This is a genomic window from Collimonas sp. PA-H2 (assembly GCF_002564105.1).
Taxonomy (GTDB): Bacteria; Pseudomonadota; Gammaproteobacteria; order Burkholderiales; family Burkholderiaceae_D; genus Collimonas.
The window spans coordinates 1,950,437-2,408,466 of the sequence record NZ_PDBX01000001.1 but is presented as its reverse complement, the minus strand read 5'-3'; the positions used below and the strand labels follow the sequence as shown (position 1 = coordinate 2,408,466).

Here is a 458,030-nt window from a genome sequence, read left to right as displayed (position 1 = left end):
AAGTAAACTGAGTGGTGTAAAATTCAGCTATCCGTCATCCCGAGATACAACATGACCCCAGTCCAACGCCTCACCGATCGCAAGCGCGAGGCTATCGTCCAGGCAGCCATCGCCGAATTCCGCAGCAACGGCTTCGAAACCACCAGCATGGACAAGATCGCCGCCCGCGCCGAAGTATCCAAGCGCACGGTCTACAACCATTTCCCCGGCAAGGAAGAACTGTTCGCGGAAATCCTGACCAGGCTGTGGCAGACCAGCGAGGAGCACAACGCGCTCAGCTATCGCCCCGGAAAACCCCTGCGGGGGCAGCTGCGCGAACTGCTGCAATCGAAGATGCGCATGCTCAACGACAGCAACTTCCTCGACCTGGCGCGGGTCGCCATCGCCGCGGCCATCCATTCGCCGGAACGGACCCAGGACATGGTGGCCAGGATGGGCCAGCGGGAAGAAGGCGTCAACACCTGGATCATCGCGGCCCAGGCCGACGGCCGGCTGAAGGCCGTGGATCCGGCGTTCGCCGCGCATCAGCTGCAGAGCCTGCTGAAAACTTTTGCGTTCTGGCCGCAGATCACCTTGGGCCAGCCGCCGCTGCCCGCCAAGATGCAGCAGCAGGTGGTGGATTCGGCGGTGGACATGTTCCTGGCCTACTACCAGCTTCCCGCCGAGCGCTGAAATCCGCTGGAATCCGGCGTCAGCCGGCGCGGCCGGACGGTTGCGGCATGCTGCCCGGCTCGGTCCTGCAGCCGGCAAAATCCGCATCCGGCAGCGCCACCGGACCATACCACTGGTAGACTCCGGCAAAGCCGCCGGTGCGCAGAATCCAGACGCGCTTCTGCTCTTTGTTGATCAGGGCTGTGTGAGAAAAACCGTCGCGCACCTGGTCGTTCCGGTTGGGCAGGTCTAGCGTCAACAGCGCCTGCGGGCGGCTTTGCTGTTCCGCCGGCAGGGCGACGCGGGGCAGGGATTGGGTGAAACCGGAAAAGGAAATGCCGTACTGGCCGATCAGCGCATCGGCGACCGCACAGCCGGCCCAGGCGGACGGCGCGGCAATTGTGGTGGCAGCGGCGATGGTGCAGGCGATTGTCCGGATCATGTCTGCTTCCTTTAAGGAATTGCGATCCGGCTATTATGCCAGCCCAGTCGTGGCTGACAGATGCCGCGGCCAGGCGTGCTACCGGGCCACGGCAGGTGCATCAGAAATGACGCTTGATGACTTCGCCGAAGGCGTCCGCGGCTGAGCTTCCCTTGAGCATCAGTTCGGTGATTTCCGCCGAATGCTCGCCTATGCCGTCCGGCATGATCTGGCGATTGCTTCTGAAATATTCATACCGTGCGGCGTCGATCAGGTCCTTGGCTTTCATCGCCGACGAACCGGCGCGCGGGCTGCTACTGCTGCGGGTAGCGCTACTGGAACTACGGGAGCTGCTGCTGGTGGAGCGGAAACCGCCGGCGATGGCGGCCTTGATCTGCTCCAGCGAGAAGACCGGCGTGCTGTTGACGCCGACGAATTCGTCTTCCTTTGGATGCAGCAGATGGTTGTTGCCGTCGAAGGCCATCTTCTTGTCGGAGCTGTTGGTGAGCTGATAATACGGGCGCGGGCCCGGGCTGGTCAGGCCGAACTGTACGCGGTCGCCGTACACTTCCATCTTGCCCATGACATCTTTCAGATAGTCAGTTGTCAGGGAATCCATCTTGCCGCTCCAGCGCTTGGTTCTTGTCGTGTTCAAAATGCGTTGCTTCCAATATTGATGGCCGCTGCACGCCTCCCGGGAGACGGCGCACGGTGACAGCCGTTTGTGAATCAAGTTCAAGACGCATTATCCCCCGACATGAATTCCCGGGAACCAATTACAGCAAAATATAATGTTGCTCGTGGATCATGCTTTGATGCAAGCCATGCCTGCCAGCGTGCTCTGCACGGCCTGATCCCAGGCTGTGTGCGGCTCGCTGCCCAGCACCTTGAGCAGGCGGCGGTTGTCCATACGCAAGGGCTGGCGCCACAGGTAAGCGACCTCGCTCAGCTCACGCATCAGCGGCAAAAACAGCCCCAGCGCCGGCATTAGCCACCAGGGGAAGCTCTTCACTTTCAGGTCAGGCCGGCCGGCGGCGCGGCCAATAGCGGCCACCATCAGCGTGCCGTCGGCATCCCAGTGACCCTGCATGTGGAAGGTATCGAAGGCGGCCAGGGCCTCTTCACGTTCGATCAGCCGGATCATGGTTTCCGCTACATCAGGCAAGTAGGCCCACTGATGGCCGATGCCGCGCTTGCCGGGGTAGGTCACCGCAGTTACCGGAAGGCCCGGTTTCAGCATGCCTTGCGAAAACCAGGAATTGGCCATGTGCGGCCCGAAGAAATCGCCGGCGCGCACCACCAGCGAGCGCACGCCACCTTGCGCCGCGCTGCGCAGCCGCTGTTCCATCTGGACCCGGATCGCACCCTTGCGCGTGACCGGATTTTGCGGCGAGCTCTCGCTCGGTGCGGGGAAAGCATCGGCGCCGTAGTTGTAGACGGTGCCGGGCAGGATGATGCGCGCACCGGACATGCGGGCGGCGGCGATGCTGTTGTCTATCATCGGCAGCACCAACTCACCCCAGTTGCGGTAGCCGGGCGGATTGACCGCATGGACGATGATGGCTGCGCCCTCGGCGGCGGCGATCACGTCGGCCTGCTGCATGGCGTCGCCCTGGCGCCAGTCGATGCCGCTGCTGTCGGCGGCGGCCATCTGGGCGGCGCGGCGGTGCAGTGCGCGCACCTGCCAGCCGCGCTGCAGCAGCTTTTGCGCCATGGCGTTGCCGATGCCGCCGGTGGCGCCCAGGACCAGGGCGATTTGCTGTGTTGTCGTTGGCGTTGCCAGTGTTATCGGTTGCTTAGTCGGTTGCATGGTGGATCTCCTCGGATTAAGAAAACAGGAGTCCAGCGTAACAGCGGCGCGATTAGTTTAAAATTGGCGATCTCAACATAACAGCTATACATATTTGTATGACTACCCAAGAACCCGGATGGGATCTGTACCGTGCTTTCCTGGCTGTGCTGGAAGAGGGCTCGCTGTCCGGCGGCGCCCGTAGCCTGGGCCTGACCCAGCCTACCATCGGCCGCCAGATCGAAGCGCTGGAGCAAGCGCTGGGCGTCAAGCTGTTCACCCGTTCGCAAACCGGGCTGGCGCCGACCGACACCGCCCTGGCCTTGCGGCCCTTTGCCGACAATCTGCGCGTCACCGCCAATGCGCTGCGACGCGCCTCGACCGCAGCCAGCCAGCGCGGCACGGTGCGCATCACGGCGGCGGACGTGGTCGGCGCCGAAGTCTTGCCGCCCATCCTGACCGCCTTGCGCGAGGCCCGTCCCGACATCAACATTGAACTGGTGCTATCCAACCGCACCCAGGACCTGCTGCAGCGCGACGCCGACATTGCGGTGCGCATGGTGCAGCCGAGCCAGGGCGCGCTGGTCGCGCGCAAGGTCGGCGCGATTCCACTGGGATTGTTTGCGCACCGCCGCTATCTGGACCAGGCCGGCATGCCGGCCAGCGTGGCGGAACTCAAGCAGCATGCGCTGATCGGCTTTGACCAGGAAACCAGCTACATCCGCGCCATGCAACAGCGCGGCCTGCAGCTGTCGCGCGAGATGTTTTCGCTATGCACCGACAATCAGCTGGCGCAACTGGCGGCGATCCGTGCCGGCTACGGCATCGGCATGTGCCAGACGCCGCTGGCCCGCCACAACCCGGATTTGCAGCCGGTGCTGGCCGGCGCCGTCAAGAGCGAGCTGGAAACCTGGATCGTCATGCACGAGGACCTGCGTTCCAGCGAACGCTGCCGCACTGCCTTCGATGCACTGGTGGCCGGCGTTTCCAGCTATATTGCACAGGCCACCTGACCTCAACATGCGAATGCCATGGACCGACTCAGCGTCATGAAACTGTTTATCGATGCCTCCACGCTCGGCAGCTTTTCCGCGGCGGGGCGCAAACATGGTTTGTCGCCGGCCGCCTCCAGCGCGGCGATCCAGCGGCTGGAGGCGCGCTTGCGGGTCAAGCTGTTCGAACGCACCACGCGCCGCCTGCGCCTGACCGAAGAAGGCCAGCTATACAAGCTGTATAGCCAGCAAGCGCTAGAGCTGATGGATGAGGCCGAGCAAGCGCTGCAGGCCGGCAAGAGCCTGGTGCAGGGAACCGTGCGGATTTCGGCGCCATCGGACCTGGGGCGCAATCTGCTGCTGGCCTATCTCGACGAATTCCGCCAGCTGTACCCGCAGGTGCAGTTCGCGTTGTCGCTGACGGATTCCGCCGCCAACCTGGTGCAGGACGATATCGACCTGGCGATACGCTACGGCGTCCTGGCCGACAGCGGCATGGTGGCGCGGACGCTGGCGCCGGGCCGGCGCGTGGTGTGCGTCGCGCCGGAATGCGCGGCGCGCGCAGGCAAGCCGCAAACCCCCGAACAGCTGACCGGCCTGCCGGCGCTGGTGCTGCTGACGGCCGCCGGACCGATGAACGAGTGGCGCTACCGCGCCGGCGGCAAGCCGAAATCCGTACGGATGAATCGCTACCAGCAAAGCAACGATGGCGAAATCATCCGCAAATGGGCGTTGCGCGGCCACGGCTATGCCTACAAATCGCTGCTCGACGTCGCCGACGATATCCGGGCCGGACGCCTGATCACGGTACTGGATGAATTTTTCACCGAAAGCGCGCCGCTTAGCGTGCTGTACCACCGCAGCCGCTTCCAGCCGCCCAGGGTCAAGCTGCTGATCGAATTCTTGCAGGAACGCTTTGCCGCAGCCGCGGCTGGCCTGGAGTAAACCGTCACCATCTGATTATCATGTCCCTACACATCACGCCTTTGCTGCCCGCCGCGCTGCCCATGCTGCAAGACCTGTGGAACCGGCAGCTGGCGCCGCACCTGGTTCACACGCTCGCCCACGATTTGCAAAGCCCGGCCCGTGCGCACGGCCAGAACGTGGTCATGATCTGGCGCGCCGAGCAGGTCGCAGGATGCGCAGCCTGGGTGACGCTCGGCATCGCCGCCGACGGCTGCGCCTACGGCTCGCCCCTGATAGCGGCGGATGTCGAGGTCGCCACAGCCTTGATCGGCATCGTCAGCGAAGAAGTCCGCGCCGCCGGCGCGCAAAGGCTGCGCATCAGCGTGCGGGCCGGCGAATCCGCCAAGCGCGAAGGCCTGCAGCGAGCCGGTTTCAGCGCCTTGTTCGAGTTTGTGAATTTTTCCCGCACATTGCCGCTGGCTGCCGCAACTGACTTGCCAGCAGGCTTGCAAGCGGTCGGCCACGACGCCATCGACTGGGGCAAGCTGCACGCCTGTTATGCGGAAACATTTGCCGGCGTGCCGAATTCACCGATTCCCGAGCAGGCCGCCTTGCGCGAAGAATGGCTGGCGGCAAACCCGCAGGCCAGCCTGATACTGGCCGATGCGGACGGCGAGTACCAAGCCTTTGTCATGGTTGACGGCTGCAGCGTCGAAGGCGTCGGCGTGCGCCATGCCTGGCGCGGCAGGGGACTCGCCGAACAGCTTTACCAGCTGGCGGCGGCGCAGCTGCAGTCACAGAACGAGACGGAGATGCGGGCCCTGGTCGCTGCCGGCAATGCGGCGTCCATGCGGCTGCATCAGAAACTCGGCTTCAGCGAATATGAACCGCGCTGGACCGTCTACGAACTGGGCTGGTAAACCCGCCTTGCTAGGCTGCCGGCGGATAGTCGGTATAGCCGTCCGCTGAACCGCCGAACAAGGTGGCGCCATCGTGTCCGGCCAGCGCCAGGTTTTCCGCCAGGCGCCGCGGCAGGTCGGGATTGCCGACGAAAGGCCGGCCGAACGCCACCAGGTCCGCCAGGCCTTGCTCCAGGATCTGCGCTGCGCGGGCGCTGTCGTAGCGGCCGGCGACGATCAGGCTGCCGCTGTACGCCTTGCGCAAATCATGACGGAAGTGGTCCGGAATGGTGGGCGCGTCATCCCAGTCCGCTTCCGACAAATGGATATAGGCGACGCCGATGCGATCGAGGCCAGCCGCCGCATGCAGGATGGCCGGGACGATTTCCGGATCCGCCATATCCTTGAAGGTGATGTAGGGCGCCAGCCTGATGCCGAGCCTGTGGGCGCCGATTTCATCGGCCACCGCGGCCGCCAGCTCCAGCAGGAAGCGGGTGCGGTTTTCGACAGGGCCGCCGTATTGATCGGTGCGCTGGTTGGAGACGGTGCGCAGGAACTGGTCAACCAGGTAGCCGTTGCCGCCGTGGATTTCAACGCCGTCGAAACCGGCGGCGATGGCGTTGGCGGCGCCCTGGCGGAAGTCCGCAATCACATCCTGGATTTCCGCCACCGAAAGCGCGCGCGGCGTCGGGCAATCGACCATGCGGCCAACGCCGTCGTCGCCGACGATCCAGACCTGGGTGCCGCGCGGCTGGATCGCCGACGGCGCCACCGGTGCGCCGCCATCCTGGAACACCGGATGCGAAACGCGGCCGACGTGCCACAGCTGCAGGAAGATCCTGCCGCCGGCGGCATGCACAGCGTCGGTCACCAGACGCCATCCTGCGACCTGGTCGGAATGGTAGATGCCAGGCGTGAAGGAATAGCCTTGCCCCTGGCGCGAGACCTGGGTTGCTTCGCTGACGATCAGGCCGGCGCTGGCGCGCTGGGCGTAATACTCCGCCATCATGGCGTTGGGGATATCGCCCGGCTGCGAGCTGCGGGCGCGGGTCATGGGCGCCATGACGACGCGGTTGGGCAGTTCAAGATTACCCAGTGCGAGTGGGTCGAACAGTGAAGTGGCAGACATGCTTGCTCCTAAAAATGAAATTGACGATGGCCGGTTCAGGGTTGAGCCGCGCCGAGTTGCTGCATCAGGGTTTGGTTGTCTTCCAGGTGCCAGTTATCGGCGATGCGGCCGCCGGCTACCCGGTACAGGTCGAAAGCCTGGAAATCGACAGGCTGGCCGCTACCCTTGAGCTGGCCGAACTTGCCGCTGAAATGACCGCGGAAGTGCAGATGCAGAGATACGCGGTCGCCGGCGACCACCATGTCGTCGATTTCAACACTGAGATCCGGCACGGCGGCGCGGAAACCCTTGGATGCCTGCAACGGACCGGCCACGCCCTGGGGCCTGCCGGCGGGCAAGGTGCGGTCCGTGAAATCCGGCGCCAGGGCTTGTTGTGCGTATTGCTCCTCGCCGCTATTCCAGAACGCGGCATAACGGCGCGCCGCCAGGATCAGCGGCGCGGCATCGGCGGCATTGCCAGCCACGGCGATGTGATGCGGTTCGGGCAGGCTGTGCTGGTCGGCACGCGCTGCGGGGGCGATTATGCACAGGCATGCCGCCGCAACAGCAGCGGGCAACAAGCGGCAATACGGGTGAACGATTGGTGACATAGGAATCCTCGCAATAAGTGAGATGAAAGTGCACGCGGCCATGCATTGAGGTCATTGTGCGTTCCAGCGAGGATTTTGATAATTAGGCGCGCTATTGAATCATTTGCTTGTTTTTATTGAAGATCGAAGCGCGATTCCGCTTCCTGATAGTTAGCGCTATCACTTAAAATATATATCCGTACGGAAACTATTTAGCTCACTCACCGGATAACTCATGCATAGCTCTTTGAACAGGAAATTGCTCGCTTCTTCACTGGCCTCGCTACTGGCCGGCGCACTGCTGGCTGCTTGCGGCGGCGGCGACAACGGCAGCAGCGCTAGCGCGCCGACCCCGGCAACGCAGGCGGCAGCCAAGGCCGCGCCGCAAATCGCGCCGGGAAAAACGGTGCTGGCCTATTACTCGGACTATCCGAACAATTACAGCGATCTCATCAAAAGCTACCAGAACTTCAATGCCGTCTCGCTCGACTTCTGGAACATCACCAGCAGCGGCGAGATCCCGCAAAACGACGATCCCGCTTTGGCCAAGGCGCTCGCCTTCCTGGCCGCCAAGAAAATCCCGGCCTACGGCTGCATCTCCAACATGGCCGACGACTGGAGCCCTTCGATTGCGCACGATGTCACCTCCGCCAGCCGGGCAGCGGCGATCGCCAACCTGGTAGCGCTGGCGCAAACCAAGGGACTGGCCGGCATCAATATCGATTTTGAAAACGTGGCGCCGGAAGACCGCGCCAACCTCAGCGGTTTCGCTGCCGACCTCGGCGCGGCGCTGCATGCCAACGGCCTGAAGCTGATCATCAGCGTGCCGGCATTTTCGGCTACCGATGAAAACGATTCCTATAACAAGGCATTTGACCTGCAGGCGCTGGGGCAGGCAGTCGATTTCATCCAGATCATGACTTACGATGAAACCATCCCGGTATGGTCACCAGGTCCGGTGGCCGGCTCCGGCTGGATGGAAGATTCGCTCGACTATGCCGTCAGCAAGACTGCGCCCGCCAAGATCCTGAACGGCATCCCGGCCTACGGCAACGACTGGCCGGAGAAAGGCGACGGCAGCCAGCTGTTCTGGCGCCAGACCGCGGCGCTCATCAAGCAGTACGGCGTCACCCCGCGCTACGACACCAAGACCGACTCGCTGGTGTTCAATTACACTGCCACCGACGGCAGCGGCACGCATACCGTGTGGAGCGAGAACGCCGCCAGCATCAAGCTGAAAACCGGCCTGGTGAATGCCTACGGCCTGGGCGGCACTTCGATGTATGCGCTAGGCATGGAAGACAGCAGTTTCTGGAAGGCCTTCAACGCCGGCCTGCAAAACTAAGTGGCGGAAGGAAGCGCTTGCCGCCGCTGCTTTAACGGTAAGCGTATCCCAGGCCCAGCGACAGGTCACGCGCACGCAGCACCACCAGGTCGATGAAGCCTTGCAGGTTGTCGGCGGTAATGCGGCTGGCCGGGCCGGCGATGCTGAGCGAAGCGATCACCGCGCCGTCGGCGTCCATGATGGGCGCGGCGATCGCCACCGCGCCGCTGGAGCGTTCAGCGAAGGAAACCGCGTAGCCTTGCGCCAGCACTTGCTGCAGTTCTCTTTCTGGAAATGCATGGTGCTACGGGAGAAAAGATAGCGCTGTCAGGACTAAGCGGAGAGGAAGGCGGGGATCAAACGGGAATGCGGGAATTTGTCGACATCCAACAACAACGCCAGCTCAGGCAAGGCGACTGGACCGGCGTGGCGAAGCGTTTCAGGAAAGCGCGGCGTCGGCTTCCGCCGCGGCATGCTTGCCGTTTTCCGGAGTGACGGCGGAACGCAGCATCGCCGATGCCGCATCGAGCCGGCAAGGCTTGCCGAACAGGCGCGCGGAAATCAAACCGCTTTGCAGCGCGCCCAGGATGGTCATGGCGTAAACCGACGGCGCGGCTGGCAGTTTCACGCCTTTTTCAGCCACCGCGCGTTCCAGCCGCTGGGTGATCCAGGCTTCGTGCATGCTGTAGAAAGACTGCAAGGCGGTCAGCACGTTTTGCGGCAGGCTGGTGGCTTCGGCGGCCAGCATGCCGCACAGGCAGACGCGGCTGGTGCCAAGATTCTTGCGCCACAGCGCCAGGTATTTTTCGACCTGTTCCTTGAGCGGTCCGTTCACATCCATGCCGCGCATGATGTCGCCGATGTTGCCGGCATAGGCTTGCACCGCCGCCAGCGCCAGGTCTTCCTTGGTCGGAAAATAGTAGTGAATGCTGGAAGTCTTGACGCCCACCAGCTCGGCCAGGTCGCGATAGCTGAAACCGTTATAGCCGCGCGTGCCCAGCAGCACCAGCGTGTGCTCCAGCAGTTGTTCGCGTACAGGGGAGACGGTTTTCATGATCTTGTTACCTATAAAGAGATAGAGATGCCACAGCACGGTGCAAGCGCTGTATACAATTCCAAGCGGCAATTCCAGACTGCGAAATATTCCGCCATGCTACGTCTTTTATCCCTGCGGCGGCAAGCCAGCGCGACAATCAAAATCACAAAGACGCTTTGTTTGGATGTTATCACATGTTATCTACTGAAAGGTAGACAAATATCTGATTTTTATTTTCTGTGGCGTATCAGGTAATGATTTATTTGTATAAGCAAATACCGTTTGACTACCTAGTAGTAGATAACTAGAATCCATCTTACAGTAGTTGCAGACACGTTGTTACAGCCTTATCCGACCCAGATTTTTTTCCTACGGCAATATCAGGACTGGATCGGGCAACGTGCCCTGGCTGCGGGATGAAATAGCGGATTCAAAAAGTGTCGCGTATCACAGGCGCTTTTTATTTCCTCTAGCTATCTACCTAGTGATAGATATATATTCCAAAGCCTAGCACGACGGTCCAGCAAAGTTGCCGCCCCGTCAGACCATGCGCCGCATGGCCGCTGTATTTGACACTTTGTTATCAACTCAATCAAGAAAGCATTCATCATGAAAACCAATCTGATCGCCGCACTGGCCCTGACCGCAATCGTTTCCGCTCCTGCATTTGCAGCCGACAACATCACTCCGCTGACCCGCGCCCAAGTCCAGGCCGACTTGGTCCGCGCCCGCGCCGCCGGCGAACTCAATTTCGCCAACTCGCAATATCCGGTGTACCTGCCTGTCGCAGCCAGCAACGTCCCCGGCAAGACTCGTGCCGAAGTGCAGGCCGAACTGGCAAAAGCACGCGCTGCCGGTGAACTCGATTTCGCCGGTTCGCAATATCCACAGTTCGTCGCTCCCTCCGTTGCATCCACCAAGACCCGCGCTGAAGTCCAGCAAGAACTGGCGCAGGCACGCAGCTCCGGCCAGCTGGTTTTCTCCAACGGCCAATATCCGGTCGATGCAAATAACGGCAACTGATAGTCTGTTATCGATCCTTCGGGAATCGGCGGTAAATGACAAAACCCGCGCCTCGTGACGAGTGCGCGGGTTTTTATTTTCTGCCGAGGGCAAGATCCTCAGCGCAATTTGCGGAAAAAATCGGATAGCTGCGCCAGGTCGGAAAACGCGACATTGAAGCGGAACCAGGGCTGCTGCGGTTGCGCGACGTGGAAAAACTCTCCCGGCGCCAGCCAGATGCCTTGCGCCAGCGCCTGGTCGGCAATTTCCGTGGCGCTCAGCGTACTGTTCTGCATCCTGGCCCAGTAAAACATGCCGCCGCGCAGCGGCCCGAACGGCAGCAAACCGGCGTCTTCCAGCCTGGCGCTGACCTGCGCCTGCGCGCTCAGTAGGGTGCCAGCCAGGCGCTCGACGTGGCGCCGGTGATGGCCTTCGGTGAGGGCGTTGTAGACCAGCCGTTCGGTGATTTCTGAATTGGTCAGGGTCAGGACCATCTTGGTGCGCGCCAGCTCCTGCGCCAGGTCGCTCTGGCAGACGATGAAGCCCAGCCGCAGCGACGGCGCGATGGTCTTGGAAAAACCGCTGACGTAGATCACGCGCCGCAAGCCGTCCAGTGCCGCCAGCATCGGATCGGTGGCTTGCGCCAGTTCGCGGTACAGATCGTCTTCCACCACCCAGAAACCGTGACGTTCGGCGGCCTGCAGCACACGCATCGCGCAGGCCGGGGTGTAGCTGGTGCCGGTCGGATTCTGCAATACGGGATTGGTGAAGAAAATCTTTGGCTTGTGCTGCGCGGCCAGCTGTTCCAGCGCGTCCAGGTCGACGCCGCTGACGGTACGGGGCACGCCGATCACATTGATGGCCGCCAGCCGCAGCATGGCGATCAGGTTGCAGTAGCCGGGTTCCTCGATGAAAACCGTATCGCCTGGTTTGACCAGGGTGCGCATGATCAGGTCCAGCGCCTGCGTCACGCCGTGGGTGGTGACCACCTGGTGCGGCGCGATATCCAGCGACCAGTTGGCGAAGGACTTGGCGATGGTTTGCCGCAGCGGTCCGTAGCCGAAGGGATGGCCGTAACCGACCTGCTGCGCCCCGGGCGAGCGGATGATGCGCCGCTCCGCCGCGTGCAAACCCTCGCCGTCCAGCATGCTGCTGGGCAGCCAGCCGCAGCCGGCCTTGATCGGCACCCGCTCGTCGGCAAATACTTCCGAAAACAGCCAGGCCGAGTCGATCACCGGATTAGGCCGGATGGCCGGCATGCCACTGCGCTGCGCCGCTTCGCGCTTGGCGATGAAGAAGCCGGAACCGCGGCGGGCGATCAGCATGCCGCCGGCCACCAGCCGCTCATAGGCTTCGACGATGGTGGCGTTGCTGACACCTTGCTGCGTGGCGAACTGGCGGATCGACGGCAGCCGCTCGCCGGGGCGCAGCTTGCCGCTGTCGATCAGGGCGCCGAGGGCGGCGACCACCTGTTCCACCAGGCCGAGCGCGGCTTGCCGTTCCAGCGGCAGGGGCAGTTGCAGGGCATTGGGCATATCGGTCATGGCATTGGTGTATTCAGTACAGATCAGGATTCATAACAATACACTTTTAACGATTTGTGTGAGGTGTATCTATGATTTCTGATTGTAACTGCAATAATCGCCACATTACCAACCAACGTAAAGCAACCTGCCGTGAATACACATCAATCGGAACAAGACTTGTCGGCATTCTGGATGCCATTCACCGCCAACCGCCAGTTCAAGGAGGCGCCGCGGATGTTCGTATCCGCCAAGGGCATGTATTACCAGACCGACGACGGCCGCCAGGTGCTGGACGCCACCGCCGGCCTGTGGTGCGTCAACGCCGGCCATTGCCGCGAAGAGATTACCGCTGCCGTTACGCGCCAGATCGGCAGCATGGATTACGCGCCGACTTTCCAGATGGGTCATCCGCTGGCGTTCGCGGCGGCGCGCAAGGTGGCTGGGCTGATGCCGGCCGGGCTGGACCGCATCTTTTTCACCAATTCCGGTTCGGAAGCGGTGGATAGCGCACTGAAGATCGCCCTGGCTTACCACCGCGCCCGCGGTGAAGGCCAGCGCACCCGCTTCATCGGCCGCGAGCGCGGCTACCACGGGGTCGGCTTCGGCGGCATCTCGGTGGGCGGCATCAGCAATAATCGCAAGGCTTTTTCCGGCAACCTGATGCCAGGCGTCGACCACTTGCCGCATACCTTGAACATCGCCGAGGCCGGCTTCAGCGACGGCCAGCCGGTCTGGGGTGCGCACCTGGCGGATGAACTGGAACGCCTGGTGACCCTGCACGACGCCTCCACCATCGCCGCCGTCATCGTCGAACCGCTGGCCGGCTCCACCGGCGTGCTGGTGCCGCCGGTGGGCTACCTGGAACGCTTGCGCGCGCTGTGCAGCAAGCATGGCATCCTGCTGATTTTCGATGAAGTGATCACCGGCTTCGGCCGCCTTGGCGCTGCCACCGCGGCCGAATATTTCAAGGTGACGCCCGACCTGATCACGCTCGCCAAGGGCATCAACAACGCGGCGATTCCGATGGGCGCGGTAGCGGTCCAGCGCGAGATCCACGATACGGTGGTGCAAGCCACCGCCGTCGGCGGCATCGAACTGATGCATGGCTACACCTATTCCGCCCATCCGGTGGCCGCCGCCGCCGCCATCGCCGCCATCGACCTGTATCAAAGCGAGCGCCTGTTCGAGCGCGCGCGCGAGTTGTCGCCGCTGTTCGGCAGGGCGGCGCATGGCGTGGCCGGCGCGCCGCACGTCAAGGACATCCGCAACCTCGGCCTGGTGGCCGGCATCGAACTGGAAGCGCGGCCGGGCGCGCCCGGCGCCCGCGCCTACGAGGTTTTCCGCAAGTGCTATGAAAAGGGCGTGATGGTGCGCTATACCGGCGACATCCTGGCCTTCTCGCCGCCGCTGATCGTGCAGCCGGAAGAAATCGAACGCATCTTCAGCACAGTGCGCGAAGCACTCAATGAAACCAAATAATCAGAGGCAGTCCATGACCATTTCTCAAATCAATCATTTCATTTCAGGCGCACCGGCGACTGGTCGCTCGGAGCGTTATTCCGACGTTTTCAATCCTGCCACCGGCGAGGTGGTCGCCCAGGTTGCGCTGGCATCCGCGCAAGAAGTGGATAAAGCCGTCGCCAGCGCACGCGCGGCTTTTCCGGCCTGGTCCGAGACTTCGCCGCTGCGCCGCGCGCGGGTCATGTTCAAGTTCAAGGAACTGCTGGAGCAGAATCATGACAAGCTGGCGGCCCTGATCACGCGCGAACATGGCAAAGTGTTTTCCGATGCCAAGGGAGAAGTGGTGCGCGGCATCGAAGTGGTGGAGTTTGCCTGCGGCATTCCGCATCTGCTAAAGACCAGCCACACCGACAATATCGGCGGCGGCATCGATAACTGGAACCTGCGCCAGCCGCTGGGCGTGGTGGCCGGCATCACGCCGTTCAACTTCCCGGTGATGGTGCCGATGTGGATGTTCCCGGTGGCGATCGCATGCGGCAATTGCTTCATCCTGAAACCGTCGGAACGCGACCCTTCGGCCAGCCTGCTGATCGCCGACCTGCTCAAGCAGGCAGGCTTGCCTGACGGCGTATTCAATGTGGTCCAGGGCGACAAGCTGGCGGTGGATGCCTTGCTCGCGCATCCGGATGTGCAAGCCGTTTCCTTTGTCGGCTCCACTCCGATTGCAGAATACATTTATACCGAAGGCGCGCGCCGCGGCAAACGCGTGCAAGCGCTGGGCGGCGCCAAGAACCACCTGGTGGTGATGCCGGATGCCGATCTGGAACAAGCGGTCGACGCCTTGATCGGTGCTGCCTACGGGTCCGCCGGCGAGCGCTGCATGGCGATTTCAGTGGCGGTGGCGGTGGGCGATATCGCCGATCGCCTGGTCGAGCGGCTGGCGGAACGCGCTGCCGCGCTCAAGATCGGCAACGGCGATCAGGCCGATTCCGAGATGGGCCCGCTGGTCACCGGCGCACACAAGGCCAAGGTCGAGGCTTACATCGCCAAAGGCGTGGAAGAAGGCGCCAAGCTGCTGGTAGACGGCCGCGGCTTGCGCATTGCCGGCCATGAAAACGGCTTCTTCGTCGGCGGCACCCTGTTCGACCATGTCACACCGGAAATGACTATCTACAAGGAAGAAATCTTTGGCCCGGTGCTGGCGGTGGTGCGGGTGCCGGATCTGGCCAGCGCGGTGGAACTGGTCAATGCCCATGAGTTCGGCAACGGCGTGGCCTGCTATACCAGCGACGGCGGCGTGGCGCGCGCTTTTGCGCGGCAGATCCAGGTCGGCATGGTCGGCATCAACGTGCCGATTCCGGTGCCGATGGCCTGGCATTCCTTCGGCGGCTGGAAGCGTTCGCTGTTCGGCGATTACCATACCTACGGTGAAGAGGGAATCCGTTTCTATACGCGTTACAAGAGCATCATGCAGCGCTGGCCGGACAGCATCGCCAAGGGCGCCGAGTTCACCATGCCAACCGCGAAATAGAAGCGCCCGTTCTCGGGTGCGTGCGGGAAGCGGCGCGCCAGAGCGTCAATGCGTTGCCAGCAGCTGGTACTTCGCACCCGCCGCCGTGGGCGCCGATTGCACCAGCGCGACTTGCCTCGCTTGCCAGACAATCGGCGGCGCCAGCATCGTTTCGGCGGGCGCATCGGCATTGCGCGCCAGCGTGATGTGCGGCTGGAAGCGGCGGCGCTGGTCGAAGCCGATCCGGCAACGCAGCAACTCAGCCGCCAGCGCGGCCTGCAAGTCGAGCAGCGCTGCCGGCGGTGCGCTCATCTGCAATGCCGCGATCCGGTGGCGGCGGAAGTAGGCGAGCCGGTCCAGCACCAGCGTCATCGCGGCCTGCGGTAAATTTTCTAGTATCTGTTCCAGCAACGGCAGCACGCCAGCCGGCTGTTCTCCCAGGAAAGCCAGGGTGATATGAAAATCGTCGCAGTGCACGGCGCGCCCTGGCGCCAGCGCCTGTAGCTGGGCCAGGCGCTCGCTGGTTGCTTGATCCGGCCACAGCGCATAGAACAGCCGCCGCGGCCCGGTATCGAGGCTAGCTGTCATACGCCGCTCCTGCCAAGGCCGGCTTCAGCGCCGGCCTCGCAACGGTATCTTCCACCAGAAAACCGAGCGCACGGATCTGTTCACGCAAGCGGTCGGCTTCCTGCCATTGCCGCGCCGCGCGCGCGGCCTGGCGTTGCGCTGCCAGCTGCGCTACTGCTGCGGGTATGGCGACGCTGGCCGGACGCCAGCCGTCCAGGTCCAGGCCCAGCACTTCATCCATTGCATGCAAGGTCGCTTTGCAAACTGCGGCATCGGCATCGCTGCGCACCAGCTCCCACACCAGCGCCAGCGCGCGCGAAAAATTGAGGTCGTTATTGATCTCGGCGCGGAAGCGCTGCATCCATGCCTCATCGACCGCACCGCCATGCGGCCAGCGATGGTAAGCCTCTCTCAAGCGTTGCAAGCCGGTTGCCGCGGCCTGCAAGCCATCCCAGCTGAATTCCAGCTGGCTGCGATAGTGCGCCGCCATGCACAGATAGCGATAGGCGAGCGGATCAAACCCCTGCTCGACCAGCGACTGCAGGCGCAGGAAATCGCCGCCGGACTTGGACATCTTTTCGCTGCCGGTCTGCAGGAAATAGCCATGCATCCAGTAATTGGCCAGGCGGGTGCCGTGGCAAGCCTGGGTCTGCGCGATCTCGTTGCTGTGATGGACGGCGATGTGATCCTCGCCGCCGCAATGGATGTCGAACAAGCTGCCGAGATGAGCGGCCGACATCGCCGAGCACTCGATGTGCCATCCGGGAAAGCCGCGGCCCCAGGGACTGTCCCACTCCATCTGGCGGCGCGTCTCGGGCGGACTGAATTTCCACAGGGCGAAATCGGTAATGCTGCGCTTCTCTCCCATGTCGACCCGCGCCCCGGCCTGCAAGGCATCGCGATCCAGCCGCGCCATATAGCCGTAATCGTCCTGCTTGCTGGTGTCGAAGTAGATGCCGTCGGCAGTGCGGTAGGTGTAGCCCTTTTGCTCCAGGCTCTGGATGAAACCGATCTGCTGCGGCAGATAGTCGGTGGCGCGGCACCAGACCGCCGGCTGCAACAGCTTGAGCGCGCGGAAATCTTCCATGAAAGCGGCACTATAAAATTCCGCGATGTCCCAGGCGCTCTTGCCGCTGCGGCGGCTGCCTTTTTCCATCTTGTCTTCGCCGTCGTCGCCGTCCGACACCAGGTGGCCGACGTCGGTGACGTTGATCACATGCTGCACCTGGTAGCCGTTGAATTCCAGCGTGCGCCGCAGCAGGTCCTCGAAAATGTAAGTGCGCAGGTTGCCTATGTGGGCGTAGTCGTAGACTGTCGGCCCGCAGCAGTACAAACCGGCGTGGCCAGGATCAATGCTGTCGAAGCGGCGGACGCGGCGTTCCCAGCTGTCGTATAGATGGAGTTCCATGCAGTTCTTTTAAAGTGACGGGTAATACGGTGCGCCGGCGAAATCGGGCGCAAAAATCAGACCTAAGTCAGACGCAGTACAGGGACGTCGTGCGACAACAGCGCGCGCAGACTTGAGAAGGGGAGCAGATAATGGATTGCTTGAGCATGGCTTATACTAACTTGCAGCGCTTGCCATGGTCAAGCACGCCGATTGCACCTCGGCGGCCCCAACAACTTTCCGGAGCAGACAATGAAAGAGCAACTCATCAAGCATCGCAAACTGGGATCGGGCGGCCTGACGGTATCGGCCATGGGGCTGGGCTGCATGGGCATGAGCACCGCCTACGGCGCCGCCGATGAAAAGGAATCCATCGCCACCCTGGAACACGCGCTGGAACTCGGCATCAACTTCTTCGACACCGCCGAGCAATACGGCCCCTACCTCAACGAGGAATTGCTGGGGCGGGTCTTCAAGGGCCGCCGGCATGAAGTAGTGCTGGCCACCAAATTCGGTTTCAAGATCGACAACGGCGCCACTACCGGCATCACCAGCGAACTTGGCCATGTCCGGCGCGCGGTGGAAGGCTCGCTGCGCCGTCTCGGCACCGATCACATCGATCTGTTGTACCAGCATCGGGTCGATCCGGCGGTGCCGATCGAAGATGTGGTCGGCGTCATGGCTGAGCTGGTACGGGAGGGGAAAGTGCGTTACCTGGGACTGTCGGAAGCCGGCGTCGCCAATATCCGCAAAGCCCACGCGGTGCATCCGATCAGCGCCCTGCAAAGCGAATACTCGCTCTGGGAACGCAACCTGGAAGCCGAGATCCTGCCGGTGCTGCGCGAGCTCGGCATCGGCCTGGTGCCCTTCAGCCCGCTCGGCCGCGGCTTCCTCAGCGGCAGCGCGCAGCGCGCCGAAACCTATCCGGCCAGCGATTTCCGCCATCTCGATCCGCGCCTGCAGGGCAAGAATTTCGACGCCAACATGCGCGCCGCCAAAGTAGTAGCCGATATCGCCGCGTCCAAGGGCGCCAGCGCCGGCCAGGTGGCGCTGGCCTGGGTGCTGCAGCAAGGCGACGACATCGTGCCGATTCCCGGCACCAAGCGCCGCACTTACCTGGAACAGAACGTGAACGCCGTCGACGTTACCCTGACGGCAGCCGAGACCGAAGCGCTGGAGAGCGCACTGCAGCAGGTGGCCGGCGAGCGTTACAGCAAGGAGCGCATGGCCTGGGTCGACCGTTAAGCGTTAAACCTTAAGGGCAGGCGCTGGCGTTGCAGGTATTGCCAGCGCTTGCAGCGGACTTGAGATTGGTCTGGGCGGCATTGCCGTTGTTGGCGCTGAGCCGGTTGTTGCTGAAGCTGGACTGGGCATAGGCGGCCAGCCCGAAATGCTGGTTGCCGCGCATGGCGTTGCGGCTGACTTTGAGGTCGATGCCGAAAATGCCGTCGCCGCCATTATTTTCCGCAGCGCTGTTGCTGATCGCGCCGCCGAACAGAACCGCGCCGCCGCGGCCGTTGCGCGACACCACCACATGATCCAGGCTGGCCGAATTGGTCTCCAGGTAGATGCCGTAGTTGCCCATGCCCTGGACGATGCCGTTCCTGATCGTGATATGGCTGCGGTTCACTGCGTGGATGCCGTTGCCGCCGCCGAGCGGCCAGCAGGGCGCAGGCAGTTGCTGGCAGCGCGTCGGCCCCTGGATCGCATAGCCATGCAGGTCGAGGGTGACGTTATCGGCATTGATTTCGATTGCGGTAGTGTTGGGGTCGGCCACCTTCAGGTTGCCGGCCAGCTGATAGTGCCCCGGCTCATCGATGATCACCATGAAACCCGGTTTATCGGCGCGTGCCGGATCGATGGAAATGACTCGCTGCGCCGCCGCGCTGGCGCCGGACAGGGGTAGCCAGGCGAGCAGGGCCAGCCCCGCGAATTTGTGCAAGCTGTACATGACAGGTCTCCATTTTTTTTGCGCCATGCCTGCCTTGCGCGGCAAGACCGGCGTGGCTTGCTTATTCAAGATCCAGCGTCTCTGCATCCTTGGCAAAGATCGCCAGCTTCAAAGGCCGTACTGCCCCCATCCAGATGGCATGATCGCGATGGTCGGCCAGCTCGTCGCCGGTCAGCGGATGGATGAATACGACCAGGCCGGCACGATGCAGCGCCAGCCATGGAATCAGTTCGCCGAATACTTCCGGCGCAAAGCCCAGCTGGCAGCTCCAGTCCGGGTGCGGACCGACCGGCTGCCGGTGCGCGCGGCCCACGCTCAGGGCAAAGCGTTGCGCGGCTTGCTCGCACAAGGCCAGCGCCTGCGGCATGCTGGCGGCGTCGTAATAGATGTGGGCGTGATAGCCGGTAATGGCGGCAAGCGGCTCGGGTGAAACGGTCATGCGAAAAACTCCAGGCAGGTGATGCAAGAATGACAGCGGAGCGAAGCAGCCGGTTTCTTCAAGCGTTAGACTTCAAGAATACCCCTTTTCCGCCGCCAGAGGAATCGGCTGCCGGGGGAGCGCCTGCTTGCTTGTCTTTCTGACTATCAGGATGCGAATAAACGCGCACAAATATAAAACTCAGGCGGATATCTGGCGCACAATCGCTCTTGAAAAATCAAACCGGCTCTGTGTGCTGACGCACCGAGCTGCCATTCCAGCTTGTATATGCTGCTGCTTTCGGCTTTGCCTACATGACGTGCAATCAACTACTCCCATGAACTCAATCAGCGCAGATGCAACAGTCGATGCCGGCGACGCGGCGGCCCCTCAACCGGGACCGACGCCGGCAGCGCAAGCGGCAGCCGAAGCGCCGATGACCGGTCCGCTGGCGCCGCTGGCTCCCCACAGCGCCACCCACGTGCGCAGCCTGTGCCTGCGCATCCTCACCGTGCTGGCCCTGGTGTTCGCACTGCAATGGGGGCAAAAATTCCTGATCCCGCTGGTGTTCGGGATTTTCATCGCCTATACCTTGAATCCGCTGGTGGTCTGGCTGGAGCGCATCCGTGTGCCGCGCCTGTTCGGCACCTGCCTGATAATGGCGACACTGGTGCTGGGCCTGGCCCAGGTCGGTTATTCCCTGCGCGGCGAATTCCAGTCCATCATGGAACGCTTGCCGGCCGCCGCCCATCAGTTGTCGCGCGCCATCGTCAACGCCAAGAGCCAGGGCGGGCAAACCAGCACGATCCAGAAAATGCAGGCAGCCGCCAACGAAATCGAAAGCGCCGCCGGCCAGGCTGCCGGCGTGCGGCCGGACGCCAAACGACAGGCGCCGGCGGCGGTCGCGCCGCCATCCTTCCAGCTCAGCGAATGGATATGGACCGGTTCGATGGGCGCCATGATTTTCATCGGCCAGGCCACCATGGTGGCCTTCCTGGTGTTTTTCCTTTTGCTGTCCGGCGACAAGTTCAAGCGCAAGCTGGTGAAACTGACCGGACCGTCGTTGTCCAACAAAAAGATCGCCCTCAGCATCCTGCTCGAAATCAATTCCTCGATCCAGAGCTATATGTTCATGCTGCTGGTGACAAACTCGCTGCTGGCGGTGCTGATGTGGATCGCATTCCGCTGGATCGGCCTGGAAAACGCCGGCGCCTGGGCCCTGGCCGGCGGCTTCCTCCATATCATTCCCTATTTCGGCCCCTTGCTGATCGCGCTGGCGACCGGCATCACCGCCTTCATGCAGTTCGATTCCTTCTACATGATGCTGCTGGTGGCGGCGACCACGCTGGCTATCGCCACCCTGGTCGGCACCTTCGTGACGACCTGGATGACCGGCCGCATCGCCAAGATGAATGCCGCGGCGGTGTTTATCGTGCTGCTGTTCTGGGGCTGGCTGTGGGGAGTATGGGGCTTGCTGCTGGGGATACCGATCATCGTCATCGTCAAGGTGGTCGCCAAGCAGGTCGAGGGCATGCATGCGATCGCCGAGCTGTTGAGCGATTAGGATTGGATTTAGCAGATTGCCGCAGGCAAAAAAATACGGCATCCGAAGATGCCGTATCGATTTCAGGACTGCTTGAGGCTGTACTGCTTACAGCGTGATCTTGGCGATCTTGGCGCCTTGCAGCGAGACGCCGGCAATCAGGCCGCCGTTGGTGGTGACGAAACCAACGATAGGCTGCTGCGCCGTGTTGGTATCGATAGCGCCGTTGGCGCCAATGTTAGCCAGCGCCACGGTAGCGTCGGCGCCGACGGTCCAGCCATTGCTGTTGCGGAATTTATCCAAAGCGTCTTGTGTCATGAACAGCAGCACGATAGCTTTCGATTGCGCGCCAGCCTGGAAGCCGACGGAACCGGCAGTGGTGCTGTAATAGCCTTCGGTACGGTTGCCGACGCGTAGCGCGCCCTTGCCGTATTCAGCACCCAGCACGAAGCTGGCTTGCAGCACTTGCGGGAACACCAGGACACCCTTGGCGCGCGCCACCAGCTCGCGTGAAGCAGGCGCGGTCTGGTACAGTTTCGACAAAGTGGCGTCGACACCGGCATTGATGTCGGAGCGGCTGGTCTGGGAACTTGCGTCCTTGCCTGGCATGGTGGTGGTGCAGCCGGCGAAGGTGACGCTGGCCAAAGCGACAGCGACCGCAGCAAGAGTTTTACTTGGGAATAAGGATTTTTTTTGCATTTTTTTTCTCCAGCGGAAATGTGGATGACAAATGAATAACGTTGCAAATTATATATGGCATTTCAAGATGCGTGTACAAACTGGCAATTTTGAGTAAACGTCAAGTCCTCCAGTTCCGGACGATATCCTGATCGGATCAGGCATCCTTGATTCGGCATCCATGAGCGACAGGCAAGCGGCCCTGGCAACAGCCGCACCGCAGTGATCGAGATGCGGCTGCATCTTTATCCGCAATCATGATTTCACTGTAGGCGCGATGTAAGATTGAATCTGTACGGTAGCGCACATTCAGGCAACGTTTCTCCGGCATCGGCCTGCCAGGGAAAACAAATGCCGCAAGCTTTGAACAAACCCGAGGAAGCCGTCATGAACCAACCTAGCAGTCCCCCGCAACCCGCGCTGTACCTGGACGACCTCACGGTCGGCGCACTGTTCGTCAGCGGCGAGCACGCCATGGACGAGCAGCAGATCCTGGCGTTTGCGCAGCAGTTCGACCCGCAGCCCTTCCATCTCAGCGACGCTGCCGCCAGAGAAACCCTGTTTGGCGGACTGGCCGCCAGCGGCTGGCACACCGCCGCCATCACCATGCGCCTGCTGGTCACCAGCGGCATGCCGCTGCAGGGCGGCATCATCGGTTCTGGCGGAGAACTGAGCTGGCCGCGCCCCACCCGCGCCAGCGATATCCTGCATGTGGAAAGCGAAGTGCTGGAAGTGACGCCCTCGCGTTCGCGGCCGGACCGGGGCATGGTGAAGCTGCGCAGCGAGACCCGCAACCAGCACGGAGAAATCGTCCAGCTGTTCGTCTCCAAGCTGGTGGTGTCGCGCAAGACGCAATAAACCCTGCCAGACTACAAGCAAGATCTTTAAGTGAAGCCAAGATGATACATATCCGTGAAATCGACCACCTGGTATTGCGCGTAAGCGACCTCGGCAAGATGCTACATTTTTACTGCGATGTGCTGGGCTGCAGCGTCGAGCGGCGGCAGGAAGAAATCGGCCTGGTGCAGCTGCGCGCCGGCAATTCGCTGCTCGACCTGGTGCCGGTCAGCGGCAAGCTCGGCAGCGCCGGCGGCGCCGCGCCGGGCAAAGAGGGACGCAATCTCGATCATTTCTGCTTCCGCGTCGAACCCTTCGACGAAGCCGTCATCCGCAGCCATCTGCTGGCGCACCGGGTCGATGCCGGTCCGCTGGCTTCCAGGAATGGCGCCGAAGGCGAAGGGCCGTCGATCTATATCAGCGATCCGGAAGGTAACGTGGTGGAGCTGAAGGGGCCGCCGGCGGTTTCCTGACGCCCAGCCATGGCTATTTCCGGATTGACCGCCCTTACCTTTATCCTGCTTGCTGCGGCGATCTGCGCAGTCTGGCTGCCGGCGGTCCGCATCGGCCAGCGCATGACGCCGCCCTGGACCATGCTGTTCATCGCCGCTGCCGGCTGCGGCCTGGCCGCGGGCGTCCTCAATGCCTGGTCGGCGGCAGCGCTGGCGATTTTTTGCGGCCTTGCCTATCTCGCGTCGAGCGCCAGGCAAGCGTCGCTTCCCCGCATCCTGCTGACGAGCGCCGCGGCGCTCGTGGCGCTGGCGTTGGCCTTGCACCGTCTGCCGGGATTCAACAATCCGCTGCTGATTTCCGCTCTGACGCTGTCAGCCGGCGCCGCGCCGTTCAGCCAGTATGCAAACTTCGACAAGGGCGCCGCCGGCCTGGTGCTGCTGGCATTGCTGTGCCGCCGCGCGGATTCCGCCGTGGCCTGGCGCGATCTGTTGAAAAAGACCTGGCCGGTAGCGCTGGCGACCGCAATCGCGGTGCTGGGAGCGGCGACCTGGGTCGGCTATATCAAAGCGGATTTCAAGCTAAGCCAGACCACGGCGCTGTTCCTGGCAACCAATCTGTTCTTTACAGTGGTGGCGGAAGAAGCTTTTTTCCGCGGCCTGCTGCAAGACCGCCTGGCTGCGTCGCTGGCGCGCTTTCGCTATGGTCCGATAGCGGCGCTGATCTGCTCCGCCTTGCTGTTCGGCGCAGCGCATGCAGCCGGCGGCGGCGTTTATGTCTTGCTGGCGGCCATCGCCGGCTTCGGTTATGCCTACGCTTATTACGCCACGCAGCGTATCGAAGCCCCCATCATCGTCCATATCGCGGTCAATGCCGTGCACTTCATCGGCTTCACTTATCCGCATCTGCGCTGAGCCAGACAAGAAACTGCAAGATCATTGCTCTCCGGCTGGTCCCTTGTCATTCTGCTTGAGCAGCACCCAGGCCATCGCTGCCAGCGCCAGGACGGCCGTCAGTAATACGCCCCATAGCGCAAGATTGCGGGCCGGCACGCCGTCGCGGCTGGCGGTAGCCTGCACCACCGCAGCAGCGCTATTGACCGTCGCCAGCGGCAAGCTGTTTTCTTGCGCCACCCTATAGCCAGGCAGCAGGCTTTGCATCGGCAAGTAGGGACTGGCGGCATTGGCCAGGCCCGCCGCCAGGGTAAACGGCGGCGGGCCGCTGACCAGCGCCACGATCTGGGCAGGTTCGAACTCCAGGGTAATATCCGGCGCCGCGCTGAACCCGGCGCTCTTCTTGTCGGCTTCGACCTTGATTTCACGGAACGCCGTCGGCGGCAATTCGAGCGCCGCGCTATCCTGCACTTTGCCGGCCGTCTGCAAATGATAAATGACGCCGGCAGTGAGCGAAGTCCATGGCTGGCCGGGGTCGTTACGGCCCAGCACCCGCACCGGGATCAGGAAATTGTTCCCCGCTGCCTTGATCTTCAGCGCCGCCAGCGGCGTTGCAAAGGGCAGGGCAAAACGCAGCTCATACGGATTGAGCAGCTGCGGCGCCGCCAGGGCAGCGCTGACCCTGGGCGCGCTGCCGACGCCGCGCGCGGTAGTCAGGGTGGCGCTGCGCATGGTCACCGGCGCCACATGTCCGCCGGCGTCGGTCCAGCTTACGCGGAGATACTGGTCCTTGAGACTGGCGCCCGGCAACTCCACATGGTCGGCGCCCAGATGGTCGGCGCCGGCATCGGCACGATACAAAACGGTTTCCGCCAGCGGCCGCCAGCCTTTCAAATCGGCGCTGGCCTGCACAATAAAGGTAATCGGCTGGGCATCCGGCAAGTCGACATCCAGCACCATATCCACCACCGGATCGGCGATGGCGCGGGTATCCAGCAAGGCGCCCAGCACTTTTCCGGACTGCTGGCCGGCAGCGGCGCCGCCGCTATCGATTTGCACCACGCGCTTGCCTTGCTGCTCCTCGATGCGCAATGAGGAAGCGGAGAGATCCTTGGCATCCGGCGCGCCCATGACCGGCAATGACGGCAGTACCAGCTTACGATTTTCAGTTTGCCGCAGGCTGGCGCTATCCGACCAGGCCATAGAGAGCGGCTGGCCTTGGCCATTGAAGATGCGCAAGTCGCTCATGCCGCCGCTTTGCAGATTCGCCAGTACCTGCGCCGGCAGCAGCAGGCGCTGTAACGAGGCATCGCCGTTGAAGTGCACCGGCAGGCGTAGCGTATAGGATTGCATTACGTTCGGATCGCTTGCCGGCCATGCCGCCAGCGGCGTCGCCAGAACGCAGGCGACGGCCAGCCGGCGCAAACCTGGAAAATGTCTCATGCTTGCTTGTTCTCCACAGGGTTAAGATCCGGGACCGCGGCTTTTGGCGGCAGCGGAGCGAAATAACCGACCACCAGCATCAGGACGCCGACGGCGATAAAGGTAATGATGCGTTCGGCGCCGCCGGCATTCGACAAATCGACCAGCAGCAGTTTGACCACTACCAGCCCCAGCAGGCCGGCGCCGGTCAGCCACAAGGCGCGCTGTACACGCCGGTGCGCCAGCAGCATCAGGCCGAGCGCCAGCAAAGTCCAAAGGATGGCAAAACCGGTCTGCACCACGAAACTGTCGAACAAGGCCGGGCCATCCCAGCGGACGCCGAAAAAATGGTGGGCGATGCGCAGCCAGACCGTGTTGAGCGCGATAAAGGCCAGCGCCGCCAGCGCCAGCAGCGTCTCTCTGCGCGCCACCCAGGCTGCGGCGGCCGGCAGGGGCTGCGCCGCACTCACCGCGCGGCGCCACAAGAGCAAGGCGCCCAGGGCCAGCGCCAGCGCAAGGTCGGTAGGATTGAGCAAGGGAATATACGGCAGCGGCTCGGTATGCCCGGATGACAGCAAGGCCATCAGCAAGGCCCCGGCAAACACCAGCAGCACCAGCGGCATGGCTGCATGCCAGTAATAAGCCACCGCATGCGGATTGCGCGGCCAGCCGGATTCCGCCAGCGGCGCCGGCCGGTTGGCCTTGCCCGCCCACAGCGACAGCAGCAGCAAGATGGCGATGGCGCTGACCAGTAGCACGACGCTGGCCCACGAGGTTTGCCAGAGATGAGCGCGGGCGATCCAGAACCACAGGCAATCCGCCAGCAGCAGCGTCAGCAGCCAGACGCCGCCGACGTGCGTGGCGCGATTGAAGCGCAGCAGCCCGCTGCCGGCGCCGGCATCGCTATCGTTCTTGTACAGCAGCCAGAAGTGCAAAACCAGCGCCGCCAGCCAGATGGCCCAGGCCGGCGTAGCGAGGACGCGGAAATCGGATAATTCCTGGGCGACGAACACAAGCACCAGCGGCAACAGGGTAAGGCGGCTCGGCCAGGTAGCGACCGCCCAGCCGCTCTTGCGCCCCAGCAGCGACCACAGCCAGGCGCTCGCCACCAGCGCCAGCATGGTCAGCAACTGTTGCGTGCCGGCGCTGAACAAGGGCAGCGCTGCCATGCCGGCTTCGCTGCCGGGCAGGCTGCGCCATGCTTCCAGAATCCAGGCCAGGCACCAGAACACGAAGCCATACAGATAGACCGGCTGAGCCAGCAATGCCTCTGCTTTCACATACGACCTGGCCCAGGCCGAATCGCTGTGCGGAAGCGCAGCGCGCAACCACCAGGCGATAGCCAGCGCCGGCAGTGCGATGAACATGGCGCCGATGAACATCGGGTTGGCCAGCGGCCAGGCTGCCACATTGTCATCGAGCGCCATCAGGAAGGCGCCGCCGGCCACCACCTGCAACAGCAGGCCAAAGGCGCGCGGCATCCAGCGCGCCTGGCGCATGCCGACCCAGAATGCAGCGGCGCCTTCCAGCGCCCATACTGCCGAAGTCCAGCGCACATCCAGCGCCAACGGCACCGCCAGCGTCACAAAACCGACGCCGATGGCCAGCATGGATTCAATCATCAGACGGTAGTTCTGCTGCCCACGCCGCATCAGCACGGCGGCCAGCAGCAGATACAAGGCGGCGAAGCCAAGCGCCGAGAACGCGCTGCCCAGCTTGAACTGGCTGGCCAGGCCGACTTGCAGGCCAAAGCCGATCAGCGCGGTGCCGAACATCAAGGTGCTGTCCACCGCATTCCCGAGCCTGGTGGGGGTATTGCGGGCATACAGGATCGCCGCTGTCACGTAGATCAGCACGAACAGAATCAGGAACAGTTGCGAGCTCAAGTACAGCGCTGGATCGTACTTCAGCACGCCCCAGGTAGTGGCGACGCCGAAAGTGGCGACGAATCCCACCATATTCAAAACCCGCCACGAGCGCTTATAAGCAATGAACAAGATCGCCAGGTTCAACACCGTGTAATAGCTGAACAAGCCGACGCTGCTGCCGCCTCCCGTCGACAACAGCAGCGGCACCGCAAAGCCGCCAGCAAACGCCGCCACCGCCAGTCCGCGCGCATCCTGCAACAGCGCCAACGCACAGCTAAGCGCGCACACCACGATCATCAGGCCGAAAGCCGGCAAAGGCGGCAGCAGGCTGAACAGACGGAAAGCGGCAAACACCGTCAGATAGATCACCGCCACGCCGCCGCCCTGCAGCGCCAGCGCAAACGCCGGCTTGACCCGGCGCTTGCCAAAACCCAGCGCCAGCAACGCAATCCCGGCCACGGCAACCGCCGCCAGCCGCAATTCCACCGGAAACAAGCCGGCAGAGGCGGCGTAACTGGCCAGGAAGGACAGGCCGATGAACAGAATCACCAAGCCGACACGGACGATGGTATTGCCGCCGAGGAGCCAGTTCTTGGCAGCGGCGACAGCCAGATCCAGCGGGTTGGGTTGCACCGGGACAGGAGACGGTTTGTGCGCTGCGGGCGCCGGTGGCGGTGCCTGTATCCTCGGCGAGGTATCCGGCGGGGGTGTGCCGGCCGACATGGCTGGCATCGCTGGAGGCGCTGCCGGATAGGCGGGAGCACTAACCGCGGCCGCCTGGTCCACGGCAGGCTTGGCGCCCGGATTCAAATTGGACGCCGGCGCACTGCCATTCAGGTTTGGCTGACTCTTCAGCCATTCTTGCATCTGCTTGCGCAGCTTTTCATTGCCGGCAGCGATTTCTCCCCGGACCGCATAACGCAAGCCCAGGCCGGCCACGAGGCCGAGCACCCCGCCGGCAAATACGCCGACATCGCCATACCCGGAGTTAGGCCACAACCAGCCCAGCACCCCACCACAAAGAATTCCCCATAGGATCATATAGTCAGCTCGCTGGTTGTAATTGGCCCTGGTATTGTCTGCCAAGTAACTTACCTATGCAATGGCCGTAGACTGTGTACTCCAGACGCGCGATTTCACGATTTGCCCGGCACAGTCATTTGTCCTGGTCTGCGCATTAGGCTAAGCTGAACGATTTTATCCGCGCCATGTCCGCCACCTACGATTACGACACCGAACACCCCATAGATCCCGATGTGCGCATCCAGATCAACGCCACGCTCGCTCAAGTTGAAACGGAGCACGCGGTGAAAATCCTGTTCGCCTGCGAATCGGGCAGCCGCGGCTGGGGTTTTGCCTCGCCCGACAGCGACTACGACGTACGCTTCATCTATATCCACCAGCCGGACTGGTACCTGACCGTGTTTCCAGGCCGGGACGTGATCGAACTGCCGATCAGCGAAGTCTACGACGTCAGCGGCTGGGACCTGCGCAAAACGCTCGGGCTGCTGCGCAACGGCAACGCCACGCTGGTGGAATGGTTGTCTTCGCCAGTCGTCTACCACGCCGATCCTGCATTCCTGAGCACGATCCGGGCGGTAGCCGAGCAGGTCAGCCGGCCGGACCGCTCTTTCCATCACTACCTGCACATGGCCAAGAAAAACTACCGCGAATATCTGCAGGGGGAGATGGTGCGGCTGAAGAAATATTTATACGTGCTGCGACCTTTGCTCGCCTGCATCTGGATAGAACAGCGCCGCGGCGCGGTGCCGATGCGTTTCCAGGACCTGGTCGACGCTATCATCAGCGACGCCGCGCTCAAGAATGCCATTGCAGAACTGCTGGTCATCAAGCGGCGGGCGAAAGAATCCGAACATGCGCCAGCCATGCCGCTGATCAACCAGTTCATTGAACATGCGCTGCAGCGTTTCAGCCACGATTCCCCGCCGCTGCAGCCGGAACAGCAGGATTTCTCGGTGCTGGACCGCCTGTTGCGCGATACGGTGCTGGCCCCGCGATAGCACCGGCGCGGCGAATGCCTATCTGCCAGCCACCGCCTCCCAGCCCAGTCCGAACTTGGCCAGGTATTTTTTGAGCCGGTCCGCATCGTTCGGCTTTTCTTTCGCGCTGCGCGATGCGGCAAACAGCTTGCGGCCGGCATCCGACATCGATTTCGAGCGGCGGCAGATATCGATCACCGCTTGCAGCTGCATGACGTCGAACAAATCCATCTGTTCTATCTGAGCGCGTTCCAGCACTTCGCCGAGATCGACAGCGCCGGCCGCTGCCGGCTGCTCGGCGTAGGGACGCCATAGCCGCTGCAAGCGTCGGATCTCATCCGCTGCGATGGCGTCGGTAATGCGGCCGGCGTCGGCCAGGGTCGCCATGCGCGTCACCGATGCCGACAGATCCCGGAAATTCCCCATCCACAAGGCATCCGGCGACATGGCGAAGCGCATGTAAACATCGCGCGCCTCCTTGTTGAGCCTGACCATCTGGCCATTCTCGGCGCTGAACTGCGCCAGCAGGTAGTCGATGTTCGGCTCTACGTCTTCGGAGCGGTCCACCAGTCCCGGCAATTCATAAGTCCACAAATTGATGCGCGCATACAGGTCCTCGCGGAAGCGGCCAGCCACCACCTCGCGCGACAGATCGCGGTTGGTGCCGGCGATCAGCTGGAAATCGCTTTTCACCTCGTTATCGCCGCCGACCGGCAGGAAGCGTTTTTCCTCGATCGCCTTCAGCAGCATGGCCTGCTCGTCGAGACCGAGTTCACCGATTTCATCCAGGAACAGCAAACCCTTGTGCGCGCTGCGCAGCAAACCGGGACGGTCCGCCGCGGCGCCGGTGAAGGCACCCTTGATGTGGCCGAACAGGGTCGAGCCGGCGCCATCGCCATGCAGCGTCGCGCAATTCAGTTCGACGAATTTGCCGTCCAACTGGTGGCGCGCCTTCTTCAGCTCGAACACGCGCCGTGCCAGAAACGATTTGCCGGCGCCGGTCGGCCCCATCAGCAGCATGGGCGCCTTCGATTTGATGGCAACCCGCTCGATTTCATCGATCATCGTATTGAAGCGCGCATTGCGGGTGGCGATGCCCGACTTCAGAAAGGCCACGCCTTCTTCCTGCTCGCGCGAGAAGCGCTGCGCGATCTGGTCGTAGCGGGAAAGGTCGAGATCGATCAGCGTATAGCTGCCGGGATCGCCGACGGTCTGCCTGCGCGACGGCGACGACTGCAGCAGGCGCCCCGGGAAGTAGTGCGCTTCGGTCATCAGGAACATGCAGATCTGCACTACGTGCGAGCCGGTGGTGATGTGTATCCAGTATTCCTCGTTGTCGATATCGAAGGGATAGCTCTTGGCGAAGTCGAACACGCTGCCGTAGACATCTTCAAAATCCCAGGGATCGACGATCGGCAGCTGGCGCGGGATCACCTCGGTTTCCGGCGAGACCGACGCAATATCGCGCTGCACCTGATGCACCAGGCTTTCATACTTGCCGCTGTACAGCAGCTCGAAGCGCTCCACCACCATCTCTTCATGCTGGGTCAGCGCCACCGTCGGCCGCCATTTTTCCCAGCGGCCGCTACCTGAGCCCTTATCGAGCTGGGTGCCGACGAAGCCGATGACGACGATGCGCTTCTTTTTCATATATTGGATAAATTCTTATCTAAAAAGATAATTTATCACAAAAGCCAATTCTCACGCAAACTCTTCCCGTCTCCGCCAGATCGTTAAAAATCTCTTTTAAATCAATTGACTAACATTAAATCCAGGCCTCGTAGATGCGACTGGCACAGTCGTTGCAATAAAGGAGATATGGAAGCGGCAGATAAATAGAAATTGCCGCAGCAACAGACGACGCGAACAAGCCCTGAGCTGCTCAACGCAATCAACAAAAGAGGAAATGAAAATGGCGAATACCCAATTGTTCCAAAGCCCGAAAGGCAAATTCCTGCCGCAAGCGAATGCAGTCAATGCCGCCGGCGCCGCGGCCTATGCAATGTCGCCGCGCCATCAACTGGCCCAGTACGCCGCTACCGGCTGCCTGAATGCGACCTTTTACACCAGCGCCGAGACACAGCTGGAAACGGTCTTGGACCTGTGCCAGGACATCGATGCATGCTTCATTGCGCAGACCGCCGTGTATTGCCGCGAACGCGGCTACATGAAGGACATGCCGGCGCTGTTGACGGCCATCCTGGCCGCCAAAGGAGCGCCCGAGCTGGCGCGCACTTTCAAGCGCGTGATCGATAACGGCAAGATGCTGCGGAATTTTGTGCAGATCCTGCGTTCCGGCGCTGTCGGCCGCAAATCGCTGGGCACTCGCCCGAAGAAACTGGTGCAAGCGTGGCTGAATCAAGCCTCGGAACAAGAATTGCTGGCGGCTGCGGTTGGCAATGCGCCATCGCTGGCCGACGTGGTGAAGATGGTACATCCCAAGCCGGTGGAAGCCTGGCGCGAAGCTTTTTTCGCATGGCTGATCGGCAAGGCCTATGACGCTGAGGCGCTGCCGCCTTTATTGAAAGCATTCGAAGCCTACAAGGCCGACCGCACGCAAGCTTTGCCGAATGTTCCGTTCCAGATGCTGACAGCGCTGGAACTGACAGATGTTGCATGGGCACAGATTGCGCGCCAGGCCGGATGGCAGATGCTGCGCATGAACCTGAATACGTTTGCGCGCCACGGCGTGTATGCGCTGCCGGGCATGACAGCAATCGTGGCGGAAAAGCTGCGCGACGCCAAGGCAATAGCCAAGGCCCGGGTGTTTCCGTATCAGTTGATGGCCGCCCGCGGAGCGGTGAATGAAGAGGTTCCAGTGGAAATTATTGAAGCATTACAGGACGCGATGGAAATTGCGCTGAACAACGTCCCGGAAATTGCTGGAAAAGTGGTGGTTTGTCCTGACGTATCGGGTTCCATGCAGTCGCCCGCGACCGGTTACCGCGGTTCTGCTACATCGGCGATCCGTTGCATCGATATTGCGGCCTTGATGGCTGCCGCAATGTTGCGCAAGAATCCGGACAGCGTCGTGCTGCCGTTTGAAGTTGATGTAGTCGCCTGCAAACTGAATCCGCGCGATTCGGTGATGACAAATGCCAGCAAGCTGGCGGCCATCCGCGGCGGCGGCACCAATTGCAGCGCACCGCTGGCACGGCTGAACAAGGACAAGACGAAGGCCGATCTGGTGATTTTCGTGTCGGACAACGAATCCTGGGTCGATGCGGCGCGGCGCGGTGCAACGGCAACGATGCGCGAATGGGAAACATTCAAGCAGCGCAACCCGAACGCCAGACTGGTGTGCATCGATGTCACGCCATACGGCACGACGCAGGCGGCTGAACGGGAAGACATCTTGAACATCGGCGGCTTTTCTGACGATGTATTCCAGATTGTCGCCGACTTTGCCGCCGGCCAGCTAAGCGCAGCGCAGTGGGTGGGTGAAATTCAATCCATCGCCATTTGATAGTTTGGTACGCTCTCTCTTGATACAGAGAGCGCTGATAAAGGAGCTAGCCGTGAGCTGGATCATCAGGATCAGCAGTACAGGTTTTGAGCGCAATATGAATGCCGGTGTGATTACATCCGATAAATGTCTCGTCACATCGACCTCTTGTCATACTATCGCTCAATGGTGCGTGTCCCCGAATGCAGGCAAGACTACATTCAGAATAGCCGGTGCGAATCCGGCCTGCCAGGCTGAACAGCTTTGGCAGAATGTCTTGTCAACTCTTGTCGGGATTTAAAGACGCGCAGTAGCAGGTTTTAGGCGAATGCTGGTGGAACTACATCATTCAAGCTGGGGAGATACGGGTTCAAATCCCGTCGGCGGCAAAGCAGCGCCGCCGTAGCTCAACTGGAAGAGCGCCGTGCGGGCAACCGCACACCGTTTCACCACCCCTTGTCGCCGACTTTTTTTGATGAATGCCGATGGAATTACATGGATAGAGCAGCGAAGCTTGCTTCGAAGGTCCCCGGTTCAAGCCCCGGGTCGGCGCCAGCCGATAGCTCAGTAAAACATTTCATCATCACTTGTCATCCCCTTGTTTTTAAAAGAAGAAGATCATGAAACACGAAGAATACGATGTAATGAATGTCGAAGGCGGAAGCCACGTCAAGATGTGGACCCGCGGCGTACCGGTGGAAGACGGAGCCCGCAAGCAGTTGAGCAACACCGCGAAGCTGCCGTTTATCTATAAGCACCTGGCCGTGATGCCTGACGTCCACGTCGGCAAGGGTTCCACCATCGGCAGCGTGATTCCCACGCTGGGTGCGGTTATCCCGGCGGCGGTGGGGGTGGATATCGGTTGCGGCATGATGGCGGCCAAGACCACCTTGAATGCGCGCGACCTGCCCGACAATCTCCACCCGTTGCGCAGCGCCATCGAAAAAGCCATTCCGCACGGAATGTCGCCGAAGACGCGCGGTTTCAAGGGACGCGACAAAGGTTCATGGGAAACCCCGCCGACGCCGGTGGACGCCGCCTGGGCGCAGCTGAAGGGTGAATTCGACCTGGTTTGCCTGAAGACGCCAAAGTTGAAGAATACGAATAACTATCGGCACCTGGGAACGTTGGGATCCGGCAACCACTTCGTTGAAGTCTGCCTTGATGAAAGCAACGCCGTCTGGTTCATGCTGCACTCCGGTTCGCGTGGCGTGGGTAACGCCATCGGTTCGCATTTCATCGAACTGGCCAAGCAGGATATGCGTACCCATTTCATCAACCTGCCGGACCAGGACCTGGCGTATTTGCCGGAAGGTACGCAGCACTATGACGACTATATCCAAGCAGTGAGCTGGGCGCAGAAATTCGCGCGCATGAACCGGGAAGTGATGATGCAAAACCTGATTGCAGCAGTACGCACAGTCATCAGCAAGCCTTTCGAGACGCACGTGGAAGCGGTGAATTGCCACCACAACTATGTGCAGAAGGAAAATCACTTCGGCAAGGATGTGCTGATAACCCGTAAAGGTGCGGTATCGGCGCGCGCAGGCGAGTTGGGAATCATTCCGGGTTCGATGGGGGCAAAAAGCTTCATCGTCCGCGGTAAAGGCGATGCCGACAGTTTCCATAGCTGCAGCCACGGCGCCGGCCGCACCATGAGCCGTACCGAGGCCAAGAAGCGTTTCACGCTGGACGACCAGATCAAGGCGACGCAAGGCGTGGAATGCCGTAAGGATGCCGATGTCATCGACGAAATCCCGATGGCTTACAAGGATATCGATGCGGTGATGGAAGCGCAGCGCGCCCTGGTGGAAGTGGTGCATACCCTGAAGCAGGTGGTATGCGTGAAAGGCTAAGCGCCGGCTTTCCCTGAAACAGGCCATGGTCCCGAACGGGGCCATGACCGCAATGACGATAACAATAAAGAATAGAAGAACATGATTGAACTAGATGGAGCAACAGGGGAAGGCGGCGGCCAGGTATTGCGGACCGCGCTGACCTTGTCGATGATTACCGGACAGCCGTTCCGGATTGTGAATATCCGGGCCAACCGGCCCAAGCCTGGCTTGATGCGGCAGCATCTGGTGGCGGTACAAGCCGCCGCCGAGATCAGCAATGCCGATATCGGTTCGGCGGCGGTAGGCGCGCAGACGCTGCAATTCATCCCGGGCAAGATCAAGGGCGGCGCCTACCAGTTTGCCATCGGCACCGCAGGCAGCTGCACCCTGGTGCTGCAAACCTTGCTGCCGGCCTTGCTGTATGCGGATGCGCCATCGGTGGTGAAGATCAGCGGCGGCACCCATAACTCGATGGCGCCGCCAGCCCATTTCCTGCAGCGCGCATACGGCCGCGTGCTGGCGGCCATGGGCGCGAATCTGGAAATCGAACTGAAACGCTTTGGCTTTTATCCCGCCGGCGGCGGCGAGATCGAGGCGAAAGTGTCGCCATGCCGGCAGTTGCAGCCGCTGGAACTGATGAGCCGCGGCGAACGCGTCGCCGGTTATGCCGAAAGTTTCATCGCCGGCGTGCCGGCCGACGTCGCCAAGCGCGAGCTGGCTTGCGTCAAGACCGCGATGGGCTGGGACGATGCGCAACTGGCGATCCGCGGCTTGCCGCATGACCAGGGGCCGGGCAACGCCTTGCTGGTGACGCTGGAATCGCAGCATGTGACAGAAGTGTTTTGTGCGTTCGGCGAGAAAATGGTGCGCTCCGAAGCGGTTGCAAAAAAGGCAATTTCGCAGGTGCGGCAGTATATTGCCTCCGGCGCCGCGGTCGGCGAGCACCTGGCCGACCAGATCATGCTGCCGCTGGCGCTGGCGGGCAGCGGCCGGTTTACGGTCGATTGCGTGTCGCAGCATGCGCTCACCAATGCCGAAGTCATCGAACAATTCTTGCCGGTAAGGATCACGTTTGAAGAACAAGGGCTGTCCAGCGTCTGCGAAATTGCAACCAAATGAAACAGGAATAAAGCGGCGCAGGGACAAATCCCTGCGCCGGTTGCAGCAATACTTACCAGCCGCCTCTTTCCAAACAGGCCGGCGCACCCAATATAGATCTCAATGGTGGCTTTAGCTTAACTGGCAAAGCACGCGGCTGTGACCCGCGACGATATCGGATCATTCCCGATAGGCCACCCCACCAGTACCGTCCGTCTTCACGCTAAAAAGCAACAAACGAAGGACGAAATACAAAAATGCTGGTTATAATCAACCGCAAAGGTGATGCAAATGACGTCCCACATCCTGACCCTCGATATCGCGGGTAATCCGTTTGACTGGATTTCGCCGCAAGACGCTGTGCTCTATTACGCGAGCGGGAAGGTGGCTTGGGAAATCGGCGACGGCGACATCGTTTTCCGCGGTGGTTATTCCCGCGCCGGCATCCAGTCCCGCATCGCCGTCAAACCCATCATCGCCATCGCCGGCAGCGCCATCATGGCGCGCATGCTGCACATGGAACTGCCGCTAGGCCATCACAACGATCTGCTGTTCCGCCGCGACCGCTACACCTGCGCCTATTGCGGCGGCCGTTTCCCGCACAATGAACTGTCGCGCGACCACGTGCTGGCGCGCTCGCGCGGCGGCAAGGATACCTGGACCAATTGCGTCACCGCATGCAAGGACTGCAATCAGGAAAAGGGCAGCAAGGTGCTGGAGAGTTTCCGGCCGCTGCTGTATGTGCCGTACGTGCCATGCCGCGCCGAACATTATCTGCTGAGCGGCCGCAATGTCCTGGCCGACCAGCACGACTACCTGGCGGCGCGCTTGCCCAAGCACAGCCGCATGCGCGAACTCAACTAGTCCTGCTGGACATTCGAGCGCTGAGTTCGCCCCTTTGTTTCGTGCCAAAAACAACAGAATCGCACCGCGCGGCGGCGAATTGTTTGACACTGCGATTTCATCGGGTGCAGAATCGCAACTCAGTATTTTCGACTAACGCATTTTTACAGGAAAGGAACGGCCATGCCACGGACGGCTATCAACAATTCAAACGATAAATAGCCCCGTGCATGACTGCTCGGGGTCTGCGGCGATTTTGCCGCCCCGAGCCGGTCGTTCCAACCAGAACCCCGGTGAGGAAACTCGCCGGGGTTTTTGTTTTTTTGCGGGCACGGCATAGCCGGCCCGCGGCAAAGACGCCGGCATGACAGAGAACAACGTTATGCCAATCAAACAGAGCTTGCACAAGGGCCTGGTGCCCGTGCACATATTTACCGACGATATCGACCACAGCGCGCTTCAGCAATTGCTGAACATCGCCAGCCTCCCTATCGTCTATCCGCACGTAGCGGCCATGCCGGACGTCCACGCCGGCATAGGCGCCACCGTCGGCAGCGTGATTCCGACGCGCACCGCTATCATCCCGGCCGCGGTCGGGGTCGATATCGGCTGCGGCATGAACGCGGTACGCACCACGCTGACCGCCAGCCAGCTGCCCGACAACCTGGCGCGCCTGCGCAGCGCCATTGAAGCAGCGATTCCGGTCGGCTTCGAGCAGCATGAATGGGACAAGGTGCGCGGCTCGGCCCATGCGCGCGTCGGCCGTCCGCTGAACGACCGCCTGGACCGCATCGTCGCCAGGCACAAGGGCATCATGAAGATGCAGCACAAGTTCGCCCAGACCTGGATCTGCCAGATCGGCACGCTGGGCGGCGGCAACCACTTCATCGAAATCTGCCTGGATGAAGAACAACGGGTCTGGATCATGCTGCACTCCGGCTCACGCGGCATCGGCAACGTGATCGGCCGCTATTTCATCTCGGCTGCCAAAAAGGATATGGCGCGCAACCACATCAACCTGCCGAACAAGGACCTGTCCTACTTCAGCGAAGGATCGCCGCTGTTCGACGATTATGTCGATGCCGTCGACTGGGCGCAGGATTACGCCATGATCAACCGCCGCGAGATGATGCGGCGTGCGGTCGATGTGCTGAGCCAGCAGCTGCCGCCATTCAAGCTGGATGGCGAAGCGATCAACTGCCATCACAACTATGTGGCGCAGGAAATGCACGGCAATGAAAAGCTGTACATCACCCGCAAGGGTGCGATCTCGGCGCGCGAAGGCGAACTGGGCATCATTCCCGGCAGCATGGGCGCCAAGAGTTACATCGTGCGCGGCAAGGGCAATCCGGAATCGTTCTGCTCCTGCTCCCACGGCGCCGGACGGCGCATGAGCCGTAGCGAAGCCAAGCGCCGCTTCAACCGCTTCGACCTGGCCGAGCAGACCCAGGGCATCGAATGCCGCAAGGACGGCGGCGTGGTCGATGAGATTCCGGCGGCCTACAAGGATATCGACCAGGTGATGGCGCATCAGACCGACCTGGTCGAGGTGGTGCATACGCTGCGCCAGGTCATTTGCGTGAAAGGATGATCATGAAAGTAACGATTAAATTGCCGAAGCCGCGCAATCCGCTGGCGGCGCCGGCCAGGGCCAGAAAGGCTGGCGCGCATGCCTCGTACAATCCGGCGCGCAGGGTGCGGCGGATTGAAAAACAAAAGCTGAACCAGGCGCTGTCAGGCCGCAAGACCGAAGGAGACTACGATGCGTGAAGATATGTTCAAAGTGATCGTCGAACGGCCGCGCTGCACACACAGCAATATCTACAAGGGCGATGGCCGCAAGTTTCGCAACAGTGAAGATAGGCCTGCCAGGATCGGCATGAAGGACGGCTATGGTCACCGTAAATACCTGAATGAAAACCTGGCGCCGCTGAAACGCTTCCTGGAACAGCAGGTCAATCGCCCCTGGGACAAGGTGTATAGCGAAATCCGCGCCGCCATCGATGCCCGCAACACGGTCAAGCAGCATATCCTGCAGCACCTGGATAATTTTGTCGCGATTGAAACGCGCTGGGAAGGGGACCGGAAGGAGGGACGCGTCCTGGCGCGCTACACCAACTGGTCAGGCCGCTACGTCGAACTGGCCGAATCGCAAGCGGAAATGTTTGTGCATCCGCTGACCGGCATCCTGCTGCACAATCGCTTGCGCGCCCGCTTCAAAGCTGAAAGAAACGGCAAGCGCCACACTTCTGAGCGGGATAAAGTCCGGCGGATTATTTCCGATCGCGTGCAGCTGCACCTGGTAAACGACGTCTGGTACGAAGTCACGCTGGACATTTTACCGGCGGCGCGCGTCGTCCTTCAGCATGTCAATGGCGCGGCCGAGAAAACCCGCGTATGCGACAAACGTTGGGATGTTATTCGCAAGGCGTGGGTAACGCTTGAAAACAAAGCGCGCGTGGCGCCGGCTGGGAGCAACCAGGATTACTACGGTCATGTAAGTTTGTATGCCCTGAAAAAGCGCCAGCTCAGTTCTCGCGAAATCCGGGAACATCAACTTAATGTTCCACAACAAAAACAAAAGGCCCGCAAGGGTCTTTTGTTTTTTCAACGCACCGTCATTTAGCCGCCGCCAATGATAGTGCCAGCACGCGCGCCACATGCAAGGCCTCCGTATCGGCACCATCCTGGATCTGATGCCGGCAGCTGGTGCCGTCAGCGACCACGATACTGCCTGCGCCAGCCTTGCGCACCGCCGGCAACAGCGTGAGCTCGGCCATCGCCATCGACGCCTCATAGTGCTCGGCCTCGTAGCCGAAGCTGCCGGCCATGCCGCAGCATGAAGACTCAACCGTGGACAGCTCTAGCTGCGGGATCCATGCCAGCACGGCTTGCACCGGACGCAAGGCATCGAAGGCCTTTTGGTGGCAATGGCCGTGCAGCAGAACCTTGTTGCCAGGCAGCGGCTTCAGATCCAGCTGCAGGCGGCCTGCATTTTTTTCTCGGACGAGAAATTCTTCAAACAGATAGGCCGACTGCGCCAGTTTTTTGGCCTCGTCGCCGTAGCCGTAATTGAAGAATTCGTCGCGCAAGGACAGCAAGCAGGACGGCTCCAGCCCGACGATGGCGATGCCGCGCTCGACATAGGGCAGCAAGGCGTCCAGCGTCCTGCGCGCCTCGGCCTTGGCTTGTTCGACCAGGCCGGCGGACAGATAGGTGCGGCCGCAGCACAGGGGCCGGGCGCCGGTGACCGTGTTGAAATGGACTTTGTAGCCGGCAGCCTCCAGCACCTGCTGGGCGGCGCGGGCATTTTCCGGTTCCATGTAGTTGTTGAAGGTATCGACAAACAGCAGCACTTCACGCTCGCTTGCAACGGCGGACTGGGCGTCGGCCAGGAAGGCGTTCTTGAATTGCGGGAAGGAGCGCTGCGGTGCAAGGCCGATGCGCTTCTTGACCCAGCTCGACAACAGCGGAATTTTGTCGGCCGCGGCGATCAGGCCGCCCATGCTGCTGGCGTAGGGCGCGTACTTCGGCATGAAACCGACCAGCCGCTCGCGCAGGCTAATGCCATGCTTGCCGACCCAGGCGGCGCGCGCTTCGATCTTGACCTTGGCCATGTCGACGCCGGTCGGGCAATCGCGCTTGCAACCCTTGCAGGAGACGCACAGGTCCAGCACTTCCCTGACTTCAGCGCTGGCCAGCCCCTCGCTGCCAAGCTGACCCGAGAGCGCCAGGCGCAGGGTGTTGGCGCGGCCGCGCGTGACGTGCTTTTCATCCTTGGTGATGCGGTAGCTGGGGCACATGGTGCCGGCGTCGAACTTGCGGCAATGGCCGTTGTTGTTGCACATTTCCACCAGCTTGGCGAGGCCGCCGCTACGGTCGCCGCCCGTGCCGGCCGCACTTTCCTCGCCGCTGAGCGGATCGCGTTTGACGTTCCAGGCCGACCAGTCCAGCAAGGGCTGGTGCGGCAGCTCGGCGTAGCCTGGCGCAAAGCGGAAGTTGGCGGCATCGTCCATCTTCGGTGGCCGCACGATCTTGTCCGGATTGAAGCGGTTGTCCGGATCGAACAGGGTCTTGATTTCGCTGAAGGCGGCGTTGATCTTCGGGCCATACTGCCAGGCCACCCATTCGCCGCGGCAGAGGCCGTCGCCGTGCTCGCCGGAGTAGGCGCCCTTGTACTTGCGCACCAGCGCCGAGGCGGCTTCGGCGATTTCCCGCATGTCCTTGGCGCCGCCGCGGCGCATGTCGAGGATCGGCCGCACGTGCAGGGTGCCGACGCTGGCGTGGGCGTACCAGGTGCCTTCGGTGCCGTATTTGTGGAAGACCTCGGTCAGCTGGCTGGTGTATTCCGCCAGATGTTCGAGCGGCACCGCGCAATCTTCGATGAATGAAACCGGCTTGCCGTCGCCCTTCATGCTCATCATGATGTTGAGGCCGGCCTTGCGCACGTCCCACAGGGCCTTCTGTTCAGCGGCGCCGGACATTTGCACTACCGCGCCGGGCAGTTGCAGGTCGGCCATCAGTTCATCCAGGCTGGCCAGCTTCTGCAGCAGCGCATCAAGCTGCTCGCCGGCAAACTCGACCAGCAGGATCGCCTGCGGCTGGCCTCTCAGGGCTTTTTCGATGACCGGCTTGAAGGCCGGATTGCTCATCGACAGGTCGATCATGGTGCGGTCCACCAGTTCGACCGCGGTCGGCCCGAGCTTGACGATATGCTGGGTCAGATCCATCGCCTGGTAGAAGGTCGGGAAATTCACCACGCCCAGCACCTTGTGCGCCGGCAGCGGCGCCAGCGCCAGGGTGATCTGGCGGCTGTAGGCCAGCGTGCCCTCCGAGCCGACCAGGATGTGCGCCAGGTTGGCCATGCCGTCATCGGTATAGGCGCGCGGATTCTGGCAATCGAAGAGATCGATGTTGTAGCCGCCGACACGGCGCAAGACCTTGGGGACGCGCTCGGCGATCTCGCCCCGTTCGCGTGCGGCGATGTGCTGCAATCCTGCGACGATATCGCCTATGCGGCCAGCGCTTGCCATCTGCTGCAGACGTCCAAAGCGTCCCTGCGTGCCATCCGCCAGCACAGCGTCGATGGCGGCGACGTTGTGCACCATGTTGCCGTATTCGATAGAACGCGAGCCGCAGGAATTGTTGCCGGCCATGCCGCCTATGGTGCACTGGGCGGCGGTCGAGACATCCACCGCAAACCACAGTCCATGTGGCTTGAGCCAGGCGTTGAGGTGATCCAGCACCATGCCCGGCTCGACCGTCACCGTGCGGGCGACCGCATCAAACTCGATCACCCGGTTCAGCCATTTGCTGTTGTCGATCACCAGCGCCGCGCCCACGGTCTGTCCGCACTGGCTGGTGCCGGCGCCGCGCGCCAGGATGGGTACGCGGTTGTCGCGCGCTATATCCAGCGCCAGCAATAGATCGGCCTGGTCGCGCGGCGCCACCACGCCGATCGGCATGATCTGGTAAATCGAGGCGTCGGTCGCATAGCGGCCGCGGTCGGCCTGGCTAAACAGGACATCGCCGCGCAATTCGCGGCGCAGCTGCGCCGCCAGCGAAGACGCGAGGGTTGCAGCGCGCGGCACTAGGTGTATGGGCTTGACCAGCATAGAGAAAATCCTGAAAAATTGTGGTAGCGGGCAAGGCCTCAGCGCAGTTCAAAATGGATCGGCGGCAAGCTGGCGATCTGGCCGATGACCAATCCGGCTTCCTCCGGAAAATGGATGCCGGTGTAAGAGCCGGTGGTAATCACCGTGCCGCACGGAATGGCGATGCCTTGCGCGCGGCAGTGCTGCACCAGCCAGCCTAGCAGCCGGCGCGGATCACCGGCCGGATTGCTGCCGCTGCCCTTGAAGATGTCGCGGCCGCCCAGCGTCAGGTGCGCCGCCGGACTGGCAAACGGAAAGCTGGCGTCGTAATCGATGAATTCACCGGTTATCAAGGCGCCATGGTTCTGCAGATCGGCCAGTTGCAGCAGCTTCGGCAGTTCCGGCCATCCCGCAATGCGGCTGGAGACAATCTCTATAGATGCCGCCATCGTGCCTATGCTATGCATGACCTGCACATCCGACAGCGGCGCCGCGCCGGGATCGATATCGCGCTTGAAACAAAACATGATTTCCAGCTCGATGCCGAGCACCGGATAGTCCGCGCGATCGATCGTGGAGGTGGTGGGAACAATGCCGCCGGCAGGCAGCGGCGCCCCTTGTATCGGCCCCGTCGGCGATTTCGCGCCGATTTTCCAGCCGCCGATACTGGCCTGCCGGTGATGCAGAAATTCCCGCTGCACCTGATAGGCTTGCTCGCTGCTAGCCGGTTCCAGTGCCGCCGGCAGGCATTCCAGCAGCGCACGTTCGCCATATGCCTTGCTCAGCATGGCTGCCAGCCCAGCTTGCGGCGTATCCAAAGAGATCATTGCAAATCCTTTTCTTGTTTCATTGTTCAAGCTGCGGACGAAGCAAGCTGCACCCGCTGCCGCCGCTCTAGACGCCGGCCTTGACGACGCTTGCCGAACCACCCGCGACCACCTGCTCGAACTTGCTGTCAGGCTGCATGCGGAACGCCAGGAAGACGCCGAATCCCATCAGGATCATGCTGCCGACAAAGGGTAGCTCCCAGTTGCCGAAGCGGTCGATCAGATAGCCGGACAGCACCGGCGAAATGATGGCGGCCAGCGCCGAACCTGTATTCATCATGCCGCTGGCGGTGCCTGAATATTGCGGAGCGATATCCATTGGAATCGCCCACATCGGCCCGATCGTCATTTCCGCGAAGAAGAAGCCGGCGCCAAGGCACAGGATGGAAACGTAGACGTTATGGGTGTACAGCAGCGGCAGCAGAGACAGCAGGGTCAGCAGCATGCAGACCGACACCATCTGGCTGCGCGCCCGCTTCAGGTTGCCGGTGCGCTTCAGGATCTTGTCGCTGACGATACCGCCCAAGGTATCGCCCACCACGCCGGCAAAGAATACGCTGGAGGCAAACAGCGCCGATTTCTTGATATCCAGGTCGTAGCTGTGCAGGAAGTACTGCGGAATCCAGCTCAGGAACAGCCACAGGGTCCAGCCGTAGCAGAAATAGACGATGGTGACCGGCAGCATGCGCTTGAACAAAGGACCCCATGGGATCTTCGGGTTGTTTTTCTTGGCCTGCGGCAGGATCGCCAGTTCTTCTGCGGTGATGCGCGGATGCTTTTCCGGATGTTCGGTAAACACGAAGGCCCACACCAGCACCCAGACCAGGCTGAATACGCCGAAGATATAGAAGGACTCGCGCCAGCCATGCACCGTCATGATGAACACCACCAGCGCCGGCGCCACGGCATTGCCGATGCGGGCGAAGGCGTGCGTGATGCCCTGGGCGAAGCCGCGGTTTTCCTTGGCCACCCAGCGCGACATGGCGGTAGTGGCGGCGGGGAAGGTGGCGCCCTCGCCCAGGCCTAGCAGCAGGCGCGCCATCAGCAGCGAAAACAGGCCGCCGGCAAAGCCGGTCAAGATGGTGGCGATGCCCCACAGGATGCCGCAGTAGATCAGGGTGCGCTTGGCGCCGAATTTGTCGCTGACCCAGCCGCCGATGATCTGGAACACCAGGTAGGGATAGGCGAATGCCGAAAACACCAGGCCGATTTCAGTCTTGGAAAGATCGAATTCCTTGGCGAAGCCGGCCGCGGCGGTGCTGACGTTGACGCGGTCGAGGTAGGTAATGAAATACATCAGGCATAACATGATCAGCACGACGGTGGTCGCGCGCAAACGCAGGTGCTTCATTGTTGTCTCCAATATTATGGTGGCCGGCAAACGCCGCAGGACATCTTTATCCTTGCTCCGCCCATCCTCTGCGGGACGGTGTCGGAGCGGTTTCCGCTGTTTTGCTTTCTATGCTGCTTTTAATATCGGCTTGCTCTTTTGCGCCGCCAGGTTGTCCATCGCTGCCACCACGCCGCTGCCAGCCAGCGGCACGCCCGCCAGCTTCAATCCCATCTCGCAGCCGGCCAGCGTCGCCATCAGGGTCAGATCGTTGGCTTCGCCCAGGTGGCCGATACGGAACATGCCGCCCTTCATTTTTCCCAGGCCGGTGCCGAGCGACATGTTGAAGTTTTCATAGATGGTCTTGCGGATCGCGTCGGCGTCGAAGCCGGGCGGCGTCATGACGCCGGTCAGCACCGGCGAGTACAGGGCTGGATCGGCGCACTGGATTTCCAGGCCCCAGGCGCGCACCGCATCGCGGCAGGCGGCGGCCAGGCGCTGGTGGCGCAGGAAGACATTGTCCAGGCCTTCGCCCAGGATCATTTCCAGCGCTTCCGACAAGCCATACAGCAGATTGGTGTTGGGCGTGTAGGGCCAGTAGCCGGTCTGGTTCATTTCGATGATGTCGGTCCAGTCCCAGAACGCCCGCGGCAGCGTCGCGCGCTTGCTGGCTTCGATGGCCTTCTGCGACACCGCGTTGAAGCTGATGCCGGGCGGCAGCATCAAGCCTTTTTGCGAACCGGAGACGGTGACGTCGACGCCCCATTCGTCATGCCGGTAATCGGCCGACGCCAGGCCGGAAATGGTATCGACGATCAGCAAGGCCGGATGGCCGGCGGCGTCGATCGCCCGTCGTACAGCTGCAATATCGGAGGTGACGCCGGTCGAAGTTTCGTTATGTACTACGCACACCGCCTTGATCTGGTGCTCGCGGTCCTGGCGCAGACGCGCTTCGATGCGGTCGGCCTGGACCCCATGGCGCCAGCCTTCGATGCCCGGCAAGCCGAGGAACTCCGGCTTCAGGCCCAGCGCTTGCGCCATCTTTTTCCAGAGCGTGGCGAAATGGCCGGTCTCGTACATCAGCACCGTATCGCCCGCGCTCAAGGTATTGGTCAGCGCCGCTTCCCATGCGCCGGTACCGGAGGCCGGATAGATCACCACCGGCTGCTCGGTCTTGAAAATCTTCTTGATGCCGGCCAGCACCTGCAAACCCAGCGCGCCGAATTCCGGGCCGCGATGATCGATGGTGGGATAACTCATGGCCCGCAAAATCCGGTCCGGCACCGGGCTGGGACCCGGGATCTGCAGGAAATGACGGCCGGCCGGATGGAAGTCTAGTGTCAACATTTACGTCTCCTTTTTGAACAAATTGTATTTTGCATTCAAAATACTTTAGCAGTCGAAATTCCAAACGTAAAGGACTTTTTGCGATTACCCGACTTCAGCGAACGGCTTTAAGGCGGTAAAAACCAAGGGAAAATGGCGTTATTTGTCAATTTATTGGCCTTTTTTGCATATTTACATTCAGATTCAAACGTATAGACAGGAGGACTCTTAGGCTCCATGTTTGATGTTAAAATAGAGAAAAATGCGTAAAAAAGGATTTTGAATGCAAAATGCGATAACTGGCGAAGAGACAAAAGCCGCGCCGCTGGTGCCGAAACTGGAACGTCAGCGTTTGCATGACACGGTGGTGGACCACTTGCGCAACCTGATCGTCGAAGCGGTGCTGACGCCGGGCACCAAGCTGAATGAACGGGAGTTGTGCGAAACCCTGGGCATTTCACGGACGCCGCTGCGCGAAGCCCTGAAAGTGCTGGCAGCCGAAGGCTTGATAGAGATATCGCCGAACCGCGGCGCTTCGGTATCGAAGATGTCGGAAACGGAAATCTGGGAAACCTTTGAACTGATGAGCGGCCTGGAAGCCATGTCGGGCGAGCTGGCCTGCGACCGCATCACGCCGGTCGAGCTGGCCGAGATCAAGGCCCTGCACTATGCGATGCTGGCCTGCAAGGCACAAAACGACTTGCCCGGCTACTACAGCCGCAACCAGGCGATCCACGACAAGATCAATGACGCTGCCCGCAACTCGGTGTTGCGCCAGACTTACCTGACCCTCAACCGGCGCCTGCAAGCCTTGCGCTTCAAGTCCAATTTCCAGCCGCACAAATGGGATAGCGCGGCACACGACCATGACGAAATGGTGAAAGCGCTGGAAGCGCGCGACGGCAAGCGCCTGGCGGCGGTGCTGCGCCAGCATTTGCTGGACAAGCGCGATGCCGTGCTGAGTGCCGCGGCCTTGCCAGCCGCTCGCAAACTGGAAACGCTGCCTTGAAATAGAATATGAAGCGACCGCCAAGCGGCCATACCGGATACGGGAACATGCTGAACAACTTGCGCGACTATCTTGCGGTCGCATTCAAATGGCAACGGGGAAGACAGGGCAGCGGCTACGACAAGATGCTGTTACTGACGGCGCGCTGGCCGCTGCCATTCGACAGCTATCTGATCCGCTACCCGGTCGGCGCCGAGATTCCGCCGCATACCGATGCGGTCGCGCACGGCAAACATTACCGCCTGAACCTGGTGCTCAAACGCTCCCCACGCGGCGGCGAGTTTGTCTGCAGCGCGCCCATCCTGTCGACTTCACGCATCAAGCTGTTCCGGCCCGATCAGTGCGAGCACAGCGTGACACGAGTGGAAGGCGGCAACCGCTATGTGCTGTCAATAGGCTGGATTAGCGGGAAGTAGAAGACGCGCCGATCAACGATCGGCGGCGCCGGAATTATTGGCCGTCTGCGTAATTCTGCGGGAAGAAATGACGCTCCACCAATTCGATCAGGATGTGCAAGACCTTGATGTGCAGCTCTTGCACGCGGTCCGCAAACTTGCCGCCCGGGGTGCAGATGTAGACGCTGCTGAGCGCTTCCAATGCTTCGCTCCGTTTGCCGGACAAGATGATCACGCTCATGCCCTGCGCCTGCGCCGCCTGCGCCGCGCGGATGATGTTCTTGCTGGTGCCGCTGGTGCTGAGCGCCAGCAGGCAATCGCCGGCACGGCCGTGACCTTCGATGTAGCGCGAGAATACCTGCTCGTAGCCATGGTCGTTGCCGACGCAGGTCAGGTGGCCGGCATCGCTGATGGCGGTGGCGCCCAAGGCGGCGCGGTCGAGCCGGTAGCGGCCGGTCAGTTCCTCGGCAAAATGCATGGCGTCGCACATCGAGCCGCCGTTGCCGCAAGAGTACACCCGGCCCTTGCGCTGGAACACATCGATCAAGAGCTGGCCCGCTTGTTCAATCGCGGCCAGCGCCGTCGGATTGGCGAGCAGGGCATTCAGTGATTGCTGTGCTTCGACCAGGCTTGCATAGATGTGATGCTTCACTTTGAAAACTCCGTTCGCGTATTGACGCTTGATGATTAGCGGTTAATGGTACGGGTAACGCCGGTATCGATCACGCCGTAGGGCGTGACGCTGCTGCCGCTGATGTTGCCATTGCTGCCGCTGTCGCTGTTCGGCGACACGTGGCCGCAGGCAACAAGGAGGAAGCTGGCAATGACGAAAAAGAATAGGCGCATCGTGGTCTCAAGAATTAATCGGGTACTTTAACAGACAGGCTGCCGGACGAAACGTTCCGGACCGGCCGGCACGCCTGCTTGCCTGAATCATACTATTGATATTTTCTTAAATCATGACAAATCCTGTTTATCCATCGCTCTCGCAAGGTGGCATCCGTGTCCATGCGGATAGACCTTAGTGCTGCCGGCCGCAATCAGCCATCAGCGTCATCAGCTCTTCGAATTCCGCCGGGCGTTCTGCCGCCAGCAAGGGAAACAAGTGGTTATGGTCGGTGTCCGCCACCACCCGCAGCCGGCGCGAACGCGCCTGGCGCGCGGACAGCACCAGCCGCTCCGGTATTTCCAAAGGGATGACGGCATCGCGCTCGGCGGCGATCACCAGCAGGTCGCCCTTGAACTGCTTGAGGATTTCCCAGGCATCGCTGCCGGCCCAGCTGCGGTGGCGACGGATGACCTCGGAAAACAACGGTCCGAACGGCAGGTCGTAGGCGGCAGGCGTATAGACTCCGGGCACGATCAAAATCAACCCGGCGACCTGTTGCGTTTGCGTCAGCCGGATGGCGTTGTAGGCGCCCATGCTGGCGCCGCATATCACCAGCGGGCCGGCCAATTTCCTGGCGGCGATCACTGCCTCGGCCTGGCGCGTGCGGCCGTGCAGTGAAGACGTTGACAGGACGCCGCCGGTGTCGCCATGGCCGATGCAATCGAAGGAAGTAGTGGCGATTCCGCGCTGCTGCAGTCCCGGCCGCAAGCCGGAACGGCTGGCGGTCGCGCGCGAACTGACGCCGGCGCCGTGCAGCAGCAGGATGTGCTGGGATGACGCGGCGGGCTGGAAATCGCCCTTCAGGATGGCATTTTCGTAAGAGACGTCAAAGGACTCGGTGGCTTGCATGATCGGGTAGGGAACGAGGATGGACAGGTCGCGCTGCGCTACCTTACCTCAACTCGGATCGTCTGCGTGATTTTTTGCTTGATCTCAAGTTAACTTGAGGTTTTACACTAATTACCGGTATCTGAAATCCTCTAGCCGCACGCCAGTGCGGCGCCACCTCAACCAGCCGGAGAGACAGCTATGGCTTCGCAGATTTACAGAGTAGACAAATTCATCGTCCCCGCAGCGGCACAGCAAGAGTTCCTGGCCCGCGTGCGCAGCATCCACGCGCTGCTGCGTTCGCTGCCCGGATGCGCGCAGGAACTGGTGCTGGAACAGACTTCCGGCCCCGGCTCCTACAACTACGTCACGGTGCTGGGTTGGACGGATCTGGCTTCGATCGAGGCGGCAAAAATCGAAGTACAAAAACTGCACGCCAAGACCGACTTCCATCCGCAGGAAATGTTCAACCGGCTTGGCATCCAGGCCGATCTTGGCAACTACCGGGCGATAGAACTGGCGGCCTGAATTCAGGCCGGCGCGCTGTTGTCCAGCACGGCGTTGTGGATGGCGGCCTCGCTTTCGCTCATCAGCTCGCCTTCCCACTTAGCCACCACCGCGGTAGCGATGGAATTGCCGACGGCATTGGTGGCCGAGCGCCCCATGTCGAGGAAGGTATCGACGCCCAGGATCAGCAGCAAGCCGGCTTCAGGAATGTTGAACTGGTTCAGGGTGGCGGCGATCACCACCAGCGAGGCGCGCGGCACGCCGGCCATGCCCTTGGAAGTCAGCATCAGGATCAGCAGCATGGTGATCTGGGTGCTGAGCGGCAGCTTGATGTCATAGGCCTGGGCGATGAATAGTACGGCGAAGGTGCAGTACATCATGGAACCGTCCAGGTTGAAGGAATAACCCATCGGCATGACGAAGCTGGAGATCTTGCGCTTGACACCGAAGCGGTCGAGGGCGTCGAGTATTTTCGGGTAGGCGGCTTCCGAGCTGGCGGTGGCGAACGACAGCAGGAAGGCTTCCTTGATCAGCAGCAGCAGCTTCAGCACGCGCCTGCCGAGGAAGGCGGCGCCGGCCAGCACCAGCAAGCCCCACAGCAGGAACAGGCTGATATAGAAATCGCCCATGAAGACCGCGAACTTGAGCAGGATCGAGAGGCCGTTGGTGGCGACCGTGGCCGCCATTGCCGCCATCACTGCCAGCGGCGCCATTTTCATCACATAGCCGGTGATTTTCAGCATCGCGTGCGACAGTTCGTCGATCGCGCTGATCAGGGTCTTGGCGCGTTCTCCCAGCGCAGCCAGGGCGATGCCGAAGAACATCGAAAACACCACGATCTGCAGGATTTCATTATTCGTCATGGCCTCGGCAAATGAACGCGGGATCATGTGGCCAACGAAATCCTTGAGCGTAAACTTGGCGGTCGCCAGATTGGCGCTGGCGCCTATGTCCGGCAGCGGCAAGCCGACATTGTGGCCCGGCTGCAGCAGGTTCGACATGATCAGCCCCAAGATCAGCGACAGCAGGGAAGCGGTGACGAACCAGCCCAGCGCCTTGCCGAACACGCGTCCGACCGAGGATGCATCGCCCATGTGGGCCACGCCCACCACCAGCGTCGAAAACACCAGCGGACCGATCAGCATCTTGATCAGGCGCAGGAATACATCCGAAATGATCTGGATATAGCCGGCGATTTCCGCCGCCGTCTTCTTGTCCGGGAAACTGCTGAACACCATGTAGCCGAGGATGATGCCGATCACCATGGCGATCAGGATCCATAGCGCCGGCGGCAATTTTGCTTTCTTCATCACAATTCTCCTGGAAACTATTCTTAGCTTTATCGGATAGCCATGCATGCGCGGCGAAGCAGCAAGCGCTGAGAGCGCATGCATAGCCGTGATCAATCAGGCAATTTGCGTGCCAGTGAATGGCGTCATTGCTGGTTTGCGAGGGAAAATCGGGAATATTGAACGCGGGCAATGGGGACGGCCAGCGTGGATTGCCGCCAGCCTTTGCCTTAGCCCCAATGTGGTGCGTCGGCGGTGCAGCCAGGTGGTCTGACCTAAGCAGCCGCGACCGGCGCCTGATTCGCATCCGCCGTGAGCTGGATGAAAAATGGCGGCGTGTAATGCGGAAGATGAAATTTTCCCGGGCGAGAAAATTTCATCTTTTTAAATCTTCAGCAATTTGTGCTGCGATTATGCAGTGGCTCAGGCAGGCTGATCAGGGACATCGCCCTCTTTGTTTTCTGCTTCCTTATTTTCCAGGTGTTCGGTAACCGCTTCCACACCTTTGTAGCCGGCGATAGCGGCAATGCCTTCCGTCAGGATGGATGCGTTCGGGTCCAATTTCTTGACACCCTCAACGGCCACCACAGCGCCAATGACTTCTTCCAGAATACCCATGACCAACTCCTAAAAAAATATCGAACAACGGAATTTTTAACTGCGTAATCAATTACGCAAAACAGGTTCGCTCCTTGCCGGAACGCACCATGGCGGCATGACTGCGTTTTTCCGCAATCATGCCGCCATGCTCATCATAGTCGTGGAGTACACGACATGCCGTACTTTATTTAGCGGCAGGGGCAGCTGTCTTGGCTTCTACCTTGGTGTCTGCCTTGGTGTCTGCTTTTGCCTCTGTCTTTGCTTCTGCCTTCGCTGCAGGCGCCTTGGCTTTTGCCTTGGCCGCTTTACGGGCTACCTTGGTTTTTTCAGCTTTTGCAGTCTTGACTTTGGCTGCTGCAGGAGCTGCCTTGGTTTCGGTCTTGGCATCCGCCTTGACGTCAGCCTTGACATCGGCCTTTACTGCCTGGGTAGTCGTTGCTGCGGCGGCAGGCGCTGCTGGAGCAGCAGGTGCAGCGGCTTGAGCGAAAACGGAAGTAGCGAACAGGCCAGCGATCAGAGTAGCGATTAATTTGTTCATTTGTGCACCTTAAAGTTATCTTGATTAACTCAGGTAATTCCCGAGGTCCTGAGCAATTAACGAGTGGTGCCGGCGGTATGTTGACGGCGATTACATACCGTTACAACTTCCAACATTTGCGGCGTATTGCGGAGCGCCATATCGACTCCGGCGCAAAAAATTTTCAGAATACTGCCTCGTAAATACGGGACGCTCCCGGTCGATTCAATTTTTCTTGGGGCGGAAGCAGTAGAACCTCGGACAGAACCTCGATCGGGAAACCAAGGTAACAATACAGGCTAGGGAGAGAGAAATTCCAGCTGTAGCGCAGGCCGCATTGCGGGAAAAATAATTCATCACGCCAAATGCCAGAAGGCCATGAATGCGGTGTATCCGCGTTCATGGCCTTCTGTTGTTCATGCGCGTGCCAGGCACGGCATGAGGGGTGCTGCGATTTACTTAGAAGCAGCGTCCTTGGCTTCGGCTGCTTTCGCCTTGGCTTTGGCAGCCTTGTGGTGAGCCTTGGCTTTCACGTGCTTGGCTGGAGCGGCGGCAGCTTCTACAGTAGTCCGGTCATTGCGTGCGTCCGGATGGCTAGCCAGGACACCGCTGGAGTCTTGAGCTTGGGCGAATGGGGCAAATGCGATGAGGAGTGCAGCAACACCTAGCAGCTTTTTCATTTTTCAATCCTTTAAATGGTTGAGGTTAACATCCGCGTTTGCTGCGGCATAAGCTTAAAAACGCGGCTGGCGGGATTTGGTTGACCGCTTTCTTGCTTATCTCCCCGATCCGCGCTTTCTTCGACTACTCCGGTCGATGTCCTTGCGCCTCCGGCCGGCTCCTGCGCTCTTCGAAATGCCGCGTGGCTGAACGCAAGTCCTTGATTTCGCAAAGCATCTATCTGCATTGCGATTTTTGCAAAAACAAGGTTTTGCCGCAAGCAATCGGCTTTTTCGAAGGCATCTCTGTGGATACGGAACAACAATAGTTGCCCCACGTTATCGCTATAAAGGCTTCTGATGTCATCAAATGTTAATTATTGTCACAACGACCAAAAGTTATCAGTCAATTATTGTTTCAGGGTACAGAACCCAATAGAGTCTGCTGAAAAATTCAGCATCTCCAAGGCGTTACCTGACTTATCAGCTGCACATTGGGCTAAGCCTGTCGCTTCATTGCCCGCACCAGGGTCCTTGGAGATGCCGGATTTTCAGGGGAAATTGAATACATTGCATGCGGCAGGCGATGCCGCCAAATGCCGATGCCGTCACTAGCGCCTCATTCAGAGAGCGCTTATTTCACCAATCCCGTCTTACCGTTTTCACGCAGGAGAAGTTTTGCCGCGCTGCCCCGTTTAGTGCCGTGTGTTTGTTGTTTTCAGCGCGATCCGTTTGATTTGATGCCTCAAGCCCTACTCAATTTTTATTAGAGCCAACCATGAATAAAATTTATCGCACCGTCTACAACGAGGCCCTCGGCACCTGGATCGCCGTCTCTGAAAACACCAAGGCACGCGGCAAGCGCAGCAGCGCAAAAGCGGCAGTGGCGGCGGCATCGCTGCTTGCAGCGGGCGGGCTGTTGCTGCCGGGCGCTGCCTACGCCGGCGGCGGCATCTACGTCAATGATAATAACGATACCGCCTGCAGCCAGGTTGCGGATGGGGGAACAGTCCAGGTTACCAATGCGAACTGCGGTATCGGCAATGCGGCGACGCAAACCAACCGCGTGCTGTTCTACACTCCGGGTGCGTCCGCCACTGCTACCGACCCTACAAGCGTGTCGGTTGGCGGGCAGATCAACGTCAATGGCACAGGGTCTGTCATCAATGGCCTGAGCCTGAATACTCAGAAGCTGACCAATGTACTGGCAGGCACTGCCAACACGGACGGCGTCAATGTCAGCCAGCTGAACTCATTATCGACTTCCACTTCGACAGGTTTGAGCACTGTCACCAGCAACGTCACTTCGCTTTCTAGCGGCCTCAGCACAACCAACAGCAACGTGACGTCGTTGTCGACTTCTACATCGACCGGTTTGAGCACGGTCACCAGTAATGTCACTTCGCTGTCCAGCGGTCTCAGCACGACCAACAGCAATGTGACGTCGTTGTCGACTTCTACATCGACCGGTCTGAGCACGGCCACCAGCAACGTCACTTCGCTATCCAGCGGTCTCAGCACGACCAACAGCAATGTGTCATCGCTGTCGACATCCGCTTCAACCGGCCTGAGCACGACTAATAGCAGCGTATCGTCCTTGTCCACTTCGACTTCAACCGGTTTGTCCAGCCACACCAGCAGCATCAATTCTTTATCGACTGGTTTGAGTACGACCAACAGCAACGTTACTTCACTGTCTAGCGGTGTCAGCACTACTAACAGCAATGTATCGTCACTGTCGACGTCAACCTCGACAGGTCTGAGCACAACAAACAGTAACGTCACTTCGCTGTCCAGTGGTCTCAGCACGACCAACAGCAACGTCACTTCACTGTCTAGCGGTCTGAGCACGACTAACAGTAATGTATCTTCACTGTCGACCTCAACATCGACTGGCCTGAGCACAACTAACAGCAGCGTTTCATCATTATCGACCTCAACCTCAACAGGTCTGAGCACGACCAACAGCAACGTCACTTCGCTGTCCAGCGGTCTCAGCACGACTAACAGCAATGTATCTTCACTGTCGACGTCGACTTCGACTGGCCTGAGTACGACTAACAGTAGCGTGTCGTCACTATCGACTTCGACCTCCACGGGTTTGAGTACAACCAACAGCAACGTTACTTCGCTGTCCAGCGGCCTCAGCACGACAAACAGCAGCGTATCGTCACTGTCAACGTCAACCTCGACCGGTTTGAGCACAACGAACAGCAGTGTGTCTTCGCTGTCGACCTCGACTTCCACAGGCATTAGCACCAACACCAGCAACATCGGTTCGCTGTCCACCGGCCTGAGCACAACAAACAGTAACGTCACGTCATTGTCAAGCGGTCTTAGCACCACAAACAGCAATGTGTCATCACTGTCGACATCGACTTCGACTGGCCTGAGTACGGCTAACAGCAGTGTGTCGTCACTATCGACATCGACCTCGACCGGTTTGAGTACAACCAACAGCAACGTTACTTCGTTATCCAGCGGTCTCAGCACGACTAACAGCAATGTGTCTTCGTTGTCGACTTCCGCATCGACTGGCCTGAGCACAACTAACAGCAATGTTTCGTCACTATCAACGTCAACCTCGACCGGTTTGAGCACAACGAACAGCAGTGTGTCTTCGCTGTCGACCTCGACTTCCACAGGCATCAGCACCAACACCAGCAACATCGGTTCGCTGTCCACCGGCCTGAGCACAACAAACAGTAACGTCACGTCATTGTCCAGCGGTCTTAGCACCACAAACAGCAATGTGACATCATTGTCGACATCGACTTCGACTGGCCTGAGTACGACTAACAGCAGCGTGTCGTCACTATCGACATCGACCTCGACCGGTTTGAGTACAACCAACAGCAGCGTATCGTCGCTGTCGACTTCGACTTCGACGGGTCTGAGTACGACCAACAGCAACGTTACTTCGTTGTCCAGCGGGCTCAGTACAACCAACAGCAATGTGTCCTCGTTGTCGACGTCGACCTCGACGGGTCTGAGTACAACCAACAGCAATGTGTCGTCACTGTCGACATCAACCTCGACAGGTCTGAGTACGACGAACAGCAACGTTACTTCGTTATCCAGCGGTCTCAGCACGACCAACAGCAGCGTGTCGTCCTTGTCGACCTCGACTTCGACCGGCCTGAGCACAACAAACAGTAACGTTACTTCGCTGTCCAGCGGTCTCAGCACCACTAACAGCAACGTGTCCTCACTGTCGACCTCGACGTCGACAGGTCTGAGCACGACGAACAGCAACGTCACTTCGTTGTCCAGCGGGCTCAGCACGACTAACAGTAATGTGTCCTCGTTGTCGACATCTACTTCAACTGGCCTGAGCACAACTAATAGCAACGTTTCTTCGCTTTCGACCTCGACTTCGACCGGTCTGAGCACGACGAACAGCAATGTGTCGTCACTGTCGACCTCGACGTCGACAGGTCTGAGTACGACGAACAGCAACGTCACTTCGTTGTCCAGCGGCCTCAGCACGACCAACAGTAATGTATCGTCATTGTCGACATCGACTTCGACGGGTCTGAGCACAGCCAACAGTAACGTCACTTCGCTGTCCAGCGGACTCAGTACGACCAACAGCAGTGTGTCCTCGTTGTCGACGTCCGCCTCGACCGGCTTGAGCACAACGAATAGTAGTGTGAGTTCTTTGTCGACTTCGACTTCCACAGGCATCAGCACTAACACCAGCAACATCGGTTCGCTGTCTACCGGTCTGAGTACGACCAATAGCAGCGTGAGTTCTTTGTCGACTTCGACTTCTACAGGCATCAGCACTAACACCAGCAACATCGGTTCGCTGTCCACAGGCCTAAGTACGACCAACAGCAGTGTGAGTTCCTTATCGACTTCGACTTCCACAGGCATCAGCACCAACACCAGCAACATCAGTTCGCTGTCTACCGGTCTGAGTACGACCAATAGCAGTGTGAGTTCTTTGTCTACTTCGACCTCGACGGGCATCAGCACCAACACCAGCAACATCGGTTCGCTGTCTACCGGTCTGAGTACGACCAATAGCAGTGTGAGTTCTTTGTCTACTTCGACCTCGACGGGCATCAGCACCAACACCAGCAACATCGGTTCGCTGTCTACTGGTCTGAGTACGACCAACAGCAGTGTGTCTTCGCTGTCGACTTCGACTTCCACAGGCATCAGCACCAACACTAGCAACATCGGTTCGCTGTCTACCGGTCTGAGTACGACCAATAGCAGTGTGAGTTCTTTGTCTACTTCGACCTCGACGGGCATCAGCACCAACACCAGCAACATCAGCACGCTGTCCACAGGCCTGAGCACCACCAACAGCAATGTGTCGTCCCTGTCGACCTCGACTTCGACTGGTCTGAGCACAACAAACAGTAATGTCACTTCGCTGTCCAGCGGTCTCAGTACCACAAACAGCAGTGTGTCTTCGCTATCGACATCAACCTCGACCGGTTTGAGTACGGCGAACAGCAACGTTACTTCGCTGTCCAGCGGACTCAGTACGACCAATAGCAGCGTGAGTTCTTTGTCGACTTCGACCTCTACAGGTATTAGCACCAACGCCAGCAACATCAGCACGCTGTCCACAGGCCTGAGCACCACCAACAGCAGTGTCGCTTCGCTGTCGACGTCGACCTCTACCGGCATCAGTACGGCGCAAAGCGGCGTGAGTTCGCTGTCTACCGGCCTGAGCTCGACCATCAGCTCGCTCTCGACCGGCATTACTACCGGCGGCCTGGTCGTTACCGGTTCAACTATTACCAACGGCATCGACAACAGCGGGCAAAAAATTACCAATCTGGCTGCCGGCACGGCCGTGACGGATGCTGTCAACTACGGTCAATTGACGTCACTGTCGACTACGACTTCAAGCGGCTTGAGCTCGTTGTCGACTTCGACCTCGACAGGCATCAGCACCAACGCCAGCAATATCGGCTCGCTCTCCACCGGTCTCAGCACCACCAACAGCAATGTGGATTCCTTGTCGACTTCCACGTCAACCGGTTTGAGCACGACCAACAGCAATGTATCTTCGCTGTCGACTTCAACCTCAACCGGCTTGAGTACGACCAATAGCAATGTATCTTCGCTGTCGACGTCAACCTCAACCGGCTTGAGTACGACCAACAGCAGCGTATCGTCGCTGTCGACGTCAACCTCGACCGGTTTGAGCACGACGAACAGCAGTGTGTCGTCACTCTCGACGTCGACCTCGACCGGTCTGAGCACAACAAACAGCAGCGTATCGTCACTGTCGACCTCAACCTCGACCGGTCTGAGCACAACAAACAGCAGCGTATCGTCACTGTCGACCTCAACCTCGACCGGTCTGAGCACCACCAACAGCAATGTAAATTCGCTGTCGACGTCGACTTCGACCGGCATCAGCACCAACACCAGCAATATCAGTTCGCTGTCCACCGGTCTCAGCACTACCAACAGCAATGTCGATTCCTTGTCGACGTCGACGTCCACCGGGTTGAGTACAACCAATAGCACCGTGAACTCCCTGTCGACCTCAACCTCGACCGGCTTAAGCACGACCAACAGCAACGTGAGCTCCTTGTCGACCTCGACCTCGACCGGCCTGAGCACCACCAACAGCAGTGTGTCGTCTCTCTCGACTTCCACCTCGACGGGCATCAGCACCAACACCAGCAATATCGGTTCGCTGTCCACCGGTCTCAGCACCACCAACAGCAACGTCGCTTCCTTGTCGAGCGGCCTGAGTTCGACCACCAGCGGCATCGCCTCCCTGTCGACCTCGACCTCAAGCGGCCTGAGCACGGTCAATAGCAGCGTGAATTCGCTGTCTACCTCGACTTCGACCGGTTTGAGCAGCACCAACAGCAGCGTGCATTCGCTGTCGACCTCGACCTCGACCGGTCTGAGCACTACCAACAGCAGCGTAAGTTCGCTGTCGACCTCGGCTTCAACCGGTCTGAGCACCACCAACAGCAGTGTGAATTCGCTGTCGACCTCGACTTCGACCGGGCTAAGCACCACCAACAGCAGTGTGAATTCGCTGTCGACCTCGACTTCGACCGGGCTAAGCACCGCCAACAGCAGCGTGAATTCGCTGTCGACCTCGACTTCGACCGGGCTAAGCACCACCAACAGCAGCGTGAACTCGCTGTCGACATCAACCTCGACCGGCCTGAGCAGCACCAACAGCAATGTAACTTCGCTGTCGACCGGGATTTCCACCAACACTTCGAGCATCACCTCGCTGTCGACCGGGATATCGTCCCTGTCCACCGGCCTGAGCCAGATCACCTCGCTGTCGACCGGCATCAACAATATCGTCAACGGCGCCAATTCGCTGTCGACCACATTGAAGCCGCTGGTGGATGCGACCAATGCCGCGGCAGCCAACGGCGCCACGGTGGGCCTGACCACCATAGGCGGCGCCAATAGCGACGGCACAGTGCAAACCCGCGGCGCCAGCGGCACGGTCATCAAGAACGTGAACGCGGCCACCTGCACCACCGCCAACGGCGTCGATGCCACTGCCAACGGCTTATGCGCCCAGGCGACCAAGGACGGCGCCACCGCGCTGGGTTCGAATGCGCAAGCGACCGACGCCAACACCACGGCGGTCGGCTTCCGCGCCCTGGCTTCGCAAGCCGGCTCGGTCGCCATCGGCAACGATGCCCAGGCCACCGGCGATCCTACCGTGGCCATCGGCCAGAGCTCGCGTGCTAGCGGCAACCAGGCGGTAGCCGTGGGCGCCACCGCGCAGGCGACGGCGAACAACTCGACGGCGATCGGCACCAATGCCCAGGCCACTGCGGATAATTCCGTGGCGGTGGGCGCCAATTCGGTGGCCAACCAGGCCAATACGCTGTCGGTCGGTTCCGCCGGCAGCGAGCGCCGGATCACGAATGTGGCGCCGGGCATCAATCCAACCGATGCGGTCAACGTCTCGCAGCTGAACAACTCGATCGGCAACCTGAACAATTCGATCAACCAGGTCAGCCAGAAAGCCAACCAGGGAATTGCCGCAGCCACCGCGATCACGATGATTCCGCAGATGCCGGACAGCAAGCACTATTCGGTCGGGTTGGGCGTCGCCAACTACGCCAACCAAGCCGCGATCGCGGCGGCGGTGCAGGGGCGCGCCAATGACAACCTGACCTTCAAGATTGGGGTCGGCGTCAGCGGCAGCCAGGTCACCTACGGCGCGGGCGGCAACTTCTCGTGGTAAGCGTCGAAATGTAGGGCGCTCGGCAGACAGCCGGGCCTTGCAGCAGAAGAGCGTGTCGATGGCTTTACAGCCGCCGGCACGCTTTTTTTTCTTGGGACAGGCAAGGTCGCATTACAGTTTGCCGCCATCGAGATGCGGCTGGCACCGGCATCTGAGCGCCCGGCAATGCCACCGACCAGAATGTCGTAGGACCCAAAAATCCCCCTGTCGATACTTTAGCCTGTTCTTCTTGGCGTCTGCCGCATCCCACTCCATTCGTCTGCCAGGAGCCCCACCTGCGACACACCAAGCTCGGCCAGACCAGCCTTCTGATCAGTGCACGGCGGCACAATCATCATTGATCCTTTGCCCTCGATGTAAGCACGAACTGCCTGGGTATATCGCCGGGAAACGGCTGGGTTTTTCTAAGGCCCGCCATCACGGCCTCGTCAAATCCCGGCAAACCCGACGGTTTCAGCTTGTGCAAAGCCAATATGGTGCCGTCGGGATAGAGCTCGATTTTATATTCGACAGCGGGATTGCCCTCCACAACCAGAGGCACATCGTAATGGATGTTCGACCTTATATTTCGTGCAAGCATTTGCGGCGAACCCGATGCATGAGGATACATCCCAGGTGCATTTTGACTGGCGCTGGCTGCGGAATGGACTGGCTCCGTCAACGACGGCGGCGGAGTGGGCGTGCCGTTGCCGGCGATGCCTCTGAGTACCGCCACCACCAGCATGAGCGCGCCAAATTTCCATACACCGCTAGTGGAATTCATTGCTCCCGACGGCTTCGGAGACCCGGAACTGAAGCGGATCTTCCGCTGCCAGCCAGGCACTTCTTTATCTAGCCGGCGCCAGGTCAAGATATTCTCCGCACTGGTCACCAACGGTATCCAGCGCGGGAATTTATTTGCCAACATTTCAATCGTGGCCATGCGCTTGATCAGCTCATGATTGCTGGGCGGTTTAGGATTGCGCAGCCGGGTAATGATTTTCTTCTGCGCTTCAAACGCCGCCCCTGACTGGCGGTTGAATACATTGCGTTCTTCGATAGCCAGGTTCAGAAGTTCGCCAGCATAGGCAAACCTGGCCAGTCTCCGGCGATCCTCCGACCAGTGGAATACTTTGCCGGCCGCGACCAGCAGAGCTTCATGCCCCGGCTGCCAGCCTCCGACCAGCTGGCTGGCGACCCGATACTCGAATATCTCCCGGGTGCTCAGGTTATCCAGCCTTGGATCGTCGAGTGAACGGCGCAATATGCCCTGCCAGGGCAGATCGTCCGCCAAACGGTCCTGCCTCACCAGCGCGGCGCAGGATTGCAGAAACTCCCGAAAGACAGCTTCCACGATTTGCCGCGGGTCGGCAACCGTCACGGCAGGTTTGGATGCAGAATCGGCATGGGCCGCCTGTACGCTGGATTCCGCTTCACGGGTCTCCGGCTTTCCCGCTGGCTGCAGCGGCACGCGCGGCAAGCTGAAATCAGTTTTCGGCGCCACCGCCTCCGGCGTAATTTGAACCTGCTTTGATGCAGCCGAATTGCGTTGCGCCCACGCCAACGCTGCTTCATAGACTTCTCGCAGAGCCTGGAACGCAGCAGGATCCTGCTCCGGATCGATCTGCTTCAGCTTGCGTGCGTAAGCGCGTTTGATCGCGCGTTCGTCGGCACTGGCATCAAGCTCCAGCCGCCCAAGATAGTGGGGTATGTTGTGCATGGTCCGGGGTTTTTATTGGATGGATTCTGTCGCGGGGTTCAAGAAATCTTGACGCTCGACCTCGTTCAGCATTTCTTCAAAAGCGCTTCGGTTCTTTTGGATAAGGCGCATGTCCTGCGAGTCCAGCAGGCGCTCGAACAGGAGAACCTGCTGCCCTAGCCACTCCCTTTCCCTGCCGCGCAGCTCCTGGTAGAGACGTTCGCCGCGAGCCAGCAATGTCCGGTATTCGAGCCGGTCGCGCGGGTGAATTTTGAGGTCGGAAAGCTGCTCGAAGCGGGCTGCGATATCGGTGTCAGACAACACGCCTGCATTGCCTTCAATCAGTAACGCGTGTGTCTCTTGCGTTTTCAGGATGGTTGCCTCCACTTGCAGCAAACCGTTTATGTCATAAGTAAAGCGCACATCGACGCCACGTTGATGTTGTGGTCCGCCGGGCAAAGGAATTCTGAGGACGCCAAGAGAAATATTGTCGTTCGCCATGCGCGCCTCGCCCTGGAATATTGCCAGGTCAATATAGGATTGCTGCTCGCCCAGCGGAAAATAACACTTCACGCGGCTCACGGGAATGGCGCTGTTTCGTTCGATGATGGAATCGAAGTGGCCGCGCGAATAACTGCCGTCGGCGAGCTGCTTCGATACTTCGATGCCTAACGAATAGGGAGAAACATCCGTCATCATGATTTCGTCCAGCGCGGCATCTTTCATCTTCAATCCAGCCTGCACCGCAGCGCCCAGCGCTACCACTTCATCAGGATTGATGTCGCTCGCCGGAGTCCGGCCAAACATGCGCGCCACCATGCGCCGCACGACCGGCATGCGGGTTGCGCCGCCGGCCAGGACGATGCTGTCAAGTTCCGCCGCCGCCAGGTTGGCATCTCGCAGCGCCTGCTCCACAGGATCCCGCAGACGCGCCAGCAACGGCGCGCAGTATCGTTCCAGCGCCGGTTCATCAAGATCCATGGCGTATTCGGCCTTGTCATGCGATAAGCGGATTGACGCCTGCGGCGAATCGCTTAGCCGGCGTTTCGCAATCTCGCACTGAGCCGTCAGGCGCTGCATGAATTTCGCGTCCTTTTTCAAACGCGCCGGCAGTTTGTTCTGCTCAAAAAACTGCTCTATCAGGCAATCGAGGAAATCTTCGCCTCCCAGGAAATTGTCGCCGGCCGATGCCCGCACTTCCATCACACCTTCGAACAAATCGAGTACCGACACGTCAAAGGTGCCGCCGCCGAGATCGAATACCAGGAACTTGCTTTCCTGATCGCGCAAATGGATGCCATACGTCAGGGCAGCAGCGGTTGGCTCGTTCAGCAAACGTTCCACCCGCAATCCGGCGAGCTGGCCGGCGGCGCGGGTCGCCTTCCGCTGCGCGTCAGAGAAATAGGCAGGCACCGTAATGATGGCTTCCGTCACGGGATGGCCGAGCGCGGCTTCCGCATCCTCTTTTAGCGAACGCAAGATCAGCGCCGACAATTCCTCAGCCCGAAAATCGCGCTTGCCAAGGCGAATCATCCTGTCGCTGCCCATATGGCGCTTGAACACCGCCGCAGTGCGCTCCGGATGCGTTTGCAGACGGTCTCTTGCGGCGCGGCCGACGATGACCGTATCGTCTTTGTCGAGGCTGACGCAAGACGGGGTCAATACCTCGCCCAGGCCATTGGGAATCAGACGCGGAGCCACTCCTTCCCATACGGCAATCAGACTGTTCGTGGTGCCAAGGTCAATTCCAACGATCATTATTTCCTCTCCGAAAGATTGCTTATGCTATCTGCCTATTGTTATTTTGTCTAAGCTGAAGAAACAAAAACACGTTTTTCAACCCGGAATATCCTTGACGGGCGATTGCAGGCAACCTTTGGCGCTCCTGGATTTCAAGGCTTTATTGGCTTGCATCCTGACTCCGGCGGTCATATTAGGAATATCGTACAATCGCCAGACAGTTGCCTTAAAGTATCATTACCTGATCGTCCTGCTGTCTGTCACATCCCACTTCATTCGTCTGTCAGGAGACCCACCATGCAATACACCATGCTCGGCCAGACCGGCCTGTTGATTTCCCGCCTGGCGTTCGGCGCCATGACTTTCACTTCCGGCAACAAAGACATAGGCGCCATCTACAAGGTCGGCGCGCAGCTGGCCGATGAGCTGGTCGGTCATGCCCTGAGCGCCGGCGTCAACCTGTTCGACACCGCGGACGGCTATGCTGGCGGCGAATCGGAGACCTTGCTCGGGCAGGCGCTGAAATCGCGCCGCAACGACGTCCTGATCGCCACCAAGGTCGGCTTCCGCACCGGGCCGGCGCTGATGCAGTCGGGGCTGTCGCGGCGGCATATCCTGTGGTCTATCGACCAGAGCCTCAAGCGCCTGAATACCGACTGGGTGGATATCTATATCGCTCACCGCGAAGATCCGCACACGCCGCTGGAAGAAACGCTGTGGGCGCTGGATGCGGTGGTGCGTTCCGGCAAGGCGCGCTATATCGGTTTCTCCAACTGGTCAGCCTGGAAGGTGGCGGCGGCGCTGGAAATCCAGAAAGCCAACGGCCTGGCGCCGTTCACCCACGGCCAGATGCACTATTCGCTGCTGGGGCGCGATGTCGAGCGCGACGTGGCGCCGATGATGCGCCGCTACGGCCTCGGCATGACGGTGTGGAGTCCGCTGTCTTCCGGTTTCCTGAGCGGCAAATACACCCGGCAAACCCTGTCCAATCCGGACAACCGCTTTTCCGGCTTCGACCTGCTGCCGTTCGACAAGGAACATGGCTTTGCAGTGGTGGAGCACATGCGCGGCATCGCCCACCGCCACAACGCTAGCGTGGCGCAGGTCGCGCTGGCCTGGCTGCTGGCCAAGGATGCAGTCAGCAGCGTCCTCATCGGCGCTTCGAAACTGCCGCAGCTGGAAGATAACCTCGGCGCCGCCAGCATCAAGCTAAGCGCCGAAGAAGTCGCCGAACTGGACGCCGCCACGCCGCTGGCGCCGGTCTATCCGAACTGGTTCATCGACAACCTAGCCGACCAGCCGGCGGTGGAAGCCCTGGGCCGCTAGGCAGGCAGCAGCCCTGGTTGCGGATCAGACGGTCTTGATGAACAGCGAAATCAGCTTGCGCGTGGTGGCGGTGTAGGGCGGGTAAAACATCTTGGCCAGCATGATGCGGCCGCGCACCACCGCGCGCTCGTGAGAAAACGCCAGGAAACCGTGGTGGCCGTGGCCGCTGCCGATGCCGGAATTGTTGACGCCGCCGAAGGGCAGGTTCCCGTGCAGGAACTGCACCACGCAATGGTTGATGCAAGCGCCGCCGGAAGTAGTCTGCTGCATCACCCTGTCGATGTTTGCCTGCTTGCGGCTCCACATGTACAGCGCCAGCGGCTTGGGATCGGCATTGATGCGCGCGATCACCGTATTCAGCTCGGTGAAGCTGATGATAGGCAGCAGCGGCCCGAAGATTTCCTCGCTCATGATCTTGGCGTCGTCCGGAATACCATCGATCAGGGTCGGCGCGATATAGCGCTGGCCGGCGTCGACCTGGCCGCCGGTCACCACCCGCGCGCCGCGCGCCTTGGCATCGTCCAGCAGTGCCTTGACGCGCTCGGCGTGACGCTCGTTGACGATGCGCGCCAGGAACGGACTCTCGGCCTGCTGCGCATCCTTGCCATAAGCCTGTTCCAGGGCGGCGATGCAATGCTGCAGGAAGGCGTCCTTGACGCTGGCATGCACATACACGTGATCGGGTGCGATGCAGGTCTGGCCATTGTTGGTGAACTTGGCCCAGAGGATATTCTGGGCAGCCATCGCCAGGTCGGCGCTCTCGTCGACGATGGTCGGCGATTTGCCGCCCAGTTCCAGCGTGACGCTGGTCAGGTGTTTGGCGGCGGCCGCCATGACGATCTTGCCGACCGCCGGCGAACCGGTGAAGAAGATATGGTCGAAGGGCAGCTCCAGCAGCGCCTGCGCCACCGGCGCCGGACCCTCGAACAGCGCCACCTCGTCTTCCACGAACACTTCGCGCAGGATCTTGCCGATCACGTCGGAAGCATGCGGCGTCATTTCCGAAGGCTTGATGATCACCGTATTACCGGCCGCCAGCGCCGACACCAGCGGCCCCAGGCTGAGGTTGACCGGATAGTTCCAGGGCGCCACGATCAGCACCCGGCCCTTGGGTTCGTATTGCATATAGCCCTGGGTGCCGACCGACAGCCGCGACGGCCACACCTTCTTCGGCTTCATCCAGCTGCCCAGCTTGCGGATGGCGTCATTGGCTTCGGCGATCACCGGCAGGATTTCGGTCAGCTCGACCTCGGCGGCAGGCTTGCCGAAATCGGCAAAGCCGGCAGCGATGATCGCCTCGCGATTGGCCAGCACTGCCGCCTTCAGCTTGCGGATCTTGGCGATGCGTTCGGCCTTGCCGGATTGCCGCAGGCGCAGCGCGGTAGCGCGCTGGCGGTCAAACACGCGCAGGATTTCGCTCTTGATCTGGTCGAGCTCCAGCTCGGCGCCGGCTTGGTTCACGATGGTGTTCATAGTCTGCCTTTGATGTTTATTTTTATATACGTCGGCGAGAAAGCCGCTGTCTCGGCCAGTCACCGCGACGATGACTGTATTTGCCCGGCCCATATCCCTTGCCGCCCCATCATATGCAACAAATGTGTGCTTGTAAAAACTAATCTCTAGAGGATTCATAGACAAATCCGGCCAAGGATCCGGCCGTGGCGCCGCTGCGGGAGAAGCACTGGCCGACGCTGGCGACCGGCCGCGGCAGGCAAAAGCCGGGCATGAAAATCTGCGCTACCATGGCCGTCGAAAAGGCAGATTCAATCCATCTAAAAAAAGCACATGATGAATCCAAAACATGTCGCCATCATAGGCGGTGGCGTGTCCGGCCTCGCGGCCGGCATCCAATGGTTCAACTACACCGTGCCGACCCTGCCCATGGCCGAACTGGCGCCGTCCGGCGGCGGCACGGCCGGACCAGCAGTTTCCCCACAAGACGCCGATAGAAGGCTTGTACCAGACCGGACAGACCATTTATCCCGGATGCGGGCTGGCGACGGCAATGTTTTCAGGGGTGTTTGCGGCTGAGGCGCTGAGCGGGAAATAATGCTGGAACCGGGCCTCACATCGTTCAGTTAGTTTTTGAATGATTGCCCGGGCAGTTCACACCGCAGATCCGTCTGGCCGACCGCGTCTAGGCGACCCCAGCTACGCGCCCCGGTCATCCCCGCGAACGCGGGGATCCACCTTATTTAATAACCGAATGAAAATGGATTCCCGCGTTCGCGGGAATGACGGGGTTGCCTAGACGTGGCCGACGAGGCGGGGTCGCCTAGACCGGGACCCGTAGCTGGGGACGCCTAGGATCGTAGGATGAGCAGATTTTCTGCCCACGCTGAATTCACTCCTCCAGTGACCGACGTTCCGCGTGGGCACAGTTGCCGACCCTACCAGCTCTCACGATTCAGTTAAGTTTGAATGATTGCACGGGCAACCCGCAACCGTCCGCCGCGTCTCAAAACTCCCACAACAGTGTTAATTCTTGCAAAATTCACCTGTTATCGACATTTCCTTTTGGCAATTAAAGCCATCAGCGGTTATCATTGAATAAGATTTTATCAACTAGTACATCAACACAAAATATTGTTAAAATAATATTTTGTTGTTAGCAGTTCAATTCCCGGGGGCCCCCGCATGAGTAGCTTGCTTCAATCCCTGTCCGCCTTGATCCAAGGCCGGCAGAACAACCGTATTCTTCGGCTGTCCTTCCCCCACGACGACGGTCCGCACGCCCAGCTGCTGGTGAACAAGCTCGACGCTGTCGAAGCCCTATCGCGCGATTTTGAGTACACCGTTGAATTGCTGTCGGACGACGCTGAACTGGCGCTGAAGGATCTGCAAGGCAAGCTGTTCTGCGTAGAATTAGTTAGAGGGGATGGCAGCCTGCGTTACTTCTCCGGCTACTGCTTCGAATTCCGCCTTTCTCGTACCGATGGGAATATCACTTTTTACCAGGCCAAATTAGGGCCGTGGACCCAGTACCTGCGCTTGCGCAAGGATAACTATATTTTCCACGGCAAGACCCTGCGCGAACAGATCGACAGCATCTGCGCCGATTACGGCACATTGCCCGACTGGGACTATCGTGTCAGCGGTACTGATCCTGTCATGACGGACGCCATCCAGTTCAACGAAAGCGACCACAACTACGTCCATCGCCGCCTGGAAGCCGCCGGTCTGCTGTACTACTACGAGCACACGGACAAGGGCCACAAGCTGGTCATCACCGACGACTCGACCCAGGCCGCAGCGATCGATGGCGGAGAGGAAATCCGCTTCCAGCGCCATGGCGGCGCCTTCGAAGAAGATGGCATCGGCGAATTCTCCCCGGTGCGGCAGATCGTCCCCGGTTCCGTCTCGCTGTCCGGTTTCAACTTCAAGAGCCCGGTGCCGATCAATGCCGGCGTGCCGACCCTGAACAAGCAGGGCAATGTGCTCGATGTCGAATCCTATGAATATGCCGGCGCTTACGGCGTCAAGGGCGCCCAGGATGCCGATAAACTGTCGCGCCTGCGCATGGAAGAGATCGAAGCGGTCGGTAAACACTTTGAAGCGACGGGCAATAACCGCTATGTGCTGCCAGGACGCTGGTACCGCCTGACCGGCCATTTCTCTTCCAGCCCGTTTGCCAGTCATGAAGAAGCCGGCAAGAATGAATTCCTGATCATTTCGGTGCACCACATCGCCAGCAATAACTATCTGCAGCAGGCAGATCAAAAGGCCGAGTATCGCAACGAATTGACTTGCCTGCGTAAGACCATCCCCTGGCGTCCGGGCCGCAATTTCAATAGCGCCAACACCAAGATCCTGTCGCCGCAAACCGTCACGGTAGTCGGTCCTTCCGGCCAGGGCAGCGTCCATACCGACGAATACGGCCGCATCCGTGTCCAGTTCCACTGGGACCGCATCGGCAACAACGATGAACGCAGCTCCGCCTGGGTGCGCGCGGCTAGCTCATGGGCCGGCGGCGAACTGGGCGCCAAATCCATCCCGCGCGTCGGTTCGGAATGCCTGGTCCAATGGCTAGATGGCAATCCCGACCGCCCCATCGTCACCGGCAGCGTCTACAACCAGCGCAACATGCCGCCCTGGAAGCTGGCGACCCAGCAGTCGCTGATGGGCTTCAGAAGCCGCGAACTGACGCCTAACGGCGGTAACCAGCCAGGAGGGAGAAGCAACCACCTGGTGCTGGACGACACCAACGGCAAGATCCAGGCGCAGCTGAAAAGCGATCACCAGCACAGTCAGCTGAGTCTGGGCAGCATTAGCCGGATTGAAGACAATGCGGGGCGCAAGGATGCGCGGGGCGACGGCTGGGAACTGAGGACAGACGGTCATGGCGTGGCGCGAGCGGCCAAGGGGATGTTGATCACTACCGAGGCCAGAAACAACGCTGCTTCGCACATCAAGGACATGGGCGAGACAGTCAGCAGGCTGACTGCTGCGCGCGACCAGCATGAGTCGCTGGCGGATGCTGCGCAACAGGCTGGGGCGCAAGACAAGCAGGGGCAGCAAGCCGATGTCGCACAAACCTTGAAGGCGCAGAACGATGCGATCAAAGGAAGCGGAGCAAGCGAGGAGGGCAGTTTCCCGGAACTGTCGCAACCTCATCTCGTACTCGCTAGTCCCGCAGGTATTGAGACCACCACCAGCGGCAACACCCATATCGCCAGTGACCAGCACACGGCCATCACGACCGGCAAGAGCCTGTCCATCGCCAGCGGTGACAGTCTGTTTGCGAGCATTCGTCAGACCTTCAGGCTGTTTGTGCAAAAAGCTGGAATGAAGTTGACTGCAGGGACCGGCGACATCGATATGCAGGCGCTGTCGGATAGCATCAACATTTTGGCCAAACTGAATATCACCCATACCGCCAACCGAATCACTATCGCCGCAAAAGAAGAGGTGGTGATCAACGGCGGTGGCAGCTATGCCAAATTCAATGCCGCCGGTATCGAACATGGAACGAATGGCTCATATGTAGCCCATGCTGCCGTGCACAGCTTGCCGGGACCAAAAAATCTGCCTGTGGTGCTTCCACCGATACCGCAGGTCGTCTGCAAAGAATGCCTGCTTAGCGCAATGAAAAGCCGCAGCCCAATTGCTTTGAATAAGGGATGAGCATCATGTATTGCGCCTACGACCGCCACGCTCTGGATCTTGCCGATGTACTGGCACAGGCCATGACACAAAGCCTGGAAACAAATCCTGACATGCGTTTCTATGCCTTGATTGACAGTGCATTTGCGCCCAAGGAAGTAGCTTCTCTATTGGACAAAGCCGCGTATCGGCAAACCGTATCGATCTATGTCGATACGCCTTTGCGAGATTTTGAAGAACTCTCGCCTATCCTGGTGCCCATGCCGCAAGACGAAGCGGAGCGTCAGCTGGCCATAGCCGATTGGCTCGCCCTATGTAATGGCAAGCCCATGCTGTCGTTCATTGCCAGTGCTCTCGGCCTGTCTCAGTTAAAGCAGCATTTTTCAGCCTTCCTGCAAGTCCGTGACGACAGCAACATGCGTTATGTGCTGCGCTTCGCCGATACCTGCATGACATCGGCTATTTTGAATTGCCTGCATCCGGAGCAAAAACAAGCCTGGCTTGCAGGCATGGCCGCATGGTGGCTGATCGGGCGGGATGGCAGCTTGCAGCTGCTGGGAGGCACCTCAGCCTCACCTGTCGTCGTACAGCCTAATGACTGGCATGATCAGACGATCAGCGACGCACAACTGATCCGGTTGCATCAAGAGGGCGAAGCCGACGGTCTGCTCAGCAATTTATACGGAGCCATGCCCAAGCCGTTCACCGACCATCGGCCATCGGTCCTGTATCAACAAACCAGTAAGTTATTGGAGCAGCTTGATCGACAGCAGATTCATGATGATCAGATGCGTTTGGAAAAAGTGGCTGCGCTATTGATAGCGCAGCGATTTGGCTAATGCAGACATGCTTAATATAAAACTTAAACAATTCGCCCCTTTACTTGCTTTGTTGGCACTGACTGCCTGCGCTACCCCCCTGCCACCGGAACAACAGGCCAAGGCTGACAGAATGGCAGCTTTATACAAGAATATCGACGACAACTACGTGCCAGTAGACTATATCCCCATCAGTTGCGTGGGACACGCTGACACGCCAGTCACAGGTTATTCCATACAGGATTTGGCAACCACCCGAGAATATGGCGGCGGCCGCTGCGGTGGCACTAACGCCGCAGGTTACCCGCTGCCTAAACAATGGCGTCCCGGTATGAAGGTCAAGGTCAGCTGGAAGCTGGACGGACAGCCATGGCGGGAAACCACTACCAACATCATGCGTTATGAATCAGCTGAGGTGCTCTTCATTCACATTTTCAATAACGATCAGGTACGCGTTGTTTCGTCGAATGTCTACCCGAGCGGCCCCGCACATCCGATTCCATTTAAGTCAAAAATTCCTCCGCCGGAGGAGCAACGATTATGAGTGCCGCTAGTTAATTAATATGGAACTTATACAATTATCACTTCAACTGCCGCGAAAGAAGCCTCATTCACTTTTCGACGAAAGCATACATATTCATGAAACTTAAACAATTCGTTCCATTGCTCTTTGTCCTGACCCTGACCGCATGCGCAACTCCTTCTACAACTGATCAAAAGCAAGCGGATGCTGATCAGGCCGTTCGCATTAAGAAAATACTGGATAACTACGTCCCCGTTACTTATGTGTCGATCAGTTGCGTGGGACACGGCGACGCACTAGTGACCGGATATTCAATACAGGATCTTGTAAGCACGCGTGAATATGGTGGCGGGCGCTGCGGTGGCACGAATGCCGCCGGTTATCCATTGCCAAAGCAATGGCGTCCGGGCATGAAAGTTAAGGTTAGCTGGAAATTAGACGGACAACCGTGGCGGGAAACGACCACCAATATCATGCGATACGACAAAGCAGGGATGGTGTTCATCCATATTTTCAATAACAATCAAGTACGCGTCGTGTCTAGCGCTGAATATTCGTCAGAAAGCCCCAAACATCAAATTCCTCCCGGCACCAAGATTCCTCCACCGGAGGAACAATAATTATGAGCGCGTCTATTCAAGCCGCACCTTTGCATATTGCCTCAACTACTGCAGAGGAAACCGTGCTCACTCACGAGCAACTCATAGAATTGGCCGCGGCGACTTACTGCCGAAAATTAGCGCCCTGCGATAAGAACATAAAGGTTGGTATTTTCTTTGACGGCACGAATAATAATCGCCAGCGTGACAAATTGGATCATCTTAATGATCGTCAACAGCAATATCACAGCAATATTGTACGTCTATACGAATCACATAAAGATATACAGGGGGATGGGACCGCTCAAGCAGACGATTGTTACAGTTATTATGTACCCGGTGTTGGAACACGCTTCCCAGAAGGGCGCGAATATCGCGAATCTCAAGATGGCAAGGCAATGGCAAAAGGTGGCCAGGCACGCATCCTATTTGCCTTGTTGCAAGTCTACAACAGCATACATCGGGCATTTAACGACGGTCGCTTCATGTTCAACGAAGATGAGCTCACCTATTACATCAAGAAATACGTCACCGATGTAGAAACTCCGAAATCAGGCGACGAACAACGCTACACCCGCCCTAGCTGGTTTGCCGAGCTGACAGAGCAACTGGATAAGAAAATTGCCGACAAGCGCAAGCTATTGCCGCTTCCTCATCTGCCCAGCCTGAAGGTATCAGTCTTCGGTTTTTCCCGTGGCGCAGTGCAGGCACGGGCGTTTTGCTACTGGTTCCAAGATATGCTCAAGGACGGCGCCATCGCTGGCATCCCGGCGTCGATTTCGTTTCTTGGCGTGTTCGACTCGGTAGCCACCGTTGGGCTTTCTCACTCGGCCGCCATCACTTTGCCGCTGCCTTCGTTCTGGGCCGACGGCCATTACGCCTGGGCCAAGGAAGTCAAAAAACCGCTGCCGGCCTGCGTGCAGAAAGGCGTGCATTTTGTTGCGGCTCATGAGCAGCGGATGAATTTTCCACTGACGCGGATGTCCGGCAGCAACGTGACCGAGGTGCTTTACCCTGGCGTCCACAGCGACGTGGGCGGCGGCTACGGTTGCCGCGACCAGGGGCGCGCGATGGCGCCTGAGAATCTGTTGTCGCAGGTACCGCTGCTGCACATGTTCAAAACGGCGCTGCTGGCCGGCGTGCCACTAGTCCAATACGACAGCATGAGCGGCGATCTGCAGGCCGATTTCAATATCAGCAGCAAGCTAGCCGACGCCTGGAACGGCTACATGGCTGCCGCACCAACGGGAGGTAGTCACCAGGAACAAATGCATCAGCATATGCGGTTGTACTACGGTTTCCGTCATAAATGGCTGGGCAACATGGAAAAATCGCCGGGTGTCCAAAACTGCCATCAGGACCAAAATACACAAGATGCCGAAGACCTGGTTACTTATGACAAACTGCTGTGCGGTGACGTTGAATTGCTGTCAAAGCGCAAATTTGAAAAATTTCCAGGCAAAGATGCCTTTGGCGAAGTTACCGAGGGGCCGTTACAGCTACGCCAAGACAAGGCGAGCCTAGGCAATTTCTGGCAGCTGACCCAGTATGATCAAAAGCGCTCGCTGAACGCATGGGAAGCCTTTGCCTTGGGTATCGTCAAGGACGGTTTTCCTGCAGAACCGCAGGGCCAACCCTTTCCTTTGCTGGAATTGCATGTCCATGACTCTCTTGCAGGTTTCTGGATGGCGGGATACCTAAGCGCAGAAGAAAAGGCGGAAGGTGTGCTCAAGATGGCCAATGAAGGTGGACCGTCCAAAGACAGCCCATACAATCAGGAAGTCTGGAAAAAATATCAGGACAGGCCCGATTTGCAGAAAATCATTCAGAACAAGCAGGATCTGCAAAAGGCCAAGAGCACGGCGCTTGTACGCGGACAGACTGTCAGCGACATGGAGGATCTGGACAGGCAAAGCTCCTTTACGCCTGAAGAACAGGCCCAGTTGGCTGCGCTGTATCCAATCCAAACCGACGCCAACGCCCCGGAATTACGCAACAAAATGATCACGACCCAAACCTGGACATTGCGCGAAGGCGGCGGTTATTTTTATCCACGTTATGTTTTTGAATGATGGAATTGACATGCCCTTAACCATTATTACTGTTGGCGATGACACCGACCACGGCGGTAAAGTCATCAGTGGCTCACCTACACACGACATCGGCGGCAAGCCAATTGCGCGTCTTGGCGATGAGGTTAACTGCCCGCAGCATTATCCCGATGGCCGGCCGCACGGCATCAATAAAATCGTCACTGCGCATCCTACCTTCACGGTTGGCGGAATTCCTGTCGCTGTGCAGGATTGCCTGACAGAGTGCGGTTGCAAACTGATCGGTAATGCACACGCGTCAGTCGGCTAGCAGATTTCTGCAGTGATGGGCATTAAAATCCTGCCGCTTGTTTTGGCAGTCCTTTCCGCCTCGTCGTTTGCAAGTGGTTACGGAGAGGGCTTGGTGCGGAGAGGTGCGGACGGAGAAACGTACCTGTACACAACTGACACGCTCAAGAGCGGCGAAGAAGTCCAGATACAGTATCCGAAAGAAAATGGCGATCTTGCGTGCTGTGAAACGACGTCATCGGATGGAAAGCCATTGCCGCAAACTGACGTTATTGATGCGTTGCACGAGGCTGACGCCCATGCCTATAAGTTAAAAGCCCGCTATGCATTGTAATGCTGTTCAGTTAGGGCAGAACGACATGGCGTAGGGTGGGCACTCCGTGCCCACGCAGTATCATGGATATTCGTATCCCTGACATTCGTGCCCCGGCTACGCCCCCCGGCCCGTCCGCGTGGGCACGGAGTGCCCACCCTACGAATTCCGCAAATAAAAATGCCGTTCAGTCTTAACTGAACGGCATTACCGCTATGCAATGCCTTTTATGGGCATTGCGGTGGTCGGCTCGGCTGCTGTCACACCAACTTTGTCAGGTTTAGAAATCAACGATCAACGTGAGTTGATCAAAACATGCTTTAGCCAAGAGGGCGTGCATCTCTTTTCGTCCAAGGATGGCGGTTTGAAGGCGCATCTGTACTTTTCTCTTGGGTACGACGTGACATCAACATGTGACCTGCCCAAAAGCTGATCACGCCAGTACCCGATATCTATTCGGTGCGGAACAACATTGCGTAGATGACTGCTAAAGCTCTGGCATGATGATGTTCCATCAAACGGCTCCGTCAATCCGCAAACCCACACCATGAAACAAACCCAAACAACTGTCCTACAGGCCACCAACCTGACTTTCCACTATCCCGGCCAGGAACTGTTCAACAACTGGTCAGCCGCCATCCCCGCCGGCGTCACGCTGGTGCGTGGCGGCGACGGCCGGGGCAAGAGTAGTTTGCTGCGTTTGCTGGCCGGCGATATGGCGGCGCAGGGCGGCCGCCTGGAAATCGGCGGCGTGCGCCTGGATGAGCAGCCGGATGCCTATCGGCGCCAGGTATTCTGGATGGATCCGCGTTCGGAGGCGTTCGACCAGATGACGGCGCGCGAATATTTTGCGTCCTTGCATGCCGCGTATCCTGGATTTGACGATGCGCTGCTGCCGGCGCTGACGGAAGGGCTGTCGCTGACGCCGCACCTGGACAAGAAGCTCTACATGCTATCTACCGGCAGCAAGCGTAAGGTGTGGCTGGCGGCTGCATTCGCTGCCGGCGCCACGGTCAATTTGCTGGATGATGCGTTTGCCGGGCTAGACAAGGCGTCTATCAATTTTGTCGTGAAGATGCTCAACCAGGTTGCCGGCGATCCGGCGCGGGCCTGGGTGATTGCGCTGTATGAGGCGCCGGAGGGGGTGGAATTGGCGGCTACGGTAGACTTGGAGGATTGAGGCGATCGTGGCGCCGGTGGCGCTGATCGTGCGCGGGATCGCCTGGCGCACCAGTTTATAATTTCAGGCTTGCACCGGCATACGCGTGCGGCGATCTAAATGTGCCGGGCACGGTCACGCAATTCGCGTTGTGCCTGCAACTTTGCGGCTTTGTCGAGTAGCCCTATTACCTCATCATCCGCGGTTTGACGGAAATCGTCATACCATACGCCGACCGCATAAAAGGGCTCGGGATTCATCAGAAAAACGGCTTCATCGGCCTGCGCTTCGATCTGCCGGATTCCTTCCGATGCGGCGACGGGAACGGCAACGATAAGGCGCGCCACTTTGGCCTCGCGCGCGGCATTGAGGGCGGCGAGCATGGTCGAGCCAGTCGCCAGGCCATCGTCAACGATGATGGCGGTCCGGCCTGCCAATTGCAGGGCGGGACGGCTAGCCCGATACAGCTGTTCGCGCTCTGCCAACTCCTTGAGTTTGCGCTGCACCGTTGCTTCGACTACCTCCATCGATATATCAAAATGCGTCAGTATGTCGGGCTGCATTACGCACAGGCCGCCACTGGCAATGGCTCCCATCGCACACTCTTCGTTTCCGGGGACGCCGAGCTTGCGTACGAGCAGGACATCAAGCGGGATTTCCAATGCCTTGGCGATCGCAAAACCGACAGGAACGCCACCGCGCGGCAGCGCCAGTACAATCGCGTCCGGATGTCCGGAATAGACACCGAGCTGCTGCGCCAGGCGCGCCCCGGCTTCTGTGCGATTCTTGAAACGCCTCGCTTCAAACATATGCGCTCCCGGCCTCATGGGCGACGCCGACGCCATCTTCCTCAACCACGCCCGACTTACATCCGATGATTCGAGCTTCCGCCGATTCGAGTGATGGCGCGGTAAATTGGCGGAACTCGACAACGCCGGCCTACGGTTCGCTGTCAATCCGGCCTGCTCCAATGTGCAGATGGGGCGTCGTTGTGGATTGCCCCGCATTGATATTGAACGTAAGAACCCGCTGTCGCAGCAACGATTAAGGCGACCGCTATAACGCTCCAAAGTGTCGATTTCATATCTGCCACTCTTCGTCCTGCTGGAAGCTTTATATTACGCCGCCTGGATCAATTTTGCGGCAAGCAGCCATTCAGTGGCGCCCGCCATCTGCCGGCGCCAGTCTGTCGCGCTGGTAAACTCGATGTGGCGTTGATGTTTTTTGTGGCAACATGTGTCATCTATTGCCATCTATTTCCTACACTGGTTTCGCACCACTAAGCATCAATATGGGTACCCCGTCGAGGGACCGTAAGCGGGCATTCATGCCAATGTCTGCTATCAGCCGAAGCGGCCGGTAGTTATAAATTTCCATCGATGTTGCAAGATTGAAAAATCTGCAGCGTCCGCATCGTTGCTCATGTACGGACGCGGGTTTCATTTGCATAACTGTTGAGCGACAGGGGGCAGAGGCCATGGAACTTCTCGTAAATCTCGACGTTGACGACCTTGAGAAGGCAATTCGCTTCTATGGAACGTCGTTCGGATTGAAGGTCGGCCGACGCTTCGGCGCCAGCGGCGTGGAAATGCTGGGGAGCTCCGCACCGATCTACCTCCTGGTCAAAGCGGAAGGAACGCAAGCAGCGAGCACAACTGCTCAGCGCCGTGCCTACGATCGCCATTGGACGCCAGTCCATCTCGATTTTGTCGTTGAAGAAATCGAATCCGCGGTTAACAAGGCCGTCTCAGCCGGAGCGCGCCTTGAAGAGCCCATCGCCACGCATAAGTGGGGCCGGCTCGCACTCATGGCGGATCCCTTCGGCAACGGCTTTTGCTTCGTTCAATTTCTTGGCCGTGGCTATGACGAGATTGCTGAGTGACAGTGAAGCGTCAAATGGTGTCACCCTCGATGGCCGGCTGTGCATTGCATCAAGAGCTGCCTATCCCGTTAATCCGTGAAGAAGCTAATTGTAATCCGCGCTAATTTCCCATCAGCTCGTTCATCGTCGGCTTTGGATTTCGCTGCGCCTTTGCCGCCCCAAAGCTGTCAAGCGATAACGCTGCTTGCTACTGCTCGGCACACCGGGCAGTGTCATTTCGACCATCTTTGCATCAAGCGCCGGCAACAGATAGAGTTTGCGGAAGTTATCTTCATGTTTTAGGCCCAATGCCAACTGCAGCTCTGTACGACGCATCTCGCCGTTGAGTATCAGTAGTAGCTTCTCAACTTCCCCGGTCACTTCCCCTGAAACCACTGGAGATCTGGCATGGATCGGCAGGCGGATCACAAATGAGGTGCGTTCCTCATCGCTCTCAAACACTGGCGCCGGCGAGCCGTTCACCATCATGACTTTCAGAATTTTAGGAATGCCGGTGGCGCGTCCTTCCGTGAGATCCAATTCCTTCAGAAACTCGCCAATGCGCCGGTTACGATAACGGCGGCTAACCGCACGTCCTGCCTGTAAATCCGCCAGGCGAATGGAACGGTCAGGACCAGGGAAACTCAGCACGACCAATTCATCATGACTAATACGCACCTCGATCGGCCCGCGTTCTTCATACGAGCGGTGATATACCGCATTCACCAGCGCTTCTTCAATCGCGGCATAGGGAAAATTCCAAAGCCGCTCAGCCTCGGCACGCTGTGGATGCTTAATTACCGTTTCATGCAAATAGTTACGCTGGATAGCCGCGCACTGTCGCGGCGAGGCACGCAAAAATAGACGCTGGGGATGATCATGCAATGGCGCAATCTGCTGATACGATGTCAACATTGCAAAGCAGCACTCAATCCACTTTTACACTTGAATGTCACGCCAATATGTTGTTTGAGGCCGAAAGATTTGAATCCCGTTTAACAAAACCCGCCAGTTGGGAAGATTGCGCCTTTCGCTACTGCGACTTCGCTCACATAGATAGCGAGGGCGGTAGCATTGACTCGATTTTTGTCGGTTGCACATTTGAAAATTGCGATTGGTATTGGGGGATCTTTAACATGGCGATCCTTGTGCAGGTCAAGTTCAAGGGTTGCAAATTTCGCGGCACTGCATTCTCAGGGTCCAAATTTGTCGAATGCGATTTCATAGATTGTGAATTTACAAAAGACAATTTAGATGGTGAGTGTTCCTTTCGTGATGTAGCTTGGTACAAATGCCGGCAAGATAATTGCAAGGGACTTGAGGGCGAGTTCAGAAACAAGCGCTGAATTCCACTTGCGGTTGAAGATAATAAATATATCTATATGGTCGCGTTAAATTTCCGCTGGACACCCGGCGCAGGTCCAGATCACCAGGCGCTTGCGCGCATGGCGTCTCATGCACGCCGACCACGATTGCCAATGGGTGAAGCATGGTTCATGAGGGACCAACGCGAGATGTATACCTATCTGGCGGAGCAGGAACTTGACGTCATGGATTGCTCTCAGCTGGCGATTCCTTTGACCGAGATTGCAAGCGGCACTGCCAGCTTTGGTCCCATGGCGGAATGGCAATCATGGTTCAATTACCTCTTGCCTCGTCTTGTGCCGATCGCAATGCAAGCGCACATGGCGGAAATTCACGAGTTATTGGTTAGCGCATTCATCACTCAGCATCCGGCCGGCGTGTCCGAGCCCCATATCGCGGGTTCCGCGAGGACGTCTTGCACACGCTCGGCCAATTCATCATGGACGAATCAAAGTGGAATGACGGCCAAATTTCCCTTGGGCGAGTGCTAGTCCATCCCCCATCAGATTTACGCTGCAGTTGGGGGTGGTGGGCAGCGAGCGGCGACTTGTCTGCTTCGCTCTTTTTTTGCCTCAAATGTCTGATGGCCGATGAAATCGAAGGCTGGGTGCGATCCGTTCTTGCAATTTCAGATCCCCATTGGCGCGCCCAGATTATGGTTTGGATTATGGGTAGTCAACTGCTTCTGGACGAAAAGCCGGAGCAGCCTTCGAACCTGGAGGGCAAGGAGCCGGATGTCGAGTGGGAGCTGTCTTATCGCCTCACAGGTAATTACACAGGCCGATTCAAACAACCGATTGCACTCATCCCCTTCATTCCAAACGCCAACAAGCTTGCATTCAGAGCCGCACTTCGCAAATATCTGACGGATTCTGAACTTCTGGAATGGAGGAAGTCCATTGAGACAATTGACTACCTTGCGTTGGAAGCGCTGCCAATAGCAGAGGGAATCGAAAGCGTTATTAACACCGCTCTATGAAGAACACACTTGCCGCTGCCAGCAATCATTCATTCGCGGCGGTGTCATAGCTCGCCATCCGATTAAGACTCGGACGTTGAGTTCAGCGTGACTCAGCCAGCGCCACAGCATCAGCCCCAGCAGCAATACGAACCGGGCTCGACGGATCGTTCGCCGCACGCCACACTGCTTCTGCCACATCCTGCGCCCGAGTAACCGCAGACGACTGCCCCCATCCCGCGAACACGCTCTTTGCCAAGTCGGCATACGCCTCGGGGATGCCACTTTGCATCCGGGGCTGGGCGTTTTCACCGAAGCGGGTCTCTGGCGCCCGTCCCGGCAGCACCAGGTTCACCCGTACATTGAATTGCTGGAGTTCCAGCGCCAGCGACTCGGTGAAGGCGTTGACCGCCGCCTTGCTCGCGGTGTACACGGAAAGCAGGGGGAACGGCTTCAATGTCACGCTCGACGTGACGTTGACGATGACGCCGGCCTGGCGTTGCCGGAACTGCGGCAGCACCGCCTGGATCACCGTCATCGTGCCAAGAGTGTTGGTCTCGAAGACTTCGCGGGCAGTTTCCATCGTGGTGCCTTCGAGGGCGCCCAGCATGCCGATTCCTGCGTTGTTGACCAGGACATCGATAGGCCCGGCGTCCACCACGGCCCGGCGGATGCTGTCCGCATCGGTGACGTCGAGCGCGATTACGCGCAAACGCTCGGAGCGCGGCAGCAGGTCCTCGCGCGGCGTGCGCATGGTGGCGATGACCCGCCAATCGCGCGCGAGGAAGTATTGGGCGGTTTCGAGGCCGAAACCGGATGAGCATCCGGTGATGAGGACGGTTTTCATGGGGACTCCTGTAGGTGGTTTGGTGTATTGGGACTGTAGCCCGCCGTAACCGGACGTACTACAATCAAGAGTCCACGTTTCATTAGCAGGAGTCCAGTTATGGTCGATCCGCTCGCGGAGGTTGTCACGCTCCTCCAACCGCAAGCCCGGTTCTCGAAAGTCGTCAGCGGCGCAGGTCCCTGGCGTGTGCGCCGCTCGGAAGCCGGGCAACCGTTCTACTGCGTGATCCTCGACGGTTCGTGCCGCCTCGCGGTCGACGGACAGGAGCCGATCAGCCTGCAGGAGGGCGATTTTGTCCTGATTCCCTCGGCGTATGGCTTCACGATGTCCAGCTTCGCGCCGATGACATCAGACTCCGATAGCGAGCCCGTCGCGCTGCCCCATGGCGAGTTCAGGCTCGGCGTGCAAAGCGGGCCGCCTGAGGTGCAAATGCTTATAGGCTACTGCGTCTTCGGCTCGCCGGACGCGGCCTTGCTGGTGTCGCTGCTGCCGCAGCTGTTGCACATCCACGGCGAGAATAAGCTGTCCAACAGGCTGGCCACCATCGTGCAACTGGTAGGAGACGAATCCCGCGCGCTGCGGCCCGGGCGTGATGTCATCCTGGCGCACCTGCTGGAGGTGCTGCTCATCGAAGCCCTCCGCTCCGCAGCGGGGACGGCAGCGTCGCCTGGCCTGTTGCGCGGACTTGCCGACGAACGCCTCGCGGCCGCGATACGGCGGATGCACGAAAGCATGACCCGGCCCTGGACGGTTGCACAGCTGGCGAAAGAGGCGGCGCTGTCCCGCTCGGCGTTCTTCGAGCGGTTCAGCCGCGCGGTGGGCGTCGCGCCGATGGCTTACCTGCTGGCCTGGCGCATGGCGATGGCCAAGAATCTGTTGAGGCGGAAAGAGGGTGGGGTTGCCGAAGTTGCGGAACAAGTTGGCTATGGTTCTGCGAGTGCGTTCAGCGTTGCGTTCACGCGGCATGTAGGATTGGCGCCGGCGCGTTATGCGCGGGAAGCGAATGGCGTCACAGTATCTATAGCCGCTTTGTAGAAGGCGAAAGACGGCAATCGCGAATATATAGAAAAGTCATTTTTTTATACACATTGGTAGTGATGTATATAGAAAATGGCCTTTGCTATATACATCAAGGAAATGTGTAGCCGGCTGAAGCCAGGAAGCTTTGCGACCTCTTCCGTGGTCAAGCTTGGTGATTCATTGCTGGAAGCTTGTTTCCGGATAAAGCTCAGGAACTTGGAAAGAGAGGCTTAAACTGGTGGAGAGAATCGTACATATTTGCCGACTATTTTTCCATATGCAGATTACATTCAACATGTTGATTTATAACGTATTTGTAAATTTTATCAGCCATATTGAAGATAAATTCTGCCGACTTATTTGCCGACATTGATTGAATACATCATTTCTCTGGTAATCCCCCCGTTTTTAAGCAAAGCTAAAAGTAGAGGCTAAGCCGCAAGGGCCAATTTCTGCTTCGGGGTGATACCGCCGAGCGCCATGTTCGGGCGTTCGTGATTGTAGGTCCAGAGCCATTTTGTGGCAAATTCCTGGACCTCGCTGATTGATTCAAACAGATAGTGGGCGAGCCAATCATAGCGAACTGTTCTGTTGTAACGCTCGATATAAGCATTTTGTTGCGGCTGTCCTAGTTGAATAAAACTGATCTGGATGCCGCGCTTTTCTGCCCACGTGGCCAGTGTCGAACTGATGTATTCGTGTCCGTTGTCACAGCGAATCGTCGTCGGCTTTCCCCGCCATTCGATAATTTGGTCAAGCGACCGAACGACGCGAACTGCCGGCAGGGAGAAATCGACGTCGATGCCTAAGCCTTCCCGATTAAAGTCATCAATCACGTTGAACAGGCGGATGCTACTCCCGTCTGACAACTGATCGTGCATGAAATCCATGGACCAGACATCGTTGATCGACGTAGGCACTGACAACGGTTCAGGCTTTGCTCTGGTAAGCCGCTTTTTGGGTTTGATTCGCAAATTCAACTCCAGCTCTCGATATATCCGATAGACGCGCTTGTGGTTCCAACCGAATCCTTTGACGTTGCGCAGATACAGGAAGCAAAGGCCAAAGCCCCAGTTTCGCTGGTTCGCGGTCAGCCGGATTAACCAGTCCGCGACATGCTCGTTATCTTCCGATAGCTTTGCCTTGTAGCGATAACAGGTCTGGCTGATCGCGAAAGTCGCACATGCGCTGCTTACGCTGATGCCATGCGCTTTGACTGCCGCGTGTGCCATCTCACGTCGGTGAGATGGCTTCACCACTTTTTTTGCATTGCCTCCGAAATGATCTCGGCCTTCAGCTTCTCTTCGGCGTACATCTTCTTGAGCCGACGGTTCTCGTCTTCCAACTCCTTCATCCGCGTCATCATCGACGCGTCCATGCCGCCGTATTTGCTACGCCACTTGTAGAACGAGGCCGAACTCATCCCGTGCTCACGGCAAAGCTCCGGCACTGGCGTGCCGGCCTCGGCCTGCTTCAAGATGTTGATGATCTGACTTTCGGTAAAGCGTGATGTCTTCATGTAAAACTTCCTCAAAATCGCATTTAAGAAAATTCTACTTTTAACTGATACTTTTTTGTGGGGGGATTACCCTCTCGCAAGGACATGTTTTAGCCTCTCTTGAAAAGCGTGGTCTGCATCTGAATAAATAAACCTCCGACCAACGTCACAAGGTAGTCCTCGATCTTGGAGAGCACCAGCTCTGGAACCAGCTTGTCGAGCGCCTGGAAGATCTCGTAGTGCAGCAGTTCCTTCTCCACCACCGGCCGCATCGCCGACAACCCCGGGTTGGCCATGGCCAGATCGACCAGCTCGTTGAAATCCTGCTTGTCCTCGCTCATGCCTCTTCTCCTTGTGGCTCGTCCTTGAGCTCGCTGCGATCGATTATGTTGGCGTTGCGGCCCACGCGCAAGAGATCCCGGATCGCCGCCTGCTTAGTGGCGATCCGGAGCGGCCGGCCCTTGGCCTGCATCGTGCGCTTGATGATCTCTGCGGCGCGCCGCTTGGTGTGCGTGAACTCGATCGTCCCGTAGGGGGTGTCGACCACGCCGCTCTTCCCCGTCGTCATCACCGTCATCCGGTTGATCGGAATCTGCGAGATGGCCCCATACTCGGACAGGATAGACTCCAGGCTGACATAGGAGAGGCATCCAGGGCGCAGCGCCCTGGCGATCTCTTCGGCGATCCAGCGGTTCTTGCTCGTCGCGGCCGGGTTCAGATAGAGCCCCTTGGCCACTCGCTGCAGGAGGCCGTCGGCGACCATCCGCTGCAACGACTTCTCCATCGCCTTCTCGCCCTCGTCGGGGAAGAGCTTCTCGATGTCGCGTCGGGCCAGGACATGCACCCCGCGCCTATCGAGCTCCGAGAGTTTGTGGATCAATTCGATTTTCTTCATAAGTCACCTCTAACCCGATTTTAAAGTAGGGAATTGGTAGACTTAATATAACCCTGTGATACCCCGAGATCAGCAACAGGTATTCTTTTCCCCTATTTTTTGATAGGGTTTTTGGATACTTGTCCGGCTATGTCGATTTTGGCCGGCGGCGTCTGGATGCTCCACAGCATGTGCGCCGCTGACTTGTCAAAGTCAAATATATTCATTGTTTTTATAGTATTCAACACATGATGAACAAGTCATTTTTAGTGAACATCAGGAATGATTCGTTCATTTTCAGCCCAGTGCTTAGCCTCAGATCGCTATTTCGATTTATCAATCGTAATAGGTTTTCTAAGGTTTGTCGGTACCTTATCAAGAGCGCGGGCGAACTTCATCAGTTTGATTCTCGCCGCTCCAGTAGCCTGTCTATACAGGAGCGTCAGCTCTATCAATTCGTCCAGATCATTCGTTTCCTGTTTGGAAAATTCCTGTTCGTTAGCAAATTTTGGCAGCGTCCCCTTTAGTATCCAATCAACCCGATAGCCAAGATTTTTCTCTATGTTTTTGGCGTATTGGTATCCCAGTTCTTGTCCCGGGTTTCTCGTCAATTGACCGATCAAGGCCTTAGTACAGCCAGCAAGTTCTGCCAGCCTGGTCTGCTTACCACGCTCAGGACCATCCAATTCTTTAAGGATCATCTTGATCCGGTCGCCAATGTTTTCCATGGATAGCAATCTATACGATTGCATGGAAATTAAACTTTACATATACGTATAGTTAAATATACTTATTGCTCGGGGATGACGAAAACACGTCGCAATAAATTGCCGCTGTCGCGAACAAGGGCGGTAATGCACCCTCATTGATTGCAACCAAATTAAAGGAAAGCGCAATGAATCAACTCTCGGATTACTTCTCACTCAAAAACAAGGTGGCCGTGGTTACAGGCGTGGCACAGGACATTTCACTACAAATCGCCAGCGCATTGAGGGCTGCCGGCGCGAACCTTGCGATTCTCGATGAACAAGAACAGGGAGGACAAACCATCGCCCGCCTACTGGAGACACAGTTCGGGAAAGCCAGGTTCTGGAGTTTAGATGTCAGCGACGAGACGGCGGTTAAACGTATGATCGCCACGGTTGAGACACACTTCGGCCGTATCGACATCCTGATCAACAGCGCCGGGGTCAACGCGGATCTACTGCCTGGTCAAGGATTATCCATTGCTCAATGGCAGCGCACCATACAGCTCAACGTCAACGGCAGCATTTTATGCAGCAAACATGTAGTCGATGCCATGGAGCGCGCTGGTGGCGGGGCGATCGTCAATGTGTTGTCGCTATGCGGCATGTCAGGCAGTCAGCAGACTTCGGCGGATTTTGCGGCAAAGGCGGCTTTGCGCATGGCTTACATCAATGCGCGAAGCTACGCTGCACGCAACATCCGCGTCAATTGCATCCATCCTGGTCTGGCTCGTCCGCCAGTTCTGGAAGCGACTACGCACGAGGAGGGTGATCTGCCCCATACCTTCATGGACATGGAGCAGAATCATCAGCCCGAACATATCGGGTCAAACAGCGATGTAGCCGCGGGTGTCCTGTACCTCGTATCGGAAACAGGACGCTTTATCACCGGCAACGAGCTGGTGATCGATTCAGGCGCCACTAATCAATAGAACCCGTTTTTATTCTGAATGTTACGTGCTAATATTGAAACATTAATCAAAAGACAATATTACGGGCGCTAGCAAACCGCACCGTCGCCAGGCATCCGGCGAACCGCCAAGCAATACCCATCATTCGTCTGAAGCAGTTTCTTGATTGAAGACACGCCATGCTGAACACCGACCCGGAACGTAGCTGCCGCCACATCATCCATACCAGCCGTCCCTTTTGGATTACCGCCTCCTATGCCCCCAAGCCAGGCGCGGTGGGTTACGCGAATGCGCTGTGCCGATACCTTTCCGGTACCGAGAAAGCGTTTTGCGGTTTTTTTTCACGCCTGGATGCGATGATAGAAGGCGCCTATTCCTCCGCGCCGCCAGCCAAGATTTATCACAATGTGTACGCCAACAATTTCGATTTTCGCGACGCCTACGCCGTTGATGGCGAACTCCACTTCCTCTTTCTGACCGGCTACGCCGCGGCCAATCATCGCCTGATCATGCGCAAAGGCGCTCCGGTGCCGATTGCGCACCAGCAAACAATCGCCGCTGATTTCAGCCATCTACCGTTTGAACTGACCGTCGACGAAGAAATCTACGATGCCTATCTCAAGGTGCGCGCGGACGCCGGCCTGTTCGCTTTTGCCGACACGTTAGAAGTCATCAATCGCCAATGGAATCAGCACCATTTAGACAAAGAGCTGGCGCAAGCCATCACCAGCCTTCCGGAAACAGTGGCGTATACGGACGACTTGAACATTGATCAGGTCGCTCTCTATGACCCGGAATTCAGGCAATGGAATTTCGCTGCATTGGAAGACGAATGAGGAGACGCAAATGATTGTGCTTGGAAGAGGAATCATACTGGTCGGCGACAAAAACGTTCCTGGTGGAACGGTGATGACAGGTTCGCCTACTGATACGGTGTTTGGCAGGGCGATTGCGCGTATTGGGGATCTTGTGAATTGTCCGCTACATGGCGTTAATAAGATCATTGAGGGATGCCCGACGTTCACGACTATGGGCGTGCCGGTGGCTCTGGATGGGCATGTCAGTGAGTGTGGATGTGCTTTGGTTTCCAGCTTCCAAGGCGGTGATGGGTTGAGCGGCGCGGGCTTCAGTGCGGGGAGTACTGATAGATCATTGATATCCGGCGAACAGGCTATGAACTCAACGCGCTATGATGAGCAGATTAAATTCCTGCTTGGCTCGGGCGCTGCACTAGCAGGTGTAGCTTATACGCTCACACTTGATAACGGCGAGAAGGTGCATGGAACAACCGATGCGGAAGGTAAGACTGCGCGTATAGCAACCGATGAACCGCGCGCCATTACCGACGCGGATTTGGAGCCGGAGCAGCTCTATTGTTGCGAGAGACAAGCTGAAAACGCTGGTGCTAGCCAGGAAAAAGCGGAAATCAAGATCAAATTGGACGATGTCAAAACAAATACTGAAAATCTGGGCTCTTCGGTGAAAGAATATACGATCGAGGAAAAAGTGAGGCCACTAACGACCGGCGAAATCGAGATGGCGCAGAAGATGTTTCGAAATTCCGTTGATTACTCCAAGGTCAAAGTACATAACGGCGCCTACATGATAGGAGCCAGCAATAATGCAATGACGCCAAATGGCGAAATGTATTTTCCGGAAAGTTATTACCAGCAAGATTTTTCAATAGGCGAAGATTCTGAACGAGTTTGGTTCATTCATGAGATGGCCCATGTCTGGCAGTATCAGTTGGGGTACAGCGTGATATGGGCCGGAATAAAGATCCAGCTTCGAGGTGGGTATGGCACAGACCCAGGTAAAAGAGTTGCGCGTGCCTATAAATATGACACTGTGTCAGATGGCGAAAAATCCATGTCAGAGTTTAATATGGAGCAGCAAGGGGACCTAATTGCACATTATTTCGAGGCGGTATACCTGTCGGGGAAAGGTTCGCAGGAGCAACGTCAAAGCATATTGGATCTGCCATTCTTGCAAAAGGTACTTTCCGGTTTTCTAAGGAACCCGGCAGACACCTCTCTCCTACCCAACACGACTCGAATCGGCTCCTGAAAATGCAACGTCCCTATTCCATACTAATTGGTTTTTGCACTGCTCTGCTAGCACTGGTATTTGGATTCTCCGGCGAATCCCGCGCAACTTCCAAAGGCTATGACGCTCCAGCAAAAGTAATTTTAAAAGACGACATTCCCTGTTTTTTTGCAGAGATCGACGATGACAGCCCCTCGCCGACAGGTGAAACCCTGACAGTCATGATTAACAGGGGCGCAAAGATGTGGCACATCGATGAAGAGCACGGCCAAGAAGCTTTACCCTTTAGCGTAGACCGCTGCATCAAGTACGGGACGCCTTGGAGGTCTGGTGTCACGATAAAGGAGCCTGAACCACTGCAGTATGGTGTTCCGTACTACGCCGATATTGAAGCAAGAGGGCGTTTTCGCGTCGCCTTTTGTTTGGCCCGTGATTCAAATGGCGGCAGGCTCCTAACTCGCTGGTCAGAGGATGGCAAGCAGTGCACGGATAAACCATTGAATGATGCTGATAGGCCCTCAGTTTGGCGACGCATGTTCGGCAAATGAAATCCCTAATTGAGGTCATATGCTCAATCACCGCCCGTTTCTATTGGCTTAATCCCCAATCTGGGTATAGATATAGAGACTTCGGCCAGCATAATACAAGCAAACAATCGTTGCGGCTAAGAGTGCGTAAGTAACCCCCGTATCTATGAAGGAAAAAAGAGGGGCAATCACCACGCTCATCGTGCCACTCTCAGGGGCAGTGCTGTCTACAAACATAGATAACCCCGCTAAAACCGCCACTAGGCATCCTGTAGCAACTGCGCGGCGCTGATAGATCTTCAAATCCGCAATTTCGCTTGGATCATCCTTTCGAACCGCAGTATTCTCATACCAGTTTATGATCTCAAATATTATATTTACGAGCTTTTCCATATTGATACTCCATTCTGTCTGTGGGTAGTTTTACTCATTGGCGTCTCCTGAAATCCGTTCAGGTGAGACTAACGATACAAGCCGTACCACGTTCAGGAACAGTCTCAAACCGTCTAGGGACAGTAAATGACAATAATAAAATCCAATGAAATCAGTGTATTGAGTGAGTCTGAGTATCAGGAAGAAAAAGTTTTGCTGCTTGCTTCAGCCAAATGTCTGCAAAGCTACGTTGATCAATATACTGACCGGACCCAGCCATTTGAAGTGCTTGCGGCCCTAGCAACTATTACTATCAATCGGCTGAAACGGGGGGAGAGCTACACCAATATCACCGCATTGAATATTTTTGCGCAGATGAATATTCTGCTACCAGAAGGCAAAAGCCCAGGATCACGGCTGAGTCCTATGTGGAAAAAGCTCATGGAGGAAATGCTGCCGACCAGGGAAAAGGGTATTCAAGATTTCGCGCGCAACCAAGGACAAAAATTCTATCTATGGCCCGAAAAAAATAAAAGCAACGGTGGCCTACCTTCACAATACTATCTAAGAATCTGCACCATTCCCGAAAGCGAGATATCCGACGTTCAATCCGAAGAAATCGAGCACGTTGTCTATATTCGTGAACTCACCCCAGAACCTTCATGGTGGGCTAAACCGCTGCTTCGAAACGGTTATCGCCTTGAGGGATGGAGGAAATGGCTATTTTTGTCATACGGCGTCGTTTCCATAATATTTTGTGCCGTACCTATTCTATTTTTGTGGATACTACTTTGGGAGATGCCCAATTGGTCAATCAAAAACCTTTCGACATCGTTAATAAGCTCGTCGTTCTTTATCTTTGTGATTTGGGTGAGCCTGCGGCCATTTTTCCGACTGTTAGAGTGGCGCATCGTAATGGCACCCACTTCGCTTGTTGCTTTTAGGGAGATAGATGTGCAGATGGAGATCGTTAGAGACCGACGATTCGGCTTTAATAATCTCGGCACAATTCGGTTGGTGCGCTATGCCGCCACTTGCCCTCAATGCAAAGCAAAAATGGCGGTTATAGATGGTCATAAAGAATTTCCGAATCGACTAATTGGGCGGTGTCGAGAGAATCCTGGTGAGCATGTGTATAGTTTCGACCGCTTCACATGCAAGGGACAAAAACTTCGATAAATGGGCATATGACCTACCATCGTGCATGGTGGAAACCTCAAGATATCGAACTTGAGAAGGTCGGGGTCAAGGAAAATCGGGGTCAAGTCTTGCAATAACGCATTCAATGATTGCGCCGACTACGTAATATGTCATTGCAAGACTTGACCCCGCATCCGGAGCAAATTCCTCTATCCAACTATAGCGGTTCAAACATCGCTGTTGCCATTGGCGTTTTGTATTTTGTATCGGAAGCAGGACACTTTGTTATCGGTGACGAGCTGGCCACCCATACTCAGATTGAAAAGGCAAATGCATAACGCCCGACGGGAAATCGTAGCTGAGGCCACCACGCTGCCTGTTGCCCATTCTTTAACTTTGTTCTCAAGAGAAAAAGGGTCAGCTTTTGATCTGGAACCGCGCCAACTTCACCACCCGACAATATGCCTTGTGTTTCACGACGTCGCTCTTGAAGTTCGCGATCTCTATCGACATACACGTATCCGACATTCGTCCCTGAAAGCTTCGCATATTGTCCCATTGATGCAGCGATGGCGACGGTGTCCCATACTCGTTCGGACTCGCTCGTATCCGGCACGATATGCTCGATAAGGGCTTGAATTTCCGTGATGGGCATTTGAACGTATTGCTTATCACCGATATGATCGAGTAGCATATCTAGCTTAGATGTTTGTATCTGCACGCTCGAATCACGCGTAATCTGTGAAGGATTGTAATTACCTCCGCCGGTATAAACTCCGATCGAACCAGGGACCAGTACATTTTTGCGGGTTGGGTTTAATCCTCCCTCGAGATAGATCCCACGAAATTCTTCCGTTGGATTCGTCGCAATAAGCTCTCTCAAACCCTGCTCCATTTTATTGATAGCTCGAAATACGATATGTAGTTCCTTGGGGAGGAAGAGACGAAGTAACCCAATATCCTTTCTGCGATATCCGTACATACGTGCATGTTGCAATACAGTATCTGCCTGTGGAGTCCTTGGGTTGCGTCCATAATAACTTACCAACAAATTTTTAATTGTCACCCCGCGTCCCAGCTTGTTTCCCCCCACAAAGAGGTTATATGGCGATCTTACGGCCACATCTTCGTCAGTCTCTCCGTTCACTAACTTTACCGTTATACCTGGCGAAAAGAATGCGATTGAGCTCAACAAATCATCGAAATTGCTCCTCGCGAGGGAGGGATGAGTCGATGACAGATCTTCATAGGCACTTCTCAACCGCTTGATGACAGCCGCATTATTACTCTTAAGCCCGCCCGCCAATTCTTGCTTGTACTTTCTAAGAAGATTAACAATATGATCGTGGTCAATCGTTTTGGTACTAACGTGACAAAGGAATGCACAATTTTGGTCCGCCTCACTCGTACGTTTGAACGTCGCCCCTACCATGAAAGTATCAAGTGCACGTAGCAGTGACGGCGGGATCGTGGCGGTTGGTGTAGGCTGTGGGCCTGGAGCAATTACGGCAATTTCACTCAAAGGAAATTCTTTCACCAACTTTGACTCGTTCGAGAAGAAATCATCTCCTCCAACGTACTCAGCGCCTGGATGGCTCAAAACTGTGAATTTTGGCCGGAAGGCATGGTTTCCGTCTTGAAGGAAAAGCGCCTGAGGTGTTGCGGTAACCTGCAAATATGTATTCTTATTAAAGAACGCTCGCAGATTTTCGATTAGGCCATTAATGGTGCTTCTTGACCCATCGCTGCGCTTCGCTTTCGTGTTCAAACTAGCCTGATCTGCTTCGTCGTCAATAATGAGACAGGTAAGTCCCCGCACTCGTCCTTTCTCGAAATTTTGAATAAGCGTAGTTAGTACAGCTGAATTCTTCGTAACGATAATTGCGCATGTACCCCCCTTTATTCGCTGCAAGAAGGAATCTGTATCTCGAATATCCTTCTTTCCTAGAATATCAATACCAGGAAAAGCTTCCTGAGCTCTTCCCAACGTTTGCTCATAAAGTGGATCAATGTCGGACGTCAAAATAATGATGGTCCGATAGCCCTCATCTGCCCCCATCGCACCGGTAACTGTCATTACCCCGGTCTTGCCACTTTGCACAAGACCGTAAATGAGTCCGTTTGTTTCTTCCTTGTCGCCGGTTAACGGGTCCACCCATTTGCTGGCAACTTCTGCAGCGGTTTTTTTAATGTCATCTGCCTCGGATGGATTGCTTACTTGCTTTCGTAGCAAATTCAAAACTTGATCGCAATGCTTCATGCTCCCCCCTACATCAGGTCATTGATAGCCGCTGCCAGTCGGACGGCGGAATTTTTCCAGGCACGCTGTCATCGGGCCCACTCACTTCGTAGCTCTCCCGATGCCTACGTTGGCAGGATACCCACACAGCAGTATTACGCTGAATTGCTATCTTTTTGTATTTCTCAAGTGGCAATGCTGCAATGCCATCGGCACCACAAATTAATCCAATAACTGTTTGCTTCTCTATTGCGCTCTTGTAGAGAAAATCTTGTTCGTCAGGATTAAATGTGAATCCCCACGGACTTCGAATTCCAGTCGAATACTTTAAGTAAATCTGCACTCGATCATCAATAATAAAAAAAGGGGCTAGAAAGATAATGCGGGCCCCGCTACCTTTACGGATAAGCTGATGCAGCGCAGCACCTTCATAGAATTCTTGCTTTTGAATAGCCATGTATTTTTAACACATTTTTATCGTAGAACAATATGGTGGCTGATGTTCAACAATCCTCCTTCAAGAAGGAGCCTCCCCCTATGAAATTCCAAGGCTTGAATACCTAAATCGATCAACTAGGATCACCTAATTTAACACGGTATGATTGCAATAAAGAAATATATTCATATTGCACAATGATTTTCTAATGGCAACTTTGATCGTGCTCCAAGACAGGTTATTTCATAATTGTTGGTGCTTGAAGTCAAAGACTGGAAGCTCGATACCATTCAAAGCATCGACAAGCAAAGCGCCGGCAACATCACTGCTCAGAGCGTCAAGCACGTGCTGAGCCCACCTGTGCAAGCGCGTCATTAAATGTTCACCTTCACCAATGTGTTTGGGCATGATTCGGAATTAATCTGATCGAGCGGATCACTGAAGGGAAAACCCGCATTCCCGTATGAGCTTCAGCCCGCACCATTTCCGCAATCAGATGCTGCCGTTGACATTGGTCCGCATTGCTTTTTCCCGTTGCTTTATCAGTCGTCCCTGCGCAAGGGGATTATCGAAATGGGTGCCAGCATTGTTGATCAGAATATTGGTGTATCGGCAAGCCGCCAGATAGCAATCCGACACAGGACGAGTCAACACGATTTCGTCTCGCCTATCTCATCTCACTATTTCTCTTTGAATGGTGACTAAGAGCCCTGATATACTGTGCATTCATACAGTCATTCCTATCGAGTGAAGACTCGGAGTTTTGCCTATGTTCCCGTGTTCGCTACTTTAGTCTTGAAACACGATGGAAGCACATTTTGCCACCATGTGCGTCCACATAAATATTAAAATACCGAGTTGATACTTGGGACAGCAGGTTAACAACTATGTGCCTACCATTTGCAATAGGCTTCCCCAATTTACCAACGAAAAAACACTTATGAAATATCGCATTATTGATCTGTTCTCCGGTGCTGGCGGAATGACTCTTGGCTTTGTCGACGGCCGTTTCGAGGGCGGTTTCGATTGCATTCTGGCGGTGGACAATGATCGGGCCGCGATTGCAACACACGAAAAATTTTTTGGTGGTGAATCGGTGCCTGGAAACATAGAAGATTGGCTTAAGAAAACCAAAAAGATCCCTCAGGCGGACATAGTAATTGGCGGCCCTCCATGTCAAGGATTCAGTTTATTGAACAAGAATCGTGAAGGAGATGAGCGCCGCGCACTCTGGGAACCCTATATGGACATTGTCAAAGCCAGTGGTGCAAAAGTGTTCGTCATGGAAAACGTCAAAGAACTCCTAAAATCGACTGAATTTGACGACATTCGTGCCCGGGCGGAAAAGCTCGGTTTCAAAATTGTGGCTGACGTTCTTAACGCCGCTGACTACGGTGCACCACAGACGCGTCGCCGGGCAGTAATTGTCGGCTGGAATGAAAAAGCAGGGGTAACACCGCCTGAATTCCCTCCGCGTAAGACACATTCCGCCCCAACGGTGAAGGATGATCTTCCGAATTGGGTCACGGTAAAAGAGGCAATCGGAGATCTACCTAGTCCTGTGGGCACCGAAATACGAGATAGTGAAGCCCCCCTGAATTTGCATTTCGGCCGCAATCCGACAAAAATGAGTCTGGCGCGATACAAGGTTGTGCCTCCCGGCGGAAATCGCTTTGATCTACAGAAGAATGCTCCTGAATTGACACCGCCTTGTTGGTTGCGAAAACCCTCTGGCGGCACCGATTTGTTCGGACGACTTTGGTGGGATCGGCCTTCTGTAACTATCAGAACTGAATTCTTCAAGCCGGAAAAAGGAAGATATCTTCATCCGGTAAAGCATCGTCCGATTACTCATCGCGAGGCAGCTCGTCTGATGGGATTTCCGGACGACTTCCCTTTTACTGGCAGCAAGACTGAAATAGCAAAACAGATCGGCAACGCTGTCCCCCCCCCGCTTGCAAAAGCAATCGCAAAAATGGTGAAGGACATGTTGAAAACTAAGAAGACCGCGAAGGCGGCCTAATCGGAGAAAAAATTGGCGGATGTGCTGACGCCGGAACAGAGAAGCCGGTGCATGTCTCTGGTAAAAGGGAAAAACACAGGGCCTGAACTAAAGCTCCGTAAAATCTTGTGGGCTCAAGGTCTCCGCTATCGGCTCGGGTATAAGCTCCCGGGCAAGCCTGATCTCGTATTTGTGTCAGCAAAGATCGCCGTATTTGTCGATGGTTGTTTCTGGCATGGTTGTCCGATTCATGGCGAACAACCAAAAACCAATCAAAGATTCTGGTCAGAAAAAATTAATAAAACAAAATTGCGCGATCAGCAGGTGAACGCGCAGCTCGTAGAGCTCGGATGGAGTGTTATTCGATATTGGGAACATGACATAGAGCGCAATATCGATACTTGCACCAAGAATATATACAGCGCGATTATAAAAGGGAAAATTGATGGCACGCAGATCAAATCAAAGTGATCCTGAGCTTCTCAGAAAAAAACTATCCGAGCTGATTGAAAATTTTACTAACGAACTTAAATTAAACGATCTGCGGGGAAAAGTTTTAAAGCTCGTGCCAGCATTTCATCTTCTGCGCGATCTCGGGAGTTCGCTCATCACTGAAGAGATTCCTGCCGCAATCGACCGCGTCATCTTCTATCTCAAAAAATATCCTGAAAGGATCATCAAAGGCGACGAACTTATGGTCGTTTCAGGGATTAGCGATTGGCCACGCCGTGTGAGAGAACTAAGAGTTCAGCAGGGATGGGCCATCATCAGCGGCGTAACTGCCAAAGAAATGGCCGAAGCTGAAGAAAGCGGCGATATGGAAATCGAAGGGAGGTCCCTATCGAAAATCAAAACCGACGAGTACGTCCTTCTTAATGGCGAACGAGACAAACAAGCTGCGGATAGATGGTTCCAAGCAAACACCATTCGCAAGTTAAAAGGTGTGTCCGTACAGGACAAGATTTTGAAATATCTCAGAGCTAATGTCGGTAGCCCAGTTACAGGCGAAGAACTTAGATATGTTGCCAACAACAGGAGCGAATGGGCGCGGCGAGTTCGAGAATTGAGAACGGAAGAAGGCTGGCCAGTCGCGACAAGGACAAGCGGTTGGCCTGAATTGGCTATAGGGACCTACGTTCTTGAAGAAGATCGCCAGGCACCGGCACATGACCGAACCATTCCAGACGACGTGCGCGTTAAAGTTTTGGAACGTGATCAACACTCATGTCAAAAATGCGGCTGGAATCACAAGCAACTCAACCCCTCTGACCCAAGACGGCTATTGGAACTTCATCACAAAGTGCATCACGCCCAAGGGGGGGAGAATACAGAAGCGAATCTGATCACTTTGTGTAATGTCCATCATGATGCTATTCATGCAGGGAAATTAAGCGTAGAAGATTTTTTGATCAAACAATAATCTTCAATGTCTTGTGTGGGGATGGATCGCGGGAAAATGATGACAATGCACAGGGTAATTTTGATGTAACTAATGAAGCCTCTGTTTGACAGACCTTTCTCAACCACCGCGCTTCTCGGAGCCTTGTGCGCTGTCAGTTGCAAAAACAGCAACTCCGATTCGGCACATAGTGCCCACTTATATATCCAAGAGCACAATATCTACTTCAGCAGGCCTGGTTTCAGGCATTTGACTATATAAAAAATCAATCACATCCTTATTTGCGAGCATGCATTTAAAAAAAGCGTTTCCCCAATTTCTACTGGCCCTTTCTTCGGCCTGAGCTTGTCCTAAGCGCACTTCAAATAATTCCACAATATTAAATTTTTCGTGCCGCGCTTTCTTCAACCAAAAATTATAAGTACGTCGACAATATAGAAGAATCCGAGACCTCAGCTTAAGGTGTTTCACGTGCATTGCGATGCGCGCTCGTGAGTCGTCGGTCACCGGACCAAAAGCTACGAAATTGACCGAAAAATTTGGCTCACCTCCTTCGAAATTCACTGTAACTGTGAAACCAATTTTCGAAATAAGATCCGAATAAAAAGGATGGAGGTACTTCGCTGTTCCTTCGGTATTACAAAAATAATTTGCTCCTTTTGTTGGCATGCACCCTCTACATTGAGGCACTAAATTATTCGGATAAAATGCATACTCTGGCCACTCATCCTTGGGAATGAAGTGATCAAGCGTGTCCGGGGTAAACGGATACCCACAGTAAGGACATTCTTCTAAATTATTTTCATTCCGTCTATGCCGCATTATCTTCGCAATACTTGTCGGTGGAGCCATGTAATAGTCAATTAAAACCATTTTATGGCCAGCGTATGTTGTAGCCGCAAGCTCGACGTTAGGATTTGTTATAGAAGTTGTATAGCTTTTGTAGCTAACACGTAAGGTGTCCGCCAAAGGTGTAAGCTCAGCAATGTTTGCCTTTTCACTCGCGAGCGCCATCGTTAGCCATTGATCATCAGGATCAAGCAACATTGAATCTAAGAATTTCACTCCACCACCCCAATGATAATGGCTGATGAATCTTGTTCATCGATTTTTGACATTACATAGGTAAGTGCTTCGTCACCAATTTTTTGTTTCAACAACTCCAACGCTTGGCTTGGGCCGTTTTCTTCAATTACCTCGTCTATATCATTTTGATACGGTTTTCGCGTGTAATAATCATCAAATACTTCACCGGCAATAAGATCCAGAGATTCACCACGAGTTTCGAAGGACGGGAGGAGACAAACAGTCTTGCCATTTTCTTTTCGTAAGATTCGTACGGACGTCTTATCCACCTCTCGAACCATCACGGGAGAGTGTGTAGCAATAATGGCGTAGGAATTAGTATCATTTAATATCTTCTTTAGCATATCGAGTAGGGCAATTTCTAGACTCGGATGTAAGTAGAGTTCAGGCTCATCAATAATGACCAAGCTTTCTTCCTCTATTTCAGCTAACAAGCTTGGAAGCATATATGAATACATTCTTTGTCCAGAACTAAGAGGAACCAGACTATCGCCCTTGAAAAAAGAAATCCCATTTTTTAAATCCAAAGTATCAATGTTAATATCTTTGATCAAAAAATTATCTTTATCTAGATATATAAATCCATTTGTTCGATGTTTTAACCCAATAGCACTAAAATCGATATGCATTGATAAAGCTGCTATAAGGCCAGAGAATTTTGAAGTAGATCCCCACCATTGGTTCTCTTTGTCGTATTTTTGAATTTCGATTAATGACCGAATACTATTTTCCAAAGGCCAAGCCAGGGAGAATTGCCCCGTATTGTCGCGAAAACCGACATAGGCATACGCGTTGACATTAAGGCGTCGTCGGAGTTTTTTTTGTTTCGAGTCCCTACGTATCGCGAAATGAGCTTCCTGAAGCTTTGTAGCAACACCATCTTTAGTGTAATAATCTTCAAACGGTGAGTAGGCGATGGCCACTACCTTATGGAAATAAGGCCAAGGTTTATTGGACTTATCTATACCCGTAATTCCTTGAATTACTGCGCGCAATATGTGTGTCTTTCCAACGCCATTTGGCCCAATTAAAATATTTATATTTTTATGATCAAACTTGTTTAAATTTGAAAATGAAAAATCAATTGGTTCAAATGTTTCTGGCAAATTTTCAAGAGAAATTATGAATTGATTTTCAGGCTCATATTTACCTATTGCAATCTGTGAACCTTTTCTTAAGGCCGCCTCAGAAGCAGAGCCTGACCGTAACAACGCTACCTGGAAACCAGGCCACTTCCGATATTCAGTTTCCTTTTCTATAAAAAAACTCGCGTCACACATTGCTTCCAAAAAATTATCTACAGAAGACACATCCAACATTACCGGTATCAATTTTCGGTAATAGTCCATCTCACTCGATAGGGAAACTACCAATTCAGGCTTAAAAAGTGAAGTAACATCGAAACTATTTTGGCTAATAGATTTCCCTTGAAGAAAATACTTTGATGAATCCATAAAATCTTTTACTAAAATTTTACAAATGCCAAGATATTCTGATTTCATAGAAATAGAAAAATAGACCTTAAAGGTAACATAGTAGTCATAGTCATTCCACGGCTGACCATAATTTGTACCGATATGATCTTGGATGAAATGACATCCTTCAATCTCGCTAAAATCCAAATATTTTGTTGAAAAATATATTTTCATAATTTTTAAAAAATTTTATTAGCCAGTTATCGCCACTATAAAAAAAACTTAATACCCCTACCTCAATAGATTCAAAAAAAAGCCAACCTTATGGTTGGCTCTTTCATAAAACTAAGGTTGAACAACTAGTGGTGAGTTATCACAGCACTTTGGCGCAAATAAAAAATACTACGGCGCCGACGACATCCGGCTTAATCAAACATCAATATTCCCAGCCTGCAGCGCATTCAACTCAATAAACGCCCTACGCGGCTCAACATCATCCCCCATCAGCGTCATGAAGATCTGATCCGCAGCAATGGCATCTTCAATCTGCACCTTCAACAACCGGCGCACAGTCGGATCCATCGTGGTTTCCCACAGCTGCGAAGGATTCATCTCGCCCAGACCTTTATAGCGCTGCTTGCTGACGCCGCGTTCGGCTTCGTCGCGCAGCCAGGCCATGGCTTGGTGGAAGTCGATGATGGCTGACTCTTTGACTTTTTCGCCGGCACCGCGGCGGATCAGGGCGCCTGGGCCGATCAGGCCCTTGAAGGTTTCTGCGGCGTTGACCAGCACTGCGTAATCCGGGCTGGCGACGAAGTCGCTGTCGATGGCGCTGGCCTTGATGTTGCCGTGGTAGCGGCGCAGGATGCGCAGGGCGTGCTTGTCGGAGAGTTCGTCGGATTTGACGACGACTTGGACCGATGGCTCGTTGATCGATGCTTGCAGGGCTTGGGCCGAGGCTTCGGCGTCGGCCAGGGTGTCCAGCTTGAGGGTGACGCCGGTCATGATGGAGGTAAGGGCGGCGCCGTCTACCGCGCGCGTCAGGCGCGTGATGATGGAGTTGGCCATGTTGTACTGGCGCACCAGTTCGGCCAGGGCCGGGCCGCTGATCGGCAGTGCGCCTTCGCTTGGCACCAGGGCGGCGTCGTTGAGGGCGACCTGCATCATGTAGGAGACTTCTTCGGCGTCGTCCTTGAGGTAGCGCTCGTCCTTGCCGTGCTTGACCTTGTACAGCGGCGGCTGGGCGATGTAGATGTGGCCGCGCTCTACCAGTTGCGGCATCTGGCGGTAGAACAGGGTCAGCAGCAGGGTGCGGATGTGGGCGCCGTCGACGTCCGCATCGGTCATGATGATGATGCGGTGGTAGCGCAGCTTGTCGGCGTTGAACTCGTCGGCGCCGATGCTGGTGCCGAGGGTGGCGATCAGGGTGGTGATCTGTTCCGACGACAGCATTTTTTCAAAACGGGCTTTTTCGACGTTGAGCACTTTACCGCGCAACGGCAGGATGGCCTGGAATTTACGGTCGCGGCCCTGCTTGGCTGAACCGCCCGCGGAGTCACCCTCGACGATGTAGAGTTCGCACAGGGCTGGGTCTTTTTCCTGGCAGTCGGCCAGTTTCGATGACAGGCCGAGGCCGTCCATCACGCCTTTGCGGCGCGTCAGTTCGCGCGCCTTGCGGGCGGCGTCGCGGGCGCGAGCGGCTTCGACGATCTTGCCGCAGATGATCTTGGCGTCGTTCGGGCGTTCTTGCAGGTAGTCGTTGAGTGTCTTGGCGACGATTTCTTCTACCGGCAGGCGCACTTCGCTGGAAACCAGCTTGTCTTTGGTTTGCGAGCTGAATTTCGGCTCTGGCACTTTCACGGACAGCACGCAGGTCAGGCCTTCGCGCATGTCGTCGCCGCTGGTTTCTACCTTGGCTTTCTTGGCGAAGTCATGCTCTTCGATGTACTTGTTGAGCACCCGGGTCATGGCGGCGCGCAGGCCGGTGAGGTGGGTGCCGCCGTCGCGTTGCGGGATGTTGTTGGTGAAGCAGAGCACTTGTTCGTTGTAGGCGTCGTTCCATTGCATGGAGACGTCGACCGAGACGCCGTCTTTTTCGCCGGTGGCCTGGAAAATCGTCGGGTGCAGGACGGTCTTGGCTTTGTTGATGTATTCGACGAAACCGCGGGTGCCGCCTTCGAAGGCGAAATTTTCTTCCTTGCCGGTGCGCTGGTCGGTCAGCTTGATGTGCACGCCGTTGTTGAGGAAGGACAGTTCGCGGATACGCTTGGCCAGGATTTCGTAGTGGAATTCGACGTGCGTGAAAATTTCTTCGTCAGCCCAGAAGTGGACTTCGGTGCCGCGCTTGTCGGTGTCGCCGATGACCTTGATCGGGGAGACCAGCACGCCTTCCTGCATTTCGGTTTCGCGGTTTTGCGGCACGCCGCGCACGAATTCCATGTAGTGCACTTTGCCGTCGCGGCGGATGGTCAGCTTGAGCAGCTTGGACAGGCCGTTAACGCAAGACACGCCCACACCGTGCAAACCGCCGGATACCTTGTACGAGTTCTGGTCGAACTTGCCACCGGCGTGCAGCTCGGTCATGACGATTTCGGCTGCGCTGCGCTTTGGCTCGTGCTTGTCGTCGAACTTGATGCCGGTCGGTACGCCGCGGCCGTTGTCGGTGATCGAGATCGAATTGTCGGCGTGGATGGTGACGTGGATTTCGGTGCAGTGTCCGGCCAGCGATTCGTCGATGGAGTTGTCCAGCACTTCGAACACCAGGTGGTGCAGGCCGGTGCCGTCAGAGGTGTCGCCGATGTACATCCCCGGGCGTTTGCGTACCGCTTCCAGGCCTTCGAGAATTTGGATCGAGGACGCTCCGTATGCATTGGGTTGCGGCTGATTGGTGTTGTCTTGAGGGGCTGATGACATGGCTACCTTCTGAAAAGCTTACTTCGGAACTACACATATTGGGGCTGATGCTACTTTTACAAGCAACCGTAGGGTGGGCACTCCGTGCCCACGCGGTGCGCGGAGGGCGTTGCAGCGTGGGCACGGAGTGCCCACCCTACTCGGCTAGATCCGCATTGGCATGACTACGTACTTGAAATCGGCGTTTTCCGGCACGGTGATCAGTGCCGAGGAATTGGCGTCGCCGAGGGCGATGTTGACGTTGTCGCCCTTCAGGTTGTTGAGGACGTCGAGCAGGTAGGTGACGTTGAAACCGATGTCGACGCTATCGCCGCCGTAGTCGATTTCCAGTTCTTCAATCGCTTCTTCCTGGTCGGCGTTGGTGGAGCTGATTTTCAGGCTGCCTGGAGTGACTACCCAGCGCACGCCCTTGAACTTGTCGCTAGTCATGATGGCGGCGCGTTGCAACGAGCGCAGCAGCTGGTCGCGGCTGATGGTGAAGTCGTTCTTGTAACCCTTCGGCACCACGCGGGTGTAGTCGGGGAACTTGCCCTCCACCAGCTTGGAGATCAGTTCAATATCGGCGAACGACAGCTTGACCTGGTTGTTGGCGATTTCGAGCTGGACCGGCTCGTCGGTTTCTTCCAGCAGGCGCTGCAGTTCGATGATGGTCTTGCGCGGGATGATGACTTCCTGGCGCGCGAACTCTTGCTCGGTGGCGACCTGGCAAAACGCCAAGCGGTGGCCGTCGGTCGCAACCGCGATGACGTTCTTGCCGTCGAGGACCAGCAGCAGGCCGTTCAGGTAGTAACGGATATCCTGTTGCGCCATCGAAAAGTGCACCATGTTGAACAGGTGCTTGAGCGTCTTTTGCGGCAGGGTGACGGTGGCGTTGTAGTGGTCTGCCTGGGCCACTGTCGGAAATTCTTCTGCGGCCAGTGTTTGCAGCGCAAAACGCGACTTGCCGGACTGCACGGTCATGCGCTTGTTGCTCAGGGTCAGCGAGACTTCGCCGGTGTCCGGCAGGGCGCGCAAGATGTCCAGCAGCTTGCGCGCGGCGACGGTGGTTGCCGCCACTTCGCTGCCGCTGCCGACCTTGGCGTTGGTGGTGATTTGCACTTCGATGTCAGTCGACAGGAAAGAGACCTTTTCGCCGTCTTTGCGAATGAGGATATTGGCCAGAATCGGCAATGTGTGCCGACGCTCGACAATACCGCTCACGATCTGCAGTGGCCGGAGAAGGGTATCTCGGTTGGTTTTGACCAATTGCATAGCTATATCCTTGTTATTTAAAAATCAAATATTGCTGCTTGCTGTATGCCTGAATGCGTACGGGTTTAAATGCTTGGTAAGCAGTCTGTAAATGTAACTTAAATCGACCCTCTACGGACCCATCCGGGCCGGAAATCTGCGCCGCTTTGCGGATTTTTTGCGATTATTAGTTAATAAATCAGCAAGCCGTCAGATTTAACCAAATCAGCAAAAAAACCACAGTTTCCGCGCCAGACCAAACTTACCCGAACTTACTTTATACAAACTTATCCACAGGCTGACAGGCAAAGTGCACAATCGCCTGAAATGTCAAAATCAAGCTGAAATCAACCCCGAATCAACCCTTGAGCGTCTGCTCCAGCACGTGCAATTCGTGGTTGCATTCCGGATTCTTGGTGCGGTCGGCGGCGATCTTGCGGACGGCGTGCAGCACCGTGGTGTGGTCGCGACCGCCGAACAATTCGCCGATTTCCGGCAAGCTTTTCTGGGTTAATTCCTTGGCAAGGTACATCGCAATCTGGCGCGGACGGGCGATATTCGCCGGCCGCTTTTTCGAGTACATATCGGCAACTTTAATGTTAAAGAAGTCCGCCACCGTCTTCTGGATATTCTCTACCGAGATCTGGCGGTTCTGTACCGACAGCAAATCTTTCAGTGCATCCTTGACAACATCGATGCTGATGTCTTTGCCATGGAAACGGGAGTAAGCAAGAATCTTGCGCAGCGCGCCTTCCAGTTCGCGGACGTTGGAACGTAGGTGTTTGGCAACAAAAAACGCCACGTCATCGGAGAAGGTCACGCCTTCGGATGCCGCTTTTTTGAGCAGAATCGCGACCCGCATTTCCAATTCCGGCGGTTCGATGGCGACTGTCAGGCCGGAATCGAAACGCGAAATCAGGCGGTCATCCATGCCGGTGATTTCTTTGGGATAGGTATCGCTGGTGATGATGATTTGTTTCTTCGCTGCAATCAAAGCTTCGAAAGCATAGAAGAATTCTTCCTGGGTGCGGCTCTTGCCGCCGAAGAACTGGATGTCGTCAATCAGCAACAGATCGAGCGAATGGTAGTAACGCTTGAAATCGTCGAAACCCTTGCGTTGGTAAGCAGTCACTACGTCGCGAACATACTGTTCTGCGTGGATGTAGCGGATCTTCGAGTTCGGATTGTCGGCCAGCAGCTGGTTGCCGATGGCGTGGATCAAGTGGGTTTTACCGAGGCCGACGCCGCCGTACAGGAACAGCGGATTGTAGGAAACGCCCGGATTATTGGCGACCTGGATCGCTGCCGCGCGTGCCAACTGGTTGGCTTTTCCGGTAACGAAACTGTCAAAACTCAATGCCGTATTGATACGCGATTGATCGCGCCGGGCGGTGACTGCGCTGTTCTCGGTCTGCACTTCCGGCAGGCGGTCGAAGTTGCTGTTGCCATAAGTTCCACCGCCGGCAGCCGACGACATCGCGCCAGACTGCTCGCTACTATTATTAGTATTGGCGTGCGCCACCGGCATGCTGGACATGGATGGGGCAGGGGCTGCCTTGCGCGGGTCGAGCACGAACACCACTTCGATCGGCGCTTCCCAATATTGGTGCGCCAGCGTGGTGATGCGGCTGGCAAATTGCGTTTTGACCCAATCCAGTTTGAAGCGATTCGGTGCGGCTATACGCAACCGACCGTCTTCGTAGTCGAGGGGCGTCAGCGGTTTTATCCACGCGCTAAATTGTTGAGGCGTCAATTCCTGCTCCAACTGGGTAGAGCAGCTCTGCCAGAAATTTTCCATGAATCGTTCTAAGTAAGACTAAGTGAGAGTGTGCGGGATGAGGTTCTTTACGCCCTGGGCTGATGTTTTTATTGCACGCTGATTCAGTATTACCCCCGATACCTATATAAGTAGCCGGGTTGGATAACTGCGCAATGCTTAACTGGCGGGCGTGCCACACATAAGTCGCTATTCTACCCTTGCCGGCGCAAGTTATCCACAGGCACGGCCAATTATTGCTGGCGGCCGGGAGAAATGGACCTTGTGGAAAAGAGCCCTAAGTGATTGACAAACAAGCAGAAAATGCGGTTTAATTCAAGGTTCACTGTCCGCTGAATTGCTCGTTTGCGCGTTGACTGTCGCCTGATCCTGTCCCGATTCCGTAGTTCTACGTCGTGGCACCCGGCTTCAGCTCAAGTAGCGAAAGGGTAAAAACCCAGCGCTCTGAGTGTGAAGATCCGATTTATTTTTGCTGATTAGCGAGACCAACATGAAACGTACTTACCAACCTTCCGTCGTGCGCCGTAAGCGTACTCACGGCTTCCGCGCCCGTATGGCAACCCGCGGTGGCCGCGCTGTGCTCAATGCACGTCGCGCTAAAGGCCGCAAACGTCTGGCAGCTTAATCAAGCCGGACGCTAAGGCGTTGCTTGCGTGACTGACACTGACCGTTGCGACCGTTGTTCCACCGAGAACTGCGCTCAAGACTTTTCACGCGACCGGCGCATCGTTAAAACGGATGAGTTTTCATCCGTTTTTCGTTTGCGCCCTGTCTATAGAACAGCGCACTTCGTCTTGTATACCCGCCGCAATACGCTGCCGCATGCCCGTCTGGGCGTGGTGGCGGCGAAGCGGCTGGCGCCGCGTGCTGTTACGCGTAACACCGTCAAACGCGTTACGCGCGAGCTGTTTCGCCTGACACCATTGCCGCCAATCGACTGCATTGTGCGTTTATCCAAACCGGTAAACACCAAGGCAGGTCCGGCTACCACCGCGCGCCTGAAGCGGGAATTGCTGAGCGAGCTCAAGCAGCTGTTCGCGTCGCAACGCCTGGCGGCCGGCAAGCCGTAATTACAGTTATGGCTTGGGGCTTGTATTGTTCCAGCCTGGCTATATATACGGCGGGCTGGAAGAAGAAGGGAAAAAAGCTGTCATGAAAATGCCTCTACTGTTCCTGTTGCGACTCTACAAACTGGGCATCAGCCCGTTTCTGGGACAGAATTGCCGTTTTTATCCCAGCTGCTCCGATTACGCAGCCGAAGCAATCCGCACGCATGGCGCCCTGAAGGGCAGCATGCTGGCCGGACGTCGCCTGTGCAAATGCCATCCCTGGCACGCCGGCGGACTCGATCCGGTGCCGCCGCATGCGTCATCGGCATCTCTATCCGCATCTCCATCTGCAGTCAAACCCGCAGCGCCTTCCCGGTCTTGCGGTTGCAGCCATTCCTGAATCATAGATAAATACTCTTATGGATATCAAACGTACCGTCCTGTGGGTTGTATTTTCGGTGTCGCTATTGTTCCTCTGGGACCAGTGGCAGCGCCATAACGGCCAACCGTCGCTGTTCTTCCCGGGCACCGCTCAAACCGCACCTGCTGCCAGCGGCCCTGCCAATGCAGCTGCCGGCGCCAGCGCCAGTGCCGACGTACCGCAAGCTTCGGCTAGCGCAGCCGGTGCTCCTGCTCCGTCCGCCAGCGCCGTGCCTGCCACTGCGGCCGATGCTAAAGGCGAAGTCATCACCATCACTACCGATGTGGTCAAGGCCGACATCGATACCATTGGCGGTGAACTGAAGCGCCTGGAACTGCTGAATCACAAGGATACGGTCGATCCGACCAAGAACCTGGTGCTGTTCGACTCCAGCGCAACCCGCACCTATCTGGCTGAAACCGGCCTGATCGGCGGTCCTTTCCCTAACCACAAGTCGCCCTTCACGGCCTTGCCTGGCGTGCGTACGCTGGACAATGGCAACCAGGTGCAACTGGTGCTGGAATCGACTGAAGGCGGCGTCAAGCTGACCAAGACTTTCACCTTCAAGCGCGGCGACTACTCGATCGACGTCAAGCACACCGTCACCAACGACAGCGGCGCGCCGGTATCGCCTTCGCTGTACCTGCAACTGGTGCGCGACGGCAATGCACCTGAAGGCGAACAGCGTTTCGTGCACACCTTCACCGGCGCATCGGTTTACACCGAAGGCAGCAAGTTCCAGAAATTCCCGTTCGACAAGATCGAAGGCGGCAAGGCTGAACACGCTACCAAGGCTAACGACGGCTGGTTTGCACTGATCCAGCATTACTTCGTTTCCGCTTTCATCCCGCAAGACAAGGCGCCGCGCGAAATCTTCACCAAGAAGATCGCCACCAACCTGTATGCGGTCGGCAATATCCTGCCGCTGGGCACCATCGCACCGGGCGCCAGCGTCTCCATGGATGCGCGCCTGTACTCCGGTCCGGAAATCCAGAGCGACCTGGAAGCGGTTGCGCCTGGCCTGGAACTGGTCAAGGACTATGGCTGGCTGACCATCATCGCCAAGCCGATTTTCTGGCTGATGACGCAGATCCATAAAGTGCTGGGCAACTGGGGCTTCACCATCATCGCCCTGACCGTGCTGATCAAGCTGGCCTTCTTCCCATTGTCGGCGGCGAGCTATCGCAGCATGGCCAAGATGAAGCTGGTGACGCCGAAGATGACCGCGATCCGCGAGCGCTTCAAGTCAGAGCCGCAAAAGATGAACCAGGCCATGATGGAGCTGTACAAGACCGAAAAGATCAACCCGCTCGGCGGCTGCCTGCCGATCGTGATCCAGATCCCGGTGTTCATCTCGCTGTACTGGGTGCTGCTGGCCAGCGTCGAAATCCGCAATGCACCATGGATAGGCTGGATCCACGACCTGGCCGCACCGGACCCGTTCTATATCTTGCCGGTGCTGATGGCTGTCTCGATGTTCATCCAGACCAAGCTGAATCCGACGCCGCCTGATCCGATGCAAGCCAAGGTGATGATGTTCATGCCGCTGATTTTCTCGGTCATGTTCTTCTTCTTCCCGTCGGGCCTGGTGCTGTACTGGGTTACCAACAACGTGCTGTCGATTGCGCAGCAATGGGTGATTACCCGCAAGATGGGCGCAGGTCCAACGAAAGCCTAATTTGGTTTATATCGATTAATCTCGATTGTCGTAAAAAAGCCCGTGAATCGAAAATTCACGGGCTTTTTTGTTGGCTTCCGCTTGCCGCTGTTTCTATTATCCAACAACCCTCGTAGAATAATTCCATGTCTTTCGATTCCTCTCCCATCGCCGCCATCGCCACCGCACCAGGACGCGGCGGCATCGGCGTAGTCCGCATTTCCGGCAAACATCTTGGTCCTATCATCGAAGCCGTGTGCGGCATTGCGGAAAGCAAGCTGATCCCGCGCCACGCAACCTACCTGCCGTTCAAGCATGCCGACGGCAGTGTCATCGACCAAGGCCTGGCGATCTATTTCAAGGCGCCGCATTCTTACACCGGCGAAGACGTGCTGGAGTTGCAGGGTCATGGCGGCCCGGTGGTATTGCAGATGCTGCTCAGCCGCTGCCTGGCGGCCGGCGCGGAACTCGGCTTGCGCATGGCCGAACCGGGCGAATTCACGCAGCGCGCCTTCATCAACGACAAGCTCGACCTGGCGCAGGCCGAAGCGGTGGCGGACCTGATCGAAGCTTCCACCGAGGCGGCGGCCAAGTCGGCCTCGGAATCCTTGTCCGGCGCGTTTTCCAAAGTGATCCATGCACTGGTGGAGCAAGTAACCAATTTGCGCATGCTGGTCGAAGCGACTTTGGATTTTCCGGAAGAAGAAATCGACTTCCTGGAAAAATCCGACGCACGCGGCCAGCTGGCCACCATCCGCAGCACACTGGACAATGTGTTCAGCCAGGCGGCGCAGGGCGCCTTGCTGCGCGACGGCCTGAACATCGTGCTGGCCGGGCAGCCGAACGTTGGCAAATCATCCCTGCTGAACGTGCTGGCCGGCGCCGACGTCGCCATCGTCACACCGATCGCTGGCACCACCCGCGATAAAGTCACGGAAACAATCCAGCTGGAAGGCATCCCGCTCAACATCATCGACACCGCCGGCATCCGCGATGCCGAAGACGCCAACGACGAAGTCGAGCGCATTGGCATCGAGCGCACCTGGGCCGCGGTAGCCAAGGCCGACGTCATCCTGCACATGCTGGACGCCAACCACGGCCCGGCGCTGGCCGATGAAAAAATCGTCGCCCGCTTCCCGACCAATGCGCCGGTAATCCGCATCTGGAACAAGATCGACCAGTCCGGCCACAAACCCGCGGTCGACGTAATGGGCGAGGTCACCCATATTTATCTGTCCGCCACTGACTACCTTGGCATCGACCTGCTGCGCACCGAACTGCTGCGTATCGCCGGCTGGCAGCAAACCGGCGAATCGCGCTACCTGGCGCGCGAGCGGCACCTGATCGCGCTGAAGGCAGCGCGCGATCATCTGGAGATTGCTGACCAGCACGCTAATATCGACAATCGCGTCAATGATCAGTCGCTGGATTTGTTTGCGGAAGAGTTGCGGCTGGCGCAGGATAGGCTGAGCAGCATTACCGGAGCGTTTACGCCGGATGATTTGCTGGGGGTGATTTTTTCGCGGTTTTGTATCGGGAAATAAATTTTTGATTATTCGCAGATCGATAATCTTATCGGAGCAATCGAGCAATTGCCTGCAAGTCTTGTGCGGGTACTTTGTTCTTTGCGTCTGGCATCGAAGATAAAACTGAGGCCAAGCATGACAACGTTGTCATGTGGCAAATAGCGACGGGCGAGTGCTTGCAATACGCTCGGGGCTGCTTAAGGAGGCAAAACAAAGAACAACGGCCGCCTTATCCTTAGAACTCTGTAAACCGTGATCTTATAGAAGCAACCGAAATTTCTTCGCCCAAACGCCAAGCCATATCACAGATCTGGATGGTTAAGCCACCGTCTGCAGCATCGAGAGAGCCATTGCATCTGCCTCAGAAAGCACCGTGGCGGAGCTGAAGGGAAGGTCGCTTCGCGGCATCAACGCACAACCGTGAAAATTACCCCCATGCACGTTCCATGCCGACTGGTTCATCTCATGATCGGCGTCTCTCATCTGGCGGACGCCGTCAAATTCGCCGTCTGGTCCGGTCTAGCAACGGACATGCGGATTATTTGTCAGTCAACGGCAAGGCAATTGCGGGGATTTGGCTAGGCAGTTCCACAGTGCCGTAGCGACATCCTTCCGGTGGACAGGCCATACTAGCCGTGAGGTTGTACTGCTCTAATCTCTTACGCCCGTCACCCGGATTATTCGTGAATATGAAGCGCATCGCTGACTGGTAAGGAATGTATGGAAGCGCCGGTTCGCCGAGCAACGGTCTAACTAGTGCCGCCATGCTCAGGATGAAAACAGCCGCCAGCTGGATCGCTTTATGTCGCGGCGTTATTACGGGCCATGTGCGATAGAGCAAGATCCCTTGGGCTATCACAACAAAATATTTTGTCCTATTCCAAAACAAGGGAATTTGCCAGAGAAGCGCTTCTACAATGATCATCAGGAGAATCGACAGCATCAGCGATTTTTCTAAGCGAGAAGTGACATCGACGATTTTTGAGAAATACAAAAAAACAAAAATATTCAATAAAAAATAAGCTGTTGCTGCCGGTGTTTTTAGCGACGGTCCGATGCTCTGGTAATGATGAAGCTTCTCCGCAATAAAGCTGAACCGGATATTCTCAGCCAGTACCCCCAGCAAATCGAACAATCCCAATCCTGAAAAATAAAAAGCCGCCAGTCCCAGTAAAACAGGGATCTTGAACGCCATGATTTTTTTATAGCTCGATGTAAAAAATATCGGCGCCAGTACCACAATCGAATATTGGAAAAAAACTCCCGCCAAGAACAGCGCCAGCGCAGAGATATATCTTGATTTGTCGAATCGAATAAGTGAAAGCATCAAAAATGACACCGCGATTGACTGTCGCATGATCCCCATCTGGGCCAGCAGATACGCCCAGCAGAAATAAATGGCAAAAACAAAAACAAAATTTGCGCGACAGTACCGGGCGAAGATAAAGAATGAAATTCCGTTGAAAAGTGCAACGATAAAATACAGCGCCTGGATGCTGCCGCCAAACTGCTTTATCGTGGCAAGCAGAATGATGAACAAGGCTTCCATTGGCCTTAAGGCTTCTGGCAGATTTGTGAAAGATAACTGGAGTAGCGGAGGAGAATCGTTGAGCGCTTGTTCATAAGCGATCCAGTCATATCCCGTTTCCCAACGGAAGCCGGCGAGCATTACAAAAGTAACGATGGCAACAGCGACCAGCAACGGATGTAGTTTTTCGCGATTTTCAGCAAGGAGAACAAGTATCCAGAAAATCAGTGCAAGAGCTATATAAAAAGTCAAATTTCCGCCAAATTAGTATTTTTTGATCTAAAAAAGTTATCCGAAGTCGCCATTCCTTGTCCGGCGATTTTGAACGTCATTGGATAGTGCTTGAAGACGACAAAGAAGTTTGACATTGGCCGCTTTAATGCGCCTTGGATTTTTGCACCCTCGCTTTCGCTCCCCCAGTATTTCAACCGAAGCAACTCTCCACAATGCTGTCGAAGCATTATTGTTATTTTCCCACCTTGCCGTAGGGCACGCCAATCATTCCAGCGGTATTTGCCAAAATACAAGATGAAGTATTATTGCCTTTATGGCACTTTGTTGTATATTTTTAACACAAATCGTTACATATTGTTACTACTTGCAACATGCAATGGCTTTTCTTTAGGCAACTTTGTAGTATCAGCAATGTTTTATCTGTTTCCTATAAACCAACCTTAGAGGATATTCATGCGTAAATTTATTGGTGCTTTGGCCATGGCAACAGTTTTGGTTTCCGGATCTGCCTCCGCTTGGGATGGCGTTACCAGCGGCGTAATCAGCACAATTAGTTTGGTTCCGAGTACAGGAAATTACGAGACACGCATCACCTTGGCAAACGGCGCCCAATTTTGCAACGGACAGACCTGGGCTGCTCTCCATGCCGGTACTCCCAATTACAACGTCGTTACCGCGTCCTTGCTGACTGCCAAAACCCAACGCTCGACAGTCACTGTCTATACGAATAAAGATGCGAATGGCAACTGCTTGATAGGTTATGTGACCGTCAGTTAAGACCAACCAGGCTGCGGAGAAAAACATCAAATGAAGCTCATACGCGCTTTTATAGCGTTACTCATAGTTTTGACGGCATCAGCTTGTGGCGACGGCAGTAACTCGTCGTCAGCACAGAAGGCCGATACAACGAAGCAGTCAGGCGCAAAGGGCTTTCCACGAGTCTCCACAATCTGGCCTGAGTTGGCGATCCCAACTTGCTGGAGCATGGATACAGCAACATTTAACAAATACGCATCTCAAAGAGAAACTACACGCCTGGCCGTTACTTCTACGTGGGAGGCAAACTCGCTGGTCCGTTTCGTTGGCTGGCAGCAATGTACCGGCGTACCCAACCAGGGTGTTTCTATTGCGGTGCAGGATGTCGGGCCATATTCTGCGGCATTGGGGTCGCAGGCAAGAAATCTCTCTCCTGGCGTCGTATTGAATTTTGAATTTGCTAACTGGAGCCAGAGTTGCCAAACGCAAAAGGATTATTGCATTCGGGTCATTGCGGTTCATGAGTTTGGACATATCCTCAGCTTTGCACACGAGCAGAATCGTCCCGACACCCCTGCCGGTGTATGCAGCGCCAATGAACAACCTCAGGGAACCAATGGAGATACGTTGTTTGGGGCATGGGACCTAAACTCTGTCATGAACTATTGCAATCCAAATTGGAATGGCAACGGCAATCTCAGCCCAACCGATATTGCAATGGTACAGGCTTATTATGGCGACCCAAACCTCCCTCCAGTGGACATCACGCCAATCACCAGCATGTTGCTTAGCGATTAAAACTGAAACAGCAGATACGTTTCCACGGAAGGAAAACCAAAAAACCTCGGGCCGGTAAAACGGTGCGAGGTTTTTTATTTTGAGAGGTGCTATTGGACGGTTCAGGACAACTAGTTATTTCCCCGGTGAATTTGTCATCGCCGGTATAGAGCTCATACCCATACAAACTGGGCTCCCCGTCGGGCTTAAATTTCTGAATTTGCGCTTTGAACCTGTTCCATCGGCTTAGCTTCTTTGGTAATCCTTGGCAGGATTTCCCGTTCAGCTATTTTCAAATCAAAGCTTTGCTGGAGATTCAACCGGGACAATGCATCTCCTCTAAAATTGCGCGCGAGGCGCAAGGCAGCATCTGGCGTGATGCTGCGATGTCCGTGGAAAATTTCGCCAATCCTGGTTGCCGGAATTTTCAACGCTACAGCGAGCGCATTTGCACTCATGTTCGATGGCACAAGAAAATCTTCCTTAAGAATTTCTCCAGGGTGAATCGGGCGCATCCGATTTTGAATTTTGCTCGCAATTTACTCCTAAGTGACCAGTGTATTGAGAGATAGTAAATGCAGCTGTAAGAAAGGTATTGAAATTTGGTTCAGCGGCACAATATTGGTTTGGTCTCCTCCAACACTCCCTAAGTTTTGGACTTAGCCCGCCGCCGCAAGGCAGGCGGGCTTTTTTTTAATACGTTTCGGCTCCCAGCTCCCTATGCGCTACCAAGGAAAAATCACCGGCTGGAAGGATGGCAAGGGCTTTGGCTTTGTCGCCACCAATGGGAAAAACGAAAAGGCCTTTGTCCACATCAAGGCATTTTCCGACCGCGAGCGGCGGCCGGCTGAAGGCGATCTCATCAGCTACGAACTGATCCTGGAACAAAACGGGCGTTTTCGCGCTGATAAGGTCAGGTTTGCAGGCGGTGCTGCCGCTGCTCCGAAGCCTGCCAGATCGGGTTCGCTTGCGGCCGTTTTCACCGTCGCGTTTTGCTGTTTGCTGCTGCTGGCCGCTTTCGCGGGCCGTCTGCCGCTTGCTTTTGCCGGTCTCTATCTTGTGGCCAGCGTGGTCGCCTTTGTCGCCTACGCCATCGACAAATCGGCGGCGCAAAGCAGGCAATGGCGCATTCAGGAGAACACCTTGCACGTGCTGGCATTGATCGGCGGCTGGCCGGGGGCCTTGCTGGCGCAGAAGACGCTGCGCCACAAGTCGAGGAAGGAACAGTTTCAAACGGTCTTTTGGCTGACGGTGCTGCTCAATTGCTGTGCACTTGGCTGGCTTTTTACCGAGAGCGGAGCGGCTTTCATCCGGCCTCTGGTGCATGCCTGACCTTGTACGGGCCGGCTGCTGCGGGACGCCTGCTTAAGCGACGCTGTTACATGCCGAGCTGACTGGCCAGGTCGCCGAAATCCGTGGCCACCAGGTCCCAGGCTTGCTCGGCAACCAGGTCGCTGGTCTGGCCTGGTCCGTGTTCGGCAGGGCGGGCGACGAACGCTGTCCTTAGGCCGCACTTCCGTGCTGCCGCGAGATCGCCGTTGTGGGCCGCTACCAGGCAAACCTGCTCCGGCTGCAGAGCCAGAATCTCCGCCGTGCGCAGATAAGCCTGCGGCATAGGTTTATAGGCTTGCGCCACTTCGGCGCCGAGAATCGCATCCCAGGGCAGGCCGGCGCGTTTGGCCATGTCGATCATCAGGATCACGTTGCCATTCGATAGCGGCGCAATGATATAACCCGCTTTCAGACGCGTCAGACCTGCGACGCTGTCCGGCCATGGATCGAGCCGATGCCATGCCAGGTTCAATTCGCCCAGCTCCGCTGCCGGCAGCCGGTACGGATCGATGCCGAATTCGAGCAACGCTGCTTCCAGGTTCTCCCTGTGCAGCACGTCCAGCCGGGTAAAGGGCCGGCGACCGCTGCGCACTTCTTCCATCGAGGGGGCATAGCGGCGGCGCCAGGCATCAGCAAAAGCCAGCGGATCGGCCGCGCTAGCGCCATGCCTTGCCAGGAAAGGCGCCGCTTCGCGCGCAACGCCGCTGCGCCAGTCCACTACCGTGCCGAATACATCGAAAACCAGGGCGCGTACATTATCGAATTTCATGCTGCTCCGTTCCTGTCCGTTCTTGATTGCCTGCGAGGATTCATGATGCGTTGCCGGTTCAGTCTTGCCCCACCCAGTCACGCCATAATACCGTCAGCACCGTCATCAGCGCCGGCCCGATGAACAAACCCAGCAAGCCGAAGGTCTGGGCGCCGCCGAGGATGCCGAACAGGACCAGCAGGAACGGTAGGCGGGTCGAGCTGCCGATCAGCAGCGGCCGCACGAAGTGCTCAGCGATCAGGACCACGACGAAACCGAATACGGCGACGCTGATTGCACCGACGGCCGCTCCCTGTGCAAACAGCCAGAGCGCGGCGCCGCAGAAAATGATCGGGGCGCAGAACGGCAGCATGGCGGCAATCGCCGTCAGCAAGCCAAGTAAGGTGGCATGCGGCACGCCGGTGATGGCATAGGCGATGCCCAGCAGCGCGCCCTCGCCGATCCCGACTACTACCAGCCCGGCGACAGTGCCGCGCACGGCCGCCGTCATCTGGTGCGCCAGCAGGGCGCCGTCGACGCCGAAGGCGCGGCGGGTGGCTTTGACCAGGTTGCCGCTCATCCTTGAACCGGCCTGGAAAATCACGAACAGCGTCATCAGCATGAAGCCGAACAGGATCAGGCCGTGCGCCGCCAGCGCGCCGAAATGCCGGCCGGCGGTGACTGCCGCTTCGACATGCAATCCCTTGATGAAAGGCGAATCGTGCAAAGGCCGGGCCAGGTTTTCCTGCCACCAGCCACTGATTTGCGGCGAACTGAAAGGCAAATGCTCGACCAGGCCGGGCAGCGGCAGGCCATTCGCTTCAGCCTGCTTGAACCACTCGATAAAATCGTGCGACTCGTGGGCAGCCTGGGTGATCACCGCCACAAAAGGCAGCACTACAAACAAGGCCACTGCCGCGGTCAGCAGCAGCGCCACACCGATCGTCCGCGCGCGCGATCCGTGCGGAGTCTCCAGGCGCAGCAGCAGCGGCCATAAAGCGATGGCGATGACGCCGGCCCACACTACCGCCGGAATGAAATCGCGCATGACCCACAGCGCCAGCAACACCAGCAGGGCGTAGAGCCCGACGGTGGCGGCGTTCTGGATTTTCTTGCTGCTTGTTTCAGGTTCACCTGGTTTACGTTGGATCATGGAGTCTCTTTTCTGGATTAGCCGGCGGGACAGGTCAAGGGACGGTTGTTCAACCCTTCCTGGTCGACGCTGAAATTGATTTTGGTGGCGCCGCCATCGCGCACGATGCGCAGCAGGTAAATGCTGTCGAAGTCATTGTCTTCCCAGTGCGGCACGCTGGCGCGGTCGCCGCCGTATTCCACCACGATCTGGCGCGCCAGCTCCTCGATGATCTTGTGCTCCCAGCCGACCACCAGCAGGCTGCGGCGGTATTGCGGCGCCAGCAGCGCGTTGCGCAGGTCGTCGGTCTTGGAAAAATCGATAGCGGCATTCACCGGCATGCCGAAGTAAATGGCGCTAGGTTCGACCGTCGCCAGCGAACGCACATAGTCGTAGCTGGTGCCGTGGTCTTTCTTTTGCGTGGCGGGATCGGGGGCGAAAATGACATCGGGCTTGCCATACTTCGCTTCCAGCACGCGCGGCAAGGCCAGTGCGCGGTTGAGGCCCTGGCAATTCAGCTGCCCGAGGCCGGCTTCGGGTTTTTCGCCGTGGCGTAGCAGGACGATGGTTTGAACGTCGGGGGTTGCGGCAGCGCTGGCTGGCTGCATGCTGCCTAGTATCGAAACGAGGCTAAAAAGCAGGGTTGCACGTAAGGGTAAAAAATTCATAAAGATCCTGAGGATGCGCGCTGCGCGCGCAATCGTAATATTGTCCCGCATCCAACATAGGGATAATACTTAAGCAAGTTTTGTTTAAAATAGACTATCAAAAATCTATAATTTTTATAGTATATTGTATGTCTACTTCCAAGCATCAATGGGAAAAGCTGATCAGGAGAATTGCACAGGACACTGAGTGCGTCTCCTTTTCCAGACATGCTCTCGGCCAGATGCGTGTACGCAAGATAACACTCTCGATGGCATTGGATGTGCTTAGAAAAGGAAAAATTGATCTGGAACCGGAGGTCGACATGAAAACCGGCCATACTTGCTGTCGAATGGAAAGATATACTGCGGGCAAAGCCGTCGCGATGGTAGTTGCCTGTGAAGATGAACATGCTCCCGATTGCATCGTAGTCACGGCATTTGTCGTCAGGAGCTGATATGTACCACTTTACAGACGGGGGACTGCGTAACGTTTGGCTGGCAAACGGATACCGTATCAAAAACACGCCGTACGGCGAAACGGTGGCGATTCAAAATATAGACGGCCTGGTAGCGGCAATTGCCAGCGCCTTGATTCGCAAGAAATCGACACTTGGCGGCACCGAGTTCCGGTATATCCGCACCGCCATGCTGATGTCCCAGGCTGCTTTGGGCAAGGCCCTTGGACGAACCGAGCAAGCCGTAGCAATATGGGAAAAAAGCGGCCATATTCCAAAATATGCAGATTCGCTGATACGCGTTTTGTATGCCCTGCAGGCGAATGGGGATGAAAAAATAAAAAACATCATCCATGCCATCAATGACTCGGAACGGACGATCCAGCTGATCATGAAGGAAACTCCCAAGGGCTGGTCATCGAAGGAGTCGAGCAAGGGTGAACTCCATCTCACGGAGTAGGGACAAGCCGAGGATCAGGAAATCGTGTCAAACTCCTGTCATATTCTCTCGTTAAGATACGTACATCTACCTGTCCTAGCTTATCGGATATGTGAGTAGATTCATTCATAGCCTTGTCACTTTGCAGATAGCATTGGATGGCTAGAATCTCCTCACATATCGGTAATTCCAAAGCCTCGCCAACCGCGAGGCTTTTTTACATCCAAGCCCGGCAATCGCCGATAGGAGTAGCGCATACAGGCCGGGTACGATCACAAAAGAACTACCGCTTTCAGCTGTTGATCACTTTTTCAATGCGGCGATCCGGGATCAGCCACATGATGGCGACCAGCACGTACAGCCCCAACCCGATCCAGCGGTTCAGAAAACTGAGCGGTATCGCCAGGGCATAGCCGAGCACCGAGATCTTGCCCTTGAAATCGCTGCCGACGGCCTTGGCCAGGGCAGAGTCCTTGCCATGCAGCTTGATCAGCATGCGGCTCAGGATGTAATAAGCGACGCCGGCCATCATCAGCACCACGCCATACAGGGCGACCGGCACTTCCGAAAAATGATTTTCCCCCATCCAGCCGGTGGCGAAGGGAATCAGGGAGAGCCAGAACAGCAGGTGCAGATTGGCCCATAGCACCGAGCCGTTGATCTTTTGCACGGCATGCAGCATGTGATGGTGGTTGTTCCAGTAGATGCCGGTGTAGATGAAACTCAGTACATAACTGACAAACACCGGGTAGATCAGCCACAGCGCTGACAGGCTGGCTTCGTGCGGCACTTTCAATTCCAGCACCATGATGGTGATGATGATGGCGATGACGCCATCGCTGAAGGCTTCCAGACGGCCCTTGCCCATGCGTGCTTCCTTTATTGTTCTGGATTGTCAGACTGCCCAGGCAGCGGGCGCCTGGCGGCGATTGTGCACCGATACGCTTCTCTGTGGACCGTGCCAAATAAGGCGAATCAGGAAAATGACATGCTAACCCGCATTAATTTTTGCCACAATAAATTACTTAACGTTACACTTGTTGCCTCTCGGAATAACATTGACGCGCGCTAGCCCGTAAACTGAGGCTGTGAAATGGCGAAATCGCTGCAGATAGATTGGCAAACAGGAAATCAGATAATCAAATGAAAAAACTTTTAGCATGTCTGGCGTTTGGCGCCATCGCCGCAGGTGCATGCGGCAGTGCGGCTGCCGGTGTGAATGTCGGTGTCGGCATTTATGTGCAGCCGCCGCCGCAACCTTACTATCCACCGGTAGTGCAGTACGAACCGCGCTATGTGCCGGCGCCGGTATATTACCCGCCGCCGCAGCCGGTCTATGTAGAGCCGGGCTGGCGCGAACACCGTGAATGGCGCGAGCGGCGCGACGAAGATTGGCGCCGCGACGAGTGGCGTCGCCGGGAAGGATGGCACGAACATCATCGCCACCATGACGACGATTGAGTTTCAATCCAGCTAAGGGCCCGCTAGGTAATAAGTTGGGCGGTTGTAGCTGGATGCGATGCAAGGCGCTCGGCGCGCCGCAATGCGAGCACTGCAACCGGTGGGCAATGCAGCAGCGCGCCAGCTACGGCCAGCACAAATGTTCAACTTATTGCCTAACTGGGCCTAAGATCCGACTCTGACTAGCCCGCGTTCAGCGGGCTTTTTAACGTCCCCAGCACTCTGCCAACGGAGCGGTATTGCCGATCAGCCCGCGCGCGCCGGTATGGTCCAGCGTCAGGGCGCCGCATGCATCCGCACGGATTGGCGTCGCCCTCAGTTCATAGCTTGTGGCCTGGGTTTGCCCAGTTGCCAGGCTGATCACATACTTTGCCGTCCCGCTCCTGGGCGACTGATCCAGCCCCGCAGGCAAGACCGGGATCTGGCCATCGGCGCCGAGATAGCTGTGCTGCACCGAGAAGCGGCGTTCCATCCAGCTGGCAGCTTCCAGCAACACTGCGCGCGCGGCGATGCGTTCGCTGCGCCGGACATGTTGGCTGTAGCTGGACAGCGCCATGCTGCTCAAGATGGCGACGATCGCCACCACTGCCATCAACTCCATTAGCGTGAATCCCCGCGCGCAATGCCTGTCCATATGACCCGGCCCCATTAGCCGGGATCGACAACAGCCGCAGGCACCGGCAATTGGCGCCAGGTCCGCACCGGGGGCTGGGTTCCCGGATTGATATCGACCGCATGCGGCGAGCCGTCACGGCCGGCGATCACCAGCTGCTTGCGGCCATCCGGCAGCTTGATGAAAATCGGCGTGACGGTGGAGGCGGGCACTTCGACCAGCGCGGCATTTTTCAGATGCCCGATGAATGCGCCGTCGCTGCTAGCGCCGCCGGTGTGGTAGTCGAGCGCAAGCAGGTAGGACTTGTCGCGCGCAGACGCATAGGTCAGCAGCCACAAGACGCCATCGATGATTTGCAGTTTGCCGATGACATAGCCGAGCTTTTCCGGCAGGTCGACATACCAGCCGCGCGACACGCCCCAATTGACGCCATTACTACTCAGCTGCCATGTGCCATCGCTGCCTTCGCTCAGCATCTGCTGCTGCAACTGTTCTCTGCCGCTGACGGGGCCGCTCCCGGCCTTGTCCCAGATGCCATACAGGCTTTGCTTTTGCGCCTCGCCTGGAATCCTGCCATCGCCGGGTTTGCCGCCGCTGAACATGACTAGGGAGCCGCCTTTGGCATGCTGTTCAAGCAAGGACTGCTGCGCGATCGATTGCGGTTTGCCGCCGTTGTCGGCAGCGATGAACAGGGGCGCCTTGCTGAAAGCTACTTGCCAGCGCTGAGGTTCAACCGCGCTCAGATCGACTTTCCAGAGCCGGCCTTGCAAATCGCCGGCGTAGACTGCACTGACGCCGCGCTGCGGATTGAATACCAGCGCCGGTGTCGCCAGGCCGTTCGGTGCTTCGGCATCTCCTGCGCCGATGGTGATTTTTTTGATCAAGCCTCCATCGGACAACTCGACCAGATACAGCACGGCATGCAGGTTTTCGCTTTGGTAGCCGTTGCCATAGATTGCAGCCCAGGCGCCGTTCGCCAGCCGAACGGCAAACGCTTCCCCGATCAGGTACCCCATGTCGCCATCGCTTGCTCCGCTGCCGTCGTCTTCATCACTGCGTTGCCACAGCAGCGCCGCGGGAGCCGGCGGCGCGCTGACATCAAGCGCAAACAAGCTCTTGGCGCCGCCGCCCGTTGCGCCCAGCAGGATGGTCTTCCATGCTGCGCTGCCGGCGGCGCCCAGATAAGCGTCGCCAACGCTGAGCAATCCATCCACGAACGGACGATGGATGTAGCCAGCTTCGCTTAATTGAGGCAGGGCGTCGAATATCGCGCCTGACACAAAGGCGCTGGTTTCGACGCCGCTGAGGGCATCGAACGCATGCAGCATGCCGTCGTTGGCGCCGACGTAAAGCATGGCCTGGCGCCGCTTCTTGCTTTTGACATATTCCTGATAGGCGTTGCCGCCGGCGCCGCCGGGGAGGAACTGATACGCGGAATCGGACAGGCCCACATACAGCGGCGCGGAATACATGATGTCGCCCAGCTTGCCTTGGCGATTGCGGAAGCTGCCGACGCCATGCTTGGCTTCCAGCGCGTCATTGCCTCTCAAATACTCCAGCAGATATTCAGAAGACAATACGGTTCTTTGCGCCTCGTCCAGCTGCTGCCATTCGAATGCAATCGCATTGGCGTTACCTGAGGCCGTACCGATGCGGCGCGCCTGCCATGGCGGAATCAGATCGGCGGCATCCCACCGGGCGACTTTGGCAACGCCGCCTGCGCCAACCGGATAGGCTTGCACATGTCCCAGCCACGAGCCCGCTTCATAGCTGCCAACATAGACGAAGGGCGGTTCATCCGGCGTCTCCGTAGCTCGGGCAGGGGCCAAGACCAGGACGATGGCGCAGATGCAAAGAAACAGAGGGTTCATGAGACGCCGGCTCAGAGGAGCAGATAACTCTGCAACAGAACTACCGCCGCATTGCTGGCGCCGACGCCGCGCGCGGTAATCCGGAAGGCTGGCCGCGGCTGCGGTGCATATAGCTGGAATTGCAGGTCGGCATCCAGCTCCAGGTGCTCGGCCAGGCAGCGGGCCGGTGCTGCCGGCGCAAGGCCCTCAGTGCCGATGCGAGGCACCGGAATGGATATCTTGTCGTTGCGCCAGCTGTCGGCCATTTCCCAGTAATGCATGCCGTTTGCGCCGTCCGCCGCAACCGGTCCCTGCCTGAGCTGCGGAATCGTAACCGGCGTCAGCTGCAGTTGATTCTCGCAAAAGCGCAAGGCATGTTCGGCGGCCTGGAATGCCAGTTGCCGGCTACCGGCATTGGCAGCCATTTTTTCTTCCAGCAGCGCAGTGTTCAGGGAATTGAAGCCAAGAAAAGCCATGACCAGTAGGCTGATCAGCAGCATCGGCAACACCGCGCCGCGTTGGAGGCAAGGGGTAACGCGCTTCATGGCAGGAACGCGGTAGCGAAGCAGGCTACATCTTTATAGCTTGCAGGATCGGCGGCGAGCGGCTGGCAATTTTCAGCAAACAGGCCGCCCGGGACGCTGGCGTCGCGGAAGTACACCCGTATTGTGAAACCGCGGCTTACCGAACCGTTGATCTCGCCCCAGCCTCCCGTCAGCGCGCCGCTGAGGCGGCTGCGCCAGTCATGGATATCCTGTGCCGCCAGTTCCTGCGCCGTGCAGCGGCCAGGATCGAAGCAGGCCGGCGCCGGCGCATCCAGTACCGGATAGACCTGCCCGGGCAGATTGTAAGCGCCCTCGTGCGCGCCGCGGATATTGGCGCGCACCCGCTCGGCAAGATCGGCGCCGAACTGGCCGGCAGTGGCGCGCAAATGCGCCGTCTTTTGATAGCGCAGGGCCGTGGTCTGCATGTCGATCAGGGCAAACATGGCGAAGGCGACGATTACCATCGCCACCAGCACTTCTATCATGCCGATCCCCGACTGCGCAGCGGGACGATTGCCGACCATGATCATGCCTTACTCCTTTTCAGCGCGACATCTTGTGAAAGGAATTATAGGAATGACACGGGGTTAAAGAAATAAGGGATGCACCTAAAGTTCGCCGGCAGCATCCGGTCGACCTGGTAGGGTGGGTAAGTGTTTTTTGCCCGCGCTTTGCTTAGACGCATCCGCGTGGGCACGGAGTGCCCACCCTACGTGATTTAGGAGTGCGTCAATGCAGAGGAATATTCAGCCGAACTTGTCCAGCAGCGTTGCCAGATTTTGTGCGCTCTGCAAGGCCTGCTCCGGCGTGGCGGCGGCTGCGCTGTGGGTGACGATGGCATCGGTCAGCAAGGTGATGAAGGCGCGGTCCAGCGCCTTGCGCGCCGCCGCCAGCTGCTGGGCGACGCTGTCGCAATCGGCCGGCACGGCGGCATTGGCGATCAGTTTCTGCACGCCGCGGATCTGGCCCTCGACCCGCGCCAGCCGGTTCAGCAAATCCTTCTTCTGCGCATCTGTCAGCGCCGTGCCATGCACCATCTTGATGGATGTATCGCTCAAAGCCAGTCTCCTTTACCAGGAATATTATGCGGGTAGCTTACCAAGGCCGAGGCAAAACGCAAGCGCGCCAGCTTAAGCGGTATGCGGGGATGAAGATAAGGGAAAGCTCAGCGTGACTTTCAGGCCCATGCCGCCACCGTTACCCTCGCCGGCGTCGGCGTCGGCAAGCAGGATCTGCGCGCCATGCGAGCCGGCGATATCGCGCACGATCGACAAGCCGAGACCGGCGCCGCTGGGATTCTGCTGCTGCGCCGACGGCGCCCGGTAGAAAGCCGAGAATACCCGTTCGCGATCTTCGGCAGCGATGCCCATGCCGCTGTCTTCCACTTCCAGCAACGCGCGCCGCGCCGCAGCGTCGTAGCGCACGCGCAGGATGACCTTACCACCCGCCGGCGTATAGTGAATCGCATTGTCCAGCAAATTGCTGACCAGTTCATGCAGCAGCAAGGCACTGCCGTCCACCACCAGGTCCTGGCCGGCATCGAAGGACAGGTCGATCTGCTTCTTGACAGCCGTGAGCGCATGTTCGAGCCCGACCTGGCGCGTGATGTCGGTCAGCGACACCGGCGCCACGCCGCTCTCGGCCACGCCATGCTCGGCGCGCGCCAGCGTCAGCAGGCGGTTCGCCAGATGCACCGTGGCGTCGGTGGTGCCGGCGATGCTGGCGACGATTTCGCGCATGTCTTGCCAGGCGCGCGGGTCATTGGGATGACGGTCAAGCTCACGCATGGCCAGCTCAGCTTGTGTTTTCAGCACCGTCAACGGCGTGCGCAGCTGGTGCGAGGCATCGGCGATGAAGCGGCGCTGGCCGCTGATCAGCGTCTGCAAGCGCCCCATATAGCCATTCATGGCGACCACCAGCGGCCGCACTTCCTTGTGCACCTGGTCGGCGTCGAAATCGGCCAGGTCGGTGCTGGCGCGCGCTTCCACCGTCGCTTTCAGCTGCATCAGCGGGCGCAGCACGAAGCGCACCGCAAACCATACCAGCAGCGCCGCCACGCACACCAGCAAGCCTTGCCGCCATAAGGTGCTGAACAGGATCTTGCGGGTCAGGTCGCTGCGCGCATCCATGGTTTCGCCGACCTGGATCAGGGCGATGCCGCGCATCGAGTCGTCGTAGACCGGCTGATAGAGGGCGGCGATGCGCACCGGCTGGTTGTGATAACTGGCGTGATAGAAGCGCACCAGCGCCGGATAGATTTCCGAGCGCGGCACATCGGGCGGCAGCGCCGGCAAGTCTTCGTAGCCGGAGACGAATTCACCCCGGGTGCCGGTGACCTTGTAGTAGATGCGTCCCAGGGTGTCGGTTTCAAAGCTGTCCAGCGCGACGTAGGGGACGTCTGCAACGACTTTACCGTCGACCACCGACACGCGCTCCGCCAGCGCGCGGGTAGAAGCAAGCAAGGCACGGTCGTACGCCAGGTCGGCCACATCGAGCGCATTGCGATAAACCGAAAAAGCATCCAGCGCCACCAGCAGCAGCAATGGGATCAACAGCCAGCTCAACAGCTGGCTGCGCAAACTTCCCAAGGATTTTGCGGGTTTGGCGGCGGCAGGACTGGCTGGCGCATTCATTTTACGACGGCGACTTCCAGCAGATAGCCGAGGCCGCGCAAGGTAGTGATGGCGACCGCTTCGGCGTCGGTGCGGACCAGCTTCTTGCGCAGCCGGTGGATATAGATTTCTATCGCATCGGGATTGGCGTCGTCGACCAGCGAAAATACTTCATCGAACAATTTTTCCTTGGACACTACGCGGCCGGCGCGGCTGATCAGCACTTCCAGCACCGCATGTTCGCGCGGTGTCAGCGCCAGCGCCGCACCGCCGTAGCTGAACATGCGCGTGACGGTATCGAACTGCAGCGCGCCGCAGCTGTAGACCGGCGCCTCGCCGCCTTGCGCCCGCCGCAGCAAGGCTTTGACGCGCGCTTCCAGCTCGACCAGCTCGAAGGGCTTGGCCAGGTAATCGTCGGCGCCCAGGTTCAAGCCTTGCACGCGATCCTGCAAGCCGCCGCGTGCGGTCAGGATCAGCACCGGCGTCTTGCTGCCGCGCGCGCGCAGGCGCTTCAAGACTTCCAGGCCATCCATCTTCGGCAGGCTGAGGTCGAGTATCACTAGTGCATACTGCTGGGTGTGCAACAGGCTGTCGGCGTCGGCGCCGTTCATGGCGCATTCGACCGACCAGTGGGCATCTTGCAATGCCTTGGTCAGCCAGCGCGACAGCTCGACATGGTCTTCAATCAGCAAAATCCGCATGGCTTCGGGCAGTCGGGATTAAAAAATGAGGACGTTAATACTCACACAGAAAACCGCTGTTGGCAAAATGTGAGTGAAAGGAAAATGAAAGACTGGGGCCGCTATGATGCAAAAAAACGTATAAAAACCCGGTTTCACCCCTGCCGCCGACCAGGCGCGCAAGAGGCATAACAACAGAATGGGTAGGAGACAATGAATTCCGCAATCGCCAGGATTTGTGCACTCGCTGCACTCGTCACATTTGGCACATTCGGCGCGCAAGCAGCGCCGCTGCAATGCCTTGCCCCGGCCAAGCCGGGCGGCGGCATGGCTGTCACTTGCAAGCTGATCCAGAAAGGCTTGCAGATACCGGCCGTCGCCGAAGCGCAGGAAGGCTCCCTGAAGATCAGTTACTTGCCGGGCGGCATCGGCGCCGTCGCCTGGAATTCCATCGTCAGCCAGCGCCGCGCAGAAGCCGATACGCTGGTGGCGTTTTCCGGCGGTTCGCTGATGAACCTGGCGCAGGGAAAGTACGGCGATGCCGACGTCAGCAATGTGCGCTGGGTAGCGGCCATCGGCGTCGACTACGGCATGATTGCGGTACGCCACGATTCTCCCTATAAGACACTGCGCGACCTGCTGGCCGCACTCAAGAAAAACCCGGCCCAGGTCACGATAGGCGCCGCCGGCACCGTCGGCAGCCAGGACTGGCTGAAAATCTCCATGCTGGCCAGACAAAGCCAGATCGATCCCAAGACCTTGCGCTTCGTCGCCCTGGAAGGCGGCGGCGAAGCCTTCACCGCCTTGCGCGCCGGCCATGTGCAAGTAGTCTCCGGCGACGCCTCGGAAGCCACCCTGCATTCGCTCGATGGCGAGATCCGCATCCTTGCCGTGCTCTCGGAACAGCGCCTGCCGGGCGCGCTGGCCCAAGTGCCGACTGCACGCGAGCAGGGCTTGGCGGTGAGCTGGCCAATCATACGCGGCGTCTATGTCGGACCGGAAGTCAGCGATGCCGCCTACCAGCATTGGGTCAAGCGCTTCGACGCCATGATGGCGACCCCTGAATTCACGCAGCTGCGGGCCGCCACCGGGCTTTCATCGTTCGCCATGAGCGGCGACCAGCTGACTGCTTATATAAAGAAAACCGTTGAAGACTACCGCAAGCAATCGGACCAGCTCGGCTTGATCAGATAAACCTCGGATAAACCCCGCCGCGGCTTCCAGCCCGGTACCTCTCCCGCAAGCGACACCAAGTGGCAGCCACACCCGGCAGGCCGGTGCTCGACTGTTGCCTGCGGCTTTTAACCATGGATTCATCAGCAGCACCCATAACCATCAGGAGACGACACCCATGTTGATCAAAAAACCTTTAAAGCCATTGACTGCCGCGCTCGCGGTTCTCTCATTCAGCCTGGCGCTGAACGCTTCCGCACAAGCGCCGGCAGGCTATCCCGCGGATTACGGCAAGGTCATCGATGGCGCAAAAAAGGAAGGCAAGCTGGTGATCTACAGCGCCACCGATTCCAAGGCGGCGGAACCATTGATCAAGGATTTCAGCGCGCTCTATCCCGGCGTCAAGGTGGAATTCAACGACATGAACTCGACCGAAGTGTATAACCGCTTCATCTCCGAAGCCGCCGCCGGCGGCGCCACTGCCGACGTGCTGTGGTCATCGGCGATGGACCTGCAGTTCAAGCTGGTCAGCGAAGGCTACGGCGCAGTCTACAAGTCGCAGGAAGCGGCAGCGATCCCGACCTGGGCCAACTATAAGGACAGCGCCTACGGCACCACTTTCGAGCCGCTGGCGATCGTCTATAACAAGCGACTGGTAAGCGCCGACGAAGTGCCGTCCACCCATGCCGACCTGGTCAAGCTGCTCAGCACAAAGGCCGACAAATTCCGCAACAAGGTCACCACCTACGATATCGAAAAATCCGGCGTCGGCTTTTCCTTCATCACCGAGGATGCGCAAATCAATCCGCAATTCTGGGACCTGGCCAAGACCTTCGGCGATGTCAGCATCCGCGTGCAGTCCTCCACCGGCACCATGCTGGAACGGATTTCCTCGGGCGAAAACCTGATCGGCTACAACGTCATCGGTTCCTATGCGCAAGCGCGCGCGGCCAAGGATCCGTCGCTGGGCGTGGCCTTCACCAAGGATTACAACCTGGTGCTGTCGCGCGTGGTGTTCATCAATAAATCGGCCAAGAACATGAACGCCGCCAAGTTGTGGGTCGACTACCTGCTGTCGAAGCGCGGCCAGACCATCATCTCGACTGAATCGCAGCTGTATTCGCTGCGCTCGGACGTCGGTGGCAACGCCACCGTGGCTGGCCTGACCACGCAACTCGGCAATGCGCTCAAGCCGATTCCGCTGACCCCGGCCCTGCTGCAATACCTGGACCAGAGCAAGCGCCTGGCTTTCCTGAAACAGTGGAAAGCCGCGGCGGGTAAGAAATAACTCAACGGCGTCTAGGCGACCCCGCCTCGTCGGCCACGAGCCAGGCGCCCCCGTCATTCCCGCGCACGCGGGAATCCATTTTTGCTTATTTGACTTACTAACCTGGATTCCCGCGTGCGCGGGAATGACCGGGGCGCGTAGCCGGCGGCACACAGCCGGATTTCTACGACGCAGATCTTTCTGCAGGGTACAACAATGACTTCGATTTCTCCTTCCCATCCGCTGGCCAGCCGATCCCGGCTGGCGCGCCTCAACTGGCCGCGCGGGCTGGTGGTCACGCTGGCGGCGGTGGCGATTTTCCTGCCGCTGCTACTGATTTTCTATCAAAGCTTTTTATCCGCGCCGTTTTTCGCGCCGGTCAAGACCCTGAGCCTGGAACCGTATCGCTTCATCTTCGACGATCCGGATTTCCGCCAGGCTTTCATTAACGGCCTGCTGCTGGCCAGCGGCCTGGCATTGATCGCGGTGCCGCTGGGCGGCATGCTGGCCTTCCTGATGGTGCGCACCGACCTGCCGGGCCGCAACTGGATCGCACCCATGCTGCTGGTGCCGATTTTCGTTTCGCCGATGGTGATCGCCTTCGGCTATGTGGTGGCGATGGGGCCGGTCGGCTTCTATACCGTATGGATGCAGGACCTGCTGCGCATGATGGGCATCGAGGCGACGCCATGGAATGTGTACGCCTTCCCCAGCATCGTCATCATCGCCGGTCTGACCCACGTGCCACACGTTTACCTGTACGCCTCGGCGGCGCTGAAGAGCCTGGGCGCCGATGTCGAAGAAGCGGCGCGCGTGGCCGGCGCTTCGCCGCTGCAGGTGGCGCTCAACGTGTCGCTGCCGATGATCATGCCGGCGCTGGCGTATGCCGGCGTGCTGGTATTTTTCCTCGGCTTTGAAGTATTCGGCCTGGTGCTGGTGCTGGGCGATCCGGAAGGCCACCTGGTGCTGCCGACCTATCTGTACAAGCTGACCAACAAGCTCGGCACGCCTTCCTATCACCTGATGGCAGCGGTGGCGGTGTGCCTGGTGGCGGTGACCCTGCCGCTGGTGATGATACAGCGCTGGCTGCTGCGTTCGGCCAACAAGTATGTCTCGATCAAGGGGAAAGGTGCGCGGCAGAAGGCGCTGCCGCTGGGGAAATGGAAATGGCTGGCGTTCAGCCTGATCGCCGCCTGGCTGATTTTCACCATCGTGATTCCGCTGTCCGGCATCGCCTTGCGCGCCTTTGTTTCGCACTGGGGTTACGGTGTCTCGCTGCTGGATGCGATGACCTTGCAGCACTTCCGCGATATCTGGGAACAGCCGGCGCTGGTGCGCGGCATCGTCAACACCATCCTCATCGGCGTGATCGGCGGCGCGATTGCGGTGGCTTGCTATTGCTGCATCGCGCTGGCGATGCATCGCAAGGCCGACGGCATCACCCGTTTCCTCGACTACAGCGTGCTGATTCCGCGCGCCGTGCCGGGCTTGCTGGCCGGCCTGTCGTTCTTGTGGGTTTTCCTGTTCGTGCCGTCTTTCCTCGACAGTTTTCTGAAGGGTTTCGACAACGTGGTCGCCAACTGGCTGGTGGAAAATTTCATTCCGCAATTGCGCGAGCTGCGTTCCACCATTTTCTCGGTGTGGCTGGCGTATTCAGTAGTGTGGCTGGCCTACGGCTTGCGCCTGATCACGACGGCGCTGCTGCAGATCGGACCGGAGCTGGAAGAAGCCGCGCGCGCAGTCGGCGCGCGCCGTTCGCAAGTCACGCGCGACGTCACCCTCCCGCTGGTGCGCTACGGCGTGCTGGGGGCCTGGCTGATGGTGTTCCTGATCTTCGAACGCGAATACTCCACCGGCGTGTATCTGCTCTCACCCGGCACCGAAGTCATCGGCGCCCTGATCGTCTCGCTGTGGGCTTCCGGCTCGGTCGACCTGGTGGCGACGCTGTCCTTCATCAACATCACGCTGGTGGCCATCGGCCTCGGCATCGCACTGCGCTTCGGCATCAAGTTGCACGACTGAGCCGCACGATTAAGCATCACGGAAAAACAGGAAATCATCATGAGCGAATTAAGTGTCAACAACCTGCATCTCGACTACGGCAGCGGCGCCAGCGCCAATCCGATTCTCAAAGGCGTGTCGATGGAATTGCAGCGCGGCGAAGTGGTCGCCCTGCTGGGCCCTTCCGGCAGCGGCAAGACCACCTTGCTGCGCGCCGTGGCAGGCCTGGAATCGCCGAAATCCGGCAGCATCCAGATCGGCGAACGCATCATGTTCGACGGCCAGCGCAAGCTGGAAATCCCGGCCGAAGAACGCAATCTCGGGCTGGTGTTCCAGTCGTATGCCTTGTGGCCGCACAAGACCGTGTCCGACAATGTCGGCTACGGCCTCAAGCTGCGCAAAATGAGCGGCAGCGATATCGCCCAGCGGGTCAAGACCGTGCTTGGCCAGCTCGGCCTCGGCCACCTGGGCGAACGCTTTCCGCACCAGCTGTCGGGCGGCCAGCAGCAGCGCGTCGCGATCGCCCGTGCGCTGGTGTACAACCCGCCGGTGATCCTGCTCGATGAGCCGCTCTCCAACCTCGACGCCAAGCTGCGCGAAGAAGCGCGCGCCTTCCTGCGCGAGCTGATCGTGCGGCTCGGCCTGTCGGCGTTGATGGTGACCCACGACCAGGCCGAGGCGATGGCGATCTCGGACCGCATCCTGCTGCTCAACAACGGCAAGATCGAACAGCAGGGCACGCCGCAAAGCATGTATGAAACGCCGGATACCTTGTTCACGGCGGAATTCATGGGCAGCAATAACCGCTTGCCGGCCAGGCTGCTGCAGCGCGACGGCGCCCAGGCCTTGTTGCAGGTCGAAGGCGGCAACGTCACCGCCACCTTGCGCGGTAACGCCGCCGCCGGCGACGCCAAGGAAGCGGTCGCCATCATCCGCGTCGAACAGGTCAACATTTCCGCTTCTCCGGTAGAGAACAGCATCAAGCTGCCGCTGGCCACCTGCATGTATCTGGGCGACCGCTGGGAATGCGTATTCCGCAACGGCGACGACAGCAGCGTCTTGCGCGCTTACGCGCGGCAGCGCCTGGCGCCGGGTGAGTACTGGCTGCAGTTGCCCAATGATGCGCTGTGGGCTTTCTAGGCAGGGTGGGCGCCTGTGCCCACGCAGTGCCGCGGACATTGGTGTCCCGGACGTTCGTGTCCCGCCACCTCCGCGTGGGCACGGAGTGCCCACCCTACGAGAGCGATGGATAGACAAGATTTGTCATGATTTAAACAAGTACCAGTAAGCCATAGGGAAAGGGGGGAGCTCACACAACAGCCTTTGTGCAGCTGCTCGGCATTCGCACAGCCAACAAAAAAATACCACAATGGAGGAAGCAACATGAACAGAAAACACCTGGCGGCCGCAACCCTGGCCGCGCTCGGGGCAATCACGTCCGGCGCTTACGCGCAAACCAATGTCAGCATCTACGGCATCATCGATACCGGGGTCGAATATGTCAATCACGCCAATGCCAAGCAGGACAGCTTGGTGCGCATCAGTTCCGGCGCGATGAATACCTCGCGCATCGGCTTTCGCGGCAGCGAAGACCTGGGCGGCGGCCTGAAAGCCGTGTTCCAGCTGGAAAACGGCTTCAAGGTCGACACCGGCGAGTTCGACAGCGCCGGCGTGCTGTTCAACCGCCAGGCCAATGTCGGCCTGGAAGGCAGCTTCGGCCGCCTGGTCATCGGGCGCTCGTTCACCACCACCTATGACTTCATCCTGCCTTTCGATCCCATGGGCTATTCGGGCCAGTATTCCTGGGTGACTTCGGCCGGCGCCACCGGCGGCCGCAAGGATGGCATGCCGACCAATCTGTCGAACATTCTCAAGTACCAGGGCAAGTTCGGCGGCTTCAAGCTGGGCGCCACTTATGGCTTCGGCGAGACGGCCGGCAGCACCAGCGACAGCGCCAAGTACGATCTCGGCGTCGGCTATGAAAACGGTCCGTTCCGGATCGCCGCCACCTTCGACCGCGTCAACAGCGCCGCCGCCAGCGCCACCAGCAGCGCTTTCGACAAGGCTACCAGCATCCACCTGGCCGGCGACTACCAGCTCAATGGCAATCTGGACTTGAACCTGGGTTATCGCAACTACAAGAAGACGCTGGCGTCGAACGCGCCCGACCTGCGCAGCGATTTCTTCTGGGGCGGCGCCAGCTACAAGGTGACGCCGGTAGTGACGCTGATCGGCGCCATCTACTATCAAAACATCAAGAATGTCGCCAGCGGCAAGGATGCCGATCCGATCATGTATTCGGTGCGCGGCAAGTACGCGCTGTCGAAACGCACCGACCTGTACCTGAGCGCGGCCTACGCCAAGGCCAAGAACCAGCAGCTGGTCGGCCTGTCGCGTGACGATATCGCCTACGGCAGCAGCCAGACCGGCGTGATCGGCGGCATCCAGCACCGCTTCTAAACCTGCAGCAAGCGGGCCGGGATGACGCTGGAATATGCAGCGCCATCCCAGCCTGCATTTACCTGGCTTGCGCCCGGAAAAGCCAGAAAAAGCCTCATCCACTCTTCATGAATGCGGCGTAAAATGTTTCGTCAGAAAAACAATTGCCGTACTCACTCCAGGAGAATAGATGCAAGTTTCGACGAAACGTATCGCGGTATGCGGGTTGATGGTGACTGCCGCCGTAAGCCTGATGGCTTGCGACGTGCCGACCAAGGCCTCACAGAACGCCGCCACCGCCAGCGCAGCGTATGCCGCATCTTCGCCGTTCGCGCAGATCAGCTCCCTGCCTTACAACCTGCCGCCCTTCGACAAGATCAAGGATTCCGACTACCAGCCTTCGTTCGAAGCCGGCATGGCGCAGCAGCGCCAGGAAGTCAGCGCCATCGCCGCCAATCCGGCCGCGCCCACCTTCGACAATACGATCGTGGCGCTGGAACGCTCCGGCCAGATGCTGGGCAGGGTCAAGGAAGTCTTCTTCAATCTGATCAGCGCCAACACCAGCCCGGTGCTGGACCAGACCCAGCAGGATATCGCCCCCAAGCTGGCTGAGCATGAAGATGCGATTTTCCTCGATCCTGCCCTGTTCGCCCGCGTCGAACAGCTGTACCAGCAGCGCGCCGGCCTTGGCCTCGATCCTGAATCGCTGCGTCTGCTGGAGCGTTACCGGACTGACTTCGTCAGGGCCGGCGCGCGCCTGTCGCCGGCGGAAAAGGATAGGCTGCGCAAGATGAATCAGCAGCTTTCTTCGCTGACCACGCAATTCCAGCAAAACCTGCTGAAATCCAGCAATGAAGGCGCGATCGTAATCGACAAGGTGGCCGACCTGGACGGCTTGTCGGCAGAGAGCATCGCCGCCGCCGCGCAAGCCGCCGCCAGCCGCAAGCTGGAAGGCAAGTGGCTGATCACGCTGCAAAACACCACCGACCAGCCGCTGCTGGCGCAACTCAAGAACCGCCAGCTGCGCGAGCGCATCTATAAAGCCTCGATCAACCGCGGCGACGGCGGCGCCGGCGACAACGTCGGCAATGTCGCCCAGATCGTCAAGCTGCGGGCGCAGCGCGCTGCCTTGCTGGGTTATCCGAACCACGCAGCCTATGTGCTGGAAGAGGAAACCGCCGGCACTCCGGCCGCGGTCAACAAGATGCTGGCGCAGCTGGCGCCGCCCGCCAACGCCATCGCGCGCAAGGAAGCGGCTGCCATGCAGCAGCTGATCGAACGCCAGGCCAAGGCTAGCCATACCAAGCCGTTCAAGCTGCAACCGTGGGACTGGGGCTTTTACTCGGAACAGGTGCGCAAGGCGCGCTACAGCTTCGACGAATCCCAGATCAAGCCTTACTTCGAACTCAACCACGTGCTGCAGGAAGGCGTGTTCTACGCTGCCCACGAACTGTACGGCGTAACGTTCAAGGAACGCACCGACCTGCCGGTATACCAGCAGGATGTGCGCGTCTTCGAGGTGTTCAATGAAGATGGTTCGGCGCTGGGCCTGTTCCTGTTCGATCCGTTCGCGCGCGACAACAAGCAAGGCGGCGCCTGGATGAATAACTATGTGTCGCAGTCGCGCCTGTTCGGCAGCAAGCCAGTGGTGTCGAACAATATCAACATCGCCAAGCCGCCGGCAGGCAAGCCGGTGCTGCTCAGTTTCGACGAGGTCAACACCCTGTTCCACGAGTTCGGCCATGGCTTGCACGGCTTGTTCTCGAACGTCGAATATCCGATGTTCTCCGGCGCCTCGGTGCCGCCTGACTTTGTCGAGTATCCGTCGCAGTTCAACGAAATGTGGTCGCACGATCCGCAAGTGCTGGCGCACTACGCCAAGCACTACCAGACCGGCAAGCCGATGCCGCGGGCGCTGCTCAACAAGTTGCTGGCGGCGCGCAAATTCAGCGCCGGCTACGATACTTCCGAGTATCTGGCGGCGGCGATGCTGGACCAGTCCTGGCACCAGCTGTCGACCAACCAGACGCCGGATGTCACCGATGTGATGGCGTTTGAAACCAAGGCGCTGGGCAACGCCAAGGGCTACGTGGTGCCGCCGCGCTATCACACGACGTACTTCTCGCACGTCTTCTCCAACGGCTACTCCGCCGGTTACTACGCTTATATCTGGAGCGACGTGCTGGCCAAGGATACCGAGCACTGGATGAATACCCACGGCGGCCTGAAGCGCGCCAATGGCGACCTGCTGCGCGCCAAGGTGCTGTCGCGCGGCTTCAGCGGCGATCCCAGCGCCTTGTTCAAGGATTTCTACGGACGCGGCCCGGATGTCGGGCCTTTGCTGGAAGCACGCGGCCTGAGCGGCGCTGCCAAATAGTTGCAGGGAAAATGTAAAACGGGGCAGAAATTCTGTCCCGTTTTTTTTCGTCTGCACCAGATCGAGCAGGTGGGCAAGGTTCTTTGCCCACCTGCGTGGTTGAAGTTATAGCGGCTCGAAAACCCCGGCGGTGCGGTTCTTCGCTACCTTGTCCCAGGCAAAGATCTTGCCGTTCATCGCCACGTACACGCCATGCGGCAAGACTTGCGCAACGCCGCAGGCAAAGCCGAAATTGAACAGGGCGTCGGAGTTGGCGATGGCATAGGGAATCATCGCGCCGGTCACCACGATGGTCTTGTCCAGGAGCGCCGCTCCCAGCACCGCGGCAGTCTCGCGCATGGTGTCGGTGCCGTGGATGATGACGATCGCTTCTTCCTTCGCATGGGTACAGGACGCCAGCACGCGCCGGCGGTCGATGTCCTGCATGTCGAGCGAATCCAGCAGCGGCAGCTCTTCCAGCGCGATTTCCGTGGTGATGCGGGCGCGCTGGATCACTTGCGGCAGGTGGCTGGCGGCAAAGGTCAGCTTGCCGGCGATCTCGTCGTAGTGTTTATCGAAGGTGCCGCCGGTGGCGATGATGCGTAAAGCCATGAGAATCCGTTTCCTTTTCTATAATGTGACCGTGTCAGGACTGCTTGGGCTGGCGACGGCCGCCGCGCCTGAAGATTGAAAACAATATAAATACCACGATCAGCGCCAATCCCGCCAGCCCTGCCGGCATCAAAGTTGTCAGCGGCGAGGCCGGCCCGCCCTGGCGCTGGATTTTCACCTGTTCGGGCGTAATCGGCGGCGTATCGGCATGGCCGTACTGCTTGACCGCGTAGTTGGCCAGCATGGCGATCTGGCCGTCATTGAGGTGATCGGCAAAACCGGGCATGAAAGTTTCTTCCTTGGCGCCGCGGCGTTGCACGCCGTTCAAGATCACCATCAGCAGATTTCCTGGATCACGGGCGCCGACCACGCTGTTGTTGAACAGCGACGGGTAGTAGCCGCCGACCACCCCGCTGCCGCTGGCAGAATGGCAACTGGCGCAGTTGCCGCTGAACAGTTCGGCGCCGCTGGAGGCATTGCTGCTGACCGACACCGCGGCAATGCCGCGGATCTCGGCGTCATCATCGGCCGGCTGGCCCCAGGCATAGCGCGGCTTCTTGTCGGCTGCATCGTTGACTGCCGGCGCGCTGCGCAGATAGGTGACGATAGACTTCAGGTCGTCATCGGTCAGATACTGCAAGCTATGCTCGATGGCTTCCGCCATGCCGCCGGCAGCCGAAGCCTTGCCTGGCACCAACCCGGTTTTCAGGTATTGCACCAGCTCTTCGTCCTTCCAGCCGCCGACGCCGCTGACCGGATCGGGGCTGATGTTGAACGCGGTCCAGCCGCCCAGCTGGGCGCCGCCAAAGGAGCGCTTGAGGTCCAGCCCCATGGTCAGGTTACGCGGCGTGTGGCATTCCTGGCAGTGCGCCAGGCCATTGACCAGATAATTGCCGCGGTTCCATTCAGGGCTCTTGGCAGCATCAGCCTGCAATTCACCCGGCGTGAAATTGAACAGGTTCCAGCCTGCCATCAGCCAGCGCTGGTTAAGCGGGAAGGGCAGTTTGTTTTCCGGCGTCTTTTGCTGTATCGGCGGCAGGCTGAACAGATAGGCCTTGATCGCCAGCACGTCGTCGCGCGACAGCTTGGTGAAGGAGGCGTAAGGGAAGGCCGGGTAGAGGCGCTTGCCTTCATCGTCGATGCCTTCATGCAGCGCGCGCACAAATTGCTCGTCGCTCCAGTCGCCGATGCCGGTTTCCTTGTCGGCCGTGATATTCGGACCGTAAATGGTGCCGAACGGGGTCGCCAGAGGATAGCCGCCGGCGAAGGGCTTGGCCGGATCGACCGTGTGGCAGGCGATGCAGTCGGCGGCTTTGGCCAGGTATTCGCCGCGCTTGATCTGGTCGGCGTTGGGTGCAACGTTGGCAACCGCAGCGGCGGCAAAAGCGCCATGCACCAGGCCGGCCGCCAGCGCCAGGCCGCCGCACCATGCGGAAATTTGCGAGCGGGCCGTCATAGCACTGTCCTCAAGGTATCGGCGATGCGCAGCGACAGGGCGGCGATCGTCAGCGTGCAATTGACCGTGCCGGCGACCGGCATCACCGCGCTGCTGGCGATGAACAGGTTTTCGTGGTCATGCGAGCGGCAATGGGCGTCGACCACCGAATCGCGCGGATCGCCGCCCATGATGACGGCGCCCATGATGTGGTTGTTCGGTGCGAAATCGTCGTCGAACTTGACTTCGGTGCCGCCGAACATGGCGGCGATGCTGGCATAGGTTTCATGCGTCAGCACGGCGCTCTTCTTCACATAATCGCCGATGGAATAAGTGATTTCCGGTTGCGGAATGCCGAGCGCATCGCGCTTCTCGCTGCTTGGCCGTATGCGGTTTTCCGGATTCGGCAAGATATCGTGGAAGCTGTTGATGTTGACGGTGCGCGCAGCGCGGCGGCGGATTTCCTGGTTCAGCTTGAGGCCGACCAGGCCGTCTTTCAGCGCGCTCTGGGCCGCATGGTTGGTCTGCGCCATATTGTTCAGGTGCAGTTTCTTGGCGGCGTATTCAGAGCGGAAGGCGCCGTCGCGCATATCCACCATGGACGTCATTTCGATCGGTCCGCGCCCCGGCCACAAGTCTTCATTGGCGAGGAAGGTGACGCCGGTGCCGGGATGGTCCATCAGGTTGCGGCCGACCTGGTCCGAGCTGTTGCCGACGCCGTTCTTGTGCTTGTCGTCGGTCGAAATCAGCATCAGCTTGGGAATCTCGATGCCGTTCGCGGCCAGCACGAAATACTTGCCGGTGACCCGGTGCGTGACGCCTTCCGGATCTTTGTAGTGCACTGCGCTAATGCGCTCCTTGGCGTCCACTTCGATGCGGTAGACCACGGCGTCGGGCAACACCCTGGCGCCAGCCTTTTCCGCCTTCTCGACGTGGATGATGCCGCTATACATGGCGGCGATCGGACAGATCGGCATGCAGTTGTTGTTGCCGCAGCAGTTAGGCCGTTCGTCGTAGGCGCGGCTGTTGCGCGCCACCGGCTCCGACACTACCTTGTGGCCGTTGGCGTTGACCACGGCGCTGAAGCGCTGGTCGTTCCACGACAGCGGCAAATGCTCCATCGGATAAGGCTGCTTGCGCGGCGAGCCGAGATCGGTGCCGTCGTTGGGACCGGACACGCCCAGTTCGACTTCGGCCCCGTAGTAATAAGGTTCCAGTTCGTCGTAGCTGATCGGCCAGTCGCGGCCGACGCCATACAGCGTTTTCATGCGGAAATCGTTGGGCAGGAAACGCCAGGCGGCAGCGGCCCAGTGCCAGGTGGTGCCGCCGACGGCGCGGATGTATTGCGAGTTGTACTTGTGCGTGCCCTTGAGGATCAGATAATTGTTTTCCGGCGTGTATTCGGGATGCGGCGCATATTTGGTGGACGGGTAGGGCACCATGAAATCGTCTTTGCTGGGCGTATTGCGATAGTTTTCGACGATGCGCCAGCGCTCCAGCCGCGGCCCTGCTTCCAGCACCAGCACCGAGGCCCCGGAAGAGGCCAGCTGATGCGCCACCAGGGCGCCGGCGACGCCGGAACCGACGATCACTACGTCTGCGGACAAGTTGTCAGCCATGGTCAAACCCTCGCTTTCAATACTGCCGGCTGGGTCACCCAGTAGCCGGGAGCGGCACGGCAATAAGTCGGCACGACGACGGCATCGCGCACCTGGTCGAACATCAGCGCCTGCTCAAAGGCGATCACCTTGGCGCCTCCAGTCACTCCGCCGTCGCCCACCACGCCCAGGTACCAGGCGCTGATGATACGGTGCAGCACCAGCGACAATGCGCTATCGCTGCCGACTGCCGACGCCAGGTTGTCGACATCCTGGATCTTGTGGTCCTGGCTGTATTGCCACAGCGCTGCCGCCTGTTTTTCAAACTCGATCGATTGCGCGGCGAGTGCGCTATAGATCCTGGAGCCGGTGCGCGGATTGAGTTTGGGCGCGGCAGTCAGCAATGCCGACAGGGCCATGAAATTGTTTTGCTGCTGGGTGTTGGCGCTGGCGGGAGGAACGGCTGGAGTGCTGCTCTGGGCAGAGGCTTGCTGCAGCCAGTGGGGGATACTCATCATGGCGAAACTTGCACCGGCCAGCAACATGAGGTTGCGCCTGCTGGTGGAGAACCCGCCGCAGGCCTGGTTGATGGGCCGCTTGCCTGATTGCTCGCCGGGTACCGATGGACGTTGCTTCATATGGCTAGTCCTTTCTGCCTTGGGGGTAGGCTGATTATACTCAGCTAAGCAAATCGATGTTGCGCCTTTGAACTACCCTAGGAAAACCCGGCGCAGCGGCTACACTGATAACATTTGATTTTTGGATGCGCGCTTTTTAAAGAATTTTCAGATCATGAAACCCATCGCTCCCGGCACCGTCATCTTCCATCGCTTTCGCGGCTATGGCGTCATCACGTCGGTCAATCTGCTGACCGGCTGGGTCTCTGCACGTTTCGGCAGCGAGATGCGGACCCTCGATCTGAACCTATCGTCGGATGAAGTCCAGCATGCGGATGGCGAAGCGATCCTGTTCCGTCACGCGCCGCCGGACCGCATGCCGCATGCGCGCCTGATGGCGCTGGTGCGCGAGCTGCATCGCGCCGGCTATCAGCGCCTGTACCTGTACAGCTGGCCCAAGCCGTCCGGCCTGCACTGGCGCTGGCATTTGTTCTGCGGCCGGCGCAGCTGGATGGAAAGGCCGCGGCGCGAAGGCTGGTACGGCTCCGGCGCTGACTACAACTTCAATCCCATCATGGGCTGGGGCGACCAGCCGGGCGCCAGTGTGCCCGAGCTGGCCAGCGCGCTGGCCCAGTTCGACCCGCACGGACTGGCGCAGGCGCTCGGACACGACGAAGACCACAGCAACTGGTTTGCCAAGGTATGCGATGCCTTGCTGCCCGATTACGCCTTCAGCCTGGGCTGGAGCGAAGGTCCGATGCCGGACAGCCTGCCGGTGATCCCGGTGCGCAAGAACCTGCCGGAATACAGCGGCCCGCCCTTGCCGTGGCCGCCCGGCTGGCAAGGGATGTGGCGCGACACCACGCTGGCGATGCCGGCGGCCAGGCTGAACAAGCTGATCCTGCCTAACGGCGCCGACGACGACTAATTTGGCTGTGGGTAGGCACAGGTGCCCACCCTGCGGCTATTTTTGCAGCGCGTCCGGATTCAAGACATTCTTCGGCGTACCCTTGGCGAACTCGACCACATTCTGGAACGCTGCGCGGAAGTACAGCTCATAGCTGTCTTTTTCCACATAGCCCAGATGCGGCGAAGCCAGCACGTTTTCCATCCGCAGCAGCGGCGAATCCGGCGCCAGCGGCTCGGTTTCATACACGTCCAGCGCGGCATAGCCCGGCTGCCCTTGCTGCAAGGCGGGCAGCAGGGCGCCTGCCGCCACTAGTTCGGCACGGCTAGTGTTGACGAAAATCGCGCTAGCCTTCATCTGCGCCAGGTCGGCAGCCTCGACGATGCCGCGGGTGGCGTCGTTCAGGCGCAGATGCAAGCTCAGCACATCCGCTTCGGCAAAGAACTGCTGTTTCGATTCCGCTGCCTGATAACCGTCCGCCAGCGCTGCGGCACGGCTGCCGTCTCGGCCCCAGACCAGCACCCGCATGCCGAAGGCCTTGCCGTAGCCGGCAACCATGCGGCCGATTTTTCCATAGCCCCAGATCGCCAGCGTGCGCCCCTTGAGCACCGTGCCGAGCACATTGTTTTGCGGTAGCGCCGAGACCGACTGCCATTGTCCTTCCTGCAGATTGCTGACATAGCGCGGAATGCGGCGGCTGGCGGCCATGATCAGGGCCCAAGTCAGCTCGGCCGGCGCGGTCGGATCGCCGACCCCTTCGACGATCGCAATGCCGCCCGCGGTGGCAGCCTCGACATCGATATGGCCGCTGACCTTGCCGGTTTGCGAGATCAGTTTCAGCTTCGGCAATTTTTGCAGCAAGGCCTTGGAAAAACTGCTGCGTTCGCGTATCAATACCAACGCCTCGAAATCGGCCAGGCGTATCGCCAGCTGGCCCAGGCCGCGGGCAGAATTGTTGAACACTTTGACCTCATGGCCGTCCAATAGCTTGAAGCTGTCTAGATGGCGCACGCAATCCTGATAATCATCCAGTACGGCAATTTTCATAGCGGCTTTTCAATCAAAAACGGTGAAAAAACGGCTGCCGCGTAATAAAGCAACAGCATCCGGAAAATGGGAAATACCTTACTACAATAGTTGGTCATTTTCACTACAAATCGGGTGTACAATCGGCCGACTTTTCCAGCACAATGAACATAAAATAACAACTTCAGCCTGCGGTGTGCGGCCTTTGCCAGCAGTAAAACCCGGTTGATGACGAGGGCCAGGATCTGGCCATTATTTCATTTTTTGCCGTTCGCAGTGAGCGCAACGGCATTCCGCCCGCCGGCCATGTTCCGCGATTCCTTCCGCGGCTCCCCGGGCAGGCAACAGCAGATTTCTTTATTGGTATTGGAGGTAGTTGTCATGAATCAACCCCGTATGGGTGGCATCGCCACACTTAATGCGCCGGCCTATGTCAAACAGCAAAAGCTGATCAACTGGGTCGCTGAAATCGCGGCCTTGACCAAGCCTGAGCGCATCTACTGGTGCGACGGTTCGCAAGCCGAGTACGACCGCCTGTGCAGCGAAATGGTGGCCGCCGGCACCATGAAAAAACTCAACCAGGAAAAACGTCCGAACAGCTACCTGGCGTGCTCCGATCCGTCCGACGTGGCGCGGGTGGAAGACCGCACCTTCATCTGCTCGGCGCAGAAGGAAGACGCCGGTCCGACCAACAACTGGACCGATCCGGCGGAAATGCGCAACACCCTGCACGGCCTGTTCGACGGCTGCATGCAAGGCCGCACCATGTACGTAGTGCCGTTCTCGATGGGTCCGCTGGGTTCGCCGATTGCACACATCGGCGTCGAGCTATCCGACTCGCCTTACGTCGCGGTCAACATGCGCATCATGACGCGCATGGGCAAGGCAGTTTATGAGGTGCTCGGCAGCGACGGCGACTTCGTGCCCTGCGTACACAGCGTCGGCGCACCGCTGGCCGCCGGCCAGAAAGACGTGGCATGGCCATGCAACCCGACCAAGTACATCGTCCACTATCCGGAAACCCGCGAAATCTGGTCCTACGGTTCCGGCTACGGCGGCAACGCCCTGCTCGGCAAGAAGTGCTTCGCCCTGCGCATCGCTTCCACCATGGGCCGCGACCAGGGCTGGCTGGCGGAACACATGCTGATCCTTGGCGTTGAATCCCCCGCCGGCAAGAAGCATTACGTGGCAGCGGCTTTCCCGTCGGCCTGCGGCAAAACCAATTTCGCCATGCTGATTCCGCCTGCCGGTTTCGAGGGCTGGAAAGTCACCACCATCGGCGACGACATCGCCTGGATCAAGCCGGGCGCCGACGGCCGCCTGTATGCGATCAATCCGGAAGCCGGCTATTTCGGCGTCGCTCCCGGCACCAACGACAAGACCAACCACAACTGCATGGCGTCGATGCGCGAAAACACCATCTTCACCAACGTCGCCCTGACCGACGACGGCGATGTCTGGTGGGAAGGCATGAGCAAGGAAGCGCCGACGCATCTGATCGACTGGCAAGGCAAGGACTGGACCCCGGCGATCGCCAAGGAAACTGGCGCCAAGGCGGCCCATCCGAACGCCCGCTTTACCGTTGCCGCCACCCAGAATCCGGTGATCGACGCTGCTTGGGACGATCCTGCCGGCGTGCCGATCTCGGCCTTCATTTTCGGCGGCCGCCGCTCCACTACCGTGCCGCTGGTGACTGAAGCCCGCAACTGGATCGAAGGCGTCTACATGGCTGCCACCATGGGTTCGGAAACCACCGCCGCTGCGGCCGGCCAGCAAGGCATCGTGCGACGCGATCCGTTCGCCATGCTGCCGTTCATCGGCTACAACATGAGCGACTACTTCCAGCACTGGCTGACGCTGGGCGAGAAACTTGCAGCGCAAGACAAGGCCGAACTGCCTAAGATTTTCTGCGTCAACTGGTTCCGCACCGACGCCGACGGCAAGTTCGTCTGGCCTGGCTTCGGCGACAACATGCGCGTGCTGAAATGGATGCTGGAACGGCTGGACGGCGCCAGTGTGGCCAGCGCCGGCGGCGTCGAGCATCTGTTCGGCGTAACCCCGCGTTATGCCGACCTGAGCTGGGAAGGGCTGGACTTCAGCGAACAGCAGTTCAACACCATCACCGCGATCGACAAGGCTGCCTGGCAAGCCGAGACCGCGCTGCACACGGAACTGTTCGAGAAGCTGAAATACCATCTGCCGCAGCAGCTGGCGGATGTGAAGCAGAAGCTGGAAAAGCGCCTGGCTGAATAACACTGCAATCACGCAAAACAAAAACGCCGCATATTGCGGTAATGCTGTTCAGTTAGGGCGGAACGACACGGCGTAGGGTGGGCACTCCGTGCCCACGCAGTATCGTGGATATTCGTGTCCCTGCCATTCGTGTCCCTGCCATTCGTGCCCTGCCATTCGTGCCCTGGCTACGCGCCCCAGGCCCGTCCGCGTGGGCACGGAGTGCCCATCCTACGAGTTCCGCAAATAAAAATGCCGTTCAGTCTTAACTGAACGGCATTACCGCATATTGCGGGCGTTTTTTTACTGCATCCTGATTCAATCGGAATCAAAAAAAATCCCTGCTGTCAGGTAGGCAGCAGGGTGAATCCTTCCATCGCAGGAAAGAGGAGACGTCAGAAAAACGGCGCAGCAGAATATTGCTTATTACAGACCGTTGAGGCCCATCCAGGCCAGCACGCGGCTTGCCTGTGCGCGCAGCCATTGCATGACTGCAAAAGTCGGGAAGCCGTCTTCGTCGTGGTAGATGTATTGGTGCATGGAAAACTCCTTATGGTTAATCGCGGCCAGCCAGCATGCGCAGTTCGGCGGCCAGGACAGGTTGGCTGACGGCCTGGTCGTTAGCCAGGCGGCGCATCAATTGCTGCCCTTTGAACTTACTGCGGGCTATCCGCTGTTCCAGCGATTTGCGCGGCTTGATCAATATCAAGGCGGCACGCAAAATCCCCATCCAAAGCGGTTTGAAAACCACCATCAAGGTCGCCAGTGCGCCCAATCCCAGCATCGGCCGGAGCGCGGCTGCAACGGCTGCAAGCAGCGCCGAAGCATCGAACAGGGCCATTTCAGCTGGCAGAGCAAAAGCGAATAAAGACATACCGACTACTTTTCAATGATGTTGTTGCATTGCAGTATATTGATTGCGGGAGCTGCCCGCCAATTCTGATTTTGGATATCAGTTATGTGTTCGACGAATAATGTCCGGTTTCCAGAGAAAACCCATGCGCCTATGTTGGCCACCCAATGTGTGTAATATAAAGGCTGTGAAGGGAAATTCGATTTTCTCAGATTTCCTCATGGCAACGATTTTATATATCAGACATAATCCAGCCTGATATGCGACTTATGCGGCGATGCAATATTCTGGTGCATCTTGAATTCTGTCATTGCGCTTTCATATAACAGTTATAGAATCTGTGAATATTTCTTGCGGACCAAATAATTTCCGCGGCCCTGCCGGCCAAAAATTAACCAAAAATAATTAATCTTATATCCAGACATGAGCTTTTTAACGCTTGACTTGAACCTGCTGCGCGTCTTCGATGCTGTCATGACCGAGCAAAACCTGACGCGCGCCGCCAGCCGCCTGGCGATGACGCAGCCGGCGGTATCGAATGCCCTGAAGCGGCTGCGCGACACGCTCAACGATGAACTGCTGATCCGCACCGCGCACGGCGTCAAGCCGACCCAGCATGCGGAGGAACTGTGGCCAGTGGTGCGGCGCGCCCTGACCGACCTGGAAACCGCGATCACACCCGAAACCTTCGACGTTTCGCGCGCCCACACCACCTTCCAGATGGCGATGGCGGACGCCACCGCCGCGCTGTGGCTGCCCGCGCTGGTGCGCACCATCGAGCGCAATGCACCGCAAATGAACATCCGCATGGTGCCGCTGACTACCCGCGATCCGCGCCAGATGCTGCTGCGCGGCGACGTCGATCTGGCGGTCGGCTTTTTCCCCGGGGTGGCGGCGCAGCTGGCCGGCGGCCAGACCACCAGCGCTTCGCCGATACACCACGAGCGCCTGTACACCGGCGAATACGTGTGCGTGATGCACAAGAACCATCCGCTGGCGAGCCAGGTGCTGACGCTGGATAACTACTGCGCCTCGCATCACTTGCTAGTGAGTTTTTCCGGCCGCGCGCATGGCTTGATCGATGAAACCCTGGCGGCAATGGGGCGTGAACGGCGCATCCTGCTGACCGTGAACCAGTTCTTCACCGCCGGCCGGGTGGTCGCCAGCTCCGATCTGCTGACCGTGCTGCCGCGTCACCTGATCGGCGCGACCGGCATGACCGACGTGCTGGTGGCGCGCGAGCTGCCGTTCCCGACGCCCGCAGTACACGTCGACATGCTGTGGCACGAACGCGATGCACGCAACCCGGCGCATAAATGGCTGCGCGGCCACCTGAGCGAAACCGCGCATGAGAAATTCAGCCTGATCGATCCGGAAGATGAAGATTAAGAAATAAGACAATAGATGCCGTCATTCGCGACCCGGTCATTCGCGACCCGGTCATTCCCGCGAACGCGGGAATCCATTTTCACTATCATATTCAGCAATTTAGATTCCCGCGTTCGCGGGAATGACCGGGGGTGTAGCTGGGGTCGCCTAGCCGGGGTCGCTTATTGCCGTCTCGCGCTGGAATTGCGACAGCTGCCGGTACTGCTGCTCCAGCAGTTTCGGGATGGCGGCATAGATCGGCCACAGGCGGCGGTATAACGCCACGTTCTCCGGCTTGGGCAAATGCCGATGGGTAGCGCCCACCATGCCGCCGATTGCGTCCAGCGTATCGATTTTCCCGAGCGCATACAGACCCAGCACCGCCGCGCCGAGGCAAGACGATTCGACGCTTTCCGGCACCACCACTTCACGCTCGAAAATATCCGCCATCATTTGCCGCCACAAGGCCGAACGGGCAAAGCCGCCGGTCGCCATCATGTGGGTGGTCGGTCCGATCAGGTCTTCCACTGCCGGCAGGATACTGTACAGACTGAAAATCACGCCTTCCAGCGCCGCCCGTATCATGTGCTCTTTTCCATGGTGCATCGCCAGCCCGATGTAGGAGCCGCGCGCATCGGCATTCCACAGCGGCGCCCGCTCGCCCGCCAGGTAGGGATGGAACAGCAAGCCTTCGGCGCCGGCCGGCACCGCCTCGGCGATCTTGGTGAGCGCCTCGTAGGCATCGGTTCCGGCCTGCGTGGCGGCGGCCGACTCGGCAGTGGCCAGCTCATCGCGCACCCAGCGGAAAATACTGCCGCCGTTATTGGTGGGGCCGCCCACCACCCAGTGCTTTGCCGTCAGCGCGTAGCAAAAGGTGCGGCCGGCCGGATCCGTCTTCGGCTGGTCGATCACGGTCCGCATCGCGCCCGAGGTGCCGATGGTGACCGCCACTTGGCCGGGGCCGATGGCGTTGACGCCAAGATTTGACAAGACGCCATCGTTGGCGCCGATCACGAACGGCGTCGCCGGCGCCAGCCCCAGCTGCTGCGCCACGGCGGGCGCCAGGCCGCTCAGGTGGTGGGTAGTCGGCACCAGGGTCGACAGTTGCGCCGGGCTGATGCCAAGCATGCTCAGCGCGCCTTGGTCCCAGTCCAGCTGCTGCAGGTTGAACATGCCGGTGGCGGAGGCGATCGAATGGTCGACCAGCCATGCGCCAAACAGACGGTACAGCACGTATTCCTTCATGCCGACGAAACGCGCAGTGCGCGCAAACAATTCCGGCTGCTCGTGCCGCAGCCACATGATCTTGCACAGCGGCGACATCGGATGGATAGGCGTGCCGGTGCGCAGATAGATCGCGTGGCCGTCCAGCTCATCGCGGATGCGGTTGGCCCAGGCGCCGGCGCGGTTATCGGCCCAGGTGATGCTGTTGCTGAGCAGCTTGCCGTCCTGGTCCACTGCAATCACGCTGTGCATGGCGGCGCTGAAGGAGACCAGCGCGATCTGGCCGGGATCGACGCGGCTGGCGCCGACAGCGTTGCGGATCGCGCTCAGCACCGCTTCATAGATCTGCAAGGGATCCTGCTCAGCCATGCCCGGCGTAGTGCACAGTAGTGGATATTCCACCGCGTGCTGCGCCACGATCTGCCCCTGGGTGGTGAACAGCACCGCCTTGGTACTGGTGGTGCCGATATCTACGCCGAGCATGTATTCTGGCTGCTGCATGAACGTCCTCTTGATTCTTGATCGATGAATAATGGCTAGCGGACTGCATTGACGGAGCCGGCCCAACGCCAGCCTCGGTCGTCCAATTGTAGTACTTGTGCAGTACTTGCCGAATAGCGCGATGATACAACATATGTTAGCGCTAACATTGTATCTCTACGTAAATCCGGGAGAGGCGCGCCTGCCTAGGTAGTATCCTTACTCCAAGGAAACCATAACAATGCGACACGGCTTGCGTGTAACATTGGATGTGCTGGCTAAATGGACAAGATTCGCGGACAGAATCCGCAGACACGATCCCTCGCCCGGTGCAGATCAAGCAGGCAGGCCGCAGACAATAAACAAAAACCACTGGCATAAGCCAGGTGCACAGAGACCTTAACCTTCCCATCATCCATGAACAGCCCGGAAATCAAGCAACAACGCCATAGCCGCGCCAGCGGCAGAGTCACTATCGTAGACGTCGCGCGGCTGGCGCGCGTCAGTCCGATGACGGTATCACGGGCGCTGAAAACGCCAGCCCTGGTGCAGCTGGAAGCGCGCGAACGGATTACCGCAGCGATCAAGCAGCTCGGCTACGTACCGAACCAGGCGGCCAGCACGCTGGCCTCGGCCAAATCGCAGGTGATCGGCGTCATCGTGCCGTCGCTCAGCAACTCGGTATTCGTAGAGACCTTGACCGGGATCCGCGATAGCCTGAACCAGCACGGCTATAAATTCCTGATCGGCGAAAGCGGTTATTCCTCGGACAAGGAAAGCCAGCTGATCAGTACTTACCTGGCGCATGCGCCGGACGGCTTTTTGTTAAGCGGCATAGAGCAGCAGGATGCGCTGTGCGAACAGCTGGCGGCGCACAATGTGCCGGCGGTGCGGATGTTCGACATCAACCCGCAAGGCGGCGAGATCGCAGTCGGCTTTTCGCATGAAGAAGCGGGCTACAGCATCGCTCGCCACCTGATCGAACGCGGCTACCGCCATCCCGGCTTCCTCGGCGCCCAGCTCGATCCGCGCATGATGAAACGGCGCCACGGCTATCGCCGCGCGCTGGCCGAAGCCGGCCTGGCGACCGACATCGAAGTACTGACGCCGGCGCCGTCGACGGTGGAACTCGGCACCAGGATGCTCGGCCAGATCCTGCAGCAGACGCCGCAGTGCGATGCCGTATTCTGCTGCAATGACGACCTGGCGCTGGGCGTGCTGTTCGAATGCCAGCGCCGCGGCCTCTCGGTGCCCGGCCAGATGGCGATCGCCGGTTTCAACGATCTGCCATGGTCGGCCTACGCCAATCCCGGCATCACCACCATCGTCACGCCGCGCTACGACATCGGCTTTACCGCGGCGCAGCTGCTGATCAAGATACTGCGGCGTGAAGCGGTGGAAAAGACCAGCGTCGATCTTGGTTTCAGGCTGGCGATACGCGCCAGTACCTGAAACCGAGGGCATTACCGATCAATGCAAATCCGGCAAAGCCTTGGTACGCTCAATCTGTACGGCCCGCAATTCCCTCGGATCGAGTGCCAGCAATGAGAGGATTGTCGGAGCAATCTGTGTAGTCTCGACATGATCGTCATTCGATTGGTGTGCGATGCCAGCACCCCATACTACGATAGGCACATGTCTATCCTGATGCGCGTTGCCACCGTGTTCGGCGATCTTGGACAGCTTGCCGCCGGCCCAGACGACTCCTTGCTGGGCGATGCCGACCACATCGGGAACGCGTTCATCGCCACGCTTGGTGCCGAATAAATCTTCAGCCTCTTCACCCGCATAGATTTTTGTGACGCCGGCTTGGACAAAGGGTTTGGAGATGCTGTTGCCCAAAGCATCCGAGCCGATGCCGGTCCCCGCATAAGCAAGCAGGAATTTCTTCGCAAAGCGAGTTGCTTTAGTCGAGCGGTCGGTGAGCCACATCAGAATGCCGTCGTCGTCAATTGCATGGGCCACCAAATGGGTTTGGGCGGGATCTTTGCAGCTTGCACTATTGTTTTCCCAAGCGCAGTTCAATGCGTCAATCATGTTGCCATCATTGATTATCGTCAGCGCCGTACGGTTTTGTGGTGATTGGCCATGCTTAGCGGAGAGAACCACCACCGTTTTGCTGAGATCAAGCGCGCCGACCATGGTCTTGAGCTGGTCGTCCACAAAAGTCAATGCGCTTTGCAATACTGGTCCTGGCACCGCGCCATTCAAGGTGTAGCCGCCCAGGCCGTTGGTCATGACAGTGCTGGGGTCTTTCGGGTCGATGTAATAGTTTGACTTGTTGAGTTTCTGTGCGGTGGAGACCGCCTGGAAATTCATCCCGAAAATAGCGGGTATGCCCAGCGAGTTATTGCCGGCGTGATCGAAACCCTTGGCCCAATTCACGACGGCCTTTACTTTGAAGGCATCGTATTTTTGGGTATTGGCGTTGTCCTTGGTCCAGTCGTCGCCGGGACCTGCAGGTGCCGACGGATCGGTGACTGAACTGTTGATTTCAGGTGCGAACAAGTCATCGATTCCCTTGCCGGACGGGCCATTGAGTATGTCATAGGCTGCGTGCTTGTCCGACCACGCTGTACGCAAATGATGCTGCTTCGCTACCTCAAAAATCGTATTCACTTGAAGATACTGATGCGGATACACGGGCAAACATGTTTTTGGATCTACCGGCAATGTCTTTGGATCCAGCAAATCTTGCGCATGGCCGGTCAGCTGAGATATTTTTGTAAAGTCGGTATACAAGCCGGGAATCTGTTGGCCGCTGTCCAAACGGTTCATGTCTTTTGCACTGACTTCCGCATAGTAAACTTCCGCCCCCGGTTTCGCTCCTGCACAGCTGGCCGTTCCCGCAGGCAGCAACCCTCGACTGTAGGCGTCATCGTAATAAATACCCGTGGTTTTTGGATTGCCGCCAGTGACCTGGCCGACCATGCCGGGAAATGAATCCGAAGGAAAAGGGGTTCTGGCGTTGGTGTAGTTAACGCCTTCACGCACCATGCGCGCGAGGGTGGATTGCGGATACGCGGTAACGAACCAGTCAAGATCAGCTTGGTGCATGCCATCGACTGAAATAAGCAGAATATGCTTGGCCGGCTGTTTTTTAGCATCCGTCTCTTCGGCATGGATAAACGTCGTTGCACATGCGAGGAAAGGCAGCATCAGCGTCAAGGCGATTTTTTTCGGGATTTGCATAGTTATTTTCCTATAGTGGGATAGTGAAAAAACTGGAACGAAGAAAGTCGACGTCAAGAATAGGCTTCGTATATGACTGGACAATTACTTGCGGCCATATTTTTGATATGCGTGTTAAAGGCGCATGCGGCTCGCTGTAGATGGGTTTTCGGAATAAAAAAGGGTCAGTGTCGAATATCCACTTGGGAAAATTCGACTCTGACCCTATTTATTCTCAGTAAACAACATCCGCCTGGCGCTTGCCTTGATCAGCCGGGATCATGAGCGCGTTGCTCATGGCCCCGGCTGTTTCACATCAATCTGATTTCTTAACCGCGCCGCACCCAAGTCACTTTGCCCGCGGCAATCCCCAATGTACGCCGCGCTTCTTGATAATCCATGGTGCCGGCGAATTGCTCGCCGTCTCGCTCGCCGATACGCCATACGCAGCCGGACAGCAGGGCCGTGGCTTGCTGTTCGGTCTTGCCGACCAACGCATTGTCTTCCTGCTTGTCGGCAGCGCAGCCCGCTGCGGAATCAGCCGCATGTGTTTCAGCTTGTGGCGATACAACCGGTTCATCCATGGCGGTACATCCTTGCAGGACGGCGAAACACGCCGCCGCTAGTATCAGTCGGTTCATGGTCATTTTTTATAGTCAGGATTCAGGCAATCTTTCATCGTATCGGCAGCTTGGTGGTGTGCTTGACCTCTTCCATCACCGCATAGGTGTGCGTCTCGCGCACGCCCTTGAGCTGCAGCAGCGATTTGCCGAGGAATTCGCGGTAGGCGTTCATGTCCTTGACGCGCGCCTTGACCAGGTAATCGAAGCCGCCAGCCACCATATGGCACTCCAGCACTTCGGGAATGATCTGCACGCTCTGGCTGAAGGCTTCGAACACTTCCGGCGTGGTGCGGTCCAGCACAACCTCGATGAAGACCAGCAGAGCGACGTCCAGCAGCTGCGGATTGAGCTGGGCGGTGTAGTGCAGGATATAGCCGGCTTCCTGCAGTTTGCGCACGCGTTCCAGGCAGGCCGCGGGGGACAAGTTGACGCGGGCCGACAGGTCGACATTGCTGATGCGACCATCGTTTTGCAGTTCGGCCAGGATTTTCTTACTGATCTTGTCAAGCATGCACTATCTTCCGAAAAATTTTATTCGGTTAAATTTTCTCACCAATAACAAAATTTTGATAGCAGGCATTATTACCAGAATTAATCCATGCCGATGCCGCCTACAATCGAACAACTTGGCTTTCCTGGAAAGCTGACAGAGTCATTCAAAACAATGCTCCCCGGCAAACCGGGCGCAGTGCTGCAATGCCGGATTTCCGCTTCCCAGACGCGCTGCGATCCCGCCATCGCAGCATGGCGCCGGCTTGCCTGCCGCCTGTTTGAAAACATAGCAAGTTGACAAAATAAATACCCTTACAGAGACAATCGCCATGCCGCCGCTACAGCCGTCATCCCAGCCGTCCAGCACTACCCCTTCCACCCTTCCCAGCAGCGCCTTCGCCGCCTTCCACGCCGAGATGATGGCCGACGCCAAGCCGCTGCGCGCCGCCATTACCGCCGCCTATCGCCGCGATGAAACGCTGGCCGTGCAATGGCTGCTGTCTCAGGTGCAAACCAGCGCCAGTTCATATGCCGCCAGCCAGGCGCTGGCGCGCAAGCTGGTGCAAGCCGTGCGCGAAAAGCGCACGCGCGCCTCCGGCGTCGACGCCTTGATGCATGAATTTTCGCTGTCCTCGGAAGAGGGCGTGGCCCTGATGTGCCTGGCGGAAGCGCTGTTGCGCATTCCCGATCACCAGACCGCCGACCGCCTGATCGCCGACAAGATCAGCAAGGGTGACTGGCGCAGCCATCTGGGCGAATCGCCGTCGCTGTTCGTCAATGCCGCCACCTGGGGCTTGCTGATCACTGGCAAGCTGGTCAGCACCAGCAGCGAAAGCGGCCTCGGCTCGGCGCTGACCAAACTGATCGGGCGCGGCGGCGAGCCGCTGATCCGCAAGGGCGTGGATGTCGCCATGCGCATGCTGGGCAACCAGTTCGTCACCGGCCAGACCATCGCCGAAGCACTCAGCAACAGCCGCGACAATGAAAAGCGCGGCTACCGCTACTCCTACGACATGCTGGGTGAAGCGGCGCTCACCGAGGAAGACGCGGCGGCCTACTACCGTTCGTATGAAGATGCGATCCACGCCATCGGCAAGGCCTCGGCCGGACGCGGCATCAAGCAGGGCCCTGGCATTTCGGTGAAATTGTCGGCGCTGCATCCGCGCTATTCGCGCGCCCAGCGCCAGCGCACCATGCAGGAACTGCTGCCGCGCCTGAAGCAGTTGCTGGTGCTGGCCAAGCAATACAACATCGGCCTCAACATCGATGCGGAAGAAGCGGATCGCCTGGAACTGTCGCTGGACCTGATGGAAGCGCTCGCCTTCGATCCTGACCTGGCCGGCTTCGACGGCATCGGTTTCGTGGTGCAGGGCTATCAGAAGCGCTGTCCCTTCGTGATCGACTACCTGGCCGACCTGGCGCGCCGCAGCGGCCGCAAATTCATGGTGCGGCTGGTCAAGGGCGCCTACTGGGACTCCGAAATCAAGCGCGCCCAGGTCGACGGCTTGCCGGGCTTCCCGGTGTACACCCGCAAGGTTTATACGGATGTGTCCTACCTGACCTGCGCCCAAAAACTGCTGGCGGCGACCGACGTCATCTATCCGCAGTTTGCCACGCATAACGCGCATACCCTGGCCACTATTTATAGCTGGGCGAAGGAAAAGAACGTCACCGATTACGAATTCCAGTGCCTGCACGGCATGGGCGAAACGCTGTACGACCAGGTGGTCGGCAAAGACATGCTGGACAAGCCTTGCCGCATCTACGCACCGGTCGGTTCGCACCAGACCTTGCTGGCTTACCTGGTGCGGCGCTTGCTGGAAAACGGCGCCAACTCGTCCTTCGTCAACCAGATCGTCGATGAGAACGTCTCCATCGATTCGCTCATTGCCGATCCGCTGCAGGCCGCCCAGCAGCTGGGCGGCGAGCCGCATCCGCAGATTGCCCTGCCGCCGGCCATGTTCGGCGCCGAACGCAAGAATTCGACCGGCCTCGATCTTAGCAATGAAGAAGTGCTGCGCCAGATCGACAGCGCCTTCAAGATTTTCGGCCAGCAGCAATGGCATGCGACGCCGCTGCTGGGCGAGCTGCAAGCCTATAGCCAGGCCGCGCGTCCGGTGCTGAATCCGGCCGACCATCGCGATGTGGTCGGCAGCGTGATCGAAGCCAGCGTCGCCGATGTCGACAAAGCCCTGCATGCAGCCAGCGTCTACGCCATGGATTGGCAAACCCTGCCGCCGGCGGAACGCGCCGACAAACTGGACCGCTCAGCCGCACTGTTTGAAGAAAACCAGATGGAATTGATCGCGCTGGCAATCCGCGAGGCCGGCAAATCGCTGCCGAACGCCATTGCAGAAGTGCGCGAAGCAGTCGATTTCCTGCGCTACTACGCGGCGCAAATCCGCCACACCCAGAACGCGCTGGCGCTCGGCCCGGTGGTGTGCATCAGCCCGTGGAATTTCCCGCTGGCGATTTTTGTCGGCGAAGTCAGCGCCGCGCTGGCAGCCGGCAATGTGGTGCTGGCCAAGCCAGCGGAACAGACGCCGCTGATCGCCGCGCGCGCAGTGCAATTGATGCATGAAGCCGGCGTGCCGCACGCGGCCTTGCAATTCCTGCCGGGGCAGGGCGATACCGTCGGCGCCACGCTGACCGCCGACCCGCGTGTCAAGGGCGTGATTTTCACCGGTTCGACCGAGGTCGCGCAGATCATCAACCGCACGCTGGCGAAACGCTCGCTGGAAGAATCGGTCGATCTGCCGCTAATCGCCGAAACCGGTGGCCAGAACGCCTTGATCATGGACTCCAGCGCCCTGCCGGAGCAGGTGGTGCAAGACGTGCTGAACTCGGCATTCGACAGCGCTGGCCAGCGCTGCTCGGCTTTGCGCGTGCTGTGCCTGCAAAACGATATCGCCGACCGCACCTTGCATATGCTGAAGGGCGCCATGCAGGAGTTGCGGGTCGGCAGTCCGGACCGGCTGGTGACCGACATCGGCCCGGTGATCGATGCCGATGCCCAGGGTCAGTTGCTGGCGCATATAGAAAGAATGCGCGGCACAGCCAAGGACTTGTTCCAGTTGCCGCTGCCGCCGGAACAAAGCAACGGTACTTTCGTGGCGCCGACCCTGATCGAAATCGGCTCCATGTCGGAACTGAAACGCGAAGTGTTCGGACCGGTATTGCACGTGCTGCGCTACGCCCGCAATGAGCTGCCGCAACTGATCGAAGCGATCAACGGCAGCGGCTACGGCCTGACGCTGGGGATCCATTCGCGCATCGACGAAACCATCGACTACATCGTCGGCCATGCGCATGTCGGCAATATCTATGTGAACCGCAATATCGTCGGCGCCGTGGTCGGCGTGCAGCCGTTTGGCGGCGAAGGGAAATCAGGCACCGGACCAAAAGCCGGCGGCCCCTTGTACCTGAAGCGGCTGCAACGCAATCCCGTGGTGTCGCTGGGTGCGCATACGATTCATGCGCCGAATGCCGACGCGGCGATCGATACGCCGGTGCTGCAAGCGCTGCTGGGCTGGGCCAAAACCCACGGCCATCAACGGATTGCCGCGCTGGGCGAGGAATACATGCACGCCAGCTGGCTCGGCACCTCGCTGGTGCTGCCGGGGCCGACCGGCGAACGCAACAGCTTGTCGTTTGCACCGCGCGGCGCCATCCTGTGCAGCGCGGATAATGTCGGCGCCATGCTGAACCAGCTGGCGGCGGTATTCGCCACCGGCAACTCCCCGGTGGTGGAAGCGGGCGCGGCAGCAATGATTCCGGAAGGCTTGCCAAAGGCGGTGCACGCAGCCATCCGGGTGATCGACAAGCTCGATGCCGACAGCAATAGCGCGCGCCTGCAGCTGGCGCTGGTAGATGGCGCCGGCTCCTCGCGCCTGCGTCCCTTGCTGACTGCGTTGAGCGAGAAATCCGGCGCGCTGGTGCCGCTGCTGGAAACCTCCGAATATGCCTCGATTCCGCTGTGGCGCCTGCTGGCTGAGCGCGCGGTGTGCGTCAATACCACTGCCGCGGGGGGCAATGCCAGCCTGATGACCTTGCAGGCTTGAATGATGTAATGCACACCTGTCGTATAGAATAAAAAAGCTGGCTGAACTTTTGTTCAGCCAGCTTTTTTTTGGACGGCAGTTTTTAAAACCTCCGCCGCCCTGGTCAGCGCTTTCAGACGGGCTTATTTATGGTCGTCCGCGCGCTTGTCGGGATGCAGATTGCCGCCGTCATGATGCGCCTCGTGGTTTTGCGGCGGTGGCGCCGGATGTGGCGCTTGCATTTGTGGCTGTGGTTGTGGTTGTGGCCGCGGTTCCGGTCTTGCCATTGGCTGTGGCTGTGGCTGAGGACGCGGTTCCGGCCGCGCCATCTGCTGCGGTTGCTGCGGTTGCTGCAGTTGCGGTGGCTGTGGCCTTGCCATCGGTTGTGGCTGCGGACGCGGTTCCGGACGGTTGAACGCCGGTGCCGGAGCAGGCGCAGGGCGGTTCATTTCCTGATGTATCTGGCCGCCGTTAGGCCGGTTCTCGAACTGCTGAGGCGGGCGGTTTTGCGCGTTTTGCGGTACAGGCACAGGCTGGGGCTGGGGCTTGGCCATTTCGGCCGGCCGGTTGAAATTCGGCCGCTGCGGATTGCCGCCGAAAGGATGCTGGTTCAGATTCACCGGCGGCTTTTCGCCCTGAGGATTTTTCGGCATGACCGGCGGGTGGTTCAAGGCATTTTGCTGCAGCTGGTTAGGCACCGGCCGCCCGTTCTGTACCGGCGGCTGGCCAAAGCCGGGATGCTGCGGCACTGCGCCAGGCTGAACCTGATTCGGCGCCGGATGTACGAATCCAGGCTTTGCCAGCTGGTTGGCGCTGGCGGCAGCCGACGGTCCGGCTCCTGGCGGGATCTTGCCGAAATTCGGCTGCGTCATGTGGCTGAAATCCGGCTGTCCATGGTTCGGCCTTGGCGCCGCGGCGAACGGCGCGGTATTCGGGGCAGGACGTGCTTGCTGCGGATTGCCCTGGGGTGCGAAATTCGGCCGCGCCGCGTCAGGTCGAGCCACGTTAGGCTGCATCACGTTAGGCCGCGCCGCACTGAAATTGGCAACGCCGCCCGGCTGGCCAGCCGGACTTCCATTGGGGAAACCCTGATTGTTCGCCTGGCCCGGGCCGAAATTATTCCGGGTATTGTTGTTGATAACAGTGCTGTTGTTGTAGTTGTTGGTCACGCGGTTGATGATGGTGGTGGAACGCGACACATAGGTATTGTTGTTGTACACCACCGCCGGCCGGTGCCAGCCGCCGCGATCGCGATCGCCATCGCCGCGCCAGTTGCCGCCACCGCCATCGCCGCCCCAGTGCACGCCCCAGGAATTCCAGCCCCAATGCTGATGTTCGATCAGGGCGCCGACGGCAATCCCCACGCCGAAGGTCAGCACACCAGCAGTAACGATTTCGCCGGGCGGATAATAGGCTGGCGGCGGTTCATAGTAGTAACCCGGATAAACCGGCAGCGGCTCGCCGTAGACCACGCCGGGATTGTAGGCCGGCACGTAAACCACGTCCGGCTCCGCCGGCTCGATCACGATGGTTTCCGGCGGCGGCGGAATCACTTCCGGTCCTTCATAGATAGGCGGTTCGTCGGGCGGCGGCGCATAGCCGCCAGGCGGCGCTACCTGCACCCGCGGCGCCCTGGCGATCCGCTGCTGCTTGCTGTTGTTCAGGTTGCCGCTGGCGGCGGCGCGCTGGCGCATTACCTGAATCGCGTTCATGACGTCGGTCGGGTCGTTGACATAAGCGTCGCCGAGCGCCGAAGTCCAGGGAATATTGTGCGCCATCTGGTCTAGCACGCTAGGAAACTGCGTCAAGCCCTTGACGCTGACATCCCATGGCTGCTGATTGGCGGCGTCCTGCAGCTGCGTGCCTTTCAGATTTTTGTTTTGCCCCAGCCAGTTGTCGGCGGCAGTGACTTGCTCAGGATAGCTGGATGCGGCCAGCACTTGCGCCACCAGCTTGTCCGGGAACAGGGCGATCGGCCCCACCAGCTGGTACAACTGAGCGGCGGTTGGCGGCACATAGGCCGGCGCGGCTTGCGCCTGCGGTGCGACCGGCGCGGCGGCGGGTGCGCTGGCATCGGTTTTTTTATCGCAACCGGCGAGCGACAGCAGCGCCACGCAGACAGAAGCGCCGAGCATTAACGACACCGGCTTTTTATTGTTAGTCATTTTTTACTCCAGACAACGGGAATGGGTTGTGTTTACAAGCTAGCACGTCGATTTATATTGGCTACAATGGGTTACAAACTCTTGCATGTCTAACAAAGTGCACACTAGTACCGGGGCTCGCCATTATCTTGGGTTAACGTCTGTCGCAAGGATCCCGATGACAGCCGTCGTGCCAGGTGCACAATGGCCGCAACTGCCAGGGAGTTTGCATTTGTTAAAGCATCTGCAGCAGGATTGGGGGGATACTTGTCGAATTGAACTTTTTAGCAACGCCTACCTCACAAATCTATGACTACAACTAAATTTCGGCCGGCGCGGCTTTTTTTATGGTCGTTGGCGGCACTGGTGGGGCTGATTGCCGTATGCGCGGCGTTGCTGCTTACTTTCGACTGGAACCGCGCCAAGCCCTGGCTCAACCAGCGTGTCAGCGAGGCCGCTGGCCGGCCGTTTGCGATTCGCGGCGATCTGGCGCTGACCTGGCAAAAATCGCAGAGCGACCTGGATAGCTGGCGGCGCTGGGTGCCGTGGCCGCGCTTGAGCGCCAAAGACATTGTGCTGGATAATCCAGAGTGGGCCAAAACCGGGCCGCATATGGCGGAAATCGGCCAACTGACGTTTTCGCTAAGCCCCTTGCCCTTGCTGGCGCACCGCATCGTGCTGCCGTCGCTGGAACTGGACGCGCCGGTGCTTGCGCTGGAACGCAAGCCGGACGGCGACAATAACTGGACCTTCAAATCAAGCGGACCATCCGCCTGGCAACTGGAACTGCAGAAACTGCTGCTGGCCAAAGGCACTGTGCGTTTGCTGGACCCGGTCAGCAAACTGGATATCAAGGCCGACATCGACAGCTTGCCCGCCACCAGCGCGGAAGGCTACGGCATCGGCTGGAAAGTCAGCGGCAGTTTCAACAAGGCCGCGATCAGCGGCGACGGCAAGGCGGGCGCCGTGCTGTCTCTGCAAAACTCCAGCACGCCCTATCCGCTGCTGGCCAATGTCCGCGTCGGCAAGACAACCATAGGCGTGCAAGGAACGCTGACCAAGCCTAGCGATCTGGCCGCGCTCGACCTGCGCCTGAAATTGTCGGGCGCCAGCATGTCCAACCTCTATCCGCTGACCGGCATCGTGTTGCCGGCGACGCCGCCGTTTTCCACCGAGGGACGGCTGATCGGCAAGCTCAACAGCGCCGGCGGCGACTGGATTTACGACAAATTCAGCGGCCGCGTCGGCTCCAGCGATTTGTCCGGCACGCTGGAATATATCGCGCAAAAGCCGCGGCCCCTGTTGAAAGGCACGCTGCTGTCCAACCAGCTGCGGCTGGCCGACCTTGCGCCGCTGATCGGCGCCGACTCCAACGCCAGCAAGGCCAACCGCGGCGATGGCGTGGCCCAGCCTAGCAACAAGGTGCTGCCGGTCGAGCAATTCGATACCAGCCGCTGGGGCAGCATCGACGCCGACGTCAAGTTCACCGGGCGCAAGATCGTGCGCGACAAGGAATTGCCGATCCAGGACCTGGTCGCCGACCTTCATCTGAAAGACAGCGTGCTGTCGCTGACGCCCCTGAATTTCGGCGTCGCCGGCGGCAATATGGTGTCCAACATCAAGCTGGACGGCAGCGGCAAGGTGATCAAGGCGGAAATGAAAATTTCGGCGCGCCACCTGAAGATCAAGCAGCTGTTTCCGGCTTTTGAATCGGCCCAGGCCAGCCTCGGCGAGATCAACGGCGACGCTTCCCTGTCGGCGGTCGGCAATTCTGTCGCCAGCCTGCTGGGCAGTTCCAACGGCGAGCTGAAAACCCTGGTCAACCAGGGCACCATCAGCAAATTCCTGCTGGAAGCCGCTGGCCTGAATATCGGCAACGTTGTCATTTCCAAGCTGTTCGGCGACAAGCAGGTCAAGCTGAACTGCCTGGCCAGCGATTTTGCCGTGACCAAGGGCGTGATGGACGCCCGCACTTTTGTGATGGATACCGACGACGCCGTCATCAATGTCCAGGGTCAGATCAACCTGGCGCAGGAAACGCTGGCGCTGACCGTCAAGCCGGAAAGCAAGGGCATGCGGATTTTTTCGCTCAGGTCGCCTCTGCACGTCAATGGCAGCTTCAAGAACCCGGACGTAGGGGTGGACAAGGGTGTGCTGGCGCTGAAGGCCGGCGGCGCGATTGCGCTTGGCGTGCTGGCGCCGGTGGCGGCCGTGATCCCTTTGATCAATATCACCCCGGCGCAGGAAAACGATTGCGCGGCCTTGCTGGCGCAAGCCAGGCAAAAGCCGGTGGCGCCGCCGCCGGGCAAGACCTTGAAGCAGAAGAAGGCGAAGTAAGTTTCTCGTTTTAAAAATTTCGCAGTCCACGCTGGCGTACTAGAGAACTATAGAACTACAGAACTGCCGCGGATGCGGGTGTGGCCACTTGCCTTGCAGCTCAGCGCCGCCGCTCAGGCCGGCGTTGTAATGCCAGTCGTTGCTGACGCCGGCTTCAGTCCAGGCCGTCGAAAGCTGCGTCATCTGGTCCCACATGGTGGGGCGAGCGCCAGCTGACATCGCGCATCGAATGCTGCACCTGGTTCTCCACTCCCAGCAAAGTTGCGAAGAGCGCCATCCTGACCGGAATGCCATTGTCGGTCTGGCGGAATATCGCCAGGCGCGGATCATGATTCAGATCGGTGCTGAGATCGTTGGCGCCGGGCCGGCCGTCGCGCGGCAAGGGGTGCATGACGATGGTGTCGGCGCTGCAGGCGGCGTTGATCAGGGCCTGGTTGATCTGGAAATCCGGCGTATAGCCCTCGATCGCCTCGTCGGCGAAGCGTTCTTTCTGGATCCGGGTGGCGTACACGATGTCCGCGCCTCGCAAACCTTGCCGCAGCGAAGTCGATTGCTCCACCGCATGGCCGGCGCGGGCAATGCGCTCCAGGATGTGGGCCGGCATCTCCAGGGTCGGCGGCGCGATCAGGGTGAACCTGAGATTGCGGTACAGGGCCAGCAGCTTGATCAGCGAATGCACCGTGCGGCCGTACTTGAGATCGCCCGCCATGACGATATGGGCGCCATCGACCAATTTCCCCAGCCGCGAGAATTCACGCTGGATGGTGTACAGGTCGAGAATCGCCTGGCTGGGATGCTCGCCCGGGCCGTCGCCGCCGTTGATCACCGGAATATTGGTGGCGCGGGCGAATTCGTCGACTGCGCCTTGTTCCGGGTGCCGCACTACCAGGGCATCGACATAGCCGCTGATGACGCGGCTGGTGTCGTAGATCGACTCGCCCTTGGTCATGGAAGAGAAGGTAAACCCGGTGGTGTCGCAAACCGATCCTCCCAGGCGGCAAAACGCCGCGCCAAAGCTGATACGCGTGCGCGTACTGGCCTCAAAGAACAAATTGGCTAGTACGGCACCCTCGAGGATGCGCGAGACCTTCTGGCGCCTTGCAATGGGCTGCATGATGTCGGCGATGCGGAACAGCTCTTCCAGCGAATCGCGCGAAAACTGGTCCACCGATAGCAGCTGCGGCTTGCCGTTGTAGCCGATGCGTGTGCGTAGCGGGGCATTGGGGTCGGGGGTATATACGCTCTGCGTAGATCCTTGGGCGGCAATGTTTCCGCCCAGGATTTCACTGACAAATTTCGTCACGATATCCGGCATCACCCTGTATTCACCGGATGTTTCCGGCAATAACCAGGTGTCCAACGCACGCTTTCGGATACCGATCCGCTCCGAAAAATTTTCCCGGGTAAGGTTAAGGCGGCGCATGGCGTCGCGCAAAAAAGTCTGCTGATCGAGCATTCGCTCCTCCAAATATACGCTTTGCGTACATTAAAGCTTTCGATTCAGCTTGTCTAGAATTTTTTCTGAAAGCGATGCTGCCTACCGTTTAAGCAGGCCGATTTTTTTTGGCAAAATGGCTTTGCATTGCTTAAAAAGCATCGGAATCACTGTGTTTTCTTGATTTTGTGGATAAGGCTGTGGATATCCTGTTTTTCAATTGTGGATATCCGAGTTAGTTTTCCACAGCGTTTTTTTATCCAAGAATTATTCTGCCGCAATACACCGATTACCAAGCCTTTATCCAAGCCGCAAGTGCTTGAATGAATAGTCAAATTTGCAGTTATCCACAGAAAAGCAGGGTGTTAACTACTACTACTATTTTATATATAAATCTTTAAATACAAAACCGAAAAGCCTTTTCTTTTGAAGTTGCCTTTAAAAAATGAATTCGCAAAATAAAGCTAAGAAAGCAACTTTTCTAAAAAAATTCTTTTTTCAAGGTCTCCTTTTAATAAAAAAGAGAGGGAAAAATCTGCACGGAAGGTAGAAATAGAAAGAATGAAAATTTATAACTGTGGATAAGTCCGTGGATAACTACAGGAATCTAATGTGCATAAACGAAGCAACTATCCACAAGCCCATTTTTATCCAAGAAATGTTCTTTCCAGATACAAGGTTTACTCAGCGCTTATCCAAGTCGTAAGTACTTGAATGAATAATCAAATTCATAGTTATCCACAGAAAAGCAGGGCGTTAACTACTATTACTATTCATATATATAAACCTATAAATGTAAACACGAAGAGCTGTGAAATCCAAAAAAAGGGGATTTGACCCCTTTAAAAACAGCTTTCAGAAAGTCAGTTTCTCCAAATTGTTTCCAATATGGCAAATACGGCCGCAATCACCGGTTCGTCTTTACGTTTTTCCAGTGTAATAAACGATAGTTCAGTGGATAAATTGACCGTATCGGAAATCACCAGGCCATGCGCATGTGCTTCACGCAATGCAATTGATTCTCTGACAAGAGAAAGTCCGACGCCCGATTTCACCAGGTCCAGCATTGACGGTTCCTGGTCGACAAGAGCAACTTTATTCGGCGTAACTTTATATTGTGCAAACGTTTTGCTAAGTAAACGATGATGCGCCGATTCCGGCGGCGTCCAGATCCAGGGTAATTTCGCCAGAGCCGGCCAGTCTTTTCCGGAAACCCGGCTTTTCCAACCTGACGGTGCAAGCACGCAGTAAGTAAATTGTGTCAGTGTGAGCCGGTGAAAACTCTTGTTTGGCGTACCGAGGTAGTAACCGACATCGAGATGGCCGGACTTGATTTGCTGCAAAACATCGCCTGACATACTGTGCTGCAATTGTGTAGAAAGCTGTGGATAACTTTCCACCAGGCGCTGCAGAAAGGCGCCGAGACGGATGAACTCCGGATCGAGAATCGTGCCGATCGCGAGTTTTCCGCTGAGGATTTTGGAATTGCTTGGATGCAAACTGGCGGCTTGCTGGCGCAGTTCCGACATAACGGCAATGGCGCGTTCGGCAAAAGGCAGTAACTTGACGCCTTCGTCGGTCAACGCCATGCCGCTGGGGATGCGGTTGAATAATTGCAGGTTCAGGCTGACCTGCAGCGATTTGATTTGCAGGCTGACGGCCGGCTGGGTGACATGCAGCAATTCTGCTGCGCGCGTCAGATTGCCTTCACGGGCGACCGTGACGAAGGCGCGAAGTTGGATGAGGTCCATGTGCTTAAATTTTCATCATGAGTGTTTCATTATTAGTGTTTCTTATAATGCCATTGATCATAACTCATTGGATTGTTGGCATGGCTAACGATATTCTGGGCAAAAAATAATACAAAACGAATTCAACCCAGCACTAATAAAAGGAATCCTTATGACTACTTCATCAAGCGCCACCCCTTTGATCCAGCATTACATCAACGGCAAGGTGACGGAATCGTCCAGCGGCCGCCAGCAGGATGTGTTCAATCCCGCGACCGGCGCGGTTGCTGCCAAAGTCGTGCTGGGCAGCGTGGAAGAAGTTAACGCTGCGGTAGCGGCGGCATCGGCAGCGGCGCCGGCCTGGGCGGAGACTGCGCCGCTGAAGCGCGCGCGGGTGATGTTCAAGTTCAAGGAGTTGATGGAGCAAAATCACGAGGCGCTGGCTGCGGCGATTACGCGCGAACACGGCAAGGTGTTGTCCGACGCCAGGGGAGAAGTCACGCGCGGCTTGGAGATTGTCGAATTCGCTTGCGGCATTCCGCAACTGCTGAAGACCCAGTTCACCGACAACATCGGTGGCGGCATCGATAACTGGAATCTGCGCCAGCCGCTTGGCGTGACCGTCGGCATCACGCCTTTCAATTTTCCAGTGATGGTGCCGCTGTGGATGGCGCCGATGGCAATTGCGACCGGCAATACCTTTATCCTGAAACCGTCGGAACGCGATCCTTCGCCGTCGCTGATGATGGCTGAGTTGTTCAAGAAGGCTGGCTTGCCGGATGGCGTATTTAATGTGGTGCAGGGCGACAAGCTGGCGGTGGATACCTTGCTGCAGCACCCTGACGTCAAGGCGGTATCGTTTGTCGGCTCGACGCCGATCGCAGAATATATCTACCAGGAAGGCGCCAAGCGCAAAGGCGCGTATCCATTGCGGGTGCAGGCGCTGGGCGGCGCCAAGAATCATCTGGTGGTGATGCCGGATGCGGATCTCGATCAGGCGGTGGATGCCTTGATGGGTGCGGCTTACGGTTCCGCCGGCGAGCGTTGCATGGCAATCTCGGTGGCGGTTGCGGTGGGTAATGTCGCCGACAAGCTGATCGAAGCATTGATTCCGCGTGTGAAGGTTTTGAAGATCAAGAACGGCATGGAAGCCGATGCCGAAATGGGGCCGGTGGTCACGGCAGTGCACAAGGAAAAAATCGAAGGCTATATCGAGAGCGGCGTGGCTGCCGGCGCCAAGCTGCTGGTCGATGGCCGCGGCTTGAAAGTGGCTGGATTGGAAAACGGATTCTTCCTCGGCGGATCCTTGTTCGACCAGGTGACGCCTGAGATGAAGATTTATCGGGAAGAAATTTTCGGACCGGTTTTGTGCATCGTGCGCGTGCCTGATTTTGCTGCCGCGGTGAACCTGATCAACGCCCACGAATTCGGCAACGGCGTGGCCTTGTTTACTTCGGACGGCAATACTGCGCGCGAGTTTTCGCGCCGCGTCGAGGTCGGCATGGTGGGCGTCAATGTGCCGATTCCGGTGCCGATGGCATGGCATTCCTTTGGCGGCTGGAAGCGCTCTCTGTTTGGTGATACGCATGCTTACGGCGAAGAAGGATTGCGATTCTATACGCGCTACAAATCGATCATGCAGCGCTGGCCGCAGACGATTTCCAAGGGTGCGGAATTCACCATGCCGGTGGCTAAATAAATGGTGTAAACAATAAATTAAATTTAATCATATAAATAATATTATTGTTTATTTTGTGGCTGCAGGGAGCGATGTTTTATCGCTGCCTGCAGCCATGATGGCATGAACTGAAATGATTTTTGCAACGATCAAAAAATAGAAAGAGACGCATGGAATCAGCTGGCAAGTACGACTACATCATCATCGGTGCGGGGACCGCCGGCTGCGTGCTGGCGAATCGTTTGACACAGGATAGTTCAGTCAAGGTGCTGCTGATTGAAGCGGGTGCAAAAGACGATTACATCTGGATCCATATTCCAGTCGGCTATCTGTATTGCATCAATAATCCGCGCACTGACTGGCTGTACCGGACCGAGCCGGATGCCGGCCTGAATGGCCGCAGCCTGCTGTATCCGCGCGGGAAAGTGCTGGGCGGCAGTTCCTCGATCAACGGCATGATCTACATGCGCGGCCAGGCTCGCGATTATGAGCAATGGGCGCAGCTGACGGGCGATGAATCGTGGCGCTGGGAGCATGTGCTGCCGCTGTTCAAGAAGAGCGAGGACCACTACAACGGCGCCAGCGAATTCCACGGCGCCGGCGGCGAATGGCGGGTGGAAAAGCAGCGTTTGTCATGGAAAATCCTGGATGCATTCCGCGATGCGGCGGCGGAAAGCGGCATTCCTAAAACCGATGATTTCAACCGCGGCGATAATGAGGGTTGCGGCTATTTCGACGTCAATCAAAAGCGCGGCATTCGCTGGAATGCATCCAAGGCTTTCTTGCGCGGGGCGACCGGGCGCGGCAACCTGGAGATCATGACCGGTTGCCAGGTGAAACGCTTGCTGCTTGAGCGCGGCGAGCTGGGACTGGTCTGCAAGGGCGTGGAATTTTCCGGCGGCGGCAAGCAGTGGAGCGCAGAGGCCAGCCGCGAAACCTTGCTGAGCGCGGGTGCTGTCGGCTCGCCGCAGATCTTGCAAATGTCCGGCATCGGTCCGGCCGCTTTATTGCAGCAGCATCAGATCCCTGTGCTGCAGGATACCCCGGGCGTCGGCGAAAACCTGCAAGACCATTTGCAGATCCGCATGGCGTTCAAGGTCAGCGGGGTGCAGACCCTGAATACGATGAGCAACAGCTGGCTTGGCAAGGCGAAGATAGGCTTGCAATACCTGCTGACGCAAAGCGGGCCGATGTCGATGGCGCCGTCTCAGCTGGGCGCATTCGCCAAGTCGGATGCGGCGCAAGCTAGCGCCAACCTGGAGTATCACGTGCAGCCCTTGTCGCTGGAAAAATTCGGCGATCCTTTACACGATTTTCCAGCCTTCACAGCCAGTGTCTGCAATCTGCGGCCGAGCTCGCGCGGCCATGTGCGGATTGCTTCCGGCGATGCAGAAAAAGCGCCAAGGATCACCTTGAATTACCTGGCGACGGAAGAAGACCGCAAAGTTGCGGCGGCATCGGTACTGCTGACCCGAAAAATCGCCGCGGCGCCGGCTTTAAGGCCCTTTGCGCCGGAAGAATTCAAGCCGGGCTTGCAGTATCGTACCGAGGAGGATTTGATCAAGGCCGCCGGCGAAGTCGGCACCACGATTTTTCATCCGGTAGGAACCTGCAAGATGGGACGTGCGGACGACCCTCTGGCGGTAGTCGACAGCAAGTTACGGGTCAGGGGAGTGGCGGGCTTGCGCGTGGTCGACGCCTCAGTGATGCCGACCATTACTTCCGGCAACACCAATTCGCCGACCTTGATGATTGCCGAAATGGCGGCAAAATTCATCAGGGAAAGCCGTTCCTGATCTGTGGTTTATTGTGTGTTTTAAATTATTTTGTAATTATTTTATAAAACATAGCTGATTTTCTGCTCAGTTTTTGTATAGTATTTCTACGTATTGCCCCGTCAGAGCGGCACCGGTAGTATCCGTAAAAAATATAAGGCTGATAAGGTGATTGCCATATCATCTATCAGCGCGGGATGTTCCGAATAAAGCAACATCAATGGGAGACCAGATGACCGACATCATCTTGGAGACAAAAAACCTGACGAAGGAGTTCAGGGGGTTTACGGCCGTCAATGCCGTCAACCTGCAGGTAGAACGTGGCCATATCCACGCCTTGATCGGCCCTAACGGCGCCGGCAAGACGACCTGCTTCAATCTGCTGACCAAATTCCTGATTCCGACTTCCGGCCAGATCCTTTTCAATGGCCGCGACATCACCTCTGATGCGCCGGCCCAGATCGCGCGCCAGGGCATTATCCGTTCCTTCCAGATATCCGCGGTGTTTCCCCACCTGAGCGTGATGGAGAACGTCCGTATCGGCTTGCAGCGCACGCTCGGCACGTCTTACCACTTCTGGAAAAGCGGCAAGTCGCTGGCGCAGCTGAACCAGCGCGCCATGGAGTTGCTGGCGGAAGTCGACCTGACCGAGTTCGCCGACACTCTCACCGTCGACCTGCCGTATGGCCGCAAGCGGGCGCTGGAAATCGCCACCACGCTGGGCATGGAGCCGGAGCTGATGCTGCTGGATGAGCCGACCCAGGGCATGGGCCACGAGGACGTGGACCGCGTCACGGCGCTGATCAAGAAGGTCTCTGCCGGGCGCACCATCCTGATGGTGGAGCACAACATGAATGTGGTGTCCGGCATCTGCGACAAGATCAGCGTACTGCAGCGCGGCGCCATGCTGGCCGAAGGCCGCTATGAAGAGGTATCGAAGAATCCGCTGGTGATGGAAGCCTATATGGGCACCACCACCGACGCACTGGTGGGAGCGCATTGATGTCTGCTGTTCATTCCTCATCGCCGGCCGCAGCACCAGCCGCGCAGGGCGCCATCGCGCTCAGCATCGAGAACCTGCAAGCCTGGTACGGCGAATCGCACATCCTGCACAACGTCAACCTGAGCGTGCACAAGGGCGAGGTGGTGACGCTGCTGGGCCGCAACGGCGCCGGCCGCACTACCACTATGCGGGCGATCATGGGTCTCACCGGTGCGCGCAAGGGCTCGATCAAGATCGGCGGCGTCGAAACCATCGCGCTGCCGACCTATAAGATCGCCCACCATGGCGTTGGTTATTGCCCCGAAGAGCGGGGCATTTTTTCGTCCCTGTCGACGGAAGAAAACCTGCTGTTGCCGCCATCCTTGTCGAGCACGGAAAAGGGTATGTCGGTGGAAGAAATCTACGACATGTTCCCCAATCTGAAAGAGCGCAGGAACAGCCAGGGCACACGTCTTTCGGGCGGCGAGCAGCAGATGCTGGCGGTGGCGCGCATCCTGCGCACAGGCGCGCGGCTGCTGCTGCTGGACGAAATTTCCGAAGGCCTGGCGCCGGTGATCGTGCAGGCGCTGGCGCGCATGATCACTACCCTGAAAGCCAAGGGGTATACGATCGTGATGGTGGAGCAGAACTTCCGTTTCGCCGCGCCTTTAGCCGATCGTTTTTATGTGATGGAGCATGGCCAGATCGTCGAATCTTTTGCCTCATCTCAGCTGGAAGAAAAAATGCCGGTGTTGAATGCTTTGCTAGGTGTGTAGGTCTGGGTAAGGGAGGTCCTGCGTGTAGCTTGCGGGATAACTGGTCGTTCAAAAATGGAGAAGAGACAATGAATATCAAATTAAAGACCTTGGCTGTTGCAGTGGGCGGCACAATCGCTTTCGGCGCGGCGCTGCCGGCGTCGGCGCAGATTTCAGGCGACGTCGTCAAGATCGGTTTCATCACCGACATGTCGAGCGTGTATTCGGATATCGACGGTCCTGGCGGCGCGGAAGCGATCAAGATGGCGATCGCCGACATGGGCGGCAGCATCAACGGCAAGAAGATCGAACTGATCGTGGCTGACCATCAGAACAAGGCGGACATTGCTTCGAGCAAGGCGCGCGAATGGTTCGACCAGCAAGGGCTGGACATGCTGATCGGCGGCACCAACTCCGGCACCGCGCTGGCGATGGCGAAGATCGCGGCGGAAAAGAAAAAGCCGTTCTTTGAAATCGGCGCTGGCAGCACCCGCCTGACCAATGAGGAATGCACGCCGTACACTGTGCACTATGCCTACGATACCTACGCGCTGGCGCATGGCACCGGTTCGCAGGTGGTGAAGCAGGGCGGCAAGAGCTGGTACTTCATCACCGCCGACTATGCCTTCGGCGCTTCGCTGGAAAAAGACACCACCGCAGTGGTGAAGTCTTCCGGCGGCACCGTACTGGGCTCGGTCAAGCATCCGCTCAACGCCTCTGATTTCTCTTCGTTCATGCTGCAGGCGCAATCGTCCAAGGCGCAGATCATCGGCCTGGCCAACGCCGGCGGCGACCTGATCAATGCAGTCAAGGCGGCCAATGAATTCGGCGTCACCAAGAACGCCAAGCTGGCCGGCCTGCTGGTGTTCATCAACGATATCCATTCGCTGACCCTGAAGCAGACGCAGGGCATGTACCTGACCGACAGCTGGTACTGGGATCAGAATGCGGAGTCGCGCACTTGGGCGAAACGCTATTTTGAAAAGATGAAAAAAGAACCTTCCAGCCTGCAGGCAGGGGACTACTCGGCGGCGATGCAATACCTGACCGCGGTCAAAGCCATCGGCACCGATGACGGCGACAAGGTCATGGCGCAGCTGCGCAAGAGCAAGTTCAACGACATGTACGCGAAGAACGCCTATCTGCGTCCTGACGGCCGCGTGGTGCACGACATGATGCTGTACCAGGTCAAGGCGCCGGCCGATTCGAAATATCCTTGGGACTATCTGAACAAGATCGAGACCATTCCGGGCGAGCAGGCTTTCACGCAGAAGGCCGAGAGCAAGTGCGCGCTGTGGAAGTGATGGCGCGCTGATTTTTTGAGCACTGTGCCTGGCCTAGCCAGTTCTATGCGTGCGTGGATCTTTGCGGAGATCCGCGCGCCCTTGCGCTGTTTGATTGTTCTTCACTCGCACGAGTGATTTTTAGATGATATTGCCATGGAAATTTTCGGCATTCCCTTGCAAGCCTTGATGAGCCAGCTATTGCTGGGACTGGTCAACGGCTCCTTCTATGCGATGCTGTCGCTGGGCCTGGCGGTGATCTTCGGCCTGCTCAACGTGATCAACTTCGCCCACGGCGCGCTGTACATGATGGGCGCCTTCCTGGCCTGGATCGGGCTGACCTATTTCAACCTCAACTACTGGGTGATGCTGGCCCTGGCGCCGCTGCTGGTGGGCCTGTTCGGCGTCATCATCGAGAAGACCATGCTGCGCTGGCTGTACAAGCTGGATCACCTGTATGGCTTGCTGCTGACCTTCGGCATCACCTTGATGGTGGAGGGTATCTTCCGCTCGTTCTACGGCGTCTCAGGGCAGCCGTATTCGGTGCCTGATGCACTGAGCGGCGCTACCGACCTCGGCTTCATGGTGCTGCCGAATTACCGCGCCTGGGTGGTGCTGGCCTCGCTGACGGTGTGTTTCGCTACCTGGTTCGTGATCGAGAAGACCAAGCTTGGCGCTTACCTGCGCGCCGGCACCGAGAATCCGAAACTGGTGGAAGCCTTTGGTGTCAACGTGCCGCTGATGGTGACCTTGACCTATGGCTTCGGCGTCGCTTTGGCGGCCTTTGCCGGGGTGCTGGCGGCGCCGGTGATCCAGGTCTCGCCTCTGATGGGTTCCAACCTGATTATCGTCGTCTTCGCGGTTGTAGTGATCGGCGGCATGGGCTCCATCATGGGCTCCATCGTTACCGGCCTGGCGCTGGGCGTGATCGAGGGACTGACCCGGGTGTTCTATCCGGAAGCGTCGGCCACGGTGGTGTTTATCGTGATGGCGATCGTGCTGATGATCCGGCCTGCCGGCCTGTTCGGCAAAGAGAAATGAGAGACGGAGCACTCACAATGAATAAGAAAATTGGTTACGGCTTGCTGCTGGCCGCTGCGCTGGCGGCGCCGTTCGGCGTCTATCCGGTGTTCCTGATGAAGATCATTTGCTTCGCACTGTTCGCCTGTGCCTTCAATCTGCTGATCGGTTTTACCGGATTGTTGTCGTTTGGACATGCCGCATTTTTTGGCGGCGCTGGCTATGTGACTGGCTACGCCTTGCAAACCTTGGGCTTGCCGACCGAGCTTGGACTGCTGGCCGGCACCGCTGCCGGTGCGTTGATCGGCCTGGTGATGGGCAGCCTGGCGATCCGGCGGCAGGGGATCTACTTCACCATGATCACCCTGGCGCTGGCGCAGATGCTGTATTTCGTCTGTCTGCAAATGCCTTTCACTGGCGGCGAGGATGGCTTGCAGGGCGTGCCGCGCGGCCATTTGCTGGGCTTTATCGACCTCGGCAACGACCTCACTTTGTACTATGTGGTGCTGGCGATTGCGGTGGCCGGCTTCGCCCTGATCATGCGCACCGTCAGTTCTCCCTTCGGCCAGGTGTTGAAAGCCATCAAGGAAAACGAGCCGCGCGCCATTTCCCTGGGCTATGACGTCAACCGCTACAAACTGCTGGCCTTCGTGTTGTCGGCCGCATTGTCTGGCCTGGCCGGCTCCACCAAGACCGTGGTGCTGGGTTTTGAAACGCTGACCGATGTCCACTGGACCATGTCCGGGCTGGTGGTGCTGATGACTCTGGTGGGCGGCCTGGGTACCATTACCGGACCGATTGTCGGTGCGCTGATCATCATCATGCTGGAAAACAAGCTGGGCGATATCGGCAACTGGCTGGCCGGGGTGACGCATATCGAATGGTTTAGCGGACTGGGCGAATCGGTGACTATCGTCACCGGTTTCATCTTCATCGTTTGCGTGCTGGCTTTCCGGCGCGGGATAGTGGGCGAGATTTCCGCCGCATTGAACAGGCGATCATCATCCGGCGGCGATTGATTCTTGTTGTTTAGTTTGCAGGTAGCAAACAGCCGCCCGTACATAGCTTGTCTTGTACGGGCTGTTTCTTTGGGCAGCTGGCCTGATCCATCTGCTTAAATAATAGGCAGCTGGTATCTTGTCCGGCATGTTGCTTATCTGAACTCATCTTCGCGTGCCATGCGAGATGACGGAATTACTTGGATAGCTATGATGAAATAACATAGCCGTCGGATAAGCCAGTGCAGCCGACGGGACGTAGAATTGCCTGTTTTCTTGAGCCATGCTCCCTTGCCGGCTGCCTTCCAATTTTTGCTAGTACATCCTATGCCTGAGTTATTCCCTGACTTTTTTATTTTGGCGTTTGCCAGTTTCCTTGCCGGTTTGATTGATGCGGTAGTCGGTGGAGGAGGGCTGATCCAGATTCCCGCCTTGTTTGCGATGCTGCCGAATACTACCCCTGCAACCATATTCGGTACCAATAAGCTGGCAGGTATCTTTGGTACTGGCGCCGCTGCCGTGAATTTTGCGCGACGGGTGAAGATAGCGTGGAACTCCGCACTGCCGGCGGCGGGGGCGGCATTCCTGTTTGCCTTCCTAGGTGCTTATACCGTTACCCACATCCCGACCGAAGCGATCCGCAAGTCTTTACCCTTTATCCTGCTGGCGGTTGCTATCTACACGGTGAAGAAGAAAGATTTCGGCAGCATCCACGCACCGCTGCATACAGGTTCAAAAGAAAAGCTGCTTGCGATGCTGATTGGCGGCGGCATCGGATTTTATGACGGTGTTTTCGGTCCTGGTACAGGTAGCTTCCTGATTTTCCTGTTTGTGCGGTTTTTCGGCTTCGATTTCCTGGCGGCCTCGGCTGTATCCAAGGTCATCAATGTCGCAACCAACCTGGCAGCCTTGCTTTGGTTTGGATACAGCGGACATATCATCTGGCAGCTTGGATTGATTATGGCTATCTGCAATGTAGGCGGTTCTTTGGTAGGCACCAGGTTGGCGCTAAAACATGGAAGTGGCTTTGTCAGGAAGTTGTTCTTATTCGTGGTATCGGTGTTGATTCTAAAAACTGGCTACGATGCGTTCCTAAAGTAAGACTGGGAATTTCTAGTAAAGCGGCGATTGTTCCACGTGAAACAATCGCCGCTTTTGTTTTTGCCGCGCAATATTCATATGTTCCACGTGAAACATCTGTTGTATGTCCGGCATACGAATGTATGGCAGGGCTGCATGCTTTATAATCACCCCTCTGCTCACCGTTATTCATCGTCTCCAAGAGGCGCACTATGCTTTTTCCTACACATTTTGATGTAATCGTCGTTGGCGGCGGTCATGCCGGCACCGAAGCCGCGCTGGCATCCGCCCGCATGGGCCAAAAAACGCTATTGTTGACACACAATATCGAAACACTGGGCCAGATGTCGTGCAACCCGTCGATTGGTGGGATAGGCAAGGGTCATCTTGTGAAAGAAGTCGATGCCATGGGCGGTGCGATGGCAATCGCCACCGATGAAGCGGGTATCCAGTTCCGTATCCTGAATTCTTCCAAAGGTCCTGCAGTACGGGCGACCCGGGCGCAAGCCGACCGCATCCTGTACAAGCAAGCCATCCGCTCGCGCCTGGAAAACCAGGAAAATCTCTGGCTATTCCAGCAGGCCGTGGATGATCTGTTGGTGGAAGGCGACCGCGTAGTCGGCGCCGTGACTCAGGTCGGCATCCAGTTCCGCAGTCGGGCAGTGGTGCTGACCGCCGGTACTTTCCTGGATGGTAAGATCCACGTCGGCCTCAATAACTATTCCGCCGGCCGTGCCGGCGATCCGCCTGCGATTTCTCTGTCGGCGCGCCTGAAGGAATTGAAGCTGCCGCAAGGGCGCCTGAAGACCGGGACACCGCCGCGCATCGACGGCCGTACCATCGATTTTTCCGTGATGGAGCCGCAACCGGGCGATCTTGATCCAGTGCCGGTATTTTCGGTCATGGGCAATGCCGCCATGCACCCGCAGCAACTGCCATGCTGGATCACCCATACCAACCAGCAAACCCACGATATCATCCGCGCCGGCCTGGACCGCAGCCCGATGTACACCGGCGTTATCGAAGGGGTAGGGCCGCGTTACTGCCCGTCGATCGAAGACAAGATCCATCGTTTCGCTGGCAAGGATTCACACCAGATCTTCCTGGAGCCGGAAGGGCTGACTACCAACGAGTTTTACCCTAATGGTATTTCGACAAGCTTGCCGTTCGATGTGCAGCTGGCGCTAGTGCACTCTATGCGTGGCCTGGAGAACGCGCACATCCTGCGTCCCGGCTACGCCATCGAATACGACTACTTCGATCCGCGCGGTCTGAAGGCTTCGCTGGAAACCAAACAGATTCAAGGCTTGTACTTCGCCGGCCAGATCAACGGCACCACCGGTTACGAAGAAGCCGCCGCGCAGGGCATGTTGGCGGGCTTGAACGCTGCCCTGCAGACACAGGAACGCGATGCCTGGACGCCGCGCCGCGACGAAGCTTATCTGGGCGTGCTGGTCGACGACCTGATCACCCAGGGCGTGCAGGAGCCGTATCGCATGTTCACCAGCCGCGCCGAGTACCGCCTGAGCCTGCGCGAAGACAACGCCGACCTGCGCCTGACCGAAATCGGCCGCCAGCTTGGCTGTGTCGGCGACGTCCAATGGGCGCAGTTCGAGAAGAAGCGCGAAGCGGTCGCCGTCGAGATGGAGCGCCTGCGTTCCACGTGGGTGAATCCGCGCCTCGTCGCCGACGCCGAAGCCGAGCGCCTGCTGGGCAAGGCCATGGAGCGCGAATACGCGTTGGCCGACCTGTTGCGCCGGCCAAATGTTACTTATGATCAATTAATGACGCTGAAGGGTGTCGACGGCCAGGATCTTGGCGGTCCAGGCGTAGAGGACGACAGCGTCAGGGAACAGGTCGAAATCCAGGTCAAGTACGCCGGCTATATCGACCGCCAGGCGCGCGAAGTCGAGCGCCACGAGCACAACGAAAACCTCAAGCTGCCGGCCGACCTCGACTATATGGAAGTGCAAGCCCTGTCGATCGAAGTGCGGCAGAAGCTCAACCTGCACCGGCCGGAAACCTTCGGCCAGGCTTCACGCATTTCCGGCGTCACGCCGGCTGCCTTGTCGCTGCTGCTGGTGCATCTGAAAAAGGGCATGAAGCGTCTGAATGCAGATGACAAGGCAGCCTGATAAAAAACGCATTGCATGAAAAACAACGACCGCCCAGGTAATTGCCGGGATAATCAAGGAGTGGCAGCATGAGTTCAACGCAGACCGCGTCGCTGGAAGCGAGCCTGCAGCAGGGTGCACAAACATTAGGCATTGCGCTGGATCAGCAGCAGCAACAGCAATTGCTGGCCTATCTGAACTTGCTGGCGAAATGGAACAAGGTCTATAACCTGACCTCGATCCGCGAGCCGGCGCAGATGATGACTCATCATCTGCTGGATTCGCTGGCGGTGGTGCCGGCCTTTGCGGCGGCCGAGAATGTGCTGGATGTCGGCGCCGGCGGTGGTTTGCCGGGCATGATCCTGGCGATCTGGGCCGGCAAAGCCAAGCCAGCGATGCGGGTGTCGATGATCGACACCGTGCACAAGAAAACGGCATTCCTGACCCAGGTCAAAGCGGAATTGGGATTGAGCAACGTCAGCGTCCATACGGCCAGGGTAGAGCAGCTGCAGGTGGCGCAGAAATTCGATGTGATCACCTCGCGCGCTTTTGCTGAGTTAGCCGATTTTATCAACTGGTCGGCGCATTTGCTGACAGATGACGGCCAGTTCATCGCGCTCAAGGGCGTCAAGCCGGATGAGGAAATCGCCCGCCTGCCGGCCGGCTGGCAAGTAACGGACATAAAGCCGCTGGCGGTGCCGGGGCTGGATGCGGAACGGCATCTGATCTTTATCAAACGTAGCAAGTAATAACAGGAACAGGATTACCATGAGCGCCTTTTTTCACACCCTCGGCATTACCGACGTCTGGCAGCTGATTGCCGCCACCGTAGTCTTTCTGGTGCTGCCCGGGGCAGGGACTTTCTGCATCCTGACCTGTGCCGGCAAGGCCGGCCTGCGCGGCGGCTTTGCTTCCGTGCTCGGCGTCATGCTGGGCGATGCGGTGTTGATGTTCCTGGCGGCGATCGGCGTGGCGGCATTGCTGACGGCCAATCCGCTGGTGTTCAAGGGCGTGCAGTATCTGGGCGCGGCCTACCTGGCCTTCCTCGGCTGCAAATTGCTGTTTGCTAAAAAGAACGGCAACGCCGGCGTCGAGAGCGATAGCGGCTTGGCCAGCGGCGGCAATTTCACCCGCGGTTTCCTGGTGACGCTGGTCAATCCGAAATCGATTATCTTTTACATGGCGTTTTTCCCCCTGTTCATCGATCCGGCGGCGCATCGCGGCAGCCTGACTTTCCTGGCCATGGGCGCAATCATTTCCAGTTGCACATTGATTTACGGTAGTCTGCTGGTACTGCTCGGGAATACTGCCGCTAAGCGCCTCGGACAGAATCGCCGTATCGCCGCATTCGCCTCCAGGGCCGCAGGAATGTTCCTGATCGGTTTTGGCATCAAGTTAACCACCAATTAAGACGACCAGACCACTACATGGCAAAAATATTTTGTGTCGCCAATCAAAAGGGCGGAGTCGGTAAAACCACCACCGCCGTGAACCTGGCCGCCGGCCTTGCGCAACTGAATCAGCGCGTACTGCTGGCCGATCTCGACCCGCAAGGCAACGCCACCATGGGCGCCGGAATCAACAAGGGCACATTGACTGCCTCGATTTATGAAGTATTGCTGGGCATGTCGGATATCAAGTCGGTGCGCAAGACTTCGGAAACCGGCGGCTTTGATGTCTTGCCGGCGAATCGCGAACTGGCCGGCGCCGAAGTGGAAATGGTCGAACTGGAGAACCGCGAGAAGCGCCTGAAGGATGCTTTCGCCACGGTTGCCGAGGAATACGACTTCATCCTGATCGATTGTCCGCCGGCCTTGTCGATGTTGACCCTGAACGGCCTGTGCGCCGCCAACGGCGTCATCATCCCGATGCAATGCGAATACTACGCGCTGGAAGGTCTGTCGGACCTGGTCAACACCATCAAGAAGGTGCACGCCAACCTGAATCCGGACCTGAAGATCATCGGCTTGCTGCGCGTCATGTTCGATCCGCGCATGACTTTATCGCAACAAGTGTCGGAAGAACTGGAAAAGCATTTTGGCGACAAGGTGTTCAAGACTGTGATCCCGCGCAATGTGCGGCTGGCGGAAGCGCCGTCGTACGGCATGCCGGGCGTGAGTTTCGATGCCGCTTCCAAGGGTGCCCAGGCGTATATCGCCTTTGGCGCCGAGATGGTGGAACGCATCAAGAGCATGTAGTTAGTCACAGCTAATACACAGCCAATACAGCGGTAATACACGGTTAATACAGAAGTTATCCATGGGCTTAGTCACAGTTTATTCCCGGCTTGCCCACATAGTTGTCCACTGAGTTATCCACAGGCTGCCAGCGTGTAGTCAGTAATCTACGGTAGGAAAAGATGGTCACGAAAAAATCAAAGGGTCTGGGTCGCGGTCTCGAAGCCTTGCTGGGCGGATCGACGGATATCACTGAAGCGGTGCCGACAGTGGCCGGTGCACCGTCGGTATTGACGGTGACGGTCATGCAGGCGGGTAAATACCAGCCGCGTACCCGCATGGATGAAGGCGCATTGGCGGAGCTGGCGTCGTCGATCAAGGAGCAGGGCTTGCTGCAGCCTATCCTGGTGCGGCCGATCGCCTTGCACAACGGCGCCCAGCACTATGAAATCATCGCCGGCGAGCGCCGCTTCCGGGCCGCGCAAATGGCTGGCCTGATCGAGGTGCCGGTGCTGGTCAAGGATGTCGACGACCAGACCACGGCGGCGATGGCGCTGATCGAAAACATGCAGCGCGAAGACCTGAATCCGCTGGAAGAGGCGCAGGGCATCCATCGCCTCATCACAGATTTCAGTTTCACCCATGAGCAGGCAGCGGTGTCGGTAGGGCGCTCGCGCAGCGCGGTATCCAACCTGCTGCGCCTGCTGAACCTGGCCAAGCCGGTGCAGACCATGCTGATGGCCGGCGATATCGACATGGGCCACGCGCGGGCGCTGCTGGCGGTTGATGCCGCCACCCAGATCACGCTGGCGAACCAGGTGGTGGCCAAGCGCATGTCTGTGCGCGATACCGAAAAGCTGGTGGTGCGCGCCACGACAGAAGCTGAAGCGGCGAACCGTCCAGCGAAGAACAAGGAAAAATCGCGCGACATCGCGCGGCTGGAAGAAGAGTTGTCGGATCTGCTCGCGACTCAGGTAACAATCAAGACGGCGGCAAAAAATCGCGGCCAGCTGATCATCGACTTTTCCGATCTGGATACACTTGACGGTCTGATCACTCGTCTCAAAGGTGTAGAGTAAGTTACAAAGAAAGCTGCAGGGGAAGGTCGATGGATTTTCAGGACTCACGAATTTGGTGCGCCGTAGCAAATTTGCGATGTCGCCAGATCTCTGGATTGGTCCCAAATATCCGGCCAGCGGCAGCGATTGGATCCATCGTCGCCTGTTGTATAAGCTTATGATTCGGCAGCAAAAGTTTGACGAAAGCCGCGCCCAGCCTTTATAATCCTCGGGCTTCTAAATCAGCCGTAGACTGGCAACTGCGTGGCAACTGCGTGATCGTTGCACGATAACTGCGCTGCATCACCACACTGCAACCGCGTTCTGTTAAGCGAGTCTTTTTCGCACATTATTGGGTCAGTATGCTGCGCATCGTGCTTATGCAATTTGTTACTACGGCCGTGCTGGCATGCATAGCAGGTTTACTAGCCGGCGTATCCGGATTCTGTTCCGCGCTTTTAGGTGGTGTGTGCTGCGCGGTTCCCAATGGACTGTTTGCTCTCCGTCTTTATATCAGCGCGCGCAAACCAGGTGGCGCCAATCCGATGTCTTTTTTCATCGGCGAGTTTGTCAAAATTGCTACAACGATTGCGCTGTTTGGGGCGGTCGTATGGTTGTACCACGATTTGAATTGGCCGGCATTTATCGTCAGCTTCATCGTGGTACTTAAAAGTTACATAATCTTACTTTTTAGACATCGATCATGACCGTAGCTCCAAGCGAAGCACTAACCCCCTCAGAATATATCGTCCATCACCTTGGACATTTATCAACCGGCCATCAAACCAAGATCGTCGATTTTTCGATTATCAATATCGACACGATTTTCTGGTCGCTGTTCGCCGGCGTGATCGGCTGCCTGCTGATGTACGTCGCCGCGCGCAAAGCGACCGCCGGCGTGCCGGGCCGCTTCCAGGCTTTCGTTGAAATGGTGGTCGAGATGGTCGACGACCAAGCCAAGGGCATCGTCCACGGCGACCGCAGCTTCATCGCACCGCTGGCGCTGACCGTGTTCATCTGGGTCGCCCTGATGAACTCGCTGGACTTCCTGCCGGTCGACATGTTCTCTTCCTTCTTCAAATTTGTCGGCCTGGACGGCTTGATTTCGCATCACCGCGTGGTCCCTACCGCTGACCTCAACGGCACCATGGGCATCGCCCTCGGCGTGCTGGTTCTGATGCTGTACTACAGCTTCAAGATCAAGGGTTTCGGCGGTTTCCTGCACGAACTGGTGGCGGCGCCTTTCGGCATCTGGCTGGCTCCAGCCAACCTGCTGCTGAACCTGATTGAATTTGCTGCCAAGACCGTATCGCTGGCGATGCGGCTGTTCGGCAACATGTATGCCGGTGAACTGTTGTTCCTGTTGATCGCGCTGCTGGGCTCCACCGCCACTGCGTTTGGCTTTGTCGGCCACGTGGTTGCCGGTTCGATCTGGGCGATCTTCCATATCCTGATCGTGTTGTTGCAAGCGTTTATTTTCATGATGCTGACCCTGGTGTATATCGGCCAGGCACATGAGGCTCACTAACACGCAGCACTCATCGGCAGCGGATGTGAATTTGTAGTTTTGGTTTTAGATCTGTTTTTTGTATTAATTTTTTGTATTAATTTTTGTATTCACTTAACTTTGAAGGAATTGTCATGACTGATCTGTCTTTTGTTGCTTTGGCTTGTGGTTTGATCATCGGTTTGGGCGCTATCGGTGCTTGTATCGGTATCGCGATCATGGGCGGTAAGTACCTGGAAGCATCGGCACGTCAACCAGAACTGATGAACACTCTGCAAACCAAGATGTTCCTGCTGGCCGGTCTGATCGACGCTGCGTTCCTGATCGGTGTTGGTATCGCCATGTTGTTCGCATTCGCAAATCCGTTCATCGCTAAGTAATTTAATCGAGCGTAACCGAATCGGCTGAAAGCATTTCAGCCCACGTTATTCTGAGAAGGAAATTACTATGAACTTAAATGCAACATTGTTTGCGCAGTTCGTAGTCTTCTTTATCCTCGCGTTGTTCACGATGAAATTCATCTGGCCGCCGTTGATAAAAGCGCTCGATGAGCGCGCCAAGAAGATTGCGGACGGCCTGGCAGCCGCTGATCGCGGCAAGGCAGATCTGGCAGCCGCTGAGAAGCGTGCTTCCGCAGAACTGGCAACCGCTCGCGACGAAGGTCAAAAGCGTATTGGCGAAGCTGAAAAGCGCGGCCAGCAGATCGTCGACGAAGCCAAGAAAACGGCTGCCGAAGAAGCTGCTCGCATCATCGCCAACGCCAAGGCCGAAGCGGAACAGCAAATGACTAAAGCGCGCGAAGCTCTGCGTGGCGACGTTGCGACCCTCGCGGTCAAAGGCGCCGAACAGATACTCAAGCGTGAAGTCAATTCTGCTGCTCATGCCGATTTGCTGAACCAACTGAAAACAGAGCTGTAATCATGGCAGAACTTGCAACGATTGCTCGCCCTTATGCAGAAGCGCTGTTCCGTGTAGCCAAATCGCAAGATCTGACAGCCTGGGCCAATCTGGTTTCGGAAATGGGACAAATAGTGTCCCATCCTGAAGTCAAGGCGCTGGCGCAAAATCCTGCCGTCTCGCATCAGCAAGTAGCTGATACGTTTCTGGCGCTGTTGAAATCGCCGCAGTCGGCCAGTGCCGAAGTCAAGAACTTCGTCGCGACGCTGGTTGATAACGGTCGTTTGACGGCGTTGCCGGAAATCGCCGAGCAATTTCAAGTGCTGAAGAACGCACAAGAAGGCGCTGCCGATGCTGAGATCACCAGTGCTTTTGAAATGACTGAAGCGCAGGTGAAGGATCTGATCGCCACGCTGGAAAAGAAATTCGGCCGCAAGCTGAACCCGTCGGTAACTGTGGATAACTCCCTGATCGGCGGTGTGCGCGTAGTAGTCGGTGACGAAGTGCTCGACACCTCGGTACGTGCCAAGCTGCAGGAACTGCACGCTGCCTTGGCTGCCTGAGGCCCCTGCGTATTTGCGTAACGAGCAACGAGAAAAATTTTAGGAGTTTATATGCAACTCAACGCGTCTGAAATCAGCGAACTGATCAAGAGCCGGATTCAAGGCCTTGGCGATACCGCTGAAATTCGCAATCAAGGCACGGTTATTTCCGTGTCCGACGGTATCTGCCGTATCCATGGTCTGTCTGACGTGATGCAAGGTGAGATGCTGGAATTCCCAGGCAATACATTCGGCCTCGCGTTGAATCTCGAGCGCGACTCTGTCGGCGCCGTTATTCTGGGTGACTTCGAACACATTTCCGAAGGCGATACAGTTAAATGTACCGGCCGCATCCTGGAAGTGCCTATTGGTCCTGAACTGCGCGGCCGCGTAGTGAACGCACTGGGCCAGCCGATCGACGGCAAAGGTCCGGTCAACGCCAAGCTGACAGCGCCGATCGAAAAGATCGCACCGGGCGTTATTGCCCGTCAATCCGTTTCGCAGCCAATGCAGACCGGCATCAAGTCGATCGATTCGATGGTGCCTATCGGCCGCGGCCAGCGCGAACTGATCATCGGCGACCGCCAGACCGGTAAGACCGCTGTTGCGATCGATGCGATCATCAATCAAAAGGGCCAGGACGTGACATGTATCTATGTTGCTATCGGTCAAAAAGCATCGTCGATCAAGAACATCGTGCGCTCGCTGGAAGCCCACGGCGCCATGGAATACACCATCGTTGTTGCTGCATCGGCTTCCGAGTCGGCTGCGATGCAATACCTGTCGGCCTACTCCGGCTGCGCCATGGGCGAATATTTCCGTGACCGTGGTGAAGACGCACTGATCGTGTATGACGATCTGTCCAAGCAAGCTGTTGCATACCGTCAGGTATCGCTGCTGCTGCGCCGTCCACCAGGCCGTGAAGCTTATCCTGGCGACGTGTTCTACCTGCACAGCCGTTTGCTGGAACGCGCAGCACGCGTGAACGAAAAGTACGTCGAAGATTTCACCAAAGGTGAAGTCAAGGGCAAGACTGGTTCGCTGACTGCTTTGCCGATCATCGAAACCCAGGCTGGCGACGTTTCTGCTTTCGTTCCGACCAACGTGATTTCGATTACCGACGGTCAGATCTTCCTGGAAACTTCCTTGTTCAACGCCGGTATCCGTCCTGCGATCAACGCCGGTATTTCGGTGTCGCGCGTTGGTGGCGCTGCTCAGACCAAGGTTATCAAGAACCTGTCCGGCGGTATCCGTACCGACTTGGCGCAGTATCGTGAACTGGCTGCGTTTGCGCAGTTTGCTTCCGACCTCGACGAAGCGACCCGCAAGCAGCTGGACCGCGGTGCACGCGTGACCGAGCTGTTGAAGCAAGCGCAATACTCGCCGTTGTCGATCTCGCTGATGGCTGTGACTTTGTTTGCGGTCAACAAGGGCTTCCTGGATAGCATTGACGTCAAGCAAGTACTGCCGTTCGAGAGCGGTCTGCATAGCTTCATGAAGACCAGCCACGCGCCTTTGCTGCAAAAGATCGAAGAAACCAAGCAACTCGACAAAGATGGTGAAGCTGCATTGTCTACCGCCGTTGCTGATTTCAAAAAATCGTTCGTGGCTTAATTTAACTGGAGCACGGAATGGCTACAGGTAAAGAGATACGCAGCAAGATCAAGAGCGTAGAAAATACGAAGAAGATCACCAAGGCGATGGAAATGGTCGCCGCATCCAAAATGCGCAAGGCGCAGGACCGGATGCGTGCGGCACGTCCCTACAGTGACAAGATTCGTAATATTGCTTCTAACTTGTCGCAAGCCAATCCAGAGTACACGCACCCGTTCATGGTGAAGCAGGACAACTCCAAGAACGTTGGTTTCATCGTTGTAACGACCGACAAAGGTCTGTGCGGCGGCATGAATACCAACTCCTTGCGTTTGCTGACCGCGAAACTGCGTGAGCTGGAAGGACAAGGCAACAAGGTTCAGGCAGTAGCGATCGGCAACAAGGGTCTGGGTTTTCTGCACCGGATCGGCGCCAAGGTCGTTGCGCATGCCGTGCAACTGGGCGATACGCCGCATCTGGACAAGCTGATCGGACCAGTCAAAGTACTGCTCGACGCTTATCAGGAAGGTCGCCTGGACGCGGTTTATCTGGTGTACACCAAGTTCATCAACACGATGAAGCAAGAGCCGATGCTGCAGCAGTTGCTGCCGCTGTCGAGCGATCGTCTTGAGGCTGATAAAGAAGGTTCGCATTCCTGGGACTACATTTACGAGCCGGATGTGCAAAGCGTCATCGATGAATTGCTGGTGCGTTACGTGGAAGCGCTGATTTATCAGGCTGTCGCAGAAAACATGGCGTCCGAGCAATCGGCGCGCATGGTGGCGATGAAGTCGGCCAGCGACAACGCGGGTAACGTGATCGGCGAATTGAAACTGGTCTACAACAAGACGCGTCAGGCTGCGATCACCAAGGAATTGTCCGAGATCGTCGCCGGTGCGGCTGCCGTCTAGCGCGCTACGCGCTTAACAGAAACTTATTTTTATATATTGAAGGAACGAAAATGGCTGATGGCAAAATCGTTCAGTGTATCGGCGCTGTGGTGGACGTTGAATTCCCACGTGACGCGATGCCTAAGATTTACGACGCCTTGAAGATGGATGGCTCGGAACTGACGCTGGAAGTACAACAACAGCTGGGCGACGGCGTAGTCCGTACCATTGCGCTGGGTACATCCGACGGTTTGCGCCGCGGCATGACAATCAAGAACACAGGCCAGCCAATCATGGTGCCGACCGGTAAAGCAACACTGGGCCGCATCATGGACGTGCTGGGTAACCCGATCGACGAATGCGGTCCGGTAAGCCACGAAACCACTGCCTCTATCCACCGCAAGGCTCCTGCGTACGACGAACTGTCGCCGTCGCAAGAACTGCTGGAAACCGGCATCAAGGTTATCGACCTGGTTTGCCCGTTCGCCAAGGGCGGTAAAGTTGGTCTGTTCGGCGGTGCGGGTGTGGGCAAGACCGTGAACATGATGGAACTGATCAACAACATCGCCAAGGCGCACAGCGGCTTGTCCGTGTTTGCCGGCGTCGGTGAGCGTACTCGTGAAGGTAACGACTTCTATCACGAAATGGCTGACGCTAAAGTGGTCGATCTGGAAAATCCGGAAAAATCCAAGGTAGCGATGGTTTACGGCCAGATGAATGAACCGCCAGGTAACCGTCTGCGCGTTGCGCTGACCGGCCTGACGATCGCTGAAGGCTTCCGTGACGAAGGTAAAGACGTGCTGTTCTTCGTCGATAACATCTACCGTTACACACTGGCCGGTACTGAAGTTTCCGCGCTGCTGGGCCGTATGCCTTCCGCCGTGGGTTACCAGCCTACACTGGCTTCGGAAATGGGCCAGCTGCAAGAACGTATTACTTCGACAAAAACTGGTTCGATCACATCGATCCAGGCCGTCTACGTTCCTGCGGATGACTTGACCGACCCGTCGCCTGCTACCACCTTTGCTCACTTGGACTCCACCGTTGTGTTGTCGCGTGATATCGCTTCGCTGGGTATCTATCCTGCGGTTGACCCGCTGGATTCGACTTCGCGCCAGCTGGATCCGCAAGTGGTCGGCCAGGAGCACTACGAAACAGCCCGTGCCGTGCAAGGTATCTTGCAGCGCTACAAGGAATTGCGCGACATTATCGCGATTCTGGGTATGGACGAACTGGCTCCGGAAGACAAGCTGCTGGTCGCGCGCGCACGTAAGATGCAGCGTTTCCTGTCGCAGCCTTTCCACGTTGCTGAAGTGTTTACCGGTTCGCCAGGTAAATACGTTTCGCTGAAGGACACGATCAAGGGCTTCAAGATGATCGCCAGCGGCGAACTCGATCACCTGCCGGAACAAGCGTTCTACATGGTCGGCACGATCGAAGAAGCAATCGAAAAGGCCAAGAAGATCGGCTAAAGCAAGTTTTGTCGCGTCATCCCCGCGAACGCGGGGATCCGGTTTACTGAATATTATTTTCACTAAGATGGATTCCCGCGTTCGCGGGAATGACGCGGCGGCGCTTGCCGGTAGCTGATTCAATGGACAACAAAGGGTTTAAGATGGCAAACACTATTCACGTAGACGTTGTTTCCGCAGAAGAGATGATCTTCTCCGGCGAAGCTGAATTCGTCGCGTTGCCGGGTGAGTCGGGCGAGCTGGGGATTTATCCTCGCCACACGCCGCTGATCACGCGCATCAAGCCGGGCGCCGTACGCATCAAGGTGCCAGGCCAGGCAAATGACGAGTTCGTGTTCGTTGCCGGCGGTTTGCTGGAAGTGCAGCCGCACCACGTTACCGTGCTGGCCGACACTGCGATCCGCGGCGCCGACCTGGACGAAGCGAAGGCAAGCGAAGCCAAGCGTCGTGCTGAAGAAGCGCTGAGCAACAAGGAATCCCTGATCGATTACGCAAAAGCACAGTCCGAATTGTCGGCGGCGATTGCACAATTGGCGGCGATTGCAAAATTGCGTCAAAAAGGACGCTGATCCGGTATTCCGATATTGCGGTATTTCGGATGGCATCAAGAAAAAGCAGCTTCGGCTGCTTTTTTGTTGTCCGCGGCAATTCCCTTTATCATTTGTTGTCTAGCCGCACAGGGGGCAAAAAAGGCCTGCCCACCCTGCATGCTAAGATGTATCACGCCTCGCGCGCTGAGAACATCCACGGCATTACATGGAGGAGACAAATGAAGATCCGCTTTCTGCATTTCCTGGCCATCGCTCTGCTGGCCGTCGGCCTGAGCGCTTGCGAAAAGCCGGTCAATACTCCGCCGGCGCCGAAAGTCTACCGGGTCGGCATGAACGCAGCGTTTGCGCCGTTCGGCTCGGTCGATACCGCCGGCAAGATCGTCGGTTTCGACGTCGACATCATGCAGGCGGTGGCGGACCAGGCCGGCCTCAAGATCGTCTGGGTCAACACGCCGTGGGAGGGCATATTCACCACCCTGGCCAACGCCGACATCGACATCATCGCCTCCGGCGTCACTATCACCGACGAGCGCAAGCAAAGCATGCTGTTCTCGGATCCGTATTTCGAAGCCAAGCAGGTAATCCTGGTCTCGCCCGGTAAAGACATCAGCAGCCCCGACGACCTGAAACAGGCGCACCGCGTCGGCGTCACCGCCGGCACCAGCGCCGACACCATCATGCAGAAAATGCTGGGCAAGACCAGCAACGCCCTGGTGCGTTTTGAAAGCCTGCCGCTGTTGCTGAAGGAAGTGGACAACGGCGGCGTCGATGCTGCGGTCGGCGACAACGGCGCTGTCGCCAATCATTTGAAATTCAATAAAGACAAGGGTTTCAAACTGATCGAGAGCGACAAGTTTGAAAAAGAATATTACGGTATCGCGGTACGGCCGGCGGATACCGCCCTGATGGCCCAGATCAACAGCGCGTTGAAAACCTTGCACGCCAACGGCAGCTACGACAAGATTTACGCCAGCTACTTCGCCAAGTAATGGCGGAGCAGGGGAGGGCGGCGCCATACGCCGCTCGCGCCTGCGATAAAGCAGCAAGCGCAGTAAGATCAGATGCAAGCCGCTCAATGTTCTCCGGATGTCCCTTTTACCGACCGGCAGATTGCCTGACACATCTGTCTAACTCATTTGCGTAACTTATTTGCCTAACTTATTTGCCTAACTTATGCCAAGCAAACCAGAATACAACCCTAACAATCCCGTGATCGCCGTCGTCGGCCTGTCGCCGAAACCGGAGCGTCCCAGCTACGGCGTGGCGCGCTACATGCAGGAGCGCGGCTACCGGATCATTCCGGTCAATCCCATGCATGTAGGCGCTCACATCCTGGGAGAGCCTTGCTATGCCAATCTTTATGATGCGGCAAAGGCGCTGGCTGCGGATAAGCAGAAGATCGATATCGTCGATTGTTTTCGCAAGGCCGAAGACATTCCACCCATCGTCGGCGAGGCAATCATGATCGCCGCCCGCTGCATCTGGATGCAGCTGGGCATCGTCAACGAGCCGGCCGCCGCCAAGGCGCGCGCCGCCGGCTTGCAGGTCGAGATGGATAGCTGCATCAAGATCGAACATGCGCTGGGCAATCTGCACGGCATCCTGTAGCCGTCGGCAAACTGGCAGCGAGCGTAAAAAATTGACTGATCGGAGAATCGAATGAAAGCATGCAAGCAATTCCGCGCCGGCAAACAGATCAAGATCGTGGATGCCGGCGCTGACGAGAAACCGCTATCCAGCGGCGACAAGATCAAGGACAAGGAACAAGTGGTCGCAATGGCGGCGGAAATCGCCGTGCTGCAGGAAATGCTGTACGCCGGCCAGCAGCACAAGGTATTGGTGGTATTGCAAGGCATAGACACAAGCGGCAAGGACGGCACCGTCAAAGGGGTGTTCAACCTGGTCAATCCGCAGGGCATACAGATCGCCGATTTCAAGGCGCCCAGCACCATCGAACGCGCCCACGACTATCTGTGGCGGGTGCATCAGCAAGTGCCGCGGCAGGGTGAGATCGTGGTCTTCAACCGCAGCCACTACGAAGACGTGCTGATTACCATGGTGCATGACTGGATCGACGAGGCCGAATGCGAGCGCCGCTATGCCCAGATCCGCGATTTCGAAAGAATGCTGGCGGAAACCGGCACCACCATCATCAAGTGCCTGTTGCATATTTCAAAAGACGAGCAGCGCGTCCGCCTGCAGGAACGCATCGACGATCCCGCCAAGCACTGGAAATTCGATATGCAGGACCTGGAGGAGCGCAAAAGCTGGGACAAATATCAGTATTTGTTCGGCAAGGCGATCTGCGCCACCGATGCTGACCACGCGCCCTGGTACGTGATCCCTGCTAATTCCAAGACTCACCGCAACCTGGCGATCGCCAGCATCCTGCTGGAAACCCTGGCCGACCTGAAACTGAAGCCGCCGGCCGCCAAGCCGGAATTAAAAGGTTTGAAGATCGAGTAATTCGGCGCAAGTAATTCTATAATTGCTTGCTGCTAAGCAAAAAGCATAAAAGCAGTTTTATCCCTGACGGGGTCTACCCAAGGAGACACGAAGTGCGCCGCTGGTTGCCGGAATTGATTGCATTACCGCTCTTGCCATGGCTGATCATACAAGGCCGTCGCACCCGTCGCATTACGCCACGCCTGCCGGAAGCGATGGGACCGACCATCGGCCAGGCGCAGATCCCGACCGGCCTCGGCCCCGAGCCGCAGCAGCGGCCGCTGGCATTGCTGACGATCGGCGAATCGCCGGTGGCGGGGGTCGGCGTCGCCACCCATTACGAAGCCATCACCGGCCAGTTCGCCGCGGCGCTGTCGCTGCGCCTGCAGCGTACGGTGACCTGGCAGGCGGTCGGGCAGAACGGCGCCACCCTGAGCGATGCACTCAAGACCATGCTGCCGCAGGTCGCTTCGCAACAGGTCGATATCGTGCTGATCGCCTTCGGCGTCAACGACACCACGGCGTTCCGCTCCTGCAAGCGCTATCGCGCGGAGTTGCTGCAACTGATGCGCGCTCTGCAAGCCCACCTGGCGCCGCGCCTGATCGTGATTTCCGGCATTCCGCCCATCCACGCCTTCCCGGCGCTGCCGGAACCCTTGCGCTATGTGCTTGGCTTGAAAGCCAAGGCGCTCGATGAAACCGTGGAACAATTGATTTTCAACCTGCCGGCCGATCTCAACCACGTGCGTGTGACGCGGGTGCCGATGCTGATTGACATCAACGACCACGCGCTGATGGCGTCCGACGGTTTCCATCCCTCGGCCAGCGGTGTTTCCCTCTGGGCGCGGCAGCTGGCTACCGCAGTGGCGGCGCATCTGAAATCCATCAAGAAAAGCAAAGCCGCCCAGAAGTCGGTCAGCAAGCAAGGCTAGCGCGGCCGGGCTGGCTGAAGACGGCCGGCGGATCTGCTAAGGTAAACGCTTAACCCGTTCATCAATTGGTGCTTGCCATGCTGCTGCAAAATTTCTGGCTCTTCCTGCCCGCCTGTTTCGCCCTGAACATGGCCTTCGGTCCGAACAATGTGCTGTCGCTGTCGAACGGCGCCCGCGACGGCGTCAGCTGTTCGATCATCGCCGCCTTTGGTCGCCTGCTAGCCTTTGCGATCATGATCGCCATCGCCGGTCTTGGCATGGGAGCATTGCTGCTGGCTTCAGAGGCGCTGTTCACGGCCCTCAAGTTTGCCGGTGCGGCTTATCTGGTATGGCTGGGCATCAAGCTGTTTCGCTCCGGGCCGGCGCAGTTCACCGCCAGCGCCGGCAATACCGGCGCCGCTGCCGAGCCGGCTGCGGACAAGCTGCGCCGCCTGGCAAAACAGGAATTCCTGGTAGCGGCCGGCAATCCCAAGGCGATCCTGATTTTCACCGCGTTTTTCCCGCAGTTTGTCGACCGTTCAGCATATGCCGCCAGCTTCATCGTGCTTGGCGCCACCTTCCTGCTGCTGGAACTGGTGGCGATCGCCATCTACGCCATGCTAGGGGCCAGACTCGGCGCCATGAGCGGCGGCGCCAGCCGCTTCCGCTGGCTCAACCGCGTCAGCGGCGCCATGATGGTCGGTTTCGGCCTGGCCCTGGCTTTCCTGCGGCGTCCCCAGAGTTAAGCGATATGACTATTTCAGCCACTGATTGAACACGCGGTCATAATCGCCGGTGGCCTTCAGCTGGTGCATCCAGGTATCGACGAATTCCTTGAACGGCACATCGCCGCGCGGCAGCATGAAAGCCTTTTCCGAGAACTGCAATGGCTGCTCCGGATGGATCGCGCAGAGCTGCGGATGCAGCTTGGCCTGCCACAGGGTTTCGCTGGCATCGGTCACCATGACATCCGCCTTACCTTGCACGATCTGCTCGAAGATGGTGACATTGTCCGGATGCAGGATCAGTTGCGCCTGCTTGTAGTTGGCGCGGGCGAAGCGTTCGTTGGTGCCGCCCGGATTGACGATGGCGCGCGTGCCGGGTTGGTCGATCGCCGCCAGCGACTGGAATTTGGCGGCATCGGCGCAGCGGGCGATGGCGGATTTGCCGTCCACCATGTGCGGCGCCGAAAACGAGACCAGCTTCTGCCGCTCCAGCGTCACCGAGACGCCGCCCATGGCAATATCGCATTTTTCCAGGAAGTCGCTGCTCAGCTTGCCCCAGCTGGTTTTGACAAAGCGCGCCTCCACCCCGAGCGCCTTGGCCAGCGACCTGGCGAGGTCGACATCGATGCCTTCGAAGCTATTGTCGGCTTTCTGGAAGGTGAAAGGCTTGTAGTCGCCGGTCATGCAGACGCGCAGGTTGCCCGATTTGATGACTTCATCCAGCCGCGAAGGCGCAGCCTGGGCCGCTGCCGGCAAAGCTTGCAGGCCGTATCCCAGCAACAAGCAAAACACTAGTTTCTTCATGAAATCCCCTGGTTGATGAATGATGGAAGGTCGGTATGACGGATGGTCTTTTACTTCCAATGGGCCTTGATGATCGCCGCCAGCTTGTCGAACGCCGGCGCGATCTGTTCATTCGGCACGCAGGCGTAACCCAGCAGCAAGCCGTTGCGCGCCGTTTCGCTGTTCATGTAATAGCGCGACAAAGGACGCGCCACGATGCCGGCCACGCGCGCGGCGCGGCTGATCGCCAGGTCGTCGCATTGCGCCGGCAGGCCCAGCGCCAGGTGCAAGCCGGCTTCGCCGCCGGTGAGCGTGACGCCGTCGCCGAAATGGCGCTCGATGGCGGCCTGCAGCAAATGCAGCCGTTCCGCGTACAGCAGGCGCATGCGCCGGATATGCGAAGCAAAATGGCCCTCGGTCATGAAATCGGCCATGATCGCCTGCATGAATACCTGGCTGCCGCGATACAGCTCGGAAACGCCGACGGCGAAGGCGTTCGCCAGCGCTTCCGGCACCACCATGAAGCCGATGCGCAAACTGGGGAACATGGTTTTGCTGAAAGTGCCCATGTAGAGCACGCGGCCGTCGGTATCCATGCCTTGCAGCGAAGCCAGCGGCCGGCTGCCGTAGCGGAACTCGCTGTCGTAGTCGTCTTCGATAATCCAGACTTTGCGCTGCGCCGCATACTCCAGCAGCATGCGCCGCCGCGACAGGCTCATCACCATGCCCAGCGGATATTGATGCGAGGGGGTGGCGCAGATGAAGCGCGGCGGCTGCCGCAGATTGGCCAGCCGCATGCGCATGCCCTCGGCGTCGACCGGAATCGCCACCGGCTTGATCCCCAGCGAGTTGAGCACGCTGCGGGTGCCCCAGTAGCAAGGTTCCTCGACCCAGGCGCTGTCGCCATGCTCGCCCAGCAGCTTGACCACGATATCGAGCGACTGATGAATGCCGGTGGTGATGATCACCTGGCCGGCGTTGCAGTTCACCGAGCGCGCCATGCGCAGGTATTCGGCGATGGCTTCGCGCAGCGGCAGGTAGCCGCCGGCGTCGCCGTAAGTCAGCAGGTCGGCGCGCGAACGGCGCCAATGCTTGTTTTGCAGGCGGCTCCAGATCTTGTTCGGAAACAGCGTCACATCCGGCACGCCGGGCATGAAGGCGCCCCATTGCAGATCGCTGACACCGGCCTGCTGTAGCAGTTGCGCACCATGCGCCGACAGTTCCGACTGGCCGCTGGGATCGGTCAGCGGCGGCGTGTTGAGGCGGGTTTCGGGAATCTGGTCGGGCGTGGTGTCGGCGATGTAGGTGCCGGAGCCGGCGCGGGTTTCCAGATAGCCTTCGGCGATCAGCTGTTCGTAGGCATAGGTCACGGTGTTGCGCGAGATGCCGAGCTCACGGGCCAGGTCGCGCGAAGAAGGCAGCTGCATGGCGGATGGCAGCAGCTGCGACAGGATAGCCTCGCGGATGGCCTGGTAGATCTGCCGGTTGAGCGGCGTGCCAGCGGCGGCGGCCTTGGCGATGGCGCCGTCGGCTCCACGCTCGATACGCATCAGCAAGAAGTCGGTAAGCGAGGCGATGCGCAAAGTGGCTCCATTAGAAAACTGAAAGTGGCACTATATTATAGAGCCAGCGCGGCCTTAGTATGCATCAAAGCCTTTCACAAAAAACGCATGACTAAGGAGCCAGTATGAAAAACGACGGATATCACGCAGCCGCAGCCATCGCTAGCGTCAGCACCAAGCCGGCAGCCAGCAACGCCGAGTTGCATCAACGCAAGAATGCCGCGACACCGCGCGGCGTCGGCGTCATGTGCGATTTCTACGCCTCGCATGCCCTCAATGCCGAGATCTGGGATGTGGAAAACCGCCGCTTCATCGACTTCGCCGCCGGCATCGCCGTGCTGAACACCGGCCACCGCCATCCGAAGCTGATCGCAGCCATGCAGGAACAGCTAGGCAAATTCACCCACACCGCGTATCAGATCGTGCCTTACGCCAGCTATATCGAACTGGCCGAGCGCATCAATGCGATTACCCCTGGTTCCCATGCCAAGAAGACCACTTTCTTTTCCACCGGCGCCGAAGCCGTGGAAAACGCCGTCAAGATCGCCCGCGCCGCCACCGGCCGCAGCGCCGTGATTGCATTCAGCGGCGCGTTCCACGGCCGCACCATGATGGGCATGGCGCTGACCGGCAAAGTGGTGCCGTACAAGGTCGGCTTCGGGCCGTTCCCGGCCGAGGTCTACCACGTGCCGTTCCCGATCGAACTGCACGGCGTTAGCATCGAACAGTCGTTGGCAGCCTTGCAATCGCTGTTCAAGGCCGATGTCGATCCCAAGCGCGTCGCCGCCATCATCCTCGAACCGGTGCAAGGCGAGGGTGGTTTCTACGCTGCGCCGCCGGCCTTCATGCAAGCCTTGCGCAAGTTGTGCGATGAGCATGGCATCCTGCTGATCGTTGACGAAGTGCAAACCGGTTTCGCCCGTACCGGCAAGTTGTTTGCAGTAGAGCATTCCGGCGTGATTCCCGACCTGATGACCATGGCCAAGAGCCTGGCCGGCGGCATGCCTCTCTCGGCGGTCTGCGGCAAGGCGGAGATCATGGATGCGGCGGCGCCCGGCGGCCTCGGCGGCACTTACGCCGGCAACCCGCTGGCGGTGGCGTCGGCGCTGGCGGTGCTGGAAGTGATCGAAGAAGAGCAACTGGTCGAACGCGCCAATCTGCTGGGCGGCAAGCTGAAGCAGGTATTGGAAGGTTTGCGCGCAGAAATTCCGCAGATTGCCGACATCCGCGGCCTGGGAGCGATGGTGGCGGTTGAGTTCCTGCAGCCGGGCACGCGCCAGCCCGATGCCGAGTTCACCAGGAAGGTACAGGCCGAAGCCCTAAAAAACGGCTTGCTGTTGCTGAGCTGTGGGGTCTACAGTAATGCGATCCGCTTCTTGTTTCCGCTCACCATAGAGGATAAGTTGATGGATGAAGCGCTGGCCATCCTGAGCGCCGCGATGCGCACCGTTGCGGCTGCTTGAACCCTGGCAGGAGAACGAGTTGAAACAAGAAAATATCGCCCCTCACCTGGCCTCGCCGGCGCAGGTCAGCCCGCCAGCCGCGCAGGATACGCTGGTGCAGTTCTCTGGCGTCAAGAAAACCTATGATGGCGAAAACCTGGTGGTCAAGAACCTCAATCTGGATATCCAGCGCGGCGAGTTCCTGACCCTGCTGGGGCCGTCCGGTTCCGGCAAGACCACTTGCCTGATGATGCTGGCCGGCTTCGAATTTCCCACCGGCGGCGAAATCCGCCTGGATGGGCAGCTGCTCAACAAGGTGCCGCCGCACAAGCGCAATATCGGCATGGTGTTCCAGAACTATGCGCTGTTTCCGCACATGACCGTGGCGCAGAACGTTGCCTACCCGCTAAGAGTGCGCAACATCAGCGGCAGCGAGCGCGCCGACAAGGTCAAGAAGGCGCTGGACATGGTGCAGATGGGCAAATTTGGCGACCGCTATCCGGCCCAGCTGTCCGGCGGCCAGCAGCAGCGCATCGCGCTGGCGCGGGCGCTGGTGTTCGACCCCAAGCTGGTGCTGATGGATGAACCGCTGGGAGCGCTCGACAAGCAGCTGCGCGAGCACATGCAGCTGGAGCTGAAAGCCTTGCACAAGCGGCTCGGCGTCACCTTCGTTTATGTCACCCACGACCAGAGCGAAGCGCTGACCATGTCGGACCGCGTGGCCGTGTTCGATCAGGGCATCATCCAGCAGCTGGCCGTGGTCGACCGTCTTTACGAGTATCCGGAAAACTTGTTCGTGGCCGGCTTCATCGGCGATAACAACCGCTTCCACGGCATCCTCAACGCGGCCGAAGGCAGCGACGGCAGCGTGCGCCTGCCGCATGGCGGCGTGTTGCACGGCGTCAACGCCAACCAGGCTGAAATCGGCCAGCCGGTGGTGGCCTGCATCCGGCCTGAACGCATCCATCTGCTGCCGCTGGCCAGCGCCACCGCCAATGCCTTCCCGGTGAATGTCAGCAGCCTGATCTATTTCGGCGATCACGTGCGGGTGCGCTGTGCGATTCCGCAGCAGGAAGACTGCTTCGTCAAACTGTCGCTGAACGACCCGGCGCTGGTGGGACTGAACGAGGGTACGGTAGTTGCATTGGACATAGATCACAAGCACCTGCGCATCTTCATCTGATGATGCGCAAAAAGTAGTTCGGCAATTGTTTTTCAATCCACGAGGAGACGTGATGAAAGTGTTTTTTAAACCCGTTCTGAGCAGCATGGTATTGGCACTGGCCGCCATCGGCATGGCGCAAGCTGCAGCCCTGACCCTGGTCAACTTCGGCGGCGCCAACGGCGCAGCGCAGAAGGTTGCCTACATCGATCCCTACGCCAAGGCGAGCGGCGACAAGATCACGGTGGTCGAATTCAACGGTGAGCTGGCCAAGGTCAAGGCCATGGTCGAAGCCAAGAAAGTCAGCTGGGATGTGGTCGAGGTCGACGCCGGCGATATCGGCCGCGCCTGCGAAGAAGGCTTGCTGGAAAAGATCGACTTCAGCAAGATCGGCAACAAGGCCGATTTCAGCCCGGCCGCCATCCATGAATGCGGCGTCGGCGCTTTCGTCTGGTCCACCGTGCTGGCCTACGATGCCGACAAGTTGAAAGTCGCGCCGAAGACCTGGGCCGATTTCTGGGATACCAAGAAATTTCCCGGCAAGCGCGCCATGAAGAAGGGCGCCGAGTACACCCTGGAGTTCGCGCTGATGGCGGACGGCGTGGCGCCGAAAGACGTCTACAAGCTGCTCGGTACAAAAGCCGGTGTCGATCGCGCTTTCAAGAAACTGGATGAGCTGAAGCCGAATATCCAGTGGTGGGAAGCCGGCGCGCAGCCGCCGCAATTCCTGGTGGCCGGCGACGTGGTGATGTCGACGGCGTTCAACGGCCGCATCGACGCCGCCCAGCGCGAGGGCAAGAACCTGAAAGTCAGCTGGATCGGCAGCATCTACACGCTCGATTTCTGGGTGATTCCAAAAGGCACACCGAACAAGGCCGATGCTGAGAAGTTCATCGCCTTCGCCAGCAAGCCTGATTCGCAAAAGGCCTACGCCAGCAATATTTCCTACGGCCCGGTGAACAACCAGGCGCTCAAGCTGCTGGATCCGAAGACGCTGGCCAATCTGCCGACCTCGCCGACCAACGCCAAGGATGCCTTGCAGCTGAGCCTGTCGTTCTGGACAGATCATGGCGAAGAACTGGAGCAGCGCTTCACCGCCTGGGCTGCCAAGTAAGCAGGCCGCCGCCGCGGGCCATGGAGGAGCTGTGACGGTTTCTCCCTGGCTTGCGGTCGTTCTTTGCATTCATCTTTTTGCTAAAGCCGGACCATCATGACTTCTATTGCATCCTCCGCCGGCGTCAACTCCATGCCGATGGCTCCGCCTGCAGCGCCGCAGAATTCGCAGCTCAAGCGCGAACTGCGGCAGGCCCAGTTTCGCAAGCGCGCGGCGGCGCTGGCGCTGATCGCGCCGCTGGCGATTTTCCTGCTGCTGACTTTCCTGGTGCCGATCGCCATGCTGCTCAAGCGCGCCGTGGAAAATCCGGAAATCGCCACTACCTTGCCGCATACTGTGGCGGCCCTGAGCAACTGGGACCGCAAGAGCTCGCCGCCGGATGCCGCTTATGCCGGGCTGGCCGGGGACTTGCTGCAGGCCAAGGAAAACAGCGCCGCTGGCTCCCTCGCGCGCCGCCTCAATTCGGAAATCTCCGGCGCCCGTTCGATCATCATGAAAACCGCGCGCGCCTTGCCTTTGCTGGATGCGGATGGCAAGCCGCTGCCGCCGGGACAAATCAAGCAGGCGCTGATCGATATCGATGAACAATGGGCCCAGCTGCCTTACTGGCAGGTCATCGCCAAGAACGGCTCGGCGTATTCACCGTACTACCTGCTGGCGGCGCTGGACCTGAAGCAGGACGCCTTCGGCCATATCGAGAAAGCCGATGCCAGCGCCTCGGTGTATCAAAAGATTTTCGGCCGCACCTTCTGGATGGGCCTGGTCGCCACGCTGGCTTGCCTGGTGCTCGGCTATCCGTTGGCCTACTGGCTGTCGACCATGTCGGAACGGCGCGCCAACCTGTTCATGATCCTGGTGCTGATTCCATTCTGGACCTCGATCCTGGTGCGGGTGGCGGCCTGGATCGTGCTGCTGCAGTCGGAAGGCCTGGTCAACAAGGCCCTGATGGCGACCGGCCTGACCCAGGCGCCGCTGGAGTTGCTGTTCAACCGCATCGGCGTCTACATCGCCATGACGCACATCCTGCTGCCGTTCATGATCCTGCCGCTGTACAGCGTGATGAAGGCTATCCCGCCAACCTATATGCGGGCCGCGGTATCGCTCGGCAGCCATCCGTTCGCCGCCTTCTGGCGCGTGTATGTGCCGCAGACTTATCCGGGCATAGGCGCCGGCGCCTTGCTGGTGTTTATCCTCTCGGTAGGCTACTACATCACGCCGGCCTTGCTGGGCGGGCCGAACGAACAGATGGTCAGCTATTACATCGCCTATTTCACCAATGTCACCATCAACTGGGGCATGGCTTGCGCGCTTGGCGCCTTGCTGTTTGCCGCAACACTGGTGCTGTACGGCGTGTATCGCCGCTTCACTAAAAACGATGTGGCGATGGGATAAGAAAATGAAAATATTCCCGCAATTCCCGCCCTATGTTTCGTTGACCGAACGCGTCTGGTTTTTCTTTTCGCGCGGCTTCAACCTGCTGGTGCTGCTGTTCCTGCTGCTGCCGATACTGGTGATCATTCCGCTGTCGTTCAGCGACAGTACTTTCCTGGTGTATCCGATCCACGGCTTTTCCATGCGCTGGTATCAGAACCTGGTGCACTCGGATGAATGGGTCAGCGCGGCCAAGAACAGTTTCATTGTCGCGCCTCTGGCGACCGTGCTGGCGACCATACTCGGCACCCTGGCGGCGGTCGGCTTGAATAAGGCCGATTTTCGCGGCAAGGGTTTGCTGATGGCGGTGCTGATTTCGCCCATGGTGGTGCCGGTGGTGGTGGTTGGCGTCGGCGTCTATCTGTTCTTTGCGCAGATCGGCCTGTCCGATAGCTATACCGGCCTGATACTGGCGCATGCCGCGCTCGGCGCGCCATTCGTGGTGACGACAGTGCTGGCGACCCTGCAGGGTTTCAATCAGAACCTGGTGCGCGCCAGCCTCAGCCTGGGCGCCAATCCGCTCTCGACCTTCTTCCGCATCACCTTGCCGGTGATCGCGCCGGGTTTGATCTCCGGCGCCTTGTTTGCCTTCGCCACTTCGTTCGACGATGTGGTGGTAACCTTGTTTGTCGCCGGTCCCGGACAAGCCACGCTGCCGCGCCAGATGTTTACCGGCATCAAGGAAAACATCAGCCCGACCATTGCCGCGCTGGCCACCATCCTGATCGTATTTTCCACTTGCCTGCTGCTGGTGCTGGAGTGGATACGCGGACGTAACAAGGCGCTCGCCAAGTTCTAGCGCTTTCGTCCAGACCATTTTCCAACCGGCATATCGTAGTCTGACATGCCGGTCTTTCCCGTTCATAGGAGTTACCTCGTGATGAAATTAAAAGATCCCTCATTGTTCCGCCAGCAAGCCTACCTGAACGGTGAATGGTGCAACGCCGACGGCGGCGCTACGCATGCGGTCGCCAATCCGGCCACCGGCGAAACCATCGGCAGCGTGCCGCTGATGGGCGCCGCCGAGACCAGACGCGCGATTGCCGCCGCCAATGAAGCCTGGCGCCTGTGGCGGCGCAAGACGGCTAAGGAACGCAGCATCATCCTGCGCAAATGGAACGACCTGATGCTGGCCAATCTGGACGACCTGGCGCTGATTATGACCACCGAGCAAGGCAAGCCGCTGGCCGAGTCGCGCGGTGAAATCGCCTACGCTGCCTCGTTCATCGAATGGTTCGCGGAAGAGGGCAAGCGTGCCGGCGGCGATACCATTCCTTCGCCGACCCCGGGCACGCGCATCGTGGTGGTGAAGGAGCCGATCGGCGTCTGCGCAGCGATCACGCCGTGGAATTTCCCGGCGGCGATGATTACCCGCAAGGCTGGCCCGGCGCTGGCCGCCGGCTGCACCATGGTGCTCAAGCCGGCGGAGTCGACGCCGTTCTCAGCGCTGGCGCTGGCGGTGCTGGCCGAACGCGCCGGCATCCCGGCCGGCGTGTTCAGCGTGGTGACCGGCGCCGCCCGTGAAATCGGCGCGGAAATGACTAGCAATCCAACCGTGCGCAAGCTGACTTTCACCGGTTCCACCGGCGTTGGCCGCCTGCTGATGGAGCAGTGCGCCGCTACCGTCAAGAAACTGTCGCTAGAACTGGGCGGCAACGCGCCCTTCATCGTGTTCGACGACGCCGACCTGGATGCCGCGGTAGAAGGCGCAATGGCGTCCAAGTACCGCAACGCCGGACAAACCTGCGTCTGCGCCAATCGCCTGTATGTGCAGGACGGCGTCTACGATGCTTTCGCCGCCAAGCTGGTGGCTGCCGTAGCGCGGCTGAAGGTTGGCAACGGCTTGCAGGAAGGCGTCACCCAGGGCCCGCTGATCGACGAAAAGGCGGTGCTCAAGGTTGAGCAGCACATCGCCGATGCGCTGGCGAAGGGCGCGCGCCTGCTGGCCGGCGGCAAGCGCCATGCGCTCGGCCACAGCTTCTTCGAGCCGACCGTGCTGGCCGGTGTGACGGCCGGCATGATGGTGGCGCGTGAGGAAACCTTCGGCCCGATGGCGCCGCTGTTCCGTTTCAAGACGGACGAGGAAGCGGTGGCGCTGGCCAACGATACCGAATTCGGACTCGCCAGCTATTTCTACTCGCGCGACATCGGCCGCATCTGGCGCGTCGCCGAAGGCCTGGAGAGCGGCATGGTGGGCATCAACACCGGTCTGATTTCCAATGAAGTCGCACCATTCGGGGGCGTCAAGCAATCCGGCCTGGGCCGCGAGGGATCGAAGTACGGGATAGAGGATTACCAGGTGATCAAATACCTGTGCATGGGCGGCATCTGATCGGGATTGAGGACACATTGCATCTGCGGCGGTCGCGGCCTTGCCTGGCCGCCGCAGTCTGATTTTTCAGTGACCCGAGCGCTGTCTTTTACGTGGAAAACAATTGCTCTGATCAGCAGTTTTATACATCTGAATATTGCGTCGGCCATCTCTCGGTAGAGGAAAATTCTGTTTCTCACCATCAAATCCATATGGAATTTTTTGATCTGAAAATGCACCATAATGCAGCAACTTAAAAATCTCCGCGAGCCTTTATCCATGCGGATTTCCAGCTAAATTTCCCATGTAAATTCAAGTATTTAAATATATCTTTCTGTATCTTGTGCGGGGATAAAATTTTCTCTCTTTTTTAAGGTGAAACAAATTGTAAAAACGGGTAAGTAAATATTGCAGTGTGGAAATTTAAGACTTATGCTGGGGCCGTAATGTGCATCAGCAAACAGGTGAAAAAAACAGATTTTCTTATAGCGACACTTACCCCACAAGCGTAATGCTGTCGTATCGATGGTCCTTAAAAGGGAATAGTGATGACCGGCACGAAGTCTTTGGAACTGACAGTGTTTCTGCAGTCGCAATCCGAACATTCCCTGGATGCTTTTCATCCGCTCTTCTTCCAAATTCCGGCACAGCTTGTGCGATCGCCAAAGATCACGCAGCGGCCGTCCCAATAACGAGCTAGCAGTTCGTTAACTCCGCGTCGCAAAAAAGCGGCGCAAATCAGACGCTAGGCATACCCACCCTGCTTTTTACAAGCTGATGGTTTCGCACATCTGTCGTCTGTGCCAATCCATGGTTCCAGGCGGCAGGGAGGCTGTATCGCGCATGCATCGCAATCCGGGTGAATGGCGAGGTGCGCCCAAGCGTTGTCGCAAGCTGTTTCCACATTGTGTCCATGTTGCTTACTTTAAGAGGAATAAGAAGATGAAATCGAAGGCATCAGCAGCAAAAGCAGGGGACTTTGCGCTCCCGCGCGTTTCAGCACTGGCAATGGCGCTTTCCCTGGCATGTATCGGCATGGCGGCGCAGGCCGCCGCCGATACCTCAAGCTGGGTATCGACCAAGACCGAGGCGTTCCTGCCGCAGGTGCAGACGCACGACAGCACCGGCCTTGCCGTCACCGCCGACAAGATCGCGGTCGACATGGCGCAGGGCGAAGAGAAGAGCGTCACCGTCAGCCTGCAGCTGCGCAACAAGGCACAGCTGGACAATTTCGTGAAAGAACTCTACACGCTAGGCAGTCCTTCGTATCACAAGTTCCTGACACCGGCACAGTTCGCCGAACAGTATTCGCCTACGCAGGCGCAAGTGGACGCCGTCACCGCGCACTTGAGCAAAGCCGGCTTCAAGAATATCAGCGTCAGTTCGAATCGCTTGCTGGTGAGCGCCGACGGCACCGCCGCCACCATCAAGCAGGCGTTCAACACTTCCCTGAAGCGCTTTACGCATGAAGGCCGCGCTGTGTACGCCAATGAAACGGCAGCCCAGGTCCCGCCGGAACTGGGGACCATCATCGGCTCGGTGCTGGGGCTGCAAAATGCGGCGATCCACCATGTGACGCACAGCGGCGTGCATGGCGCGCAGAAGAGCATCGTGCAAGCTGCCGCCGGCACTCAAACATCGCACACGCCGGTGCAATACCCGGGGATCTATAACGCCGTCACCACGCCAGCCGCTTCCAACGCGGTGGTCGGCACGATCGCCGAAGGCGACATGACGTATACCCTGAACGATTTCCAGACCTTCCTCAACAATAACCCGAGCCTGCCGAAGCTGACGCCTACCGTGGTCTACGTCGGCGGCCAGACTTCCGACGAGTCCGGCGAAGTCGAATGGGCGCTGGACAGCCAGGTGATCTACGGCGCCGCGGGCGGCGTCAAGCAACTGATTTTCTACACCGCCACATCGATGCAAGATGCGCCGCTGAACGCTGCCTATAACGCTGCCGTGACCGCCAACGTCGCCAGCGTGGTCAACGTGTCGCTGGGCGAGTGCGAGGCTTCGGCCAAGGCGTCCGGTGCGCAAGCGGCGGATGACGCCGTGTTTGAACAAGGTGTGGCGCAGGGGATCACCTTCTCGGTTGCCTCGGGCGATGCCGGTCCTTACAACTGCGATACCGATTCCCAAGGCAATCCCGGCGTAGCAAACACCACTACCAAGAAAAAGACTTATGACGTCAGCGAGCCTGCCAGCTCGCCGTATGTGGTTGCGGTGGGCGGCACTGCGTTGTTCACTACTTCGGCCGGCGCTTATAACGGCCAGGCGGTATGGAATGAAGGCACCGCCGCGACTGGCGTCGGCAGCGCCGTGCGCATCTGGTCCAGCGGCGGCGGTTTCAGCAAGTATGAGACCGCGCCAAGCTGGCAGACTTCAAGCATCGTCGGCACAGGTCATACCACGCGTGGTCTGCCTGATATCGTATTCGATGCAGCTTCGGCCAGCGGCACCTACATCTACATCACGGCGTCGAACAACGGCGGCACCGCAGCCGGCGTGGTTGGCGGCACCAGCATGGCAGCGCCGATGTTCGCCGGCTTCTGGTCGCGCCTGGAATCGGCGCATAGCAATAACCTGGGCTTCCCTAGCTCGGCCTTGTACGCGGCGATTCCATCGAACGCGAATCTGGTGTTCCCTGTGACCAGCGCCACGGTGGACGGCGACGCAATCGAATACAACGGCTGGAGCGCGACGTATCCAGGGATGAAAGCCGCTGCATCCGGCTGGAGCGCCGCGACAGGCTTCGGCAGCTTGAACGTCGATAACCTGAACGCCTACATCACGGCCAACCCGACAGTTTTCCCGGCCAAATAAGGGAAACACCAGGCGGCCCTGCCGGGATCTTGCTGGGGCGGCAGGCCCGCGATCCGATGTCATCGCTTATGCGCTACAGCGTATAGCGCAGCAATAGCATCTTTATGGGTCAATGCCTCTCGGGCTTGCAAAAGCCGGGGAGGCATTTTTTTGTGTAAGGGAGAAACAGGAATCGTGCGCTTGCGCAGAAAGATGTCGAAAAACTAACGTTTAGTTACCAAAATTACATCGCCAGCACGTCTGGCGGCGAACGTTGCCCGTTTAATAGCAAGCACCTGCCTGCTACTTATTATAAGGACAACATCATGCAAACCTACATCGCAAAAATCCTGCTCCTGTCAGTCGCCACCGCCAGCATGCTGGGCGCGGCCAATCATGTGCTGGCGCAGCCAGTCCAATATCAGCCGTCTCCCTATCAGCCGCAAGTCCAGGCCGATCCGGGCTGGCGCCGCGATGCTTCCCAGGTCATTGTCGAGCGGGACGGCTGGCAGCGGTTCGAGGCGCCGCCGCCACGTTATGAGGCAGTTCCGCCGCCGCCGCGTTCCGGCTATTCCTGGCAGCGCGGCTACTGGGAGCGGCGCCATCAGGATGCGCCGAGATGGGTCAAGGGCTACTGGGTGGCAGTGCAGCCGGTGGCTGTGGTTGCGCCGCCAGCGCCGCCGCCGGCAGCCCCGCAGTACCAGCGCCCAAAAATAGAACGCATTTCGGCGGATGCGCTGTTCCGCTTCGACCAGTCCAGCCTGGGCCAGATGCTGCCGGCGGGCAGGGCGCAGCTTGCCGCCATGGCAAAACGCCTGGCCGCGAGCCGTTTTGCCCGGGTGGAAGTGCGCGGCTATACCGACCGGCTCGGTACCGATAGCTACAATTTGAACCTGTCGATCCAGCGCGCAAATACGGTCAAGGATGTGCTGGTGAGCTACGGCATCCCGGCCGGGCGCATCAAAGCCGTCGGCCTGGGTGCGCAGGATGCCGTTATCCAGTGCAGCGACGGCCTTCCCCAGCAGGCCTTGATCCGCTGCCTGCTGCCTAACCGCCGCGTGGAGATTGCGACTTTTGCGATGCCATAAGGTTTTGGGGAAGTGTTGGCGGGTGATTGCTTTCCCTGCTTCTTATCGCAAAAATCCAACACTTTCCGCCCCCGCTGCCAGATTTCATCGCACAAATCTGGTAGCGCTAACACAAATAAACAGCGATTGATATAATGTTGCTTCGCACCATGGCTCCCGGTGCGCGCCTTTGACTGCCGCGCAGTTCCTGCAATTCGGCGGTTCCATTTCCGGACGATCATCATGCTGTCTTTGCCCCTATTTGCCCTTGCTGTTGCCGCTTTCGGCATCGGTACGACGGAGTTCGTCATCATGGGCCTGCTGCCCGACGTGGCGCGCGATCTGGGGGTGACCATTCCGGCGGCCGGGATGCTGGTGACCGGTTACGCACTGGGCGTCACCATCGGCGCGCCTATCGTCGCCATCGCTACCGCCAACATGCCGCGCCGCACGGCGCTGCTGAGCCTGATCGGCCTGTTCATCATCGGCAACGTGCTGTGCGCCTTGTCGCCGAACTACGCGGTGCTGATGCTGGCGCGGGTGGTGACGGCGTTTTGCCACGGCGCGTTTTTCGGCATCGGCTCGGTGGTGGCTGCCGGCCTGGTGCCACCCAACCGGCGCGCGCAGGCGATCGCCCTGATGTTCGCCGGCCTGACCCTGGCCAATGTGCTGGGCGTGCCGTTCGGCACAGCGCTTGGCCAGCAGCTGGGCTGGCGTTCGACTTTCTGGGCGGTGACGGTGATCGGCGTGCTGGCTGCGATTGCGCTGGCATTGTGGCTGCCGAAGAAGATCGAAATGCAAAAGACCAGCCTGCTGCAGGAATTTGCCGTGCTCAAGGACCGGCAAGTGGTGATGGTGCTGGCGATCAGCGCGCTGGCCTCGGCCAGCCTGTTTTCAGTATTCACCTACATCACGCCGATCCTGGAAGACGTCACCGGGCTGACCCCGCATGCGGTGACCCTGGTGCTGCTGGTGTTCGGCCTCGGCCTGACCGTGGGCAGCGCGCTCGGCGGCAAGCTGGCCGACTGGCGCCTGCTGCCGTCGCTGATCGGTTTCCTGGTGGCGCTGGCGCTGGTCCTGACGGTGTTTACCCTGACCATGCGCACGCCCTTGCCGGCTGTGATCACGATTTTTGTCTGGGGTGTGCTGGCCTTTGCCATCGTGCCGCCGCTGCAGGTGCTGGTGGTGGAACGCGCCAGCGCGGCGCCGAACCTGGCGTCGACCCTGAACCAGGGCGCCTTCAATCTGGGCAACGCCGGCGGCGCCTGGTTTGGCGGCATGGCGATCGGCGCCGGTTTCCAGCTGACCACCTTGCCCTATGTCGGCGTGGTGCTGGTGGCGCTGGCGCTCGGCCTGACCCTGTGGTCGGCTTCGATAGAGCGCAACAGCGGCCTGGCGATGACGCCTAGCGAATAAGCAGGGCAGCCTAGCCGCCGTCTTTTCTTGTTTTTCTAATATTCCGCCAGGCTGCATCAGCTGCCTGGCGCGCCGGACTCCCTGCCGACGAACAATCCCGCCGCGCCCCAAATCCGGGGCGCAATTGATCGGATCACCGTTATACCGATTTTGCATTATTATTATCTTTTATCCATTGCTACCATACGCCTTGCTGTCCGCGAACGGCTGCGGCAAAGCGATCCTGGATAATGGTTTGCGCCGAAATCTTGCTTCAAAGCAAGAACGGCTGTAAATTTACTGATTCGAGCAAAGAAGGACACAGTTCTCGCAGCGTATGCGCCGAGCCACGCAGGCAGCCGTCATTGCATGGCATCGGCGCACTTTATAGCCTAAGCATTCATCCTGATCGTCGTCCATGTATTCGATACTGCCCGCAGTCGTTGCTTCGATCTTCCTGGCCTACGGCCTGTACGTGGTATGCACCAAGGGTTTCACGCGCATCGGCAGCAGCTTCCTGGTGCTGTGCATTACCTCGGCGTTCTGGCAAGGCGCCTGGGCGTTCCTGTTTACCTTGCGCGATCCGCATATGGCGATGTTCGTGGTGAAGTTCGGCTATCTGCTGATCCTGTTCCTGCCGACCAGCCTCTATCATTTCCTCACCGAGATCTGCGAACGCACCACGGAGCGCAAGTACGTCTATGCCTCCTACGCGTTCGCCGCCATCCTGGCGATTTTCCTGTTGGGATCGGATCTGCTGGTATCCGGCTACTACCAGTATTTCTGGGGCTACTATCCGAAGGCCGGGCTGCTGCATCCGCTGCATGTGCTGCAGACGGTCATCGTGGTGAACCGCGGGCTGTACATCACCTATCGCGAGCAGCAGGTGGCTGAACTCGGCAAACGCATCAAGATGCGCCTGTGCATAGGCGCGATACTGATTTACTTCTTCGCCGCCGTCGATTACCTGTGCAATTACGGCATCGAATTCTATCCGCCCGGCGTCCTGTTCATCGCGGTCAGCCTGGGCGTGATGTCGGTCGCCATCGTCCGCCATCACCTGCTGGACCCGATGACCGTCGCCAGCACTGTCGGCCATGAAATGCGCACGCCGCTGACTTCGATCCGCATGCTGGCGAAAGGCATGGAGCAGTCCCTGCCGACCTTGCTGGAGGGCTACCGGCTGGCGGTGGAACACGGCCTGCTGGCGCCGTCGATCAGGCCGGATACGGTCAAGCAGCTGTCGAAGGCCACCAATTCGATTACCCAGGAAGTCGACCGCACGACGGTGGTGATCGACATGATGCTGGCCTCGGCCAAGCTGGATCGCATCGATACCGACGCCTTTGCCAACTACTCGGTGGTGCAGCTGGTCGACGAGGCGCTGGAGCGCTATCCCTTCGAGCGGGGCGAGCGCGCCAAGATCTACCTGGCTGTCATGGAGGATTATGCATTCTTCGGTTCGGACCGGCTGTTCGTGTTTGTCCTGTTCAACCTGCTGAAGAATTCCCTGTACGCGCTGAAGGCGGCATCCAAGGGCGAGATCAGCATCTCGACCACCCGCGCGGGGAAATTCAATGTCCTCTGCTTTACCGACACCGGCGCCGGCATCGCCGCCAATGTGCTGCCGCATATTTTCGACGCCCACTATACGACCAAGAAGGGCGCCGGTTCCGGCATCGGACTGGCGTTCTGCCATCAGGTGATGGCGGTGTTCGGCGGCAGCATCCGCTGCGAATCGGCAGCCGGAGAATATACCCGCTTCACGCTGGAATTCCCGGTGGTTGCGGTAGTCGCGCAGGCCTAGTCCGGCAAGCCGCCCGGACGAACCGGACGGCGGTGCCCTTGGTCCTAGTTAGAGAGCAGTGCTACCGTTCTTGGGTTTTCATACTGCCGGATTTTTTCGAGAATATACTCCGGCAAGCGGCTGATCTTCTTGTCCTTGTTGGCGAAGACGATCTGCTGATGGCCGGTGGACACCAGCCTTCCTTCCACAAAAAATTGGAACAATAAGGAAAACGAGCATTGCTTGATGGCGGCCGTGCTGACTTCGCACTCCACCTTCTGGAAGGCAAACGTCTCGTGGATATATTTCTGCTGTGCGTCCTTGGTGACGAATACGCCCAGCGGCGCCAGCATGTCGGCTGAAATGCATTCGAAGAACCAGCGCTCGCGGCAGATGCCTTGCCATTCAAAGTAGCGGGCAAAGTAGATATTGCCGGTGGCGTTGGAATCCTTCAGGTAAATGTCAATCGAGTGCCGGAAGATCTTAGGTGAGAGGGGCGATGAGGCACCGTGGGAAAACATGGTCGATGTCATCCCGGCTTCTTGAAACAGCGATGTTTTTTGTAGCGTGGTAGTCATAGAAGCTCCATAAGTATCAAAACGTTCACAAATGAACAATGACCGCCTCCGACCATTCAGAGGACAATCATTTCATTGTTAGTTTTTTTTTATCAGAGCCGCAACGAACGGTATCGCTACCAGTCGCGCCATATGCGACCGCGCCCGCACATGGCTTACCAGTCACGCAGGCCAAGGATTTTTTCACCCAGTTCGCTCAGCTGCGCCAGCGGATAGCGGTTTTTTTCCCATTCGCGCGGATCGCCGGGAAAGGCATAGCTGTCCGGCCGCGTGCGCTGGCGCCAGCTGTCGATCCGCCATTGCCGCAAGTCGGCCTGCTCTTCGCGCGCGGGCGTGAAAGCGATGTACTGCGCCAGCCGCACTTTGTCGGCGGAAGTATTCGGCCGGATGCCGTGCGCCAGCAGGCTGTTGAAGATCAGCAGGTCGCCGGCTTTCATCGGAATGAATTTCACTTCCCACGGCAGCGACGCCAGCTCCGGACGCCAGGGATTGCGGTCCTTGGGCGCGCTCTTGCGCCATGCGCTGAAGTGTTGGAACAGCTCCGGGATGCATTGGAAGCCGCCGCCTTCCGGCGTGGTGTCGGACAGCGCCAGCACGCCCTGGACGTTGACCGGCAGCGGCTCGACCGAGGTATCGGCATCCCAGTGGATGAAGCCGCCGAAGCGGCGCGCGCCCTGGTTTGGCGTATTCAGGTTGGCGCGGTCTATGGTCACCCACAGGTCTTCGCGGTCCCAGATGTCGACGAAGGCATCGACCACGCGCGGCGTCTGACGATTGTCCCAGAAGGTCTGATGATGATAGGCCTCGACCATGCCGGAACCGTTCAGCTCGGTCATTTCATGATCGCGCAGCTGCGCCCGGTTCCAGGTCTCGGGCGCATGCGGATCGAGCTCCTGGAACTCCCACAGGAAATCGGCGGTGCGCTGCACTTGTGCGGCGCTGACGGCATTCCTGACGATCACATAGCCGTAGGTTTGCCAGTGATAGAAATCGGAGGCGGTCAGCACCCGCAGCGGCAGGGTCTTCTTGATGTCGCGCAGTTGCGCCTGGTCGGGATACAGCACGGACGGGTTGCTGAGGCGTTGTTCCGCTTGGGGCTGGTTCATGGAATCTCCGTATTGGTTTTGTAGTTAAGTGGACCGTAACAGCCAAAGCAAGAGTGCCTGTCACGTATCCGACACGCATGGCGGCGTTGCACATGCTCGCAATAGTCGCGCTATTGCTCCGCTGTGCGCCTTGCCCTGCGCTCCGGATACGCGCCCTTCACTCTTGATTTGGCTGTTACAGTCCACTGGGGCAGTTCGATTCTGCGCCCGCCCCCCATCGGAGATTTCGCTGCAAATGCCGCTTATTGATACTATTCTGATGTTATTGCTCAACTTAAGGTCAGTATGCGACCGCAATACGAACATCTCAGCCTGTCTCCCGGACAGTCCTGGCGGCTGCTGTGGCGCGTGCTGCCGGAGTTGCCTTTCCTGTGGCACTACCATCCGGAATTCGAGCTGACCCTGACCTTGAACGCGCGCGGACAGCGCTATGTCGGCGACCATCTGGCGGATTTTGCCGATGGCGATCTGATCTTGCTTGGTCCGAACCTGCCGCACACCTGGTCGGCCAGTGAACGCATTGCTCCCGAGCGGCAGATGCTGGCGGTGGTGGTGTGGTTTTCGCGGGACTGGCTGGTGCAGCTGCAAACCAGCCTGCCGGAACTGGCCGGGCTGCTGCAGCTGGGCAAGCGCGCCGACCGCGGCTTGCAGTTTTCGGCGGCGGTAGCGAGCAGCGCCAGGCCCTTGATGCTGCGCATGGAGAAATTGGCGCCGGCGCAGCGCTTGCCCTTGTTGCTGGAACTATTGCTGCTGCTGGCGCAAGACCAGCAGGCGTGGCCGCTGGCGTCGGTGGCGTCGGCCTCGATCGCGGTCGATGCGCAGCGCCAGCGCATGGGCAAGGTGCTGGACTACCTGCACGACAATTTCCAGACGGCGATTCCGCTGGAGCTGCTGGCCGAAAGGGCAGCGCTGTCGGTGGGGGCGTTTCATCGCTTTTTCAAACGCCATACCCAGCTCACCGTGACTGCTTACCTGGCCCAGCTGAGAATCGGCAGCGCCTGCCAGCAACTGATACAGACCGACAAGGCGATAGGCGTGATAGCGCAGGAAGCCGGCTACCGCAATCTGGCCCATTTCAACCGCCAGTTCCGCGCGGCCAAGGGTGTGAGTCCGCGCGATTTCAAGAAGAGATATCGATAAATACTGGTTTAAAGCGAGTGCCAGTGCTTACTTATTCTGGGCGCAATTATCAGCGGCGCGGCACGCCCGGCAGCACGCACAGCATCTCATACGCCAGGTTGGCGCCCAGCAAAGCGGTGGTGCCGAGCGGATCATACGGCGGCGATACCTCCACCAGATCGGCGCCGACGATGTCCAGGCCCCAGGCGCCGCGGATGATTTCCAACGCCTGCGGCACGGTCAGGCCGGCGATTTCGGGTGTGCCGGTGCCGGGCGCGTAAGCCGGATCGATGCCGTCGATATCGAAACTCAGGTACACCGGACCGCCGGCCACGCGGGCCCGTACTTCTTCCATCAGCGGCGCCAGCGACTTGTTCCAGCACTCTTCCACCTGCACCACCTTGAAACCCTGGTCGCGGCACCAGTCGAAATCTTCGGCGGTATAACCGGTGCCGCGCAAGCCGATCTGGACCACGCGCTGGCAATCCAGTAAACTTTCTTCGACGGCGCGGCGGAACGGCGTGCCATGCGCGATCTTTTCGCCGAACATGGTGTCGTTGACATCGGCATGGGCGTCGACATGGATCAGGCCGATCTTGCCATATTTGCGATGCAGCGCGCGCAGGATGGGCAGGGCGATGGTGTGGTCGCCGCCCAGCGAAATCGGGCGGCAGCCGGAGGCGACGATGCCGTCGTAGGCATTTTCGATCAGCCGGATCGAATCCAGCAGGTTATACGGATTGATGGCGACGTCGCCCAGGTCGGCTACCTGCAAGGCGTCGAACGGCGCCGCCCGGGTCGCCATGTTGTACGGACGCAGCAGCACCGATTCGCTGCGGATCTGGCGCGGGCCGAATCGGGCGCCGGAGCGGTTCGAGGTGCCGAGGTCGAGCGGCACGCCGACGAAGCAGGCGTCCAGCCCGGCGCTGCTGGTCACGTGCGGCAAGCGCATCATGGTGGCGATGCCGCCAAAACGCGGCATGTCGTTGCCGCCTAGCGGTTGGTAAAGTGGGGTTTCTGACATGATGGTCTCCAGGGCCGGGAAGGGCGCAGCGTTAGAAATGGCTTGTGATAGCAACTCTAGCGGTAAATTACCTTAGTAAAAATCAGTGTAATGATGTGTTTACATTGATTCAGGTAGATGTATGATCGATCTGATCCCCACCCTCCCGCCGCCAAGCATGCTCAACCAGCTATCCGATCTTGACCTGCGCCTGATCCGTGTCTTCCTGTCGGTGCTGGACGCCGGCGGCATTTCCGCCGCCCAGACCACGTTGAATGTCAGCCAGTCCACCATCAGCACCCAGCTGGCGACGCTGGAAACAAGGCTCGGCTTTCGCCTGTGCGAGCGCGGCCGTGCCGGCTTCCGCCTGACGCCGCGCGGCGAGCAGTTCGCGCTGAGCAGCCGCCGGCTGATCGAAAATATCGACCACTTTTGCCTGAATGCACGGCAGATCGGCCGCAAGCTGGCCGGCAAGCTGCAGCTGGGCCTGATCGGCCACGCCGCCATCAGCGCCAATGCCCGCCTGAGCCAGGCCATCGCCAGGTTCCGCGCCAGGGACGAGGCGGTGACTTTGTCGCTGGCGGTGCTGGCGCCGGGCCAGCTTGAGGAAGAGGTGATCAACGGCCGGCTCGATCTCGGCATCGGCTACTTCTGGCATCGCTTGCCGAACCTGGAATATGTGCCGCTGTATTCAGAGCATCAGGTAGCGTACTGCGCCGCCGGCCATCCGCTGTTCGGCCAGGCCGGCAATCTGAGCCGGGCCGCGGTGGCTGAATACGACTGGGTCTGGCGCAGCTATCCCTTGCCGGAAGCCGATGGCGCGGACGGTGGCTTTGCGCCGGCGCGAGTGACGGCCTTGGCCGACAATATGGAGGCGGTCGCGGTGCTGCTGCTGTCGGGCCGGCATCTCGGTTTTCTGCCTGAGCATTTTGCCGCGCCGCTGGTGGAGCAGGGATTGCTGGCGCCGCTGCATCCCACAATGCTGTGCTATGACGTCACCCTGCACATGGTGCTGCGGCGCCAGTCCAGCCGCGGCGAAGTGCTGCAAGCCTTCCTCGATGACCTGGTCGCGGCGCACCAGGGCGGCGCTCAGCTTGACCGGCCTTAATACCCCTCATATGGCAAAGCGTTGCCGCAGCCGGGGCTTAGGATGAGATAATGAGCTGTCATCACATGCATTCATACGGCCTCATATGTCACAATTCGCCCCCCTGAAGAACGATACCTTCCTGCGCGCGCTGCTGCGCCAGCCGACCGAATACACGCCGCTGTGGCTGATGCGTCAGGCTGGCCGCTACCTGCCGGAATATCGTAAAACCCGCAGCCGCGCCGGGTCTTTCATGGGTCTGGCGACCAACCCCGATTACGCCACCGAAGTCACGCTGCAGCCGCTGGAGCGCTTCCCGCTGGATGCCGCCATTTTGTTTTCCGACATCCTGACAGTGCCGGACGCCATGGGGCTGGGTTTGTATTTCGCCGATGGCGAAGGTCCCAAGTTCCAGCGCCCGCTGCGCGATGAAAAAGACGTGATGGCGCTGCAGGCGCCGGATCTGGGCAAGCTGGACTACGTGTTCAAGGCCGTTACCCAAATCCGTACTGAACTGAATGGCCGGGTGCCGCTGATCGGTTTTGCCGGCAGCCCCTGGACTCTGGCCTGCTATATGGTGGAAGGCGAGGGTTCGCGCGAGTTCCATACCGTCAAGACCATGCTGTACAACCGCCCGGACCTGATGCACCACGTGCTCAGCACCAACGCGGCGGCGGTGGCGGCCTACCTGAATGCGCAAATCGATGCCGGCGCGCAAGCCGTGATGATTTTTGATTCGTGGGGCGGGGCGCTGGCGGACGGCGCCTACCAGGAATTTTCGCTGGACTACATGCGCCAAGTGATGTCTCAGCTCAAGCGCGAGAAAGACGGCGTGCCGATTCCAGCGATCGTTTTCACCAAGGGCGGTGGCCTGTGGCTGGAGCAGATCGCCGACATCGGCGCCGATGCCGTCGGCCTCGACTGGAGCGTCAACCTGGCGCAAGCGCGTGCCCGTGTCGGCGACCGCGTCGCGCTGCAGGGCAATCTCGATCCTGCCGTGCTGTTTGCCAATCCTGAACAGATCCGCAGCGAAGTCAGCCGTTTGCTGAACGCCTACGGCACGCCGCAAGCCGGCCACGGCCACGTTTTCAATCTCGGCCACGGCATTTCGCAATTTACGCCGCCGGAATCGGTGGCGGTGATGGTCGATGCGGTCCACGAAATCAGCCGCAAGCTGCGCGCATAGGCTGGTAAAGCGGGTTTTTAGTTTCCTTGTGGAAAATTGTGCTGTTACATGGCGTCACTCATAACACATTCAGCACGGCTGCGGATATCCATAGCCGCTAGTTATGCACAAAATAAATCTGCTGCACCACGGTAATTATTTATATCGATATTTTTATTTTGCAGACTGATTGTGTTTTGTAAGTATTTGATTTTTAAGGGTATATTTTCTGCTTTTAGTTTAGGCAATTTATTGAAACCCGCATCAAATATGAGGCTGCAGCCTGTCAAGAGCAGGTTACCCACAAAGTTATCCACAGACATTGTGGATAATTTGAAAAGCGCTTATGAAACCGATGCTTAGGGCGTTTCCTAATGTTTTACATTAAGTAGAATCTTAGGAATTTGAAATCTTGATGATTTAACCACAGTTGACACGCCGCTAATTTTTCCGGAACGAAATGGGATGGATTTTACGAAAAAAGTCACATGATGGTGCACCGTGCCGGTTTCGAATGGCGACATGAATGTTACCTTTTCGTGCTCCATTCTGGAACATTCAGAATTTAGTTATGCACATAATTTAGTTTCTGCAAGGCCATTTTTTAAATGCACAGGAAATTTTTCCTCTCCGTAGCATATAAATTAAGTCATTGATTTAAAACGATATTAATTTTTATTTCAATATTGGCAAAAGCCAGAATCAGATGTAAACACGCTGTTTTTGAATGTGTAGCTGACGTTGTCCACAAAGTTATCCACAGATAATGCGGGCACTTTCAAAAGCACTTATGAAACCGACAGTTAGCCTATTTCTTCGGGAATCACATTAAGTTCGTGAAACAAAGCATTCTTCAAATCGTCCTCGATACCCCCCTGGATAGCAGCTTCGATTATCGCTGGCAGGCCAGCGACGACAGCGAGCCTTTGCCGCAGGTCGGCCAGCTGGTGCAACTGTCGTTCGGCAGGCGCGAAGTGGTCGGCATGATTGTCGGCCTCAGCGACCAGAGTGACGTTCCTGTCGAAAAATTAAAAAATGTACAAGCCGTACGCCATCAGCTGCCGCCCTTGTCGGCGCAATGGCTGGCGCTGTGCCGCTTTGCCGCCGACTACTATCAGCGGCCGCTGGGCGAGGTGGCCTTGCCGGGCTTACCGAAGAATTTGCGGGCGTTGAAGCCGGTCGCCCTGGACCGCGGATTGAAGAAGCTGCAGCAGGGCGGCGCCGCGCATGACGCCACGCCGATCGATGTGGCGCAGCTCAATCCGGCGCAGCAGCAGGCGGCCGATGCGATTGCCGGCGCCAGCGGTTTTGCGCCGACCCTGTTATATGGCGTCACCGGCAGCGGCAAGACCGAGGTCTATTTACAAGCGGCGGCGCAGATTCTGGCACACAACGAAGACGGCGCCGACAACTTGTCGCAAATCCTGATCCTGGTGCCGGAAATTAACCTGACGCCGCAACTGGAAGGAAATATCCGCGCCCGCTTTCCCGGCGTCACGGTGGCCACCCTGCACAGCGGCCTGGCCGAAGGCGAGCGCATGCGCCACTGGCTGGCGGCGCATCTAGGGCAGGCGCGCATCATCCTGGGTACTCGGCTGGCGGTGCTGGCTTCCTTGCCGCATCTGAAACTCATCGTGATCGATGAAGAGCATGACCCCTCCTACAAGCAGCAGGAAGGCTTGCGCTATTCGGCGCGCGATCTGGCGGTATGGCGCGCCCATCAGCTGAGCATCCCGATCGTGTTGGGCTCCGCCACGCCGTCGCTGGAAACCTGGCACCACGCGCAGTCCGGCCGCTACAAGAAACTGGAACTGCGCGAACGCGCGGTCAAGGATGCGGTGTTGCCGAAGGTGCGCCGGATCGACATGGAGCGCGACAAACCCAGCGAGGGCCTGACCTCGATCCTGATTGGCGCATTGAAGCAAAGACTGGAGCGCGGCGAGCAGTCGCTGCTGTTCCTGAACCGGCGCGGCTATGCTCCGGTGATCGCTTGCGACGCCTGCGGCTGGGTCAGCAACTGCACCCGCTGCACCTCCTTCATGGTGCTGCACAAACCCGAACACCGGTTGCGCTGCCATCATTGCAGCCTGGAATTGCGCATCCCGAAATCCTGCCCGACCTGCGGCAACGTCGATCTGCAGCCGCTCGGCCGCGGCACGCAAAGACTGGAAGAAGGCCTGCAAGCCATGTTTCCGGAGGCGCGGGTGCTGCGCATCGATGCCGATTCGACCCGTCGCAAGGGCAGTGCGCAAGCCGCATTCGACAGCGTCCACAATGGCGAGGTGGATATCCTGATCGGCACCCAGATGGTGGCCAAGGGACATGACTTCAAAAACCTGACGCTGGTGGGCATCCTGAATCCCGATACGGCGCTGTTTTCCCACGACTACCGCGCCAGCGAACGGCTGTTTGCGCAGCTGATGCAGGTAGCCGGCCGTGCCGGTCGCGCTGCCCAGAAAGAAGGCGGCAGTCCCAGCGAAGTGCTGATCCAGACCCGCTATCCGCAGCACCCGCTATATGCGGCCGTGATCGCCCACGATTACGATCACTTCGCCACGTCCTTGCTGGAAGAGCGCGCGCAGGCCTGCCTGCCGCCTTACATCTATCAGGCTTTATTGCGTGCGGAAGCGAAGGAGCTGGAAACCGCGATTGAATTCCTGCAGCAGGCGGCCCATTGCATCGAGCACGAGGGCATCACCATGCATGATCCGATTCCGATGACCATGACCCGGGTCGCCAACGTCGACCGTGCGCAATTGCTGATCGAGTGCCCGTCGCGCCCCGGCCTGCAGGCTTTCCTGAGCGACTGGATGGCCGAGCTGCGGCAGATCAAGACGCGCGCGAAGTGGTCTTTGGAAGTGGATCCGGTTGATATTTGACGCTGTGCTCCGGCACGGAACGGGAAAAAATCTTCACCACCGAATCCATGTGTGCGCGCATCGCCTTGCGCGCCGCTACCGCATCGCGCGCCTGCAGCGCTTCCAGGATCAGCTGGTGTTCATGCTCTGAACGGTTCGGCATGTCCTTCGAGGTGTACAGCGTTTGCAGGCGCTGGAACATCATGCCGTACTTGCGGCCCAGCAGATGGCTGACCAGCAGCAGATAGGCGGGGTTGCCGCTGGCTTCGGCGATGCGGATATGGAACAGGCGGTCGCCGGGATGGGTGTGCGAACCGTTGCGGTTGTCTTCGACATTGCGGGCATACGCTGCGGCGATGCTACGCAGCTGCTCCTCTGTGGCGTTGACGGCGGCGAGGGCGGCGGTTTCCGGCTCAACGAGCCGGCGCGCCTGCAGCAGCTTGAAGGGTGGAATTTCATCGTCCAGCTCGTGGCTGATTTCCAGGTCGAGTTCCGGATCGATTTCCCAGCCGCTGCGGCGCGCGGCCTGCTGCAGCGCCGATGGCTTGGCTTCATCCTTGGCTGCGGCCTGCTCTTCGGGCGGCAGCACCATCACGCCATTGCCGACCCGCACGCTGACAATCCCGATGACTTCCAGCGCAATCAAGGCTTCCCGCACGGAAGTGCGGCTGACGCCGAACTGCTTCGCCAGCTCCCGCTCGGGCGGCAGGTTGTCGCCGGGACCGTATTCGCCGCGGTCAATCATGTCGCGCAGCTGATCGGCGATTTGTTGATATAGGCGGCGGTTATGGATGACTTGTATAGGCATGGCAGCAATGAAAGATATTTTTCATATTGTGCCACGCCGGGGCCGCCGGCAGTCGAAACAGATGCGAGGGAAACCGGTTCGAGGCAAGATGGACGGCGGGATTCAGGCGTTGCCGCCAGGATTTTTGGCGTGCTATTATTGGTCCAGCCAATAGACCTGTAAAAATGACATCTATCCAGGCCAGCGGCTCATCAAATTTCGGAGACAAGCGTATGAGATTACAGGGCAAGCGCATACTGGTCACTGCCGCGGGGCAAGGCATAGGCCGTGCCAGCGCGCTCAGGTTTGCAGGCGAGGGCGCGCACGTGCTGGCGACCGACATCAACGCCGCCACGCTGGCGGAAACCGCGAGCGCGGCACAAGCTGCCGGCCACCCGATCCAGACCTTGCTGCTGGACGTCACCGACGCCGCTGCGGTAAACGCCCTGGCGCAAAGCCAAAGCTTCGACGTGCTGTTCAATTGCGCCGGCTTTGTCCACCACGGCAGCATTCTCGATTGCAGCGAAGAGGACTGGCGCTTTTCCTGGAATCTCAACGTCAGCTCCATGTACCGCCTGATCCGCGCCGTGTTGCCGGCCATGCTGGCGCAGGGCGGCGGCTCCATCATCAATATGGCGTCCGCCGCTTCCAGCGTGAAAGGGGTGCCGAACCGCTTTGTCTACGGTACCACCAAGGCGGCGGTGATCGGCCTGACCAAGGCGGTGGCGGCGGATTTTGTCGCCAGGGGCATCCGTTGCAATGCGATTTGCCCCGGCACGGTGGAATCGCCGTCGCTGCGCCAGCGGATCGCCGAGCAGGCGCGCCAGCAGAATGTCGAGGTCGCCCAGATTGAAGCGGCGTTCGTCGCCCGCCAGCCGATGGGAAGGATAGGCAAGACCGAGGAAATCGCCGCGCTGGCGTTGTATCTGGCGTCGGACGAATCGGCCTTCACCACCGGCGCCATCCATCTGATCGACGGCGGCTGGTCGAACTGAGCTGCCTGAATGAACTGTAAGGAGCTGCCGATATGCGCTACTGCCTGGCGCTGGATCTGCAAGACGATCCGGTTCTGATTCAAGAATACGAACAATATCATCGCGAAATCTGGCCCGAGATAGCCGCACATCTGCGGCAGCAGGGCGTGCTCGCCATGGAAATCTATCGCCTCGGCACACGGCTGGTGATGCTGATGGAAACCGACGACGCCGTCTACAGCGCAGAGCGGATGGCGCACGCCGCCCGCGGCAATCCCAGGGTGCAGGAATGGGAAACCTTGATGTGGCGGTTCCAGGCTGCCACGCCATGGACCCCGGCGGGTGAAAAATGGACGCCGATGACGCAGATATTCAATCTCGGCCTGCGGCGCTGAACCGTCACGCCGTGCGCGCCCGCCTGCGGCTTCCGAGCTCCGGCAGAAACCAGTCTTCCTGGCCTTCCGGCTGGATATTGTCGCCGCTGACCGTGGCGCAATAGCGGCCCAGCTCGATATCGTTGCGCAAACCCAGTTTTTTCATTGCTGACGCTTTTTGCAGGCTGACCGTTTTCACGCTTTTGCTGAGGCGCCTGGCTATGTCGTGCAAACTGTTGCCCGCCGCATACAGGCGCAGCACCTCGGTCTCGCGCGGGCTGGGGATCAGATACCTGGCTTGCCCCTCCATGCCGTTGCGCAACAAAGCCTGAAAGGAAGGGCCCACGTAAGGCGTGCTGTTACCCAGATGCCGGATGGTCTTGCCGATCTCGGGAATGGCATCGCTCTTGTGCAGCAAGCCGTTCACGCCGCTATTGATGATCTGGTGCAGCACCACCGGGAAATCATTCATGGTCAGTACCACCAGCCATGTGAGCGGATGGTGGCGCCGTATGTACGAGAGCAGGTGCAAGCCATCGCCGACGCGCTTCATCGGCATCGAAAATTCAGTGATGACCAGATCGCACTGGGTTGATTCAAGGCACTCGACCAGCGCATCGGCGCTGGCGACGCTGGCCACTACCCGGCAATCCGGCAGGTGATTCAGATAAACACGCACCCCTGCGGTAAATACGGGGTGGTCGTCTGCAAGAATGATTTTCACAGTGTGTACTCCTTGGTAAAACCAAACCGGATAGGCCTGCTCCAGGAAGATCGATATTCCGTAAATCCCAACAACTTGTGGCTGTAAGATCGATATTAACTAATTTGCATCTAAATTATCAATCGAACTACACATTTAAGTTATTTACTTATATATTTAATAATATGTAAGCCGGATACTTCCTACTCCTTAACGATAAGTAAAACCCTAGCGCGTTACTTCAATCATTTCTTCCGGGGAGGAATTCCATGATCAAGATCATCCTGGCCGACGATCACCCAGCCGTCATTTCGGGTGTCCGGCAATATATCGACCTGATGCCCGGCTATGCGGTAGTGGCCGCCGCGACTTCGACCGCGGAACTGTCGGCGCGGCTGCAAGATACGCCCTGCGACATGCTGATTTCCGAGTTTTCGCTGCCGATCAACCGGATCGGCGACGGCTGTGCCTTGTTCAACCAGCTGAAGCGCGAATACCCGGCGATAGCGCTGATCGTGCTGACCACCCTCGACATTCCAGCCGTGCTGTATCAGATTACGAATAGCGGAGTGAGCGGCGTGGTGCACAAGAGTGACGATATGAACGAGCTGGGGCGCGCTGTCATGGAAGGCTCTTTCAGCGCGCCTTACGTGAGCAAGGCGGCGCGCCTGCTGCTGAAGAAGGGGCCGAGCGGCAAAGCGCCGACCAGGCGTGAAGTCGAGGTGCTGAAGATGTATGTGGTCGGCAACAGCCTGCGGGAAATAGCCGTCCGCCTCCACAAGAGCGTCAAGACCGTGGGTTTGCAAAAAGCCTCGGCCATGAGAAAAATGGGTTTGCGCAACGATGTCGAGCTGGGCCGCTACTCTTGCACGATGGGCCGCGTGAACCTGGCGCGGCGCTAGCATTTTTGGCCGGGCGCAGGCGTTTCAAGACCTCTGGTCCTTGAAGCCGTTATACTTGGGGGATAACGGGCCAGCCTGGCCGACAGAAAGCAAGCTCCATGAACGGCATCAAATCAGAATCCAATTCCCCCGGCCAGCAAGCGCCCAAACACGAAATTCGTCCCGGCCAATCGATAGAACTGCTCAAAGAGCTGCATATCCTGACGCGCGACGGCAAATTGAACCAGGACAGCCGCCGCAAGCTCAAGCAGGTATATCATCTATATCAATTCATTGAACCCTTGCTGCAAGAGATTCAGCGGGAACAAAGCGGCGTACAGCTGGTCGACCATGGGGCGGGCAAGTCCTACCTGGGATTCATTCTTTACGACCTGTTCTTCAAGACGCTCAAGGACAATTCGCATATCTTCGGTATCGAGACGCGCGAAGAGCTGGTGAAGAAATCGCAGGAGCTGGCGCAGCGCCTGGAATTTCCCGGCATGTCGTTTTTGAATTTATCGGTGGCGGAATCGATAGAGTCCGCCTTGCTGCCGAACCGGATCGATGTCGTCACGGCATTACATGCGTGCAATACCGCGACGGACGATGCGATCGAGTTCGGCCTGAAGAAACAGGCGCGCTTCATGGTGCTGGTGCCTTGCTGCCAGGCCGAAGTGGCTTCTGTGCTGAAAAAGAACAAGGGTAAATCGCTGGGCAAGGAAGCATTGACCGAAATCTGGCGCCATCCCCTGCATACCCGGGAATTTGGCAGCCAGGTCACTAATGTGCTGCGCTGTCTGCAGCTGGAAGCGCATGGCTATCAAGTCAGCGTGACCGAACTGGTCGGCTGGGAGCATTCGATGAAGAATGAATTGATTATCGCCAACTACAAGAATCTGCCGCGCAAGCGACCGACCGAGCGTCTGCACGAAGTGTTGCACACGCTCGGGCTGGAAGAAATGCAGGAACGCTTTTTCACCACGCACTGATTTTCTCCGCGAAAAAGCCCAGGCAAATCCAAACAATACCGAGTCTGCAACATCCGCCCGCGACAAGCGGGCCGTCCATCATCACACCACTTAACCCAAGGAGAGTGACATGAGTAAGACGAGTGGCTCACATGCCGTTAAAGAATTCACCAAGGCGCCGCTGACCGAGGAGGGATTGACTGAAACGGTGCAGCGGATTACGGCAGGCGTCGATGAATTCAGCGTATTGAACCATCCCGCGCGCGCCGTGCTGGTCGCCAAGGTGACTGAGCAGTGGCAGCAGGACTTCGTCAGCAGCTTCCATATCCCCGACGACCTGGCCAAGGCCGGCGAAGCCTATGCCGCCATTGAGCAGGGCGACAAATATCCGAGCCTGAGCGATGCTTCGCGCGAAGCGGTATTGAAACGCTTTGACGACCGCTACGGCGACGGCGGTCCGCGCCTATGGCCGGCCCTCAACGGCAAATAGGGCCTCAGCCTGGTCGAAGCCATAGAAACTGCGTTGCATGGCTTCCCAGCTGCCGCTGGCGCGCACTTCCAAGGCAATATCCCGGATCGTGCCCATCGCCGCCAGCATCGGACAGACACCCAGGCTGACGCGCTGCGCGCCGGCGGCAAACAGCGCCGCCGCCGCGGGTGCGCCCGGCAGAGCCATCAGGCTGATCGGGCCATGCAGCGCGCTGCTGATGCGCTGCACCGCGGCGATATCCGTCAATACCGGAATGAACACCATGTCGGCGCCGGCTGCAAGGTAAGCGTTGCCGCGCTCCACCGTCATGGCGAGGCGCGATTCCGTGTCTTCCCCCAGCCCGAGCAGATAAGTGTCGGTGCGGGCATTGATCCATAAGGGCAGCCCGGCTTCCTCGGCAGCCGCCCGCGCGGCGGCAATTCTTGCCGCCTGCTCGCGGTTGCTGAACAAGGGCGAGCCACTCAGTTGGTGGCGGTTGTCTTCCAGATTGACGCCGACCGCACCCGCGGCAATCGCGCCGTGCACGGTTTGCGCGACTGTCGCCGCCACCGCTTTGCAGATCGCCGCGACGTGGCGCAGCATCTCGTCGCGGCCGATCTGTTCGGCGTCGCGGTAGCCATGGGCGTAAGCGATGCCGCCGCTGGTGCTGCCGATGGCAGCGAAGCCGGCATCCTCAAAAATGCGGGCGCTGGCAATATCCCAGGCATTGGCGAGCAGGAAACGGCCTTGCTGGTTGAGATGGCGGAATTGCCGGGCGAGCTCTATCTGCTTCTGCATGCACGTCTCCGATGGCTTGTGAACGGAGCTGATTATTCCGTGCCTCTTGTTCTCGCACCGGCGCTTTTCGGACCTCGCCATTTTCATGATTATTGTCATCATGCCCATGTCCGAAAACCGCTAGACAGTGCAAAACAATGGCGCGATCATGCCGCCATGGAACTCGATCACGACACCTGCTACCGGGCGCTGGCCAGCCGCGACGCGCGCTTCGACGGCCGTTTCTTCATCGCCGTCAAGACCACCGGCATCTATTGCCGGCCGATCTGTCCTGCGCGCACCGCCAAATCGGAAAACGTCCTTTTTTTCCGCACTGCCGCCGCCGCCCAGGAAGCCGGCTTCCGCCCCTGCCTGCGCTGCCGGCCCGAAGCCGCACCCGATTCCGGCGCCTGGCGCGGCGTTTCCAATACCGGCGTGTCGCATACCGTGGCGCGTGCGCTGGCATTGATAGAGATGGGCGCCCTCGATGACGCCGGCATGGACGCGCTGGCAGACCGGCTCGGCGTCGGTGAACGCCAGCTGCGCCGCCTGTTCGTGCAGCACGTAGGCGCCTCGCCGGTGACGGTAGCCCAGACCCGGCGCGTGCTGCTGGCCAAGCAGCTGATCCACGAAACCCGCATGCCGCTGACCGAAATCGCCTTCGCCGCCGGTTTCGGCAGCGTACGCCGCTTCAACGAAGTATTCCACAGCCTGTATCAACGTCCGCCCGGCGCCCTGCGGCGCAGCGCCCAGTCTGATCAATCGGCCGGAAAGCACGGCGAAGTCACGCTATTGCTGCGCTACCATCCCCCTTACGACTGGCCGGCCATGCTGGCATTCTTGCAGGCGCGCGCGATCAGCGGCGTGGAACTGGTGGCCGACGGCTGCTATTCCCGCAGCATCAGCCTCGATGGCGCGCAGGGCACGGTGCTGGTGCGGCAAGGCGCGGGACACGCCTTGCAAGTCACCATCCGCTTTCCGCGCCTGGCGTCGCTGGCGGCCATCATCGCCCGCCTGAGAAGAATGTTCGATCTCGCCGCCGATCCGCAAATCATCAACAGCCAGCTCGGCGAAGATCCACTGATGGCGCGGCTGACCGCCGCGCGGCAAGGGCTGCGCATACCGGGCGCCTGGGATGGCTTTGAACAAGCCATGCGCGCGGTGCTGGGACAGCAAATCACGGTCAGCGGCGCCATCAAGCTGGCCGGAAAGCTGACGGCGCAGCATGGCGTAGCGCTAAAGGAAACCTGTCTGGACCGCCCCGGGCTCACCCACATATTCCCCCAGCCGGCGAGCGTGGCCGCAGCCGACCTGGCGACGCTCGGCATGCCGAAATCGCGCGCAGCCACCTTGTCAGCCCTGGCCGCCGCGCTGGTGGCCGATCCGCAATTGCTGGACAGCGGCGCCAGCCTGGCTGAAGCCGTGCAGAAATTGTGCGAATTGCCCGGCATCGGCGACTGGACGGCGCAATACTTCGCGCTGCGGCATCTGCGCGAACCGGATGCGTTTCCAGCGGCAGATGTGGCGCTGATGAATGCGATTGCGCTGCATGAAGGAGGAGCAAGGCCGAACGCCAAGGAGCTCAGCGCGCGGGCGGAAGCCTGGCGGCCATGGCGTGCTTATGCGGCGCAGCATCTTTGGACATCGCTGGGCTGAACCGGCGCCAGCCGGCTGCCACAGGAGCTGCACAAGCTGCCAAGTCCGTTTTTGCAAGAAGCGGCTACCTATCTTATTGATTGTGTACATGCTAAATATTGTCCAAAAGCATTGTTTGGCATGATAAATTGGGTTCTCGCAACCCAATGCACGGCATTGGGCAGGATTCCACCACACGTCAAGGAGTTGCCAATGAAGATCACCGGTGTTTTCGTATTGACTCTTGCGCTAGCTGGTTGTGCAACGCATCAAACCGCATCGGAGAATCCGATGGCGTTCAGGACCGAGAGCTGCAGAGCGATATCGGAGCAAGAAGTTGCCGGACTCTTTGATCGCTGGAACCAATCGCTGCAGACAGGCGATCCCCGCAAGGTGGTGGCGAATTACGCCGTGCGCTCCATCCTCTTGCCGACGGTTTCAAACAAGCCGCGGCTGACGCCGGCCGAGAAGGAGGATTATTTCCAGCACTTCCTTGAGAACCGTCCATCCGGGAAAATTGATTTTCGCTTCATTGAGCTAGGCTGCAATTCCGTCGTCGACGCCGGTTTGTACACGTTTACCTTCGGCAAAACCGGGGCAGTGGTCCAGGCCCGCTACACCTATACCTACCGATGGGACGGCGCCCAATGGCTCATTACCAGCCACCATTCATCTGCTATGCCGGAAAAGACTTGAGTAGCGGTTCCGGCCTGATAAAACCAAATCTGAGGTCCCAAGAACCGTTCCACTCTCAATGACTCGCAGGTATTAGAAAATCTGCCAGATCCTAAGAGACTTGAGTAATTTTACTGGTCAGATTAACCCAACTGCCTCTTCCAGCAATTTACAAGTTTGTGGCAAGCCCTGGGAGAGGTAGGTAGCAATTAGCTCTTGTGCGGTTCGTTGTGGATTCTTGAGGCGTTCGCGGAGTGTTTTGACGATCTTGAGCATTTTTACCGGAGCTAAACCATATTGTGCAACTAGAAAATCATCTGGATGCAATATTTCTAGTCCGTGTGCGTTTGCAATCTCGCTAGGAAAATCTTTGAGATTGAAAGTAACTATCGCATCGGCATGCCCAACAATAGCTGCGGCAAGAACATGCCGATCATCTTTGTCTGGCAGCGACAGGGAGTCGATAAGATATTCGTAATTCTCGACCAGACAGTCATCGACTGCCTGATTCATTAACTCGACAGTACGATTCAGGGTGTCAGGTTTTAGATCAGTACGATTAGCCAATACATTTCTGGTCCATTCGTCGTGAATGGTAGATGTCCAGCGCCCGCGAAATACATCGGCCTCAGCAAGGCTCAACAGTAAGTCTCGCAACGGCGCTGGATACAAGACACAGGCGTCGAGAATGACGGTATAGCTATAAGATCCCGCCATTAATCAATAGCCCATATCCAGCTCTTGAGCTTGGTCAGTTAGCTGCTGCAGAGCATCTTGTGAGATTTTCCGCCTGTTTTCCTTGTACTCGACCACATCCTCAAAGCGTATTCTTCTATGTGTCCCGACCTTGTGATATCGAATCTTGCCGTCTTCCAATAGTCGTACGAGAAAAGGGCGGGAGACGTTCAGAAACATGGCAGCTTCTTGCGTCGTAACGTCAAGCTCCTTCGGCATTATGGCGACAGCCTTACCTTGGGCTAATGAGCCAAGCAGGTCGGCAATAAGTCGCAAAACCTTAGGAGGCAAGCGCAGCAGAGGCGATCCATCATGCCGCTCAACGCCATCTTCAACTATCGCGATATTAATCGCCTTAGAATGATCCAGTGCGCTAACGATGCAGCGCTGTGCGGCTTTTGCAAGCTCCACATCTTCTTTATTGTCCAAGACCATATCTAGATCAAGGTTGTTTGGCATGTCATTTTCTCCATGGCTCCAATGCTTACAACTTTGTAGCGTTGTAAGTGTCATTTGTTGTGGTAGAAATTTGATTCTCAAATTTCTACCACAACAAATGGGTGAGTCAAAAGCATTTAAACAAATTATACGAAACAAACGAAATATTCGCAACGGAATTGATTGCGGGGTTTTGTACGGCTTTTTAGGGCAAAACTTATCAGTCTATTTTTGGGTGAAATTAAATCGTAACTGTGTTTATATCCAGCACAATTGCAACATTATCACGTTGCTCAAAGGACATCATGCTTCGAATCAAAACTCCAGAAGACATGGAAAAACTGGCGCGTTATGTGAAGAAAGTAGATCCCAGGCTTACGTCTTTGAATCGCATCATTGACCACTATTACATACGTCCGTTCAGCAAGCTCGGCATCAGTCGAGTCCATCGCTTTTTCTATCCAAGCAATGTCTTCTTTTGGCCGCTTCCAGACTGCCTACATTTGCTAATGCCGCTGTTTTCGGAAATTCTCCAATGGGTAAGCACGAGGCCAAGCCAGGGAACGCGAACAAGTGCGGCGATGCGACAGAACCCCAAGCAGATCGAAGCCATCCTCGCCCTACCGGCCCCCAAACGACATGACCGTACCCGTAAACGGTCCTTGGTAACGTTCTGCGATCCGTGACAAAACCGCAAGATCGGTCGAGTGAGTCATGTCTGCGGGCGCTTAAAATGGTGCTACCACGGAGGACAGAACGATGAAGGCGGCGCTTCAAAACTACCATACCCGGATGCAGCTGGTGCTGGATTACATTGACCGGCATCTGGATGATGATCTGGACCTGGACGCGCTGAGTAGCGTCGCATGCTACTCGAAATATCATTTCCATCGTCAGTTCGCGGCAACCTTCGGGTTGTCCGTGCATCGCTATATCCAGCTCGCCCGCATGAAGCGCGCTTCATACTTGCTTGCCTACAGGGATGCCCAAAGCGTCACGGATATAGCGATGGAAGCCGGCTACGATGCACCGGACGCCTTCTCCCGCGCCTTTCGGCAACGGTTTGGGCAATCGCCTTCCTCATTCCGGAAGTCTCCCGACTGGGAGCCGTGGCTTGCGGCCATCCGGCCTCTCGACAACGCTAGGAGCAAGCTCATGCAGAAGACTTTTACCATTAGTGACGTGACGATTCGCAATGTTTCCTCTACATCGGTGGCGATCATAGAGCATCGGGGCGACCCGGTGACGCTCGGTGCCACCATCCAGCGGTTCATCGCGTGGCGCAAGGCCGCTGGCCTGCACCCCAAAACAAGTCCGACTTTCAACGTCTGGCGTTCCGAACGGCGTCCTGCGTCGCCTGCCGATTATGGCGTGGACCTTTGTGTCGGGACCGACCAAGCGATCGAAGCGAACGGCGAGCAGATCAAAGCCGGCGAGATCCCTGGCGGACGCTGCGCGGTGCTGCGCGTGGTTGGCAACACCGACAATCTGGAGCCCGCCGCGCTCTACCTTTATCGCGACTGGCTTCCGGCCAGCGGAGAGGAGGTACGCGACTTCCCGATCTATTGCCAGCGGCTGAGCTTCTTCCCGGAGGTCCCGGAGCATGAGACGGTCGCGGAACTGTACTTGCCTCTGAAATAGCGCCTTCTGACGGCGACCTGCCCCTTCCGATTGTAGGAATCGGACAGGCAGCCGCCCAATCAGTCTCGGACTTTATGGGTTCCCGGCCTAGTTCGACGCGTTAGTCAAGGCGGCGTTCACCGGCGCTTAGGCTGCAACCGGCTTAGCGTACTTTAATTTCCCTTTCGTCAAACGTTCCCTATAACTGTGCCAAAAATCAGTCGATGTATTTCAAAAAAACGTATGGAACGATATGTCGCACGTCGCGGCACCGTAGTGCGATAGAAGGATTTTTGATTCAAATATGCCACAAGGCCGTGGCACAATTTTGGCGCATGAACTGTGCCAAAAAATGCAAAATATTGCACATCACTGTTAAACATCGCAATGCACAACATATTGATTTATAAGGAGAAAACTGGTGCGGCTGGCTGGAATCGAACCAGCGACCCTTGGCTTCGGAGGCCAATACTCTATCCACTGAGCTACAGCCGCATGAGAGGAACTGTGAAGAGGCATGAAGGATACCGTTTTTCTGCGCGCGCGTCCATTTAAAGCAACTGTTGTTCGTTCCAAATAGTATTTATTGCGACTATAATCAAGGGTTTGGCGAGGGATCGTGGACTGTTCAGGCAGTTTGGACGGTTTTTTGGCGCGTATCCGGCTATGGCTTTGAAAATTGCACTGAGGGAATTATGAGCGACGCACAAAACGAAGAACATCAATCCGCGATCAAGACGCCTAAGCAACTGATCATTGCTGTTGCAGCCGGTTTTCTAGTACCTATCATCTGTATTGTGCTGCTGGTGCAATACGTCACCGCTGGCAAGAAAGTAGGCGCCGGTTCGGAAGGACAGACGCAGGAAGCGATTGCGGCCCGTATCCAGCCGGTCGCCGATGCCGGTTTCACCTTCAAGGACGTCAACGCGCCCAAGCAGCTGCTGTCCGGCGAAGAAGTCTTCAAGTCGACCTGCGCCGCCTGCCATGCGGCTGGCGTTGCCGGCGCTCCCAAGGTCGGCGATGCCGGCGCCTGGGGTCCCCGTCTGGCTGAAGGCTATGACAAGGTAGTCGGCTACGCGCTGCACGGTTTGCGGGCGATGCCGGCCAAGGGCGGCAATCCGGATCTCGACGATATCGAAGTCGCGCGCGCGGTGGTCTACATGGCCAACCAGTCCGGCGGCAAGTTCAAGGAACCCGAAGTCCCGGCGCCAGCTGCACCAGCCGCCGCTGCCTCGGCGAGCGCCGTCGCTACTGCTGCAGCCAGCGCTGCTTCGGAGCCGGCCGCAAAGTAATTCAGCGTGCCGGTCGTAAAAAAAACCAGTCGATACTTTGACTGGTTTTTTTTTGCCCAAGACCTTGGCTTGGATCAATAAGCTTGTGCCTGCGGCTGGCCCTGAGCAGGAGCCGGTTCGCGGACAAAGATTTCAGCACGGCGGTTGACCGCGCGGTTGGCGACCGTATCGTTGGCGACCAGAGGCTGGCTGGAGCCGAGGCCATCCGTGGTGATGCGGTTCGGCGCGACGCCGCGGCTGCTCAGGTAACTACTGACATTCTGCGCACGCTGGCGTGACAGCGGGCCGTTGATGGCGTCCGTACCGGTGTTATCCGTATGGCCGTAGACTTCCACCAGGGATGCCGGATTCTGCACCAGCGTTGTCGCCAGCTGATCCAGGATCGGGCGCAGGGCTGGGTTGAGATCGGCGCGTCCGGTAGCAAAGCCGGTATCGGCCGGAACGTTGACCTTCAGACGGTTATCGGCAGTCTGGGTGACCTGGACATTAGTACCGGCAGTCGCTCTTTCCATCGCCAGTTTCTGATCTTGCTGGTGCTTGCCCCAGATATTGCCGCCAACCGCGCCGATCGCAGCGCCGATCGCCGCACCGGCAGCTGTCCGCTTGGCGCCGCCAGGGCCGGCAATTCCGCCTACCAGGCCGCCCAGAACGGCGCCTGCGCCGGCACCATAAGCGGTGCCTTTTTGCGTTTCCGACATGTCGGCACAACCTGCAGTGGCCATGGTCACTGCCAGAACCAGGGCGCCTATCTTGAATTTATTCATGGTCTTTCCTCTCGAAGGTTGAGACAGCTTCAGCAAAAAACCGCAGCCCCGGCTGGGGATTACGGCAATTCGTCATCCGTTGTTTCTTTACTATTCCTACTGCTGACAAAAACGGCGCCGCCGATCGCCGCGATCACAGCAGCACCGATTAAAAGGGGTTTGCGCGTGCAGCGCTTGGAAAGCCAGGATACACCGGTCACCAGCAGCGGCAGCATGGCCGGCAGGTTGCTGCCCTTGAGGCCGCGGGAAGTGCTGAACAGTGACGAAGCGATGCCGCTGGCGCGGCCCAGCAACACGGTGGCCAGCGATTTGGTGTTCAGGTTGGCGCGCACGATATCGCGCGAATGCAGCATTTCAGCACGAAACTTCGCGCCTTCCGCCAGCAGTTTCTGCTTGCGCTCGGCTGGCGACAGATGGTTGTCCAGTCCTGCGTGTCGGCTCATATATGGTTCCCCGCTCAAAGTATGGCGTCGCGATCTTTGCGCAGCTCAGCCATGGTGACCGGCAGGCCGAGCCGGCCCTGGCGCAATACGCTGCGCACATACAAGGCCGAGCCGAGCGCCAGCAGGGTGAAGAAGGCGCCCAGGATCACCAGTATCTTCCAGCCCATCGATTCCCACGCCAGCACTACCACCAGCGCGCTCCAGAACGCCAGCGCAAACCACAGCGCGACGATGCTGAGGGCGCACACCAGCAACAGCTTCAACAGATGGGCGCCGATCTCGGAAAACTCCAGGGCGGCCAGCTCGATACGGCTGATCACCAGCGCAAATATGTTCTTGGCGGTGCTGACCAGGCCGGACACCAGGCCCGGACTGCTGTGCTTGGCTTGTTGTGGGTTCATGCGTGCCTGACGGTTATGCTGCGTTTACTTGCGGGAAATTGCCAGTCCGACCAGCAAGCCGATGCCGGCGGAAATGGCGATTGCGCGCCATGGGTTTTCCTGGACATAGTCATCGGTGGTGGCGGCGATATCCTTGCCGGCTTCGATCGCTGCTGCCTGCACGTCTTGTGCTTTAGATACAGCAACGTCAAGTAGTTCCAAACCTTTTTGGCGCAGATCCTCGGCTTTTTCGCCGGTAGTCGCGGCGGCTTCGCGAAACAGCTCTTGCGCGTCCTTGACCAGGCTACGAACGTCGCTGCGGGTGGTTTTCAAACTGGATCTGTGCATTGTGAGGCTCCTCGATTCGTGATTTTTTCAGTATAGTCAATACAAGCCATGGCGGCTGTGGCCGAGCCAGCTTAGGCAATATCGCCGATGATACAGGCTACTGTGCCAATCTGCCAACATGGCGTTTTTGCCTGCAAATGTGCACCGGATCTCACCGGTAGCAGGCAATTTGCCGGCCCGGCGCTGTGCGGCGTCAGTGTTACGCATTCCGCTTATTTGCGGTCGCGCAGTTCCGCAATCTTTTCGATACTGCCGATCTGGATCACGATCGGCCGCAGCGCGATGGTGGCCTGCGCCGGGCGCCAGGCAAACAGCCATTCGTGCTGGGCGGCGTCGCGCTTGGGCTTGGTGAACGTGGCCCCGAGCGGGCTAGTCTGGCCGTAGCTGATGGCGGCGTCGATGCCGGCCCAGTTGGGCAGCAGGCGCTGGGCGGCGCGATGCACCAGTTCGCCGAACTGCTCGGTGTCGTGGATCACCAGGCAGCAGTCGGACGGCGCGAAGGTGCTGAACAGGCTGGCGTCGTCGCTGCTGCTCAAGCTCAAGGTCAGCAGTTGCGGCATGGCCTTGGTGGTTGAGTTGTGTGGACGGTGGAGGTTGCTGATCTGCAGGCTTTCCGCCGGTGGACGCAGGCGGAATTCGCCGAGCGTCAGGGAGCGTTCCAGCCATTGCCGTTCCGAATAGCGATAGAGTTTGGGAGGGCGTTGATAATCTGCGCTTAACATGATGGCCTATCTTTACTTTTTTGCGTAACAGACGCGCTGATTCGGCGTCTTGACAACTTGCAGCAGCAGCGTTGCCTCTGCTGCATATGATTGCGGATGGGGTTAAAGGTGAAACTCGCCGTTGGCTTCCGGCTGGTACGTCACGTCCAGGATGCGCAGCTGCAGCGGGCGGCCGCCCGGACCTTGCCAGGAAATCGACTGCCCCACCGACAGGCCGAGCAGGGCGCTGCCGACCGGCGCCAGGATCGATACCGCATCGGGCGGATTGGACGGGCTGGGATAGGCCAGCGTCATGTCGTATTCGGCCTTGCCGACATCGTCGATGAAGCGCACTGCGGAATTCATGGTGATCAGGCCCGGCGGAATCTGTTCCGGATCCACCACCGTGGCGCGTTGCAGTTCCTGTTCCAGAGCATCGATGCCTGGCAGGTTGCGATAGGCGGCCGATGCCAGCAGTTGTTCAATGCGTTCCAGGTCAAAGCTGGAAATGGTAATTGGCGGCTTGATATCCATTACTGTGCGGTCTCGTAGAAAAAGGGGAGTAGGTACGGACGCGGCGCGATGAAGAGTCGCGCGAGTGCTTCCTTGCGTCCTGGCTGGTAGCTCGATGGTAGGCGAGAAGTGCGCGCGAAGCAAGTTTCGCCGGCCGCGCCGGCGCCAGGGCGCGACCGCCAGCATGTACGGCGCGTTACTGGTCCATCTGCTGTTCGGCGACCGAGCGCAGCTGGAAGCGGCCGTCGTCGTTGAACAGCCAGCTTTCCGCGATCTCGACTTCGCCGCGGCGCAGGAATTTGCCGTCCGGTTTAGGGAAGGGCGCGGCGCGGCGCACCGCCGCCAGGGCGCTGGCCTCGGCCTTGCGGTCCTTGTTGCTGCGCAGGATTTCAGCGCGCAGCAGCTGGCCGTCGGCATTCACATAATATTTCACCACGATCACCGCACGCAGCAGCGCCTGCGGCCGGCCGACATACACCTCGGTGGAGTTGACGGCGACGATTCTTTGCGCCAGTCCGCGCTTGTAATCGTCCAGCGTGGTGGCGGTCGAGGTGGCGTCGGGGGTGGTGACAGGCGCCGGCGGCGGCGCCTGCCCCGGTATGAGATTGCAGGCTGCCAGCAGGAGCGCCGCGCCACAATACAAGCCTAGATTGATCCTGGCGTTCATCGCGCTCTCCTCGAACTGGACAAATTAAGACAAGCTGTAAACCATTTTAGGACGAGAGCAAGCGCTGGTCCAAATAAAAAAGCCATCGGCTGCTGCGGATGGCTTTTTTTTGAGCGACATGACGGATGCCGGATCAGTTCAGCTTGATCAGTTTGCTGGTGGCGTTGACGGCTGCCGCCAGTTTGCCGATGTCGCGCAGTTCGGCCGCCGTGATGCCCAGTTTTTTCAGTTCGGCGATATGGCCGCTGACGCAACCGCGGCATTTGCCGACGATCGATGCCGCCAGCGTGTAGATCTCGAAGTGCTTCTTGTCGACGCCGCCGTGGGTGGCATAGGCTTGCATGCGGATTTGCGGCGGCTGGGTTTTCAGTTCCGCGTCCTCGGCCAGGTCCAGGTAGCTGTACCAGATATTGGTCATGCCCATGATGGCGGCGGCGGTCTTGGCGGCGGTGGCTTCTGCCTCCGTGGTCAAACCCTGGAACGCTTTAACCAGTTGCGGGCTGCCGGCCGAGATCGCTGCTGCAATGCCTGCGGCCGCCGCGACTTCAGGCGCCAGGCCAGACTTGTTCAAAGCGCCGTCCAGGGTGATCCAGACGTCCTTGGCATACGATGGGATGGCATCTCGTAGTTGAAGCATATCCATGGTTTCTCCTTAAGTACTGAAATACGGAATTCAAATCGCGTCCGCGCGCGGGACAGGCCGGTTGGGCTGACCCCGCTGCGGACGTTTGCTACATTGCTGAATTGCTTGCTGTATCAAGCGGACCAGGCGCGCCGCGCCTGACCGAATCCGGAAGGGACTACAGGGTTTCGCCGCCAGGAGCGCGGTTGCAGGCACACAGTTCGCCGGTTTGCAGGGCGTCCAGGATGCGCAGTGTTTCTTCCGGGTTGCGGCCGACGTCCAGGTTGTTGACGGTAACGTGCTGGATGACGTTTTGTGGATCGACGATGAAAGTCGCGCGCAGTGCAACGCCGGCATCATGACGGATGCCCAGCTGGTCGATCAGGCTGCCGGTAGTGTCGGCGAACTGCCAGTGACCCAGCTTGTTCAGGTCAGAGTGCTCACGACGCCATGCCAGCTTGACGAATTCATTGTCGGACGAGCCGCCCAGCAAGATTGCATCGCGGTCATCGAAGTCGCGCGCCAGCTTGTTATAGGCAACGATTTCAGTCGGGCAGACGAATGTGAAGTCCTTTGGGTAGAAGTACAGGACTTTCCATTTGCCAGGAAACGAAGTTTCGGTAATGGTTTCAAATGCCGATACGCTGTTTTCTTCAGGCAGGTTGAAGCCAGGTTTTACGCCTTCGACCTTGAATGGTGCGAGAGATTGTCCGATTGTTTTCAACGTGATTCCTTTCGATAGTAATATTTAATTATATACAATCTGTTAATAGCATTAATTGTATATTTCTATGGGGACGATAGGCCGTTGCTGCGGTGCAGGAAGAAACCGCGCCGTGCGTAACGATCTGCGTCAGGGTGTTAAGCTGCGTAACTCGTCATGCCAGTTACAACAGTCGACGTGAATCCAGCGTTCCATTGTTCCAGAAAACCAATTCACTCGAAAGAATAGCAGAGTGCGCCGCAGCACGCGGCCGTCGCGCTGCGGTTTTGCGAGCGGAATCAGCAGTGCTCACAGAGGGAAACGCGGGGGCGCTAAAAACTTTTTAAACAATTTTTAGCGAAGCGCTGGTTTTTTTAAAAAAACCGTTGTACAATCTGCCCCCTTCAGGCGTAGTGACATACGCACCGAAAGATAGTCTGACTAAGTGTGCAATTTGGGTGCTTAGCTCAGTTGGTAGAGCGGCGCCCTTACAAGGCGTAGGTCGGGAGTTCGAGCCTCTCAGCACCCACCAAGCAGATTATCTGGCGGCAATGAAGAGCAGTTTAGGAGTGGTAGTTCAGTTGGTTAGAATACCGGCCTGTCACGCCGGGGGTCGCGGGTTCGAGTCCCGTCCACTCCGCCAAGAATACAAATGCCCGCGCAAGCGGGCGTTTTTATTTGCAAGTCCAGTTTCATATTCCCGCTTGCGGGAATATCGCTCTGCGGAGTGGAGGAAGCCGCCTGCGCGGCTTCCGGCGGGAATCGAAGGGCTGCGCCCGCAGGCGCAGCAGCGGCCTGCAGCATGTAGGCGAGTCCCGTCCACTTCGCCAAGAATACAAATGCCCGCGCAAGCGGTAATGCCGTTCAGTTAAGACTGAATGGCATTTTTATTTGCGGAACTTGTAGGGTGGGTACTCCGTGCCCACGCGGACGGACCGGGGCGCGGAGCCGGGACACGAATATCCATGATACTGCGTGGGCACGGAGTGCCCACCCTACGCCATGTCGTTCTGCCCTAACTGAACAGCATTACCGCGCAAGCGGGCGTTTTTTATTTGTACGTCCAGTTTCATATTCCCGCTTGCGGTTGCTTGGAGCATAAAAAAGACGACCTCGTAGTCGTCTTTTTTATGTCCGGGAGATTTTCAGCAAGATCCTAGAACCGGTCGCCAATAGTCCGCGTAATCGCCGTCCCCTCGGATTTCTGCAGCATCACCTTGCCATTGCGTATCACCAGCGTCTCCACGCTCTTGTCCCGGGTCTCGGCGACCCTGCCGATCGGTCCTATCGCCATGCTGACGTTGGTCGCCAGCTTCACTTCGGCGCTGCGCTTGTCCTTGCTGACCTCGATATGCTCGATGTAGATCTGGTAGTTGGTCGACATCATGCCGCCGGTGCGGGCCATGGAATCGAACATCTTGCTGTATTTGTCGCAGGTTTCCTGCTTGTCGGCGTTCTCCTGGATCCGCCCCTGGCTGGTCGAGTTGATCCCGCTGCGCGTAAAATCCTTGGTCAGCATGGCGCACAGTTCCTGGCCGCGGCCGTTCAGGATATGCTCGGTGGCGGTGTCGTAAAAGCGCGTGACGCTAGCTTCATCGATAGTATTTTGGCGATTCCAGTACCAACCGCCTATCCCGACAGCAACTAATAACAAAATAATGACTCTCATACTCCCCTGACCCCTTTTTAACACTCAAGACATTCCACTGTTACGGTCCCATTTGCGCCGATCTGTTTCTACACCTTCGCCAGGATTGACAGATGCGGCTTAAATTTCCGATAAGCTATAGAATATCTGTTGTGCAACAATTTTGATACATTACTCAATCCCGCATTCGTGCGATGGCCAAAACATGGCATTATTGTTCCCCTTTAGTGCCATGTCCTGCATCCATTTCTCCCAAAAAAATGAATTGCTGTCTGTCATGCGTGGCTGCTTATTGCCAGTCGGGCTGAAGAAACCAGTGACAACCAAGGCGTTCAAAGGGAATTCGGGGACATGAAAGCGCAACGACGAAAAGAAATGAATGCGATGGCGTTAGGCATGCTCGGGCGGGTCGCCCTGAGCGGGCTGCTGGACGCCTTGCTGCTATCGGGATTTGTCCTTGCCGGCGTGATTCCGGCCGATATCGCGCTGTTTTACGGGGTGGCGGTGGTTTTGGTGACCCTGGTCTTCTATCTGCTGATCAGAAGCGGCTTCCGGCGCCGCTCCAAGGATCCTGGCCTGACTTTCCCGCAAGTGGTGACGGCGCTGCTGATGCAGACCGGGTTTTTGATCCTGGCGCCGCAGGTAGGCTATCTGTTCCTGATCAATTTCTTCGTGATCTATGCTTTCGGCGCGCTCGGCCTGAGCACCTTCTGGAATGCGGTGAGTTGGCTGATCGGCTCGCTCGCCCTGGTGCTGGCGTTCAGCGTGTCTGGCTCGCACCTGCAGTTCCCGGTAGCCAACAACCTGAGCCAGCTACTGGTCTGCCTATCCTTCATCATGACCCTGGGCCGCTGCATCTACCTGGCCAACATGATGAGCCGCATGCAGCGCAAGATCACCGAACAGAACCAGCAACTGGTGAAAGCCATGAAACGGGTACAGGAACTGGCTACTCGCGACGAGCTGACCAATATCGAAAACCGCCGTTCGCTGATGGAAATCCTGGCGGTCGAGCAAAAACGCTTCCAGCGCGGCGGCACGCCGTTCTGCATCGCCATCCTCGATCTGGATGGCTTCAAGTCGGTGAATGACAATTTCGGCCACGCCGCCGGCGACATGGTGCTCAAGACCTTCGTCGAGATCGTGCGCAACGAGATGCGCCTGAGCGACCATTTCGCCCGCTACGGCGGCGACGAGTTCGTGCTGGTGCTGACCGGCACCACGGTGCAGGAAGGCGTGACCGCGCTCGACCGCATCTGCGCCGAGACGGAAATGTACGACTGGAGCAAGTTCGGCAAGGATATTATCCTGACGGCGTCGATCGGAATTACCGACTTCCGCCCGGGTGAAAGCATAGACGAAGCCTTCCAGCGCGCCGACATGGCCCTCTACGGCGCCAAGGCCGCCGGCCGCAACCGCGTGATGATCAGCCCGGATACCTTCGAGTCTTCCGACGGCGGCACCACCATCCGGGCGTTTTAAGGATAGGCGCGCTGTTTCAGCCAACCTGAAGCAGCGCCATTGGCAGCTAGCTGTAAGCCAAGCCTCAGACTGCCGGTTCGCCGCCCAGCGCAAACACCAGGTCGTTGAGCATCTTGTTGAGCTCGCCGGTCATCAGCATCATGTCGGAATCGAAACGTTCATCGTCGTTCTTGCTGCTGGTGTCGTTGCTTTCCTTCAGAACGTCGAGCGGCGCGATGCGCTTGATCGCCAGCGATTCGGTCAGGACGAAGGAGATATGGTCGGCCCAGGTCATCGCCAGCCGCGTGCATTGCTTGCCGGAGGCAATATGGCGGCGGACGTCGTCGGCTTCGATGGTGTGGCGCACGTAGCGCACGGTAGCCTTGCTTTCGCCAGCGGCGCGCAGTTCGGTGTCCTGGTCGACGGTAAAGCCGTGCGGCGCTTCGTCCGAGGCTAGCCAGTTGGTCATCGAAGTCAGCGGCGAATGGGCCGTGCGCAGGCCGGAAATCTGCAGTTTGTCGACCGAACCCAGCAGCAGCTTGAGGATTTCCTCGGCCTTGGCCGGGCTGGCCGCATCGATCACCAGCCAGCCGTTGACCGGATCGATCCAGACCCAGGTATTGCGCTGGATGCTGAAAGCGCGCGGCAGCAATTCGTCGGTAACCTGTTCCTTGAGGTCTTTCAGCTGCTTGCGGCCGGGCGCATAGCCTTGCTGTTCTTCGATCTCGGCGGCACGCGCCTTGGTCACCTGGTTGACCACGGTAGCCGGCAGCAGTTTCTTTTCCGTGCCCAGCAAGATCATCATCTGGCGGTTCACGCTATGCACCAGCATGCCGTTGTCGCGCGGCGACAGCCAGCCCTGGCTTTGCAATTCCAGGCTGCTGCACTTGGCGAAAGCCTGCGGCGCCAGGAAGGCTTCCAGCTGTTCGGCCGAAATGGCCCATGGTGCGGGGATACGGAAGATCTGAAGATTTTTAAACCACATGGTGTTCCAATAAAATAAAGCAATCGCAGACACGGCTGCCGCCCCATGAGCGGCAATGACGCGGTGTCGTATCGATTAATGGGTTAAGCGGGAAGTTTCAAGCTGCAGTTGCCGGCAAGGCCGCGCAAGGCCCCGACCTTGCCCTGCAAAGTCGGATTGACTGGATATCAGATACCCATATTGGTCAGCGTATCGGCGATTTCGCGCAATACCGGCTCCAGGTGCGGATGTTTCACCGCCAGTCGCGCCGAAATGCCCTGGGCGCGCTTCACCAGTTCGGAGCGGATGCCGGTTGCCGGCGCCGGCGTCGTATCGGCGGATTTCAGCAGCTGCTGGATGTCGGTATCCAGGGTTTGCAGCAAAGTCTTCAATTCGCTGTCGACCGCGCCGTTGCTCTCGAGCGCGCTGCGCAGTTTTTCCAGCGATGTCTTGATGTTGTCTATGCTCATGTATTACTCCAGAATGGAAACGCTGTGATGCTTATCATCTCATGCCGCTCTCGGCTTCTGCAACAAAGCCTTCAAATTGGCCAGACGGTTCTGCGGGGTGATCTGTTCGGCCTCGGTCGGCGGCGCGTCGCCCTCGTCCAGCTTCATTTCCTTGACGAAGCGGGAGATCTCGCAGACGACCGCTTCGCCGGCGCGCTTGCGCCGCTTGCACCAGCTGACATGCAGGCTGCGCTGGGCGCGCGTGATGCCGACATACATCAGGCGCCGCTCTTCTTCGATGCGGGCGGCGATGGTTTCCGGCGGCGCATCGGGATCGCCCTTGTGCGGCAGGATGCCTTCCTCGACGCCGATCAGGAACACATGTGGATATTCTAGTCCCTTGGACGCATGCAGGGTCGACATGCGCACTGCATCCGGCTCCTCGTCGCGGCCTTCCAGCATCGACATCAGCGCCACCATCTGCGTCAGTTCCAGCAGATTGCGCTCGTCGCCGGCGCCATCCTTGCCGCCGGTGCCCTTTTCTTTCAGCCAGTTGGTGAAATCCAGCACGTTCTGCCATTTGCCCTGGGCCGCGCGGTCATCGAAACTGTCGTACAGATAATGCTCGTAATTGATTTCTTTCATCATGTCGTCCAGCACGGCGGCGGCGTTTTCACCGCTGCCGGCGGGTCCGACACGGCTGGCACGCGCTTCCAGCTGATTTATGAAATGGCAGAATTCGCGCAGCGGATAGAGCTGGCGGTCGGTCAGCTTGGCTTCGATGCCGCCCTTGAAGACCGCCTCGAACAGCGAACACTGCCACTGGCCGGCCACCGTGCCCAGCACTTCCAGCGTGGCCTGGCCGACGCCGCGCTTGGGCGTGGTGATGGCGCGGATGAAAGCCGGATCGTCGTCTTCGTTGGCGATCAGGCGCAGATAGCTGATGATGTCCTTGATTTCGGCGCGGTCGAAAAAGCTCTGGCCGCCCGACATCGTGTACGGGATGCGTTCGCGCCGCAGGGCTTTTTCAAAGGTGCGCGCCTGGTGGTTGCCGCGGTACAGGATGGCGTAGTCGGAAAACTTGGCGCGCCGCTCGAAACGGTGCGCCGACAGCATGATCGCCACCTGCTCCGCCTCTTTCTCGTCGTCCTCCATGCCCATCACCTTGATCGGATCGCCCAGGCCGTGTTCCGACCACAGTTTCTTGTCGAACAGCTTGGGGTTGTTGCCGATCACCGCGTTGGCGGCTTGCAGGATGCGCGTGGACGAACGGTAATTCTGTTCCAGCTTGATCACCTTCAGGTCGGGAAAATCGACCTGCAGGGTTTTCAGGTTTTCGATGGTGGCGCCGCGCCAGGCGTAGATCGCCTGGTCGTCGTCGCCCACCGCGGTGAACATCGGCTTCTTGCCGAGCCCGGTCACCAGCAGCTTGACCAGTTCGTACTGGCAGGTGTTGGTATCCTGATATTCATCGACCAGCAGATAGCGCAGCCGCCGCTGCCATTTGTCGCGCACTTCCTCATTGCTGCGGAACAGCTCCACCGGCAGGCGGATCAGGTCGTCGAAATCGACCGCCTGATAGGCCGCCAGGGTCGCCACATAGCTGCGGTAAATCCGCGCATATTGTGCTTCTTCTTCGGTGACTGCCTGATTGATGGCTTGCTCGGGATCGACCAGGCCGTTCTTCCACAGCGAGATGGCGGTCTGGATGCGGCGCACCAGCTGCTTGTCGGTGGTGATCGCCAGGTCTTGCACGATAGCAAAGCAATCGTCGCTGTCCATGATCGAAAAGCGGTCCTTGAGGCCCACGCCGCGCGCTTCCTGGCGCAGGATCTTGACCCCCAGCGAGTGGAAGGTGCTGACCGTGATGTGCTTGGCCTGTTTCGGATCCTTCAGCAGCTTGGCGATACGCTCCTGCATTTCGGTGGCTGCCTTGTTGGTAAAGGTCAGCGCCGCAATATGCTTGGGGTCGTAGCCGCAATCCTCGATCAGGTGCTGGATCTTCTGCGTGATCACGCGCGTCTTGCCCGAACCGGCCCCGGCCAGCACCAGGCAGGGGCCGTCCAGATACTTGACGGCTTCCCGCTGGGGAGCGTTCAGACCGAAATTGGGGGTAGACGACATAGATGACAATACAGCGGCAGGCCGGAAGGAGCAAAGCGCTGTATTTTAACAGCGCAGGCGGCGCGGCAGACGCTGCATGAGTTTCTGTGCCGAATATGGGACAATCCATCATCAACTATTTTGCCGGACATGCCATGAAATTCAGTCATCTGATCGAAATCAACGATCCCCTCAACCCGCTGATCGACACCCTGACGCGCGAACAGCTATGGCGCGGGCTGGTGATGCGGGCCGAGCAGCCGCTGTTATTTGTTGAACATCTGGACGACTGCCGGCTGTCGGACAAGTCGGTGCAGTCGGTCACGCGCGAATTGCGTTACGGCAAAGTGATCGTCAAGGACGTGGTCAGCTACCTGCCGCTGCTGCAGGTGCGCTACCAGGTGCCGAAACAGCAAGATATCGCCGGCTCCAGCCTGATCATGACGATTGAAGAGCCGGAACAGGAAATGCTGTTCGTGCGTTTTGAATATGAAGACGACGCCGTCGAGCGGCAGCCGGCAGCACAGGCCGAGCAAGAGTTTTACGACGAGTTCCGCCGTTCCGCTTACCAGGAAGCCGACATCGACACCATCCGCGTGATCCGCGAGCTGGCGGCCGAGGGCAAGCTAGGGTAACAATCGGCACTGCCCTGCCGCCTGGCTATGCCGGCCATGCCAGCCGTCAGCGGAAATTATTCTCCACCGCGAACTTGATCAGTTCCGCCTGCCCTTCGATCTCCAGCTTGCGCTTGATATTGAGCCGGTGGGTTTCCACCGTGCGCACGCTCAGGTCCAGTTCGCGGGCGATCTGCTTGTTCGATGCGCCGTTGGCGATGTGCTGCAGCACTTGCCGTTCGCGCGCCGTCAGCAGCTGGCCGGGCGTCATCGGCCGCGCCAGCTTCTGAGCCAGCGCCGCGCTGTAATACATGCCGCCGGAAATCACGGTTTCTATCGCATGCACGATATCCTTGCCCGGTGCATCCTTGAGCACATAGCCGCGCGCGCCGGCCTGCACCGACTGCATCAGGTATTCCATCTTGTCGTGCATGCTCAGGATCAGCACCGCGATCTCCGGGAAACTGGCGTGGAAACGCGCCGTCAGGTCGATGCCGTTGCTGCTGCCGCGCAGGTTGATATCCATCAGGATCAGGTCGATAGGCTGTTCCTCGGCGCGCTGCAAGGCTTCTTCGGCGCTGCCCGCCTCGGCCACGATGGCGAAGCCCGGCACCGCTTCCAGGCGCGCACGCAAGCCGTCGCGCACCAGCGGATGGTCGTCGACCAGCATGATTCTGGTATTTTTTTCAGACATATTCAAATATAAGCGGCATGAGGTATGGTTGCCAGCACGCGGGTGCCTGCCGGCGATGACTCGATGTTCAGATGGCCGCCGACCGCTTCCAGCCGTTCGACCATGTTGCGCAGGCCGATGCCGCGTTTCGGGTTGCTGTCGATCTTGCCGACGTCGAAACCGACGCCGTTGTCGTGCATGGCGAGCGAAACGGCCTGGCTGTCACCCAGCAGCAGCACTTCGATCTGTGTCGCCTGCGAGTGGCGCGCGATATTGGTCAAGGCTTCCTGGGCGATGCGGAACAGCACCGTATTGGCGACCGCCGGCAAGCCGTCGCTGTTGCCGCTGTGCTTGAAGGCAATCGGAATGCCGGCGTGTTCCAGCCATTCCTGGGTCAGGTGTTCGAGCGCCGCCGCCAGGCCGAGGTCATCCAGGATGGCCGGCCGCAAATCATGGGAAATGCGGCGCACCTCGCCCAGCACGTCGTTCAGCTGGCCGGCGGTGCGCTCGAAATTGCTGCGCGCGGCGGCCGCCTGCTGCGGGCCGCGGTCGAGCTTGGCGATGCCGGCCTCGATCTGCAGCTTGATCGAGACCAGCCACTGGCTGATGCCGTCGTGCAGGTCGCGCGAGAGCCGCGCGCGCTCCTCTTCCTGCGAGCGCACCACACGCTGCGCCAGCACTTTCAGCTTGGCGTCGGCGACCCGGTGCTCGCTGATATTCAGCACCAGTCCGGAGGCTCCCACCACCAGTGCGCTCAAAGTCGCGATGGCGGCGATCCACCACATGGTGTTGCGGATATTGCCGGAAACCTGGGTATCGATCTTGCTGAGCGCGGCGTCGACGTCATCCATATAAATGCCGGTGCCCAGCATCCAGCCCCAGTTGGGCAGCGCCACCACGTAGCCGAGCTTGGTCGCCACATGGTGGCTGGACGGCTTCTCCCACTGGTAGCGTTCAAAGCCGCCGCCGCTGCGAGCGCGTTCTATCAGGTGCTGGATGGTGAGATTGCCGTCGGCGTCTTTCATATCCCACAGGTCGCGCCCGACCAGTTCCGGCTGGCGCGGATGCATCAGGCTCTTGCCCTGCATGTCGTAGATAAAGAAATAACCGTCGTCGCCATAAGACAGTTTGGACAGGATGGCCATGGCCTCGTCCCGCGTGGCCTGGTCCTTGCGGCCGGAATCGTACAGATGGGCGATCGACCAAGTGGCCAGTTCCACGTAATGCTTGAGCTCGGCTTCCTTGCTGGCCAGGTAGGCGGCCTGGATGGTGGCGCGCTGCTGCTGGCCGAGCGCAATCGCCTGGTGCCGCACCGCCAGCGCGATCGCGCAGAGCGCCAGGATCAGCGGAACGATGGCCAGGAAGATGATTTTTTGCCGTAATTTCATGGCGCTACTTTACTCGGAATCGGGCCCGCTTCCACCAAAAACCTGTGCTGGAATTGCAGCGCTGCCAACTCTGTCTACGTAGTACTACGCAGGCATGTTGCGTAGTACCTCGCTTGTTCTCACGCCCCATATGCCAAATACTTGGGCCGCGGCCCTGTTGCTCGGCGAGTGCTTGCCGCGATCCAATAAAAACAATATTTAACAACATTCATTCCCACCTGGGAGGAGAACAATGAATCGTCTATCTTCAAAGATGGGCTGGCTTGCGCTGGCCCTGCTCGGTGCATTCGCGTTTGGCTACATTGGCCTGCAGCGCGGCGAATCCATCAGCGCCATCTGGATCGTGATCGCCGCTGTCTGCGTCTATCTGATCGCCTACCGCTTCTACAGCCTCTACATTTCCGACAAGGTGCTGGGACTGGACGCCACCCGCATGACGCCCGCCTACAAGTACAACGACGGGCTGGACTACGTGCCGACCAACAAGAATGTCTTGTTCGGCCACCATTTTGCCGCGATTGCCGGCGCCGGTCCGCTGGTCGGCCCGGTGCTGGCGGCGCAGATGGGCTACCTGCCCGGCATGCTGTGGATACTGGCCGGGGTGGTGTTTGCCGGCGCCGTGCAGGATCTGATGGTGCTGTTCATCTCTACCCGCCGCGACGGCCGTTCGCTGGGCGACCTGATCAAATCGGAACTGGGTACGGTGCCGGGCGTGATCGCCCTGTTCGGCACCTTCATGATCATGGTGATCATCCTGGCGGTGCTGGCGCTGATCGTGGTCAAGGCGCTGGCGGAATCGCCCTGGGGCACATTTACCGTGGCGGTGACGATTCCGATCGCGCTGTTCATGGGCGTCTACACCCGTTATATAAGGCCGGGCCGCATCGGCGAGATTTCGCTGATCGGCTTCGTGCTGCTGATGCTGGCGATTGTCGGCGGCCAGTATGTGCAGGAGCATCCTGTGCTGGGCGCGATGTTCACCTTCACCGGCAAGGAACTGACCTGGATGCTGATCGGCTACGGCTTCATCGCCTCGGTGCTGCCGGTCTGGCTGCTGCTGGCGCCGCGCGACTACCTCTCGACTTTCCTGAAGATCGGCACCATCGTCGGCCTGGCGCTGGGCATCGTATTCGTGGCGCCGGAACTGAAGATGCCGGCCTTCACGCAGTTCATGGACGGTTCCGGCCCGGTCTGGTCGGGCAGCCTGTTCCCCTTCCTGTTCATCACCATCGCTTGCGGCGCGGTCTCCGGCTTCCACGCGCTGATCGCTTCCGGCACGACGCCCAAGCTGCTGGAAAACGAGCGCCATGCGCGTTTCATCGGCTACGGCGCGATGCTGATGGAATCGTTTGTCGCCATCATGGCGCTGATCGCGGCATCTTGCATCGAGCCGGGCGTGTACTTTGCGATGAACAGCCCGGCAGCGCTGATCGGCACTACCGTCGATACGGCTGCGCATGCGGTATCGCAATGGGGCTTTTACGTGACGCCGGAAATGCTGGCCCAGGTAGCGAAAGATGTCGGCGAGCACAGCATCATTTCGCGCGCCGGCGGCGCGCCGACGCTGGCGGTCGGCATGGCGCACATCTTGTCCAGCATCGGCGGCGGCAAGGTGATGATGGCATTCTGGTACCACTTTGCGATCCTGTTCGAAGCCTTGTTCATCCTCACCGCGGTGGATGCCGGCACGCGCGCCGGCCGCTTCATGCTGCAGGATCTGCTGGGTACCTTCGTGCCCTCCATGCGCAAGATCGATTCGCTGCCGGCCAGCCTGATCGCCACCGCCCTGTGCGTGGCCGGCTGGGGCTACTTCCTGTACCAGGGCGTGGTCGATCCGCTGGGCGGCATCAATACCTTGTGGCCTCTGTTCGGGATTTCCAACCAGATGCTGGCGGGGATCGCGCTGATCCTGGCGACCTGCGTGCTGTTCAAGATGAAGCGCGACCGCTTCGCCTGGGTCACTATCGTGCCGACCGTCTGGATCCTGATTTGCACCCTGACCGCCGGCTGGCAAAAGATTTTCGACGCCAACCCGCGCGTCGGCTTCCTGACTCATGCCGGCAAGTACCAAGCGGCACTGGCGGACGGCAAATTGCTGGCGCCGGCCAAGTCGGTGGCGCAAATGCAGCAGATCATTTTCAATGACTATCTGGATGCAGGGCTGGCGGCGTTTTTCATCCTGGTGCTGCTGAGTATCCTCGGTTTCGGCATCAAAACCGTGCTGGCGGCGCGCGCCGCCAACAGGCCGAGCACCAGCGAAACGCCGTTTGAAGCGCTGCCTGCCAGCGCCATGCCCTCAACCTGAAAGGCCGGCCATGCTGGAAGAACTGTCGAAAGCCGGACGTTATCTCGGACAGACCATGCGCCTGATGGTGGGTTTGCCTGAGTACGGCACTTACGTGACGCACATGGAAAACACCCATCCGGGCGAACCGATGATGAGTTACGAAGAGTTTTTCAAGGAGCGCCAGGAAGCACGCTACGGCGGCAACGGCCGGGTTGGGCGCTGCTGCTAGCTGCTTAAAAGTTAAGCGTCCTATGGGGATGTTGATGCCGACCGGTCCGCCGGCCGGCATTTTTTTTGCCCCTGTTTTCAGCCGTTCAATTCAATTGGCCGTTATAGGCGCCCGGCGCCGGCTGCGGACTGTAGTAAAGGTTGACGATGCGCAGCAGGCGGCCGAGGAACATGCCGTTGAAGATGCCGTAGAGCGTACAGACAATGACTGTAAATGCAGCATCTTGCGCCAGCGCCGGATGAATGGACAGCGTCACGCCGACCGCATATTTGGTCAGGAAAACTCCCATCATCAGCGCCAATGGCAGCCAGCTGCCGCGCTGGAACACCACCCCGCGTTCCGGATAGGCAATCACGCGATCCTTGCGGAACAAGCGCCAGTTCAGCGTCGCCGCGATGGCCCCTGCCAGCAGCCAGCACAGCATCGGCAGTGCCGTGATGCCGAATACGGTGGATACACCCTGCCAGGACAGCGCCAGCATCACCAGTGGGATGATTGCCAGTCTTTTGAGCGTCACTTCGCGGTCGACGCTGGCCAGGATGCCGCGGTAAACCAGGAACGCCAGCAGCGCCCAGACCCAGAGTGGTGTGTGTGAAATGATTTGTGCAAACATGAGGTTCTCCCGTTGAGTGATCTGCGGCGATTATCTGGTCGCCGCAGAGGCGGGAGAAGCGGAAAGCGACGAAATGCAGGAATACGTCGCGAATCGACAGCCGGCGGCGATGGCGTGCAGCCGGTTTGTCCCCTGCCCCGGCGCTAGCGGACTTCCGCCGAGTACTGGAAGCGCTCGGCCGGCACAAAGGAAGTGCGCCATTCGACCGGTTCGCCGGCGTGATCCAGCATCAGCCGCTCGACGCAGATCGCCACGGTCTTGGTTTTCAGCTTGAACACCGAAGCGTTGGCGCGGTTCAGCGGTTTTGCCGTCAGATCATCAATGGCGCGCGAGACCAGTACATCGCATTCGCTTTCATAGATGGGATACAGAGACGACGGAGAGTTGCTTTTCAGATATTTCTGCAGCTTCCTGAAGCGCGCCAGCGGCAGCCAGATATGTTCCGACAGCACGATTTCATCGTCCAGAGAGCGGGTGCGGTGCAGATACAGCGCCTTGTCGCGCGGCTTGAGCTTGAGTTTTTCCGCCACCGCGGCGGGAGGTATCGCGCTCGTCATCGAACGGATCTCGGCAGTCGGCAGCTGATTTTTGGCTTTGCCATGTTGCCGCACGAAACGCAGCATCGAGGAGCGTTCGGCAGCGCGCGCGACGAATGTTCCGCGTCCCCGCACGCGATCGACGACGCCATCGGTGACCAGCGCGTCCAGCACCTTGCGCATGGTGCCGACGGCGATTTCATATTCGGCGGCTAGTTTGTCTTCGGACGGCAGCGCTTCATCGGCGGCCCAGCTACGCAAAGCGATCCTTTGCAGCAAATCGTCACGGACTTGCAGGTAGCGCGGCAAGCGCGGATCAGACCCGTTTTCCGGCGGCAGAGACGTAATTTTTTTCGAGAGAGGCGCGTTTTTTTTGGAGAGAGACGCGTTTTTTTTCAGGAGAGGCGTGTTTTTTTGCGAGAGAGACGCATTTTTTTTCGGCAGAGACGCGTTTTTTGCACTTTTTTTGATCAGCATTTACAACATTTCAAACTTGGAACGGGTCCGCAATTTACCAAGTTCCAGTTGTTTTTACAATACCTATGTGAATCTCTACTTCTATACAGAACCAGAGAATCACATATCGGTTCAGCTCCGGCTCAGCGCGACGCCCGCCGGGCGCGGCTTGCGCTCGGCCAGCCACAACAGCACGATCGCAACTGCCGAATAAATCCAGTAGTCGACCGGCACGCCGCCCAGCCAGTGCTTGTGCCACGGCACATCAATCGGATTGAAGCGCGCCAGCCCGTAAGCCGGGTTGAGCACGAACCAGAGCCAGTCTTCGCTGATCCAGAACACCATGATGGAAGCCATGATGCGGCTCTCGCCGCGCCAGTCCCAGCTGCCGTTGAACCAGATCGGATAGTGGAACATCAAGGCGATGAAAGGGAAGATCCAGGCGTGGTAGCCAGTCATGGCGCGGCCGCCCCAGAAGATGTCGAGCAGCCAGTGATGTTCGATGCGCCAGGTCGGCAGGTTGGCGGCCCAGCCGGCGGCACCCTCGATCTGGATTTCGACATTGGCGAAAAAGAAGGCAGTCAGCACCGCCCAGAACAGCATGCCGAACAGGCGGCGAAAAGGTGTGGAAGCAGTCATGGCGAGAGCGTAGTAAATGGAGGATCGAGTTTGCTGAGCACGGTTTGCAGCACAGCGCGCGCGGCGCGCGGACGGCCCAGCTCCAGGCTGCGCTGGCGCAGGCGCTGCAGCAGTTGCGGCTGCTGCAGCAATTGCTGGACCCGGTATTCCAGCGCGATGAGGTCGATCGCCTTCAGCGCCGCGCCTTGTTCCAGCAGGTAGTCGGCGTTGCGCTCCTCCTGTCCCGGGATCGGCGAGTGGATGATCATCGGTACTCCCATCGCCAGGCATTCCGAAGTGGTCAGGCCGCCCGGCTTGGTGATCGCCAGGTCGGCGCAGGTCATCAGTTCATCGACCTGGCTGGTGAAGCCGAACGGGAACAGCCGGCCCGGATGCGCCGCCGCCAGCTGCTTCAGCTCGGCCAGCATGGCGGCGTTCTTGCCAGCCAGCGCCACCAGCTGGAAATCGTCCGGCAGCGCCAGCAGCCGCTGCACGGTCTTGTCGAGATCACCGATGCCGGCGCCACCGGACATCATGAGGATGATCTTGCGCGCCGGATCGAGGCCGAAGCGGCGCGCGCATGACTCGCGCTCCAGGGTCTGGCCGAAGCCGGGCATGATCGGGATGCCGGTGACGTGCACCGCATCGGCCGCCAGCCCGCGCGTCCGCATGCGGTAGGCGATTTCCTCGGTGGCGGCGAAATAGCCTTGCATCAGCGGCTGCAACCACATGCTGTGCAGGTCGAAATCCGTGACCTGCACCCACACCGGACAGACCACGCGCTGCTTGCCGATTTCGCGCGCCAGCAATTCGGCCGGCAGGAAATGGGTGCAGATGATGGCGTCCGGCGCTGCCGCCTGTATCGCCTTGCGCAAAGGACGGGTGCTGATGCGCTCGATCGCGCGCCGCAGTTTTTGCGTTGGCGAGCTGCTGAGCGCCTTGTCGCTCTTCTGGTAGACATAGCCCCACAGCGCCGGATGGCGGTTCACCAGATGCAGGTAGAAATCGGTGTACACGGCGCGGAAGCCGGCAGGGACGAAATCCATCGCATCCAGGTGGATCGCTTCGGTGCCGGGGAATTCGGCGGCGGCATAGGCCCTGAGTGCTTCCGCGGCGCGCATGTGGCCGGCGCCGGCGGAAACGCTTAACAGCAATAGCTTGCGGGGGCGTGGTGGTTGGGCGGCGGCGCCCAGATGGGGCGCATGGTCTGGCTTATGAATGATAGGCTCCGGCGATGTGGTTTGCTGCCGGCAATGCAAAAATGACTACTTTCAAGCATACTCCTTGCAATCTGTATTTTGACGGGGTCGCCGAGATGGGGTCGCCGAGACGGGCCATCGAGGTGGCTGATGACGTTGATGATAGGGATAAATCAACGCTGAGTAAAATGACATTTATGACAAACCATCCCTGCCTGCACTCGTTCCAGAAAGACGCACTATGCCTACCACCCGCAAGCCGCTAGACGGCTTGGCCATGAGCCTGATGTTAATTCTTTGCATGTGCTGGGGGCTGCAGCAGGTGGCGATCAAGGTGGCGGCGCCGAGCATCTCGCCGATCCTGCAAAACGGCCTGCGTTCGGCCGTCGCCGCGCTGCTGGTGAGCGGCCTGATGTGGTGGCGCGGCAGCAAATTCTCGCTCACCGACGGCAGCTTCTGGCCCGGGCTGGCGACCGGCCTGCTGTTTGCCGGCGAATTCCTGTGCGTTTCCATCGGCTTGAACTACACCACTGCTTCGCACATGTCGGTTTTCGTTTACACCGCGCCGATTTTCACCGTGCTGGGTTTGCACTGGCTGGTGCCAGGCGAGCGTTTCGGCCTGACCCAGTGGCTGGGCGTGATCGCGGCGTTTGCCGGCATCGCGGTGGCGTTCGCCGGCGGCTTCGAAGCCGGCGCCGGTTTCAGCCGCATGCTGATCGGCGATGCATTGGGCGTGCTGGCCGCGGTCTTCTGGGCCGCGACCACCATCATGATCAAGCGCAGCGTCCTCACCAATGCCTCGCCCAGCATGACCCTGTGGTACCAACTGGTGGTGGCGGCGCTGTCGCTGCCGCTGCTGGCGCTGGTTTCCGGCCAGACCGAGGTGGCGCCGCTGAGCGGCATCATGTGGGTCAGCCTGGTGTTCCAGTCGCTGATCGTCGCTTTCGGCAGTTTCCTGGCCTGGTTCTGGATGCTGCGCCGCTACCTGGCTTCGCGGCTGACGGTATTTTCATTTCTGACGCCGCTGTTCGGCGTCAGTTTCGGCGTGCTGCTGTTGGACGATCCGATCGGCTTACCGTTCGTGTTCGGCGCCGTGCTGGTGCTGAGCGGCATCGTGCTGGTGAACTGGCAGCGTAATTGAAGTTTGATATGACATAAGGGAGAAAAAATGGTCACTTGCTATCTTCGCTACATCATCGACGCCGGCAAACTCAAGGAGTTTGAACACTATGGAAAATTGTGGATCCCGCTGGTGGAAAAATTCGGCGGCTCCCACCACGGCTACTTCCTGCCATCCGAGGGCGCAAACAACGTCGCCCTGGCCTTGTTTACCTTCCCCAGCCTCGCCGCCTATGAGCAGTACCGCATCAAGATGGCGGATGACGCAGAGTGCCAGGCCGCCTTCAAGTATGCAGAGCAGACCAAGTGCATTCTCAGTTACGAGAGAAGCTTCTTTCGGCCGGTATTCGAATAGGAATTTTAAGCTAAACGCCTATATACAGCCGGGTCAACAGTGCTGTTAACTGAGCAATGGGCGGCGCTTGGAGCCGCCGGGGCGTTCATTTTCGGCGTGGCACGTGCATGTGTTGTTTTTGCAACTAGACAGACAGTTCCAAGCAATATTTGCTTATATGTTTGGTATTATCTTGTTCTCAATTATTCCCGTACGACAATATTCATCGGTAACGACAGGATCACGGCATGAGCAACATACTTCAAAGCCTGCAAAGCCTTATCAACGGCCGTCAGAACAAGCGCATCCTCCGCCTTTCCTTCCCCCACGACGACGGTCCGCACGCGCAACTGCTGGTGAACAAGCTCAACGCCGCCGAAAGCCTATCGCGCGATTTTGAGTACACCGTTGAATTGCTATCGGATGACGCTGAACTGGCGCTGAAGGATTTGCAAGGCAAGCTGTTCTGTGTGGAATTAGTGAGAGCGGACGGCAGCCTGCGTTATTTCTCCGGCTACTGCTTCGAATTCCGCCTCTCTCGCACCGATGGCAATATCACCTTCTACCAGGCCAAATTAGGGCCGTGGACCCAGTACCTGCGCTTGCGCAAGGATAACTACATTTTCCACGGCAAGACCTTGCGCGAACAGATCGACAGCATCTGCGCCGACTACGGCACATTGCCCGATTGGGATTTCCGCGTCAGCGGCGAAGATCCGATCATGACGGACGCCATCCAGTTCGACGAGAGCGACCATAACTACGTCCATCGCCGGCTGGAAGCCGCCGGTCTGCTGTACTACTACGAACACAGCGAGAAGGGCCACAAGCTGGTCATCACCGATGACTCGACCCAGGCCGCAGCGATCGACGGCGGCGAAGAGATCCGCTTCCAGCGCCATGGCGGCGCGTTTGAGGAAGACGGCATCGGCGAATTCTCCCCGGTGCGCCAGATCGTCCCCGGTTCGGTGTCGCTGTCCGGCTTCAACTTCAAGAGCCCGGTGCCGATCAATGCCGGCGTGCCGACCCTGAACAAGCAGGGCAATGTACTCGATGTCGAATCCTATGAATATGCCGGCGCTTACGGCGTCAAGGGTGCCCAGGATGCAGACAAGCTATCGCGCCTGCGCATGGAAGAGATCGAAGCCGCAGGTAAACACTTTGAAGCGGCGGGTAATAACCGCTATGTGCTGCCTGGTCGCTGGTACCGCCTGACCGGCCATTTCTCTTCCAGCCCGTTTGCCAGCCATGAAGAAGCCGGCAAGAATGAATTCCTGATCATCTCGGTCCACCACATCGCCAGCAACAACTATCTGCAGCAGGCAGATCAAAAGGCCGAGTACCGCAACGAGCTGACCTGCCTGCGCAAGACCATCCCCTGGCGTCCCGGTCGTAATTTCCATAGCGTCAACACCAAGATCCTGTCGCCGCAAACCGTCACGGTGGTCGGTCCTTCCGGCCAGGGCAGCGTCCATACCGACGAATACGGCCGCATCCGTGTCCAGTTCCACTGGGACCGCATCGGCAACAACGATGAACGCAGCTCCGCCTGGGTGCGGGTTGCGAGTGCCTGGGCTGGCGGCGAACTGGGCGCCAAGTCCATCCCGCGGGTCGGCTCGGAATGCCTGGTCCAATGGCTCGATGGCAATCCCGACCGCCCCATCGTCACCGGCAGCGTCTACAACCAGCGCAACATGCCGCCCTGGAAGCTGGCGACCCAGCAGTCGCTGATGGGTTTTAGAAGCCGTGAGCTGACGCCCAACGGCGGTAACCAGCCAGGAGGGAGAAGCAACCACCTGGTGCTGGACGATACCAACGGCAAGATCCAGGCGCAGCTGAAAAGCGATCATCAGCATAGCCAGCTGAGTCTGGGCAGCATCAGCCGCATCGAAGACAATGTGGGGCGCAAGGATGCGCGGGGCGACGGCTGGGAACTGAGGACAGATGGCCATGGCGTGGCGCGTGCGGCCAAGGGGATGCTGATCACTACCGAGGCCAGAAACAACGCTGCTGCGCACATCAAGGACATGGGCGAGACGGTCAGAAGGCTGACCGCTGCGCGCGACCAGCACGAGTCGCTGGCCGATGCGGCGCAGCAGGCTGGGGCGCAGGAGAAACAGGGGCAGCAAGCCGATGTCGCACAAACCTTGAAGGCGCAGAACGATGCGATCAAGGGGCAGGGCGCAAGTGAAGAGGGTAGTTTCCCGGAACTGTCACAACCCCACCTTGTTCTGGCCAGTCCTGCCGGTATCGAGACCACCACCAGCGGCAGCACCCATATCGCCAGTGACCAGAACACGGCCATCACGACCGGCAAGAGCTTGTCCATCGCCAGCGGCGATAGCTTGTTCGCCAGCATTCGTCAGACCTTCAGACTGTTTGTTCATAAAACAGGCATGAAAATGATCGCTGCAGCAGGAGATATTGATGTACAGGCATTGACCAACAACATTAACTTGCTGGCCAAGCTCAATATTACGCACACAGCTAATCGCATCACGATCACGGCCAAAGAAGAAGTAGTGATCAATGGCGGCGGCAGTTATGCCAAATTCAATGCTACCGGTATCGAACATGGAACGAATGGCTCGTATGTGGCCCATGCCGCAGTGCACAGTCTGCCAGGAGAAAAGAATCTGCCCGTACCGCCAATGAACTTGCCGGTCGTCGATGGTTTTGACGAGCAATTCAGGTTGGTGGATGAGCATGACACCGCACTTCCGAATACTGCATATACCATCCGCAGTTCCTGCGGGAAAATATGGGAAGGCGTAAGTGACGTCGACGGTTTTACCCAAAGAGTATTCACCGAAAAGCCGACAGCTCTATCCCTCGAGTTATCCCAGAAAAAAGCTGCTACTCACGACATTTTTTTCCTGGTAAATGATATTAAAACGGGCAATCCGCTTGCCAACACCAAATACAAAATTGCACTTGCATCAGGCGCTGTGTTTTTCGGCACCACCGATGCTAAAGGCCATACCGAATTAGTCCATTCCAATCAACCAGAAGTAGCCACTATAGAGGTTCCGTACCATGGCGACAGCGCAAGCAACACTAACTCCGACTGCGGATCAGACTCCTGCAGTTGTTAGTGTTCCGGCAAAGGAATTAAGCGGTGCACAGTGGGTCGCGAGATTTCCGACTAGTGCGAGCGTTGACGACTTGACGCCGGATTTTCGAACTAAGGTGAATAGCTTTATCGCGGCTATCAAAACTGCCGGAGGCAGTGTCCGGATATCTGCAACCTACAGGCCAAAAGAGAGAGCCTATCTGATGCATTATTCAGCGGCAATTTCCAACGGAAACATTGCCCCGGCAAGTGTGCCGGCAATGGATGGCGTAAATATAGAGTGGGTGCACGATACTCCGGCGGAGTCGATCAGCGCTGCAACCAGCATGAAGACAGCTTACGCAATCGTCTTTCCTCCTGCACTCGTAAGTCGTCATTCGGACAAGACTGCTATCGATATGACGATCACAGGCATGTCTGGGAAATCCATTGTGGATGCTGCAGGAACCACCGTTTCAATTACAAACCTAAGCGATTTGAATCCGGTAGGCGCTACCTACGGGGTTAACAAACTCGTATCCGATCCCCCACACTGGTCAGCCGATGGACATTAAAAAATTCCTGCCGATTATTTTAGTAACCCTTTCATGCTCATCCTTTGCAAGTGAAATCGGAGAGGGCTTCGTTCAGAGAAATGCAGAAGGAGAAACGTATCTGTATACAACTCAAACGATCAAAAAAAATGAAAAGATCTTGGTTCAATATCCAAAAGAAAATGGCGATATCGAATGTTGCAAGGTAACGTCATCCGACGGGAAGCTATTGCCACAGGGTGAAGTTACCGATGAGCTGAATGGACGTGACGTACACGTTTACAAGCTGAAGCTGCGCTATACGAAGCCTTTTATCGGGATCGCGGTAATTGGAACGGGTGCTTCTGTTGCGGGAAGCGCCACCGAATTGGAAATTAAAAATCGAAACACATCAGTTAAAACGTGTTTGAGCCAAGAAGGTGTGCATCTATTCTCAACAAAGACGGGTGACCTGAAAACGCATCTATATTTGCCGCTTGGTTACGATGTGGAACCCACATGCGACTCGCCAGGTAAATAAGGAAAAAAGCAGCGATGCATCCCAGATGCATATGCTGAACCGTGCGAACAGTACCGTGAAGATGTTTAATTTTAGTTAGCCTTCTTACAGGAATATCACATGTCCAAACATAAAAAGGGACACAAGGCGGCAGGTACAACTAACAAGACAAAAAAATCGCTAGTCAAAGTTGTTGTTAAACCTGATGACGCTGGTGAGTGGATTAAGCCAAATACTCTTGATAAATTTTATATCGACGATGAGGCTAATTTTCCTTCCATCGAATTTGAGATAAAAACGGATTCACCGGGTCCCTATAAATGGCTTTGGGCGATGTCATGGGATGCCAACGTCAGCGGGCTGAGGGAGCGCGCGCGAGGGAAAAAGGTTGCTGCTTTTTCAGACAAAAATGAATTAACGCAAGCGGGAAAAAGCTGGGATGCAAAAACCATCAACAAAGTTATTGGCGGGCGGCTAACGGTCACTGTTGAGGTAGGGGAAGAAAAATTTAGGCGAACCGTGCTGATTTTGGGCAAGTCGCCAAGCAAGGAAAAAATTGACGCTTACGTTGCGCAGAAAGTTGCGGCTGGTTCGAATAGCAACGCCCGGGATGGCGAGCAGGATCGGACAACCGCAATTGCGACGATGAAGAAATTAATTCAACAAGAATCCCAATATAAGCATTTTCTTAATTTGGATTCGGAGCCTATTGTCGCGTTCGATAAAGGATATGGGCTGACCCAGTTAACGAGCGGCGATCCGACTTACGTGCAAATCTGGAATTGGAAAGCTCATATAGATGAGGCATTAAAGCGCATGGTTGGCCATAGGGCGAGTTCTGTAAAGCTCTTTAATAGACATGCAGACTGGCCGCATGACGACGAAATGATAGAAATAAATGCGATTTCTCTGTGGAATGGCGGACATTATTATGTTCCGGATCTTGTTGCGAAAAAAAGGGTTAGAAATCCGCAAATGATATGTGTGCCGCATGAAGGAAATAAGGGCTACAAAATCTCGACAGAAGAAGTGGGTAAGAAAACCCTTCAGGAGTTACAGGCCGATCCAAAACGATCGCCATCTTATACAGGAGTTTGCTATGCGGATACTATCCAGGGTTTATAAATCATGCCTTATCCCGCTCCTATTTCTAGGCCTAAATTCGCATGCTCAAATAGTTGACGGAAGTGTGACTTATGCTTTGGTTGATTCCAAAGGAGTTGAATTTGATGCGGTTCAAGCGGATCAAGAAAAAGGCATGTTTTTTCGCCGCACAGTTAAAGATGGGAATTACAGTAATTTCCGTTTGCGGGAATTTGATCGCATGATAAAGCAACATAATTTCACCTATCAATTGCTTGACGACTCTCTCATTTCAACGCCGGAAGGTGACTATTTTGTAGTTGAATCGATGAGATCAATTGCCTCGAATCCTGAAGATGATGTTGATTACAGAAAGCATCCAGATTGGTGGACGCACAGATGCGACCACGGTGTCAATATGTCCTATCTCGTTGGCGTGGCAAAAGGAAAAATCAGCATCGTTAAAAAATACTTCACAAGATGTAACTCTGAAGCCAGGGTATTTAAGAAAAATGGACAGATTGGCTATGAGGTTAAGGACTACAGCAAAGGAGGGGATCAGCCTCAGTCTTTGGTATACCTCCTAAAAGATGGAAAATTCATACGACAAGAAAATGGCCCTTATAAGGAAGAACGCTAATGAATGCGGCTATGGAGCTTGTTCACGACAGTACTCAAGACGATTTCGTACGGGCTGTTTTGTATTCTTTTGCAATCAGCGATTACGAGGGTAATGAGGTAATTACTTTAAAGAGCATCGTTTCTTCCGACATTTTTGACGGTATGGAAATTGAGATAGTGAACGAAGCTGTTAGTACAGTTCAACAAGCCGGCCTAATTGAGTGGGACGACACAAAAGTTGGGGCGATTCGTTTGACTCCGGTTGGTCAGGCGAAATTTCTCCTGGTCCGCAATGATTTTTTTGATGGGGATGAAATCGAATCACTGAGAGATTGGTTTGCTGATCTGAATATCCATGATCTTCTGGCCTCGCTAGAGTACCGCTCAATGAAGAAAAATTTTGTCGGCCTTGCTGCCTTGCCTGGACAGCCATGCCCGCTATCCGGTCAGTGGCGAGCTCAGAGACTGTCCAACAAGACAGTCTTTACTCGGATTGGAGAGCTACTTCCTGCACCAGAAACCGACGGTGTTGGAAATCAAGTGATATGGCATTTACTTAGGACTGAGAATACCGTCATCGGTGCTTGAATTGAGTTCCTGATTTGTGTTCTAGAACAGTAATCCTCTGGCACATGCGTAGTGACGTATAAAAATGCGCTGACCAGGTACAAGAAAATGAGAAAAGCTAAAGCGTAAAACAGCCATGGACATACACAGAAGTTTGCTATGCAGATCATATCCTCGGCAAGCATGCTTGCTTCTAGCAGCGACGCTTTTCATCGGAACTGTTCATGCTTCGCCTGTTGCGAGTGCCCAGATGCTGGAGAACTATAGGGAGAGTTTCAAAAATTCGACTCCTCCATCTAAATACATTTTTGTAGATGCGAATGGGGGAGATCAGCCAAGTGATGGCCCAGGGAAAATCTATATTCTGGACATTACTGCCAGGGAACCAGCCAGTTTTATCTATTCCTCTGAAATAGATCGCTTGTTTAAGGATCATTTTTCGGTGATGGTTGATAACGAATCGCTCATCTCCACGCCAACAGCAGATTATCTTGTCTTAATAATGACAAGGCCGCACGAATACAATCCCAAATCGGATCATTGCGCTGCCGGCATGGGTGAGGACCGAGCTTATCTGATTGCGATCACGGATAGTGGCGTCAAGGTGCTTAACCGAAATTTCTTCAGCTGCGCCGGCTCCTACAGGATGGTCCACGTCAATGAACAACCTGGCTACGAAATCCGAGATTATAAAAAGGGCATCGATCAAGCTCAGTCCGTACGGTACTTGCTACAGGATGGAAAATTGATACGAAAAGAAAATGGCCCGTACAAGGAAAAACCACAATAACGGTTCTTGTTGAATTTGATCTGTCGGCTAGCTGCAGGTCAGTACAAATAAAAATGCGGATGAACGGCACAAGCCGCTCATCCGCATTTTTTCAGGGCCCAAGCACATCGAACCCGTCATGCAACGCTCAAGACTCTTAAGCCGTGAAAGTACCTTCCGAAACCAGCGCTTGCAAAGGCAAACGCGGGCTAGGTTCTTCCTTCGAACGCAGGCCTTCCGGCAGCATGGCCTTGTCGCCGATCTTGCCGATGGCTACCGCTGCTTCGATGGCGAAGTTGGCCGGAACGCCCAGTTCGGTGCGTGTCTTTTCCTTGTCGAAACCGGCCATGCCGTGCGCATGCCAGCCGGACAGGCTGGCTTGCAGCGCCAGGTAGCCCCAGGCTGAACCGGCGTCGAAGGAGTGGGTTGGCGCCGGCAGTTCTTCGCTGCTGCCTGGCGGCGCGAAGGTGGTTTTCGACAACACGATCACCAGCGCCGAGGCGTTTTCGGCCCAGCTGCGGTTGAATTCGTTGAGCAGGCCCAGCAGGCGGGTCCAGTGCGGTGTGCCGCGGCGGGCGAAGACGAAGCGCCATGGCTGCGAGTTGTAGGACGACGGCGCCCAGCGTGCGGCTTCCAGGATGGTCAGCAATTCTTGCTCGGAAATCTCGTCATTGGCGTAGGCGCGCGGCGACCAGCGGCTGAGGAATTGCGGATGGGCCGGGTGATCGGCGACGCGTGGCGTGGACTGGGTCATAGTGTTCCTGTTATAAACTAGATAATGGATGCAAAGACGAAAATTCGCTGTGGCCGGATCCAGCCTGGCCAAGACGTCGCATCTTAGCAGCAGTTTTTGATGCTTGCAGAGGCTGCCTCGATTTACTGCATCGCTTAGATGTACCGGGCAAGCAGGGTGAAGATTGCTGCGCCAAGCCGGTATAATCGAAAATAACCAAGACTGCCCGGGCGTTGTCCAAGTGACAGCAAACCCGGCAGGCTTTCGCATAATCCCGTGCGGCGTCCGTGTTTCTGCGCCGCATCCTTGTTCTACTGACTGTCAATCCTATGCTAGCACCACAAAAACAACAGATCATCGACCTTTTCAACGCTGCCTTGCAGCCCGTCATCGCCGGCAGCGAGCTGACGCCGACCGTGACCCTGGAGCGCCCGCGCGATCCTTCGCATGGCGATGTGGCCTGCAATATCGCCATGCAGCTGGCCAAGCCCCTGAAAAAGAATCCGCGTGAACTGGCTCAGACCCTGGTGGCGGCAGTCATGGCCGGCGCTGCCGGCAAGGGCTTGATTGAAGCCGCCGAAATCGCCGGTCCCGGCTTTATCAACCTGCGCCTGACCGCCGCCGCCAAGCAACAAGTAGTTCAGACCGTCTTGCAGCAGGGTGCGGAATTCGGCAAGAGCCAGCTCGGCGCCGGTAAAAAAGTGCTGGTCGAGTTCGTCTCGGCCAATCCGACCGGCCCGCTGCACGTTGGCCATGGCCGTCAGGGCGCGCTGGGCGACGCTTTGTCTGCATTGTTTGAAGTGCAAGGTTTCGACGTCACCCGCGAGTTCTACTATAACGACGCCGGCGTCCAGATCGCCACCTTGGCGACTTCGGTGCAGGCGCGCGCCAACGGCTTGAAGCCGGGCGACGCCGCATGGCCGGAAAGTGCTTACAACGGCGACTACATCGCCGACATCGCCCAGGATTTCCTGGCGCGCAAGACCGTGGCCGCCAGCGATGGCGAACCGGCAACCGCCAGCGGCGACGTCAACGATATCGAATCGATCCGCAAGTTTGCCGTGGCCTACCTGCGCCGCGAGCAGGACCTGGACTTGCTGGCCTTCGGTGTCAAGTTCGACAATTATTACCTGGAAACCTCGCTGTACAAGGATGGCAAGGTCAACGCCGCCGTCGAGGCCCTGATCGCCGCCGGCGTCACCTATGAGCTGGACGGCGCCCTGTGGCTGCGCACCACCGATTACGGCGACGACAAGGACCGCGTCATGCGCAAGACTGACGGCACTTATACCTACTTCGTGCCGGACGTCGCCTATCACATCGTCAAATGGCAGCGCGGCTTCGGCAAGGTCATCAATGTCCAGGGCAGCGACCACCATGGGACGATCGCGCGCGTACGGGCCGGCCTGCAGGCGGTCAACATGGGCATTCCGCAGGGCTACCCGGATTACATCCTGCACAAGATGGTGACCGTGATGAAGAACGGCGAAGAAGTGAAGATTTCCAAGCGCGCCGGTTCCTATGTCACAGTGCGCGACCTGATCGAATGGTCGTCCGGCGAAGACGGCGCTGAAGCCACGGCTGATGCACCGCGCGACCTGACCCGCGGCCGCGATGCCGTGCGCTTCTTCCTGATCTCGCGCAAGGCCGATACCGAGTTCGTCTTCGACGTCGACCTGGCGCTGGCCAAGTCCGACGAAAACCCGGTGTATTACGTACAGTACGCGCACGCTCGCATCTGCTCGGTGTTGGCGCAATGGACCGGCGACGAAGCCAGCCTGAGCAGCATCGACCTCAGCCCGCTGACCGCGCCGCGCGAAGCCAGCTTGCTGGCCAAGCTGGCCGAATATCCGGACATGCTGCAGCATGCGCTGGAAGAGCTGGGGCCGCATCAGGTGGCGTTCTATCTGCGCGATTTGGCGGGTGAGCTGCATAGCTACTACAATGCGGAGCGGGTTTTGGTCGACAACGAGGCGCTCAAGCTGGCCCGTCTGGCCTTGATGCACGCCACCCGCCAGGTGCTGCGCAACGGCCTGGCGCTGATCGGCGTATCGGCTCCCGCACGCATGTGATTTGAATCTACAATAGGCGACTCGGTCCGACACTTTCCGGCGTTAATGCCGGCGGAACAGGTGGACCGAGACGGTCTGTAACCAGTATGTCATTGGGGAAGTATGAGCAAATTTATCAACAAGCAAGCTGGCGGTACTTTACTGGGCCTGATTTTCGGCCTGATCATCGGTCTGGCGATCGCCGTCGTGGTGGCGATCATGATCACCAAGACGCCGACGCCATTCACCAACAAGACAGCCAAGGCCGACAAACCGCCGGAAGCCATCACGGCGCCGGCTACGCCAGCCGCACCGGCTGCCGGCGGCGACCAGCTGCCGGATCCGAACAAAGCGCTGTACGGCAACCAGAGCGCGGCCAAGGAAGCAGCCAAGGCATTCACGCCGCCGGCCACCTCAGCGGTGCCGCCAACCGACAACACGCCGGCTGCCGTCAACCAGGCTGCCGAGAAGAAACTCGATGCGCTGGTTGCCAAGTCCCAGCAGGACAAGCCGGCCCCGGTGGTCGACAAATCGACTGCCGACAAGGCCAAAAAGGTCGCCGGCGACATCGCCGAAGCCAAGACTAAGGCCGCCGCCGCGGACGACAACTGGATCTATTTCCTGCAGGTCGGCGCTTTCCGTGAACAGAATGAAGCTGAAAGCGCCAAGGCCAGGCTGGCGCTGATGGGGTTCGAGGCCAAGATCAGCGAGCGCCAGGCTGATACCGGTTCCTTGTACCGGGTACGGGTCGGGCCATTTAATCAGCTGGAAACAATGAACCGGATTCGCGGGAAGTTGTCAGATAACGGCGTTAATGCGGCTGTGGTGCGGGCTGCGAAATAAAAGACTTGGTTTGCAATCACAATAAATGTTTTGTCTAATCGGTTGAAGGCAGAGTGACTCCCCTCTCTAGTTGAGCGTCCCTAGCCGGGCGCCTCTTCCCCACAATTTAAAAATAAGGATATTTCATGCGTTTTTTTCAAAAAGCCCTGGCAGTCGCTGGTCTTAGCCTGAGTCTCGGCCTGGTTGCCGTCAGCGCCGGCGCATCGCCGGCCAATCCGGTTGCCGGCACCGACTACAAAGTTCTCGACAATCCGCAGCCGACCGATAGCGGCCTCGGCAAGAAAGTGGAAGTGACGGAATTCTTCGGTTACTTCTGCCCGCATTGCAATGCGCTCGAGCCGACGCTGGAAGACTGGGTCGCCAAGCAAGGCGACAAGATTTCCTTCAAGCGCGTACCGGTCGATTTTGGCGATCCAAATGGCGATCCGAAGAAATCGCCTTACGTAACGCAGAAAAAGCTGTACTACACGCTGGAAGCGATGGCCAAGCTGCCTGAGATGCACAAGAAAGTCTTCAACGCCATCCACGTGCAGCGCCAGAACCTGAACAACGACGCCGCCGTCGCCGATTTTGCTGCCAAGAGCGGTCTCGACAAAGCCAAGTTCATGGACGTCTACAATTCCTTCGCGGTGCAGACCAAGGTGACCCGCGCTACCCAGCTGCAGAACGCCTACAAGGTCGACGGCGTGCCGATGCTGGTGGTTGACGGCCGCTTCGTCACCTCTCCATCGATCGTCGGCGCAACGCCTGGCGCCGGCGAGACCGAAGCAGCCTTGTTCAAGACTACCTTGCAAGTGATGGACAGCCTGGTGGCCAAGGCCGCCGCTACCAAGAAGTAATCAGCGGGCCGGCCATTACGTTTGGCGTGGCCGGCTGGCAGTAGTTGTTGAAAAGTCCGCCTCTCGCAAGAGGGCGGGCTTTTTTATCGAGATTTGTCTAGTGTCCTGAGTCATAGGTTCATCGCTTTTCTTCAACGGACCTATGACTCAGGACACAAACTCCCAGATTGGTCGTTTTCATGAAACGTGTATTCATCACCGGCGCATCCAGCGGCATCGGCGCCGCCCTGGCGCAATACTATGCAGGGCAGGGCGCGTCGCTGGGACTGGTGGCCAGGCGCCAGCCGGTGCTGGAACAGCTGCTGGCCGGCCTGCCGCATCCGGAGCGGCACCGGCTGTACGCGCTGGATGTCAACGATCATGCGGCCTTGAGCGCGGCGGCGGCGGATTTCATCGCTGCCGGCAATGGCGTTGACGTGGTGATCGCCAGCGCCGGCATTTCGCAGGGCACGCTGACCGAACATGCGGAAGACCAGGAGGTGTTCAACCAGGTGTTCGCCACCAATGTGCTGGCCACGGTGGCGACCTTTGCGCCCTTCATCGCCAGCATGAAGCGTCAGGCCCGGGAAGGCCAGCGCGATTTGCGCCTGGTCGGGGTCGGCAGCGTCGCCGGCATCCGCGGCTTGCCGGGCGCCGGCGCCTATAGCGGTTCGAAGGCGGCGTTGATCAGTTATTGCGAGTCGCTGCGGGTGGAGTTGCGCGCCAGCGGCATCAAGGTGGTCACCATCGTACCCGGCTATATCGATACGCCGATGACCCAGGTCAACGATTACGCGATGCCGTTCCTGATGCCGGCCGAGCGCTTTGCCGCCAAGACCGGCGCGGCGGTGGCGCGCGGCAGCAGCTACCAGGTGATTCCGTGGCAGATGGGCGTGGTGGCCAAGCTGTTGCGGCTGTTGCCCAACTGGCTATACGATCTGGTGTTTTCCAAGGCGCCGCACAAGGCGCGCAAAGGTATGGATTAATTCGCGGACTGATTTACGGACTGACCCATGGACTTTCATAGTTTCTTCTTATTCGTGCTGACCGAGCTGGCGCTGTCGGCCTCGCCCGGACCGGCGGTGATGCTGGTGGTGGCCTATGGCATTACCGCCGGCTGGAAAAAATCGATCTTCGCGACGCTGGGGATACTGACCGCCAATGCGATCTATTTCACCATTTCGGCGACCGGCCTGGGCGCCTTGATCGTCGCCTCGCATACCTTGTTTACTGCGGTGAAGTGGCTGGGCGTGGCCTACCTGGCTTATCTCGGCCTGTCCGCCATCTTCGGCCGGCCGTCGCCGATCACCGCTTCCAGGCTGGACGGCAGGAATTCGTCCGGCTGGAAGATCTGGCTCAGCGGCCTGACCCTGCAGCTGGCCAATCCCAAGGCGCTGATCTTTTTCATCGCCATCCTGCCGCAGTTCCTGAATCCGGCCGCGAATGTGCCGCTACAGATGATCTGGCTGGCAGCCGGCTCGATGATTCCGGAATTCTTTATCCTGCTCGGCTACGCTGTGCTGGCGGGACGAATGCAAACCATCGCAACCCGCCCGGCTTTTGCGCGCATCACCGACCGCGTCGCCGGCAGCCTGATGCTGGCGGTAGCCATGATCGTAGCCGCAATACAGCAGTAGGGTGGGCACACCGTGCCCACGCGTGACCGTGATAGCCGGAGTACGGACCGCACAGAAACCGGCATGTAGGTAGTGGGAATTTCCACGTGGCGCGCTGTGCCCACCCTGCGCGTCCTGGCCGCTGCTCCTGTCAGGCCGCGCTGAAGCGGTAAACCTGGTCCGCATCCAGCCGTCGTTTCAGCACGCCGTCGAACCACAGCTTGTGCAGATGCGCCAATGCCTCGCCCAGCGCGAACGTCATCTGATGGGCGTCAAGCGGGCGGCGGAACATGATGGGGACGATGTCGCTGGCCGATTGCGGCTCTGATGTGCAAGCACTCACTACCTCTGCCAGCCTTTCCCTATGATGCTGTTGCAGCTGGTCGATGCGGATCTGCAAGCCGCGAAACGGCTTCCCGTGCGAAGGCAGCACAAGGGTTGCGGTCGGCAGGGCGCGGTATTTTTCCAGCGAATCCATGTATTGCTGGACCGGATTGGATTCCGGTTCGATGGCGAACACGGAGACATTGGTGGAAATCCGCGGCAGCACCATATCGCCGGAAACCAGCAATTCCAGATCGCCGCAGTACAGCGCCACATGTTCCGGCGCATGGCCGAAACCAGTGATCACCTGCCATTGATGCTGGCCGATGCGTACGCTTTGGCCATCGGCCAGGCGATGGTAAGCCTGCGGCACCGACGGCACCATGGACGGATAATAGGACTTGCGCTGGGATACCTTGGCGATGACGTCGGGGTCGCACATGCCGTGCCGCTGGAAATGCGGCAAGGCGGCGCTGCCGTCGGCGCCTGGCAGGGCAGCCGACATGATGCGTGCTGAAAAATATTCACCGCCGCTCATCCACAAGGGCGCTTGCCAGCGCGTGCACAGCCAGTCGGCCAGGCCGACGTGGTCAGGATGGCAATGGGTCACCAGCACCCGCAGCACCGGCAGGCCGCGCAATTCCTTGGTAAAAATCTCTTCCCAGGCGGCGCGCGTGGCGTCGCTGGCAATTCCGCAGTCGATGATGGTCCAGCCATGGCGCACGCCGTCTTCGGTCTCGACGCTGTCTTCCAGCAGCCACAGATTGATGTGATCCAGAGCGAACGGCAAGCCCATGCGCAGCCAGCGCACGCCGGGCGCGACTTCCAGGGTGGCGCCGCTGGCTGGCAGGGTGTCGCCGAAGGCGTAGCTGAGCTGGGCTTCGAGTGCGTTCATGGGGATTTCTTTCTGTTTTGGCAATGCCAGTAGTTTTTCGGTGTTTTCATTTTCCGCCAGCGCGCCTACAATGTGCTTTACGTTAACGTTAACTGCCATTGTACCTAAACCAGCATTTTTTGTTCCTTGATGACTATCTGACCATGCCGACTTACACCATCACCGAACTGGCGCGCGAATTCGATATTACCCCGCGGGCGATCCGTTTCTATGAGGATCAGGGTTTGCTGAGCCCGAAACGGGATGGCGCCGGCGGCCGCAACCGGGTGTATGCGCCGCGCGAGCGCACCCGCCTGAAATTGACCTTGCGCGGCAAGCGCCTGGGCCTGACGCTGTCGGAAATAAAGAGCCTGGTCGACATGTACGATTCGCCCAAGGATTCGGCGCCGCAGCTGGAACTGTTCCTGCAGGTGCTGGCCCGCCACCGCGAGCATCTGGAGCAGCAGCGCGAAGACATCGAAGTCACGCTGGAAGAAATCACCGCCCACGAGGATGAATGCCGGCGCTTGCTGGACAGCGGCCAACTGAGCGATCACGCTGTGCTGGCGGCTGCCGGCGACAAGGACTGAAACCGTCATCACTACCGATTCCCGATTACACAACTCGCAAGAATAACGAAGGAGACAATATGATCCATTTACCAGGTTTGACGTTCGATCACGGCGAAGACATCGACGCTTTACGCAGCGCCATCCAGGAGTTCGCCGCGGCGGAAATCGCCCCGCGCGCCGCCGAAATCGACCATACCGACCAGTTTCCCATGGACCTGTGGAAGAAAATGGGCGATCTCGGCCTGCTCGGCATCACGGCGGAAGAAGAATACGGCGGCAGCGGCATGGGCTACCTGGCGCACATCATCGCCATGGAAGAAATTTCGCGCGCTTCCGCTTCGGTCGGCCTGTCCTATGGCGCCCACTCGAACCTGTGCGTGAACCAGATCAAGCGCAACGGCAGCCCCGAGCAAAAAACCAAGTACCTGCCGAAACTGATTTCCGGCGACCATGTCGGCGCCCTCGCCATGTCCGAGCCGAACGCCGGTTCCGACGTCGTCAGCATGAAGCTGCGCGCCGAACTCAAGGGCGACCGCTATATCCTGAACGGCAGCAAGATGTGGATCACCAATGGTCCTGACGCTGACGTGCTGGTGGTATACGCCAAGACCGACCTGGAAGCCGGCGCCCGCGGCATGACCGCCTTCCTGATCGAAAAGAGTTTCAAGGGCTTCAGCGTCGCGCAAAAGCTGGACAAGCTGGGCATGCGCGGTTCGCACACCGGCGAACTGGTGTTCCAGGATTGCGAAGTGCCGGCCGAAAACGTGCTGGGCGGCCTCGGCAAGGGCGTCAACGTCCTGATGTCCGGCCTGGATTACGAGCGCACCGTTCTCTCTGGCGGCCCGCTTGGTATCATGCAAGCGTGCATGGATGTGGTGGTGCCGTATGTGCACGACCGCAAGCAGTTCGGCCAGTCGATCGGCGAATTCCAGCTGATGCAGGGCAAGCTGGCCGATATGTATTCGACCATGATGGCGTGCAAGGCTTATGTATACGCAGTGGGCCAGGCCTGCGACCGCGCCAAGAACCCGGCCGCAGCTCGGGCGCTGCGCAAGGATGCCGCCGGCGCGATCCTGTATTCGGCGGAAAAAGCTACCTGGATGGCGGGCGAAGCGATCCAGGCGCTGGGCGGCAACGGTTATATCAACGAGTATCCGGTGGGACGCCTGTGGCGCGACGCCAAGCTGTATGAAATCGGCGCCGGCACCAGCGAAATCCGCCGCATGCTGATTGGTCGCGAGTTGTTTGCGGAAACTAATTAAGACAAGTGCCGGACAGCGTTTATGCGATAGCGCCGTCATCCCCGCGAACGCGGGGATCCAGGTTGGCAACGATAGCAATCAACATGGATTCCCGCGTTCGCGGGAATGACCGGGGCGCGTAGCCGGGGCCGACGAGGCCGGGACGCGTAGTTGGGGGTCGCCTGGACGGGGCAGCTTAGACACAATAAGAATGAAGTGACATCAGGACGGGTTTTGTGATTTCCTTGTTTAATGGCACAATTGAAAAAAAGGCAACAACGTCAAGAACATGACTTCACTGCATATTCACACCGCATTACTGCGACATCCGCAACTTTCCGTCGCGCTCGACAAGATCGTGTTGCTGAAGATGGAAAACACCCAGCCGGCCGGCTCCTTCAAGCTGCGCGGCATCGGCCTGCTATGCCAGCGCGCGGTAGCGGCCGGCGCTAGCCACCTGGTGTGTCCGTCCGGCGGCAACGCCGGCTTTGCCGCTGCCTTCGCCGGCGCTGCGCTCGGCATCAAGACCACCATCGTCGTCCCTGAAAGCACCGCCGCCTCGGTCTGCCAGCGCATCCGCGACATCGGCGCCGAGGTGATCGTGCACGGCGCGGTCTGGGACGAAGCCAACCAGCTGGCGCTGCAGCTCTGCGAGCAGCCCGGCAGCGTCTACATCCCGCCTTTCGACCATCCCGACATCTGGGATGGCAACGCCACCATGATCGATGAAGCGGTGCTGCAGGCGCGCGAGCTGGGTGTGGAATTCGATGTCGTCGTCTGTTCCGTGGGCGGCGGCGGCCTGATGAGCGGCGTGCTGAGCGGCCTGCATCGCAACGGCCTGGCGCACATCCCGCTGATTGCGGCGGAAACCGATGGCGCCGCTTCGCTCAACGCCGCGGTGCGCGCGGGTGAGCTGGTCAGCCTGCCGGCGATTACCTCGATTGCCTCCACCCTGGCCGCCAAGCGCGTGGCCGCCGAATGTTTCGCCTGGACCCAGCGCCATGAGGTCCACAGCGTGGTGGTCAGCGATGCCCAGGCAGTTTCCGCGGCGCTGCAGTTCGCCGACCAGATGCGCACCCTGGTCGAGCCGGCTTGCGGCGCGGCGCTGGCGGTGGCGTATGAGAATCTGCCGGTGCTGGCGCCTTACAAGCGGCCGCTGATCGTGGTCTGCGGCGGCATCGGCGTCAGTTTGGCTATGCTGGCAGGCTGGAAGGAACGGTTCTCGCTGTGATCACCTCTGGAAATTTTCCGAAATTATTGTCGTCGCAGATCGCTTTCGATACCGCGCGCATGATCTTGGACGGTTTCGACAAGCATTATCGTTTGTTCCGCGCGGCCAGCCAATTAGCCAAGCAGCATTTTGAAGACGCCGACTGGAAAACCGCCCAGCTGGCCGCGCGCGAACGCATCGGTTTCTACGATGCGCGGGTGCGCGAATGCGTGCAGGCGCTGGAAGACGAATACGACCAGGGCGACCTGACCGACGAGGTCTGGCGCGAGGTAAAGCTGCACTATATCGGCATGCTGACCTATCACAAGCAGCCGGAGCTGGCGGAAACCTTCTTCAATTCAGTCTGCTGCAATATCCTGCACCGCACCTATTTCCACAACGATTTCATCTTCGTGCGGCCGGCGGTGTCGACCGAATATATCGACACCGACGAAGCGCTGCCGACTTACCGCGTGTATTACCCGGCCAAGGACGGCCTGCACTATACGCTCAAGCGTTTAATTACCAATTTGCAGTTGCAGCGGCCGTTCGCCGACCTCGACCGCGACATCACGCTGGCCGAGGAGCGCATCCGCCAGGCCTTCGGCGACACGCCGCTGGAGCCGAATCACCAGATCCAGGTCTTGTCGAACGCGTTTTACCGCAACAAGGGCGCCTACGTGGTCGGCAAGATGATCAACGGTCCGCGCGAATATCCCTTCGTGGTGCCTATCCTGCACGACCGCGACGGCAAGCTGGTGCTGGACGCGGTGCTGTTCGACAATAAGATCCTGACCATCCTGTTTTCTTTCACGCGCGCCTATTTCATGGTCGACATGGAAGTGCCGTCAGCCTATGTGCAATTCCTGCGCAGCCTGCTGCCGAACAAGCCGCGCAGCGAGATCTACACCATCCTGGGTTTGCAAAAGCTGGGAAAAGCGCTGTTTTACCGCGATTTCCTGCGCCATTTGCGGCATTCTTCGGACAATTTCGAGATCGCTCCCGGTATCCGCGGGCTGGTCATGGTGGTGTTCGCCTTGCCTTCGTTTCCCTACGTGTTCAAGGTCATCAAGGACTTTTTTCCGGCGCCGAAGGAAACCACCAATGCCCTGGTCAAGGAAAAATACCTGCTGGTCAAGCACCACGACCGCGTCGGCCGCATGGCCGATACCCTGGAATATTCCAGCGTGGCCTTCCCGCGCGCCCGTTTCGCCGACGAACTGCTGGCCGAGCTGAAGCAGGTGGCGCCTTCGGTGGTGGAAGAAGACGGCGACGAAATCATCATCAAGCACCTGTACATCGAACGACGCATGGTGCCGTTGAATATCTACCTCAGCAATGCCGAGCAAAACGACGACCAGGCAGCGCTCGAACATGGCATTACCGAATACGGCAACGCCATCAAGGAACTGGTCGCCGCGAATATCTTTCCGGGCGACATGCTGTACAAAAATTTTGGCGTGACGCGTCACAACCGCGTCGTGTTTTACGACTATGATGAGATTGAATACATTACCGACTGCAATTTCCGCGTGATCCCGCAGCCGCGCAATGAAGAAGATGAAATGTCGGCCGAACCCTGGTATTCGATCGCCAAAAACGACGTCTTTCCGGAACAGTTCGGGGTATTTCTTCTCGGAAATCCAAACGTGAAGAAGTACTTTATCAAGCATCATGCCGATTTGCTAACTCAGCAATATTGGCAACAACGCAAGCAGCACATACAGGAAGGGCATTTCGACGATGTCTTTCCTTATCCGCAGGAATGCCGTTTCACCTATAAGCCCGTTAGCCAGTCAGCACCAGCAGCAACACAGACATCGTAGTTAATCGCATTATTTTTAACCAACCAGGCAGCAAGGCCGTAAGCGGACATCGCGGATCAAGGTGGTAGCCGCAGCGGCTGACAAGTTGTCATAATCTGGAGAAGCAACATGAATGACCCAATCGTTATCGTCGGTGCAGCACGTACTCCAATGGGTGCGTTTCAGGGTGATTTTGCGGCGTTGACCGCCACTGATCTGGGCGCCGTGGCAATCAAGGCCGCGGTAGAGCGCGCCGGCCTGAAGCCGGAACAAGTCGACGCCGTGTTGTTCGGCAATGTGCTGCAAGCGGGCCAGGGCCAGGCGCCGGCGCGCCAGGCAACCATCAAGGCCGGCCTGCCGGTCGGCACCAATGCTGCCACTATCTCCAAGGTATGCGGTTCGGCCATGCAAGCCACCATGTTCGGCTTCGACTCCCTGCTGGCAGGGACTAACGAAGTCGTAGTCACCGGGGGCATGGAATCGATGACCAATGCGCCTTACCTGATCCCGAAAGCACGCGGCGGCTACCGTATCGGCCACGGCATGATTTTCGATCACATGATGCTGGACGGCCTGGAAGATGCCTATTCCAAGGGCGAAAACGGCGGCGGCCGCTCGATGGGTACTTTCGGCGAAGAATGCGCCTCCAAATACCATTTCAGCCGCGCCGACCAGGACGCCTTTGCAATCGCTTCGGTGCAGCGCGCGCAGGCAGCTACCGCCGACGGCTCCTTCAAATGGGAAATCGCCCCGGTGACAGTCACCAGCCGTGCCGGCGAAGTGGTGATCGACAAGGACGAAGGTCCGCAAAAAGCCAAGATCGACAAGATCCCGTCGCTGCGCGCGGCGTTCAAGAAGGACGGCACCATCACTGCCGCTTCCTCGTCCTCCATCAACGACGGCGCTGCGGCGCTGGTGCTGATGCGCGAATCGACCGCCAAGAAACTCGGCTGCACGCCGATTGCCCGCATCCTCGGTCACACCAGCCACTCGCAAGAACCGGAATGGTTCACCACCGCACCGGTCGGCGCGATTGAAAAGCTGTACAAGAAAGTCGGCTGGAAGCACAGCGACGTCGATCTGTATGAAGTCAACGAAGCGTTCGCCGTGGTGCCGATGGCAACCATGAAAGAACACGACATCCCGCATGACAAGATCAACGTCCACGGCGGCGCTTGCGCTCTAGGCCATCCTATCGGCGCTTCCGGCGCGCGCATCATCGTCACGCTGCTGGGCGCACTGAAGGCCAAGGGTCTCAAGCGCGGCGTGGCGTCACTGTGCATCGGCGGCGGCGAAGGCACGGCGATTGCCGTTGAACTGGTCTGATAGTTCGAAGTTGCAGGACGTCCGCATAGCACCGTAGCAAGCAAGCATCAAAGGATCAGCGTTTTTCCGTGGCTTTGCCGCGGATTCACGCTGATCTTTGTTATTTGACTTCATGAATTGCGATTTAAACAAGGTAATGAATATGGCCGCTGCAATTGATTTCTACTTTGATTTTTCGTCCCCCTACGGTTACTTCGCTGCCACCCGCATCGATGAACTGGCGGCAAAATACAAGCGCGATGTCGAATGGCATCCGATTCTGCTCGGCCCGGTGTTCAAGACCACCGGTTCGCTGCCTTTGCCGCAGGTGCCGATCAAGGGCGATTACTCGTTCCACGATTTCGAGCGCAGCGCGCGTTTCCACGGCATTCCCTACAGCCGCCCGAGCGCCTTCCCGATCTCGACCCAGGCAGCGGCGCGCGCCGTGCTGTGGGTGCGCGGCAGGCAAGGGGAGGACAAGGCCAACAAGTTCGCCAAGCAGATTTACCAGGCTTATTTTGTCGACGGCATCAATATCGGCGAACCGATGCATCTGCTGGAAGTCGGCCACCGCAGCGGCATCGACACCAACGGCCTGATGGACGGCATCAACAGCCTGCCGATCAAGAACCAGCTGAAAGCCGAAGTCGACCTGGCGATGGCGCGCGGCGTGTTCGGCTCGCCGTTCGTGATCGTCGACGGCGAAGCGTTCTGGGGTTTCGACCGTTTCGATCAGCTCGAAGCATTCATGCGGGATGGCAAGATTTGACGGCTGCAATCGTAGACTGCCCCTGCGGCGGCGGCAAATACGCGCAATGCTGCGGCCGCTATCACGCGGGCAAGGAAGTGGCGCCGACGGCGCTGGCGCTGATGCGCTCACGCTATAGCGCCTATGTGATGGATAACGGCGCCTATCTGCAGGCGACCTGGCATGCCAGCACCCGATCGGCTGAGCCGGTCGTGGCGGAAGCCGGCTTGAAATGGCTGGGGCTGGAGGTGCGCAGGCATGAGGCAGATGGCGACAGTGCCATCGTCGAGTTTGTGGCGCGCTACAAGACCGGCGGCCGCGCCCATCGTCTGCATGAGGTCAGCCGTTTCGTGCGCGAGCCCGATGCAGCGGGCGTATCGCGGTGGTTTTATGTCGACGGCAGTTTTCCGGAAAAATAATAAAGCAAGCCCGGAAAAGGTAAGCAAGGCAAACAGGAGACAAGATCATGAAGCAGTTAATTTCCAGTATTGACAGCGGCCGCCAGGATACGCCGCTGATCGAGCAGACCATAGGCGCATTTTTCGACGGCATGGCAGCGCGGGTTCCAGACAACGACGCGCTGGTGTCGCGCCATCAGAACATCCGCTTCAGCTACCGCCAGCTGCAGCATGAAGCGCGGCGCCTGGCCAGCGCCATGCTCAAGCTTGGCCTGCAGCCGGGCGACCGCATCGGCATCTGGTCGCACAACAATGCCGAGTGGCTGCTGACGCAGCTGGCCACCGCCTATGCCGGCATCGTCCTGGTGAATATCAATCCCGCCTACCGTGTCAGCGAGCTGGAATATGCGCTCAACAATGTCGGCTGCAAGGCATTGATCTCGATGACCAGCTTCAAGACCAGCGACTACCTGGAAATGATACGCAGCGTGGCGCCGGAGCTGGCCGCTGCACAAGCGGGCGCTTTACAGGCCGCGCGGCTGCCGACCCTGAAAACCGTGATCCAGCTCGGCAGCGATGCGGTGCCCGGCATGCTGCGCTTCGCCGACCTGATCGCCGGCGGCGATGCAGCCGATCCGCGGCTGGCAGAGATCGGCAACGGCTTGCGCGCCACCGATCCTATCAATATCCAGTTCACCAGCGGCACTACCGGCTTTCCCAAGGGCGCGACGCTGACCCACCGCAATATCCTTAACAACGGCTTTTTCATCGGCGAAGCGATGAAGCTGACTGCCGCCGACCGCCTGTGCATCCCGGTGCCGCTGTATCACTGCTTCGGCATGGTGCTGGGCAATCTGGCCTGCCTGACGCATGGCGCCACCATCATTTATCCGAATGACGGTTTCGAGCCGCTTGCCGTACTGCAGGCGGTGCAGGAAGAACGCTGCACCGGCTTGCACGGCGTGCCGACCATGTTTATTGCCGAGCTCGACCATCCGCGCTTTGCCGAGTTCGACCTGTCGACCTTGCGCACCGGGATCATGGCCGGCTCGCCCTGTCCGATCGAAGTGATGAAACGCGTGGTGCGCGACATGCACCTGGAGCAGATCACGATTGCCTACGGCATGACCGAAACCAGCCCGGTCAGTTGCCAGAGCATGACCGATACGCCGCTGGAAAAGCGGGTATCGACGGTCGGCACTGTGCAGCCGCATCTGCAGGTGAAAATCATCGATCCGGAATCCGGCGCCATCATGCCTATCGGCAGTTCCGGCGAACTGTGCACACATGGTTATTCGGTGATGCACGGCTACTGGGGCGATGCTGAAAAAACGCGCGAAGCGATCGACGCCGAAGGCTGGATGCATACCGGCGACTTGGCGGTGATGGACGCGGAAGGCTACGTCAACATCGTCGGCCGCATGAAAGACATGGTGATACGCGGCGGCGAGAATATCTACCCGCGCGAGATAGAAGAGTTCTTGTACCGCCATCCAGCCGTGCAAGACGTGCAGGTGGTCGGCGTGCCGGACCCGAAATATGGCGAGGAATTGTGCGCCTGGATCATCCTGCGCCCGGGACTGAGTGCGGACGAACAAGCTATACGCGATTTTTGCCAGGGCCAGATCGCTTACTACAAGGTGCCGCGCTACATCCGTTTTGTTGCGGCTTTCCCGATGACCGTCACCGGCAAGATACAGAAATTCAAGATCCGCGAAGCGATGAAGGACGAGCTGCATCTCAACGACGTCCGCACCGCCTGAGCACTGCCTAAGCACCGTATTCCACGACAACATCAGAGACATCAGATTTATAAAAGGACATTGCAATGCCCCAGTTAGAAAGCAAGCTGAATCCACGCAGCGAAGAATTCCAGCAAAACGCCGGCGCCCTCAACCTGCTGGTCGACGACCTGCGCCAGAAAGTCGCGCAGATTGCCGAAGGCGGCGGCGAGGCGGCGCGCAGCAAGCATGTGGCGCGCGGCAAATTGCTGCCGCGCGACCGCGTGCAGATGCTGCTCGATCCAGGCACGCCCTTCATGGAGTTTTCCCAGCTTGCGGCCTACCACGTCTACAAGGACAAGGACGGCAGCGACGCCGCGCCGGCCGCCGGCGTGATCACCGGCATCGGCCGCATCGCCGGCCAGGAATGCGTGGTGGTCTGCAATGACGCCACGGTCAAGGGCGGTACCTACTATCCGCTCAGCGTCAAGAAACACTTGCGGGCGCAGGAAATCGCCGAGCAGAACAACCTGCCTTGCATCTACCTGGTCGACAGCGGCGGCGCCAACTTGCCCAATCAGGACGAAGTCTTCCCAGACCGTGACCATTTCGGCCGCATCTTTTACAACCAGGCCAACCTGTCGGCCAAGGGCATTCCGCAGATCGCCGTGGTGATGGGTTCTTGTACCGCCGGCGGCGCCTATGTGCCGGCGATGAGCGACGAATCGATCATCGTCAAGAACCAGGGCACGATTTTCCTGGCCGGTCCGCCGCTGGTGAAAGCCGCCACCGGTGAAGTCGTCAGCGCCGAAGACCTCGGCGGCGGCGATGTCCATACCCGTCTGTCGGGCGTGGCCGATCACCTGGCGCAGAACGATATGCACGCGCTGTCGCTGGCGCGCACCATCGTCTCCAACCTGAACCGGCAAAAGCCGCAAGGCCCGCTGCTGCGGCCGGTGGTGGAACCGAAATATCCAGCGCACGAACTGTACGGCGTGATTCCGGTCGACACCCGCAAGCCGTTCGACGTGCGCGAAGTGATCGCGCGCGTGGTCGACGGCAGCGAGTTCGATGAATTCAAGGCGCGCTACGGCACCACGCTGATCTGCGGCTTCGCCCACATCTACGGCATGCCGGTCGGCATCATCGCCAACAACGGCATCCTGTTTTCCGAAGCCGCCCTGAAGGGCACGCACTTCATCGAACTCTGCTCGCAGCGCAAGATTCCGCTGGTGTTCCTGCAAAACATCACCGGCTTCATGGTTGGCCGCCGCTACGAAAATGAAGGCATCGCCCGCAACGGCGCCAAGATGGTGACCGCGGTGGCTACCACTTCGGTGCCGAAGCTGACCGTGATCATCGGCGGCAGCTTCGGCGCCGGCAACTACGGTATGTGCGGCCGCGCCTACTCGCCGCGCTTTCTGTGGATGTGGCCTAACGCGCGCATTTCAGTGATGGGCGGCGAGCAGGCCGCCGGCGTGCTGGCTACCGTCAAGCGCGACGGCATCGAAGGCAAGGGCGGCAGCTGGAGCGCCGAGGAAGAAGAGGCTTTCAAAAAGCCGATCCGCGACCAGTACGAACATCAAGGCCATCCGTATTACGCGTCCGCCCGCCTGTGGGACGACGGGGTGATCGATCCGGCCGATACGCGCCGGGTACTGGGGCTGGGTTTGAGCGCTGCTTTGAATGCGCCGATTGCTGATACCAAATTCGGCGTGTTCCGGATGTAAGCGGCTGGTGCATAAACAGGGATAAGAAAATAAAAATGTTCAAATTCACAAATAGACGTCATTTCATTTTGACCTGCGTGCTTGCTGCCATCTGCTGGCAAGGTACGGCGCAAGCCCGCAATACCAGGCTGGTGCTGCCGGTCGGCCCGGTGGTCTCGCCGAAGACCGCGCAGCAGGCGCCGGCGGCTGAAGGCAGTGCGGCGGTCAGCGGCGGCGATATGGCCTTCGTCTTCGGTTCCGCCATACCGGAAGGGATGACCGTGTTGCCGGGCGAGATTGTGATCCGCGGCGAGATCCAGCCTAGCTTCAAGAACGGCTACGAAGACGATATCGTCTGCAACAAGGCACTAAAACAGGCGCTGGTTTACCTGGTGCAACGGGCGCGCGCGAATGGCGCCAATGCAGTGGTGGGCATCGTCAGCTACTACAACCACGGCGCGATCATGGATAGCGTCAGCGATTATGAATGTCATGCCGGCACTACCCGCGCGGTGGTGGACCTGAAGGCGCGGCTGGCGCGGGTGGAGGGCTTTGGCGCCAGCGCCGAGCAGTCGTCACAGCCTGTCGCGGTACCCGCTGCTGGTAATGCCACGGGTAAAAGTCAGTTCTGAGAATTTTGAGCATAGGAGCGGGCAGGCGAGACGCTAAAGGTTTCACAGGTTAATTATTCACAGGGATATAAAAAAATAATCATGCTCACATCTTTGAAGAAATCATATCTTGCCCCAGCCTTTGTTTGCCTGTTGGCCAGCGCGCTGGCGCCGACCTTAGCGCAGGCACGCAATACCAAAATGCTGCTGCCGCTGAGCGAGGCCGTCTCGCAGCGCGTGGTGCAGCAGGCGCTCGGCAGCGATCTGTCGATCGGCTTCGGCGCTGCCGTGCCAGATGGCGCGACCGTGCTGTCGCAAGAGGTGTTCGCCAGGGGAGAGGCCAAGCCCAACTATCGCACCATTTCCACCGACGATGCCGCGGTCTGCAGAATGGCTTTGCAAAATGCCGTGATCGATCTGGTCAAGCAGGCACGCAATAGCGGCGCCAATGCGGTGGTCGGGATCGTCAGTTTCTACGACCATCTGGCGGTCATGGACAGCACCACCCAGTATGAATGCCATGCCGGCATGACGCGCTCGGTGGTTGATCTCAAGGCCAAGCTGGCCAAGATCGAGCGCGGTTACGGTGGCAATGCGGTAGTGGCGCCGCCGCGCCTGATGCCGCCGGCGTCCGGCTACGCCGACATCAACGACGTGCAGCAAGTGCCGTTCCTGGACCAGCGTGGCCGCGAGGTATACCAGTTATGGCTGACCAGGACCGGTCCGCGCGCTTTTGTGGTGGCGGAGGACGGCTTCGTATGGCAATCCTGGGGCACGCCGCCTGACCCGAATGTGTCAAGAGATCCTGCCCTGCGGGCTTTGCAGAGCTGCTATAACCACGGCGCTAAAAACTGCCAGCTGTACGCGGTCGATAACGCCGTGGTGTATCACCCCGGTGCGGCGGCAAGCCAGTTGCAGCAACCGAATGCGCCGGCCGGCCGCGCTCCGCAAGGCGAATAATATGCAAGCAATTGAATGATCATGGATAAATCCATACGCTCACATAGCCGGCGGACCGCGTCTTTTGCCGCGGTTTGCGCCGGCCTGTGCCTGTGCGTCTGGGTTAGCCATGCTTCGGCACAGCCGCTGGCGCAGGATCTGAATGAAACCGTCGCCAGGCTGCCGGTGACGGTCAAGAATTTCTACGGCCGCAGCGTCAGCGGCGACATCATCGTCACACAATTCAAGCCGGCCGGCGCCGGGCCATTCCCGCTGGCGATCATCAATCACGGCCGCAGCGCTACCGACCGCTCCAAGCCGCCTCGTTTCCGCTATACGCAGCAGGTGCGTTTCTTCACCGAGCGCGGCTTTGCCGTGTTCGTGCCGACCCGGCTAGGCTATGGCGATACCGGCGTCGAGCCCGATCCCGAGGAAAGCGGCGGCTGTAACCAGAAAGACTATGCGCCGATGGCCGCGGCAGCCAGTGCGGAAGTGCTGGCTGTGCTCGACTACGCCAGGCGCCAGCCTTACATCAATCCGGAGCGCGTGCTGCTGGTAGGGCAATCGGTAGGCGGTTATACCACCACCGCGACTGCTGCCCGCATGCCGCCGGGTTTGGTGGCGGCGATCAATTTTGCCGGCGGCGCCGGCGGCGACCCGGACAAACATCCCGGCGTGCCTTGCCAGGGAGGCAAGCTGGAGAGCATGTATGCCGAATTCGGCAAGACCAGCAAGGCGCCGATGCTTTGGGTCTACACCGAGAACGACTTGTTCTTCGGGCCGCAATACAGCCAGCAATGGCATGCGGCCTTCACCAGGGCCGGCGGCCAGGCCGAATACAAACTGCTGCCGCCGTTTGGCAAGAACGGGCATTTCCTGTTCTCCTCCGGGACCAAGGTCTGGGCGCCGGTGGTGGCCGCCTTCCTGGATCGTGTAGGGTTTGCCGCGGAGCCGGTGAGTAAATGATGAATAGTTATTTTGCCGCGCTGGCCAGCTATCACCTCTGGGCCACCACGAAACTGCTTGGACATATCGATGCCATCAGCGAGGAGGAATACCGCCGCGATTGCGGGCTGTATTTCGCTTCGATCCATGGCACGCTTAACCATATGCTGGTCGGCGAACGCAATTGGTATGCGCGTATTGCCAAAGAAAATTCACCCATCGTGCCGCTCGATTCCGAACTTGAAAGCGAGCGCGCGGCGCTTGGCAATGCACTGGCCAAGGCCTCCAGGCGCTGGAGTTCCTGGCTGGCTACACAGCCGCAGCAAAGTTATGACGGCAATTTACATTACACGCGAGCATCCGGGGAGCCAGCCGTGGCGCCTTTCATGGCGGTGCTCGGCCACGTATTCAATCATGCAACCCATCACAGAGGTCAGATTACGGCGGCGCTGACCGCAATGGGCCGTGCCTGTCCGGAACTCGATTTTATTTATTGGGCTGTAGCGATTCAGCCAACGGAGATCAAACAGTGACTTATCAGACTTTAGTAATACAACAGGCAGGGCAGGTTGCCACTATCGTACTCAACCGGCCGGAAGTGCGTAACGCCTTCAATGAAACCATGATTGCCGAGATCACCCATGCCTTCCTCGAACTGGGCGGCAGCGAGCAGGTGCGGGCGATCGTGCTGGCGGCTGATGGCCCGGCATTCTGCGCCGGCGGCGACCTCAACTGGATGAAGGCGATGGCGGATTACACGCCGGAGCAGAACCGCGCCGACGCCGCACAGCTGGCAAGCATGCTGCGCACCATTTACCAATGTCCCAAGCCTGTAGTTGCTCGGGTGCAAGGTGACTGCTACGCCGGCGGCCTCGGACTGGTTGCCGCCTGTGATATCGTGGTGGCGGTCGAAGCAGCGCAGTTTTGCCTGTCGGAAGTGAAAATCGGCCTGATCCCGGCCACCATTTCACCTTATGTCATCAAGTCCATCGGCGAGTCGGCCGCGCGCCGCTACTTTATTACCGCTGAACGCTTCTCCGCCGAGACCGCACAGCGGCTCGGCCTGGTGCATGAAGTCAGCACGGCGGAAAAACTCGATGACAGCGTCAACCTGCTGCTCAAGGCCTTGCTGGCGGCAAGTCCGAATGCGGTCAGCGAAGCCAAGCGCCTGGTGCGCTCGATTGCCGGGCAGCCGCTGAGCGAAACCATGATCGCCGACACCGTCGAAGAGATTGCGAAAATCCGTGCTTCCACCGAAGGACGGGAGGGCGTGCGCGCCTTCCTGGAGAAGCGTAAACCGTCCTGGCTGCAGTGATTGCGGCGCGATCACATACAATCTCGTCCTTGCGGCTGTGATTTTGCCGAATCAAGGCTGAAAAAGAGAGTAAATGCGATAACAAATGATTAACGAAGATTTTTTGCAAGATCCATACCCCGCCTACCACGCCCTGCGTGCCGAGGGCGCGCTGCATTGGAGCCCGGAGTTCTGCGGCGGCGCCTGGCTGCTGACCGGTCACGCCGATGTCGCCAGTGTGCTGCGCGATCCGCGCTTCTCGGTGCGCCGTGCCGGCGGCTGGGCCAACAGCAGCGGGCCGGAAGCGCTGACCGAGCTGCGCGAATTCAAGCGCATCTTTTCGCGTTCGCTGCTGTTCGTCGACGCTCCGCAGCACACCCGTTTGCGGCAGGTAATGAATGCGGGTTTCAAGCCTGCAGCCCTGCAAGAACTTGCTCCACAGATACAAATTATTGTCGACCGTTTGCTGGATCAGGTATTGGCAAAAGCTGCCGCTATGCCGTCCGGGCAGTTTGCTCAGTTCGACTTCATGCGCGATTTCGCCCGTCCGCTGCCGGCGCTGGTGATCGCCAGCATGCTCGGCATCGCCGCCGAAGACCGCAGCGATTTCGTCGCCTGGTCCGACGATATCGCGGCTTTCATCGGCAGCCCGACGCCGACCCTGGAGATTGCCCGCGCCGCCCAGGTCAGCCTGATCGCGATGAACGAGTATTTCCGCCAACTGCTGCCGCAACGGCGCGCGGCCTTGGGTGACGATCTGATGAGCCAGCTGATCCGCGCGGAAGCGACGGGCGGCATCATCACTACCAAGGAATTGCTGGCGCAATGCTGCACCCTGCTGTTCGCCGGCCATGAAACCACCCGCAACCTGCTCGGCAACGGCATGCTGGCGCTGTTGCAGCATCCGCAGCAATGGCAGGCGTTGCAAGCAGATCCATCCTTGTTGCCGTCGGCACTGAAGGAGTTGCTGCGTTTCGACAGCCCAGTGCAATATACCGGCCGTCGCCTCAAGGTCGACGTCGAGATGCATGGCAGGGTAATGAAAAAGGGCGACCTGGTGATCCCGCTGATCGGCGCCGCCAACCGCGATCCGGCCAAGTTCAGCGAGCCGGACCGGCTCGACATCCAGCGCAACGAGGGCGCCCATCTGTCCTTCGGCTACGGCCCGCATGTCTGCATCGGCGCCACGCTGACCTACCTGGAAGCGGAAATCGCCATGCGCAGCGTGATGCGGCGTTTGCCGCAGTTGCGGCTGGCCGGCGCTACGCAGTCGTGGGGCGGGAATGCCGTATATCGCAGCCTGAACGCCTTGCCTTTGCAATTCGCTCATCCGGCGCAGGCGGCTCGCGCATCGGCAGTGGAAGCCGACTATGCCTGAGCTGCTGAAGCAGATCCGCGCCCAGCTGGATGCGCTGCAAGAGCAAAAGCTGTTGCGCAAGCGCCGCGTCGTCGACGGCCCGCAAGGACCCTTGCTGGAAGTCGACGGCCGCCAGTACCTGGCTTTCTGCAATAACGATTATCTCGGCCTGGCCAATCATCCCGCCCTGCATGCGGCAGCACAGGCGGGGCTGGACAAGTACGGCGTCGGCGCCAGCGCCTCGGCGCTGATCAGCGGCCATACCAGCGTGGTGGAAGAGCTGGAGCAGACGCTCGCCGATTTCGTCGGCATGCCGCGCGCGCTGCATTTTTCCACCGGCTACATGGCCAATATGGGCACCATTCCGGCGCTGGTCGGCGCCGGCGACGTGGTGTTCTCGGACCGCTTGAATCACGCTTGCCTGATCGACGGCGCCCGTCTGTCCGGCGCCCAGTTCCGCATTTATCCGCACAACGATGTAGCGCGGCTGGAACAGCTGCTGGCAAAGAGCACGCATCCGCGCAAGCTGGTGGTTACCGACGCTATCTTCAGCATGGACGGCGACATCGCACCGCTGCCTGAACTGCTGGCCTTGTGCGAGAAATACGATGCCTGGCTGCTGGTCGACGACGCCCATGGTTTCGGCGTGCTGGGGCCGCAAGGGCGCGGCAGCGTCGCCCATTTCGGACTGAAGTCGGAGCGCATCCTGTACATGGGGACGCTGGGCAAGGCTGCCGGCGTGGCCGGCGCCTTTGTCGCCGGCGATGCGACCTTGATAGAATGGCTGCTGCAGCGCGCCCGTACTTATATCTTCACGACCGCCAGTCCGCCGCTGCTGGCCAGCGCCCTGCTGGCGGCGGTCCGGCTGATGCAGACGGAAGACTGGCGGCAGCAGCATCTGCAGCAGCTGATCGCGCGGCTGCGCAACGGCCTGGCCAGTTTGCCATGGCCCTTGCTGCCGTCGGCAACGGCGGTGCAAGCCCTGATCGTCGAAGACAACCAGTTGGCGCTGGACCTGATGGAAGGTTTGCGCGAGCAGGGCATCTGGGTACCGGCGATCCGGCCGCCCACCGTGCCCAAGGATACGGCGCGCCTGCGCATCTCGTTGTCGGCGGCGCACAGTAACGAACAAGTAGATCAATTGATCAGCGCATTGCATGCACTGGCAAAGAAACGTGCCGGCGCTGATGTGGGCGGCATGGCAAGGAATACCGTTGAATAAAAATATACCTGCACATATACCTGTACCTAAGCCGGACCTGGTTCAGCGCAGCCTGGACAGCGTCTGGCATCCGTGCACGCAAATGCAGCATCATGAATCGGTGCCGCTGATCCCGGTCAGCCGCGGCCGCGGCGCCTGGCTTTACGACACCGACGGCAAGCGTTACCTGGATGCGATCAGCTCCTGGTGGGTCAATCTGTTCGGCCACGCCAATCCGCGCATCAATGCCGCCCTGAAGGACCAGCTCGACCAGCTGGAACATGCGATGCTGGCCGGCTTTACCCATGAACCGGTGGTACGGCTGTCGGAACAGCTGGCGGCGCGCACCGGCCATGTGCTGGGGCATTGCTTCTATGCCTCGGACGGCGCTTCGGCGGTCGAGATTGCGTTGAAGATGAGTTTCCACGCCTGGCGTAATGCCGGCTACGGCGACAAGCAGGAATTCGTCTGTCTCAAGGGTAGCTATCACGGCGAAACCATAGGCGCGTTGGCGGTAACCGACGTGCCGCTTTTCCGCGATGCCTACGGCCCCTTGCTGCGGCAGGCGCACGTGGTGGCCTCGCCCGATGCGCGCGCCGCGCGCGACGGTGAAAGCGCCGCCGAGGTTGCCCATCGCGCTGCCGCGGTGCTGGAAAAATTGTTGCAGCAACGCTCCAGCCACATCGCTGCCGTCATCATCGAGCCGTTGGTGCAATGCGCCACCGGCATGGCGATGCACGACCCGGTTTATCTGCGCGAACTGCGCGCCTTGTGCGACCGCTACAAAGTGCACCTGATCTTTGACGAGATCGCAGTCGGCTGCGGCCGCACCGGCACCTTCTTTGCTGCCGAACAGGCTGCGCTGCCTGGCGAAACACCGATCTGGCCGGATTTCCTCTGCCTGTCGAAAGGCATCAGCGGCGGCTACCTGCCCTTGTCGCTAGTGATGACGCGCGACGAAATCTATCAGGCCTTCTACGACAGCGACGTCGCCCGCGGCTTCTTGCATTCGCATTCCTACACCGGCAACCCGCTGGCTTGCCGCGCCGCCCTGGCGACGCTGGCGATCTTCGAGGAAGACGATGTGCTCAACGCCAACCGCCTGCGCGCGCAAAAAATCAGCGCGGCATTGGCGCCCTTGGCGCAGCATCCGAAAGTAAAGCACTTCCGCCAGCGCGGCATGATCTGGGCCTTCGATGCGGTGATCGAAAGCAAGGCGCAGGCAGCCACATTTTCGCGGCGCTTTTTCAGCAGCGCAGTGGAACATGAATTGCTGATGCGGCCGATCGGCAAGACCGTCTACCTGATGCCGCCGTATATCCTGGACGATGAAGAAATCGCCTTGCTGGGTGCACGCACCGCCGCCGTTTTTGAAAGCGTGATCGGCCATGACTGACGTTATTACCAATCAAGCAAAAGCTGCCTGGTTCATCGCCGGCACCGATACCGAAATCGGCAAGACGCTGATCGCCAGCGCCATGCTGCATGCGCTGACAAAAACCGGCGTGCGCAGCGCCGGCATGAAGCCGGTGGCGGCCGGCGCCGTATTGCGTGACGGCGTCTGGCATAACGACGATGCCGATATCCTGGCGGCGGAAGCCAGCGTAGCGTTGCCGCAGGAACTGACCACACCGTTTCTGCTGCAACAGCCGACCGCGCCGCACATCGCCGCGGCGCAAGAGAACAGAACCATCGAGGTATCCCATATTCTGTCGTGTTATCAACAGCTGGCGCAGCAGGCCGATGCGCTGGTGGTCGAAGGCGTCGGCGGTTTCCGCGTGCCGCTCAACGACCGCGAAGACACCGCCGACCTGGCGCAGCAGCTTGGCTTGCCGGTGGTGCTGGTAGTCGGCTTGCGGCTGGGCTGCATCAACCACGCCATGCTGACGGTGGAAGCGATCGCCGCGCGCGGCTTGCGCCTGGCCGGCTGGGTCGCCAATACGGCCGATGTCCACATGCTGAATGGCGACGCCAATATCACCGCGCTCAGCAGCCGCATAGCGGCGCCGCTGCTGGGCCACGTGCCGCGCATGGATGCCTTGCCGGCCAAGGCGCTGACCGCGGCGGCAGCCAGTCATTTGAATTTTTCCAGTTTGCCGGGTTGGCCTGAGCCATCCGGCAATCGCTCTTAATAAACTTATTCCCTCAATACAAAGGAAGTCTGATCATGTCATCGCAAGCAATTACATTACATCCTGCCGCCAAACCTATGGTGTTCCCTGAAGACGCTAAATGGCCGGTAGAGAAAGTGCTGGAACTGTTCAACCTGCCGTTCAACGAATTGATGTTCAAGGCGCAGCAGACGCATCGCGAAAATTTCGATCCGAACGAAGTCGAACTGGCGACGCTGCTGTCGATCAAGACCGGCGGTTGTCCGGAAGATTGCGGCTACTGCCCGCAGGCAGCGCGCTACGACACTGGCGTCACCGCGCAAAAAATCCTGCCGCTGGATACCGTGCTGGAAGCGGCGCGCCAGGCCAAGGCGCACGGCGCTACCCGTTTCTGCATGGGCGCGGCATGGCGCGAGCCGAAGGACCGCGACCTGGAAAAGGTCGAAGAAATGGTCCGTGAAGTGAAGGCCCTCGGCCTGGAAACCTGCGCCACCCTGGGCATGCTGGGCGAAGGCCAGGCGGAACGCCTGAAGGGCGCCGGCCTCGATTACTACAACCACAACCTGGATACCGCGCCGGAAATCTACGGCGACATCATCACCACCCGCGATTACCAGAACCGCCTGGACACGCTCGACAGCGTGCGCGGCGCCGGCATCAAGGTCTGCTGCGGCGGTATCGTCGGCATGGGCGAATCGCGCCTGCAGCGCGCCGGCCTGGTGGCGCAGCTGGCCAACCTGGAACCGTATCCGGAATCGGTGCCGGTGAATAACCTGGTGCAGGTCGAAGGCACGCCTTTGCACGGCATCGACCCGATCGACCTGTTTGAATTCGTGCGTACCGTCGCGGTAGCGCGCATCACCATGCCTAAGGCATGGGTGCGTCTGTCGGCCGGCCGCCGCCAGATGGGTGAAGCGATCCAGTCGCTGTGCTTCCTGGCTGGCGCCAACTCGATTTTCTACGGCGACAAGCTGCTCACCACCGGCAATCCGGAAGTGGAAGAAGACCGCGCCTTGCTGGAAAAACTCGGCATGCATTCGCGCTCCTCGGCGTTCGACGCGCGCTGCGAAGTCACCGCTGACGCCGCCGCCGACAACACCCAGAAACAATAAATATAAAAGGGGGAGACCACATGTTTACCAAAATCCTGATCGCCAACCGCGGCGAGATCGCCTGCCGCGTGGCAGCCACTGCCCGGCGCATGGGCATCAAGACCGTGGCCGTCTATTCCGACGCCGACGCCGGCGCCAAGCACGTCGCGGTATGCGACGAGGCGGTGCTGATCGGCCCGGCCGCGGCCAAGGAAAGCTATCTGCGCGCCGACAAGATCATCGAAGTGGCTTTGGCCACCGGTGCGCAGGCGATTCATCCGGGCTACGGCTTCCTGTCCGAGAACGCACGGTTTGCACAAGCCTGCGCCAAAGCCGGCCTGGTGTTCATCGGCCCGCCGGCCAGCGCGATTTCCGCCATGGGCTCGAAGTCCGCCGCCAAGGCCTTGATGGAAAAAGCCAAGGTGCCGCTGGTGCCTGGCTATCATGGCGACAACCAGGATGCGGAATTCCTGCAGAGCGAAGCCGACAAAATTACTTACCCGGTGCTGCTTAAAGCTAGCGCTGGCGGCGGCGGCAAGGGTATGCGCATCGTTGAGCAAAGCGCCGATTTCAAGGCTGCGCTGGCTTCCTGCAAGCGTGAAGCGATCAACAGCTTCGGCGACGACAAGGTGCTGGTGGAACGGTATCTGACGCGTCCGCGCCACATCGAGATCCAGGTATTTGCCGACAGCCAGGGCGACTGCGTCTACCTGTTCGAACGCGACTGCTCGGTACAGCGGCGCCATCAAAAGGTCCTGGAAGAAGCGCCGGCGCCGGGCATGACGGCGGAACGCCGGCGCGCCATGGGCGAAGCCGCGGTGGCGGCGGCCAAGGCGGTCGGCTATGTCGGCGCCGGCACGGTCGAGTTCATCGCTAACCAGGACGGTTCTTTCTATTTCATGGAAATGAACACGCGCTTGCAGGTCGAGCATCCGGTGACGGAAATGATCACCGGCCTTGATCTGGTGGAATGGCAATTGCGGGTAGCCTCCGGCCAGCCGCTGCCGCTGCAGCAGGATCAGCTGAAACTGAACGGCCACGCGCTGGAAGCGCGCATCTACGCAGAAAATCCGGACAAGGGATTCCTGCCGTCGATCGGTACCCTGCGCCATTTGCGTACGCCGGCAGCAAGCGCATTCGAAGTCAGCCAGTCCGCCGCCAGTATCGTACGCATCGATTCCGGTGTGCGCGAAGGCGACGCCATTTCGCCGTTCTATGATCCGATGATCGCCAAACTGATCGTCTGGGGCACGGACCGGGAGCAGGCGCTGGCGGCAATGGCGACCGCGCTGGCGCAATATCAGATCGTCGGCCTGGCCAGCAACGTCAAATTCCTGCAGCGCCTGATCGGCAGCCAGGCGTTTTCGCAAGCGGACCTGGATACGGGCCTGATCGAACGCCATCACGACGCGCTGTTTCCGGCAGCCGCGCCGGCGGCGATTGAAGTACTGGCGCTGGCGGCGGCGTCGCTGCTGCTGTCGGAACGCAATGCCGTCAAGAACGCTGGCAGCGATCCATGGACCAGCACCGACGGCTGGCGCCTGAACAGCAACCTGCAGCGCCGGCTCGCCTTTACCGACGGTGACCAGCCCGAAGCGCTGGACGTCATGTATGAAAGCGGCCGCTGGCTGTTGCACCATGCGCAGCTGCAGGGCGAGAGTTTCCGCCAGATGACGGTGCTGCATCAAGCCGGCAACGAGATTGAAATCAGCCTCGGCGACCGCACCGTGGCCGGCACCGTGGTGCGCGAAGGCGAACAGTTCCACGTGTTTTACGCAGGCAGCCAGTACACGCTGGGCTATCTCGATCCGCTGCTGCACGCCGGCGACGCCGAAGCCGAAGGCGGCCGCCTCACCGCGCCGATGCCGGGCAAGATCGTCGCGCTGCTGGTGACGCAAGGCGAACAAGTGAAAAAAGGCGCACCATTGCTGATCATGGAAGCGATGAAAATGGAACACACCATCGCCGCCCCCGCCGATGGACTGGTCGAGGAACTGCTGTACGCGGTGGGCGACCAGGTGAGCGAATCGGCACAGCTGCTGGTATTCAAACCAGCATAAGGAGTTAAGTGGGGTCAGAGTTTTTTTGCGACAGCTTCATCGTCGCAAAAAAACTCTGACCCCAGTTAACGGACCACGGAGTAAATGCCATAGCATTCGCGTTGTAAAAGCAAGAGGACCAAACAGTGAAACTCCTGTGTTACGTACCCCCAGGCAGTGACTTCGAGACCTGGATCGCCGACTTCGGCAAAGCATTGCCGCAAGCTGAAATCCGCTGCTGGCAGGAAGGCGACAACGCTCCCGCCGATTACGCCCTGGTATGGCGTCCGCCGGCAGCGATGCTGCAGGGACGCCACGATCTCAAAGCGATATTCAACCTGGGCGCCGGCGTCGACGCCATCCTGAAACTGGGCGACGCGCTGCCAGCAGGCGTGCCGCTGATCCGCATCGAAGACGGCGGCATGGCGGTCCAGATGGCCAGCTATGTCACGCATGCCGTGCTCGGCTATTTCGGCCGCTACGACGTTTACCGGCAACAGGCTGCGCGCCGTGATTGGCAGCCGTTGCCGGAACCTGACAAGCGCGAGTTCAGCGTCGGCATCCTTGGCCTCGGCGTACTTGGCTCGCGCATCGCCGCGGCATTGCATCATTTTGAATTTCCCCTGAATGGCTGGAGCCGCACTCCCAAGGATCTCCCCGGCGTACGCAATTTTGTCGGCGCTGAAGCGCTCGACGATTTCCTGCGGGCGTCGCGGGTGCTGGTTTGCATCCTGCCGTTGACTGACGCCACGCGCGGCATCGTCAACCGGGAAAACCTGCAGAAATTGCAGAAAGGCGCGGAGGGCGCTTACCTGATCAACGTCGCCCGCGGCGGCCATGTGGTCGAAGCCGACCTGCTGGCGCTGATCCAGGAAGGACAGGTCGCCGCGGCGACGCTGGACGTCTTCGAGCAGGAACCGCTGGCGCCGGACCATCCGTTCTGGCAAGAGCCGCGCATCAGCATTACCCCGCATATCTCGGCCATTACGGTGGACGAGGATTCGGTGCGGCAGATCAGTGACAAGATACGGTTGCTGGAACATGGTAAAGCGGTGAGCGGCATCATCGATCGCAGCAACGGCTACTGATAAGCAAAATAAGAGGCAAGCAATGACATTCCCCAGCAAAGTGAAAATCGTTGAAGTCGGTCCGCGCGACGGCTTGCAGAACGAAAAGGAAACCATCCCGGCCGACGTGAAAATCGCGCTGGTCGACCAGCTCACCAAGGCCGGCTTCGTCAACATCGAAGCGGCGTCGTTCGTGTCGCCGAAATGGGTGCCGCAGATGGCTACTTCGGCCGAAGTGATGGCGGCCATCCAGCGCAAGCCGGGTGTGATCTATTCCGCCCTGGTGCCGAACATGAAAGGCCTGGAAGCGGCGCTGGCCGCCGGCGCCGACGAGATGGTGATCTTCGGCGCGGCGTCCGAGGCTTTCTCGCAAAAGAATATCAACTGCTCGATCGCGGAATCGATAGAACGTTTCCGCGATGTCGCCAAGCTCGCCAAGCAGGAAGGCAAGCGCCTGCGCGGCAGCATCAGCTGCGTGTTCGGCTGCCCGTATCAAGGCGAAGTCGGGATCGACTCCGTGGTCGACGTGCTGCATCGGCTGCGCGACCTTGGCTGCGATGAAATCGATATCGCCGACACCATCGGCGTCGCTACGCCCAATAAAGTCCACAGTGTGATGCAAAGACTGGTGCAGGAATTTCCTATCGAGCGCCTGTCCGGTCATTTCCACGATACCTACGGCCAGGCGCTGGCGAATATCTACGCCAGCCTGGAAGTCGGAATTTCGATCTACCACTCTTCCGTCGCCGGCCTCGGCGGTTGTCCATACGCCAAGGGCGCCACCGGCAACGTGGCTTCGGAAGATGTGCTGTACCTGATGCAGGGACTGGGAATCGAAACCGGCATCGACCTGGACGCGGTGGTCGACGCCGGCCAGTTCATTTCACGCCACCTGGGACGCAAATCGGCCAGCCATGCGGGTAATGCGATTGCCGCCAAGCGCGCCGGCTGAAAGCTGAAAGGACAGCCGCCCCCTCTTGGCAGCATGTCTGTGCTTGGCATGGATGATGCTGTAATCCAGCTGGGGATTTCTGCATCTTGCCTTGCGCACCCGTTTGGTGCGGCTGTTGCCGGCGTTAGTGCATAATCCCTCATATCAGCTTTGCCTATCAACAGAAAACGGAAGAACCATGAAACATACTCTTATCAAAACCGCCTTGCTGACCGTACTGGCCCTGGGCGCACTGAGCGCATGCAGCAAGCATGAAGACGCACCGGCCGCCAGCGCGGCGGTGAAAGAATATGTGGTGGGCACCGGCGCCACCTATGCGCCATTCGAGTACGAAAACGAGCACAAGGAACTGGTGGGCTTCGATATCGACGTGCTGAAGGCGGTCGCGGAAAAGGAAGGATTCAAGGTCAAGTTCGTCAATACGCCTTTCGACGGCATCTTTACCGCACTGGCGCAGGGTGACCGCGACATTATCGTTTCCGGCCTGACGATTACCGAGAAGCGCAAGCTGACTGTCGATTTTTCGGATCCTTATTTCGAAGCCGGCCAGGTGATCGTGGTGCCTAACGATTCCAAGATCGGCAAGATCACAGATCTCAAGCCGCTCAAGGTTGGCGTCCTGCAAGGCTCTACCGGCGATGAAATGATGCAGAAGCTGGCGGGCGACAACAATGCAAACATCAAACGTTTTGAATCTACTCCGCTGGCCATGAAAGAGCTGGAAACCGGCGGCGTCAGCGCGGTCATCGCCGACAAGGGCGCGGTGGTGCATTATCTGTCCAACAATCAGGTCAAGGGCATCCACATGGTGACGGACGATAATTTCCCGAAAGAATATTTCGGCATCGCGGTGCAAAAGGGTAATGCCGCATTGCTGGGAAAAATCAACCAGGGCCTGGCCGCCATCAAGGCTGACGGCAGCTACGACAAGCTGCACGCCCAGTATTTTGACGCCGCCAAGTAAGACGCCGCCACGGCGTTTTGCCAGGACCGCATTTTTGGATAAGACGACGATCGTATGGAAAAATTACCGGAAAGCGCACAGCGCGTTGCCGATCTGCTGACTACCATCGGACACGACCGGCCGGTCGTGATGCTGCCTGCAACCGGCAAGACCTCCGCCGAAGCCGCCGCCGGCCTGGGCTGCAGCGTGGCCGAGATCGCCAAATCTATCGTGTTCCGGCGCCTGGCCGATGACGCTGCCGTGATGGTGGTCGCCAGCGGCAGCAACCGCGTCGATGAAGCCAAGGTTGCCGCCATTGTCGGGCCGCTGGGCAAGGCCGATGCGCGCTTCGTCAAGGAGCGTATCGGCTATGCCATCGGCGGCGTCTGCCCGATCGGCCACGTCGGCAAGACGCTGATGCTGATCGACCAGGATCTGCTGCAGCTGGACAGTGTCTGGGCTGCTGCCGGACATCCGCATGCCGTATTCAACCTGACGCCACGGCAGCTGGTGAGCATGACTGCGGCGCCGGTGGCGGACGTTGCGCTGCGGACCTGAACCCAGGAATCATAGGCCCGGCCGCATGAACAAGCGGCGCAGCGCATGCGCTGCGATGCCTGCCACGGCGCCGAGCAACCCGAACAGCATCGGCCAGACGCCAAGTCCAAATTGCCGTGGCATCTCGCCGCTGTCAGGAGCATCTGGCACGGCATAAATCATCGTCAGCGTGCCGGCCACGATCAATATCGCGCAGCATATCCAGTACCATCGCTGGCTGGCGGCGCGACATCCCTGCCATATTGCATAGGTCAGGCTGAGCAGGTACAACGATCCATATAGAAAGATAAGGCCCAGTTCCCGCGTGGTCCATATATCTGGATTTACTTGAATGCCGGTTGCCATTGCAATCTCCTTGTCTGTGGCGCTTAAGCGATCTCAGGCTTGTTCGGTGCGGCTGTCTGATACCAGTCGATCTTGCGGGTGACGATCATGATCACGGCCAGGATCACGAATAGCATCAGGCTGCCCAGCATCAGGGCGTTGTCTTCCGATATCAGCAGGCCGTACAAGGTGCCGTACAACAGCGTCAGCATGGCGCCGAATCCCAGGCCGCGGGCAACGCTGCGCAACACCTGGCTCAGGTAAAAGGTCAGCAGGCTGATGCAGGCGGCGCTGGCGGCAAGATAAGCCATCCAGAAGGCGATATGCTCGGACAGGCTGACCAGTATCAGGAAGAAGATCGCCAGTCCGAGTCCTACCAGCAGATACTGGATGGGATGGATAGGCAGCTGCTTGATCATTTCAAAAATGAAGAATCCAACGAAAGTCAGCAGTACGAACAGCAAGCCGTATTTGGTGGCGCGGTCCGCCTGCGAATAAATATTCACCGGTTCGGCCAGCTGGATGTCCAGGCCTTCCACGCCCGTCTTGTCGTCGCCGCTGCGCAACTGGCGTTGTGCATTGGAAGCCAGCGATGACACCTCCCACACAGCGCGGAAACCCTGCTCGCTGACGCTGCGGGTACGCGGCAGGAAGCTGCCGCCGAACTGCGGATGTGGCCAGCTCGAAGATAGTTCGAAACGGTTGCTGTCGCCAACCGGCGTGATCGCCAGGCTTTCTGTTCCGGCCACGGTCATGGCCAGCGAAACGTCCAGGCTGCCGCTTTCGGCCAGGCCCGGTTGTGGTAACGCTACATGCATGCCTTTGCCCAGGCCACCTGCGCCTTGCTCCAGCGGCAAGGCCTGGCCGCCTATTTTCAGCAGCGGCGCACCGAGCAGGCCGCGCACGTCGCTGATACCGATGGCCAGATAGGGATGCGACAAGGTGATTTGCTCAGCGGCCAGTTGCGCGGCCGGCGGCAACTGATAATCGATGCGGCCGTTGAAGCTGCTCTGCAATTCATACACATGCACCTTGTGCAAGCCGCGATAACGCTCGTTCGGCAGCAGCTCACCCTGCATCTGCAAGTCTTTCGGGAAAAACAGGTATTGCCGGTTTTCGTTGCGGCTGCGGAAGATCTTCTTGCCTTCGGCATCCTGCGCCACTTCATCGATCTTGATCTTGTACGGCACCACCAGCACCGGTCCGGTAATGGTCTGGCCGCCGGCATAGCTGGCGGCGATCGAGGCGATTGCCTCCTGTCGGTGCTGCTGGCGGTCTTGCACGGTGTCGCGGATCAGGCCCAACGGGATCAGGATCAGCAGGGTCAGCACAATAATCGCCAGCAGTTTGAGTAGCAAAGGTCGGTTCATGGTCTCTCTCGTTCGGGTCAAGGTGACAGGGGGTCACGTTGCTTTCCAGTGTACGGAGCATGTGTGAAACGACGGCGGCGGCTTTGCGAGGCCGCTGCGGCGCTAATGTGAAGCGGGTGTGAAGTGGGCAAAAATGGGCCAAAACGGGCTCAGGCTGGATCGGCTGGCAAGTTCAGCTGGGCCTCGGCGCCGCCTTCGCTGCAGTTGCGCAAGCTGACCCTGCCATGGTGCAGCTCCGCCACCTGCTGCACGAAACACAGGCCGAGGCCGGTGCTCTTTTCGTTGCTGCCCGGCCGCGGCAAGGAATAAAAGCGTTCAAATACTCGCGTCAACGCGTAGGCGGGGATGCCGGGGCCGCTGTCCCGCACCGACAGCTTGACGGTTCCGGGCTGCGAGAAATCGCTCTTGATGACGATCACGCTGTTCGGCGGCGAGAAATCGATGGCGTTGTCCAGCAGGTTGATCAGCGCCTGGCGCAATAGAAAAACTTCGCCGCGGATTTTCGGCTGCAGCGCCGACGCCGGTGGATATATATCCCTGCGCACGCTGACCCCGGCACGCTGCAGGCGCGGTTCCAGCAGGTTGATGACTTCATCCAGCAGCTCGCCGAGATCGATGGCGACGACGTTTTCCAAGGTTTGCCGGTGTTCGATCGCCGCCAGCGCCAGCATTTTCTCTATCAGTTCCGCCAGCCGTTGCGACTGGCTGCGGATGTTATGGGCGAAGCGGCGGCGCTGGACAGCGGGCAGGTTTTCATCGAGCAGTTCGGCCGCGCCCTGGATCGCCGCCAGCGGACTTTTCATTTCATGGGTCAGGCTGTGGATGTAGTGTTCGACATACTGCTTGCCTTCCAGCTTTTGCCGCATCGATTCCAGCGCCTGGCCCAGCTCGACGATTTCGCTGGCGCCCTTGGCCGGCGGCCGCACCCGTTCTCCAGCAGTCACCGCGCGCGCGTAGCGCTGCAGGGCCCCCAGCGAACGGCTGATCCACAAGGTCACCGCGAGCCCGACCGCCAGCGACAGGAACAGCAGCAAGGCGCCCCAGCGCAGGATGGTTCTCTCGCTTTGCGAGATCGCCGGCTGCAAGGTGTTATTGGGCTTGGCCACGGTCAGCACGCCGATAATCTTGCCATTGTCGATGATCGGCGCCGCCACGTGCATCACGGTGCTGCGTTCATCGCTGTCGACATCGCGCGTGGAACGCACGCCATAGCTGCCTTGCAAAGTCAGGTAGACATCGTTGCGGCGCGAATAGTCCTGGCCGACGGCGCGGCCGGTGGAATCGAACAGCACGATGCCCTTGAGATCGGTGACGTAGATGCGGTAATCCAGCGTGGTTTTGCGGAAGCTCCAGATCTTGGCGTCGACGCCGCGATGCGCATATTCGCGTACGCGGCTGGCGAAATTGCCGTCGGCGATGTGGTTCTGCTTCATGTCGTCGGCCGCCAGCTCGGCCAGGATGTTGGCGGTATCGACCAAGGTGTCTTCCATCGCCTGCCGCACCGCTGGCTTGACCTCGGCCAGGAAAACACGCTGGATAAAGACCCCGGCCAGCCCGACGATCAGGAAATAGCCCAACAGGATGCGGATGCCGAGCTTCATGGCGGCGCCAGTTCCAGCGAATAGCCGAGGCCGCGATGGGTGTGGATAGGGTCGGCCGCAGGCGCCACGGCTTTGAGCTTGATGCGCAAGGTCTTGACGTGGGTGTCGACGGTGCGGTCGGTGCTGTCCGGCGCGTCGTGCCAGATCGAGTCCATCAGCTGGTTGCGGCTGAAAATGCCGCCCGGCCGGCTCAGCAGCATCTTCAGCAACAGGTATTCATAGCGCGTCAGCTGCAGGGCCTGGCCGGCATAGCGTATGCGCATGCCGAGCGTATCCATTTCGAATGCGCCCAGCGTGACGATGGCTGGCGTGCTAACGGCAGTGCTGTTTTCGGCCGCCGGCGCGTGGCCCAGGCGGCGCAGGACAACGCGGATGCGCGCCGCCAGCTCGCGCGGCGAGAAAGGCTTGACCATGTAATCGTCGGCGCCGATTTCGAGACCGATCAGGCGGTCGATTTCGCTGCCGCGCGCAGTCAGGAAAATCACCGGCAGCGAGGAAAACTTGCGCAGCTCGCGGCAGACATCGAAGCCGCTCATGTCGGGCAGGCCGACGTCCAGCACCGCCAGGTCGAACTGGCCGCTGCGCGCCTGTTGCAAGGCGACGCCGCCGAGCAGGCAATGATGGACCTGGAATCCTTCGCTGCTGAGCGCGTAGATCACTGTGTCGGCAATCGCGCTTTCGTCTTCGGCCAGTAAAATGTTCAGCATGCGTTGGGGGTCATGGAAGGAGGCGATGTCGCTTATTATATGGATAAGCGACACAATCACCAGCACAAACAGTATAAAAAGCATAATCAGAGACATTGTGAAAAATCAGCAAACCAAGTCCGTCATTGCGCCTGCGGTTGTCGACGCTGGCACGGACTACAGCATCTCGCCCTGCATCAACGTCTGCGTGATGAACCCGGAAACCGCCTTGTGCGACGGCTGCCAGCGCACACTGGATGAAATCGCCCTGTGGGGCAGCGCCAGCGAGCTGCAAAAGCGCGCCATCTGGCAGCTGATCCGGCAACGGCGCGCGCCATGAGCGCGACCTTCCTGCCGCCGACCATGCGGGTGCTGGAACGCGGCTGGCTGTCGTCCAACAACATCCTGTTCCTTGGCAGCGAGCAGACCGCGCTGGTGGACAGCGGCTATCTCACGCATGCGCCGCAAACCCTGGCGCTGGTGGCGCACGGCTTGCAAGGGCGGCCGCTGGACCGTTTGCTCAACACTCACCTGCATTCGGACCATTGCGGCGGCAACGCCGCCCTACAGCAGGCTTATGGCTGCCGGACCTCGATTCCCGCCGGCCAGGCCGAGCAGGTGCGGCGCTGGGACCGGGACGCGCTGAGCTACAGCGGCACCGGCCAGCAATGTGCGCCGTTCACTTTCGACGATACCCTGCAGGCCGGCGACTGGCTGACCCTGGGCGACCTGCAGTGGCAGGTGCTGGCGGCGGCCGGGCACGATCCGCATTCCCTGGTTTTTTATTGTCCACAGCAGGGCATCCTGATTTCCGCCGATGCCTTGTGGGAAAACGGTTTTGGCGTGATCTTTCCGGAACTGGATGGCGAATCCGGTTTTGCCGAGGCGCAGGCAACGCTGGAGCTGATCGCATCGCTCGACGTGCGGCTGGTGATTCCCGGTCACGGCAGTCCATTTCCCGGCGCCGGCGCCGCGCTGGAAAGGGCTTTTGCGCGGCTCGCCTATCTGGCCGCCGATCCGCAGCGCAATGCCGGCAATGCCATCAAGGTCTTGCTCAAGTTCTTGCTGCTGGAACGACAACAGATCAGATTGACCGAGGTGGAGCAGATGCTGACCAGCCTGCCGCTGGTTGAGGCCGCCAACCGCCGCTATCTGCGGCTCAGCGGCGCTGAGCTCGCCGAATGGACGGTGGCCCAGTTGCTTCGCGCCGGGGCGGCGGAAGTGCGCGACGGCTGCTTGTTAAACCGCTAACGCGGAGTTGTGCCAATATCGAAGCGAGTCAGCCGATAGCCCGGTTTAGAGGACAAAATCTAGCACGATCGTACTTTTTATTCTTGGCTTCCCCCTATAATCAGTCATTCAATTCCCAATTCAAGAGGTTGTTATGGCACTGCCAGCTGCGTTGCAAAACCTGAGCCTTCCCGTCATCGGCTCGCCGATGTTCATCGCCAGCGGCCCGGCCCTGGTGGCCGCCCAATGCAAGGCGGGCATCGTCGGCTCTTTCCCCGCCCTCAACGCCCGGCCGGCGGAATTGCTGGATGTCTGGCTGACCGATCTGCAAGCGGAACTGGCGGCTTACCAGGCCGAGCATCCCGACGCCAAGATCGGCCCGATCGCGGTCAACCAGATCGTCCATCAATCGAATGACCGCCTGGCGCACGACGTCGCGGTATGCGTCAAGCATAAGGTCCCTATCATCATTTCCAGCCTGCGCGCGCCGCCGCCGGAAATGATGGATGCGATCCACAGCTATGGCGGCATCGTACTGCACGACGTGATCTCGATCCGCCACGCGCAAAAGGCGCTGGAAGCCGGCGTCGACGGCCTGATCCTGGTGGCGGCCGGCGCCGGAGGCCATGCCGGACCGCTGTCGCCGTTTGCGCTGGTGGGTGAAGTACGCAAATTCTTCAAGGGTCCGATTGCCTTGTCGGGCGCGATCGCCACCGGCGATGCGATCCTGGCGGCGCAGGCGATGGGCGCCGACTTTGCCTATATCGGTTCGCGCTGGCTGGCGACCAAGGAAGCGCATGTCGACGATGCCTATCGCCAGGCCATCGTAGAGTCCACAGCCGCGGATGTGGTGTACACCAATCTGTTCACCGGCGTGCACGGCAACTACCTGAAGAAATCGATCGTCAATGCCGGCCTCGATCCGGACAACCTGCCGGAAGCGGATAAATCGAAGATGAATTTCGGTTCCGGCGGCAGCGGCGCCAAGGCCTGGCGCGATATCTGGGGCGCCGGCCAAGGCGTTGGCCTGATGGATGACGTGCCGAGCGTGGCGCAGATGGTGGATCGCCTGCAGACTGAATACCAGGCGGCGCGCAAACGTCTGGCGTTGTAAGTTTTGTTGAGGACGGGTCAGGCCGAGCAGCCTGATCCGTTTGCAGTAATCGCTTCAGGTAGTCAGGAGCACCTGGCCGTCCGTCACCGAAATATGCGCCAGCGTGGGATCCTTCTCATGCACCGCAATCGCATTCAGTCCCGCCGGAAACACCCGATAGCCCAGTTCCTTGAGAAAGGCTTCAATCGCTGCCGGTTCCGACTTGAGGACTTCGATGCACATGACTGGGCGATGCTTTTCTATGGTGGCGCGGGCGCCGCGCAGCACATCCAGTTCCATCCCTTCGACATCCAGTTTCACCAGGTCCAGGCGCTCCAGTTTCAAGGAATCCAGGCTGACCATCGGTACTGTCGCGCCGGCGTCGGCTTCGTAGGAAATCTGCTGGCCGATGAATTCGGTATTCGGCCGCTGGCGCAGCTCCAGGCTGCCAAAGCTGGCGGCCTTGAAGTAATCCGGCTGCGGCACCACCAGTTCGCCGCATTGCTCGCCCAGCGCCGACAGCTTCACCCGCGCGTTCAGGCAGTTGTTGATGGCGACATTGCCGGCCAGGGCGTAAAACACGACTTCCTGCGCTTCGAACGCCAGCACCCGGCCCCAGCCATGCATGTGGCGCGCCCACTCGATGGTATGCACGCCGATATTGGCGCCGCCGTCGATGGCGAACACGCCGTCGCCGAAATGACGGCGCCGGCAATTCAGCAAGGCCAGCGCAAAATCTATCTCGCTGGCGTCGAAACTGGAATTGCTGAGTATCTGATAGCCGACCCCGTAGCCGTTATTTTCATTGACGCCGTGATGATCGTTGCGGTTCACGATCATGCTGCCATGATTGGATGCGGCCAGGACAAAAGCGATGGGGCGGAGTGGCAAAGACATGGCTGGCAATCCTTAAGGTCGGGTCACATCGTCATTCGATGGTACTGATCCAGTCGGACAAAATCTGCAGCAGCTGGCGCGGTTTTTCCAGCGGTGTCATATGTCCGCAGTTTTCGATCAGCGCCATGCGCGCCGTGGCGATCTGCTCCAACATCTGTTGTGACTCGGCGACGCTGCTGAGCTGGTCGTTGCTGCTGGCGACGATCAGCGTCGGACAATGAATGTTGTGCAGCTCGGCGTAACCGTCGCTGCGCAGGGCCGACAACTGGCGGATAAAGACTTCCTTGCCGTTGCTCAGCGCCATCGCTTGCAGCCGCTCCAGCAGCACGCGGTCATGCGCCAGGTCAGGATGCAGCGAAGACGCCAGGGCGCGGCTGGTGAGGCCCTTGAACGGCACTTGCCGCGCTAGTTCCAGCTGCACCTTGTTACCGGCGATTTCGCGCGGGTTCTGCTGCCGTGCAGAAGTGTTCAGCAGCGCCAGCGCAATCACCCGTTCCGGCGCCTGCTGCATGATGGCCTGGGCCACGTAGCCGCCCATGGAAAAGCCGATCAGGACGAAACGCGGCGGCGCCTGCCGCAGCACGCGCGCCGCCATGGCGCTGATCGAATCATCCTGGCCGAGATCGCCGAAGTGCAGCTGGCCCAGTTGCTGCAGGCCTTCGCGCATGTCGTCCCACAGCGTTTGATCCAGCATGAAGCCGGGCAGCAGCAACAGTTGCCGGCGCTCATTATTGTCTACCGATAGCGCCATTATTTTTTGACCACTTCCTGTTCCACGATCATGTCGAGTGTCCACTTGATCGAACTGGCATCGGCCGGCGGATTGAGCACCGGCTCTTCCAGGATCCTCAGACGGTAGGCGATGCCGGGCTCGAAATTGAAGCCGGCGATATTGCCGTACCAGAGCTGCCACGGATCTTCCTTGCGTTCGCGGATCTGCAGGCAGGTGGTGCGCATCATGCCGGTGCTGCACGGCATTTTTTGCGAAGCGACGTAGACGAATTTGATCTTGGCGGCAGCGCTCGGTTTTTCGCGTTGATAGAAGCTGAGGGTCTGGCCATCCACGGTTGTCATTTCCAGCACCGGGCCGCTGATCTTGTAGTTGTTGACGGCTTGCAGCTTGTCGAGGAAATCGGCTTCGAACTGCATTGCCGGCGGCGCGCAAGCCATGCGCGTGGTGACGGCCTCGACGATGGTCAGCTGGCCGGCCGCGCGCACCGAGTAGGGCGCGGAAAACTGGTTGCAGCCGGCGCGGCCGCTGACTCTGCCCTTGCCATCCTGCATGTCGAAATTGAGGATCACGGGTTCGCCATTGTCGCCATGCGGGACAGTGTGGCCGGTCCAGCCGGTCAATTCCCAGCGCACGGCGGACAACGCCGGATCGTTGCCGGCCACCGGCGCCGGCGGCGTACCGGCGCAAGCGGCCAGGGTAAAGCCGACGGCGGCGCTGACGGCCAGGCCGCGCAGTAAGGAACGCGGCAGTGAAGAGACTGAGGCAAGCGTCATACGGACTCCTGGTAGAAGTGGGTCAGGGCACATTTTAGCGCAGTGCGGTCTACTCAAGCCATTTGGCGCGGCTCGCCGCCAGCGCTACCGCCGCGCATAGCACACCCACCAGCGACAGCGCCACTGTCAGTCCGAAGCCATGTGCGATAAAACCGATGGCAGGAGGTCCGATCAGGCCGCCGGTGTAGCCCATGGTGGTGACGCCCGCCAACGCGGTCGGGCCATGACGGCCGGCGGCGCTGAAGATGAACGGAAACACGGTGGCGACGCCGACCCCGGTCAGCGCAAAGCCGGCGATGGCGAACGGGATTTCGCCGGCGGCCAGTGCAATCAGCATGCCGATGCCGGCCGCCAGCGCGCCGCTGGCGACGATGCGGCGGGCGCCGAATGCTTCTTTCAGCTTGTCGCCCACCAGCCTGGTCAGCAGCATCATGCCGGCAAAGCAGGCGAAAGCCAGAGGCGCCACGCCGTCGCTGGCCAGCAGCCGGTCCTTCATGTAGACGCCGCTCCAGTCGGCCACCGAACCTTCGACGATGGCGCCGCCAAAGGCAACCATGCCGAGCGCGATCAGGGGGCCGTGCGGCAGCGCGAAGTGCTTTTTGCCGGCGATGTATTGCGGCCGGTCGTTGGGCAGGGCGCGATAGCAAAGGCGTAGCGGGATCAATGCGCAACAGGCAATCGCGGCAAAGTGCAACAAGGGCCCGATACCGAGGCCGGCGATGGCGCTGCCAAGCAAGGCGCCGGACAGCGTGCCGACGCAGAACCAGGCGTGCAGCTGCGACATGATCGAACGGCCGGCGATCTTTTCCGCCTCGGCGCCGAGGGCGTTGATGGCGACATTGAAGCAGCTGGAGCACACTCCGAGGCACAGCATGACCAGCATCAGCAGCGGCAGGTTGGGCGCCAGCGCCAGGCAGGGGACAGTGAGCAGCAAGGCCACGCCGGCATACCAGCAGCCGCGGCGAGCGCCGTAGTGGCCGATCAGCCAGGCCGCCAGCGGAAACGAGCTGACCGCGCCGACGCCACCGCCCAGCAGGAACAGGCTGAGGCCGGCCGGATCCAGCTGCAAATGATCGCGCAGCGCCGGAATGCGCGAGACCCAGCTGGCGTAGATCACGCCCAGCAGCAGGAACAGCAGCGGCAGCGCTACCTGGCGCATGCGCGGGTTGGCGGCACTGGATGAAGCGGCAGGGTTGGACATTGAGTGAAGGAAAAGTGACGGCCAGTGCAGATTCAAGCCGTGCAGATAGCGGAATCAGCGCGGCCGGCGGTACCGGCGCAACCGCGCTGAGGCAGGATCAGAAATCGGCCGGCAATGCCTGCAGGTGAAGCTGCAAGGCATCCAGTAAAGCCTGGCAAGCCTCATCGGTGCCGACCGTGATGCGCAGGAACTGGGCGATGCGGGCGCTGCTGAAATGGCGCACTATGATGCCGTCGCCGCGCAGACTGGCAGCCAGCTTGGCGGCGTCATGGCGCGGATGGCGCGCGAACACGAAGTTGGCGGCCGACGGCAGCACCTCGAAGCCGAGCTCTGTGAGCCCCGCCACCATGTGTTCGCGGCTGGCCATCACTGCGTGGCGGGTCTTGTCGAAATGCGCCTGGTCCTTGATGGCGGCGGTGGCGCCGGCGATCGCCATGCGGTCCAGCGGATAGGAATTGAAGCTGTTCTTGACCCGGTTCAGCGCCGTGATCAGATCCGGATGGCCGATCGCAAAGCCGACCCGCAAGCCGGCCAGCGAGCGCGACTTCGACAAGGTCTGCACCACCAGCAGATTAGGATAGCGCGCTACCAGCGGGATCGCGCTGTCGCCGCCGAAATCGACATAGGCCTCATCGACGATCACTACGCAGTCGGGCTGCCCCGCCACCAGCCGCTCGACTTCGGCCAGCGGCAGCAGGCAGCCGGTAGGCGCATTCGGATTCGGGAAAATGATGCCGCCGGCGTCGACGCCCAGGTAGTCGTCGACGCGCAGGCTGAAATCCGCCGCCAGCGGCACCGTGCGGTGCGCCACTTCATACAAGCCGCAATAGGTCGGGTAAAAACTGTAGCTGATGTCCGGGAACAGGATCGGCTCTTCATGCTGCAGCAGGGCCTGGAAGGCATGCGCCAGCACTTCGTCGGAGCCGTTGCCGACGAACACATGGGCGCTGGTGATGCCATGCGCGGCGTTCTGCTCGGCCAGCGCCCGTTTCAGCACATCGGCCTCGGGATCGGGATACAGGCGCAGGCTGTCGCCCGCCTCGGCGGCAATCGCGGCCAGCGCCAGCGGCGACGGTCCGTAGGGATTCTCGTTGGTGTTGAGCTTGATCAGCTTGCTCAGCTTGGGTTGTTCGCCGGGGGTGTAAGGCGTCAGGCGGCTGACGATGGGACTCCAGAATTTGCTCATTGTGTCGCTAGGGAAATTTACGCGGGCCGGATAGGGCGGATCGGCATATGGTAGCAAGCTTATGAAGTTAACGTCGAGGGCGAGTTAATCCAGGCAGGGGCGGGAACCATGTATCCATGTACAGATCAATGCAGATCCTGCTTTTTCTTCGGATATCGCTCGCAGCAAGCTCTGCTATGCATCGGACACAAAGCCGTTCGGCGGGTTGCACCAAAGGCAACTGGTAACATAGGGAGCTTGGGACGCGGACCCGGTCCGCACTATTTCACACAAGCAACAGGAGCTGTCCTTGAACATATTAGCTGTCAATCAACTTACAACGCTCTGGAACTTCCTTCTTGAATCGTCCTTGCACTATGGCCTGAATGCGGTGCTGGCCATTTTCACGCTGGCGGTCGGCTGGTGGCTGTCCTCGCGCTTCGCCAATGCACTGGACCGCGTCATGATTCGCGCCAGCCTCGACGCCACCTTGCGGCCGGTGCTGCGCAGCTTGCTGCTGTGGCTGGTACGTTTGATCACGCTGGTCGCCGTGCTGGGCCAGTTCGGAGTGCAGACTGCCAGTATCATCGCCGTCCTGGGTGCCGCCAGCTTGGCGATCGGCCTGGCTTTGCAAGGGACTTTGCAAAACATCGCGGCTGGCATGATGTTGCTGTTACTGCGGCCATTCCAGGTCGGCGAATACATCTCCAACGGCAGCGTCGAAGGCACGGTCGATGAAATCGGCCTGTTTGCGACCAAACTGACCAAGGCCGACGGCGTTTGCCTGTTTGTGCCTAACAACCAGCTGTGGAACAGCGCGCTGACCAACTTCAGCCGCAACAATACGCGCCGTATCGACATGCCGCTCGGCATCAACTACCGGGACAATCCGGCCGTGGCTATCCAGGCCTTGCAGAAACTGCTGCTGGCGGATGAGCGGATCCTGGCGACGCCGGCGCCGCTGGTGGTGGTCACCGACCATGCCGAGAGCGCGGTGATGCTGAACATGCGCGCCTGGACCACCACCTCCGAATACTGGGCGGTGCGCTGGTCGCTGGCACAAAACGTGCAAGCAGCATTGGAGTCGGTGAACTGCTCGATCCCGTTCCCTACTCGCGAGTTGCACATCACGCGCGCAGCCGAGGTGAATACCGCAGCGTAAGTACACGGTGGAAGGCGTTGACCGGCATTTCTTTTTGATAATAAAATCGCACGCCTGCAAGCCTGACCACTGCGACGTCTATAACGGTTATGCATAAACCTATGCATAGTTGGCATAGGTTGACTGCCCACTTTCCGTTACAGTTTCGCTGCGCGATGGCGCATTTGCAGAATGTAGAACTGTCGCGTGACCGCTGCTTGATCTTTTTCGAGCCTAGGCTGTGGTCCACAACTATTAACAAAATCAGGAGATTTATGTCTACCCGCAAACTTACAATGCGCGCCTTCCATTCTTACGCACTGATGATGTTCGGCGCTTTATTGCTGTCGACTTTCGCGGCGCAGGCGCAAGATCAAGCCAAACTGCCTAACGTCGTGATCCTGGCGACCGGCGGCACCATCGCCGGCACCGGCGCCGACAGCACCACGACCGTGGGTTATACGTCGGCCACCGTAGGCGTGGAAAAACTGATCGCAGCGGTTCCAGAGCTGAAGAAGGTCGCCAACGTCAAGGGCGAGCAGGTATTCCAGATCGCCAGCGAAAGCATGACCAACGACCATTGGCTGAAGCTGGCCAAGCGCGTCAACGCGCTGTTGGCGCAACCGGATGTGGATGGCATCGTCATCACCCACGGCACTGACACCATCGAAGAAACCGCTTATTTCCTCGACCTTACCGTGAAGAGCCGCAAGCCTGTGGTCGTGGTCGGCGCCATGCGTCCATCGACCGCGATCTCGGCCGACGGCCCGATCAACCTGTACAACGCGGTCCTGCTGGCCGGCAGCAAGGATGCCATCGGCAAGGGCGTGCTGGTATCGCTGAACGACCAGATCAATTCCGCGCGTGAAGTGAGCAAGACCAATACCTCGACCACTGACACCTTCAAGTCGACCGAACTGGGCATGCTGGGCTACATCCAGGGCAACAAGGCTTACTTCTATCGCCAGTCGACCCGCAAGAATACGGTCGATACAGAGTTTGACATCAGCAAGCTGGACGTGCTGCCGCAGGTCGACATCATCTACGGCTACGCCAACATGACCCGCGCCGCACTCGACGCGCAAGTCGCTTCGGGCGCCAAGGGCATCATCCAGGCTGGCGTCGGCGACGGCAGCGTCGCGGCGCAAATGAAAACGCCTTTGGTGGAAGCGCGCAAGAAAGGCGTGATCATCGTTCGCGCCAGCCGCGTCGGCCAGGGCATCGTAGCCCGTAACGGCGAAGCCAACGACGACGAACTGGACTTCGTGGTGGCGGATACGCTGAATGCGCAAAAGGCCCGCATCTTGCTGATGCTGGCGTTGACCAAGACCAAGGACACCAAGGAAATCCAGCGCATGTTCTACACCTATTGATCATGCGTCCGTGATCCGGGCAGTCAGGAGCCAGCTAATGATTTAGCTGGCTTTTTTATGCAGCGGCGGTACTTTGCAGGTGTTGGATTCTTGTAGCAGCGGCAACAGCTTTACGCTGTTTCTGTGGGGAATGATGCTAAGATGACTGACGCACCAGCGATAAACCTACCCATGCAATGCCTGTGAATTCAAACGATCAAGCGCCCGGCAAGCCACTACTGTCGCTAGTGGTTCCTTTCTACAACGAGAGTTCGGCGATCGGGCCATTTTTCCAGCGCATAGGCCCGATACTGGCCGCTCTGGATCGTTTCGATTGCGAGATTGTGTGCGTCAACGACGGCAGCGCCGACGATACCTTGGCCCAGCTGATCGCCACCGCCAGCCAGGACCGCCGCCTGCGGGTCATCGATTTGTCGCGCAATTTCGGCAAGGAGGCAGCCCTGACCGCCGGCCTCAACGAGGCACGGGGCGATGCCGTCATTCCCATCGATGCCGACCTGCAGGATCCGCCCGAACTGATCCCGCGCTTGATCGCGGAATGGCAGAACGGTTACGAAGTGGTGCTGGCCAAGCGCGTCAACCGCGACAGCGATTCCTACATGAAGCGCAACAGCGCCAGCCTGTTTTATCGCCTCTACAACGCGGTGTCGGACATCAAGCTGCCTGAAAACGTCGGCGATTTCCGCCTGATCGACCGCCAGGTGCTGGAATCGCTCAAGCAATTGCCGGAAAACCGCCGTTTCATGAAAGGCTTGTTTGCCTGGGTCGGCTACCGCACCACCACCGTGGAATATGTGCGAGAAGCCCGTAGCGCGGGAGAGTCCAAGTTCTCCGGCTGGCGCCTGTGGAATTTCGCGCTGGAGGGCATCACCAGCTTCAGCACTGTGCCGTTGCGCTGGTGGACTTACTGCGGCTTTGCGATTTCATTGCTCGCCTTTATCTACGGCCTGGTAATCATTTGCAAAACCCTGATTTACGGCATCGACATGCCGGGCTATGCCTCGCTCCTGACGGTGGTGCTGTTCCTCGGCGGCATACAGCTGATCGGGATTGGCGTGCTTGGCGAATACATGGGCAGGACTTACCTGGAATCAAAAGGGCGTCCGATCTACCTGGTCCGGCGCCGTTACCAGAAAACGGAAGACTAGCGGCCTGATGTCGATGTCGATGCTGAGCTACAGGCGGTTCCTGATCTATGCCGCGGTCGGTGCGACCGGTACTGCGTGCCAGTACGGCATCCTGGTCCTGCTGGTGCAGGGCGGCCTGGCCGGCCCGGTGCCGGCCTCGGCGGCCGGCGCCCTGGCTGGCGCCATCGTCAACTACGGCCTCAACTACTGGCTCACCTTCCAGAGCCAAGCCGGCCATCTGCAGACGGCTAGCCGCTTCGCCCTGATCGCGATTGCCGGCATCGCGCTGAATACCGGGCTGATGCATCTGCTGACCGTGCCGCTGGCGCTCAATTACCTGGTGGCGCAGATCCTGTCGTCAGTGGCGGTGCTGCTGCTGACTTATTCCGCCAACGCATTATGGACGTTCAGGTCGAAGCGGCCGCAGACCAGCGTTCCCGCCAAAAATGACTAGAAAATTCCCGCTGTTTTTCTCCCCCTTGCCGTGGGCGGCGCTGATGGGGCTTGCCGCCTTTGTGTTTTATACCGGCGGCACGATTGTCTGGCCCACCTACACTGAATGGCTGATGCGCGGCGATTTCGGCCAGCATTTCCTCGGCTGGAATTTTTTCCGGCACACGCCGCTGTGGCAATTTCCTCTGGGAGCGAACCCTGCTTACGGCGAAACGCTGGGCAGTTCGATTGTCTTTACCGATTCGACACCGTTATTCGCTTTCCTGTTCAAGCCTTTTACCGCCTGGCTGCCGCAGCCGTTCCAGTACATCGGCATCTGGCTGATGCTGAGCGCCATGCTGCAGGGGATTTTCGCATGCAAGCTGCTATCGCTGTTCTCGCGCGACCGGTGCGTCGTGCTGCTGGCGACCGCCTTTTTTGTCCTGGCGCCGCCCTTCTGGTGGCGCATGCTGCTGGAATGCGACGCCTTGTCGGCGCACTGGATGATCCTGGCGGCCCTGTACCTGTATTTCAGGGACCGCTCAGGCTGGCGCGGCTGGCTGCTGCTGCTGTGCCTGGCGACGCTGACGCATGCCTACCTGCTCGCCATGGTGCTGGCGATCTGGGCCGCCGACATGCTGCAGCGATGGCTTAAAGACCAGGCGTCGTTGCGGACGCTGGCTGGACGGACAGCCGTGAGCGCCGCTTGCCTGGCGCTGCTGATGTGGGTGAGCGGCTATTTCATGGTAGGTGGCAGCCTTGCCACACCTTACGGCAGCTATTTCCGCATGAGCTTGCTGGCTTTGTTCGATCCGCTTCACTGGTGGTCGAGAATCCTTCCTGACCTGCCCAGAAGCGGCGGTGAATACGAAGGCTTCAATTATCTCGGCAGCGGCATGCTGCTGCTGGCAGTCCTGGCGCTGCTGCTCTTGGTGCGCAGCAAGGGCCGGGCCACACTGCATTGGCACTGGGCGACCTTGCTGCCGTTGCTGGCGGCAGCGCTGGTGCTGGCTTTGCAGGCGCTGAGCAATTCGATCGGCTGGGCAGAGCACGACCTCTTGGTTTACCGCTTACCGGATGTTCTGCAACGGCTGGCGGATGTTTTCCGGGTATCGAGCCGCATGTTCTGGCCCATGTTCTATCTGATCTATATCGGCGTTTTCCATATCGCCTTCAATCTGATCGGCAAGCGCTGGCTGCCTTTCCTGCTGGCAGCGCTGCTGGCGCTGCAACTATGGGACAGCAATAGCGCCGCGCAGAATATCCGCAGCAACATCGGCGGCTATCGCTGGCAATCGCCGTTGCAGTCTGTTTTCTGGAAGCAGCTGCCGGCCAGCTATCGCCGTATCGCCGTGGTCATGCCGAGCGCTTATTCTTTCGATTACTTTCCCTTGACCTTGTATGCATCGGAACATGGCCTGCCGATCAATAGCGGCTACTTTGCGCGCTGGGATAAAAACGCCTTGCTGGCCTTGCAGCGCCAGACCGCGGAAATGGTAGCCAGCGGCAGCTATGATCCGCATACCCTGTATGTCTTCTATAACGATCCGCTGTCTCTTGCGTTCTGGGAGCAGGCGAAAGCCAGCGCCGGCGCGGCTGACCTGGTTACCCGGCTCGACGGGCTCGGCGTGCTGGCGCCGGGCTGGATGCAGTGCGGCGCCTGCCGCAGCCTGTACCTGCCGGCGGCTCCGGCGGTACCGGCGGCCGCACCTGCCTACACGCTGGGCCAGGCGCTCGAGTTCCGCGACGGCGGCAATGCCGGCCCCTACCTGGCCGGCGGCTGGGCTACGCCTGAAAGCTGGGGTACATGGAGCAAAGACAACCAGGCGGCCATGCGGCTGCAGCTTGCCGCCCCAATCACCGGCGACCTGACGCTGACCGTCAGCGGCCATTCTTTCGTACCGCCCCGTTACCCGAACCAGACGGTGAAGGTGTCGGTCAATGGCCAGGCCATAGGTGAGCTGCGCTACAGTGCGGAACGCAACGAGAGCGTGCAGGAGCTGCGCATTCCGGCTGCGCTGGCGTTGAAAAATCACGGCGAACTGCTGATCCTGTTTACTGTCGCCGAGCCGGTATCGCCGATCCAGGCGATGCAGAGCAAGGACGTGCGGGCGCTCGGCCTGGGTGCGGTATCCATGACGATCGCCGGCGGCCGGCAGTAATGGCCGGGATCCGCCGCACGTCGGAGGTTTGAGTGGGAGTCTACCGCCTGCTGCTTGCCATCGCCGTCCTGCTTTCGCATCTCGGCATCAGCGTTCAAGGCCGCAACATCGGGGTGTTCGCCGTGGTGTCGTTCTTCATCCTGAGCGGCTATGTGATGACCGCTCTGCTGGACCGCAACTACACGCAGCTGTCCAGCGTCGGCAGGTTTTACCTGGACCGTGCGATGCGCCTGTTCCCGCAATTCCTGTTCTATTTTTTCCTGACCCTGTTGCTGATCGCGATTGCCCGTCCGGTTTCGCCATTCATCGCTGAGTTGACGTTGCCGCACATCGCCTTGAATGCGATCATGCTGCCGCTGAATTTCTTCCAGTATTTCCTGAACTGCCAGATTATTCCCCAGGCATGGTCGCTTGGCCTGGAGTCGCAGTTCTACCTGGTGATTCCTTTCGTCATCATCTGCAATGTGCGCGGGCCGGTGTTTCTTGGCTCGCTCGCATTTTTCCTGCTAGCCTATTTCGGCATCCTGAATCCGGATATCTGGGGCTATCGCATGCTGCCGGGCACGCTGTTCATGTTTTTGCTGGGCAGCTATCTCTACCGTACCCCCAGCAAGGCCGCGCTGGGACTGGCCTATCTTACGATTTGCGTGATGTGTGCAGGCGTCGCCAGCCATCCCGCCTGGCAATTGCCGTTCACCTTTGAAGTGCTGACCGGCCTGGTATTCGGCGTGCCGCTGGTCTGGGGTTTGTCGCGCCTCAGTTTTGGCCGGCTGGAAGAACTGGCCGGTAATCTCAGCTACGGCGTCTTCCTGAATCATTTCCTGCTCATCTGGCTGTTCCAGAGCCTGGGCATCAGCGGTGACGCCTGGTGGTATGTCTACGCCCTGATCGCCAGTTCGATTGCCCTGGCCGGCATCTCCTACGTCCTGGTCGAGCGTCCTGTCATCCGCTTGCGGCGCGCCTTGCGCAAACAGACAGTGCCGCGGCAGCCCACGTTTGCGGCGGGCGGCGCGCTGTTGAAGAAAATTCCGCCGGCAATATGGACGCTGCTGATCGGACTGGCGGCCTTTGTCTTCTACACAGGCGGCGCAATCGTCTGGCCTGGCTCTACCGCGTGGCTGATGCGTGGCGATTTCAGCCAGCATTTCCTCGGCTGGAATTTTTTCCGGCATACGCCTTTGCTGCAATTTCCGTTAGGGGCAAACAGAGACTACGGCGAAAGCCTTGCCAGTTCCATTGTTTATACCGACTCGACCCCGCTGTTTGCATTTCTGTTCAAGCCGTTTGCCGCTTTCCTGCCTGAGCCATTTCAATACATCGGCATCTGGCTTGCCATGTGCGTCGTGCTGCAAGCTTATTTTGCGTATAAATTACTGTCCTTGTTTTCGACAGAGCGCATTGCGGTTTTACTTGGCACGGCATTTTTCGTCATCGCACCGCCTTTATGGTGGCGGATTCATGTCGAGCATGAAGCGCTGGCCGCGCACTGGCTGATCCTGGCCGGGCTGTACCTGTATTTTTTCGACAGATTCCGCGCCCGCGGCTGGCTGGTCCTGCTCGGCGCCGCGGCATTGACGCACGCCTATCTGCTCGCCATGGTGCTGGCGCTGTGGGCTGCCGACCTGCTGCAGCGTTGGCTGAAAAAACAGATGTCCTTGCGGACGATGCTCGCGCATGCTTTGCTGGCAGGCGCCTGCCTGGCGCTCGTCTTGTGGTGCACCGGCTATTTCATGCTGCATGATGGCTTGAGCGGCGTAGCCGGCTTTGGCTATCTGCGCATGAGCCTGCTTGGCCTGGTTGATGCCATGGGATGGTGGTCGGCCCTCCTGCCCGAGTTGTCCCGCAGCTCGGGCGAATATGAAGGGTTCAGCTATCTGGGCAGCGGCATGCTGATGCTGTTGCCGCTGGCCTTGCTGGCAATGCTCATCGCCAAAAGCGGCCGCGCGGCGCTGGCCTGGCGCTGGGCCACGCTGCTGCCGTTGTTGCTGATTGCTGCGATCCTGACATTGCTGGCGCTCAGCAACTACATCGGTTGGGGCGAGCGCGATCTGCTGGTCTATCGTCTGCCGGGTCCGCTGCAATCGCTGGCCAGTGTTTTCAGAGTGTCGGGCCGCATGTTCTGGCCCGTGTTCTATCTGATCTATCTGGCCTTGTTGTATGCCTGTTTCAAATTGATCGGACGCCGCGTGCTGCCCTACCTGCTTTCGGGCTTGCTGCTGTTCCAGCTGGTCGACAGCAATACCGCGGCCAGGAATATCCGCGCCTACATGCAGGACGGGACCTGGACTACGCCTCTGCAGTCGGCCTTCTGGCAGCAGGCGCCGCAGCGCTATCGCCGCATCGCGCTCGCCATGCCGGCAGCCGATCCGGACGGGTATTTGCCGATTGCCTTGCTGGCGTCGAATCATCGCATGCAGATCAATGACGGCTATTTCGCCCGCATAGATGCGGGCCGGCTGGCGGCGCTGCAGCGGCGGACGGCGGCGACGGTGTTTGCCGCGGATTACGAGGCGCAGACACTGTATGTCTTCCTGCGCGACCCGGTTTCCAGCCTGCTGTGGGAGCAGGCCAGAAACAATGCCGGGCCGGCCGATTTCGTGGGAGAGATTGACGGTTATCGCGTACTGGCGCCGGGCTGGCGCAGTTGCGGCGAATGTCTGCCAATGCACCAGCCGGTAGCGCTGCCGGCAGCCGCACCGCCTGCCGGCTATGCGTTTGGGACTGCAATCGATTTTCGCAGCGGCGGCAACGCCGATCTGTATCGCGCGGGCGGCTGGGCCAGATTCGAGGCGTGGGGTAGCTGGAGCGACGGCAACCTCGCAGCGCTATGGCTGGATGCAGGCGGGCAGGGTGCGGCCGAGCGCGAGCTGGAGATTACCGGGCAGACCTTCCTGACGCCGCAGAATCCGCTGCAGGCGATACAAGTCAGCGTCAACGGCCAACTGGTCGGAGAGTTGCGTTATACCCTGGCTGCAAGCGAGGGTCGCCGCCGCCTGAGGATTCCCGCCGCATTGTTTGCAAAAGACCATGGCCGGATGCTGATACTGTTTTCCATTCCTGCCCCGGTGGCGCCCATGCAGGTAGCTGCCGCCAAAGACCTGCGGCGCCTGGGGCTGGGGGTGATATCGATGGTGATCCATTGATATCCGGCCTGCCTTGATGGTAGTCTTCATCATCGCACGCTAATCCATTCATATCTAACAAACAGAGCCATGTCCGAAGAATTCGAAGTCCCCAGCCCGCACGAACACCACCTGGAACACGTCACCGAGCACGCCCACGGCAGCGGCGACAATTTCGCCGGCAAGATCGCCGTGATGACCGCCATCATGGCAACCGTCGGCGCCATGTTCAGTTACCAGGCCGGTTCCACCGAGAGCGAGGCGGCGATGAACAAGAACAACGCCGCCATCAAGAAAACCGAAGCGTCCAATCAGTGGAACTACTACCAGGCGAAATCCAGCCGGCAGAACCTGGCCGAACTGGCGACCCATATTCCGGGCGTCGACGCGGCGCACTACGCAGCCGAGGCGGCGCGCTACAAGGGCGAAAAAGAAGTGGTGCAAAAGAAGGCGCAGGAGCTGGAAGAAGAGGCTAGTGCCTGGGATGAGAAGTCGGAGCAGGTCTTGCACCAGCATCACCGCTGGGCGCAGGCGATGACGGCGATCCAGATCGCGATTTCGCTGGCGGCGATCACGCTGCTGACACGCAAGGAATGGCTGAAGAAGGTGGCCTACGGCGCGGCGGGAGTCAGCGTGGTGCTGGGCATCCTGGCCTGGCAGCATATTTAATGCTTAAACGCTGCAGATAACAAAAGGGGAAGCACATTGTGCTTCCCCTTTTTGTTTTACATCTATTAGCGCGTCACAGGCTTGTAGCGGATGCGCTTAGGCTTGGCGCCTTCTTCACCCAGGCGCTTGCGCTTGTCGGCTTCGTATTCCTGGTAGTTGCCGTCGAAGAACGATACCTGCGATTCGCCTTCGAAGGCCAGGATGTGCGTGGCGATGCGGTCCAGGAACCAGCGGTCATGGCTGATCACCATCACGCTGCCGGCGAATTCCAGCAAGGCGTCTTCCAGCGCGCGCAAGGTTTCCACGTCGAGGTCGTTGGACGGTTCATCCAGCAGCAACACGTTGCCGCCCTGTAGCAGGGTCTTGGCCAGATGCAGGCGGCCGCGTTCACCGCCGGACAGGTTGCCGACAATCTTTTGCTGGTCGCCACCCTTGAAGTTGAAGCGGCCCAGGTAGGCGCGCGACGGCATTTCAAAGCGGCCGACGGTGAGGATGTCGGCGCCGCCGGAGACGTCTTCGAACACGGTTTTCTGGTCCGACAGCGAGTCGCGCGACTGGTCGACGATGGAGACGCGGGCGGTGGTGCCAAGCACCACTTCGCCGCTGTCCGGCTGTTCCTTGCCGGTGATCATCTTGAACAAGGTCGATTTACCGGCGCCGTTCGGGCCGATGATGCCGACGATGGCGCCAGCCGGGATGCGGAAGCTGAGGTTATCGATCAACATGCGGTCGCCGAACGATTTCGTGACATTCTTGAATTCGATCACTTCATTGCCCAGGCGCTCGGCCACCGGGATGAAGATTTCCTGGGTCTCGTTGCGCTTCTGGTATTCGTGTTCGCTCAGCTCATTGAAGCGGGCCAGGCGCGCCTTGCTCTTGGCCTGGCGGCCCTTGGGATTCTGGCGTACCCATTCCAGTTCCTTGGCGATGGTTTTCTGCCGTGAGGACTCTGTCGCTTCTTCCTGCTTCAGGCGGTCGCCCTTCTGTTCCAGCCATGAGCTGTAGTTGCCCTTCCACGGGATGCCGTGGCCGCGGTCCAGTTCCAGGATCCATTCGGCGGCGTTGTCGAGGAAGTAGCGGTCATGGGTGATGCCGACCACGGTGCCAGGGAAGCGTTGCAGGAACTGCTCCAGCCAGTCCACCGATTCGGCGTCTAGATGGTTGGTCGGCTCGTCCAGCAGCAGCATGTCCGGTTTCGACAGCAGCAGGCGGCACAGCGCCACGCGCCGTTTTTCACCACCAGATAAAACACCGATCTTGGCGTCCCATGGCGGCAGGCGCAAGGCGTCGGCGGCCATTTCCAGCTGCAAGTCGAGATTGCCGTCGCCGGCGGTGGCCAGGATGTCTTCCAGCCGCGCCTGTTCAGCTGCCAGCGCGTCGAAGTCGGCATTCTCGTCCGCATAGGCGGCGTACACCGCGTCCAGCTTGGCTTGCGCTTCAAATGCTTCGCCCAGTCCGCCTTCGACGGCCTGGCGCACGGTCTGCTCCGGATCGAGCTGCGGTTCCTGTGGCAGGTAGCCGATGTTCAGGCCCGGCATCGGGACTGCTTCGCCCTGGATATCCTTGTCGATGCCAGCCATGATTTTCAGCAGGGTCGATTTGCCGGAACCGTTCAGGCCCAGCACGCCGATCTTGGCGCCGGGGAAGAACGACAGCGAAATATCTTTCAGGATCTGGCGTTTTGGCGGCACGATCTTGCCGACCTTGTTCATTGTGTAGACGTATTGGGCCATGAGGAGCAGTGATAATAAAAAGTAATGCGGTGAATAGAGCGGCCCGTGCTAGCGGGCCGGAACTGCCAAGAATAACCTATGCGCGCGAGGTTGACGAGTTGTTAAGCCAATCCATCAAGCCGATGCGCCTGGGCGTATTTTAAACGTACGCCACAATCCCTCGGCCGAATACAGCGCCAAAGCGCACCAGATGACGATAAAACCGTTGAGGCGGTCGCCATCCAGCTGTTCGCCGTAGAGCCAGACGCCGAACAGCAATTGCAGCGAAGGCGTGATGTATTGCAGCACGCCGACCAGCGACAAGGGAATGCGGCGGGCGCCGGCGGCGAACATCAGCAAGGGGATAGAGGTAATCGGTCCGGCCGCCGCCAGCAGCCACTTGGTGGAGGTCGAGGCGCTACTGAAGGTGTTGTGGCCTTGCAGCGAGGTATACGCCAGGAAGGCCAGCGCCAGCGGCAGCACCAGCGCGGTTTCCAGCGCCAGGCCGGGCAGTGCGCCGAGGCTGGCGGTCTTGCGCAGCAAGCCGTAGCCGCCGAAGGTCACGGCCAGCGTCAGCGCGATCCAGGGCGGATGGCCGGCCTGCCAGGTCAGCCACAGCACGGCGCCGGCGGCGATGGCGATCGCCAGCCATTGCAGCGGCCGCGGCCGTTCGTGCAGGAACACCAGGCCGAGCGCGACGCTGACCATCGGGTTGATGAAGTAACCCAGGCTGGCTTCGACGATGTGGTTATTGTTAACCGCCCAGATATAAGTGGTCCAGTTGGCGGTCAGCAGCAGGGCGCTGGCGACGAAGCCGCCGATCACACGCGGCTGGCGCAGCATTGGCCCGACCCAGGCCCACTGCTTGCGCACGGTCAGCACGATCATCAGGAACAGGAAGGACCAGAAGATGCGGTGGGCGACGATATCGACCGGCGGAACCTCTGCTTCCAGCGCCTTGAAATAAATCGGAAACAAGCCCCACAGGACATAGGAGGCGATGGCGTAGAGCATTCCTGCTTGCATGGTGTGATCGATCTAGAGTGAGGGGCGGCGCAGGTATTATTTTATTGGCATCTGTCTGCGACGCGCTGTGAACGGACGGCATATGGCATTTTACGCAATATCGGGCAGGCGCACGGCTGCAACGCTAGCCCTGATCGATAAAGATGCTTCAGATTGCCGCCAGCTCCTGAAAATAAAATATGGTCGACCCCAGTTCCGGCGGCGCCTGGTAGGGGCTGATGCGGGTGCGCTGGAACGGCACCGCATGGGCAAACGCCGGGCCGTCGTAGACGAAGGTATGGAATTCGCCGTTCTCGCCGCAGGCATCGACCCCGGCCGGCAGATCAGCCAGGAAGGCGGCATCGAATTCACGGCCGCAGAATTCCTGCGGCAGGTAATTGCCGTTGATGCAGACCACCACCGCCTTGAAACCGAGCGCCAGGAATTCATCCACCAGCTGCCGGCGCGGTTGCAGCCACAAGGGCAGGCAAGCTTGCAGGCCGGCCTGCGCGCAGACCTTTTCTTCCCACTCGCGATGCGCCTGCAGGTCGATGTCGCCGAACACAGCATGGCGCACACCGTCGCTGTGAGCGGCGCGCAAGGCGGCGACGAATTTTTCTTCATACTGCTGCCAGCTGGCGCTGTAGAACTCTAGCGCAACGCCGAGCGCGTCGGCCTGGGCTTGCAGCAAGGCCGGCGGCACGCCATGCGAACGGGCGCGCTGGCCGCTTTCATCGAGCGCGGTGATCAGGCGCTCGATCTGCATCCCGCTCTGGCGCGCACGCCACAGCGCCAGGCAGGAATCCTTGCCGCCGCTCCATGAAACCAGTGCGCTGCCAGCCTGCGCCACCACTGTTGCGCTCATGCTTTTGCCGTCTGCATCAGGCGCTGATGCTCGGGCCGCGCCACCAGGCGATGCAGCAGCAAACCACCGACGCCGCAGATCGCCATCACCACCATCAGCGGCACTGCCGTGCCGTCATGCCACAGGCTCATGCTGATGCCGGAAGTGATGCCGAGCGCGAACTGCAGGGTGCCCATCAGCGCCGACGCCACGCCGGCCTGCTTGCCCTGTTGCGACAAGGCGATGGCGGATGCGTTCGGGCTGATGAAGCCGTAGCTGGCGAGGAAACCGAAGAAACCGAGCAGCAGCACCGGCAGGCTGTTGACGCCGCAGGCCACCAGCAGCGCCACGCTCAGGCTGAGCATTGCGGGTATCCACAGCGCGCGGCCGAGGATGGTGTCGAGCGAGTAGCGGCCGACCAGGCGGGCGTTGACTTGCGACGCGGCGATCAAGCCGAAGGCATTGGTGCCGAAGACGAAGCCGAAATGCTCGGGCTTGATGCCGTGCAGTTCGATCAGTACAAAGGACGAGCCGGTGATGTAGGCGAACATGCCGCCCTGGATCAGGCCGCCGACCAGGCTATAGGCGACGAACTGGCGGTCCAGCAGCAGCCGGCCGTATTGCTTCAGGGTGCGGCCCAGGTGCAGCGGATCGGCTTTGTGGCGGTCCAGCGTTTCCTGCATGGTGTAGTGGATCGCCAGCAGGCAGAACAGGCCGAAGCCGGCCAGGCCGCCGAAGATCACGCGCCAGCCCCACAGCTTGAGCACGGCGCCGCCGATCAGCGGCGCCAGGATAGGCGCCAAGCCCATTACCAGCATCATCAGCGAGAACGCTTTGGCGGCGCCGGTGGTGCCGAGACGGTCGCGGATCACGGCGCGGCCGATCACCATGCCGGCGCAGCCGCCCAGGCCTTGCAGGAAACGGAACAGTATCAGCGCGGTGACGTCCTGCGATACCATGCAGGCGAGCGATCCCAGCAGGTACAAGCTCATGCCGACATACAGCGGCGGCTTGCGGCCGAAGCGGTCGCTCAACGGTCCGTAGAACATCTGGCCGACCGCCAGCCCGACCAGGAAGGCGGCCAGGGTCAGCTGCACCAGGTTGCTGCCGACCCCGAACTGTTGCGCGATGGTGGGGAAGCTCGGCAGATACATGTCGATGGAGAGCGAGCCAATGGCGGTCAATGCGCCAAGCAATAAGAGCCAGCCCGGGAGAAATCTCTCCGGTGCTGAAGTTGCAGTTGTGTTTGTCATGGAATGCTTAGGGTTGCGCCAGTTGCCGGCGCCGGGTTAAATATTTGAAGCGGGTGGAATGCGCTGGCAGGAACTGCCGGGAGGCTGCACAAAATAAATGCTTTGGGCGCTCAAGCGAATGCTTATGTTACAGGAACATAGGGTTTTCTGCCGGCGGCGGTCCGGCGTGTGCTGCGCGGCGGCCGTTTTTCGCAGCCGCCGGCCGCTACAGCTTATGCTGCCAGGAAATCCAGCAGCGTCATGGCGATCACCTTGGTAGCCTTGCGCAAGTCATCCAGCGCCAGGTTTTCATCGGCCTGCTTGGCGTTGGATTCCATCAGGGTGCGCGGACCGGCGCCGTACAGCACCACCGGAATGCCGTGCTCGCCATACAACCGGGCGTCGGTGTAGAGCGCCGAACCGTTGGCCGGGATCGCCTCGCCCAGCACCGCCAGCGCATTCGCCTGCACGCTGGCCAGCAGCTTTTCGTGGCCGGGCAGGGGGCGCAATGCGCGCGCCAGCAGCAGGCGTTTGATCTCGACGCGGATGCCGGGCAAGCCGTCGACGGCGGCGGCTATCATGGCCCGCACCTCGGCTTCGACCGCGACCGGATCTTCTTCCGGAATCATGCGCCGATCCATTTTCAGCACCACTTTGCCCGGCACCACATTGGTGTTGGTGCCGCCGTCGATGCGGCCGACGATCATGGTGGGATGGGTGATGCCGGGAATCGCCGAACTGATTTTTTTCAACTCCGGCAGCTTGGCGTAGATCGCCTGCAATACCTTGGTGGCGGCTTGCAAGGCATCGTGGCCGGTTTCCGGCATCGAGCCGTGGGTAGCCTTGCCATGCACAGTGACTTCAAACTGCAGGCAAGCGTTATGGGCAGTGACGACGTTGTAGCTGAAGCCGGGGCCGATCACCAGGTCCGGTTTGGTCAACTGGTTTTCGAGCAGCCAGGCAGGTCCCAGCAAGCCGCCGAATTCTTCGTCGTAGGTGAAGTGCAGTTCCAGCGCGCCCTTGAGCGGCACGCCCAGCGCTTCCAGCGCTCGCACCGCAAAAATATAGGTGGCGAAATCGCCTTTGGAGACTGTGGTGGCGCGGCCGTAGATGCGGTCGTTTTCGATCTCGCCGCCGTACGGTTGCTTGCTCCAGCCTTCGCCCGGCGGCACCACGTCGCCATGGGCGTTCAGCGCCAGCGTCGGACCGGCGCCGGCATATTTGCGACGGACGATCAGGTTGGTGATGCTCTCCATGCCGTAGTCCTTGACGGTGGCGGCCGGCACCGGGTGCTTCTCGGCCTGCCAACCCCATGCCGTCATCAGTTCGGCCACCGCGTCGGCGTGCGGCGCGTTGTTGCCGGGCGGGGTGTCGGTGGGGATGCGGACGATCTTTTGCAGGAACCCGACTTCTTCGTCAAAGTGGCTGTCGATCCAGCTGGCGAGCTGTGCGGATAACGCTGTTTTAGTCATGGCGGCGGCGGGGAGAGTTGCAGGAGTACTTGATTCTACGACTTTGGCGCCATGAGAGGGAAAACCGGTGGGCAGATTTTCTGCCCCCGCTGCGGGCCATGTCAGCCGCCGATGTATTCCCGGTGATAGCGGCGCCCGAGGTCGGTCAGGATTTCATAGCCGATGCTGGCGGCCAGCCGCGCCACCTCGTCCACCGTACGATGCGGACCGATCAGTTCCACCAAGGCCCCGGCCTGCACGCGCTCGGCGGCGATGCCGCTGACATCGATGGTGATCGAATCCATGGAAACCGTGCCGACCATAGGCGCCGGCTGGCCGTCGATGAAGGCGATGCCGCGGTTGCTCATGCTGCGCAGCCAGCCGTCGGCATAGCCGACGCCGACGGTGGCGATCCGCCGTTCTTCGCTGGCGCTATAGCTGATGCCGTAGCCGACGTGGTCGCCGCGCTGGATGGTGCGGCTCTGGATGATGCGGCCGTGCAGCGCCACCACCGGCTGCAAAGGGTTGGCGGCGCCGGCCACCGGCGCGATGCCGTACAGCGCCGCGCCTGGACGCACCAGGTCGAACTGGTAGTCGGGGCCGAGAAAGATGCCGGAAGAATTGGCCAGGCTGGCGGCGACCTGCGGCAGGCGCTGGCGCCAGCTCTTGAAGCGCGCCAGCTGGTTGGCGTTCATCGGATGGTCCTGGTGTTCGGCGCAGGCCAGGTGGCTCATCAGGAACAGTGGCGGGATGCTTTCCATGAAGGCCGGATTGGCCAGCCAGGCTTCCGCTTCGGCCGCCGGCAAGCCCATGCGCGACATGCCGGTATCGACCTGGAAAATCGCCGGCAGCGGCCGCTGCAGGGTTTGCGCCAGCGTATGCCAGGCTTCGATTTGCTGCAGGCTGTTGAGCACCGGCGTCAGGCCGTGGGCGATCAGTTCGCGTTCGGTGCCGGGCGGCGCGCCATGCAGGACGAAAATCTCGGCGGTGGCGGGCAGGTGCGGACGCAGTGCGATGCCTTCATCCAGATGCGCCACGAAGAAGTGGCGACAGCCTTCCGCCGCCAGCGCCGGCCCGACTTTGTCGGCGCCGAGGCCGTAGGCATTGGCCTTGACGGCGGCGGCGCAGGTGGCCTTGCCGGCCTGCTGCCTGAGCAGGCGGTAGTTGCTGCGTACCGCATCCAGGTTGACTGTGAGGATCGCGCCGGCATGTGCTGCTTGTGGGTTCATCGGGTTTCGCTCAAAAATCGCTTAAAAACTGTGTGGATCACATTTGCTGCACGCCGGCCAGGGGCGTTTCAGGCATAGGCAGGATGCACCGCTTGCCCGAAGTCCTTGCTGTAGCGGCCGACCGCCAGGTCATCCGCGGCGATCGCCGGCCGCTTGCCGGAAATCAGGTCCGACAGCAGCTGCGCCGAGCCGCAGGACATGGTCCAGCCTAGCGTGCCGTGGCCGGTATTGAGGAACAGGTTGCGGATATGGGTGGCGCCGACGATCGGCGTGCCGTCTGGCGTCATCGGCCGCAAGCCGGTCCAGAAGCTGGCGGCGGCGGTATTGCCGGCGCCCGGGAACAGGTCATTGACCACCATCTCCAGCGTGGCGCGGCGTTTCGGCTTGAGCGTCTTGTTGAAGCCGACGATTTCAGCCATGCCGCCAACCCGGATGCGGTCGTCGAAACGGGTGATGGCGATCTTGTAGGTTTCGTCGAGAATGGTGGAGACCGGCGCCGCTTCGGCATCGACGATCGGTACCGTGATCGAATAGCCTTTCAGCGGATACACAGGGATGTCCACCAGCGAACCGAGGAAGCCGGTGGAGTAGGCGCCCAGCGCCACCACATAGCTGTCGGCCTGCAAGTGCTCGGAGCCGCACTGGACGCCGGCGATTTCGCCGTTGGACAAGGTCAGGGCGTCGATCTGCACGTTGTAGCGGAAACGTACGCCCAGCTCCTCGGCCATTTGCGCCAGTTTGGTGGTGAACATCTGGCAATCGCCGGTTTCATCGTTGGGCAGGCGCAAGGCGCCGCTCAGCTTGTGCTTGACCGCTTCCAGCGCCGGTTCGGCCTGCGCCAGCTGGTCCGGCGTCAGCAGTTCGAACGGCACGCCGGTTTCTTTCAATACTTCGATATCCTTGGCGGCATCGTCCAGCTGCTGCTGGCTGCGGAATACCTGCATGGTGCCGAGCTGCCGGCCTTCATAGGCGATGTTGGTATCGGCGCGCAAGACCTTGAAGCAGTCGCGGCTGTATTCCGCCAGGCGCACCATGCGTTCCTTGTTGACGGCGTAGCGGGCCGAGCTGCAGTTGCGCAGCATCTGCCACATCCAGCGCAGCTGGAACAGGGTGCCGTCGGGAGTGATGGAGAGCGGCGCGTGTTCTTGCAGCATCCACTTCAGGGCTTTCAGCGGGATGCCGGGCGCGGCCCAGGGCGAGGCATAGCCGGGCGAGATCTGGCCGGCGTTGGCGAAGCTGGTTTCCTGCGCCGGGCCCGGCAGGCGGTCGATCACGGTCACTTCATGACCGGCGCGCGCCAGGTAATAAGCACTGGTGACGCCCACCACGCCGCTGCCAAGGATAAGTACTCGCATCTTGAATCTCCGTAACGCCTGTTCGTATCTTACTGCGCGCTGGAAATCCGGCGGGCTGGCGATACGGAATGCGTAGTAATGAATTGTTTTTGATTTGCAGTAATAAGCGCTATGCTATTAGCAATTTCCCAGCATTTGTTACTGTATAAACCGAGAAATTCAGTAATTAGTACTAAAAATTTAAGAAAAACCGTCATGAGAATCTACAAGGAATCCAACCGCGCCCTGGACAAGCTGGACCGCCACATCCTGCGCCTGCTGCAGCAAGACGGCCGCATGTCGATGAAGGACCTGGGCGAGCAGGTCGGGCTGTCGATCACGCCCTGCATCGAACGGGTCAAGCGCATGGAGCGCGATGGCGTCATCGACGGCTATTACGCGCGCATCAATCCGGCCGCGGTCGGCGCCAAGCTGCTGGTGTTTGTGGAGATTACGCTGAACCAGAAATCGGCCAACGCCTTCGAGCAGTTTCGCCGCGAAGTGCTGCGCATTCCGGAAGTGCTGGAATGCCACCTGGTGTCCGGCGATTTCGATTACCTGATCAAGGCGCGGATCCGGGAAATGGCGGAATACCGCAAGCTGCTGGGCGACATGCTGCTGCAGCTGCCGGGGGCGGCGCAGTCCAAGAGCTATGTGGTGATGGAGGAGATCAAGGAGACGCTGGCCTTGTCGCTGGAAAGCAGGTAGCGCCTGCTGAGCGGTTTTCCCTGCATGGATTAGAATGCCGGTGCACAATAATTCCAGTAAGAAATATTCACGCCGACCATCATCGTGCCCAAGGAGACCGTAATTGAAATTGCCCATCCTCATCGTAGCCCCCCTGTTGTTATTGTGCGCGCAGGTCCTGGCGCAAGCCGCGCCGCCGCCAGCCGCGGAGAACAATGCGGTCACCGCCTTCGTCGCCGTTAATCTGCTGCCGATGGAGACGGAGCGCGTCTTGCCCGGACAAACGGTGCTGGTCGAGCACGGCAAGATCACCGCGATCGGCGCGGCGCTGCCGATTCCCGCCGGCGCCCGCATCGTCGACGGCCATGGCAGCGCATTCCTGTCGCCAGGGCTGGCCGACATGCATACCCATTCGGACACCAGCGGCGACCTCAAGGTCTATCTGGCGAATGGCGTCACTACGGTGCTGAATATGGGCGAGGCTTCCAACGGCTTCATCGCCCAGATCCGGCCTGAAGTCAATCGCGGCAAGATCGCCGGGCCGCATGTGTATGCCAGTTTCGAGGTCGACGGTTCGCCCCGCTACGGCCATTTCGTGGTCAGCAATGCGGAGCAGGCGCGCGCCGTCGTCGGGCTGGCGAAAACCAACGGCTACGATTTCATCAAGGTGTACAACAATCTGTCGCCCGAGAGTTTCGCGGCGCTGGCGGATGAAGGCCGCAAGCAGCACATGCCGCTGGTCGGGCATGGCGTCACGGCGGTCGGGCTGGAACGTCAGCTCGATGCCGGCCAGGTTATGGTGGCGCATGCGGAAGAGTTCATGTACACGACATTCTTCCATCCCGGCCAGGACGGTAAACCGGCGCCGGCCGACGCTGCTCCGGACAGCGCTGAAATTCCGGCGGCCATCGCCTTCGTCAAACGCAACCATGCTTTCGTTACCGCCGATCTCAACACCTACGCCACGATTGCCCGGCAATGGGGCAAGCCGGCGGTGGTCGAGCGCTATCTGCAGATGCCGCAAGCGCGCTACCTGGCGCCCGACCGGCGGCTGCAATGGGGCGGCGAAGACTATGCCCGGCGCCAGGGCGATCTTGGCGCCAGGCTCGCATTTCTGCGGCTTTTCACCAAGCAGATGGCGGACGCCGGCGTGCCCCTGATTGCCGGCACCGACGCGCCGACGATTCCCGGCCTGGTGCCCGGCTATTCGCTGCACGATGACCTGCAGGAGTTGGAGCAGGCTGGTCTTAGCCGCTACCAGGTTCTCGCTGCCGCTACCCGCGTGCCGGGTGAGCTGATCCGGCAGTCTTTGCCCGACGCCGAAGCGTTCGGCACGATCCAGGTCGGCAGCCGCGCCGATTTGATTCTTTCGGAGAAAAATCCGCTGGACGACCTGGCGACATTGCGCACGCCGCTGGGCGTCATGGCCAACGGCAACTGGTATCCGCAAACGGCGCTGCAGGCATTGCTGGAACAGGTAGCCGGCAAGTATCAGCGCGCGTTCATGCCCTAGAAAAAAAAGCGGGTAAAGGCATGAGCCCTTACCCGCTTCGGCACGACGTCGCGGCTGCTTACATCCGGCCATCCCGGAAATCCTGGATCGCCTGTTCCACCTGCTCGCGGGTATTCATCACGAACGGCCCCCACTGCGCAATCGGTTCATTCAGCGGCCGTCCGGCGATCAGCAGGAAGCGGCTGTTGCCATCTGCCTGCAGGCTGACGCCGGCTGCATCGGCAACGTTGCTCAGGATCGCCATGCGGCCTGCCGGTGCGCTGCGGCTGTCTGTGCCGATGCGCAGTCCGCCTTCGTATACATACAGGAAGGCATTGTGGCCGGCGGGGATCGGCAGATCCAGCTGCTGGCCGGCTTCCAGCTGCACGTCCAGGTAGAGCGGCTCGGTATGCGGCCGTTGCACTGCGCCGGCGGTGCCGAAAGCCTCGCCGGCAATCACTTTCACCTTGACGCCAGGCTGCGGCGATACCTGCGGAATCTGCTCGGCCTGGAGGTCGCGATAGCTGGGCGCGATCATCTTGTCGCCCGAGGCCAGGTTGAGCCACAGCTGGAAGCCGCTCATCAGGCCGTCTTCCTGTTCCGGTAGTTCCGAATGCACCAGTCCGCTGCCGGCGGTCATCCACTGCACGCCGCCGGCTTGCAGCAAGCCTTCGTTGCCGGCGTTGTCGCGATGGCGCATGCGGCCTGCCAGCATGTAGGTGACGGTTTCAAAACCGCGGTGCGGATGGTCGGGAAAGCCGGCCAGGTAGTCTTCCGGCTTGTCCGAGTGAAAATTGTCCAGCATCAGGAACGGATCCAGCCGGCGCTGCAGATCATTGGTCAAGACCCGCACCAGGCTGACACCCGCGCCATCCTGGGTGTTGATGCCGGTGACCAGGCGTTCGAGTTGGCGATTGAATTTCATCATTTGCTCCGTTCCTTGAAGAGTTTATCTATTGCTTATTTTTTCGAGCTTCCGTCATCCGTTACCGCCAGCATCAGCAACGCGCCGATGATCGAGATGTTTTTCAGGAAGTTGTTCAGCTGATTCTGGAAATTGGCCGGATCGGCTTCCCAGAAGCGGTGCGCGGTCAGGGTTGCGGCGACCGTGAACAGCGCCACGATGATGGCGATCGGCCGCACGTTCCAGCCGGCCATGATGGCCAGGCCGCCGCCGACTTCGACCACGATGGTGGCGGCTACGGCGAAGGTCGCCAGCGGCACGCCGAGGCTGGCCATGTAGCCGGCCACGCCGGAAAAGGCGGTGATCTTCAGGATGCCGGAAATGAGGAACAGCGAAGCCAGCAGGACGCGGCCGATGCGGTACAGGTTTGGCGAAGTTTGCATGATGTGTCCAATCTATAAGTAGATGTAAAACTGGGTTATGAGACCGAGGTAAGCAAGCGTTTGCTGGCGCCACCGGTTATCGGCTACTGATTGCAGCGAACGAAACCATCTTAATCCTCCTGAGTTTTGCAAGATATTGCTTATCTTGCGATAATCTATATCTAATTATTCGATAATGTTGGGGCACCATGAATATCGAGAGACTGTCGCTGGATCAACTGCGGGTATTCGCCCAGGTCGCTGACAGCGGCAGCTTCCTGGCGGCGGCGCGCGCCCTGGGCCGGGCGCAATCGGCGGTCAGCTATGCCATCAGCACGCTGGAAAACCAGCTCGGCGTGCCCTTGTTCGACCGCGGCAGCTACCGGCCGCAGCTGACTGCCGCCGGCATCGAGTTGTTGCGCGATGCGCGCCAGGTGCTGGGCCAGGTCGACGCCATGCAGGCGCGCGCGGCCGCCTATTCGCAAGGGCAGGAGCTGGAGATTACCCTGGCGTTCGACGTTTTTTTCCCGACCACGGCGCTGGTGGCCTTGCTGGCGGATTTCCGGGCAGCCTTTCCCGGCGTCACGGTGCGCCTGGAAATCGAAGCGCTGGGCGCCGTCGCCGAACGCGTGATCGACGGCGAGGCGATGCTGGGCGTGCTCGGCACCCTGCCGATCGTGCCGCCCCATCTGCTGCACGTCAGCTTGCCGAGCGTGCTACTGGTTGGCGTGGTGGCGCCGGCCCATGCGCTGGCGCAGATCAAGGGCCGCATCCCCGGCCATGTGCTGGAGCAGCAGGTGCAGCTGGTGCTGAGCGACCGCAGCGCGCTCACCGCCAACCAGGATTTCTCGGTGCATTCTTCGCTGGCCTGGCGCATGAGCGATCTCGGCACCAAGCACGCCCTGCTGCGCGCCGGCTTGGGCTGGGGCTATATGCCGCGCCATGTCATCGCCGACGATCTGGCTAGCGGCCGGCTGGTGCCTATCGTCACGGCGGCCCATCCACCCGCGGGCGCGGCGCTGCCGATGCAGTGCGTATACAGGCCGGACCGCCAGGTCGGCCCGGCGCTGACCTGGTGGCTGGATGCGCTGGCCAGGCTGACTACTTTCGATCCGGCCTGAACGCCGCTGCGGCCTGGCGATGAATCCCGGTTGCGCTGGACCGCATGGTCCGGCACAATGGCGCTGCAGTAGGAGATGGCATGCCTTCCCGAAATGCCTACAAGTTCCTGGATGGGATTTGTAGGCGCACGTGTTTTGATTTACGTTGCCCTGCCATTCAGGTTTGAGTTCTTCAAATCTTCTGTTTCTCCTTATGATGAAAAAAACAAACTATCCAGAACAGCTGCTGATGCTGGCGTATCTCGCGCGCTGGCTAATCCTGGCATCCTTGGTAGGCGCGCTGGCCGGCCTGGCGTCGGCGCTGCTGCTGCTGTCGCTGGAGTGGGCCACCGATACCCGCAATGCGCACCGCTGGCTGTTGTGGCTGCTGCCGCTGGCCGGCCTGGCGGTGGGCTTGATCTATCACTTCCTCGGCAAGTCGGTGGAGGGTGGCAACAACCTGCTTATCGATGAGATCCACGACCCCAAGCGCATCGTGCCGAAGCGCATGGCGCCGCTGATTTTCCTAGGCACCGTGATAACCCATCTGTTCGGCGGTTCCGCCGGCCGCGAGGGCACCGCGGTGCAGATGGGCGGCGCCCTGGCCGACGTGCTGACCCGCATCGCGCGCCTCGGGCCGGACGAGCGGCGCATCCTGCTGATGGCCGGCATCAGCGCCGGCTTTGCCTCGGTATTCGGGACGCCGCTGGCCGGCGCCATCTTCGGCCTGGAAGTGCTGGCCATCGGCCGCCTGCGCTACGACGCCATCCTGCCCTGTTTCATCGCCGCCATCATCAGCGACCAGATCCCGGCTTTGCTGGGTGTGCAGCACACCCACTATGCGATTCCCTTCGTGCCGCATTTCGGCCTCGGCATCTTCTCCGCCACGCTGCTGGCGGGGATCGTGTTCGGCCTGGTCGGCATGCTGTTTGCGCAGGCCACGCATGGTTTGTCGCGGCTGGTCAAGCGCTGGATCAAGTTCGCGCCCTTGCGGCCGTTTGCCGGTGGTGTCGCCGTGCTCTTGCTGGCCATGCTGCCGGCCACCGACAAGTATTTGGGGCTGGGGATTCCGACCATCGTCGAAGCTTTCGAGAAGCCGCTGCCGCTGTACGACTTCGGCGGCAAGATCCTGTTCACGGTAGTGACGCTGGCTTCCGGCTTCAAGGGCGGCGAGGTGACGCCGCTGTTCTACATCGGCGCCACGCTGGGCAACGCGCTGGCGCAGATTTTATCGATGCCGATTCCGCTGCTGGCCGGGCTGGGGTTTGTGGCAGTGTTTGCGGGAGCCGCCAATACGCCGATCGCCTCGACCATCATGGCGATCGAATTATTCGGACCGGAAATCGGCGTGCTGGCGGGCATCGCCTGTGTGGTCAGCTATCTGTTTTCCGGCCACACCGGGATTTATCATGCACAGCGCCTGGGCCAGGCCAAACGGCATGCGCCGGATGAACGCAAGCCCGAGCCGGGGTTGGAATAAAGAGACCGCTCAGCCGAACTTGCGCACAGCATCCAGCGCCAGGCCGGCGCCGATGCTGCCGAACAGATCGCCTTCCACCGCTTTTGCCGACGGCACCAGGGCAGCGATCTTGTGGCGCAGCAGCTGCACGCCGCTGGAGCCGCCGGTGAAGAACACCGTATCGACCTGGGCCGGCGTGACGCCGGCATCGCGCAGCAGGTTGGTGACTGTATCTTCCACGCTGGTGACCAGATGGGTGATGCTGGCGTTGAACTGTTCGCGCGTCAGGCTCAGGGCCTGGTCGGGGGCGATGCGGTCCAGGCTCATCTGCACCGTTTCGGCATCCGACAGGCCGATCTTGCCCTGCTCTACCTGCAATGCCAGCCAGTGGCCGGCGCGCTGTTCGACCAGGTCGAGCAGGCGGCCGAACTTCTCGCGCTCGACGGTTTCGCGATGCACGTCCTTCAGCTGCAGCCAGGCCTTGCGGGTATAGATCTGGTTGATGGTGTGCCAGGTCGCCAGGTTGAAGTAATAGCTGGAGGGCACTTCGCTATTGTTTTGCAGGCGGCTGCCCAGCCCCAGCATCGGCATCACGCTCGATAGGCTCAAGTACTTATCGAAATCGGTGCCGCCGATATGGACGCCGCCGGTGGCCAGGATATCGTCGCGCCGTTCGCTGTTGGCGGCCCGCTGCGGCGACAGGCGCACCAGCGAAAAGTCCGAGGTGCCGCCGCCGATATCGGCGATCAGCACCAGTTCTTCACGCTGGATGGTGGATTCATAGTCGAAGGCGGCGGCGATCGGCTCGTATTGGAAATCGATATGCTGGAAGCCGACCGAACGGGCGATTTCCGCCAGGGTGTCTTGCGCGCGCTGGTCCGCCGTCGGGTTGTCGTCGACGAAAAATACCGGACGGCCCAGCACCACGCTCGAGAATTCCTTGCCTGCAGCGTTTTCCGCACGTTGTTTCAGTTCAGCGATGAAATGGGTCAGCAAGGCGCGGAACGGCAGCGCGCGGCCGCCGACTTCGGTCTGGGCGTCGATCAGGCTGGAGCCGAGCAGGCTCTTGAGGGAGCGCATCAGGCGCCCTTCGTAACCGGTCAGGTAGGCGCCCAGCGCGGCGCGGCCGAAACTGAAGGCGTCGTCTTCGGCGTTGAAGAAAACCACCGAGGGCAGGGTGACCTTGCCGTCTTCCAATGGCAGCAAGGCATTGTGTCCGGGCCTGCTCCAGCCAACCGTGGAATTAGACGTGCCGAAATCCACGCCACAAGCATTTGACATCGCCATACCTCGCACACAAAATTGGCCGGCAATGGTATACCAAACGTATGGGCTGCGCAGGGGAAATGCAGCAGGTGTTGGAAATTTACAAATCGCCCGGCGCTTAAGTTGGCTAAAGGCAATGTTACCAGCGCGAGAAGTGCTCCTCGGTCACGCCCACCAGGTGTGCCACCGCGCGCGGCGCGGCATTGGGTTCCGGTTTGACCCAGCCGCTGAAACTGCCGATCGGCTGGATATAGCGGGTGGCGGCGATCAGCAGGTTCTTGTTTTCGCGGCGCGCGCCTTCCGGCGTGAATTGCAGGTCGAGCAAGCCATCGTCGGTATAGATATGCCAGGGCGCCAGCGGCGCCGCCGCATCGTACTCGAAACGCGCTTGGCCGAGCGCATGCAGCTGGCCGTCCAGCCACAGCACGTTTTCCTGCTGGCCGAAATAGCCGGCCTGCAGGTTGAAGCCGATATCCAGGCCGTGGGCCGAGGCCCAGCGCCATTCGGTATCGCGCGCCAGCAAGCCGTTGGAATAGTCGAAGCTGGCAATGCCATCCTGCAGATCGAAACGCTGTCCGCCTACCAGCACCTCACCGCTGAGCGCCATGCCAGGCGATTTCTGGGTCGCATGCACCGAACCGTTGACGATAGGACCGACCGCCAGCAATAGCGGCGCGGCGCGGCTGTCGTCGAATTCGGCTTCGATGCTGAACTGCTTGCTGTGCAAGCTGAGGTGGTACTTGCCGCCCGCATCGCTGCCTTTGCCGTCCGGCGGCAAGTAGCTGATGCGGTGGCCGAAGCAGCTGAAGCGGCTGGCGCCGTCCGGCCGCTCGCTGACCTGGGCGCTCAGGCCGGGTACGCCGTCCTGCGAAAAGCCGGCGATCTGCTTGCCTTGCAGGCGGTCGAAGACGTAGGCGAAGGCGGTATTGGTCCAGCCGACATCGACAATCGCGATGCCGCAGAACAACTGCGGGGTCGACAGCGCCACGTATTGCCAGCGCTTGTGGTGGAAGCGCCGCCACAGGCTGTTGCGGGCATAGGGCGCAGCCAGCGCCGACCAGTCGATGGCGCCGGTGCGGCCGGCATAGCGGCCCATGCGCGGCTGGCCGGCTTCATCGATGACGTTGGCAGGGGCGGCGGGCAGGTTTTGTACGGCTGTCGGGACGGATGTCATCGGACTTGCGCCAGGGCTGGCGGCACGGCGCTGACCGATGTTGCGAGATGCTGCTGCGGACAGGCGTCACCCGGCTTGGGCTGAACGGCAATATTGTGGCGGCGGCTCGATGGCATGGATGTCTCCCGATGGCTGTTCTTGCAATATCTATTGCATTGTGGAAATGGATGTTACGGATAGCCTGGTCTTCTGTCTACTGTCTAAGCTACCTGCTGGCAGGCTTGAGCCTTTACAATGGCGAGTTAGGTAAATTGGCCGGAGCGCTATTTGTTTACAGCGCAGCGGCCAGCGCCAATATCGCGATATATTCGTTTTTTTGCAACTTTTGCAGGCAATCCGATTGTTTTTTGAACCAGACCGACTAAATTTCTTCAGGCCCTTGGCCGGCAAGCACCGTAGCGTGGTGGTGGCCTGTGTGCGTGCGCTGTACGAGCGGCTGCACGGGCCAAGCGCCGACTACGGCCAGAACCTGACGCGCGACGGCTTGCGCGACCTGCTGCTGCCGGTGGTGCAGCAGGCGTTGCAAGAGGCGCGCCAGATCCTGCCGCAGCAGGAGGAGGCCGCCGCCGAACTGGCCGACGACGATCTGATCCCGGCCGGCGCCGACGACCAGCAGAGCAGCAGCGCGCTGCTGCGCACCTTGCTCAGGGACGGCTGGCTGGAAACCTTCGGCGACCGCGCCGGCCTGGTCACCGCCTATCGCTTCACCCGCGCCGGCAAGCTGTTTGCCGAAGCCTTCTGGGCCATCGACCGGCGCAGCGCCCGCACCCGCCAGCGCAATGTGCGTAGTTGCCGCAACGCGCTCAACGCCGCGCTGCGCAATGTCGACGCATACGATCTGATCGATGCCTACGACTATGCCGAAAAAGTCATCAGCGATTTGTCCGAGGGTGTCGATTACTTCCAGGAACTGGTGCGGCGCCTGATGCTGGAAGCCTCGCAAACGCCGTGGGACGGTTTCATGGAGTTTCTCGACCGTTTCGAGAAGGAATTCAAGAAGCAGCTGACCGCCGACAGCATTGAGCGCCACCGTCAGGCCATCCGCGACGTGATTGCGCGCCTGCACAGCCTGGAACACGACCAGGCGCGGGCGCTGGAAGAGCAGCTCAACGATATCGCGCGCTGGGCCAGCCAGGAGCGGCAGGGGCCGTCGACGCTGGACTGGATGCTGGACCGCATCGAAGAAATGGTGGAAGCCGCCTGCACCACCAAGCATCCGGAGCTGATCAAGGCGATGAGTGTCTACATGCAGCGCGCCGCCAGCATCGTGCAGCAAGCCCTGATGTTGCGCGGCGGCCACACCCGCCAGGCCTACAGCGTCGCCATCGGCAAGATCGCCAAGCTGAGCGGTGCTGGCAATGCTCAGGACGCCTTGCTGGAACGGCTGGGCGCGGCAATTGCTCCCGCCGAAATCCGCTTGCTGGATCCGGCCTCCTTCAAACTGCGCAGCGCTTCGCAGCGGCGCAAGGCGCTGACCGTCACCGCGCAGCCCAAGGTGACGCGCGACGCCCGTCTGGCAGCCGCCATGTACCGCGCCGAAGCCGATGCCTTCGCCCTCTCCAACGACGACATCGTGCACCGCATCCGCGCCGAACTGCGCCTGCGCGACCGCCCGATCCGCCTGTCGACCCTGCCGGTGGCGACCACCACCGACGTCCTCAACAACATGCAAATCGTGGAAGCCGTGCGCGGTGCGCGCGATGAACGGCTCACCGTGCAGAAATTACCGAGCAAACTCTGGAACGAGTTTTATGCCGGCGACGATTACCAGATCGAGATGAAACATGACACTGATTGAAGCATTGCAAGAGCAACTGGCGCTGCACAACCTGCCGCTGGAGCGTTTCCGCGAAATCGTCGGCCGCCTGTTTGCCGCCGGCATCGTGATCCGCGAGGAAGACGGCGTCGAGCAACGCCTGTACGACGATGCGCGCCGCATCGAAGCCTGCCTGCACGACTATTTCCAGCTCGCCGGTTTCCGCCTTGAGCACAATCTGAAGGGCGAGTTTTTCCGCTTGTATGCGCCCGGCGCCGAAGTGCCGGGCATGCCGGAAGACGGCCTGGAGTCGGTGCCAGGATTGCGCGCCCGACTGTCGCCGGATTTCGTCGCCGCCGCGCTGGCGCTGCGTTTCCAGTACCAGCAAGGCTTGTCGGAGGGCGGCAACCGCCTCACCGATGCGGGCGAAGTGCTGACCCGCTTCGAAGAACTGTCGGCGACCTTGCAGACGCAATTGAAACGGGCGCTGCCGCCCACCAATGTGGAACGCCAGCGTTTGCTCAACGACCTCAAGCGGCATCGCCTGATTCGCCTGGCCGCCAATTTCTCCATGGATGACGAGGACGCGCTGCTGGCGATCCGGCCGACCATCCTCGGCATCATCAGCGACGATATGCTGGAAGCGGCGCTGGAATCCGAGCCGCTGCCGCTCGGTGCAGCGAGCGACGATGAACAGGCCAGCGTGCCAGCGGTGATGGAAGAGCAAGAAGAAAGCATTGAAGGAAACGTGGAATGAAGCTGGATAAACTGATCCTGGTGAACTGGGGAGCGTTGCGCTCGCAGGAATACCCGATGGGCAATATGACCTTGCTGACCGGCCCTACAGGTTCCGGCAAATCGACCATGCTGGATGCCTTGCAAACCGTGATGACCGCGGTCTACCAGAATATTTTCAGCTATAACCCGGGGCAGGATGAGACCACCCAGGGCGCGCGCAACGGCAAGACCAAGCGCAGCCTGTGGTCCTATGTAGTCGGCGCCGAGGATAATCTGTTCGCTCGTCCCAACGGCGCACACGGCTATGTGGCCGCGGTGTTCAAGCCGAGCGAGGGCGAGGAGGGACGCGAGTTCACCGCGCTGGTGGCGGCTTCGGCGCGCGTCGACGGCGCCGGCGAACGCCGTCAGGCGGTATCGGAACGGCTGGCGCTGCTGATCATCGATGGCGTCGCCCTGCAGCTAGGCGACCTGACTTCGACCGAGATCGACGGCGGCATGGCGGTGGTGGCGGTGGAAAAGATCGAACGCCATCTGTCCGGGAAATATCACGGCGTCACCAACTTCCGCGACAGCAAGCGCGAGTACCTGTGCCAGCTGTACGGCCGCTTCCGCGGCCAGAAAACCGTCTCCTTCGCCGAAGCCGAAAGCGCAGCCAGCGCCTGGAGCCAGTCGATCGCGCACAAGCCTATCGGCAGCGTCGACGACCTGGTCAAGCATCAGATCCTGGAACTCGACACCACCCAGCTGGGACAGCGCATCGGCCAGATCAGCAAGCTGATGCGCCAAGTCAACGAGCTGCGCAAGGAAGGCGAACGCCTGAGCGACAACGTCAAGCGCCTGGAGCTGCTGGGCAAAGCCGTCAGCGACACCGCGCGCGCGCATCAGGCCGCCAGCCAGTCGCAGCTGCTGGCGTCGTCGCTGGCCTTGCGCGAAGACCAGCGCCAGCTGGAAGCAGCAACCTCTGCGATCGAGGGTTTGCAAGCGCTCATCGACGATGAAAGCGAGAGCGTCGACAAGCTGGAGCAGGACCGCAACGCCAAGAACCGCAGCCTGACGCAGATCCACGCGCAGATGATGGGGATTCCCGCCGCCGAGCAGAAGACCAGGATCCAGAACCAGATCGAACAATGCGATGGCAAGATCAAGGCCGTCTTCAATTCGCTGTTGCATAACGCGCAGACGGCGCAGCAGCTGGATAGCGCGGCGCGCAACGTCGCCGGCATGCAGATTCCGTCGGAGCAAAAGGACATTGCCGATGCCGCCCGCCAGGTCGTGCTGGCGCTGGCCGCTGCCGGCACGCTGGAGATTGCCAGCCATCTGCGCAGCATCGGCGAACTGGCCAAGGCCGAGCAGGTCGACGTGCTGAAATCGCTGATGCTGGTCAACGACTTTGAAGGCATCGACGCCGCGCTGGTGAAATTGCACGGCGCGCTGGCCGGCACCGAGAAGAGTTTTGTCTCGGCTTTGCACACGCAAATCGCGCAGTTGCGCGCCGGCGAGCATGAGGCTTTGCGACGCGAAAAGGACGCTGCTTCGCGCAAAGCCAACCTGGCCGAAGGCGGCGCCGATTATCCCGCACATATCCGCCACGCATTGAAGGAGTTCCGTGCCGAACTCGGCGCCGCCCGCGCCCAGGTGCTGTGCGACCTGGTCGAGCCGGCCTCAGCCGAATGGCAGGCGGCGATCGAAGGCTATCTCGGCGGCGCCCGTTTCAACCTGGTGGTGGACCAGGCCTGGGAAGGCAAGGCGATCGACTTCGTGCGCCAGAAAAAACTGCGCGCCAATGTGATCCAGGGCAGCTTCTGCCTGAAGAACCTGAAAGTCGAAAGAACTCCGAGTGATTCGATCATCCACGAACTCAGCACCGAGCATCCGATTGCCCACGCCTACCTGCACGACCAGTTCGGCCAGGTGGTCAAGGTCGCCGATACCGAAGCGCTGCGCCACACCTCGCGCGGCCTGACCAAGGACGGCAAGGGCAGCGGTTCGCGCACTATGTTCACTACCGATACCGACATGCTGGTGTTCGGCCAGGAAGCCAAGCGCCTGGCCAAGCAGCGCGCCGAACAGGAGCATGCGCAGGCCGAGCAGGAACTGACGCAGATCCGCGCCCAGCTGCGCGAACTGCAAGGCGCGCTGGCCCTGATGGGGCAGTTGCAATGTCCTTCGTTCGCCGCCATCGATGATCTCGAAAGCCTGGTGCGGCAGCTGGACGCCGCGCGCCAGGACATGAGCCGGCTCGACCTGACCCAGGTCAGCAAGCTGGAAGACGAAGCGCAGGCGCTCAGCCTCGAAATCGCCGCGCTGGAAGCGCGCAAGACCGCATGCAGCAAGAATATCGGCGGCCATGAAAAAGCCATCCAGGGACATCAGGCGTCGATTACCCGCCTGAATTTGGGCCTGGGCGGCAAGCAGACCCGGGTCGACACCGACAGCGAACGCCTGCGCCAGCTGTGCATCGTCAACGGCAGCCTGTCGTTCACTGCCGTGACCGATGAAGTGGCCGGCTGGATCAACGACGGCAGCTATTCGCAGACGCAGGCATCGAACAATGTCGGCAAGCAGACTGCGCTCAGCTGGCAGCTGTACGGCGATGCCCGCAATGCGCTGGGCGAGTACCACGCCCACGCCCGCATCGACGAACGCTTTGAAGTAGCCCAGGGCGAAGACCTGCGCGATGGCGATTTCACGCCGCTGTACGCCATGATGGTGAACTTGCAGGAACGCACCCGCGCGCAGCTGACGCGGCAGAAGGACATCGGCCTGATCAAGAACCTGGAACAGCTGCGCACTGCCGAATCCTCGTTCAACGACGTCTTTACCAAGCAGTTCTGTTACGAGATCCGGAATGCGGTCGATACCGGTGTGCGTACCCTGAAAACGCTGAACACCGAACTCGACAAGCTCAAGTTCGGCACCGACAAATTCCGCATCGACTGGTCGGAATGGATTCCGGAATTCAAGGCTTACTATGACTTCTTTTGCGCCACTTCGGAAATGGCGGATACCCAGGAAGCCAGCAGCAGCCTGTTTGCCGATCCCGCCTTGAGCGCGGAGAACTGCCTGGTGCGCGACCGCCTGGTGCAATTGCTGTTGTCGGACGATGAAGACAAGGCGGTCAAGGAGTTGCAGCGCGTTGCCGATTATCGCAACTACCGCCGCTACGAAATATACAAGGAATCCGATACCGGCTCGCACGTGCGTTTGTCGGAATGGGGCACCGGTTCCGGCGGTCAGCTGGAAACACCTGCCTACATCATCCACGCCGCCGTGGTGACCAACCGTCTCAAGCGTTTCGAGAAGGGCAATAGTTTGCATCTGCTGGTCAACGATGAATCGTTCGCCAAGATGGATGAAGGCCGCGCGCGCGATGTCTTGAAATTCCTGAGAGATAACCTCGGTATGCAGCTGATCTGCGCCATGCCGACCAAGCACGCCGGCGCCATCAAGCCGGAATTCTCGCGCGAATGGAGTTTCAGCCGCACCGTCGCCGACGGCAACGGCGAGGTCGGCTTCGTCTCCGAGTCGGATGAGCGCGAACTGCGTTCGGACAAATTGCGCGAGCTGTGGGAACTGCGGCGAGCCCAGGTGCGTGAGCAGGCGCAAATCAATTTTGAAGCGGCGGAGCAGGCGGCGTGAAACCCTACTTGGCATTCAGTACTTACATCGACGGCGACCACCCGCAAGTAGCCGCCAAAGCGACCGCCCTGGCGAATGGCTGCGCCAGCGAAGAGGAAGTGGTCAAAGCCTGCTTCGAATTCGTGCGCGACGCCATCCAGCACAGCTGGGATTTCAAGCGCGATCCGGTGACTTGCCGCGCTTCCGATGTATTAATCCACGGCACGGGATATTGCTACGCCAAGAGCCATCTGCTGGCGGCGCTGTTGCGTAGCAACGGGATTCCGGTCGGCTTGTGCTACCAGCGCCTGTCGGTGGGCATGGAAGGGCCGCCGTTCTGCCTGCATGGCTTGAATGCGGTGTACCTGAAGAACCACGGCTGGTACCGCATCGATGCGCGCGGCAACAAGCCGGGCGTCGATGCGCAATTCATGCCGCCGCTGGAGCGGTTGGCGTTTCCGGTGCTGGCGGAGCAGGAACGGGACTTGCCGGAAATCTGGGCAGAGCCCTTGCCGCAGGTGGTACATGCATTATTGGCGTATTCTTCTGTGCGGGAAGTCGCTGAAAACCTGCCCGATATTGAACTGATCTCGGCTCATCCGCTGAATTGATCCGCTGACTTGATCCCATTAACTGATTCTTCAGCCTTTGGAGTTAAACGCATGGCGATTCCCGCTCATCCTTCCCTGGTGGTTTATGCCGGCATTGCCGCGCTGGTGGTTTGGCGCCTGTACTCGCGCACCCGGCGCATGATCGGGCGCCAGAAAATGTCGAATCGGCGAACCTGGATCCGCATAATTTTTTTCAGCATCCTGATCGCGGCCCTGCTGCTTGGCGCCGCCGTGCACCCTATGCATGCGGCGGCACTGCTGGGCGGGACAGCGGCCGGCGCCGCCCTGGGCTGGTATGGCATCAGGCTGACCAGGTTCGAGCAAACGCCAGAGGGGCTGTTTTACACGCCGAGCCTTCATCTGGGTATAGCGCTGTCGGCGCTGTTCATCGGCCGCCTCGTTTATCGCGGCGTGCTTCTCTATTCGGCGTCGGCGTCGAATACCTTTTCATCGGCCGAATTTTCCGGCAGCCCGCTGACTTTGCTGATCTTCGGCATCCTGGCCGGCTACTACGTCGCCTATGCGATCGGCTTGCTGCTGTGGCGCCGTCGCGTCGGATCGTCTGTTCCTCGGTCGATATCCGGAGTGGAAATGCCTTAATGGCCTTTTCTGCAAGATGTTCCCTGGGTTATGCTGTCCGCTGCATCAGTCCATTAAGCGAAAGGAAATCCCTTGCCTGCCCACCTTCCTGTATTCAACATGCTGCGCCGTAGCGCTTGCGCCTTGCTGCTTGGCGCTGCCCTGACAACTGCTGCCAGCGCTGCGCCGCGCGCGGAAAATCATTGCCTGAGCGAGTGCAAGCCGCGCATTGGCATCGTCTCGGCGTTCGGCGCCGAAGCCGATATCCTGTTGGAGCAGACGCAGAAAAAGCGCGACTGGAAAGTCAACGGTAACCGGTTTACCACTGGCGAGCTGCGCGGCAATCCGGTGGTGATCGTGCTGAGCGGCGTCAGCGTGGTCAACGCCACCATGGTGACGCAGCTGATGATGAATCATTTCCATATTGAGCGTTTGCTGATGAGCGGCATTGCCGGTGGCGTCAATCCGGCCAGCCATGTCGGCGACGTGATCGTGCCGGAGAGCTGGGCGATGCCGATGGAAGTTTACTGGAACGGTGACGGCAGTCTGCCTGCACCCTGCGGCGCGGCCGGCGATGTCAGCTGCCTGGGCGTCAAGCTGGCGAGCGAGAACGGCAAGCCGCGGCCGGATTTCAAATTCAATACACCAAACGGTCCGCTCAGCAGCGGCCTGTTCATGCGCGACAATTTCGTGATGAATGCCAGCAATGCGCCGCAAGGAGAATTTCGTTTCGATTTCCAGGCCGATCCTGAAATGCTGGCGCTGGCGCGTCGGCTCAAGCCGGCGCTGGCGAAATGTGGGCCGAAGAATCCCTCCTTGTGCGTCAGCGTCCAGCCTGAGCTGCGGGTAGGCGGGCGCGGCGTTTCCGGCAGCGCTTTCCTGGCCAATCCGGGATACCGCACCTATCTCTACGACAATCTGCAGGCGCAAGTGGTGGATATGGAAACCGCTGCATTTGCACAGGTGGCTTACGCCAACCGCGTGCCTTTCATCGCGTTCCGCAGTTTGTCGGACCTGGCCGGCGGCAATGATTTCAAGGATGTCGGCGCTTTCTTCGGCAGCGGCCTGGCGGAAACCAACGAGGCCAGCGTGACGCTGGCCTTCCTGGAAGCCTGGAGTCGCCGCAACCGCCGTTGACTAACGGGACGCCAAGCTTACTTCAGGGACGCCAGTTTCTGCTCCAGGGCCTTGGCGTCGAGCGCGCTGCCGGTGCGGCTGCCGTCGGCGAAATACACGGTAGGCGTGCCGACGATGCGCAGCTTCTTGCCTAAGGCCAGCACCTGGTCGTTGGGCGTCGGGCAGGCCGCCGCGACCGCCGCTGCGGCTTTGCCGTTGGTCATCCAGTCGTTCCAGGCCTTGCTGCGGTCTGCCGAGCACCAGATATCGCGCGACTTCACTACCGAATCGTCGGACAGGATATTGAGCAGGAAGGTGTAGACCGTCACATTGTCGATTTCCTGCAGGGTCTTGTGCAGGTTCTTGCAGTAGGGGCAGTTCGGATCTTCGAAGATCGCCAGCACTCGCTTGCCATTGCCCTTGACGGTCTTGACTGCTGCATCGAGCGGCAGGTCGGCGAAATTGATCACCGCCAGCTGGTCCACTCTTTCCTTGGTCAAATCCTTGTAGGTATGGCTGTCGATGACTTTGCCGACCACGATGTAGTCGGCGTTTTCATCGGTGTAGAAGATGTCGCCGTTGGTGCGCACTTCATACAGTCCGCCATACGGCGTCTTGCTGATCGAATCGACCTTGATGCCGACACCCATGCGCGGCTCGATCAGTTTCTTGATGCGGGCTTCTTGCGCGGTCTCGGCGCTGGCGTTGGTGGCTGCCAGGACAAGCAGCAGGAGCAAGGTTTTTTTGAAGCGGGTCATGGCGTTCCCATTGGTAAAAAAGACTAAACGAGACAGGTTGCGGCGTCAGAATTTTTTCTTGGCGTCGATGGCGGACAAGTCTACGCCTGGTACCTTCTTGTGTTGCGCATCGGCCGGCGCCGCGTAGCGGGTCGCCAGTTTCCAGTCGTCCTCGACCTGTTTCCAGGTGTCGACGACAAATATGCTCTTTGCCAGCGGATCGGAGGCGACAACATCCAGCGACCAGAGGAAGCTGACGACCATCAGGCTGTCATACTCATGCACCGCCATCTGTTGCACCTGCGATGCGAACGGCGCCTGCTTCAGGGCGCTGGCGATCCATTCCGCGCGCGGTGTCGGCGTGCCGGGAGCGGCGGCGGTGCGCATTTCGTAGTTGTCGGCGAGGCGTTTCTCGATGATGCCGTTATTGCGCTGCTGGACAGCGTCGTTCAGTTCGTTTTCCAGGGTGCTGAAAATCTGCACCGAGCGGGTGACGGTCGGTACGGTTCTCTGGACCGGGGCGGCGGCTTGTTGGGCGAAACCGGATAGCGGGTGTGCCAGCAGCAGCGCCAGCAGGAGGGGAAGTTTTTTCATGGCTTGGACTCGGCGATTGAATGGGAAAGACCAGCGGAAGCTCCGCCGCGGAGCGCTCCGCGGCGGAATTCCATGTTACATCACGGCCGTCTTGCCATCACGGATAGTGCTGGGCGCAAGCCTGGCTCGGCAGCAGGGTCCAGTTCTGCTGAATCAGATACTTCATGGTGCCGAAGGTCTGGTTGTAGGCAGCGCCGTTGGAGGCGGTCGATGTGGCGCCGAAATTCCATGCGCATTTGTCGCCGTTTTCCATGCCGTTGGACAGTGCGTACCAGGCGTTGCCGTCCGGATCGGTAGTCGTTTCTTCGAGTTCATGCGAAACGATGCTGGCCATCGCATCCGCACCCGGCGTGTTGTTCGGGCTTGGCGTATTGGCGCCGCACGAGCTGGCGCACTGGGTTTCAGGATTGCCGATGAAGGCGTACTTGATGTTTTGGCCGTTGATCGTGGCGTTGGTATGCCAGCCGCAATACTGGGTGCAGAAACCCGAAGTTGCAGTGGTGTTCTTGTCGGTCAGCACAAAGTAGACGCCGTTCGCATCCAGCGGCAATGCGCCGGCATTGATCCTGTTGGCGACGATGGTTTCGATGTTCGCATCGGACAACTTGGTGCCGAGCGAGCCGCTGTCGGTAGCTGTGCCGGCGTAGTTGACCACGTTCTGCACATGCGTGCCGGCCTTATCGGTGTATGTGGTGTTGATGTTGAAATAAGGCGAGCCGCCGATGTGGTTGCCAAGGTTGGTCAGTACGTTTTGCGAAGCGCTGTCCCAAGTGCCGTACCAGATGTAGTAGACGTTCTTTGGTCCGGTCATCACCGGGCCGCCCTGATTGGTCAGGTTGGCGGTGCGCTGCGCCCTCAGGGTTGCCGCTTTTTGTGCATGCGTCTGCACGTCCAGGTCGAGTTCGCCCCAACCTTTGCCGGTTGGCTTGTAGACTGAGTCGCCGGATCCCTTGACTGCGCCTGCAAGTGCGACACTGGCGTAAGCACAAGACAGCGCCAGGACGACTAATTTGCGATTCAATTTCATTGCATCTCTCCATAGTTGATGTGAATTGACATAGCCGGACGTCCGATCGGGAGCGTCCGGTTACCGCAACTGGAGCGAGATTGCGTCTCGCTGCAGAATCGACGCACCGGCGGGCCGCCACCTGCCATGGCGGAACGACGAGTGCGTCTAAGACAACCCGGGCGCAGAACGCCAGGGTTGAAATTCGGTAATGCGAAGGAGACGAGAAGCTAGGAGTGCAGAGGCGAGGCGGGAGGTCTTGATGCGGCTTGAAGGGCGTACGGCTGGAAACGAATGAAGCTGAGCATCATGTTATTCCTCCTGTTGTACTACCATGTGTCGGCGCCGCATTGTGGTGCGCGCTACATCATTTATATGATGGCCTGGATTGACCATGGGGAAGGAGTGTACCTCCCGATTTTCATCGGCTGCAATGTATTTAATTGTTACATGGAAACAAAATTGTAACGAGATGCTACAGAGTGATACAGCTGTCCAGCCATTGCATGCGAATGATTATTTGTTAAAAAAAATGACAGCCGCAGCTGTAATGCTGTTCAGTTAGGGCAGAACGACATGGCGTAGGGTGGGCACTCCGTGCCCACGCAGTATCATGGATATTCGTGTCCCTGACATTCGTGCCCCGGCTACACGCCCCGGCCCGTCCGCGCGGGCACGGAGTGCCCACCCTACGAGTTCCGCAAATAAAAATGCCGCTCAGTCTTAACTGAACGGCATTACAGCCGCAGCTGTCAATTTCTTTGATGAAAACGCTCAGGTTTTCTGCATTTATTTGAACATCAAGCGGATCGAATCCCAGGCGCGGCCGAAGATGGTGGCCTGGCCGACGCTCTCCAGCGCCACCACCGGAAACTCGGCAATCGTCTTGCCATCGGCGTTGACCTTGACCGTGCCAACCTTGGCGTTCTGCTGGATCGGCGCGATCAGCGGATCGGTGCGTTCCAGCACTGGCTTGATCTTGTCGGCGATGCCCTTCGGCACGGTCACGTAGACGTCGTGCGTGAAGCCGATCTTGACCAGGCTCTTGGCGCCTTTCCAGACTTGCGGCGTGTCGATGGCCTGATCCTTGGCGTACAGCTTGACCGCGTCAAAGTTCTGGTAGCCCCAGTTCAGCAGCTTTTGCGCTTCCTGGGTACGGGTGCCGTCGGAGTTGGTGCCGATCACGACAGTCAGCAGGCGGCGGTCGCCGCCGGCGTTCGGACGCTTGGCGCTGGCGATGATGGAATAGCCGGCGCTGCTGGTGTGGCCGGTCTTCATGCCGTCGACGGTCGGATCGCTCCACAGCAGGCGGTTGCGGTTAGGCTGGGTGATCTTGTTGTAGGTGTACTTCTTGGTCGAGTCGATCTTGTAGAACTCGGGGAAATCGACGATCACGTGCGCTGCCAGCGTGGCCAGGTCGCGCGCGGTGGAGTAGGTGTCAGCGCTTGGCAAGCCGTGCGGATTGCCGAAGTGAGTGTTCTTCATGCCCATGCGTTCGGCTTCGTGGTTCATCAGCGCGACGAAGGAATCTTCAGTGCCGGCCACGGCTTCCGCCAGCGCTACCGCGGCGTCGTTACCCGATACCACCATCAGGCCGTACAGCAGGTCATTGATCGATACTGGCGTCGCCGGATCGATAAACATTTTCGAGCTGCTCGGGTCGACCTTCCAGGCGCGCGCCGAGACGGTCACCATCTGGTCGAGGCTGACCTTCTTGGTCTTGAGGGCGTCGAAGACCACGTAGGCGGTCATGATCTTGGCCAGCGAGGCGGGCTCGATGCGCATGTCAGGATCTTGCGAGGCGATCACCTGGTTGCTGGTGGTGTCCAGCAGCAGCCATGATTTTGCCGCCACTGTCGGCGACGGCAGGGTCTGGGCAAAGGCAACGGATATGGAGAGGACAGTTGCAGCGAGCGCCGCGAATATTTTTTTCATGGAATATCGAGTAATGAAATCAGAGCCAGCAAACCTGCATCGATGATAACAAAGAGCAACTTTGTTGGTGTGAATGGGTTGAAAAAATGCGTAAGCGGAGACGGTGAGCAAACAACCGCAAACAAGCGTGCCGATAGAATTATAGCGCTACCGCCCTGCCGGTCGACTTAACAATAATTCAAGCAGCTTGAATTGCGTTCAAATCACCGGCTCAGCGATGCCACATTTCGACCATGAGATTCTTGATATGTTGCAAGCGCCGGTGAAAAAAATGATCGGCGCCGGGAATCACGATCACCGGGATGTCTTGCGGGCGCGCCCATTCGAACACCCAGCTCAGCGGAATGGTTTCGTCCAGTTCGCCGTGGATCAGGATGCTGTTGGCCGGCACGGTCGGCAGCGGCCATTTGCCGGCGGCGGTGCCGACCAGCACCAGCCGTTCGGCCGGCGTGCCGGCATCGATAAGCCGCTGCTGCAATTGCGACTGCACGAAGGTGCCGAAGGAAAAGCCGCCCAGCGCCAGCGGCAGCTCAGGATACTGCCGGCGCATGTGGGCAAGCAGCAGCGCCATGTCGTCGGTCTCGCCGCGTCCTTCGTCGTGCGCGCCTTCGGATTTGCCGACGCCGCGGAAATTCATGCGCACCGTGACATAGCCGAGCGCCAGGAAGCCGCGCGCCAGCGTATGCACCACCTTGTTGTCCATGGTGCCGCCGAACAGCGGATGGGGATGGGCCACCAGCGCCAGGCCGCGCGGCGCCGGGAAGATTGAAGAATCAGGCAGGTCTAGCGCACATTCAAGCTGGCCGGCGGCGCCGGCGATGAAGAAGGATAAGGTTTGGGCGTTCATTGGATCAATTCAACTGGGTGACGATGTTATGTACTGCGTAGCTGCTTATATTTTCAAACGCTCGACGATCTTGCCGCCGACGATATGGACGTCGATGATTTCGTCGATGTCTTCATTGTCGACGTAGGTATACCAGACGCCCTGCGGATAAATCACCAGCGCCGGTCCTTCTTCACAGCGCTCCAGGCAGCCGGCCTTGTTGATGCGCACCTTGCCGTCGCCGGCCAGGCCGAGCTGCTTGATGCGTTTTTTTGCATGTTCCTGCGCCGCCTGCGCGCCGCTGTTGGCGCAGCAGACCCGCTCGCCGGGGGCGCGCTGGTTGAGGCAGAAGAAGACGTGGTGTTCGTAAAAGGGTTTGTCGCTCATGGTGTCGAAATGGTGGGTTGCGTGCTGCAAGCAGGAAGCAGGAATCATACACCCGCCGGGACTTTGTTTCCTGGCGGCCGGCGAGGTGTGGCCGACGAGGTGCGGCCGCTACCTGGAATCCCGCTGCTGCTTGTTGGCGCGCCGCTTGTGCATCGGATGAAACAGGAACCACAGCGTGCAAAACGGCCACAGCAGGGCCAGGAACTGGGCGACGCCGTTGAAGTTGAGGAATTTGCCCTGGGTCCAGGTCTGCAGGGTTTCGGTGTAATACGGGTTGTCCGGCATGATGTTGACCAGCAGCAGCGTGATGATCAGGGTCAGCGCCGCCAGCCGGCGTTGCGCCCGCTGCGGTGCGTAGGCCAGGCCGCTCAGCATGAGGCCGCCGATCAGCAAGCCGCCGAAGGAGCCGGGGGTGAGCCAGACCAGGGCGTTATCCGGCGCAAACAGCAGCGCTGTCGCCAGCGTCTTGAGCATCAGCGTGAGGAACACCAGCAGCAGACTGAGCGGCAGCTTCGGCGCCTGCTGGCGCAGCAGGATCAGGAAGGTCAGGGCGGCGCCGGTCAGGCCGCAGGCGGTGATGATGGTTTCGGTCAGCCAGTACTGGTCTGCGCTGAACTGGAAATCATTGGTGATCCAGCCTTGCAGGTCGACCGGCTGTTCCAGCAGGTCGGACAGCCAGGTGGAGAGCATCGAGGTGACCTGGCCGAAGCCGAACAGGTGGCTGAGCGGATAGATTTGCGCCAGCGGCCACAGGGCGACCACCACCATGCCCTGGCTGGCTTCGCGGTTGAACCAGCGTTCGCGCAGCTGCAACAGGCGGCTGTCAGGCCCGAAGCGCGGCCGCAGGATGGCTCCCAGCACCGCGCCGAGCAGGGCGCCGATGCTGTTCGTCATCAGGTCCAGGTTGGAGGCGACCCGGGTCGGCAGGAAGGTCTGCGCCGCTTCCATGCTGCCGGAGATGAGCACGCCCGCAGCGCTGGCCAGCAACACCGCCCAGTAGGGCGACCAGCGGCGCGAGCGCGGCAGCGACAAGACCATCAGCATGCCCAGCGGCAGGTAGCCGGCGACATTCGTCCAGACGTCGAATACGGTCCAGTAGTGCGGTAGCGGCGCGCGGAGGTAGGCGAAGGCGCTCAGCCCGAGATCGCGCCAGCCGGCAAACGGATACCAGCTGGCATAGATGATCAGCAGCAGGTAGATCAGCAGGCTGACGCGGGCAAACGATGAAGCCGCCGAAGAACGCGGCGCCGCGGTTTCTGGTGCAAGTGTTTGCGACATTATCTTTTCGGCGCCACCGTCGCCAGCCAGGCCATCATGTCGCCGATCACGGCATCATTGGCGCTGACAAAAGCGCGCGCCGCGCCGGCGGCGTCAGCGCTCGGGGTTTCGGCACGGCTGCTGAAACTCTTTTGCGCCAGCAGCACGCGGCCGTTGAACAGCGAAGCGCGCACCTGCAATAGCGCTACGCTGTGCGAGGGCGTATCGAAGGTTTGCGTGAAGTCGTCCATGTCGATGCGCAGCAGGGGAACGTTGAGCGCGGCATCCGACATCGCCAGCACGGCGCCGCCCGCCTGCGCCATGCGCGCTTTCAGGCGCTGCTGGAACAGCTGCGCCGGCGGCATGGTCCAGCGGCTGCTGGCGTAGGGGCGCGGCTGCTGTTCGTTGGCATAGGCCAGGCGGAAGAACATCATGTTGTTGTCCAGCCAGGCGGGCGTATTGACGTCGGCCACGCTGATGGCGGACAAGGCCGGCGCAGCGCTCGCGGCAGCGCTCGGCAGCAGGCCGAGATCGTACTGGATCGGTGCGTCAACCTTGCTGGCGCAACCGGCAAGCAGAGCCAGCGCTGCGAGGGCCGACAGGATTCGTGGGATGGTCATGGCTTACCTTTAGATTGTTATTTGACTGGCGCGACAAAGCCCGCTTCACCAGGGCCAGGCGGCAGGCCTTTGCTGCCGAACAGAATGCTTTGCGGCTGCTGGTTGAAATGGTCCAAGGTCTGGTTCAGCGTCCGCATCGAGGTGCGCGCATCATTGGTCAGCGTATTGAAGCGCGGCAGCGTCTCGTATTCCACGCCGCTGGCGACCGAGCCGATGTTCTGCACCGCGCCGCCCAGCTGGCTGACCGCGCCGTCCGGCCCCTGCAGGCTGGCGGTCAGGCTGTTCAGGTTCTTGCTGAGCACGCTCATGTTGTTCGACAGCGCGGTGACGGATGCCAAGGCCTGGTTCAGCTCGCCGGTCAGGGCCGGCAGCTGGCGGATGGTCGGCTCCAGTTTTTGCGGGATGCCCCGGTATTCATCGGCGGTCTGGCTGACATCGCTGAAGGCCTTGACCATGGTTTTCTGGTTTTCGGGGTCCAGCAGGTCGTTAAGCTTGCTGATCATCTCGTCGGCGCGCGACAGGATTATCGCGCCCTTGCTCTGCAGATTGTCGAACAGGCTGGGGCGCAGCTCGATGCGGGCCAGGTGCTGCTTGCTGCTGGCCAGCTTGAGCGGCTTGCTGCCGTCGTCGTCCAGCTGGATATAGGCGATCCCTGTCACGCCCTGGTAGCCCAGGGTGGCGAAGGTCGATTGCGTCACCGGCGTGTCCGGATTGATCTTGATCTTGATCAGGATCTGGCCGGGAAACTTGGGATCGAAGGTGATCGTATCGACCTTGCCGGCGTCCAGCCCGCGGTAACGCACATCGGCCTGCGGGTTGAGGCCGGGCACCGACAGCTTGGTGGCGATCTCATAAGGCACCCGCTCGACGCGGTCGCTGTTGAACCACATGACGCCGATGATTGCCGCGATCAGCAAGATCACGGTGAACAGGCCGGCGATCAGGGCGTGTGCTTTGTTTTCCATGGTGTTTCCTATCTATGCTGCCAGCAGCGGCTTAGTTGCCAATAGTTGCAAATTAGCCGCAGGTTTCATGTTCAAAGCGGTTGGCTGTGAGAAAAAATGTTTCGATGAACGGATGGCGCACTTTCATGACGCGCTCCGGCGTGTCGTAGGCAATGACATGTTTGTCCGCCAGCACTGCGATCTTGGTCGACAGCGCCAGCAGCGGTTCCAGGTCGTGGGTGATCATCACCACGGTCAGGCTCATGTCCTTGTGCAGCGACCGTATCAGTTCGATAAACGCAGCCGATGAAGCAGGATCAAGGCCGGCGGTCGGTTCGTCCAGGAACAGCAGCTCCGGCTCCAGCGCCAGCGCGCGCGCCAGCGCCACCCGCTTGATCATGCCGCCGGACAGGTCGGATGGCATTTTCAATGCATGCTCGGGGCCGATGCCGGCCATCTGCAGCTTGAGCAGCGCGGCGTCGCGGATCAGCCTGTCGGGCAGGGCGCGCAGCTCGCGCATCGGCAGCGCGACGTTGTCCAGCACGGTCAGCGCGGAAAACAGCGCGCCTTGCTGGAACAGCATGCCCCAGCGGTTTTGCAGCGCATACATCTGTTCGACGTCTGCCTGGCTGATATCGGTGCCGAACACGCTGACCTTGCCCTTGGTGGGGCGGTTGAGGCCGAGGATCTGCCGCACCAGCGTAGTCTTGCCGGAGCCCGAGCCGCCCACCAGGCCGACGATTTCGCCGGCGGCGATGCGCAGGTCTAGGTCCTGGTGGATCACTGCCGGGCCGAACTGGGTCCACAGTTTGTCGATTTCGATAATCGGCTGGGTGCTTGGTTGCGTGTTATTCATCAGAACCCCACGCCGCTGAATATGATGGCGAAGATGGCGTCGGCCACGATCACGATGGTGATCGCGGTCACCACCGAAGTGGTGGTGCCATGGCCCAGGCTTTCGGTATTCGGCTCGATGCGCAGGCCGAAATAGCAGGCCACCATGGCAATCAGGCCGCCGAATACCGCGCCTTTGCCAAGGCCGATCAGATAGTTCGGCAGCGGCACCGCATTCGGCAGCTGCTGCAGGAAATAGGTAGGCGACAAGCCCAGCTGCAATTGCGCCGCCGTCATCCCGCCCAGCAAGGCGATGGCGTCGGTCCAGATCACCAGCAAGGGCATCGCCACCAGCAAGGCCAGCACGCGCGGCAGGATCAGGCGGAAGCCGTGCGGCAGGCCCATCACCAGCATCGCGTCCAGTTCTTCGGTGACCCGCATCACGCCCAACTGGGCGGTGATCGCCGAACCGGAGCGGCCGGCCACCAGGATCGCGGCTAATAGCGGTCCGAGTTCGCGGATGATGCTCATGCCGAGGATGTTGACCAGGTAGATGTCGCCGCCGAAGGTATGCAGCTGCTGCGCCGACAGGAAAGACAGCACGACGCCGATCAGGAAGCCGACCAGCGCGGTGATGCCGAGCGCCTGGTAGCCGACATGATAGATATTGGCGGAAATTTCTTTCCAGGGGGCGCGTTGCGGCACCTGCAGCATGCGCAGGAAATCCAGCACCAGCTGTCCCAGCAAGGTGATGAAGCCGGCCACGTGGCCGAGCGTGCCGCTGCCCATGTCGTAGATGGCATTGAACAGGCGCCGCCGCGGTGGCTTGGGCGGCAGCTGCAGGGGGCCGGCATCGGCCAGGCGCTGGAAGAAGTCGCGGTGCTGCGGCGCCACGGTCAGTTGCTGCGGCCGCTGCTTGCCCCAGGCATTCCACAGCAGCTGGGCGCCGATATGGTCAAGCGTGCCGACTTGCGACAGATCCCAGCGCAGCGCGGCCGATTGCCGGCTCAGGCCTTTCAGCTTGGCCTGGATGGCCTGGATCACGCCCGGCCGGGTCAGGGCGTGCACTTGCCAGTTGCCGCGGGCGGCGACCAGGCTGCCATCTGTGATATCGAGAACGGGCGTAGAGGAATCTGGATTCGGCATCGCACCAGTTTAAGGGAGAATTGTCCTTAGCACTATTGCAGTAGTGATAAAACTTGTAGGGAAAGTGTATTAGTGCAGTGCTTCGCAAATAATGAAACTTCATAAACAGCGTCTTTTCGCGCCATGCGTCGTTGCAAATCCTCGCGATAGCACCACTATCGCTCCGGTTTGCGTCTAGCCTGGCACGAAAATCCACCATTTCTGAAGCTCCATTATTTACGAAGCACTACACTGGCAAGGGCAAGTTGTCTGATATGAAATGAAAATGCCTGCTGAAAGCGGTCGTCGCCATATTTTCCATAGCTGGACCGTGCGTTGCAGACCGCACTCCGCCATAACTCCCGTTACAATGCGCGGCATGACTGTTCAAACTATTGCATCAACTTCTTCTGCCAGCCATTTGTCGGCCGCCCGCATTGCTGCCTTTGCCGGCCATCACGCCGAGCATTGCCAGATCGAAGTGGTGGCCGAGACCGGTTCCACCAATGCGGATCTGCTGGCGCGGCTGGCTGTCGCCAACAGCAGGCGGCCCGGGCTCAGCGCGCCGACTTTGCTGGTGGCGGAGACCCAGACCGCGGGCCGCGGCCGGGCCGGCCGCGCCTGGCTGACGGCGCCGGCGGCAGCGCTGACCTTTTCGCTGGCTTGGCCGTTCGCCGCGCCGCTGCATGCACTGGTCGGCCTGCCGCTGGCGGTCGGCGTGGCGATTGCCGAGACGCTGGCCGATTTCGGCGTCGCGGTGCAGCTGAAATGGCCTAACGATGTGCTGCAGGGCGGTCGTAAGCTGGCCGGCATCCTGATCGAAACCGCGACCGCGCCCGATCACCAGGTGTGGGCGGTGATCGGCATCGGCATCAATCTCAGCGTTCCGGCGCCGCTGCAAGAGCAGATCGGCCAGCGCGCCGCCAGCCTGCCGGCGGCGGCCGCGCAGGACCGCGATCTGCTGCTGGCGTCTTTATTGAGCGCGCTGGCGCAAAGCATGCGGCAATTCGAAAGCCTGGGCTTGCCGGCCTTCGTCGAGCGCTGGAACCGGCTGCATGCGTTTGCCGGCCAACAAGTGCTGATCCTGGACCAGGGCAAGGTGTTGCATGAAGGCCGCGCGCTCGGCATCGACCAGATCGGCCGCTTGATGCTGCAGCCCGATGGCGGCGCCAGTCCGCTTGCCGTCATGGCCGGCGACATTTCATTGCGCGCGAAGGAAGGCTGAGCCATGGCCATGCTATTGATCGATGTCGGCAATACCCGCATCAAATGGGCACTGGCGGCAGCCGGCGCGGCGCCGGGCGTCTGGCTGCAGAGCGGCTCGGCGGCGCTGTCGGAGCTGTCCATGCTGAGCGAACGCTGGCGCAAGCAGTCGGTGGCGCGCATCCTGATATCGAATGTGGCTGGCGAACACATGCAGGAACGCCTGCAGACCATGCTGGAGATCGTGTTCGGCGCCGCCTTGCGGCCCAACTGGTTTGTCTCGCCGCCGCGGCTGGCGGGCTTGCGCAACGGCTATCGCGATCCGGCCCAGCTTGGCTGTGACCGCTTTGCCGCGGCGCTGGGAGCGCAGCAGCTGTTTCCGCAGGAGACCTTGCTGGTCGCCACCTGCGGCACGGCGACCACGATCGACGCCGTCACGGCCGACGGCGTGTTCAGCGGCGGCATGATCCTGCCCGGACTGGGGCTGATGGCGACCTCGCTGGCGCGCAGTACCGCGAAACTGCCGCATATCACCGACCACGTGCAAGTCGACACGCAGTTTGCAGACAACACGGATGGCGCTATCATCAGCGGTTGCATCAACGCGCAGGTCGGGGCTATCGAACGCGGCTTTGCCTTGCTCGGGCAGCAGGCCGCGGGGGCGGCGGTACGCTGCATCGTGGCGGGCGGTTCGGCGGCGCTGATTGCGCCCTACCTGTCCATCCGGCATGAAACAGTTGATAATCTGGTATTGATCGGTCTACAAACTGCTGCGGCGACTATTTAAAACATGTTGAAACTATTCTTTTGGTTGCTGTTACTGGCGAACGCCACCCTGTTTGCCATGCAAAAAGGCTATCTGGGCGCGCTCTACAGCGACGGCCGGGAGCCGGCCCGCATCGGCAAGCAATTGCAGGCGGACAAGATCAAGCTGGTCGCCAGCGATGGCGTGCCTGCCGCAACCGCGGCGGCAACTGCTTCCGCTTCTGGCGCGGCGGCGAGCACGCCATCGGCGGCCGAGCTGGCGCCGGTCGCCTGTACCGAGATCGGCAATTTCAGCGCTTCCGAAGCGCGCCGTTTTTCCAGCCAGCTGGCGGAACGCACGCCGACCCTGAAGTTCGTGCGCAGGGAAATCCAGGAAGTCGCCAGCCACATGGTCTACCTGCCTTCGCTCGGCAGCAAGGACGCGGCTGACAAGAAGGCCGATGAAGTGCGGCGCCTCGGCATCAACGACTTTTTCGTGATCCAGGATTCCAGTGCGCTGCGCTACGGCATCTCGCTCGGCATCTTCAAGACCGACGAAGCGGCGCAGAAGCAGGTCGCCAGCCTGGCCAAGCGCGGCCTGAGCGGCGCCAAGGTCGGCACCCGCAGCGTCAGCTCCAGCAAGGTAGCGTTCCAGCTGCGCGACATGGGCGGCGACGCCAGGCTGGCGTTCGACAAGATCAAGACCGATTTTCCGACCCAGGAAGTACGCAGCTGCCCTTGATCGTCAAGGCGACGCTTTCTGAGCGGCCGCGGCCTGCGCCTGCAGCAAACGCTCCAGGCAGGCTGGGCAATAACACTTGGCTGTAGCTGCCAGGCTGGCGCTGGCCAGCGGCGGCAGCCCGCTGCACCAGCAGGGCTGGGCCGGATGCTGGCCGGCGCCGCAGAAAAACGCTTGCTGGCAAGATGGGCATTGCGCCATTTTGGCTATCCTTTGTTCAGGCGGGCAGTAAGTCGGGAAGACCCCGGCCGTCATGATAACCATCTTGGCCGCCGTGGTATATCTACGCAACACATCACACGCTTGTCACACCTAAGCCAAGGCATTTCAATGTAAAATCTCGCTGATTCATCGCGCAGCGATTTTTAACTCCTCCGAGTTGCAGTCTTTGCACCCTTTTATTCTCTTCTGACAAGCTGTCCTAGTGTAGTGCTTTGTAAGTAATGGAGCTTCAGAAATGGTGGATTTTCGTGCCAGGCTAGGCGCAAACCGGAGCGATAGCGAGACTATCGCGAGGATTTGCAACGACGCATGGCGCGAAAAGACGCCGTTTATGAAGTTTCATTATTTGCGAAGCACTGCACTAAGTCCCAGAAGAATCGTTAGCTGCCGGCGCCCGCCGGGCCGCGATTCCTCCTCAGGCAGCTGTCCGGAAATCTCTTGTAGGACTGTTCATGGCCGATTTGACCAACGATCTTGCCAACGTTGCCCCAGGAATCAAAGCTGAAATTCTGGCCGAGGCGTTACCGTACATCCGTCAATTCCACGGGAAAACCATAGTCGTCAAATACGGCGGCAACGCCATGACCGAAGAACGCCTGAAGCACGGCTTCGCGCGCGACGTCATCTTGCTGAAACTGGTCGGCATGAATCCGGTGGTGGTGCACGGCGGCGGCCCGCAGATCGACAACGCGCTGAAGAAAATCGGCAAGCAGGGCACTTTTGTGCAAGGCATGCGGATCACCGACGAAGAAACCATGGAAGTGGTGGAGTGGGTGCTGGGCGGCGAAGTGCAGCAGGATATCGTGATGCTGATTAACCACTACGGCGGCCAGGCAGTCGGCCTGACCGGCAAGGACGGCGGCCTGATCCGCGCCCGCAAGTACCGCATGCCGGACCGCGAAAATCCGGGCGAATTCCTCGACATCGGCTTTGTCGGCGAAATTGAAGCGATCAATCCAGCGGTGGTCAAGGCCCTGCAGGACGACGCCTTCATCCCGATCATTTCACCGATCGGCTTCGGCGCCGACGGCCAGGCCTACAACATCAACGCCGACGTCGTGGCCGGCAAGATCGCTGAAATCCTGCACGCGGAAAAGCTGATCATGATGACCAATATTGCTGGCGTGCAAGACAAGCAAGGCAATCTGGTGACTGACTTGTCAGCCCGTGAAATCGACGAGATGTTCAAGGACGGCACCATCTCCGGCGGCATGCTGCCGAAGATTTCCTCGGCCCTGGATGCGGCCAAGTCGGGTGTCAACACCGTGCACATCATCGATGGCCGGATCGAGCACTCGTTGCTGCTGGAAGTGTTGACCGAACAGGCTTTCGGTACCATGATCCGTTCGCACTAAGCTGCGGCAACAGCCGGAAACAGAAAAGCGCAAGGCCAGAGCCCTGCGCTTTTTTTACGCCTTAGGCTGGCACCAGCAAGGCAAGGTGTTCCGGCTCCAGGTAGCACCATTCCCCTATTTCCAGTTCCAGCGCCTCCAGCGTGAGGCCGCCGATGGCGGTGCGGCGCAGGGCGGTGCAATGGTTGCCTGCGGCCACCAGCATGCGCTTGACCTGGTGGTATTTGCCCTGTTCCAGCACGATCTCGATTTCATGCGTGCCCAGCATGCGGCAGCTGACGGCCGCCAGGGTTTGCGGCTCATCGTGCAGTTTGACGCCGGCCAGCAAGCTTTGCACCAGTTCCTCGGTCACCGGTTCGTGGGTGGTGGCGACATACAGCTTGGGCACATGGCGCTTGGGCGAGGACTGGGCATGGATGAAGCTGCCGTCGTCCGACATCAGCAGCAGGCCGGTAGTATCGTGATCGAGGCGGCCGACCGGCTGCACGTCGCGCCAGCTGAATTGCTCAGGCAGGATGCTCAGCACGCCGGGATGGTGGCTGGGCTTGCGCGAGCACTCGATATCGCTGGGTTTGTTGAGCACGATGTAGACGTGCTCGCGGTAGGTCCATTCTTCTTCGAACAGGGTGAACACCAGGCCGTCAGTGTCCGGCACGGATTTGTAGTCGGTCACGACGACGCCGTTGATGGCGACTTCGCCATCTTCAATTAACTCACGGCAATATTTTCGGCTGCCGAAACCCTGCGATTGCAGGATCCGGTCTAAGGTCAGTTTAGGCATGGCGGCAATGTAGCAGAAGGAGGGGCGGACGGAAAGGGGCGCTGAGCCGTGTACCATGCTGCCAGATTAATAAATAGCAAACCGGCAAATGACCAAATTACTCTTTGTCTGCAGCCGCAACCAGTGGCGCAGCCCTACAGGCGAGCAGGTATGGCGACGCCAGCTGGGGATACAGACCCGTTCAGCAGGCACCAGCCCCAATGCCCGCAAAAAAATCAGCGCTGCTGATATCAGCTGGGCGGACCTGATCTTCGTGATGGAAAAGAAACACCAGAATCGCATCCAGGCAGAGTTCGGGCGCTTGCTGGAATATAAACGGATCCATGTGCTGGATATTCCCGATGAATATCAATACATGGATCCGGAGCTGGTCGAGCAGCTGATGGACGCTGTCGCTTACGTGCTGGCAAACAACGACCCCGAAGCGGGGTAGTTGACGGTTCGCGTATTACGCCAGCTTGGCGGCATTCAGCTTGCCATAAGCAGCCAGCAAGCGCTGATGCATCTCACAGCCTTCCAGGTTGAGGCCAGGCGCGTTCAAGCCGAAGAAACGCTGTTCGCGCTTCAGCAGGGCTTCGGCTTGTTGCAAGGTAGCGGCGCCGTACAGGTGCTGCAGCGAGTCGGCATAAGCAGCGGCGTCGCCCAGGCCGATCAGGCTTTCGATGCAACGGTACACCAACTGGCGTTCGACGCTGATCTGGTTGAAATGGCGGATCCAGTCGCAGCCTTCGCGTACTGCGTCGAGATCGCCGATGGCCAGCGCCAGCAGGGTTTTCAGTTCGCCGACGCGCAGTTCTTTCCATAGCGAACCGGCATCGGCGGCGAGGCCGATCAGGGCGGCGACCGGACGCTGGTCGGCCAGGCCTAGTTCATTCAATGTTTCCAGCAAGTCGACGCATTCGTCGTCGTCGAGATCGGCCAGGTACAGGATAGATTCACGGATATCGTTGCCGACGCTGCTGTTGTCCCATTCCAGGTCTTCCACCGGATAGATGTCGGACATGCCGGGCACCAGGATGCGGCAGGCGTACACGCCCAGATGGCTGAAATCGGCGATGTAGATATCGTGGCCGGTGGCGTGGATGGCGACCACTGACCAGGCGTAGTCTTCGGCGGTGGTGTTGCTGAAGTTCCAGTCGCTGAATGCGAAATCCGGCGTGGCGCGCAGGAAGTTCCAGCTGATGATGCCGCTGGAATCGACGAAATGGATTTCCAGGTTTTGCGAGTGGGCGATTTCTTCCAGGTCGAAGCTCGGCTCAGGGAAGCCATCCAGCGCATCCAGCGCGCGGCCTTGCAGCAGCTCGGTCAAGGCGCGTTCCAGCGCGATCTCGAAACGCGGATGGGCGCCGAAGCTGGAGAAGCAGCCTTGGTCGCGCGGGTTGAGCAGGGTCACATTCATCACCGGGTACTTACCGCCCAGCGATGCATCTTTCACCAGGATGCCGAAACCGGCGGCGCGCAACTCGTGGATGCCGGCGGCGATGCGCGGGTAGCGGGCGATGACTTCTTCCGGCACGTCCGGCAGGCACAGGCCTTCCTTGATGATGCGGAACTTGACGTCGCGTTCGAAGATTTCCGACAGCGCCTGGGTGCGCGCTTCGGCTGCGGTATTCCCGGCCGACATGCCGTTGCTGACATACAGGTTGCCGATGATGTTGACCGGGAACCAGACCGTGGCGCCGTCACGCTCGCGCACATAAGGGATGGCGCAGATGCCTCGCTCTTCATTGCCCGAGTTGTAATCGACCAGGGTGGTGGCGTCGATCGCGCCTTCCGGGTTGTAGAATTTTTGCAGCTCGGGCGTCAGCAAGCCTTCAGGCCAGATTTCGTCGTCGTCGTTGAGCTTGAACCACTGTTCGCGAGGATAGTGCACGAAGGCGGCGTCGGCATTCTTCTCGCCTAGGTAGTAATGGGTCCAGAAATAATTGCAGGACAGGCGTTCAAAGAATTCACCCAGTGCGCTCGCACGCGAAGCCTGTTCCGACGCGCCTTTGCCGTTGGTGAACAGCAGTGGGCAATCGCGGTCGCGGATATGCACCGACCAGGCGCCGTCGACAGGATTCAGCCAGGACTTCTCTTCAACATGAAAGCCGAGCTTTTCCAGCTTGGATTGCATCAAGCCGATGGACGATTCCAGCGAGGCATCTTTGCCGGGGATAAAGCTTTCGGTTGTCATGTGAATTCCTGGAATGGGAGTAATGGAGTGAAAGCGGGCGGCGCGGGATGGCGGGGCGGTCGTCATGGCAACAAACACATGACAACCTCATCAGCATCGAGGAATGGCGCGATGATACCTTGTGTGACCGCCCGCAACCGCTTTCGCGAACAATTACTCCTGTACGGCGTGGTGGCGGAAGCACTCGACGCAATGGTCGTTGACCATGCCGATCGCCTGCATGTAGGCGTAAATGATGGTGGAACCGACGAATTTGAAGCCGCGCTTGGCCAGATCCTTGGAAATCCGGTCCGACAAAGGCGTCTTGGCAGGGTTGCCTCCCAGTAACGTCCACTGGTTCTGGATCGGCTCGCCGTCGACGAATCCCCACAGGTAGGCATCGAGCCCGCCCAGCTCTGCCTGCAGGCGCAGGTAAGCCTGGGCGTTGCTGATAGCGGCGGCCACCTTCAGGCGGTTGCGGACGATGCCGGCGTCGGCTAGCAGGGCGGCGACCTTGTCCTGGTCGTAGCGGGCGATCTTCTTGGCGTTCCAGCCGTCGAACGCGCGCCAGTAATTCTCGCGCTTGTTGAGGATGGTTTCCCAGCTGAGGCCGGCTTGCGCACCCTCCAGGTTGAGCATTTCAAACAGGCGCACTTCGTCGTGGCAGGGCTGGCCCCATTCCTCATCGTGATAAGCAAGATAGCGCGGATTGGCGGGATTGGCCCAGGCGCAGCGGGTAATCGACTTGGACTTGGTCATGGCGGGCTGGGAGGAGAAACGCTAGGGTTTCCCGGAAGTTGAATTACGCACATGCTACCGCACAAAATCATCTGCTGCGGCAGCGGGCCAAGCGCCGGCTGCATGAGCGCAGAGTCAGTGCGTTTCTGACACGCTTCCGCATACCTTTTTTGCATACCCTGCGGCCCGGCGCTGTGCCAGAATTGGTGTCTCTACTTTTTCAGGAATCCGATCATGCAAGATCCGCTGGTCTATCTCAATGGCAGCATGACCCCGCTGTCCGAAGCGCGCATCCCGGTGCTGGACCGTGGCTTCATTTTCGGCGACGGCGTGTATGAAGTGGTTCCTATCTACGGCCGTAAATTATTCCGCTCGGAACATCACCTGGCGCGCCTGTTCCGTAGCCTGGCCAAGATCAGTATTCCGAATCCGCATGACAAAGAGCAGTGGATGGCGCTTATCAACGGCGTCATCGCGGCCCATCCGGCGGATGACCAGATGGTCTACATCCACGTCACCCGCGGCGTCGCCAAGCGCGGCCATGCGTTTCCCAAGGAGCCGCTGACGCCGACCGTGTTCATCATGACCAATCCGCTGGTGCTGCCGAGCGCCGCCTTGCGCGCCAGCGGCGTGCCCTGCGTGGCGATGGAAGACCAGCGCTGGCTGCATTGCGAGATCAAGTCGATCTCGCTGCTGGGCAACGTATTGGCGGCGCAGAATGCGGCTGAACACGGCGTGGTGGAAGCGATCCAGTTCCGCGACGGCTGGCTGACCGAGGCTTCCTCGTCCAATGTGTGGATCGTCAAGCACGGCAAGCTGATGGCGCCGCCCAAGGACAACCTGATCCTGGAAGGCATCCGCTACCGCCTGATCGAGGAACTGTGCGCCGCCGGCGGTATTCCTTTCGAGGCGCGCCGCATTGCGCGCGAAGAGGTGTTCCATGCGGACGAGGTGTTGCTGTCGTCGGCCACCAAGGAAGTGTTGCCGGTGGTGTCGATAGATGGCAAGGCCATTGGAAACGGCGCTCCCGGCCCCATATACAAACAGTTATACGAGGCTTATCAGCAGGCCAAGGCCGCTACCTGAAAGGAACGGGTTTCTTTCAGGTAGTCGGAGGAATGGTTGCAGGGTGGAAGATTTCCACCCTGTTTTCATTTACACAAGCCATTCTTGCAGAATCCTGCGCCGCTGATAAGCTGGGAGAGTAAACTAGCTACCTGCCTGCAACATCACTGAAGAGTAAAGACCATGACCGACCTGACCAAGCCCATCGATCCAGCAGAAAGCCTGATCGAATATCCCAGCGTGTTCCCCATCAAGATCATGGGACCGACGCATGATGCTTTCGTCGAGACCATCGTCGGCGTGGTGCTGCAGCACGATCCTACTTTTCATATCGACAAGCTGGAAGTGCGGCCATCGTCCAAGGGCAATTACACCGGTCTGACGGCCAACGTGTATGCCATCCACCGCGAGCAGCTGGACAATCTGTATCGCGCCTTGTCTTCCCATCCAATGGTCAAGATGGTGCTGTAAATCCAACTGAAATCAGGGCTCGGGTTCCCCGGGCCATTCGCTTTGCGCCTTGAAAGCACGGACCTCAGCTGTCAGCCAGCGATGAAAAGCCTGCACCTGCGGCTTGTCCATCGCTTCCTTGGTGCAGGCAAAATAATAGGATAAGGGGCAGCGCGCCACGACGTCGAACAGGCGCACCAGTTCGCCCGAAGCAATTTCCTGCAACGCGATCGCGTGCCGCGTCAGCGCTATCCCCAAGCCATCCGAAGCCGAACGCAGCAGCATCGAGGCATCTTCGATCAGCAAGCCGCCGGTCGGCTCCACCAGATCCACGCCCGCCGCCTCGAACCACGGCTGCCAGGACGATTCTGTATCCATGCGCAGCAAGCTGCACTGCTCCAGTTCCTGTGGCGTTCTCGGCAGCTTGCCGTCGCGGTAGTGCGGACTGGCCACCGGATAATAAAAGTCGTCCATCAGTTTTTCCACCACCAGGCCGGGATAGTTGCCCAGGCCGTAGCGCAGGCCGACGTCGATCGGTTCCCGCTCCAGGTCATTGAGATGGTTGCTCGATTGCAGCACGACTTCGGTATCGGGGTGCAGATCGATGAATTTCCACAGCCGCGGCGCCAGCCAGCGCGCCGCAAACGAGGGCAGGGCGGAAACCGTCAGGCGTTTCTGCGTGGCGTCGAATTTCAGTGCTTCGGCGGCCAGCGCGATTTCATTCAGCGATTTGCGGATAGTGGCGGCGAAGCGCTGGCCTTGGGCGGTGATGGTGATGCGTTTGCCGTGGCGCAGGAACAACTGCACTCCCAATTCCTGTTCCAGGGCGCGGATCTGGTGGCTGATCGCCCCCGGCGTCACATAGATTTCCTCGGCAGCGCGCGAAAAGCTGTCATTGCGGGCGGCGGCTTCAAAGGCGCGCAGGGCGGAGAGATTCGGCAGTTTTCTGAGATCGGCCACGGCGGACTCGGGTTTGTATGAGAAAAACTAGCAAGGAAAGGGAAAATTACTCGTTTTGTTAACACTCTTCATTTGATTAAAATGACCCTGTAGAAACAAGGAATGGCTATATCAAGCGCTTGAAGAGGATATAGCGATCAATATACCAGCAGTTTCAAGGAGCAGCATCATGAGAAAATTATTAGCTAAAGAGTCTTTGACTATCAGCGCCGGGCAAGCCCTGTCGGTGATCGCGCCGGTGGCGCAAACCTTGCAAATCACGCAAGGCCGCGTATGGGTAACGGTTTCCGGCCAGGGCGATGACTACTGGTTGTCGGCCGGGCAATTCCTGCATGTCGCCGCCGACAGCCATGTCGTGATCGAAGCCCACAAGGGCAACAGCGTGGTGCAAGTACAACAGCTGTCGGGCCGCCTGCCGGCAGTCAGCGCACGCGCTGGCTTCAGCAAGTCGCTGACGTCAGGCGCCACGCCGGCAACCTGCTGATCCGATGGCGGATATGGCGGATCAGATCACGTTCTACGGCAACGCCGATTCCGGACACGCATACAAAGTCGGTCTGATGTTGGCAGTCAGCGGCGTTGCCCATACTTACCATTCTATCGATATCGGCCAGCCGCGCCATTTGCGGCCTGAGCCGTTCCGCAGCCTCGCCAAGTTCGGCGAGGTGCCGTTGCTGGTGCACAACGATGTGCCGTATATCCAGTCCGACGCCATTTTGATGCATCTGGCTGAGCATACCGGCGGCTTCGGCGCGGAATCGCCGCTGCGCATGGCGCGCGTGCGCGAATGGCTGTTCTGGGAAGCCAACCGGCTCGGCATGTGTTTGCCGCAGCTGCGCTGGGCGCGCAGCTTCGCCCCGCAGGATTATCCGGCCGGCGCCGTCGGCTGGCTGCAGAGCCGTTTTGACGTCGATATCGCCAAGCTGGAGACAGAACTGGCCGACGGCCGCGCTTTCATCATCGATGATCAGCCGACCATCGCCGATTTTTCCCTGTGCGGCTACCTGTTCTGGGCGGATGCCGCCGAAGTCGTGCCGCCGCCGAGTGTCGCGGCGTGGCTGCAGCGCATCAGCCGATTGCCAAACTGGCAATCTCCCGAGGATTTATTGGCCCCCTGAGGACCTGGCGGGGCATCGGCGTGCAGCCGCTTTTGCACGCCGCCCGCCTTTTTTCGTTACACTGGCGCCTATGTCCAGTGCGCAGCAACTCCGTTCCTCCGATTACCCGCCCAGTCTTCAGATCATCCAGCGCGGCGTCGAATCCTACCCCGTCAGCTTTGAGGCCATGCGCGTGTTTACGGCCGCCCGCGGCGTCGATACCCCCGACCAGCTGTGGATAGTTGAACATCCGCCGGTGTATACGCTGGGTTTGGGCGCCGATCCGAGCCATGTGCTGGCGCCGCACGATATTCCGGTAATCCAGACCGACCGCGGCGGCGAAGTGACCTATCACGGCCCCGGCCAGGTGGTGATCTACCTGCTGCTGGACTTGCGCCGCCGCCGTCCCTCCGCCCGCCTGTTCGTGCGCGAATTCGTGCAAAGTATCGAGCAGGCGGTCATCGACACGCTGGCAGCGTATAATCTGGCCGGTGAACGCAAGCCCGGCGCGCCCGGGATATATGTTGCCGACGGCGCCTGGCAAGGTGCGAAAATCGCCGCGCTTGGTTTGAAAGTAAAGGCCAGCGGCTGCACCTACCACGGTGTATCGCTCAATGTCGCCATGGACCTGACGCCATTTTCCTGGATCAATCCGTGCGGCTACGAAGGCCTGCAGACCGTCGATATGAAAACACTAGGCGTTGATATAGCTCTCTCTGAGATGCAGTTAGCGCTTGCTGACCACTTGATAGAAAAATTTAACTGCGTGGTTTAACTGCGCGATTTAACCGAGCGCCCTCCGGGACTCCAACAGACCATGACCACAGAAACCACGCCGTCGCTGCCAGCCGAAGCCACTGTTGCTAGCGCTGCTTACAATCCGTCCGAAAAGCAGAAGGGCGCCAGCAAGACCGCGCGCATCCCGATCAAGATCATTCCGATCGAGCGTCTGAAAAAGCCGGACTGGATACGCGTCAAGGCAGCCTCGCCTTCCTCGCGCTTCTACGAAATCAAGGACATCCTGCGCGCCAACAACCTGGTGACGGTGTGCGAAGAAGCCAGCTGCCCGAACATCGGCGAATGCTTCGGCAAGGGCACGGCCACTTTCATGATCATGGGCGACAAGTGCACCCGCCGCTGCCCGTTCTGCGACGTCGGCCACGGCCGTCCCGATCCGCTCGACGTCAACGAGCCGGAAAACCTGGCCAAGACCATCGCCGCGCTGAAACTGAACTACGTGGTCATCACCAGCGTCGACCGCGACGATCTGCGCGACGGCGGCGCCGGCCACTTTGCCGAATGCATCCGCCACGTGCGCGCGCTGTCGCCGAATACCCGCATCGAGATCCTGGTGCCGGACTTCCGCGGCCGCATGGACCGCGCACTGGAAATCCTCAACCTGGCGCCGCCGGACGTCATGAACCACAACCTGGAAACCGCGCCGCGCCTGTACAAGGAAGCGCGTCCTGGCTCCGATTACGAATACTCGCTGAACCTGCTGAAGCGCTTCAAGGCGCTGCACCCGAACACTCCGACCAAGTCCGGCATCATGGTCGGCCTCGGCGAAACCGACGAAGAAGTGCTGCAAGTGATGCGCGACATGCGCGCCCACGACGTCGACATGCTGACCATCGGCCAGTACCTGATGCCAAGCGGCAATCACCTGCCGGTGCGGCGCTATGTGCATCCTGACGTCTTCAAGATGTATGAAGAAGAAGCCTACAAGATGGGCTTTGCGCACGCGGCAGTGGGCGCGATGGTGCGCAGTTCCTACCATGCCGACCAGCAGGCGCATGACGCCGGCATGGCGGTGAATACGCAGTAGCTAGTCAGCTAGTCAGCTAGTCAGCCGGATAAGCAACTGCCAACACTGGTCGAGGCGGCGGGGATTACATGTCGAGGATGAGTACGTCGTCGAAAGCAAAGCCCCGGACCCGCACGGTATGCAGGGGAATCGCCATTTTCGCCTCGATCTCTATTTTCTTGCGTAACCGTGTCACCATGGTATCCAGACGGTTCTGATCGTAAGTCAGGTAATCCTCGCCAAACTCGGTCACGATCTTTTTGCGCGACACGGCTTCGCCGGAATCGAACAGCGCGAATATCTTGATGAAGGAAAATTCCAGGCTGGTAAGCCGGATTTTGGCGCCGTTAGGCGCTTCCAGGGTGCGGTTGCGCATGCTCAGGCGCCAGCCGCAAGTGAACTTCCGGGCCAGGGATACAATGAATGCCTGCAACGCCGGCATGCCGGTATTTTCGCTTTGCTGCGGCTCGCCGCCGGCGGTGGTAAAGATGGTGATGCCATCATCTGCTCCGGCGCGGTACGGCAGCGGGAATGTACTGTGCTGCTGAGTCTGGCCGAGTATTTCCTCGCTGCCCTGACAGTCTTCAACAACGCCGGTCAGACTTGGCATGTCGCCTGCCCGGTGGCGGCAGCGTCCGGCGATGTCTGTAACATGGGTGACTTGAAATCCCGCATTACTAAAAATCGCTTTCAGTTGCTCGACATTCCCGGTGTCACCCTTAAGCAGTAGAAGACTAATCATTTTGTCCGGTCGCTTGTAGTTGCCCTATGGAAAAAATACTAAAACATCAACCTGGTAACTTCCTTACAATTTCTGACGTTCTTGGCAAGTTGTTGTAAGCGTGGAGATGCAAGCTGCAACTTGGGGCGACATAGCGAAATGTTCTGCAACATTGCGCGAAATCGAGCCATACGCATGCGGCATCCAGAGCTCTTCCGCGGTATGTTCCGATGAGAGTGGCGCCCATCCGCCATACCGCGCTATCCGCCTGCGAGCGCTTGCTTGCAGGTTTTCCAGTAAGTGAGCCTGGACAGCAAACCGACAGTTCCGCCATTGATCAGCCGCGTAATCTTGATGAATTCATCGTTCGCATCGACGCCTGGCTTGTCGTCGGCCAGCCCATTTAAATTCAGCGATCCCCAATACCATGCGGCGGAGCGTGCCGCGCCGGCGGGTTGCGCCAGCAGATCGGGATCACCCACCGTATCCAGGCCAAGCGCTTTGCCGCATTTCGTGTAGTTCTGGCGTCCGGTCAGCTGGATCAGTCCTCTGCCGCGAAATTTCCAGCCGTCGCCGCTGCTTTCATCGCCGTTGCCCATGCGGCTTGCATATACCTTGTTGGCGATCTTTTCCGGGTTGTAGCCGTATGCCGCGGCAATCTCGTTGCTGGTAAAGCGGCTCGGCCATACCTGGCGCAACCGTTCTGCCGAATATTTCAGGTTTTCGACGAGGTGCTGGAATTCTCCGGATTCATGCAGGATCTGCGCCAGGAATGCCGCTTGCCGTGCCGGCGAAGTGATTGCGGATTCTTCCATGGCGCTATTCAAAGGCTGGATCCAGGCGTCGATATGCTGCCTGGCGGCGGGAGTGCTGAGCATGGCTGCGAACTGCGCTTTGGTGATTTCTTTCATGATCGGTGCCTTTTCTGAAAACGATGGTGGTCAGGCTGTCGTCGTCAAAAATCAAGTGATCCGGCCGGTCGGAGTCACCTGATCGCGGACCGCGCGGCAGCGCCGGCTGGCTTACTGCAGGGTGGATGCGGCGGCTGGCTTGGCGCTGCCGCCGACCTTCGGCTGGATAGCGGTCTGCAGGATATCCATCACGCGCGCCAGGCCTTCCGGCATGCCGCCATCCTCTGCCAGCACCTGCACGTGGTATTTGGCCGAGTTATCCGAGCTGCGCGTGTTTTCCTTGTGGGAGGCGACCGAGCCTTCGATGTGCACGGTGGCGCTGAAACAGCCCCAGCCGAATTTCATGTCTGCCGATAATTTGGCCGATGCGTCCTGCGACTCCTTGACGGCGAACGACGATTTCACTTCCATATCGAAAGTGATGTCGACCCGGGTGATCGACAGGCTGGGAACCTTGACGATGGAGAGCAGCGGCACATTCAATGAGACATCTTCGTCGACCGTCTTGCTTGGATCGTCAGGATCGACGGTCTGGCGCGTAAATGAGAACTTTGCGGTGCGCGTCGCGCCGACCCCGTTGGGATCGTCTTTCGACGGCGCCGTGAAGCCGACGTACTTGATGAAATCGGCGGTGGCGTTGGCGAGCCTGATCTGCGCATCGCAAGCCGCGGTCAGCGGACCGCCAATCAGGTCGCCCATCGGCAAGCCTTTGAATTGTGAAGCCATATCGATTAATTCGGACATCATTTTCTCCTGAGTGACAAGACCCGGAAGGGTCGGGAAATCCACGCCAGACAAAGCGCTGCCCGGTGTGGCGTGAAAGCATGGACGGCTGTGCGGCCGGTTCTGCCGACTGAAGCGGCCGAAATGGCCAGCCGTCGATTAACAGCTTATGAGGCGCCGGCCCTCTAAGGCATGACATTTCCTGTCAAGCGCCGCAGCCATTTCAGGCAGGCATCGGCCGCCAGGCGACCGCAGCCGTGGTGCTTGCGGCCGGGACGCAGCATGTCAATTTTTCTTTCCTGTTCGGGCGTGAGAAGAAAGATCCAATCCGATTTCGCCCGGCGCAGACTGTGCGGCGCCGCGCGGCGAAATGCGATGGATAGCTCGCCGTCGATGATGTGGATATCGAGCCTGATTGCCAGCGCGGGCTGGCGCATTCTTTGCCACCACGGCGGCGGCCGCAGGGCGATGGCGTCGCGTGCCGGTGCGTAGGGATTGAGGGTGTGCCTGATGCGATAGCAGCGCACATGAAACTGCAAGGCGTGCAAGGCGAGGCATCGCTGCGGATAGAGTTCGGCCAGCGAGATGACAAGAGATGAGCCGTCGAACGCTGAGTAGCGCAATTCAGCCATGACGTCCGACTGCGATCGCGGCATCGCCGCCAGCGCCAGATTGGCGTTGTCGAACGACGCCGCCAGCGCTTCGCAAAAGATGTCGAGAGAAGAAATGACGGATGCCATGCCGGCCTCGGCCGCTAATCCAGGTACATCGGCTTGCGCGCAAAGCCGATGTTATAGACGGCATACTGCAACACCACCTGATGCTCGCCAATGTTGTATAGACCGAAGCTCTTTTCGGTATTCAGGATATAGCCACGCGGGCTGCCGGCAAGACAGCGGTTGACCAGCGCCATGGCCTCTTCGATTTCAGCTTCGGTCTTGATGTTTTGCGGATTGTCGTTGCCGACTACGATGCGTTTGATATAGCGCATCTCGGTAAGCTGGAAGCGTTCTGTGCTCAAGGCAATCTCCGTGGTTTGGTAGAGGCGGTCTTTACTTTGGCAAGATCGCGCCAGCGTGGCCCTGACCCTTAACCACATCGTTGACCAGTCTGGCCAGGCCTTCGGATTTTTCAGTGGCCACCAGCTTGAGCTTGATGTGAGCCGCGTTGCCGCTGCGCTTGGCCATGCCGCCGGTCTCGGGGTTCACCATCAGGGCCGCCTTCTTTTCCGCCGGCGCCGCCAGCCCGGCCTGGCTCATGAACGAAGCGTTGTGTCCGCTGCGTTCTTGCTTTTCAAACGCAGCCAGTTCGACATCGAGGTCGATTTCCGCCTCGCCGATGATCAATGAGCTATGCGGAACCAGCGAGATCAAAGGCAAGCGATAGCGGTACAGATCGCCTTCGCTGGTTGTGCTGTGTATGGCCGGCAGCTGCAGGTCGATCGCGGTCGGCTGGTGCTGCTCATCGAAGAACGAAGCGATATTCGCCATTTGGGCTTTCTCCACCATGTGCTGGGCGTTCATGATGGAACCGGCTATCGCCAGTATCATGTCTTCGAGGCTGGCTAGGATTGCCATGGAATAGACCTTTCAAGGTGGTGCGGGAATGATATGAACAGCATCCATCCGGTCCGGCAGATGGATGCTGCATCTTCTGCTTAAGCCATCACTATGTTTTCGAGGCTGAATTTCAACGCCGTCGAGCCGACGCCAGGACCGCCGCCGGTCATGATGATGTCAGCGCTGGCGATGCCCAGCAGGGAGATTTCCGTGTTCACGTCGGACATGATGGCGGAGTTCATCACCTGTCCTTCGACTACTTGCGATACCGCGCCTATCCACAGGGTCGGCTTGAATTCAAACACCGCTTTCTGTCCCGGCGCGATTGAGGTCTTGGTCGCCAGCACCCGGCCATCCTTATAGATGCTGGCGTTGATTGCGCCTTTGTCGAGATCGTTCCTGAGCTGGACTTCCTTGGAGCTGGTGCCTGGGCCGGCCAGCGACAGCGTGTCGCCCGAACCTGTCAGGCTGACGTGGAACAGCTGGCTGTTCTGCGCCGGCAGTTGCGGCGTGTAGTTGCCGTAGCTGTCGCTGGCGCCGACTGCCATCGTCATCGGGAAAGTGAACGGGTGATTGTCGCCTTGTCCGCAATTTTTGATGATCTTCCAGGCGACCGACAGTTCGTCGAAATCCGAGGCGGTGTTTTTCTGGAAAACCACGATTTGAGAATTGTTCAGATCGTTGGACTGGTTGATGAAATTGAGTTTGATATCCATTGCTATCGCTCCAAAGTTGAGAAAGACGACACCCCATGCGTCGCCTGGTTTTGCTACGGGTACTGCGCCTGCAATCAAGCCTTTTGCAAATTGTCCAGATTGAATTCGTAGGGCCTTGCCGTATTTCCCGCACCGCCGCCGCTCATGACGATGTCAGCGCTGGCGACGCCAGACAGCGACAGTTCAGTCAACGGGCCGGCGATGCCGGCGACATCGATGATTTGTCCTTCTTCGGCTTGCGTTGCGATACCGATGGAGAGCGTCTGCTTGAATTCGAACAGCGCTTTTTGCCCCGGTGCGATGCCGTTCCTGCAGGCGAGCAGCCTGCCGGCGGCATAGATGTTGGCGTTCACTGCCCCGCGCGCTAGTTCATTCCTCAGCACGATCTGGCGGTTCCTGTCGGCGGCGCCGCGGCGCGATAATTGGCGTCCCACGGCGCAAGCAGTGACGGCGAACCAGCTGCCGCACGGCGCCGCCTGGCGTGGCGAATAATTTCCAAATTCATCGCTGAGAGCAATTTCAAAATCGCTCGAATAGAGAAACGGGTGGCTGCAGTCCTTGCCGCAATGCCGGATCACCGTCCATGCCACCGTCGCTGGCGGCAGATCGGCGTTCGCATTGTCCTGGAAAACCAGGATGCTCGCCTGATGGCCGCTGTCTGTCCGATTGATGAAGTTGAGCCTTGCCAGCATCTCTTTCCCCGATGTATTTGTCTTGAACGCAGGAGAAAGATAGGACAGGCAAAGCAGCAAGGCGATTACAGGCGATTACATGGAGCGACTACTCATTGCGGATGGCGGCAACTGCGAAAGTATCTTTTGTTCTTCGGACTGTGGCATGAATTCGCCCTCCAGCTTTGCCCCGCGCATGATGCGAAATGCATGCCCTCCGAAACGGATCTCGCCGCGGCGTCGTTCGATGACAGCGCCGCTGCCGATTGCGTCGGGCAGAAATTTTTTCAGCTGCTGGCGGGCCCTGAATATTTGTATATTCAGATATCCGGTATCCAGCCCCAGCATTTTCGACAGCTGCTCTATGCCTATCCAGCCCTGGCTGTCCGCTTCGTAGCCTCTGTTTGCATCGTGCAGCCGATGCCTGGCGAGCGTCAGCAAGCTGTAGTGATGGATGCGCTCGCCAAGATCGACCACAGGTTGGCCGTTGCAGGCGACCTGCAGCCAGGTGTGTTCTTCATTCAAGCTGACATCGAAATGAAAAAGCGGACAGGCCGGAGAGATGACGTGCGTTACGGCCACGCGAGTCCGTGTATCAGATGACGATTTCAAATCGACGTGCGCACGGCAGCGGTCTGCTTCATCCCCGCGCGGGAAGTTGCCGGCAGATGCTTTTTCATCGGTGGATTTCATTACCTGCTCCTCAAGGATTTTCAGGATGATACGGAGCGAGATTATTCGTGAGCTGTTCTCATGGCGTGCAGAGAATGTCGCGACATCCAGGCTCGGCTGCCATCCACTGTAGAGCGTGCCGGCTGCGGCCTTCCTGATCATTTCTGACAGATGCGAAGCGCTCGAATCGACGTTTCAGAGCCGCCAGAAACCGTCAGGAACAACGGCCGCCGCAACTCTATCCTGCAAGTATCGGAGCGGCGCCAGGCTAGATATAGAGCGGCGACCGCAGCGAGCCTGCCGGATCGGCCCGTCATTACATATTTTCCAGCGGAATCCACGCCATGTTTTCAAGAACCCGACGAATCAGGCAGACGCGCATGGTGGTCTATGGACTGGCGTTGATGCTGATCGCCCACATGCTGCTGATGGCGATGCCGCCGAAGGAAATCACGATAGCCGCCGGCCCCGCAAGCGGCACCTATTACCAGCATGCGATCGCGTACAGGAAACTGCTTGAGCAAAGAGGTTATCGGGTGAAAATCCGGTCGGAAAAATATACCGAAACCATTGCCGACATGGTCAACGACAGCGATTCCGGCATCGATGTCGGTTTTGTCGCTCAGGAATTGCATGTCGATAAGCTCCGCAACATCGCCTCGCTCGGCGACATCGAGCTGGAGCCGGTTTTCCTGTTTGCGCACCGAGTCTCCGGCAAGCAAAGAAAGATCGCCACTTTCTCTGACTTGAGGGGATTGAGGATAGTGTTGCCGCCGGAAAGAAGCGTGACCAGTCAGGCGGCGGCGAAAATATTCAAGCTCAGCAATATCGATAAGACCAATACCGTCATCGAATATCGCGAACTGGACGACGCCATCCGCCAATTGAAAGAGGGCAGAACCGATGCCGGCATCTTCATGCTGGGCGCCGACAACAGGCAGGTGATCGAGCTGGCGACCAATCCAGACCTGGAGCTGGTCGAAGTCGGGCAAATCGACGCCATGGTAAAGGACATCCCGTTCCTGCAGCACGCCGTGCTGCCTGCCGGCATCTACGACCGCGACAAGAATATTCCCTCCGCGGATATGCAGCTGCTTGCCGCACGGGTCTCGATCATCGTTAAAAAGACGCTGCCGCCGGCCACTGCCTACGCGTTGCTGGAGGCCATGGCTGAAGTGCATCGCGCTGGAAACTATGTCAGTCAGCCGCGCGAATTTCCTTCCTATCTTGCAGCGGATTTGCCACTGCATGCAGTGGCGCCTGAGTTTTACCGCAGCGGTACGCCGTGGATATTTGCCAGTCTGCCGCCGGCGCTGGCCAGTATCGTTGACCGTTACCTGATGCCGCTGCTGGCGCTGTGGCTGCTGGTCGGCTTGCGCCGCGGGGTCGCGGATGTCGAGGGCGTTCGCCGTTTTGTCCTGATGACCTTGAGCTTTCTGATGCTGAAGTGGCTGCAGCGGCATGCGAGTCAAGGAAAGATTTTTTCCGAACGAGAGGAATGGATGATCGGAAAAATCGAGCGCTGGATTGCCAAGGACGACAAAAGCGCAAGCCTCAGGCAGGCGATTGCCGAATTGCGACCGGACTGCAAACGGCAGCATTCTTGCTAGTTAACCTCTTCCAGGAGTCACTGTAATGGAAAAGCAAGCTCTCGACGTTGTCGCCGCCATGAGCGAAACATATGATCACTATTATGCGAGCAGCGGTTACCGGCTGCGCTATCCGGTGCCTAATCATGCGACGCTGGATTACGTCATGGCGGGCGGCGCCGCTGACGCCAGCCGCATTCTCGATTTCGGCTGCGGCAACGGCCGCTACGGACTGCCCTTGCTGGAACGCACCCAGGCCAGGATAACCGGTTATGACATTTCGCTGGCGTCGCTGGCAGAGTTTGACGCCGAGCTGAGGCGGACGCCGTACCGTGAGCGTGTCACCTTGATTCATGGCGGCCTGGAGAGCTTGAGCAGGCAAGAACCCTACGATCTGGTGTTGATGCTGTTCGGAGTTTTATCGCACATCGGCGCGCGGGAAGAACGGATCGAGGCTTTGTGCAAAGTACGCACGCTGATGAAGCCTGGCGCCAGGCTGATCCTGTCGGTCCCCAGCATCTATCGGCGGCGGCCGTTCGAACTCCTGAAATTCGGCATTCAGCGACGTCTCGGGCAAGCCCGGGCGCCACAGGACGAAGCGGGAAACATCTTCTTTTCGCGCGCGATCAACGGCAAGCCCGTGGTTTTTTTCTACCATCTTTATTCGGTGGCAAGCCTGGCTGAAGAACTGGCGCACTGCGGATTCCGGATAGGTGAATGTACGCCGGAAAGTTTGTTGCCGGAATGGCTGGTCACGCAGTCTGCGCTGGCGCGCCGTCTCGACCGGCTGCTCCTGCCGGTATTGCCGGCAGCGTTTGGCTATGGCATCCGAGCCATAGCCGAGCGGGTTTGAGATGCAAGGCTTGGTTTGCCATGCCGCCCTGCCGAGAAGAAAACCTGATTGAAAAATTCCATGTCCAGAGCTAAATTTCTTCTTGCCGTGCTGTCTGCGCTACTCCTGGCGAGCGGCGCCGACGCGTTTGCCGCCGGCCGTATCGACATGATCAGGAAGCGTGGCGAAATCGTCGTCGGCGTGAAGGTGGACTATCCGCCGTTCGGGATGCTGGATCAGGCTGGCGTGCCTATCGGCTTTGAACACGATCTGGCCGCCGACCTGGCCCGGCGGCTGGGAGTGCGCCTGCGCAAGGTCGCGGTGACCGGGGCCAACCGCTTGCAGGAGCTGGATGAGGGCAGGGTAGACATAGTGATCGCCACTACCGGCGACACCGCCGAACGCCGCAAAATTGCCACCATGGTCGAACCCAGCTATTACTCCTCCGGAGTGACGCTGATGACGCGCCCCGAGATCAGCTTCGCCAGGTGGAGCGATTTACGCGGCCAGCAGGTTTGCGCCACCCAGGGCAGCTATTTCAATCGCACCATGAGCGAGCGCCATCTGTTGACGCTGCAGATGTATGGCAACGGACGTGACGCCAAGCTTGCCGTGCGCGACAAACGCTGTGTCGGCTGGCTGTTCGACAATACGGCTATCGTCGGCGATTTGCATTCCGCGGAATGGCGGGATTACCGGGCGTCGCTGGCGCCGCAGTTGATCACGCCATGGTCGATCGCCGTCACCGCTTCCGAGAACGGCGGCGGTCTCGATCGATTCATCGGCGACAGCGTCGCGGCATGGCATCGGGAAGGCTTTTTGATCGGGCTGGAGCAGAAGTGGGGCCTGTCGCCCAGCCGCTTCCTGACGGACGCCAGCCAGCGCTGGAATGCAAGGGACGCCGGCGGTCAATTCATCTGCCGCCGCGATGCCGGCGGCCAATGGCCGGTAGCCTGCCGCAATCCGATCTTCGTTACTTCGTCGGAGGTGAGCGGCTTGAGAAAAATCGGCCTCTATGTCAAGGAACGCAGCGGCATCAATCTGACATTCATCTATGACGATTACGAGCGCAGCCAGTTCCTGCAAGGAGCGCTCACGACGCTGGCGCTGACGCTCTCCTGTGTGCTGGGCAGCCTGGCGGTGGGGATAGCCTTCGCCGTGATCGCCGATGCCGAGATTGCGGTTGCCAGCCGCGCGGTGCAACTGGGCGCGCTGATCGGCAGGATGACGCCGCCCTTGCTGCAGATCTACGTACTTTTCTTCGGCATCGGCAGCGTTGCGGCAGCGTTGTGGGATGTCAGGCTGAGTCCGTTTGCGGTGGTGGTGGCTTGCCTGTCCTATGCGACCGGATCCAGCGTGATGAATGTGATGATGAACGCCGCTGAGGCGCGTCGCAAAGAGCTCGCCGGCTTCCGCTTGCGGCCTGCGACGGTTCCCGCGGTCATGGTGCTGACGTCGGCTGCGGTCAGCGCCGCCCTGGTCAATGTCTCGAAAGCGACCATGATGGCCAGCGCCATATCGGTGCCGGACCTGCTGTCGGTCTCGACCTCCATTATCGCCGAGCACGGCGAGGTCGGCGTGGTGATGAACACCTTGATGCTGCTGTTCCTGATCCTGAGTTTTAGCGTTATCAGATTATTTCGGCTGGCCGGAAGGAAGGGCGCGCAATGGGTTTCGGCGAGGTACTGAACAGCTTGCTGCACTGGTCGCCGTTTCTGGCGCAAGGATTCCTCTGGAATATCCTCATATCGACTACGGCCATGGGCAGCGGCACCGCCTTGGGCTGGGCGCTGGCGTCGATGCGTGCTTCCACCTGTTCCTGGCTTGCCGGCGGCAGCGCGGTGCTCACGGAATTCGTGCGCGATGTGCCGACCTTTGTATTCCAGTTTTATCTGGTCTTCATGCTGCCGACAGAGCTGGCCGTGCCCTGCCTTGATGTTGTCCTGCCTATTCCTGCATGGCTGAAAGCCGCGCTGGCGCTGGCCATGGCGGTGACCGGCTTTGTCTCGGACAACCTGCTGGCAGCGATTCAGCAGTGGCGCCGCGGCAATCGTCGCGACGCCATGCTGTTCATCCCCAACTGGGCGAATTACTTTGTCCTCATCGTCATGGCCTCCAGCGCCGCCTCGGTGATCGGCGTCGGCGAATTGGTGAGCAGCTGCAATACTGTCGTCAACGCCATCGGCAAGACGCAAATCATCTTGTGGATCTACCTGTACGCGATGCTGTGGTTCTTCCTGTTTTGCTATCCACTGGTGCAGGCGATGCGGCTGGTGCGGCGCTATATCGAAAGGCGCGGATCGCGCATCAGCGATTGATCAGTTCAAGCTCCGGTGCGCCGTAACGCTGGCCGACCACCAGGTCCTCATCCAGCACCGCGCGGATGGCGGCCAGTTCGTCGGCGCGCAGTACGATGTCGGCGGCTGCGGCATTTTCTTCCAGGTGTTTGATCTGCCGCGCGCCGGGAATCGGTACGATGTGTTCACCCTGCGCCAGCAGCCATGCCAGCGCCAGCTGCGCCGGCGTGCAGCCGCGTGCGCTGGCCAGCGGCGTCAGCGCTTGCAGCAGGATGCGGTTGCTTTGCAGCGCGCCGTCCTGGAAGCGCGGCAGCATGCGGCGGAAATCGTCGGCTGCAAGTTGATCGTTGCTGCTGATTTTGCCGGCGAGGAAACCGCGGCCCAGCGGGCTGTACGGTACGAATCCTATGCCCAGTTCGACGCACAGCGGCAGGATTTCCTGCTCCTGGTCGCGGCTCCATAAGGAGTATTCCGATTGCACCGCGGCGATCGGATGCACCGCATGGGCGCGGCGCAAGGTGGCCGCCGACATTTCCGACAAGCCCAGATGGCGCACCTTGCCGGTGCGCACCAGGTCGGCCATGGCGCCGACTACGTCTTCGATCGGCACCTGTGGATCGACCCGGTGCTGGTACAGCAGGTCGATGGTTTCCACGCCAAGGCGCCGCAGCGACGCTTCGGCTACCTCGCGTATATGCTGCGGCCGGCTGTCGACGCCCGCCATGCGCGCCATGCCCTGCACATCTTTGCTTTCCGGCAGGATCTTGAAGCCGAACTTGGTGGCGATGGTGACCTTGCCGCGCACTGCCTTGAGGGCGCGCCCGACCAGTTCTTCATTGATGTAGGGGCCGTAGAGTTCGGCGGTGTCGAAATGGGTGACGCCAAGATCGACTGCGTGCTGCAGGGTCTTGATAGAGGTGGCGTCGTCGCTGGCGCCGTAGCCGAAGCTCATGCCCATGCAGCCCAGGCCGATGGCGGAAACTTTAAGGCCGTTGCGGCCAAGTGTGCGGGTTTTCATTGGAGTTGTTCCTTGGTTGGTGATGACGGGATCAGTATCCTCCGAGCAATTGCTAGCGATAAGCCATGTTATATTTGATGTAATACTGAAAAAAATTCATCAATGGACAAGCCCGACCTGAATGAACTGGATGCTTTCGCCAGCGTTGCCCGCCATCGCAGCTTTATCAAGGCGGCGCCGGAATGCGGGGTTTCCGCTTCCGCCCTGAGCCACGCCATGCGCACGCTGGAAACCCGGCTGGGAGTGCGCCTGCTCAACCGCACTACCCGCAGCGTGACCCCGACAGAGGCTGGCGAGCAGTTGCTGGCGCGGCTGGCGCCGGCTTTGCGCGAAATCGGCGAGGCGCTGGATCAGGTCAACCAGTTCCGCGATACGCCGCGCGGCAGCCTGCGCCTGAATGTTCCGCGCATGGCGGCGCGCTGGCTGCTGGCGCCGATTTTCGCGCGCTTTCTGGCGGCTTATCCGCAAATCCGGCTGGAAGTGGTGACCGACGATAGCCTGGTCGATATCGTCGCCCAGGGTTTCGATGCCGGTATCCGCTTCGGCGAAAGCCTGGCGCGCGACATGATCGCGCTGCCGCTGGGGCCGCCGCTGCGCCTGATCGTGGTGGCTGCACCCATGTATGCGGCCCGGCGCGGCTTGCCGCGGCAGCCGCAGGATTTGAAGCAGCACGCCTGCATCGGCCGCCGGTTTCCCAGCGGCGCGCTGTATGCCTGGGAATTCGCCAAGGATGGCGAGACGCTGGCGGTGGCGGTCGACGGTCCTTTGCTGCTGGACGACGATGAGCTGATGCTGCGGGCGGCGCTGGACGGTATCGGCCTCAGCTATCTGTACGAAGAACAGGCCAGGGAATGGATCGCGCAGGGCCGCCTGCTGCGGGTGCTGGACGACTGGTGTCCGCCGATACCGGGATTTTTCCTGTATTACCCGAGCCGGCGCCAGCTGCCTACCGGCTTGCGCCTGTTTATCGAAATGCTGCGCGCCAGCCTGGACGGTTCAGAGTAGGATCGGCTTGGGAAATACACATTTTTATTGTCGTACCGCAAGTTTTCAAGGGTATCCTTGAAAGCGCTTGAACAAGACGCCGCCATCGATTGCCGTACTTTCAGGAGCCCGCCTATGATCCGCAACCGTCTGATTTCCCTGATCGCCGCCGCCTGCCTTGCTGCTCCGCTGGCCGCCGCGGCTCAGCAGGCCTTCACCAGCAAGCCCGTCAATCTGCGCGCCGGCCCGGCGCGCGATTATCCTTTGGTGGCTCAGCTGGGGCCGGGCACGCCGGTGCAGGTAGCGGGTTGCGTGAATGACTATAGCTGGTGCGACGTTACTTTGCAGGATGGCAATCGCGGTTGGGTTTATGCCCGCAACCTGAATTATCCCTACCAGGGCAACCAGGTACCGCTGATCACTTACGGCAGCGCGATCGGACTGCCGATTATCGTCTTTTCCATCGGCAGCTATTGGGGCCAGTATTATCGCGGCCGTCCGTGGTACGGCCAGCAGTCGCACTGGGCGCACCGGCCGCATCGTCCGCGGCCACCCGTGGTGCGACCGCCGCCGCCAAGGCCGAAGCCGCCAGGGGTCTTTCCGCAGCGGCCGCATCGGCCAGAATTCGGGAATGGCCAGCGTCCGCCGCAGAGCGGCGCCAGGCCGCCAGGTAACGGAGCACGGCCTCCAGGCGGCAGGCCTCCGGGTGGTGGCGGACGGCCACCGAATGGCGGCAACCGGCCGGGCCAAGATAGGCCACAGCCGCGTTGACGGTTGAGGGCGAGGCCTAAGTCTACCGTCTCGCCTGCTTTATTTTCCGCGCCGCATTTGCGCCAGCGTCGCCAGTTGGGCAGTCGCCTGCGCCAGCTCGGCTTGCGCCAGCGCATAGTCGATATCCGAATGCAGGTTTTGCAAACGCTCCTCGGCCTGTTGCCGCGCCTGCGTGGCCTTGGCTTCGTCCAGGTCTTTGCCGCGGATCGCGGTATCGGCCAGGATGGTGACAGAATGCGGCTGGATTTCTGCGTAGCCGCCGGCGACATAGATGAAATCGTCTTCGCCCGACGGCCGTGTGATGTGGACTGCGCCAGGCTTCAGGCGCGTCAGCAGCGGCGTGTGGCCGGGCAGGATGCCGAGCGAGCCTTCGATGCCCGGCAAGGTGACCAATCCGGCGCTGCCAGCGTACAGCTCGCCTTCCGGACTTACGACGACGACTTGAGTTTCCGACATACGGGTTCCTGTAGCAAGACTCGATCATCGGGGCGCATCAAGCTACCCCGGTTGCGTCTATGATACAAGATCGGCCCGGCCAGGAATCAGGAAATTCGCCGGAGCTGCCTGGCTGCCATTCAATGCAGCTGGCCGCCGCTCTCAAGCACATCCTGCTGCAAGCTCATGGCGCTCTGGAGAGCCGCGCGCAAGCCGTCGATGACGGTGTCCAGGGCCAGGCTCGGCTGGCCCGGATGGCGCGCCGCCTGCGACGGGATGTAAGGGATATGGAGGAAGCCGCCGCGCACTGCCGGCGCCTGCTGCGCCAGGCTATGCATCAAGCCGTAGAACACATGGTTGCAGACGAAGGTGCCGGCGGTTTGCGAGACTTCGGCCGGGGCGCCGGCGGCGCGCATCGCCTTCACCATGCCCTTGATCGGCAAGGTCGAGAAATAGGCGGCCGGGCCGTCACCGCAGATCGGCTGGTCGATCGGCTGGCGGCCGGCGTTGTCGGCAATCCGTGCATCGTCGACATTGATCGCGACCCGCTCCAGCGACAGCTGGCTGCGGCCGCCTGCCTGGCCGACGCACAGCACCAGCATCGGCTTGAATTCGGCCAGCAGTTCATCCAGCGTTTGCAGTGCCGTGCCGAACACGCAGGGCAGCTGGCGCGCCACCACGCGCGCGCCCTCGCATTGCCAGCCGTCGAGCGCGCGCACTGCTTCCCAGGAGGGATTGAGCGGTTCCTGCTCGAACGGTTCGAAGCCGGTAAGCAGAATGATTGGCTGAGTCATGCTGCGCCAGCCCTAGTTGAGCGGTTCCAGCGCCAGCATGGCGAAGGTCGCCAGCCAGTGCTCGCCGGCGTATTCGCCGCTGACCACATTCGGCAGGCCCACTTCGATATGGCGCCGCGCCGCCGCGCTCAAGATGGCGGCCGCTGGATCGGCTTCCGGCAGGCGCCGGGCGATCCGCTTCATGCACCAGGCGCGGCTCAGGTTCAGGCCGTTCAGGTGGGCGATCTTGGGATCGCTGTGGTCGCTGACGTCAGCCGGATTCATCAGGCGCTCGATATCGCCCAGCGCCGGCAGATACTGCGCGAACCAGTCGGGGAACACATCCGCTTCCAGCACGTCGCTCATCAGCAAGGCTTCCGTCAGCGCAGCCGACAGGAATTCGTCGCCGCCCGGTTCGTAGTGCGCCGGGTAATTGCTGTCGCCCATGAAGTAGCGGCAGGCTGAGTTGACCACGGCGCTTTCCAGTTCCGCATCCTTGCGGTGGCGGGCGAAATCCAGGATCAGCTTGAGGGCGAACGCGCTGTTGTAATGGGTGCCGACCCGGATCGCATAGCTGAGCTTGGTGAAATAGCTGAACACGTGGCTGCGGATTTCCGCCACCAGCGGTTCCATGGCGGCGAGCCAGGTCTTGGCTTTTGGGTGCTGCCAGGTATCCAGCTCCTGCGCCAGCGCCACGATCCAGGCCCAGCCGTACGGGCGCTCGAAAGAAACCCGTCCCGGCGCCTGGAAGTAGGCCAGTTCCTGTTGCATGTTGGCGGTCGTGAAATGCTCATCGAACAGCGCCGTGATCTCGGCCTGCTGTGGCAGCGCCGGATACAGGCGGGCGCAGCGCGCCAGCAGCCAGTAGCCGTGCACCGCCGAATGCCAGTCGTAGCAGCCGTAGAACACCGGATGCAGGGTGCGCGGTGAGAGCACGTCGTCGGCATTGTTGAGGACGTGCATGATGTGGTTCGGATATTCGTGGCGCAGCGAGCGCAACGGCAATGCCGCGAAAGCCGAGACCTGGTCAAGTGTGAGATGCATGTTTGCTCCTTAGCGGAAGACGATGAAGTACATCAGCAGTATGTTGGCCGTCAGCAGCGTCACGGCAGTCGGGATCTGTATCTTGATCACCTTGTATTTGTCGGTCAGTTCCAGCAGCGCCGCCGGCACGATGTTGTAGTTGGCGGCCATCGGTGTCATCAGCGTGCCGCAGTAACCGGCCAGCATGCCGATGGTGACCAGCGGCGCCGGGTCGGCGTGCTGGCCCGTGATCAGGAATGGCAGGGCGATACCGGCCGTCATCACCGGGAAGGCGGCAAAGGCGTTGCCCATGATCATGGTGAACAAGGCCATGCCGACGCAATAAATCACCACCAGCAGGAAACGGCTGTCCGGATTGACGAACAGGGTCACGACTTCCTGCACCGATTTGCCGGTCTGCGCAGCGACGAAGACACCGCCCAGCATCGCCAGCATCTGCGGCAGGATGGCGGCCCAGCCGATGGCGTCGACCAGCCGCCGCGATTCGCGTACCGCTTGCAGCGGCGTGCCGCCGGTCAGCTTCCAGCCGGCCAGGATGGCGCAGACGCTGGCGATGCACAGGGCGGCCAGGGTCAGCTGTTTCTGGTCGAGCAGGTAGACGCCGCCGATGGCGACGTTCTTCAGCAGTACGGTGCACAGCACGGTGACCAGAGGAATCAGCAGCGCCGGCAGGAAGATCCAGTTGCCGAAGCGGTTGGCCGATGCCTGGCGGTCAGCGGCGCTGCGCTGCAGATACGTGCCGACAGACAGCAGGCCACAACCGGCGATAAGCGAAATCGCCACCACCATGACGCCGATAACGCGATACGCCATCGGTTTGCCGAGGCCAGCCACCAGCATGTCGCCGAACAGGAAGACCGAACCGAACAGGAACCAGAACAGCGCCGTGGTCAGGCGCTTGGGATTGCCTTTGTCGCGCAGAGTCATGCCGACCAGCAGCATGACGATGATGCCGACCAGGTAATAGATTTCGTTGATGGTCAGTAGCGTCTTCATGCTGCCACCTCCTTGCCTTCGGAACCGCCTTCAGATTTTTTCCAGGCTTCGACATCGCGCCGTATGCTGGCGTCGAGCCGCGTCAGGCGCACCATGTGGATGATCAGCGCGGCGATGGCGGTCGGGATGGCCCACAGGCCGAGATGCAGCGGTTCGATATTGGTGATGCCGTTTTCCTTGAGGAAGGCATCCATCAGCAGCACCGCGCCGAAGGCGATGAAAATGTCTTCGCCGAAGAACACCGCGATGTTGTCGCAGGCGGCTGCATGGGCACGGATCTTGTCGCGGATGGGCAGCGGCAGCTCGCCGTATTTGGCGACGGCGGCGCCTTCCACCATTGGCGCCAGCAAGGGCCGCACGGTTTGCGCCTGGCCGCCGATATAGGTCAGGCCGAGCGCGCCCAGGCCCTGGCGCAGCACGAAATACAGCATCAGGATGCGCGCCGAAGTGGCGTTGGCGAGGCTGGCGATCCAGTCTTGCGCGCGTTCTTTCAGGCCGTAGCTTTCCAGCAGGCCGATCACCGGCAGGATCAGCAGGAAGGTCGCCAGCGAACGGCTGTTGACGAATTTTTCGCCAAAGGTTTCCAGCAGGGTGCCGAGATCCATGCCGACCGACAGGCCGGTCGCCAGGCCCGCCACGGTCACCACCAGCAAGGGGTTGAATTTAAATGCGAAGCCGGCCACCACGATCGGTATCCCTATCAGCGGCAGTAATTCCGTTACGGTCATTGCTATCTCCTCATGTTGATGACGGTCGTTGCTGCGCCGCCGATTTTATTAACTACGTGATTGAAGCGTCTGTCGAAGAACTAATTACCCGAGCAAGGGAAACAAGGCGTCGCTGCTGCTCATCTGCGGCGCGCGGATGGCGATGCCCTGCTGCCTCAGTTCGGCACGGATGCGCCGCGCAAATTCCAGCGCATGCGCACCATCGCCGTGCAGGCAGACCGTATCGGCGCGCACCGCCGGCCAGCTGCCGTCGATGGCGTGGACCTTGCCCTCGCGGATCATATGCATGGTTTGTGCCAATGCCTGTTCTTCATCTTCGATCAGGGCGCCCGCCGTGCCGCGCTTGACCAGGCTGCCGTCGGCCATGTAGCCGCGGTCGGCGAATACTTCCTCTACCGCGGCGAGGCCGGCGCGGTGGGCAGCGGCGATCAGTTCGCTGCCGGCCAGGCCGAACAGCGCCAGCGACGGATCGACATCGCGGATCGCGGCGACGATGGTGTCGGCCAGCGCGGCGTCGCGCGCCGCCATGTTGTACAGCGCGCCATGCGGCTTGACGTGCGCCAGCTGCGCGCCATGGGCGCCGGCGATCGCTGCCAATGCGCCGATCTGGTACTGCACGCCGCTATAGATTTCGTTGGCCGGCAGCTGCATTTCGGTGCGGCCGAAATTGTCGCGGTCGGGAAAGCTCGGATGGGCGCCGATGGCGACCCCTTGCACCACCGCCCATTGCACGCATTGCTGCATCATCAGGGCGCTGCCGGCGTGCCAGCCGCAGGCGATGTTGGCCGAGCTGACCAGCGCCAGCAGCGCATGGTCGTTGCCGGCGCTGCCAACGCTTTGTTCGCCGAGATCGGCGTTGAGGTCTACCTGCTGTCGTTTATCTTTCCTGGGCATCATCTGCTCCTATTTGGCCGGACGCAGCCAGTGCATCGCGGTTGTTATCTGTTGGAGATACAAAGCTTCCTCGCGCAGCGCTGCACACGCCGCGTCGGCGTCGGTTTCGACAAACTGCAACGTACGGTTGAAGCGCAGCTGCGCCAGGCGGGCCAGGTCGGCGCCGATCACCACGCCGATCTTCGGATAGCCGCCGGTGGTCTGGGCATCGGCCATCAGCACGATAGGTTGGCCGGCGGGCGGCACCTGGATCACGCCCGGCAGCACGCCATGCGACAGCAGGTCGCCGCTTTTCTTGATCTTCAGCTCCGGACCGCTAAGGCGGAAACCCATGCGATTGCTTTGCGGCGTCAGGGTCCAGCTGCTGTTCCAGAAAGTCTTTTGCGCGGTGGCGCTGAACAAGTCGTATTCGGGGCCGGGGATGACGCGGATCTCCAGTGTTTCCGTATCGTCGGCGTCGTACCAGGATGGCGCGCGCACGCCGAATGCGGCGGCCTTGTGGACCGCGGCGGCCGGGTTGTCCGGGACGCCGGCGGAGAGAGCATCGCCTTCGGTCAAGGCGCGGCCGCCGTGGCCGCCGAAGCCGGCCTGCAGATCGGTGGCGCGCGAGCCTAGCTGGGCGGCGGAATTGATGCCGCCGGCGACTGCCAGGTAACTGCGCATGCCATGCCGCGCGGCGTTCAGCTTCAGGGTCTGGCCGGCGCGCGCGCATACGCTCCACCACGGCAGCAGCGGCTGGCCGTCCAGGGTGGCGCCGAAATCGGCGCCGCCGATGGCGATGCGCGTGTCGACGGTGAATGCCAGTTCGCAGGGCCCGAGCGTGAATTCGATGGCGGCGCAGTCGCGCGGATTGCCGACCAGCAGATTGGCGATGGCCAGCGCGGTGCGGTCCAGTGCGCCCGACTGGCAGATGCCGAGATGGCGGAAGCCGTTACGGCCCATGTCCTGGACCGAGTTGATGCGGCCGGCGCGGATGATCTTGATCATGCCGCCACCTCGCTGGCGACGAAGCGCACGCGGTCGCCCGGTTGCAGCAGGGTGGGCGGATTGGCTCCGGGATCGAACAGCTGCAGCTCGCTGCGGCCGATCAGTTGCCAGCCGCCCGGCGAGGCCGCCGGATAGATGCCGGTCTGGCTGCCGCCGATGCCGACCGAGCCGGCCGGCACCAGCAGGCGCGGTTCGCTGCGGCGCGGCGTCGCCAGCTTGGGATCGAGTCCGCCCAGATAGGGGAAGCCGGGTTGAAAGCCGATGAAGTAAACGATGTATTCTGCCGCGGTATGGCGTTTGACGATTTCCGCCGGCGACAAGCCGGTATGGCGCGCCACCTGTTCCAGGTCGGGACCGTTTTCGCCGCCATAGGCCACGGGAATGTCGATCTTGCGCCCGGCTTTCTGGCTGATCGAATCGGCGTCCCAGGCAGCCTGGAGCTTTTCCGCCAGTTGCCGGCCGTCGCTGGCCAGCGGGTCGAACAGGATGGTCAGGTTATTCATGCCGGGTACTACATCGCGCACATGCGGCCAATGCGCCGCCTTCGCCGCGATCGCCCACAAACGTTGCTGGCATTCGAGAGTGGCGCTGGCTCCGGTATTCAGTACCAGAGCGTATTCGCCGAGAGCTTGTATGACGGGTTGGGTCATTGCGGCCGGATTCCTTGTGCACGATGTCAGCCCGGCAGGACTGAGTCCAAGCCGCTCCGTCCGAGCGGCCCCGCCGTCAACTGATCAGATCAACATTAAATTGCCCAGAAAACAATTGCGGACAGCCGTCGTCTCACGATCCCGAATCCTCTGCCCCCAACCAGCTTACTCTTTGTAGACCAGAGTTTAAGCAAAGGGCAATATCGTTCATCAAAAATAAAATGTCAATAAATTGTATGTAAATAGTTTATATTGTTGTTGAAATACAGCCTGTCCGATGCCTCAAATTCAACCTGGAATTGCGGCAACTGGCTGTATGATTTGGTTTTCTTGGCGTTTAGTGAGATCCATATGAACGTTAGCGCACCTAAAATCCTGTCTTCCGCCCATCTGGCGTCGGAAAGCAGCGTCGAATTGTCTGAGCTGGAATATGCCTTGATTATTGCGGGCAACGCGTTCAACCGCTGGATGTCGCGCTGCATGTCCGCTGCCGGGGTCAAGGATATGACGCCCGTCGAGGTCTCCTTGTTGCATCACGTGTGCCACCGCGAGCGTAAAAAAAGCCTGGCCGATATCTGCTTCGTGTTGAATATCGAGGATACACACATTGCCAGTTATGCACTGAAAAAACTGGTGAAAGCGGGTTACATCAAGAGTGAAAAAGTCGGCAAGGAAGCGTATTTTTCCGCCAGCGGCGAAGGTTATGCGCTCTGCCTCAAATACCGTGAAATGCGCGAGGAGTGCCTGATCACCGTACTCTCCGATACCGGCCTGTCGAACCAGTCGCTGGGCGACGCCGCCAAGTTGCTGCGCACGGCATCCGGCTTGTACGACACCGCTTCGCGCGGCGCCACTTCCAGGTAGGCAGGAAACGCGCGGCCGTAAAAAAAGGCGCTCGCAGCGCCTTTTTGTCTATGTGGCCAGCGCCTTGTCCAGCAGCGCGTGCAATTCGGCGAACTTGGGCTCGCCCACATAACGCTTGATGATATTGCCTTGCTTGTCGATCACGAAGGTGGTCGGCGTCAGTTTGACGTCGCCGAAGGCGTCCGCCAGCTTGCTTTGCGTATCCAGCGTGACTTGGAACGGCAGGCTGCGGGTCTGCACGAAATTGACGACGTAGTTAGGCTGGTCGTAGCTCATTGCCACGGCGATATAGTCCAGGCCCTTGTCCTTGTAGGCATTATAGGTCTGCACCATTTTCGGCATTTCGGCGACGCAGGTGGTGCAGCTGGTGGCCCAGAAATTCACCATCACCACCTTGCCGCGCAAGCTCTTCAGCGATACCTGTTCGCCTTTGAGGTTGGTGAAGCTGACATCCGGCGCGGCGTGTGTATTCGACATCGACATGTAACCGCCCACAGCCAGCGCTACCGCCGCCGCTGTACCGGCCAGCTTGATCCAGAGCCGCTTGCCGGCCGTGTTTTCAGTTTGAGCTTGCATGACAGAAATCCAATACGGGCAAGGCCCGGGAACAATCATTATAGCCATCCGTTGCGGGTTTTGCCGGAAAGTCTGGATTTGCCGCCTGGCTAGTTGTCGAACTGCCAGGGATAGGCCTGGTAGGTAGCGGCGACAGCCGGCGGGATCGGCGCTTCGATGCCCGCGCAAATCGCACGCAAGATATCAGCGCTGGCGATTTCCAAGGGCTTGCCGTCGTCGGCGGCTGCCAGCAGCGCCTTGATCAGCTGCGGTTTGGCTAGCGGCGCCAGCTGGTTGGCGTTATCCAGCGCCTGGCGGACGCGCGGGAAGCTGAGCTTGGCGCCGTCGCAATAATCCTGGGCCGCCAGCTTGAGTTCGGGGCAGGCCTGGGCGCCGCGCAGGAATGCAGCCAGCCGCGCGGCAGTAACATCGGCGCGGCCGGACGGTATCGCGACATGGGCTACCAGCGATAAGAGCAAGGCGACGTCGGCGCTTAGGTCAGATACCCGATTGAACTTGATCGGCAGCAGCCGTCCGGCGCGTGGCGCCAGGCGTCGCGCCAGGATGGTCTGCAGCACGAATTCGGCCAGCGTGATGCGGCTGTCGGCGGCGATCAGTTGTTCGACAATCGCCAGCAGGCGGTCGCGCGCGGGCTGCGGCAGCTGGCGCAATGCCGGCGCGGCCAGGTCGACCAGCGGCAAACGGGCGCTGAGCGGCAGCTGGACGATGGCTTCTGCCAGGAAGCTGGTCAAGGCGGCCTGCTGCGGCGCTTCTTTCTTGAGGATCGCCAGTTGCACATCGCGCTCCGCGCCTTCGCCCAGCAGCAGTGCATACACGACGGCGCAAGCGCCGGCCGGATCGCGTACCGCGCCATCGAGTTGCGGCGACAGCGGTGAACGGCTACTGCTGTTGCCGAATTCCAATGTAGGCGTGGCTGTCGCGGTAGAGATCGAAGCAGGCAAGCCGGTTGGCGCTACGGCGCAGGCAAAGCCGGCGGCGGCAAACGGCAGGTCTGCCAGACGGGCCGTGTTTTCCGTATAAGGCTGCGGCAGTTCCGGCGCTTCCAGCGGCCCCATGCTTCTGCCGTAGATGCGTTGCAGGCGCTCTGTCAGCGGCGGATGGGTGGCGAACCAGCCGTCCAGCAGGTTGGGGCGCACGCTGCCGAGGAACAGATGGGACAGCTGTTCCGCGTTCTGGTGATCGATTTGCGAGCCTAGCCGTTTGCCGTCGGTGAGGCCGCCGATCTTGCGCAGGGCGCCGCCTATGCCTTCCGGATTGCGGGTGAACTGGACCGCGCTGGCGTCGGCCAGGAATTCGCGCTGGCGCGAAACCGCCGACTTGATCAGGCGGCCAAAGAAGATGCCGATGTAGCCGACCACGAACAGCGCCAGGCCGGCAAACAGCATCACCAGCTGCCATGGCGGCCCCTTGTCGTCGCGGCTGCTGGTGGAGAAGCGGCCGACATTCATCAGCTGCTGGCCGAAGCCGGCAATCATCTGGATGCCGAACAAGACCCCGATCAGGTGCACGTTGAGGCGCATGTCGCCATTCAGAATATGGCTGAATTCATGGCCGACCACGCCTTGCAATTCATCGCGCGTGAGGCGGTTGAGGGTGCCGCGCGTGACTGCGACCACGGCTTCATTCTGGTTGTAGCCGGCGGCAAAGGCGTTGATCGCATCTTCATGCTCGAGCAGATAAACCTTGGGACAGGCGATACCGGAAGCCAGCGCCATTTCCTCCACCACATTGAGCAAGCGCCGTTCCTGCAGATCGCCGCTGGCGGGCGAGATCAGGCGGCCGCCGGCCATCAGCGCCACGGCATCGCCGCCGTCGCGCAAATTGAAAGTCTGGATCAGGGTGCCGCCGCCGATCAGCGCTAGCGTGATCAGGGTATTGATGGCAAAGAAGCCTTTGGGATAGCTGTGCAACAGCTCGTGGTGGCTGCCGAACTTGAAATTCCACAATAGCGCCATGGCCAGGTTGACGGCGAATACGATGGCGATCACCGCCAGCGCAAACAGGAACACCAGTTTCCTGGTTTCCTGGCGCGCCTGGTGTTGCTGTTCAAAGAACGTCATGGCTCAGACCGCCAGCGGCGGTTTTGTCAGGGTCACGCGCGGATCTTAAAACGTCACCTTGACTGCCTTGCGCTCTTCCGGCGCTTCGGTCGCCTGCAGCAATTCTGCCTGCTTGAAGGCGAACATATTGGCCAGGATCGAGCCCGGGAATTGTTCGATCGCCGTGTTGTATTCCATCACGCTGTCGTTATACGCCTGGCGCGAAAAGCCGATCTTGTTTTCGGTGCCGGTCAGTTCTTCCGTCAGTTGCATCATGTTCTGATTGGCCTTCAGGTCGGGATAGGCTTCCGACAGAGCAAACAGCTTGCCCAGGCTGGCGCTCAGCGCGCCTTCGCTGGCCGCCATCTGTTGCACGGCGGCGGCGTCGGTGGCGTTGCCGCCGACCTTGGCGTTAGCAGTGACCGCCTGATTGCGCGCCGAAATCACCGCTTCCAGCGTTTCGCGCTCGTGTTTCATGTAGCCCTTGGCGGTTTCCACCAGGTTCGGGATCAGGTCGTAGCGGCGTTTCAGCTGGACGTCGATCTGCGCGAAGGCATTTTTGAAGCGGTTGCGAAAGCTCACCAGACGGTTATAGATGCCGACAACCCAGAATACGACGACCAGCACAATTGCCAGAAAGATGATGAAACCGAACATGTTTTTCCCCAAAAAAAAGCCGCCGGACATTTGTCCAGCGGCAACGTTACTTGACTAGCTGAGGAAATGCAAGCCGCTTCCGGCCTGCTGCCCGCTTTTAAGGCTGTGAAGGCTGTGCGGCAGGCTTGGCCGACTCCCGCGGCGCCGATGACATTTGTGTCAATTCATCTTCAGTGATGTATTCGAACACCTTGACGACTTTTTGCACACCGCTGACGCCGGCGGCGATTTCACCGGCGCGCTTGCCTTCGCGTTCGGTGACCCGGCCCATCAGGTAGACATTGCCGCGTTCGGTGACGACCTTGATCGAATTGCCGAACACGTCCTTGGCATCGACCAGCGAAGCGATGACCTTGCTGGTGATGAAGGTATCGTTGGAACGCGCGGAGAAGCTCGAGGGCGCACCGATTGCCAGTTCATTCGCTACGGTATGAACGTTTTCAATCGTTTGCACTTCCTTTTCCGCGGCGGCCTTGGCGGCATCGTCGCGTACTTCACCGGTCAGCAGCACTTTACGGTTGTAGCTGGTGATGTTGACATGGCCATCCTGGCCGACCACGGCGGGAACCCGGGTTTCGGCCTTGACCATGATGGCCTTGTCCTCGGTCTGCGCGCCCAGCGTGCGGCGATCCGTCGCCGCGAAGCCGCCGGCCACGGCGCCGCCCAGCGCCAGCGCCACGCAGCCTTGCAATCCCATCACTACGGCGCCGCACAGTGCTACTGCCGCCAATGGCCGTTGCAATTTGCTCCAGCGCGGATTTTGCCTGTCAATCATTCGCATCTCCTCCAAATAAAGCGACATCGATGCCGTCGCATAAGCAGTGAATCGTCAGCAGATGCACTTCCTGGATGCGCGCGGTGCGGTCGTGCGGCACACAGATATGGACATCTGCTTCAGTCAGTTTCTTGCCGATGGCGCCGCCGCCCTTGCCGGTCATGGCCACCACCCGCATGTCGCGCTCCAGCGCCACATCGATGGCCGCCAGGATATTGGCCGAATTGCCGGAGGTGGAAAACGCCAACAGCACATCGCCGGCTTGTCCAAACGCTTGCACCTGCTTGGAAAAGATTTCGTTGTAGCTGTAATCGTTGCCGACCGCGGTGATGATCGAGGTATCGGTGGTCAGCGCCAATGCCGGCAACGGCAGGCGCTCCCGTTCAAAGCGTCCTACCAGTTCGGCCGCAAAATGCTGGCAGTCGGCAGCGGAGCCGCCGTTGCCGCAAGCAAGAATCTTGTTGCCATTGGACAGCGCGGAGAACATAAGTTCAACCGCGCTGGCAATTGGCGCAGCCAGGACTTCCGCCGAGCGGGCCTTGAGTTCGGCGCTTTCATTGAAGTGCGCCAGGATACGTTGGTTTATCATGATGTCGGTATTGAGAGTGGAATGCTGCCGCCGTATAGCGTGTGGCGGTCGGGTTTTTGATTAGTCTGGCGCTGATTATAGCGGGGTCTAGTGTCCTGAGTCAGAGGTTCGTTGCACAAGAAAAGTGATGAAGTCGGTGTCAGGCTAGGCGGATGGCCGCCCCGCGCAAAACGGAGCAAGGGTGGTGCCCCTGTATTTGCAACGACGCATGGCGCCGATTTCATCGCTTTTCTTCAACGAATTTCTGACTCAAGACACTAAGCTTCGAATGCCTGTCTGATCCAGTCGATATTGTCGCCGTCCATGGCCAGCACGTCGAAGCGGCAGGCCGGCGGCTGCGGATAGCGCTGCAGGAAAACCTGGGCGGCGAGGATCAGCCGGGCTTGCTTGGCGGAGGTCACGCTGGCCGCCGCGCCGCCAAAGCGCTGGCTGCGGCGTTGCCTGACTTCGACAAACACCAGCAGCTCCTGCGCGCCTTTATGCGGCGCCGGCTCGGCCAGGATCAGATCGATCTCGCCGCCTTTGCAGCGGAAATTCCTGGCGACCAGCTTGAGGCCGTGCCGCTGCAAATAGAGCAGTGCCTGGTCTTCCGCCAATTTACCGCTGGCCTGGCTGCTCGGCATGGGCATCTTCATCAGGCGGCTGGCCTGGACTTCACTGAGCTTGAAGCGGCATGACGACGCCGTTCTGATAGATAGCGGTCGGCTCGACCCGCTCGAAACTCGGGGCGCCGACGCCAAAACGGACGTTCAGCTTGCCGGTCACGCCGTCGATCTGGAATACGCTATTGCGCGTGGCGACTTCACGGGCGATGCGGAAAGCATCGATGCCCAGTGCATACAGGCGCTCCAGGTCGGCATTGCGGCGCTGGTCGGCTGCCACTTCCTGGCGCGGGTAAACCATCACCGCCGGGTGGTCCGGCTGCACCTGCCACGGAATATCCACCAGCCGCACGCCATTCAGCTCGGCGATCTGGTGCTCGGGGTTGTTGTCGTTGAGGGTCAGCGGATTCAACTGGGAAATGCCGAAGATCGGGGTCTGGTCGCCGATAGCGTTGCGTATCTGCCTGGTCTGGTCGGCATTCAGCGCGGCAAACAGCAGGCGTGGCATGTCGCCCTCCACCCGTTGCTGCAGCTGGGTCAGGGCATCGGCGTTGAAGACGCCGTTTTCCAGATTCAGCGTCACCATGTCGGCATGCAGGCCGCTGCCCTGGATCTGTTGGGCGAAAGCGTTGGCGACGCGTTTTTGCCAGGCAGCGCTGGTGCTCAGCACCAGCACTTTGCCCGGCGCGTAGTCGGCGCCGGCCCAGCTTGCCACCTGGCGCGCTTCAGCTTCAATCGAGAGGCCCACCGGCAGCAGCTGCGCCGGCAAGGCGCCGGCAGAGTCCGGCTGGGTCAGGGCGATCGTCGGTTTGTCCACCCGGCCGTTCTGGAGGATGGCGGTCAGGCCGGTACGCGATAGCGGTCCCACCAGGATGTCGTACTTCTGGCTGGCGGCGCTGTAAGCGGCGAGCATGTCGCCGGCGGTGTCGGCGGCTTCGATCACGGTCACTTCCAGGCCGCTCTTGTCGCGTTCGTAGGCATTCAGGAAGCCGCTGCGGACCGCATCGGCGGCCGCGCCCAGCGGGCCTGAGCGCAATGGCAGCAGCAGGGCGATGCTGGCCAGCGGGATGACATTGGCGTCGGCATCGGCAGCCGTGACGTCGACCGAGGTTGTGTTTGCCAGCGCAGGCGGGCACAATCCGTTCAACAGGATACCCGCCGCTAGCGCAAGCTTGACCCATTTAGCCAGCTTGGCCCATTTATATAACATTCATAACTCCCCAATGACTCATCAATCTGCCAGCGCCTTCATCAACCCCGTGATTTTGGACGAGGTGGCGCAGCAAGCGTATCCCGCGTCCACATTATATGTGCTGGCCACACCGATCGGGAATGTCTGCGATATCAGCCTGCGTGCCTTGCACGTATTGTCGATGGTCGACGCCGTGGCCTGTGAGGACACCCGGAATACCGCCCATTTGCTGGGACGCTACGGCTTGTCCAAGACCTTGCTGGCGGCGCATGAGCACAATGAGCGGGAAGTGGCGGAAAAGATCGTGGCGCGCCTGCAGGCAGGCGAACGGATCGCCCTGGTGTCCGACGCCGGCACGCCTGCGGTGTCTGATCCAGGCGCCCGCATCGTCGACGCCGTGCTGAATGCTGGTTTGCGTGCCTTGCCGCTGCCGGGGCCGTCGGCCGCCGTGACCGCGCTGTCGGTCAGCGGGCTGGTCAACGACCAGTTCCAGTTCATTGGATTTCTGCCGAGCAAGGCACGCCAGCGCGAGATCGTACTCGCCGGCCTGGCCGGCGCCAGCGCCACGCTGGTGCTGTACGAAGCCCCGCATCGCATCGTTGAAACCGTCGACGCCTTGTTGCAGGCATTCGGGCCGGAACGCCGCATCGTGCTGGCGCGCGAACTGACCAAATTGTTCGAGAGCGTCCACCGCTGCCCCCTGGGCGAGGCGCCAGCCTGGCTGGCGGCCGACCCCAACCGGCAGAAGGGCGAGTTCGTGGTGCTGGTTGAAGCGGCGCCGGTGGCGCTTGACGACAGCGCCGAGGGCGAACGGGTCTTGCAGATCCTGCTGGCGGAATTGTCGATCAAGCAAGCCTCTGCCTTGGCCGCACAAATCACCGGGCAAAAGAAAAATGCCCTGTACGAACGGGCTTTGGCTTTAAAAGATGCCTAGGTAAGAATAAGATGTGCCTAATGTTTTTTTGTTATGGGTGAGAACTACCCTGTTTCCAGGAGGCAGGTATTGCATTATATGAGCCCGGAATATAGGCACAAAAATGCCAGGGCGAGGATGTATTTTAGCAACGGCGGCGCTGCGAGAAATTAGTTCCCGCACAGGGTTCGATAGTAAAATCCGCCACCTTGCGCAATGCGGCAAATAGTTTAAAAAAAGCAATCAAATTGAAGTAAGCAGGCTTGGGGTATGGCCGGACTTGCCCTTAGGTCCCGTTAGGGAATAAGTTGGGCATTTGGGCGGGCAACGCAGCAGCGCGCCAGCTACGGCCAGCACAAATGTTCAACTTATTCCCTGACGGGGCCTTACTAATAAGATGAGAGAAAACATGAGTACAACGCAAACCAGCAGCAAGCCTGGATTCAAGTCACCCCGTCTACACATCATCACGCTGGCTGCCCTGGGAATCGTGTTCGGCGATATCGGCACCAGTCCGCTGTACGCGCTGAAAGAATGTTTCAGCACCGACCATGGCATTCCATTCACGCCGAACGCAGTACTGGGAATCATCTCGATGCTGTTCTGGGCCATCACCATTGTGGTTTCGCTGAAATACGTGCTGTTCGTGATGCGCGCAGACAACAACGGCGAGGGTGGCGTGCTGGCCCTGATGGCCTTGTCGCTGCGCACCGCCAAGAACGGTTCCAAGCGCGCCAAGACCTTGATGATGCTGGGCGTCTTCGGCGCCTGCATGTTTTATGGCGACGTCGTGATCACGCCGGCGATTTCGGTGCTGTCGGCGGTGGAAGGGCTGGAAATCGCCACGCCGGGGCTGACGCGTTATGTCTTGCCGCTGTCGCTGGTGATCCTGATTGCCTTGTTCCTGATCCAGAAGCACGGCACCACGGTGGTGGGTAAATTGTTCGGCCCGGTGATGTTCGTGTGGTTTGTCTCGCTGGGTTTGCTGGGCGTCTACAACGTCATCAAGGCGCCGGAAATCCTGGTGGCGATCAATCCTTACTACGCTTATGCTTTCATGCAGCAGCACGCGCTGCAAGCGTTCGTGGTGCTGGGTTCGGTGGTGCTGGTGCTGACCGGCGCCGAGGCCCTGTACGCCGACATGGGCCACTTCGGCATCCGGCCGATCCGCTTTGCCTGGCTGTTTACCGTCATGCCTTGCCTGATGCTGAACTACTTCGGCCAGGGCGCCAACCTGCTGGTCAATCCGGCCGCCATCCAGAATCCGTTCTACCTGATGGTGCCGGACTCCTTGCTGTTGCCGATGGTGATCCTGGCGACTGCTGCCACTGTGATTGCATCGCAGGCAGTAATCTCGGGCGCGTTCTCGCTGACCAGCCAGGCCATCCTGCTGGGCTTTGTGCCGCGCATGCGCATCTTGCACACCTCGGAAGACGAGCGCGGCCAGATCTATGTGCCGGTGATCAACTGGATGCTGCTGCTGCTGGTGGTCGGCGTGGTGCTGGCCTTCAAGAAATCCGATAACCTGGCCGCGGCTTACGGCGTGGCGGTGACCACCACCATGCTGATCACCACGGTGCTGGCGGCGGTGGTCATGCGCACGGTCTGGAAGTGGAATCCTTTCCTGGTGGCGTTGGTCATCGGCGCCTTCTTCATTGTCGATTTCGCCTTCTTTGCCGCCAATCTGCTGAAGATCGTCGACGGCGGCTGGTTCCCGCTGCTGCTCGGCGCCATCGCCTTCTTCCTGCTGATGACCTGGTACGCCGGCCGCATGCTGCTGCGTGAACGCAGCAAGGATGAAGGGATCCCGCTGGAACCTTTCATCGAAGGCTTGCTGGCGCATCCGCCGCACCGGGTCGACGGCACCGCGGTGTTCATGACCGGCAACAAGACTACCGTGCCGGTCGCCTTGCTGCATAACCTGAAGCACAACCGCATTTTGCACAAGCGTGTGTTCTTCCTGAAAATCAGCATCTGGGATGTGCCGTTTGTCGAAGACAGCAAGCGCCTGACCCTGAAGGAACTGGGCAGCGATGTCTACGTCTTGCGCGCCGCTTTCGGTTTCAAGGAAGCGCCTGACGTGCAAACCGTGATGGCCTTGACGACGGCGCAGTTCGGCCTCGAGTTCGACGTCATGGATACCTCGTTCTTCCTGGCGCGCGATACGGTGATCCCGAGCAAGATTCCCGGCATGCAGCTATGGCGCGAAAAGCTGTTCGCCTGGATGTATCAGAATGCCGCCAAGCCGTCCGACTTTTTCCATATCCCGATCAACCGGGTGGTCGAATTGGGCACCAAGGTGGAAATCTAAGCGCTTCGCAAAAATCCCCGCAAACCGTCACGGTTTGCGGGGATTTTCTTTTCAGGGGTTGTCGGCAGAGGCGAACAGCACCTGGCAGCGCCACAATTGATGGCCTGACGCCAGGTATTTGCTTTCAAACGGGGTGATCGGCTGCGCCGGCAGATAGGGCTCGCAGCCGACCGCCAGGCCACTTAACTGTTGCAGGGCGCTGGCGCATTCCTCGACATAGATCTGCCAGTTGCTGCGGCATTCCAGGATCCCGCCCAGCGCAACGATGGTCGGGAATACCGGATGGCCGTGCCAGCGCCGGCTGAGCTGGCCTATCTTCGGCCAGGGATTCGGATACAGCAGATAGTGGCGCGCCGGAAAAATCCGCGCCGCCAGCAGCAGCCGCCAGTAATCCACCAGGTCGGCGCGAATGCGGATGAAGTTGGGCGGCAGCGCTGCCGGGCCCGGCCATAGCGTGTTGCGGCCGACCCGGTCGGCGGACTGGTCGACGCCGATGACGAAATGATCAGGGTACTGCGCCGCCAGGTGCATGGTCGACAAGCCGACGCCGCAACCGGCATCAAGGATCAGGGGCGGGCTGCCGGCCGCCCGCCAGGCGGCGATGCTGTCGTCGAATGCGCTTTGATTGTAAGGACTGACGGGCTTTTGAAACGTGTGCGAGGCGTGCCTGGCGACGGTGGCCGCAAGCTGCTCGTGGATGCCGCTCTGGGCGCTATGGATAGGGCTGGAATTGGCATACATATCGACGTACCGGATGCAATGTGAAAGGTACGGCAATATACCTCAAGCATCCCGCCCGGCTTGCCGTAGTTATCGGCAATCTCGGGCTGGCTGGAACGAATTGGACAGTAGCTGGGTTATTGCAAGGTAACGGGCTGGCTCATCATCGAGTCATAGTTGCCCAGGAAAGCATCGATATCCTCGATGCTCGGCTCGGTCGCAATCAGATCTTCGACCCCTTTACGAAAAAATTCAGCCAAGGCACCAGCAATAAAAATCTCGCGCTTGAACGATTTATCGACGATTTCATAGCCGCCGAAACGTAAAGCTTCGCGTTGTTCATCGGCACCAAATTCGACGACGCTGTATTGGTCACTGTTATAAATCAGGTTCATATGCGCTCCCGGTAGTTAGGACAGAAGGTAATGATCGAATAAGCAGTTTTCAAGCCAGCTAGTGAAAATATTATTTTTCAGCTCCTTTTCTGAGGCATATGTTTCTGTTTTGACAGACATATTTCAGTACTAAAAGAATTTTTGCGCTCGATGCATTTACATAGTACGCCACAGGCCATTTTTGTCACGTGCTAAATACTGATCAAGGCAATGCATTTCTTCTAAGAGCTCATAAAATTTTTATATATCACCTGCCGCCAACTGATAGCGTCACATAATTTGCTGCTGGCCAGGTAATCATTCAAGCCATTCGAACATGATGTGCTGATGCGATCCTGGCGTAATCGCGATCTTGCGTTCTTTCACCTGGTCTTTCTTGGCGACTGCGAGGTGATAGCTGCCGGCAGGCAGCTTGGCCAGGAAAAACGGTCCATTGGAAACGGTATCCAGCACGACATTGTTGCTCGCATCGTTGATTTTCACGTGGATATCGGCAGCATATTCATCCTTGGGCGTTGCTTTGATGAGGAACTCTAATTCCAGCGGATAGTTCTTTGCTTCCTGCTGTATCAGGGTCGATTCATCGACGCCGATACCGCCGGACATATAGGTGGCCACGCCTTTGGTGACAGCAGTGGGAGCTGCGCTGGCATTGACGGCTAGCGTAGCGGCAAGCAATGCGCTGAGTGCGAGAAGAGTGCGCTTATTCATGATGCTTCCTCCGAGTATTTTCCCCAGGCTGCGGGATACGAGCAGGTGCGGTTTTGACTTCTGTGTGCCGACGAAATCCAGCATACGGGGTGAAAATTAAAACCAGCTTAAACCCAAGTACGCATTACAAAACGTTACATCAAGACCCTATGGGTAAGTGAGGACTTGCATCTTCTGTAACGCCTATCAGTTATGCCTTGGCTAACTTTGTTTGCCAGAGTGGCAGCGTTCTTGCGCTCGCAAGCGTCCCGCAAATAGGCTGTAAATGGGCCAAAAACGGCGCGCCGCTGCGGCTTTTGCGCTGCCACTGCGGCAGATGTGCCAAAACGCCGGCAATGCCGATCACTGCCAAATTGTCAAGAATTGCCTGTTAACAAATAACAACTAATATTGACATAAAGAATTACATTTCTTGACGTAACATTTTTAAATGGGCAACATCTTTCCTAGAGGGAATTTTGTAATAAAAGCACCTGTAACAGGGTGCCAAAAAAAATGTGTAGCCGATATCAGGTTGCGCGATTGTTGTTTTATTTATTAAAAAATTGGGGAGTAATACATAGATGTTTACATTCAAAAATAAACAGCGCGGTCAAGGCATGACCGAGTACATCATCATCGTTGCACTGATCGCCGTCGCTGCGATCGCTGTTTATCAATTCTTCGGCCAAACAATCCGTAGCCAGACCGCAGGTATTGCCAACGAAGTTTCCGGCCAATCCGGCGGCGCAGCAATTGCAGCAGCCCAAGGCGCAGCCACTCAGGCTACAGCCGAAGGCACCAAGAAAAAAGGCCTGGACAAATACACTAACGACAATTCTCGCTAAGACTTAGCCAGAACTCTATAGCGTACCAAGCATCATGCCACGCGCCAGCTTTCGCCGAAGCTGGCCAGCGTTCAAGGGGAGGCGATTTCAGCAGGGCCAAGCGCTCATCTATGGGATTTTTGTCCTCATAGGTGGCTTGGCCGCGCTTTTCTTCCTTTTTAACACCGGTCAGCTTTCCCGCGAAAAAACCAAGCTCGTCAATACCTCCGACGCTGTCGCCTACAGCGCCGGGGTGATGCACGCACGAGCGCTGAACTACATCGCCTATACCAACCGGGCGATGGTAGCCAACGAGGTGACCATTGCACAAATGGTCAGCCTCTCTTCATGGGCCCAGTACACCAAGACCCACGCCGAAAGCACGGCGCAGCTGGGTTGTGAAACCTATTACACAGCAGAACCGGTGGCCAAGGGCATGGCCTTATACATCCCGGTGTGCTTCGCTTTGTACTACGCCAACATCATCGGCACCGTGGAAATGGTCAGCGAAGCGGTGCAAGTCGCCGCTGAGGCGATGGTGATCGCATCGGATGCCGCCAAGGCGATCTTGCAGGCGTCCCAGGTCACCATGCTGGCGACCTTGCCGATCGCCCGCAAAGACCTGATGCAGCAGGTGGCGAACGCTAACTACGTCAATGACGGCAGCGTCGAGGTCGATACCGTGCCGCTGCTGGATACTTTCTTCGCCTTCGACGGCTCGCCGGTCATGCAGCGCTACAGCGGCGATCAGCGCGAGCGGTTTGCGCAGGTGACGAAAACATCGGCCAATCTGGACCCATTTGTGCCGGTCCGGCATTGGCGTAGTACGGCACTGGTTCCTGGATGTATTGATCCACTTGCTCGTATGCATTTTGACTACGTCAATCGTGCAGGAGGGACAGAGCTGATAGGTTACGACGAGTGGCGTGCGCTGGACACCGCGTCTATATACCGCTATCACCCTCAAAAACATAGATGGCGTCCTTTTACTTGTGATGTTAACGAAAACGCACTCGGCTACGGAAAACAAAGCGCAAACGACGGTAATTCTTCGGGCGGTGGTGGCACGGTCACCAGCGGCCGGGAAAATTCTCAAGCGGCTTCAATGGCTTCCAGCAACGACTGGAACTACACTGGCCTGCCCGGCTTTTTCGAGCTGTCCGACAAGGCGTTGGCCTATACCCCGGACAACGCAGACAAGAGCAAGCAGGATCCCAAGATCCGCTTCGCCATCCGCCTCAGGCGCCAGGCCGACCAGACCGCCACCTCGGATGCCCGCTCGCGGGTCAAGCCATCGGCGCACTTGAATAATTACCAGGGCGCGCCTGCCGGCGGCTACTACGCCAGCGTCTCCGCATCGGAGGTGTTCTTTGCGCGTCCGGTGCCTCGCGCCGACGGCAAGACCGAGCTGGCGAGCTTGTTCAATCCCTATTGGCAAGTGCATCTGATTGAAGTGCCGGATGATATCAAGGCAGTTGCCCAAGCCCTCCAAGGAACGGTTCTACCACCATGAAATCAGCCACTGCACAATTTCCACGACGTCTTTTCGCCGCCGCATCGATAACAGCATTGCTGTCCACTGCGGCGTTTGCCGAGACCGGGCTGGAACGCGACGTACTGAACGCGCCGATGCCGCATGAAGCAGGCAAGGGCGGTCAGGAAGTGCTGGTGCACTATGTGCGCCTGCAGGGCGCGCTGCAAGGCGATCCGGATAATGCGCAACGGCTGGAGCAGCTCAAGCGCGATGTCGCCAGCTGCGCCGCCACCAAACGCCAAGCAAACCAGCCGGTCAACCTGCCGACCGAATGGCCGCAACAGCTGAACGGCTTCCGCGAAGATTTCTACGCCTCCAGGAATTTCTCCATCACCTACAGCGCCGCCTGGACTTATATATTGAATCCGGACGATTGCAGCGTGGCAGATGGCCCGACTCTGGCAGCCCGCTCCAAATCCAGGCAACGCGGTATCTGGACCAGCGCGACCCTGAAGTCGTCGGCCGGCTTGTGCCAGATCGACCTGGTCGCCAAGACGGCGCGCGGCCAGTGCGCGATGGATACTCATCGCAAAGCGCGGCCGTCGCAAGGAAAGAATCCGGCCGACATGATCGCCCAGATGAAACGCAATCCGGCTATTCCGGCCAGCGTCATCGCGCAGATGGAGGCAGTCATGCCAGCCGCGTCCGGGCCGTCGAAGACCATTCTTGGCATTGCCTGCCACCCTGAAAAATTCCTCGGCGACACCATGTGCGTCGCCGACGGCGGCAGCTTTGCGCCGGCCGCGAAACTGGTGCTAGAGCGTAGTTCCGCCAAAGGCATTTCCTTGGCCGCCAGGCAGGCAGCGCAGGATGTCCGCGTCGGCGAGAACGTGTTCGCGCCGCATCTGGCTGGCGGCTTTCAGGTAACTGAACTTGGAGGCAAGCCATGACATGCGCTGCGCGCACAGCCATGCCAGCTTTGCGCAAGCACGCACTGGTTGCTGAGAAGGGCCAGGCCCTGACGGAATTCCTGGTGATTTCGGTGGCGTTGCTGCCGCTGTTCCTGCTGGTGCCGATGATCGCCAAGTACCAGGACATCGCGCACAGCACGCAGCTGGCCAGCCGCTATGTCGCTTTTGAGGCAATGACGCGCAATGATTCCGTCAGCAGCTGGAAGCCGCCGGCGCAACTGGCGGCCGAGGTAAGGCGTCGTTTTTTCAGTAATCCGGACGCCGCCATCAAGACCAATGACGTCGCCGGCGATTTCAAAGCCAATCAAAACATGTTCTGGCGCGATCCGAAGGATGCGCCGCTGATCAAGCACTTCGATAGCGACGTCAATGTCAGTTTCGGCCTCGACCATAACAGCGACCACAGCGGCGGATTCGCCTCGGCCAGCGACGGCCAGCCGTTTTTGCTGAAGAGCCCGCTCTCGCTCCAGGATCGCGGCATCTATAGCGCCAATGTCTCGGTGACGCTGGCCAATCTGCCGGACGACCTGAAATTCTACAAGCCCTTCGACACCATCAACTTGCGCATGAGCCGCAGCACCAGCCTGCTCATCGACGGCTGGTCCGGAAAAGATCCGGGTAGGGTGCAAGACAAATTGAGCAACGTAGCGATTTTTCCCGGTAAGGCACTGGCGCCGTTGTCGGTCATCGTCGATCCGGTCGTGATGGTGATCGAACTGCCTGGGGGGATTACCAAGGGTCCGAAGCTGGGCAAGCTAGATTTCTGGCAAGACGTGGTGCCTCCCGATCGTTTGAGAGCAGGCAAATGATGCAGCCGTTTTTTAGCCTGCGCACAGGCGCAGGGCAGGTCTGGCGCCGCTGTTTATTCATGCGTCTGCTGGCGATCGGCCTCGGCGGCATGTTGTTTTACGGGCCGGCGTCGGCGCAAAACACTTGGCCAAGCATTGCGTTGCCGAAGTCAGCCGATGCCTTTGGCGTGGGCGAGCAGATCACGGCCAATGGCATGCCGATGCGGATACAAGGTTTCGTATCGCAGAAAAGCCCGGCGGAGCTGCTCGACTGGTTTCGCCAAAGCCTGGGCAAGCCGCTGGTGGAAAACACGCTTGGCAACAAGCAGATCCTGGGCCGGGCGGAAGGGCGTTTCTATCTCACGGTACAGGTCGAAGCGGCGGGGCGGGGCAGTAAAGGCATGGCGGCGGTGACCGATTTGAAAGCAGCTGTCCAGGCCCAGGAAAAAACGCAGGACAACAATGCGCGCTGGCTGAACCGCCTGCCTTCCGGTTCGAAAATCATCAGCCAGATATCGTCGCAGGACGGCGACAAAACGAGTACGCAACTGGTGATTTCCAACGGTTACAGCGAAACCCTGAATGCCAATGCGATCAAGGACATCATGGCGCGCGACGGGCAGCAGCTGGAACGCGAGGTGACGCCGGATGAACAAACGCTCAGCCGCATGCCGGCGCGCTTCAGAAACGGCAAGACCTTGCTGTTCAAGGGAGCGGGAAAAGAAGCCGTCGCTACCATAGGCCGCGACGGCAACGGCAGCACCTCGATTGTACTTAGCATTGTTACGCAGATGGAGAGCTATAAATGAGCAGTTCGAAAATCGCCGGCGGCGCTCGCCTGAGCAAACAGACAGGCCAGGCATCGCTTGAGTATGCAGTGGTCTGTGCTGCCCTCGCGTTCGCGCTGGGCGTCGGCATGATCGATTCAAACAGCGTGCTTTGGCAACTGATCGACGCCTTCAAGGTGGCCTATCACAAATACAGTTATTCCCTTTCACTTCCGCTCTGATTCGAACCGACTTTATGAAGCTTTCCCTACCTAAAAAATTCAAACCGGGCAAAACCTGGATCATCCTTGGCGTCGCGCTCGGCATCGGCTTGCTGGCCGCGCTGGCCGCCCGCAGTTTCCTGTCGCACCAGATGGAGGCAATCGAAGCGCGCAGCAAAGGCGAGACGGTCAATATCGTGGTGGCCAAACGCGAGTTGAAGAAGGGTGAGCGGCTCTCATCGGAAAATGTCGCTGTGCGGCCGGTGCCCCTGCAGTATGCACATTCGCAAGCGATTTCGCCGGACGCCTTTGATCGCGTCGAAGGCCAGGTGCTGGCATATCCGGTGAATGCAGGTGAAATGATTCTCTGGGGGCTGATGGAAACCAAGCGCGCTCCTACATTTTCGGCGCGGGTTGAGCCAGGTCACCGCGCTTTGACCGTGGCAGTCGATGAAATCAATTCCATCTCGGGCATGCTGGAGCCGGGCGATATGGTGGACTTGATGGCTACCATTGACAGGAAGGGCAAGAAAGTCACCTTTCCGCTGTTGCAAAGCATTCCCGTGATGGCCACCGGCCAACGCTCGGTCGACGACCCGAAGAGCGGCGAACGACGCGAGTATTCAACTGTGACCCTTGAGACTTCGCCGGAACAGGCGCAGAACATCATCGTCGCGCGGGAAGCGGGGAAACTCACTGCGCTGCTGCGCAATCCGCAAGACAAGCAACCGATCGGCAACAGCAACGCTGATGTCGCCTCTCTGCTCGGCCTGACCGGCGGCAGCACCCGTGAACCGTCGGACAACGTGGTGCCGGTAATTTATGGCGGCGGCACCATCAAGATCCCGGAAGAAGCGCTGGTCCTCGGCAAATTCCAGACGCCGGCCAGCCAGCCAGGCCAGTTCGACGGTGCGCCGCCGGCAGCCTCGCTTAAACCAGGTGCGCCGGCGACCACCGCGGCGGGCGCCAATCCCAATTCAGCCCAGCCTGCGGTGGCAGTCATCAATAACGGCGGCCAGCGTTAAACCAGGTATGCAGCGCAAGCAGCAATTGAACGTCATTTGAACAGAGTAACGAATTAAATCCATGATAAAGAACAACAAGCAACTTCGCCGTTTCCCCGTCAAACCGCTGATGTTTTTCCTGGCGCTTGCTTTTGCCGGGATCGACATGGCCGCCTTCGCACAGAGCGTTCCGTCAAATATCCCTGGTGCTGAAGGCAACGCTGACAAGGGCAGCAATCTGCCGCTCAAGAACGGCTACGCGGATACTTACCGCTCCAGTCAGAAGCGCTCGAACGTCGCTTTGAATCAGCCCTACAGCCCGATCAAGAAGCAGGACGACCAAGCGCAGATTCCGGAAATCGAAATGTTCGTCGGCGAGTCGCGCGTATTTCCAGCGCCGGGCGTAGCACGCATCGCTGTCGGCAACGGCCAGATCATGAGCGCGGCGGCGTTGGACAACAGAGAGGTGATCCTGTTTGCCAATGGCATCGGCACCTCCTCTCTGTTCATCTGGAATGAAGACGGCCGCTATCAGCGCGTCAAGATAAATATCGTGCCAGGCGACACCAGCCGTTTCGCGCGCGAAATCGCTGCCTTCCTGACGACTATCCCCAACACCAAGGCTTCGATTATCGGCGACAAGGTGATTGTCGAGGGCGACGACCTGGCCGATGTCGACATCAAGAAAATCGACGATCTTGCCAAGCGTTACCCGCAGATCGTCAACTTCACCAACCAGCTGGGCTGGGAAAAAATGGTATTGATGGACGTGAAGGTGGTTGAGTTCCCGAAAAGCGAGCTGCAGGAACTCGGCTTGAAATGGACCTCTACCGGCGGCGCCATCATCGGCGGCATCTGGAGGCCGGCGCGACGCGGCAACGATGGACCGTATCAGATCAATATACAAACCGGCCAGGACAACCCGCCGCCGATCACAGCTCCCGGCGGCAACGCCGGCACCGGCGTGGTGCTGCCGTCGGCTTTGAATATCTTGAGTGCGGTCAACCTGGGCCTGAATGCGCAGTTGAACCTGTTGGCGCAAAACGGCAAAGCGACGGTCCTGTCGGAACCGCAACTGTCGGCCCGCAACGGTTCCAAAGCCAGTTTCCTGGTGGGCGGCGAATATCCGTATTCGGTTTCGTCCATCAACGGCCTGACCGTCATGTTCAAGCCATATGGCATCAAGCTCGATATCGAACCGCGGGTCGACCGCAACGGTGTGATCCGCGCCAAGATTGAAAGTGAAGTCAGCTCTATCGACGGCTCCGTCATCACCACCGCCGGTCCTGCCATCAGCACCCGCAAGACCAACACGGAATTCAATGTCAGGAACGGCGAGACGCTGGTGCTGTCGGGACTGATCTCGCGCAAGAGCAGCAATAATATCGACAAGGTTCCTTTCCTCGGCGACATTCCTATTCTGGGCGCCCTGTTCCGTTCCAAGCGTTTCCAGAATGATGAAACCGAACTGGTAGTGTTCGTGACTCCGACCGTGGTCGATAGCAATTCAGCCGGACTGGTCGACCGTGTGCAGCGCACCGGCCAGCGGTTGGAAGACAATTTCGGCAAGCAACCGTATCTGACCACTCCGCTGCAACCGGGCGTCGATCCGGCGCGCACCGGCCAGCCATCGCTGGCGCCGCTGCATGCTCCTGCGGCAGAAGATGGCGACCAGCAAGCCGTCGCACCGGCACTGACGCCGGTGCAACCGGCGTCTATCGTTCCGGCCCAGGCAGGCGGCATCAAGGCGGCTACCGGTGCGGTTTTGGTGCCGGCGGGGCAAAACCCGTTGCAGTCCGGCGGCAGCTCGCTGCAGGTCAAGACCGACGGCTTGATCGTGCGAGCCGAGCCCAATCCGCAAAGCAGGGCATTGCTGCAATTGGGACGAGGTTCCATCGTGCAGATGGGCGGCCTCGATCCGCAGCCGGTGGATTTCCCTCAGTGGCGCAACGTCGTCATCGGTGCGATCAATGGCTGGGTCGCCAGCGCATCGGTAGAGCCATCGAAACTGCAGCCGACTATCCATCCGTATGCGGGCAGCCAGATCGCCCGTCCCGACCAGCAAGGCAGCCTCATCGGCGCCGGCAATCCTAACTTGAAGCCGGCCAATGCCACTACGGTTACGGCCAACGCCAAGGGCGGTGATGCGAACGAAGCCAAGCGCTATCGCGTAACGCTGAATCAGCTGGCGTTGCGGGCCAGCGCCGATGTCAACGCGCCGGTGATTCAACAACTAGCGAGTGGCAGCATCGTTGAAGGCTTGCCGCAAGTGCCGAATGGCTATTGGTCGCCGGTGCAGGTCGACGGCAAGCGCGGTTGGGTCGCTACGCAATGGCTGCTGCCGGTCGCGGCGCAATAGAAATAAACCAAGGTACAACCATGCTCCAAATTGAAATACTTGACTCCGACGGCAATAAAAAGCTGGTGCAGGCGCCTGATGAATGCGTGATCGGCAAAGGTGCGCAAAATGAAGTCCGGCTCGATAGCTGGCGCGTATCCAAGGAACATGCGCGCCTGTTCAAGACGCCTTCCGGCGTTTTGCTTGAAGACATGGGGTCGTTCGGCGGCGTCAGCGTCGACGGCGTGCGCATCGATGGCCAGTATGGCCCGCTGAAGGAAAGCGAAGTGGTCGGCATCGGTCCCTTCAAGCTTCGCATAACGGAGCTTGGCGCCAGTTCCGGCATGGTCCAGGCGGCGCATCCGAAGTCGCGCTCCGACACGGCTGCGATCCGCAACCAGATGGCGACCGACGAATTGAAGGCTTCGCGCCTGACGGCGGAGCGGGTCCAGCGCCAGATCCTGCAGGAACAGGCGGATGCGGAAGCCTTGGACCATGCCGGCGCCAAGGCGCCGCCGCCGAGCGCGGGCTTCGCGCTGGTGATTGCGCCGGATCCTAAACGCAAGGAACTTGAATTCGAGTGGCGCAAGCGCATCCATACCAAGCTGCTGGAAACGATGGATCTGCGGCGTCACGACGTCCACAGCATGACCGACGAGCACCTGCGCAAGGAGACCGAGGCCTTGATCCGGCAGATCTTGCGCGAAGTGGATCTGGACATTCCGGCGGAACTTGACCGCGAGCTGCTGTGCAAGCAGGTGCTGGACGAGGCGATCGGCCTGGGGCCGCTGGAAGAGTTGCTGGCTGACGATAGCGTGACCGAAATCATGGTCAACCGCTTCGACGAAATCTATGTTGAACGTGCCGGCCGCTTGCAGAAGCATCCGCTGACGTTCACCGGAGACCGGGCGGTGATGGGGGTGATTGAGCGCATCGTCGCGCCCTTGGGGCGGCGTATCGACGAATCCTCGCCGATGGTGGATGCACGCCTGAAAGACGGTTCGCGGGTGAATGCCATCATTCCGCCGCTGGCGCTGAAAGGCTCCTGCCTGACGATTCGGAAATTCTCAAAAAAGAAACTGGGAGCGCAGGATCTGGTGCAGTTCGGCGCACTCAGTCCGGCGATGGCTAGCTTCCTGGAAATTTGCGTGGTGTCGCGCAAGAACATCATTGTGTCCGGCGGCACCGGTTCAGGAAAAACCACGCTGCTGAATATTTTGTCCAATTTCATCCCGACCGGCGAACGCGTCATCACGGTTGAGGATGCGGCAGAACTCAAGCTGCATCACGAGCATCTGATCAGCCTGGAATCGCGTCCCGCCAACGTCGAAGGCAAGGGCGCTGTGCTGATCCGGGAACTGGTCAAGAACACGTTGCGTATGCGGCCCGACCGGATTGTGGTCGGCGAGTGCCGCGGTGCGGAAGCAATGGACATGCTGCAGGCGATGAACACCGGCCATGAAGGTTCGCTGACCACCTTGCACGCGAACACGCCGCGCGACGGCTTGGCGCGGCTGGAGACCATGGTGCTGATGGCGGGCATGGACTTGCCGCTGGTGGCGATCCGCGAGCAGATTTCGTCGGCGGTCGACATCGTGGTGCAGCAGACCCGCTTTGCCTGCGGCAGCCGGATGGTGACCAGCATCACCGAACTGACCGGCATGGAAAGTGGCAAGATCCAGATCCAGGAATTGTTCAAGTTCGTCAACAAGGGTTATACCGGGCCGAACAATAAAGTAACCGGCTTCTTCACCGGTTGCGACATGGTGCCGACCTTCTACGAAGAGCTGCGCGCCACCGGCAGCGATCTTGACATGGCCATCTTCAAGCCGTTCGATGAAAGCGGCCGTGACGAACGCGGCGCCATGCATAGCGCCAATGTATAGGACCGAGCCATGAATAACAGCAACATGCTCACCATCATTACCGTCGTCGTGGCGCTGTCGGCGGGATTGCTGGGCTGGTTCGTCATCGACATGGGAACGGTGACGATGAATCGCTACCGCGCCAGTTTTACCGAACGCACCAAGTTCCAGGCGCAGGAGTTTTTCCTGTTCATCGATCCAGCCAAGCTGTTCGTGGCCAATCTTGCGGTCATGGCGCTGGGCGGACTGCTGGTATGGATCATCACCGGCACGGTCATCATTGCGATTCCCGTGTTTTTTGCGCTGGCACTGTTGCCGCGTACTTTGTATGGATGGATGCGCAAACGCCGCCTGCGTAAATTCGAGGAACAGCTGCCGGATGCGCTGATGATGCTATCCGGCGGCATGCGCGCCGGCGTCGGCCTGACTTCTGCCATTCAGCAATTGGTCACTGAGGCGCAAGCGCCCTTGGGGCAGGAATTTTCGCTGATGATCCGCGAGCAGCGCCTGGGCGTGACCCTGGAGCAGAGTCTCAACAACCTGGCGCGCCGCATGCCTACCCAGACCACGACGCTGGTGGTGTCGGCCATGCGTATCGCCAATGAAACCGGCGGCGGCCTGGCCGAGACGCTGGAGCGCACGGCCAACACCATCCGCAGCCGTTTGCAAATGGAAGGAAAGATCGGGGCCTTGACGGCGCAAGGAAAATTGCAGGCATGGGTGGTGGGACTGTTGCCGATGGTGCTGATGGCAATCCTCAACAAGATGGAGCCGGAAGCGATGAGCCTGCTGTGGCATAGCCGCACCGGCTGGGCCACGCTGGGAGTGATAGCCTTTTTTGAGTTCATGGGCGTGTTTGTCATCCGCAAGATTATTGCGATTGACGTGTGATCGGCAAAAGAGCCTCGATATGAAGGAAACCATGAATAATAATTTCGGCTTGATCAGCTTGCTGTTTGCCTTGGCGATCGGCCTGTCGGTGGCCTTGCTGGCCTGGCTGGTCAGCCGCGCAGTGGCTGCCGTGCCGGAGGAGGACCGTGAATACAAGGATCCGCCGCCTATCGGTTTCCGTCTGGCCTGGTGGCCGATACAGGCAATCAGCTATTACATCGATCCGCTTGTCTCCAGCAAGGTGCATGGCGCGCTGTTGACGCGGCTGCGCAAGGCCGGACTGGATTTCACCATCAGCCCGACGCAATTCCTGGCCAGCCGCATATTTTCAGCGATTTTGACGGCGCTGATGTTTTGGTGGGGACTCGGATCTTTCGATCATGCTTCGGCCGATAGCGCAGGCTTTAGCGGCAGCCTCTATCTACAGGTATGCGCCGGCGGCGCCTTGTGCGGCTGGGCTTACCCGGCGATCTGGCTGAGCGACCTGCTGGGCGCGAGGCGGCGCGAGCTGCTCAAGACGCTGCCGTTCTATCTCGACATCATCACGCTGTGCGTCGAGGCCGGCCTGAATATGCAGGGCGCCATGAACCAGGCTGTCGCGAAGGGACCGAAAGGCGTATTGCGGGAAGAGTTCCAGCGCGTCCTGCGCGACATACGCGCCGGCAAGGGCCGCGCCATGTCCTTGCGCGACATGGCCGACCGTCTCAATGAAGCCAGCGTCACCAATTTTACGACTGCGGTTATCCAGGCCGAAAGCATGGGCATGAACCTAGGGCCGGTGCTGCGGGCGCAGGCCGACCAGCGCCGTACCGAGCGCTTCCTGCGGGCGGAAAAGCTGGCCATGGAAGCGCCGGTAAAAATGCTGTTTCCCTTGATTGTCTTTATTTTCCCTTGCACCTTCATTGTGCTGTTCTTTCCGATTGTGATGAAGTTCCTACATTCAGGTCTATGAAAAGCTTCCATCCCGCAACCATGCACACCGGCAGTGGCGTGCACAAGCTGACACTCAGGCTGGCCGATAATTTCCTGCAACGCTTTGTCGGCCTGATGATGAGCCGGCCCATGCGCAGCTGCGTGGAGAACATGCCAGGCCTGCTGATTACCCGCTGTCCGAGCGTGCATACGGCATTCATGCGCTACGCGATCGATGTGGTCTACCTTGATGGCGATGGCGTCGTCACCAAGTGCATTCCTCAGCTTAAGCCATGGCGTGCCAGCCGCAGTTCGGGGCGGGACGGGCAGGGGCGGCCTCTGGCACGCGCTGTCCACACGCTGGAGTTACCCGCCGGGGCGATCGAGCGGCTGGCAATCCGCCATGGCGACCGCCTATGCCACCCCAGCTTAGAGGCTCGCAAGCGCAGCGATACCGTCGGCGCCCAGCCATCGATGCCGCCTTATGGAAAACCTGCGGCAAAGCCATCCATGCGCTTGCAGCGCGGGGCATCGATGATCGAGTTTGCGGTGGTGGGTCCGATCGTCAGCTTGCTGGGACTGGCCGTTCTGCAATACGGCATGCTGTTTTTCGCCAAAAACCAGATGAACCAGGCCAGCTTCATGGCCGCGCGCGCCGGCAGCATGGCCAACGCCAGCCTGAACTCTGTAGGGAAGGCTTATGCGAATGCCTTGATTCCGTTGTATGGCGGCGGCCTGAATACGCAGGAACTGGCCAGGTCGCGGGCGCTGGCGATCTGCGAAACCACCAGGAATCCTGCCGATCTGGCGGCGGCGCAAGCCGTCGCCGGCGCGACGTTTACCTCTGACGACCAGGCTACCTGCACGAAATCCATGACCCAGGGCGGCGCATGGATAGAACTGCTGAATCCGACCAAGGAAAGCTTCGACGACTGGAAGGACGATTCGCTCACGCAAACGGTCGGCAACGGCAAGCGCGTGATTCCCAATCGCAACCTGGCTTTCAAGGATCCCGGCAAGATCGGCGGCAGTTCCGGTCAGAGCCTGCAGGACGCCAACGTGATCAAGGTCCGCATCACGCAAGGCTATGCGCCCAAGGTGCCGCTGATGGGCTTGATCTACACCAAGTACCTGAAATGGCTGGATACCAAGACCGACCCCGTCTACACGCAACTGGTCAGCAACGGCCGCATACCGGTGGTGACCGACGTCACCATGCAGATGCAGTCGGACGCCATCGAGCCGGATAACCCTGTGTCGGTTCCCGGCATGGGTAACGGCGGCAATCCGACCAATCCGGGGGATCCGCCTGTCGTCACCACCGATCCTCCTGCCTGCGGCAGTGTCGGTTGCACAGTGCCGCCCAAGCCGGTTGATCCGGGCGGAACCTGTACGGGTCCTAATTGCCCGGTCTGTGACGGAGCCTAGTCATGCGGCTATTGCCTAAACCGCTGGCAGCGCTGTTTTCGTATCGGCGCCGGTGCAAGCCTGCTGCCCGAGCCCGATCCCTGGCTTTGACGGTGACGTCTTGAAAGACGGCTTACTTCCTTCTCAAGCCATGACACGCATGCTCTTGGGCATATTGGCAAGTCTGACCCTGCTGTTTGCATGCAAGGCGATGGCCGGTGCTGATGCGGCGCAGGGCGGGAATTCCGATACTGACCGCTTTCGCGGTACGGGTGGCATGGGCGATCTGGTAATGGATGCGCTTAGCTTGAAACAAGGAGTGACGTTTTACGACGATCGCGGTTACGTGATTGATGCGCCTAGCTCTCTCAGTCTAAAGAATGGCGGGCAATTAGCCTATCCTGGCGGTGAAAGAGGGCTGCCGAAAACGATTCGAGCTACCTGGCGCGTGGGTGAATTTCGGCAAAAACCGGGAGGCGGTGGCTGGAACGGCGGCACCATTATCGGCGACTACACCATCCCCGTGGCCGAACGTATTCCCGACGAGATTCTGAACTACATCCGCGAAAACGGCGGCGTCTTGCGCATCAAGCTGCGCTTGAAGGACAACGGCATTTTGCTGGGATGGGATGTGCAACGGCGTGTGCCGATTCCTGACGTGGGCTACAAGCATTGCAAAGATCCTCGCGATTGCATCTATGGGCAGGCGTATGAAATGGCCGGCGGGGATTTTCGCGAGGCAAAGATTGTGAATGGCAAAGTCGTCGATCCAGGCTGGTAAAAACTAGCGGAGCCAAAGAACGACTTCAAGGGGAAGCAAATAATGCTGGGCCAGGTGGACGATGAAGATGGAAAAGTAGTGATCGAATTTTTGCGAAGTGCCAATTGCAAACCTGATAAAAATATGGGAACGGGATACCCGTTGCTCAAGCCATTTGCACCAAAAAGTCTCGGTTGGTTAGGTAGGATCTTCGCGCACCCTGTATCTGAAACTGCTTCGCGCCGTTGTTCGACATGTTGAATGCATGAAAGTCGACGGCTTGCTTATACCGTACGTCAATCCAAATAAAAAAACTATGTCAAAGAAAGCCAAGAAATTGCATTTTTCCACGAAGCGATTTGCGCTGGTGGCGTTGCTGGCCGCGCTGTTTTCCGGATCGGCCTCGGTGCAGGCTTGCGGCCCCAGTCCTGGCGGCCAGACCTGCAACAGCGGCACGCAAGCGGCCAGCCTGGGTAACGACAGCAGCACCAACCAGGGCGCGGGCAACCCGATCAACATCATCAACGGCAACAAGTACCAGCAAGAAGTGGACTTGCCGGCGTTGCCAGGCGTGCTGGGGCTGGAGATCATCCGCCATTACAACAGCCAGTACAGCATGCCCAACGTGCCTAACGGCGCTTTTGGCCGCGGCTGGAAGCTGAGCTATGAAACCGACCTGTATGTGTCCAGCAGCACGATCCAGATCGTCCAGGCCGACGGCACGCGCATCATCTTCAACCGCGATGCGGATCACCCTAGCCTGTGCAGCAGCCTCAATCCAGCCAACGGCAAGCTAGCCATCGAGAAGAAGAGCAGCGGCGATGAATACACCTGGACCTGGCCCAACGGCCGCCAGCTGAACTTCAACAGCGACGGCAAGCTGGTGCAGATCGCCGCCCCGACCGGCGAATTCGTCAGCCTGACGCGCGACGCCAAGGGCATGCTGCTGAAGGTCACCGACCCGCAAGGGCGCAGCCTGCACCTGAACTATCTCGACAAGCAGAGCGCGAGCCAGGGCGACCGTTTCCGCGGCGTGCAAAGCATCGACAGTCCGGTGGGCCGCTTCGGCTATAGCTACGGCAGCGCAGCGCCGCCAGGCAGCACGCTGGACAAGAACTTGTTGCTGGCGAACCTGGTCAAGGTGGCGATCCCGACCAGCTACGACGCCGGCCAGAAAGCGCACGCCTATACCGAACGCGGCACCAGTAGCAGCAGCGTCAGCCGCCTGTACCACTATGAAGACCCGCATTTCCCGACACTCTTGACCGGCATCACGGTCAACGGCAGCGGCAGCGACGGCAAGCAGCTCAATCAACGGCTGAGCACCTGGATCTACGACCAGAACGGCCGCGGCATCCTGAGCACCAAAGGCAGTCCGGCGCGGCTGCAGACGGATAAGGATGGCAAGCCGCTGGAACCGAAGCGCCTGGCGCCAGGCACCGGCTTGGAGCAAGTGATCTTCGACCGCAAGCAGGCCAACAAGGTGATCCTGACCAACAGCCTGGGCCAAACCACCAGCTACAGCTACGCCATCATCGGCGGCGAGTACCGCTTGCTGGAAGTACGCGGTCCCGGCTGCGCCAGCTGCGGTCCGAGCAATGTGCGCTACGGCTACGACGCGGTCGGACGGTTGACCGAGACCACGCAGCTGAACGATGGCGGGCAGGCGATTACAACTAGCAAGACCGACTTCGATAGTTACGGACGGATCGTGCGTACCAGCCGCGTCGGCTACGCAAATGGTAAGTCGCAGTCGGCGCAATGGCTCACCCGCTACGAATATCCGGCGCTGGACAAGAACAATCCCGCTGCGCTGCCGAGCATGACGCCGATCGTGATTGCGCGTCCGAGCGTGATCGCCGGCAAGGAAGTGATCACCAGGTTTACCTATAACGATGCGGGCCAGGTTGCCAAGGTCAGCGAGAGCGGCTTTGCGCCTGCAATCGACGACAAGGATGTAGCCACAGCCATCGAACGCAGCACCAGCTACGGCTACAGCAAGATCAACGGCCGCAGCCTGCTGAGCCGGATCGACGGACCGCTGGCTAACGGACCAAAGAGCGATCCGAGCGATTCCGATGTGACCGAGATTGCTTACGACAATCGCGGCAGCTTCGTCACGGCAGTGACGTATCCGCTCAATCTCAGCCGCCACTTCACGCGTGACGAAGGCACCGGGCGCTTGGCGCAGGATATCGCGAACGATGGCATCGTCACCAATCTGGCATACAACACGCTAGGCATGGTGACGCGCACGGAACGCGCCGGCCTGGTGACCGAGCGCAAGTACAACGCGCTGGACCAGGTCAGCGCGCTGTCGGACGCCGCCGGCCGCGGAATCAGCCTGCGCTACGACAGCGCAGGCCGCCCGGTGCATATGGAAGACGCGCAAGGGTATTTCAGCGAGCTCAGCCTGGATACCGAAGGCCAGCTCAAGGTCAGCGGCCTGTACGAGCCAGCAGCTGAACAATCGCAAGGTAAGCTGGTGCGGGCGACTTACCGCAGCTACGACGAAAACAACCGGTTGGCGCGCCAGCTGCTGCCGGACGGCAGGATCGATACCTATGCCTATGATGCGCAAGGAAGACTGGCAAGGCATCTGGATGGCGACGATGTATTGCATCTGAGCGCAGAAAACAAGAGCAGTACCGCGCGCGCCAACATCGACCTGGCGGCAGACGGCATGCTGCGCGTCGATTTCCAGCTAGCGCCGGCGGCGTCCGACGAGACGGCAAGTAAAATCCGGCAGAATCTCGTGCGCGACGATTTCGGCCGGGTGCTGAAAATGCACCTGCCCGATTATGGCAACAAGACCTCCCGCTACGATATGCGCGACCGCATGATCCGGCTTGACCAGGCCGACGGCAGCAGCATCGCTTTCAGCTACGACCTGGCAGGCCGCATGATTCAAAAGACCACCACCTCCGCCGGCGCTGCCAAAGTCTCGACGGTGAGCTTGCGCTATCAGGGCAATCGCCTGATGGAAGTGACGGATCCGGTTCAAACCACCGCCTACGCCTACGACGCCGCAGGCCGCATCGCCCAGACCCGCATCACCATCGACCGGCAAAGCTACACCCTGGCTACGACCTACGATCCGCGCACCGGCGAGCCCAGCACCCAGCGCCTGGCCGATGGCCAGGTCATGCGGATTGAACGCGATAAGGCAACCCAGGTAGCGCGCAGCATCAGCCTGCAAGGCGAGCGCTCGGCAGGCATGGCAGCTCAGATCGAGAAACTGCCAAGCTGGCTGCAATGGGCCAAAGCCGTTCTGCCAAAGCAGGCCGTGGTCGCCGAGATCGGCTTTAGTCCATACAACGGGTTGACCGGCTATACCCAAGGCAACGGAATCAAGACGGCGAAAGGATTTGATATCGCCGGGCGTTTAACCTCGCTCAAGATCGGCGACGGCCGCAACAGCATCGCCAGCTGGAGCTACGATTACGGCGTCGGTCCACGCATCCGTGCCTTGCAGGCAGCAGCCGGTACGCAAACCAACGCCAGCGGCAACATCGTCAAGGCCAGCTACGACTACAGCGGATTTGGCGCGCTGAAGCCAGCCGCACCCCTGTTTCACTTGCAGAAGACAGCCGTTTCGGCTGACAGCATGGCGCGCAGCATACGCAACCAGCGTGATGCGCTGGGCCGTTCGGTGGATGACGGACAGTATCGATATAGCTATACGCCCGAAGGGCAGATTGAAACCGTTACGGATGCGAAGAGCGGCGCGCCGGTAGCCACCTATCGCTACAACAGCTTCAACCAGCGTATCGTCAAAACTGTCTACGGCAAGGGCCAGGAAGCTGCCGTCACTACGCACTATTTGTGGCAGCAAAACCGTTTGGTGGCGGAGACCGACCAACAGGGGCGCATCAGCGCGCAATACCTGTATCTGAGCGAAGACGGCAAAGCCGCGCCAGTCGCCAAACTGGAAAGCGAAGCGGGAAAATCCAATCGTCTTCTATACATCCATGCCGATCAGCGCGGCGCGCCGATTGCCATGACCGACGGCGATCAGCATGTCGTGTGGCAGGCGGATGTTGCGCCGTGGGGGCAGGCGAAGATACAAAGCAAGGACGGCAGCACACTTAACCTACGTCTTCCAGGTCAGTACTACGACGCAGAGACCAGCCTGCATGATAACTTCCACCGGACCTACAATCCTGCCACGGGGCGTTACTTGCAGCCTGATCCGTTGGGATATCTGGATGGGCCGGATCCTTATTCGTATGTGCAGGGGGATCCGATAAATAAGATTGATCCCTTAGGTTTGTACCAATCCGATATTCACTATTACATGACCTATTTTCTTGCCATAGCGGCCGGGATAGATAAAGAAGATGCCAGGACGATTGCACTTGCTGCCCAGTTTGTCGATGACAATCCCTTGACGGAACCAATCGATTTAGATGAAACAGGGTCACCGGAATATATAAAATCCATATTCGATAACCAGCCTCGCTTAAAGAACTACCATTTCACACTTTCGGATGGTACAACTGGCACGACAGCGGAAAAATACAAAAATAACAATCTTGACCTTGCACTGACCGATCCTAGCCAACAGTTGTTGAACCTTTTGCGTGCAGCTGAAAACGCACCATCAAAATGTCCAAGTCTGCAATTTTTTGGGGAGTATCTCCATGCGTTTCAGGATACATTCTCTCATCGAGATTCAAATGATATCCCTGTCGATGCTGTCTGGCATGTACCTCTTTCGGATACCCAGCTTGGAATCGGACATGGCTATTTGTTTACCAATCCAGATATGACCTATAACCACTTTGGCTGGAATACAAACGAGGCCCGCACGTTAGAGATGGAGAAAGATGTTTACACGCAAATGATTAACATGAAAGGGCAATTGGGTTTATCGACTCCTGAGAAATCGTTTGACGACCTAGTGCCTCTTCTTAAACAATTTAATGCTGTAAAAGCGGATGAAAGTACGAAAGGAAAGGAGGCTAGTACAGACCTTGAGCATCCGAACTTCGCTTCGAAGATTGACGCACTACAGGCAAGTCTGATGTTGTTGGGCTTTGATGATATTAATATGAGGCCCAAAGGCGAGCAGGGATATGACGAGGTCGAAGCTGCGAAAAATAGGAAGAAAAATCTAGCCGGCTTGGATCAAAAAAATTATCCGGGAACTTGCATCACATCTTGTTTAAAGGCGAATTAAGTGTCAAAAGGAAATGTCATAAGTGTTTCATTTGCATCGGAGGGTTCATTGGTAGCTATGCGGAGAACAAATACATTTTTAAATAAATTTATTGCACTAATAGCTTGCAATGTTGTATTGCTTGGATACATGTTCTCTAAGCCGACACATGCGGCAGAACTTATTAACAGTCCAGTTACATCATGCGAGGTGCTCCACTGGAATCGAAAAGAATTTTCTCGTCCCCTGCTTTATGTCGACAAACCAGGAAAATATTGTATTGATCAAGACTACCGTTTTAGTTGTTCTGAATGGATGGGTAGTTGTGGCAGCAGTCCATTTTTGCAAATTATTGCGAGCGATGTCGAAGTGGATATGCGTGGACATACCTTCAGTCGATCAGGGCGTCCTCTTGAAATTTTTGGGCGCGGTCGCAATATTTTTATTAAAAATGGCGAAATAAAAAACGGGTATATCAATATAAATGCACCACGGTCATCGGGCTTCTTTGTTGGTGACAATTTCACGCATATAGAGAATGTCCGTGTTGAGACTGGGTGCATTCACATATTTGCGGCTAACGCGATCGTACGCAATAACGATGTTGTAGCCAGCAAAGATTGCACGACACCTTTGACGATTGTCGGTCCTCATCCCACGATTGAGAAAAATCGCTTAACTACAGTTGCAGGGGCCTTCGATGCTGCGCGTTATGGGATTGATCTGTCGGAAGGTGAGGGGGCTGTCGTACGCGGCAATACCATCTTGAACTATGGACCGAGAGAAAATACAGGAGCCGTCGTTTTGCGAGATGGTGACGGCGTGCAAATGGAAAATAACCATGTCGATAATTTCGAGCAGGCCGTTATGCGGACGGGTACATCGACTGGGCAATAACGAACATTGGGGTTTGATAAATAGTTCTCTCGTTCGGCACATAGGGAATACGGAGTACATGTGGAAATGAAAAAAAATCTGGCTGCTCTGGGACAGGTAACGATTTTGCTGGGTGCAGGAATGGCGCATGCTGCTCATGCCAGTGGCGGTGAATTATGGGTGGGCCCCGTTGCCATGATCTGCATGGTGCAGGATCCTGCCAACCAAAAGACGTCCATGGGCGTCAGCCTGCTTGCTGTGCCGCAATTCCAGGAGCAGGTTGCCGCCATGGGCCGGGCGCGCGCATGTATCGTTCGCAAGCATCTGTTGTCAAATGAATTGTGTAGCGCCGTGCTGACGAACGATTCCAAGATGACTCAGTCGCGGATCGAAGAATTGTACGAGAAACATGCAAGTGAAATACAAGGTATTCAAAACCTGGCTGAGTGCGAGGTCGACAGCGCAAAATGAAATTGCGACATTTTCAGTTTGTTTTTTTGTGATGGACTCAAAGGCTTGACAGCAATGAGATGGCTGCGCGAAGTCCGGTTGCTATCTAGCCGCAATTCTGCCCAACCTCGATGTCAGCACACCTTGCCCTACGCCGTAACTACAAATATCTTTGCCTAGACATAAAATGAAGCGTGGAAGCATATTGCAATTTGGCCTTGGCACAGCGCTTGGACAATTTGCTCCAAGAGCATTTTCCCAAACAGATTTGTTCAACGGCTTGAATCCGAATATATGGCCTGGCCAGAAGCGCGTCGATTACAGCACGGCACAATCGCCACTCATCGAATGGGAAGAGATAAAAGACGAAGCTGTCAGTAACAGCCAGCCTGACAAAAAGAAGGTGCTGGGTTTTATAGATGGTATGGCCACCGATTCGGTACTACCGGTGATCATGCCAATAGGACTGGGTGCGCAGCCACAACCATGGCGCGGACGCGATGAGACGGAAAGGCATGTACCGGAATTTCCACGGTCTGGCTTGCATATGGCGCTTGATCTGCCGGTGGGAATGTTACCTCTACCACGTCGCGCGCAAAGATCAGACGGATCACAAAAAAGACGTCACGAAGATTTTCACCTATTGGAACTGGACTATGGTCGTCTTATACCAGCTTGCCTGCTCAAGCTGGATCATCGAGAGATTCGACTAATCACCGACAGGCGCGCTTATCATCCAGACCCGGAGCTTTGGCATGTCTACGCCTTTCAGCGAGGAATCAGCGGGGTTGATATCGATCATCCAGATAGTCGCATATTGAGGTATTACGCGCGGCCGCCAGTCCCCACCTGCAATTATGGTAATCACAGTAAGTCGGTCGCTTCCATCGAATTCATCATGCGTTTCGATACCGGCCCAGTAATTCCGACTCGCTTCCGTATTGAATTGCCACCAATGGAATATTCCGGAAAATTGTTGCCCATGCCTACGGTGTACTTTGAGCCGTACAACATGTCGACAAATAGCTGGGTATGACGACATTGCCGCATCATTTGGAAAGCATAGTTAAGACACGCCTGTGAATTGTGTTCTCTTGAGATTGAACTCTTCTCGCAAAAGCGGGTTCGTCTTTCGGAGGAGACAGTCCATTTTTGATATTTTTATTCCATAATATTTACAACATATCTCACATGATTTTTCGTTCACTGATATCCAAATGCCTAAAAATGGCTGTGCTACTTCATGTGTTGCTGTCATCGACAGGCTGTGAATCTATTGCACGACTTGTCCTTAATGATGGCCATGGCTTGCGTTAAATTTTATTTGGAAAGACATAATTTTCCGAAAAGACATTCGCCGTGAATCAATGCGTTTTGATTGAAACAGTATCCTCCAAGACAACGGATTTCGTTATCGAAAAGCTGATTGCTGCACCCTGGGATTGTGGTCCGATTTCTGTGCATTATTGGACGGATTGCGAATGTTTGAAAGACTAGAGCCGATATAAATGGCAAAGCCTTTACTCATTTCCCATAAATTATTTTTATCTTGGCGGATTAATTTGATGGGGAGCTCGTTGCTTATTGCCTTTCCGGCGATCACCGAGGAAGTATCATTTACACCGGTCTTTAATTTCAAAGAAATTATTCTCAATAGAGCCCAAGCTGATCGAATCCCGAAGAATGATATTGCCAAAGAAGAATCGACTCATCGCTCTGAACAAATGCAAATCACAGGAAGCGCAATGTTCAGAATATTTATTTCAATGCATCTCTGCTGCTTAGGATTGATTGGCGCGATAAGCGCGTCAGCCGAGGATTGCGAACCGATCCGTCAATTGGAGAGGCATGCTTTGCGTACTGGCTATGCAGAGACAAGCGCCAAGTATTGCCTGACTTACGACATTGTCCAGCCACGGGTATTTTCTGTTGAGTCTGGCGGTCTTATGGCACTTTCAGGCGCACCTATGATTGCAATTCAGTATCGAAACGAATATCCAGATAAAGTGCTGCACAAGCTCATGCGTAATCCACTATTGTCAGAGAGCAGTGTCTTTGATATCGACTTGCAAGGACATTTGCTTAAAAGCGAAGTTGATAATTTGCTTGGCGTGGTAGCTTGGGACGGGATTCGGCATGTCAAAGTACGCAATGCAATCATTGATGTTCCAGGCAAGCGTAATTCTTTGGGCGTCAGTCTCGAAAACGGAGATGGTAGTCTGAGCATTGCTGGTCTGCCATCATATGCCAATCAAAGAGTGTTAGCCACGCAGAATACGAAGACCTTCCCGCGTCTGAATCACTAGATAAAAAAGCCCCTGGCTACCAGCCGACCGGTAATCTGGTAGAACACATGACCATCCACGCCGGCTGGCGCGGTGTCGTAATGGGCGGCGGCGGCAACGTACTGCGCGACAGCACCATCGACGTCGATGGTCATACGGCGGTCTACATGTACGGCCCTGGCAGTATCATCGAGAACAACACCATCATCATTCACCGCAACGGCGATGCCAAGCCGTTCGATGCTGCGATCAAATTACGCGATGCGCACGGCGCGGTGGTGCGCAACAACCGGATTATTTACAAAGGCGGATGGCTCGGCAAAGCGCCTGCTGCGGTCAACCTGCTCGATTCCACCGATGTGCTCATAGAAGGCAATACCGTAGAAAACTTCGACAAGCTGGTGCGCATCAACGGTGACAGCAAATATGCAGAAAAAGATAATTCCCTGAAGTGATAATCGCGGCGTGGCCGCCTATACACTCTATCTGCGCAATGGAGATGGATCTGTCGTACGCAACAACGCCATACGGCTGGATGGCAGCATGGATAAGACGATTGCGATCGGACTGAGCAACAGCCGGGAAGTAGTGGTGCAAGAAAATAGTTTTGTAAAAGCAGAAACGCCGATTGAAATCAAAGATGGAAGTACGGTCAAGGAAAGCGGTAGCGGAATTAATCAACCGTTCTAACAGACGTGGATAATTTCATCATGCTTGAGCGCGCATTCAACCGTGCAAGACATTGAGTTACGAGGCAAGAAAATAGAGAACATTTGTGTATATTTCGTTAAATGGACGCTTGCTGCCAGCGCTGCCATTTTTCTGGGCGGATGCCCTGCCGGTACGGCGCCCTTGAATAGATAAAGAATTGCTCTTTTCATGACGTTGATGTTGAGGTAGCGTTTCGCCTTTTTCAAGGCGGACGGCTAGACTTCTTGCAAGCCGCGCCGATACTGGATTGCTTCGGCCACATGGGCTGAAATAACCTGCTCTGTCCCCTCCAGATCGGCAATCGTGCGCGCCAGCTTGAGCACGCGATGATAGCCGCGCGCCGACCAGTTCAGGCGGCTCATTGCTCCCTGCAGTATCTTCTCGCCGGCGCTGTCGGGTTTGCAGAAATGATCGATTTCCTTGGCCGACAAGCCATTGTTTTGCTTGCCCTGGCGCGCCACTTGCAGCTCGCATACTCTTTCCACCCTGGCTGCTATCGCTGCTGACAATTCGCCGTCGGCGGCTTTCAATAACTGATCCTGCGGCAAGGCCGGCACCTGGATCTGCATGTCGATCCGATCCAGCAACGGGCCGGAAATCTTGTTTTGATAACGCAGGATATTGTCAGGCGTGCAACGGCATTGCTTGACCGGGTGACCCAGGTAGCCGCAAGGGCAGGGATTCATGGCGGCGATCAGCTGGAATTGCGCGGGGAAGTCGGCCTGGCGGGCCGCCCGCGAAATCGTGATGCGGCCGCATTCCAGCGGCTCTCGCAATACTTCCAGCACGCGGCGGTCGAACTGCGGCAATTCGTCGAGGAACAGGACGCCGCGGTGAGCCAGCGAAATCTCACCGGGACGCGGCGGGCTGCCGCCGCCCACTAGCGCCACGGCCGATGCCGTATGATGCGGCGCCCGATACGGCCGCACCTTCCATTTTGCGCTGGAAAAGCCGCTGGTGAGCGATTGCACCGCCGCAGATTCCAGCGCATCGCGATCACTCATGGGCGGCAAAATGCCGGGGAAACGCGCCGCCAGCATCGATTTTCCGGTGCCGGGCGGCCCCATCAGCAGTACGCTATGGCCGCCGGCTGCGGCGACCTCCAGTGCGCGTTTGGCTTGCAGTTGGCCTTTGACATCGCTGAAATCCAGATAGTGCGGCGGCCTGCGCTGCGGTTCGGCTGCGTGGCGCGATAATCTTGTTTCCGCTTGCTTGGAGGAGAAGTGAGCGCACACTTGTAGCAAACTGCCGGCGGGGAGAATACGGGCATCGGTAACCAGTGCCGCCTCGTCGGCATTGGCTTGCGGCAGGATGAAGGCGCGGCTTTTGTCGGCAGGCGAAGTGGTGCTGGAGCTGGAGGCTGTCATGGCGAAGGTCATCGCCAGCGCGCCGCGTATCGGCCTCAGCTCGCCGGACAACGAGAGTTCGCCGGCGAATTCGTAGTCGTCCAGTTCATCCGCCGGAATTTGTCCGGACGCCGCCAGGATGCCGAGCGCAATCGGCAAGTCGAAACGACCCGATTCCTTGGGCAGGTCGGCTGGCGCCAGATTGACGGTGATGCGGCGGGAAGGGAATTCGAAACGGGCATTTTGCAGCGCTGCGCGGACCCGGTCCTTGGACTCCTTGACCTCGGTTTCGGGCAGGCCGACGATGGTGAAGCTGGGCAGGCCGTTGGCCAGGTGGACTTCCACTGTGACTGCGGGCGCTTGCATGCCTGCCAGCGCCCGGCTTTTTAGTACAGCCAGCGTCACTGGCGCGGCATTATGGTTGCTTCAACTGGGCTTCAAGCTCCGTCACGCGGGCTTCAAGCGCCTCGAGCTTGGCGCGGGTGCTGGCCAGCACCTGGGCTTGCACGTCAAATTCCTCACGCGTCACCAGGTCCAGCTTGGCGAAGCCTTGGCCCAGCATGGCCTTGACGTTTTTCTCGATGTCCTTGGCAGGGGAGTTTTCGATGGCCTGGTTGATCTTGGCTTGGATGTCGTCGAAAAAATTGGGTTTGTTCATGGCGGCCCTCCGGCGGTAAATAAGAAAAATGATAACCGATACGAGCAAACCCTACATCGAAATTCTGCCTGGAGGCGGCAGTTTAAGCCTTTACTGCTTAAGCCAGCTGCTTGCGATATTGCACGAAGCCCGAGCGATCGGCGATGCGGTCGTACAACTGCATCGCCGTGCTGTTGGTCTCGCGGGTCAGCCAGTGCACCCGCGTGCTGCCGGCCGCCTTGGCCGCAGCGTAGACATGTTCGATCAATAGCCGGCCGAGGCCGGTGCCGCGCTGTTCAGGGGCGACATACAAATCTTGCAGATAGCAGGAATCCTCTACCGTCCAGCAAGAACGATGGAATATCCAGTGCACCACCCCGACCGCCTTGCCGTCCACGGTGGCCAGGGCGCCGAATATCGGTTCCTTCGGGTCGAGCAGGCGCTGCCAGGTGACCAGGCGCACGGCAGCGGTAACCTCCGCCTGATAAAAGCCGAGATAGCCCAGCCATTGCGGCTCCCAGGCAGCGAAGTCTCGTTCGCCGAGCGACTGGATAACAATATTTGAATGGGATGCGGATTCTGAAGCCAAGATAATCTCCTGTCGAAATGGATTTACTCGCTAACGGTAGGTAGCGGAGCCGGTTACAAAACAGCATTCATCGTAGCGCCAGAAGTTGGTATCATCAAAGATCCAAGATTGATTATATTTGTAGATCCAATTCAGTAAATTCTGCGATTTGGCGCAGCTAATGATAGTCTTTCATAAAAGACAATTATCGAGGAGAGACATGGTTAAAGCGAAACTATTGCTTCTGTGCGCGGCGTTCTGCTTTTCCGCAGCCGTCCAGGCGAACGAACCGCAAGCGACGGAGCATGACGTGGTTTTCAAGGACTTTCGCTTTGCTTCCGGGGAGACCTTGCCGGAACTGCGCATCCATTACCGTACCTACGGCGAGCCGCGCCGCGGCGCCGACGGTAAAGTCAATAATGCTGTGCTGATCCTGCATGGCACCGGCGGCACCGGCGCCCAGTTCATCCGACCGGAATTTTCCGGCGAGCTGTTCGGCGCGGGCCAGCTGCTTGATGCCTCGCGCTATTTCCTGATCCTGCCGGACGGTATCGGCCACGGCAATTCCAGCAAACCGAGCGACGGTTTGCGCGCCAAGTTTCCGCACTACGGTTACCGCGACATGGTCGAGGCCCAATACCGGCTGTTGACGGAAACCCTGGAAGTGAATCATTTGCGCCTGGTGATGGGCACTTCAATGGGCGGCATGCAGACCTGGATGTGGGGCGAACAGCATCCGGCTTTCATGGATGCCCTGATGCCGCTGGCCAGCGTGCCGAGCCAGATTTCAGGCCGCAACCGGGTCTGGCGCCGCATCATCATCGACGCCATCCGCAACGATCCGGCGTGGCAGGGCGGCAATTACAGCAGCCAGCCGCCGAGCTTGCGCACCGCCGAGCAAATGCTGTTTTTCATGTCCAGCAATCCCTTGCTGCGGCAACAGCAGATGCCGGACCTGGCGCAAGCCGATCAGGCCTTGGATAACGCGGTAGCGGCGGCCATGAAAAGCGCCGACGCCAACGATACCCTGTATTTCATGGACGCTTCGCGCGACTACGATCCCGGGCCGCTACTGGATAAAATCCGGGCGCCGCTGATCGCGGTCAACTCCGCTGACGATCTGATCAATCCGCCGGAAATCGGCATTCTGGAGCGCGACGTCAAACGCGTGCCGGGCGCGCGCATGGTGATGGTCAAGCTGAGCGACGCGACGCGCGGCCATGGCACCCACACGGTGGCTGTAGTCTGGAAACCCTGGCTGCGGGAATTGCTGGCATCGCCCCAGCGCAACTGATGATGAAACCTGCGGCGCCGGCGCTGTCGATGAATCTGGACCCGGCCGGGATTGCGCTCGACGGCGGCAAAGGCCTGGCCAAGCAGCTATGCCTGGCCTTGCGCCAGCGCATCCTGGCGGCCCCTGACACTTACCGCATCAAGCTGCCGACTTCGCGCAACCTGGCGCTGGCGTTGAAGGTATCGCGCAACACCGTGGTGCGCGCGTATGAACAGCTGTACGCCGAAGGCTATATCAGCAGCAGGGTCGGCGATGGCACTTATGCCGACGGCCTGGCGGCTGCGGTTGTGGCTGGTCCGGTAGTGCCGGCCGCCGCGGCGCCGGCGATGCAGCTGTCATCCATGCAGCAGCGCCTGAGCGGATTTGAGGCACGGCGGCGCCGCTTTGACGGCCCGGCGCGCGCCTTCCGGCTTGGCATTCCCGCTTACGACCTGTTCCCCAGCGCCATCTGGGCGCGTCTGCAAGGCAATTTCTGGCGTCGCGCGCCGCTGGCGCAGATGGGTTATGGCGAGGCTGCCGGCGATGTACGCTTGCGCGAGTTGATCGCAGCCTACCTGCGCCAGGCGCGCGGCCTGGTCTGCGAGCCGTCGCAAATCATGATCACCGCCGGCGCCCAGCATGGCATCGCCCTCTGCGCGCAGCTGTTGCTGGATGCCGGCGATAAGGTGGTGGTGGAAAATCCGTGCTACCCGGCAGCCGCTGCCGCCTTGGCTTTGTCCGGTGCGCAGCTGGTGGGAATCGGACTGGACCAGGATGGCATGGATACCAGCCAGCTGGCGCTGCATGGCGACTGCCGCCTGGCGTATGTGACGCCGTCGCACCAGTATCCGGTCGGCGTCACGCTGTCGCTGGCGCGGCGGCTCGAACTGCTGGCCTGGGCCGAACGCCACGACAGCTGGATCATCGAAGACGACTACGACGGCGAATATCGCTATGACGGCACGCCGCTGGCGCCGCTGGCGGCGCTGGATCACAATGCCCGTGTGCTGTACGTCGGCACTTTTTCGAAAATCGCCTTTCCCGGCCTGCGCCTCGGCTATCTGGTGTTGCCGCCCAAACTGGTGCCGGCGCTCGGCGCGCTGCGCGCCATGGGCGACCGTCACCCGCCTGCGGCGGATCAAGCCGTGATGGCCGAGTTCATCGCCGCCGGCCATTTCCAGCGGCACATCCGCCGCATGCGGCGTGCCAGCCGTTCCCGCCGCGATGCCTTGCTGGCGGCCTGGGCGCCGCTGTTCGGCGCGCAACTACCCTTGCCCAAGGTTGCCGCCGGCCTGCACCTGAGCTTGCCGCTGGCCAGTCCGCAGCAGGAGACCGAGCTGGTGGCGAAAGCTATCGCCGCAGGGGTCGAAATCAATCCGCTGAGCCGTTTTTGCATCCCGGGCCTGGCGGTGAATCCGCAGCACCGTGCCGGCCTAGCGCTGGGTTTTGCCGGCGTGGATGAGGCCGCGATCCGCAATGCATTGTTATTACTGCAACAAGCCTGGCGTTGATTTGTAGCTGACTACAAGATGTCATGTAGTTCGATCGGATAATCGCTGCACCAGAATAATGCGCCGGCAGGTGCATGCCTTATTTTGGTGCGCTGCACTGCACAATATTTCTGCACAAGAACGTCCCCTAATTAACAGTCACTAAAAAAGCACAAATAAATCGCCCCATAAGTGGTATTAAGCCGGCAAAAGGAGCGGCTGGAACAGTTGGCATGGGTTCTGCTATGGAAAGTACGAAGAGTACGGATTTAGCGGTTTTCATTCAACATACCAACAGGGACTTCCATGAAAAAGCTGATTTTAGCCGCAGCAATAGCAGCAAGCTTCACCGCAGGTTTTGCGCACGCCGAAGATGCCAAGCCTGACAATGAAATCAGTTACAACATCGGCCTCGTGAACGACTACCGCTTCCGCGGCATTTCGCAAACGCGTTTCGATCCCGCAGTGCAGGGCGGCGCCGACTACACCAATAATCCAACCGGTCTGTATGCCGGCACCTGGCTCTCCAACATCAAGTGGATCAAGGATGCTGTCGACAGCGCGAATACCGGCACCGGCGGCAAGGGACCGGTGGAGTGGGATATCTACGGCGGCAAGCGCGGCGACCTGCCGGGCGGCTTTACCTATGACGTTGGCGGCCTGTACTACTACTACCCGACCAACAACTACAGCCAGATCGGCCGCAACGCCAACACTTTCGAGCTGTACGGCCAGATTGGCTACGGACCGGCCTACTTCAAATATTCGCATGCGATGACCAACCTGTTCGGCACCATCGATAGCAAGAACAGCGCTTACTACGATGCCGGCGCCAATATTGATGTCGGCGCTGGCGTCACGCTGGGCCTGCACCTTGGCCATCAGACCGTGGAACACACCAGCTTCGCCAGCTATACCGATTGGAAAATCGGCGCCACCAAGACCTTTGACCAGCTCGCCGGCATCACCTTGGGGCTGGCCTATGTCGGCACCGACGCCAAGGATGGCGCATACGTCAGCCCGAGCGGCAAGAACCTGGGGCGCAACGGCGTGGTGTTTTCTCTGGCGAAGACCTTCTAACAGACCGATATCAAAACAGCGGCGGCAAGCGCTTCGCGCCGCCGTCTCACAAAACCAACGAGGCCGATATGAAACTGATTACAGCGATCATCAAACCATTTAAGCTCGACGAGGTGCGTGAAGCACTTTCGGCGATAGGCGTGCAAGGCATCACCGTGACCGAGGTAAAAGGTTTCGGCCGCCAGAAGGGCCACACGGAACTGTATCGCGGCGCTGAATATGTCGTCGACTTCCTGCCGAAGACAAAAATCGAAGCAGCAGTGGACGACAGCATCCTGGAACAGGCGGTAGAAGCGATCGAGACCGCGGCCCGTACCGGAAAGATCGGCGACGGCAAGATTTTTGTATTTGATCTGCAGGAAGTTATTCGTATTCGTACCGGTGAAACCGGCAAAGACGCAATCTAAGGGGATGAAAATATGAACAGAATATTTGCAACGATTTTAGCGTCTTGCGCGCTGATCGCGGCGACTTCGATGCTGCCGGCTGCGGCGGCTGACGAGGCGTCCGCTCCGGCAGCCAGCGCGCCAGCAGCTGCGGTGGCATCCGCCAGCGCGGATGCTTCCACACCAGCGCCGGCACCGGCAGCAGCGGCTGCTCCGGCCCCGGCCGCCGCCGCTGCTGCAGCGCCTGCCGCAGCAGCTCCCGCGGCGCTGGTGCCAAACAAGGGCGACACCGCCTGGCTGCTGGTCTGTACCGCATTCGTGATCCTGATGACCTTGCCAGGCCTGGGCCTGTTCTACGGCGGCTTGGTGCGCAGCAAAAACATGCTGTCGGTGCTGATGCAGTGCTTCACGGTGTTTTCGCTGATCATCGTGCTGTGGATACTCTACGGTTACAGCCTCGCGTTCACGGAAGGCAATTCCTTCTTCGGTGGCTTCAGCCGCCTGTTCTTGCATGGCATGACGCCTGATTCCGTGGCGGCTACCTTCAGCAAGGGCGTGGTGGTGCCTGAGTTCGCCTACGTGGTGTTCCAAGGTGCGTTTGCCGCGATTACCTGTGCCCTGATCATCGGCGCCTTTGCCGAACGCGCCAAATTTTCGGCGATCCTGGTGTTCACCGTATTGTGGTTCACTTTCGCCTACCTGCCGATGGCGCACATGGTCTGGTTCTGGCCTGGTCCGGATGGCTTTGTCGATGCTGCTTCCGCAGAGAAGCTGACCGCTACCGGCGGCTGGCTGTTCCAGAAGGGTGCGCTTGATTTCGCCGGCGGCACCGTGGTGCATATCAATGCCGCTATCGCCGGCCTGGTTGGTTCGTACGTGATCGGCAAGCGCGTCGGTTTCGGCAAGGAAGCCTTCAAGCCGCATAGCCTGACCCTGACCATGGTCGGCGCATCGCTGCTGTGGTTCGGTTGGTTCGGCTTCAATGCCGGTTCGGCCCTGGAAGCCAACGGCAGCGCGGCTCTGGCCTTCATCAATACCTTGCTGGCGACTGCTGCCGCGGTGCTGAGCTGGAGCGCTGGCGAATGGATCGGTAAGGGCAAGCCTTCCATGCTGGGTGGCGCATCCGGCGCGGTGGCCGGCCTGGTGGCGATTACTCCTGCAGCTGGTTTCGTCGGCCCGATGGGCGCTTTGATCATGGGCTTGCTGGCTGGTTTCGTTTGCCTGTGGGGTGTGACTGGCCTGAAACGTTTGCTGGGCGCGGACGATGCGCTGGACGTCTTCGGCGTGCATGGCGTCGGCGGTATCATGGGTGCGCTGCTCACCGGCGTGTTCGCGGCGCCTAGCCTTGGCGGCACAGGCATCTATGACTACGTCACCAATGCGGTCCTGCCAGACTATTCGATCCCTGGCCAGCTGTGGATCCAGTTCGAAGGTGTGCTGACGACGCTGGTCTGGTCGGGCGTGGTATCGCTGATTGCATTCAAGCTGGTCGATATCGTCATGGGCTTGCGTGTGACTGAAGAAGAAGAGCGCGAAGGCCTGGATATCTCCAGCCATGGCGAGTCTGCCTACCATGATTGAGATGTGTGATTAAGACGTCACGGTCAAGCCTTGCCTGATCTGGCCGGATAGCAGAATACCGCTATCCGGCGGTTCGATCGGCGTCTTGCACAATCCCGGGTCGATAGCCATCGCCTGGGATTTTTTGTTTCCAGTTTAAGAACAGCAGATTCAGGAGATTTCCATGGACCCGACCAGCACCCCGCAACGCTTGAGCGCCTGTACGGTGGAAGACGTCAGGGCTGACCAGTTCGATAGTGTAGTGGGGCCGCTCACCGATATCCTGATGGCTTGCGTGGCAAATGGCGCCAGCATCGGCTTCGTCGACACGCCGGCTGCCGAAGATGCCTTTTCCTTCTGGTACGGCGTCAGCGGCTCGCTGGTAAGCGGTGGCCGCCGGCTGCTAGTGGCGCGCTTTGCCGGCGAGGTGGTCGGCACCGTGCAGGTCGTGCTGGCGACGCCCGCCAATGGCCATCATCGCGCCGAGATTTCCAAGTTGCTGGTGCATCCTGATGCGAGACGCAAGGGAGTGGCGCGCCTATTGATGCAGCAGGCTGAGGCGATCGCCCGGGCCGACGGCCGCTCCTTGCTGATTCTCGACACCCGTACCGGCGATGCCGCCGAGTCCTTGTACAGTTCCATGGGGTTTGAACTGGCCGGCATCATTCCGGACTATGCGCGTTCGACGGCGGGCAAGCTGACCGATACAAGTTTCATGTACAAGCAAATCTAAGCCCGAGTAATTTGGCAAGCATCTGGCGTCTAGCAGGCGGCCATCACTGCGCTGTATGCACCAAAGCGAGAATCCAGACGCTCTCATTGACGATCCCGTACAGCAAGCGCTATTACATGTGAAACACTGCACTAGCTTTCATGCGGGATCAGTCCGCGCGTATCGGGAATGCTGCCGGCCTTTCCTGAGAACGGGAACTGTGCCAGGTTGAGGGCGGCCTGGCTGAACAATTCATCCAACCTGATTGCAGCCGCCAGATCCTGCTCCGCAATGTAATCCAGGATATCGCTGCGATCTTGCTCAGCTTCGCCTACCCAATGAACATTCACCTCTTGTTCGCGCCCGCTTTGCCCGGCAATTCAGTGCGGCGCCGAGCGAATTCAGCCTCGACCTCGTCATTTGAGCTGCTGCGTCCGGCCTGCATGTCTGTCCGGGCGGCCTCAACCTTGCGCAGCAGGAAGGCGTCATATTCCCGGGCTTCAGTCTGGCGCTGCACAAACTCGCGCATGAATTCGCGCACGATTTGCGACGCCGGCCGATGCGCTGCCGCGGCTTCGGCCATGAACTTGTCGCGCAGTTCTGATTCGATCTTCATGGTGAAAACGGCCTCTTTAGTCATGGCAAATCCCCATAAAATAATTACAAGGTATATACCTTATCATTACTTTTTCCGGAATTAACCTGTGTTATAAAAATACTGCCTCATTGAATAAAGCGTGATGCATATAAAATGACATATGGGCTTTGTGTTGTATATAAGATAATTCCTGTCTGTTACGAATATACCGCAGAGGTGGGATGTTTCACTGCGCTTTTTGTCAATCGGAGGGCTTTAAAAATCCGCTAGTGGCCCGATGTAAAGTGAGCTAATCGGCCTCACCGGGCAACCATCGCGCCATTTACGCAACATTGCGGCGGGTTACCGGCGAAATAATGCATTTCCCGTTAGAATCGGCGGCTTGCCTTGGAAGTCTTGAAATACGCTTCTTTGGTTGGCAGCAACGCATTTGCACACGCTACATCGTTTCCAAAAGAAAGTTTTATATGGTTCCGCATCTCGTCACGGCCCTGAATGGCCCGTTGCTCGATCTAGAAAAGAAAATCCTCGCAGCTACCCCGGCTATCGAGCGCTGGTTCCGGATGGAGTGGCAGGAGCACACGCCGCCGTTCTATTGCTCGGTCGACCTGCGCAATTCCGGTTACAAGCTGGCCCCGGTGGATACCAATCTGTTCCCGGGCGGCTTCAGCAATCTGTCGCCGGAAATGCTGCCGCTAGCGATACAGGCGGCGATGGCGGCCATTGAAAAATATTGTCCGGACGCCAAGAACCTGTTGCTGCTGCCGGAGCTGAACACACGTAATACTTTCTATCTGCAAAACGTCGCGCGGCTGATGCAGGTGTTCCGCCAGACCGGTCTGCATGTGCGGCTCGGTTCGCTGGCGGAGGATGTCAAGGAGCCGCAAACCATCGAATTGCCGGACGGTAGCACCATCACGCTGGAGCCGCTGGAGCGCTCCGCCAATGGCCGCCGCCTGGGGCTGAAGAACTTCGATCCCTGCACCATTTTGCTGAACAACGACCTGTCGTCCGGTACGCCGGCGATCCTGGAAAACCTCAACGAGCAAAATGTCTTGCCGCCGTTGCATGCCGGCTGGACTGTGCGCCGCAAAAGCAACCATTTCACGGCTTACGACGAAGTGGTGAAGAAATTCGCCAAGCTTATCGATGTCGATCCGTGGATGCTGAACCCGTTTTTCGCCAAGGTCGACCAGGTCGATTTCCAGGCCACCGACGGCGACGACAAGCTGGCGGCCAGCGTCAGTTCGCTGCTGGCGAAGATCCGCAAGAAATACAAGGAATACGGCATCACCGAAAAGCCGTTCGTGATCGTCAAGGCCGACGCCGGCACCGACGACATGGGCGTGATGAGCGTGACCGATGTCAGCCAGATCAAGGAGCTGAGCCGCAAGCAACGCGAGAAACTGTCGCTCGGCAAGACCGGCGGCGAGATCCATGACCTGATCATCCAGGAAGGCGTGCATACTTTCGAACACATCAACGACGCGGTAGCGGAGCCTGTGGTGTACATGATCGACCGTTATGTCGTCGGCGGTTTTTACCGTGTGCACGCGGAGCGCGGCATCAATGAAAACCTGAATGCGCCGGGCGCCCATTTCGTGCCGCTGGCGTTTGCCCAGCAGCACGCTTTGCCAGACATGCTGGCCAAGCCGGGCACGACCGCACCGAACCGCTTCTATATGTATGGCGTGGTAGCGCGCCTCGGTTTGCTGGCGGCTTCGCTGGAAATGGAAAAGACCGATCCGAACCCTGAAGAATATTAATCATCAGTTTGTCCTGACCTCAGCAACCATAAGGCCGAAAATATGAAAATCGCTTTCCTCGCCGATCCGCTCAACACCTTCAAGACGTATAAGGATTCGACTTACGCCATGATGGTGGAAGCGGTCAAACGCGGCCATACGATCTATGCCTTCGAGCAAAAAGACATGGCGCTGGAAAGCGGGATCGTGACCGCCAATGTGGTCAAGGTGACCCTGACAGGCGACGCCAAGGATTGGTTCCGCGCCAGTGCGCCGGCGGCCATGTTCCTGTCGGAATTCGATGCGATCCTGCTGCGCAAGGATCCGCCTTTCGACATGGAATACATTTACACCACCTATCTGCTGGAACTGGCGGAAACCCAGGGCGCGCGCGTCTTCAACAAGCCGCAGGCAATCCGCGACCATAATGAAAAACTGGCCATCGCACAGTTCTCGAAATACACTTCGCCGACCCTGGTGACGCGCGACGCGGCGCGCCTGCGCGCTTTCCACGAAGAACACCAGGATGTGATCCTGAAGCCGCTCGACGGCATGGGCGGCGCCGGGATTTTCCGGGTCCGGCAGGACGGCCTGAACCTGGGCTCGATCATTGAAACCCTGACCGACAACGGCCAGCGCACCATCATGATCCAGCGTTTCATCCCTGAGATTGTCGCCGGCGACAAGCGAGTGCTGGTGATCGGCGGTAAAGTGGTGCCGTTTTCGCTGGCGCGGATCCCGCAGGGCAGCGAAGTGCGCGGCAACCTGGCGGCGGGCGGCATCGGCGTGGCCCAGCCGCTGACTGCGCGCGACCGCGAAATCGGCGAAGCACTTGGGCCGGTGCTGGCACAGCGCGGCTTGTTACTGGTAGGATTAGATGTGATCGGCGACTATTTGACCGAGGTCAATGTCACCAGCCCGACTTGCTTTCAGGAAATTAAGCAGCAAGCCGGTTTTGATGTTGCCGAGATGTTCATTGATGCGCTGGAAGCAGCCCTGGCCTGAGCTGGTGTAGTGTTTCGTCAGCGCCGGCAGCTTGCCGGTGCGCTGTAAGTGTTGCAGTAAAACCGTTGTAAACCGGGATAGTCCGCGCTGCGGATTCGAGTGAAACTATGATTGGCATTCTTCTTTTAACCCACGCTCCGCTGGGCCAGGCATTCATCGCAGCTGCCTCTCACGTGTTTCGTCATACACCCGAACGGCTGGAAGCGATCGACGTTATCGCCGACCAGAATCCGATGGAAGTGCAAAAACTCGCCAAGCAGGCCGCGGCCCGCCTGGACGACGGCTCCGGCGTACTGGTGATTACCGACGTCATGGGTGGCACGCCTTCCAATTGTACGTTGCCGTTTTGCAGCGGCAACCAGACCCAGGTGATTGCCGGCATCAGCTTGCCGATGCTGCTGCGCGCCTTGACTTACCGTAACGATACGCTCGACGTGGTGACCGAAATGGCGCTGGCCGGCGGCCAGGGCGGTGCGGTAAGGGTGGATAACCGGGTTCGTGTATCACATTGATAACAGATGGCAGGAACGGATTTACGCGCGCCTAGAGCTGATAGTTAAGATAGTTAACATTATTAAAAGACAAAATGATTCAACAAGAAATCGAAATTATCAACAAGCTTGGCTTGCATGCACGTGCCTCAGCCAAATTTACCCAACTGGCCAGCAAGTTCAAATGTGAAGTCTGGATGACCCGCAACAAACGCCGCGTCAACGCCAAATCCATCATGGGCGTGATGATGCTGGCGGCCGGCAAGGGCAGCACGATCTTGCTGGAAGCCGACGGTGAGGATGAAAAAGCCTGTTTTGATGCCTTAAACCAGTTAATTCAGGATAAGTTTGGCGAAGGCGAGTAACGCCCGTCTGTCAGCTAACCCGGTTCCGCATTTATCTCTATCTATCTTTATACAGCGGTGACCAGATGGCATCCTTTACCTTACACGGCATTCCGGTTTCACGCGGCATCGCGATCGGCCGCGCACACCTGTTGGCGCCGGCTGCGATGGACGTCAAGCACTACCTGATTGGCGAAACCGAGGTCGAAGCCGAAGTCCAGCGGCTGCAGGACGCGGTCGCCGCCGTGCGTACCGAACTGCAAACCATCCGCAATGATCTGCCGAAAGAGTCGCCGCCCGAGCTGGGCGCGTTTGTCGACGTCCACCTGCTGATCCTTTCCGATCCGATGCTGGCCGAGATGTCGCTCGATATTGTCCGCAACCGCCAGTACAACGCCGAGTGGGCGCTGGTGACCCAGATCGACGAGTTGTCGAACCAGTTCGATGAAATCGAAGACCCTTACCTGCGTGAACGCAAGATGGATGTGCTGCAGGTCGGCGAGCGCTTGCTGAAAGTCTTGACCGGCACCTCCACCCGCTTGCCCGAAGTCGACAGCGACGGCGCTTCGTTCGCCAACATCGTTGTGGTGGCTTACGATATCTCCCCGGCCGACATGCTGCAGTTCCGCGACCGCGCTTTCGCCGGCTTCGTGACCGATCTCGGCGGCCAGAATTCGCATACCGCGATCGTCGCCCGCAGCCTGGATATCCCGGCCGCGGTCGGCATGAACAATGCCTCGCGCCTGATCAAGCAGGACGACTGGATCATCATCGACGGCGACGCCGGCGTGGTGATCGTCGATCCGGCCACCGTGATACTCAAGCAATACCGCGAGCGCCAGGTACATCTGCTGCGTTCGCGCAGAAAGCTCGGCAAGATCAAGAAAACCCGAGCGGTAACGCTGGACGGCACCGAAATCACCTTGCTGGCGAATATCGAACTGCCGAGCGACTGCGCGGCGGCGATGGAATCCGGCGCCAACGGCGTCGGCCTGTTCCGCTCGGAATTCCTGTTCATGGGCCGCATCGGCACCCAGCACGCCTTGCCGACCGAGGACGAGCAGTTCGAATCCTACCGGCAGGCGGTGGTGGCGATGAAAGGCCGGCCGGTGACCATCCGCACGCTCGACGTCGGCGCCGACAAGCCGCTCAACAACGATGAGCAGACCGCGCTCAACCCGGCGCTGGGCTTGCGCGCCATCCGCTATTGCCTGGCTGAGCCGCAATTGTTCCTGACGCAACTGCGGGCGATCTTGCGCGCTTCCGCCTTCGGCCAGGTCAAGCTGCTGATCCCGATGCTGGCGCACGCGTTTGAAATCGACCAGACCCTGGCCATGATCGAGCAGGCCAAGCAGCAGCTGCGCGATGACTGCGTCAAGTTTGACGAAGCCATCAAGATCGGCGCCATGATCGAGATCCCGGCGGCGGCGCTAGCCTTGCCGATGTTCATCAAGCGTATGGATTTTTTGTCAATCGGGACCAATGACCTGATCCAGTACACCTTGGCCATCGATCGCGTCGACCATGAGGTCGCGCACCTGTACAACCCCTTGCATCCAGCCGTCCTGTTCCTGTTGTCGACCGTGATCGCGCTCGGTCGCAAGGCCGGGATTCCAGTCTCGGTATGCGGCGAAATGGCGGGCGACGTCAAATTCACGCGTTTGCTGCTGGGCATGGGTTTGCTTGAATTTTCCATGCATCCGGCGCAATTGCTGGCGGTGAAGCAGGAAGTGCTGAACAGCGACCTCGACGGCCTGACGCTGCAAACCAAGAAAATCCTGCGTAACACCGAACCCAGCGCGATTGCCACCGCAGTCAGCCAGATGCGCATGCTGGCCTGATGCTGTGATGGAATGACAAAACCATCATAGTTTGACGCCAAGCCCCGACTTGGTTATTCTTGTCCCATCGCGCCGATTTGAATGGTTTCACCACCTCAGCTTGCGGGCGCGCGGCATCACCTGGTTTCCGGACCGGTAGATGCCAAATAAATACGGCTAAAGCGAGCTTGAAGTACAAGCCCAGAATTTAGCCCGATTAGCGAAAGCTCTCGGGCTTTTTTTATTTCTACACAACACAAGCAAATTGACCATGTCCCAAGGAATAGTTGCTCCGCAGTCCATGCATTTCGCCACGCCGCTGCAATTGCAAAGCGGCGCGCTGCTAGCGGATTACACGCTGGTATACGAAACCTATGGCGCCCTGAATGCCGACAAATCGAATGCCGTGCTGGTCTGCCATGCGCTGAACGCCTCGCACCACGTCGCCGGCGTGTATCAGGACGACGAAAAGAACGTCGGCTGGTGGGACAACATGGTTGGACCCGGCAAGGCGCTGGATACCAATAAATTCTTCGTCATCGGCGTCAACAACCTCGGTTCCTGCTTCGGCTCTACCGGTCCGATGCACATCAACGCCGCTACCGGCAAGCCTTACGGCGCCGGCTTCCCCGTCGTCACGGTGGAAGACTGGGTACAAGCCCAGGCACGCCTGGCGGATGTGCTCGGGATCGTGCAGTTCGCCGCGGTGATGGGCGGTTCGCTGGGCGGCATGCAGGCGCTGGCCTGGAGCCTGCTGTACCCGGCCCGTCTGCGCCATTGCGTGGTGATCGCCTCGACGCCGAAGCTGTCGGCGCAAAACATCGCCTTCAACGATGTGGCGCGGCAGGCGATCCTGACCGATCCTGGCTTCCACGGCGGCGATTATTACGCGCACGGCGTGGTGCCCAAGAACGGCTTGCGGGTGGCGCGCATGGTCGGCCACATCACCTATCTGTCGGACGACGACATGGCCGAGAAGTTCGGCCGCGACCTGCGTTCCGGCGCCTACCAGTTCGGCTTCGGCATCGATTTTGAAATCGAATCCTACCTGCGCTACCAGGGCGACAAATTCTCTGAATATTTTGACGCCAACACCTATCTGCTGATCACCAAGGCGCTCGACTATTTCGACCCGGCCAAGGAATTCGGCGGCGACCTGACGCAGGCGCTGAGCCGCACCCAGGCGCAGTTCCTGCTGGTGTCGTTCATGACCGACTGGCGTTTTTCGCCGGAACGCAGCCGCGAAATCGTCCAGGCGCTGGTCAACAACAAACGCCGCGTCAGCTACGCCGAGATCGACGCGCCGCACGGCCACGATGCCTTTTTGCTGGACGATCCGCGCTACATGAGCGTGGTGGGCGAATATTACAACCGCATCTGGCAAGAGCTGGGCCAGCTGCCGGCAAGCGCATCGACAGCAGCAACAGAAGCCGTAGGAGCCGTACATGAACTTTGATCAATTAAGCAGCTTGCGCCCCGACCTGGCGTTTATTGCCCACTGGGTGCGCGGCGATTCGCAGGTGCTCGACCTCGGTTGCGGCGACGGCGTCATGCTCGATTATCTGCAGTCAGACAAGCAGTGCGCCGGCTACGGCGTCGAAATCGACGACGCCAAGATCCCGGCTTGCGTGGCGCGCGGCGTCTCGGTGATCCAGCAAGACATGGAAGCCGGGCTCAACCTGTTTGCCGACAATGCCTTCGACACGGTGCTCTGCCTGTCGGCCCTGCAAATGATGAAAAATGTGGAGGGCGTATTGCGCGATATCGCCCGCGTCGGCCGCGAAGCGATCGTCTCTTTTCCCAATTTCGCCTACTGGCCGCACCGGGTGGCGCTGCTGCGCGGCCGCATGCCGGTATCGAAGTCGCTGCCGTATGAATGGTATGACACTCCCAACCTGCGCTGCGCCACCATCAAGGATTTTGAAGAACTGGCGAACCAAGTCGGCCTGGAAGTGCTCGAATGCGTAGCGCTCCACGATGGCCAGCCGATCTCGGTGCTGCCCAATTGGCGTGGTAGTCTTGCGGTATTCCGCTTTCGCAAGAAATAAACCCGTAAAAAATAAAGGGGTATTCCTGCCGCCCATGGCTTAAATCAGGGGCGGCACGATTGTCCACAACTCCCGCCGCCGCGGGCGCATCTATGACTTCAGCTTCAAATCCCTGGCATCACTATCTCAACCGGCGCATGCTGATCTGCGCCTTCCTCGGCTTCAGTTCGGGCCTGCCGCTGTTCATCCTGCTCAGTTTGCTGCAAGCCTGGCTGAGTAAATCCGGCCTGAATGTAAAGTCGCTGGGTTTGTTTGCGCTGGTGATGTTTCCCTACACCTGGAAGTTCGTCTGGTCGCCGCTGATGGATCGCTTCCACTTCGGCAAACTCGGCCGCAGGCGCAGCTGGATGCTGCTGACCCAGGCGACCCTGTTCGTCGCCATCGGCGCCATGGGCATGCTCGATCCGCACTCGCAGGTGACGGCCATCGCCTTCATGGCGGCGCTGGTGGCTTTCCTGTCGGCCAGCCAGGATATCGTGATCGACGCCTACCGGCGCGAAATCCTGCCCGAAAGCGAGCAGGGCCTGGGCGCCGCGATCAACGTCAATGCCTATAAGGTCGCCGGCATGGTGCCGGGCGCCTTGTCGCTGTTCCTGGCCGATCACATGAGCTGGCAGGCGGTGTTCTGGGTCACTGCCGGTTTCATGCTGCCGGGGCTGATCTGCACCTTGCTGATCAAGGAGCCGACGGTATACGGATCGCCGCCAAAGAATTTGCGGGAAGCCATCGTATTGCCGTTTCAGGAATTTATCACCAGGGATGGCTGGCGCAGCGCATTGTGGATACTGGCCTTTATTTTCCTGTATAAGCTCGGCGACAGCATGGCAACTGCGCTTGCCACCAAATTTTATATCGACCTGGGGTTTTCCCTGACTCAGATCGGCCTGATTTCCAAGACCACCAGCTTGTGGGCCAGCCTGGTCGGCGGCCTGGTGGGCGGCATCTGGATGGTGCAGATCGGAATAAATCGGGCATTATGGATTTTTGGCGTGGTGCAGGCGGCGACCATCCTGGGATTTGCCTGGCTGGCCCAGGTCGGTCCCGATCCGCTGGTGCTGGCTATCGTGATCGGCGGCGAGGCTTTCGGCGTCGGCGTCGGCACTGCCGCTTTCGTGGCGTTCATCGCGCGCGCCACCGATCCCCGCTACACTGCTACGCAATACGCTTTGTTCACCAGCCTCGCTGCGGTGCCGCGTACCTTCGTCAATTCCTCGGTCGGCTATATCGTGGCGGAAACCGGCTGGTTCCATTTCTTTATTCTGTGCTTCATCTTAGCGCTGCCGGGAATGTTAATTTTGTTCAAAGTGGCACCGTGGAATCAGAAGCAGGATGTGACAAACGGAGAAAATCCTGTTGTAAGTTAGAAAAAGGATTAGAATCAAATCGAATAATCCTCTTCTGGGCTGGGTTGAAAAGGACAGTAGCCGATCAAGGAACTGCGAGTATCCGAAGAGGTCGAACTTTCAATAGTGTAATCTTCAATTTGTTTTCGCAACATCGTTGATGCGGGGGTGATATGGATATCTACAGCAGCTTTGCAAGTCGGTTCGACAAAACCAGAGAAGAAGAATTTTCCCTAGAAGAATATCTAGCGCTTTGTAAGACCGATCCCAGCGGTTATGCAACCGCCGGCGAACGCATGCTGATGGCGATAGGCGAACCGCAACAGGTCGACACACGGCACGACCCTTCCTTGTCGCGCATCTTTGCCAACAAGGTGCTCAAGGTTTATCCCGCGTTCAAGGAATTCTACGGCGCGGAAGAGGTGATCGAACAAGTGGTCGCCTATTTCCGGCACGCCGCGCAAGGCCTGGAAGAACGTAAGCAAATTCTCTATCTGCTGGGTCCGGTCGGCGGCGGCAAGTCATCCATCGCCGAGCGTCTCAAACAGCTGATGGAACATGTTCCTTTCTATTCCCTCAAAGGCTCGCCGGTCAACGAGTCGCCGCTGGGTCTGTTCGATTACGAAGAAGACGGCGCCATCCTGGAAGAGCAATACGGCATTCCGCGCCGCTACCTGAAATCCATCCTGAGCCCGTGGGCGGTCAAGCGGCTGCACGAATTCAACGGCGATATACGGAAATTCCGCGTAGTTAAGCGCTATCCTTCGATCTTGCGGCAAATCGGGATCTCCAAGACCGAGCCGGGCGACGAAAACAACCAGGACATTTCCACCCTGGTCGGCAAGGTCGATATCCGCAAGCTGGAGCAATATTCGCAGGACGATGCCGACGCTTACAGCTATTCCGGCGGGCTGTGCCTGTCGAACCAGGGCTTGCTGGAATTCGTCGAAATGTTCAAGGCGCCGATCAAGGTGCTGCACCCTTTGCTGACCGCGACCCAGGAAGGCAATTTCAAAGGCACCGAGGGCTTCGGCGCGATCCCGTTCGACGGCATCATCCTGGCCCACTCCAACGAGTCGGAATGGAAGGCTTTCCGCAACAATAAGAACAATGAAGCTTTGCTGGACCGTATTTATATAGTCAAAGTGCCTTATTGCTTGCGGGTGTCGGAAGAAATCAAGATCTACGAAAAGCTGATCCGCACCTCTTCCTTGGGCAAGGCGGTCTGCGCCCCGGGTACGCTAAAGATGATGGCGCAGTTTTCGATACTGACGCGTCTGGGCGAGCCGGAGAATTCCAGCATCTTCTCGAAAATGCAGGTCTATGACGGCGACAACCTGAAAGACAGCGACCCCAAGGCCAAGTCGTTCCAGGAATACCGCGATTACGCCGGCGTCGACGAGGGCATGACCGGGGTCTCGACCCGCTTCGCCTTTAAGATACTGTCGCGCGTATTCAACTTCGATTCGACTGAGGTGGCGGCCAACCCGGTGCATCTGATGTATGTGCTGGAGCAGCAGATCGAACGCGAGCAGTTCCCGCAAGAGCTGGAGCAAAAGTACCTGTCCTACGTCAAGGATACGCTGGCGACGCGCTATGCTGAGTTTATCGGCAAGGAAATCCAGACCGCCTACCTGGAATCGTATTCGGAATACGGCCAGAACGTCTTCGACCGTTACGTAACCTATGCCGACTTCTGGATCCAGGACCAGGAATTCCGCGACCATGACACCGGCGAGAGCTTTGACCGGGCGGCGCTGAACGGCGAGCTGGAAAAGATTGAAAAACCGGCTGGCATCAGCAATCCGAAGGACTTCCGCAACGAAATCGTGAATTTCGTGTTGCGGGCGCGGGTTTCCAACGCCGGCAAGAATCCGCTCTGGACCAGTTATGAAAAACTGCGGGTGGTGATCGAGAAGAAAATGTTCTCGAATACCGAGGACCTGCTGCCGGTCATCTCATTCAACGCCAAAGGTTCTAACGAGGAATTGCGCAAGCACGAGGATTTCGTCAATCGCATGGTCAGCAAGGGCTATACGCCGAAGCAGGTGCGTTTGCTGTGCGAATGGTATCTGCGCGTGCGCAAGTCCTCGTAAGGACCCGTTAGGGAATAAGTTGGGCATTTGGGCGGCCGTAGCTGGATGCGATGCAAGGCGCCCGACGCGCCGCAGTGCGAGCACTGCAAGCGGTGGGCAACGCAGCAGCGCGCCAGCTACGGCCGCACAAATGTTCAAGTTATTTACTAACGGGGCCTAAGGTGAACCGATAGTAGCAGCGACTCACCGGATGCCGTCCGACTAGGAGAGCCGACCGTGTTGCATCAGATAATCGACCGTAGACTGTCTGGCAAGAACAAAAGCATTGCCAACCGGGAGCGCTTTCTACGGCGCTTCCGGGCGGCCATCCATCGCTCGGTGACCGAGGCCGTGCGCGACCGCGGCATCAAGGAAATCGAAAACGCCAAGAGCATCAGCATTCCGCGCAAGGGCATCAGCGAACCGGTGTTCGGCCACGGCCCCGGCGGCAAGCGCGAGATGGTCCATCCCGGCAACCAGGATTATCTGCAAGGCGACCGTATCGCCCGCCCGGACGGCGGTTCCGGCGGTGGCGGCGGCAGTTCCGCCAGCAATTCGGGCGAGGGCGAGGATGAATTCGTATTCCAGTTGTCGCGCGAAGAATTCATGCAGTACTTCTTCGAAGACCTGGAATTGCCGCGCCTGATCAAGACTAACCTGCTGGCGGTGCCCAGCTGGAAAAACATGCGCGCCGGTTATTCCACCGATGGCAGTCCCAATAATATCGATATCGTCCGCTCCCTGCGCAGCTCGCTCGGGCGCCGCATTGCGCTCGGTTCCCCGCTGGTGGTCAAGCTGCGTGAGCTGGAAGCGCTGATGGAAACGCTGAAGGCCGATCCGAACGACCGGCGCGATGAAATCATCCGCCTGGAAGAGGATATCCATCACCTGAAAGGCCGCATCTGGAGGATTCCCTTCATCGATCCCTTCGACCTGCGCTACGTCAACCGGGTCAAGGTGCCGCAGCCGTCTAGCCGCGCCGTCATGTTCTGCGTCATGGACGTCTCGGGTTCGATGGATGAGCAGCGCAAGGATCTGTCGAAGCGTTTCTTCATCCTGCTGTACCTGTTCCTGACCCGCAATTACGAACACATCGAAGTCGTCTTCATCCGCCATCACACGCGGGCCGACGAGGTGGATGAAGATACCTTCTTTCACTCACAGGAAAGCGGCGGCACGGTGGTGTCCAGCGCCCTGGAACTGATGAAGAAGATCATCGACGAGCGCTATCCTCCGGGCGACTGGAACATCTACGGCGCCCAGGCTTCCGACGGCGACAACTGGAATGACGATTCGCCCAAATGCCGCGAACTGCTGGAACTGGAAATCCTGCCGCGTTCACGCTACTTCGCCTATATCCAGGTGACGGTGGAAGAACAGAATCTGTGGACCGAGTACCAGCAGATCGCGGCCGTCAATCCGCAGTTTGCGATGAAGAAGGTGCAGAGCGCCAGCGAGATATATCCGGTATTCCGTGAACTGTTTGAAAAGCAGGCCCATTCATGAACGACCGTCTAGCCAAGGGCGCCAATCAAGTGCTGCCCTGTCCGTCCGATTGGAGCTTCGACCTGATCGAACTATACAACGACGAAATCGCCCGCGTCGCCGCCAGCTATAAGCTGGATATCTATCCGATCCAGCTGGAGATCATCACTGCCGAGCAGATGATGGATGCTTACGCCTCGGCCGGTATGCCGGTGAATTACCGGCACTGGTCGTTCGGCAAGCACTTCCTGATGACCGAGCGCGACTACAAGCGCGGTCAGATGGGCCTGGCCTACGAGATCGTCATCAATTCGAATCCCTGCATCGCCTACCTGATGGAAGAAAACACCATGACGATGCAGGCGCTAGTGGTGGCGCATGCAGCGTATGGACATAATTCTTTTTTCAAGGGAAATTACCTGTTCCAGCTGTGGACGGACGCCCACGCCATCATCGATTATCTGGTCTATGCCAAGGCTTACATCGCCGAATGCGAAGAGCGCCACGGCTTTTCCAAGGTCGAGGAGCTGCTGGATTCCTGCCATGCACTGATGCATTACGGCGTCGACCGCTACAAGCGGCCGCAGAAACTGTCGCTGGAAAAAGAGCAGGCGCAACGGCGCGAACGGGCCGAATACATGCAGTCGCAGGTCAATGAACTGTGGCGCACCCTGCCGGAAAAAAAGGAAGAAGCCGCCGAACGCGTCGAAGGACGCTTTCCGCCGGAGACGCAGGAAAACCTGCTGTACTTTGCCGAGAAAAATTCGCCGCTGCTGGAGTCATGGGAACGCGAAGTGATCCGCATCGTGCGCAAGATCGCCCAGTATTTCTATCCGCAGCGCCAAACCCAGGTCATGAACGAAGGCTGGGCCACTTTCTGGCACTACACGATTCTCAACACGCTGTACGATGAAGGCAAGCTGACCGACGGTTTCATGATGGAGTTCCTGCATTCGCACAGCAACGTCGTCTACCAGCCGCCGGTGACCAAGTCCTATTACAGCGGCATCAATCCCTATGCGCTGGGATTCGGCATGATGAGCGATATCCGCCGCATCTGTGAAAAGCCGACCGAAGAAGATTACCGCTGGTTTCCGGAACTGGCCGGTACGCCCTGGCTGGAAACCTTGCATTATGCGATGCGCAATTTCAAGGATGAAAGCTTCGTCGCGCAGTATTTGTCGCCCAAGCTGATACGCGACATGCGCCTGTTTGCGGTGCTGGACGATGAAAACCGCAGCGAGCTGGAAGTCTCGGCGATCCATAACGATGCCGGCTACCAGTACGTGCGGCAAGCGCTGTCGCGCCAGTACGATATCAACCACCGCGAACCCAACATCCAGGTCTGGTCAGTCAACACCCGCGGCGACCGCAGTCTGACCCTGCGCCACTTCCGCAGCGACGCCCGGCCGCTGGCCGAAGGCACCGATGAAATGCTGCGCCATATGGCGCGGCTGTGGCAGTTCGATGTGTATCTCGAAAGCGTGGACGACAGCGGCAATGTGTTGCAGCGCTATGAGTGCGTTAGCGAGAACAAGTACGTGTTGCGGCCGTAGTTTTAATCCTTTCCTTATCTTTTTTGCAGTTAAATAATAGACATTGGTTTTGTTCGAGCATAGCCTCTTGATATTGCAATAAACGCAATTTCAGGAGCGGGATCGAATGTCTGATTTTTACGATTACTTCAAGGAAAACACGGAGGGTCTTGGCCTTCCGGCCCCAGCCTCTTTGTTCGGCTCAGTGCAAGCGGCTGTCGCCAACGCCAGCGTGATTCTCAGTCAGATCGATAAATTTGGACGGGCCGTCACGATCGGAGAATTGATTGGCGCGGGAACGCGATTGGAAGGATTAGGGATAATTGCTGCGTGTTCGGCCTCGTTCTATGTCGGTTCTGTCATAGGGAGCATAGCCGTCGCAACGGGAAGATCGTTGGCAGGAGGAACATCGATGGCTGATATACTTCATACTGCTTATCGTTACAAACTCAAGCGCCCTTGGCTGATTCACGACCTGCGTCGCTGGCCAGGTATTTGTGACGCTAGTATGGCTGTAAGAAAAACCTATCGGTTTCAGATGGTCAACATATGAAAGACAGCATTCAACTACTCGCGGCTGCGGCTGCCTTCGCGATGATTGCCTGGATATTCTGGCATTTCCTCGGCAATGGCGGCGTTGGCGTAATTTCAGCGGTGGCGTTGCTCCTTCTCGTTGCTGACAACATTCGTCTGCGTCATAAATTGAAAGTGGAGCAACGGCGCTAGATTCGCAAATTACTAGCCGTAAAGCGGACACATTGTGTCCGCTTTACGTATCAGGCGCGGCTGTGCACCAGCTTGCCGGCGGCATAGGTAGCCGCAATCGCCCGGTCATCCCCCAGCAAGGCCAGCGCAAACAACAACTCTTCCAGACTCTCCGTACGCTCGCTGCGGCGCGCCAGCAGTGGCGTAGCTTTAGGATCGAGCACGATGAAATCGGCCTCTGCGCCCGCCACGAAATTGCCGATCGTACCTTCCAGCTGCATGCTGCGCGCGCCGCCCAAGGTCGCCAGGTAGAACATGCGCATGGCCGGCAGATAGGTGGTCGCCATGCGTGCTACCTTGTACGCTTCGTTCATGGTTTGCAGCATCGAAAAACTGGTGCCGCCGCCGACGTCGGTGGCTAGCGACAAGGGTACGCCTGCGGTGTCTGCGCCTGCAAAATCGAATAGTCCGCTGCCGAGGAACAGATTGGAAGTAGGGCAGATCGCCACTGCCGATTGCGTTTCCGTCATGCGGCGGCGGTCTTCATCGTCGAGCCAGACGCAATGGCCGTACATCGAGCGCGGGCGCAGCATGCCGTACTTGTCGTAGACGTCCATATAGCTGCGCGATTCCGGGAACAGCGACTTGACCCAGGCCACTTCGTCGGTATTTTCGGCAGCGTGGGTTTGCAGGTAGGCGTCAGGATAGGCCTGCGCCAGTTCGCCCGCCAACTGCAGCTGGGCATTGCTGGAAGTCGGCGCGAAACGGGGCGTGATCGCATATAGTTGGCGGCCGCGTTTGTGCCACTTCTTCAGCAGTTCTTCGCTGTCGCGGATGCCGCCTTCGGCGGTGTCTTGCAGGAATTCAGGGCAGTTGCGGTCCATCAGCACCTTGCCGGTGATCATGCGCAGATTGCGCGCTTCGCTGGCGCTGAAGAAGGCATCCACCGAAACCGGATTGACGGTGCAATACACCATCGCCGTGGTGGTGCCGCAGCGTAGCAGTTCGTCGATGAAGAACTTGGCGACTTCGCCGGCGTGGGCCGGGTCGCTGAACTTGCGCTCGGTCGGGAAGGTATATTTTTCCAGCCATGGCAGCAGGCCTGGCGCCGGCGAGGCGATCATGTCGGTCTGCGGGTAGTGCAGGTGGGTATCGATAAAGCCCGGCATGATGATCTTGCCGCGATAATCCTGGATCTTCAGTTCGCCTTTCAGCTCCACTTTCAGTTGCGTCGACAGTTGCTGATAGTCGCCGGCCGCCACCACCTTGCCATCGGCGATCAGCAGCAAGCCGTCTTCATGCCAATGACAGGCATCCGAGTGATGGGCGGGATCCGCGCTGAAATGCAGAACGCTGGCGCGGTAGGCTTGCAATGCGGACTGGTCGATATGGCTGAAGCTAGGGGCTGACATGAGAGCTATCCTTGAATAAAAAGCGGACTAAGGCCGCTATGGGCGATGCATTACGGACCCGATGCAAACCGGGCCCGATCCAGATTTGATTTAAATAGTGCTGACCAGTTGCAGCGGCATGCGCAATTGCGGGGCGCTGGCTGCCGTCTGCTGTTGTCTGGCGATCTGCTCCCATACCTGCAGCAGCTGCGCCGTCACCGAAGCGGCGATGACCGCCGGCTCCTTGCCGACAATACCGGCAATCCCGATCGGGCATACCATCTCGGCCAGGCGCTCATGCGAAATGCCGCGTTCGTGCAGGCGATGCTCGAACTGCATGCGCTTGCTCTTGGAGCCGATCAGGCCGAACCAGGCCACCCCGCCGCGCTGCAGGATTTGCGCCGACAAGCGCTGGTCGAGCGCGTGATTGTGGGTCATCACGAGGAAGCAGGAACCGTCCGGTGCGTTATCCACCACGGCTTCCGGCGTATCGGTTGCTTCGATGCGGACATTGGCCGGCAGGACGTCTGGAAACATTTCTTCGCGTTCGTCGATCCATACCACCCGGCAAGGCAGATCACCAAGCGCCTTGACGATCGCCGCGCCGACATGGCCGGCGCCGAACAGAAACAGTTGCGGCCGCGTCGCCAGGCAGGCATCCAGCAGCCAGCGGCGGCCATTATCGTCGCGCAGGATGGTGCAGGCGCCGAGCGGATTGGCGGAAGGCGTCAGCAAGGACGGCAGCGTCGGCAGCCGTCCCGGTCCGTGCAGACGTGCACCGTCGGCGTCGCACATGGCTGGCGGCGCAGCGTCGTCCAGCGCCACCAGACGCCAGCTGTCTTCGGCGTCGCGCAGGCGGCGCTGCAGGAAACTGAAATAGTCGGCCGAGGCAGGCGTCACGCGCTCAAATGCCAGATGCACCACGCCACCACAGCACTGGCCCAGCGAAGGACCAAGAGAAAAGCGCTGCAGGCGCCGTTCGCGGCTCAGCGACAAGCCTTCTTCCAGCATTTCGCGGGCGATCCTGATGGCTTGCAGTTCGAGGTGGCCGCCGCCGATGGTGTCGAACTGGCCAACCGCTGTCACCACCATTTTTGCGCCCGGCTCACGCGGCCCGGAGCCCTCGACCTGCGCCACGGTGACCAGGATCGCCGTGGTGTTTTGCGAGGTTTGCGTGATCAGCGTGGTGAGCGCTTCCAGCCAGTTGCTCATGATGTGACTCCGGATCAGGCCGTGCGCGCCATGGCACGGACAGCATCGACCGATTTAAGGATCGCTTCGCTGGTGGCCGGCGCATTCAACGGCGGATTGAAACGGTTGCCGCCGACGCTGGCGACCGCATCGCGGATCGCGAAAAATACCGAAAATGGCAGCAGCAGCGGCGGTTCGCCGACCGCCTTGGAGCGGTGGATGCTGTCTTCGACATTGCGGTTCTTGAACAGCTTGACGCGGAAATCCTGCGGACAATCCGAGATGCCCGGAATCTTGTAGGTCGACGGCGCATGCGTCATCAGCTTGCCGTCCTTGTTCCACCACAGTTCTTCGGTGGTGAGCCAGCCCATGCCCTGGATGAAGGCGCCTTCGACCTGGCCGATGTCAATCGCGGGATTGAGCGACTGGCCGGCATCGTAGAGCGCATCGGCGCGCAGCAGTTTCCATTCGCCGGTAAAGGTGTCGACTACCACTTCTGATACAGACGCGCCATAAGCAAAGTAGGAGAAGGGCCGGCCGTTCATGGTTTTCGGATCCCAGTGCAAGCCCGGCGTGGCGTAGAAGCCGTCGGACCACAATTGCACCCGCGACAGGTAAGCTTTTTGCGTCAGTTCGCCGAAGGGCAGGCTGTGCTCGCCCAGATGCACCGCGCCGGCGAAGAAGGTCACTTCCTTGGCGTCGCCGTTGTGTAATTTGGCGAAGAATTCCGCCAGGCGCTGGCGAATCGTATGCGCCGCATCCTGCGCCGCCTTGCCGTTCAGGTCGGCGCCGGTGGACGCTGCAGTAGCCGAGGTATTTGCCACCTTGCTGGTGTCGGTGGCGGTGACGCGCACCAGTTCCAGCGGAATCCCGAGTTCATGCGCCACAACCTGCGCCACCTTGGTGTTGATGCCCTGGCCCATTTCGGTGCCGCCGTGGTTCACCAGCACTGAACCATCGGTGTACACATGGACCAGCGCGCCGGCTTGGTTGAAGTGGGTGACGTTGAAGGCGATGCCGAACTTGACCGGCGTCAGCGCCAAGCCTTTTTTCAGCACAGGGCTGCTGGCGTTGAATGCCTCGACGGCAGCGCGGCGTTGCCGGTATTCGCTGCTGGCTTCCAGTTCCGCCACCAGTTCATGGATCACATTGTCGACGACTTTCTGGCCGTACTGCGTGACATTGCGGCCCTCTTCGTCGTTGCGGCCGTAGAAATTCAGCTTACGGATATCCAGCGCGTCGCGTCCCAGGTTGCGGGCGATTTCATCGACGATGTATTCGATCGCAATCGCGCCCTGCGGGCCGCCGAAGCCGCGGAAGGCGGTATTCGACTGGGTATTGGTCTTGCCGCACATCGCCTTGATGTCGACGTCGGACAGGTAATAGGTGTTGTCGAAGTGGCAGACGGCGCGGGTAGCCACTGGCGCCGACAAGTCGGCCGAGAAGCCGGCGCGGCTGACCATCTCGACCCGGGCGGCGACGATGCGGCCGGCGTCGTCATAGCCGACTTCGTAGTCATAGTGGAAGCAGTGGCGCTTGCCGGTCACCATCATGTCGTCGTCGCGGTCGGCGCGCAGCTTGACCGGACGCTTCAGCTTGGCGGCGCCGATCGCGGCTACCGCGGCCCACAAGGCTGATTGCGATTCCTTGCCGCCGAAGCCGCCGCCCATGCGCCGGCATTCGACCACGATATTGTGCGAATGGACGCCCAGCGCATGCGCGACCACGTGCTGCATTTCGGTCGGGTGCTGGGTCGAACACAGCACCAGCATGCCGTTCTGTTCTTTCGGGATGGCGTAGGAAATCTGGCCTTCCAGGTAAAACTGTTCCTGGCCGCCGACATACAGCTGGCCGCTGACGCGGTTCGGCGCTGTTTCAAACGCCTGTTGCGCATCGCCGCGCGTCAGCCGCATCGGCGGCAGCACATACGATTTCGCCGCGTGCGCGGCCTGCGGCGTCAGGATAGCCGGCAGTTCTTCGTAATCGATGACGACCTTGCGCACCGCGCGCCGCGCATTGTCATGGCTGTCGGCGATGACGACGAAGATCGGCTGGCCGACATATTCGACCAGGCCTTCGGACAGGATCGGATCGTCGTGGATGATGGGGCCGCAATCGTTGGTGCCGGGAATATCGGCGGCAGTGAGGACCGTGACTACGCCTGGCGCGCTGCGTACGGCGTCAAGATTGATCGAACGGATGCGGGCGTGCGCCTTCTGCGACATGCCCAGCGCGGCATGCAGCGTGCCTTGCGCTTCAGGTATATCGTCGGTGTAGGTGGCTTCGCCCAGCACGTGCAGTATCGCCGATTCGTGCGGATGCGATTGGCCGACTTCCGCCCAGGCAGTAGCTTGCTGTTGCGGCTTGGCTTGCATAAAAACTTCAGTTTGCTTGTTCATGACGTCTACTCTTTATCTTCGTCGGCGGCGGCTTAGGCGCACACGAAAGGATTGACCTGGTCGGCACGCAAGGGGGCTTCGATACGGGTTTCCAGCCAGAACCGGCGCAGCAGGTTTTGCGAGGTCTTCATGCGGTATTCGCTTGAGGCGCGCATGTCCGACAACGGCTTGTAGTCGTCCGACATCAGCGCCACCGCGGTTTCCATCACCGCTTCGCTCCAGACCTGGCCGAGCAGGGCGGCTTCAGTGAGCGCCGCGCGTTTCGGCGTTGCCGCCATGCCGCCGAAGGCAATCCGGATATCGCTGATCTTGCCGCCATCCAGTGTCACGGAAAATGCGGCGCAGACGGCGGAAATATCCTGGTCGAAGCGTTTCGCCAGCTTGTAGGTGCGGAAACGCTGGCCGGCATGCGGCAATGGAATCCGCACGCCTTCGACGAATTCATCGGCCTGCATGTCTTTCTTCATGTAATCCAGATACAGCGCTTCAAGCGGCATCACGCGTTGTCCGTTCGGTCCGCGCAGCACGACCTGGGCGCCAAGCGCGATCAGCCATGGCGGCGAATCGCCGATCGGCGAGCCGTTGGCGACGTTGCCGCCCAGGGTGCCGGCATTGCGGATCGGCAGCGAGGCGAAGCGTTGCCACATCTCGGACAGTTCCGGATAGTGCTTGCAGATTTCGGCGTAGGCATCGTTCAGGGTGACGCCGGCGCCGATCTCGATCTGCTGCTGGTTGACGCTGAGGCTGTTCAGTTCGGCCACCTGGCCGAGATAAATGATGTCGCCCAGATCGCGCATCTGCTTGGTGACCCACAGGCCGACGTCGGTCGAGCCGGCCAGGATGCGCGCGGCCGGCAGCGCGGCGCGCACCTCTACCAATTGCGCCAGCGTGCGCGGCGCGTAGAATGTCTGGCTACCGTGGCGATAGACGAACATGTCGTCGCGCTGCAAGGGTTGCAGCGCATGTTGCAGCGCCTGGCGATCGAAGCCGACCGCCGGCAGTTCGCCCATGCGGTGGGCAGCGTCGATGATAGGCCGGTAGCCGGTGCAGCGGCACAGGTTGCCGGACAAGGCGATGTCGATGTCTTTGCGCAGCAGCGGTTGCGCTTGTTGCTGCTGTTGTTGCGGTTGGCATGCGCCCTTGGCCGAGCCGCAGGCCGGCGCCTGGCTGCCGTCGTTCTTCAGGTACAGGTCCCACAGCGACATCACGAAGCCCGGCGTGCAGAAGCCGCATTGCGAGCCGTGGCATTCCACCATCGCCTGCTGCACCGGATGCAGGGCGCCATCGTTCTGTTTCAAGTCTTCGACGGTATACAAAGCTTTACCGTCCAGCGTAGGCAGGAACTGGATGCAAGAATTGACCGATTTCAGCGTGACGCCGTCGGCAGTCTGCTCGCCGATGACGACGGTGCAAGCGCCGCAGTCGCCCTCGGCGCAGCCTTCCTTGCTGCCGGTGCAATGCAGGTCTTCGCGCAGGTGTTGCAGGATGGTGCGGGTAGGCGCAGCCTGATCTACCGTATGGACTTCGCCACGATAGTAGAAGCGGATGACGCTATCGGCCGAGGAATTAGATGCGGACGTAGACAAGACGATCTCCATTCTGGTTTGGCGACTGTTGCAAAACGCTGCCTATCTGATCGTATTGCCTGGCTGCGGTGCAGGGACTACGTAGGGCTAGGCTGACTTTGCAACGGCCTATTAATTATGAGCTTAGATTAGCATTTGCGCCGTAACGTCATATAACGAAAGGGCTCATATCAATTATCTGCAGAATGGAATAGAGATCGCATATCTAATTCCAATTGGCAAATAAAGGGGGCGTTTGCGGGGTAGCGCCCCGATTTTGTGGTTTATTTAATAATGTATGCGGGTTGCAGCATGGCTGTCATTCCTGAAAGCGGCATGCAATCTGGCTCGGGAGAGATTTATTTAGCGTTGCGGCAGGGTTCTAACGGGCGCTGAGAGCGGTTATCATCACGCTGGAATAATTGATATTTACCCTGGAGCATATTTGTGACCCCATTCAGTACCCCACCAGTTTGCCGGAATTCTGCCCGCAGCCGAGCAGAATGGCAGCACGGAAACCAACTATATATACAGACACAGTCCGCCGCTGCCGTCTCTGTTCAATAATCAAGGAGACCCCAGAATGCAGTTTCTCGAGAATTTCTTCAAGCTGAAAGAAAACGGCACCGACGTCCGCACCGAACTGATCGCCGGCCTGACCACTTTCCTGACGATGGCTTACATCATCTTCGTCAATCCGGCGATCCTGGGCGACGCCGGCATGCCTAAGGGCTCTGTGTTTGTCGCCACCTGCGTGGCGGCCGCGATCGGCACCCTGATCATGGCGCTGTATGCCAACTATCCGATCGCGCTGGCGCCCGGCATGGGTCTCAATGCCTACTTTGCCTACGCGGTGGTGAAAGGCATGGGCGTATCCTGGGAAGTGGCGCTGGGGGCGGTCTTCATTTCCGGCTGCTTGTTCATCATCGTCAGCCTGGTCGGCATCCGCGGCTTGATCGTCAACGGCATTCCGCCCACCATCCGGATTGCCATCACCGCCGGTATCGGCATGTTCCTCGGCTTTATCGCACTCAAGAGTTCCGGCCTGGTGGTCGCCAATCCGGCCACCTTCGTGCAGATCGGCGATCTGCACCAGATTCCAGTGATCCTGTCCATCCTCGGTTTCCTGCTGATCGTGGTGCTGGACCATCTCAAGGTCAAGGGTGCGATCCTGATCGGCATCCTGACCGTCACCGTGCTGAGCTTCGTGGTGGGGGGCAATACCTTCAACGGCGTAGTGTCCATGCCGCCATCGATAGAGCCGACCTTGTTCAAGCTCGACATCATGGGCGCCTTGTCGATGGGCATCCTGAATATCGTGCTGGTGTTCTTCCTGGTGGAGATGTTCGACGCCACCGGCACCATGATGGGCGTGGCCAACCGCGCCGGCTTGCTGGTCAACGGCAAGATGGCGCGCCTTAACAAGGCCTTGCTGGCGGACAGCACTGCGATCGTGGCCGGCACTTTCCTCGGCACCTCCAGCACCACCGCCTATGTCGAAAGCGCCGCGGGGGTACAGGCAGGCGGCCGTACCGGCCTGACTTCGCTGGCGGTCGGCGTTTTGTTCCTGGCGGCCTTGTTCATTTCGCCGCTGGCTGGCGCCGTGCCGCCATACGCAACCGCGCCGGCCTTGTTCTACGTGGCTGGACTGATGCTGCGCGAACTGGTGCACCTGAACTGGGAAGATTCCACCGAAAGCGTGCCGGCCGTGATCACCGTGCTGATGATCCCGTTCACCTATTCCATCGCCAACGGCATCGCCTTCGGTTTCATCGCCTATGCAGCGCTGAAACTGTTTACCGGCCGCGCCAAGCAGGTGCCTGTCATGGTCTGGATCATCGCGGCGATTTTCCTGTACAAGTTCATCCATCTGGGTGGCGACTAAACAGCCTCAATTGAGGAAAAATATTCGATGAGATCGGAATCCGGATGATGTCAGCAATAAGCAAGGCAAGCGCTGTGGGCATCATGTTTTGCCTGCTGCAAGGATGCGCCTGGATCACGCCATGCTTCACCAAGGGCGAGCAGTGCCCGCAAGTCAGGGCTCATAACTGATCGGTAATGCAGGCCGCGTTCACAGGTTTCGCAGTTAGCAAGCCCCGTCGCCGACGGGGCTTTTTTACATCAGTGACGTTGTTCAGGCACGGCAGGGCGGGTAACCCGACCCGCCTTGACCAAGACGGGCCGACTAGTTTGCTACATTCGCCAGATCAGCTTGCAACTGCGCAAAATCAAAGCCGGGCGTAAAATCGGCAATGCTGGCTTCGGCCGGCAGGATGGCGTAGGCCTCGTCGACGCAGGCATCCCACCACTCCCAGGTTGCCTTCTGCACATTGCCCCAGGTCAGGACCGTGACGCCGGCAGCGTCATACGCCACCGCATACACTGCGTGGCCATCGTTGGTCAGCTTGCCCGGTACCCACGGCTGGCGCGCCTCGAATTCCTGCAGGCAGTTTTCCTGCACCTGGAAACCCAGATAGACACCGCCGAATAATTGAATCGCCTGCTGGATGTGGGTGCGGTTCTTGACGTCGATACTGGTGTAGGCGTAGATCTTTTCGCCGGAAAAAGCAGTCTTGCGCCAGTAATTCAGCACCTCGAGCTCGCTCAGTCCGGAGTCGACGCCGCCGGTCAGGTGCATGTACAGCTTCACTATCGCTTGTTTGGCGGGGATTTTCTGCGTGCCGACCAGGCCATTGTAGGTCGTGATTGCATGGGCAAGGGCGGCGATGGTGCAGTCGCCCAGCGTATCGTTGCCGTCCATGGGAAACAATTGCGTCGGGTCGCTTGCACTCAATTTCTGATAGACACGCGCCAGTACGTCATAGGAAGCCGGCGGCGGCGCCAGTTCGGCGCCCAGGTAGTTCTTCAGGCGCAGCGTGCGGTAGTCATGTTTCGGCGGGTGTTTACCAAAGCGGAGTGAAGACATGGAGCGGATTCCTCAAGGATAAGATCGGGCTTGCCTGCGCTAGCCGACGGTTGGGATGATTGGCGGATTTGCTGCAGTCCGCCAGGCTGCTTAAATATGTCCGGAAAAACGTTGCCCCAGTGCGCCGACAAAGCGCGTGGCGAGTTTCTTGAAGCCGGCCGGATAGGGGTGCAGTTCGTTGGCCCAGTCAGTGCTGGCCAGCGTGCCCTGGGTCTCGATCAGGATGAAATTGTTGGCGGGTACGGCCGCCAGTGCGCGCAAGGTGGCGGCGAAGGCGATCAGAGCCTGCTGTACAATCGCGCTGCCCTGATCGGCAGTCCAGCCGCCGAAGGTCAGCGATGGCAGCAGCCATGGACCGGCGCACGCCGGATGGCTGCCGTTGGGGATGGCGAAGTCATAGCAATGGCCGAAAATGGGTACGCCCGGCGCGTACTTGTCGCGCAATGCAAACAGATCGAGATAAGAGGCTTCGATCATGGCCAGCAGCCTGGGGAAACGCTGTCGGTCAAGGCCGCTGCCGCCGGCGCTGGGGTCATCCAGGAAAATGCAGAATTTGTCGCCGGCAATATCGTTGCCGCCGCCGGAAAACAGGATGGCGTCGGGCTTGCCGTTGACCCAGTTGGTGGCGTCCTGCAGGCAGGCGATCAGGCGCTGCTGTTTGGGCAAGGCCATTTCATCCGAGCTGGAATCGCCGTAGTGTGAAAGATTCATGATCACCGGATGGACCGCACCCATGTTCTCCAGCTGAGCGATGATGTCGGTGCTGTGCAATGCCAGCGCATTGCCGTTGAGGGGGTAGTCGAACCACGAATCGCCATGGGCCAGCAATAGCAGCGGCTTGGGCGGCACGGCGCCGCCATTGGCCCTGAGATGGACGTCGCGGTTGCGCAGGATGGCCATTTTCGCGCGATGCTGTTGCGTGCGCTGGGCGATTTCAGATTTGATGGATTCCTGCAATTGCTGCTTCAACACCAGGCTTTGACGCATGCCGAGCTCCTCATCTGCAATTAGAACATTCAACCGTTGGACCTTGTCCAACGCGTTGAGTTCTTCCATTGCAATACAATTTCAGCTTAGCAGATAAAAAAAGGAGCGTCGTGCGACGCTCCTTTTTGTATTTTTACTCTTACAGATTCGGCGCCAGCCAGCGCTCGACGTCTTCCTTGCTGACGTCGCGCCTGGCGGCCATGTCGTTGACTTGGTCGTCGCCGATCTTGCCGACGACGAAATACTTCGACTCGGGATGGGCAAAGTAGAAACCGGACACCGCCGCACCCGGGAACATGGCGAACGATTCGGTTAACTGCATGCCGATTTCATCGCATTGCAGCAGCTGGAACATGTCGGCCTTGACCGTATGTTCCGGACAGGCCGGATAGCCAGGGGCAGGACGGATGCCGCTGTATTTTTCCTTGATCAAGGCTTCGTTCGACAATTCCTCGTCCGGCACATAACCCCACAAGTCCTTGCGCACCCGCTCATGCATGTATTCGGCAAAGGCTTCCGCCAGGCGGTCGGCCAGCGACTTCAGCATGATCGACGAATAATCGTCATGAGCATCTTCAAAGCGCTTTTCGTACTTCTCGATGCCGATGCCGCTGGTGACCGCGAACAGGCCGATGTAGTCGGCGATGCCCGAGGATTTCGGCGCGATGAAGTCGGACAGGCACTGGTTCGGCCGGGCGATGCCGTCGATCACCGGCTTGACGGTTTGCTGGCGCATGCCGTAATAAGTAAACGCCACCTTGCTGCGTGTGTCGTCGGTATAGATTTCGATGTCGTCGTCGTTGACGGTATTGGCAGGCATCAAGGCGATGACGCCGTTGGCGGTCAGCCAGCGGCCGGCGATCAGTTTCTGCAGCAGCGCCTGGCCTTCTTCAAACACCTTGCTGGCCGCTTCGCCGACTACTTCATCGGTGAGGATGGCGGGATACGGGCCGGCCAGGTCCCAGGTCTGGAAAAACGGACCCCAGTCGATGTAGCGCGCCAGCGTGCCGAGGTCGACATTTTTGAAAACCCGGCGGCCGATGAACTTAGGTTTGACCGGCGCAAACTGCAGGCGCGTACGGTTCTCGCGCGCGGCTGCCAGCGGCAATAGCGGCACCGCCTTCTTGTTGGCGTGCTGCTCGCGGATGCGTTCGTAGTCGACCGCGATTTCATCGATGTACTGGTCGCGCTGTTCCGGCGTCAGCAGCGATTGCGCCACCGATACCGAGCGCGACGCGTCCGGCACGTAGACCACTGGCCCCTCGTAATTCGGCGCAATCTTCACCGCGGTATGGGCGCGGCTGGTGGTGGCGCCGCCGATCAGCAAAGGCATCTTGACGCTGCGGAAGTAGGGGTCGCGCTGCATTTCCTTGGCGACGTGGGCCATTTCTTCCAGCGACGGCGTGATCAGGCCGCTGAGTCCGATGATGTCGGCGTTCTCAGCTTTCGCCATGGCCAGGATTTCCGAGCACGGCACCATCACGCCCATGTTGACCACTTCAAAGTTATTGCATTGCAGGACCACCGAGACGATGTTCTTGCCGATGTCGTGGACGTCGCCCTTGACCGTGGCGATCACGATCTTGCCCTTGGGCTTGGCGGCGATGCCGGTCAGCTCTTCGTGCAGCCGCTTTTCTTCTTCGATGTAGGGAATCAGATGGGCTACCGCCTGCTTCATGACGCGCGCCGATTTGACCACCTGCGGCAGGAACATCTTGCCCTGGCCGAACAGGTCGCCGACGATGTTCATGCCATCCATCAGCGGTCCTTCGATCACATGGATAGGGCGGCCGCCGTTGTTCAGCAATTCCTGGCGCGCTTCTTCCGTGTCTTCCACGATCCACTGCGTGATGCCTTGCACCAGCGCGTGCGCTAGCCGTTGCTGCACGGTGCCGCTGCGCCATTCCAGCGTCGCTTCTTCTTTCTTGTCGCCGGCCTTCAGGGTCGAGGCGATTTCGATCATGCGTTCGGTCGCATCGTCTCTGCGATTGAGCACCACGTCTTCGACCCGCTCGCGCAGTTCGGGCGACAGATTGTCGTAGACGCCCATCATGCCGGCGTTGACGATGCCCATGGTCATGCCGGCCTTGATGGCGTGGTACAGGAACACGGTGTGGATCGCCTCGCGCGCCGGATCGTTGCCGCGGAAGCTGAAGCTGACGTTGGAGACGCCGCCGCTGATCTTGGCATGCGGCAGGTTCTCGCGGATCCAGCGCGTGGCGTTGATGAAATCGACGGCGTAGTTGTTGTGCTCTTCGATGCCGGTCGCAATCGCGAAAATGTTCGGGTCGAAAATGATGTCTTCCGGCGGGAAGCCGATCTGGCTCACCAGCAGCTTGTAGGCGCGCTCGCAGATCTCGATCTTGCGCTCGAAGGTGTCGGCCTGGCCTTTTTCATCGAAGGCCATCACGATCACGGCGGCGCCGTAGCGCCGGCACAGCTTGGCCTGGCGCAGGAATTCCGGCTCGCCTTCCTTCATCGAGATCGAATTGACGACTGCCTTGCCCTGCACGCATTTGAGGCCGGCTTCGATCACTGTCCACTTGGACGAATCGATCATGATCGGCACTCGTGCAATATCCGGCTCGGAAGCGATCAGGTTGAGGAAGCGCTGCATGGCGGCGATCGAATCCAGCATCGCTTCATCCATGTTGATGTCGATCACCTGGGCGCCGTTTTCCACCTGCTGGCGCGCTACCGCCAGCGCTTCGTCGTACTGCTCGTTGAGGATCAGCCGGGCAAATGCCTTGGAGCCGGTGACATTGGTGCGTTCACCGACGTTGACGAACAGCGAGCTGTCGTCGATGGTGAACGGCTCCAGCCCCGACAACCGCATTTCATGAGTGGTCTCCGGCACAGCGCGCGGCGGGATCTTGGCCACGGTGTCGGCAATCGCCTTGATGTGCGGCGGGGTGGTGCCGCAGCAGCCGCCGGCGATATTGACGAAGCCGCTTTCGGCGAAATCCTTCAGCAGCGAGGAGGTGACGTCCGGCGTTTCATCGAAGCCGGTATCGCTCATCGGATTGGGCAGGCCGGCGTTCGGATAGATGCAGACGAAAGTGTCGGCGATCTTCGACAGTTCTTCCGCATAGGGACGCATCAGCGCCGCGCCCAGTGCGCAGTTGAGGCCGACCGTGAGCGGCTTGGCGTGGCGGATCGAGTTCCAGAATGCGGGTACGGTCTGGCCCGACAGGATGCGGCCGGAAGCATCGGTGACGGTGCCGGAAATCATGATCGGCAGACGCAGGCCCGATTCCTCAAAGAAGGTATCGATGGCGAACAGCGCCGCCTTGCAGTTCAAGGTGTCGAAAATGGTTTCCACCAGCAGCACGTCGGCGCCGCCTTCCACCAGGCCGCGGGTCTGTTCCAGGTACGAGGCGACCAGCTGGTCAAAAGTGACATTGCGCGCCGCCGGATCGTTGACGTCGGGCGAGATCGATGCGGTTTTCGGCGTCGGGCCGAGCGCGCCGGCGACGAAGCGCGGCTTGTCCGGGGTGGAATATTTGTCGCAGGCGGCGCGCGCCAGCCGCGCCGAGGCCACGTTCATCTCGTAGGCCAGGTGCGCCATGTGGTAATCGTCTTGCGCCACGGTGGTGGCGCCGAAGGTGTTGCTCTCGATCAGATCGGCGCCGGCTGCCAGATATTCCTCGTGGATGGCGCTGATGATGTGCGGCTGGGTCAGCGACAGCAGCTCGTTATTGCCTTTGACGAACAGCTCACGGCCCGGTCCGGTGAAATCGATGAAGCGACCGCTGGGGCCGCCGCGGTAATCTTCTTCCGTCAGCTTGTATTGCTGGATCATGGTGCCCATGGCGCCATCCAGGATCAGGATGCGCTGCGCCAGCAACTCGCGCAGACGGGTTTCGGTGGATACGGCAGGGCGTGTTGCTGGAGGCGTCATTAGCGTACTCTAATCAGTAAGGACGCAAAAAACCCGGTCGCCGAAAGCGCCGGGTTTGTTTGCAATGGCAATGCCAGAAATTATACGTTAAATCAATGGCTTGCGCATTTTCAATAAGCGTCCAAAGACCGATTATGCAGCTTCCTGACGGGCGACCTGCGTGGCGCCTTGATGTGGTTCATTGAGTTTCAGGGTCAGGCATTTTGCCGCACCGCCTGCCTTCAAGAATTCAGTCAATGCTGTCTGATGCACAACAAAGCCGTGCGCCTGCAGCTGTGCAACCAGGGCGTCGGAGGCCTGGTTCAGGAAGATGTGGCGACCCGAATTGACAGTATTGCAAGCAAAGTGCAAGGCATCTTCGCTGCTGACCACGATGCGCTTATCGGCAGGAACGCGCGCAGTGATTTCCGCTTGCGAAGCTGCGTCGAATGCTTCCGGGAAATACATCACATAGCCGCCGGCCAGAGGGCAGAAGCAGGTATCCAGATGGTAGAAACGGGCGTCGACCAGTTTCAGCGGCTGCACTTCGATATCCAGCAATTCCGACAGGCGGGTGGCGCAGGCGATATCCGAACGGTGGCCATGGCCGAACCACAGCAGGTTTTCGCTGCGGTCCATCAGCGCATCGCCGGCGCCTTCGAAAGGCAGTTCCGGCGGCAGGGTCAGTACTTCAAAGCCGTGCGCGGTGAAGGCGGCGTCGAAATAGACTTCTTCGGCCTGCCGTTCAACGTGGCGGAAACGCGACAACACCACTTTATTGCCCAGCACGACACCGGCGTTGGCGGTGAACACCAGGTCAGGCACGCCCGGCATGGCCGGCATCATCTTGATCTTGGCGACCTGGCCGATGGCTTCCACCAATGCCGTCCACTGTTCCATGGCGACGCTACGGTTGCCATGCGCAATATTGCCAGCCATCCACGGATTAATGACATAAGACACTTCAAAATGATCCGGAGCGCACATCAAGAATGTGTCTTCCGCGGTATGGTCCAGCAGGTGGTTGGTCATGCGTAGCTCCTTTCGGTCAGGTGAGTTGCAGGTGTATCAAGGGTGGTAAATGTGTAGCGGATCGCTTCCAGCGCGGCGTCGATGTCGTTGGCCGTAATGATCAGCGGCGGTGCGAAGCGCACCACGGTGTCGTGCGTGTCTTTCGACAGGATGCCTTGCTGCATCAGGCGCTCGCAGAATTCGCGGGCGGAGATGAAGCTCGGATCGAGATCCATGCCAATCAGCAAGCCTTTGCCGCGGATCTGGCGGATCGCCGGATGCTGGATTGCGCGCAGGCCGCTCAACAGGCGTTCGCCCATGCGTTGGGCATTTTCCGCCAGCTTTTCTTCGCGCAGCAGGCGCAGCGCGGCGTGGCCCACCGCTGCCGACAGCGGGTTGCCGCCGAAGGTGCTGCCGTGGTCGCCGGGCGTAAATACTGCCATCAGGTCTTCCCGGGCCAGGAAGGCCGACACCGGCAGCAAGCCGCCGCCAAGCGCCTTGCCCAGGATCAGGCCGTCCGGCTTGACGCCGTCATGGTCGCTGGCGAGCAGGCGGCCGGTGCGGCCGAGGCCGGTCTGGACTTCGTCACAGATCAGCAGCACGTTGTGGCGGTCGCAGATTTCGCGGCATTTCGCCAGATAGCCGTCGGGCGGCACGATGATGCCGGCTTCGCCCTGGATCGGCTCCAGCAGGAAGGCTGCGGTGCGTGGCGTAATCGCGGCTTCCATGGCGGCAGCGTCGCCGAACGGCACGCTGGAGAAGCCGCCGGAAAACGGCCCGAAGCCGTCGCGGTATTGCGCTTCCGACGAGAAGCCGACGATGGTCGTGGTGCGGCCGGAAAAATTGCCATGGCAAACGATGATTTCAGCACTGTTTTCGGCAATGCCTTTGACCTTGTGACCCCATTTACGGGCCGCCTTGATCGCAGTTTCGACGGCTTCGGCGCCGCTGTTCATCGGCAAGGCCTTGGGCATGCCGGTCATTTCGCACAGCAATTGCAGGAAAGGTCCGAGCTGGTCGCTGTAGAAAGCGCGCGAGACGATCGCCAGCTGCGCCGCCTGCTTGGTCAGCGCGCCGACCAGGGTCGGGTGGCTGTGGCCGAAACTGACGGCGGAATAGGCCGACATCATGTCCATGTAACGCTTGCCGTCCTGATCCCACAGCCAGATGCCCTTGCCGCTGCTGAGCACTACCGGCAGCGGTTCATAGTTGTGCGCGCAGTATCGGTCTTCGAGAGTTATTGCATGGTTCTTCATGGTCGGCTCCTGGTGAGGCCACTTCTAAGAACCTAGCGTGGTCAGGAGCAGACAGGCTGCTGACTTTTTGTCCGCTGGCGGACGCTGGCTGAGGCGCTTAGAGGTAGCTGCAAAATGCTGTGTTTATAGGCTTAATGCGGTGTGCTGCATCTGGCTACATGATAATCACAAGCGATGGAAATATTTGTGCATAATGACCCATGAATTTGATGTAATACGCACGAATCGTGCATATATGGAGACAAGCATGGAAAATAAGACGGAAAAACTGGATCGCTATGACCGCATCCTGCTGCGCACCCTGCAAGCCAACGGCCGCGCCTCCAATGTGGAACTGTCCGAGCAGGTGAACCTGTCGCCGCCGCAGTGCTACCGGCGGGTCCAGCGGCTGGAGAAGGATGGCATCATCCGCGGCTATGCGGCGCAGGTGGAGCCGGCGGCGATCGGCCTTGGCGTGGTGGCTTTCGTCAACCTGAACATCGCGCGCGAGCAGTTCAAGCAGGTGCGCAAGCTGGAAAAGGCGATCCGGCTGTTTCCGGAAATCCTGGAGTGCTACACGATTTCCGGCGATTTCGACTATCTGCTGAAGGTGGCGGCCAGCGATCTGAAATCGCTCTCGGCATTCCTGACGGACAGGCTGATGCAGGTGCCGGGGGTGGCGGGGGTGCGTTCCATGGTGTGCCTTGAAGAGATCAAACCGTCCAGTCCATTGCCGCTGGGTGATTGAAGGCGGAAAAGCCCTAAGCATTTAATGCCATATTGGCAATGTGTTTGGCGTTGATTTGTGCTGAAACAGCACAAATCATGTGTCGCCTGCCTGCTGTCCTATCGTTGTTCGTGGCCTTAAGCTGTGTACTCCAACTCACCACCCACCAGGAGCTCACATGAATGCCTCGACCAACAACCTGAGCCGTAACCCAACCATCCGCAGCATTGCCGGCGCCAGCGCCAGCACAAGTCTTGAGCCAACCACGACGGCGCTGGTGGTGATCGATATCCAGAACGAATACTTCACAGGCAAGCTGCCGATTCCTGACGGCCTGGCCGTGGTGCGTAATGCCAACCGTCTGATCGCACTGGCCGACAAGCATGGCATGCCGGTGTTCCATATCCAGCAATGGAGTTCGCCGTCGCGGCCCCTGTTCACGCAAAACACGGAGATGGCGGAATTCCATCCCGAGGTGCGCCGCGCCGCCCACCACGCGACCATCCGCAAGACCTACGCCAGCTCGTTTGCCAGCACCGATCTGCATCAGCAGTTGCAGGCGCGTGGCGTCAAGACGCTGATCGTGAGCGGCCTGATGACCAATAACTGCGTCGCTGCGACTGCCTTCGACGGCGTTGCCAACGGCTATCAGGTCATCATCAGCAGCGATGCCAGCGCTACCCGCGATATCGACGCCTGGGACGGCGGCACGGTCAATCACAAGGACCTGCACCGCGCCGTATTGACCGGCATGTCGGATGCCATTGCCGAAATCCGCAGCACCAGTGAAATCCTGGAGCTGGTCGGCTAAACAAGGATTACCTGTTCTTTGTTGCAGCAAGCATTGTTTTTTTCATCCAGCAGACATTGAAAGCGCATCATGCCCATACTGACCGTACTGTTATCCACCACGCCCGACACCACGGTTTCCGCCAAGGTCGCAGCCACCCTGTCACGCCTGACCGCGGAAATCCTGCACAAGGATCCGGGCCTGACTTCGATCGCCATTTCGCATATCGATCCGGCGCACTGGTTTGTCGGCGGCCCTTCGCTCGCGGCGCAAAGAAAAGCCAGCTTCTTCCTGGATATCCGCATCACCGATGAAACCAATACCGCCAATGAAAAGGCAGGTTACATCGATGCAGTCTTCAAGGAGATTGGCGTGTTGCTGGGCGAGCTGCATCATGAAAGCTATGTCCATGTGCACGATGTGCGAGCGGCGGCCTACGGCTTCGGCGGCTTGACGCAGCAGCACCGGGCGGTGGCGGCGCGCTTGCAAAGTCCGGCCCTGGCTTGACGCGTGCTTTATGCGGGCAGGCGCGTGGCGCGCGGTTCTTCGATCACCAGGTCCGACAGCGGCCGGGCGACGCAGGGCAAGATATAGCCGTCTTTCTTTTCATCGCTGCTCAGGCCCGGCCACTCGATCTGGTAGCGTATCTGTCCGCTAAGCAGGCGGCACATGCAAGTCCTGCATGTGCCGTTCCTGCAGGAACTAGGCAAATCGATGCCCGACTGGCGTGCCGCCTCGCGCAGCGGCAGGGTGGCAGGTGCAGTGAACGACCATCCCTTAGGTTCAATCCGGACGCTGAATTCGCCGCCGGCAGGCGGCATGTTTTCTTTACTCACAATTCCCTCTGGAAAATCATCGCATGATGGCGGCGATCTTGTAGAATCTCCAGCCAGCGGCAACAGCCGGCGCCGGTCGTGGCGCTTCGCACCTGCCATCCTCCATCATAAAAAG

Annotated in this window: 434 protein-coding genes and 4 tRNA genes; 253 read left to right on the top strand and 185 right to left on the bottom strand. The window is 59.0% G+C overall.

Annotated features, from left to right (window positions below):
- Positions 1–51 precede the first annotated feature (51 nt).
- Positions 52–672, top strand: coding sequence for a TetR/AcrR family transcriptional regulator (locus BCF11_RS10975; protein ID WP_098494771.1), 621 nt, complete (start codon positions 52–54; stop codon positions 670–672).
- Between the two features lie 19 nt (positions 673–691).
- On the opposite strand, the gene BCF11_RS10970 is transcribed toward BCF11_RS10975, so the two are convergent.
- The 3 genes from BCF11_RS10970 to BCF11_RS10960 all read right to left on the bottom strand — a co-directional run bounded on the left by BCF11_RS10970 (position 692) and on the right by BCF11_RS10960 (position 2,882).
- A complete protein-coding gene (locus BCF11_RS10970; RefSeq protein WP_098494770.1) occupies positions 692–1,093 on the bottom strand; it encodes a hypothetical protein in 402 nt (133 codons plus the stop codon).
- 100 nt (positions 1,094–1,193) lie between these two features.
- The gene (locus tag BCF11_RS10965) at positions 1,194–1,727 is read right to left on the bottom strand and encodes a hypothetical protein (RefSeq protein ID WP_098494769.1); all 534 of its coding nucleotides are present in this window, start codon (positions 1,725–1,727) and stop codon (positions 1,194–1,196) included.
- Positions 1,728–1,877: 150 nt separating this feature from the next.
- On the bottom strand, positions 1,878–2,882 hold the full coding sequence (locus tag BCF11_RS10960; protein WP_098494768.1) for an SDR family NAD(P)-dependent oxidoreductase: 1,005 nt from the start codon (positions 2,880–2,882) through the stop codon (positions 1,878–1,880).
- A 98-nt stretch (positions 2,883–2,980) separates the two neighbouring features.
- Between BCF11_RS10960 and BCF11_RS10955 the strand changes: the two genes are divergently transcribed.
- The 3 genes from BCF11_RS10955 to BCF11_RS10945 are packed head-to-tail and all read left to right on the top strand — an operon-like array spanning position 2,981 to position 5,679.
- Positions 2,981–3,874 carry a LysR family transcriptional regulator gene (locus BCF11_RS10955; RefSeq protein ID WP_098494767.1) on the top strand — a complete coding sequence of 298 codons (894 nt, stop codon included), beginning with the start codon at positions 2,981–2,983 and terminating at the stop codon, positions 3,872–3,874.
- 18 nt (positions 3,875–3,892) lie between these two features.
- Positions 3,893–4,798 carry a LysR family transcriptional regulator gene (locus tag BCF11_RS10950; RefSeq protein WP_098494766.1) on the top strand — a complete coding sequence of 302 codons (906 nt, stop codon included), beginning with the start codon at positions 3,893–3,895 and terminating at the stop codon, positions 4,796–4,798.
- Positions 4,799–4,818: 20 nt separating this feature from the next.
- Positions 4,819–5,679 carry a GNAT family N-acetyltransferase gene (locus BCF11_RS10945; protein ID WP_098494765.1) on the top strand — a complete coding sequence of 287 codons (861 nt, stop codon included), beginning with the start codon at positions 4,819–4,821 and terminating at the stop codon, positions 5,677–5,679.
- A 10-nt stretch (positions 5,680–5,689) separates the two neighbouring features.
- Here BCF11_RS10945 and BCF11_RS10940 read toward each other — a convergent pair whose 3' ends face one another.
- On the bottom strand, positions 5,690–6,787 hold the full coding sequence (locus BCF11_RS10940) for an alkene reductase (protein WP_098494764.1): 1,098 nt from the start codon (positions 6,785–6,787) through the stop codon (positions 5,690–5,692).
- A 35-nt stretch (positions 6,788–6,822) separates the two neighbouring features.
- Entirely contained in the window at positions 6,823–7,377 is a 555-nt protein-coding gene (locus BCF11_RS10935; protein ID WP_098494763.1) for an ester cyclase, read from the bottom strand.
- A 214-nt stretch (positions 7,378–7,591) separates the two neighbouring features.
- Here BCF11_RS10935 and BCF11_RS10930 point away from each other — a divergent pair, with 214 nt between their 5' ends.
- Positions 7,592–8,701: a glycosyl hydrolase family 18 protein gene (locus tag BCF11_RS10930; RefSeq protein WP_233212440.1), complete on the top strand. Its 1,110-nt coding sequence runs from the start codon at positions 7,592–7,594 to the stop codon at positions 8,699–8,701.
- A 31-nt stretch (positions 8,702–8,732) separates the two neighbouring features.
- Here BCF11_RS10930 and BCF11_RS10925 read toward each other — a convergent pair whose 3' ends face one another.
- Both BCF11_RS10925 and BCF11_RS10920 read right to left on the bottom strand, forming a co-directional pair.
- On the bottom strand, positions 8,733–8,960 hold the full coding sequence (locus BCF11_RS10925) for an IclR family transcriptional regulator C-terminal domain-containing protein (RefSeq protein WP_098494762.1): 228 nt from the start codon (positions 8,958–8,960) through the stop codon (positions 8,733–8,735).
- Positions 8,961–9,119: 159 nt separating this feature from the next.
- Complete coding sequence (locus tag BCF11_RS10920; RefSeq protein ID WP_098497442.1) at positions 9,120–9,734, bottom strand: TetR/AcrR family transcriptional regulator; 615 nt, start codon at positions 9,732–9,734, stop codon at positions 9,120–9,122.
- A gap of 591 nt (positions 9,735–10,325) precedes the next feature.
- On the opposite strand from BCF11_RS10920, the gene BCF11_RS10915 reads away from it, so the two are divergent.
- Positions 10,326–10,739, top strand: coding sequence for a DUF4148 domain-containing protein (locus BCF11_RS10915; RefSeq protein WP_098494761.1), 414 nt, complete (start codon positions 10,326–10,328; stop codon positions 10,737–10,739).
- 98 nt (positions 10,740–10,837) lie between these two features.
- Here BCF11_RS10915 and BCF11_RS10910 read toward each other — a convergent pair whose 3' ends face one another.
- A complete protein-coding gene (locus BCF11_RS10910) occupies positions 10,838–12,262 on the bottom strand; it encodes a PLP-dependent aminotransferase family protein (RefSeq protein WP_369827747.1) in 1,425 nt (474 codons plus the stop codon).
- 174 nt (positions 12,263–12,436) lie between these two features.
- On the opposite strand from BCF11_RS10910, the gene BCF11_RS10905 reads away from it, so the two are divergent.
- Together BCF11_RS10905 and BCF11_RS10900 are read left to right on the top strand one after the other, a co-directional pair.
- The gene (locus tag BCF11_RS10905; protein WP_098497440.1) at positions 12,437–13,723 is read left to right on the top strand and encodes an aspartate aminotransferase family protein; all 1,287 of its coding nucleotides are present in this window, start codon (positions 12,437–12,439) and stop codon (positions 13,721–13,723) included.
- Positions 13,724–13,736: 13 nt separating this feature from the next.
- Complete coding sequence (locus BCF11_RS10900) at positions 13,737–15,236, top strand: CoA-acylating methylmalonate-semialdehyde dehydrogenase (RefSeq protein ID WP_233212439.1); 1,500 nt, start codon at positions 13,737–13,739, stop codon at positions 15,234–15,236.
- A gap of 45 nt (positions 15,237–15,281) precedes the next feature.
- Here the strand turns inward: BCF11_RS10900 and thpR are convergent, their stop codons facing one another.
- Both thpR and cysS read right to left on the bottom strand, forming a co-directional pair.
- Positions 15,282–15,803, bottom strand: a complete 522-nt coding sequence (gene thpR / locus BCF11_RS10895) for an RNA 2',3'-cyclic phosphodiesterase (RefSeq protein ID WP_098494759.1) — start codon at positions 15,801–15,803, stop codon at positions 15,282–15,284.
- Complete coding sequence (gene cysS, locus BCF11_RS10890; RefSeq protein WP_098494758.1) at positions 15,793–17,190, bottom strand: cysteine--tRNA ligase; 1,398 nt, start codon at positions 17,188–17,190, stop codon at positions 15,793–15,795. The genes thpR and cysS overlap by 11 nt, the downstream gene beginning before the upstream one ends.
- Before the next feature lie 231 nt (positions 17,191–17,421).
- Here cysS and BCF11_RS10885 point away from each other — a divergent pair, with 231 nt between their 5' ends.
- Entirely contained in the window at positions 17,422–18,414 is a 993-nt protein-coding gene (locus BCF11_RS10885) for an aldo/keto reductase (RefSeq protein ID WP_098494757.1), read from the top strand.
- Between the two features lie 10 nt (positions 18,415–18,424).
- On the opposite strand, the gene BCF11_RS10880 is transcribed toward BCF11_RS10885, so the two are convergent.
- Entirely contained in the window at positions 18,425–19,189 is a 765-nt protein-coding gene (locus BCF11_RS10880) for a right-handed parallel beta-helix repeat-containing protein (RefSeq protein ID WP_158229175.1), read from the bottom strand.
- A complete protein-coding gene (locus tag BCF11_RS10875; RefSeq protein ID WP_098497439.1) occupies positions 19,182–19,559 on the bottom strand; it encodes a DOPA 4,5-dioxygenase family protein in 378 nt (125 codons plus the stop codon). The genes BCF11_RS10880 and BCF11_RS10875 overlap by 8 nt, the downstream gene beginning before the upstream one ends.
- 316 nt (positions 19,560–19,875) lie before the next feature.
- Here BCF11_RS10875 and BCF11_RS10870 point away from each other — a divergent pair, with 316 nt between their 5' ends.
- Positions 19,876–21,102: an AI-2E family transporter gene (locus tag BCF11_RS10870; RefSeq protein ID WP_369827746.1), complete on the top strand. Its 1,227-nt coding sequence runs from the start codon at positions 19,876–19,878 to the stop codon at positions 21,100–21,102.
- Between the two features lie 87 nt (positions 21,103–21,189).
- Here the strand turns inward: BCF11_RS10870 and BCF11_RS10865 are convergent, their stop codons facing one another.
- Entirely contained in the window at positions 21,190–21,780 is a 591-nt protein-coding gene (locus tag BCF11_RS10865) for a YSC84-related protein (protein ID WP_098494755.1), read from the bottom strand.
- Between the two features lie 366 nt (positions 21,781–22,146).
- Here BCF11_RS10865 and BCF11_RS10860 point away from each other — a divergent pair, with 366 nt between their 5' ends.
- Genes BCF11_RS10860 through BCF11_RS10850 form a run of 3 tightly spaced genes read left to right on the top strand, consistent with a single transcriptional unit; the run spans position 22,147 to position 23,960 of the window.
- A complete protein-coding gene (locus BCF11_RS10860) occupies positions 22,147–22,617 on the top strand; it encodes a MaoC family dehydratase (protein ID WP_098497437.1) in 471 nt (156 codons plus the stop codon).
- Positions 22,618–22,658: 41 nt separating this feature from the next.
- A complete protein-coding gene (locus BCF11_RS10855; RefSeq protein ID WP_098494754.1) occupies positions 22,659–23,069 on the top strand; it encodes a VOC family protein in 411 nt (136 codons plus the stop codon).
- A gap of 9 nt (positions 23,070–23,078) precedes the next feature.
- Positions 23,079–23,960, top strand: coding sequence for a CPBP family intramembrane glutamic endopeptidase (locus BCF11_RS10850; RefSeq protein WP_098494753.1), 882 nt, complete (start codon positions 23,079–23,081; stop codon positions 23,958–23,960).
- Positions 23,961–23,981: 21 nt separating this feature from the next.
- Here BCF11_RS10850 and BCF11_RS10845 read toward each other — a convergent pair whose 3' ends face one another.
- Both BCF11_RS10845 and BCF11_RS10840 read right to left on the bottom strand, forming a co-directional pair.
- On the bottom strand, positions 23,982–25,382 hold the full coding sequence (locus tag BCF11_RS10845) for a DUF3999 domain-containing protein (RefSeq protein WP_098494752.1): 1,401 nt from the start codon (positions 25,380–25,382) through the stop codon (positions 23,982–23,984).
- Positions 25,379–28,270: a DUF2339 domain-containing protein gene (locus BCF11_RS10840; RefSeq protein ID WP_098497436.1), complete on the bottom strand. Its 2,892-nt coding sequence runs from the start codon at positions 28,268–28,270 to the stop codon at positions 25,379–25,381. The genes BCF11_RS10845 and BCF11_RS10840 overlap by 4 nt, the downstream gene beginning before the upstream one ends.
- Before the next feature lie 167 nt (positions 28,271–28,437).
- Between BCF11_RS10840 and BCF11_RS10835 the strand changes: the two genes are divergently transcribed.
- On the top strand, positions 28,438–29,250 hold the full coding sequence (locus BCF11_RS10835; RefSeq protein ID WP_098494751.1) for a nucleotidyltransferase domain-containing protein: 813 nt from the start codon (positions 28,438–28,440) through the stop codon (positions 29,248–29,250).
- 18 nt (positions 29,251–29,268) lie between these two features.
- On the opposite strand, the gene rtcR is transcribed toward BCF11_RS10835, so the two are convergent.
- Positions 29,269–30,879, bottom strand: a complete 1,611-nt coding sequence (rtcR, locus tag BCF11_RS10830) for an RNA repair transcriptional activator RtcR (protein WP_098494750.1) — start codon at positions 30,877–30,879, stop codon at positions 29,269–29,271.
- A 262-nt stretch (positions 30,880–31,141) separates the two neighbouring features.
- Here rtcR and BCF11_RS10825 point away from each other — a divergent pair, with 262 nt between their 5' ends.
- The 9 genes from BCF11_RS10825 (at position 31,142) to BCF11_RS10790 (ending at position 39,079) form a co-directional block, all read left to right on the top strand.
- Positions 31,142–32,695 carry a TROVE domain-containing protein gene (locus BCF11_RS10825; protein ID WP_098497435.1) on the top strand — a complete coding sequence of 518 codons (1,554 nt, stop codon included), beginning with the start codon at positions 31,142–31,144 and terminating at the stop codon, positions 32,693–32,695.
- 52 nt (positions 32,696–32,747) lie between these two features.
- Positions 32,748–32,975, top strand: a complete 228-nt coding sequence (locus tag BCF11_RS27550) for a hypothetical protein (protein ID WP_143751307.1) — start codon at positions 32,748–32,750, stop codon at positions 32,973–32,975.
- Between the two features lie 319 nt (positions 32,976–33,294).
- On the top strand, positions 33,295–34,530 hold the full coding sequence (locus BCF11_RS10820) for an RtcB family protein (protein ID WP_098494749.1): 1,236 nt from the start codon (positions 33,295–33,297) through the stop codon (positions 34,528–34,530).
- Between the two features lie 81 nt (positions 34,531–34,611).
- Positions 34,612–35,631, top strand: coding sequence for an RNA 3'-terminal phosphate cyclase (rtcA, locus tag BCF11_RS10815; RefSeq protein WP_098494748.1), 1,020 nt, complete (start codon positions 34,612–34,614; stop codon positions 35,629–35,631).
- A gap of 105 nt (positions 35,632–35,736) precedes the next feature.
- Positions 35,737–35,812: transfer RNA gene (locus BCF11_RS10810), tRNA-His, on the top strand.
- Between the two features lie 89 nt (positions 35,813–35,901).
- Complete coding sequence (locus BCF11_RS10805; RefSeq protein ID WP_098497434.1) at positions 35,902–36,474, top strand: HNH endonuclease; 573 nt, start codon at positions 35,902–35,904, stop codon at positions 36,472–36,474.
- A 361-nt stretch (positions 36,475–36,835) separates the two neighbouring features.
- Positions 36,836–38,044 (top strand): RtcB family protein, encoded by a 1,209-nt coding sequence (locus tag BCF11_RS10800; RefSeq protein ID WP_098494747.1) that lies wholly within the window; start codon positions 36,836–36,838, stop codon positions 38,042–38,044.
- Between the two features lie 2 nt (positions 38,045–38,046).
- On the top strand, positions 38,047–38,223 hold the full coding sequence (locus BCF11_RS10795) for a hypothetical protein (RefSeq protein ID WP_233212438.1): 177 nt from the start codon (positions 38,047–38,049) through the stop codon (positions 38,221–38,223).
- Positions 38,224–38,332: 109 nt separating this feature from the next.
- Complete coding sequence (locus BCF11_RS10790) at positions 38,333–39,079, top strand: hypothetical protein (RefSeq protein WP_143751306.1); 747 nt, start codon at positions 38,333–38,335, stop codon at positions 39,077–39,079.
- Here BCF11_RS10790 and BCF11_RS10785 read toward each other — a convergent pair.
- The 4 genes from BCF11_RS10785 to BCF11_RS10770 all read right to left on the bottom strand — a co-directional run bounded on the left by BCF11_RS10785 (position 39,072) and on the right by BCF11_RS10770 (position 45,551).
- Entirely contained in the window at positions 39,072–42,068 is a 2,997-nt protein-coding gene (locus BCF11_RS10785; protein ID WP_098494744.1) for an FAD-binding and (Fe-S)-binding domain-containing protein, read from the bottom strand. The genes BCF11_RS10790 and BCF11_RS10785 overlap by 8 nt on opposite strands.
- A gap of 38 nt (positions 42,069–42,106) precedes the next feature.
- Positions 42,107–42,874, bottom strand: a complete 768-nt coding sequence (locus tag BCF11_RS10780; RefSeq protein WP_199110823.1) for a 2-keto-4-pentenoate hydratase — start codon at positions 42,872–42,874, stop codon at positions 42,107–42,109.
- Between the two features lie 67 nt (positions 42,875–42,941).
- Complete coding sequence (locus tag BCF11_RS10775) at positions 42,942–44,225, bottom strand: MFS transporter (protein WP_098494743.1); 1,284 nt, start codon at positions 44,223–44,225, stop codon at positions 42,942–42,944.
- Between the two features lie 108 nt (positions 44,226–44,333).
- Positions 44,334–45,551 carry an alanine--glyoxylate aminotransferase family protein gene (locus BCF11_RS10770; protein WP_098494742.1) on the bottom strand — a complete coding sequence of 406 codons (1,218 nt, stop codon included), beginning with the start codon at positions 45,549–45,551 and terminating at the stop codon, positions 44,334–44,336.
- Between the two features lie 262 nt (positions 45,552–45,813).
- On the opposite strand from BCF11_RS10770, the gene BCF11_RS10765 reads away from it, so the two are divergent.
- Together BCF11_RS10765 and BCF11_RS10760 are read left to right on the top strand one after the other, a co-directional pair.
- On the top strand, positions 45,814–46,539 hold the full coding sequence (locus BCF11_RS10765; protein ID WP_098494741.1) for a GntR family transcriptional regulator: 726 nt from the start codon (positions 45,814–45,816) through the stop codon (positions 46,537–46,539).
- Between the two features lie 47 nt (positions 46,540–46,586).
- Positions 46,587–46,955 carry a 2OG-Fe(II) oxygenase gene (locus tag BCF11_RS10760; RefSeq protein ID WP_369827745.1) on the top strand — a complete coding sequence of 123 codons (369 nt, stop codon included), beginning with the start codon at positions 46,587–46,589 and terminating at the stop codon, positions 46,953–46,955.
- A gap of 34 nt (positions 46,956–46,989) precedes the next feature.
- Here BCF11_RS10760 and BCF11_RS10755 read toward each other — a convergent pair whose 3' ends face one another.
- The 3 genes from BCF11_RS10755 to BCF11_RS10750 all read right to left on the bottom strand — a co-directional run bounded on the left by BCF11_RS10755 (position 46,990) and on the right by BCF11_RS10750 (position 48,672).
- Entirely contained in the window at positions 46,990–47,586 is a 597-nt protein-coding gene (locus BCF11_RS10755; RefSeq protein WP_098494740.1) for an SIS domain-containing protein, read from the bottom strand.
- 35 nt (positions 47,587–47,621) lie between these two features.
- A complete protein-coding gene (locus BCF11_RS27965; protein ID WP_158229174.1) occupies positions 47,622–47,780 on the bottom strand; it encodes a hypothetical protein in 159 nt (52 codons plus the stop codon).
- Between the two features lie 175 nt (positions 47,781–47,955).
- Entirely contained in the window at positions 47,956–48,672 is a 717-nt protein-coding gene (locus BCF11_RS10750; protein WP_098494739.1) for an alpha/beta fold hydrolase, read from the bottom strand.
- Between the two features lie 180 nt (positions 48,673–48,852).
- Between BCF11_RS10750 and BCF11_RS10745 the strand changes: the two genes are divergently transcribed.
- The gene (locus BCF11_RS10745; protein WP_098494738.1) at positions 48,853–49,179 is read left to right on the top strand and encodes an antibiotic biosynthesis monooxygenase; all 327 of its coding nucleotides are present in this window, start codon (positions 48,853–48,855) and stop codon (positions 49,177–49,179) included.
- Between the two features lie 2 nt (positions 49,180–49,181).
- On the opposite strand, the gene BCF11_RS10740 is transcribed toward BCF11_RS10745, so the two are convergent.
- From BCF11_RS10740 to BCF11_RS27545, 5 genes are all read right to left on the bottom strand, one after another.
- Entirely contained in the window at positions 49,182–50,468 is a 1,287-nt protein-coding gene (locus BCF11_RS10740; RefSeq protein WP_098494737.1) for a dicarboxylate/amino acid:cation symporter, read from the bottom strand.
- 402 nt (positions 50,469–50,870) lie between these two features.
- Positions 50,871–51,065: a hypothetical protein gene (locus BCF11_RS10735; RefSeq protein WP_098494736.1), complete on the bottom strand. Its 195-nt coding sequence runs from the start codon at positions 51,063–51,065 to the stop codon at positions 50,871–50,873.
- A 166-nt stretch (positions 51,066–51,231) separates the two neighbouring features.
- Positions 51,232–51,585, bottom strand: coding sequence for a hypothetical protein (locus tag BCF11_RS10730; RefSeq protein ID WP_098494735.1), 354 nt, complete (start codon positions 51,583–51,585; stop codon positions 51,232–51,234).
- Positions 51,586–52,019: 434 nt separating this feature from the next.
- Positions 52,020–52,244, bottom strand: a complete 225-nt coding sequence (locus BCF11_RS10725; protein WP_098494734.1) for a hypothetical protein — start codon at positions 52,242–52,244, stop codon at positions 52,020–52,022.
- Positions 52,245–52,255: 11 nt separating this feature from the next.
- Entirely contained in the window at positions 52,256–52,549 is a 294-nt protein-coding gene (locus BCF11_RS27545) for a hypothetical protein (protein WP_143751305.1), read from the bottom strand.
- A 452-nt stretch (positions 52,550–53,001) separates the two neighbouring features.
- Between BCF11_RS27545 and BCF11_RS10720 the strand changes: the two genes are divergently transcribed.
- The gene (locus BCF11_RS10720; RefSeq protein ID WP_098497431.1) at positions 53,002–59,430 is read left to right on the top strand and encodes an ESPR-type extended signal peptide-containing protein; all 6,429 of its coding nucleotides are present in this window, start codon (positions 53,002–53,004) and stop codon (positions 59,428–59,430) included.
- 334 nt (positions 59,431–59,764) lie between these two features.
- Here BCF11_RS10720 and BCF11_RS10715 read toward each other — a convergent pair whose 3' ends face one another.
- Together BCF11_RS10715 and BCF11_RS10710 are read right to left on the bottom strand one after the other, a co-directional pair.
- Positions 59,765–61,129 carry a TonB C-terminal domain-containing protein gene (locus BCF11_RS10715; protein WP_098494733.1) on the bottom strand — a complete coding sequence of 455 codons (1,365 nt, stop codon included), beginning with the start codon at positions 61,127–61,129 and terminating at the stop codon, positions 59,765–59,767.
- Between the two features lie 12 nt (positions 61,130–61,141).
- Entirely contained in the window at positions 61,142–62,866 is a 1,725-nt protein-coding gene (locus tag BCF11_RS10710) for an Hsp70 family protein (protein WP_098494732.1), read from the bottom strand.
- A 279-nt stretch (positions 62,867–63,145) separates the two neighbouring features.
- Between BCF11_RS10710 and BCF11_RS10705 the strand changes: the two genes are divergently transcribed.
- Positions 63,146–64,174, top strand: a complete 1,029-nt coding sequence (locus tag BCF11_RS10705; protein ID WP_098494731.1) for an aldo/keto reductase — start codon at positions 63,146–63,148, stop codon at positions 64,172–64,174.
- A gap of 24 nt (positions 64,175–64,198) precedes the next feature.
- Here BCF11_RS10705 and BCF11_RS10700 read toward each other — a convergent pair whose 3' ends face one another.
- The gene (locus BCF11_RS10700; RefSeq protein ID WP_098494730.1) at positions 64,199–65,647 is read right to left on the bottom strand and encodes an aldehyde dehydrogenase family protein; all 1,449 of its coding nucleotides are present in this window, start codon (positions 65,645–65,647) and stop codon (positions 64,199–64,201) included.
- Positions 65,648–65,959: 312 nt separating this feature from the next.
- Here BCF11_RS10700 and BCF11_RS10695 point away from each other — a divergent pair, with 312 nt between their 5' ends.
- From BCF11_RS10695 to BCF11_RS10655, 10 genes are all read left to right on the top strand, one after another.
- Positions 65,960–66,205, top strand: coding sequence for a hypothetical protein (locus BCF11_RS10695; protein WP_098494729.1), 246 nt, complete (start codon positions 65,960–65,962; stop codon positions 66,203–66,205).
- Between the two features lie 606 nt (positions 66,206–66,811).
- Entirely contained in the window at positions 66,812–69,298 is a 2,487-nt protein-coding gene (locus tag BCF11_RS10690) for a type VI secretion system Vgr family protein (protein WP_098494728.1), read from the top strand.
- Positions 69,295–70,116, top strand: coding sequence for a DUF4123 domain-containing protein (locus BCF11_RS10685; protein WP_098494727.1), 822 nt, complete (start codon positions 69,295–69,297; stop codon positions 70,114–70,116). Before BCF11_RS10690 ends, BCF11_RS10685 begins: the two co-directional genes overlap by 4 nt.
- Positions 70,117–70,123: 7 nt before the next feature.
- Entirely contained in the window at positions 70,124–70,639 is a 516-nt protein-coding gene (locus tag BCF11_RS10680; protein ID WP_143751304.1) for a DUF3304 domain-containing protein, read from the top strand.
- Positions 70,640–70,734: 95 nt separating this feature from the next.
- The gene (locus BCF11_RS10675) at positions 70,735–71,238 is read left to right on the top strand and encodes a DUF3304 domain-containing protein (protein ID WP_098494725.1); all 504 of its coding nucleotides are present in this window, start codon (positions 70,735–70,737) and stop codon (positions 71,236–71,238) included.
- 2 nt (positions 71,239–71,240) lie between these two features.
- The gene (locus tag BCF11_RS10670) at positions 71,241–73,289 is read left to right on the top strand and encodes a DUF2235 domain-containing protein (protein ID WP_098494724.1); all 2,049 of its coding nucleotides are present in this window, start codon (positions 71,241–71,243) and stop codon (positions 73,287–73,289) included.
- Positions 73,290–73,299: 10 nt separating this feature from the next.
- Positions 73,300–73,578 (top strand): PAAR domain-containing protein, encoded by a 279-nt coding sequence (locus tag BCF11_RS10665; RefSeq protein WP_098494723.1) that lies wholly within the window; start codon positions 73,300–73,302, stop codon positions 73,576–73,578.
- Positions 73,579–73,593: 15 nt separating this feature from the next.
- Positions 73,594–73,890: a hypothetical protein gene (locus BCF11_RS10660; RefSeq protein WP_098494722.1), complete on the top strand. Its 297-nt coding sequence runs from the start codon at positions 73,594–73,596 to the stop codon at positions 73,888–73,890.
- 208 nt (positions 73,891–74,098) lie between these two features.
- On the top strand, positions 74,099–74,302 hold the full coding sequence (locus BCF11_RS27540) for a hypothetical protein (protein WP_143751302.1): 204 nt from the start codon (positions 74,099–74,101) through the stop codon (positions 74,300–74,302).
- Positions 74,303–74,416: 114 nt separating this feature from the next.
- Entirely contained in the window at positions 74,417–75,049 is a 633-nt protein-coding gene (locus BCF11_RS10655; RefSeq protein ID WP_098494721.1) for an ATP-binding cassette domain-containing protein, read from the top strand.
- A gap of 95 nt (positions 75,050–75,144) precedes the next feature.
- Here BCF11_RS10655 and BCF11_RS10650 read toward each other — a convergent pair whose 3' ends face one another.
- The gene (locus tag BCF11_RS10650; RefSeq protein WP_098494720.1) at positions 75,145–75,837 is read right to left on the bottom strand and encodes a phosphoribosyltransferase; all 693 of its coding nucleotides are present in this window, start codon (positions 75,835–75,837) and stop codon (positions 75,145–75,147) included.
- Between the two features lie 668 nt (positions 75,838–76,505).
- On the opposite strand from BCF11_RS10650, the gene BCF11_RS10645 reads away from it, so the two are divergent.
- Positions 76,506–76,910 (top strand): VOC family protein, encoded by a 405-nt coding sequence (locus BCF11_RS10645; protein ID WP_098494719.1) that lies wholly within the window; start codon positions 76,506–76,508, stop codon positions 76,908–76,910.
- Between the two features lie 120 nt (positions 76,911–77,030).
- On the opposite strand, the gene BCF11_RS10640 is transcribed toward BCF11_RS10645, so the two are convergent.
- Positions 77,031–77,774: a Fic family protein gene (locus BCF11_RS10640; RefSeq protein ID WP_199110820.1), complete on the bottom strand. Its 744-nt coding sequence runs from the start codon at positions 77,772–77,774 to the stop codon at positions 77,031–77,033.
- Between BCF11_RS10640 and BCF11_RS10635 the strand changes: the two genes are divergently transcribed.
- The 3 genes from BCF11_RS10635 to BCF11_RS10625 all read left to right on the top strand — a co-directional run bounded on the left by BCF11_RS10635 (position 77,774) and on the right by BCF11_RS10625 (position 79,233).
- Positions 77,774–78,235 (top strand): pentapeptide repeat-containing protein, encoded by a 462-nt coding sequence (locus BCF11_RS10635; protein ID WP_098494717.1) that lies wholly within the window; start codon positions 77,774–77,776, stop codon positions 78,233–78,235. The two genes, BCF11_RS10640 and BCF11_RS10635, sit on opposite strands and share 1 nt — an antisense overlap.
- Before the next feature lie 168 nt (positions 78,236–78,403).
- Positions 78,404–78,745, top strand: a complete 342-nt coding sequence (locus BCF11_RS10630) for a hypothetical protein (RefSeq protein ID WP_143751301.1) — start codon at positions 78,404–78,406, stop codon at positions 78,743–78,745.
- Positions 78,746–78,801: 56 nt separating this feature from the next.
- Entirely contained in the window at positions 78,802–79,233 is a 432-nt protein-coding gene (locus BCF11_RS10625; RefSeq protein WP_143751300.1) for a hypothetical protein, read from the top strand.
- A gap of 82 nt (positions 79,234–79,315) precedes the next feature.
- On the opposite strand, the gene BCF11_RS10620 is transcribed toward BCF11_RS10625, so the two are convergent.
- Positions 79,316–80,059: an SDR family oxidoreductase gene (locus BCF11_RS10620; RefSeq protein WP_098494714.1), complete on the bottom strand. Its 744-nt coding sequence runs from the start codon at positions 80,057–80,059 to the stop codon at positions 79,316–79,318.
- A 99-nt stretch (positions 80,060–80,158) separates the two neighbouring features.
- Between BCF11_RS10620 and BCF11_RS10615 the strand changes: the two genes are divergently transcribed.
- A complete protein-coding gene (locus BCF11_RS10615) occupies positions 80,159–81,094 on the top strand; it encodes an AraC family transcriptional regulator (RefSeq protein ID WP_098494713.1) in 936 nt (311 codons plus the stop codon).
- 416 nt (positions 81,095–81,510) lie between these two features.
- Here BCF11_RS10615 and BCF11_RS10610 read toward each other — a convergent pair.
- The 4 genes from BCF11_RS10610 to BCF11_RS10595 form a co-directional block, all read right to left on the bottom strand.
- Positions 81,511–82,598 (bottom strand): IS3 family transposase gene (locus tag BCF11_RS10610; protein ID WP_098494712.1). Its coding sequence is split into 2 segments (ribosomal slippage): positions 81,511–82,346 and positions 82,346–82,598, totalling 1,089 coding nucleotides; the frame shifts between segments, so codons are not numbered across the junction.
- A gap of 89 nt (positions 82,599–82,687) precedes the next feature.
- Positions 82,688–82,918 (bottom strand): hypothetical protein, encoded by a 231-nt coding sequence (locus tag BCF11_RS10605; RefSeq protein WP_098494711.1) that lies wholly within the window; start codon positions 82,916–82,918, stop codon positions 82,688–82,690.
- Positions 82,915–83,472 carry a type IV toxin-antitoxin system AbiEi family antitoxin gene (gene abiEi, locus BCF11_RS10600; RefSeq protein ID WP_098494710.1) on the bottom strand — a complete coding sequence of 186 codons (558 nt, stop codon included), beginning with the start codon at positions 83,470–83,472 and terminating at the stop codon, positions 82,915–82,917. Before abiEi ends, BCF11_RS10605 begins: the two co-directional genes overlap by 4 nt.
- Positions 83,473–83,774: 302 nt before the next feature.
- On the bottom strand, positions 83,775–84,179 hold the full coding sequence (locus BCF11_RS10595; protein WP_098494709.1) for a hypothetical protein: 405 nt from the start codon (positions 84,177–84,179) through the stop codon (positions 83,775–83,777).
- A 167-nt stretch (positions 84,180–84,346) separates the two neighbouring features.
- Between BCF11_RS10595 and BCF11_RS10590 the strand changes: the two genes are divergently transcribed.
- The 4 genes from BCF11_RS10590 (at position 84,347) to BCF11_RS10575 (ending at position 87,702) form a co-directional block, all read left to right on the top strand.
- Positions 84,347–85,129, top strand: coding sequence for an SDR family NAD(P)-dependent oxidoreductase (locus BCF11_RS10590; protein ID WP_098494708.1), 783 nt, complete (start codon positions 84,347–84,349; stop codon positions 85,127–85,129).
- A gap of 158 nt (positions 85,130–85,287) precedes the next feature.
- The gene (locus BCF11_RS10585; RefSeq protein ID WP_098494707.1) at positions 85,288–85,944 is read left to right on the top strand and encodes a hypothetical protein; all 657 of its coding nucleotides are present in this window, start codon (positions 85,288–85,290) and stop codon (positions 85,942–85,944) included.
- 10 nt (positions 85,945–85,954) lie between these two features.
- Positions 85,955–87,175, top strand: a complete 1,221-nt coding sequence (locus BCF11_RS28615; RefSeq protein ID WP_369827744.1) for a PAAR domain-containing protein — start codon at positions 85,955–85,957, stop codon at positions 87,173–87,175.
- A gap of 2 nt (positions 87,176–87,177) precedes the next feature.
- Positions 87,178–87,702 carry a hypothetical protein gene (locus BCF11_RS10575; protein ID WP_098494706.1) on the top strand — a complete coding sequence of 175 codons (525 nt, stop codon included), beginning with the start codon at positions 87,178–87,180 and terminating at the stop codon, positions 87,700–87,702.
- A gap of 48 nt (positions 87,703–87,750) precedes the next feature.
- On the opposite strand, the gene BCF11_RS10570 is transcribed toward BCF11_RS10575, so the two are convergent.
- Entirely contained in the window at positions 87,751–88,074 is a 324-nt protein-coding gene (locus BCF11_RS10570; protein WP_098494705.1) for a hypothetical protein, read from the bottom strand.
- A 126-nt stretch (positions 88,075–88,200) separates the two neighbouring features.
- Here BCF11_RS10570 and BCF11_RS10565 point away from each other — a divergent pair, with 126 nt between their 5' ends.
- Positions 88,201–89,232: a hypothetical protein gene (locus BCF11_RS10565; protein WP_098494704.1), complete on the top strand. Its 1,032-nt coding sequence runs from the start codon at positions 88,201–88,203 to the stop codon at positions 89,230–89,232.
- 274 nt (positions 89,233–89,506) lie between these two features.
- Here the strand turns inward: BCF11_RS10565 and BCF11_RS10560 are convergent, their stop codons facing one another.
- On the bottom strand, positions 89,507–91,453 hold the full coding sequence (locus BCF11_RS10560; RefSeq protein ID WP_098494703.1) for a Z1 domain-containing protein: 1,947 nt from the start codon (positions 91,451–91,453) through the stop codon (positions 89,507–89,509).
- Positions 91,454–91,466: 13 nt separating this feature from the next.
- Positions 91,467–91,889, bottom strand: coding sequence for a hypothetical protein (locus BCF11_RS27535; protein ID WP_143751299.1), 423 nt, complete (start codon positions 91,887–91,889; stop codon positions 91,467–91,469).
- 234 nt (positions 91,890–92,123) lie between these two features.
- Here BCF11_RS27535 and BCF11_RS28505 point away from each other — a divergent pair, with 234 nt between their 5' ends.
- The 4 genes from BCF11_RS28505 to BCF11_RS10545 all read left to right on the top strand — a co-directional run bounded on the left by BCF11_RS28505 (position 92,124) and on the right by BCF11_RS10545 (position 95,290).
- Positions 92,124–92,246, top strand: coding sequence for a hypothetical protein (locus BCF11_RS28505; RefSeq protein ID WP_255407812.1), 123 nt, complete (start codon positions 92,124–92,126; stop codon positions 92,244–92,246).
- A 562-nt stretch (positions 92,247–92,808) separates the two neighbouring features.
- Positions 92,809–93,891, top strand: a complete 1,083-nt coding sequence (locus BCF11_RS10555) for a DNA cytosine methyltransferase (protein ID WP_098494702.1) — start codon at positions 92,809–92,811, stop codon at positions 93,889–93,891.
- A gap of 21 nt (positions 93,892–93,912) precedes the next feature.
- Positions 93,913–94,341 carry a very short patch repair endonuclease gene (locus BCF11_RS10550; protein WP_255407842.1) on the top strand — a complete coding sequence of 143 codons (429 nt, stop codon included), beginning with the start codon at positions 93,913–93,915 and terminating at the stop codon, positions 94,339–94,341.
- Positions 94,316–95,290, top strand: coding sequence for an HNH endonuclease (locus BCF11_RS10545; RefSeq protein ID WP_098494700.1), 975 nt, complete (start codon positions 94,316–94,318; stop codon positions 95,288–95,290). The genes BCF11_RS10550 and BCF11_RS10545 overlap by 26 nt, the downstream gene beginning before the upstream one ends.
- Positions 95,291–95,467: 177 nt before the next feature.
- Here BCF11_RS10545 and BCF11_RS27530 read toward each other — a convergent pair whose 3' ends face one another.
- The 5 genes from BCF11_RS27530 to dnaA form a co-directional block, all read right to left on the bottom strand.
- Positions 95,468–96,334, bottom strand: a complete 867-nt coding sequence (locus BCF11_RS27530; RefSeq protein WP_143751298.1) for an HNH endonuclease — start codon at positions 96,332–96,334, stop codon at positions 95,468–95,470.
- Positions 96,331–98,004, bottom strand: a complete 1,674-nt coding sequence (locus BCF11_RS10540) for an AAA family ATPase (RefSeq protein ID WP_098494699.1) — start codon at positions 98,002–98,004, stop codon at positions 96,331–96,333. Before BCF11_RS10540 ends, BCF11_RS27530 begins: the two co-directional genes overlap by 4 nt.
- A 195-nt stretch (positions 98,005–98,199) precedes the next feature.
- Positions 98,200–100,683 (bottom strand): DNA topoisomerase (ATP-hydrolyzing) subunit B, encoded by a 2,484-nt coding sequence (gyrB, locus tag BCF11_RS10535; RefSeq protein ID WP_098494698.1) that lies wholly within the window; start codon positions 100,681–100,683, stop codon positions 98,200–98,202.
- A gap of 144 nt (positions 100,684–100,827) precedes the next feature.
- Complete coding sequence (gene dnaN, locus BCF11_RS10530) at positions 100,828–101,934, bottom strand: DNA polymerase III subunit beta (RefSeq protein ID WP_038483788.1); 1,107 nt, start codon at positions 101,932–101,934, stop codon at positions 100,828–100,830.
- A gap of 337 nt (positions 101,935–102,271) precedes the next feature.
- Positions 102,272–103,711, bottom strand: a complete 1,440-nt coding sequence (gene dnaA / locus BCF11_RS10525) for a chromosomal replication initiator protein DnaA (RefSeq protein ID WP_098494697.1) — start codon at positions 103,709–103,711, stop codon at positions 102,272–102,274.
- 469 nt (positions 103,712–104,180) lie between these two features.
- Between dnaA and rpmH the strand changes: the two genes are divergently transcribed.
- From rpmH to mnmE, 5 genes are all read left to right on the top strand, one after another.
- Complete coding sequence (rpmH, locus tag BCF11_RS10520) at positions 104,181–104,315, top strand: 50S ribosomal protein L34 (RefSeq protein ID WP_061535510.1); 135 nt, start codon at positions 104,181–104,183, stop codon at positions 104,313–104,315.
- 28 nt (positions 104,316–104,343) lie between these two features.
- The gene (gene rnpA / locus BCF11_RS10515; protein WP_098494696.1) at positions 104,344–104,760 is read left to right on the top strand and encodes a ribonuclease P protein component; all 417 of its coding nucleotides are present in this window, start codon (positions 104,344–104,346) and stop codon (positions 104,758–104,760) included.
- An 82-nt stretch (positions 104,761–104,842) separates the two neighbouring features.
- Complete coding sequence (yidD, locus tag BCF11_RS10510) at positions 104,843–105,139, top strand: membrane protein insertion efficiency factor YidD (RefSeq protein WP_098497430.1); 297 nt, start codon at positions 104,843–104,845, stop codon at positions 105,137–105,139.
- Positions 105,140–105,158: 19 nt separating this feature from the next.
- Positions 105,159–106,838 (top strand): membrane protein insertase YidC, encoded by a 1,680-nt coding sequence (yidC, locus tag BCF11_RS10505; protein ID WP_098494695.1) that lies wholly within the window; start codon positions 105,159–105,161, stop codon positions 106,836–106,838.
- Between the two features lie 125 nt (positions 106,839–106,963).
- Positions 106,964–108,361, top strand: a complete 1,398-nt coding sequence (gene mnmE, locus BCF11_RS10500) for a tRNA uridine-5-carboxymethylaminomethyl(34) synthesis GTPase MnmE (RefSeq protein WP_098494694.1) — start codon at positions 106,964–106,966, stop codon at positions 108,359–108,361.
- 520 nt (positions 108,362–108,881) lie between these two features.
- On the opposite strand, the gene BCF11_RS10495 is transcribed toward mnmE, so the two are convergent.
- Positions 108,882–110,123 carry an EpsG family protein gene (locus BCF11_RS10495; RefSeq protein ID WP_098494693.1) on the bottom strand — a complete coding sequence of 414 codons (1,242 nt, stop codon included), beginning with the start codon at positions 110,121–110,123 and terminating at the stop codon, positions 108,882–108,884.
- Positions 110,124–110,558: 435 nt separating this feature from the next.
- Between BCF11_RS10495 and BCF11_RS27525 the strand changes: the two genes are divergently transcribed.
- Together BCF11_RS27525 and BCF11_RS27520 are read left to right on the top strand one after the other, a co-directional pair.
- Positions 110,559–110,882 carry a hypothetical protein gene (locus BCF11_RS27525; RefSeq protein ID WP_143751297.1) on the top strand — a complete coding sequence of 108 codons (324 nt, stop codon included), beginning with the start codon at positions 110,559–110,561 and terminating at the stop codon, positions 110,880–110,882.
- Between the two features lie 30 nt (positions 110,883–110,912).
- Positions 110,913–111,659: an ATPase gene (locus tag BCF11_RS27520; RefSeq protein WP_143751296.1), complete on the top strand. Its 747-nt coding sequence runs from the start codon at positions 110,913–110,915 to the stop codon at positions 111,657–111,659.
- Between the two features lie 185 nt (positions 111,660–111,844).
- Here BCF11_RS27520 and BCF11_RS10480 read toward each other — a convergent pair whose 3' ends face one another.
- Positions 111,845–112,153, bottom strand: coding sequence for a HigA family addiction module antitoxin (locus tag BCF11_RS10480; RefSeq protein ID WP_098494690.1), 309 nt, complete (start codon positions 112,151–112,153; stop codon positions 111,845–111,847).
- Between the two features lie 205 nt (positions 112,154–112,358).
- Here BCF11_RS10480 and BCF11_RS10475 point away from each other — a divergent pair, with 205 nt between their 5' ends.
- Positions 112,359–112,970: a cold shock and DUF1294 domain-containing protein gene (locus BCF11_RS10475; RefSeq protein WP_098494689.1), complete on the top strand. Its 612-nt coding sequence runs from the start codon at positions 112,359–112,361 to the stop codon at positions 112,968–112,970.
- A 46-nt stretch (positions 112,971–113,016) separates the two neighbouring features.
- On the opposite strand, the gene BCF11_RS10470 is transcribed toward BCF11_RS10475, so the two are convergent.
- Genes BCF11_RS10470 through BCF11_RS10460 form a run of 3 tightly spaced genes read right to left on the bottom strand, consistent with a single transcriptional unit; the run spans position 113,017 to position 115,518 of the window.
- A complete protein-coding gene (locus BCF11_RS10470; protein ID WP_098494688.1) occupies positions 113,017–113,739 on the bottom strand; it encodes a haloacid dehalogenase type II in 723 nt (240 codons plus the stop codon).
- Between the two features lie 58 nt (positions 113,740–113,797).
- On the bottom strand, positions 113,798–114,871 hold the full coding sequence (locus BCF11_RS10465) for an AI-2E family transporter (protein WP_098494687.1): 1,074 nt from the start codon (positions 114,869–114,871) through the stop codon (positions 113,798–113,800).
- A gap of 17 nt (positions 114,872–114,888) precedes the next feature.
- The gene (locus tag BCF11_RS10460; RefSeq protein WP_098497429.1) at positions 114,889–115,518 is read right to left on the bottom strand and encodes a histidine phosphatase family protein; all 630 of its coding nucleotides are present in this window, start codon (positions 115,516–115,518) and stop codon (positions 114,889–114,891) included.
- Positions 115,519–115,646: 128 nt separating this feature from the next.
- Between BCF11_RS10460 and BCF11_RS10455 the strand changes: the two genes are divergently transcribed.
- Positions 115,647–115,952 carry a DUF4258 domain-containing protein gene (locus BCF11_RS10455; RefSeq protein ID WP_143751295.1) on the top strand — a complete coding sequence of 102 codons (306 nt, stop codon included), beginning with the start codon at positions 115,647–115,649 and terminating at the stop codon, positions 115,950–115,952.
- Between the two features lies 1 nt (position 115,953).
- Entirely contained in the window at positions 115,954–116,412 is a 459-nt protein-coding gene (locus tag BCF11_RS10450; protein WP_098494685.1) for a DNA-binding transcriptional regulator, read from the top strand.
- A 271-nt stretch (positions 116,413–116,683) separates the two neighbouring features.
- Here the strand turns inward: BCF11_RS10450 and BCF11_RS10445 are convergent, their stop codons facing one another.
- Positions 116,684–117,259, bottom strand: coding sequence for a TMEM175 family protein (locus BCF11_RS10445; RefSeq protein ID WP_098494684.1), 576 nt, complete (start codon positions 117,257–117,259; stop codon positions 116,684–116,686).
- Between the two features lie 275 nt (positions 117,260–117,534).
- Between BCF11_RS10445 and BCF11_RS10440 the strand changes: the two genes are divergently transcribed.
- Positions 117,535–117,852: a hypothetical protein gene (locus tag BCF11_RS10440; protein WP_098494683.1), complete on the top strand. Its 318-nt coding sequence runs from the start codon at positions 117,535–117,537 to the stop codon at positions 117,850–117,852.
- A gap of 205 nt (positions 117,853–118,057) precedes the next feature.
- On the opposite strand, the gene BCF11_RS10435 is transcribed toward BCF11_RS10440, so the two are convergent.
- The 7 genes from BCF11_RS10435 to BCF11_RS10405 form a co-directional block, all read right to left on the bottom strand.
- Positions 118,058–118,486 (bottom strand): type IV pilin protein, encoded by a 429-nt coding sequence (locus tag BCF11_RS10435; RefSeq protein WP_199110818.1) that lies wholly within the window; start codon positions 118,484–118,486, stop codon positions 118,058–118,060.
- 14 nt (positions 118,487–118,500) lie between these two features.
- Positions 118,501–120,336, bottom strand: coding sequence for a pilus assembly protein (locus tag BCF11_RS10430; RefSeq protein WP_098494681.1), 1,836 nt, complete (start codon positions 120,334–120,336; stop codon positions 118,501–118,503).
- A gap of 11 nt (positions 120,337–120,347) precedes the next feature.
- A complete protein-coding gene (locus BCF11_RS10425) occupies positions 120,348–120,860 on the bottom strand; it encodes a PilX N-terminal domain-containing pilus assembly protein (protein ID WP_098494680.1) in 513 nt (170 codons plus the stop codon).
- Entirely contained in the window at positions 120,857–121,390 is a 534-nt protein-coding gene (gene pilV / locus BCF11_RS10420; RefSeq protein WP_098494679.1) for a type IV pilus modification protein PilV, read from the bottom strand. Before pilV ends, BCF11_RS10425 begins: the two co-directional genes overlap by 4 nt.
- Before the next feature lie 216 nt (positions 121,391–121,606).
- Positions 121,607–121,918: a metal-sensitive transcriptional regulator gene (locus BCF11_RS10415; protein ID WP_098494678.1), complete on the bottom strand. Its 312-nt coding sequence runs from the start codon at positions 121,916–121,918 to the stop codon at positions 121,607–121,609.
- A 72-nt stretch (positions 121,919–121,990) separates the two neighbouring features.
- Positions 121,991–123,493 carry a sensor histidine kinase gene (locus tag BCF11_RS10410; RefSeq protein ID WP_098494677.1) on the bottom strand — a complete coding sequence of 501 codons (1,503 nt, stop codon included), beginning with the start codon at positions 123,491–123,493 and terminating at the stop codon, positions 121,991–121,993.
- Positions 123,490–124,173, bottom strand: coding sequence for a response regulator (locus BCF11_RS10405; RefSeq protein ID WP_098494676.1), 684 nt, complete (start codon positions 124,171–124,173; stop codon positions 123,490–123,492). The genes BCF11_RS10410 and BCF11_RS10405 overlap by 4 nt, the downstream gene beginning before the upstream one ends.
- A 192-nt stretch (positions 124,174–124,365) precedes the next feature.
- On the opposite strand from BCF11_RS10405, the gene BCF11_RS10400 reads away from it, so the two are divergent.
- From BCF11_RS10400 to BCF11_RS10375, 6 genes are all read left to right on the top strand, one after another.
- Positions 124,366–125,346, top strand: coding sequence for a tripartite tricarboxylate transporter substrate binding protein (locus BCF11_RS10400; protein ID WP_098494675.1), 981 nt, complete (start codon positions 124,366–124,368; stop codon positions 125,344–125,346).
- Between the two features lie 157 nt (positions 125,347–125,503).
- Positions 125,504–126,613 (top strand): ABC transporter substrate-binding protein, encoded by a 1,110-nt coding sequence (locus BCF11_RS10395; protein ID WP_098494674.1) that lies wholly within the window; start codon positions 125,504–125,506, stop codon positions 126,611–126,613.
- A 195-nt stretch (positions 126,614–126,808) separates the two neighbouring features.
- Positions 126,809–128,614 (top strand): iron ABC transporter permease, encoded by a 1,806-nt coding sequence (locus BCF11_RS10390; RefSeq protein WP_098494673.1) that lies wholly within the window; start codon positions 126,809–126,811, stop codon positions 128,612–128,614.
- 39 nt (positions 128,615–128,653) lie between these two features.
- Positions 128,654–129,733, top strand: coding sequence for an ABC transporter ATP-binding protein (locus tag BCF11_RS10385; RefSeq protein ID WP_098494672.1), 1,080 nt, complete (start codon positions 128,654–128,656; stop codon positions 129,731–129,733).
- A 243-nt stretch (positions 129,734–129,976) separates the two neighbouring features.
- Entirely contained in the window at positions 129,977–131,053 is a 1,077-nt protein-coding gene (locus BCF11_RS10380; protein WP_098494671.1) for a porin, read from the top strand.
- A gap of 169 nt (positions 131,054–131,222) precedes the next feature.
- On the top strand, positions 131,223–133,409 hold the full coding sequence (locus tag BCF11_RS10375; protein ID WP_233212437.1) for a M3 family metallopeptidase: 2,187 nt from the start codon (positions 131,223–131,225) through the stop codon (positions 133,407–133,409).
- A gap of 105 nt (positions 133,410–133,514) precedes the next feature.
- Here BCF11_RS10375 and BCF11_RS10370 read toward each other — a convergent pair whose 3' ends face one another.
- The 4 genes from BCF11_RS10370 to BCF11_RS10355 are packed head-to-tail and all read right to left on the bottom strand — an operon-like array spanning position 133,515 to position 137,671.
- Positions 133,515–134,000, bottom strand: a complete 486-nt coding sequence (locus tag BCF11_RS10370; protein ID WP_098494670.1) for an asparaginase domain-containing protein — start codon at positions 133,998–134,000, stop codon at positions 133,515–133,517.
- 34 nt (positions 134,001–134,034) lie between these two features.
- A complete protein-coding gene (locus tag BCF11_RS10365) occupies positions 134,035–135,456 on the bottom strand; it encodes a cytochrome c (RefSeq protein ID WP_098494669.1) in 1,422 nt (473 codons plus the stop codon).
- A complete protein-coding gene (locus BCF11_RS10360) occupies positions 135,453–137,054 on the bottom strand; it encodes a GMC family oxidoreductase (protein WP_098494668.1) in 1,602 nt (533 codons plus the stop codon). Before BCF11_RS10360 ends, BCF11_RS10365 begins: the two co-directional genes overlap by 4 nt.
- Positions 137,055–137,056: 2 nt before the next feature.
- Positions 137,057–137,671: a sorbitol dehydrogenase family protein gene (locus tag BCF11_RS10355; RefSeq protein WP_098494667.1), complete on the bottom strand. Its 615-nt coding sequence runs from the start codon at positions 137,669–137,671 to the stop codon at positions 137,057–137,059.
- A gap of 154 nt (positions 137,672–137,825) precedes the next feature.
- Here BCF11_RS10355 and BCF11_RS10350 point away from each other — a divergent pair, with 154 nt between their 5' ends.
- Positions 137,826–138,578: an L-asparaginase gene (locus BCF11_RS10350; protein ID WP_098497427.1), complete on the top strand. Its 753-nt coding sequence runs from the start codon at positions 137,826–137,828 to the stop codon at positions 138,576–138,578.
- A gap of 36 nt (positions 138,579–138,614) precedes the next feature.
- On the opposite strand, the gene BCF11_RS10345 is transcribed toward BCF11_RS10350, so the two are convergent.
- Positions 138,615–139,604 (bottom strand): D-2-hydroxyacid dehydrogenase family protein, encoded by a 990-nt coding sequence (locus BCF11_RS10345; protein ID WP_098494666.1) that lies wholly within the window; start codon positions 139,602–139,604, stop codon positions 138,615–138,617.
- Positions 139,605–139,964: 360 nt separating this feature from the next.
- On the opposite strand from BCF11_RS10345, the gene BCF11_RS10340 reads away from it, so the two are divergent.
- Positions 139,965–141,836 (top strand): phosphoenolpyruvate carboxykinase (GTP), encoded by a 1,872-nt coding sequence (locus BCF11_RS10340; RefSeq protein WP_098497426.1) that lies wholly within the window; start codon positions 139,965–139,967, stop codon positions 141,834–141,836.
- A 535-nt stretch (positions 141,837–142,371) separates the two neighbouring features.
- Here BCF11_RS10340 and BCF11_RS10335 read toward each other — a convergent pair.
- On the bottom strand, positions 142,372–142,689 hold the full coding sequence (locus tag BCF11_RS10335; protein ID WP_098494665.1) for a hypothetical protein: 318 nt from the start codon (positions 142,687–142,689) through the stop codon (positions 142,372–142,374).
- Positions 142,690–143,091: 402 nt separating this feature from the next.
- Here BCF11_RS10335 and BCF11_RS10330 point away from each other — a divergent pair, with 402 nt between their 5' ends.
- On the top strand, positions 143,092–144,057 hold the full coding sequence (locus BCF11_RS10330; protein WP_098494664.1) for a LysR family transcriptional regulator: 966 nt from the start codon (positions 143,092–143,094) through the stop codon (positions 144,055–144,057).
- Between the two features lie 147 nt (positions 144,058–144,204).
- On the opposite strand, the gene gntK is transcribed toward BCF11_RS10330, so the two are convergent.
- Positions 144,205–145,761 (bottom strand): gluconokinase, encoded by a 1,557-nt coding sequence (gntK, locus tag BCF11_RS10325; protein ID WP_098494663.1) that lies wholly within the window; start codon positions 145,759–145,761, stop codon positions 144,205–144,207.
- A 396-nt stretch (positions 145,762–146,157) separates the two neighbouring features.
- Here gntK and BCF11_RS10320 point away from each other — a divergent pair, with 396 nt between their 5' ends.
- Positions 146,158–147,192: a LacI family DNA-binding transcriptional regulator gene (locus BCF11_RS10320; RefSeq protein WP_098494662.1), complete on the top strand. Its 1,035-nt coding sequence runs from the start codon at positions 146,158–146,160 to the stop codon at positions 147,190–147,192.
- An 18-nt stretch (positions 147,193–147,210) separates the two neighbouring features.
- Here BCF11_RS10320 and BCF11_RS10315 read toward each other — a convergent pair whose 3' ends face one another.
- From BCF11_RS10315 to BCF11_RS10305, 3 genes are all read right to left on the bottom strand, one after another.
- Entirely contained in the window at positions 147,211–148,932 is a 1,722-nt protein-coding gene (locus BCF11_RS10315; RefSeq protein ID WP_233212436.1) for an alkaline phosphatase family protein, read from the bottom strand.
- Positions 148,933–149,240: 308 nt separating this feature from the next.
- The gene (locus tag BCF11_RS10310; RefSeq protein WP_369827848.1) at positions 149,241–149,495 is read right to left on the bottom strand and encodes a hypothetical protein; all 255 of its coding nucleotides are present in this window, start codon (positions 149,493–149,495) and stop codon (positions 149,241–149,243) included.
- Positions 149,496–149,586: 91 nt separating this feature from the next.
- The gene (locus BCF11_RS10305) at positions 149,587–150,045 is read right to left on the bottom strand and encodes an Lrp/AsnC ligand binding domain-containing protein (RefSeq protein ID WP_014008389.1); all 459 of its coding nucleotides are present in this window, start codon (positions 150,043–150,045) and stop codon (positions 149,587–149,589) included.
- A 310-nt stretch (positions 150,046–150,355) separates the two neighbouring features.
- On the opposite strand from BCF11_RS10305, the gene putA reads away from it, so the two are divergent.
- A complete protein-coding gene (putA, locus tag BCF11_RS10300) occupies positions 150,356–154,087 on the top strand; it encodes a trifunctional transcriptional regulator/proline dehydrogenase/L-glutamate gamma-semialdehyde dehydrogenase (RefSeq protein WP_098494660.1) in 3,732 nt (1,243 codons plus the stop codon).
- A gap of 122 nt (positions 154,088–154,209) precedes the next feature.
- On the opposite strand, the gene BCF11_RS28295 is transcribed toward putA, so the two are convergent.
- Positions 154,210–156,231 (bottom strand): DUF3300 domain-containing protein, encoded by a 2,022-nt coding sequence (locus tag BCF11_RS28295; protein ID WP_233212434.1) that lies wholly within the window; start codon positions 156,229–156,231, stop codon positions 154,210–154,212.
- 288 nt (positions 156,232–156,519) lie between these two features.
- On the opposite strand from BCF11_RS28295, the gene BCF11_RS10290 reads away from it, so the two are divergent.
- Positions 156,520–158,547, top strand: a complete 2,028-nt coding sequence (locus BCF11_RS10290; RefSeq protein ID WP_098494659.1) for an AsmA family protein — start codon at positions 156,520–156,522, stop codon at positions 158,545–158,547.
- 154 nt (positions 158,548–158,701) lie between these two features.
- Here BCF11_RS10290 and BCF11_RS10285 read toward each other — a convergent pair whose 3' ends face one another.
- Both BCF11_RS10285 and BCF11_RS10280 read right to left on the bottom strand, forming a co-directional pair.
- Positions 158,702–160,003 carry an aspartate carbamoyltransferase gene (locus tag BCF11_RS10285; RefSeq protein WP_098494658.1) on the bottom strand — a complete coding sequence of 434 codons (1,302 nt, stop codon included), beginning with the start codon at positions 160,001–160,003 and terminating at the stop codon, positions 158,702–158,704.
- Positions 160,004–160,845: 842 nt separating this feature from the next.
- The gene (locus BCF11_RS10280) at positions 160,846–161,733 is read right to left on the bottom strand and encodes a LysR family transcriptional regulator (RefSeq protein WP_098494657.1); all 888 of its coding nucleotides are present in this window, start codon (positions 161,731–161,733) and stop codon (positions 160,846–160,848) included.
- A 151-nt stretch (positions 161,734–161,884) separates the two neighbouring features.
- Here BCF11_RS10280 and BCF11_RS10275 point away from each other — a divergent pair, with 151 nt between their 5' ends.
- The 27 genes from BCF11_RS10275 (at position 161,885) to BCF11_RS10145 (ending at position 188,186) form a co-directional block, all read left to right on the top strand.
- A complete protein-coding gene (locus BCF11_RS10275; protein ID WP_098494656.1) occupies positions 161,885–163,411 on the top strand; it encodes a CoA-acylating methylmalonate-semialdehyde dehydrogenase in 1,527 nt (508 codons plus the stop codon).
- A gap of 149 nt (positions 163,412–163,560) precedes the next feature.
- Complete coding sequence (locus tag BCF11_RS10270) at positions 163,561–165,186, top strand: GMC family oxidoreductase (RefSeq protein WP_098494655.1); 1,626 nt, start codon at positions 163,561–163,563, stop codon at positions 165,184–165,186.
- 211 nt (positions 165,187–165,397) lie between these two features.
- A complete protein-coding gene (locus tag BCF11_RS10265; RefSeq protein ID WP_098497424.1) occupies positions 165,398–166,168 on the top strand; it encodes an ABC transporter ATP-binding protein in 771 nt (256 codons plus the stop codon).
- Complete coding sequence (locus BCF11_RS10260; RefSeq protein ID WP_098494654.1) at positions 166,168–166,923, top strand: ABC transporter ATP-binding protein; 756 nt, start codon at positions 166,168–166,170, stop codon at positions 166,921–166,923. The genes BCF11_RS10265 and BCF11_RS10260 overlap by 1 nt, the downstream gene beginning before the upstream one ends.
- Positions 166,924–166,997: 74 nt before the next feature.
- On the top strand, positions 166,998–168,206 hold the full coding sequence (locus tag BCF11_RS10255; RefSeq protein ID WP_098497423.1) for an ABC transporter substrate-binding protein: 1,209 nt from the start codon (positions 166,998–167,000) through the stop codon (positions 168,204–168,206).
- Positions 168,207–168,341: 135 nt separating this feature from the next.
- Positions 168,342–169,226 (top strand): branched-chain amino acid ABC transporter permease, encoded by an 885-nt coding sequence (locus BCF11_RS10250; protein WP_098494653.1) that lies wholly within the window; start codon positions 168,342–168,344, stop codon positions 169,224–169,226.
- A gap of 17 nt (positions 169,227–169,243) precedes the next feature.
- Complete coding sequence (locus tag BCF11_RS10245) at positions 169,244–170,224, top strand: branched-chain amino acid ABC transporter permease (protein WP_098494652.1); 981 nt, start codon at positions 169,244–169,246, stop codon at positions 170,222–170,224.
- A gap of 306 nt (positions 170,225–170,530) precedes the next feature.
- On the top strand, positions 170,531–171,304 hold the full coding sequence (locus tag BCF11_RS10240) for a TSUP family transporter (RefSeq protein WP_098497422.1): 774 nt from the start codon (positions 170,531–170,533) through the stop codon (positions 171,302–171,304).
- 191 nt (positions 171,305–171,495) lie between these two features.
- Positions 171,496–173,418 (top strand): tRNA uridine-5-carboxymethylaminomethyl(34) synthesis enzyme MnmG, encoded by a 1,923-nt coding sequence (gene mnmG, locus BCF11_RS10235; RefSeq protein ID WP_098494651.1) that lies wholly within the window; start codon positions 171,496–171,498, stop codon positions 173,416–173,418.
- A 68-nt stretch (positions 173,419–173,486) separates the two neighbouring features.
- A complete protein-coding gene (rsmG, locus tag BCF11_RS10230; protein ID WP_098494650.1) occupies positions 173,487–174,146 on the top strand; it encodes a 16S rRNA (guanine(527)-N(7))-methyltransferase RsmG in 660 nt (219 codons plus the stop codon).
- Positions 174,147–174,165: 19 nt separating this feature from the next.
- The gene (gene leuE, locus BCF11_RS10225; protein ID WP_098494649.1) at positions 174,166–174,807 is read left to right on the top strand and encodes a leucine efflux protein LeuE; all 642 of its coding nucleotides are present in this window, start codon (positions 174,166–174,168) and stop codon (positions 174,805–174,807) included.
- Between the two features lie 17 nt (positions 174,808–174,824).
- Positions 174,825–175,595 carry a ParA family protein gene (locus BCF11_RS10220; protein WP_098494648.1) on the top strand — a complete coding sequence of 257 codons (771 nt, stop codon included), beginning with the start codon at positions 174,825–174,827 and terminating at the stop codon, positions 175,593–175,595.
- 161 nt (positions 175,596–175,756) lie between these two features.
- Positions 175,757–176,653, top strand: coding sequence for a ParB/RepB/Spo0J family partition protein (locus BCF11_RS10215; protein WP_098494647.1), 897 nt, complete (start codon positions 175,757–175,759; stop codon positions 176,651–176,653).
- Positions 176,654–176,994: 341 nt separating this feature from the next.
- The gene (locus BCF11_RS10210; RefSeq protein WP_098494646.1) at positions 176,995–177,339 is read left to right on the top strand and encodes an ATP synthase subunit I; all 345 of its coding nucleotides are present in this window, start codon (positions 176,995–176,997) and stop codon (positions 177,337–177,339) included.
- Complete coding sequence (gene atpB / locus BCF11_RS10205) at positions 177,336–178,160, top strand: F0F1 ATP synthase subunit A (protein WP_098494645.1); 825 nt, start codon at positions 177,336–177,338, stop codon at positions 178,158–178,160. Before BCF11_RS10210 ends, atpB begins: the two co-directional genes overlap by 4 nt.
- 113 nt (positions 178,161–178,273) lie before the next feature.
- Complete coding sequence (atpE, locus tag BCF11_RS10200; RefSeq protein WP_011872763.1) at positions 178,274–178,519, top strand: F0F1 ATP synthase subunit C; 246 nt, start codon at positions 178,274–178,276, stop codon at positions 178,517–178,519.
- 67 nt (positions 178,520–178,586) lie between these two features.
- Complete coding sequence (locus BCF11_RS10195) at positions 178,587–179,057, top strand: F0F1 ATP synthase subunit B (protein ID WP_061945542.1); 471 nt, start codon at positions 178,587–178,589, stop codon at positions 179,055–179,057.
- 2 nt (positions 179,058–179,059) lie between these two features.
- Positions 179,060–179,599 carry a F0F1 ATP synthase subunit delta gene (locus tag BCF11_RS10190; RefSeq protein WP_098494644.1) on the top strand — a complete coding sequence of 180 codons (540 nt, stop codon included), beginning with the start codon at positions 179,060–179,062 and terminating at the stop codon, positions 179,597–179,599.
- A gap of 51 nt (positions 179,600–179,650) precedes the next feature.
- Complete coding sequence (atpA, locus tag BCF11_RS10185; protein ID WP_098494643.1) at positions 179,651–181,192, top strand: F0F1 ATP synthase subunit alpha; 1,542 nt, start codon at positions 179,651–179,653, stop codon at positions 181,190–181,192.
- A 17-nt stretch (positions 181,193–181,209) separates the two neighbouring features.
- A complete protein-coding gene (gene atpG, locus BCF11_RS10180) occupies positions 181,210–182,082 on the top strand; it encodes a F0F1 ATP synthase subunit gamma (RefSeq protein ID WP_092413168.1) in 873 nt (290 codons plus the stop codon).
- A gap of 50 nt (positions 182,083–182,132) precedes the next feature.
- Positions 182,133–183,533: a F0F1 ATP synthase subunit beta gene (atpD, locus tag BCF11_RS10175; RefSeq protein ID WP_014008363.1), complete on the top strand. Its 1,401-nt coding sequence runs from the start codon at positions 182,133–182,135 to the stop codon at positions 183,531–183,533.
- Between the two features lie 143 nt (positions 183,534–183,676).
- Positions 183,677–184,102, top strand: a complete 426-nt coding sequence (locus tag BCF11_RS10170; RefSeq protein WP_098494642.1) for a F0F1 ATP synthase subunit epsilon — start codon at positions 183,677–183,679, stop codon at positions 184,100–184,102.
- 200 nt (positions 184,103–184,302) lie between these two features.
- Complete coding sequence (locus BCF11_RS10165; protein WP_098494641.1) at positions 184,303–185,073, top strand: basic amino acid ABC transporter substrate-binding protein; 771 nt, start codon at positions 184,303–184,305, stop codon at positions 185,071–185,073.
- Between the two features lie 184 nt (positions 185,074–185,257).
- Positions 185,258–185,692, top strand: a complete 435-nt coding sequence (locus BCF11_RS10160) for a CoA-binding protein (RefSeq protein WP_098494640.1) — start codon at positions 185,258–185,260, stop codon at positions 185,690–185,692.
- Between the two features lie 51 nt (positions 185,693–185,743).
- On the top strand, positions 185,744–186,550 hold the full coding sequence (locus tag BCF11_RS10155; protein WP_098494639.1) for a PPK2 family polyphosphate kinase: 807 nt from the start codon (positions 185,744–185,746) through the stop codon (positions 186,548–186,550).
- Between the two features lie 92 nt (positions 186,551–186,642).
- Positions 186,643–187,461: an SGNH/GDSL hydrolase family protein gene (locus BCF11_RS10150; RefSeq protein ID WP_199110815.1), complete on the top strand. Its 819-nt coding sequence runs from the start codon at positions 186,643–186,645 to the stop codon at positions 187,459–187,461.
- Between the two features lie 77 nt (positions 187,462–187,538).
- Positions 187,539–188,186 (top strand): LysE family translocator, encoded by a 648-nt coding sequence (locus BCF11_RS10145; protein ID WP_098494637.1) that lies wholly within the window; start codon positions 187,539–187,541, stop codon positions 188,184–188,186.
- A 9-nt stretch (positions 188,187–188,195) separates the two neighbouring features.
- On the opposite strand, the gene BCF11_RS10140 is transcribed toward BCF11_RS10145, so the two are convergent.
- The gene (locus tag BCF11_RS10140; protein ID WP_098494636.1) at positions 188,196–188,969 is read right to left on the bottom strand and encodes a transporter substrate-binding domain-containing protein; all 774 of its coding nucleotides are present in this window, start codon (positions 188,967–188,969) and stop codon (positions 188,196–188,198) included.
- Positions 188,970–189,019: 50 nt separating this feature from the next.
- Positions 189,020–190,531, bottom strand: coding sequence for a PLP-dependent aminotransferase family protein (locus BCF11_RS10135; protein WP_098494635.1), 1,512 nt, complete (start codon positions 190,529–190,531; stop codon positions 189,020–189,022).
- A gap of 104 nt (positions 190,532–190,635) precedes the next feature.
- Between BCF11_RS10135 and gabT the strand changes: the two genes are divergently transcribed.
- The 10 genes from gabT (at position 190,636) to BCF11_RS10080 (ending at position 205,047) form a co-directional block, all read left to right on the top strand.
- Complete coding sequence (gene gabT / locus BCF11_RS10130; protein WP_098494634.1) at positions 190,636–191,973, top strand: 4-aminobutyrate--2-oxoglutarate transaminase; 1,338 nt, start codon at positions 190,636–190,638, stop codon at positions 191,971–191,973.
- A 34-nt stretch (positions 191,974–192,007) separates the two neighbouring features.
- The gene (locus BCF11_RS10125) at positions 192,008–193,135 is read left to right on the top strand and encodes an ABC transporter ATP-binding protein (protein ID WP_369827847.1); all 1,128 of its coding nucleotides are present in this window, start codon (positions 192,008–192,010) and stop codon (positions 193,133–193,135) included.
- 52 nt (positions 193,136–193,187) lie between these two features.
- Positions 193,188–194,228 carry an ABC transporter substrate-binding protein gene (locus tag BCF11_RS10120; protein WP_098494632.1) on the top strand — a complete coding sequence of 347 codons (1,041 nt, stop codon included), beginning with the start codon at positions 193,188–193,190 and terminating at the stop codon, positions 194,226–194,228.
- A gap of 96 nt (positions 194,229–194,324) precedes the next feature.
- Positions 194,325–195,620, top strand: coding sequence for an ABC transporter permease (locus tag BCF11_RS10115; RefSeq protein ID WP_098494631.1), 1,296 nt, complete (start codon positions 194,325–194,327; stop codon positions 195,618–195,620).
- 4 nt (positions 195,621–195,624) lie between these two features.
- Positions 195,625–196,458 carry an ABC transporter permease gene (locus BCF11_RS10110; protein WP_098494630.1) on the top strand — a complete coding sequence of 278 codons (834 nt, stop codon included), beginning with the start codon at positions 195,625–195,627 and terminating at the stop codon, positions 196,456–196,458.
- A 78-nt stretch (positions 196,459–196,536) separates the two neighbouring features.
- Positions 196,537–197,991, top strand: coding sequence for an NADP-dependent succinate-semialdehyde dehydrogenase (gene gabD, locus BCF11_RS10105; RefSeq protein ID WP_098494629.1), 1,455 nt, complete (start codon positions 196,537–196,539; stop codon positions 197,989–197,991).
- 987 nt (positions 197,992–198,978) lie between these two features.
- Entirely contained in the window at positions 198,979–200,799 is a 1,821-nt protein-coding gene (locus BCF11_RS10095) for a protease pro-enzyme activation domain-containing protein (protein ID WP_233212433.1), read from the top strand.
- A 305-nt stretch (positions 200,800–201,104) separates the two neighbouring features.
- Positions 201,105–201,866 carry an OmpA family protein gene (locus tag BCF11_RS10090; protein WP_098494626.1) on the top strand — a complete coding sequence of 254 codons (762 nt, stop codon included), beginning with the start codon at positions 201,105–201,107 and terminating at the stop codon, positions 201,864–201,866.
- A 225-nt stretch (positions 201,867–202,091) separates the two neighbouring features.
- Positions 202,092–203,261 carry an MFS transporter gene (locus tag BCF11_RS10085; protein WP_098497421.1) on the top strand — a complete coding sequence of 390 codons (1,170 nt, stop codon included), beginning with the start codon at positions 202,092–202,094 and terminating at the stop codon, positions 203,259–203,261.
- A gap of 397 nt (positions 203,262–203,658) precedes the next feature.
- On the top strand, positions 203,659–205,047 hold the full coding sequence (locus tag BCF11_RS10080) for a sensor histidine kinase (protein WP_098494625.1): 1,389 nt from the start codon (positions 203,659–203,661) through the stop codon (positions 205,045–205,047).
- Positions 205,048–205,091: 44 nt separating this feature from the next.
- On the opposite strand, the gene BCF11_RS10075 is transcribed toward BCF11_RS10080, so the two are convergent.
- Both BCF11_RS10075 and BCF11_RS10070 read right to left on the bottom strand, forming a co-directional pair.
- Positions 205,092–205,559 carry a thioesterase family protein gene (locus BCF11_RS10075; protein ID WP_098497420.1) on the bottom strand — a complete coding sequence of 156 codons (468 nt, stop codon included), beginning with the start codon at positions 205,557–205,559 and terminating at the stop codon, positions 205,092–205,094.
- Positions 205,560–205,759: 200 nt separating this feature from the next.
- Positions 205,760–206,710, bottom strand: a complete 951-nt coding sequence (locus BCF11_RS10070; protein ID WP_098494624.1) for a phytanoyl-CoA dioxygenase family protein — start codon at positions 206,708–206,710, stop codon at positions 205,760–205,762.
- A 285-nt stretch (positions 206,711–206,995) separates the two neighbouring features.
- Between BCF11_RS10070 and BCF11_RS10065 the strand changes: the two genes are divergently transcribed.
- The gene (locus BCF11_RS10065) at positions 206,996–207,850 is read left to right on the top strand and encodes an AraC family transcriptional regulator (protein WP_098494623.1); all 855 of its coding nucleotides are present in this window, start codon (positions 206,996–206,998) and stop codon (positions 207,848–207,850) included.
- 49 nt (positions 207,851–207,899) lie between these two features.
- On the opposite strand, the gene speB is transcribed toward BCF11_RS10065, so the two are convergent.
- Positions 207,900–208,853 carry an agmatinase gene (speB, locus tag BCF11_RS10060; RefSeq protein WP_098494622.1) on the bottom strand — a complete coding sequence of 318 codons (954 nt, stop codon included), beginning with the start codon at positions 208,851–208,853 and terminating at the stop codon, positions 207,900–207,902.
- A 157-nt stretch (positions 208,854–209,010) separates the two neighbouring features.
- On the opposite strand from speB, the gene BCF11_RS10055 reads away from it, so the two are divergent.
- Entirely contained in the window at positions 209,011–209,940 is a 930-nt protein-coding gene (locus BCF11_RS10055) for a LysR family transcriptional regulator (protein WP_098497419.1), read from the top strand.
- 85 nt (positions 209,941–210,025) lie between these two features.
- Positions 210,026–211,105, top strand: coding sequence for a uroporphyrinogen decarboxylase (gene hemE, locus BCF11_RS10050; RefSeq protein ID WP_098494621.1), 1,080 nt, complete (start codon positions 210,026–210,028; stop codon positions 211,103–211,105).
- Positions 211,106–211,206: 101 nt separating this feature from the next.
- Here hemE and BCF11_RS27505 read toward each other — a convergent pair whose 3' ends face one another.
- On the bottom strand, positions 211,207–211,389 hold the full coding sequence (locus BCF11_RS27505) for a hypothetical protein (RefSeq protein ID WP_143751293.1): 183 nt from the start codon (positions 211,387–211,389) through the stop codon (positions 211,207–211,209).
- Positions 211,390–211,920: 531 nt separating this feature from the next.
- Here BCF11_RS27505 and BCF11_RS10045 point away from each other — a divergent pair.
- A complete protein-coding gene (locus tag BCF11_RS10045) occupies positions 211,921–213,963 on the top strand; it encodes a primosomal protein N' (protein ID WP_098494620.1) in 2,043 nt (680 codons plus the stop codon).
- Here BCF11_RS10045 and BCF11_RS10040 read toward each other — a convergent pair.
- Positions 213,914–214,750, bottom strand: coding sequence for a FadR/GntR family transcriptional regulator (locus BCF11_RS10040; protein ID WP_098494619.1), 837 nt, complete (start codon positions 214,748–214,750; stop codon positions 213,914–213,916). The two genes, BCF11_RS10045 and BCF11_RS10040, sit on opposite strands and share 50 nt — an antisense overlap.
- A 212-nt stretch (positions 214,751–214,962) precedes the next feature.
- On the opposite strand from BCF11_RS10040, the gene BCF11_RS10035 reads away from it, so the two are divergent.
- The gene (locus tag BCF11_RS10035; RefSeq protein ID WP_098494618.1) at positions 214,963–215,724 is read left to right on the top strand and encodes an SDR family oxidoreductase; all 762 of its coding nucleotides are present in this window, start codon (positions 214,963–214,965) and stop codon (positions 215,722–215,724) included.
- Positions 215,725–215,756: 32 nt separating this feature from the next.
- Positions 215,757–216,098: an L-rhamnose mutarotase gene (locus tag BCF11_RS10030; RefSeq protein WP_098494617.1), complete on the top strand. Its 342-nt coding sequence runs from the start codon at positions 215,757–215,759 to the stop codon at positions 216,096–216,098.
- Between the two features lie 4 nt (positions 216,099–216,102).
- Here the strand turns inward: BCF11_RS10030 and BCF11_RS10025 are convergent, their stop codons facing one another.
- Positions 216,103–216,801: a response regulator gene (locus BCF11_RS10025; protein WP_098494616.1), complete on the bottom strand. Its 699-nt coding sequence runs from the start codon at positions 216,799–216,801 to the stop codon at positions 216,103–216,105.
- A 248-nt stretch (positions 216,802–217,049) separates the two neighbouring features.
- Between BCF11_RS10025 and BCF11_RS10020 the strand changes: the two genes are divergently transcribed.
- From BCF11_RS10020 to BCF11_RS10010, 3 genes are all read left to right on the top strand, one after another.
- A complete protein-coding gene (locus tag BCF11_RS10020; protein WP_098494615.1) occupies positions 217,050–217,682 on the top strand; it encodes a response regulator transcription factor in 633 nt (210 codons plus the stop codon).
- A 98-nt stretch (positions 217,683–217,780) separates the two neighbouring features.
- Positions 217,781–218,650 (top strand): SAM-dependent methyltransferase, encoded by an 870-nt coding sequence (locus BCF11_RS10015; protein WP_098494614.1) that lies wholly within the window; start codon positions 217,781–217,783, stop codon positions 218,648–218,650.
- A gap of 109 nt (positions 218,651–218,759) precedes the next feature.
- A complete protein-coding gene (locus BCF11_RS10010; RefSeq protein ID WP_098494613.1) occupies positions 218,760–219,119 on the top strand; it encodes a hypothetical protein in 360 nt (119 codons plus the stop codon).
- Here the strand turns inward: BCF11_RS10010 and BCF11_RS10005 are convergent.
- Entirely contained in the window at positions 219,093–219,896 is an 804-nt protein-coding gene (locus BCF11_RS10005; protein ID WP_158229172.1) for an isocitrate lyase/phosphoenolpyruvate mutase family protein, read from the bottom strand. The genes BCF11_RS10010 and BCF11_RS10005 overlap by 27 nt on opposite strands.
- 156 nt (positions 219,897–220,052) lie before the next feature.
- Here BCF11_RS10005 and BCF11_RS10000 point away from each other — a divergent pair, with 156 nt between their 5' ends.
- Together BCF11_RS10000 and BCF11_RS09995 are read left to right on the top strand one after the other, a co-directional pair.
- Positions 220,053–221,531, top strand: coding sequence for a DNA-3-methyladenine glycosylase 2 family protein (locus tag BCF11_RS10000; RefSeq protein WP_098494611.1), 1,479 nt, complete (start codon positions 220,053–220,055; stop codon positions 221,529–221,531).
- Positions 221,532–221,723: 192 nt separating this feature from the next.
- On the top strand, positions 221,724–222,206 hold the full coding sequence (locus BCF11_RS09995; protein ID WP_098494610.1) for a DUF4440 domain-containing protein: 483 nt from the start codon (positions 221,724–221,726) through the stop codon (positions 222,204–222,206).
- A gap of 117 nt (positions 222,207–222,323) precedes the next feature.
- Here the strand turns inward: BCF11_RS09995 and BCF11_RS09990 are convergent, their stop codons facing one another.
- On the bottom strand, positions 222,324–222,902 hold the full coding sequence (locus BCF11_RS09990) for a putative toxin-antitoxin system toxin component, PIN family (protein WP_098494609.1): 579 nt from the start codon (positions 222,900–222,902) through the stop codon (positions 222,324–222,326).
- Between the two features lie 3 nt (positions 222,903–222,905).
- Positions 222,906–223,379, bottom strand: a complete 474-nt coding sequence (locus BCF11_RS09985) for a helix-turn-helix domain-containing protein (RefSeq protein ID WP_158229171.1) — start codon at positions 223,377–223,379, stop codon at positions 222,906–222,908.
- 284 nt (positions 223,380–223,663) lie between these two features.
- On the opposite strand from BCF11_RS09985, the gene BCF11_RS27500 reads away from it, so the two are divergent.
- Positions 223,664–224,044: a hypothetical protein gene (locus BCF11_RS27500; RefSeq protein ID WP_143751292.1), complete on the top strand. Its 381-nt coding sequence runs from the start codon at positions 223,664–223,666 to the stop codon at positions 224,042–224,044.
- 73 nt (positions 224,045–224,117) lie between these two features.
- Positions 224,118–224,999 carry a GyrI-like domain-containing protein gene (locus tag BCF11_RS09980; RefSeq protein WP_098494607.1) on the top strand — a complete coding sequence of 294 codons (882 nt, stop codon included), beginning with the start codon at positions 224,118–224,120 and terminating at the stop codon, positions 224,997–224,999.
- A gap of 398 nt (positions 225,000–225,397) precedes the next feature.
- On the opposite strand, the gene BCF11_RS09975 is transcribed toward BCF11_RS09980, so the two are convergent.
- Positions 225,398–225,473: transfer RNA gene (locus BCF11_RS09975), tRNA-Arg, on the bottom strand.
- A gap of 200 nt (positions 225,474–225,673) precedes the next feature.
- Here BCF11_RS09975 and BCF11_RS09970 point away from each other — a divergent pair.
- A complete protein-coding gene (locus tag BCF11_RS09970) occupies positions 225,674–226,270 on the top strand; it encodes a cytochrome c5 family protein (RefSeq protein WP_098494606.1) in 597 nt (198 codons plus the stop codon).
- 74 nt (positions 226,271–226,344) lie between these two features.
- On the opposite strand, the gene BCF11_RS09965 is transcribed toward BCF11_RS09970, so the two are convergent.
- The 9 genes from BCF11_RS09965 to BCF11_RS09925 all read right to left on the bottom strand — a co-directional run bounded on the left by BCF11_RS09965 (position 226,345) and on the right by BCF11_RS09925 (position 231,432).
- Complete coding sequence (locus BCF11_RS09965; RefSeq protein ID WP_098494605.1) at positions 226,345–227,034, bottom strand: OmpA family protein; 690 nt, start codon at positions 227,032–227,034, stop codon at positions 226,345–226,347.
- 59 nt (positions 227,035–227,093) lie between these two features.
- The gene (locus BCF11_RS09960) at positions 227,094–227,477 is read right to left on the bottom strand and encodes a hypothetical protein (RefSeq protein WP_098494604.1); all 384 of its coding nucleotides are present in this window, start codon (positions 227,475–227,477) and stop codon (positions 227,094–227,096) included.
- A gap of 14 nt (positions 227,478–227,491) precedes the next feature.
- Positions 227,492–227,878 carry a phage holin family protein gene (locus BCF11_RS09955; protein ID WP_098494603.1) on the bottom strand — a complete coding sequence of 129 codons (387 nt, stop codon included), beginning with the start codon at positions 227,876–227,878 and terminating at the stop codon, positions 227,492–227,494.
- Between the two features lie 24 nt (positions 227,879–227,902).
- Complete coding sequence (locus BCF11_RS09950) at positions 227,903–228,205, bottom strand: YqjD family protein (RefSeq protein WP_098494602.1); 303 nt, start codon at positions 228,203–228,205, stop codon at positions 227,903–227,905.
- 212 nt (positions 228,206–228,417) lie between these two features.
- Positions 228,418–228,927, bottom strand: a complete 510-nt coding sequence (locus tag BCF11_RS09945; RefSeq protein ID WP_098494601.1) for a hypothetical protein — start codon at positions 228,925–228,927, stop codon at positions 228,418–228,420.
- Between the two features lie 102 nt (positions 228,928–229,029).
- Positions 229,030–229,440 carry a nucleoside diphosphate kinase regulator gene (gene rnk / locus BCF11_RS09940; protein ID WP_199110813.1) on the bottom strand — a complete coding sequence of 137 codons (411 nt, stop codon included), beginning with the start codon at positions 229,438–229,440 and terminating at the stop codon, positions 229,030–229,032.
- Between the two features lie 175 nt (positions 229,441–229,615).
- Positions 229,616–230,086 carry an energy transducer TonB gene (locus BCF11_RS09935; RefSeq protein ID WP_098494600.1) on the bottom strand — a complete coding sequence of 157 codons (471 nt, stop codon included), beginning with the start codon at positions 230,084–230,086 and terminating at the stop codon, positions 229,616–229,618.
- 133 nt (positions 230,087–230,219) lie between these two features.
- Complete coding sequence (locus BCF11_RS09930; RefSeq protein ID WP_098494599.1) at positions 230,220–230,729, bottom strand: carboxymuconolactone decarboxylase family protein; 510 nt, start codon at positions 230,727–230,729, stop codon at positions 230,220–230,222.
- A gap of 157 nt (positions 230,730–230,886) precedes the next feature.
- Positions 230,887–231,432, bottom strand: coding sequence for a peroxiredoxin (locus tag BCF11_RS09925; protein WP_098494598.1), 546 nt, complete (start codon positions 231,430–231,432; stop codon positions 230,887–230,889).
- A gap of 435 nt (positions 231,433–231,867) precedes the next feature.
- On the opposite strand from BCF11_RS09925, the gene BCF11_RS09920 reads away from it, so the two are divergent.
- Positions 231,868–231,943 (top strand) — tRNA-Val (locus BCF11_RS09920).
- Positions 231,944–231,977: 34 nt separating this feature from the next.
- Positions 231,978–232,054: transfer RNA gene (locus BCF11_RS09915), tRNA-Asp, on the top strand.
- Between the two features lie 513 nt (positions 232,055–232,567).
- Here the strand turns inward: BCF11_RS09915 and BCF11_RS09910 are convergent.
- On the bottom strand, positions 232,568–233,080 hold the full coding sequence (locus BCF11_RS09910) for a hypothetical protein (RefSeq protein ID WP_143751291.1): 513 nt from the start codon (positions 233,078–233,080) through the stop codon (positions 232,568–232,570).
- Between the two features lie 330 nt (positions 233,081–233,410).
- On the opposite strand from BCF11_RS09910, the gene BCF11_RS09905 reads away from it, so the two are divergent.
- Positions 233,411–234,541, top strand: a complete 1,131-nt coding sequence (locus tag BCF11_RS09905; RefSeq protein WP_098494596.1) for a GGDEF domain-containing protein — start codon at positions 233,411–233,413, stop codon at positions 234,539–234,541.
- Between the two features lie 64 nt (positions 234,542–234,605).
- Here the strand turns inward: BCF11_RS09905 and BCF11_RS09900 are convergent, their stop codons facing one another.
- The 3 genes from BCF11_RS09900 to BCF11_RS09890 all read right to left on the bottom strand — a co-directional run bounded on the left by BCF11_RS09900 (position 234,606) and on the right by BCF11_RS09890 (position 238,057).
- The gene (locus tag BCF11_RS09900) at positions 234,606–235,505 is read right to left on the bottom strand and encodes a recombination-associated protein RdgC (protein ID WP_098494595.1); all 900 of its coding nucleotides are present in this window, start codon (positions 235,503–235,505) and stop codon (positions 234,606–234,608) included.
- A gap of 167 nt (positions 235,506–235,672) precedes the next feature.
- Positions 235,673–235,954: a DUF4404 family protein gene (locus tag BCF11_RS09895; protein WP_233212432.1), complete on the bottom strand. Its 282-nt coding sequence runs from the start codon at positions 235,952–235,954 to the stop codon at positions 235,673–235,675.
- A gap of 39 nt (positions 235,955–235,993) precedes the next feature.
- Positions 235,994–238,057, bottom strand: coding sequence for a UvrD-helicase domain-containing protein (locus tag BCF11_RS09890; RefSeq protein WP_098494594.1), 2,064 nt, complete (start codon positions 238,055–238,057; stop codon positions 235,994–235,996).
- A 134-nt stretch (positions 238,058–238,191) separates the two neighbouring features.
- Here BCF11_RS09890 and BCF11_RS09885 point away from each other — a divergent pair, with 134 nt between their 5' ends.
- Positions 238,192–238,671: an SRPBCC family protein gene (locus BCF11_RS09885; protein WP_098497416.1), complete on the top strand. Its 480-nt coding sequence runs from the start codon at positions 238,192–238,194 to the stop codon at positions 238,669–238,671.
- A 46-nt stretch (positions 238,672–238,717) separates the two neighbouring features.
- On the opposite strand, the gene BCF11_RS09880 is transcribed toward BCF11_RS09885, so the two are convergent.
- Together BCF11_RS09880 and BCF11_RS09875 are read right to left on the bottom strand one after the other, a co-directional pair.
- Positions 238,718–239,344, bottom strand: coding sequence for a response regulator transcription factor (locus BCF11_RS09880; RefSeq protein WP_098494593.1), 627 nt, complete (start codon positions 239,342–239,344; stop codon positions 238,718–238,720).
- A gap of 2 nt (positions 239,345–239,346) precedes the next feature.
- Entirely contained in the window at positions 239,347–240,711 is a 1,365-nt protein-coding gene (locus BCF11_RS09875; protein WP_098494592.1) for a cache domain-containing protein, read from the bottom strand.
- A gap of 232 nt (positions 240,712–240,943) precedes the next feature.
- On the opposite strand from BCF11_RS09875, the gene BCF11_RS09870 reads away from it, so the two are divergent.
- A complete protein-coding gene (locus BCF11_RS09870; protein ID WP_098494591.1) occupies positions 240,944–243,016 on the top strand; it encodes a carbon starvation CstA family protein in 2,073 nt (690 codons plus the stop codon).
- A 10-nt stretch (positions 243,017–243,026) separates the two neighbouring features.
- Positions 243,027–243,227 (top strand): YbdD/YjiX family protein, encoded by a 201-nt coding sequence (locus tag BCF11_RS09865; protein WP_041742732.1) that lies wholly within the window; start codon positions 243,027–243,029, stop codon positions 243,225–243,227.
- Positions 243,228–243,312: 85 nt separating this feature from the next.
- On the opposite strand, the gene BCF11_RS09860 is transcribed toward BCF11_RS09865, so the two are convergent.
- The 4 genes from BCF11_RS09860 to BCF11_RS09845 all read right to left on the bottom strand — a co-directional run bounded on the left by BCF11_RS09860 (position 243,313) and on the right by BCF11_RS09845 (position 246,571).
- Entirely contained in the window at positions 243,313–243,840 is a 528-nt protein-coding gene (locus BCF11_RS09860) for a DUF6622 family protein (RefSeq protein ID WP_098494590.1), read from the bottom strand.
- A 143-nt stretch (positions 243,841–243,983) separates the two neighbouring features.
- Positions 243,984–244,685 carry a GntR family transcriptional regulator gene (locus BCF11_RS09855; protein WP_199110811.1) on the bottom strand — a complete coding sequence of 234 codons (702 nt, stop codon included), beginning with the start codon at positions 244,683–244,685 and terminating at the stop codon, positions 243,984–243,986.
- 279 nt (positions 244,686–244,964) lie between these two features.
- Positions 244,965–245,471 (bottom strand): hypothetical protein, encoded by a 507-nt coding sequence (locus tag BCF11_RS09850; RefSeq protein WP_098494588.1) that lies wholly within the window; start codon positions 245,469–245,471, stop codon positions 244,965–244,967.
- The gene (locus tag BCF11_RS09845; RefSeq protein ID WP_199111113.1) at positions 245,468–246,571 is read right to left on the bottom strand and encodes a glycosyltransferase; all 1,104 of its coding nucleotides are present in this window, start codon (positions 246,569–246,571) and stop codon (positions 245,468–245,470) included. The genes BCF11_RS09850 and BCF11_RS09845 overlap by 4 nt, the downstream gene beginning before the upstream one ends.
- Positions 246,572–246,890: 319 nt before the next feature.
- Between BCF11_RS09845 and BCF11_RS09840 the strand changes: the two genes are divergently transcribed.
- From BCF11_RS09840 to BCF11_RS09805, 9 genes are all read left to right on the top strand, one after another.
- Positions 246,891–247,790, top strand: a complete 900-nt coding sequence (locus BCF11_RS09840; protein WP_098494586.1) for a DMT family transporter — start codon at positions 246,891–246,893, stop codon at positions 247,788–247,790.
- A 27-nt stretch (positions 247,791–247,817) separates the two neighbouring features.
- Positions 247,818–248,123: an NIPSNAP family protein gene (locus BCF11_RS09835; RefSeq protein ID WP_098494585.1), complete on the top strand. Its 306-nt coding sequence runs from the start codon at positions 247,818–247,820 to the stop codon at positions 248,121–248,123.
- A gap of 227 nt (positions 248,124–248,350) precedes the next feature.
- Entirely contained in the window at positions 248,351–251,197 is a 2,847-nt protein-coding gene (locus tag BCF11_RS09830; protein ID WP_233212431.1) for a type VI secretion system Vgr family protein, read from the top strand.
- A gap of 94 nt (positions 251,198–251,291) precedes the next feature.
- Positions 251,292–251,729, top strand: a complete 438-nt coding sequence (locus BCF11_RS09825) for a hypothetical protein (protein WP_233212430.1) — start codon at positions 251,292–251,294, stop codon at positions 251,727–251,729.
- Positions 251,719–252,228 (top strand): hypothetical protein, encoded by a 510-nt coding sequence (locus BCF11_RS27495; protein ID WP_143751290.1) that lies wholly within the window; start codon positions 251,719–251,721, stop codon positions 252,226–252,228. The genes BCF11_RS09825 and BCF11_RS27495 overlap by 11 nt, the downstream gene beginning before the upstream one ends.
- A gap of 99 nt (positions 252,229–252,327) precedes the next feature.
- Positions 252,328–253,332, top strand: a complete 1,005-nt coding sequence (locus tag BCF11_RS09820) for a hypothetical protein (RefSeq protein ID WP_098494583.1) — start codon at positions 252,328–252,330, stop codon at positions 253,330–253,332.
- A 64-nt stretch (positions 253,333–253,396) separates the two neighbouring features.
- Positions 253,397–253,930 carry a hypothetical protein gene (locus BCF11_RS09815; RefSeq protein ID WP_143751289.1) on the top strand — a complete coding sequence of 178 codons (534 nt, stop codon included), beginning with the start codon at positions 253,397–253,399 and terminating at the stop codon, positions 253,928–253,930.
- Positions 253,930–254,499: a hypothetical protein gene (locus BCF11_RS09810; protein ID WP_098494581.1), complete on the top strand. Its 570-nt coding sequence runs from the start codon at positions 253,930–253,932 to the stop codon at positions 254,497–254,499. Before BCF11_RS09815 ends, BCF11_RS09810 begins: the two co-directional genes overlap by 1 nt.
- Before the next feature lie 166 nt (positions 254,500–254,665).
- Positions 254,666–255,268, top strand: a complete 603-nt coding sequence (locus tag BCF11_RS09805; protein WP_143751288.1) for a hypothetical protein — start codon at positions 254,666–254,668, stop codon at positions 255,266–255,268.
- 136 nt (positions 255,269–255,404) lie between these two features.
- Here BCF11_RS09805 and BCF11_RS09800 read toward each other — a convergent pair whose 3' ends face one another.
- Positions 255,405–256,001, bottom strand: coding sequence for a nitroreductase family protein (locus tag BCF11_RS09800; RefSeq protein ID WP_098494579.1), 597 nt, complete (start codon positions 255,999–256,001; stop codon positions 255,405–255,407).
- 308 nt (positions 256,002–256,309) lie between these two features.
- Here BCF11_RS09800 and argS point away from each other — a divergent pair, with 308 nt between their 5' ends.
- The 5 genes from argS to BCF11_RS09775 all read left to right on the top strand — a co-directional run bounded on the left by argS (position 256,310) and on the right by BCF11_RS09775 (position 261,329).
- Complete coding sequence (argS, locus tag BCF11_RS09795; RefSeq protein WP_098494578.1) at positions 256,310–258,052, top strand: arginine--tRNA ligase; 1,743 nt, start codon at positions 256,310–256,312, stop codon at positions 258,050–258,052.
- 102 nt (positions 258,053–258,154) lie between these two features.
- The gene (locus BCF11_RS09790; protein ID WP_098494577.1) at positions 258,155–258,874 is read left to right on the top strand and encodes an SPOR domain-containing protein; all 720 of its coding nucleotides are present in this window, start codon (positions 258,155–258,157) and stop codon (positions 258,872–258,874) included.
- A gap of 125 nt (positions 258,875–258,999) precedes the next feature.
- Positions 259,000–259,713 carry a thiol:disulfide interchange protein DsbA/DsbL gene (locus BCF11_RS09785; protein ID WP_098494576.1) on the top strand — a complete coding sequence of 238 codons (714 nt, stop codon included), beginning with the start codon at positions 259,000–259,002 and terminating at the stop codon, positions 259,711–259,713.
- 179 nt (positions 259,714–259,892) lie between these two features.
- Complete coding sequence (locus BCF11_RS09780; RefSeq protein WP_098497415.1) at positions 259,893–260,678, top strand: SDR family oxidoreductase; 786 nt, start codon at positions 259,893–259,895, stop codon at positions 260,676–260,678.
- Between the two features lie 27 nt (positions 260,679–260,705).
- Positions 260,706–261,329 carry a LysE family translocator gene (locus BCF11_RS09775; RefSeq protein WP_098494575.1) on the top strand — a complete coding sequence of 208 codons (624 nt, stop codon included), beginning with the start codon at positions 260,706–260,708 and terminating at the stop codon, positions 261,327–261,329.
- 130 nt (positions 261,330–261,459) lie between these two features.
- On the opposite strand, the gene BCF11_RS09770 is transcribed toward BCF11_RS09775, so the two are convergent.
- On the bottom strand, positions 261,460–262,527 hold the full coding sequence (locus tag BCF11_RS09770; RefSeq protein WP_098497414.1) for an MBL fold metallo-hydrolase: 1,068 nt from the start codon (positions 262,525–262,527) through the stop codon (positions 261,460–261,462).
- A 143-nt stretch (positions 262,528–262,670) separates the two neighbouring features.
- Here BCF11_RS09770 and BCF11_RS09765 point away from each other — a divergent pair, with 143 nt between their 5' ends.
- The 24 genes from BCF11_RS09765 (at position 262,671) to BCF11_RS09650 (ending at position 288,323) form a co-directional block, all read left to right on the top strand.
- Entirely contained in the window at positions 262,671–263,096 is a 426-nt protein-coding gene (locus BCF11_RS09765; RefSeq protein ID WP_098497413.1) for a MerR family DNA-binding transcriptional regulator, read from the top strand.
- 59 nt (positions 263,097–263,155) lie between these two features.
- Positions 263,156–264,340 (top strand): isovaleryl-CoA dehydrogenase, encoded by a 1,185-nt coding sequence (locus BCF11_RS09760; RefSeq protein WP_098494574.1) that lies wholly within the window; start codon positions 263,156–263,158, stop codon positions 264,338–264,340.
- A gap of 268 nt (positions 264,341–264,608) precedes the next feature.
- Positions 264,609–265,550, top strand: coding sequence for a pyridoxal-phosphate dependent enzyme (locus BCF11_RS09755; RefSeq protein ID WP_098494573.1), 942 nt, complete (start codon positions 264,609–264,611; stop codon positions 265,548–265,550).
- Positions 265,550–267,355 (top strand): bifunctional isocitrate dehydrogenase kinase/phosphatase, encoded by a 1,806-nt coding sequence (gene aceK / locus BCF11_RS09750; protein ID WP_098497412.1) that lies wholly within the window; start codon positions 265,550–265,552, stop codon positions 267,353–267,355. The genes BCF11_RS09755 and aceK overlap by 1 nt, the downstream gene beginning before the upstream one ends.
- 108 nt (positions 267,356–267,463) lie before the next feature.
- Positions 267,464–268,660 carry an acetyl-CoA C-acetyltransferase gene (locus tag BCF11_RS09745; protein ID WP_098494572.1) on the top strand — a complete coding sequence of 399 codons (1,197 nt, stop codon included), beginning with the start codon at positions 267,464–267,466 and terminating at the stop codon, positions 268,658–268,660.
- Positions 268,661–268,802: 142 nt separating this feature from the next.
- A complete protein-coding gene (locus BCF11_RS09740; RefSeq protein WP_098497411.1) occupies positions 268,803–269,408 on the top strand; it encodes a 2-hydroxychromene-2-carboxylate isomerase in 606 nt (201 codons plus the stop codon).
- Positions 269,405–269,806, top strand: coding sequence for a YchJ family protein (locus tag BCF11_RS09735; protein ID WP_098494571.1), 402 nt, complete (start codon positions 269,405–269,407; stop codon positions 269,804–269,806). The genes BCF11_RS09740 and BCF11_RS09735 overlap by 4 nt, the downstream gene beginning before the upstream one ends.
- A 47-nt stretch (positions 269,807–269,853) precedes the next feature.
- Positions 269,854–271,548 (top strand): AMP-binding protein, encoded by a 1,695-nt coding sequence (locus tag BCF11_RS09730; RefSeq protein ID WP_098494570.1) that lies wholly within the window; start codon positions 269,854–269,856, stop codon positions 271,546–271,548.
- A 65-nt stretch (positions 271,549–271,613) separates the two neighbouring features.
- Positions 271,614–273,236, top strand: coding sequence for a carboxyl transferase domain-containing protein (locus BCF11_RS09725; RefSeq protein WP_098494569.1), 1,623 nt, complete (start codon positions 271,614–271,616; stop codon positions 273,234–273,236).
- A gap of 35 nt (positions 273,237–273,271) precedes the next feature.
- The gene (locus BCF11_RS09720) at positions 273,272–273,847 is read left to right on the top strand and encodes a hypothetical protein (protein ID WP_098494568.1); all 576 of its coding nucleotides are present in this window, start codon (positions 273,272–273,274) and stop codon (positions 273,845–273,847) included.
- A gap of 81 nt (positions 273,848–273,928) precedes the next feature.
- Positions 273,929–274,786 carry a hypothetical protein gene (locus BCF11_RS09715; RefSeq protein WP_143751287.1) on the top strand — a complete coding sequence of 286 codons (858 nt, stop codon included), beginning with the start codon at positions 273,929–273,931 and terminating at the stop codon, positions 274,784–274,786.
- Between the two features lie 21 nt (positions 274,787–274,807).
- The gene (locus tag BCF11_RS09710; RefSeq protein ID WP_098497410.1) at positions 274,808–275,731 is read left to right on the top strand and encodes a S9 family peptidase; all 924 of its coding nucleotides are present in this window, start codon (positions 274,808–274,810) and stop codon (positions 275,729–275,731) included.
- Positions 275,728–276,243 (top strand): DinB family protein, encoded by a 516-nt coding sequence (locus BCF11_RS09705; protein ID WP_369827743.1) that lies wholly within the window; start codon positions 275,728–275,730, stop codon positions 276,241–276,243. Before BCF11_RS09710 ends, BCF11_RS09705 begins: the two co-directional genes overlap by 4 nt.
- The gene (locus tag BCF11_RS09700) at positions 276,240–277,025 is read left to right on the top strand and encodes an enoyl-CoA hydratase/isomerase family protein (protein WP_098494566.1); all 786 of its coding nucleotides are present in this window, start codon (positions 276,240–276,242) and stop codon (positions 277,023–277,025) included. The genes BCF11_RS09705 and BCF11_RS09700 overlap by 4 nt, the downstream gene beginning before the upstream one ends.
- Positions 277,026–277,128: 103 nt before the next feature.
- The gene (locus BCF11_RS09695; protein ID WP_369827742.1) at positions 277,129–278,382 is read left to right on the top strand and encodes a cytochrome P450; all 1,254 of its coding nucleotides are present in this window, start codon (positions 277,129–277,131) and stop codon (positions 278,380–278,382) included.
- Positions 278,375–279,583: an 8-amino-7-oxononanoate synthase gene (gene bioF, locus BCF11_RS09690; protein ID WP_098494564.1), complete on the top strand. Its 1,209-nt coding sequence runs from the start codon at positions 278,375–278,377 to the stop codon at positions 279,581–279,583. Before BCF11_RS09695 ends, bioF begins: the two co-directional genes overlap by 8 nt.
- Entirely contained in the window at positions 279,576–280,958 is a 1,383-nt protein-coding gene (bioA, locus tag BCF11_RS09685; protein ID WP_255407809.1) for an adenosylmethionine--8-amino-7-oxononanoate transaminase, read from the top strand. The genes bioF and bioA overlap by 8 nt, the downstream gene beginning before the upstream one ends.
- Positions 280,951–281,694 carry a dethiobiotin synthase gene (gene bioD / locus BCF11_RS09680; RefSeq protein WP_098494563.1) on the top strand — a complete coding sequence of 248 codons (744 nt, stop codon included), beginning with the start codon at positions 280,951–280,953 and terminating at the stop codon, positions 281,692–281,694. The genes bioA and bioD overlap by 8 nt, the downstream gene beginning before the upstream one ends.
- Positions 281,695–281,729: 35 nt before the next feature.
- Positions 281,730–282,785: a biotin synthase BioB gene (gene bioB, locus BCF11_RS09675; protein WP_369827741.1), complete on the top strand. Its 1,056-nt coding sequence runs from the start codon at positions 281,730–281,732 to the stop codon at positions 282,783–282,785.
- A 20-nt stretch (positions 282,786–282,805) separates the two neighbouring features.
- Positions 282,806–284,824: an acetyl/propionyl/methylcrotonyl-CoA carboxylase subunit alpha gene (locus BCF11_RS09670; RefSeq protein WP_098494561.1), complete on the top strand. Its 2,019-nt coding sequence runs from the start codon at positions 282,806–282,808 to the stop codon at positions 284,822–284,824.
- 125 nt (positions 284,825–284,949) lie between these two features.
- Complete coding sequence (locus BCF11_RS09665) at positions 284,950–285,891, top strand: glyoxylate/hydroxypyruvate reductase A (protein WP_098494560.1); 942 nt, start codon at positions 284,950–284,952, stop codon at positions 285,889–285,891.
- 22 nt (positions 285,892–285,913) lie between these two features.
- Positions 285,914–286,822 (top strand): hydroxymethylglutaryl-CoA lyase, encoded by a 909-nt coding sequence (locus tag BCF11_RS09660; RefSeq protein ID WP_098494559.1) that lies wholly within the window; start codon positions 285,914–285,916, stop codon positions 286,820–286,822.
- A 178-nt stretch (positions 286,823–287,000) separates the two neighbouring features.
- A complete protein-coding gene (locus BCF11_RS09655) occupies positions 287,001–287,786 on the top strand; it encodes a basic amino acid ABC transporter substrate-binding protein (RefSeq protein ID WP_098494558.1) in 786 nt (261 codons plus the stop codon).
- A 54-nt stretch (positions 287,787–287,840) separates the two neighbouring features.
- The gene (locus tag BCF11_RS09650) at positions 287,841–288,323 is read left to right on the top strand and encodes a YbaK/EbsC family protein (RefSeq protein WP_098494557.1); all 483 of its coding nucleotides are present in this window, start codon (positions 287,841–287,843) and stop codon (positions 288,321–288,323) included.
- Between the two features lie 9 nt (positions 288,324–288,332).
- Here the strand turns inward: BCF11_RS09650 and BCF11_RS09645 are convergent, their stop codons facing one another.
- From BCF11_RS09645 to creB, 4 genes are all read right to left on the bottom strand, one after another.
- Positions 288,333–288,668: a hypothetical protein gene (locus BCF11_RS09645; protein WP_098494556.1), complete on the bottom strand. Its 336-nt coding sequence runs from the start codon at positions 288,666–288,668 to the stop codon at positions 288,333–288,335.
- A gap of 23 nt (positions 288,669–288,691) precedes the next feature.
- Entirely contained in the window at positions 288,692–290,017 is a 1,326-nt protein-coding gene (gene creD / locus BCF11_RS09640; protein ID WP_098494555.1) for a cell envelope integrity protein CreD, read from the bottom strand.
- 149 nt (positions 290,018–290,166) lie between these two features.
- The gene (creC, locus tag BCF11_RS09635; protein ID WP_098494554.1) at positions 290,167–291,618 is read right to left on the bottom strand and encodes a two-component system sensor histidine kinase CreC; all 1,452 of its coding nucleotides are present in this window, start codon (positions 291,616–291,618) and stop codon (positions 290,167–290,169) included.
- The gene (gene creB, locus BCF11_RS09630; RefSeq protein WP_098494553.1) at positions 291,615–292,325 is read right to left on the bottom strand and encodes a two-component system response regulator CreB; all 711 of its coding nucleotides are present in this window, start codon (positions 292,323–292,325) and stop codon (positions 291,615–291,617) included. Before creB ends, creC begins: the two co-directional genes overlap by 4 nt.
- Before the next feature lie 97 nt (positions 292,326–292,422).
- Between creB and BCF11_RS09625 the strand changes: the two genes are divergently transcribed.
- From BCF11_RS09625 to BCF11_RS09615, 3 genes are all read left to right on the top strand, one after another.
- On the top strand, positions 292,423–292,644 hold the full coding sequence (locus BCF11_RS09625) for a DUF1289 domain-containing protein (protein WP_369827740.1): 222 nt from the start codon (positions 292,423–292,425) through the stop codon (positions 292,642–292,644).
- Entirely contained in the window at positions 292,641–293,555 is a 915-nt protein-coding gene (locus BCF11_RS09620) for an MBL fold metallo-hydrolase (protein WP_098494551.1), read from the top strand. The genes BCF11_RS09625 and BCF11_RS09620 overlap by 4 nt, the downstream gene beginning before the upstream one ends.
- Positions 293,556–293,688: 133 nt before the next feature.
- Positions 293,689–294,648, top strand: coding sequence for a nitronate monooxygenase family protein (locus tag BCF11_RS09615; protein ID WP_098494550.1), 960 nt, complete (start codon positions 293,689–293,691; stop codon positions 294,646–294,648).
- Positions 294,649–294,702: 54 nt separating this feature from the next.
- Here the strand turns inward: BCF11_RS09615 and BCF11_RS09610 are convergent, their stop codons facing one another.
- The 5 genes from BCF11_RS09610 to hisC all read right to left on the bottom strand — a co-directional run bounded on the left by BCF11_RS09610 (position 294,703) and on the right by hisC (position 299,417).
- On the bottom strand, positions 294,703–295,524 hold the full coding sequence (locus BCF11_RS09610; RefSeq protein ID WP_098494549.1) for an FkbM family methyltransferase: 822 nt from the start codon (positions 295,522–295,524) through the stop codon (positions 294,703–294,705).
- Between the two features lie 31 nt (positions 295,525–295,555).
- Entirely contained in the window at positions 295,556–296,275 is a 720-nt protein-coding gene (locus tag BCF11_RS09605) for an alpha/beta fold hydrolase (RefSeq protein WP_098494548.1), read from the bottom strand.
- A complete protein-coding gene (locus BCF11_RS09600) occupies positions 296,275–297,030 on the bottom strand; it encodes an META and DUF4377 domain-containing protein (RefSeq protein ID WP_158229170.1) in 756 nt (251 codons plus the stop codon). Before BCF11_RS09600 ends, BCF11_RS09605 begins: the two co-directional genes overlap by 1 nt.
- A gap of 49 nt (positions 297,031–297,079) precedes the next feature.
- Complete coding sequence (locus BCF11_RS09595) at positions 297,080–298,231, bottom strand: MFS transporter (RefSeq protein WP_098494546.1); 1,152 nt, start codon at positions 298,229–298,231, stop codon at positions 297,080–297,082.
- 97 nt (positions 298,232–298,328) lie between these two features.
- Complete coding sequence (gene hisC / locus BCF11_RS09590; protein ID WP_098494545.1) at positions 298,329–299,417, bottom strand: histidinol-phosphate transaminase; 1,089 nt, start codon at positions 299,415–299,417, stop codon at positions 298,329–298,331.
- 289 nt (positions 299,418–299,706) lie between these two features.
- Between hisC and BCF11_RS09585 the strand changes: the two genes are divergently transcribed.
- The 7 genes from BCF11_RS09585 to BCF11_RS09555 all read left to right on the top strand — a co-directional run bounded on the left by BCF11_RS09585 (position 299,707) and on the right by BCF11_RS09555 (position 309,422).
- A complete protein-coding gene (locus BCF11_RS09585) occupies positions 299,707–300,558 on the top strand; it encodes a mechanosensitive ion channel family protein (protein ID WP_098494544.1) in 852 nt (283 codons plus the stop codon).
- A 302-nt stretch (positions 300,559–300,860) separates the two neighbouring features.
- Complete coding sequence (locus BCF11_RS09580; RefSeq protein ID WP_233212664.1) at positions 300,861–301,910, top strand: type II asparaginase; 1,050 nt, start codon at positions 300,861–300,863, stop codon at positions 301,908–301,910.
- A 176-nt stretch (positions 301,911–302,086) separates the two neighbouring features.
- Entirely contained in the window at positions 302,087–303,058 is a 972-nt protein-coding gene (locus BCF11_RS09575; protein ID WP_098494542.1) for a glycosyltransferase family 2 protein, read from the top strand.
- Positions 303,059–303,065: 7 nt separating this feature from the next.
- The gene (locus tag BCF11_RS09570) at positions 303,066–303,491 is read left to right on the top strand and encodes a GtrA family protein (RefSeq protein WP_098494541.1); all 426 of its coding nucleotides are present in this window, start codon (positions 303,066–303,068) and stop codon (positions 303,489–303,491) included.
- Positions 303,484–305,631, top strand: a complete 2,148-nt coding sequence (locus BCF11_RS09565; RefSeq protein WP_143751286.1) for a DUF6311 domain-containing protein — start codon at positions 303,484–303,486, stop codon at positions 305,629–305,631. The genes BCF11_RS09570 and BCF11_RS09565 overlap by 8 nt, the downstream gene beginning before the upstream one ends.
- 32 nt (positions 305,632–305,663) lie before the next feature.
- A complete protein-coding gene (locus tag BCF11_RS09560) occupies positions 305,664–308,774 on the top strand; it encodes a DUF6311 domain-containing protein (protein ID WP_098494539.1) in 3,111 nt (1,036 codons plus the stop codon).
- A 69-nt stretch (positions 308,775–308,843) separates the two neighbouring features.
- On the top strand, positions 308,844–309,422 hold the full coding sequence (locus tag BCF11_RS09555; protein WP_098494538.1) for a DUF4337 domain-containing protein: 579 nt from the start codon (positions 308,844–308,846) through the stop codon (positions 309,420–309,422).
- 65 nt (positions 309,423–309,487) lie between these two features.
- On the opposite strand, the gene ettA is transcribed toward BCF11_RS09555, so the two are convergent.
- The 7 genes from ettA to BCF11_RS09520 form a co-directional block, all read right to left on the bottom strand.
- The gene (gene ettA / locus BCF11_RS09550; RefSeq protein WP_098494537.1) at positions 309,488–311,155 is read right to left on the bottom strand and encodes an energy-dependent translational throttle protein EttA; all 1,668 of its coding nucleotides are present in this window, start codon (positions 311,153–311,155) and stop codon (positions 309,488–309,490) included.
- Between the two features lie 114 nt (positions 311,156–311,269).
- Entirely contained in the window at positions 311,270–312,160 is an 891-nt protein-coding gene (gene rarD, locus BCF11_RS09545; RefSeq protein WP_098494536.1) for an EamA family transporter RarD, read from the bottom strand.
- 148 nt (positions 312,161–312,308) lie between these two features.
- Positions 312,309–313,004, bottom strand: a complete 696-nt coding sequence (locus tag BCF11_RS09540; RefSeq protein ID WP_098494535.1) for a diphthine--ammonia ligase — start codon at positions 313,002–313,004, stop codon at positions 312,309–312,311.
- Positions 313,001–314,236, bottom strand: coding sequence for a Bcr/CflA family multidrug efflux MFS transporter (locus BCF11_RS09535; protein WP_098494534.1), 1,236 nt, complete (start codon positions 314,234–314,236; stop codon positions 313,001–313,003). Before BCF11_RS09535 ends, BCF11_RS09540 begins: the two co-directional genes overlap by 4 nt.
- A gap of 212 nt (positions 314,237–314,448) precedes the next feature.
- Positions 314,449–315,687: an ArgE/DapE family deacylase gene (locus BCF11_RS09530; RefSeq protein ID WP_098494533.1), complete on the bottom strand. Its 1,239-nt coding sequence runs from the start codon at positions 315,685–315,687 to the stop codon at positions 314,449–314,451.
- A gap of 101 nt (positions 315,688–315,788) precedes the next feature.
- On the bottom strand, positions 315,789–316,895 hold the full coding sequence (gene alr / locus BCF11_RS09525) for an alanine racemase (RefSeq protein ID WP_098494532.1): 1,107 nt from the start codon (positions 316,893–316,895) through the stop codon (positions 315,789–315,791).
- 68 nt (positions 316,896–316,963) lie between these two features.
- Positions 316,964–318,250: a D-amino acid dehydrogenase gene (locus tag BCF11_RS09520; protein ID WP_098494531.1), complete on the bottom strand. Its 1,287-nt coding sequence runs from the start codon at positions 318,248–318,250 to the stop codon at positions 316,964–316,966.
- 195 nt (positions 318,251–318,445) lie between these two features.
- Between BCF11_RS09520 and BCF11_RS09515 the strand changes: the two genes are divergently transcribed.
- Positions 318,446–318,937 carry an Lrp/AsnC ligand binding domain-containing protein gene (locus BCF11_RS09515; protein ID WP_098494530.1) on the top strand — a complete coding sequence of 164 codons (492 nt, stop codon included), beginning with the start codon at positions 318,446–318,448 and terminating at the stop codon, positions 318,935–318,937.
- A gap of 103 nt (positions 318,938–319,040) precedes the next feature.
- Positions 319,041–320,429, top strand: coding sequence for an amidohydrolase (locus tag BCF11_RS09510; protein WP_098494529.1), 1,389 nt, complete (start codon positions 319,041–319,043; stop codon positions 320,427–320,429).
- Positions 320,430–320,487: 58 nt separating this feature from the next.
- On the opposite strand, the gene BCF11_RS09505 is transcribed toward BCF11_RS09510, so the two are convergent.
- Together BCF11_RS09505 and BCF11_RS09500 are read right to left on the bottom strand one after the other, a co-directional pair.
- Positions 320,488–321,336 carry a pirin family protein gene (locus BCF11_RS09505; protein ID WP_098494528.1) on the bottom strand — a complete coding sequence of 283 codons (849 nt, stop codon included), beginning with the start codon at positions 321,334–321,336 and terminating at the stop codon, positions 320,488–320,490.
- Positions 321,337–321,368: 32 nt separating this feature from the next.
- Positions 321,369–321,755 (bottom strand): DoxX family protein, encoded by a 387-nt coding sequence (locus BCF11_RS09500; protein ID WP_098494527.1) that lies wholly within the window; start codon positions 321,753–321,755, stop codon positions 321,369–321,371.
- 188 nt (positions 321,756–321,943) lie between these two features.
- On the opposite strand from BCF11_RS09500, the gene BCF11_RS09495 reads away from it, so the two are divergent.
- Together BCF11_RS09495 and BCF11_RS09490 are read left to right on the top strand one after the other, a co-directional pair.
- Complete coding sequence (locus BCF11_RS09495; RefSeq protein WP_098494526.1) at positions 321,944–322,855, top strand: LysR family transcriptional regulator; 912 nt, start codon at positions 321,944–321,946, stop codon at positions 322,853–322,855.
- 196 nt (positions 322,856–323,051) lie between these two features.
- Complete coding sequence (locus BCF11_RS09490) at positions 323,052–324,314, top strand: voltage-gated chloride channel family protein (protein WP_199111109.1); 1,263 nt, start codon at positions 323,052–323,054, stop codon at positions 324,312–324,314.
- 9 nt (positions 324,315–324,323) lie between these two features.
- Here BCF11_RS09490 and BCF11_RS09485 read toward each other — a convergent pair whose 3' ends face one another.
- A complete protein-coding gene (locus BCF11_RS09485; RefSeq protein ID WP_098497406.1) occupies positions 324,324–325,574 on the bottom strand; it encodes an Hsp70 family protein in 1,251 nt (416 codons plus the stop codon).
- A gap of 124 nt (positions 325,575–325,698) precedes the next feature.
- Positions 325,699–326,733 carry a DUF2804 domain-containing protein gene (locus BCF11_RS09480; RefSeq protein ID WP_098494525.1) on the bottom strand — a complete coding sequence of 345 codons (1,035 nt, stop codon included), beginning with the start codon at positions 326,731–326,733 and terminating at the stop codon, positions 325,699–325,701.
- A 340-nt stretch (positions 326,734–327,073) separates the two neighbouring features.
- Here BCF11_RS09480 and BCF11_RS09475 point away from each other — a divergent pair, with 340 nt between their 5' ends.
- From BCF11_RS09475 to BCF11_RS09450, 6 genes are all read left to right on the top strand, one after another.
- On the top strand, positions 327,074–328,531 hold the full coding sequence (locus BCF11_RS09475; RefSeq protein WP_098494524.1) for a Wadjet anti-phage system protein JetA family protein: 1,458 nt from the start codon (positions 327,074–327,076) through the stop codon (positions 328,529–328,531).
- The gene (locus BCF11_RS09470) at positions 328,518–329,246 is read left to right on the top strand and encodes a DUF4194 domain-containing protein (RefSeq protein WP_098494523.1); all 729 of its coding nucleotides are present in this window, start codon (positions 328,518–328,520) and stop codon (positions 329,244–329,246) included. The genes BCF11_RS09475 and BCF11_RS09470 overlap by 14 nt, the downstream gene beginning before the upstream one ends.
- Positions 329,243–332,866 (top strand): ATP-binding protein, encoded by a 3,624-nt coding sequence (locus tag BCF11_RS09465; RefSeq protein WP_098494522.1) that lies wholly within the window; start codon positions 329,243–329,245, stop codon positions 332,864–332,866. The genes BCF11_RS09470 and BCF11_RS09465 overlap by 4 nt, the downstream gene beginning before the upstream one ends.
- Positions 332,863–333,456, top strand: coding sequence for a transglutaminase family protein (locus tag BCF11_RS09460; RefSeq protein ID WP_098494521.1), 594 nt, complete (start codon positions 332,863–332,865; stop codon positions 333,454–333,456). Before BCF11_RS09465 ends, BCF11_RS09460 begins: the two co-directional genes overlap by 4 nt.
- 51 nt (positions 333,457–333,507) lie before the next feature.
- Positions 333,508–334,056 (top strand): CcdC protein domain-containing protein, encoded by a 549-nt coding sequence (locus BCF11_RS09455; RefSeq protein ID WP_098494520.1) that lies wholly within the window; start codon positions 333,508–333,510, stop codon positions 334,054–334,056.
- A 72-nt stretch (positions 334,057–334,128) separates the two neighbouring features.
- A complete protein-coding gene (locus BCF11_RS09450) occupies positions 334,129–335,172 on the top strand; it encodes a 5'-methylthioadenosine/S-adenosylhomocysteine nucleosidase (protein WP_233212429.1) in 1,044 nt (347 codons plus the stop codon).
- Positions 335,173–335,189: 17 nt separating this feature from the next.
- Here the strand turns inward: BCF11_RS09450 and BCF11_RS09445 are convergent, their stop codons facing one another.
- The 11 genes from BCF11_RS09445 to BCF11_RS09395 form a co-directional block, all read right to left on the bottom strand.
- On the bottom strand, positions 335,190–335,909 hold the full coding sequence (locus tag BCF11_RS09445) for a DsbC family protein (protein ID WP_098494518.1): 720 nt from the start codon (positions 335,907–335,909) through the stop codon (positions 335,190–335,192).
- 45 nt (positions 335,910–335,954) lie between these two features.
- Positions 335,955–336,482, bottom strand: a complete 528-nt coding sequence (locus BCF11_RS09440) for a nuclear transport factor 2 family protein (RefSeq protein ID WP_098494517.1) — start codon at positions 336,480–336,482, stop codon at positions 335,955–335,957.
- A gap of 97 nt (positions 336,483–336,579) precedes the next feature.
- A complete protein-coding gene (locus BCF11_RS09435) occupies positions 336,580–337,509 on the bottom strand; it encodes a hypothetical protein (protein ID WP_098494516.1) in 930 nt (309 codons plus the stop codon).
- Positions 337,510–338,277: 768 nt separating this feature from the next.
- Positions 338,278–339,423, bottom strand: coding sequence for a D-alanyl-D-alanine carboxypeptidase family protein (locus tag BCF11_RS09430; protein ID WP_098494515.1), 1,146 nt, complete (start codon positions 339,421–339,423; stop codon positions 338,278–338,280).
- A 211-nt stretch (positions 339,424–339,634) separates the two neighbouring features.
- A complete protein-coding gene (locus BCF11_RS09425) occupies positions 339,635–340,270 on the bottom strand; it encodes an alpha/beta hydrolase (protein ID WP_098494514.1) in 636 nt (211 codons plus the stop codon).
- A gap of 45 nt (positions 340,271–340,315) precedes the next feature.
- Positions 340,316–340,684: a ferredoxin gene (locus BCF11_RS09420; protein ID WP_098494513.1), complete on the bottom strand. Its 369-nt coding sequence runs from the start codon at positions 340,682–340,684 to the stop codon at positions 340,316–340,318.
- 60 nt (positions 340,685–340,744) lie between these two features.
- Positions 340,745–341,914, bottom strand: a complete 1,170-nt coding sequence (locus BCF11_RS09415) for a VanZ family protein (protein ID WP_098494512.1) — start codon at positions 341,912–341,914, stop codon at positions 340,745–340,747.
- Positions 341,914–342,513 (bottom strand): ABC-type transport auxiliary lipoprotein family protein, encoded by a 600-nt coding sequence (locus tag BCF11_RS09410; protein WP_098494511.1) that lies wholly within the window; start codon positions 342,511–342,513, stop codon positions 341,914–341,916. Before BCF11_RS09410 ends, BCF11_RS09415 begins: the two co-directional genes overlap by 1 nt.
- Before the next feature lie 17 nt (positions 342,514–342,530).
- Entirely contained in the window at positions 342,531–343,478 is a 948-nt protein-coding gene (locus tag BCF11_RS09405) for an MlaD family protein (RefSeq protein ID WP_098494510.1), read from the bottom strand.
- Between the two features lie 52 nt (positions 343,479–343,530).
- Positions 343,531–344,313, bottom strand: coding sequence for an ABC transporter ATP-binding protein (locus BCF11_RS09400; RefSeq protein WP_098494509.1), 783 nt, complete (start codon positions 344,311–344,313; stop codon positions 343,531–343,533).
- Positions 344,313–345,437: an ABC transporter permease gene (locus tag BCF11_RS09395; protein WP_098494508.1), complete on the bottom strand. Its 1,125-nt coding sequence runs from the start codon at positions 345,435–345,437 to the stop codon at positions 344,313–344,315. Before BCF11_RS09395 ends, BCF11_RS09400 begins: the two co-directional genes overlap by 1 nt.
- A gap of 358 nt (positions 345,438–345,795) precedes the next feature.
- On the opposite strand from BCF11_RS09395, the gene BCF11_RS09390 reads away from it, so the two are divergent.
- The 3 genes from BCF11_RS09390 to BCF11_RS09380 are packed head-to-tail and all read left to right on the top strand — an operon-like array spanning position 345,796 to position 348,105.
- A complete protein-coding gene (locus tag BCF11_RS09390) occupies positions 345,796–346,641 on the top strand; it encodes a biotin--[acetyl-CoA-carboxylase] ligase (protein WP_199110806.1) in 846 nt (281 codons plus the stop codon).
- 3 nt (positions 346,642–346,644) lie between these two features.
- Positions 346,645–347,406, top strand: coding sequence for a type III pantothenate kinase (locus tag BCF11_RS09385; RefSeq protein ID WP_098494506.1), 762 nt, complete (start codon positions 346,645–346,647; stop codon positions 347,404–347,406).
- Positions 347,407–347,409: 3 nt separating this feature from the next.
- Complete coding sequence (locus BCF11_RS09380) at positions 347,410–348,105, top strand: SPOR domain-containing protein (RefSeq protein WP_098494505.1); 696 nt, start codon at positions 347,410–347,412, stop codon at positions 348,103–348,105.
- A 3-nt stretch (positions 348,106–348,108) separates the two neighbouring features.
- Here the strand turns inward: BCF11_RS09380 and BCF11_RS09375 are convergent, their stop codons facing one another.
- Positions 348,109–348,303: a cysteine-rich CWC family protein gene (locus BCF11_RS09375; protein ID WP_098494504.1), complete on the bottom strand. Its 195-nt coding sequence runs from the start codon at positions 348,301–348,303 to the stop codon at positions 348,109–348,111.
- A 473-nt stretch (positions 348,304–348,776) separates the two neighbouring features.
- On the opposite strand from BCF11_RS09375, the gene argB reads away from it, so the two are divergent.
- The gene (gene argB, locus BCF11_RS09370) at positions 348,777–349,679 is read left to right on the top strand and encodes an acetylglutamate kinase (protein ID WP_098494503.1); all 903 of its coding nucleotides are present in this window, start codon (positions 348,777–348,779) and stop codon (positions 349,677–349,679) included.
- Between the two features lie 61 nt (positions 349,680–349,740).
- On the opposite strand, the gene BCF11_RS09365 is transcribed toward argB, so the two are convergent.
- On the bottom strand, positions 349,741–350,457 hold the full coding sequence (locus tag BCF11_RS09365) for a pseudouridine synthase (RefSeq protein WP_098494502.1): 717 nt from the start codon (positions 350,455–350,457) through the stop codon (positions 349,741–349,743).
- 88 nt (positions 350,458–350,545) lie between these two features.
- On the opposite strand from BCF11_RS09365, the gene BCF11_RS09360 reads away from it, so the two are divergent.
- Entirely contained in the window at positions 350,546–350,890 is a 345-nt protein-coding gene (locus BCF11_RS09360) for a low molecular weight protein tyrosine phosphatase family protein (protein WP_098494501.1), read from the top strand.
- A gap of 15 nt (positions 350,891–350,905) precedes the next feature.
- On the opposite strand, the gene ycaO is transcribed toward BCF11_RS09360, so the two are convergent.
- Entirely contained in the window at positions 350,906–352,633 is a 1,728-nt protein-coding gene (ycaO, locus tag BCF11_RS09355; RefSeq protein WP_098494500.1) for a 30S ribosomal protein S12 methylthiotransferase accessory factor YcaO, read from the bottom strand.
- 153 nt (positions 352,634–352,786) lie between these two features.
- A complete protein-coding gene (locus tag BCF11_RS09350) occupies positions 352,787–353,371 on the bottom strand; it encodes a DNA-3-methyladenine glycosylase I (RefSeq protein WP_098494499.1) in 585 nt (194 codons plus the stop codon).
- Positions 353,372–353,584: 213 nt separating this feature from the next.
- Between BCF11_RS09350 and BCF11_RS09345 the strand changes: the two genes are divergently transcribed.
- Both BCF11_RS09345 and BCF11_RS09340 read left to right on the top strand, forming a co-directional pair.
- Entirely contained in the window at positions 353,585–354,436 is an 852-nt protein-coding gene (locus tag BCF11_RS09345) for a D-amino acid aminotransferase (RefSeq protein WP_098494498.1), read from the top strand.
- Positions 354,437–354,598: 162 nt separating this feature from the next.
- Positions 354,599–354,886, top strand: coding sequence for a DUF493 family protein (locus BCF11_RS09340; protein WP_098494497.1), 288 nt, complete (start codon positions 354,599–354,601; stop codon positions 354,884–354,886).
- 12 nt (positions 354,887–354,898) lie between these two features.
- Here the strand turns inward: BCF11_RS09340 and gcvA are convergent, their stop codons facing one another.
- Complete coding sequence (gene gcvA, locus BCF11_RS09335) at positions 354,899–355,825, bottom strand: transcriptional regulator GcvA (RefSeq protein ID WP_098494496.1); 927 nt, start codon at positions 355,823–355,825, stop codon at positions 354,899–354,901.
- A gap of 169 nt (positions 355,826–355,994) precedes the next feature.
- Here gcvA and BCF11_RS09330 point away from each other — a divergent pair, with 169 nt between their 5' ends.
- The 4 genes from BCF11_RS09330 to lipA all read left to right on the top strand — a co-directional run bounded on the left by BCF11_RS09330 (position 355,995) and on the right by lipA (position 358,747).
- Entirely contained in the window at positions 355,995–356,309 is a 315-nt protein-coding gene (locus BCF11_RS09330) for a DUF2917 domain-containing protein (RefSeq protein WP_098494495.1), read from the top strand.
- A 13-nt stretch (positions 356,310–356,322) separates the two neighbouring features.
- Positions 356,323–356,943 carry a glutathione S-transferase family protein gene (locus tag BCF11_RS09325; protein ID WP_098497405.1) on the top strand — a complete coding sequence of 207 codons (621 nt, stop codon included), beginning with the start codon at positions 356,323–356,325 and terminating at the stop codon, positions 356,941–356,943.
- Positions 356,944–357,013: 70 nt separating this feature from the next.
- Positions 357,014–357,697, top strand: coding sequence for a lipoyl(octanoyl) transferase LipB (gene lipB / locus BCF11_RS09320; protein WP_098494494.1), 684 nt, complete (start codon positions 357,014–357,016; stop codon positions 357,695–357,697).
- 42 nt (positions 357,698–357,739) lie between these two features.
- On the top strand, positions 357,740–358,747 hold the full coding sequence (gene lipA / locus BCF11_RS09315) for a lipoyl synthase (RefSeq protein ID WP_098494493.1): 1,008 nt from the start codon (positions 357,740–357,742) through the stop codon (positions 358,745–358,747).
- A gap of 64 nt (positions 358,748–358,811) precedes the next feature.
- On the opposite strand, the gene BCF11_RS09310 is transcribed toward lipA, so the two are convergent.
- The 9 genes from BCF11_RS09310 to BCF11_RS09270 form a co-directional block, all read right to left on the bottom strand.
- Entirely contained in the window at positions 358,812–359,336 is a 525-nt protein-coding gene (locus BCF11_RS09310) for a winged helix-turn-helix domain-containing protein (RefSeq protein WP_158229169.1), read from the bottom strand.
- 371 nt (positions 359,337–359,707) lie between these two features.
- Complete coding sequence (locus BCF11_RS09305; RefSeq protein WP_098494491.1) at positions 359,708–360,358, bottom strand: glycoside hydrolase family 19 protein; 651 nt, start codon at positions 360,356–360,358, stop codon at positions 359,708–359,710.
- A gap of 111 nt (positions 360,359–360,469) precedes the next feature.
- Positions 360,470–361,105 carry a DUF2589 domain-containing protein gene (locus tag BCF11_RS09300; RefSeq protein ID WP_098494490.1) on the bottom strand — a complete coding sequence of 212 codons (636 nt, stop codon included), beginning with the start codon at positions 361,103–361,105 and terminating at the stop codon, positions 360,470–360,472.
- 161 nt (positions 361,106–361,266) lie between these two features.
- Complete coding sequence (locus BCF11_RS09295) at positions 361,267–361,821, bottom strand: hypothetical protein (protein ID WP_098494489.1); 555 nt, start codon at positions 361,819–361,821, stop codon at positions 361,267–361,269.
- Positions 361,822–361,835: 14 nt separating this feature from the next.
- Entirely contained in the window at positions 361,836–362,102 is a 267-nt protein-coding gene (locus tag BCF11_RS09290; RefSeq protein WP_199110804.1) for a hypothetical protein, read from the bottom strand.
- A gap of 31 nt (positions 362,103–362,133) precedes the next feature.
- A complete protein-coding gene (locus BCF11_RS09285) occupies positions 362,134–362,658 on the bottom strand; it encodes a DUF2589 domain-containing protein (RefSeq protein ID WP_098494488.1) in 525 nt (174 codons plus the stop codon).
- Positions 362,659–362,738: 80 nt separating this feature from the next.
- Positions 362,739–363,356, bottom strand: coding sequence for a hypothetical protein (locus BCF11_RS09280; RefSeq protein WP_098494487.1), 618 nt, complete (start codon positions 363,354–363,356; stop codon positions 362,739–362,741).
- A 74-nt stretch (positions 363,357–363,430) separates the two neighbouring features.
- Complete coding sequence (locus tag BCF11_RS09275; protein WP_098494486.1) at positions 363,431–364,048, bottom strand: hypothetical protein; 618 nt, start codon at positions 364,046–364,048, stop codon at positions 363,431–363,433.
- Between the two features lie 75 nt (positions 364,049–364,123).
- Positions 364,124–364,720, bottom strand: a complete 597-nt coding sequence (locus BCF11_RS09270) for a hypothetical protein (RefSeq protein WP_098494485.1) — start codon at positions 364,718–364,720, stop codon at positions 364,124–364,126.
- A gap of 323 nt (positions 364,721–365,043) precedes the next feature.
- On the opposite strand from BCF11_RS09270, the gene BCF11_RS09265 reads away from it, so the two are divergent.
- Genes BCF11_RS09265 through BCF11_RS09250 form a run of 4 tightly spaced genes read left to right on the top strand, consistent with a single transcriptional unit; the run spans position 365,044 to position 369,438 of the window.
- The gene (locus BCF11_RS09265; protein WP_098494484.1) at positions 365,044–366,309 is read left to right on the top strand and encodes a TAXI family TRAP transporter solute-binding subunit; all 1,266 of its coding nucleotides are present in this window, start codon (positions 365,044–365,046) and stop codon (positions 366,307–366,309) included.
- Positions 366,310–366,334: 25 nt separating this feature from the next.
- Positions 366,335–367,141 carry a bifunctional 2-polyprenyl-6-hydroxyphenol methylase/3-demethylubiquinol 3-O-methyltransferase UbiG gene (locus BCF11_RS09260; protein ID WP_098494483.1) on the top strand — a complete coding sequence of 269 codons (807 nt, stop codon included), beginning with the start codon at positions 366,335–366,337 and terminating at the stop codon, positions 367,139–367,141.
- Positions 367,142–367,201: 60 nt separating this feature from the next.
- Positions 367,202–368,809, top strand: coding sequence for a transporter substrate-binding domain-containing protein (locus BCF11_RS09255; RefSeq protein ID WP_098494482.1), 1,608 nt, complete (start codon positions 367,202–367,204; stop codon positions 368,807–368,809).
- On the top strand, positions 368,788–369,438 hold the full coding sequence (locus tag BCF11_RS09250) for an ABC transporter permease subunit (protein WP_098494481.1): 651 nt from the start codon (positions 368,788–368,790) through the stop codon (positions 369,436–369,438). Before BCF11_RS09255 ends, BCF11_RS09250 begins: the two co-directional genes overlap by 22 nt.
- Here BCF11_RS09250 and BCF11_RS09245 read toward each other — a convergent pair.
- Positions 369,428–370,435 (bottom strand): aldo/keto reductase, encoded by a 1,008-nt coding sequence (locus tag BCF11_RS09245; protein ID WP_098494480.1) that lies wholly within the window; start codon positions 370,433–370,435, stop codon positions 369,428–369,430. The genes BCF11_RS09250 and BCF11_RS09245 overlap by 11 nt on opposite strands.
- Before the next feature lie 102 nt (positions 370,436–370,537).
- Here BCF11_RS09245 and BCF11_RS09240 point away from each other — a divergent pair, with 102 nt between their 5' ends.
- The gene (locus BCF11_RS09240; protein ID WP_098494479.1) at positions 370,538–371,440 is read left to right on the top strand and encodes a LysR family transcriptional regulator; all 903 of its coding nucleotides are present in this window, start codon (positions 370,538–370,540) and stop codon (positions 371,438–371,440) included.
- Positions 371,441–371,554: 114 nt separating this feature from the next.
- A complete protein-coding gene (locus BCF11_RS09235; protein WP_098494478.1) occupies positions 371,555–372,190 on the top strand; it encodes an SH3 domain-containing protein in 636 nt (211 codons plus the stop codon).
- A 39-nt stretch (positions 372,191–372,229) separates the two neighbouring features.
- Here the strand turns inward: BCF11_RS09235 and BCF11_RS09230 are convergent, their stop codons facing one another.
- The 8 genes from BCF11_RS09230 to pxpB form a co-directional block, all read right to left on the bottom strand.
- Positions 372,230–372,646, bottom strand: a complete 417-nt coding sequence (locus BCF11_RS09230) for a F0F1 ATP synthase subunit epsilon (RefSeq protein WP_098494477.1) — start codon at positions 372,644–372,646, stop codon at positions 372,230–372,232.
- 119 nt (positions 372,647–372,765) lie between these two features.
- Positions 372,766–373,419, bottom strand: coding sequence for a pyroglutamyl-peptidase I (pcp, locus tag BCF11_RS09225; RefSeq protein WP_098494476.1), 654 nt, complete (start codon positions 373,417–373,419; stop codon positions 372,766–372,768).
- 12 nt (positions 373,420–373,431) lie between these two features.
- On the bottom strand, positions 373,432–374,442 hold the full coding sequence (locus tag BCF11_RS09220; RefSeq protein ID WP_098494475.1) for a DUF2891 domain-containing protein: 1,011 nt from the start codon (positions 374,440–374,442) through the stop codon (positions 373,432–373,434).
- Between the two features lie 9 nt (positions 374,443–374,451).
- The gene (locus tag BCF11_RS09215; protein WP_098494474.1) at positions 374,452–375,438 is read right to left on the bottom strand and encodes a DUF979 domain-containing protein; all 987 of its coding nucleotides are present in this window, start codon (positions 375,436–375,438) and stop codon (positions 374,452–374,454) included.
- Positions 375,435–376,166 carry a DUF969 domain-containing protein gene (locus BCF11_RS09210; RefSeq protein WP_098494473.1) on the bottom strand — a complete coding sequence of 244 codons (732 nt, stop codon included), beginning with the start codon at positions 376,164–376,166 and terminating at the stop codon, positions 375,435–375,437. Before BCF11_RS09210 ends, BCF11_RS09215 begins: the two co-directional genes overlap by 4 nt.
- An 84-nt stretch (positions 376,167–376,250) precedes the next feature.
- A complete protein-coding gene (gene pxpA / locus BCF11_RS09205; RefSeq protein ID WP_098497403.1) occupies positions 376,251–377,060 on the bottom strand; it encodes a 5-oxoprolinase subunit PxpA in 810 nt (269 codons plus the stop codon).
- A 9-nt stretch (positions 377,061–377,069) separates the two neighbouring features.
- Positions 377,070–378,047: a biotin-dependent carboxyltransferase family protein gene (locus BCF11_RS09200; protein WP_098494472.1), complete on the bottom strand. Its 978-nt coding sequence runs from the start codon at positions 378,045–378,047 to the stop codon at positions 377,070–377,072.
- Positions 378,044–378,697 carry a 5-oxoprolinase subunit PxpB gene (gene pxpB / locus BCF11_RS09195; RefSeq protein WP_098494471.1) on the bottom strand — a complete coding sequence of 218 codons (654 nt, stop codon included), beginning with the start codon at positions 378,695–378,697 and terminating at the stop codon, positions 378,044–378,046. The genes BCF11_RS09200 and pxpB overlap by 4 nt, the downstream gene beginning before the upstream one ends.
- 351 nt (positions 378,698–379,048) lie before the next feature.
- Here pxpB and BCF11_RS09190 point away from each other — a divergent pair, with 351 nt between their 5' ends.
- Entirely contained in the window at positions 379,049–379,561 is a 513-nt protein-coding gene (locus tag BCF11_RS09190) for a winged helix DNA-binding protein (RefSeq protein ID WP_098497402.1), read from the top strand.
- A gap of 48 nt (positions 379,562–379,609) precedes the next feature.
- On the opposite strand, the gene BCF11_RS09185 is transcribed toward BCF11_RS09190, so the two are convergent.
- The 7 genes from BCF11_RS09185 to BCF11_RS09155 all read right to left on the bottom strand — a co-directional run bounded on the left by BCF11_RS09185 (position 379,610) and on the right by BCF11_RS09155 (position 386,009).
- Positions 379,610–380,137: a peroxiredoxin gene (locus tag BCF11_RS09185; protein WP_098494470.1), complete on the bottom strand. Its 528-nt coding sequence runs from the start codon at positions 380,135–380,137 to the stop codon at positions 379,610–379,612.
- 89 nt (positions 380,138–380,226) lie between these two features.
- Positions 380,227–382,197, bottom strand: a complete 1,971-nt coding sequence (locus tag BCF11_RS09180) for a M48 family metallopeptidase (protein WP_098494469.1) — start codon at positions 382,195–382,197, stop codon at positions 380,227–380,229.
- Between the two features lie 45 nt (positions 382,198–382,242).
- A complete protein-coding gene (locus tag BCF11_RS09175; RefSeq protein ID WP_098497401.1) occupies positions 382,243–382,833 on the bottom strand; it encodes a LemA family protein in 591 nt (196 codons plus the stop codon).
- Positions 382,834–382,930: 97 nt separating this feature from the next.
- Complete coding sequence (locus tag BCF11_RS09170) at positions 382,931–383,608, bottom strand: BON domain-containing protein (protein ID WP_199110802.1); 678 nt, start codon at positions 383,606–383,608, stop codon at positions 382,931–382,933.
- Positions 383,601–384,197, bottom strand: coding sequence for a phosphoheptose isomerase (locus BCF11_RS09165; RefSeq protein ID WP_098494467.1), 597 nt, complete (start codon positions 384,195–384,197; stop codon positions 383,601–383,603). The genes BCF11_RS09170 and BCF11_RS09165 overlap by 8 nt, the downstream gene beginning before the upstream one ends.
- Before the next feature lie 257 nt (positions 384,198–384,454).
- The gene (locus BCF11_RS09160; protein ID WP_098494466.1) at positions 384,455–384,832 is read right to left on the bottom strand and encodes a YraN family protein; all 378 of its coding nucleotides are present in this window, start codon (positions 384,830–384,832) and stop codon (positions 384,455–384,457) included.
- A gap of 19 nt (positions 384,833–384,851) precedes the next feature.
- A complete protein-coding gene (locus BCF11_RS09155) occupies positions 384,852–386,009 on the bottom strand; it encodes a penicillin-binding protein activator (RefSeq protein ID WP_098494465.1) in 1,158 nt (385 codons plus the stop codon).
- Between the two features lie 13 nt (positions 386,010–386,022).
- Here BCF11_RS09155 and rsmI point away from each other — a divergent pair, with 13 nt between their 5' ends.
- Both rsmI and BCF11_RS09145 read left to right on the top strand, forming a co-directional pair.
- A complete protein-coding gene (gene rsmI, locus BCF11_RS09150) occupies positions 386,023–386,925 on the top strand; it encodes a 16S rRNA (cytidine(1402)-2'-O)-methyltransferase (protein WP_098494464.1) in 903 nt (300 codons plus the stop codon).
- A gap of 388 nt (positions 386,926–387,313) precedes the next feature.
- Positions 387,314–389,215, top strand: a complete 1,902-nt coding sequence (locus BCF11_RS09145; RefSeq protein ID WP_098494463.1) for a potassium transporter Kup — start codon at positions 387,314–387,316, stop codon at positions 389,213–389,215.
- A gap of 51 nt (positions 389,216–389,266) precedes the next feature.
- Here the strand turns inward: BCF11_RS09145 and BCF11_RS09140 are convergent, their stop codons facing one another.
- The 3 genes from BCF11_RS09140 to BCF11_RS09130 form a co-directional block, all read right to left on the bottom strand.
- Positions 389,267–389,956 (bottom strand): tRNA (guanosine(46)-N(7))-methyltransferase TrmB, encoded by a 690-nt coding sequence (locus BCF11_RS09140; protein ID WP_098494462.1) that lies wholly within the window; start codon positions 389,954–389,956, stop codon positions 389,267–389,269.
- A 116-nt stretch (positions 389,957–390,072) separates the two neighbouring features.
- Positions 390,073–390,330: a DUF3567 domain-containing protein gene (locus tag BCF11_RS09135; RefSeq protein WP_014008142.1), complete on the bottom strand. Its 258-nt coding sequence runs from the start codon at positions 390,328–390,330 to the stop codon at positions 390,073–390,075.
- A gap of 297 nt (positions 390,331–390,627) precedes the next feature.
- The gene (locus BCF11_RS09130) at positions 390,628–391,041 is read right to left on the bottom strand and encodes a carboxypeptidase regulatory-like domain-containing protein (RefSeq protein ID WP_143751284.1); all 414 of its coding nucleotides are present in this window, start codon (positions 391,039–391,041) and stop codon (positions 390,628–390,630) included.
- A gap of 563 nt (positions 391,042–391,604) precedes the next feature.
- Between BCF11_RS09130 and BCF11_RS09125 the strand changes: the two genes are divergently transcribed.
- The 20 genes from BCF11_RS09125 (at position 391,605) to BCF11_RS27960 (ending at position 414,707) form a co-directional block, all read left to right on the top strand.
- Complete coding sequence (locus tag BCF11_RS09125) at positions 391,605–391,868, top strand: hypothetical protein (RefSeq protein WP_098494460.1); 264 nt, start codon at positions 391,605–391,607, stop codon at positions 391,866–391,868.
- A 34-nt stretch (positions 391,869–391,902) separates the two neighbouring features.
- Positions 391,903–393,360, top strand: a complete 1,458-nt coding sequence (locus BCF11_RS09120) for a pilus assembly protein TadG-related protein (protein WP_143751283.1) — start codon at positions 391,903–391,905, stop codon at positions 393,358–393,360.
- A complete protein-coding gene (locus tag BCF11_RS09115; protein ID WP_098494458.1) occupies positions 393,357–394,271 on the top strand; it encodes a hypothetical protein in 915 nt (304 codons plus the stop codon). The genes BCF11_RS09120 and BCF11_RS09115 overlap by 4 nt, the downstream gene beginning before the upstream one ends.
- Positions 394,268–395,101 carry a hypothetical protein gene (locus BCF11_RS09110; RefSeq protein ID WP_233212428.1) on the top strand — a complete coding sequence of 278 codons (834 nt, stop codon included), beginning with the start codon at positions 394,268–394,270 and terminating at the stop codon, positions 395,099–395,101. The genes BCF11_RS09115 and BCF11_RS09110 overlap by 4 nt, the downstream gene beginning before the upstream one ends.
- Positions 395,098–395,889 carry a hypothetical protein gene (locus BCF11_RS09105; protein ID WP_233212427.1) on the top strand — a complete coding sequence of 264 codons (792 nt, stop codon included), beginning with the start codon at positions 395,098–395,100 and terminating at the stop codon, positions 395,887–395,889. The genes BCF11_RS09110 and BCF11_RS09105 overlap by 4 nt, the downstream gene beginning before the upstream one ends.
- Complete coding sequence (locus tag BCF11_RS09100) at positions 395,886–396,089, top strand: hypothetical protein (RefSeq protein WP_098494457.1); 204 nt, start codon at positions 395,886–395,888, stop codon at positions 396,087–396,089. The genes BCF11_RS09105 and BCF11_RS09100 overlap by 4 nt, the downstream gene beginning before the upstream one ends.
- Before the next feature lie 14 nt (positions 396,090–396,103).
- The gene (gene cpaB / locus BCF11_RS09095) at positions 396,104–397,093 is read left to right on the top strand and encodes a Flp pilus assembly protein CpaB (RefSeq protein WP_098494456.1); all 990 of its coding nucleotides are present in this window, start codon (positions 396,104–396,106) and stop codon (positions 397,091–397,093) included.
- Positions 397,094–397,154: 61 nt separating this feature from the next.
- Positions 397,155–399,431 carry a pilus assembly protein N-terminal domain-containing protein gene (locus tag BCF11_RS09090; protein ID WP_233212426.1) on the top strand — a complete coding sequence of 759 codons (2,277 nt, stop codon included), beginning with the start codon at positions 397,155–397,157 and terminating at the stop codon, positions 399,429–399,431.
- Positions 399,432–399,451: 20 nt separating this feature from the next.
- Positions 399,452–401,296, top strand: coding sequence for an ATPase, T2SS/T4P/T4SS family (locus tag BCF11_RS09085; protein WP_098497397.1), 1,845 nt, complete (start codon positions 399,452–399,454; stop codon positions 401,294–401,296).
- 9 nt (positions 401,297–401,305) lie between these two features.
- A complete protein-coding gene (locus tag BCF11_RS09080; protein ID WP_098494455.1) occupies positions 401,306–402,166 on the top strand; it encodes a type II secretion system F family protein in 861 nt (286 codons plus the stop codon).
- A 31-nt stretch (positions 402,167–402,197) separates the two neighbouring features.
- Complete coding sequence (locus BCF11_RS09075; RefSeq protein ID WP_098497396.1) at positions 402,198–403,118, top strand: type II secretion system F family protein; 921 nt, start codon at positions 402,198–402,200, stop codon at positions 403,116–403,118.
- Positions 403,115–404,506 (top strand): DUF192 domain-containing protein, encoded by a 1,392-nt coding sequence (locus tag BCF11_RS09070; protein ID WP_098494454.1) that lies wholly within the window; start codon positions 403,115–403,117, stop codon positions 404,504–404,506. The genes BCF11_RS09075 and BCF11_RS09070 overlap by 4 nt, the downstream gene beginning before the upstream one ends.
- 100 nt (positions 404,507–404,606) lie before the next feature.
- On the top strand, positions 404,607–405,266 hold the full coding sequence (locus BCF11_RS09065; protein ID WP_143751282.1) for a hypothetical protein: 660 nt from the start codon (positions 404,607–404,609) through the stop codon (positions 405,264–405,266).
- Positions 405,267–405,561: 295 nt separating this feature from the next.
- Complete coding sequence (locus BCF11_RS09060; RefSeq protein WP_158229168.1) at positions 405,562–410,427, top strand: DUF6765 family protein; 4,866 nt, start codon at positions 405,562–405,564, stop codon at positions 410,425–410,427.
- Positions 410,428–411,303, top strand: a complete 876-nt coding sequence (locus BCF11_RS27490; protein ID WP_143751281.1) for a right-handed parallel beta-helix repeat-containing protein — start codon at positions 410,428–410,430, stop codon at positions 411,301–411,303. It abuts the gene before it with no gap.
- Between the two features lie 66 nt (positions 411,304–411,369).
- On the top strand, positions 411,370–411,753 hold the full coding sequence (locus BCF11_RS09050) for a hypothetical protein (RefSeq protein ID WP_098494450.1): 384 nt from the start codon (positions 411,370–411,372) through the stop codon (positions 411,751–411,753).
- A 166-nt stretch (positions 411,754–411,919) separates the two neighbouring features.
- Entirely contained in the window at positions 411,920–412,768 is an 849-nt protein-coding gene (locus tag BCF11_RS27485) for a hypothetical protein (protein WP_143751280.1), read from the top strand.
- A gap of 472 nt (positions 412,769–413,240) precedes the next feature.
- Positions 413,241–414,038, top strand: coding sequence for a hypothetical protein (locus BCF11_RS09040; RefSeq protein ID WP_098494448.1), 798 nt, complete (start codon positions 413,241–413,243; stop codon positions 414,036–414,038).
- Positions 413,972–414,472, top strand: a complete 501-nt coding sequence (locus BCF11_RS09035; RefSeq protein WP_369827846.1) for a right-handed parallel beta-helix repeat-containing protein — start codon at positions 413,972–413,974, stop codon at positions 414,470–414,472. The genes BCF11_RS09040 and BCF11_RS09035 overlap by 67 nt, the downstream gene beginning before the upstream one ends.
- Before the next feature lie 88 nt (positions 414,473–414,560).
- Positions 414,561–414,707, top strand: coding sequence for a hypothetical protein (locus BCF11_RS27960; protein WP_158229167.1), 147 nt, complete (start codon positions 414,561–414,563; stop codon positions 414,705–414,707).
- Here the strand turns inward: BCF11_RS27960 and BCF11_RS27480 are convergent.
- The 4 genes from BCF11_RS27480 to BCF11_RS09015 all read right to left on the bottom strand — a co-directional run bounded on the left by BCF11_RS27480 (position 414,704) and on the right by BCF11_RS09015 (position 417,300).
- Positions 414,704–414,934 (bottom strand): hypothetical protein, encoded by a 231-nt coding sequence (locus tag BCF11_RS27480; protein WP_143751279.1) that lies wholly within the window; start codon positions 414,932–414,934, stop codon positions 414,704–414,706. The genes BCF11_RS27960 and BCF11_RS27480 overlap by 4 nt on opposite strands.
- Positions 414,935–414,943: 9 nt before the next feature.
- Entirely contained in the window at positions 414,944–416,479 is a 1,536-nt protein-coding gene (locus BCF11_RS09025; protein WP_098494445.1) for a YifB family Mg chelatase-like AAA ATPase, read from the bottom strand.
- Between the two features lie 10 nt (positions 416,480–416,489).
- The gene (locus BCF11_RS09020; protein ID WP_098494444.1) at positions 416,490–416,732 is read right to left on the bottom strand and encodes an accessory factor UbiK family protein; all 243 of its coding nucleotides are present in this window, start codon (positions 416,730–416,732) and stop codon (positions 416,490–416,492) included.
- Between the two features lie 97 nt (positions 416,733–416,829).
- On the bottom strand, positions 416,830–417,300 hold the full coding sequence (locus BCF11_RS09015) for a GNAT family N-acetyltransferase (protein WP_369827738.1): 471 nt from the start codon (positions 417,298–417,300) through the stop codon (positions 416,830–416,832).
- Between the two features lie 199 nt (positions 417,301–417,499).
- Between BCF11_RS09015 and BCF11_RS09010 the strand changes: the two genes are divergently transcribed.
- From BCF11_RS09010 to BCF11_RS08985, 6 genes are all read left to right on the top strand, one after another.
- A complete protein-coding gene (locus tag BCF11_RS09010) occupies positions 417,500–418,573 on the top strand; it encodes an alpha/beta fold hydrolase (protein WP_098494443.1) in 1,074 nt (357 codons plus the stop codon).
- A complete protein-coding gene (locus tag BCF11_RS09005; protein WP_199110799.1) occupies positions 418,573–420,063 on the top strand; it encodes a PLP-dependent aminotransferase family protein in 1,491 nt (496 codons plus the stop codon). The genes BCF11_RS09010 and BCF11_RS09005 overlap by 1 nt, the downstream gene beginning before the upstream one ends.
- Positions 420,064–420,348: 285 nt before the next feature.
- Positions 420,349–421,122 carry a TorF family putative porin gene (locus BCF11_RS09000; RefSeq protein ID WP_098494441.1) on the top strand — a complete coding sequence of 258 codons (774 nt, stop codon included), beginning with the start codon at positions 420,349–420,351 and terminating at the stop codon, positions 421,120–421,122.
- A gap of 68 nt (positions 421,123–421,190) precedes the next feature.
- Entirely contained in the window at positions 421,191–421,529 is a 339-nt protein-coding gene (locus BCF11_RS08995; protein WP_038493850.1) for a P-II family nitrogen regulator, read from the top strand.
- Positions 421,530–421,541: 12 nt separating this feature from the next.
- Positions 421,542–423,089, top strand: a complete 1,548-nt coding sequence (locus BCF11_RS08990; protein ID WP_098494440.1) for an ammonium transporter — start codon at positions 421,542–421,544, stop codon at positions 423,087–423,089.
- 163 nt (positions 423,090–423,252) lie between these two features.
- The gene (locus BCF11_RS08985) at positions 423,253–423,801 is read left to right on the top strand and encodes a GNAT family N-acetyltransferase (RefSeq protein WP_098494439.1); all 549 of its coding nucleotides are present in this window, start codon (positions 423,253–423,255) and stop codon (positions 423,799–423,801) included.
- 131 nt (positions 423,802–423,932) lie between these two features.
- Here the strand turns inward: BCF11_RS08985 and BCF11_RS08980 are convergent, their stop codons facing one another.
- Together BCF11_RS08980 and BCF11_RS08975 are read right to left on the bottom strand one after the other, a co-directional pair.
- Positions 423,933–424,130, bottom strand: coding sequence for a type II toxin-antitoxin system RelE/ParE family toxin (locus BCF11_RS08980; RefSeq protein WP_233212425.1), 198 nt, complete (start codon positions 424,128–424,130; stop codon positions 423,933–423,935).
- On the bottom strand, positions 424,127–424,420 hold the full coding sequence (locus BCF11_RS08975; RefSeq protein WP_098494438.1) for an antitoxin of toxin-antitoxin stability system: 294 nt from the start codon (positions 424,418–424,420) through the stop codon (positions 424,127–424,129). Before BCF11_RS08975 ends, BCF11_RS08980 begins: the two co-directional genes overlap by 4 nt.
- Positions 424,421–424,845: 425 nt before the next feature.
- On the opposite strand from BCF11_RS08975, the gene gshA reads away from it, so the two are divergent.
- From gshA to BCF11_RS27955, 13 genes are all read left to right on the top strand, one after another.
- The gene (gene gshA / locus BCF11_RS08970) at positions 424,846–426,144 is read left to right on the top strand and encodes a glutamate--cysteine ligase (RefSeq protein ID WP_098494437.1); all 1,299 of its coding nucleotides are present in this window, start codon (positions 424,846–424,848) and stop codon (positions 426,142–426,144) included.
- A 42-nt stretch (positions 426,145–426,186) separates the two neighbouring features.
- Positions 426,187–427,128, top strand: coding sequence for a glutathione synthase (gene gshB, locus BCF11_RS08965; protein ID WP_098494436.1), 942 nt, complete (start codon positions 426,187–426,189; stop codon positions 427,126–427,128).
- A gap of 107 nt (positions 427,129–427,235) precedes the next feature.
- Complete coding sequence (locus tag BCF11_RS08960) at positions 427,236–427,640, top strand: PTS sugar transporter subunit IIA (RefSeq protein WP_098494435.1); 405 nt, start codon at positions 427,236–427,238, stop codon at positions 427,638–427,640.
- Positions 427,641–427,714: 74 nt separating this feature from the next.
- Entirely contained in the window at positions 427,715–427,984 is a 270-nt protein-coding gene (locus tag BCF11_RS08955; RefSeq protein ID WP_061945059.1) for an HPr family phosphocarrier protein, read from the top strand.
- 65 nt (positions 427,985–428,049) lie between these two features.
- Positions 428,050–429,804 carry a phosphoenolpyruvate--protein phosphotransferase gene (gene ptsP, locus BCF11_RS08950; RefSeq protein WP_098494434.1) on the top strand — a complete coding sequence of 585 codons (1,755 nt, stop codon included), beginning with the start codon at positions 428,050–428,052 and terminating at the stop codon, positions 429,802–429,804.
- Positions 429,805–430,054: 250 nt separating this feature from the next.
- Positions 430,055–431,239, top strand: a complete 1,185-nt coding sequence (locus tag BCF11_RS08945; protein ID WP_098494433.1) for a homoserine O-acetyltransferase — start codon at positions 430,055–430,057, stop codon at positions 431,237–431,239.
- Positions 431,229–431,831, top strand: a complete 603-nt coding sequence (gene metW, locus BCF11_RS08940; RefSeq protein WP_098494432.1) for a methionine biosynthesis protein MetW — start codon at positions 431,229–431,231, stop codon at positions 431,829–431,831. Before BCF11_RS08945 ends, metW begins: the two co-directional genes overlap by 11 nt.
- A 92-nt stretch (positions 431,832–431,923) precedes the next feature.
- Positions 431,924–433,195 (top strand): AmpG family muropeptide MFS transporter, encoded by a 1,272-nt coding sequence (locus tag BCF11_RS08935; protein ID WP_098494431.1) that lies wholly within the window; start codon positions 431,924–431,926, stop codon positions 433,193–433,195.
- Between the two features lie 152 nt (positions 433,196–433,347).
- Positions 433,348–435,270 (top strand): PrkA family serine protein kinase, encoded by a 1,923-nt coding sequence (locus tag BCF11_RS08930; RefSeq protein ID WP_098494430.1) that lies wholly within the window; start codon positions 433,348–433,350, stop codon positions 435,268–435,270.
- 216 nt (positions 435,271–435,486) lie between these two features.
- Positions 435,487–436,755 carry a YeaH/YhbH family protein gene (locus BCF11_RS08925; RefSeq protein ID WP_098494429.1) on the top strand — a complete coding sequence of 423 codons (1,269 nt, stop codon included), beginning with the start codon at positions 435,487–435,489 and terminating at the stop codon, positions 436,753–436,755.
- The gene (locus tag BCF11_RS08920; RefSeq protein WP_098494428.1) at positions 436,752–438,290 is read left to right on the top strand and encodes a SpoVR family protein; all 1,539 of its coding nucleotides are present in this window, start codon (positions 436,752–436,754) and stop codon (positions 438,288–438,290) included. Before BCF11_RS08925 ends, BCF11_RS08920 begins: the two co-directional genes overlap by 4 nt.
- Positions 438,291–438,396: 106 nt before the next feature.
- Positions 438,397–438,822: a hypothetical protein gene (locus tag BCF11_RS08915; protein WP_098494427.1), complete on the top strand. Its 426-nt coding sequence runs from the start codon at positions 438,397–438,399 to the stop codon at positions 438,820–438,822.
- Complete coding sequence (locus BCF11_RS27955) at positions 438,819–438,995, top strand: hypothetical protein (RefSeq protein ID WP_098494426.1); 177 nt, start codon at positions 438,819–438,821, stop codon at positions 438,993–438,995. The genes BCF11_RS08915 and BCF11_RS27955 overlap by 4 nt, the downstream gene beginning before the upstream one ends.
- A 50-nt stretch (positions 438,996–439,045) precedes the next feature.
- Here BCF11_RS27955 and guaD read toward each other — a convergent pair whose 3' ends face one another.
- The 4 genes from guaD to xdhA form a co-directional block, all read right to left on the bottom strand.
- Positions 439,046–440,386: a guanine deaminase gene (guaD, locus tag BCF11_RS08905; RefSeq protein WP_098494425.1), complete on the bottom strand. Its 1,341-nt coding sequence runs from the start codon at positions 440,384–440,386 to the stop codon at positions 439,046–439,048.
- Positions 440,387–440,476: 90 nt separating this feature from the next.
- Entirely contained in the window at positions 440,477–441,577 is a 1,101-nt protein-coding gene (xdhC, locus tag BCF11_RS08900; protein ID WP_098494424.1) for a xanthine dehydrogenase accessory protein XdhC, read from the bottom strand.
- Positions 441,578–441,591: 14 nt separating this feature from the next.
- Entirely contained in the window at positions 441,592–443,955 is a 2,364-nt protein-coding gene (xdhB, locus tag BCF11_RS08895; RefSeq protein ID WP_098494423.1) for a xanthine dehydrogenase molybdopterin binding subunit, read from the bottom strand.
- Positions 443,956–443,987: 32 nt separating this feature from the next.
- The gene (gene xdhA / locus BCF11_RS08890; protein ID WP_098494422.1) at positions 443,988–445,553 is read right to left on the bottom strand and encodes a xanthine dehydrogenase small subunit; all 1,566 of its coding nucleotides are present in this window, start codon (positions 445,551–445,553) and stop codon (positions 443,988–443,990) included.
- Positions 445,554–446,103: 550 nt separating this feature from the next.
- Between xdhA and BCF11_RS08885 the strand changes: the two genes are divergently transcribed.
- Positions 446,104–447,405: an NCS2 family permease gene (locus BCF11_RS08885; RefSeq protein ID WP_098494421.1), complete on the top strand. Its 1,302-nt coding sequence runs from the start codon at positions 446,104–446,106 to the stop codon at positions 447,403–447,405.
- A 303-nt stretch (positions 447,406–447,708) separates the two neighbouring features.
- Here the strand turns inward: BCF11_RS08885 and BCF11_RS08880 are convergent, their stop codons facing one another.
- The 5 genes from BCF11_RS08880 to rocD form a co-directional block, all read right to left on the bottom strand.
- Entirely contained in the window at positions 447,709–448,449 is a 741-nt protein-coding gene (locus BCF11_RS08880; protein WP_098494420.1) for a hypothetical protein, read from the bottom strand.
- 90 nt (positions 448,450–448,539) lie between these two features.
- Complete coding sequence (locus tag BCF11_RS08875) at positions 448,540–449,436, bottom strand: SGNH/GDSL hydrolase family protein (protein ID WP_098494419.1); 897 nt, start codon at positions 449,434–449,436, stop codon at positions 448,540–448,542.
- A 139-nt stretch (positions 449,437–449,575) separates the two neighbouring features.
- Positions 449,576–453,337, bottom strand: a complete 3,762-nt coding sequence (gene metH, locus BCF11_RS08870) for a methionine synthase (RefSeq protein WP_098494418.1) — start codon at positions 453,335–453,337, stop codon at positions 449,576–449,578.
- 132 nt (positions 453,338–453,469) lie between these two features.
- Positions 453,470–454,348, bottom strand: coding sequence for a dimethylarginine dimethylaminohydrolase family protein (locus BCF11_RS08865; RefSeq protein ID WP_098494417.1), 879 nt, complete (start codon positions 454,346–454,348; stop codon positions 453,470–453,472).
- Positions 454,345–455,583 (bottom strand): ornithine--oxo-acid transaminase, encoded by a 1,239-nt coding sequence (gene rocD, locus BCF11_RS08860; RefSeq protein WP_098494416.1) that lies wholly within the window; start codon positions 455,581–455,583, stop codon positions 454,345–454,347. Before rocD ends, BCF11_RS08865 begins: the two co-directional genes overlap by 4 nt.
- Positions 455,584–455,830: 247 nt before the next feature.
- On the opposite strand from rocD, the gene BCF11_RS08855 reads away from it, so the two are divergent.
- The 3 genes from BCF11_RS08855 (at position 455,831) to BCF11_RS08845 (ending at position 457,586) form a co-directional block, all read left to right on the top strand.
- Positions 455,831–456,310, top strand: coding sequence for an Lrp/AsnC family transcriptional regulator (locus tag BCF11_RS08855; protein WP_098494415.1), 480 nt, complete (start codon positions 455,831–455,833; stop codon positions 456,308–456,310).
- A gap of 157 nt (positions 456,311–456,467) precedes the next feature.
- On the top strand, positions 456,468–457,100 hold the full coding sequence (locus BCF11_RS08850; protein WP_098494414.1) for a cysteine hydrolase family protein: 633 nt from the start codon (positions 456,468–456,470) through the stop codon (positions 457,098–457,100).
- A gap of 69 nt (positions 457,101–457,169) precedes the next feature.
- A complete protein-coding gene (locus BCF11_RS08845; RefSeq protein ID WP_098494413.1) occupies positions 457,170–457,586 on the top strand; it encodes a 4-oxalocrotonate tautomerase family protein in 417 nt (138 codons plus the stop codon).
- A gap of 8 nt (positions 457,587–457,594) precedes the next feature.
- Here BCF11_RS08845 and BCF11_RS08840 read toward each other — a convergent pair whose 3' ends face one another.
- Complete coding sequence (locus BCF11_RS08840; protein ID WP_098494412.1) at positions 457,595–457,900, bottom strand: 2Fe-2S iron-sulfur cluster-binding protein; 306 nt, start codon at positions 457,898–457,900, stop codon at positions 457,595–457,597.
- Between the last annotated feature and the right edge of the window lie 130 nt (positions 457,901–458,030).

Coding starts and splice junctions, on each gene's coding strand:
- BCF11_RS10680 (WP_143751304.1), top strand. CDS start 70,124: ATGCTTAATATAAAACTTAAACAATTCGCCCCTTTACTTGCTTTGTTG.
- BCF11_RS27500 (WP_143751292.1), top strand. CDS start 223,664: ATGCTTCGAATCAAAACTCCAGAAGACATGGAAAAACTGGCGCGTTAT.
- BCF11_RS09105 (WP_233212427.1), top strand. CDS start 395,098: ATGATGCAGCCGTTTTTTAGCCTGCGCACAGGCGCAGGGCAGGTCTGG.
- BCF11_RS09910 (WP_143751291.1), bottom strand. CDS start 233,080: ATGAGAGTCATTATTTTGTTATTAGTTGCTGTCGGGATAGGCGGTTGG.
- BCF11_RS10825 (WP_098497435.1), top strand. CDS start 31,142: ATGGCGAATACCCAATTGTTCCAAAGCCCGAAAGGCAAATTCCTGCCG.
- BCF11_RS08935 (WP_098494431.1), top strand. CDS start 431,924: ATGACTTCAGCTTCAAATCCCTGGCATCACTATCTCAACCGGCGCATG.
- BCF11_RS10260 (WP_098494654.1), top strand. CDS start 166,168: ATGTCTGCTGTTCATTCCTCATCGCCGGCCGCAGCACCAGCCGCGCAG.
- BCF11_RS09405 (WP_098494510.1), bottom strand. CDS start 343,478: ATGGAAAACAAAGCACACGCCCTGATCGCCGGCCTGTTCACCGTGATC.
- BCF11_RS09835 (WP_098494585.1), top strand. CDS start 247,818: ATGGTCACTTGCTATCTTCGCTACATCATCGACGCCGGCAAACTCAAG.
- BCF11_RS08840 (WP_098494412.1), bottom strand. CDS start 457,900: ATGCCGCCTGCCGGCGGCGAATTCAGCGTCCGGATTGAACCTAAGGGA.
- BCF11_RS09740 (WP_098497411.1), top strand. CDS start 268,803: ATGGCCGCTGCAATTGATTTCTACTTTGATTTTTCGTCCCCCTACGGT.
- BCF11_RS10700 (WP_098494730.1), bottom strand. CDS start 65,647: ATGAACACCATCGTGAACCAAGCCGGCGCCGAGCTGGAGCTCGACCAG.
- BCF11_RS09705 (WP_369827743.1), top strand. CDS start 275,728: ATGATGAATAGTTATTTTGCCGCGCTGGCCAGCTATCACCTCTGGGCC.
- BCF11_RS10220 (WP_098494648.1), top strand. CDS start 174,825: ATGGCAAAAATATTTTGTGTCGCCAATCAAAAGGGCGGAGTCGGTAAA.
- BCF11_RS09295 (WP_098494489.1), bottom strand. CDS start 361,821: ATGGCATCCGTCATTTCTTCTCTCGACATCTTTTGCGAAGCGCTGGCG.
- BCF11_RS09060 (WP_158229168.1), top strand. CDS start 405,562: ATGTCAAAGAAAGCCAAGAAATTGCATTTTTCCACGAAGCGATTTGCG.
- BCF11_RS09245 (WP_098494480.1), bottom strand. CDS start 370,435: ATGAAAACCCGCACACTTGGCCGCAACGGCCTTAAAGTTTCCGCCATC.
- BCF11_RS10020 (WP_098494615.1), top strand. CDS start 217,050: ATGATCAAGATCATCCTGGCCGACGATCACCCAGCCGTCATTTCGGGT.
- BCF11_RS09485 (WP_098497406.1), bottom strand. CDS start 325,574: ATGTCAAATGCTTGTGGCGTGGATTTCGGCACGTCTAATTCCACGGTT.
- BCF11_RS09725 (WP_098494569.1), top strand. CDS start 271,614: ATGCCCCAGTTAGAAAGCAAGCTGAATCCACGCAGCGAAGAATTCCAG.
- BCF11_RS09170 (WP_199110802.1), bottom strand. CDS start 383,608: ATGATTGACAGGCAAAATCCGCGCTGGAGCAAATTGCAACGGCCATTG.
- BCF11_RS08930 (WP_098494430.1), top strand. CDS start 433,348: ATGGATATCTACAGCAGCTTTGCAAGTCGGTTCGACAAAACCAGAGAA.
- BCF11_RS10095 (WP_233212433.1), top strand. CDS start 198,979: ATGGCGCTTTCCCTGGCATGTATCGGCATGGCGGCGCAGGCCGCCGCC.
- BCF11_RS10595 (WP_098494709.1), bottom strand. CDS start 84,179: ATGGAAAACATTGGCGACCGGATCAAGATGATCCTTAAAGAATTGGAT.
- BCF11_RS10605 (WP_098494711.1), bottom strand. CDS start 82,918: ATGAGCGAGGACAAGCAGGATTTCAACGAGCTGGTCGATCTGGCCATG.
- BCF11_RS10875 (WP_098497439.1), bottom strand. CDS start 19,559: ATGACCGTTTCACCCGAGCCGCTTGCCGCCATTACCGGCTATCACGCC.
- BCF11_RS09310 (WP_158229169.1), bottom strand. CDS start 359,336: ATGCCAAGTCTGACCGGCGTTGTTGAAGACTGTCAGGGCAGCGAGGAA.
- BCF11_RS10775 (WP_098494743.1), bottom strand. CDS start 44,225: ATGAAGCACCTGCGTTTGCGCGCGACCACCGTCGTGCTGATCATGTTA.
- BCF11_RS27965 (WP_158229174.1), bottom strand. CDS start 47,780: ATGCGCCTATTCTTTTTCGTCATTGCCAGCTTCCTCCTTGTTGCCTGC.
- BCF11_RS09240 (WP_098494479.1), top strand. CDS start 370,538: ATGGACAAGCCCGACCTGAATGAACTGGATGCTTTCGCCAGCGTTGCC.
- BCF11_RS10645 (WP_098494719.1), top strand. CDS start 76,506: ATGGAACTTCTCGTAAATCTCGACGTTGACGACCTTGAGAAGGCAATT.
- pxpB (WP_098494471.1), bottom strand. CDS start 378,697: ATGACCCAACCCGTCATACAAGCTCTCGGCGAATACGCTCTGGTACTG.
- BCF11_RS10715 (WP_098494733.1), bottom strand. CDS start 61,129: ATGCACAACATACCCCACTATCTTGGGCGGCTGGAGCTTGATGCCAGT.
- BCF11_RS10425 (WP_098494680.1), bottom strand. CDS start 120,860: ATGAAGCGCGTTACCCCTTGCCTCCAACGCGGCGCGGTGTTGCCGATG.
- BCF11_RS09655 (WP_098494558.1), top strand. CDS start 287,001: ATGAAACATACTCTTATCAAAACCGCCTTGCTGACCGTACTGGCCCTG.
- BCF11_RS10345 (WP_098494666.1), bottom strand. CDS start 139,604: ATGAAAATTGCCGTACTGGATGATTATCAGGATTGCGTGCGCCATCTA.
- BCF11_RS10785 (WP_098494744.1), bottom strand. CDS start 42,068: ATGCTGGTCAAGCCCATACACCTAGTGCCGCGCGCTGCAACCCTCGCG.
- rsmI (WP_098494464.1), top strand. CDS start 386,023: ATGACTCATCAATCTGCCAGCGCCTTCATCAACCCCGTGATTTTGGAC.
- BCF11_RS08850 (WP_098494414.1), top strand. CDS start 456,468: ATGAATGCCTCGACCAACAACCTGAGCCGTAACCCAACCATCCGCAGC.
- BCF11_RS09790 (WP_098494577.1), top strand. CDS start 258,155: ATGAGCAAATTTATCAACAAGCAAGCTGGCGGTACTTTACTGGGCCTG.
- BCF11_RS09580 (WP_233212664.1), top strand. CDS start 300,861: ATGATGTTCGGCGCTTTATTGCTGTCGACTTTCGCGGCGCAGGCGCAA.
- lipB (WP_098494494.1), top strand. CDS start 357,014: ATGTCCAGTGCGCAGCAACTCCGTTCCTCCGATTACCCGCCCAGTCTT.
- hemE (WP_098494621.1), top strand. CDS start 210,026: ATGTCACAATTCGCCCCCCTGAAGAACGATACCTTCCTGCGCGCGCTG.
- atpD (WP_014008363.1), top strand. CDS start 182,133: ATGGCTGATGGCAAAATCGTTCAGTGTATCGGCGCTGTGGTGGACGTT.
- BCF11_RS10635 (WP_098494717.1), top strand. CDS start 77,774: ATGGCGCAATCTGCTGATACGATGTCAACATTGCAAAGCAGCACTCAA.
- BCF11_RS09010 (WP_098494443.1), top strand. CDS start 417,500: ATGGTTAAAGCGAAACTATTGCTTCTGTGCGCGGCGTTCTGCTTTTCC.
- BCF11_RS09285 (WP_098494488.1), bottom strand. CDS start 362,658: ATGGCAATCCTAGCCAGCCTCGAAGACATGATACTGGCGATAGCCGGT.
- bioD (WP_098494563.1), top strand. CDS start 280,951: ATGACTGACGTTATTACCAATCAAGCAAAAGCTGCCTGGTTCATCGCC.
- BCF11_RS09445 (WP_098494518.1), bottom strand. CDS start 335,909: ATGACCCGCTTCAAAAAAACCTTGCTCCTGCTGCTTGTCCTGGCAGCC.
- BCF11_RS09455 (WP_098494520.1), top strand. CDS start 333,508: ATGGCGATTCCCGCTCATCCTTCCCTGGTGGTTTATGCCGGCATTGCC.
- BCF11_RS09775 (WP_098494575.1), top strand. CDS start 260,706: ATGGACTTTCATAGTTTCTTCTTATTCGTGCTGACCGAGCTGGCGCTG.
- metH (WP_098494418.1), bottom strand. CDS start 453,337: ATGACGCCTCCAGCAACACGCCCTGCCGTATCCACCGAAACCCGTCTG.
- BCF11_RS27495 (WP_143751290.1), top strand. CDS start 251,719: ATGGACATTAAAAAATTCCTGCCGATTATTTTAGTAACCCTTTCATGC.
- BCF11_RS10975 (WP_098494771.1), top strand. CDS start 52: ATGACCCCAGTCCAACGCCTCACCGATCGCAAGCGCGAGGCTATCGTC.
- BCF11_RS09565 (WP_143751286.1), top strand. CDS start 303,484: ATGACTAGAAAATTCCCGCTGTTTTTCTCCCCCTTGCCGTGGGCGGCG.
- BCF11_RS10315 (WP_233212436.1), bottom strand. CDS start 148,932: ATGCAAATCCCGAAAAAAATCGCCTTGACGCTGATGCTGCCTTTCCTC.
- BCF11_RS10720 (WP_098497431.1), top strand. CDS start 53,002: ATGAATAAAATTTATCGCACCGTCTACAACGAGGCCCTCGGCACCTGG.
- BCF11_RS09070 (WP_098494454.1), top strand. CDS start 403,115: ATGAAAAGCTTCCATCCCGCAACCATGCACACCGGCAGTGGCGTGCAC.
- BCF11_RS09495 (WP_098494526.1), top strand. CDS start 321,944: ATGAATATCGAGAGACTGTCGCTGGATCAACTGCGGGTATTCGCCCAG.
- cysS (WP_098494758.1), bottom strand. CDS start 17,190: ATGGAACTCCATCTATACGACAGCTGGGAACGCCGCGTCCGCCGCTTC.
- BCF11_RS09050 (WP_098494450.1), top strand. CDS start 411,370: ATGAAAAAAAATCTGGCTGCTCTGGGACAGGTAACGATTTTGCTGGGT.
- BCF11_RS09605 (WP_098494548.1), bottom strand. CDS start 296,275: ATGGCGCTATCGGTAGACAATAATGAGCGCCGGCAACTGTTGCTGCTG.
- BCF11_RS10190 (WP_098494644.1), top strand. CDS start 179,060: ATGGCAGAACTTGCAACGATTGCTCGCCCTTATGCAGAAGCGCTGTTC.
- BCF11_RS09505 (WP_098494528.1), bottom strand. CDS start 321,336: ATGATGAAATTCAATCGCCAACTCGAACGCCTGGTCACCGGCATCAAC.
- BCF11_RS09440 (WP_098494517.1), bottom strand. CDS start 336,482: ATGAAAAAACTTCCCCTCCTGCTGGCGCTGCTGCTGGCACACCCGCTA.
- BCF11_RS09385 (WP_098494506.1), top strand. CDS start 346,645: ATGGCCATGCTATTGATCGATGTCGGCAATACCCGCATCAAATGGGCA.
- BCF11_RS10465 (WP_098494687.1), bottom strand. CDS start 114,871: ATGATCCAACGTAAACCAGGTGAACCTGAAACAAGCAGCAAGAAAATC.
- BCF11_RS09880 (WP_098494593.1), bottom strand. CDS start 239,344: ATGTCTGAAAAAAATACCAGAATCATGCTGGTCGACGACCATCCGCTG.
- BCF11_RS10735 (WP_098494736.1), bottom strand. CDS start 51,065: ATGGGTATTCTGGAAGAAGTCATTGGCGCTGTGGTGGCCGTTGAGGGT.
- speB (WP_098494622.1), bottom strand. CDS start 208,853: ATGTCAGAAACCCCACTTTACCAACCGCTAGGCGGCAACGACATGCCG.
- rarD (WP_098494536.1), bottom strand. CDS start 312,160: ATGCAAGCAGGAATGCTCTACGCCATCGCCTCCTATGTCCTGTGGGGC.
- BCF11_RS10885 (WP_098494757.1), top strand. CDS start 17,422: ATGAAAGAGCAACTCATCAAGCATCGCAAACTGGGATCGGGCGGCCTG.
- pxpA (WP_098497403.1), bottom strand. CDS start 377,060: ATGCCCAGGAAAGATAAACGACAGCAGGTAGACCTCAACGCCGATCTC.
- BCF11_RS10545 (WP_098494700.1), top strand. CDS start 94,316: ATGGCACGCAGATCAAATCAAAGTGATCCTGAGCTTCTCAGAAAAAAA.
- BCF11_RS10210 (WP_098494646.1), top strand. CDS start 176,995: ATGCTGCGCATCGTGCTTATGCAATTTGTTACTACGGCCGTGCTGGCA.
- BCF11_RS10365 (WP_098494669.1), bottom strand. CDS start 135,456: ATGACGGCCCGCTCGCAAATTTCCGCATGGTGCGGCGGCCTGGCGCTG.
- BCF11_RS10475 (WP_098494689.1), top strand. CDS start 112,359: ATGCGCTACCAAGGAAAAATCACCGGCTGGAAGGATGGCAAGGGCTTT.
- BCF11_RS10665 (WP_098494723.1), top strand. CDS start 73,300: ATGCCCTTAACCATTATTACTGTTGGCGATGACACCGACCACGGCGGT.
- BCF11_RS09160 (WP_098494466.1), bottom strand. CDS start 384,832: ATGAAGATGCCCATGCCGAGCAGCCAGGCCAGCGGTAAATTGGCGGAA.
- BCF11_RS10335 (WP_098494665.1), bottom strand. CDS start 142,689: ATGTCTTTATTCGCTTTTGCTCTGCCAGCTGAAATGGCCCTGTTCGAT.
- BCF11_RS10080 (WP_098494625.1), top strand. CDS start 203,659: ATGTATTCGATACTGCCCGCAGTCGTTGCTTCGATCTTCCTGGCCTAC.
- BCF11_RS10955 (WP_098494767.1), top strand. CDS start 2,981: ATGACTACCCAAGAACCCGGATGGGATCTGTACCGTGCTTTCCTGGCT.
- BCF11_RS09990 (WP_098494609.1), bottom strand. CDS start 222,902: ATGGCGGGATCTTATAGCTATACCGTCATTCTCGACGCCTGTGTCTTG.
- BCF11_RS10250 (WP_098494653.1), top strand. CDS start 168,342: ATGGAAATTTTCGGCATTCCCTTGCAAGCCTTGATGAGCCAGCTATTG.
- BCF11_RS09615 (WP_098494550.1), top strand. CDS start 293,689: ATGGCACTGCCAGCTGCGTTGCAAAACCTGAGCCTTCCCGTCATCGGC.
- BCF11_RS09190 (WP_098497402.1), top strand. CDS start 379,049: ATGAACGTTAGCGCACCTAAAATCCTGTCTTCCGCCCATCTGGCGTCG.
- BCF11_RS09515 (WP_098494530.1), top strand. CDS start 318,446: ATGAGAATCTACAAGGAATCCAACCGCGCCCTGGACAAGCTGGACCGC.
- gshB (WP_098494436.1), top strand. CDS start 426,187: ATGAAAATCGCTTTCCTCGCCGATCCGCTCAACACCTTCAAGACGTAT.
- BCF11_RS10010 (WP_098494613.1), top strand. CDS start 218,760: ATGAGTAAGACGAGTGGCTCACATGCCGTTAAAGAATTCACCAAGGCG.
- BCF11_RS10170 (WP_098494642.1), top strand. CDS start 183,677: ATGGCAAACACTATTCACGTAGACGTTGTTTCCGCAGAAGAGATGATC.
- BCF11_RS09305 (WP_098494491.1), bottom strand. CDS start 360,358: ATGAAAGAAATCACCAAAGCGCAGTTCGCAGCCATGCTCAGCACTCCC.
- BCF11_RS09555 (WP_098494538.1), top strand. CDS start 308,844: ATGTCCGAAGAATTCGAAGTCCCCAGCCCGCACGAACACCACCTGGAA.
- BCF11_RS10730 (WP_098494735.1), bottom strand. CDS start 51,585: ATGAACAAATTAATCGCTACTCTGATCGCTGGCCTGTTCGCTACTTCC.
- bioB (WP_369827741.1), top strand. CDS start 281,730: ATGTCATCGCAAGCAATTACATTACATCCTGCCGCCAAACCTATGGTG.
- leuE (WP_098494649.1), top strand. CDS start 174,166: ATGAGCGCCTTTTTTCACACCCTCGGCATTACCGACGTCTGGCAGCTG.
- creC (WP_098494554.1), bottom strand. CDS start 291,618: ATGAAGCTCGGCATCCGCATCCTGTTGGGCTATTTCCTGATCGTCGGG.
- BCF11_RS09840 (WP_098494586.1), top strand. CDS start 246,891: ATGCCTACCACCCGCAAGCCGCTAGACGGCTTGGCCATGAGCCTGATG.
- BCF11_RS10820 (WP_098494749.1), top strand. CDS start 33,295: ATGAAACACGAAGAATACGATGTAATGAATGTCGAAGGCGGAAGCCAC.
- BCF11_RS10935 (WP_098494763.1), bottom strand. CDS start 7,377: ATGTCACCAATCGTTCACCCGTATTGCCGCTTGTTGCCCGCTGCTGTT.
- BCF11_RS09380 (WP_098494505.1), top strand. CDS start 347,410: ATGTTGAAACTATTCTTTTGGTTGCTGTTACTGGCGAACGCCACCCTG.
- BCF11_RS09185 (WP_098494470.1), bottom strand. CDS start 380,137: ATGCAAGCTCAAACTGAAAACACGGCCGGCAAGCGGCTCTGGATCAAG.
- gyrB (WP_098494698.1), bottom strand. CDS start 100,683: ATGTCATCAGCCCCTCAAGACAACACCAATCAGCCGCAACCCAATGCA.
- xdhA (WP_098494422.1), bottom strand. CDS start 445,553: ATGGAGATCGTCTTGTCTACGTCCGCATCTAATTCCTCGGCCGATAGC.
- BCF11_RS10450 (WP_098494685.1), top strand. CDS start 115,954: ATGTACCACTTTACAGACGGGGGACTGCGTAACGTTTGGCTGGCAAAC.
- BCF11_RS10350 (WP_098497427.1), top strand. CDS start 137,826: ATGAAACCCATCGCTCCCGGCACCGTCATCTTCCATCGCTTTCGCGGC.
- BCF11_RS10320 (WP_098494662.1), top strand. CDS start 146,158: ATGAACAGCCCGGAAATCAAGCAACAACGCCATAGCCGCGCCAGCGGC.
- BCF11_RS10555 (WP_098494702.1), top strand. CDS start 92,809: ATGAAATATCGCATTATTGATCTGTTCTCCGGTGCTGGCGGAATGACT.
- BCF11_RS10540 (WP_098494699.1), bottom strand. CDS start 98,004: ATGAAAATATATTTTTCAACAAAATATTTGGATTTTAGCGAGATTGAA.
- BCF11_RS10435 (WP_199110818.1), bottom strand. CDS start 118,486: ATGGACAGGCATTGCGCGCGGGGATTCACGCTAATGGAGTTGATGGCA.
- BCF11_RS09425 (WP_098494514.1), bottom strand. CDS start 340,270: ATGAACGCCCAAACCTTATCCTTCTTCATCGCCGGCGCCGCCGGCCAG.
- BCF11_RS09480 (WP_098494525.1), bottom strand. CDS start 326,733: ATGACATCCGTCCCGACAGCCGTACAAAACCTGCCCGCCGCCCCTGCC.
- BCF11_RS10900 (WP_233212439.1), top strand. CDS start 13,737: ATGACCATTTCTCAAATCAATCATTTCATTTCAGGCGCACCGGCGACT.
- BCF11_RS09125 (WP_098494460.1), top strand. CDS start 391,605: ATGTTTACATTCAAAAATAAACAGCGCGGTCAAGGCATGACCGAGTAC.
- BCF11_RS09885 (WP_098497416.1), top strand. CDS start 238,192: ATGAAATTCAGTCATCTGATCGAAATCAACGATCCCCTCAACCCGCTG.
- BCF11_RS09250 (WP_098494481.1), top strand. CDS start 368,788: ATGGGTTTCGGCGAGGTACTGAACAGCTTGCTGCACTGGTCGCCGTTT.
- BCF11_RS10710 (WP_098494732.1), bottom strand. CDS start 62,866: ATGATCGTTGGAATTGACCTTGGCACCACGAACAGTCTGATTGCCGTA.
- BCF11_RS08880 (WP_098494420.1), bottom strand. CDS start 448,449: ATGTCTTCACTCCGCTTTGGTAAACACCCGCCGAAACATGACTACCGC.
- BCF11_RS10670 (WP_098494724.1), top strand. CDS start 71,241: ATGAGCGCGTCTATTCAAGCCGCACCTTTGCATATTGCCTCAACTACT.
- BCF11_RS09140 (WP_098494462.1), bottom strand. CDS start 389,956: ATGTATGCCAATTCCAGCCCTATCCATAGCGCCCAGAGCGGCATCCAC.
- BCF11_RS10380 (WP_098494671.1), top strand. CDS start 129,977: ATGAACAGAAAACACCTGGCGGCCGCAACCCTGGCCGCGCTCGGGGCA.
- BCF11_RS09340 (WP_098494497.1), top strand. CDS start 354,599: ATGACCGACCTGACCAAGCCCATCGATCCAGCAGAAAGCCTGATCGAA.
- BCF11_RS09165 (WP_098494467.1), bottom strand. CDS start 384,197: ATGATAAACCAACGTATCCTGGCGCACTTCAATGAAAGCGCCGAACTC.
- BCF11_RS27955 (WP_098494426.1), top strand. CDS start 438,819: ATGAAAGACAGCATTCAACTACTCGCGGCTGCGGCTGCCTTCGCGATG.
- rocD (WP_098494416.1), bottom strand. CDS start 455,583: ATGAAGAACCATGCAATAACTCTCGAAGACCGATACTGCGCGCACAAC.
- pcp (WP_098494476.1), bottom strand. CDS start 373,419: ATGACTCAGCCAATCATTCTGCTTACCGGCTTCGAACCGTTCGAGCAG.
- BCF11_RS09075 (WP_098497396.1), top strand. CDS start 402,198: ATGAATAATAATTTCGGCTTGATCAGCTTGCTGTTTGCCTTGGCGATC.
- BCF11_RS09325 (WP_098497405.1), top strand. CDS start 356,323: ATGGCGGATCAGATCACGTTCTACGGCAACGCCGATTCCGGACACGCA.
- xdhC (WP_098494424.1), bottom strand. CDS start 441,577: ATGAGCAACTGGCTGGAAGCGCTCACCACGCTGATCACGCAAACCTCG.
- BCF11_RS10835 (WP_098494751.1), top strand. CDS start 28,438: ATGTCCGCCACCTACGATTACGACACCGAACACCCCATAGATCCCGAT.
- BCF11_RS09985 (WP_158229171.1), bottom strand. CDS start 223,379: ATGCCAAACAACCTTGATCTAGATATGGTCTTGGACAATAAAGAAGAT.
- atpG (WP_092413168.1), top strand. CDS start 181,210: ATGGCTACAGGTAAAGAGATACGCAGCAAGATCAAGAGCGTAGAAAAT.
- BCF11_RS09360 (WP_098494501.1), top strand. CDS start 350,546: ATGACCAAATTACTCTTTGTCTGCAGCCGCAACCAGTGGCGCAGCCCT.
- pilV (WP_098494679.1), bottom strand. CDS start 121,390: ATGATCATGGTCGGCAATCGTCCCGCTGCGCAGTCGGGGATCGGCATG.
- BCF11_RS10945 (WP_098494765.1), top strand. CDS start 4,819: ATGTCCCTACACATCACGCCTTTGCTGCCCGCCGCGCTGCCCATGCTG.
- cpaB (WP_098494456.1), top strand. CDS start 396,104: ATGAAGCTTTCCCTACCTAAAAAATTCAAACCGGGCAAAACCTGGATC.
- argB (WP_098494503.1), top strand. CDS start 348,777: ATGGCCGATTTGACCAACGATCTTGCCAACGTTGCCCCAGGAATCAAA.
- BCF11_RS08955 (WP_061945059.1), top strand. CDS start 427,715: ATGATTCAACAAGAAATCGAAATTATCAACAAGCTTGGCTTGCATGCA.
- BCF11_RS09755 (WP_098494573.1), top strand. CDS start 264,609: ATGACTTCACTGCATATTCACACCGCATTACTGCGACATCCGCAACTT.
- BCF11_RS09215 (WP_098494474.1), bottom strand. CDS start 375,438: ATGAAGACGCTACTGACCATCAACGAAATCTATTACCTGGTCGGCATC.
- BCF11_RS10660 (WP_098494722.1), top strand. CDS start 73,594: ATGGGCATTAAAATCCTGCCGCTTGTTTTGGCAGTCCTTTCCGCCTCG.
- gabT (WP_098494634.1), top strand. CDS start 190,636: ATGAAAAACGACGGATATCACGCAGCCGCAGCCATCGCTAGCGTCAGC.
- BCF11_RS10950 (WP_098494766.1), top strand. CDS start 3,893: ATGGACCGACTCAGCGTCATGAAACTGTTTATCGATGCCTCCACGCTC.
- BCF11_RS09830 (WP_233212431.1), top strand. CDS start 248,351: ATGAGCAACATACTTCAAAGCCTGCAAAGCCTTATCAACGGCCGTCAG.
- BCF11_RS09180 (WP_098494469.1), bottom strand. CDS start 382,197: ATGACGTTCTTTGAACAGCAACACCAGGCGCGCCAGGAAACCAGGAAA.
- BCF11_RS09210 (WP_098494473.1), bottom strand. CDS start 376,166: ATGACCGTAACGGAATTACTGCCGCTGATAGGGATACCGATCGTGGTG.
- BCF11_RS09870 (WP_098494591.1), top strand. CDS start 240,944: ATGAATCGTCTATCTTCAAAGATGGGCTGGCTTGCGCTGGCCCTGCTC.
- BCF11_RS09345 (WP_098494498.1), top strand. CDS start 353,585: ATGCAAGATCCGCTGGTCTATCTCAATGGCAGCATGACCCCGCTGTCC.
- BCF11_RS10460 (WP_098497429.1), bottom strand. CDS start 115,518: ATGAATTTTTTACCCTTACGTGCAACCCTGCTTTTTAGCCTCGTTTCG.
- BCF11_RS09085 (WP_098497397.1), top strand. CDS start 399,452: ATGCTCCAAATTGAAATACTTGACTCCGACGGCAATAAAAAGCTGGTG.
- BCF11_RS10960 (WP_098494768.1), bottom strand. CDS start 2,882: ATGCAACCGACTAAGCAACCGATAACACTGGCAACGCCAACGACAACA.
- BCF11_RS09410 (WP_098494511.1), bottom strand. CDS start 342,513: ATGACCATCCCACGAATCCTGTCGGCCCTCGCAGCGCTGGCTCTGCTT.
- BCF11_RS09400 (WP_098494509.1), bottom strand. CDS start 344,313: ATGAATAACACGCAACCAAGCACCCAGCCGATTATCGAAATCGACAAA.
- BCF11_RS09470 (WP_098494523.1), top strand. CDS start 328,518: ATGACACTGATTGAAGCATTGCAAGAGCAACTGGCGCTGCACAACCTG.
- BCF11_RS10155 (WP_098494639.1), top strand. CDS start 185,744: ATGAAAGCATGCAAGCAATTCCGCGCCGGCAAACAGATCAAGATCGTG.
- BCF11_RS10905 (WP_098497440.1), top strand. CDS start 12,437: ATGCCATTCACCGCCAACCGCCAGTTCAAGGAGGCGCCGCGGATGTTC.
- mnmG (WP_098494651.1), top strand. CDS start 171,496: ATGCTTTTTCCTACACATTTTGATGTAATCGTCGTTGGCGGCGGTCAT.
- BCF11_RS08885 (WP_098494421.1), top strand. CDS start 446,104: ATGCAGTTTCTCGAGAATTTCTTCAAGCTGAAAGAAAACGGCACCGAC.
- BCF11_RS09890 (WP_098494594.1), bottom strand. CDS start 238,057: ATGTCGTCTACCCCCAATTTCGGTCTGAACGCTCCCCAGCGGGAAGCC.
- BCF11_RS09540 (WP_098494535.1), bottom strand. CDS start 313,004: ATGAGCGCAACAGTGGTGGCGCAGGCTGGCAGCGCACTGGTTTCATGG.
- BCF11_RS10655 (WP_098494721.1), top strand. CDS start 74,417: ATGAAACAAACCCAAACAACTGTCCTACAGGCCACCAACCTGACTTTC.
- BCF11_RS08960 (WP_098494435.1), top strand. CDS start 427,236: ATGATTGGCATTCTTCTTTTAACCCACGCTCCGCTGGGCCAGGCATTC.
- BCF11_RS10480 (WP_098494690.1), bottom strand. CDS start 112,153: ATGCGCCCGATTCACCCTGGAGAAATTCTTAAGGAAGATTTTCTTGTG.
- dnaN (WP_038483788.1), bottom strand. CDS start 101,934: ATGCAATTGGTCAAAACCAACCGAGATACCCTTCTCCGGCCACTGCAG.
- BCF11_RS09390 (WP_199110806.1), top strand. CDS start 345,796: ATGACTGTTCAAACTATTGCATCAACTTCTTCTGCCAGCCATTTGTCG.
- BCF11_RS09435 (WP_098494516.1), bottom strand. CDS start 337,509: ATGAAATTGAATCGCAAATTAGTCGTCCTGGCGCTGTCTTGTGCTTAC.
- BCF11_RS10070 (WP_098494624.1), bottom strand. CDS start 206,710: ATGAACCAGCCCCAAGCGGAACAACGCCTCAGCAACCCGTCCGTGCTG.
- BCF11_RS09090 (WP_233212426.1), top strand. CDS start 397,155: ATGATAAAGAACAACAAGCAACTTCGCCGTTTCCCCGTCAAACCGCTG.
- gshA (WP_098494437.1), top strand. CDS start 424,846: ATGGTTCCGCATCTCGTCACGGCCCTGAATGGCCCGTTGCTCGATCTA.
- argS (WP_098494578.1), top strand. CDS start 256,310: ATGCTAGCACCACAAAAACAACAGATCATCGACCTTTTCAACGCTGCC.
- BCF11_RS09710 (WP_098497410.1), top strand. CDS start 274,808: ATGGATAAATCCATACGCTCACATAGCCGGCGGACCGCGTCTTTTGCC.
- BCF11_RS09995 (WP_098494610.1), top strand. CDS start 221,724: ATGAAGATCACCGGTGTTTTCGTATTGACTCTTGCGCTAGCTGGTTGT.
- BCF11_RS09415 (WP_098494512.1), bottom strand. CDS start 341,914: ATGTCGCAAACACTTGCACCAGAAACCGCGGCGCCGCGTTCTTCGGCG.
- BCF11_RS09500 (WP_098494527.1), bottom strand. CDS start 321,755: ATGCAAACTTCGCCAAACCTGTACCGCATCGGCCGCGTCCTGCTGGCT.
- BCF11_RS09745 (WP_098494572.1), top strand. CDS start 267,464: ATGAATGACCCAATCGTTATCGTCGGTGCAGCACGTACTCCAATGGGT.
- BCF11_RS08875 (WP_098494419.1), bottom strand. CDS start 449,436: ATGCGTCAAAGCCTGGTGTTGAAGCAGCAATTGCAGGAATCCATCAAA.
- BCF11_RS10470 (WP_098494688.1), bottom strand. CDS start 113,739: ATGAAATTCGATAATGTACGCGCCCTGGTTTTCGATGTATTCGGCACG.
- ettA (WP_098494537.1), bottom strand. CDS start 311,155: ATGGCCCAATACGTCTACACAATGAACAAGGTCGGCAAGATCGTGCCG.
- BCF11_RS09280 (WP_098494487.1), bottom strand. CDS start 363,356: ATGGATATCAAACTCAATTTCATCAACCAGTCCAACGATCTGAACAAT.
- BCF11_RS10940 (WP_098494764.1), bottom strand. CDS start 6,787: ATGTCTGCCACTTCACTGTTCGACCCACTCGCACTGGGTAATCTTGAA.
- BCF11_RS10800 (WP_098494747.1), top strand. CDS start 36,836: ATGCCAATCAAACAGAGCTTGCACAAGGGCCTGGTGCCCGTGCACATA.
- atpA (WP_098494643.1), top strand. CDS start 179,651: ATGCAACTCAACGCGTCTGAAATCAGCGAACTGATCAAGAGCCGGATT.
- BCF11_RS10065 (WP_098494623.1), top strand. CDS start 206,996: ATGCGACCGCAATACGAACATCTCAGCCTGTCTCCCGGACAGTCCTGG.
- rnk (WP_199110813.1), bottom strand. CDS start 229,440: ATGGATATCAAGCCGCCAATTACCATTTCCAGCTTTGACCTGGAACGC.
- BCF11_RS10745 (WP_098494738.1), top strand. CDS start 48,853: ATGGCTTCGCAGATTTACAGAGTAGACAAATTCATCGTCCCCGCAGCG.
- BCF11_RS10725 (WP_098494734.1), bottom strand. CDS start 52,244: ATGAAAAAGCTGCTAGGTGTTGCTGCACTCCTCATCGCATTTGCCCCA.
- BCF11_RS10005 (WP_158229172.1), bottom strand. CDS start 219,896: ATGCAGAAGCAGATAGAGCTCGCCCGGCAATTCCGCCATCTCAACCAG.
- BCF11_RS09275 (WP_098494486.1), bottom strand. CDS start 364,048: ATGCTGGCAAGGCTCAACTTCATCAATCGGACAGACAGCGGCCATCAG.
- BCF11_RS09490 (WP_199111109.1), top strand. CDS start 323,052: ATGAAAAAAACAAACTATCCAGAACAGCTGCTGATGCTGGCGTATCTC.
- BCF11_RS10920 (WP_098497442.1), bottom strand. CDS start 9,734: ATGAAAACCGTCTCCCCTGTACGCGAACAACTGCTGGAGCACACGCTG.
- BCF11_RS09820 (WP_098494583.1), top strand. CDS start 252,328: ATGTCCAAACATAAAAAGGGACACAAGGCGGCAGGTACAACTAACAAG.
- BCF11_RS10395 (WP_098494674.1), top strand. CDS start 125,504: ATGTTGATCAAAAAACCTTTAAAGCCATTGACTGCCGCGCTCGCGGTT.
- BCF11_RS09005 (WP_199110799.1), top strand. CDS start 418,573: ATGATGAAACCTGCGGCGCCGGCGCTGTCGATGAATCTGGACCCGGCC.
- BCF11_RS10790 (WP_143751306.1), top strand. CDS start 38,333: ATGAAGGACGGCTATGGTCACCGTAAATACCTGAATGAAAACCTGGCG.
- BCF11_RS10040 (WP_098494619.1), bottom strand. CDS start 214,750: ATGCCTATACAAGTCATCCATAACCGCCGCCTATATCAACAAATCGCC.
- BCF11_RS10675 (WP_098494725.1), top strand. CDS start 70,735: ATGAAACTTAAACAATTCGTTCCATTGCTCTTTGTCCTGACCCTGACC.
- BCF11_RS28615 (WP_369827744.1), top strand. CDS start 85,955: ATGATTGTGCTTGGAAGAGGAATCATACTGGTCGGCGACAAAAACGTT.
- BCF11_RS10740 (WP_098494737.1), bottom strand. CDS start 50,468: ATGAAGAAAGCAAAATTGCCGCCGGCGCTATGGATCCTGATCGCCATG.
- BCF11_RS10145 (WP_098494637.1), top strand. CDS start 187,539: ATGCTGCTGCAAAATTTCTGGCTCTTCCTGCCCGCCTGTTTCGCCCTG.
- BCF11_RS10705 (WP_098494731.1), top strand. CDS start 63,146: ATGCAATACACCATGCTCGGCCAGACCGGCCTGTTGATTTCCCGCCTG.
- BCF11_RS09930 (WP_098494599.1), bottom strand. CDS start 230,729: ATGGATATGCTTCAACTACGAGATGCCATCCCATCGTATGCCAAGGAC.
- BCF11_RS09270 (WP_098494485.1), bottom strand. CDS start 364,720: ATGAAATCCACCGATGAAAAAGCATCTGCCGGCAACTTCCCGCGCGGG.
- BCF11_RS10570 (WP_098494705.1), bottom strand. CDS start 88,074: ATGGAAAAGCTCGTAAATATAATATTTGAGATCATAAACTGGTATGAG.
- BCF11_RS09970 (WP_098494606.1), top strand. CDS start 225,674: ATGAGCGACGCACAAAACGAAGAACATCAATCCGCGATCAAGACGCCT.
- BCF11_RS09040 (WP_098494448.1), top strand. CDS start 413,241: ATGGCAAAGCCTTTACTCATTTCCCATAAATTATTTTTATCTTGGCGG.
- abiEi (WP_098494710.1), bottom strand. CDS start 83,472: ATGAAGAAAATCGAATTGATCCACAAACTCTCGGAGCTCGATAGGCGC.
- BCF11_RS10265 (WP_098497424.1), top strand. CDS start 165,398: ATGACCGACATCATCTTGGAGACAAAAAACCTGACGAAGGAGTTCAGG.
- BCF11_RS08945 (WP_098494433.1), top strand. CDS start 430,055: ATGTCCCAAGGAATAGTTGCTCCGCAGTCCATGCATTTCGCCACGCCG.
- yidC (WP_098494695.1), top strand. CDS start 105,159: ATGGATATCAAACGTACCGTCCTGTGGGTTGTATTTTCGGTGTCGCTA.
- BCF11_RS09905 (WP_098494596.1), top strand. CDS start 233,411: ATGAAAGCGCAACGACGAAAAGAAATGAATGCGATGGCGTTAGGCATG.
- BCF11_RS10290 (WP_098494659.1), top strand. CDS start 156,520: ATGACTACAACTAAATTTCGGCCGGCGCGGCTTTTTTTATGGTCGTTG.
- BCF11_RS09660 (WP_098494559.1), top strand. CDS start 285,914: ATGACATTCCCCAGCAAAGTGAAAATCGTTGAAGTCGGTCCGCGCGAC.
- BCF11_RS10355 (WP_098494667.1), bottom strand. CDS start 137,671: ATGAAGCAACGTCCATCGGTACCCGGCGAGCAATCAGGCAAGCGGCCC.
- BCF11_RS27525 (WP_143751297.1), top strand. CDS start 110,559: ATGCGTAAATTTATTGGTGCTTTGGCCATGGCAACAGTTTTGGTTTCC.
- BCF11_RS09645 (WP_098494556.1), bottom strand. CDS start 288,668: ATGGCAACCGGCATTCAAGTAAATCCAGATATATGGACCACGCGGGAA.
- BCF11_RS10455 (WP_143751295.1), top strand. CDS start 115,647: ATGTCTACTTCCAAGCATCAATGGGAAAAGCTGATCAGGAGAATTGCA.
- BCF11_RS10140 (WP_098494636.1), bottom strand. CDS start 188,969: ATGAAGAAACTAGTGTTTTGCTTGTTGCTGGGATACGGCCTGCAAGCT.
- BCF11_RS09520 (WP_098494531.1), bottom strand. CDS start 318,250: ATGCGAGTACTTATCCTTGGCAGCGGCGTGGTGGGCGTCACCAGTGCT.
- BCF11_RS10845 (WP_098494752.1), bottom strand. CDS start 25,382: ATGAGACATTTTCCAGGTTTGCGCCGGCTGGCCGTCGCCTGCGTTCTG.
- creD (WP_098494555.1), bottom strand. CDS start 290,017: ATGAACCGACCTTTGCTACTCAAACTGCTGGCGATTATTGTGCTGACC.
- hisC (WP_098494545.1), bottom strand. CDS start 299,417: ATGAGCAAATTCTGGAGTCCCATCGTCAGCCGCCTGACGCCTTACACC.
- metW (WP_098494432.1), top strand. CDS start 431,229: ATGAACTTTGATCAATTAAGCAGCTTGCGCCCCGACCTGGCGTTTATT.
- BCF11_RS09965 (WP_098494605.1), bottom strand. CDS start 227,034: ATGAATAAATTCAAGATAGGCGCCCTGGTTCTGGCAGTGACCATGGCC.
- BCF11_RS08975 (WP_098494438.1), bottom strand. CDS start 424,420: ATGACTAAAGAGGCCGTTTTCACCATGAAGATCGAATCAGAACTGCGC.
- BCF11_RS09110 (WP_233212428.1), top strand. CDS start 394,268: ATGACATGCGCTGCGCGCACAGCCATGCCAGCTTTGCGCAAGCACGCA.
- BCF11_RS10590 (WP_098494708.1), top strand. CDS start 84,347: ATGAATCAACTCTCGGATTACTTCTCACTCAAAAACAAGGTGGCCGTG.
- BCF11_RS10760 (WP_369827745.1), top strand. CDS start 46,587: ATGCTGAACAACTTGCGCGACTATCTTGCGGTCGCATTCAAATGGCAA.
- BCF11_RS10310 (WP_369827848.1), bottom strand. CDS start 149,495: ATGGATGAACCGGTTGTATCGCCACAAGCTGAAACACATGCGGCTGAT.
- BCF11_RS09865 (WP_041742732.1), top strand. CDS start 243,027: ATGCTGGAAGAACTGTCGAAAGCCGGACGTTATCTCGGACAGACCATG.
- BCF11_RS10805 (WP_098497434.1), top strand. CDS start 35,902: ATGACGTCCCACATCCTGACCCTCGATATCGCGGGTAATCCGTTTGAC.
- rtcR (WP_098494750.1), bottom strand. CDS start 30,879: ATGAAAAAGAAGCGCATCGTCGTCATCGGCTTCGTCGGCACCCAGCTC.
- BCF11_RS08915 (WP_098494427.1), top strand. CDS start 438,397: ATGTCTGATTTTTACGATTACTTCAAGGAAAACACGGAGGGTCTTGGC.
- BCF11_RS10440 (WP_098494683.1), top strand. CDS start 117,535: ATGAAAAAACTTTTAGCATGTCTGGCGTTTGGCGCCATCGCCGCAGGT.
- BCF11_RS09945 (WP_098494601.1), bottom strand. CDS start 228,927: ATGTTAAGCGCAGATTATCAACGCCCTCCCAAACTCTATCGCTATTCG.
- BCF11_RS08855 (WP_098494415.1), top strand. CDS start 455,831: ATGGAAAATAAGACGGAAAAACTGGATCGCTATGACCGCATCCTGCTG.
- BCF11_RS10405 (WP_098494676.1), bottom strand. CDS start 124,173: ATGCGGATTTTGCTGATTGAAGACCATGTCGAGCTGTCGCGCTGGCTG.
- BCF11_RS08995 (WP_038493850.1), top strand. CDS start 421,191: ATGAAACTGATTACAGCGATCATCAAACCATTTAAGCTCGACGAGGTG.
- BCF11_RS27485 (WP_143751280.1), top strand. CDS start 411,920: ATGAAGCGTGGAAGCATATTGCAATTTGGCCTTGGCACAGCGCTTGGA.
- BCF11_RS09220 (WP_098494475.1), bottom strand. CDS start 374,442: ATGCATCTCACACTTGACCAGGTCTCGGCTTTCGCGGCATTGCCGTTG.
- BCF11_RS10860 (WP_098497437.1), top strand. CDS start 22,147: ATGAACCAACCTAGCAGTCCCCCGCAACCCGCGCTGTACCTGGACGAC.
- BCF11_RS09365 (WP_098494502.1), bottom strand. CDS start 350,457: ATGCCTAAACTGACCTTAGACCGGATCCTGCAATCGCAGGGTTTCGGC.
- BCF11_RS10585 (WP_098494707.1), top strand. CDS start 85,288: ATGCTGAACACCGACCCGGAACGTAGCTGCCGCCACATCATCCATACC.
- BCF11_RS09375 (WP_098494504.1), bottom strand. CDS start 348,303: ATGGCGCAATGCCCATCTTGCCAGCAAGCGTTTTTCTGCGGCGCCGGC.
- BCF11_RS09260 (WP_098494483.1), top strand. CDS start 366,335: ATGGAAAAGCAAGCTCTCGACGTTGTCGCCGCCATGAGCGAAACATAT.
- BCF11_RS09595 (WP_098494546.1), bottom strand. CDS start 298,231: ATGTCCAACCCTGCCGCTTCATCCAGTGCCGCCAACCCGCGCATGCGC.
- BCF11_RS10340 (WP_098497426.1), top strand. CDS start 139,965: ATGAATCAACCCCGTATGGGTGGCATCGCCACACTTAATGCGCCGGCC.
- BCF11_RS28295 (WP_233212434.1), bottom strand. CDS start 156,231: ATGACTAACAATAAAAAGCCGGTGTCGTTAATGCTCGGCGCTTCTGTC.
- atpE (WP_011872763.1), top strand. CDS start 178,274: ATGACTGATCTGTCTTTTGTTGCTTTGGCTTGTGGTTTGATCATCGGT.
- BCF11_RS10240 (WP_098497422.1), top strand. CDS start 170,531: ATGCCTGAGTTATTCCCTGACTTTTTTATTTTGGCGTTTGCCAGTTTC.
- BCF11_RS09115 (WP_098494458.1), top strand. CDS start 393,357: ATGAAATCAGCCACTGCACAATTTCCACGACGTCTTTTCGCCGCCGCA.
- putA (WP_098494660.1), top strand. CDS start 150,356: ATGCCGCCGCTACAGCCGTCATCCCAGCCGTCCAGCACTACCCCTTCC.
- BCF11_RS10865 (WP_098494755.1), bottom strand. CDS start 21,780: ATGCAAAAAAAATCCTTATTCCCAAGTAAAACTCTTGCTGCGGTCGCT.
- BCF11_RS09000 (WP_098494441.1), top strand. CDS start 420,349: ATGAAAAAGCTGATTTTAGCCGCAGCAATAGCAGCAAGCTTCACCGCA.
- BCF11_RS10270 (WP_098494655.1), top strand. CDS start 163,561: ATGGAATCAGCTGGCAAGTACGACTACATCATCATCGGTGCGGGGACC.
- BCF11_RS08990 (WP_098494440.1), top strand. CDS start 421,542: ATGAACAGAATATTTGCAACGATTTTAGCGTCTTGCGCGCTGATCGCG.
- BCF11_RS09955 (WP_098494603.1), bottom strand. CDS start 227,878: ATGAACCCACAACAAGCCAAGCACAGCAGTCCGGGCCTGGTGTCCGGC.
- BCF11_RS09765 (WP_098497413.1), top strand. CDS start 262,671: ATGCCGACTTACACCATCACCGAACTGGCGCGCGAATTCGATATTACC.
- BCF11_RS09235 (WP_098494478.1), top strand. CDS start 371,555: ATGATCCGCAACCGTCTGATTTCCCTGATCGCCGCCGCCTGCCTTGCT.
- BCF11_RS09730 (WP_098494570.1), top strand. CDS start 269,854: ATGAAGCAGTTAATTTCCAGTATTGACAGCGGCCGCCAGGATACGCCG.
- BCF11_RS10765 (WP_098494741.1), top strand. CDS start 45,814: ATGCAAAATGCGATAACTGGCGAAGAGACAAAAGCCGCGCCGCTGGTG.
- BCF11_RS27960 (WP_158229167.1), top strand. CDS start 414,561: ATGGATAAGACGATTGCGATCGGACTGAGCAACAGCCGGGAAGTAGTG.
- BCF11_RS09610 (WP_098494549.1), bottom strand. CDS start 295,524: ATGTCTTTGCCACTCCGCCCCATCGCTTTTGTCCTGGCCGCATCCAAT.
- BCF11_RS10630 (WP_143751301.1), top strand. CDS start 78,404: ATGTATACCTATCTGGCGGAGCAGGAACTTGACGTCATGGATTGCTCT.
- BCF11_RS10650 (WP_098494720.1), bottom strand. CDS start 75,837: ATGTTTGAAGCGAGGCGTTTCAAGAATCGCACAGAAGCCGGGGCGCGC.
- BCF11_RS10160 (WP_098494640.1), top strand. CDS start 185,258: ATGCCAAGCAAACCAGAATACAACCCTAACAATCCCGTGATCGCCGTC.
- BCF11_RS10855 (WP_098494754.1), top strand. CDS start 22,659: ATGATACATATCCGTGAAATCGACCACCTGGTATTGCGCGTAAGCGAC.
- BCF11_RS09950 (WP_098494602.1), bottom strand. CDS start 228,205: ATGCACAGATCCAGTTTGAAAACCACCCGCAGCGACGTTCGTAGCCTG.
- rsmG (WP_098494650.1), top strand. CDS start 173,487: ATGAGTTCAACGCAGACCGCGTCGCTGGAAGCGAGCCTGCAGCAGGGT.
- BCF11_RS10575 (WP_098494706.1), top strand. CDS start 87,178: ATGCAACGTCCCTATTCCATACTAATTGGTTTTTGCACTGCTCTGCTA.
- BCF11_RS10850 (WP_098494753.1), top strand. CDS start 23,079: ATGGCTATTTCCGGATTGACCGCCCTTACCTTTATCCTGCTTGCTGCG.
- BCF11_RS10750 (WP_098494739.1), bottom strand. CDS start 48,672: ATGCAAGCCACCGAGTCCTTTGACGTCTCTTACGAAAATGCCATCCTG.
- BCF11_RS10215 (WP_098494647.1), top strand. CDS start 175,757: ATGGTCACGAAAAAATCAAAGGGTCTGGGTCGCGGTCTCGAAGCCTTG.
- BCF11_RS10685 (WP_098494727.1), top strand. CDS start 69,295: ATGAGCATCATGTATTGCGCCTACGACCGCCACGCTCTGGATCTTGCC.
- BCF11_RS09535 (WP_098494534.1), bottom strand. CDS start 314,236: ATGACAAACACAACTGCAACTTCAGCACCGGAGAGATTTCTCCCGGGC.
- BCF11_RS10620 (WP_098494714.1), bottom strand. CDS start 80,059: ATGAAAACCGTCCTCATCACCGGATGCTCATCCGGTTTCGGCCTCGAA.
- BCF11_RS09650 (WP_098494557.1), top strand. CDS start 287,841: ATGGAAAAATTACCGGAAAGCGCACAGCGCGTTGCCGATCTGCTGACT.
- BCF11_RS09770 (WP_098497414.1), bottom strand. CDS start 262,527: ATGAACGCACTCGAAGCCCAGCTCAGCTACGCCTTCGGCGACACCCTG.
- BCF11_RS09120 (WP_143751283.1), top strand. CDS start 391,903: ATGCCACGCGCCAGCTTTCGCCGAAGCTGGCCAGCGTTCAAGGGGAGG.
- BCF11_RS10770 (WP_098494742.1), bottom strand. CDS start 45,551: ATGTTGACACTAGACTTCCATCCGGCCGGCCGTCATTTCCTGCAGATC.
- BCF11_RS10400 (WP_098494675.1), top strand. CDS start 124,366: ATGAATTCCGCAATCGCCAGGATTTGTGCACTCGCTGCACTCGTCACA.
- lipA (WP_098494493.1), top strand. CDS start 357,740: ATGACCACAGAAACCACGCCGTCGCTGCCAGCCGAAGCCACTGTTGCT.
- BCF11_RS10385 (WP_098494672.1), top strand. CDS start 128,654: ATGAGCGAATTAAGTGTCAACAACCTGCATCTCGACTACGGCAGCGGC.
- BCF11_RS10370 (WP_098494670.1), bottom strand. CDS start 134,000: ATGGCTTTACGCATCATCGCCACCGGCGGCACCTTCGATAAACACTAC.
- BCF11_RS10970 (WP_098494770.1), bottom strand. CDS start 1,093: ATGATCCGGACAATCGCCTGCACCATCGCCGCTGCCACCACAATTGCC.
- BCF11_RS10305 (WP_014008389.1), bottom strand. CDS start 150,045: ATGCTTGACAAGATCAGTAAGAAAATCCTGGCCGAACTGCAAAACGAT.
- rtcA (WP_098494748.1), top strand. CDS start 34,612: ATGATTGAACTAGATGGAGCAACAGGGGAAGGCGGCGGCCAGGTATTG.
- BCF11_RS09430 (WP_098494515.1), bottom strand. CDS start 339,423: ATGAAAAAAATATTCGCGGCGCTCGCTGCAACTGTCCTCTCCATATCC.
- BCF11_RS09020 (WP_098494444.1), bottom strand. CDS start 416,732: ATGAACAAACCCAATTTTTTCGACGACATCCAAGCCAAGATCAACCAG.
- BCF11_RS10695 (WP_098494729.1), top strand. CDS start 65,960: ATGATGAATCCAAAACATGTCGCCATCATAGGCGGTGGCGTGTCCGGC.
- BCF11_RS09145 (WP_098494463.1), top strand. CDS start 387,314: ATGAGTACAACGCAAACCAGCAGCAAGCCTGGATTCAAGTCACCCCGT.
- BCF11_RS27535 (WP_143751299.1), bottom strand. CDS start 91,889: ATGGCTATTCAAAAGCAAGAATTCTATGAAGGTGCTGCGCTGCATCAG.
- BCF11_RS10795 (WP_233212438.1), top strand. CDS start 38,047: ATGAAAGTAACGATTAAATTGCCGAAGCCGCGCAATCCGCTGGCGGCG.
- BCF11_RS10030 (WP_098494617.1), top strand. CDS start 215,757: ATGCGCTACTGCCTGGCGCTGGATCTGCAAGACGATCCGGTTCTGATT.
- BCF11_RS09785 (WP_098494576.1), top strand. CDS start 259,000: ATGCGTTTTTTTCAAAAAGCCCTGGCAGTCGCTGGTCTTAGCCTGAGT.
- BCF11_RS10245 (WP_098494652.1), top strand. CDS start 169,244: ATGAATAAGAAAATTGGTTACGGCTTGCTGCTGGCCGCTGCGCTGGCG.
- BCF11_RS09200 (WP_098494472.1), bottom strand. CDS start 378,047: ATGATCAAGATCATCCGCGCCGGCCGCATCAACTCGGTCCAGGACATG.
- BCF11_RS10165 (WP_098494641.1), top strand. CDS start 184,303: ATGAAGATCCGCTTTCTGCATTTCCTGGCCATCGCTCTGCTGGCCGTC.
- BCF11_RS10915 (WP_098494761.1), top strand. CDS start 10,326: ATGAAAACCAATCTGATCGCCGCACTGGCCCTGACCGCAATCGTTTCC.
- BCF11_RS10870 (WP_369827746.1), top strand. CDS start 19,876: ATGAACTCAATCAGCGCAGATGCAACAGTCGATGCCGGCGACGCGGCG.
- ycaO (WP_098494500.1), bottom strand. CDS start 352,633: ATGACAACCGAAAGCTTTATCCCCGGCAAAGATGCCTCGCTGGAATCG.
- rpmH (WP_061535510.1), top strand. CDS start 104,181: ATGAAACGTACTTACCAACCTTCCGTCGTGCGCCGTAAGCGTACTCAC.
- BCF11_RS09530 (WP_098494533.1), bottom strand. CDS start 315,687: ATGACTAAAACAGCGTTATCCGCACAGCTCGCCAGCTGGATCGACAGC.
- BCF11_RS10280 (WP_098494657.1), bottom strand. CDS start 161,733: ATGGACCTCATCCAACTTCGCGCCTTCGTCACGGTCGCCCGTGAAGGC.
- BCF11_RS09395 (WP_098494508.1), bottom strand. CDS start 345,437: ATGCCGAATCCAGATTCCTCTACGCCCGTTCTCGATATCACAGATGGC.
- dnaA (WP_098494697.1), bottom strand. CDS start 103,711: ATGGAAAATTTCTGGCAGAGCTGCTCTACCCAGTTGGAGCAGGAATTG.
- yidD (WP_098497430.1), top strand. CDS start 104,843: ATGAAAATGCCTCTACTGTTCCTGTTGCGACTCTACAAACTGGGCATC.
- BCF11_RS10930 (WP_233212440.1), top strand. CDS start 7,592: ATGCATAGCTCTTTGAACAGGAAATTGCTCGCTTCTTCACTGGCCTCG.
- BCF11_RS10445 (WP_098494684.1), bottom strand. CDS start 117,259: ATGGGCAAGGGCCGTCTGGAAGCCTTCAGCGATGGCGTCATCGCCATC.
- xdhB (WP_098494423.1), bottom strand. CDS start 443,955: ATGAACAAGCAAACTGAAGTTTTTATGCAAGCCAAGCCGCAACAGCAA.
- BCF11_RS09810 (WP_098494581.1), top strand. CDS start 253,930: ATGAATGCGGCTATGGAGCTTGTTCACGACAGTACTCAAGACGATTTC.
- BCF11_RS10000 (WP_098494611.1), top strand. CDS start 220,053: ATGGAACTCGATCACGACACCTGCTACCGGGCGCTGGCCAGCCGCGAC.
- BCF11_RS09780 (WP_098497415.1), top strand. CDS start 259,893: ATGAAACGTGTATTCATCACCGGCGCATCCAGCGGCATCGGCGCCGCC.
- BCF11_RS09600 (WP_158229170.1), bottom strand. CDS start 297,030: ATGACGCTTGCCTCAGTCTCTTCACTGCCGCGTTCCTTACTGCGCGGC.
- BCF11_RS09980 (WP_098494607.1), top strand. CDS start 224,118: ATGAAGGCGGCGCTTCAAAACTACCATACCCGGATGCAGCTGGTGCTG.
- BCF11_RS09135 (WP_014008142.1), bottom strand. CDS start 390,330: ATGAACCTGATTTATAACAGTGACCAATACAGCGTCGTCGAATTTGGT.
- BCF11_RS10285 (WP_098494658.1), bottom strand. CDS start 160,003: ATGCTCGATCAGCAGACTTTTTTGCGCGACGCCATGCGCCGCCTTAAC.
- BCF11_RS09850 (WP_098494588.1), bottom strand. CDS start 245,471: ATGACTGCTTCCACACCTTTTCGCCGCCTGTTCGGCATGCTGTTCTGG.
- mnmE (WP_098494694.1), top strand. CDS start 106,964: ATGTCTTTCGATTCCTCTCCCATCGCCGCCATCGCCACCGCACCAGGA.
- BCF11_RS27520 (WP_143751296.1), top strand. CDS start 110,913: ATGAAGCTCATACGCGCTTTTATAGCGTTACTCATAGTTTTGACGGCA.
- BCF11_RS09255 (WP_098494482.1), top strand. CDS start 367,202: ATGTCCAGAGCTAAATTTCTTCTTGCCGTGCTGTCTGCGCTACTCCTG.
- BCF11_RS09715 (WP_143751287.1), top strand. CDS start 273,929: ATGCTCACATCTTTGAAGAAATCATATCTTGCCCCAGCCTTTGTTTGC.
- BCF11_RS10375 (WP_233212437.1), top strand. CDS start 131,223: ATGCAAGTTTCGACGAAACGTATCGCGGTATGCGGGTTGATGGTGACT.
- BCF11_RS09935 (WP_098494600.1), bottom strand. CDS start 230,086: ATGAACGCCAGGATCAATCTAGGCTTGTATTGTGGCGCGGCGCTCCTG.
- BCF11_RS09130 (WP_143751284.1), bottom strand. CDS start 391,041: ATGAATAAGCGCACTCTTCTCGCACTCAGCGCATTGCTTGCCGCTACG.
- BCF11_RS09570 (WP_098494541.1), top strand. CDS start 303,066: ATGTCGATGTCGATGCTGAGCTACAGGCGGTTCCTGATCTATGCCGCG.
- BCF11_RS10330 (WP_098494664.1), top strand. CDS start 143,092: ATGAGCTTTTTAACGCTTGACTTGAACCTGCTGCGCGTCTTCGATGCT.
- BCF11_RS09760 (WP_098494574.1), top strand. CDS start 263,156: ATGATCCATTTACCAGGTTTGACGTTCGATCACGGCGAAGACATCGAC.
- BCF11_RS08985 (WP_098494439.1), top strand. CDS start 423,253: ATGGACCCGACCAGCACCCCGCAACGCTTGAGCGCCTGTACGGTGGAA.
- BCF11_RS09720 (WP_098494568.1), top strand. CDS start 273,272: ATGTTCAAATTCACAAATAGACGTCATTTCATTTTGACCTGCGTGCTT.
- BCF11_RS09860 (WP_098494590.1), bottom strand. CDS start 243,840: ATGTTTGCACAAATCATTTCACACACACCACTCTGGGTCTGGGCGCTG.
- BCF11_RS09155 (WP_098494465.1), bottom strand. CDS start 386,009: ATGTTATATAAATGGGCCAAGCTGGCTAAATGGGTCAAGCTTGCGCTA.
- alr (WP_098494532.1), bottom strand. CDS start 316,895: ATGAACCCACAAGCAGCACATGCCGGCGCGATCCTCACAGTCAACCTG.
- BCF11_RS10430 (WP_098494681.1), bottom strand. CDS start 120,336: ATGAACCCTCTGTTTCTTTGCATCTGCGCCATCGTCCTGGTCTTGGCC.
- BCF11_RS10015 (WP_098494614.1), top strand. CDS start 217,781: ATGAACGGCATCAAATCAGAATCCAATTCCCCCGGCCAGCAAGCGCCC.
- BCF11_RS08845 (WP_098494413.1), top strand. CDS start 457,170: ATGCCCATACTGACCGTACTGTTATCCACCACGCCCGACACCACGGTT.
- BCF11_RS09960 (WP_098494604.1), bottom strand. CDS start 227,477: ATGAGCCGACACGCAGGACTGGACAACCATCTGTCGCCAGCCGAGCGC.
- BCF11_RS09230 (WP_098494477.1), bottom strand. CDS start 372,646: ATGTCGGAAACTCAAGTCGTCGTCGTAAGTCCGGAAGGCGAGCTGTAC.
- creB (WP_098494553.1), bottom strand. CDS start 292,325: ATGCTGAACATTTTACTGGCCGAAGACGAAAGCGCGATTGCCGACACA.
- BCF11_RS08920 (WP_098494428.1), top strand. CDS start 436,752: ATGAACGACCGTCTAGCCAAGGGCGCCAATCAAGTGCTGCCCTGTCCG.
- BCF11_RS09895 (WP_233212432.1), bottom strand. CDS start 235,954: ATGAGCATAGACAACATCAAGACATCGCTGGAAAAACTGCGCAGCGCG.
- BCF11_RS10035 (WP_098494618.1), top strand. CDS start 214,963: ATGAGATTACAGGGCAAGCGCATACTGGTCACTGCCGCGGGGCAAGGC.
- BCF11_RS10565 (WP_098494704.1), top strand. CDS start 88,201: ATGACAATAATAAAATCCAATGAAATCAGTGTATTGAGTGAGTCTGAG.
- BCF11_RS10390 (WP_098494673.1), top strand. CDS start 126,809: ATGACTTCGATTTCTCCTTCCCATCCGCTGGCCAGCCGATCCCGGCTG.
- guaD (WP_098494425.1), bottom strand. CDS start 440,386: ATGTCAGCCCCTAGCTTCAGCCATATCGACCAGTCCGCATTGCAAGCC.
- BCF11_RS09620 (WP_098494551.1), top strand. CDS start 292,641: ATGAGCGCGACCTTCCTGCCGCCGACCATGCGGGTGCTGGAACGCGGC.
- BCF11_RS10560 (WP_098494703.1), bottom strand. CDS start 91,453: ATGAAGCATTGCGATCAAGTTTTGAATTTGCTACGAAAGCAAGTAAGC.
- BCF11_RS09100 (WP_098494457.1), top strand. CDS start 395,886: ATGAGCAGTTCGAAAATCGCCGGCGGCGCTCGCCTGAGCAAACAGACA.
- BCF11_RS10910 (WP_369827747.1), bottom strand. CDS start 12,262: ATGACCGATATGCCCAATGCCCTGCAACTGCCCCTGCCGCTGGAACGG.
- BCF11_RS09175 (WP_098497401.1), bottom strand. CDS start 382,833: ATGTTCGGTTTCATCATCTTTCTGGCAATTGTGCTGGTCGTCGTATTC.
- BCF11_RS09800 (WP_098494579.1), bottom strand. CDS start 256,001: ATGACCCAGTCCACGCCACGCGTCGCCGATCACCCGGCCCATCCGCAA.
- BCF11_RS27540 (WP_143751302.1), top strand. CDS start 74,099: ATGGGCATTGCGGTGGTCGGCTCGGCTGCTGTCACACCAACTTTGTCA.
- BCF11_RS10075 (WP_098497420.1), bottom strand. CDS start 205,559: ATGACATCGACCATGTTTTCCCACGGTGCCTCATCGCCCCTCTCACCT.
- BCF11_RS10055 (WP_098497419.1), top strand. CDS start 209,011: ATGCTCAACCAGCTATCCGATCTTGACCTGCGCCTGATCCGTGTCTTC.
- atpB (WP_098494645.1), top strand. CDS start 177,336: ATGACCGTAGCTCCAAGCGAAGCACTAACCCCCTCAGAATATATCGTC.
- BCF11_RS10615 (WP_098494713.1), top strand. CDS start 80,159: ATGGTCGATCCGCTCGCGGAGGTTGTCACGCTCCTCCAACCGCAAGCC.
- BCF11_RS09900 (WP_098494595.1), bottom strand. CDS start 235,505: ATGTGGTTTAAAAATCTTCAGATCTTCCGTATCCCCGCACCATGGGCC.
- BCF11_RS08865 (WP_098494417.1), bottom strand. CDS start 454,348: ATGACCAACCACCTGCTGGACCATACCGCGGAAGACACATTCTTGATG.
- BCF11_RS09575 (WP_098494542.1), top strand. CDS start 302,087: ATGCCTGTGAATTCAAACGATCAAGCGCCCGGCAAGCCACTACTGTCG.
- BCF11_RS10090 (WP_098494626.1), top strand. CDS start 201,105: ATGCAAACCTACATCGCAAAAATCCTGCTCCTGTCAGTCGCCACCGCC.
- BCF11_RS09465 (WP_098494522.1), top strand. CDS start 329,243: ATGAAGCTGGATAAACTGATCCTGGTGAACTGGGGAGCGTTGCGCTCG.
- BCF11_RS09265 (WP_098494484.1), top strand. CDS start 365,044: ATGTTTTCAAGAACCCGACGAATCAGGCAGACGCGCATGGTGGTCTAT.
- thpR (WP_098494759.1), bottom strand. CDS start 15,803: ATGACAGCTAGCCTCGATACCGGGCCGCGGCGGCTGTTCTATGCGCTG.
- ptsP (WP_098494434.1), top strand. CDS start 428,050: ATGGCATCCTTTACCTTACACGGCATTCCGGTTTCACGCGGCATCGCG.
- BCF11_RS09875 (WP_098494592.1), bottom strand. CDS start 240,711: ATGAAATTACGGCAAAAAATCATCTTCCTGGCCATCGTTCCGCTGATC.
- BCF11_RS10690 (WP_098494728.1), top strand. CDS start 66,812: ATGAGTAGCTTGCTTCAATCCCTGTCCGCCTTGATCCAAGGCCGGCAG.
- BCF11_RS09300 (WP_098494490.1), bottom strand. CDS start 361,105: ATGATGTCCGAATTAATCGATATGGCTTCACAATTCAAAGGCTTGCCG.
- BCF11_RS10410 (WP_098494677.1), bottom strand. CDS start 123,493: ATGAATGCGCCAGCCAGTCCTGCCGCCGCCAAACCCGCAAAATCCTTG.
- gntK (WP_098494663.1), bottom strand. CDS start 145,761: ATGCAGCAGCCAGAATACATGCTCGGCGTAGATATCGGCACCACCAGT.
- BCF11_RS10115 (WP_098494631.1), top strand. CDS start 194,325: ATGACTTCTATTGCATCCTCCGCCGGCGTCAACTCCATGCCGATGGCT.
- BCF11_RS09080 (WP_098494455.1), top strand. CDS start 401,306: ATGAATAACAGCAACATGCTCACCATCATTACCGTCGTCGTGGCGCTG.
- BCF11_RS09350 (WP_098494499.1), bottom strand. CDS start 353,371: ATGACCAAGTCCAAGTCGATTACCCGCTGCGCCTGGGCCAATCCCGCC.
- BCF11_RS09420 (WP_098494513.1), bottom strand. CDS start 340,684: ATGATTCCTGCTTCCTGCTTGCAGCACGCAACCCACCATTTCGACACC.
- BCF11_RS10110 (WP_098494630.1), top strand. CDS start 195,625: ATGAAAATATTCCCGCAATTCCCGCCCTATGTTTCGTTGACCGAACGC.
- bioF (WP_098494564.1), top strand. CDS start 278,375: ATGCCTGAGCTGCTGAAGCAGATCCGCGCCCAGCTGGATGCGCTGCAA.
- BCF11_RS10360 (WP_098494668.1), bottom strand. CDS start 137,054: ATGGCTGACAACTTGTCCGCAGACGTAGTGATCGTCGGTTCCGGCGTC.
- BCF11_RS09670 (WP_098494561.1), top strand. CDS start 282,806: ATGTTTACCAAAATCCTGATCGCCAACCGCGGCGAGATCGCCTGCCGC.
- BCF11_RS10275 (WP_098494656.1), top strand. CDS start 161,885: ATGACTACTTCATCAAGCGCCACCCCTTTGATCCAGCATTACATCAAC.
- BCF11_RS10120 (WP_098494632.1), top strand. CDS start 193,188: ATGAAAGTGTTTTTTAAACCCGTTCTGAGCAGCATGGTATTGGCACTG.
- BCF11_RS10195 (WP_061945542.1), top strand. CDS start 178,587: ATGAACTTAAATGCAACATTGTTTGCGCAGTTCGTAGTCTTCTTTATC.
- BCF11_RS09845 (WP_199111113.1), bottom strand. CDS start 246,571: ATGCGCGCCGCGGAAGCACTCAGGGCCTATGCCGCCGCCGAATTCCCC.
- BCF11_RS10780 (WP_199110823.1), bottom strand. CDS start 42,874: ATGATCTCTTTGGATACGCCGCAAGCTGGGCTGGCAGCCATGCTGAGC.
- BCF11_RS10840 (WP_098497436.1), bottom strand. CDS start 28,270: ATGATCCTATGGGGAATTCTTTGTGGTGGGGTGCTGGGCTGGTTGTGG.
- BCF11_RS09330 (WP_098494495.1), top strand. CDS start 355,995: ATGAGAAAATTATTAGCTAAAGAGTCTTTGACTATCAGCGCCGGGCAA.